Below are 451,601 nucleotides of genomic sequence, written 5' to 3'. Positions count from 1 at the left end.
CACTATCTCGACGATCCCTGGGCCGATGCCGGATTTGCGCGGGCGGCCGTCAGCGAAGAGACCGAAGTCGTCATCGTCGGCGGTGGTTTCGGCGGCCTGCTCTGCGGCGCGCGCTTGCGCGAAGCCGGCATCTCGGATTTCCGCATCGTGGAAAAGGCCGCGGATTTCGGCGGCACCTGGTACTGGAATCGTTGTCCCGGTGCTGCCTGCGATACCGAGAGCTACATCTATCTGCCGTTGCTGGAAGAGACCGGCTACATGCCGGTCCGCAAATATGCGCGTGCGCCGGAGATCTACGAACACTCGCGCCGCATCGGCCGTCACTTCGGACTCTATGAGCGCGCACTGTTTCAGACCGTTATCTCGCAAATGACGTGGCAGGAGCAGGAGGGACGCTGGCTGGTCGAGACCGATCGCGGCGATCGCATCCGCGCCCGCTTCGTGATTTTGGCGGGCGGTCCGCTGAGTCGCCCGAAGCTGCCGGGCATTCCCGGCATCGAGACGTTCAGGGGCCACAGCTTCCATACCAGCCGCTGGGACTACGCCTACACCGGCGGGAACGCCGAGGGCGGGCTCGACGGTCTTGCCGACAAGCGCGTCGGCATCATCGGCACTGGCGCCACTGCCGTGCAGTGCGTGCCGCATCTCGGCCGCTCGGCGAAGGAGCTCTACGTGTTCCAGCGCACGCCGTCGGCGATCGGGGTGCGCGACGACCGGGCGACGGATCATGCTTGGGCGGAAAGCCTGAAGCCCGGCTGGCAGCGCGAGCGGATGGACAATTTCACCGCCGTGATTTCGGGCGAGCCGATCGAGCAGGATCTGGTGCAGGACGGCTGGACCGGACTGCTCGGGGAGATCCTGCTCGCGCCACGCCGTCAGCCACAGCCGGTGACCTCGATGGAAGAGGCGCTGAAGGTGATCGAGCAGGCCGACTATCGCAAGATGGAGGAGATTCGGGCCCGGGTCGACGCGGTGGTGAAGGACGAGGCGGCCGCGGCGGCGCTCAAACCCTGGTACAAGGCGTTCTGCAAGCGACCGTGCTTTCACGACGAATACCTCGACACGTTCAATCGCCCCAACGTGCATCTCGTTGACACCAGGGGGAAGGGTGTCGAGCGCATCACGGACAACGCCGTCGTCGTCGACGGCAAGGCCTACGAGCTCGACTGCCTGATCTATGCCAGCGGCTTCGAGGTCGGTACCGACTATGCGCGCCGGATGGGTTTCGAGGTTTATGGCCGCGACGGTATCAGCCTGTCAGAGCGCTGGCGTGATGGCGTCAAGACGATGCACGGCTTTTACAGCCGCGGCTTCCCGAACTGCTTCCTGATCGTGACCGTGCAGGCCGGCCAGAGCGCCAATTTCCCGCATATCATCGACGAACAGTCGCAGCACATCGCCTATGTCATCGATCAGGCACGCAAGCGTGGCGCCAGGACAGTGGAGCCGACGCTCGCCGCCGAGAACGCCTGGGTCGAGGAGATCGTGAAGGCCGCGCTCGGCCGCCAGACCTATCTCGCCGAATGTACGCCCGGCTACTACAATAACGAAGGCGTGTTCGATCCGATCGCGGCGCGCAACAGCCAGTATTGGCGCGGGCCAATGGCGTTCCTGCGACTGCTGGACAAGTGGCGAAAGGACGGCACCCTGGACGGATTGGAACTGAGTTATGCGGCCGCTACGGGCGGTGCTGGCGTCCCGGTATGAGCGACATGATCCCGGCGCCTTCAGGTGCGACGCGACTCTACGTCATCGTCGGCGATCCCATCGCACAGGTGCGTTCGCCCGCCGGTGTGTCGGCCGCCTTTGCGGCGCGCCGCCATGACGGCATTCTCGTTCCGGTTCAGGTTGCGACCGCCGATCTGCCCGATTTTCTTTCCGTGGCGGCACGGCTGAAGAATCTCGACGGAATCGTGGTGACGATCCCGCACAAATTCGCCTGCTATCAGGCCTGCGCCAGCGCAACGGAACGCGCACATTTCCTGCGCACCGTGAACCTGATGCGCCGGCGCACCGACGGCGCATGGCACGGGGACATGGTGGACGGCCTCGGCTTCCTCGGCGCGGCACAGGCGAAGGGGATCGATCCCCGGGGAATGCGGGCGCTTCTGGTTGGTGCCGGTGGGGCGGGGTCAGCCATTGCGCTTGCGCTGGTCGAGGCCGGTGTGAGCGAGCTCGCCATTCACGACAGCTCGGCCGAGCGGCGGGATGCGCTTATCCATCAGCTCAATCGGCTCGGCAAGGGACGCACGCGGGTCGGAACCGCCGACCCTTGGGGCTTCGATTTCGTCGCCAATGCAACACCCGCCGGAATGAAAGACGGGGATCCGCTGCCGGTTGATGTCACGCGGCTGGCGCCGTCGGCCTATTGCGGCTGCGTGATCACCAAGCCCGACATTTCGCCGTTCATAGCAGAGGCCCGCAAGCTCGGCTGCGTCACCGCGACCGGCACCGACATGTACCAGCAGCACCAGAGCATCATGGTGGATTTCCTGCTTGGGACGGACGGCCGACGATAAGTGTTTGCTTCATGTCAACCGCATTGCCTGCATTGATTGCATCGGTCGGGGGCTTGAGCCGGCGCGGCTGACGTAGGATCATGCGCACGCGCGAGCGGGTCGCGCATCGAGAGAAGGGAACGCAGGGATGACCAAGGGCAGGACCGCAGTGACGGCGATGATTGGCGCGACCGTGCTATTGTTGGCCCTGGCCCCCGCCGTCCATGCCGCGCAATGCGGCAACGGACCCGGCGGCTTCGAGGCCTGGAAACGCGAGTTCAGCGCAGAGGCGCAGGGCAAGGGCATCGGCCAAGCCGCGATCTCGGCGCTGATGCAGACCAACTACGCCAGCGCCACCATCGGGGCCGATCGCAGCCAGCACAGTTTTTCGCTGTCGCTTGATCAGTTCCTGGCCAAGCGCGGCGCCACCACCATCGTCGCGCGCGGCCGGTCGCTCAAGCAGTCGCAGGCCGCGATGTTCGCCTCGATCGAGCAGCGCTATGGCGTGCCGCCCGGGCCGTTGATCGCGATCTGGGGCATGGAGACTGGTTTCGGCAGCCAGCGCGGCAACCAGAACATGCTCTCGTCGATCGCGACGCTCGCCTATGACTGCCGCCGTCCCGAATTCTTCACCGAGCAGCTCTACGCGGCGCTGAAGCTGATCGACCGCGGCATGCTGACGGGGGCGACCCGTGGCTCCATGCATGGCGAGGTCGGCCAGACCCAATTCATGCCCAAGAACATCCTGGCCTACGGCACCGGCAATCTCGACGTCGCCGCCAACGCGCTGAGCTCGACCGCGAACTTCCTGAAAGCCAATGGCTGGCGTGCGGGAGCCGGTTACCAGCCGGGCGAGCCGAATTTCGCCGCGATCCAGGCGTGGAATGCGGCAGGCGTCTACCAGAAGGCCATCGCGCTGATGGGCCGGCAGATCGACGGGGGTGGTGGGGCGGCAGCGGCGCGCTGAGGCGCTCCGCAAGGCGTGACCTGCTTGTCAGAGAAAGTTGTTGCTTTCAGGAACCGACGGCACGAGGTTTGCTTAGATCAAGTTCAGGGCTGGGCATGAGGAGAACTCAACATGGCTTCCCAGATCGTGATGGACCAGACTGGCGATACACGCCACGAGTTTGATCCTGAGAATGCCGAAGCGCTGGCGCGAGCAGAGCAGCGCTTTCGGGAGCTGACCGGAGCGGGCTTTACCGCTGCTTTCCGGACCGGGCCAGGCGAAGTCACGCGTATCAAATCGTTCGACCCGACCGCGAAGGAAACGCTGTTCTATCCCCGCCTGGTCGGCGGTTGATCTGAACGGCTCATGATCGCGGTATTCAGGCTTCGCGCGCCCGCGCGAGCGCGTCTGCACGCGCTCCGCGAGCTCTACCGGCGCTTCTTCGGCGAAAACACGCCCGAGGCGCGCGGCCGGCGGCTGTTGTCCGAATGGCTGTCCGCTGAGCAGCGCACACAATTCGAGCAGCACCGGCATTTTGACGTCATCGGTTGCGACACCGGCAAGCGCTATCGCATTCACTACGGCACCGCCGCCAACGTCCACGAGATCGACGAGGCCGGGATTGCAACGATGGGGTGGTGCTTCGTCCCGTCAGGCTTTCTTGTGCCGGGCGACGTCATGCTGGCGCAAAAGATTGCGATCGAGACCGACGAGAAGGGGGCGCTGGCGCTCGCCAACCGGTTTCCGCCGGCAACGCATTCGGAGCATTTTTACCGCCGCCCGTTCTAGCGATCAGGAGCGGGTGGAATGGCCGGTCAGGAATGCGTGGTGCGGTAGGCGTCCAGCGCATGCGCTGCAAAAACGCCGATGCTGCAAAGGGCGAGCACGGCCGATATCAGCTCGATCATAGCTCGTCCTCCCGAAGCGGCTGGGCGACGAGATGCTGGCAGCAGGCGAATTCGCTGATCAGGTCGAGGAGGAATTGCATGGCGGCCGTCCCTTTATGATTTTGACAACTAGATAGCCGGCCTTCTGTTTCAGGCGTGTTTCGTCAATTTGGGAAAGGGGTTTCGCGGGGAACCGGGGCTGGCCTGCGCACGGCCAAACCGCTACATCCCACACCAATCCATCGCTTTGGCCGTGCGCATCGTGCAGACGGCGCATCACATTTCGAGGCAAAATCATGGCACAGGTCGCCTGGTTCGACGATCTCACCGTCGGCATGCGTTTCAAATCCTCCGAGGTCGAGGTCACCGAGGCCGACATCAAGCGGTTTGCCGCCGAGTTCGACCCGCAGCCGATGCATCTCGACCATGAGGCCGCGAAAGAAACCCTGTTCAAGGGCCTGGCTGCGTCGGGATGGCACACTGCGGCGATCGCCATGAACCTCGCGATCCAGACCCGTCCGTTCGGGCCGCACCCCCTGATCGGTGCGGGCGTCGATGGGCTGCGCTGGACGATTCCGGTGCGGCCGAACGACCGCCTGCATCTGGTCGGTGAGGTCATGAGCCTGACGCCCTCCAAGTCGAAGCCGCAGGGCATCGCCTTGGTGAAGTGGACGATGTTCAACCAGAACGGCGAGGAGGTTTACACCTTTACCCCAATCGCGATCGTGCCGCGGCGTGCCTAGGGCGGTTCGCGCCGCTCACCATCGGCCGGGTTGAAGGGGCCGAAGCCCTTGCGGCTTGTCGGGAGAGGTGGTCAGCTTGGTCCGGGGAAGACGCTGGAAGCTGACATGAGACGATTCATTCTCGCCGCTGCGCTGCTCACCGGCGCCTTGGGTGCCGGGCCTGCGGTCGCACAACAATCCAGGGTCGGCGACTGGACCATCGAGAAGCGTACCCAGGATACCCATTGCAACGCGAGCCGCGGCTACAAGGACAAGGACGACGAGAACCGCGACTACGTCGTCGTCATCACCTATTCGGACAAGGCCATCGTGATCGTGATGATCTATGACGGCTGGGAGTGGGACAAGGTCGGCGAGATCCTGAAGGCCGACGTCGGCACCGACGACCTCGACATCATGTCGAAGGCGAAGTGGGAGGTCATGGACAGGACCACCGTGCGCGGCATCTTCGAGTTCGATCAGTCCATCATGGACCGCCTCTCGAAAGCCAAGCGCCTCACGCTCGATTTCGAGGATGACGACGATGACAGCATCGAGATGCAGATTCCCCGCGCCGGCGAGGCGCTCGCCGCGTTGAAGTTCTGCGAGGAGAACCGAAAATAGAATGCCGCACGCGAGCGCGATTCAATAAGCAAGGTGCGGGAGGGCGCGTGATGCACGGCACACAGCCCGATTGCTGTTCGCATTTATCCTAGTCTTTGGCGAAAACGTCCAAGCCGCACCCTGCGGTTGACGTTACCCAAGGGCGATGTTTGAAATTCCAGCATTCTTCTCAGACGTTTTCTCTTCGCCGGCGACGACAGACGGCAGGCCTGGCTTCATGGTCAGTCTCCAGACCGCATTGCCCGGCCAATGACGATCCTCGAGGCGCACAGGTTCTCCTCGCTCGTCGGCGAGATCTACGATGCGGCAGTCGATCCCGCGCAGCGAAGCGCTGCTCTGGAACAGGTTGCGGGTTTCGTCGGCGGCTCCGCCGTGACCATTCTCTCGCGCGACGCAGCCAGGCTCTCGATCGAAATCCACGAGCACCACGGAACGGACTCCCGCTTCCGCGATCTCTATCGGGACCGATATGTCGAGCTTGATCCTCTGCTCGACCGTCACCTCAATTTACCCGTCGAACAGACCATCGGCGTCGCCGATGTCATGCCCTATTCGGACTTCGTGGCCTCGAACTTCTATCGCGAGTGGGTGGAACCGCAGGGCGCGATCGATCTCGCGACCGTCGCGCTCGAGCGATCGGATGCGCGCACGACGATCCTTCAGGTCATGCGCGGCAGGTCGCGCGGTAACGTCGATGATTCGATGCGCGAGCGCCTGCGGTTGCTTGCCCCGCACATCCAGCGCTCGCGCGTCATGGGTCGGCAGATCAGGGCTCGCTCGCACACCGTAGCCGACCTCGCGCAAGTGCTCGATTGCCTGAGCACGGCGATCTGCCTGTTCGACGCGGAGGGACGGGTCGTTCATGCCAACGCGGCCTGTCGGCAAATGCTCGCCGACGGCAATCTCCTCGTGATCGTCGGTGATCGCATCGTGGTCCGCAACACCCAGGCAGACAAAATATTCCGCAGCCTCTTCGACGTTGTCGCTGACGACGGAACCTGTTCGGCCGATCGCCGCAGGATCGAGCTCATGACGTCGGCCGACGGCCAGCACTATCTCGCCCGCGCCTTTTCGCTGACGCACGAACGCAGCCTGCAACGCGATGGGGCAACTACGGTGCTGTTCTTTCAAAACGCCTCAATGGCGCCCCAGCTTGCGCCGGACGCGATCGCCGCAGCCTTCAGGCTGACACCGTCTGAACTCCGCGTCCTGATGGCCATCGTTGAGCTCGGCGGAGTTCCCGACATCGCGGCGAAGCTCGGAATTGCCGAGACGACGGTGAAGACGCATCTCGGTCGCCTGTTCGAGAAGACTGGTGCCGGCAGGCAAGCCGATCTCGTCAAGATCGCGGCCGGATTTGCCGTTCCCTTCGCGCCGCCGACCGACCCAGACGACGCCGTGTGATCCAATTCACATCGTGCGCTGCGAGATTGCGCGATCTCAATCCATTGTGAAGGCCAGGTGACATTCGTCCTCCGAACGTATGACGCTTGTCATTTGATACTTTCGTATAGGCGTTTTCTGGAATGGGAAGGGCCATGCACGCCACCAATGCGCGGGAGCACCGGATACGGGTGCGAGAAGACGACGGCGCATGGCCCAGACTGCTCGTCGATTGGAGAGATTGCAGTGAATGGCAAGGATGAGTGTTCGATTCTCAACGTGTCGACAAACGACGTTCCCGAGAGCGAGCGGATCACCATGTTGCGCGAATTCTATCGCCGCGGGGTCGTGAAAGCCGAGGTCGACGCGAAGGAAGGACAGCCGTTTGAGGCGACCTTCGCCGCCTATGCTCTGCCGGGAGCCCAACTGCTGACCGGAAGGCTGTTTGGAGCGCGCATCATTCGGACGAAGGAACTGACCATCGACGGTGACGACAGTCTTGCCCTGGTCGTGAATCGATCCGGAGCGGTCGGGATATCTGCGCGAGGTCGCGAACTGCTGCTCGGCCCTGGCGAGGCCGCGCTGACTAGCGCCGAAGACGTGGCTGTGTTCGAGCGACTTCTGGCCGGCGATTGCTTCTCTCTGCTCGTGCCGCGGCGGGTTCTCGTGCCGATGATCATGGATGTCGAGGATGCGGTCATGCGTATCATCCGCCACCGTCAGACCGAGATCAGGGTTCTGGTCGACTACGCCACGTCGCTTGTCCGTGAGAACGGGCTTGCAACCGCCGCGCTGCGTCAGCTCGGGGCCGGGCATCTGCATGATCTCCTGGCTCTCGTGCTCGGCCCGATGGACGACGCCAGGGAGAGCGCTGGCCAACGTGGCGGGAAAGTCGCCCGCTTGCGCAAGGCCAAGTTCCTGATCGTCAACAATTGCGCGCGGCAGGACCTGTCGGTCGCCGGCGTCGCGCAGGAGCTCGGCGTCACGCCGCGTTACCTCCAGCGCCTGTTCGAGGCCGACGGCAAGACGTTTTCCTCCTTCCTGATTGAGCAGCGCCTGAAGCGTGCCCACCGCATGTTGCGGGAACCGGAATTCGCCGAGCGTCCGGTTTCGTCGATCGCCTATGACGTCGGCTTCGGCGATCTCTCCTATTTCAATCGCTGTTTCCGGCGGGCCTATAACGCCACGCCGAGTGACGTCAGGAGCGGCACGGCGGAGTGATCGAGGTCCCCGCGAATTTCAGCGGCTCGTCAATTTCAATCCGGAGCACACGATCCCTGATCGTGAAGTCATGGCTGGAGTGTTGAATGCGCCGTTTCTTCTTTGACCTCCTGGTCGGCAATGTCGTGAAGATCGATCCGGGCGGCATGGTGTTCGAGCACGCGAGGGCGGCATTCGTCGTCGCCGACGAGATGGCAAGGCATCTCTTCGTCTGGCGCGACGATCTGCGCGGTCGCGACGCCTGGATCCGCGTCAGGGACAATGGCGGGCGCGAGATCTATCGCGCCGCGGTTTGGTCTGAGAATGTCGAGAAGGCGGGTTGGGACATCTAAGCGGTGTCGCAACTCCGCATCAGTGGTGAGCGAAAGAGCGTCAGTTCGCTCTGAGCCGCGACCCGGTCGCTTCCGTCCAAGCCGGAAGCGACGGTCCTTTCTACCTTGGCGTTCAGCGATTCAGGGTTCGCTGTGACGGCCTCCTCCGATCGGAGGAGGCCGGTAGCAACGTGCTTACGCCCGTGGGGCTGGATGGCGGCGACCGAGGAACTGGAAATGAATGTGACGGCTCTGGGCGGTGTGGCACGATGGCGTGTGGTGCGGCGGTCGACGTGCGTTCTGGTGCCAGCGGTGATCGTCATACCGTTGTGTATGATCGAGCGGGCGGAGGCGGCCTGCACGCCGGCGGCACCGGTCAGCAACGCGACCGTCGTATGCGCGAGCGACACCGATAACCAGCAAGGCAATGGCACGGGCTACGGAACGCGCAACGACAGGAACAATACCTATGAGGTCTCGTCGGGAGTGACCGTCAGCGGAACGTTCTTCGGCTTCGAGACCGGCAATGACAGCGTCATTATCAACGCCGGGACGATCAGGGGAACGTTCTCGGCCGGCATTGCAGGTGGTGATATGACCATCTCGAACCTCAGCGGAGCCACGATCAAGGGTTTTCACGCAATCACAGCCTCAACCCTCGACATCGCCAACGCGGGCACGATCGTGAGCGAGGCCGGCGCGGGTGGTAGTGGCATCGAAGCCAGGATCGCGAACGTGAGTAATTCCGGCACGATTGTCGGCATCGGGCCCAATACCGTCGGGATCAATGGCGATACGGTGAATCTGACATCGAACACCGGGACGATCTCGGGAGATGCGGGCGGCATTACCGGCGGTGCCCTCAACATCACCAATAATAGCTCCGGCGTCGTCTCACAGATTGCGGCAAGCGGTGGCGCGATTCAGGCCTCCGGTCTGGCGACAGTCGCAAACGCGGGCAGCATCATTGGTTACGCGTTCGGCGTATCCGGCCAGGACGTCAACCTATTGAATCTTGCCTCCGGCACGGTCAGCGGTGCCGACGCGGTCATTGCCACCAACCTTGCCGATGTCGCTAATTCCGGAACCATTTCCGGCGCTGCGGTTGGTATCCAGGCCGGGAACGTGAAGCTGACGAACCTCGCCGGCGGCAGCGTGAGTGGTAACGTCGCCGTTTTCGTCAACGCCTCTGCCGTCATCGACAATGCCGGTACAATCACCGGAACGTCGGGCGATGCGATCGCGGCGGTCGCCGGAGACGTAACGGTTCGCAACACCGGGACTATCACGAGCGCTGTATACGGCATCCAGGCCGATACTCATTCGAATGTCGTAAACGTCGTCAATGCGGGGACCATATCTGGCTCGGTGGCGGCCATCTCCGCAAACCAGGCCAATGTGAGCAATACCGGTCTCATTCAGGCCACGGCTAGCAACGGTACCGGAATTGTCGGGACCAACGCGAATGTCAGGAACGCCGGATTCATAACAGGCAACGTCGGCATCCTGTCGTCAGACGCAGCGACGATCACCAATTCCGGCACGATTACCGGCACCGGCGGTACCGCGATCAAGCTATCGAGTGCGGCCGATACGCTGACGCTGCTGCCCGACTCGAGGATCAACGGCGTGGTCGATTTCGGCTTCGGCAACGACGTCGTCAACGTCAACTTCATCCCGTTGAGCAGCAGGGTATCGTCGCTGACGACGATCGACCTGCCGACCTTCGTGAACTTCAATGGTACAATTAACACCAACGTCTCAGGCGGCGGCTTCAACGGTCCATCGGTTTTCTCCGGTACCACGCTCGCAACCCTCGATCCCACCGCACTGGCGCAGACCGACCGCACGCTGATGGACTTTACCAGCGGCGTGTCCTCGCTCGTGCAAGGCCGCTTGAGCGGCATCGGCGCAGGCGGGAGCAACATGATGGCGATGGCCTATGCGCCGGAGGCTACGCAGGCCGGCCCCTTCACCAAGGCGCCGAAAAGCCTCTGGACCGATCCGGCGCCAATCACGGTCTGGGCCAACAGTTTTGGCGGTCAGCGCATCCAGGACGAGACCGCCTTGACCCTGCGCGCGACCTCGACGGCCTGGGGCGGCGCCATCGGCATCGACCGCATGGTGCAGCCGAACTGGCTGATCGGTGCCTTCCTCGGCGGCGGGCAGGGTGGCCTCTCGGTCGCGCTCGACTCGCAGACGGTCGACACCAGTTACGTGTTCGCCGGCGCTTACAGCCGCTTCGAATGGGTCTCGCAGTTCTTCGACTTCACCGTCCAGGGCGGCAATGCCGACAACAAGTCGCGGCGACGGGTGCTCAATGATGCGGTCGCTGGCGGCATGGAGACGGCGGCCGCCAATTACAGCGGCTGGTACATCAGCCCGGAGGTCGCCTATGGCTACAAGCTCGATGTCGGCAATGGCTACCTGCTGACGCCGACGGCGCGGCTGCGCTATGTCGCTGGCCGGTTCGATGGCTACAGTGAAAGCGGTTCCGCGCAGGGCTTGTCGGTCGGCAGCCGCACGCTCCAGGACTTCGAAGAACGCGGCGAGGTCGATCTCTCCCGGGTGACGCAGCTCGACGGCGGCGAGCTCAAGGCCAATATCCATGGCGGCGTGATCGCGCTCCAGCGCGTGGGCGACACCGGCATCAACACGGTGCTGCTCGGTCAGAACCTCTCCTTCATCACGCCCGGCAGCCGCAGCACCGTCGGTGCGGTCGCTGGCCTCGGTTTGGACTACCGGACCACTCAAAACGTGTCGGTGTTCGGTGCCGTGGAGGGCATGGTGATGTCCGACCAGAGCCGCACTGGAACCGCAAAAGGGGGGCTTCGCGTCGCGTTCTAAGCCGGCATCAGCCCTGGCGGCCTGAACGCGGTGCCTGCCGGCCGGGCTCCATCCGCCCGGCCGGCGCCATCCTCCGATTGGAGGATGAGGGCGTGCTCCGGTTGTGTTACGTTGCCCGGCATTGTTCATCCAAGCCATTCAACGCCATGCACAGACCGCGCAAGCTGCCCGACCTGGTCGAGTCCATTTACGATGCAGGCCTCGATCCGTCGCTGTGGAACGATGTCGTCGTCGGCATCCGCGATTTCGTCGGTGGTCAGGCCTGCGGTTTGTTTTCCAAGGACTCGATCAGCAAGTTCGGCGTCACGCATTATTATTGTGGGGCGGATCCGCACTACATCCAGCTCTATTCAGAGACGCATTCCAAGTTCGACCCGCTGACGATCCTGCCGCCACACGGCCAGATCGTAGGCATTCCCGACCTCGTCAATTTCGCCGAATATCGCCGCGGGCGCTTCTATCAGGAATGGATGCGGCCGCAGGGATGCGGCGACGCCGCCAATGTCGTGCTCGAGAACTCGAACGCGAGCTGCCCGGTCATGATGACGGTGCTGTCGGGGCGGCGCATGGTTGACGCGAAGATGAAACATCGAATGTCGCTGATCGTGCCGCACGCCAGCCGCGCGCTGCTCGTCAACCGGGCGATCAGCTCGAAGCTGACATTGGCCACGGCGCTCGCCGATGTCCTGGACAATCTATCGTCCGGCATCTTCCTGCTCGATTCCTGCTGCCATGTTGTGCACGCCAATGCGAGCGGCTGCGCGCTTATCGAGGCCGATGACGTGGTCCGCGTCGCTGCGGGCCAGCTTGTGACCAGCGGCGCCGAGGCCAATCAGACGCTGCGCGAGGTCTTTGCGGCCCGCCGCGACATGACCTCGCTTGCTCCACGCCGAGGCCAATCAGACGCTGCGCGAGGTCTTTGCGGCCCGCCGCGACATGACCTCGCTTGCTCCAGGAGGGCGTGCGATCCCGCTGCTTTCTTCCAACGGCGAGCGCTACGTCGCGCATATCCTGCCGCTGTCGTCGGTGCTGCGTAATGGCAGCGAGCGGTCGACCGATGCGGTCGGCGCGCTGCTGCTGCGCAAGGTCACGCTTGGTGGGCACTCCTATGGTGAGCTGATAGCGCGGGCCTTCGACCTGACCCCGGCGGAACTGCGCGTTTTCCTGTCGATCGTCGAGGTCGGCGGCGTTCCGGAGACGTCCGTCGCGCTCGGAATCGCGGAGACAACGGTGAAGACGCATCTGCATCGCGTGTTCGCCAAGACGGGCGTCTCGCGTCAAGCGGACCTCGTCAAGCTCGCGGCCGGATTCTCCAATCCGCTTGTCAACTAGCTGGTTAATTGGCGCTGGAACTTTGAACCTATTGGCCCCTCGACCGACTCCTGAGAAGCCGCCGGGCATGAGGAGCGTTTCGTATTTGGGCATCTGACTATTGGTTCTTCCAATGCCGCTGACTGCAAAGCACTCAGACTTGATCGAGAGCATCTACGACGCCGGCCTCAATCCTGAATTGTGGGCTGGCATCGTTGTCATGCTTAATGAGTTCTTGGGCAGCCAGGCCTGCGGCCTGATTTCGAAGGATAAGGTCAGCAAGACGGGATCGACGCATTATTATTGTGGGGTCGATCCGCACTATATCCAGCTCTATGCCGACGAATACGCGCAGCATGACCCGCTCGCGAGGTTGCCCCGCTACGGCGAGGTCCGCAACATTCCCGATCTCGTGAATTTCGACGAATATCGTCGCGGGCGCTTCTACCAGGAATGGTTGCGTCCCCAAGGATGCGCCGACGTCGCCAATGTCGTGCTGGAGCAGTCGAATTCGCCATGCCCGATCTTGATGACGGTCATCCCGGGCAGGGAGATGCTCGATGCCAAGATGCGCGCGCGAATGCAGCTCATCGTTCCCCATGCAAGCCGGGCTCTGATGATCAACCGAGCGGTCGAGCAGAAGCGCCAGAGGTCAGTCGCGCTTGCCGACGTCGTGGATCGGCTTGATGCGGGTGTGATTTTGCTCGATGCCGCCTGCAACATCGTCCACAGCAATCCGGCTGCGGACGCGATCCTGGCGGCCAACGATGTCTTGCGGTCCGTCGCCGGCCGGCTCGTGGCAAGGTCGTCCGGCGCGAATGCGGCCTTACGCGACATCTTCCGCGACGAAGGAGAGGTCGCCGTCGCGGCGGCCGCGGGCCGAAATATTCAACTGACCTCACACGACGGATCTCACTATATCGCGCAAATCATCGCGCTGCCGTCGCTTCTTCGTGAACGTGGACCAGGGCACGCGTGCGGCGCTGTTGGAGCCTTGTTCGTCTGGAAGGCGACGATCGATGCTCGCTCCTGCGCAGGCCTGATCGACCGTACGTTCGAATTGACACCAGCGGAGCTCAGGGTTCTGCTGTCCATTGTCGACGTCGGCGGCGTGCCGGAGACGGCCGACGCGCTCGGAATCGCAGAGACGACGGTGAAGACGCATCTGCATCGTGTGTTCGCCAAGACCGGTACGAGCCGCCAGGCCGACCTCGTCAAGCTCGCGGCAGGATTTTCCAATCCGCTGGTTCAGTGACGCATCGTCGGCGCTGAAGAAAGCATCGGCGCGGCACCCGCAATTTCATCATCAGAATGTTATCGCGCGTCATTCGTTCGGGTGACGCGATTTGCTGCGTTCTCTCCTACGAGAGCACTCACACGGTTTCTTGTTCGTCGCGTTCGATTGTTGTGTGAAGCGTCTCACAGCGAGTGGAAGTGAATTCCATCATCTTCGCTCGCAGGTTGAGAGGAGATCGCCATGCGAATAACGTCACGGAGCCTGGCCGAGAAGTTCCACGGCGTTGTCGATCGTATGGTTGCAGCATTGCACCAGCAGCGCGCAATCGAGGCGCGGCGCGTATTGCACCGCTACCGCCATCTGCTCGAAGGGCAGCATGAAGCATTGCCTTTGAATGAAATCATTTCCGTCTGCAGTGAAAAGGATATCTCAGAAAATGCCCACCAATCTGATGCGCGCGAGCGTTCGGCCAACCGTCCCAGTCTCGAGCGCGCGTAACGTCAACATTGTCGTGATGGCGCTCACCGCCGCGCTCGTCACTCTTCAACTGTTCGGTCTCGTCATGCTGGAACGATCGCACGCGCACGCGATGCAGGTGTCGTTTCCGCGCGAGCCGGCAAGTTGCGCGGAGCTTGCCCCTGCGCCGGTCTCGCAGATTCCCTATGACTGAGCGGAGGGTGGACCGTGCCTGACATCACGACCCTGCTGCTGCTCAGCGTCGCCGTGTTCGCTGGAGCCTTCGTCTCGGGGCTTTCGGGCTTCGCATTCTCCGCCGTCGCCGGTGCGATCCTGCTGCGGGTGTTTCAGCCGCTCGAGGCCGTGCCACTGATGATGGCGTGCAGCATCGGTGTGCAGGCGACCAATCTGTGGGCGCTCCGGCGCAGCATCCGCTGGGAAGGAAGCCTGCTCTTGATCGTCGGTGGATTGATCGGCGTTCCTATCGCCGTCTCGCTGTTGCAGTCGACCGATACGCATCTGCTCAGGCGCGGCTTTGGCGCGGTCGTTGCGCTCTATGCCGCCTATATGCTGCTGCGGCCGACGCTGGTGACCGCCGGTGAGGCCGTCGGCCGTCACTGGGTTGCGCTGATCGGATTCGGGGGAGGGCTCGTCGGCGGCCTGACCGCCATGCCCGGTGCGATCCCGACGATCTGGTGCGACATGCGCGGCGTGCCCAAGAGCGAGCAGCGCGGCCTGGTGCAGCCGTTCATCGCCGCGATGCAGCTGTTCGCGATCGTCCTGCTGGTCGGACATCAGGATCTGTCGTCAAAGGTCTTCGTCGACCTCGCCGTCAGCCTGCCGGCGTTGTTCGCCGGCTCCGCGCTCGGCGTGATCGCCTTTCACAGGGTCAACGAGACGGTCTTTCGCAAGACCGTGCTCGTCCTCCTGTTGTTGTCGGGCATCTCGCTGATCTAGTGGCCGGCGCCCTGAACCGGTGCGGCGCTGATGTCGCTGCCGTGATGCACCAGCGCCTTGTTGCCGGTGACGGTTCTGAGCAGCACGTAAAACACCGGCGTCAGGAACAGGCCGAACACGGTGACGCCGATCATGCCGGAGAACACCGCGACTCCCATCGCCCGCCGCATCTCCGAGCCGGCGCCGGTCGAGAGCACCAGCGGCAGCACGCCCATGATGAAGGCCATCGACGTCATCAGGATCGGACGGAGCCGTAGGCGACTCGCCTCGATCGCGGCCCGGATCGGCGTGCGTCCGGCGAATTCGAGCTCGCGCGCGAATTCGACGATCAGGATCGCGTTCTTGGCGGAGAGGCCGACCAGCACGATCAATCCGATCTGGGTAAAGACGTTGTTGTCGCCCTTGGAGAGCCAGACGCCGAACATCGCCGCCAACAGCCCCATCGGCACGATCATGATGATCGAGAGCGGCAAGGTCAGGCTCTCGTAGAGAGCCGCGAGCACCAGGAACACCAGCAGGATCGCCAGCGGGAACACCCAGAGGCCGGAATTGCCGGCGATGAATTCCTGATAGGTCAGGTCGGTCCATTCGAAGGCAAAACCGGGCGGCAACGTTTCCGCGGCGATCCGCGTCGCGGCCTCTTGGGCCTGACCGGAGGAGAAGCCGGGCGCGGCGGCGGCGTTGATGTCGGACGACAGGAAGCCGTTGTAACGGATTGCCCGCTCCGGGCCCGCACTCTGGCGGATCGTGAGCAGGGCCGACAATGGCACCATGTCGCCAGAGGACGACCGCACCTTCAATTGCCTGATGTCGTCGGCGCGGGCGCGGAACGGCGCGTCGGCCTGGACATAGACGGAATAGGTGCGGCCAAATTTGTTGAAGTCGTTGACGTAGTAGGAGCCCAGGTAAATCTGGAGCGTGTTGAATACTTCCGTCACGGGCACGCCTAACTGGAGCGCCTTGGTGCGGTCGATGTCGGCGAACAGCTGCGGCACGTTGACCTGGAAGCTCGAGAACACGCCGGCAATCTCCGGCGCCTTCTGCATCGCCGTCATGAAGGCCTTGGTTGCCTCGTTCAACGCCTCATAGCCGAGACCGGCGCGGTCCTCGATCTGCAGCTTGAAGCCGCCGATAGTGCCGAGGCCGTTGACCGGGGGAGGCGGGAACATGGCGATGAAGGCTTCCTGGATGCCGGAATACTTCTTGTTGAGGTCGGCCGCGATCGCATTACCGCTCAGCGCAGCCCCCTTGCGCTCCTCGAACGGCTTCAGCGTCGAGAACACGATGCCGGCGTTGGACGAGTTGGTGAAGCCGGCGATCGACAGGCCGGGAAAGGCGACCGAACTCTCGACACCGGGCTGGGTCAGCGCGATGTCGCTCATCTTGCGGATCACCTCTTCGGTGCGATCGAGCGCTGCACCATCGGGCAGTCGCGAGAAGCCGACCAGATATTGCTTATCCTGGCCCGGCACAAAGCCGCTCGGGACTTGCTGGAACAGGAAGGCGGTCACGCCGACCAGCACCACATAGAGCCCCATCACCGCCGCCTTGCCGGAGATGACCTTGGTGACGGTGCCGCTATAGCTTTCCGAGGAGTAGGTGAACGCACGATTGAAGCGGCGGAAGAACCACCCAAGGCTCTTTTCCATGATCAGCGTGAGCTGATCTTTCGGCTCATCATGACCCTTGAGCAGGAGGGCCGATAGGGCTGGGGAGAGCGTCAGTGAATTCACGGCGGAGATCACGGTTGAGATCGCGATCGTCAGCGCGAACTGCTTGTAGAACTGGCCGGTGAGGCCGGAGATGAAGGCGAGCGGGACGAACACCGCGATCAGCACCATGGCGATCGCGATGATCGGGCCCGAAACCTCGCGCATCGCCTGATAGGTGGCATCGCGCGGCGACAGTCCGCCCTCGATGTTGCGCTCGACGTTCTCGACCACCACGATGGCGTCGTCGACGACGATGCCGATCGCGAGCACCAGGCCGAACAGGCTGAGCGCGTTGATGGAGAAGCCGAACAGGTGCATCACCGCAAAGGTGCCGACGATCGACACCGGCACCGCCAGCAGCGGGATGATGGAGGCGCGCCAGGTCTGCAAGAACAAGATCACCACCAGCACCACCAGCGCGATCGCCTCCAGCAGCGTGTGGATGACGGCCTCGATCGAGGAGCGCACGAACTGGGTGGGATCGTAGACGATCTGGTAGGACACGCCTTCAGGCATGTTCTTCTTGATCTCGGCCATGGTGGCGCGGACGTGGCCGGAAATCTCCAGCGCATTGGAGCCCGGCGCCTGGAAGATCGGGATCGCGACTGCCTGCTTGTTGTCGAGCAGCGAGCGCAGGCCGTATTCGGACGCGCCCAGCTCGATGCGCGCGACGTCGCGCAACCGCACGACTTCTCCACGCGTGCCGGTCTTGACCACGATGTCGCCGAATTGTTCTTCGTTCGCAAGCCGCCCTTCGGCGTTGACCGACATTTGCAGGTCGATACCCCTAAGGTTCGGCGAGGAGCCCACGACGCCTGCCGCAGCCTCGACGTTCTGCGCCTGGATCGCCTTGACGATATCGCTTGCGGTCAGGCCATGCTCGGCCGCCTTCTGCGGATCGACCCAGATCCGCATCGAATAGTCGCCGGCGCCGTAGAGCTGGACGTCACCGACGCCGTCGATCCGGGCCAACCGGTCCTTGACGTTGAGCACGGCGTAGTTGCGCAAATACGTCATGTCGTAGCGGTTGTTCGGCGACAACAGATGCACGACCATGGTGAGGTCGGGCGACGACTTCTTGGTGATGATGCCGAGCTGGCGGACGACGGCCGGCAGGCGCGGCTCGGCCTGCTGCACGCGGTTCTGCACCAGCTGCGTCGCCTTGTCGGGGTCGGTGCCGAGGCGGAACGTCACCGTCAGCGTCATCGCGCCGTCGGTGGTTGCCTGGCTCGACATGTAGAGCATGCCTTCGACGCCGTTGATCTGCTCCTCGATCGGCGTCGCGACCGTCTCTGCGATCACCTTGGGATTGGCGCCGGGATAGGTCGCGCGCACCAATACGGAGGGCGGCACGACGTCAGGGTATTCCGAGATCGGCATCGCGAACAGCGAGATCAGACCCGCAAGGAAGATCAGGACCGAAAGGACGCCTGCAAAAATCGGACGATCGATGAAGAACTTTGAGAGATTCATGGCTTTGCCCCTGCGTCAGAGACAGCTCTCCCGTCACTCCGGGATGCGGGCGTCGCCCGCAAACCCGGGATCGAGATGCGATGTCTTGGTCTATGATTTCGTCATTCCGGGCCGCGTCGTCCGGCCCGGAGCGACGCAACTAGCGTTGCACCACGTCCTGGTTGCTGTGGTTGGAGGCCTGCTGCCCGCGCGCGCCCATCGCCGCGACTTCGGTCTTGAGGAGAGCGCCGGGACGCACGCGTTGCAGGCCGTTGACGACAATGCGATCACCGGGCTTCAGCCCCGCCGTCACGATACGCAAGCCATCGACCGAGCCGCCGAGTGTGATCGGCCGGTAGACCGCGCGGCTGTCGTCGCCGACGGCCATCACGAACTTCTTGTCCTGGTCGGTGCCGATCGCGCGCTCGTCGATCATCACCAGCGTCTGCTGCTTCGGCTGGCCCATGCGCACGCGTGCGAACTGGCCGGGAATGAGGCGGCCGTCCTCGTTCCCAAAGACCGCGCGGACGCGGATGGTGCCGCTCTGGCCGTTGACCTGGTTGTCGATGAGCTGGATGTGGCCCTTGGCCGAGAGGCCGCCGGAGGTCGCCATCTCGACCGGGATCTGGTCGAGATTGCCGCGCTTGCCGGAGGCGTCTGCGATCGAGTTCAGCGCGCGCAGCACGACCTCTTCATCCGCATCGAAGGACGCGTAGATCGGATTGACCGAGACCAGTGAGGTCAGCACCGGGGAAGCGGTGCCGGCGGCAACGAGGTTGCCGACGGTGATCTCGATCTTGCCGACGCGGCCGTCCACGGGCGCGCGCACCTCGGTGTAGTCGAGATTGAGCTTTGCGGTCTGGAGCGTCGCTTCGGCCGCCTTCACGTTGGCGATAGCTTCGCGGTTGGCGTTGTCGCGCTGGTCGTAGTCACGCCGCGTCACGACGGCATTGCCGACGAGCTGGGCGCCGCGTTCGAGCTCGCTCTGGGTGAACACCACGCGCGCCTTGGCCGCCTCGAGCTGGGCGTTGGCCTTGTCGACCTCGGCCGCGTAAGGCGCAGGATCGATCTTGAACAAGACGTCGCCGGCCTTCACCAGCGCGCCTTCGGTGAAATTGGTCGACATGATTGCGCCGGCCACGCGCGGGCGCAGCTCGACGCGTTGGATCGCCTCGAGCCGGCCGGAAAAATCGTCCCACAGCACAGTCTGCCGCGGTTCGATCAGCGCGACCGTGACAGGGACGGCTTGCTCAGTCGCGGCCGCCGTCGCGGTCGCTTGCGCCGCACGGAAATAGTGGCCGGTCGCGATCGAACCGGCCACGGCGAGCGAGCCCACGATGGCAACGCCGCCAAGCAGGCGGCGGATACGGCCGGGGCGAGAGGTATTTTGGGAGGGGGGCATTTGCGCGCTCCAGAAATGTAGTGTTCACTACAGATGTGGAGGTGGATATCGCAGCGCAAGATACTTATGTACCGTTTGCTAAGAAAATTGTAGCCGCTTACCGCAAGCAGGGGAAGGCGGAGGAGAAAATAAAGCTAGAACAAATAGATAGGATCAGGCGTTAGGTTGAGGGACGACGCCGAACCCAAGGAGAAGGGCATATGGGCATGGGACGCCCCCGCGAATTCGACGCCGAATTGGCGTTGGATCAGGCGATGGAAGTGTTTTGGCGTCACGGCTACGAGGGCGCCACCATTGCAGAGCTCACCGAGGCCATGGGCATCAATCCGCCGAGCCTCTATGCCTGCTTCGGCAACAAGGAAGGCCTGCTGAAGGCTGCGCTCGACCGCTACACCAAGCTCCGCAGCGTCTGGATGGACGAGGTGGTGGCCGCGCCCACCGCTCGCGAGGTCGCCGAGCGGATGCTGATGGGTATCGCCCAGAAGCAGACCGATCCCGCCAATCCGCCGGGCTGCCTGCTCGTGCAGGGCGGCATTGCCTGCGGCACCGGCTCCGAAAACGTTCCGTTCGAGCTCGCCGCCCGCCGCGCTGAGAACGAAGACCAGCTCCGCGACCGTTTCGTCCGCGCCAAGGCCGAAGGCGATCTGAAGCCGACGGCGGATCCCGCAGCACTCGCGCGCTATGTTTCGGCGGTGTCTGTCGGGATGGGCGTGATGGCGTCCTCAGGTTCCGACCGCGAGGCGCTGCGGCAGGTGGCGGACGTGGCGGTGCAGGCGGTGGAGATGCAGTCGAAATAGAACGATGTTCGCCCTGACATTTCTCGGCACCTCGGCCAGCGTCCCATCCGCCGAGCGCAATCATCCGGCGCTTCTCGTCGAGGCCGCGGGCGAGCGCATGCTGATCGATTGCGGTGAAGGGACACAGCGCCAGCTGTTACGGAGCGGTGCCGGATTTCGGCGTCTCGACCGCATTCTGCTGACGCATGGTCATCTCGATCACGTGCTTGGTATCCCCGGTCTCTTCTCGACCCTGGGGCTGCGGCAGACCTCCGACGTGATGACCGTCCATGGCGGTCCGGGCACGCTCGACATCGTCATCCGCATGCTTGCAGGCCTGTGGGGCGCGGGCCGGGCGCCGATCGCGGTGGAGTTCGCGCCGCTGGCTGAAGGGCGGGTTATCGACGCCGGCGATTTCACCATCGACTGCTTTGCGGTCCGTCACCGCGGCACCGACAGTTTTGGCTTCTCATTGCAAAGCCCCGCGCGCCGCCATCTCTTGCCCGATCGCCTTGCTGCGCTTGATGTGCCGGATGGTCCCCTACGCGGCGAGCTGGCCGCGGGACGGCCGGGCATCCTTGAAGGCGGCCGGACGATCGATCCGGAGGATGTTCTGGGTCCTCCGAGCGGCGGCAAGAAGCTGGTCGTGATCGGCGACATCGAGGCCACCGATGGGCTCTCCGAACACGTCGCAGGCGCAGACCTGCTTGTGATCGAGGCGACGTTCCTGGATCGCGACGCGCCGACCGCGCGGGACTATGGCCATCTGACCGCGGCGGAGGCGGCTCGGTTCGCGGCCGCAAACAACGTCCAACGGCTCGTGCTCACGCATCTGTCGGGCCGATATGAGAACGAAGAGATTTTGACGGAAGCGGCAAGGATTTTCCCGAACGCCCGGATCGCCGCCGATTTCGATCGCGTCGCTGTTTAGGCAGTGCGTTGCGCGGCCATTAATCTTACCTGTCAAGGTTGACGCGACTTCATTCCCGCAACCGCGCGGCGGCGCGATATTTTCGGCGATCAGAAAACGCTTTTGTATTGAGAGTCATATGTCTCGTTCCGTTGAATTGATCGTCGAAGGCTATGTCAGGCTGAACGATCGCGATGCGCTGGAAGAGATCTTGGCGCATCGCCAGGACCTCCTGCGGCAGCTCGCGGCCGTGACCGGTGTCGACCCGAAGCAAGCCATCACGCAGGTGAGCGAGGACATCACCATCATCGAAGCCGGCCTTGCAACGCTGGTGCCGGAATAGGCGTGTCCCCAGTCCTGCCCGCGAGTCACAGAACAGCCGACCGCGGCGCTTGCCAGCCCAAAGCCGAGCGGGTAGAACGCTGCCACGCCTGAGCCGTGATTTGCGCCAAACGCGCTTCCGGCCGCAGTCGGACAAGTCAATAAAGCGTTGAATTTGTTCGGCTATTCCGTTGGGGAATGGTGTAACGGTAGCACAACAGACTCTGACTCTGTTTGTCTAGGTTCGAATCCTAGTTCCCCAGCCAATTCCGCGTGCTCTCCTCAGGTCTGATTTGCCTCTTCTCCGGCGGCTCGCGCGTCACCGCTCGCGGCGGTTTGCCTCAGCTGAAAATCGCGTTCCCGGGTCGGATTGCCGCGCCGCCGTTCGTCCTGGGGCACACAACCCAAGGAGATCCGTGATGCCCTATGTCGATGGTTTCGTGCTGGCTGTACGCAAGGACAAGATGGAGGCCTACAAGGCGCTGGCGCGAACGGCTTGCGCGGTGTGGATGGAGCATGGCGCGCTCGATTATGTCGAATGCATCGGTGATGACGTGCCCTATGGCGAGCTCACATCGTTTCCGCGCGCGGTGATGGCCACCGAGGACGAGGTCGTGGTGTTCTCCTGGATCGTCTACAGCGACCGCGCGAGCCGCGATGCCGTGAACAAGAAGGTGATGGCCGATCCGCGGCTCAAGGGCTCCGACATGCCATTCGACGGCAAGCGCATGATTTATGGCGGCTTCACGAAGCTGCTGAGCGCGAGCGACGAGTCTGCTTCGTAGGGTGGATTAGCGTAGCGTAATCCACCACTTTTATATCCGCGGAAATGGAAGTGGTGGGTTACGCCTTCGGCTAACCCACCCTACGCATTCGCGCCCCAGGCCGGACAATCGTACGGAGCCACAATCCCTTGTGCTGTCGCCAGGCAAAACACGCGAGAGAGCCGTCAATCCCGTCAGGCAAAAACATTCCACTTTACCGAAATTCGGATTTGTCGTATGTGTCGCGCATCCCAGCCCACCAAAGGGGCGGTCGTACGTCGTCACGAACGCGGGCAGGGATTGCGGTGGACGCGGGCAGCGCCGTCGCGGATGCAAGTGGCAGGGCGGGGCAGTGGATTGAGCCGAGCCCTGTGAGCCACAGGCAAGCCGCGTTGTACGAACGGCGCTCGATGTCCTGCGAAGCCCCTTGGGCGACGCAGGGAAGCTCGCGTACGGCGAAACCGTGTGGTCCTGGCCGTCGTCGCTACGGTCCAGCCTTCGCGAAGGCGTCATTGCGTCAACCGATGCGGTGGCGTGCATTTTGCGGGGTGACGGAGGCAAAAGGAACTCGTCTCCGGGGAGAGCGCGCATAAGCCGTCAACCATCGCGCAGGGAAGGCCGAGTTTCGGTTGCCCTGTGTCTCCCCTGTGCATTACGTGTGCATCATGTTCGCATGGGGGCTTTATGGGTGCCAGCCGGCGCCCGGTCTTCCCTGCGCCCTTTCGGAGAGGGCGTGACGAGACGCGCAAGACTCGGGCAAAACATGTCGCGAGATCGCCAGGGTGCGTCCGCGGCTCGGAGTTGTTCTGGATTGCACGAACCATCTGCAATTGAGCCGTGTGTCTCTCAGACCGTAATCGCTGCCACCTTATGCAGCATCGTCGCAATCCGTTTCACCTTGCCGGTAACTTGTCAGCATGCCATCCTCTCATCGCCAGGCATAATCAAACGGAAGCGGGCGCTTTGCCGAGCCTTCCAAAAATCTTGGTTGGGGAAACCCTTTGGGAGGTCTGATTTCATGACATTGAACCACGTCACGGGGCTGCTCTGCGCGGCCGCGATGTCCATTGCGCTCGCCGCGGGCGCGCGGGCCGAGGACAAGGTGGTCAAGATCGGCGTGATCCTGCCGATGTCCGGCGGCACCGCCTCGATCGGCGCGCACGCCAAGGCGGCGCTCGAGGTCGCCATGGACATCATCAACAACGCCCATCCCGAGCTCGCCAATCTGCCGCTGGCCAAGAACGCAGGCCTTGCCGGCCTCGGCGGCGCCAAGATCGAGGCCGTGTTCGCAGACAACCAGGGCAACCCGGCGACGGGCCAGAACCAGGCGCTGCGTCTGATCACCGAAGACAAGGTGGCGGCCGTGTTCGGCGCCTACCAGTCCGGCATCACGCTGACGTCGAGCGCGATCGCCGAGAAATACGGCATTCCCTATCTCAATTCGGAGTCCGTCGCCGCCAATCTCACCGAGCGCGGCTTCAAATGGTTCTTCCGCACCACGCCGATCGCCACCGATTTTGCCAAGGCCTACGTCGATTTCCTCGCGGACATCAAGGCGCAGGGCGCCAAGACCGACAGCGTGGCTCTGGTTCACGACAACACCGAATACGGCACCTCGGTCGCCAATACCATTAGCGCCGCCTTCAAGGAGAAGGGCCAAGCGGTCGCGCTCGACATCGCCTATCCCGTCAACGCGACCGACGTGCAGGGCCAGGTGCTCCAGCTCAAGGACAAGAAGCCCGACGTGATCATCATGATCTCCTACACGTCGGATGCGATCCTGTTTGCCAAAACTATGCAGTCGCTCGACTACAAGCCGGCGGTGCTGCTCGCCGACGACGCCGGCTATTCCGATCCGTCCTTCATCAAGGCCGTCGGCAAGATCTCGCAGGGCGTCTTCAACCGTTCGTCCTGGTCGGTGGGTCCGTCCGGCTCGCCATCGGCCATCATCGCCGACATGTACAAGAAGAAGAGCGGCGAGGAGATGGACGACACCGTCGGCCGCGAGATGCAGGGCTTCTTCGTGCTCGCCGATGCGATCGACCGCGCCGGCTCGACCGATCCCGCGAAAATCCAGGCGGCGCTGAAGGCGACCGACTTGAAGCCTGAGCAACTCATGATGGGCTACAAGGGCGTCAAGTTCGACGACAAGGGCCAGAACGTGCTCGCCTCCGGCCTCATCATCCAGCTCCAGGATGGCGAGAACTACACCGCGGTCTGGCCGAAGGCGAACGCCGTGAAGGCGCCGATGCTGCCCTACAAGGGCTGGTGAGATTTTTGAAGGCGGGGCCGCGCGCCCCGCCTTTCCCGGGATGATTTGATCAGAGCAACGCGGCTCATGTCCTTTGTACTCGTCCAGGTGATCGTCGGCGGGCTTCTGCTTGGCGCCGTCTACGCCCTGTTTTCCTCGGGCCTCACGCTGGTGTGGGGAATGATGAACATCGTCAATTTCGCGCATGGCGATTTCGTCATGCTCGGCATGTACGTCGCCTATGTCGTCTACATCCTGATGGGGGGCGGGCCGCTTCTCGGTGCGCCGCTCGCAACGCTGGTGCTCGCCACCGTCGGCGTGGTCGTCTACTTCGCGCTGATCCGCGACATCATGAAGGGGCCGATGCTGGCGCAGATCCTCGGCACCTTCGGGCTGGCGCTGCTGCTGCGCTATTCCGTGTTCTGGTGGTTCGGCGCCAATTTCCTGTCGATGCCGCAGGACATCGTCGGCGGCACGTATGCGTTTGCGGGCCTGCGCATCGAGGCCTCGCGGCTGCTTGCCGGTGTGGTTGCGTTGCTGGTGACGCTCGGCCTGCATCTCCTGCTGACGCGCACCTCGCTCGGCTCGAAGATGCTGGCAGTGGCGGAGGATCAGACCGCGGCCCAGCTGATGGGGATCCGGCCCGACACCATGCAGGCCATCGCCTGGGCGATTGCGGCCGGTGCCACGGGGCTGGCCGGCGCGCTGATCGCGAACTTCTTCTACATCGTGCCGACCGTCGGCGAGACGCTCAGCATCGTTGCCTTCGTCACGGTCTCGCTCGGCGGCTTCGGCAGCGTGCCGGGCGCGCTGGTCGCGGGCCTCCTGATCGGCGTGATCGAGTCGCTCTCGGGCTATCTGATCGGCGCGGTCTACAAGGACATCGTCGTCTATGTCCTGTTCCTGTTCTTCCTCTGGTTCCGGCCACAGGGCCTGATGGGCAAGACCTGATGGGCAAGTCCTGATGAGCAAGTCCTGATGGGGAAGATGTGATGCGGCGCCTGATCTGGCTTTCGGTCGTCGCAGCGGTGGCGATTGCCTATCCGCTGCTGCTGTCCTCGCCGTTCCAGCAGCGCCTCGGTGCGCTGGTGCTGCTCTATGCGATCGCTGCGTCTGCCTGGAACATCGTCGGCGGCTATGCCGGTCAGGTCTCGGTCGGCCATGTCGTATTCTTCGGCTGCGGCGCCTATGCTGCGATGGGGTCCTACGCCAAATTCGGCCTGTCGCCGCTGTTCGGTATTCCCGGCGGCATCGTGGTGGCGGTAGGCTTGGCTGCAATCATCGGCGTGCCAACGCTGCGGCTGTCAGGTCACTATTTCAGCATGGCGACGATCGCGGTCGCCGAGACGATGCGGCTGATCGTCACCAATACCGACTGGTTGGGTGCGGCCGTCGGCCTCTCGGGGCCGACCGTGCCGCGCAACATCTTCGATCTCTCGTTCCTGTCGTCGCTGCCGTATTATTATCTCTTCCTTGTCGTCCTCACGATCACGCTGCTCATCACCTGGTGGATGACCAACAGCCGGATGGGATTTTACCTGCGCGCGATCAAGGATTCCGAGCGCGCCGCGCGCTCGCTCGGCGCGCCGGCCAGCCGCACGAAACTCTATGCCTATATGCTGAGCGCTGCGCTGACGAGCGTCGCCGGCGCGCTCTATGCGATGATGTTCGGCTTCGTCGATCCAGAGTCCGGGTTCGGCACTCTGATCTCGGTGAAGATCCTGATCATGGCGGCGCTGGGCGGAGCTGGACTGTTGTTCGGGCCGCTGGTCGGCGCGGCGATCCTGGTGCCGCTGGAGGAGATTTCCAACAGCTGGCTCGGCGGCAGGGGAGCAGGGCTCACCTTCGTGCTCTATGGCGCGATCATCGTGCTGATCGCGCGCTTCCAGCCCAGCGGTTTGCTCAGCCTGTTCATGCGGCAGAGCAAGCGGACTTCAGACACGGGAGCAAGCCATGCTCCTTGAGGCACGCGGAATTACCAAAGCGTTCGGCAGCTTCAAGGCGGTGGACGATGCCTCCGTGACGCTGGAGCAGGGCGACATTCTCGGCCTGATCGGCCCGAACGGCGCGGGAAAATCCACCTTCTTCAATTGCCTCACCGGCGATCTCAAGACCACCTCCGGCTGCGTGCTGTTCGAGGGGCGCGACATCACCGACGCCACGCCGGAGCTGCGTGCCGGGCTCGGCCTTGCCCGTACGTTTCAGGTGCCACAGACTTTCGAGGGCATGACGGTGCTGGAAAACGTCATGATCGGCGCCTTCCTGCGCAGCGCGCATCGCAAGGACGCCGAAGTCAAGGCGCGCGCGGTGCTGGAACGCGTCGGCATGAGCCGGCTCGCGGATGCGCCGGCGCGCTCGCTCGGCACGCCCGGTCGCAAGCGGCTGGAGATTGCGCGCGCGCTCGCGACCGAGCCAAAAGTGTTGCTGCTCGACGAGGCCATGGCCGGCCTCAACGCACATGAGGTGAAGCTCGCCATCGATCTCGTCCGCGACATCCATCGGTCCGGCATCACGCTCGTCATCGTCGAGCACATCATGGAGGTGATCATGTCGCTCGCAAGCCGCGTCATGGTGTTCCACCAGGGCAAGGAGATCGCCCGCGGCTCTCCGCGCGAGGTCACCTCCAACCCCGCCGTGATCGAGGCCTATCTCGGCAAGCGCGCCGCCAAGGCGGCCGCCGGACACACGCCGGTCGAGCTGATGGGCGGGCCGGACTTATGAGTGGGGCGTTGCTGCGGATCGAGCACCTCGAGGTGCGCTATGGCGACCTCATCGGCGTTTCCGACGTCTCGCTGGAGGTGCCTGAGGGCAGCGTCGTCGCGCTGCTCGGCTCCAATGGCGGTGGCAAGACCACGACGCTGAACGCCATCGCCGGCCTCATCCCCGTGCATTCGGGATCGATCAGCTTTCGCGGCGAGGAGATCGCCGGCGAGAGGGCGTTTGCGATCGTGCGCAAGGGGCTTGCACTGTCACCCGAGGGGTGGCGGCTGTTCGTGCAGCAGAGCGTCGAGAACAACCTGATGCTCGGCGCAACGCCGCTGCACGACAAGTCGCACAAGGCCGCTCTGCTGGGACGTGTCTATGAGTTCTTTCCGCGCCTGAAGGAACGCCGCAATCAGCGCGCCGGCACCATGTCCGGCGGCGAGCGGCAGATGCTCGCGGTCGGCCGCGCGCTGATGAGCGACCCGAAATTGCTGATGCTCGACGAGCCCTCGCTCGGCCTGGCGCCAGCGGTGGTCGAGTCCATGTACGAGACCTTTGGCCGTTTGCATCGCGAGGGGCTGACCCTCCTGCTCGCCGAGCAGTCGATCGAGCTGGCGCTCGAGGTCTCGGATTATGCGACGGTGCTCCAGGTCGGGAAGAGCGTGCTCTCGGGACCCGCGGCGGCGCTGGCCGAGGATCCGCAGGTGCAGAAGGCTTATTTGGGCTTAGATTGATTTATCTCCGCCTGGAGCAGCAGTGACAGGCAGAAGGACGGGCTGCGGGTCAACCGTGTCCATCGGTGCGAAAAACAGGGAGGATCTGATGAGCGCAGGCAGCGGCACGCCGTTCCGCGGCACCGTCGGCAAGACGGTTGCGGAGTCCAAGCCTTGGTGGCCGGAGGCGCCCAAACCGCCCGAGGGCGCGCCAAACATCCTCGTCGTGCTGTTCGACGATGTCGGCTTCTCCGATTTCGGTTGCTACGGCTCGCGCATCAAGACGCCGACCATCGACCGGCTCGCCGCGGAAGGCTTGCGCTATTCCGGCTTCCACACCACCGCGATGTGCTCGACGACGCGCGCTGCGCTGCTCACCGGGCGCAACCACCATTCGGTCGGCGTCGGGTGTCTCGCCAATTTCGATTCCGGCTATCCCGGCTATCGCGGCAAGATCGCCCGCGAGGCGGGCACGCTCGCCGAGATGCTGCGCGTGCACGGCTATCGCAACTACATGATCGGCAAATGGCACGTCACGCCGCTGACCGAGAGCGGCGCGACCGGTCCGTTCGACGGCTGGCCGCTGGGACGCGGTTTCGATCGCTTCTACGGCTTCCTCGATGCCGAGACCGATCAATACGCGCCCGAGCTCGTCTCGGACAACACGCATATCGACCCTCCCGGGGCCTATGCCGACGGTTATCATCTGACCGAGGACCTGATCGACCAGGCCATCCGCTTCATCGGCGATCATCACGCCGATCGGCCCGACATTCCCTGGCTCACTTGGGTTGCGCTCGGCGCCTGCCACGCGCCGCACCAGGCGCCGGTCGATATCATCCGAAGCTACGACGCGTCCTTCGCGCATGGCTGGGACGTCGAACGCGAGCGGCGTCTCGCGCGCCAGAAGGCCATGGGGCTGGTGCCGCCGGACACGCGGATGCCGGCGCGCAATGACGGCGTCAAGGCCTGGGAAGACCATTCGGCCGACGAGCGCCGCGTGTTCACGCGACTGCAGGCGGCCTTCGCCGGCATGCTCGATCATTCCGATCGGCATCTTGCACGTCTGGTCTCGTTCCTGGAGACGGCCGGCATTCGCGACAACACGATGATCATCGTGATGTCCGACAATGGCGCGAGCCAGGAGGGCGGACCGCTCGGCTTCGTCAATGCGATGGGGCCATTCAATTTCAAGCCGGAGCCGATCGCGGAAAAGCTCGCCCGCATCGACGACATCGGCGGCCCCGACACCCACAGCAATTTCCCGCACGGCTGGGCCATGGCCTCCAACACGCCGCTGCGGCGCTACAAGCAGAACACCCATGGCGGCGGCATCCGCGATCCCTTCGTCGTCAACTGGCCGCTGCGCATTGCGGCCAGGGGCGAGCTACGTCACCAGTTCGTGCATGCCAGCGACCTGACGCCGACGCTGTTGGAATTGATCGGCATCGAGGCGCCCCACGAGATCGCCGGCTGCCGGCAGATGCCGCTCGAAGGCGAGAGCTTCGCGCGTTCGATCGCGGATGCCTCGGCACCGTCGAAGACGTCAGCGCAATATTTCGAGATGTTCGGCCATCGCGGCCTCTGGCAGCGCGGCTGGAAGGCCGTCGCCTATCATCCGCCGGGGACGCCGTTCGAGAACGACAAATGGGAGCTGTTTCACCTCGATGAGGATTTCTCCGAGACCAACGATCTCGCGGCGAAAGAGCCGGAGCGGTTGGGCCAGATGATCGCGACATGGTGGGGCGAGGCCGAGAAGCACAACGTGCTGCCGCTCGACGACCGCTTCGGGCCGCGCTTTGCCGAGAACGCCGCGCGCTTCCATGGCGCGCGCCACCATTTCGTCTTTCACCACGGAATGGGCCATGTGCCGACCGACGTTGCGCCCGACGTGCGCAGCCGCAGCTACACGATCGAGGCACATGTCGAGATCGAGGAGGCGGGGGCCAGCGGCGTGCTGATCTCGCATGGCGATGCGACGTCCGGCTATAGCCTCTACGTCAAGGACGGCCACCTCGTGCACGATCTCAACATCGGCGGCAGCCACCAGGTCGTGCGCTCGGACCGCAAGGTGCCGTCGGGGGCGCGGCGGCTCGGCGTGCATGTCGAGCGTCTTGTCCGCAAGGAGCCGCCGGCCATGGGCTCGCGCACCGGCGTCACCGACTACACGCTGCTGATCGACGGTGAGCCGGCCGGCTCGCTCCAGACGCAGCTCGGCTTCCACACCCTGATCTCGTGGTCCGGCCTCGACATCGGCCGCGACCGCGGCAGCCCGGTGTCGCACTACGCTGCGCCGTTCGAATTCGAGGGAAGGCTCTCGCGTGTCACCGTCACCATGCACAACGACCAGAAGCTCGACGGCGAGGCCGTTGGCAATGCGCAGATGGCGCGGCAGTAGCGGACGGCGAGATCGGCTACTTGATCTTGTCGTAGGCCGCCGCGAAATCGTTCAGCGGCATCGGGATCGCGATCGTCTCCTTGGCCATGTTCTGGAAGGAGACCTTCAACTGCTTGCCCGACTTCAGGCTCGCAAGCAGGTCCGGCGCGATCGGCGTCGAGGCGTAGCAGCCGCGGTTCTCGCAGGTCTGAATCTGGAGATCGACGGTCTTGCCCTCGTCGACCTGGAGTTTTGCGCCAACCGGCAAATTGAGGCCGAGCGGCAATTGCAGCAGCGCGACTGGCGTGCGGGTATCGGGGGCGATGCGGATGTTGATCAGGATGATGGTCTGGCCGGTTTTGGTCAGGACCGCGTTCTGCTCGATCGCGCATTCGAGCGGGGCGTCGCGGCTGACGCTGGTGCAGCGTGCGATCCAGCCGGGCTGTTGCGCCGGAGCGCCCTCGGCTTGCGGCTGGGTCGGTGCAGGCGCGGGCTGCGCGGCCGCGGGAGCTGAGCTCTTCTTAGCGCCCTGCTGGGCACACACGGCACCGGTCGACAACAGGACAGCGGCGGCGAGGACGACAAGTCTGGATTGCATGGGCATGGCGTAACCGCGTTGGCGTGAACCGAGGGCTTCGCTGTACCGTCGCTGACGCGGTGGCGCAAGCTTACTCGGCAGCTTCCTTGACGGTGCCGTGCTCGGCTTCCGCGTGGCCTTCGTCCTCAGTTGAGCGGCCCCAGCCGGAGAACCAGTTGCTGAGATTGTCGAGATAGAGATAGACCACCGGCGTCGTGAACAAGGTCAGCGCCTGGCTGACGATCAGACCGCCGACCATTGCATAGCCGAGCGGCTGGCGGATTTCCGCGCCGGTACCTTGGCCCAGCATCAACGGCACGCCGCCGAGCAGTGCCGCCATCGTCGTCATCATGATCGGGCGGAAGCGCAGCAGCGCGGCCTGACGGATCGATTCCTCAGGTGTCTTGTGCTGGTCGCGTTCGGCCGCGATCGCAAAGTCGACCATCATGATGCCGTTCTTCTTCACGATGCCGATCAGGAGAATGATTCCGATCAAGGCAATGAGGCTGAAGTCGAAGCCGGCTGCCATCAGGATCAGGAGCGCTCCGACGCCGGCGGACGGCAGCGTCGAGAGAATCGTGATCGGGTGGATGTAGCTTTCATAGAGGATGCCGAGGATCAGGTAGACCACGACAAGCGCAGCGAGGATGAGAAGCGGCACGGTGCCGAGCGATTGCTGGAACGCCTGCGCGGTACCCTGGAAGCTCGAGTTGAGTGTCGGCGGCGCGCCGAGATCGGCCATAGCTTTCTGCACGGCCTGCGTGGCCTGTCCGAGTGCCATGCCTTGCGCAAGGTTGAAGCTGATCGTGGTCGCCGGGAACTGGCCCTGATGGCTGATCGAGAGCGGCCGGACCGGATCGGTGGTCCAGGTCGCAAAGGTCGACAACGGCACCTGGTCGCCAGTCAACGGCGATTTCAGGTAAAGCTTGTTCAGGCTGTCGAGATTACCCTGCATCTCCGGCAGGATTTCCAGGATCACGTGATAGCTGTTGAGCTGGGTAAAGTACTGGGTGACCTGGCGCTGGCCGAACGCGTCGTAGAGCGTGTCGTCGATCAGCTGCGGCTGGATGCCGTAGCGCGATGCGGTGTCGCGGTTGATCTTGAGCTGGACGGTGGTGCCCTGCGTCTGCTGGTCGGTCGCGACGTCGCGCAATTCCGGCAGCGTCTGCATCTTAGCGAGGATTTTTGGTGCCCACTCGTTGAGCTCGCCGAGATCCGCATCCTGCAAGGTGAATTCGAACTGGGTCCGCGTCGGACGACCGCCCAGGCGGACGTCTTGTGCCGCCTGCATATAGAGCCGGGCGCCTTCGACCTTTTCGAGCTTGGGACGCAGTCGAGCAATGATCTGCTGCGCCGAGGCCTTGCGGTCGTGGCGCGGCTTCAGCGTGATGAACAGATTGCCGTTATTGCCGGCGCGACCGCTGCCGCCGATCGCCATCGCGACGCTGGCGACGTCCGGATCGGCCCTGACGATATCACCGAGAGCCTGCTGGCGCTGCTGCATGGCCGCGAAGGAGATGTCCTGCGAGGCTTCCGAGGTCGCCGTGATCAGTCCGTTGTCCTGCTGCGGGAAGAAGCCTTTCGGGATCAGGACGAACAGATACAGCGATAGTCCGAGGGTTGCGAAGAAAATCAGCAGCGTCGTGCGTCGCCAGCTCAGTGCGATATCGAGGACGTGCTCATAGCCGCGCAACATCGCATCGAAGGCGCTCTCGCTCCATTGGTAGATCCGGCCGTGTTTCACCTCGCCGTGGGCGCGCAGGAAGCGCGAGGCCATCATCGGGGTCAGCGTCAGCGACACGCACATCGACACGAAGATCGTCATCGCCAGCACCACGGCGAATTCGCGGAATAGGCGTCCGATGATACCGCCCATCAGGAGCAGCGGGATCAGCACTGCCACCAGCGAGATACTGATGGAAACGATCGTGAATCCGATTTCCTTCGCGCCCCTGTAGGCGGCGGTGAGCGGCTTTTCGCCTTCCTCGACATAACGCGAGATGTTTTCGAGCATGACGATGGCGTCGTCGACCACGAAGCCGACCGCGATGGTGAGCGCCATCAGGGAGAGGTTATCGAGCGTATAGCCGAACACCCACATCAGCGCGCAGGCGCCCAGCAGCGCCAATGGCACCGTGATCGCGGGAATGACGGTGGCCCAGAAGCTGCGCAGGAAGGCGAAAATGACCGTGACCACGAGGAAGATGGTCAGCAGCAGCGTGAACTGAACGTCCTCGACCGCGGCGCGGATGGTCTGGGTGCGGTCGCTGATGAGCTCGATCTTGATCGCCGGCGGGATCGCCGCCACCAGCCGGGGCAGGGTCGCCTTGATCTTGTCGACAGTGTCGATGACGTTGGCCCCGGGCTGCTTGAACACCACGAGGAACACACCGCGCTTGCCGTTGGCCCACGCCGCCTGCTTGGCGTCTTCGGGACCGGTGACCGCCTGGCCGATATCCTTGATCCGCAACGGACCCCCGTTGCGATAGGCGATGATGACGTCGTTCCAGTCTTTGGACTGGGTGAGTTGGTCGTTGGCATAGATCGTATAGGCGCGCTTCGCGCCATCGATATTGCCCTTCGGACTATCGACCGTCGTGATCGCGATAGCGCTGCGCACGTCCTCAAGCGACAGGCCCTTGGCGACGAGCTTGGCTGGATCGATTTGAACCCGGACGGCCGGTTTCTGCTGGCCGCCGATGATGACCTGTGCCACGCCGGAGATCTGGCTGATCTGCTGTGCGAGCTGGGCGTCGACCGCGTCGCTGACGCTGGTCAGCGGCAGGGTCTCCGACGTCGCCGACAACAGCAGGATCGGCGAGTCTGCCGGGTTGACCTTGCGGTAGGTCGGCGGCGACGGCAGGTTCTTCGGCAGCTGGCCGGAGGCCGCGTTGATGGCCGCCTGCACGTCGTTCGCCGCGCCGTCGATGCTGCGGTTGAGATCGAACTGAATGGTGACCGAGGCCGTGCCCAGATAGCTCGTCGAGGTCATCTGCGCGATGCCGGGGATCTGGGCGAATTGGCGCTCGAGCGGTTGCGCCACCGAGGAGGCCATCGTTTCCGGACTGCCGCCCGGCAGGTTGGCGGTAATCTGGATGGTCGGGAAGTCCACCTGCGGCAGGGGCGCGACCGGCAGCAGCGGATACGCAACGAGACCGACAAAGAGAATGCCGGCCATCAGCAGCGAGGTGCCGATGGGATAACGGATAAAGGGTGCCGAAATCCCGCCCTCGGTCATTCCTGTCGTACCTTGTTCTGGCTCGGATCAGTGCTCGCGACTGCCGTGGAGACGAGGCTTCCGGGCTGGACCTTGAATTGACCGCCGGTGATCACTTGTTGTCCCGGGCTAAGTCCTTCCTCTATCGCCGAGCGTCCGTCGATGGCGTAGCTGACCTTCACCTTGTGCAGCTCGGCCTTGTTGTCCTGGCTGACGGTGTAGGCGTAGAGGCCGTTGGTCGAATGCTGGACTGCGTCATCCGGAACCACTGTCGCATCCTTCAGGGTGCGCACCAGAAGGCGCGTCGAAACCGACTGGCCCGGCCAAAGCGCGTGGTCCTTGTTGTCGAACACCGCCTTGAGGCGGATAGTTCCGCTGGTCGTGTCGACCTGGTTGTTGATGACGGCGAGCTTGCCCTCGGCCAGCGTCTTCTTGCCGTCGGTGGTGAACGCAATCACCTTGAGCGCGCCGGTCTTCTGACCCTCGGCTATGTAGGGGAGCTGATCCTCCGGCGCGGTGAAGATCACGGAGATCGGCTCGACCTGCGAGATCGTGACGATTCCGGTCTGTGTGGAGGCGTTGACGATATTGCCGATGTCGACCTGGCGCAGGCCGGCAACGCCGGTGATCGGTGACTTGACCTGGGTGTAGTCGAGCTGGGTCTGGGCGTTGGCGATCGCGGCCTCGTCGGAGGCGATCTGAGCGGTGAGCTGGGCGACGGTGGAGCGTTGCGTATCGGTCTGCTGCCGCGTCGCGAATTCGCCGAGCTTTGTGTAGCGCTGAAGATCGAGATTGGCGTTGGCGAGATTGGCCTCGTCCTGCTGCTTCTTGGCCTTGGCCTGATCGAGGACGGCCTGGAACGGGCGCGGATCGATCTCGACCAGGAGATCGCCTTGGTTGACCATTTGGCCTTCGGTGAAGGCGATCTTGTCGATCTGGCCGTCCACCCGGGTCCGGACTTGTACGGTGTTGAAGCCCTGCACTGTGCCGAGGCCGGTCAGATAGACCGGGAAGTCGGCCTTCTGCACCGGGGACACGCTGACAGGCACTGCGGGCGCCCGCGGCCCGCCCTTCTGCGCGGTTTGGGTTTTCCCGGCCTCAGGCGCCGAGAATCGTTGCCAGCCGTAATAGCCGCCAACGGCCACAGCTGCGATGACGAGAATCCACAGGATCGGCCGTGACTTTTTCATATCTATTCGTGTCGGCTTGTATGCCCAAAGAAACGAATTGTGGCGCTAGCAAAGGGTTCCCAGCGCGCGTTGTATAATACACGCCAAGTTCCACTGTAAACAGCACTATCCGTTGAGAATCCTAAACAATTGGAAAGCTTTGCACCCCGTAGGCAACCGGGTGATGCAGCGGTGTGCAGTGCTGCATTTTCCCGGCGCGAGCGAGCGGCGTGTAAAAATTAGGCAGCACGCGCAGACCGCGTGCGTGATCGAGCATTGGCGCGGCCATGCGGGCGGGCCCATAGCCTAAGATTCGGATTCATCGCAGTTAGGAGGGTTCTAAACCGGCGATGCAGCGTTTCGGTTGTCAGGAAAATCAGTGTCGTTCATATCGGCCGGCCGCAACTGGAGCATGATGATGGACGAACTGAACGGCAAGCTGATCGCGTGTCAGATTCTGATCACGGGGCTGATCGCGCGCGTCGCCAACGAGCAGCGCGATCCCTTGCGCTTCCTCACCGACTTCCGCGACGAGATCAAAGCCGTCGTCAGCGGTGTTAACATCGCCGGCATGGACAACTCCGATCGCGTGCGTGCGGTCGCGCAGCGCACCGTCGACGAATTGTTCTCGCTGATGAAGCCCCCGAGCAGCGACTGACGGCTCCAAAAGATGATGCGCGACGGCAAACTCTCTCGTGTCTGACTGCTTCGATTTGTCGCGCGGCATTTCAATCATTTCAGATTCGAAATTTTAGAATCGATTTGATCTGGAGGGATTCAAGTGGTCCTCCGCATCTCCTCGCATTGACCTGATTTTTCGTGACCGATAGCACCGCCCCATCGTTCGTCGCGCATGTTGCGTATTGACGAATTTGAAATGGGATGCACTGGAATGGGGCAGGCGGTGGCTCCGCGATCGTTGCGTGCGATCACGGGAAGAAATTCATTTGACGAGAAGCTCGATGGCAATTCCGGCAAGGCGGTGTCGGCCGTTGCTGGCCTGATTGCGGTGGCGTCGGTGTCGAGCGGCGCACAGGCGCAGCAGTCGAACCTGCCGCCGGTGAATGTCGATGCTCCGGTCGAGCGCCCGCGTCCGGCAGCTTCGAAGCCGACGCCGGAGCAGATCCGCGCGCGCAACGCGCTTCGCCGCGCCACGCAGCGCCAGCAGACGCAGCAGCAGGCCGCGGCCGCGGCCGTCGCGCCGCCCCCGGTCGGTGCGGTCGATCGCAATCCCTATGCCGATCCGGCCGCGCCCTACAAGGTCGACCACGTGCAGGCTTCCGGCAAATTTCCCGAGCCGATGCTCAACACGCCAAAGACGATCACGGTGCTCAGCAAGGAAGTGCTCGAGGACAAGAACGCGACGACGCTGAAGGAGATCGGGCGCTCGACTGCAGGCGTGACGCTGGGGTCGGGCGAGGGCGGCAACGCCTTCGGTGACCGCTTCTTCATCCGCGGCTTCGACGCGCGCAACGACGTCTTCATCGACGGCATCCGCGATCCGGCGGTCTCTATCCGCGAGAACTTCTTCACTGAGCAGATCGAGATCCTGCGCGGACCGGCATCGTCCTATGCCGGCCGCGGCACCGCCGGCGGCGCTATCAACATCGTCACCAAGCAGGCCGGTGACGTCAACTTCAAGCGGATGGATACCGAGTTCGGCACCGACAGGACCAAGCGCGTCACGCTCGACGTCAACCAGGTCATCGACCCGACCTTCTCGGTGCGCACCGGCGGCATGTTCCAGGACGCCAATGTCGCCGGCCGCAACTACGTGACCGATGATCGCTGGGGGACTTTCCTCTCGACCAAGTACACCCCCACAAACGACATCAAGATCACGACCAACTACGTCCATACCGATCTCAGCGGCCTGCCGGATTTCGGCGTGCCCTACTACAAGCAGGGCAACGTGCCGGTGACGTCGGCCGGCATTCCGCGTGGCACCTGGTACGGCTTCCTCAACCGCGACTTCCAGACCGCGCGGCAGGATTTCGGCACCGCAACCGCCGAGTACAAGGTCAACGACGCCATCACGCTGACCAGCAAGGTGCGAGGCGAGCATTCACTGCTCAACTACATCGGCACGCTGCCGCAGAACCCGGTCACGACCAACGTCAATCCGCTACTCTGGACCACGACGGCGAGCGCGCAGAGCCGTTACCAGACCGTGGATGTGTGGGCCAACCAGGACGAGGCTACGTTCAAGCTCGACACCGGCGGAGTCAAGCACACCGCGGTGCTCGGCGTCGAATACACCGACGAGAATGTCTCGATCGACCGTTACTCGGGTCTCGCATCGGAGCTGGCCGGCTCCGGCTTCACCAGCAGCGGGGCCGTCTCGGGGGTCAATCTCTACTCCCCGCAGTACACTTACGTCGGCGGCTTCGGCACGCCGTCGCTGACGGGCAATCCGACGCGCTACGGCGTTAACACCAGCAGCGTCTACGCCATGGACACTGCGAACTGGCAGGACACCATCATTGTGAACGGTGGTATCCGCTACGACGGCTACAGCATGAGCTCGTCCACCAACTCGGCCTATCTGAAAATGAACTCCGATCTGGTCAACTACAATGTCGGCCTGGTCTACAAGCCGATGTCGATCGGTAGCCTCTATGCTGCCTATGCAACCTCGGCGAATCCATTCGGGTCGGAGCTTGACGCGACCGGCACCGATTACGGTGGCGTTCCCGCCAACACGACCGTTCTGCTGGGGCCCGAGCGCAACAAGGCGGCCGAGCTCGGCACCAAATGGGAGCTCGCGGATCGTCACCTGCTGGTCTCTACGGCGCTGTTCCAGACCACGAAGGACAATGCGCGCGAGACCAACGCCGCGGGCATCCTCACCTCGGGCGCGGCTTACCGGATCCAAGGCATCGACATCGAGGCAGAGGGCAAGATCACCGATCGCTGGAGCATCTTCGGCGGCCTGGTGCTGATGCAGTCCAAGGTCACGCAGAGCAACATCGCCTCCAATCTTGGCCTGCAGCTTGCCAACGTCGCGCACCAGTCGTTCAGCATGCTGACCAAGTACAAGTTTGACGGCGATTGGGAAGTCGGCGGGCAGGCGGTGTACCGCTCGAAGGTCTATGGCGGAACGTTCGCGGCCAACACCGGCAATGAGCTGCCGAGCTACTGGCGCTTCGATGCGTTCGTCGAGAAAAAGATCGACAAGAACTGGACCATGAAGTTCTACGCGCAGAACCTCACCAACAAGCTCTATTACGACACGCTCTATCGCAGCGCCGTGCCGTTCGTCGCGGTCGCGCCGGGGCGGGCGTTCTATCTGATTACGACGGCCAAGTTCTGATTGCCGTCCAAATTGGGAATGCCTGCCATGGCAGGCATTCCGTTACTCCAACCGATCGCGACGCGCGAGATCGGCATATCGAGGAGAGATATCGAGGCCAGTTTAGAACGCTTACAAACTCGAGTTTAGAACCGTTTCAAACTGGAGTTTAGAATCGTTTTGATCTGGACCGATTCAAAGATCCGACAGCCGTGATTGCGTTGACCCACTTTATCCCGCTCGATACGACCAGTGTGCCGCATTGTCGCAATGCGACACACTGCGGAAATGGAAATAAGGTGGGGCGTAGGATGGGTATGGCACGGGCTCCGCGGTCGTTGCGTTCGACAGCGGCGCGGCAAGCATTTGGCAGAAATTTCGATGTTGCTGCCGGCAAGACTGTTTCCACTGTTGCAAGCCTGATTGCCGTCGCGTCCGTATCGAGCGGAGCGCAGGCACAGCAATCAACCTTGCCGCCCGTGAACGTCGACGCGCCGAAGGAGCGGCCGCGCTCGACCGCTGCGAAACCGACGGCCGATCAGGTCCGCGCCCGCAACGCGTTGCGGCGTGCCGCACAGCGCCAGCCGGCCGCAGCCGCCCCGGTAATCGATACGCCCGCGCCTGCGCCCGACCGCAATCCCTATGCGGATCCGGCTGCGCCCTACAAGGTCGATCACGTGCAGGCCGGCGGCAAATTCCCGGAGAAGCTGGTCGACACGCCGAAGTCGATCACCGTCCTCAGCAAGGAGGTGCTTGCGGACAAGAACGCGACCAACTTGAAGCAGGCCATCCTCAGCACGGCCGGCGTGACGCTGGGCTCGGGCGAGGGCGGCAACGCCTTCGGTGACCGCTTCTTCATCCGCGGCTTCGACGCCCGCAACGACATCTTCATCGATGGTGTGCGTGATCCCGGCGTCAGCGTCCGCGAGAACTTCTTCACCGAGCAGGTCGAGATCCTGCGCGGTCCCGGTTCGACGTTCTCCGGCCGCGGTGTCGCCGGTGGTGCGATCAATATCGTCACCAAGCAGGCGAACACGGAGAGGAGCTTCTACAACATGGACACCTCGTTTGGCACCGACAAGACCAAGCGGGTGACGCTCGACATCAACCAGGTGATCAATCCAACCTTTGCGGTACGTGCCGGCGGGCTGTTCCAGGATGCGGACGTCGCGGGGCGCGACTTTATCACGGATGACCGCAGCGGAGCTTTCGTCGCGACCACGTGGAAGCCCGTCGACGCCGTCAAGGTGACCACGGACTACATCCATACGTATCAGCATGGCATCCCGGATTTCGGCGTGCCGTATTACCGCCCGGGATCGACCGGCGTCGGCGGTCAGCAATTCAGTACCACCGCAGGCGGTCCGTTCCCGGATTTTGGTTCCAGCCGCAATAATTTCTACGGCTTCGTCAACCGCGATTTCTTCAAGGTCAAACAAGACATCGGAACGGTGGGCGCCGAGGTCTATGTCACGCCAGATCTCGTTCTCACCGACAAGATCCGCGCATCGCGCTCCGTCAACGACTACATCGGAACGCTGGCGGAATCTCCCATCGCCACGATTCCGTTGTCGGCTTCGACCGTGACCCTCAATCCGCAAAGCCGCTACCAGGTCACCAGTGTTCTGGCCAACCAGAGCGAGGCGACCTACAAGTTCGACACGGGCGCGTTCAGGCACACCGCGCTCGGAGGCCTCGAGATCTCACGCGAGACGTCATTCATCGACAAGTATGCCGGGTTGGATTCGGAAGTGACGACGGGCCCGGCGTTCACGCCCGGCGGTTCAACCTCGGGCGTCAGCGTGTTCGCGCCGCAATACACCTTCCTCAACACGTTTGATGCGCCGCGAATGCTGGGAGCGCCGACCAACCTCTCGATCGACACCAAGAGTGTCTATCTGATGGACAGCGCCAACTACCGCGATCTCGTCATTCTCAATGGCGGCGTCCGCTACGACGACTACACCATCAACAGCAGCGGTTACGGTTCGGTCGGCGGGAAGCAGACCTTCGGTACGCAGAGCGCCGATTTCGGCATGCCGAACTTCAACCTCGGTATCACGCTGAAGCCACTGCCGAACGGCAGCGTCTACGCGGCCTATGCGACGTCGTCGAATCCGGTGGGCGCCGAGTTCGATGGCACCAGCACGGCCTATGGTGGCCTTTCGCCGGTTCTCAACGGCAGCTCGAACCAGATCTTCGGGCCCGAGAAGAATACGGCGATCGAGCTCGGCACCAAGTGGGAGCTGTTCGATCGCCATCTGTTGCTGACCGCCGCGTTGTTCCAGACCGAGAAGGAAAACGCGCGCGAGTCGCAGAACGTCACCGCGGCGACCGCAAGCGCGACTTGTCCGTATCCTCCCGCGACAACGGGCACCGTGTCCTGCATCACCGCCGGTGCTGCCTATCGCATCCGCGGCATCGACCTCGGCGTCGGCGGCAAGATCACCGACAAATGGAGCGTGTTCGGTGGTCTCGTGCTGATGCAGTCGGAGGTGACCAAGTCGCTGGCGCCGTCGGCGCAGCCGTCGCTCTATCCGACCAATGTCGGGCGTCCGCTCGCCAACATCGCGCACCAGTCCTTCAGCATGCTGACCAAGTACCAGCTCACCGACGTCTGGGAGCTGGGTGGGCAGGCGGTCTACCGCTCGCAGATCTACGGCGGAACCTTGCTCGCGGCGAACCAGGGGACCTCGATCCCCGGCTACTGGCGCTTCGATGCCTTTGCGGAGGCGAAGATCAACAAGAACTGGCGGATCAAGCTGTTCGTGAACAACATCTTCGACAAGCGCTATTACGACGCGCTGTACCAGAGCGCTACGCCCTTCGTGCTGGAGGCACCGGGACGCGCCGCCTATCTGGTTCTTTCCGCGCGATATTGATGGAGACATAACGAGGTGCCATGCTGACATGCATAGACGGCGTTCTGAGCAAGGACGATGTGGCGGAGTTTCGCCGCATCATCGACGCCAGCGAATGGGAAGACGGCCGTTCCACCGCGGGCGCGCAGTCAGCAATGGTCAAACGCAACGAGCAATTGCCGCCGGATAGCGAGGTCGCGCGAAAGCTCGGCAACCGCATCATTTCGGCGTTGACGTCGAATCCGCGGTTCCTGGCGGCGGCGATCCCGCTCCAGATCTTTCCGCCGCTGTTCAACCGCTATGCCGCGGACAGCGGCCATCATTTCGGCCTGCACGTCGACAATGCCATCCGCGGCGACCGCCTGACCGGCCTTCGCATCCGCACGGACCTCTCGGTCACGCTGTTCCTCAGCGAGCCCGAGGACTATGATGGTGGCGAACTTGTGATCGAGGACACCTACGGTTCGCACGAGGTCAAGCTGCCAGCCGGGAACTGCGTGCTTTATCCTTCGACCAGCCTCCATCTCGTCACCCCGGTGACGAGGGGCGCGCGGGTTGCGTCTTTCTTCTGGCTCCAGAGCATGATACGGGACGATCAAGCCCGCAGCATGATCTTTGACCTCGACACCGCCATTCAGGCACTGGTGCAACGGCTCGGGCGTGACGATCCCGAAACGGTCAAATTAACGGGTATCTATCACAATCTCATTCGCAGCTGGGCCGAAGTATGAAGATCACATCTTTCCAAGCAAGCCTCGCTGCAGCCGTGCTGCTGATGTCCACCTGGCTCGCAGTTCCTGTTTCTGCCCAGACACAGACCCAGCCGGCTGCGCCGGCCCGGCCTGTTGCACCCGTGGCGGCTCAGCCAACTCCGGCTGTTGCAGCACAGCCAATCCCGATTGCTGCGCCTGCGGCATCGACTACGGCCCCCGCGGCTGCTGCGCCTACGGCGGTGGCACCCAGTGCAGCTTCGACCGATGCTGTCGTGGCCCCGGCATCCGAGGCTGCGCCGAAAGCCGGTATCGCGCCGGCCATGAAGGAATTGTCGCCCTGGGTGATGTTCATGTCGGCGGACATCATCGTGAAGGCGGTGATGATCGGGCTTGCCTTCGCATCGCTCATGACCTGGACCGTCCTCATCGCCAAATCGATCGAGCTGTCGGTCGCGTCCGGCAGCCTGCGTTCGGCGCTGAGGAAGATCGCCGAGGCGCGCTCGCTCGCGGAGGCGCAAATGGCGCTGGGCGCCAAAGCGGGCATCCTTCCGTCGTTCCTGGCGGCGGCATTGCGCGAGGCACGGATGTCAGCCGGCCTGTCCAGCGACACCGGCATCAGGGAGCGCGCCGCCTCGAGCTTTTCGGAGATCACGCGCGCGGAGGCGCGGCGCATCCGCATCGGCATGGGCGTGCTTGCGACCATCGGCTCGACGTCGCCCTTCGTCGGCCTTTTCGGCACGGTGTGGGGCATCATGAACAGCTTCATCGGCATCTCGAAGTCGCAGACCACGAACCTCGCCGTCGTCGCCCCAGGCATCGCCGAGGCGCTGCTCGCCACCGCGATCGGCCTCGTTGCGGCCATTCCTGCCGTCATCATCTACAACCATTTCTCGCGCGTCACGAAGAGCTATCTCGAACTCGTCAGCCGTGCCTCGGGCGCGGCCGCGCGGCTGCTCTCGCGCGATCTCGATCGCAGCCACGGCAGCGCGCATTCCCGTGCGGCGGAGTAGGCCATGGCTGTTTCGCTCACGGACGACGATGACGACGACGATTTTTCCGAGACGCATGACATCAACGTCACGCCGTTCATCGACGTCATCCTGGTGCTGCTGATCATCTTCATGGTCGCGGCACCGTTATCGACCGTCGATCTGCCGATCGACCTGCCGACGTCGAGCGCGATGCCGCAGAAGAAGCCGGACAAGCCGACCTATGTCAGCATCAAGCCCGATCTGACGCTTGCGATCGGCGAAAACGCGGTCAAGCGAACCGACCTGGTCAGCTCGCTTGACGGGATCGCCGACATGAGCAAGGACAAATATGTGTTCCTGCGTGCCGACAAGGCCGTGCCTTACGGCGAGTTGATGGGCGTCATGGAAATCCTGCGGTCCGGTGGCTATTCCCGGATCAAGCTGGTGGCGCTCGAAGCACCTCCTGCGGCGGCTGGGCCGGCGCAGGGGGCCGTCCAACCTTGATGGCAGCGCGATGTCCGATCCTCTGATCGATGCGAAACCGTCCCGGTGGCTCTGGATTCTGGCCGCGATGGTCGCGATCGGCCTGCATCTTGGCGGGGCCGCGCTGGCGCTCGCCAACCTGCGGTCCGATGACGGTGACGATGGCCTCGGCGCCAACGGCGCGGAATACGCCGTCGAGATGACCTCGCCGAAGCTCCCTGAGACCGATCTGCCGCCGGGACCGGACAGCGAAGCCTCGCAGTTCCAGCCGCAACAGATGCAGCAGCAGGCCGAGGTGAAAGAGACCGATCTGCCGAAGGAAATCCCTCAGGAAGCCGAAGACCCGGATCGGCTCGTCACCGAGAACGACTCCAAGAAGCCGGTCGAGGACACCACGAAGGTCGCCAAGGTCGAGACCCAGGCCGTCGAGGAGATGCCGAACGCCCAGGATTCGGCGAGGCAGGCGCTCGACGAGAACGCGCGGGAGGACGAGAAGGCGGCTGCGCCTCACCACGGCATCGGCAAGGACGTTCGCAAGCTGACGGCCGAATGGGGCAAGCGGATCAGCGCCTATTTCGAGCTTCACAAGCGCTATCCCAAGAACAAGAGCAAGACGACGACGGTCAAGCTCAGCCTGGTCCTGAACCGGCGCGGCAATGTCGTCTCCGTCGATGTGGCCGAATCTTCGGGCGATCCCGTCTTCGACAGCGAGGCCGTATCCATGGTGCGCCGTTCGGATCCCGTGCCGGTCCCACCGGCCGAACTCACGGACGATCAGTTCTCGTTCAGCCTGCCGGTGAATTTCAAGAAGCCGCCGAAATAGCCGGGCGGCGCTCAGCGCCAGTAGTACTGGATCGAGACGTAGACCACGACCAGGCAGGCGAAGATCAGCGCCACCGGGAGAGGGCGCTTCTCGGTTCCCCCAAACTTCGCCGCCCCGAACATGCTGGCCTTCTTCGGTTTGGGAGTCGGGCGCCGGAAGGCGGTAACATTGTCCGCCACCGGCTCGGCCGGCCGCGTGCGCACATCGGGCGGGTTCCCGGCGCCTCCCATCTCCAGATAATAAGACTTGTAGACCTCGGCGATGGCGACCTCGGTCGCCTCGGCCTCGTTCATCCGATCCAGGAGCTTCTTGTAGCCGTCGAGGAAGCCCTGTGCGTCCGGAGGCAGCGCCGACAACCCATTCAGCTTGGCCATCATCTTCCAGGTGGCGAAATCGGCGCGGGCACGGGTGTCGGCGCGTCGCGCGATCAGCATATCGGCAGCTTTGACCAAGTTGGCCTCTAGCCCTTCGGCTTTGACTTTAAGTGCATCGTCTTCAAGTGTCGCTTCAACTACGCATTGCCGGTCAGCAAGAGAACAGCTTGAATCACATAACCGGTCAACGTTCGCAGTATTGCTGAAATAACATCAAGATTTAGACCGAACTGGGAACCCGCCAGCGGCAGCAGGATCAGCAGCGCGATCAGGATCATCATGCCGAACGGCTCGAGCCGCGACAGGGGCAGGGCAAGCGGCCGGGGCAACAGCCCGACCGCGACCCGTCCGCCGTCGAGCGGCGGGATCGGCATCATGTTGAAGACCGCCAGCACGGCGTTGATCAGCAGTGCATTCTTGAGGTTGTCGAACATCCATTGCGCCGATCTGGCGGGCGCCCAGGGCAGGGCGTGGAGGGCGATGCCTGCCACGAGCGCCAGCAGGATGTTGGTGACGGGACCGGCCAAGGCCACCCAGACCATGTCCAGCTTCGGGTTGTTGAGATTGCGAAAATTCACCGGCACCGGCTTGGCATAGCCGAACAGGAACGGCGAATGCGCAAATAGCAACATCGCCGGCAGGATCAGGGTGCCGAACGGGTCGATATGGCGAAGCGGGTTGAAGCTGACGCGCCCGAGCTGCCAGGCGGTGTTGTCGCCGAGCCGGTGCGCGACGAACCCATGCGCCGCCTCGTGGAAGGTGATGGCGAGCACCAGCGGCAGCACCCATACCGAGAGGTCATAGAGAGAAATGTTCACGGCGCGTCTGTCCCGGTTTTGCCTGCCGCCTTGCAGACGACCGAGCCAAACCGGCGGTGCAGCAACGCTTCAGGTCAACATAGGGTGGCCGGTTCCGAAATGCCACGCTGCAAATGATCGGCGAGCAGCGCAGCGGCCCGCGACAGGCTGCGCGCGCGGTGGAGGCGGATGTCGGCCATAGGCAGCGGTGGCAGGCCGTCGGCCGGGCCGAGAGGGCGAAGGCGGGGTGGCAAGGTGCCGGCCTTGACCACGGTGACCGCGAGGCCCTGTGCCGCGATTGATTCCACCGCCGCCAGTGTCCGGCTGACAAAGGCCAGCCGCCACGGCCGGCCGGCGCGATCGAGCGCCTCCGCCGCCCATTGGCGAAACAGGCAGCCGGGCGGATAGAGCGCAACAGGCAAGGTCTCCTCCGCCGTGGCTCGACTGGAGGCGGCGGCTGCCCACACGGCCTGCTCGCGTCGCAACAGTTCGCCGTCGCCACGCCCTTGCGGGTGCATGGCGATGACGAGATCATAGGCGTCGCCGAGTCGTGAGGGCATGGTCACGGTCAGGCCGGTCTCGATCTCGACCCGGACTGCCGGATGGTCCTTGGCGAAGCGTGCGAGCAGGGGCGGAATGACGATCGTGCCATAATCGTCCATCACGCCGAGGCGAACAAAGGCTTCCGGCTTGCGCGCGCGCAGCGCGCCGACCGCCTCCGCATGGAGGGCGAGGATGCGCTGCGCATAGGCGCGGAGCTCATCGCCCGCGGCGGTCGGTACGACGCCGGCCCTATTGCGCTGAAACAGTTTCGTGCCGAGCCGCTGCTCGAGGCGCTTGACCTGCACGCTGACCGCCGACTGGGTCCGGTTGAGTCGATCTGCCGCGCGCGTGAATGAGCGATGCTCGGCGACGGCGAGAAAGGCCTTCAGCAGATCGGGATCGAGATCGGGTGCGGTCATGACGAAGCGTAATCTTAGCATGATGGAAATTCCATTCCCAGTTTCGGCGCACTCCGTATGTTCTCTGCAAAGGCTTTCGACGGGAGGGATCGTGGACGAAATTCTCGGAGTTCTGGCCGCTGTGCTGTCGAGCGCGCTGGGCGGCACCTCGATCGGCGCCACGCGCTATCTCGTCGGTAGCATCGATCCGCTGGCGATCGGCTCGTTCCGGTTCGGCATCGGCCTTCTCCTGCTGCTGCCGCTCACCTTGCTGCGCAGCGATCGCTGGCCAGAGCGAGGCGACTGGGCTGCGACCATCGGGCTCGGTATCCTGTTCTTCGCGCTGTTTCCGATCCTGTTCAACGCGTCGCTGATCTTCACGACAGCCGCGCGTGGGGCGCTCGCGCTGTCGACGCTGCCGCTACTGACGCTGGTGATCGGTGCCGCACTCGGCAGCGAAGCACTGACCTGGCGCAAATCGATCGGCGTCGTGGTGGCAACGCTCGGCGTGGCCATCGCGCTGCTCACCGATCTCGGCTCGGCGCCGTCGGGCGCCTGGCGCGGCGATCTCCTGATGATGGCGGCCGCGTTGTGCATGGCGCTGTATGGCATCTGGTCGAAGCCGCTGATCCGGCGATCGAGCCCGATCGCCTTCACGACCATGAGCATGGCGGCAGGGGCGCTATGTCTCGTCCTGCTCTCGTGTGTCCGCGACAGCTTCGCGCCCATCGCAGGATTTGGCGCGCCGCAATGGCTCGCGGCGCTCTATCTTGGCGCGTTCGGTGCGGCGCTGACCTTCTATCTCTGGGCCTTCGCGCTGGAGCGGACGACGCCGACGCGCGTCGCGATCTCGGTGACCGTCAATCCGGTCACGGCATCGCTGGTAGGGGCCTGGTTGCTGCACGAGCCGCTGCGCTGGAATCTCGCCGCCGGCATCGTCGCGGTCTTTGCCGGGATCTGGATCGCGACGACGACCGGCCGACGAGCCGCGACGGCCTCACAGCAAACCTGACGTCAGGCCGGGATCGTTCCCTGATATTGTGTGAGGCCGTCGTCGAGCTTCAGCCAGGCGAGCTTTTCCGAGACCCAGATGTGCTCGGTCGGGGCAAAGGCGTTGCGGTCGTCGAAAGTCGCGAGCGCGACGCCCGCTAGCGTGCCGTTGCGACGCCATGCAAACAGGCGTGTGCCGCAGGTCTTGCAGAACACGCGGTCGATGTTCTCGGACGACGCATAGCGCCCCGTCACACCCTCGACGGTCAGTGCGCGCTGGTCGAACTGGGCGCGCGCGAAGTAGGGCGAGCCCATCGCCTTCTGGCAGATGCGGCAATGGCAGATGCGCACGTTTAGCGGCTCGCCTTCCGCCTTGAACCGCACCGCGCCACAGAGGCATCCACCTTCCCGGATCATGGGATTCCTCAATAAGTTGCGCGTCCGCCCGAGATGTCGAACACCGCGCCGGTCGAGAACGCGCAGTCCTCGGATGAAAGCCAAGCCACCATCGCGGCCAGCTCTTCGACCAGTACGAAGCGGCCTTTTGGAATCTTCGACAGCATGAAATCGATGTGCTGCTGCGTCATCTGGTCGAAAATAGCAGTCTTCGCCGCCGCCGGCGTCACCGCATTCACGAGAATGTCATGCGCGGCGAGCTCCTTGCCGAGCGACTTCGTCAGCGCGATCAGGCCGGCCTTGGAAGCCGAGTAGTGCGAGGCGTTCGGATTGCCCTCCTTGCCGGCGATCGAGGCGATGTTCACGATCCGCCCGTATTTCTGCTTGAGCATCGTCGGCACGATGGCCTTGCACACGATGAAGGGGCCGTCGAGGTTGATGCGCAGCACCTTGCGCCATTCCTCGAGATCGGTCTCCCAGACCGGCTTGTTCACGCCGGCGATGCCGGCATTGTTGACGAGGATGTCGATCTTGCCGAAGGCGGCGAGCGTCGCGTCGCGCGCCTGCTCGACGCCGGCGGTGTCGGTGACGTCGACCTTGAAGACGCGGACGTTGTCACCGATCTCCTTCGCCGCCTTCTCGGCCAGCGCCGAGTCGAAATCCCAGATCGCGACCTTTGCGCCGGAGGCGACGAAGCGCTCGCTGATGGCACGGCCAAAACCCTGAGCGCCGCCGGTGACGACAGCGACGCGGCCGTGGAGATCAATCCTGTTCATCAGATGTGATCCTGTTCGATGCCTTGGGCGTCAGAGCATGTAGCCGCCATCGACGACGAGGTCGACGCCGGTGGTGAAGGCGCTCTCGTCGCTGCCGAGATAGACCGCCATGGAGGCAATCTCGTCCGCAGTGCCGAGCCGGCCCATCTTCTGGCGGGAGACGAACATTTCCTTGCCCTGCGGTCCTTGCGCGGCGGCGCGATCGAGCATCGAGGGTGTCTCGACGGTGCCGGGGCAGATCGAGTTGCAGCGGATGCCCTTGGTGATGAAGTCGAGCGCGACCGCGCGGGTCAGCAGCGACACGGCAGCCTTCGAGGCGCTGTAGACGTAACGGTTGGCCGGCGGCCGCAGCGCTGCGCAGGATGAGATGTTGACGATGCTGCCGCCCCCGCCTGCGAGCATGTCGGGCAGGAACGCCCTGATGGTCCGGTGCATCGACTTGACGTTGAGGTCGAACGAGAAGTCGAAATCCTCTTCCGAGCAATCCAGGATGGTGCCGTGGTGGACGAAGCCGGCGGCGTTGAGCAGGACGTCGATCTTGCCGACCCGTTTTGCAAATGCGTTGACGTCGGCGGTGTTGCGAACGTCGAGTTTTGCGACCTCGGCGATGCCTTCCTTGGTCAGGCCCGCGATGCCGCTCTCGTTGATGTCGGTGGCGATGACGGTTGCGCCTTCACGCGCGAATGCGAGGGCGCATGCGCGCCCGATGCCGGCTGCCGCTGCCGTGATGACGGCGCGCTTTCCCTTGAGGCGGTCTGCCATTTTCTTGTTCTCCTTGGTTTCTTTAATGCCGCAGCGCCGTAGCCCGGATGGAGCGCTTGCGTAATCCGGGATTCTGCATTCGCGGATGGTGAACCCGGATTGCGCTGCGCTCCATCCGGGCTACGTGGTGCTCAAATCAGTGATTATCCCGCGCCACACCAAAGGTGCCGGCGACGTTCTGGTAGCGCGTGGCGATTTCCACGCAGGCGCCCGTGGCATGCTGGCCGACGGTGTTGCGATAGAGTTCCTGCCACGGCGTCTGGTTCGGCGGATGCTTGAAGCCGCCATTGGCCATGAGTTCGGCGTGGCGCTTCTTCACCTCGTCGTCCGGGATCAGGATGTTGGCGCTGCCCTTGTTGAGGTCGATACGCACCTTGTCGCCGTTCCTGAGGATCGCGAGCCCGCCATTGGCGGCGGCTTCCGGCGAGGCGTTGAGGATCGAGGGCGAACCCGAAGTGCCGGACTGGCGGCCGTCGCCGATGCAGGGCAGGGCGAGGATGCCGCGCTTGATCAGAGCTGCCGGCGGCTGCATGTTCACGACCTCGGCGCCGCCGGGATAGCCGATCGGCCCGGTGCCGCGAATGAACAGCACGCAGTGCTCGTCAATGTCGAGCGAGGCATCGTCGATCCGCGCGTGATAATCCTCCGGTCCCTCGAACACGATGGCGCGGCCCTCGAACGCGCCAGGGTCCTTCGGATTGCTGAGATAGCGATCGCGAAACTCCTTCGAGATCACAGAGGTCTTCATGATCGCGGAATCGAACAGATTGCCCTTCAGCACCAGGAAGCCGGCATCCTTCACCAGCGGCTTGTCGTAGGCCCGGATCACGTCGTTGTCCGGCGCCGGCGCGTCCTTGCAGTTCTCGCCGATGCCGCGGCCGTTGACCGTGACCGCGTCCTCATGGATGCGCTTGTGCTTCATCAGTTCGCGCACCACCGCCGGCACGCCGCCGGCGCGGTGGAATTCCTCGCCGAGATAGAAGCCGGCCGGCTGCATGTTGACGAGCAGCGGCACGTCGTGGCCGAATTTCTGCCAGTCGTCGATCGACAGCTCCACGCCGATGTGGCGGGCGAGCGCATTGATGTGGATCGGCGCGTTGGTCGAACCGCCGATCGCCGAATTGATCACGATACAGTTCTCGAACGCCTTGCGCGTGAGAATGTCCGAGGGCTTGAGGTCTTCCCAGACCATCTCGACGGCGCGCTTGCCGGTCTCATATGCGATTTGGCCGCGCTCGCGGTAGGGCGCGGGAATTGCCGCGCAGCCCGGCAGCGAGAAGCCGAGCGCTTCGGCAAGCCCGTTCATGGTCGAGGCCGTGCCCATGGTGTTGCAATGGCCGACCGAGGGGGCCGACGAGGCCACGATCTCCATGAACTCGTCGTAGTCGATCTCGCCGGCAGCGAGCCGCTCGCGCGACTTCCAGACGATGGTGCCGGATCCGGTGCGCTCGCCATTGTGCCAGCCATTGAGCATTGGGCCGCCCGACAACACGATCGCGGGCAAATTGACGGTCGCCGCCGCCATCATGCAGGCGGGCGTGGTCTTGTCGCAGCCGGTGGTCAGCACCACGCCGTCGAGTGGATAGCCGTAGAGGATCTCGACCAGGCCGAGATAAGCGAGGTTGCGGTCGAGCGCAGCGGTCGGGCGTTTGCCGGTCTCCTGGATCGGATGGGTCGGAAATTCCATCGCAATGCCGCCGGCCTCGCGAATGCCTTCTCGGACACGGTGCGCGAGTTCGATGTGGTGGCGGTTGCAGGGGGAGAGGTCGTTGCCGGTTTGCGCAATGCCGATGATCGGCTTACCGGACTGAAGCTCGGCGCGGGTGAGGCCGTAGTTCAGATAGCGCTCCAGATAGAGCGCGGTCATGCCGGGATTATGCGGGTTGTTGAACCATTCCTGCGAGCGAAGGTGGCGGCGGGCGCCGTTACCGGCGGGCGCGTGCCCATTGGTTGGCTTTTTTGTCATTGGTTTCTCCTTCAATGCAAACGCACGGGCCGACGTCGGGATGTCGATCGGTGCGATGCCCGGCAGCGCGAGCAAGTCATATCGGCCCGCCTGCTGGCGAACGTTTCTTCACAAGTTCGATACTACTCATGGGTCGTTGGTAACGCTATCATTTTGTACAGCCTGCGGCCATTCCGGCCAGCGCGGGCTGGTTGCGGCCCGCTGCGTCTGCGAACTCTGCCGCTCGATCACCGTAAAGCCGAGATCGAGCACGGGCTCATCGGGGCGCTTTCCTTCGATCGCGTCGATCAGCATCGCGGCAGCTGTGCTGCCCATCTCGTAACGGTTGGTCCGCACGCTCGTCAGCGTCGGCACCGAAGAGGCCATGAATTCGAGATCGTTGAAGCCGACGATCGCGATCTGCTCGGGGATTGCGATCTCCCGGCGGCGGCATTCGAAGAGAACGCCGAGCGCGAGGTCGTCATTGGCGCAGAACACCGAGTCGATGTCGGGTTCGCGGGCGAGCAAATCGGCGAACAGCGTGCCGCCGAGCGTCACCGAGGTCGGTGTCGCCGTGGTGACGACGAGGCGCTGTTCAAACAGCCCGGCGTCCTTCATGGCTGCGACATAGCCGTCGAGCCGCCGTTGCACCCGCGGGTCCATGCGCGCGCCGACGAAGCCGATCCTGCGGTGGCCTTGGGCGAACAGGTGGGCGACCGCCGCGCGCGCTGCATCGTAGTGGGAGAAGCCGATCATCATGTCGACCGGGTTGGGCCCGACCTCCATGATCTGGACGATCGGGCAGTCGGCCGCCTCCAGCATCGCGCGCGATTCCGTGGTCTGGTCGATTCCGGTGACGATCAGCCCGGCCGGCTTCTGCGCCAGAAAGATCCGCAGCAGCTTCTCCTCCTGGAGGATGGAGTAGCGTGTGTTGGACAGTTGGATCGAGTAGCGGCTGCTTTCGGATGCGTCATAAATGCCGCGCAGCACGTCGGAGAACACGTTGTTGGTCAGTGACGGAATCAAGACACCGATCACCTCGGTGCGCTGCGAGGCCAGCGCGCGTGCCGCAAGGTTGGGCACATAGCCGAGCTCCCTGGCCGCGCTGTCGACCCGCGTCCGCTTGGCGACCGACAGTGCCTCGGGATTGCGGAAGAAACGGGAAGCCGTAATCGGGCTGACGCCGGCCAGCTCGGCGACTTCCGCCAGCCGAATCTTGCCAGACTTGGTGCGCTTTCGACCCATTTGTTGCTCTTAACACAGTCACTCCCGTAAACAAAGGAACGTTGACAGCGCTACCAGCAACGACTAACCAAAGACAAATTGCCAAACCCGCACAAACTGCCGACAATGTTGCCCGTTAAGAGGGGCTTCGGATCGGCGAAGTTCAGAAAAAACGAGACGGTGGCGGCGCGACAGTTGCGTCGTCTATGTCGGAGGAGGGAGCTAGATGTCGTCTGTGCAAATCCGCGACGTGCGGAAATCGTTCGGCAATTTTGAAGTCCTGCACGGCGTGTCGATCCCGATCGAGGACGGGCAGTTCGTCGTCCTGGTTGGCCCCTCCGGCTGCGGCAAGTCGACGCTTCTGCGCATGCTCGCAGGCCTCGAGAACATCACCTCCGGCACGATCTCGATCGGCGACCGCGTCGTCAACAATGTCCAGCCCAAGGAGCGGGACATTGCGATGGTGTTCCAGAATTACGCGCTCTACCCGCACATGACCGTCGGCGAAAACATGGGCTTCTCGCTGAAGCTTCGCAATGCCGGCTCCGACGAGATCAACAAGCGCGTCAAGCGCGCTGCTGAAATTCTTGCACTGACGCCATTGCTCGAGCGTTACCCGCGCCAGCTCTCCGGCGGCCAGCGCCAGCGCGTCGCCATGGGCCGCGCCATCGTGCGCGATCCCCAGGTTTTCCTGTTCGACGAGCCCTTGTCGAACCTCGACGCCAAGCTGCGCGTCGCCATGCGCACCGAGATCAAGGAGCTGCACCAGCGGCTGAAGACCACGACCGTCTACGTCACCCACGACCAGATCGAAGCCATGACCATGGCCGACAAGATTGTCGTCATGCATGACGGTGTCGTCGAACAGATGGGCACGCCGCTCGAGCTCTACGACACGCCGGAAAACCAGTTCGTCGCCGGCTTCATCGGCTCGCCAGCCATGAACTTCCTCAAGGGCCATGTCCGCGTGAACGGCGTTGCCACCTTCGAGGGGCCGAACGGCGTCAAGCTGCCGCTCAAGAGCGCGCCGGCGGGCTCGGACGGCAAGCCTGTGGTCTATGGCGTCCGTCCCGAGCACTTCACCATCGCCGACGACGGTGCCGACGCCGAGATCGTCGTGGTCGAGCCGACCGGCTCGGAGACGCAGGTGTTCGCGAAGCTCGGCGGCGAGCAGGTCGTCGCCGTCTTCCGCGAGCGTCACCAGTTCAACCCGGGCGACAAGGTCCGGCTGAAGCCCGACCCGTCCGTGGTTCACTTGTTCGACGAGGCGACCGGTAAACGCATGTAGCGACGTAACGATCGACCAATTCAAATATAAAAAATCAGGGAGAGAACGATGAGCGATTTCAACAGGCGTAGTGTGCTCAAAGCCAGCCTGGGCGGCGCAGCTTTGCTCGCCGGCCCCGGCATCGTCCCGGTCCGCGCGGCCGAGTGGACCAACACGCCGGAGCCGAATGCCTCCATCCGCGTGCTGCGCTGGAAGCAGTTTATCCAGGCCGAGTTCGACAAGTTCGCCGAGCAGACCAAGAAGTTCTCCGAGAAGACCGGCATCAAGGTGAAGCTCGAGGCCGAGAGCTGGGAAGACATCCGTCCGAAGGCCGCGGTGGCCGCCAATGTCGGCGCTGGCCCCGACCTGATCATCGGCACGCTCGACGATCCCTTCAAATTCCCCGAGAAGCTGATCGACGTCACCGACGTTGCCGATTATCTCGGCAAACAGTATGGCGGCTGGTATCCCGTCGCCGAGAAGTACGGCAAGAAAGGCAACAACTGGATCGCGATCCCGCAGGGCGCGACCGGCGGCTGTCTGAACTACCGTATCAGCCACGTGAAGGCCGCGGGCTTCGACGAATTCCCCAAGGACACCGCCGGCTTCCTCAAGCTCTGCCAGGCCCTGAAGAAGAACAACACGCCGCCCGGCTTCGCGCTGGGTCACGCCACCGGCGACGCCAACGGCTGGTGCCAGTGGGCGCTGTGGGCGTTCGGCGGCAAGGTCGTCAACGACAAGAACGAGGTCGTGATCGATTCTCCGGAGACGATCGCCGCGCTCGAATACGTCAAGCAGCTCTATGCGACGTTCATTCCGGGCGTGCTGTCGTGGAACGATAGCAACAACAACAAGGCGTTCCTCGCCGGCGACATCAGCCTGACTCTGAACGGCATCTCGATCTGGACCGTCGGCAAGAACTCCCCCGATCCCAAGCAGCAGGAGATCGCCAAGGACATGAACCACGCGGCGATGCCGATCGGGCCCGTGGGCGTGCCGACCGAGCAGCAGAACGTCCTGGTCTACTACGGCTACAAGCACTCGAAGTATCCGAAGGCGGTCAAGGAATACATCAAGTTCATGATGGACAAGGAGAACTACGACGCGTGGGAGGTCGCCTCCAACGGCTACGTGTCGCCGCCGCTCCCGGCCTACAACGACAATCCGGTCTGGACCTCCGATCCCAAGATCACGCCGTATCGTGACTGCCTGAAGCGCTGCCGCGACAACGGCTATGCCGGCGATCTCGGCTACGCCTCGGCCGCCGTCATGGGCGACTTCGTCGTGGTCGACATGTTCGCGGAAGCCGCCTCCGGACAGACGACGCCGAAGGAAGCAGCTGCCCGCGCCGCCGAGCGTGCCAAGCGCTACTACCAGGTCTGATCAGCCATAGGCGGCGGCGTCCGGTTTGCTGGGCGCCGCCGTTGTCGTTCGTTGAGGAGAGTCCGACATGGCAGTTATGGCCGAGCCCGTCGCCGCGCAGGTCAAGCGCAGCAGTTTGTGGAGCAGGGCGTTCGAAAGCCGAAATTTCCTCGGCGCCATGTTCATGGTGCCGGCTATCGCCATCCTGATCCTGTTTCTGGCTTATCCGCTTGCGCTGGGCTTCTGGCTCGGCATGACCGATACCAAGATCGGGGGCGTCGGCCGTTACATCGGCTTCGCAAACTTCGTCTCGCTGTCCAAGGACTCCGTGTTCTGGCTGTCGGTGTTCAACACCATTTTCTACACGGTGTTCGCGAGCATCGTGAAATTCGCGATCGGACTTTACCTGGCCTTGCTGCTCAACGAACGGCTGCCGTTCAAGTCGATGGTCCGCGCCATCGTGCTGTTGCCGTTCGTGGTGCCGACGGTGCTGTCGGCAATCGCCTTCTGGTGGATCTATGACAGCCAGTTCTCGATCATCTCCTGGGTGCTGATCAAAGCCGGCATCTTGACCCACTACATCGATTTCCTCGGCGATCCCTGGAACGCGCGCTGGTCGGTGGTGCTCGCCAACATCTGGCGTGGCGTCCCCTTTGTCGCCATCACGCTGTTGGCGGGATTGCAGACCATCTCGCCGTCGCTCTACGAGGCCGCCAATCTCGATGGCGCCACCAATCTACAGCGCTTCCGTCACATCACGCTGCCGATGCTGTCGCCGATCATCGCCGTCGTGATGACGTTCTCGGTGCTGATGACGTTCACCGACTTCCAGCTGATCTACACCATCACGCGCGGCGGCCCGATCAACGCGACCCATCTGATGGCGACGCTGTCGTTCCAGCGCGCCATCACCGGCGGCAATCTCGGCGAGGGTGCGGCGATCTCGAACGCGATGATCCCGTTCCTGGTCGCGGCGATCTTGTTGAGCTTTTTCGGGCTTCAGCGCTCCCGCTGGCAGCAGGGCGGGAGGGACTGACCATGAGCACCGCGGACGACCAAAGCGTCGGAATGGACTACCTGGAAAGTTTTCCGCGGAAATTCCTCCGCGTTTATCTTCCGCTCGGCCTGATCATCGTCTTCCTGCTGTTCCCGTTCTATTGGATGGCGGTGACAACGTTCAAGCCGGACGCGGAGATGTACGACTATGAGAAGTACAATCCGTTCCTGATTGCGCATCCGACGCTCGAGCACATCAAGAAGCTGTTCTTCGACACCGACTATCCGCTGTGGATGTGGAACACCGTCATCGTCTCGGTGTCCGCGACCTGCATCTCGCTGTTCGCCAGCGTCTGCGCCGCCTATGCGATCGAACGTCTCCGCTACAAAGGCTCGCGCTATGTCGGCCTCGCGATCTTCCTCGGCTATCTCGTGCCGCCCTCGATCCTGTTCATTCCGCTGGCGGCGATCGTGTTCCAGCTCGGCCTGTTCGACGGCAATCTGGCGCTGATCCTGACCTATCCGACCTTCCTGATCCCGTTCTGCACCTGGCTGTTGATGGGCTATTTCCGCACCATCCCGTATGAGCTGGAGGAGTGCGCGCTGATCGACGGGGCGACGCGGCTCCAGATCCTGACCAAGATCACGTTGCCATTGTCGCTTCCCGGCGTGATTTCGGCCGGCATTTTCGCGTTTACGTTGTCCTGGAACGAGTTCATCTACGCGCTGACCTTCATCTCCTCGTCCGAGAACAAGACGATTCCCGTCGGCGCCATCACCGAGCTCGTCAACGGCGATGTCTACCATTGGGGTGCGCTGATGGCTGCGGCGCTGACCGGCTCGGTCCCCGTAGTTATCCTTTATTCCTTCTTCGTGGAGTATTATGTCTCGGCGATGACCGGCGCCGTGAAGGAATGATCGCGGGGCCTGCCTGAGAGCGCACCAAAACGTTTCGAGAGCGGTGCGCTCCGGCCAATAAGAAGGAGTAGGTTCTTGCACATTCTGGTTCTGGGCGCTGCCGGCATGGTCGGGCGCAAATTGTGTGAACGTCTCTTGCGTGACGGCCGGCTCGGCACGAGCGACATCACCAAGCTGACCATGCATGACGTCGTCGAGCCCAGGAAGCCGGAGAAGGCCGGTTTTGCCGTCGAGACCGTGTCGGCCGATTTCGCCGTGCCGGGCGCGGCCGAGAAGCTGATCGCCGGTCGTCCCGATGTGATCTTCCATCTGGCCGCGATCGTCTCGGGCGAAGCCGAGCTCGATTTCGACAAGGGCTACCGCATCAATCTCGACGGCACGCGGATGCTGCTGGATGCCGTCAGGCTCGTCGGCGGCGGCTACAAGCCGCGCGTGGTGTTCACGTCGTCGATCGCTGTGTTCGGCGCGCCGTTCCCCGATGCCATCGGCGACGAATTCTTCCATACGCCGCTGCTCAGCTACGGCACCCAGAAGGCGATCGGCGAATTGCTGCTGGCTGATTATTCGCGCCGCGGCTTCCTCGACGGCATCGGCATCCGCCTGCCGACGATCTGCATCCGGCCCGGCCTGCCCAACAAGGCGGCATCGGGCTTCTTCTCCAACATCCTGCGCGAGCCTTTGGCCGGCAAGGAAGCGGTCCTTCCGGTGTCCGAGGACGTCCGCCACTGGCACGCCACGCCGCGCTCGGCCGTCGGCTTCCTGCTCCACGCCGGCACCATGGATCTCGCCAAAGTTGGCCCGCGCCGCAATCTGACCATGCCGGGCTTCTCAGCCACGGTCGGCGAGCAGATCGCTGCGCTCAGGCGGGTGGCCGGCGACAAGGTCGCCGCGCGCATCAAGCACGAGCCGGATCCGTTCATCGTTGGCATTGTCGGCGGCTGGCCGCGCAATTTCGAGGCGAAGCGGGCGCGCGAGCTCGGCTTCACCACCGAAGAGAAGAGCTTCGACGATATCATCCGCATTCACATCGAAGACGAGCTCGGCGGCAATTTCGTCGCCTGATCTGTGACTGAGCGGGTAGAGTAATGGCGAGCGTTGCTTGCATCGGTGAATGCATGGTCGAGCTCCGGCAGGCCCAGGGGGGACATTCTGCGGGACATTCCGCGGGACATTCCTCCGGACAGTCTGCCGGGCAGGGCGGTGGCCTGTACTCGCGCGGCTTCGGCGGCGACACCCTCAACACGGCGGTGTATCTGGCGCGGCTCGAGGTCAAGGTCGATTATCTCACCGCGCTCGGCGATGACGGCTTGAGCGAGGAGATGATCGCGGCCTGGACTGCAGAGGGCGTCGGCACCCGCCGCGTCGTGCGGCTGCCGGGCAAGCTGCCCGGCCTCTACATGATCCAGCTGGATGCGAAGGGCGAGCGCCAGTTCTTCCACTGGCGCGACAGCGCGGCGGCGCGCCAGCTGATGAGCCTGCCGGAAACCGACGAGCTGCTCAACTCGCTGATGAGCTACGACATCGTCTATCTCTCCGCGATCACGCTCTCGATCTACGACGCGCCCGGCCGCGAGCGCCTGTTCGCGGCGATCAAGCGCGCGCGCCTGCTCGGCACCCGCTTCGTCTTCGACACCAATTTTCGCGCACGCGGCTGGCCCGATCGCGATGTCGCGCGCGAGGTGTTTGCCGCAGCGTTTGCGGCCGCCGATATCGTGCTGACCTCGACCGAGGATCTGCTCGCGCTCTATCCCGGCGAGAGCCGTGAGCAATTGATGGCGCGCATTCCCACGCCTGAGTTGGTGTTCCGGCTTGCCGAACCCGTCAGCCTGCTGCGCTTCCCGGGGACTACCTACGAAGTCCGTGCCGAACCAATGACCAAACCGGTGGTTGACACCACGGCGGCCGGTGACAGCTTCGCCGCGGCCTATATCGCGGCCCGGCTCGGCGGTTCCGATCCCGTTGAGGCGGCGCAGGCCGGGCATCGGCTGGCCAGCCTCGTGATCTGCTATCCCGGCGCCATCATTCCCGGCTATGCCATGCCGCCGAAGAAACGGCACCGGCCGGCGACCACGCGTCAAGCGACCAAGTGACAAGCGACCAAGTGAAACGAAAGCCAATATGACCACGACTGCTCAACAGAACCACCTCGTCGCGCTGTTCAAGGCCGCGACCGTCATTCCCGTCCTCACCATCGAGCGGATCCAGGATGCCGTGCCGCTGGCGCGTGCGCTGGTTGCCGGCGGCGTCCGCACGCTGGAGGTGACCCTGCGCACCCCCGTTGCGATCGAGGCAGCGAGGGCGATGATGGCCGAAGTCCCCGAGGCGAACGTCGGCATCGGCACGATTCTCAATCCGGCCGACTTCACCCGAGTCGAGAAGCTCGGCGTCAAGTTCGGCATCAGCCCGGGTCTGACCCCCGATCTGTTGAAGGCCGCCACCGATAGCTCCCTGCCGTTTGCGCCAGGCATTGCCACGGCGTCCGAACTGATGACGGCTCTGTCCTACGGCTTCGACGTCGCAAAATTCTTCCCGGCCGAGCAGGCCGGCGGCATCAAGGGGCTGCGGGCGCTGGGCGGGCCGTTTCCGAACGTACGGTTCTGCCCGACCGGCGGCGTCGGCGAGGCCAATGCGGCGACCTGGCTTGCCGAGCCCAATGTGGTCGCGGTCGGCGGTTCCTGGCTCTGCCCGACGGCGGAGATCAGGGCCGGGAACTGGGCCGGCATAACTGCCATCTGCCAGCGCACCCTCCAGGCGTTGAAAGCCGGGTGAAGTCTTGCCATCCTTGGGCTAAGACTTAGGTCAGCAAGAGATCGCCAGGGAGAACAACCATGACCGCCAGCATCGTCGGATGGGCGCATACGCCGTTCGGCAAGTTCGACACTGAAACCGTCGAAAGCCTGGTCACCCGCGTCGCCAACGAGGCGATGGCGGACGCCGGCATTTCGGCCTCCGATGTCGACGAAATCGTGCTCGGCCATTTCAACGCCGGCTTCTCGGCACAGGACTTTACCGCCTCGCTGGTGCTCCAGGCCGACCCGAAGCTGCGCTTCAAGCCGGCCACCCGCGTCGAGAACGCCTGCGCCACCGGCTCCGCGGCCGTGCACCAGGGCCTGCGCGCGATCGCGGCAGGTGCGGCCAAGATCGTGCTGGTCGTTGGCGTCGAGCAGATGACGCGCACGCCGGGCGCCGAGATCGGCAAGAACCTGCTGAAGGCGTCCTATTTGCCGGAGGACGGCGACACGGTTGGCGGCTTCGCCGGCGTCTTCGGCAAGATCGCCAGCTCCTATTTCCAGAAATACGGCGACCAATCCGACGCGCTGGCGCTGATCGCGGCCAAGAACCACAAGAACGGCGTCGCCAATCCCTTCGCCCAGATGCGCAAGGATTTCGGTTTCGAGTTCTGCCGCGCCGAGAGCGAGAAGAACCCTTACGTTGCAGGTCCCCTGAAGCGCACCGATTGCTCGCTGGTCTCCGATGGCGCTGCCGCATTGGTGCTGGCTGATGCCGAGACCGCCAAGGGTATGAGCAAGTCGATCGGATTCCGCGCCACCGCGCATGCGCAGGACTTCCTGCCGATGTCCAAGCGCGACATCCTCCAGTTCGAGGGCTGCACGGTCGCCTGGCAGCGTGCGCTGGAGCAGGCCGGGGTCACGCTGTCTGATCTCTCCTTCGTCGAGACCCATGACTGCTTCACCGTCGCCGAGCTGATCGAATACGAAGCGATGGGCCTGACGCCGAAGGGGCAGGGCGCCCGCGCCATCAAGGAAGGCTGGACGCTGAAGGACGGCAAGCTGCCGGTCAATCCGTCCGGCGGCCTGAAGTCCAAGGGCCATCCGATCGGCGCCACCGGCGTTTCCATGCACGTGATGACCGCGATGCAGCTCGCGGGACAGGCGCCCGAGGGCATGCAGCTCAAAAATGCCAAGCTTGGCGGCATCTTCAACATGGGCGGCGCCGCGGTCGCCAATTACGTTTCCGTGCTGGAGCCGCTGAAGTAATCTCTTGTAGGGTGGGTTAGCCCTTCGGATTGCGCGAAGCGCAAACCGCCGGGCGTAACCCACCATCTTCGCTCTCCGGGGCGGAAAACAAAGAGGTGGGTTACGCCTTCGGCTAACCCACCCTACGGCCTTTGCGCTAGATCATGGTGGGCACGCTCCGCTTTGCGCACCTTAACGCTCTTGATTGATTTGCAGGGACTGCATCATGAGCAATAACTACGAAGACTCATTGTCGATGGAAGCCCTTAACGATCGCATCGCGATCCTCGAGGACAATATCCGCCAGCTGATCGAGCAGGCCGCGGCTGCTTCCGGCGAGCAGAACGAGTCGCGCATCGCCGACCGCATCAACCAGCAGAACGAGGATCTCGACCGTCTCATCAAGATCCGCGAATCCCGCGAGAAGAAATAGCGGCTGCAATTGTGCGTCAGAGCTCGCGACTTCGTCGCACCCTGGAATGACTGCCCGGGGAGGCCATCATGAGCTTCATCATCGGCGTCGGCCTCACGCCTTACGGCAAGCACGAAGGCTCGTCCTCGCTCGACCTGATGAGCAGGGCGGCGCAAGCCGCGCTCGACGATGCCGGGCTCAAGCGCGCCGAGATCGACGGCATCCTCTGCGGCTACTCCGCCGTCTCGCCGCACATCATGCTGGCGACCGTCTTCGCCGAGCATTTTGGTATCCGCCCGAGCTACGCCCACGCCGTGCAGGTCGGCGGCGCCACGGGCCTCGCGATGACGATGCTGGCACATCATCTGGTCGAAGCCGGAGTCGCGCGCAACGTGCTCGTGGTCGCCGGCGAGAACCGTCTCACCGGGCAGAGCCGCGACGCCTCGATCCAGGCCTTGGCGCAGGTCGGCCATCCCGACTATGAGGTGCCGCTTGGGCCGACCATTCCCGCCTATTACGGCCTCGTTGCTAACAGGTACATGCACGAATATGGCGTGACCGAACAGGACCTCGCCGAATTCGCAGTGCTGATGCGTGCCCACGCCTGCACCCATCCCGGCGCGCAATTCCACGATGCCATCACGGTTACCGACGTCATGGCCTCGAAGCCGGTGGCGATGCCGCTCAAGCTGCTGGATTGCTGTCCGGTCTCCGACGGTGGCGCAGCCTTCGTCATCAGCCGCGAAAGGACCGGCGAGACCGGCGTGCGCATCCGCGGCTGCGCGCAGGCGCACACCCATCAGCATGTCACGGCCGCGCCCGCCTTGAGCGAACTCGGCGCCGAGATATCCATCGCCCGCGCCAGGGAGGCCACCGGCCTTGCGATCTCGGACGTGCGCTACGCCGCGATCTACGACAGCTTCACCATCACGCTTGCGATGCTGCTGGAGGACCTCGGCCTCGCCGGGCGCGGCGAGGCGGCCGCCCGCGTCCGCTCCGGCCATTTCAGCCGCGACGGCGCGATGCCGCTCAACACCCATGGCGGCCTGCTCAGCTACGGCCATTGCGGCGTTGGCGGCGCCATGGCGCATCTGGTCGAGGCGCATTTGCAGATGACGGGGCGGGCGGCAAACCGCCAGGTGCGGGATGCATCGATCGCGCTGCTGCACGGCGACGGCGGCGTGCTGTCGTCGCATGTCAGCATGTTTTTGGAGCGGGTGCGATGAGCGAGCGTCTGGCGGACTGGACCAAGGGCGAAGAGGCCATCACCTACCAGACCTGCACCTCATGCCGCCATGTGCAATATTTCCATCGCGCCTTCTGTGCTGCCTGCGGTGCGTCCGACCCGCAAGAGCAGCGCGCCAGCGGCAAGGGCAGGGTGTACGCGACCTCGCTGGTTTGCCGCGCCGCCACGCCCGAGACGCGCGCGCACGTGCCCTACAACATCCTGCTGGTCGATTGCGCCGAGGGTTTTCGCATGATGGCGCATGGCGAGAACGATCTCGTCATCGGTGACGAAGTGTCTGCGGGCTTTAGGCCCTTTGCCGGGAGGTTCGTGCCGTTTTTCGCCAAAGAGAAATAGTGGGATTTGGATGCTGATGTGTAGCTCGGATGGAGCGCAGCGAAATCCGGGGTTCTCACCTCGCGGATAGACTTTCCCGGATTGCGCTGCGCTCCATCCGGGCTACCGCCAGGAGCTACTGCCAGGGGCGGTGGGATTCGTCATTCGGGGGCGGTCATCGGACCGAGCCTGGAACGGGTATTCTGGGCCTGGCTTGTGCGAGAGCCACCCCGGAATGACGAAAACTGTAAAACTCTAACTAACGCCCGTAGAACAAGACGCTGGCGATGACGAGCATCGCCATCACCGCCAGCATATGCGCGAGCGCTCCCGAGGCCGCCCCCTTAGTGGCTTCCTTCATGCCGTTTTCTCCCTAGACTTGGGCGTGACTCATCGTTGCGCGGTGAGCGCACCCGACGGCCAATTGTTTTTACTCGGAACACCCCACTTCGATCATCGCCGCGATTTAGGACCCCACGCGGCGAATATCGACTGTATCAAGGTCGATCAGCAATGCGGCGGCATTTTGACTCGATCATGTTGCTCCTGCGGTCGAGCGCGAATACAGTTTTGGGGAACTTATTCCGGCAACGACAATAAGCATCAAAAGCTTCAGGAAAAACTCAAGGTAAATCATGGCCCGCATCGACTACAGTGATCCGTCCAAGGCATCCGACCGCACCCGCGAAATCCTCGACAAGAACCGCAATGCCAACATCTTCCGGATGATGTCGCATTCGCCGAGCTATTTCGAGCAGTACTGCCGCCTCGGCGGCGCAATCCGCCACAAGGGCGAGCTCGATCCGATCGTGCGCGAGCTTGCAATCACGCGCACCGGCATCCTGTGCGAGGCCCCGTATGAAATCGTCGCGCACAAGCGTATCGGCAAGAATGTCGGTGTCACCGACGCGCAGAACGAGGCGCTCGAGAACTGGCAGGCGGCGTCCTGCTTCAATGAGGTGCAGAGCGCCGCGCTCGCCTTCACCGACGAGATCATCAGACTGAACAAGCCGACCGACGCGACCTTCAAGGCGATCGCGTCGAAGCTGACGCCGGCAGCACTGGTCGAACTTCAGCTCTCCGTCGGCTTCTACATCATGACCTCGAAATTCCTCGAGACATTCGACATCGATCTCCAGCCGGTGACGGAAGTGGTCGGCTGAACCGAAAGCTTGGCTTGCGAGGGACGTCATGACCATCGACGAATATGCGGCCTGGGCCGCAAGCATTGCGAAAGTCGATGAGAATCCCTCGAACGAGCGGTTGTCCTATCTCGGGCTCGGTCTCGCCGGTGAATCCGGCGAGGTCGCCGAACACATCAAGAAGCTGCTGCGCGATGACTGGCTCGACAAGGCCGGTCTCGTCGAAGAGCTCGGCGATGTCATCTACTACTGGGCCTGCCTGTGCGCCGCGACCGGCCAGCAGCCATCCGAATTGCTCGAGGCCAGCGCCGCCAAGATCAAGCGACGGATCAGCGAGGCGGCAAGCCGCTAAAGCAAGGTGCGAGTAGGGACGGGATCACCTCTCCCCGTCGGGGAGAAGTGAAGAAACCTCGGCACATTACGTCGACGTCAGGATGTCCACCTTGGTGTTGGCGACGATCAGGCGATCGGCCAGCAGCTGCGCCAGGTTGCGCATGATGCGTTCGCTGGCGTGGGGATGCTGTCTGCGGAAGCGTTCGAAATCCCTAAGCGGAATCTCGAAAGCGGTCGCCGCCATATCCGCGAACACGTCGGCGGAGCGGATGGCTTCAAGCAGCGCCATCTCGCCAAAAGCCATGCCCGCGGTCAGCGTCGCCAGCCGCACGCCGTCGGGCAGCGTAACGTGGACGGCGCCGCTGCGCAGGAAATACAGCGTATCGGCGGGATCGCCGGTGGTGACGATCCTCTCGCCCGAATGATGTGTCCGGATCGTGCTGAGCGAGGCGAGGTCGGTCAGCTCTTCGTCGCTGAGGCCCGCCAGCAGCGGCTGCTCGGACAGCTCGGTGGTCTCGTGAAAATCGATCGAGCCGCCATAGCGGTAGACGATCTGGTCTTCGGCCCATTCAATCGCGGTGTCGAGCAGATAGAAGTCGCGGACGTTCTTCAGTTCCGCGGTCCACTCCCGCAGTGTGTTCCACTCCTTGGTCGCACGCCTGACGCCGGACAACACGACCGTGACGTTGAGCGCTGCAAGCTCCTCGAAGGCCTCCGCGATGAGCCGCGCTCCGGCGCGCGTGGTGGAGGTGACACGATGCAGATCGAAGATCACGAATTGCGGCCGCGGCCGCCCGGCGAGCCGGCGCGAGACATAATCGACCGCCGACAGCGACAGCGTCCCGACCAGCTCGATGATTCGCACCTCATGCTCGTGCGCGGCGAGGATGTCGCGCTCCTGCTGGCGGCGGACGCGGCGCGACGGGCTCTTGCCGATGTCGTAGTCCGCGATGACAGCGTTACGGGCGTCGTCGCTGCGGTTGGCATGTGCAAATCGTAATGCGAGGACAGTGCCTCGCACACCTTGATGCCGCGCACGCTGTTGCCGTGCTTGTCGAGTTTTGGCGAATAGCAGCCGAGCCCGAGGCGGGCAGGGAGCGCTGCCAGGATGCCACCGCCGACGCCGCTCTTGGCGGGGATGCCGATCCGATAGATCCATTCGCCAGCATAGTCGTACATGCCCGAAGAGGTCATCACCGACAGCGTGCGCGAGATCGCATACGGCGTCAGCACCTGCTCGCCGGTGACCGGATTGACGCCGCGATTGGCGAGCGTCGCCGCCATCACCGCGATGTCGCGCGCGGTGACCAGCACCGCGCATTGCCGGAAATAGACATCGAGGACGCCTGCGACATTGTCCGAGATCACCGCATTGGTCTTGAGGAGATAGCCGATGGCGCGGTTGCGGTCGCCGGTCTGGCTCTCCGAGGTATAGACCGCCTCGTCGACGGCGAGGTCGCGCCCGGCAAACCGGCTCAGCGCGAGGCGGATTTGTTCAAAGGCCTCAGTGCCCTTGCTCGCATGGATCAAGCCGGTGCAGGCGATCGCGCCGGCATTGACCATCGGGTTGAACGGATGGTTCTCCGCATTGAGCCGGATCGAGTTGAAGGGATCGCCGGAGGGCTCGACGCCGATCGCGCTCTCGACCTGGCCTGCACCCAAAAGGTCGAGTGCAAGCGCGAACACGAACGGCTTCGACATCGACTGGATGGTGAAGGGCACCCGGCTGTCGCCGACCTCGTAGACATGGCCGTCGAGCGTCGCCAGGCTGATGCCAAAATAGGCAGGATCGGCCTTACTGAGCTCGGGGATGTAATCGGCGACCGCGCCCGAGGTCTCAGCCGAGAATTCAGTGAGGCACGTGTCGAGAAACCGCAGCAGCGGTGGCTTCGCGCGGGTCCAGGCAGAGGCGGGCGGTGGTGTCATCGCCTCCTTGTGCAACGCAATCAGGGCACGCGCAACCCGTCCGGTATCGCCGATTGCCGCCGGACCAGCAGCAGGGCGATCAAAATCGTCGGCGCCAGGATCGCGAGCCCCAGCAGCGTTACCTGTATTTGCGACAACGGCATGATGCCGCCGCCGGGTGTCGCCACCACGAAGCCGCCGATCACCAGCAGCACGCGGATCGGCCATTCCAGCAGGCCTGCGCCGCGGAGATCGCCGACGAAGGGCTGATAGCCCTGGATGCCGCCGCAGATGAACAACGTGCCGAAGGCGGCAAGCGCCATCAGGCCGAGGCCGGCCAGATACGGGCTCGGCCCTTGCAGCACCAGCGCCGGATTGAGCACGAAGAAGAACGGGATGAAATAGATGATGCTGCCGACCCACATCGATTCCCACCCGGTCTTCATCGCCGGCGAGCCGGCGATGCCCGCAGCCGCGAACGAGGCGATCGCGACCGGCGGCGTGATCGAGGACAGCATGCCCCAATAGAAGATGAACATGTGCACGGCCATCCTGTTCAGCCCGAGCTTCTCCAGCGCGGGCGCGACCAGAATGGCGAGGAAGATGTAGCAGGCCGTCGTGGTCAGCCCGAGACCGAGAATGAGGCTGGTGAAGGCACACATGCCGAGCAGCAGGAAGGCGTTGTCGCCGGCGAGCCGCAACAAATCGTTGGCGAGGCTCGACACCACGCCGGTCATCGAGAATGCGCCAATCAAAAGACCGCAGCCGGCGAGGATGCCGATGAGCTCGACGAAGGTGCGCCCGTTCACCTCGAGGAATTTGCCGATCGTCGCGGCCGTCCAGCGCGTGTCCTTCGAGAAGAGCTGGTTGAGCACGAGCAGCAGTGCGGTTGCATAGAACGGCGCGTGGCTCTCGCGCTTGAAGTACAACAGCATCACGATCAATAGCGCGATGACGAAGACGTAGTACCAGCCGTCCCGGATCGTATCCATGATCCGCGGCAGCTCGGCACGCGGAATGCCCTTCAGCCCGTGGCGTGCGGCATAGGCGTCGACCTGCATGAACAGGCCGACATAATAGAGCGCGGCCGGGATGATCGCGGCGAGGGCGACATCGGCATAGCTGATGTTGAGGAACTGCGCGATCACGAAGGCGGTCGCGCCCATCACCGGCGGCGCCAGCACCGCGCCGGTCGAAGCGCAGGCCTCGATCGCGCCGGCATAGGAGGCACGGAAGCCGCTCTTCTTCATCACCGGGATGGTCATGGTGCCGGCGGTCAGCACGTTGGAGATGATCGAGCCCGACATCATGCCGAGCAGGCCGCTGGCAAAGATACAGACTTTCGCCGCGCCGCCGCGAAACGTGCCGCACAGTGCGAAGGCGAGGTTGATGAAGAATTTGCCGGCGCCCGTCATCATCAGCGCGGTGCCGAACACGAGGAAGCCGATCACGGTGTCGGCAAAGGCCTGGATCGGAATGCCGAGCAGGCTCTCGCCCGAGAGCACGTGATAGGCGGTTGCCTGCTCCAGCGTCGACTGGGTGCCGCGGAACGGCCCCAGCCAGCCGGATTCCGCAAACAGCGGATACACGGTGAAGGGGAAGACGCTGAGCAGCAGGCTCCAGCCGCCGGTGCGGCGCAGCGCCTCCATCAGCATCACCCACATCACGAGGCCGGCGGCGATCACGGCGTTGGGCGCGCCGCCGAATTCCCAGCCGGCCTCTGCCGCCTTGCGCACGTTCGACATCAGCATGAGCGCTGCCGCGAACGTCACGACGAAGAACAACAGATCGTACCAGGGAATGCGGTCGAGCGGGGCGCGCTCGGTACCCGGGAAGATCACGAAGGTGAACGGCAGCATCAGGGCGATCAGGAGGTAGAAATATTCCGTGTTGAGCTGAGTGTAGCCGACGAAGAAGCGTAGCGAGAATTGCTGGTTGATGCAGAGCAGGATCGTCGCCGCGGTCGCGGCCACCAGCGTCCAGCGCCAGGCGCCGCGCAATGTGCGAACGCGCGTAACTTCGGCTTCCTGCATGTTGCCGGCGGCGCCATGCGGATCGTCGAACACGATCCGCTTCGAGTCTTGCGGGGCAGTGGAGGCGGAAACAGACGACATGATCGACCCCGCGCGTGGGCTATGAACTCTTCGCGACTACTCCTCGAATCCGTTCGGCATCTCGGCTTTCGCAAGTGCCGCTGCGCGGGCCTTCATCCAGCCCTCGAGGAACGCCTTGTCATCCGACGGCGGACTGGATTTGCCGTACTCGGCCCATGCCGCGCCAAGCACCTCCTGGCGCTTGATCAGCTTGGTGTTGTACGCCTCCTGCGCGTCGCTCCATTGCCCGGCCTCCTTCAGCGCCTTCACTGCGCCGGGATGCACCGGCACCACCCAGTTCTTGGTCTGGCGGTCGGCGGCCAGCCCGCCGGCGCCGGGCGCGGAATCCTTGTAGGCATCGTAGTTCACGATCATCGCCTTGGTCATCGCATAGACCTGATCGGCAGGTTGCGAGGCGTAAACCACGAAGATCGGGTAGGGGTAGTTGCCAAGCTCGATCGGCTTGTCCGGCGAAATGCCGGCGCCGCAGGTCGCAAGCTGCGGGAAGAAGAACGTGCCGACCTTCAGCATCCGCGCCCAGCCCTCCTTGTCCTTGGCCGGCAGCGGCGGCCAGACCAGGCCGCGCGGCGAGGTCTCGGCTTCCTTGGCGGGACCGGTGATGGTGGTGCCAAAGGCGGCGTCGGTGTCGTTGTTAATCAACCCTTTCCACATCGCGCCGTAGCTTGCGAATTCGACGATCTTGACGTCCTTCTGCGTCAACCCGGCGAAGGCCAGCACCGCGAGCGAATTCTGGTTCAGCGCGGGTGAGCCGACCACGAAGCCGACGCGCTTGCCCTTGAGGTCTTTCAGTTCCTTCACGCCGGCATCTGCAGCAACACCGAGCGAGCCGCAATTGCAGTCGACGCTGGAGAGCATCAGCTGGAGCGGCTGCGGCCCCCATTCCCTTGAGCCGAACTCGAACACGCCTTCCTGCGCGAAATAGGAGCCCGATCCCATTGCGGACGAGGCCGCACGCTTGGCGCGCAGCGGCGCGAGACGGGCGACGTCGTTGCCGGCCGGCAGCACGCGCACGTCGGTGTTGTATTTGTCCTTCATCATCTTGCCGACGCCGACCGCGATGTTGAAGCCGGCGGTGCCGGTGTCATAGGCGGTGAAGGTCAATGTCGCCGGCAGCTTGATGTCTTCGGCGATTGCATAGCGTGTAGACGCAAAAGAAATGCCCGCAACCAAAGCAGGCGCGAGCATGATGAGCCCACGAAACATGTTGCCCTCCCGTTATCCTCGCTGTTGCCGCGAAGACTTTCTTTCTTTGTTTGAAACAGATCATGTCACCGCGATCAGGCGATGGCAACGCCGTACCGCGCGTGCCGCACTGGGGCAGACAGATTGTCGCGGAGGCGATAACGCAGTCAGTTCGCAACGATTGCGACCGCTTGCCCCTCGGCAACGACGTCATCGATCTTGACGAGAAGCGACGTGATCGTGCCGCTCGCGGGCGAAGCCACAGGTATCTCCATCTTCATGGCTTCGACGATCACAATTTCATCGCCATCGGCCACGGTTACTCCAACTTGCACGGGAGTTGCGCAGATGCGTCCGGCGATCTCCGTGACGATCTTAATTTCTGGCATGCCATCCCTTTTTGTTGTGATGGCAAAATGCCTGAGGTAGCGTCATCTGCAAGTGGAATTTAATTCCGCACAGCGGAACAACTGGTAGGGAACATGGGACGACGTTCGGAGCGGTTGAGTAGACAAGGTGCGCTCGCTGGCGATGCCGGCGAGGGTGACGTCATCCAGGTGGTGTCGCGCGCGTTCGACGTGTTGCGATGCTTCGAGGGCCACGAGGCCAGGCTCGGCAATCTCGAGATTTCAAATCGCTGCGGTCTGCCGCGCTCGACGGTGTCGCGGCTCACGCACACGCTGACGCGCATGGGCCAGCTCGTTTACCTGCCGCGCGACCAGAAGTATCGCATCGGTCCCAGCGCGGTGGCGATGAGTGCCTCGATGATGAAGGGCGCGCAGCTGCGCAGCATGATCCGGCAGCGGCTCCAGGAAGTCGCCGAGCAATTGCCGGGTACTGTCGGCTTGGTCGTCCCGGATCGCTTCAATCTCGTTTACGTGCAATTCGCGCGCTCGGCGGCCGCACTCGGCCTGCACGAGGGCACCGGCAGCCGCATCTCGATGGCCTCGACCGCCGCGGGCGCGGCCTACACCGCGGCGCTGGCGCCGGAGGTCGGCGACGCCTTCATCGCGGACATGGAACGGGAAGCCCCTGAGGCTGCAAAGATCCTGAAGCCCCGCATCGAGGCCAACCGGCAGTCGCTGTGCGAGCGCGGCTATGTCGTGGCTTGTGGTCTCTGGAGCCCGCACATCAACGGGCTCGCGGTGCCGATCTGGTCACCGCAATATCAGACCTTCGTGGTCATCACCATCGGCCTTCTGTCGTCGATGTATGACGAGCAGCGTTTGCATGCTGAGGTCGCGCCGCTGATGCTCGATCTGGGCCGGTCGCTGGCCAGCCTGGTCGAAGGCGCGGAAGGCGATGTCTTCAACAACCGCATCTCGCGCAAACCGGTCGCAATGGCCGTGCATAACAATAACAAGCCGATCAATTCGGAGGGAGTGGATGAACTGGAAGCCGGAACTCGACGAGCTCGCCCGGCGCGAAGCCTTCGCGCGGGAGATGGGCGGCGTTGACAAGGTCAAGCGACAGCATGACCAGGGCCGGCTGACTGTTCGGGAGCGCATCGAAGGACTGATCGACAAGGGCAGCTTCCACGAGATCGGTGCCGTCTCCGGCATCGGTGAGTACGATGCCAAGGGCGAGCTGAAGACCGTGACGCCGGCGAACTGCGTGTTCGGCCGCGCGCGCGTCGACGGCCGCACCGTGGTGGTGGTCGGCGACGATTTCACCGTGCGCGGCGGCTCCGCCGATGCGTCGATCTCGGCAAAACCCTTGATGGCGGAGGAGATGGCACACGACTTCCGTCTGCCGATCGTTCGCATCATCGAAGGCTCCGGCGGCGGCGGCTCGGTCAAGACCATCGAGACCAAGGGCGCGGCGAATCTGCCGGGCGGCATCGGCGGCACCCGCTGGTATCGCTTCACGATCGAAAACCTGTCTCGCGTGCCCGTGGTCGCGCTCGGCCTTGGCTCGGTCGCAGGCCTGGGTGCCGCGCGTCTTGCCGCCAGCCACTATTCCATCATGACCAAAAAATCCGCGATGTTCGTCGCAGGGCCACCGGTGGTGAAGGCGCTGGGGCAGAACCTTTCGAAGGAAGAGCTCGGTGGCGCCGACATCCAGACCCGCGCCGGTGCGGTCGATCATGCCGTCGACACCGAGGAGGAGGCCTTTGCCTGCGCGCGGCGCTTCCTCTCTTATTTGCCATCGTCGGTTGACGGGCTGCCGCCGACCGTGCCCTGCGCCGACAATCCGGAGCGGGCCGAAGAAGCGCTGATGAACGCGGTGCCGCGCAACCGCAAGCAAGTGTACAAGATGCGGCCGATCATCGAGCAGGTCGTCGACAAGGGCTCGTTCTTCGAGGTCGCCAGCCAATTCGGCAAGCCGATCATCGTTGGCCTCGCCCGGCTCGAGGGCAGGGCGGTGATGGTGCTCGCCAGCGACAGCTTTCACTATGGCGGCTCCTGGACGGCGGATGCCTGCCAGAAGGTGGTTCGCTGGGTCGACTTCGCGGAGACCTTCCATCTGCCGATCGTCTATCTCATGGACTGCCCCGGCTTCATGATCGGCCTCGATGCCGAGAAGGCGGGGACCATCCGTCACGGCGTCCGCGCGATGGCCGCGGTCAACCAGACCACGGTGCCCTGGTGCACGGTGATCCTGCGCAACGCCTTCGGTGTCGCCGGCGTGGTGCATCAGCCGGCCGATCGCTTCTCGATCCGCTACGCCTGGCCGTCGGCCTATTGGGGCTCGCTGCCGCTCGAAGGCGGCATCGAAGCCGCCTACCGCGCCGACATCGATGCGGCCGAGGACAAGGCCGCCAAGCTCAACGAGATTCAGGAGCGTCTCAACAAGCTGCGCTCGCCGTTTCGCTCGGCCGAAAAGTTCTGGGTCGAGGAGATCATCGACCCCCGCAAGACGCGGTCGCTGTTGTGCGAATTCGCGCGGCTGGCCGAGCCGCTGCGGAAGTCGGGGCCGCCGGAGAACATGACGATCAGGCCCTGAGGCGCGACCGTCGTCGCGGCGTCGCAGTGCGAAGAAGCGCTTTGCGGCGACATATTCCCCAACAGAGTCGCTGTCGGCGATCCAGCTTGTCGGCCGTTGAGCGGAACTTCAACGCGGACAGCTCCGCATCACATATCATTTATCGTAGTGTTACATAGCGTGTCTTATTGTGTCTCCGCGAGAGTTCAGCACGTAGCTTAATCGGCCGTATCGACACCCTCTGACGTCCATGCGTCAGGGGATGGTTTCCTATGGCCTCGTTTTTAATGCGGAGGAAACGGTGAACAGATTTCTGAATCACACGTCGTCATTGCACAATCGGCTATTCGGAGTGGCGGCGATGGCCGCGACGATGCTCTGGCTGACGCCGGCGAGCGCCGAGGAGCACGAGCGCAAATCCTGCGAGCTCGGATCGCCCGGTCACGAGGTCAAGCACGTCATCTATCTCCAGTTCGACAACGTTCACCTCGCGCGGGACAATCCCAACGTTCCGTCCGATCTGGAGCAGATGCCCCACCTCTACAATTTCCTGAAGGACAACGGCACGCTCCTGAACAAGCACTACACCGTGCTGATCTCGCATACGACCGCCGGCATCACGAGCTCGTTGACCGGCCTCTATCCCGACCGGATGGGGCTCACGGTCACCAACTCCTACGATTATTACAACACCGCCACCGGCGTTCCGACCTTCACGTCGGCGTTCAAATATTGGACGGCCCCGGTTGCCTCGCCGGTCGATCCCCACCCGAACATGATCACGACCGGTGGCAAGAACACGCCCGCCCCGTGGGTGACCTACACCCGGGCCGGCTGCGACGTCGGCTACGTTCCGACCGCGAATGCCGTGCTCGAGAACGCTGTGGCCGGCGCGTTCAAGGCCGGTCCGACCGATCTCTTTGCCGCAGCCAAGGCCGGCGATACCCAGATCGACCTGTTCAGCAGCAAGGGCTTTAGCGTCGGGGACACGATCGTCATCGATCAGGGCGCCAATCAGGAAACCGCCAAAATCGACCATTTTTCCGGTTTTTTCACGGTCTTGGCGAGCCCGCTGACCAAGAATCATGCGCAGAGCGTGTCGGTCTGGGAGCCTGCCGCGGATCCGATTGACCGCACCGGGGACATCACGACGATCTTCGGCGCCAACTCCTCTGAGTGGCTCGAAGCGCTCGACTCGCAGGAAGCGCCATTCGGCTCGGCCGCGGCGGCGAAGGCGACGACGGACTTCGTCGGCATTGCGGTGCACTGCACTACTGGCAGGTCAAGCATCTGCGCGAACACTCCCAGCGCGCGGGCCGATCTGCTGCCGGATGAGCCGGGCGGGTACCAGAATTACCGCGCTTTGTTCGGAGCGAAGTATGTCAACCCGGTGATCACCCATGGCTCGCCATCGGTGAATGACATCAATGGCGCACCGATTACCGACCAGTTCGGGCATCCGGGCTTCCCGGGCTTCGACGGGATGTCGGCGGCGAACACGCTGGGCTATGTGGCCCAGATGCAGGAGGCCGGCATTCCGGTCACCTACGCCTACATCTCCGACCTCCACGATAACCACGCCGGCGGCGGTGCCTATGGACCCGGCGAGGCCGACTATGTCGCGGCGCTGAAGACCTATGATGACGCGTTCGCGAAATTCTTCGACCGGCTCGCCGCGGCCGGCATCAACAAGAGCAACACGTTGTTTATCGTCACGGCAGACGAGAACGACCACTTCGCCGGCCAGCAGGCGCAAAACTGCAACGGCGTGACGACCCCGTGCATCTACAACGCAGCCTCCGGCAACCCGCGCCACGGCCGGTTCGACCTGACCAACAACGGCCAGCCCGTCTCGGCCTGGACCGGCCCGTCGACATGGCCGCCGACGTCGGCCAACGGACCGCTTGTCGGCGAAGTCGGCTACAACATCACATGGCTGCTCGGCACCACGATTTCGGGCACCGGCTACGACATCTCGTTTGACTCGGCGCCGAGCTTCTACATCTACGGCCAGCCGCAGGCGTTCGATGCCAGCGGGCACGTCGTCGTCAACCCGGTGCTGCGCGCCTTCGAGAAGGCAGCGGCGGGCCTGAAGGCGTTCGATCCCTATGTCGACGCCACGCAACTGACACCGGTCGCGAACTACCTCGTGGACGGGCCGACGCTGAAGGCGCTGCACATGATCAACGCCGATCCGCAGCGGACCATGTCGTTCACGATGTTCTCAAAGCCGGACTACTACTTCCAGACGGTCAGCCCCTGCACGGGAAAGAGTCAGGGCTGTCTAAACGACGCCTTTGCCTGGATCCACGGCGACTATTCGAATGACATCGGTCAGACCTGGCTCGGAATGGCCGGCCCCGGCGTGAGGAACGGCGCGATCGACAACACGACCTGGACCGATCACACCGACATCGTCCCGACGGTGAATACACTGCTCGGGCTGAGGCCGGACTATCAGGCGGACGGGCGCGTGATCACGCAGATCCTCCATCCGTCGGTGGCCAAGGGCGGGAACGCCGAGCCGTTTACGAAACTGGGTGACATCTACAAGCAACTCAACGCACCCTACGGCGCGTTCGCCCATGCGCTGATTGTCGCCTCGACGGCGGCAATCAAGGCCGACGATGCGACCTACTTGTCTGTCGAGCAGAAGATCCAGGCGTTGACCACGCAGCGCGATGCACTTGCCCAGCAGATGAAGGACCTGCTCGATCCGCAACCGATCGGGGAAGGCCGCGGCGAGCACGACGAAGCCCGCTTCGGCCGCAATGGGCCCCCCGTGCAGCTGATCGGGGAAGGTCTCAAATTGCTCGCTGCGGCGCAGTCGCTGGCCGGTCTGTAAGCACCAACGCGGCAGAGAGGGCTCGAACTCGCGGCACATGCGGTGTTCGAGCCCTTCATTCACAACCGCTCCACCACGCGCGGTGCAGGTTGCGATGTCCCTCCTGCTTCAACCCCGGCAAGTTAACCCAGGTTAACGCCACGCAAACCCAGCCATTTTCTGCCGTTCTTCAGGCTCATTTCAGCCAAACCGATATTGGTTTCTCGTCGCCGGGGCAGGATCCTCCAGTTCGGAGTCCTGCATGATCAGGCAAGTTGTTTCTGCGTATCTCGTCGTTGCCGCCAGTTCGTTTGCCGCGGAAGCGCGGCCCTATCGCATGTTGCAGGCCTCTGAATGCAACGTCACCATGCCATGCGACTTCTCGTATTCGCAGGCGCGGCGCCAGCGGGCTCCGAGGCCCTCATTGCAAGCCTATCGCACAACGCAAATGACGGCGACCGATACGAGTAATACCGCCACGATCATGAGTGCCTCCGGCGATCGAATCGTTGGCGGCCGTCCGGCCGGTTGTCCCTCGTCCTTCTGCGGTTGCGGCGCGGCTCTGCGCGTGTTCGGCCGTGTCGTGCCGGAGTTGAATCTCGCGTCCAACTGGCTGCGCTTTCCGCGGACGTCGCCGGCGCCGGGAATGGTCGCGGCACGGCACGGGCACGTCTTCGTGCTGGAGCAGCCCCTCGGCGGCGACATGTGGATGGCGTATGACGCCAATTCGGGCGGTCATGCCACGCGCATGCACGCGCGTTCGCTACGGGGCTACACCGTCGTTAACCCGCACGGCTGAGTCAATCGCGAGGGTCACCGGCCTGCATCACAGCCGCAGCACCTTGCCGGGATTCATGATGTTCTGCGGATCGAGCGCGCGCTTGATAGTGCGCATGATGTCGAGCTCGGTCTTGGAGCGGTAGTGGCTGAGCTCGTCGAGCTTGTCGATGCCGATGCCATGCTCCGCCGAGATCGAGCCGCCCATGGAGGTGATGAGATCGTTCACGGCGCGGGTGATGGCGGCGGTGTGTTGGTTCAGCGTCTGCTGATCCATGTCCTTCGGGCCCATGAACGAAAAATGCAGATTGCCGTCGCCGATATGCCCGAGCGGGTAGGGGCGAATGCTCGGGAGAATGGCGAGGGCGGCTTTGAGGCCCTTGTCGATGAACTCGGGAATTCTGGAGATCGCCACCGACACATCGTAGCTGAGCCCAGGTCCCTCGGCGCGTGATGCCTCGGCCATGGCTTCCCGGATGCGCCACATGTTGCGCGACTGACTGACGGTCTGCGCGATCACGGCGTCGAGCACGCGGCCGGCCTCGAGCTGATGGCTGAGAAACTGCTCCATCTTCTCGGACATGCCATCGGCCCCGTCCTGCCGTGGGCGCGAGGACGACCATTCAAGCAGCAGGTACCAAGGCGTATCCGCCTTGAGCGGATCCTGGACGCCGGGAATGTGGCGCATCACGAGGTCGACGGCCGCGCGGCTCAGCAGTTCGCAGGACCCGACATTGTCCTCGGATGCCGCATGCGCTTCGGACAGGATCTCCAACGCCGCGCGCGGATCGCGAACAGCCAGCCACGCCGTGCAGACGTCCTTCGGCGCCGGCCACAACTTGAGCACCGCCTTGGTGATGATGCCCAGTGTGCCCTCGGCGCCCATGAACAAGTGCTTCAGATCGTAGCCGGTGTTGTCCTTCTTGAGCGCACGCAGTCCATTCCAGACATCGCCGTTGGGCAACACGACCTCGAGCCCCAGGACAAGATTGCGCGCATTGCCATAGCGCAGCACCTGCACGCCGCCGGCGTTGGTCGAGAGGTTGCCGCCGATCATGCATGAGCCCTGGGCGCCCAGACTGAGCGGCAGGAACCTGTCGTGTTCGGCCGCTGTCTCCTGAAGCGTTTGCAGCACGCAGCCGGCCTCGACCGTCATCGCGTAGCCGACGGCATCGACGTCTAGCACGCGGTTCATGCGGCCTAGCGACAGCACGATGCCGGTGTGCGCGGGCCAGGGCGTGGCCCCGCCCATCAGCCCGGTGTTGCCGCCCTGCGGCACGATCGCGATGCCGTCCTCATGGCACAGCCGCACCACTTTCGCGACTTCCTCGGTGCTGCCGGGACGAACGACGGCGCCGGCACCGCCCACCAGTAGGCCGCGCCAGTCCGTCACGAACGGCTGCTTGCCGTGCTCGTCCTCGATAAGACCTTTCTCGCCCACGATCGCGCGCAACGCATCGCGCAGCTCGGCGGTCAATGGAACGGTCGGGATGATGGGTGCGGACGACGGGAAGGCAGCCGGCATGTTGTTTCCCCTGGCGCATCTTGGTGTGCACTGCGCGCGCGAAGCGCTTGGGCCGTATTGTCCATGTTTGGGCCGTGAAGTCTAACGGCAATATCGGCAACACCGGGACAATGTTCCGCAACATCTCTCAACATCTTCGCCAATATCTTGCGGCTGTCTCGGCCTAGGAGGAGCCCAGACTTAATGGATCAGGATTGGCAGAATGGCATTGAAGCTTTCGGCGGCGCGCATCGGCATCGGTGCGGCCTGTCTCGTGCTCGCCGGCATCTTCCCCTCGCGCGCAGAGCCGGTGTTCGACGATCTCTCAGGCGCATGGTCGGGCATCGGCACGATGAAGCCGTCCGATGGTCCGCGCGAGAAGGTTCGCTGCAAGGTGGCTTACAACGTCACCAGGCCTGGACGGTCGTTGACGCTTGACCTGCGCTGCGCGAGCGATGCCTACAAGATGGTGCTGTCCGCAAACATCGAGCAAAGCGGGACGGAGCTGTCCGGCAACTGGTTCGAGAGCGAATACCGCCAGGGCGGCAAGGTCTACGGCACCAACAAGGACGGCTTGATCGAGGCGCGAATCGAAGGAAACACCGTGGCGGCGCTGGTGACGATCCAGACCAGGAGCAATCATCAATCCTTCCTGATGGAGGCGCCGGGCTCCTGGATGGCGGAGGTCGCGATCGAATTGAACAAGGAGGCGAGATAGCCGTGCGTTCTCTCGCTGACATTGCCTGGACATCCTGATGCAGGAGGCGCGCTCCGTCGGCGGTGCGACGAGGCCGTGGTCACGTGCCGCCGCCCGTCCGGGCGAAACACCTGTCAATCCCTCCACGCAAAAACATTCCTATTTACCGAATTTCGGATATAGCGTATATTGCGCCCATCCCGCCCGCCGCAAGGGCGTTTCGCGATCGTCACGAGACGCGGGCAGGGAGGCGGTGGCCGCGACTGCGTCGGCGCGCATTCCGAGCTGTTGGGCGGGACTCCTTCAACGGTGTTCCGTGAGCAGCGCGAGCGCGGCACGACACGGCGCTGATAGCGTCTTCGTTCGGCTTCGATGGCGAGCGCACGCGAGCCATCGTAGAAGGGGCGGGGATGTGCGCGGACGGCAAAATCGTGTGGTCCTGGCGCCCGGAGTCTGTGCGTCAAGTCTTGTGGTGATGTGGGTGGTCCAACCGGGCACGTACATCAGCCATCCACTGGGCGACGGGGGCAATAGTGCATCGCTCCCCGGGGAGAGCGCGACATAAGCCGTAAAACCATTCGCGCAGGGAAGGCCGGGCGTTCCGGCGTCACCTGTCGTCCACCCCGTGCGCGTCTTTTTGCACACGGGACTTCGGGTGCCAGCCGGCGCCCGGCCTTCCCTGCGCCCTTGCTTCAAGAGGGTGCAAAAATGAGAGCAAAGCTCGGGCGAAACAGGTCGCGAGAATGCGAAGGCGTGTCTGCGGGGCAGATGAGATCTGGAGATCGAGACGATGCGTCACACTCCGTCATTGCGAGCGCAGCGAAGCAATCCAGACTGCCGCAGCGGAGAGACTGGATTGCTTCGCTGCGCTCGCAATGACGGCTTGGATGCAGCCGCGTGTCGCACTCGATTGCTGCGCTCGCAATGACGAGGAGCTACGCGCTCTCCGTCTCCCGATGCACGTCGTGCACCACGAGCCCCATGCCTTCCTCCGGCATCTTGATCCAGTCGCGGCGCTTGAGTGTGCGCTTGGTGTCCTCGTAGCCGCTGGTCCAGTGCTCGCGCATCGAGGTGCCCGAGAATTCGTGGTCCTTGGCGTCGCCCTCATAGGCTTTCTGTTGGTAGATCAGATGCAGGATCGCGATCTCCGGCATGTTGCGCAGGCTGGTCTTGAGGCTGCGATCCTCGTCGGAGAGCTGCTCGTCCGGGATCTTGGCCAGTGCCTTGTAGAGCAGCACCTTGAGATTATGCGTGCGGCGGTAGACGTCGGTGTTGTGGCGCGTGCGCGAGGAATACATGATGTCCTTGTGGCGGGCCATCACGTCCTGGATCGAGCGCGGCAGCACGCCACGGGCGCTGAACAGGTCGACCTGGAACACCAGCGAATTGAGCGCGTCCTCCTGGTCGAGCAGATGCTGCAGCGGCGTGTTGGAGACGATGCCGCCGTCCCAGAAATGATCGGTGCCGATCCGCACCATCGGCAGCGCCGGGGGCAGGGCGCCGGAGGCCATGATGTGCTCCGGCTCGATCTCGTCATGGGCGTTGTCGAAATAGATGAAGTTGCCCGAGAGCACGTTCACGGCGCCGACCGCGAAGCGGGTCTTCTTCTCGTTGATCAGGTCGAAATCGACCAGCTCCACCAGGCTCTCCTTGAGTGGCATCGTATCGTAATAGCTGGTGGCGGTCCTGGCGCCGACAGGGCTGAGCCAGGGATTGACCTGGTGCGGAGTGAAGAAGCCCGGCTGGCCCATCGCGGACGTCATCCACGCGCTGGTGAGGTTGCGCCACTGGCGGAAGATGTCGCCATCCGGCGTGTAGTGCCAGATCTTGCGGTTGGTGATGCGCTCCCAGAACACGCGCAACGCCTCGAGCCGCTTCTCCGGCTTGTTGCCGGCGATGATCGCCGAGTTGATCGCGCCGATAGAGACACCGCAGACCCAGTCGGGTTCGATGCCGGCCTCGTGCAGCGCCTGGTAGACGCCGGCCTGGTAGGCGCCGAGTGCGCCGCCGCCCTGCAGCACCAGCGCGACGCGGTCGCAGCGCTCGGGTCGCCAGCCCCGCGACGGCGGTTGATGGGTCTGATGTGCTGGTTGCGACGTGCGGGCGTCCATGGCGAGCCTCCTGCCTTTCCTGGACGATTGCGGCGGGTGGTGACGGCGTGATGACAAATTCGGCGCCGATGCATCGTCCGCGTGCACGTCAACCGCAGCGGGAATGGCGGCAGGTCGCGCGGCTGACGGAAATCCTTCACATCGCAGTCAATGAGGGCGGCTAGCAATTTGCATCGGGCGAGATGCTGCCGGGCCGACATCACAGACATCACACAGGAGATCCGCGATGCGCAGGGAAGATTTGCTGAGACTTCCGTCCATGCCGGCAGCCGGCCCGAGCTATCCGGCCGGACCCTACCGCTTCGTCAACCGCGAATTCCTCGTCATCACCTACGAGACCGATCCGGATCTGATCCGCGCCGGCCTGCCTGAACCGCTGGAGCCGATCGACCAGCCGATCGTGCATTATGAATGGATCAAGATGCCGGACTCCTCGGGCTTCGGCAGCTACACCGAGTCCGGCCTCGTGATCCCGGCGCGGCTGCACGGCGAGGAGGTCAACTTCGTCTCGCAGATGTATCTCGACGACGATCCGCCGATCGCGGCCGGCCGCGAAATCTGGGGCTTTCCCAAGAAATACGCCCATCCAAAACTCGAGATCGTCAAGGACACGCTGACGGGCACGCTAGAATATGCCGGCCAGCTCGTCGCCATGGGCACCATGGGCTACAAGCACGAGAGCATGGCCGGCAACGGCGATCTCACCCGCGCCACGCTGTCGAAGACGCAAATTAATCTGAAGATGATCCCCGGCGTCGACGGCCAACTCGAGGTCTGCCAGCTCGTCGCGATCAACCTCATCGACATCGTGCCGAAGGGCTCCTGGATGGGGCCCGGCCGGCTGCATCTGGTGCCGCATGTCAATGCGCCGGTTGCGGATTTCCCGGTTCACCGCTGCATCGGCGCGCATCACTACATCGCCGATTTGACGCTGCCGTTCGGCCGCGTGGTGCACGACTACGTCAAAGAGGCCGAGGCGGCGGCTGTGACGGGGCTGGCTGCGGAGTAGGGCGATCAGCTTCGTCGCCCTGCATCATCAAACTGTAACACTGGCGTAATTGAGTACCCCGAGGATCCGGAGGAGGCTGCGAACAGCCCCCCGGACATGGGCTGCTTGGACGTGGGGGATCAGCATGGCTGAGCCGGCAAAGCTTGTCAGCGCGTTATCGGATGCCGTGCCCGCCATTCCCGGCCTGGTCTGGGCGTTTCGCCTGCACGGTGACGGCAGCGCCGAGGCGCTGCCGATCGACCAGCCGATCGAGTTCAGCCATGACGGCCGGCTCTGGCTGCATTTCAACCTGACCGACGCGCGCGTACGTCCGTGGATTGTGGCCTCCAGCCTGCCTCCGCTCGCGCGCGAATTGCTGCTGTCGAACGATACGTTCCAGCAGCTTCACGTCATCGACCATTGCGTCTACGGCGTGTTCTCCGATCTCGTCCGCGAGATCGACAGCGCGACCGAGGACACCGCGTTCCTGCGCTTCGCCATGACCGAGCATCTGCTGGTTTCCGGCCGTCACCAGGCGCTGTGTTCGGCGGATGCGACGCGGCGCGTGCTCGAAAGCGGCTATCGCATCGACAATGTCGCCCATCTCCTGGAAAAGATCGTCGACGAGGTCGCCGACACACTCGACAGGATGGCCGACAAGCTCGGGCAGGAGATCGATGGCATCGAGGAACGCATTCTCGCCGACGATGCGAAGCCGGAGATGCGCCGCACCCTCGGCCGGCTGCGCCGGACCTGCGTCAGGCTGCACCGCCAGCTCACCGGCCTGCGCGTGCTGTTCCATCGGCTCGACCAGAAGAACACTGACCATCTGTCGCCGGGCTTGCGCATTCAAGCCGGCAAGCTCGCCCAGCGGCTGGACGGGCTCGACCACGACATCGTCGAGCTGCGCGAGCGCAGTCGCCTGCTCGAGGAGGAGCTGCGCTTCAAGAACGAGGAGGAGAGCAATCGCCACCTCCACACGCTCTCGATCGTGACCACGCTCTTGCTGCCGCCGACGCTGATCACCGGCATCTTCGGCATGAACACCAAGGGCCTGCCGCTGACCGACGTCGACGAGGGGTTCCTCTGGGCGGCGGCGCTGATGGCGAGCTCGATCGGCCTCGCTTATCTGTTCATGCGGCGCACCGGTATCTTCAAAAAGTAGCGCATGTCAGCCGGTATTCGTTGTGAGTGGGACCCAGATATCCGTGTTGCGAAGTGCGTCCGTGATTGCGGCGCTGCTGTTCGCCAGCACCAGCGCTTTCGCCGGCGCCAAGGACGAGAGCGCGGCCGACTGGCTGTTTCCAAAATGGTTCAACGAATGGCATGACGGGCTCGCCAACAAGGGCCTGAATTTCGGTGCGACCTACATCGCCGACAACATCGGCAACGTGTCGGGCGGGGTCGGGCGCGGCGCGATCCATTTCGGCCGTCTCGATCTCTCGATCGACGCCGATCTCGACAAGCTGGTCGGATGGACCGGCGGGCGATTCTACGCCAACGGCTACATCATCTACGGCCGCGGGCTGACGCGAAACTACATCATGAACCTCGCCACCATCAGCGAGATCGAGGCGCTGCCCGACCAGCGGCTCTACAACGCCTATTTCGAGCAGAGCCTTTTCAACGACCGCCTGAACATCCGCGCCGGCCAGCAGGCCGCCGACGTCGAGTTCTTCGACAGCGAGACCGACGACCTCTTCATCAACGGCACGTTCGGCTGGCCCGCGATCAAGGCCACCAATTTGCCGGCGGGCGGCCCGGCGCCGCCGATCGCGGTGCCCGGCATTCGCGTCAAGGCGCAAGTTGCCGACAACGTCACCGTCTTCGGCGCGCTATTCAACGGCAGCGCGGCCGCGCCCGGCACCGGCGATCCGCAGACCCGCGACAATCATGGTCTCGCCTTTCGCGTCAATGACCCGGCCTGGGTCATCGGGCAGATCCATTTCGACTATCATCTCGATGTCGGCGCAAGCTCGCTCGCCGGCAACTTCACGCCCGGCGGCTGGTATCATTTCGGCGACTTCGACAGTCAGCGCTTGACTGCGCAAGGCGTTTCGCTCGCAGATCCCACCGGGTCCGGCATTCCGGCAAAGCTTAACGGCAATTATGGAATCTACGCGGTGGTGGAGCAGACCCTCTGGCGGCCGCCGGGGGCAGAGCCCGACAAGACCGTGTCGGCCTCGATCCCCGGCGTCACCGCATTCGGCCGTATCGCCTACAGTCCGCCCGATCGCAATTTGATCGATCTCTATCTCGACGGCGGCATAGGCTTTGTCGGCTTTACGCCCGGCCGTCCGCTCGATCGGTTCGGGATCGGATTGGCCTATATGCGGATTTCGGGTGGCGCACGAAGCCTCGACCTCGACTCGCAGTTTTTCAGGGGCATCCAGAGCCCGGTGCGCAGCAGCGAGGCCCTGCTCGAGATCATCTATGAGGCGCACATCAAGCCGGGCTGGCTGATCGCGCCTTACTTTCAGTACGTGGTTCGTCCCTCCGGCGGCATCCCGAATCCGAACGATCCGACCGGGATGTCGCAAATTGGTGACGCCGCGGTGTTCGGCGTCACCACCACGATCAAGTATTAGGCCATCGCGGGCTTTGCTTGCGGCTTTGGCTGCCGCGACAGCGCCAGCACCATCAGCGAGGCCAACACGCAGAGCGCGCCGGCGATGAAGAAGGCGGGGAGGTAACTCTGCAGCAGCGTCCGCGACAGGCCGGCGCCGAAGGCGGCAGCGCCGGCGCCAAGCTGATGGCCGGCAAAGATCCAGCCGAACACCAGATTGGCGCGTTCGGGCCCGAATTTTTGCGCGGTCAGCCGCACCGTCGGCGGCACGGTCGCGATCCAGTCGAGGCCGTAGAACATCGCGAAGATCGACAGGCCGTAGAACGAGAAATCGCTGAAGGGCAGGAAGATCAGCGAGAGCCCGCGCAGGCCGTAATACCAGAACAGGAGGAAGCGATTGTCATAACGGTCCGACAGCCAGCCCGACATGATGGTGCCGAAGAAGTCGAAGATGCCCATCGCCGCCAGCAGGCTCGCGGCCTGCACCTGCGGGATGCCGAAATCCAGACACATCGGGATCAGGTGCACCTGGACGAGGCCGTTGGTCGAGGCGCCGCAGACGAAGAAGGTCGCAAACAGGATCCAGAACGCGCGCGATTTCGATGCGTCGCGCAACGTGCCGAGTGCAACGGCCGTGATCGAGCCGTGGCTGACCGGCGGGGCGGGCAGGGGCTCGGTGCCTTCATCGCCGAACGGGCGCAGGCCCACGTCGCTGGGGCGATCGCGCATGACGAGCAAGACCGCCGCTGCGGAAACGCCAAGCATGATGCAGACGAAGCCGAGTGCCAGTCGCCAGCCGAAGCGCTCGGTCAGGCTTGCGAGGAGCGGCAGGAACACGAGCTGGCCGGTGGCGACGCTCGCGGTCAGCACGCCGATCACGAGGCCACGCCTTGCGGCGAACCAGCGCGTGGCGATGGTGGCGCCCAGCACCAGCGCGGTCATGCCGGTGCCGATGCCGATCACGACGCCCCACAACGCCACGAGTTGCCAGACATGGGTCATGCCGAGCGACGCTACCAGTGCCGAGACGACGATGAGCTGTGCCGTCAGCGTGACGTTGCGCAGGCCGTAGCGGTTCAGCAGCGCGGCTGCGAACGGTGCCATCAGCCCGAACAGGATGAAGCGGATCGAGAGCGCGGAGGAGATCTCCGCCGTGCTCCAGCCGAACTCCTTCTGCAGCGGAATGATGAAGACGCCGGGCGCGCCGACCGTGCCGGCGCTGATCAGCGCGGCGAAGAAAGTCACGCCGACCATGACCCAGCCGTAGTGGATATTGCGGCGGCCGAGCGCGGCCGCGAGCCAGTTCGAGATCATCGCCCCTCAATATTGGTTGGCGGATTTGGGAGATCCGCGTCATTGTTGCAGTCTGGCACGGAAGCGGGAAGGCTGAAATGCCAGACTTCCCTCATTTTCGGACTTTGGCGTCAGCGCGTTGGGGCGTCAGTGCGTAAGACGTTCCACTGCGATCGCTGTGGCCTCGCCGCCGCCGATGCAGAGCGCCGCAACGCCCCGCCTGAGGTTCTTCGCCTCGAGCGCATGCAGCAGCGTCACGATCAGCCGCGCGCCGGTCGCGCCGATGGGATGGCCGAGCGCGCAGGCGCCGCCATTGATGTTGAGCTTGTCGCGGGGAATACCGAGGTCGCGCTGCGCCGCCATCGCCACCACGGCGAAGGCCTCGTTGATCTCAAAGAGGTCGACATCGCCCGTGCTCCAGCCGATCTTGTCGAGCAGCTTGCGGATCGCCGGGATCGGCGCGGTGGTGAACCATTGCGGTTCCTGACTGTGGGTAGCGTGGCCCTTGATCTCGGCCAGCGCCGGCAGGCCGTTGCGATCGGCGAGCGAGCGCTTGGTCAGTACCAGCGCCGCGGCGCCGTCGGCATTGGCGGAGGAGGCCGCCGGCGTGATGGTGCCGTTGGCGCGGAACGCCGGCTTCAATCCGGGAATCTTAGCGGGATCGACCTTCAGCGGATGCTCGTCATTGGCGATGACGCGCGGGCCGGCTTTCTCGGTCAGCGTGATCGGTGCGATCTCGGCGTTGAACGCGCCGCCCTCGACCGCCTTGCGGGCGCGGCTCAGCGTCTCCATCGCATAGGCGTCCTGGTCCTTGCGGGTGAACTGATAGGCTTCCGCGGTGGCCTCGCCGAAATCGCCCATGGAGCGGCCGGTCTCGTACGCATCTTCGAGGCCGTCCATCATCATGTGGTCGATGATGCGGTCGTGGCCGGCGCGATAGCCGCCGCGCGCCTTGGCGAGCAAATAGGGCGCGTTGCTCATGCTCTCCATGCCGCCGGAGATCACGATCTCGGCCGAGCCCGCGCGGATGATATCGTGCGCCAGCATGGTCGCCTTCATGCCGGAACCGCAGACCTTGTTCACGGTGGTGGCGCCGGTCGCATCGGGCAGGCCCGCAGCACGCGCCGCCTGGCGCGCCGGCGCTTGCCCTTGGCCGGCTGGCAGCACGCAGCCCATGAAGATCTCATCGACCTTTTCAGGCGCAAGCCTGGCGCGTTCCAGCGCCGCGCCGATCACGTGCGATCCGAGCTTATGTGCGGCCAGCGGCGACAACTCGCCCATGAAGCGGCCGAGCGGGGTGCGGGCGGCGGAGACGATGACGACGGGATCGGCGGCTTCGGCCATGACAAAACTCCCTGCGATGATGAGTGAGATTATGATCATCATGTGATGCGGTGCAAAAAATGCAACCGCGTTGGGCATGAGAAATTGTCGTATGTCGGATGAGAGTTGCTCGTTTGACGGAGGAGGTAGCCCCTACCGCTTCCTGTTCACAAACGCCTGCATCAGCCGCGTCGGCTCGTCGGTCAAAAACGACTCGCCGAACACCTTGACGCTCAAATTCACCGACTCCGTCAGCGGCAGTTCCTCCCATTGCCGCAGCAGCGCCTTCTGCGAGCGCAACGCCTCCGGGCCGCATTCGAGCAGCGCGTTCACGAGGTGCTCGACGGCGGTATCCAGTCCGCCCGCCGGCGCCACCTTGTCCACAAGACCCCAAGCAAGCGCCGTCGGTGCGTCGATGTTCTCCGCCGTCATCACCAGCCAGCGCGCGCGGGCCCAGCCGATCAGGCGCGGCAGGAGCGCGGCGTGGATCACCGAGGGAATGCCGACGCGCACCTCGGGCATGCCGAAATGCGCATCATGCGCGGCGATCCGGAAGTCGCAGGCGGCTGCGACCTCGAGCCCGCCGCCGAGGCACCAGCCGGGCATGCGCGCGATCACGGGGGCGGGGAATTGGCGCACGGCCTCGCAGAGATCGCGCAGGCGGCTGATGAAGGCTTCGGCCGATCTCTGGTCGAGCTTCGCCATCTCCTTGATGTCGGCGCCGCCGATCATGCTCTTCTCGCTCTGGCCGCGCAGCACTGCGACGCGGATGCTGCGGTCGGAAGAGAGCTGCTGCAGGCCTTCGCGGACCGCGTCGGTGACGGGCGAGCCCAGAATATTCAGCGAGCCGGCGTTGCAGATCGCGACCTGGACGACGCCGCGCGCATCGCGCGTCACGCCGCAGTGGTTGTTGAGCATTTCCATCGTGGCATCTCGAAGGTTTCGCGGACATGCGCGAGGCGCGCCGGTCGGGAACACTTCCGGGCCGAAATGCCGGCGTTGTCAAGCCGGCGCGAGGGACGGAGTTGCCAGGGCGAAGTTCGCAGCATAGTATGATGATAATCATACAAATAGGTGCCCATGAGTGAGCCTGCTCGACGCGACCTGTTCTCACCCACGCAGCGCCGCGAGCGCGTGGTGGACTGGCAGGTCCCTGCGCCGGTTGCGAAGGTGGCGATGAGCCTGTCGGGCATGGACGCCATGCTGGGCATCCGCGACGGCCGGCTGCCGCCGCCGCCGTTTGCAAAACTGATCGGTTTCGTCATGGCCGTGGTCGAGCCGGGTCGGATCGTGATGGAACTCGAGCCGCGCGAGGACCTCGAAAATGCCATCGGTCTTCTGCACGGGGCTACGGCTGCAGCGCTCCTCGACACTGCCATGGGGTGTGCGATTTCCACCCGGCTGGAGGCCGGGCAGTCGTCCGTCACCCTCGACCTCAAAATGACCTTCCTGCGTCCGCTCTCGATCCGGTCCGGGTTGATCTCGGGCGAGGGCAAGGTCATCAAGCTCGGGCGCCAGACCAGCTACACCGAAGGCTTCGTCCGCGACGGTAAGGGGGCACTCGCACTCCATGCAACTGCAACCTTTTCCATGATCGGCAACAATTTTACCGGGAATTAATGCGCCGCTTGGCCGATATCCGTGTTATGAGATGACCTTCGACATCCAATGAGAGCCGCATGCGCTATTCCCGGGAACACAAGCAGGAAACCCACGACCGCATCGTGAAGAAAGCTTCGGTACGGCTGCGCGAAAAGGGAGCCCACGGCATCGGCGTCGCCGACCTCATGAAGGAGGCGGGCCTCACCCATGGCGGCTTCTACGCGCATTTCGATTCCCGCGAGGCGCTGGTGATCGAGGCCTTTGGCTACGCTATGGACCGGGCGATGGAGCACTGGCGCAAGCAGTCCGATCAGGTCGCGCCGGAGAAGCAGTTCGCCCAGATAATCGAGACCTATCTCTCGACGTTGCACCGCGACAACCCCGGCCACGGCTGCTCGATCCCCGCGCTCGGCGCCGAGATTGCCCGCGAAAGCCCGAAGACGCGCAAGGCTTTTGCCGGCAAGCTCGACGAGATGGTCGAGATGATGACAGATTTCATTCCCAATTTGCCGCGCAAGGCCGCGCGCAAGCAGGCGATCGCGACACTGGCGACGATGGCCGGCACCATGCTGCTGGCGCGCATCGCCGGCTCCAGCGAGCTATCGGATGAGGTGCTCAAGGCGGGCAAGGACAGTGCACTCGATGGTGCGAAGCGTGAACCGAGGGTGACGGCGGTGAAGAAGGCGAAGCAAAATTAGACGAGATGCCGTTGAATGCGTAGGGTAGGTTAGCCGAAGGCGTAACCCACCTCTTCTGTTTCCGGCAGATAAAGACAGTGGCGGGTTACGCTTCGCTAACCCACCCTACGAGAGCGGTGCTACCGCCCCGCAAACAATGTCCGCTCGCGCTCGACGATTTCGCCGATGTAATCCGCCACCGCCCGGATCCGCGCGAGATCTTTGCTGTCGGCATGCATCAGCATCCAGAACGTCCGCGTGATCGAGACCTCCTCGGGCAGCACCGCCACAAGCTGCGGATAGTCGCTTGCCATGAAGTGCGGCAACACGGCGATGCCGAAGCCCGCGAGCGTGGCGTTGAGCTGCGCGATCAGATTGGCACTGCGCAGGCGGGCTGAAATCCGCGGCGACACTTGTGGCAGATAATCCAGCTCCGGCGTGAACAACAGCTCCTCGATGTAGCCGACGAAGCGATGCTGCGGCAGCACGTCGCGCGTGGTTATCTTCGGGAAACGGTCGAGATAGGCGGGTGCGGCATAGAGGCCAAGGCGGTAGTCGAGCAGCTTGCGGCCGACGATGCGGCCTTCCTTCGGCATGGTCAGGCTGATGGCGATATCGGCCTCGCGCTTGGAGAGACTGAACAGCCGCGCGGTGGCCACAAGTTGCAAATCAAGGTCGGGATAGCGGTCCGCAAAAGGCGCCAGCCGCGGCGCCAGGAAGGCGGTGCCGAACCCGTCGGGCGCGCCGATCCGCACCGTGCCGGTCAGCCGCGCGACTGATCCGCCAACCTGCTCCTGATTGGCCACGATGGTCGATTCCATCGCTTCGGCGCTGTCGGCGACGCGCTGGCCGGCCTCGCTGAGCAGATAGCCGGTCTTGCGCCGGTCAAACAGTTTTGCGGAGAGGTGCTTCTCCAGACGGTCGACCCGGCGGATCACGGTCGCATGGTCGACACCGAGCTGCTTTGCCGCAGCCGAAACCGAGCCGCCCCGCACGATGGCCAGCACGAAGCGGAAGTCGTCCCAGTCGATGTGACCTTGATCCACCATTTTCGCACATCTATGGTGCATTATCTCGGACTTGAATCCTATAAAATGCAGGTCGATAGGATTTGTCAAAGCGATCAGTCGGGACCCAAGGAGTTTTCCATGCGCGCAGTCGGACATTTCATCGGTGGCAAGGAGGTCAAGGGCACCTCGGGCCGCACCGCCGACGTATTCGAGCCGATGACCGGCGACGTCCAGGCCAAGGTGGCGCTGGCGTCCAAGGCGGAAGTCCGCGCTGCCGTCGAGAACGCCCGCGCCGCGCAGCCAGAGTGGGCCGCGACCAACCCGCAGCGCCGCGCTCGCGTCATGATGAAATTCGTCGAGCTGGTGCAGCGCGACTACGACAAGCTCGCCGAGATGCTCGCCCGCGAGCACGGCAAGACCGTTCCCGACGCCAAGGGCGACATCCAGCGCGGCCTCGAAGTCGCCGAGTTCGCCTGCGGCATTCCGCATTTGATGAAGGGTGAATACACCGAAGGCGCCGGTCCTGGCATCGACATTTATTCCATGCGCCAGGCGCTCGGCGTCGTCGCCGGCATCACGCCGTTCAATTTCCCGGCGATGATCCCGATGTGGAAGTTTGCCCCCGCAATCGCCTGCGGCAACGCCTTCATTCTGAAGCCGTCGGAGCGCGATCCCGGCGTGCCGATGATGCTTGCCGAACTCATGATCGAGGCGGGGCTGCCGGCCGGCATCCTCAACGTCGTCAACGGTGATAAGGAAGCGGTCGACGCTATTCTCGACGATCCCGATATCAAGGCCGTCGGCTTCGTCGGCTCCACGCCAATCGCGCAGTACATCTATGAGCGCGCGGCCCAGACCGGCAAGCGCTGCCAGTGTTTTGGTGGCGCCAAGAACCACGCCATCATCATGCCCGATGCCGATATGGACCAGGCGGTCGACGCGCTGATTGGTGCCGGCTACGGCTCGGCCGGCGAGCGCTGCATGGCGGTCTCCGTCGCGGTGCCCGTCGGCAAGTCCACCGCCGACCGGCTGATGGAAAGGCTGATCCCGCGCGTCGAGAGCCTCAAGATCGGCACCTCGATCGACCCATCGGCCGATTACGGTCCGCTGGTGACGCGCGAGGCGGTCGAGAAGGTGAAGGGTTACATCGACATCGGCCTCAAGGAAGGCGCGACGCTCGCAGTTGACGGCCGCGGCTTCAAGATGCAGGGCTATGAGAACGGCTTTTATCTCGGCGGTTCGCTGTTCGACAACGTCACCAAGGACATGCGGATCTACAAGGAAGAGATCTTTGGCCCGGTGCTCTCGGTGGTGCGCGCGCATGATTACAAGGAAGCGCTGGCACTGCCGTCCGAGCATGATTACGGCAACGGCGTTGCCATCTTCACCCGCGACGGCGACGCCGCGCGGGACTTCGCGGCCAAGGTGAATGTCGGCATGGTCGGCATCAACGTGCCGATCCCGGTGCCGATCGCCTATTACACCTTCGGCGGCTGGAAGAAGTCTGGCTTCGGCGATCTCAACCAGCACGGCCCGGACTCGGTCCGCTTCTACACCAAGACCAAGACGGTGACCTCGCGCTGGCCGTCCGGCGTCAAGGAAGGTGCGGAGTTCTCGATCCCGTTGATGAAGTGATCGCGCATGATCCGGAAAAGTGGATGCCGGTTTTCCGAACAAGATCATGCGCAGAACTTAAAAAACTAAGAGCGAGGCCGGGATGCAGTTCGCTCTGAACGAGGATCAGGTCGCGGTTCGCGACATGGCATTGGCGTTTGCGGTGGAAAAGATCGCGCCGCATGCGCTGCGCTGGGACGAAGAGAAGCATTTTCCCGTCGATGTCATGCGCGAGGCGGCAATCCTCGGCATGGGCGGCATCTACATCCGCGAGGATGTCGGCGGCTCCGCGATGTCGCGGTTCGACGCGGCACTGATCTTTGAGGCGTTGGCGACGGGCTGTCCGACCACCTCGGCCTTTATCTCCATCCACAACATGGCGTCCTGGATGATCGATGCCTATGGCAGCGACACCCAGCGCCACACATGGCTGCCGAAGCTCTGCACCATGGAGCTGATCGCGAGCTATTGCCTGACCGAGCCCGGCGCCGGCTCCGACGCGGCTGCGCTGCGCACCCGCGCGGTGCGCGATGGCGACCATTACGTGCTCGACGGCCAGAAGCAGTTCATCTCCGGGGCCGGCGGCACTGATCTCCTGGTGACGATGGTTCGCACGGGTGGCGATGGCCCCGGCGGCATCTCGACTCTCGTCATCGATGGCAAGACGTCAGGCGTGTCCTTCGGCGCCAACGAGCGCAAGATGGGCTGGAATGCGCAGCCGACTCGTGCGGTCATTTTCGAGAACGCCCGCGTGCCGGTCGCCAACCGGCTGAGCGAGGAGGGCATCGGCTTCAAGATCGCAATGGCCGGCCTCGATGGCGGCCGCCTCAACATCACGGCCTGTTCGCTTGGCGGCGCCCAGACGGCGCTCGACAAGGCGCGCTCCTACATGAAAGAGCGCAAGGCGTTTGGAAAACGGCTCGACGAATTCCAGGCGCTGCAATTCAAGCTCGCCGACATGGCGATCGAGCTAGAAGCCGCGCGCACTTTCCTGTGGCGGGCCGCCGCCGCGCTCGACCGGAAAGACCCCGACGCCACCATGTTGTGCGCGATGGCCAAGCGTTTCGGCACCGATGTCGGTTTCGAGGTCGCCAACCATGCGCTCCAGCTCCACGGTGGTTACGGCTATCTCAGCGAATACGGCATCGAGAAGATCGTGCGCGATCTGCGCGTGCACCAGATCCTCGAAGGCACCAATGAAATCATGCGGCTCATCGTGGCGCGCAAATTGATCGAGGGTGCGCGATGACGGCTGTGGAGGAGGGCGATCTGATAGTTCGCCGCGAAGGCGCGGTGGGCGTGATCCGGCTCAACCGTCCCAAGGCGATCAACGCCATGACACTGGAGATGTCCATCGGCATCGATGCGGCGTTGGACAGGTTCGAAGCCGATCCTGAAGTGGCCGTGATCGTGCTGGAAGGCTCCGGCGAACGCGGCCTCTGCGCCGGTGGCGACATCCGCGGCCTCTGGGAGAGTTCGCGCGAAGGCGGCGATCTCGGCGCGCGGTTCTGGCGGCAGGAATACATCATGAATGCGCGGATCGCGAGATATCCGAAGCCCTATGTCGCATTCATGGACGGCCTCGTGATGGGAGGTGGCGTCGGCCTGTCTGGCCACGCCAGCCATCGCGTAGTCACCGACCGGACCAAGCTCGCGATGCCCGAGGTCGGGCTCGGCTTTTTCCCCGATGTCGGCGGCACCTGGCTGTTGTCGCGCTCGCCCGGCGAGATCGGCACGTATTTCGGCCTGACCGGCCAGACCATGAACGGCCCCGATGCGATCCATGCGAAATTCGCCGACGCGGTGGTGCCGGCGGCCAAATGGCCCGAACTGCGGGAAGCGCTGACCAAGGTTCACCTAGGCGCAAGTGCCGCCGACGTCAGCAAGCTCATTAACGGCTTTGCGACTGGCGATGCCGCAGGTCCCGTTGCTTCGAGGCAGGCAATCATCGATGCGCTGTTCGGCTTCGATCGCATGGAGGACATCGTCGCCGCGCTCAAGCGCGACGGTTCCGACTTTGCGCAGGCGACGCTGAAGACGCTCGCCGAAAAATCCCCCCGCGGCATGGTGGTGACGCTAAAATTGTTGCGACTTGCGCGCACGGCGGCAAGTCTGGAGGAATGTCTGGTGCGCGAATATCGCGCCGCGCTGGAAGTCTTCCGCAGCGATGATTTCCGCGAGGGCGTGCGCGCCGCCGTGATCGACAAAGACCGCAACCCGACCTGGTCGCCGCCGCGGATCGAAAACGTCACGCCGGAACTGCTTGCGCCGTATCTCGCCGAGATCGGCGCCGACGAGCTGAAGTTCAAGTAACAACGCTACCAGCGGAGGAAATGAAGATGGCCACGATCGCATTCATCGGTCTCGGCAATATGGGCGGCCCGATGGCCGCCAATCTGGTCAAGGCTGGCCACAAGGTGGTGGCGTTCGACCTCGTCGAGGCCTCGCGCGCGCAAGCCAAGGCGGATGGCGCCGGCATTGCCGATAGCGCGTCGGGCGCGGTGAAGGGCGCCGATGTCGTCGTCACCATGCTTCCGGCCGGCAAGCATGTGCTCGGCGTCTGGAACGAGGTTGTTCCTGCCATGACCAAGGGCACGCTGATCATCGACAGCTCCACCATCGACGTCGAGAGCGCGCGTCAGGCGCATGCGCTGGCCGCCAGGAATGGCGTGCTGTCGGTGGATGCGCCGGTCTCCGGCGGCACCGGCGGGGCCAAGGGCGCGACGCTTACCTTCATGTGCGGCGGCGAGGAGGGTGCGTTTGCGGCGGCAAAGCCGGTGCTGGAGAAAATGGGCAAGAAGATCGTGCATTGCGGCGGCGCCGGCGCCGGGCAGGCCGCAAAGATCTGCAACAATATGATCCTCGGCATTTCGATGATCGCTGTGAGCGAAGCCTTTGCGCTCGGCGAAAAGCTCGGCCTCTCGCACCAGGCGCTGTTCGACGTCGCCTCGACCTCCTCGGGCCAGTGCTGGTCGCTGACGACCTATTGCCCGGTTCCGGGCCCGGTGCCGACCTCGCCCGCCAACAACGACTACAAGCCGGGTTTCGCCTCGGCGCTGATGGTGAAGGATCTGACCTTGGCGCAGGACGCCGCGAAGGCCGCGGGCGCCGCGACGCCGCTCGGCAAGCATGCGCAGGAGATCTATCAGTCTTTCGACGCAGGAGGCCAGGGCGGGGTGGATTTTTCCGGAATTATCAAGCACGTTCGCAGCCTCGCAGTAAAATAGCGAGGCTTTGCTTGTGGCCCGGATGAAGCGAAGCGAAATCCGGGAGGCTCCTTCGAATTGCGTATCGGCCCCGGATTGCGCTCCGCTCGATCCGGGCTACGCTCGAAGGTCAATCGACGGGCTCGGACATGACGACATTTCAGGAAGCGCGCGCATTTCTGCTTCAACATCGCACGGACTACGAGACGGCGGTCAAGGGATTCCGCTGGCCCGATCCGGCTCCCTTCAACTGGGCGCTCGACTGGTTCGACGCCGAGCTGGCGACGAATGCAGAGAGCAGGGACCTTGCCGCGCTCTGGATTGTCGATGCTGCACAGGACAAGCAGACCAAACTGTCCTTCGCGGCACTCTCGAAGCGCTCGAACCAGGTCGCAAATTTCCTGCGCGCACAGGGTCTGAAGCGCGGCGATCACCTGCTGCTGCTGCTCGGCAATGTGGTGCCACTGTGGGAGACGATGCTGGCTGCGATGAAGCTTGGCGTCGTGGTGATCCCCGCGACCACGCTGCTCACGGCCGAGGAACTTCGCGATCGGCTCGACCGCGGCAGGGCAAAGGCGGTGGTGGCCGCAGAAGATCAGGTCGCAAAGTTTGCAAGCCTCGGCGTCGAGAATGTCGTGCGCATCGTGGTTGGCGCGGCCTCCGATGGCTGGCTCGCCTATGATGAGGCGGCGAAAGCGCCCGAGAGTTTTGCGACTGACGGCCCAACCAATGCCGACGACCCGATGCTGCTCTATTTCACCTCGGGCACCACAGCAAAGCCAAAGCTGGTGCGGCACAGCCAGCGCAGCTATCCCGTCGGCCATCTCTCGACGATGTACTGGATCGGACTGAAGCCCGGCGACATCCATCTCAACATCTCGTCGCCCGGCTGGGCCAAGCATGCCTGGAGCTGCTTCTTCGCGCCCTGGAATGCGGGTGCCACCGTGTTCGTCGCCAATCAGCCGCGCTTCGATGCGAAGGCTCTGCTCGCCACGATTGGCCGCTGCGGCGTCACCACCCTGTGCGCGCCGCCGACGGTGTGGCGGCTGTTCATCCAGGAGAATCTTGCGTCGTTCAAGGTTGCGCTGCGCGAGGTCTGTGGTGCCGGCGAGCCGCTCAATCCCGAAGTGATCGACCAGGTGCAGGCCGCCTGGGGGCTCACCATCCGCGACGGCTACGGGCAGACCGAGACGACCGCGCTCGCCGGCAACTCGCCCGGGCAGACAATCAAGGTCGGCTCGATGGGCCGGCCGCTGCCGGGCTATCGCGTGCAGGTCAGCGATGCCGATGGCCATCCGGCGAAGGAAGGCGAGGTGGCTCTGATGCTGGGCAGTGATCGTCCCGCCGGCCTGATGCAGGGCTATCAGGGCGATGACGGCAAGCTCTCCGGTGCGGAAGGCGAACTCTATCGCAGCGGCGATGTGGTGTTCGAAGACGAGGACGGTTATCTCACCTTCGTCGGCCGCTCCGACGACGTCTTCAAATCCTCCGATTACCGCATCAGCCCGTTCGAACTGGAGAGCGTGCTGCTCGAGCATGAGCTTGTCGCCGAAGCCGCGGTGGTGCCGAGCCCCGATCCGATCCGGCTTGCGATCCCCAAGGCCTACGTGCTGCTGACCTCCGGTGCGGAGCGGACGCCGGAGACGGCGCTCTCGATCTTCAAGCACCTGCACACGCGGCTTGCGCCGTTCAAGCGCATCCGCCGCCTCGAAATCGTCACCGAGCTGCCGAAGACAATCTCTGGCAAAATCCGCCGCGTGCAGCTGCGACGGCTCGAACGCGACGATGATCGCAACGATCCGCTGCGCGGCCGGGAATTCCGCGAGGAGGATTTTCCGGAGCTGCCGAAAACACGGAGTGAGACCTAAGTGAACGAAGTCTGGAAGAAGCCGCCGATTGCGCTTGAGGCCTATCAGGCCATGGTCGGCAAGGAGATCGGCGTGTCCTCGTGGCATCTGGTCGATCAGTCGCGCATCGATACCTATGCCGACGTGATCGAGGATCACCAGTTCATCCATGTCGATCCGGAGCGCGCGAAGAAGGAGACGGCGTTCGGCGCCACCATCGCGCACGGCTTTCTGACGATGTCGCTGCTGTCGATCATGTCCTATGAGGTGATGCCTGTCATCGCCGGCACCACGATGGGCGTCAATTACGGCTTCGACAAGCTGCGCTTCATCTCGCCGGTCCGATCGGGCAAGCGCGTCCGCGGCCGCTTCGTGCTGACCGAAGCCAAGCTGCGCAAGCCCAATGAATTGCAGTCCCGCACCAACGTGACCGTGGAGATCGAAGGCGAGGACAAGCCGGCGCTGGTCGCGGAGTGGCTCGGACTGATCTATTTCGCCTAAGGCGAGCCGTCATGGCCGGGCTTGACCCGGCCATCCATCGCTGCTCAAAAAGCAATCCAGAGCGGGGTTTCCCTCTCCCCTTGTGGGAGAGGGTGCCTCGCGGAACGCGAGGCGGGTGAGGGGTCTCTCTCCGCGAGCGCATCTGCCGAGAGAGACCCCTCATCCGGCGCTTCGCGCCACCTTCTCCCACAAGGGGAGAAGGGAAGAAGAACAGAGACTCTCACAATGGCAATCAGGTTCGACGGACGCGTCGCCATCATCACTGGCGCGGGCAATGGTCTCGGCAAGGCGCATGCGCTCGGATTGGCGAGCCGCGGCGCGAAGGTCGTGGTCAACGACTTCGGCGGCGCGCGTGACGGCAGCGGCGGGTCGCTCTCGCCCGCCGAAGCCGTGGTCGAGGAGATCCGTAAAGCCGGCGGCACTGCGATGGCTGATGGTGCCGACGTCTCGAATTTCGAGCAGGTCACCGCCATGGTCGAGCGCGCTACCAAGGAGTGGGGCAGCGTTGATCTGATGTGTGCCAATGCCGGCATCCTGCGCGACAAATCGTTCGGCAAGATGGAGGCCGCCGATTTCCAGAAGGTGCTCGACGTGCATCTCGTCGGCACGTTCTATTGCTGCAAGGCGGCCTGGGCCGGCATGCGCGACCGCAACTATGGCCGTATCGTGCTGACCACCTCGTCCTCCGGCCTCTACGGCAATTTCGGCCAGGCCAACTACGGCGCCGCGAAGTCCGGCATGGTCGGCCTGATGAACGTGCTGGCGGAAGAGGGCCGCAAGACCAATATCCGTGTCAATATCATCTCGCCGACGGCTGCGACCCGCATGACCGAAGAGCTGCTGCCGCCGCAGGCGCTGCAATTGATGAAGCCGAATGCGATCACCCCCGCGGTCGAGTACATGCTGAGCGAGGACGCGCCGACCCGCACCATTATGGGCGCCGGTGCCGGCTCCTTCGCCGTGATCAAGATTCTGGAGAGCGAGGGCATCAACCTGCCGGAGTCCGAGTGGACGCCCGACGCGGTTGCCGCCCATTTCGCCGAGATCAGCGATATGTCGAAGGCCAGGGCGCTGACCGGCGCATTCGAGCAGACGCAGAAATATGTCGCGCAGGCCGCGGCACGGGCGGGAATCAAGCTCTGACCGACGTCGCCGTCATCGGTGCCGGTCCCGCCGGGCTGATGGCGGCGGAGGTGCTGGCGCAGGGTGGTGCCCGCGTCACCATCTACGACGCAATGCCGTCCGCGGGCCGCAAATTCCTGATGGCCGGCCGCGGCGGGCTCAATCTCACGCACAGCGAGCCGCTACCGGATTTCCTCGTCCGTTACCGGGGAGCGATGCCGCATCTGCGCGCCGCAGTCGAAGCGTTCCCGCCCGATGCGCTGCGCGACTGGAGCGCGGCACTTGGGCAGCTGACTTTCGTCGGCAGCAGCGGGCGGGTGTTTCCAAAGACGTTCAAGGCCTCGCCCTTGCTGCGTGCCTGGCTGCGGCGGCTCGATGCGGCCGGCGTGCAATTCGCTTTTCGGCATCGCTGGATCGGCTGGGACGAGCAGGGGCGGCTCCAGTTTCAGACGCCTCACGGACCGCTTGCCATCGCTGCCGGCCCAACGGTGCTCGCGGTCGGTGGCGCAAGCTGGCCGCGGCTCGGCTCCGATGGGGCGTGGGTCGATTGTCTCGCCGCGAAGGGCGTTGCCATCTCAAAACTCCGGCCGGCGAATTCCGGCTTCATCGTTGCGTGGTCCGAAGTGTTTCGCGATCGTTTCGAGGGCCAGCCGCTCAAGGGCGCAGCGCTGACGATCGGAGCGCACACGGTCCGCGGCGAAGCCATGATCACCCGCAGCGGCATCGAAGGTGGCGCGATCTACGCGCTGTCGGCGGAGCTGCGCGAGGCGGTGCTGGGGATCGGGCAAGCGCGGCTGACGATCGCATTGCGGCCCGATCTCGACCCTGCGGCGCTGACCACACGCCTGTCGGGCACGCGCGGCAAGCAGTCGCTCGCGAATTTTCTGCGCAAGGCGGCGCAATTGTCGCCGGTCGGCATCGGCCTGATGCAGGAGGCCGCCATCGCATCTGGCCGGCCGTTGGCATCGCTCTCGCCGGCGGATCTCGCGGATCTGGTGAACGCAATTCCGGTTCAACTCACCGGCGTCGCTCCGATCGATCGCGCCATCTCCACCGCGGGTGGAGTGGCCTTCGACGAGCTCGACGACAAATTCATGCTGCGCAAACTGCCCGGCGTGTTCGCCGCCGGCGAGATGCTGGATTGCGAGGCGCCAACGGGCGGTTATCTGCTGCAGGCCTCGTTCGCGACGGGCGCTGCAGCGGGCAGGGGTGTGCTGGCATGGTTGAAGCGTTAACCACCGTCATTGCGAGCGCAGCGAAGCAATCCAGAATCCGTCCGCGGAGGTAGTCTGGATTGCTTCGTCGCAAGAGCTCCTCGCAATGACGGCTTGTGGAAGCAGCACGCGCTACCGCAGCTTCCCGCGCGCCGCCACAGGCAGCGTGCCGATGATCTCATCGCCGCGGACCATCACGACTTCGTCCATCATGTTGACGACGACGCAGACGTGGTTCGGCACGATGCGAACGACGTCGCCGACATTCGGGCGCGTGTTGCTGCGGGAGAGGTCGAGGAAGCCGTGCTCTTCTGCGAAGCGCGCGATCTTGGCTTCGGGGTGCTCGAGGATCAGGCCGTGGCCATCGAGCCCACCGGTGTCAGTTGTCAGGGTCTTCGAGCCTGCGTCGAGAATACCGCGCTCGGGCGCGGCGCGGCTCACCACGGTCGAATAGATGTTCAGCGCGCAATCGTCCCAGGTGGCAGAGCCGGCCGCGACCTGCATGCGGTCGTTGTAGATATAAGTGCCGAAGCGATGCTCGGTGCCGCCCTTGAGCTTTCCGATATTCTTCAGGTTCGGCGTGCCGCCGGTCGAGACAATCGTGGCGTCCAACCCGTGCGCGCGCACGCCCGCCAGCGCCTCGTCGTAGAATTTTTGCGCGTCATCCCAGCCAGTTTCGGTCGGATAGAGCATGAAGCCGGCAAAGTGCAACCCCTTGGACGCGGCGATCTCGCGCGCCAGCGCAGTCGCTTCCGCCGGCGTCTCGACGCCCGCGCGCTTGCGGCCGGTGTCGCATTCGACCACGACCGAGAGCGGACGGCCCGAGGCCGCCGCGGCCTTGGGCAGTCCGGCAACGACGGTCGAATTGTCGGCGGCGACCGTCATGTTCGCCTTCGCCTGCAGCGCGCCGAGCCGCGCCATCTTCTCCTCGCCCAGCAGATTGTAGCTGATCAGGATGTCGTCGATGCCGGCATTGGCCATGATCTCGGCCTCGCCGAGCTTCTGGCAGGTGATGCCTTTCGCACCGGCTGCGACCTGCATCTTCGCAATGGTCGGATTCTTGTGCGTCTTGATGTGCGGCCGGTTGGCGATCCCGGCGTCGTCGCAGGCCTTCTGGATGCGCGCGATGTTACGCTCGACCTTGTCCATGTCGATGACGGCGCAGGGCGTACCATATTCGCGGGCGATTTTTGCAGCGAGGGGAGTTGTCATGGGTCAGGCTTTCTCGATTTCTTCGCGCCGCACTTCGAGCTCCAGCCATTTGTCCTCGGCCTCGGCCAGTTCCTCTTGCGCTTTCGTCAGAGCGTCGGAGGCCTGATCGAAGCGCTTGCGATCCTTGCGGAAGAGATCGGGATCGTCAAGGAAGCGCTGCTGCTTGGCGATCTCGGCCTGCAGCTTGGCGATGGTCTTGGGCAGCGTCTCCAGCGCGTGTTGCTCGTTGAAGGTCAACCGTCGTTTCGTGACACCGGAAGGCGCGGCTGACCGCGGCTCTCTCTTCTCTTCGACGGCCTTCGCCGTCGCGCGCTTCAAGTCGACGCCACGCTGGGCCAGCATGTCGGTGTAACCGCCGGCATATTCGAGCCAGCGTCCATCGCCCTCGGGCACGATCACCGACGTCACCACGCGGTCGAGAAAATCGCGATCATGGCTGATCAGAATCACGGTGCCCTCGTAGTCGCCGAGCATCTCCTCGAGGACGTCGAGGGTCTCGAGGTCGAGGTCGTTGGTCGGCTCGTCCAGCACCAGGAGGTTGGAGGGCTTCGCCAGCGCGCGTGCCAGCATCAGCCGGCCGCGCTCGCCCCCGGACAGCACCTCCAGCGGCGTGCGCATCTGTTCTTGGGCGAACAGGAAGTCCTTCATGTAGCTGACGACATGCTTCGGCTTGCCGCCGACCATGACGTGGTCGCCACGACCGCCGGTCAGCGCCTCGGCCAGCGTCGATTTGGGATCGAGGCTTTCGCGATGCTGGTCGAGCGTCGCCATCTCGATGTTGGCGCCGAGCCGTACGCTGCCGCTGTCCGGTGCGCTGCCGCCGGTCAGCATCTCGATCAGCGTGGTCTTGCCGGCGCCGTTCGGGCCGACGATGCCGATGCGATCGCCGCGTTGGACGCGGATCGAGAAGTCGTCGACGATCTTTCGCTCGCCATAGGACCGGCTGATATGCTTGGCCTCAATGACGAGCTTGCCGGATTTGTCGGCTTCGGCGGCCGCGAGGTTGGCGTTACCCGTCGCGCCGCGATGGGTACGGCGCTGGTCGCGCAGCGCGTGCAAGTTGCCAAGCCGCTTGACGTTGCGCTTGCGGCGGCCCGAGACACCGTAGCGCAACCAGTGCTCTTCGTTGACGATCTTGCGGTCGAGCTTGTGCTGGTCGCGCTCTTCCTCGGCGAGCACCTCGTCGCGCCAGGCCTCAAAGGCACTGAAGCCGCGGTCGATCTGCCGGATCTGGCCGCGGTCGAGCCAGGCGGTGCTGCGCGAGAGGTTGGACAGGAAGCGCCGATCGTGGCTGATGATCACCAGCGCGCAGCGTCGGCTCTCCAGTTCGGCCTCCAGCCATTCGATAGTCGTCAGATCGAGATGGTTGGTCGGCTCGTCCAGCAGCAGGATATCGGGCGAGGGCGCCAGCACGCGCGCCAGCGCGGCGCGGCGCGCTTCGCCGCCGGAGACATGCGCCGGATCTTCTTCGCCGCTGAGACCGAGCTGTTCGACCAGATAGCGCGCCTGATAGTGATCGTCGCCGGCATGGAGGCCGGCCTCGACGTAGGCCAGCGTGGTGGAGAAACCGGAAAAATCCGGCTCCTGCGGCAGGTAGCGGATGGTGGCGCCGGGCTGCACGAAACGGCTGCCGCCATCGGGTTCGACCAAGCCGGCCGCGATCTTGAGCAGCGTCGATTTGCCCGAACCGTTGCGGCCGATCAGGCAGACGCGCTCGCCGGTCGAAACCGACAGTTCGACGCCCGCCAGGAGCGGCGTGCCGCCAAAGGTCAGCTTGATATCGCGCAGTTGAATCAGCGGTGGCGCCATGCGGTGTCTCAGTCTTGTCTTGTTGCGGCCTGGTCGCCGCGGCGGCGCTGAATGCGGCGGATGGTCTGGTCGAGCGTCGACAAAAACGTCGAGCGGTCGCGTGGTGCAAACGATTTCGGACCGCCAGTGACCTCGCCCGCCGAGCGCAAATCCGTCATCAGGTTGCGGACCGCGAGCGTCATCCCGATCGATTCCTCGGTGAACGGCTTGCCGTTGGCTGCAATCACATCGGCGCCGGCTTTCACGCAGCGGCTTGCGAGCGGGATATCCGAGGTGATGACGATATCGCCGGGCCCGGCGCGTTCCGCGATCCAGTCGTCGGCCGCATCCATGCCGGCGCCTGCCGCGATCCGCTCGATCAGTGGATCCTGGGGCACGCGGATGAAATTGCCCGCGACCACGCTCACGCGCAGAGCGTGCCTGCCGGCGACGCGATAGATCTCGTCCTTGACGGGGCAGGCGTCGGCGTCGACGTAGATGCGGGTGGTGTTTTGAGGGTTCGTCATTATCCGTAAATGGGGCTTGCGAAGCGGTTCCGCAGCCCGCGCGTGGTACCCCATTCGGGCTGCAAAGGCGAGGGGATTGACCCCGGTTCCTCAGGGCCTACGATCGGCCCGAAACAACAAGAATTCTGGGCAAGAATTTTGGAAGGTCAGCCATGCCGAACCGGCTCGAAACCTACCGCGTTGCGGCCTACAACACCGCAAAACAATCCGAAAACAAGATGCATGACGACACGGTGGCGCGCCGCTTCGGCTTTTCCGGCGGGCTGGTTCCGGGCGTCGACGTCTTCGCCTACATGATGCACGTGCCGGTGGCGCGCTGGGGCCGCGATTTCCTGTCGCGCGGACTGGTCGAGGCCCGCTTCATCAAGCCGGTCTATGACGGCGAGACCGCCGATGTCGACGCGACCGAGCACAACGGCCTGCTCACCATCGAGGTCTTCAGCCGCACCGAGCTTTGCGCCACCGGGACGGCGTCGCTGACGGCGGCGGCGCCTGCGGTCTCACTGAGCGACTATGTCGAAGTCCCCGCGGTGGCCGAGCGCACGCCCGTCAGCCCGGCCACGTTCGAGACAGGCAAATGGCTTGGCACGACGCCGCGTCGCTGGGCCGGGCAGGACGCGACCAGCTATCTCGCCGACATCAGGGAGACCGATCCGATCTTCGCGCGCGAGGGACTTGGTCATCCCGGCCTGATCCAGCGCGTCATGAACCGCGTGCTGGTCGACAACACGATTCTGGGTCCGTGGATTCACGTCGGCAGCCGCATGCAGCTCTTATCGCCCGCGCGCGCCGGCGACGAGATCGTGGCGCGGGCGAAGGTCACCGCGAATTACGAGAAGAAGGGCCACCGCTTCGTCGAGTTCGACGCGCTCGTCGTCGCCAACGGCACGACACCGCTCGCGCATTGCCAGCACATCGCGATCTACCAGCCGCGCGAGCAGGCGGCGGCTTGATCTCTTCACCTCGCCCCGCTTGCGGGGAGAGGTCGGCGCGAAGCGCCGGGTGAGGGGGAGCTTCCGCAAGGACGATGAAAGTTGGACTCGCGGAGAGTCCCCCTCACCCGAAGCCTCGCTACGCTCCGGCTTCGACCTCTCCCCGCAAGCGGGGCGAGGTGAACAATCTACGCCGCGCCCTTCGCATCCTGGATCGCGCGCCAGACGCGTTCTGGCGTCAGCGGCATGTCGATGTGCTTGATGCCGTAGTCCGACAATGCGTCGATCACCGCGTTCACCACGGTCGACAGGCTGCCGGCGCAGCCGGCTTCGCCGCAGCCCTTGGTGCCGAGCGGATTGGTCGTGGCCGGGATTGGGTGGTCGCCGATCCTCATGTTGGGCACGTCCTCGGCGCGAGGCAGGGCGTAGTCCATCAGCGAGCCCGTGATCGGGTGACCGCTCTCGTCGTAGCGGACGTGCTCCATCAGCGCCTGGCCGATGCCCTGGACGACGCCGCCGTGAAGCTGACCCGCGACGAGCATCGGATTGACCACGGTGCCGAAATCGTTCACGGCGCTGTAGCGCACGATCTGCACCACGCCGGTCTCAGGGTCGATCTCCACTTCAGCCACATGGCAGCCGTTCGGGAAGGCCGACGGCACCGGCTCGCTGGTGTGGTCGACGTCGAGGCTGTCAGGCACGCCGTCCGGGACCTTGCCGTCATGGAGTTTCTTGGCGAGCTCCATGATGTCGATGCTGCGGTCGGTGCCGGCGATGGTGAAGCTGCCGTCGGCGAACTCGATGTCGGCTTCGGAGGCCTCCAGCACGTGCGCGGCGGCGCGCTTGCCTTTCTCGATGACGAGCTTCGAAGCCTCCACAATCGCCATGCCGGTCGCGGTGATCGAGCGCGAGCCGCCCGTGCCGCTGCCGGTATGGACGAGGTCGCTGTCGCCCTGCACCAGCTTGACGCTCTCGAAGGGAACCCCGAGCTGCGCGCACAGCACTTGCGCGAACGGTGTGGCGTGGCCCTGGCCGTAGTCGAGCGTGCCGGTGATGAGCTGCACGCTGCCGTCAGCATCGAACACGATCTTGCCGAGCTCGACGCTCGGCGGCGCGGTGACCTCAAGATAGGAGCCGACCGCGATGCCGCGCAGCTTGCCGGCCTTCCTGCTCTCCTTCTTGCGCTTGGCAAAGTTCTCGTGGTCGGAGATTTCGAGCGCCTTGTTGAACACGGCCTGGAAGTCGCCGCTGTCATAGGTGACGCCGGAGGAGGCGGCGAACGGCATCTGGTTCTGCTTGATGAAGTTACGCTTGCGCATCGTCAGCCGATTGATGCCCATCTCGTCGGCGGCGCGGTCGATCAGCCGCTCCATATAGTAGTTCGCCTCGGGCCGGCCGGCGCCGCGATAGGCGCCCATCAGCGTGGTGTTGGTCAGCACCGTCTTGATGTCGACCGCCATCAGCGGCGTGCGGTAGACGCTGGAGAAGTTCTTGCCGGTGTTGAGCGAGAGCGGGCTGGGCGAAACGCCGGTGATGTAGGCGCCGAGATTGCCGTAGCCCGATAGCCTGGCCGCAAGGAAGTGCCCCTCGGCGTCGAGCGCGAGCTCGGCGTGGATCTTCTGCGCGCGGCCGTGGCTGTCGGACAGGAAGCTGGTCGAGCGCTCGTCGAGCCATTTCACCGGCCGCCCCAGCGCCTTCGCCGCATACAGGATACACATGTATTCGGGATAGTTGACGTTCTTCATGCCGAAGGAGCCGCCGACATTAGCAGTGAGGATGCGCACCTTGTCGTTCGGCACCTTCAGGTTCTTGGCGAGGTTGGCGCGGTTACCCGCGACGCCCTGCGTCGGCATCTGGATGGTGTAGCGCTCGTTGGCCTTGTCGTAGGAGGCCAGACCCACGCGCGGCTCCATCGAGACCACGGCAACGCGGGTGTTCTCGATGTCGACCTTGGTCACATGGGCGGCGCTGGCGAAAGCTGCGTTCACCTTGTCCGTGTCGCCATAGTGGTAGTCGAGCGCGATATTGTTCGGGATATGGTCGTAAAGCTGCGGCGCGCCGGGCTTGGTGGCTTCCTCGGGATCCGTTACCGCGGGCAGCGGCTCGATGTCGAGCTCGACGGCCTCAGCCGCATCGCGCGCCTGCGCCAGGGTCTCGGCCACCACGAAGGCGACGGGATCGCCGACGAAGCGGACCTTGTCAGTCGCGAGCGGCTGGCGGTTGGTCTGGAGCAGAGGCGAGCCGTCGCGGCTCTTCAGCGGCAGGCCGCAGGTGAAGGGGCCATAGCCGACGGCGTCCAGGTCGGTTCCGGTCCACACGCCCAGCACACCCGGCATCGCCTTGGCGGCCTCGGTGTTGATACCGCGGATGATGCCATGGGCGTGGGTCGAGCGGACGATCGCGGCATGGGCCTGGCCGGGCAGGTTGAAATCGTCGGTATAGCGGCCCTTGCCGCGGACCAGCGTGTCGTCCTCTTTGCGGCGGACCGGCTGTCCGACGCCGTATTTTTGCAGTGCAATAGCGTTTTCGAGCGTGGACGATTTGGTGTGTTCTTGCATGGAAACGACCTGAAAAGCCGGCAATTGCGCGATTTCGCGGGCGCCTGGAGTGGCCGGGCCCCTATTCAGATAACCCACGGGTCCGTTCACGACAACGCACGAATGGGCATGGTCCCATGTGATGCGTTGTTGCGCAGGCCAGCCGCGCTGCTAAAGTTTCAGGCGAAAAAGCAATTCCAGCTCGGTCCATCGGGCCGCGGAAAGACAGTTTATATGAATGACCACACGCGGCTCCGCGACGGCCTTGCGCCGCACGGTGAGCTGGGGTCGATGGCGGCGGTGGCATTGGCCACAGAGCCGGCCGTCGTCGCGCAAGCGCCGGGAACCGGCGTCTACGCGGCGCTGGACCTCGGCACCAACAATTGCAGGCTCCTGATTGCCTGTCCGACCCGCGACGGCTTTCGCGTGGTCGATTCCTTCTCGCGCATCATCCGGCTCGGTGAGGGCGTCTCGGCCACGGGGTGCATCAGCGAGGCCGCGATCGAGCGCGCCATTGCGGCACTCAGCATCTGCCGGGACAAGATCAACCTCCGCAAGGCCAAGCGGCTGCGGCTGATCGCGACCGAGGCCTGCCGCGCCGCCTCGAACGCGGAGGATTTTCGCAGCCGGGTCGCGGCCGAGACCGGCATCGAGCTCGAGGTGATCGATCGCGAGACCGAAGCCTCGCTCGCCATGCTCGGCTGCTCGCCGCTGGTCGACCCCAGGGGCAGAGGCGCCATCCTGTTCGATATCGGCGGCGGCTCGACCGAGCTGGTGCGGATCGAGCGCGACCGCACGAATCCGGAGCCGCGCATAAAAGCGTGGATGTCGATCCCGCTTGGCGTCGTGACGCTGGCCGAACAGTTCGGCGGCCGCGACGTCACGCCTGAGATCTACGCGGCGATGGAGCAGGAGGTCGCAAACCACGTCGCGCCGTTCGCGGAAGCGCATGGCCGCGATCTCACCGACATGCATCTGCTCGGCACGTCGGGTACCGTGACGACGCTCGCTGGCATCCATCTCAATCTCGCACGCTACGACCGCCGCCGCATCGACAGCATCTGGATGAACGATACCGACCTCACGGCAACGATCGACAGGCTGCTCGGCATGACTTACGAGGAGCGCGCCGGCAACAACTGCATCAGCGTCGAACGTGCCGACCTGGTGCTGGCCGGCTGCGCCATCCTCGATGCGATCCGCCGCGCGTTTCCGCTGCCACGCCTGCGCGTCGCCGACCGCGGCCTGCGCGAAGGCATGCTGGTCGAGATGATGCGCGAGGACGGCGCGCTCAGGAGCTGGTGAGATGGCCAAGGACACCACCGGCCGCTTGCACGTCCAAGTCAAGACCAAGGTCAAGACCGGCGGCAAGCGCAAATTGTCGTCGAAGCTTTGGCTGGAGCGGCAGCTCAACGATCCCTATGTCGTCAAGGCGAAGGCGCTAGGCTATCGCTCGCGCGCCGCGTTCAAGCTCTTGGAGATCGACGACAAATATCGGCTGCTGAAGCCCGGCATGGCCGTGGTCGATCTCGGCGCCGCGCCTGGAGGCTGGAGCCAGATCGCAGCCAAGCGCGTCGGCTCGGTCGACGGCAAGGGCAAGGTCGTCGCGATCGATCTGTTGGAAATCCCAGAGATTGCCGGCGTCGAGTTCGCGCAGCTCGATTTCATGGACAACGACGCCCCCGACAAGCTCAAGGCCATGCTCGACGGCGGCGCCGACATCGTGATGTCCGACATGGCTGCCAACACCACCGGTCACCGCAAGACCGACCAGCTCCGCATCGTCGGCCTGATCGAGACCGCAGCCGCGTTCGCCTGCGATGTGCTCAAGCCCGGCGGGGCGTTTCTGGCAAAAACGTTCCAGAGCGGCGCGGACGCCGATCTGCTCGCCCAGCTCAAGCGCGATTTTGCCACCGTGCGGCATGTGAAGCCGGCAGCGAGCCGAGCCGATTCATCGGAGCGCTACGTGCTGGCGACGGGATTTCGCGGTGCGATGTAGCCCGCATGGAGCGAAGCGGATGCGGGGCAGTCCCGGATTGCGCTTCGCTGCATCCGGGCTACGCGGAAAACTTACCCCAGCCGCTGATCCCGAACGTCCTGGGTATCCTCGGTCGCGGCCTTGACGGCAGCCGTGGCCGCGCCCTTGCCGGCACCCTTGCGGCTCGCGATCTCCGCCACCTTGCGGCCGGAGATCTCGTGGCCGGCGTCGGCGGGCATCTGCCAGAAGAACCAGCTCGACACAGCCGACGTTACGGCGACCACGACGAAAGCCGGCGCGAATACGGTCGCGTTGAGCTCGCTGACATGGCTGAGCCACATCGTCGTCTCCACTGACGCAGCGCCGACCGCGACGCCGGCCGAGACCGCGAGCTGCTGGTTGACGCTGACAAGGGTGGTGGCGCGGCTCATCTGGGCCGCCTCGACATCGGCATAGGCGACCGTGTTGATCGCGGTGAACTCGAGCGAGCGGAAGAACCCGCCGACAACGAGGATGATCATGATGATCAGCAGCGGCGTCGTGACCGTGAACAGCCCACATGCAGCGAGGAAAACCGCACTCACCACCGCATTCACCGTCATCAGGTTGCGGAAGCCGAAGGTGCGGATGAGGCGCGCAGCCAGCGTCTTCATGCCCATCGCACCGAGCGAGGAACCGAAGGTGACGAGACCGGACCGGAACGGCGACAGCCCGAACCCGATCTGCATCAAGAGCGGGAGCAGGAAGGGCAGGGCGCCGATGCCGAGCCGGAACAGGAAGCCGCCGACGATCGCCGCGCGCAGCGTCGGCAGGTTCAGGAGCGAGAAATCCAGCACCGGCGATCCAGTCCGCCGGGCGTGAATGACGTAGAGCGTCATCGAGACCGCGCCGCCCACGACCAGGGCTGCAACCGTGCTCCAGGGCAGCAGGTTGAGGCCGGCGACCGAGAGGCCGAACGCGATGCCGGCAAGCCCGATGCCGGCGAGCACCATGCCGTAGAGATCGAACTTCTCCTGCGTCTCGCTCTTGATCGGATCGATGAACTTCAGCGCCATGAAGATGCCGAGCAGACCGATCGGAATGTTGATCAGGAAGATCCAGTGCCATGACGCGTAAGTGGTAATGAAGCCGCCGAGCGGCGGGCCGATCACCGGACCGATCAGGGCAGGGACCGTCACCCACGCCATCGCATTGACCAGTGCGCTTTTGTCGACCGAACGAAGCAGCACGAGACGGCCGACCGGCGTCATCATCGCGCCGCCCATGCCCTGGAGAATACGTGCGAACACGAAGTCCGTGACCGAGCCCGAGAGCGCGCAGCCGATCGAGCCGACCATGAACACGCCCACCGCAATCGCGAACACCATGCGCGCGCCGAATCTGTCAGCGGTCCAGCCGCTTGCCGGGATGAACACCGCGAGCGACAACAGGTAGGACGTGATCGCGAGCTTCAGCGTCAGCGGGCTGGTGCCGATATCGGCCGCGATCGCCGGCAGCGATGTGGCGATCACCGTGGAGTCCATGTTCTCCATGAAGAGCGCGGTGGCCACGATCAGCGGAATGATGCGTTGCTTGTCGACCATGACAGATTGGTAATGGAAATCAGAAGGAGGAGCGAGAATTGCGGCTTATCACCGCCACCGGGCCGGGACCATTGCGCATCAACGCATAGCACCTAAATGCTGCGCAGCACCTGCTCAGCCGCAAAGCGCGCGTGGCACCGTTCCCTCTCTCTCGTCATTCCGGGGCGCGCCCCTTGGCGCGAGCCCGGAATCCATTGGGCCGCAAGGACCGTTGCGGGATGGATTCCGGGCTCGCGACTTCGTCGCGCCCCGGAATGACAGCGGGTAGGCGGCCGGGCCACTCCTGCTGAATTTACCCCAAAAATGCCTGTGCATGGCTGGCCGGCGGTTCGATTTGCTTTGATTCGTCACGCGGCCGTGCTATCGACCCGCGTCAACCCCATCGATGGGCTCCGATTCTCCGGCGAGGCCGCAAGGCACGCCGAGGGCGGCGCTCATCCATACTTATTTGCGGCATAGCCGCAGGAAGGAGTTGGCATATGGCCACGGTGCAACTTCAAGGTATCCGCGAAGCCTTTACGTTCGACGACGTGCTGTTGAAGCCCGGTCTCTCGGACGTCATGCCGGGCGAGGTCGACATCCGCTCCCGCGTCACTCGCGCCATTCCGCTCAACATTCCGATCATGGCCTCCGCCATGGATACCGTCACCGAGGCCCGCATGGCGATCGCCATGGCGCAGGCCGGCGGACTCGGCGTCATCCACCGCAATTTCGACCCCGAGGGGCAGGCGGCCCAGGTTCGTCAGGTCAAGCGCTACGAGTCGGGCATGGTGGTGAATCCGCTCACCATCAGCCCCGAGGCCACGCTCGACGATGCGCTCAAGCTGATGAGCGATCACGGCATCTCCGGCATCCCCGTCGTCACCGGCGCGAGCAAGGCCATACCAGGCAAGCTGGTCGGCATCCTCACCAACCGCGACGTGCGGTTTGCCACTGACCGCCGGCAAAAAGTCTCCGAGCTGATGACGCATGAAGGCCTCGTCACGGTGCGTGAGAATGTCAGCCAGGACGAAGCGAGGCGGCTGCTGCATCATCACCGCATCGAAAAGCTGCTCGTGGTCGATGAGCAATATCGCTGCGTCGGCCTCGTCACCGTCAAGGATATGGAGAAGGCGGTCGCCCATCCACTCGCGTGCAAGGATGCACAAGGCCGCCTGCGCGTCGCCGCCGCCACCACCGTCGGCGACACCGGCTTCGAGCGCACCGAGCGGCTGATCGATGCCGGCGTCGACCTCGTCGTCGTCGACACCGCGCACGGCCATTCCCGCCACGTGCTGCACGCCGTGAATCGCATCAAGCGTCTGTCCAACTCGGTGCAGGTCGTCGCCGGCAATGTCGCGACCGCCGAAGGCGCGCAGGCGCTGATCGATGCGGGCGCGGACTGCATCAAGGTCGGCATCGGCCCGGGCTCGATCTGCACCACGCGCATCGTCGCCGGCGTCGGCGTGCCGCAGCTCACCGCGATCATGGACGCGGTCGAGGCGGCGAAGAAGTCCGACATTCCCGTCATCGCCGATGGCGGCATCAAATTCTCCGGCGATCTGGCCAAGGCGCTCGCCGCCGGCGCCGACATCGCGATGGTCGGCTCGCTGCTCGCCGGCACCGACGAGACGCCCGGCGAAGTCTTCCTGTGGCAGGGCCGCTCCTATAAAGCCTATCGCGGCATGGGCTCGGTCGGCGCGATGGCGCGGGGCTCTGCCGACCGCTACTTCCAGCAGGACATCAAGGACGCGCTCAAGCTCGTGCCCGAGGGCATCGAGGGGCAGGTGCCCTACAAGGGCCCGGTCGGCAACGTCATGCACCAGCTCGCCGGTGGCCTGCGCGCCGCGATGGGCTATGTCGGCGCTGGCAACCTCAACGAACTGCATAAGAAGGCGCAGTTCGTCCGCATCACCGGCGCAGGCCTGCGCGAAAGCCACGTCCACGACGTGACCATCACGCGCGAAGCTCCGAACTATCCGGGCGGGGGTTAGTCCTCAACCGCCTCAGGCGGCGCGCACGGCCTCGAGAAATTTCCCGACCTCGAGCTTGAGGCGGCTCGAATCCGAGGCGAGCAATTGGGCGGCGGTCAGCACCTGTGACGAGGCCGAGCCGGTCGCGCTGGCGCCCTGCTGGACGTCGTTGATGTTGGCGGAGACCTGCTGAGTGCCGTGCGCCGCCTGCTGCACGTTCCGGGCAATTTCCTGCGTGGCTGCGCCCTGTTCCTCGACGGCCGCGGCAATCGTCGAGGAGATTTCCGACAATCTCTCGATCGTCTCGCTGATCGCCTTGATGGCGCCGACCGATTCCTGCGTCGCGGCCTGGACGTTGCCGATCTGCTGATGGATTTCCTCGGTCGCCTTTGCGGTCTGCTGCGCCAGCGCCTTCACTTCCGAGGCGACCACCGCGAAGCCGCGGCCGGCATCGCCCGCGCGCGCGGCCTCGATGGTTGCGTTCAGCGCCAGCAGGTTGGTCTGGCCCGCGATCGAGTTGATGAGCTCGATGACGTCGCCGATCCGGCTTGCGGCCAGTGACAATTCGCCGACGCGATCGTTGGTGCGGCGGGCCTGCTGAACCGCATCGCCCGCCACGCGCGCGGATTCCTGGACCTGCCGGCTGATCTCGTTGACCGACGATGTCAGCTCTTCGGTCGCGGAGGCGACCGACTGCACATTGGCGGATGCCTCCTCGGACGCCGCTGCGACGGCCGTCGTCAGCGTCTGCGAGCGATCGGCGGTCGTGTTCAACGTGCCGGCCGAACCTTCAAGCTCGGTCGCCGCCGACGAAACCGTACCCACGATCTGGCCGATCACGGTCTCGAAATCGCGCGTGATGAGGTTCACGCGGCGGCCGCGCTCGATCTGCGCTTCGGCGTTGCGTGCGGCATCCTCGTCGGCGAGCCTTTTCGCAATCAGCGCGTTCTTGAAGATCTGGAGCGCGCCAGCCATGGTGCCGATCTCGTCCTTGCGATGCCCGTCGGGGATTTCAGCGTCGAGCTCGCCGTCGGCGAGCCGCAGCGTCGTTCCGGTCAGTCGCACCAGCGGGCCGATCACCTGGCGCATCACGGCGATCACGACGGCGGCCGAGGCGATCAGCACGACCAGCAGGGCCGCGAGCGCCCAAGTCAGCCGCATCTGCGTCTGCGCGATCGCAGTGTCGTTGGCGTCATGGGCAAAGGTCAGGGCGGCGTCGCGCAAGCCCAGGACGCTGTTCATGACGGGCGCGAGCCAGCCGGGCCACTCGGCCTCGCTGATCGGGCTGGGACGGTCTTCGCGTGCGGCCGCGACCATCTCGCGAAGCCGCGGCTCGCCTTCGGTCATCAGCTTCGCGCGCACCTTGTCGATGGCGTTCACGAGCGCTGGCGCATCGCCGACATTGTGCACGCCTTGCTCGATCTGCATCCAGATCAGCGCGACCTGCCCCGTCAATTCGGTCACCTCGACGCGCTGGGCTGCCGACAGGGGCTGGTTGCGAGCGAAAAGGCCGAGCACGGCGGCACGTGCGCCATTGATGGCGCGCATGCTTTGTGCGCTCTGCGCCAACGCCGCCGAAGACAGCAGGTTCTCGATGTCGCTGCCGGTCCGCGACAGGTTGATCGAGGCCTCGCTTGTCGCCGCGGTGAGGGCGTCGATAGAGCGTGCAAGTCCATCCACGATCGCTGTCTGGCTGTTGGCGGGGCGTTGCGGCTTGGGCAGGACCACGGCCTGACGGCCCGCACTGCGCAGCTGCTGCAACGCCTGCTCGGCCGCTTCGATCGATTTCGTTGGCAGCTCCGCCGCGCGAATAGCCGCTTTGGCCGCGCCGATGGCGGCATCCGTGTTGACGATGGCCTTGTCGAGGGCCGATAGCTTGTCCGGCGTGGCCGGGTCGGCCGGGGTTGCCACCGCGAACCAGGCGGTACGTTCGGCTGGAATGAGGCTGTTGGCCTTCATCACCAGCTCGAAGGCGTTTAGTGAGCGCGCGGCCGCCTCACGCTTGCGCAGATCGCCCCATCCGCCCCAGGCGACTGCCCCGGCGAAAGCCAACGCCAGGAGGCTCGTGATCAGGTTGCCTGCCAGGACACGCCAACGCAGGCTGATGCCACCCTTCGCGCCGATCTTGGAGGAATGCACGGACGGCAGGGAAAGCTCTGACACCGGATGGGCTCTTTGGTCATGGAATCGCTGCGTAATCTTAGTTCGCAATCGCGACCAAAGCCTTAATTGAGCAACAGTTTGCTTCGCTGCGACGCACCTCCTAAATGACTGCGACAAACAATCTGGAGGAAGCCATCATGTCCCAAGGCAAACGCATCGTTCTCGCCGCGCGTCCCGTCGGCGAGCCCAAATCGTCTGATTTTCGTCTGGAGGAATTCGCGATTCCCGCGCCTGGCGCAGGCGAAGTTTTGCTGCGCACGATCTGGCTGTCACTCGATCCCTATATGCGCGGGCGCATGAGCGACGGTCCGTCCTATGCCGCGCCGGTTCCGGTCGGCGGCGTGATGGAAGGCGAGGCGGTGAGCGAGGTCGCCGCCTCCAACAATCCCGACTTTGCCAAGGGCGACATCGTCCGTGCCCGTACCGGCTGGCAGACCAACGCGATCTCGGACGGCAAGGGCCTCATCAAGGTCGATCCCAAACTCGGTCCGATCTCGACCTCGATCGGCGTGCTCGGCATGCCCGGAATGACCGCGTATACGGGCCTGCTCGACATCGGCAAGCCGCAAGCGGGTGAGACCGTCGTCGTCGCCGGCGCCTCCGGCGCGGTCGGCTCGGCCGTGGGTCAGATCGCGAGGATCAAGGGCGCACGGGCCGTCGGTATCGCCGGTGGCAAGGACAAGTGCGACTACGTGGTGAAAGAGCTCGGCTTCGATGCCTGCGTCGATCACCGCGACCCCGATCTCGCCGCGAAGCTGAAGGATGCCTGCCCGAAAGGCATCGACGTCTATTTCGAGAATGTCGGCGGCGCCGTGTTCGAAGCGGTGTTCCCGCTGCTCAATGCCTTCGCGCGTGTGCCGGTCTGCGGCCTGATCGCCCATTACAACGACACCGAAGCCAAGCCGCCGAAATGGGCGGCATCGATGATGCGCGCGACGCTGACCAAGCGGCTGACCTTTCGCGGCTTCATCGTCTCCGATTTCGCCTCGCGTCACGGCGACTTCCTGCGCGACATGTCGGGTTGGGTCCGCGACGGCAAGGTGAAGTACAAGGAATTCGTCACCGAGGGCCTGGAGAGCGCCCCCGGCGCCTTCATCGGGCTCCTGAAGGGCGCCAATTTCGGCAAGCAGCTGGTCCGGGTCGGGCCGGATAAGGCTTAGCTGTCAGGCCTGGACCGTCTTCTGACGGTCTGGAGCGTCTTTGCGTTACGCCGGTATCACACCCCGGATATCGATAGTTAACAAAGAGTCACCGATCGGCCACACCTGCCCTTAAAAGCGAGCAGGTGTGACCGAGGGTTCATTGACGTCCGGGCGAAGGCATTGAATCATCGCGCATATTTTGGGTGTTGCGATGTTAGAGATCAGTGTTTTCTGCGTCATTGTTTTGGCCGCCGGCTATTGGGCGACCATGTTCGTCATGGGCCGTCGCGACGACGTCATCCATGGCAAGTTCGTTTATGCCGAGGACGAGAGCAGCTTCACCCAAGCCTCGATGCCGACGCCACCGCCGCCGTTTCCGAAACGTCCAGTCATTGCTGCGCGGTCCGCGAGCGTTCAGCCCGCCAGCGTCCAGCCTCACAAGGCCGAGACCGTGACCAGCGAAGCGCTGCAATCGTTGCTGGCCGCGATCCAGCAGGATCTCAAGAGCGTCGCCTGAGACAGGCGCTAGTGCTCGCCGCCCATCTGGGCAAAGAGCTCCTCAATATCGATATCGACCTGGCCCGCCGCGCGGACGTGGCGGACTTCAAAGCTATCAGGGGCGAAGCGGTACTCGACGAGGCCGGTTTCCTTTCGCGATCCGGTCCTGACGCGCGTCGTTGATCTTGAAGCCGGCCGACGGCGCCCAGACGTGCCGCGTATGGCGGAACGTGAAGTCGCGGCGCTGGTGCACGTGACCGCTGGCGATGAGGCGGAGATCGACATTTGCAAACATCTCTATCAGCCGCGCCCGTGCCGGCTGCGGTACGTAGCGGATCGAAGTCTCCGGGAGTTCGGGGTCATCGGGTAGATTGAGAAACACCGGCTTGTGCAGGAACAGCGCGACCGGCTTGCCGTTCACGTGCGCAATTTCAGAAGCAAGCCAATCGAACTGCTCGGCCTCGAACGCGAGCCCTGAATTCATCACCAGCGAGTTGAGGCCGATGAAACGCCAGCCGGCGGCCTCGAACGACCAATGGTCCTCGCCGATGATGTCGCGAAATTGCTGGCGGTGCGTTTCCGCTATCGGCGGCTTCGGCGCCGGCCCGAGTGCGGTCGGGTTGTCGCCGATGTCGTGATTGCCTGGAAGATAGCGACAGTCGACGGGCAGCGCGTCGTGCAGGCCTTTCGCGAACATAACGTCATCCCGGCTGGTCGGTCCGTCGAAGGAAACGTCGCCGGTGTTGATGACGAGATCAGGCCTGTCAGCGTCGATGTGCTCGCTGACCGCCTGGAAGTTTGCGATCAGGCCAGGAAAGCGGCGGCCGAGATGCGTGTCGGAAATCTGCGTGAGGCGAAATTCGGACATGGGATCATCGTAGCCGTGGTCGCGCGTCGGAACGATGACAACGCGGGCATGGATCACGACGAACAAAATTTAAAGCACGCAATCGTGCAGGGGCCAAAATCGCTTCAATGATCGGCGGTTGGTCGCCTGACCGGGAACGCCGGTTCAACTCGTCGATTGTCAGGGCCAGGAGACGCGGCTAATGACGGGCCGCGGCACGCCGCCTGACGGGAAAGTTCCGATGTCTGTCCAAATGGTCTTGCTGCCTGTCTTCGTGCAGGTCGGTCTCACTTTCGCGCTCCTGATCGGTATGGTGTTCGGGCGGCGGCGGGCGCTGGTCTCGGGCGAGACCAGGATCCCTGACATTGCGCTCGGCGAGCCGAACTGGCCGAAGGGCACCACCCAAATCGCCAATTGCTACCGCAACCAGTTCGAGCTGCCGCTGCTGTTCTACGCCCTGATCGCGCTGGCGCTGCCGCTGCGCCATGCCGACGTCTTCATCGTGCTGATGTCCTGGGTGTTCGTGGTGACGCGCCTTGTCCATGCCGGCGTGTTCGTCGCCTCGAACGATTTCGGCCGGCGCTCGTCGGTCTGGCTCGCCGGCGTGCTGGTGCTGCTGGCGATGTGGATCTACTTCGTACTGAAAATTCTGTTGCTGATCTAGGCGCTTGCCCGCCAATCCTGATCTGAAAGATTCAAATGACTCCCGCTGCCCGGCTGTCCGCAGCCATTGAAGTGATCAACACCATCGAGAAGGACCGCGTGCCCGCGGCCAAGGCGCTGAAGGAGTGGGGCACCGCGCACCGCTTTGCCGGCTCCGGCGACCGCGCGGCGATTGCCGGTCTCGTCTGGGACGTGCTGCGCCGCTATGCCTCGAGCGCGTTCCTGATGGATTCCGACAGCGCGCGTGCGCGCCTGATCGGCATGCTCCGCCTCGAGCGCAACATGGACACCGCAACCATGGCGGCCATGTTCGACGGCAGCCGGTTTGCACCCGAACCGCTGACGGAGGCCGAGCAGGCGGCGTTGGCCTCGCGTTCCCTGAAAGATGCGCCCGCTGCGATTGCCGGCGACTACCCGGAATGGCTCGATTCCCATCTGGCAAAAATCTTCGGCGACGACCGCGCGGCGGAAGCCGTCGCGATGGCGAGCCGGGCGCCGTTGGACTTGCGCGTCAACACGCTAAAATCCAGCCGCGACAAGGTGCTGAAGGCGTTGGCTCATCTTCATGCGAAACCGACGCAATGGTCGCCAAATGGCCTGCGCATCGCGCTTTCGGCCGATGCGCGCAACCCCGGCATCCAGGCGGAAGAGGATTTCATCAAGGGCGGCGTTGAAGTGCAGGATGAAGGATCGCAGATCGCGGCCTTGCTCACGGCGGCAAAACCCGGCGAGCAGGTGATCGATCTCTGTGCAGGCGCCGGCGGCAAGACGCTGGCGCTCGCCGCGATGATGCAGGGCAAGGGCCGGCTGATCGCGACCGACAGCGAGAAGCGGCAGCTTGTGCCCATTCACGAGCGCCTGTCGCGCGCCGGCGTCCACAATGCCGAAATCCGCACGCCCAAAGGCGAGGCCGATCCGCTGGCCGATATCAGCGCCACCGCCGACCTCGTCGTGATCGACGCCCCCTGCACGGGAACCGGAACCTGGCGCCGCAATCCCGACGCCAAATGGCGCATGCGGCCGGGCGCGCTGGAGATCCGCCTCAAGGACCAGGCCGAGGTGCTGGAGCGCGCGGTGCCGCTGGTGAAGGCCGGCGGCCGCATCGCCTACATCACCTGCTCGGTGCTGTCAGAGGAGAACGGCGCGCAGGTGAGGGCATTCATCGGCCGGCATCCGGAGTTCGCGGTGGTGCCGCCGGAACAGACCGCGAGCGTACTCTGGGACAAGGCCGAGGCGTTTGCGGCAGCCGCGATGCAATCGCCTGAGGGCTGGCTGATGACCCCGCGCCGCACCGGCACGGACGGGTTCTTCGTCTCGGTGCTTCGTAGGGTGGTCCGCGAGGCGTAACCCACCACTTCTGTTTCTGCGGATAGAGCCAGTGATGGGTTACACGGACTGGGCTTCGCGCAGCCGCAGGGCTAACCCACCCACCGGCACCGCCCGCGAGGCAACACCGTTCCAAACGAAAACCCCGCCACCGAGATCTCGGTGGCGGGGCTTCTGTAATCCTACGATCTGCCGGTACGTCCGTGGTCAGATCGCGAATTTCGCGGTCAACTAGCCGGCGCGGAGGTTGTCGGCCGAGGACTTGCCGCTGCGGCGGTCCGCAACAATATCGAACGAAACCTTCTGACCCTCGTTGAGGGTGCTCAGACCGGCGCGTTCAACGGCGCTGATGTGAACGAAGACGTCCTTCTGGCCGTCATCCGGCTGGATGAAGCCGAAGCCCTTTTGGTTGTTGAACCACTTCACGGTGCCCATTGCCATAGTCATTTCCTTTCAATTGACGATGCACTCAGGGGGACAAATGCACATTGCTGCGCCCATCATCCCGGTTGGTCGATTTTGGAGAAATACCTGAAACGTGCTCGTCCATTGAAATGAGACGGAGCGGCCCAGTCGTTCGGCCAAGGATCGATGCTTTCGAATATAACGATTTATTGGGGCAAGTTCAAGGCACCACGCCTTGACAGCGAGTCCCCTGCGCTTTGCTATTTTGCGCTGCACACCAGCCCCTGAACGAGTGTTCCGTCAGTCGACAATGAACAGCGTCGCGCCCACGGCCGTCGACGAGCGATGCGCGGCATCGCCGAAATCCGAGACCTGGTAGCTCATCCCCGGCGTCAGCTTGAATTTTCGCCCGTCGCGCAGTTCGCTGTCGAGTTCGCCCTGCAGCACGTAGAGCACGTGGCCCCGGTCGCACCAATGATCGGCGAGATAGCCCGGCGAATACTCGACCATCCGCACCCGGAGATCGCCGATGTTCAGCGTCCGCCACTTGGCCTGCCCGGTTTCACCGGGATGCGTGGTGGCCTCGACCTTGCTCCAGTCGGTGACGGTGAAGGGGGAGGTGGGGAGTTTCATGCGAGAATCCTGTCTCGGAGCCGGCGGTGCCGTTGTTGGCGCACGCGCGCGCCGCAGTCTCCGTCAATGCGGCAAATGGTTCGCCGATCCCTGCACGATCAGCCCCGCCTCATTCACCCGCAGATATTCGCAGATCCGCTTGCCCCGCTCGTTCTCGTAAAACACCACCAGGCTGTCGGGGCTCACGAACACATCGATCAATGAAAAGTGCAGCTCCGGCAGCAACCCGAGCGCCTTGCTCCAATAAGCCCGCAGCGCGTCCTTGCCGCGGACGGTGCCGCTGGCATCAAATCCCATCGCGGGGATGCGGTCCGAGGTCATCTCAGTGGCGTCGTCATAGAGCGCAAGGACACGTTCGAGATCGCGCGCGTTCCAGGCCTCGACCCAGGTCCGGCCGAGGGCTGCAAGCGTTGATGGCTGATGATGCTGCGACAATGGTGATCCTCCCTGAGCTGCCCCTGTTCGATGGCGGAGCCTATTAGGTCAATAATACTTACCTATATCCATTTGTCCATGCCCAAAGAAGAATGTGGGCGCGTGCCCCGCGCGGTTGCGGGCAGTCGCACGGTCGCGTATTTGCTTGCCATGACAGCAGCACAGCACGACCGCTCCGCGTCGACGCCCTCAGTGGCCTCGGCGCATGACAAGATTCTCATCGTCGACTTCGGCAGCCAGGTGACGCAGCTGATCGCGCGTCGCGTGCGCGAGGACGGCGTCTATTGCGAGATCGTCCCGTTCAACAAGGCCGAAGAGGCCTTCAAGGAGATGAAGCCGAAAGCGGTGATCCTCTCCGGCGGCCCTGAATCGGTGCATGAGGCCGGCTCGCCCCGCGCCCCGCAATTGATCTTCGCCTCCGGCGTGCCCGTGATGGGCATCTGCTATGGCCAGATGACGATGGCAGAGCAGCTTGGCGGCACCGTCGAGGGCGGCCATCACCGTGAATTCGGCCGCGCCGATGTCGAGGTGAAGGCGCAGAGCAAGCTGTTCGAGGACACTTGGTCTCTCGGTGGCAAACATCAGGTCTGGATGAGCCATGGCGACCGCATCACAAAAATGCCGCCGGGCTTCTCCGTGGCCGGCACCTCGCCGAACGCGCCGTTCGCGATCATCCAGGACGAGACGCGCAAATATTACGGCCTGATGTTCCACCCCGAAGTGGTGCACACGCCCGACGGCGCCAAGCTGATCCGCAATTTCGTCCGCAAGATCGCCGGCCTCTCCGGTGACTGGACCATGCGTGCCTTCCGCGAGGAGGAGATCCAGAAGATCCGCGCTCAGGTCGGCCGAGGCAAGGTGATCTGCGGTCTCTCCGGCGGCGTCGATTCGGCGGTCGCGGCCGTGCTGATCCACGAAGCCATCGGCGACCAGCTCACCTGTGTGTTCGTCGATCACGGCATGCTCCGCCTCGACGAAGCCAAGACCGTGGTCGACCTGTTCCGCCACCACTACAACATCCCGCTCGTGCACGTGGATGCGTCAAAACAGTTTCTGGGCGAGCTCGAAGGCGTCACCGATCCCGAAACAAAGCGCAAGACCATCGGCCGCCTCTTCATCGAGGTGTTCGAGGCGGAGGCCAAGAAGATCGGCGGCGCCGACTTCCTGGCCCAAGGCACGCTCTATCCCGACGTGATCGAGAGCGTCTCCTTCACCGGCGGCCCCTCGGTGACGATCAAGTCGCACCACAATGTCGGCGGTCTCCCTGAACGCATGAACATGAAGCTCGTCGAGCCCTTGCGCGAGCTGTTCAAGGACGAGGTCCGCAAGCTCGGCCGCGAGCTCGGCCTCCCCGAAATCTTCGTCGGCCGCCACCCGTTCCCGGGCCCCGGCCTCGCCATCCGCTGCCCCGGCGACATCACCCGCGACAAGCTCGACATTTTGCGCCAGGCCGATGCCGTCTACATCGACCAGATCCGCAAGCACGGCCTCTACGACGACATCTGGCAGGCCTTTGCCGTGCTGCTCCCCGTCAAGACAGTCGGCGTCATGGGCGACGGCCGCACCTACGACTTCGTCGTCGGCCTACGCGCCGTCACCTCCACCGACGGCATGACCGCGGACTTCTACCCGTTCGACATGAAGTTTCTGGGCGAGACCGCTACGCGCATCATCAACGAGGTGAAGGGCGTGAATAGGGTGGTGTACGACGTGACGAGCAAGCCGCCGGGGACGATTGAGTGGGAGTGACCGTCCCGTCAGATCGCCGAGAAGCCACCGTCGACGGACAACTCCACCCCGTTCACGAAGCTGGAATCGTCCGACGCGAGAAACAGCGCGGCCGCCGCAATTTCCTCCGGGCGACCCATCTTTCCGCGCGGGATCAGGGATTCGAACATCCGCTTCGCCTCCTCCGTGAGAACCTGGTCCTGCATCGGTGTGGCGATCGGTCCCGGGTGCAGCACGTTCACCCGGATATTCCTGCCCTTCAGTTCGTTGAGCCACCCGCGCGCGAATGCGTGCAACGCCGCCTTGCTCGCCGCATACACGCTGTAACCCGGAAAACCTTTCACTGACGCGACTGACCCGGTCATGAAGATCGATCCGCCATCACTGAACAGCGGCAACGCCTTTTGCACCGTGAATAGCGTGCCGCGCGTATTCAGGCCGAAGGTCGCATCGAAATGCTGCTCGGTAATCTCGCCCAGCGGAACCGCTTCGCCGATGCCGGCGCTCGCGTACAGCACGTCGATCCTGCCCTTGTCCCGCTTGACCGTGTCGAACAGGCGGTCGAGGTCGTCGAGATTGGCCGCGTCGCCGCGCACGCCGGTCACGTTCTGGCCAATCAGCTTGACGGCCTCGTCGAGCGCCTGCTGCCTCCGGCCCATGATGAAGACATAGGCGCCTTCTTCGACGAACCGTTTGGCGCTCGCCAGCGCCATGCCGCTCGATCCACCCGTGATGACCGCAACCTTACCGTCCAACTTTCCCATAATCTCTCCTTTCAGGCTCTGCCTTTGGTCGCTCGGGGATGCCCCCGAGAACGTGGAGATGGGTCCGCCCGCGTCAGGCGTTGAGTGCGGAAGCGCGCACATCGGTGGTGCGAAATCGATCGGGCTGGACGACTGATCTCAGCCGCGGTGATCGGTGTCCGCGATTCGGAAATGCGGCCGCAACCGTCGACACAGGCCACAATGACCGGCATATTACGGCTCGATGTGCTCGATACGGGCTTTGGACGGCGCACCCCGGCGGTGCCGGATTGCACCATGATCGACTGGGATGACGTTCGCTACTTTCTTGCCGTCGCGCGTGGAGGCTCGGTGCGGGCTGCCGCCGAGCGCCTCGGCGTGAACCACGCGACCGTGCTGCGACGCATCGCCCAACTCGAGCAACGCCTCGGCGTGCACATGTTCGAAAAGCTGCCTTCCGGCTACCGCCTGACGGCTGCGGGCGAGGAGGTCCTCGAGTTCGCGGACCAAATGGAAGCGTCGTCGCACCAGCTGGAGACGCGCGTCTTCGGGCGCGACCAGAGCGTGCGCGGGCGTCTGCGGGTGACGTTGGCACCGCCGCTTGCGGCCCACCTGCTGATGCCGGACTTCGCCGATTTCGCGCGCCTACATCCCGACATCGAGATGGACATCTTGTCGTTCGGCGAGTTGGCAAATCTGACCAACCGACAGGCCGACGTCGCGATCCGCGTCGTCTACGACCGCAAAACCCTGCCGCTCAATCTTCACGGCCTGAAGGGACCGGAGCTGTTCGGCGGCATCTACATGTCCAGGGATCGACTGGCCGCGGGGCGTGCGGGCGCGCCTGATCCCATCCGGTGGATCGTCATCAGCATTCATGGAATTCCGGATTGGGCCAGCGAGGGTGAGGTTCGCACCAAGGGCGTTCCATTCAGGACCTCGGACGCCGGGGCGCAAATCGCCGCTGTCCGGCAAGGACTCGGGATCACGACGTTGCCGTGCTTCGTCGGAGACGCCGACCCCCTGCTGGTGAGGGTGCCTGGCACCGAGCTGCACATGTACGGAACGCTCTGGCTGCTCACACAGGGGGAGACCCGCAAGACGAAGCGGGTGCGGCTCTTCACCGAGTTCGTATCCCGCAGGCTCGCGGCGTACGCGCCGCTTCTCGCGGGACTGTCAATATCGCGCGACTGACGCGCCTGACCGTACTGACGAACGATGGACTTCCCCGTCGCTGACGGTCTTTTTGGGCACGCGCCGTGAGCCGATTTTGACGGATTTTCGCTTGCCGAGGACTGCCTCCAGAATATAACCTGTATCAGGTTATAGGAGGCGTTCCTCATGAACTTCAACCTGTATCTCGACGATAAGACTGCCGAGGAATTGGATCGGACGGCGAAGACGCTCGGCGAGACCCGCAGCGGGTTGATCCGCAAGGCGTTGCGCGAGTGGCTGGACAAGAAAACGCTCGGCAGTCCCGGCTGGCCATCGTCGATCTTGGAATGGCAGGGGTCTCCTGATGTGCCGCCGTTCGAGTCGCACCGCGACGAATTGCTGCCGCCGCGAGAAGATGCGTTGTCTTGAAGTATCTTCTCGACACCAACGTGCTGAGCGACTTCGCTCGCGGCGAGCAGGCCGTGATCATGCGGCTCCGTCAAGAAGTGCCATCGCAACTGGCCGTCTCGGTGATCACCGAGATGGAGGTCGAATATGGGCTCGCCCGCAATCCTAATCTGGTGCCACGGGTGCGGGACGTGATGAGGACGCTCTTGAACACGATCTCGGTCCTGCCATTCGAGCGCGAGGATGCCCGTGTGTCGGCACAATTGCGAGCGAGCCTGAACAGCCAGGGAACACCCATCGGTGCCTACGACGTGCTGCTCGCAGCCTCTGCTTTGCGGCGTGGATTGAAGATCGTAACGCACAACGCGCGGGAGTTCGGTCGCGTCGGCGGCCTGGGGCTTGAGGATTGGCATAGCCCGTAATCGTGTGTCGCACCTCGGCCTACACGCCATCACTGCCGGCCTACATGTTACTGGCGAAGGTGCTGATGGCGGGCGGGTGAGGGCACTTGCGTAGGGCGGATTAGCCGCAAGGCGTAATCCGCCATTTCTCCTCGCGTTGCGCATTGGATGGCGGATTACGCTTCGCTAATCCGCCCTACGGGGCCGGCGAGTTCCGCAATCCCGCAAGATCGGTCGAGCGCATCACGGCCATCCCAGCCTAACTAAACCCGCCACGGAGGAGGGACGATGACGGCGGTTCTGCAAAACTATCGGGACCGGATGCGGCGGGTGCTGGACCATATCGACCGGCATCTCGACGCGGATCTGGACCTGGACAGCTTGAGCGCCGTTGCGGCCTTCTCGAAATTTCATTTCCACCGGCAGTTCACCGCGACCTTCGGGCTGTCGGTGCATCGCTATGTCCAGCTCGCCCGTCTGAAGCGCGCGTCGCATCAGCTGGCCTACAATGACGCCCACAGCGTCACGGAGATTGCGATGGATGCCGGTTACGATGCGCCGGATGCCTTCGCCCGCGCCTTTCGGCAACGGTTTGGGCAATCGCCGTCATCGTTTCGGAAATCTCCCGATTGGGAGCCGTGGCTTGCGGCCTTCGGGCCTCTCGACAACGCACGGAGCAAGCTGATGAAGAATTTCACTACTGACGACGTGACGATCCGCGATGTGCCCGCCACGAAAGTGGCGATCATGGAGCATCGGGGCAGCCCTGAGATGCTTGGCACCACTCTTCAGCGGTTCATCGCGTGGCGCAAGGCCGCCGGCCTGCACCCCAGGACGAGTCCGACTTTTAATGTCTGGCATTCGGAGGGGCGTCCCGCCCAGCAAGACGAATATAGCATCGACCTTTGCGTCGGGACCGACCAACCGATCGCGGCGAATGGCGAAGCGGTCAAGGCCGGCGAGATCCCCGGCGGACGCTGCGCGGTGCTGCGTGTCGTCGGCTTCACCGACAATCTGGAGCCGGCTGCGCTCTATCTTTATCGCGACTGGCTTCCGGCCAGCGGCGAGGAGGCGCGCGACTTCCCGATCTATTGCCAGCGGCTGAGCCTGTTCCCGGAGGTGCCGGAGCACGAGGCAGTCGCGGAGGTTTTTCTGCCATTGAAATGACGCGCTCCGACGGCGGCCTGTCCGTTCCGATCATAAGAAACGGACTGGCCGTTTGGCTTTTAATGGTTGCTACGAGCTCCTTGGCCTAAATGACGACACGCCTACGAATCGCCGTTCTCCCGGTGCGCCGACCGGCGGACGTCGGAGGGTGTCGCGCCATAGCGCCCGCGGAAGGCGCGATTGAAATACGATAAATCTCCGAATCCCGCTTCGAACGCGACCGAGCTCACGGTTCGATCGGAAAGCCTTGGGTCGACCAGCATGCGGTGGGCCCGGGTGAGCCGCTGGACCAGCACGAATTCGGAAAACGTCGTCGCATCCCCGTCGAACAACATGCTGACATAACGCGGCGTGATCCCGTGGCGCAGCGCGACGGCCTCGATCGACAGCTGACGATCGGTCAGATTCTTGACGATGTCGGCTTTAATCGCACGTAGACGCGCGGCGGGAACACCGCGGCCGCCCGCGAGCACGGCGGCATCCCGCGTTGCTCCGATCGCCAGCGCGGCCAAATCCTGCAGATGGCTGGACACGAGGCTCTGAACCTCCGGCGTCGTCAGCATGTCCTCGTCATTCAACACGCTCGCATAGTGCACCAGCAACCGCACAGCCTCGTGGTCGACCGGAATCGGCCGCATCACGGCGGCGTCGAGATCGGTGATCAACGGAGCCATCTTGTCGAACGGGAAGCGGAAGTTGACGAGGTTCGAGGTCGAATGAATCGAACAGGAGCTGACGTCGGTCGTGCGCGTCAGCGCGGCGGTGCCTGCGCCGATTGGAATTTCCTCGCCGCGGACACGAAGCACGCAACCGCCGGAGAGTGCGATCGTGAGAATAAGGTCGTTGCTTTCGATCAGGTCCGGCGTGCGCAAGCAATCCATGGCTGGACAGATGCCGGACGCCAGGGTCGCGTCCGGCAGCGATCGAAACACCATGTCCAGGTGGAATGTGACATCGGGCTGCAGCTCGAACTGCATTTTCATCAGTAAGCGCCCGACAATTTCGCGTACGGCCTCGATCCTGTCTCGCGCAGGGAATTGGTCGGTCGACAATCTAAAAAAATTGTTTGGCAATGGGCTCATCAAAATACGTCTGTCATGCGTCACCCTAACTCATGCGGCATTCCGGCAACAGGACAATTTAAGTTTTACGATTTCCGCTGAGTCCTGCTGCTTTTCCGCATGGTCCAAGACCAGCCCGGCAAGGCTGGCTAGAAGGCTGGCTAGCTCGATGTTGCAGAATCGAAAGCTTGGCCCGCTGCTCGCGTCTGCACACCTGACGACAAGCCATAACAATACACATGGAGACGCAATGCGCGAGACCATCGCCATTCTACTCGGTGCCACGGCTCTGAGCCTTGCTGGTCCGGCCTTCGCCGCCGACATGCCGGCCAAAGCACCGGTCTACGCGCCGTCTTACAACTGGACGGGCTTCTATTTCGGCGCCAACGCCGGCTATGGGTTCGGCCATGCGCCGACCAGCGTGGTGCCGAACGCCACTGAAGCCGGTTTCCTGGCGGATCCCCTCTGCGTTTCGAGCAATTGTGCGCCGGCGCCGGCGGCATCGCACCTCAATGGTTTCGTGGGTGGCGGCCAGATGGGATACAATTTTCAGTCCGGCAACATCGTCGCCGGCCTGGAAACGGACCTGTCTTTTGCCGGATTGCGCAAGTCGGACACCGCCACCGGCAATTTCTACATCGGCGGAATACTCGCCACGACTGTCGACACAAAGCTCGACTGGTTCGGGACGTTGCGTGGTCGTCTCGGTTTTCTGCCGACGAATAGCCTCCTGCTCTACGGAACAGGCGGCGTTGCCTATGGTGCCGTCAAAACGACGGTCACGACGCTGAATGTGGCTGGTTGCGGGTTCCTCTCTATTTATTGCTCCACCGGGTCTGCGGATGGAACGTCGGTCGGTTGGACGATCGGCGCCGGCGCGGAGTACGCCGTGGCGCCAGCATGGACGGTCAAGGCCGAGTATCTCCATATCGATCTCGGCAGCCGCAGCTTTACGGCAACCGATCCCAACGTCCCGGGCGGCGCAATCACCTCGACCACAAGCTTCAAGATGGACACGGTCAGGATCGGCATGAACTACAAACTCGGTGCCCTCTGACCTATCGCCCCAGCGCTATTGCGATGCGCGATGCGAGAAGCTTCACGATGAGGCCTGAAGGATAGCTTCGGTGGCTTGGAACGTCGTCGGGAAGGACGACGCCGTCCGGCTTGAACTTTGTGCAAATCCGGTGCTGGAGGGGCGGGAGTTCTCCGCGAAATCGCGCGCGGTAGGCCGAGACCCAGTGCGGGCCTCGATCGAAATTCACGAACATTGCCGAATTGCAACAGGTCGCGACAACCCTGTTGGTTGGAGAAGTCTCCTTGAGCTTGTACGGCCTCAGCAGTTCAGCTCCCTCAGAGCATTCGAAGCGGTCTTTTCGATAGAGGATGTAGGCCGTGCCGCCGTCGGGATCGCGCACGGCGCTGGCATTGGGGAGAGCTTCGATCTGATCGGCCGCCGTCCGGCAGTCGTCGCAATAGCAGGCCGCGCTAACGATCGGCCGGCCGAACGCCCCGAGTTTGACGCGGCCGCAGGCGCATGACGCGATCATGGTGGGGGAGCGGGTCACCTGCTTGTCCTCGCTGTCGCGGAGCTCCGACGTTGCCCTGCGGCCGGTGCGCGCGCGTTCCTCGCATCATAGGGAAAGGCACGCAAGTGAAAGCGGTCACGCTCTTCCGCTGCGGTGTCTCGCTCAATCCCGCGCCATCTTCTCGAACTTCTTGACCAGCCGCTCCCGCTTCAGCCGCGACAGCCGCTGGATCCAGAACATGCCGTCGAGCTGATCGATCTCGTGTTGGTGGCAGACGGCGCGCAGGCCGTCCGATTCCTCGCTTTGCGTGTTGCCGTCGAGATCCCTGTAGCTGATCCGCACGCGCGCGTGGCGCTGCACCTCGTCGTTGACGCCGGGCATCGAGACGCTGCCCTCGCGGTGCATGATCATCTCGTCTGAGGCCCATATGATCTCCGGGTTGACGTAGGTGCGCGCGCCATTGGTGGCGTCGAGCTCGAGCACGACGACGCGCAAGGGCAGGCCGATATGCGGCGCCGTGATGCCGATGCCGGGCGCGGCGCGCATCGTGTCCAGCAGGTCGCTCGCAAGCTTGCGCAGGCCATCGTCGAATGCGGTGACGGGGCGGGCCGGGATCGCGAGGCGGCGGTCGGGATAGCGGACGATCGGGCAAATGGTCATGCAGGCTCCTACCACTCACGGATGGTTGAAGCATCCCGTTCTTGACGACCTACCAACTGGAAGGTAGCTAACGTCATGACCAACGTTTCCTCGACCGCCGACGACATTCTGGCCTGCGCGCGCTCCTTGATCATCGCGGGCGGCTACAACGGCTTCAGCTATGCCGACGTGGCCGAAGTCGTCGGCATCCGCAAGCCGAGCATCCACCACCATTTCGCCAGCAAGGTCGATTTGGTTCGCACCCTCGTGGCGCGCTACCGCGAGGAAGCGGAGGCGGGACTGTCCGCGCTCGAGCGCAATATCGCGGACCCGCGCGCGCAGCTCGAAAATTACGTTGCCTATTGGGAGGCGTGCATCACCGATGCGACGGCGCCCTTCTGCGTGTGCGCGATGCTGGCCAGCGAGCTTCCGATCCTGCCGGAGGAGGTGGCGCTCGAAGTGCGTGCGCACTTCCGTTTCCTCGCATCTTGGCTGAATTCGGTGATGGAACGCGGCAAGCGGAAGGGGCAGCTCAAACTTTCCGGCACGGCCAGGATCGAGGCTGAGGGATTCATGGCGACCATTCACGGCGCGATGCTGTCGGCGCGCGCCTATGGTGATCCCAAAATGTTCGGTGTGATTACCGCGCCGCTGCTGGAGCGGCTGTCCACGAAGCACTGAGAGACATCGGCGAGACCACAACGGCATCCCGGAGGCATCGGGGGTGGAAGGCGTCTTGCTGTCGAAAGCTACCAACTAGTAGGTAAAGGAGTGAAGACAATGGCTGACTATCAAGTGAACCTCGTTCGCAACGATCGCGAGCAATGGCTCAAACAATACTACTTCCTCCGCGTGGCATTCTCCGTTGCCTGGGTGGTAGCTGCGTTTGCCATCGCGCCGTCGTCTCCGGCGATCGCGGGCGCCTTGCTCGTGCTCTATCCGGCATGGGACGCCGCGGCCAATTTCCTCGACGCCTTGCGCAGCGGCGGCCTCCATCAAAATCGCACGCAGGCACTGAACGTCCTGGCTAGCCTGGCGACCACAATTGCGGTGATTGTCGCCTTGCAGACGAACATGAACCGGGTGCTCGGAATCTTCGGTGCATGGGCAATCCTATCCGGATTGCTTCAGCTGGGGACGGCCATCCGGCGCTGGAAAAGTTTTGGCGCGCAATGGGCCATGGTGCTCAGCGGAGCCCAGTCGGCGCTTGCAGGCGGCTTCTTCATCTTTCAAGCCACAACGCCTGCGGTTCCATCGATCGCGAATGTCGCGGGCTATGTCGCGGTCGGCGCGCTCTACTTCCTGGTCTCGGCGCTATGGCTCACCGTCAGCGACTGGCGGCGCGGCGCAGCCATGTGAGGGCTTGGGCGTCATCCCGAATAGGGCGTGCCGTCCTTGTGCAGAAACCGGCCGTCGGAAGCGGGGCTCTTCATGTCGATGTCCGAGCAGGTGATAAGGTCGTCAGGCGAGCGCGATCCGATTTCGAGATAGACCGCGGCCGCATCCGACCGGTTGATCATGTGATGGCCATTGCCGCTGTTTTTCGGGAAGGCGGCGCAATCGCCCGCGCGCAGCACGGTCTCGCATTCGTCTTCGATCAGCACCACTTCGCCTTCGAGCAGATAGACGAATTCGTCCTCATGCGAGTGCCAGTGCCGCTGGCTCGACCAATTGCCCGGCGGCAGGCGCATGAGGTTGACGCCGAAATCCTTGAGGCCTCCGGCATTGCCGAGCCGCTTGCGGATGCGATCCGCGCAAGGGGCGTCGAACGGCGCGGGATAGCCGGTGCCCTTACGGGCCGGGACGGCGGTAACGTCGATTTTTGGCATGGGCTGTTCCCGGAGCATATCTGCCAGATTTAGGTGGACGGAATGGGGGACGCCAGGGGTATCCGCCCCGAACCGGCTACAATGGCCTCGTCGAAACGGCTATGCTGCACGCCTTATATTGGAAATCGCTGCACGTGCTCTCGGACGTTCTCAAGCGCAAGGAAATCTACAGTTACTTCAGCCGGGCGGCGATGGAGAAGGCCCACGCCTATCAGGCGCAGGGCCGCGTCTCTGGCGTGGAGGTCAGCGACGACCTGACCCACGTCAGTTCCCAGGTGCGGGGCAGCGAGTCGCAGAAATACCGCGTCGACATCGCCTTGGAGTTCGAGGGCGGCAGGCTCACCGATTTGGACGGCGATTGCAGTTGTCCGATGGCCTTCAACTGCAAGCATGTCGCGGCAACGGTGCTCGAGGCGCTGAGCGGCAAGGCTACTTCGGTGTTGGCGCCCGTGCCCGTGCGCCCCCCGCCGGTCCCCAAACCTGCCAAGGCGCAGGCGCCGTCTGCTCCGCCGGTGCTGGGTTTTGAGGTCGATAGCTGGATCGACAGCGTCGGCCGTGCGGCGCGGAGCAGCGACTCTGCCGCGGACGAGAGCCAGCGATTGCTGTATTGCCTGCAACCTTCGGACGAGGCGAGGCCCTATCTGGCGGTGTCTCTGCGATCGGTTCGGTTGCGCAAGGGCGGCGACTATGCCGACAATTACAGCAGTCCGAGCCCGTACGAATTCAAGCCGGAACGGGCGCCGAAATACTTCCGTGATGTCGACGTCGATATCGTGACTGCGGTGAAAGCCACTTTCCGCGGCTATTACGACCAGGGGCCACATACGGAAGAGCTGCTGCGCCGCATTGTCGCCACGGGCCGCGCATTCTGGCGCGACCACAAGCGGGCGCCGTTGAGCTGGGGCGAGGCGCGCGAGGGCCGGATCGAATGGCAACCGGGCGCCGGGCGTGGGGTTGCACCACACCTTGTCATGTCAGGGGCCGTCGCACTCAATGCCGAACCGCCGGTCTATGTCGACGAAGCCAATGGCGTGATCGGGCCCGTGCAGCTCGGCCTGCCGCCGCGGCTTGCCTGCCAATTCCTCGCTGCACCTGCCATTCCCCGCGCGCAGCTCGAAGAGGTGTCGCGCCGCCTGAGCCAAAGGCTGCCCGAGCTTCACCACGGCCTGCTGCCGGTGCCTCCCGTGGCCGCGGTGCCGATCGATGAGGATCCGCGTCCCGTGCTGCGGCTGAAGCTCGGACATGTCGGCGCAAGCTATTATTATTATCGCAACAAGACCGAACAGACCGGCCCCGCCGGCGTGGCCAGCCTCGGCTTCCGCTATGGTGCGTTCGACATCGATCCGAGCCAGCGAGCGAGCCGGCTGGAGCTGTTTCAAGGCGGGCAGGTCTATGCGATCGCACGCCGCCTGGCGAAGGAGAAGCAGGCACGCAAGCGCCTGGCCGACATCGGTCTCGCCGACGCTAGGTCGGCGCTTCCGATGCTCGACTACCGCCATGCCATGGATTTCACGGTGAGCGACCAGCGCGGCTGGTTCGACTTTCTCGCGCTGCGCGCCGAGCAGCTGCGGTCGGAAGGTTTCGAGATCCTGGTCGACGACGATTTTCCGTTTCGCTTGGCGGACTCCTCGGGTGACTTCGATGCGGTGCTGGAGTCCAGCGGCATCGACTGGTTCGAGCTGGCACTCGGCATCGAGATCGACGGCGAGCGGCGCGATCTCGCGCCGCTCCTGGCCGCGCTGGTTTCGGCATCCGGCTTCAATCCCGAAGCGTTGACGCAACTCGCCGAGAGGGGCGAACGTTTCCTTCTGCCGCTTGCCGACGGCCGGCATCTCGCGCTGGCTGCCGATCGCTTCCTGCCACTCGTGCTGGCGCTGCATGGCCTGCGGTTGAGTGGCGTCTTCGAGGACGCCTCGAGGAAGATCAGACTGTCGCGCGCGGACATCGTTCCGCTGCTCGGCGTCGAGAACGAACATTTCACCTTTCGGGGCGCCGACAATCTCCGTCGCCTCGCGGGCCTGCTTCAGGCGCGCGGGTTGACCGTGCCGGAGCTGCCGCCAACCTTTCGTGCCACGCTTCGGCCCTATCAGGCGCAGGGCGTGGCATGGCTCGATCTGCTCCGCGAGAGCGGGTTGGGCGGGGTCCTCGCCGACGATATGGGGTTGGGCAAGACCGTCCAGATCCTGGCCATGATCGCGCTGGAGAAGGCGCGAGGTCACCTCGCCAATCCCGTGCTGGTCGTCGCGCCGACCAGCCTGATGACGAACTGGTCTGCCGAGGCGCAGAAGTTTGCGCCCGACCTGAAAGTGCTCGTCCTGCACGGGGCGGATCGCAAGCACAAGTTTGCCGCCATCGCCGAGCATGATCTCGTTCTGACGACATATCCGCTGATCGCAAGGGATCGCGAAATCCTGCTGGCGCGGGAGTGGCACATGGCGGTGCTTGACGAGGCGCAGACGGTCAAGAACCCCGATGCTGTCACCACGCGGTGGCTGCGCGAGACGAAGGCGCAGCACCGCTTCTGTCTCACGGGCACGCCGATGGAAAATCACCTCGGCGAACTCTGGTCGATCATGAGCTTTGCCAACCCGGGCTATCTCGGCGACAAGGCAGCCTTTTCGCGCCAGTGGCGCACGCCGATCGAGAAGCGGGCCGACAAGGTGCGGACCGCCGCCCTGGCGCAGCGCGTCAAGCCGTTTCTGTTGCGCCGGACCAAGACGGAAGTGGCGACGGAACTGCCCGCCAAGAGCGAGATGGTGGAGACCATCGTGCTGGAAGGACCGCAACGCGATCTCTACGATTCGATACGGCTCACGATGTCGCGCAAGGTTCGCGAGGCCATCGCAAAGCGCGGCCTCGCCAAGAGCCATATCGTGGTGCTCGAAGCTCTGCTCCGGATGCGGCAGGCCTGTTGCGATCCTGCGTTGCTGAAACTGGACGATGGCGTCGAACGGCCATCGGCCAAGCTCGATCGTCTGATCGAAATGGTGGGGGAGCTGCTGAGTGAGGGGCGCAAGATCATCATCTTCTCGCAGTTCACCTCCATGCTCGATCTGATCCGGAAACGGTTCGACGCGGGCGGTCTGCGCTACAGTCTTCTCACCGGCCAAACCAAAGACCGGAAGACGGCGATCGAAGCCTTTCAGGACGGTTCGGCGGAGGTCTTCCTGATCAGCCTGAAGGCAGGCGGTGTCGGCCTCAATCTCACCGCCGCAGATACCGTCATCATTTTCGATCCCTGGTGGAATCCCGCGGTCGAGGAACAGGCAATCGATCGGGCCTATCGGATCGGACAGGACAAGGCCGTCTTCGTCTACAGGCTGGTGGCCGCCGGGACGATCGAGGAAAAGATGGACGAGCTCAAGGCCAGAAAGCGCGCGCTCGCCGACGGCCTGTTCGATCGCGACGGCGGGATCGCGTCGGCCCTCACGGAGGGCGATGTGAACGCGCTGTTCGACGCGTAGCGATCGGGTTGGCGGGATGGTGACATCGTGCCGGTGTTTTGCCCGACGTGTCAAATCGCGGCTCGGAATCTTGACGGTTTGGCATCTCAAGCGACGTGCATCGTAAGTCATTGATCCCGCTGCGGCCGGCTACTGTGCATGGGGTTGTTTTCGACATTTTGTTGGCGGGTTGCATAAGCCTGCCTTAAAAAATAGCGCAAGACCTGTCTGCTTTCGCCGTTCCCATTCGTCTTCCACCCAGACAGACCTGACGGGAGACAAAAATGACCGCTTCCTCTTATCGCTGGGTGATCGTCGCCGCCGGCGGCCTGCTCGGCTGCGTCGCCATCGGCGGCATGTTTTCGCTGCCGGTGTTCCTTCAGCCGATCGCCAAGGACACCGGCTGGTCGGTGACCGGCATCTCCGGCGCGATGACGATCGGCTTCCTGGCGATGGCCTTGACCAGCATGGCGTGGGGAACGCTGACGGATAAGTTCGGGCCGCTGCCGGTGGTGCTGACGGGATCGATCGTGCTGTCGCTCAGCCTGTTCGCCGCGAGCCATGCGACCTCGCTGATCGTGTTCCAGTTCGTCTTTGGCCTCCTGGTCGGCGCCTCCTGCGCGGCGATCTTCGCGCCGATGATGGCGACGGTCACCGGCTGGTTCGACACCCATCGCGGCCTCGCGGTGTCGCTGGTGTCGGCCGGCATGGGGGTTGCGCCGATGACGATGGCGCCGCTCGCGGCCTGGCTGGTGTCCAACCATGACTGGCGCACCGCGATGCAGATCGTGGCGCTGGTGGTCGGCGCCATCATGATCCCGGTCGCGCTCCTGGTCCGTCGCCCGCCGGCGCTCGCGCATCCGCCGGCCGCGCCGTCAAATGCAGGCGCGCCACGGGTCGAGATGTCGAGGGGCGAAGCGCTGCGCTCGCCGCAATTCCTGATCCTGCTCGCCACGAACTTCTTCTGCTGCGCCACCCATTCCGGCCCGATCATCCACACCGTCAGCTATGCCGTGAGCTGCGGCATCCCGCTGATCGCGGCGGTGACGATCTACAGTGTCGAAGGCCTTGCGGGTCTCGGCGGCCGCATTGCCTTCGGTCTGATGGGCGATCGTTTCGGCGCCAAGCGCGTGCTCGTCTCGGGCCTGCTCGCGCAAGCCTTCGGCGCGCTCGCTTATGTCTTCGCCCATCAGCTCACGACTTTCTACGCGGTCGCGGCCATCTTCGGCTTCATCTATGCCGGGACCATGCCGCTCTATGCGGTGATCATCCGCGAAAACTTTCCGCTGCGGATGATGGGCACCATGATCGGCGGCACCGCGATGGCCGGCAGCCTCGGCATGGCGACCGGCCCGCTGGCCGGCGGCCTGATCTATGACGCGTTCTCCAGCTATGCTTGGCTCTATATAGGCTCCTGGGCGATGGGCCTCGGCGCGTTCCTGATGGCGATGAATTTCCGCCCGTTCCCGAAGCCGCAGGGCGAGCCGGCGCCGGTGGCGGCGTGAATAGGCTTGTCCGAGGCGCAGCAGCTAAAGCTGCGCCTCGATCGCCGCCTTGTCGATGGCCGACCACACCTGCCGGATCTTTCCGCCGCGGAACTCGTAGAACACGTTCTCGCAGAAAGACACGCGCTTTCCGTTGACCGCAAGTCCAAGGAACAGCCCTACAGGCGCGCAATCGAATTTCAGCCGGCTGGCAATATGCGGCGGCTCGGAGACCAGCAGCTCAATCTTGAAATGGAGGTCCGGAATCTCGCGAAAATCCCGCTCCAGCATCGCGCGATAGCCGGTCAGTCCGAGCGACCGCGCATTGTGGGCGACGTCATCATGCACGAATTGACCGAGCTCAGGCCAATCCTGCAGATTCAGGCAGGCGATGTAGTCGCGATAGATGTGGGCGAGTTCGGCTGGCGTCATGGCGATACTCCTGCAGCTCCGAGCTTAACGCTGGAGCAGGGGGATCGCCGCGCCGCTCACAAGCGTTTTTCGAAGAACAGATCCGGGTAGGGGTCGTCGTTGAAGCGCGGGATCTCGGTCCAGCCCGTGCTGCGGTAGAGCTGGCCGGCTTCGGCGAGCGCGCTGTTGGTGTCGAGCCGCAACAGAGCGATGCCGAGTTCGCGTGCGGCATCTTCGGCCGCATCCATCAGGCGCCGGCCGAGCCCCAATCCGCGCGCCGATGGTGCGACCCACAGCCGCTTGATCTCGGCATAACCGTGATCCGTTCCCTTCAGGCCGACGCAGCCGATCGGCAGTGTGTCCGACATCGCCACGATGAACGTGCCGCACGGCCGGCGCATGTCCTTGGCGTCGGGATCGCGCGACAGCGAGACGTCAAAACCCTGTTCGAAGCGGCGGCCGAGCTCGGCGTAATATTCCCCGAGGCAATAGCGCGCCTCGTCGCTTTGCGGATCCGTTTCGGTGCGCGCGATGCGCTCGCGCGTCAGCGCGGACGCAATCAGATCCATCGCCGCCAGCAGCGCCTCGCCTTGCGCATTGCGGACGAGAAAGCCCTCGGCCTGGGCGTTCGACAGGGCCTCGTAGGCCGCAAATTCGCGCCGGCCCGCGCGCGTCAGTTTTGCCACGCGGCGGCGCGCATCGTCTCCATGCGCATTGGTTTCGATCAGGCCTTCATCTTCCAGGCCCCGCAACAACCGGCTCATCAGCCCGGAATCGAGCCCGAGATAGTCGCGGATCTCGCCAACTTCGGAGCGCCCGTGTCCGATCGCATTGAGCACGCGCGCCGCTCCCAGCGGCCGGCCGCGTCCAAGAAACGAGGTGTCGAGCGCACCGACGGCGGAGGTCACGGCACGGTTGAAGCGGCGAACGCGGGAGACGGGGTCGAGCATTATCTGACTTTAGTCAGATATAAATCTGCCGTCAATCGCTTCGGGATTGCGGCCTGTCCGGCCGCGATTAGTTGCAGACCGCGCGCGGAATCATCCACGTTGCGAAAGTCTCCCAGAGCCCGTCCTCACGGCGGCGCTGGTAGGCGACAAAATCGGCGCCTTCGCCGTGGACGAGCTCGTAGCGATGGGTCTTCGTGGATGCATTGCTGGACCGTGTCATGGAAAGTCTCCATCGTGACTGGACTTTCCTCCGAGTTAGTTGCGGTGCAACACTGCGCCAGTGGAAGGATGATGATCATCTCATCACGTTGTGGAGAGTGGGCGCGCCACCTCACTCCTTCGCCCGATACGCCGCGGGGATCACGAACACTTCATCGGCGCGGCCATAGCCGCCGTCGGGCACTTCCTCGATCAGCGCCATCGTGTGGGAACGTCGCCGACGCCGTTGTCGGCGCTCTATCCGCAGAACCGCCAGCTGACGCTGCGGCTGCGGCTGCGTCTTCCTGGACTGGATTGGCCGCATCTTTGCCGAAGCGAAGCTCTAGCCGAGCCCAAGCTCCTTGCGCGCTTTCCGCGTCAGCTTTGCCACAATCAGGGCGTGGGCCTGCGCGAGATAGGCCGTGAGCTCGGTATCCGGCAACGAATTGTTGCTGACGAGCTGCACCCATTTGGCCCGCGCGAGATAGGGCGCGGGCCGGGCGACGCCGTGCTCGATCAGCATCGCATAGGCCATGTCCGCGGTCTTGAACATGTAGCCCGCGGCAAAGCCGCCGCTGAGCGCGAACATCTTGCCACCGACCTTGAACACGGAGGTGCCCTGCCACTGCACCACCTTGGCGGCGGCGGGCAGGCGCAGGCAACGGGCCTCAAAGGCTTTGGGAGGCATGCGATTGCAATGCGAGGCCGCGGAGTGAACGGGTCGATTGATCTGCGACGAGACCTATAAGCTGCCGTCTGTGATCGCAATGACGCCGGGGCGGGTTAGCCACTGATTTTGCTGCAAAAACAAGCCCTCAGATAAAAAACTCGATTTGCGCCTTGCGTTCTATATCTCAAAACGTATCTTACGATATATCTACAGAGGAGACGTAAGATATGTTTCGTGACAAACACCAGGGCCGGCATGGCCGAGACGACCGGGATTTCCACTTCGCTTTTGCCATGGGCCGGCACGGTGGCCGGCCTCGCTTTGGCCGCGGCGGGCATGGCTTTTTCGGGCGCGGCGGCGACGACTTTCCGGGCGCACGTCGGCTGTCCTCGCAGGATCTCCAGCTCGTGATCCTGGCACTGCTGGTCGAAAAGCCAGTGCATGGCTACGAGCTGATCAAGATCATCGAGGAGCGCTCGGAGGGATTTTATACGCCGAGCCCCGGCGTGATCTATCCGGCGCTGACCTATCTCGAAGAGGTCGGCCACGCGAGCGTCGAGCAGGATGGCGGCCGCAAGCTCTACAGCATCACGCCGCAGGGCGAGGCCTATCTGGCCGAGCAGCGCGCGACCGCCGATGCGATCCTCCAGGCGTTGTCGCGGATCGGACGCCGCATGGACGAGGTGCGCGAGGCCTTCGCCGGCGTCAGCGATCTCGATGCCGATGCCTCGGACGAGTTGCACCGCGCCCGCCACAGCCTCAAGCGGGCATTGCGTTCCAAGCACGGCAGCGATTCCGCCGAGGCGCGTCGCATCGCCGGTATCTTGGAGCGCGCGGCGGCGGAAATCCTCGGCAAGTGACGCAGAACAGGCGACGCAGGACAAGTGACGCAAGGGAAGCAAGACATGACTGATCTGCAACACAGCCCGATTCAAGATCCGCGTGTCAACGCCGTGATCGCGCGCCTGCAAGGCGCGCGGCAACGGCCCGCGCGGCTTCTCTGGCAGCCGCGACCCTCACGCCCATGCCGAGCAGGGCTGCTCGATCCATCCCGGAACGGCTTCCTCTCGATGGCGCTGCCGCTCAAGGGCGGCACGGAGCTCAGCCTCAAGGTGAAATGAGAACCTCCGCCCACAACGCCTTGCGTTGCCTGATGGGCAAGACACCCAAACCGTCAGTCAATACGCTTTGCCGAAGATATTCCACTTTACAGAAATTCGGAATCGGCATATGTGTTGCCTCACCCCGGCCCAAGGAAGAGGGCGTATCGCGATCGTCACGAACGCCGGCCGGCCCGCGCGCGTCAGTTTTGCCACGCGGCGGCGCGCATCGTCCTCATGCGCATTGGTCTCGATCAGGCCTTCACCTTCCAGGCTGCGCAACAGCCGGCTCATCAGCCCGGAATCGAGGCCGAGATAGTCGCGGACCTCGCGGACCTCGGAGCGCCCCTGTCCGATCGCATTGAGCACGCGCGCCGCGCCAAGCGGCCGGCCGCGCTCAAGTAATGAGCTGTCGAGCGCGCCTACCGCGGAGGTCACGGCACGGTTGAAGCGGCGGACGCGGGAGACGGGATCAAGCATTGTCTGACTTCAGTCAGATAATGCGAGCTGGTCAATTCATCTCACGTCACGAGCGTCAGCAGCGGGGCCGCTGCGGGAGCATCCGACGCCGCGTTACGCGACAATTAAAAATGATGCACGCCGAGCGCCGAGAACGCGCCGTCGTGCAGATCGTGGCCATCAGTCGGTTGGCCGAGAAAGCCAAGATGCAGCGTTACCGGCGGCAGCGCCGCCATCGGCACCGCGCCGGCGGTGTCGAGGCCGCTGATATCGACGTGCGTCGCCGCGCTGTCATGGGGCGACGCCAGTGGCGTGCTGACGATATCCGTGACCAGCGCGTTGAACAAATCGGGGGAGGAGGCCTCATGCACATCGCTTCCAACGGAATGCAGCAGGCCGCCGAAAAGGCCAGTGACGCTGTCGGTGAGTTGGCCGATCGTTCCGGCCACCGTGGATGTCAGCTGCGACACCGTCGTGCTCAGGCTGTCGAGCGTGTGCGAAACGGCGGACAGCGAGGTGTCGACGAAGTTCGTAATCGTGCTGCCGAGATCGTGCAGCGAGGATAACGGATCGACGGACGCAAACGTCGCGATGTCGGCATGAGTGGAGGCGCCAGCGGCTTCTGGGGCATGGTCGGACGCGACGGGAGCGTGGCTGTCAATTGGGACGGTCGTGTTGACCGGGCCGTCCCTGATAGCAGCGAGATCGGTATCTCCATTGGCATGCGAGACGTCGCCACCAGTCCCATCCACATGAAGCGTCGTCGAGGTCTCACTCGTCGGCGGCACGCTCACGTCGGCATGCTGATCGCCCGAGTCGGGCAAGTGATCGCCTGGTGTTACCTCGGCGGCCGCTGGATCGGTGGCATGCGCCGGCGGGGGTGGCTGGTCGAACGGCGGCGGCTGCGCATCGTGGCCACCGTGATGCCCGGCGGCTTCGGCCTCCTTCAGGAAGGCGACCAGCGCGGTCATGAACGCAATCGTCTCTTCCGTCGTGATGTGGCGGGCGATCTCCGCCTTTTCGGCGCGGCGGTTGTTCTGCTCGGATGCAGCCATTGGCTCCTCCTCAGCGTTCGCGAAAGGCACGGGTCAGCTCGTCGCGCAGCGGACCGAACAGATATTCGAATAGCGTGCGCGGCCGCGTCGGCACGATCACCTCGGCCGGCATGCCCGATTGCAGTTCGATGCGCGACTTCTTGACGTCGTCCGGCTCCAGCGAGACCTCAACCACGTAATAGCCGGGGCCGCTGGCCCTGTCGTTGGTGACACGGTCGGCCGAGACCGTTCGTATGGTGCCGTAAAGGCGGGGCCGCTCAATATAGTTGACGCCGGTCAGCCGGATCTCGGCGCGGCGGCCGACGGCGACGTCGTTGATGTCGGACAGCTTGAGTTGCGCATCGACGATCAGCGGATTGTCCGACGGCACAATATCCATCAGCTTCGCGCCCGGCTGGATCACGCCGCCTTCGGTGAAAACGTCGAGCCCGACCACCGAGCCGGTCGCGGGCGCCCGGATCTGTGTGCGCGTTACGACATCGGTTGCGGCGTCGACCTTCGGGGCGAGTTCCGCGAGCTTGTTCTCGGTGGTGCGGAGCTGATCGGTGATCTCGCTCATCCGGGCGCGCTCGGCCTTGGCGATCTCCGCGTCATTCTGCGAAATCTGCTGCTGCATTCCGGCGATGGTGGCGCGCTGCGCGCCGATATCGGCCTGGAGCTTGGCGTCCTCGCGCTGCAGCGCCAGGATCCGCGTCTTCGGCGTATAGCCCTGTTCGTACAGATGCTGCGCGCCGTTCATCTCGTCGGTCAGGAGCTCGCGTTGCTTTTCAGTGCCGGTGAGCTGCGCCTGCGTGCCACCGATCTGGGCATTCAGCTCGGCGATCTTGCCCTTGAGCACGGATGTCTCCGCGTCGAACTGGTGTTTTCGCGCGGCCATCATCGCGGTCTCGTTCGCCATCGCCTGGCGCAAAGCGGGCTTTGCATCCTTGGGATCGATGCCAAAGTCCGGCGTGGCATGGTGGTCGCGCTCGGCCATCAGCCGTGCCTCCGCCGCCCGGGCGGCATCGCGATCGGCGACCAGCACTTCGAGCTTGGCGCGCGGATCGCTGTCGTCGAGCACGAGTAGCAGTTGTCCCTTCTCGACATGGGCGCCGTCGCGCACAAGAAGCTGGCGGATGACGCCGCCATAGGGATGCTGCACGCTCTGGCGCCGGCCTTCGACCTGGAGGTTGCCGCTGGCAATCGCCGCCCCCGAGATTGGCGCCAGGGTGCCCCACAGCGTCATCGCCGAGGCGAACGCGCCGACTACGATGGCGCCGACCAGCGCCGGACGTCCCGGCCGCGCATAGTAAGCGCGCTCGCGGTCGGCGATATAGGTTACGGTGCTCACGATGCGGCCGCCCGCGCAGCTGCCTGCTGCTGCAAGGCCTGATAGACCTCGCCGGGCGGCCCCAGCATGTCGAGCATGCCGTTACGGATCACCATCATGACGTCGACGATGTCGAGGATCGTGGTACGATGGGTGATGACGATGACGGCGGCGCCACCGGCCTTGGCCTCGAGCAGTGCAGCCTTCAGCGCCTCCTCGCCGGGTGCGTCGAGATTGGCGTTGGGCTCGTCGAGCACGAGCAGCGGTGGGCGGCCGAGCAAAGCACGTGCCAGGCCGAGACGCTGGCGCTGTCCACCTGAGAGACCGACCCCACCGACGCCGAGCCGTGTGTCGTATTGTCGGGGCAGATCCAGCACCATGTCGTGGATGCCGGCGCGGATCGCGGCGTCGATGATCTCGTTGGTCGAGGCGTCGCCGAAGCGCGCGATGTTTTCACGGACGGTGCCGGCGAACAGGCCGACATCCTGCGGGAGGTAGCCGACATGACGGCCGAGTTCGACGGGGTCCCAATGATTGTAGTCGAGGCCGCCGAAGCGCAAGCGCCCGGCGGCGGGCGCCATCGCGCCGACCAGGAGGCGTGCCAGCGTGCTCTTGCCTGAACCGCTCGGCCCGACGATGCCTAGCGCCTGACCGCCGGCGAGCTCGAAGGACAGACCTTTCAGCACTGGCTCGGGCCGCGACGGCAATTCGCAGACCAGCTCGCGCACCTCGACCGTATTGCGCTGCTTCGGCACGATGGTCTGCGGCACGGTCAGGTCCACGGTCGCGAGCAGGTTGCGCACCTCTGTGTAGGAATCGCGCGCGCCGATGAACTGCTTCCAGGTGCCGACCGCCTGCTCGACCGGAACCAGCGCGCGGCCCATGACGATGCTGGCGGCGAAAATCGTTGCAGGCGTAATGGCGTGATCGATCGCGAGCCACGCGCCGGTGCCGAGCATCAGGGACTGCAGCAGCAGGCGGAAGAAGCGGATCGACGACGTCATCACCGCGTTCTTGTCGCTGGCGATTGCCTGCTGCACCAGCATCGCCGAGCGCTGGCTCTGCCAGTTGCGCTCGATCGCTGGCTGCATGCCCATGGCGCGGATCACGTCGGCATGGCGCAGGACATTCTCGGTGAAGACGTAGGACTGGTTGCCGGAGGATTCGGCCTGCTTCATCGGCGAGCGGGTCAGCACTTCGTTCACGCCCGCGAGTCCGAGCAGAAGCAGCGCGCCGATGGTGGCGACGAGGCCGAGCAGAGGATGGATGAAGAACAACAGCAGCAGGTAGATCGGAATCCAGGGCAGGTCAAACGCGAAATAGATCCCGGACCCGGTGACGAAGGTGCGGAACTGGTCGAGATCGCGCAATTGCTGCGCGCCTCGCGAAGCGCCGCGCTCGGCCGATCGCACGACTAGCGCCTCGAACACGCGCGTCGACAGCTCCATGTCGAGCCGGATGCCGCAGCGGATCAGGATCCAGGCGCGCACCGCGTCGAGCCCGGCCATGGTCAGGAGCGCAATGGCGAGGATGAGGGTGAGTAGGACAAGGGTGGCGATGTTTTCGTTAAGCAGGACGCGATTGTAGACCTGCATCAGATAGAGCGGCGAGGAGAGATAGAGCAGGTTGATCGCGCTTGAGAACAGTCCGGCCCAGAGGAAATGCGGCCAGAGTTTTAGCAATGCATCGCGGACGTCGTCGCCATGCCGATACGGCGGCTCTGCCGCCTCGTCTGCGACCATCGAAAGGGCTGCCGCCATCTGGATGTCCTCAAGGGATCGAAGGAATCTGCGCCGGGATGCTGGCGGCTTACGCGAAGGGTGACGTGGGGCAGACCGCCCCACGCCACATATTTGTTTGTCATCCGAAAATCGGCTCAGACCAGCCCATGGAGGAGGCCACCGACGTCGAGATGACCGACATCCGCGCTGAGGCCGACCGCCGTCGGTGCGGAGATCGAGGCATCGATGCCACCGGTTCCCGCAAGGCCCGACGTAGAGACGTCGATGCTGGGGTTGGTTTCGATCAGCGCTCCGACATCGAGCGTATGCGACAAATCGACCGAGCCGCTGGCGCCGGCCGTCGCATTTCCACCTGCATTGGCGCTGCCTGACAGCGCACCCGTTGCTGTTCCAAGCAGACCATCGACCGTGCCGAGCAGGTTTCCGAGAAGAGCCATGTGAACTCCTTTGGGTTGGCAGTTGAGATCGCGACAGAAGAGTCGCTGCCCAAGAAGTCACGCGGCGCCGAAAGGTTGCGGACTCACATGCGGCCATTTCGTGCTGATTTATTGGGCGAGGAACTTCGGGCGCGGGAGAGGCAGTGCGGTTGACTAGGTTGAGCCACGAGATCTTGCGTTGCCCGACAGGCAAAACACACCACGCCTTGGTCGATGCCGGCCGTCAAAATATTCCACTTTACCGAAATTCGGAAGCGGCGTATGTGTCGCTCACTCCGGCCCACGAAAGAGGGGCGTATCGCGATCGTCACGAACGCGGGCCGGATGGTGGTGGACGCAGGCAACATCGGCGCGACAAGCAATCGCAGGGCGGGCAACCGTGAGCGGATGTGTCGCGCGCACGACCGGTATGATCTGCGTGCGGCAAAATCGTGTGGTCCTGACGCCCGGAGTCTGTGCGTCAAGGCTCGTGGTGATGCGTGTGGCTCAATCGGGCCCTCGTATCAGTCATCTGCGAGACCGACGGGGGCAATAGTGCATTGCTCCCCGGGGAGAGCGCGACATAAGCCGTAAGACCACTGCGCAGGGAAGGCCGGATGTCTCGGCTTCACCTGTATGCTGCTGTGCAGATTCTTGTAGCGCAACCATCGCACAGTGGACCGCGGGTGCCAGCCAGCACCCGGTCTTCCCTGTGCCCTCTTTCAATTGAGGGTGAGCCGACCGAGCAAAGCTCGGGCGAGACAAGCCGCGAGGATGTGAAGGCGTGTCTGCTTGCTCCGTCATTGCGAGCGCAGCGAAGCAATCGAGAAATGCGTCCGCGGAAAGACTCTGGATTGCTTCGCTGCGCTCGCAATGACGGCGTTGATGCAGCTGTGCGCCTCTTTGTGAGTTGTGTCCGCGCCGCTAGCCGCTACCATGTGCCCGCCCCTGGAACACGGGAGCCAGCAGCAAGCGGAGGCGACATGAGCGAGCGGGACCATAAAGTCAAAGGATCGGACCTGTTCGTCGCGGCGCTGGAGAACGAAGGCGTTGATCGCATTTTCGGTGTCCCCGGCGAAGAAAACCTCGACCTCGTCGAATCGCTCCGCACTTCGAAAATTCAGCTGATCCTGACCCGCCACGAGCAGGCCGCCGCCTTCATGGCCGCGACCCATGGCCGGTTGACCGGCAAGCCCGGCGTCTGCCTGTCGACGCTCGGCCCCGGTGCGCTCAATCTGTCCACGGGTGCCGCCTATGCGCATCTCGGCGCGATGCCGATGATCCTGATCACCGGGCAGAAGCCGATCATGAGCAGCCGGCAGGCGCGCTTCCAGATCGTGGACGTGGTCGCGACCATGAAGCCGCTGACGAAATTGTCGCGGCAGATCATCAGCGCCTCCTCGATCCCCACCGTGGTGCGCGATGCCTTTCGCGTGGCGATGGAGGAGCGGCCGGGACCGGTGCATCTCGAACTGCCCGAAGACATCGCGGGCGACGAGGTGCCGGCCGCCCCCGTGATTCACATCCATCCGATCGAGATCCCCGTCGCGCACCGCGCCGCGCTCGATCGTGCCGCCGAGATGATTTTGGCCGCAAAGCGCCCGCTGGTGATGATGGGCGCAGCGACCAGCCGGCCGCGCTCGACCCACGGCATCGCAAGCTTCGTGCGACGGACCGGCATTCCGTTCTTCACCACGCAGATGGGCAAGGGCACCGTGCCCGGCGGCACCAATCTCTATATGGGCACCGCGGCGCTGTCCGAGCGCGACTATGTGCACGATGCCATCGACGCCGCCGATTTGATCGTGGCGATCGGCCATGATCCGATCGAGAAGCCGCCCTTCATCATGGGTCCGTCGGGGCCGAAGGTGATTCACGTCAGCTACACTTCGGCCAGTGTCGAGCAGGTCTACTTTCCAGACGCCGAAGTGGTCGGCGACGTCGGCCCGAGCCTGGAGCTTCTGGCCGACCGGCTCGAAGGCAAGCTGCCGCAGGCGGCGGCGCTGTTGCCGCTACGGGAGGAAATCCTCAGGCGTATCGTCGACCGCGCCACCGAGGCGCGCTGGCCGCCGACGCCGCAGCGCATCGTGCACGACATCCGCCAGGTCATCCCCGAGAACGGCATCGTCGCGCTCGACAACGGCATGTACAAGATCTGGTTCGCACGCAACTACCGCACCCGCGTCGCCAACACGCTGCTGCTCGACAATGCGCTGGCGACGATGGGTGCAGGCCTGCCATCGGCGATGATGGCCGCGATGCTCTATCCTGACCGCCGCGTGCTCGCGATCGCCGGCGACGGCGGCTTCATGATGAACAGCCAGGAGATGGAGACTGCCGTCCGCCTCAAGCTCAATTTGGTCGTGCTGGTGCTGGAAGACCACGCCTACGGCATGATCCGCTGGAAGCAGGCCGTCGACCATTTTGCCGATTACGGCATGACCTTCGGCAATCCCGACTTCGTCATGTACGCGAACGCCTATGGCGCCAAGGGGCATCGCATCGAGAGCATCGACGGCTTTGCCCCGACGCTCGACGCCGCCTTCAAGGAGGGCGGCGTGCATCTGGTCGTGATCCCTATCGACTATTCGGAGAATGTGCGCGTGCTGGTCGATGAGCTGCGGGCGCGGCAAAAATAGAAGAAAATTCTCGAAACATTGCCGGGACGATCATACCAGCCATTCCTTGATATATATCGTAACACGATATATTGCAGGCGCGAAGAATCCTCCCGAAAAGAGTTATCCATGCGCCAGACCCCCGACTTGACCGGCGGCCTCCCGCGTCCTCGCGGCAAGCCCGGAGATTTTACCGCTGACCGCCGTGTGCTGGTCCTGATCGGCATGGCGCTGCTGGTCGGTAGCCTCGGCGCCGGGGCCGCCTGGGTGCTGTTGAAGCTGATCGCGCTAGTCACCAATCTGGTCTGGTTCGGCCATCTCAGCACCGCGAATGTTTCGCTGGCGAATGCCCATCCGGGGACGTGGATGGTGCTCGCGCCTGCACTCGGCGGTCTTGTGGTCGGGTTGATGGCGCGGTTCGGGTCGGAAAAGATACGCGGACACGGCATTCCCGAGGCGATCGAGGCGATCCTGATCGGGGGCAGCCGGATGCAGCCGAAGGTCGCGATCCTGAAGCCGCTGTCCTCGGCGGTGTCGATCGGAAGCGGCGGACCATTCGGCGCCGAGGGACCGATCATCATGACGGGCGGCGCGATCGGATCGATCTTCGCCCAGTGCTTCCATCTCACCGCGGCCGAGCGCAAGACGCTGCTGGTCGCGGGCGCGGCCGCCGGCATGACGGCGATCTTCGGCACGCCGATCGCAGCGGTCCTGCTCGCGGTCGAGTTGCTGCTGTTCGAATGGAAGCCGCGCAGCTTCCTGCCCGTGGTGACGGCGGCGGTGATCTCGGCGGCGTGGCGCCCGCTGCTGTTCGGGACAGGACCGTTGTTTCCGTTCGCGGAGCGGCCGGACCTGCCCTGGTGGGGCCTTGCGGCTGCGATCGGCGTCGGCATCATCGCCGGACTGCAATCAGGGCTGATGACGCGGCTGCTCTACGTGATCGAAGATTTGTTCGACCATCTGCCGGTACACTGGATGTGGTGGCCGATGCTCGGCGGCCTCGTCGTTGGCCTCGGTGGGCTCATCGATCCCCGTGCGCTCGGCGTCGGCTATGATGTCATCGCCGATCTCTTGTCCGGCCACATGGTGCGCGACGAGGTGATCCGGCTCTTACTGGTGAAGTCCGCGATCTGGGTGATCGCGCTGAGTTCCGGCACGTCGGGCGGCGTGCTGGCGCCGCTGCTGATTCTCGGCGGCACGGCTGGCTGGTTGGAGGGACTGGTGCTGCCGGGTGGCGCATCATTCTGGGCGCTGGTCGGCATGGCCGCGATGATGGGTGGCACGATGCGCTCGCCGCTGACCGGCGTGATGTTCGCCATCGAGCTGACCGGCAATATCGACATGCTGCTGCCGCTGCTGGCGGCGACCGGCGCGGCGCATGCCGTCACAGTGCTGTTGCTCAAGCGTTCGATCCTGACCGAGAAGATCGCGCGCCGTGGCCAGCACATCACACGCGAATACGCGATCGATCCGTTCGAGTTGATGCGTACGGTCGATGTCATGGTCACGAACGTCGACACGTTGCCGGTCGACATGCCCATCGACGCGGCGGTGGCTTTCTTCACCTCGGATCAGCGCCGCCACAAATCCTATCCCGTCGTCGCTGCCGATGGACGGCTGAGCGGCATGGTGACCCGCGCCGACGTGCTGCGCTGGCGCACCGAAGGCGATCATCAGGCGGCGACGCTCGATGACGTGGTGTCGGATACATCGGCCGTGGTCGCGCATCCCGATGACGTGCTGGGGCGGGTCGCCGATCTCATGGTCGCTTCCGATCTCGGGCGGCTGCCGGTGGTCGATCGCGCCAGCCATCGCGTGGTCGGCCTGGTCGCGCGCAAGGATTTGCTGCGAATTCGCGCGGTCGTGAACGCGCAGGAGGAGGACCGCAACGCTTATTTCCTGCGCGAAAAGGCGCTTGTGCCGGAGGCGCGGATCGCGGAAGGTCAGCCCCTCTGAACTCAACCACCGGCAGGAATGGACATGACTCGCGTTCGCTGTATCACCGAGATGGGCATGGGCGTCGACGTTCACGGCAGGGACGCCACCAAGGCGGCGAAGCGTGCCGTGTCGGATGCGATCCGGCACTCGAGCCTCGGTTTCTTCCGAATGATCGACAAGACCGCCAACGACATGTTCGTCGATGTCACGATCGGCGTGCCGAATCCCGAGGCTGTCGACAAGGAAGCGGTTGCCAAGGAGCTACCCTACGGCACCGTGACCGTCAACGCGGTCAAGGGCGGGCTGGAGATTCCCTCGGCCACGGAGCAGGCCAACGACCCCATCCTCATCGCCAACGCCGCTGTCATCGTCAGCTTCGATAAGGACTAGACCGGTGTCCGACAGCGATTTTCGGCTGCTGGATCATCCGATCTGGAGCGCGCTGACGACGAGCCAGAAGCATCTGGCGCAAGGCGGGCCGCGCGCGCTGCGCTATCCCGTGGACATGACACCGTTTGCCGACATGGTCGACATGTCCGAAGCGAGTTTCGCCGCGCTCGGTGATCTCATGTCGGGTTCGCAGGTTGCGGCGCTGTTCACGCCGGAGCCGGTCGTCGTTCCCGCCGGCTTCAAGGTGGTGCTGGCGGAGACCGGCGAGCAGATGATGGGCTCGCCCGCCGATAGTCCGCTTCGCGACGCCGAAATCGTCAGGTTGGAGACCGCCGACGTTGCCGCGATGATGGCGCTGACGGCATTGACCAAGCCCGGACCGTTCGCCACGCGGACGCACGAACTCGGTACATTCCTCGGCATTCGCGCCGGCGGCGAGCTGGTCGCGATGGCCGGCGAGCGGATGAAGCCGGGACATTTCGTCGAGATGACGGCCGTCTGCGTTCATCCCGAACATCGCGGGCGCGGCTATGCGCAGGCGCTGCTCGCGGCAGTCGCGCGCCAGATCGAGGCGCGCGGCGAAATCCCGTTCCTGCACGTGTTTTCCAGCAACGCGTCTGCGATCGCACTATACCAGCGGCAGGGCATGCGTATCCGCCGTCGCCTGCACGTCACGGCGTTCACGAAGCAGGAATGACGGCCCGGCGGTGTACGCCGGGCCAAGGCATTCAGCGGGCCATGACATTCAGGTCTTGTAGTCGACGAGCAGCGAGCTCGACGCGGACGAAGACGAACTGTTGCCGCTGGAGCTGTAGGACGTCGACTGGCTGGTTGCACTCTGGAGCAGCGAGATCAGCTCCTTCATCAGGTCCGCGTTGGTCGACGAGGACGCACTGGACGAGGAATCGGACGAAGAGGTTGAGTCCGTGCTGCTCGCGCTCGATGAGTCGCTGCTGCCATCCGGCGGCGGGGGTGGTCCGCCGGCGCTGCCGGAGAAGGTGTTGGAGAACACGTTCTTCAGCTCGCTCGCCTGGCTGCTGGTCAGCTTGCCGCTCGAGACCTCGCCGTTGATGAGGTCGTCGATCTTGGACTGCATGTCGCCAGACGAGGGCGCCGACGTGGAGCTCGAGCTCGATGCGCCGCTCTTGAGCGAGGAATCGATGTCATCGAGCGCGGACGAGAGCGCGGATTGGTCGCTGGAGCTGATGGTGCCGGCCGAGACTTCCTTGGTGAGCTCGCTCTTAAGGAGGTCGAGTGGGGAAGAATAAGAACTGGTCGAGGTTGCAGAGATCGAGGTCATTGCGGGTCACCCATGGTGAGATTGAAGATACGCTGAACATGGGTGCGAGGCTAAAGGTCGCGCGATTAATGAGGTCTTGCCGCAAGGATTGCAACGGTTTGCGCTCTGTTGCTCTCGCCGGGATAAACACGCGCCGAAACATAAATGCCGGCGAGCTGAGCCCAGCCGGGTCGCTGCGGGGGCGGGCTTCCCTGCGATCGATTCGTCGTTACATCCATTTCAACCAATTCGGGGAGGGACCAATTCATGGACGCGAGAACACCAGATTTTTCCGCTGCGCGGACGGCGATGCAGCGCTACGTCGATCAGGAGATCATCCCCGGCGTGTCCTGGGCCGTGCTGCGCGGGCGTGAGGTCGTCGACCGGCAATGCGTCGGCTTTGCCGATCGCGAGGCGAAGACGACGCTGCGGCCGGACCATATCTTTCGCGCTTTCTCCGACACCAAGATCTTCGTCACCTGTGCGATCATGTTGCTGGTCGAAGAGGGCCGCATTGGGCTCGATGACACAATCGAGAAAGTCCTGCCGCAGCTCGGCCATCGCAAGGTGCTGAAGCCGGGTGCTTCGACCCTCGCTGACGTCGAGCCGGCGAAAAGCCCGATCACGATTCGGCAGTTGTTGACCCATACCTCTGGCCTGAGCTACGGCGTCTTCGATCCCGGCTCGGTGTTATTCAAAGGCTACAACGACGCGCGCGTGCTCAATCCGCTGACGCCGCTGACCGACATGATCGACCAACTCGCTGAGCTACCCCTGTCCTATCATCCCGGCACGAGCTGGGAATATTCGGTTGCAACCGACGTGCTCGGCCGTGCGGTGGAGGTCGTCTCCGGCGAAAGGCTCGATGCGTTCCTCAAGGCGCGGATCTTCGATCCGCTCGGCATGACCGACACCGGGTTCGACGTGCCTGAAGCGCAGCAGGGCAGGCTGGTTGCGCTCTATCATGGTGCCGACGTGCTCGATCCAATGAAACCGGGCCTGACACGGGCCGACAATCTGCCTTACCCGCAAGCCTACCTGCGGCCGCTGCCGCGGCTGTCGGGCGGCGGCGGTCTGGTCTCGACCTTGCCGGACATGCTCGCGTTGATGCGCGCGCTGTTGCCCGGGTCGGATGCGCTGCTGAAGCCGGACACGCTGCGGCAGATGATGACGAACCAGCTGCCCGCCGGGCAGACCATCCGCTTCGCCAATCTCGGGCCGATCCCCGGCAAGGGCTTTGGCCTCGGCGGCGCCGTCACCTTCGCGCCGACGCCCTTTGATCCCCCCAACTCGATCGGAGAATTCCAGTGGGGCGGGCTTGCCGGCACCCATTGGTGGATTTGCCCGCAGGCCGATACCGCCGGCGTGCTGATGAGCCAGCGCTACATGGGATTCTGGAATCCGTTCTTCTTCGAGTTCAAGCGCCTCGCCTATCGGGCGGTTGGAGGCTGATCGCGAGCGTGCCAAACTATCTGACGCAGCGCCACGGCACCGGCATTGGTCGCGACGATCTCATCCGCGCCCGTGCCTGTGCGATCGCGGTGCGCGACAGCTCGCAGCGCGTTGGAGGTGAGGAGGTCGATCCACGCGGATTGCGCATGGAGATCAATTATTGAAGGTTGCGTCATACTAGTCCTCACCTAGATTAGATGCGCCTCAACAGCAGATCGAAGGTTCCGATGTCCGATCTCTCCGCCTTTCCCATCACCAAGCGCTGGCCGGCCAAGCATCCGGAGTTGCTCCAGCTCTATTCCCTGCCGACGCCGAACGGCGTCAAGGTTTCCATCATGCTGGAGGAGATCGGGCTGCCTTACGAGGTCCATCTCGTTGACTTCGGCAAGGACGATCAGAAGACGGCGGAATTCCTTTCGCTCAATCCGAACGGCAAGATTCCGGCGATGCTTGACCCCAATGGCCCCGGCGGCAAGCCGCTGCCGCTGTTCGAGTCCGGGGCGATGCTGCAATATCTCGCGGAGAAGACCGGCAAGCTTTTGCCGCTGGATGCCGCCCGCCGCTACCAGACTGTCCAGTGGGTGCATTTCCAGATGGGCGGCATCGGACCGATGTTCGGCCAGGTCGGCTTCTTCCACAAATTCGCCGGCAAGGACTTTGAGGACAAGCGTCCGCTCGAGCGCTATGTGGGCGAGGCCAAGCGCCTGCTTGGCGTGATGGAGACGCATCTTTCCGGCCGGCAATGGTTCATGGATGACGACTACACCATCGCCGACATCTCGATGCTCGGCTGGGTGCGCAATCTCGTCGGCTTCTACGGCGCCGGCGATCTCGTCGAATTCAGCCAGTTCAAGTCGGTCGCGGGCTGGCTCGAACGCGGGCTTGCGCGTCCGGCTGTGCAGAGCGGGCTCAACATTCCGAAGCGGCCGTGAGGCTAGAACAGCCGCCCGCCGTTCGGCACCGGCTTGCTCGGCTGCAGCAGCACGACCTTGCCGTCGGCATCGGGGAAGCCGAGCGTCAGCACCTCGGAGACGACCGGTCCGATCTGGCGCGGCGGAAAATTGACCACGGCGGCGACCTGCTGTCCCACCAGCGTCTCGAGCGGATGGTTTTCGGTGATCTGCGCCGAGCTCTTGCGTACGCCGATGGTCGGGCCGAAGTCGATCCACAGCCGCCACGCCGGCTTGCGCGCTTCCGGAAACGGTTTGGCATCCACGATGGTGCCGACGCGGATATCGACCGCGAGGAACGTGTTGAAGTCGATGGTCGGTGAGGCGGATGCTGCGGGATCGTGGGTGACGTGCATGGCGTGTCCGTTCGGGAGATGTCAAACCGTGGCTGGCAATGTTGTCGCGCGAAGCGGAGTTTCGTACAACGCCGCAGCACGTCACGACGCACGAGGACCGTCTTGCCCAACATCATCTACGGCATCAAGAACTGCGACACCATGAAGAAGGCTCGCGCCTGGCTCGACACCCACGGCGTCGCCTACGAGTTCCACGACTACAAGGCTGCGGGCGTGGAGAAGGACAAGCTCAAGCAATGGAGCGACAAGCTCGGCTGGGAGACGCTGCTCAATCGCGCCGGCACCACCTTCAAGAAGCTGCCCGAAGCCGACAAGGATGGCCTGACGGAAAAGAAGGCGCTGGCGCTAATGCTAGCGCAACCATCGATGATCAAGCGTCCGGTGCTCGAAATCGGCGGCAAGCTGCTGGTCGGCTTCAAGCCGGACATCTACGACAAGGAAGTCGGCGCCAAATTGCGCAAGAGCTAGTCAAGAGCTAGTTCAGCTCGATGATCTCGGCGGTGACGCCGGGACCACCGGACTGATCGGAGAATTCGACGACGTCAGCGGCCGCGATCCGGCCCGGGGCGCGGTGAAACAGGTCGCGGTCGATCACCGTTCGCAGTTTCGGCCGCGGCAGCGCGTCATTTCCGCGCAGCAGATTTTTGATCTCGAAGCCGCCGTCCTCGCAGAAGGTCTTGAGCGATGCGATGACGTGGCTGACCTTGTCGTCGGTCAGGAAAGGCAGCAGCAGCCGTTCATAGGCGACGATGCGGCCGTAGATGTCGTCGACGTCGGCAACGCTATAGACCGGAAGCCCGCGTGCCACGCATTCATGATAGACCGGCATCACGAAGGGTGCGAGCCGCGGCCCGACATAGTCGTCGAGCAGGATCCCCTTGCCGGTATGGCCGTAGGCGCGCGAGATGCGCGTGCCTTCGCTCTGGATGGTCAGACGCGGCGTCGGCGGCGAATTGTCCACCGTGTAGTAGATGAGATCGGACTGCTCTTCCTCGAGCCGCGCGGGCTGATACTCCCAGATCGCCGGCGCAACCTGTTGGCGCGCATAAAGTCGCAGCCATGTGTTCAGGAGATCGCGTTGCTTAATCGATTTGACGATGGAGGGAGCGGCGCTGGTGAAATCCAAAACAATATTCCCGGCGAATGAAACCCGCGCATGATCGGGCCTGCGGGAAAATTTTTGATGAAGGCTGGCGCGCGGGACCAAAGATCGTTAACGACGGCTTGATGACCGGTGTCTTGCGAACCGGGAGGCCGGCAGGCGCGACGTCACAAAACCTCCAACTAAGGGAGCATAAGCCTCCCGGCCGGAGGCCTGACCTGCTCAGCTTTCCGCCTTGCCTAACCCCCGTCACCTCCGGCATATTCCGCGCCCGGAGGCGGCGTTCCGGGAAGGCTCCAAGGCCTCCGGAAAGCCGAAGTAACAAGGACAGCCACGCGCGGTTCGCGCGGGCGGGGGGAAATCTGTTTGGCCGATGAGTTCATTCTCGAAACGGAAGGCTTGACCAAGGAGTTCGCGGGTTTCTTCGCCGTCCGCGACGTTGCGCTCAAGGTGCGCCGTGGGAGTATCCACGCGTTGATCGGCCCGAACGGGGCCGGCAAGACGACGTGTTTCAATCTTCTGACCAAGTTCCTCAAACCGTCTGCCGGAAAAATCCTGTACAAGGGGCAGGACATCACCGCGATGGCGCCGGCCGACGTCGCGCGCTTGGGGCTGGTGCGTTCGTTCCAGATCTCGGCGGTGTTTCCGCACATGACCGCTCTGGAAAACGTTCGTGTCGCGCTCCAGCGCCAGCACGGCAGTTCGTTCGATTTCTGGCGCTCGAAGTCTGTGCTGAATCGCTTCAACGATCGCGCCCGTGACTTGTTGAACGATGTCGGCCTCAGCGAGTTCGCCAATACGCCGGCGGTCGAAATGCCCTATGGGCGCAAGCGCGCGCTCGAGATCGCGACCACGCTCGCGCTCGATCCGGAGATGATGCTTCTGGACGAGCCGATGGCCGGCATGGGTCACGAGGACATCGATAAGATCGCGGCGCTGATCAAGCGCATCTCGGCGAAATACACCATCCTGATGGTCGAGCATAATCTGAGCGTCGTGGCCAATCTGTCCGACATCATCACCGTGCTGACGCGCGGGCAGGTGCTTGCGCAGGGCCATTACACCGAGCTCACCAAGGACGAGCGCGTCAAGGAAGCCTATCTGGGAGCCGGTCATGCCTGAGACTGCAATGGCCGATGCTCCGGCGAAGGCCGCGACCGGAGGCAACATTCTCCAGGTCCGCAACCTCGAAGCCTGGTACGGCGAGTCCCACATCCTGCACGGGATCGACTTCGACGTGAATGCGGGCGAGGTCGTCACGCTGCTCGGGCGCAACGGCGCCGGCAAGACGACCACGCTGAAGTCGATCATGGGTATCATCGGCAAGCGTGCCGGCTCGATCAGATTCAACGATCAGGAGATCATCCGCACGACCTCCGACAAGATCGCGCGGATGGGTATCGCGTTCTGCCCGGAGGAGCGTGGAATCTTCTCCAGCCTCGACGTGCGGGAGAATCTCTTGCTGCCGCCGGTGGTGCGGGCAGGGGGACTGCCGCTCGAGCAGATCTTCGACCTGTTTCCGAACCTGAAGGAACGGCTCAACAGCCAAGGCACCAAGCTGTCCGGCGGCGAGCAGCAGATGCTGGCGATCGCGCGCATCCTGCGCACCGGTGCCAGCTTCCTGATGCTGGACGAGCCGACCGAGGGTCTCGCCCCGGTGATCATCCAGCAGATCGGTCACACCATTGCGCGGCTGAAGAAAGAGGGCTTTACGATCCTTTTGGTCGAGCAGAACTTCCGGTTCGCATCCACCGTGGCCGACCGTTATTATGTGGTCGAGCACGGCAAGATCATTGACGGATTTTCGAACTCGGAGCTTGCCGCCAACATGGACAAGCTCCACACCTATCTCGGCGTCTAGGACGGCCACAAGAGGATTCATGGGGGAAATAGCATGAAGACAAAATTGATTGCGTCGTTTTTGCTCGGCACGGCGTTGGCCGTGACCACCGCTGGCGTAGCCTTCGCACAGGACAAGACCATCAAGATCGGCGTGCTCACCGACAATTCGGGACTCTATGCCGACCTTGGCGGTCCCGGCTCGACTGTGGCTGCCCAGATGGCTATCGAGGATTCCGGGCTTGCCGCGAAGGGCTGGAAGCTCGACCTGATCTCCGCCGACCATCAGAACAAGCCCGACGTGGCGACCGCAATCGCGCGGCAGTGGATCGACGTCGAAAAGGTCGACGTCTTCATGGACGTGCTGAACTCCGGCGTAGCGCTGGCCGTGAACAACGTCGTGAAGGAAAAGAATTCGGTCATGATCAATTCGGGCGCGGCGACGTCCGATCTCACCAACGCGCAGTGCACGCCCAATACGGTGCACTGGACCTATGACACCTACATGCTGGCGCACAGCACAGGACAGGCATTGGTGAAGGCCGGCGGCGATACCTGGTTTTTCATCACGGCCGACTATGCCTTCGGTCACGCTCTCGAGCGCGACACCGCCGCAGTCGTCACGGCGTCGGGGGGCAAGGTTCTGGGAGACGTCAAGGTCCCCTTGAACAACGCCGATTTCTCCTCTTTCCTGCTGCAGGCCCAGGCCTCCAAGGCGAAGATCATCGGCATGGCGAATGCCGGCGGTGACACCTCCAACACGATCAAGCAGGCCGCGGAATTCGGCATCGTCAAGGGCGGTCAGAAGCTGGCGGGCCTGCTGCTGTTTCTTACCGACGTTCACTCGCTCGGCCTCAATGTCGCGCAAGGCCTTAATCTGAGTTCGACATTCTATTGGGATGAGAACGATCAGACCCGCGCGTTTTCGAAGCGGTTCGCCGAGCGCATGAAGAACAAGGCGATGCCGACCATGGTCCAGGCGGGCGTCTATTCAGGCTTGCTGCATTATATCAAGGCGGTCGAGGCCCTTGGCGGAAATCCGCACGACGGCGCCAAGGTCGTCGCGAAAATGAAGGAGATGCCGACCGACGATCCGTTGTTCGGCAAGGGCAGCATCGAGCCGAACGGCCGTGCGCTGCATCCCGCGTACCTGTTTGAAGTGAAGAAGCCTTCGGAATCAAAAGGGCCCTGGGACTACTACAAGCTGATTGGCACGACCCCGGCAGACAAGGCGTTCAGGCCGCTTTCGGAAAGTGCCTGTCCGCTGGCGAAGAAATAGACATCGAACATGCCCGTCCGCGGTCGTGGGCCGCCGGCGGGCTCTTCAAGCAAGGCCGAACGAAACAACGGGGACCGGGTACCGGATCGATGCAGGCTCTTTTTGCTCAGCTACTGGTGGGACTGATCAACGGCTCGTTCTACGCGCTGCTCAGTCTCGGGCTCGCCGTGATCTTCGGCATGCTCAACATCATCAATTTCGCCCATGGCGCGCTCTACATGATGGGGGCCTTCGTCGCCTATTTCCTGCTGAACCTCGGCGGCATCAATTACTGGTGGGCGCTGCTGTTCGCGCCGATCATCGTTGGCATCTTCGGCATGATCCTGGAGCGGACCATGCTGCAATGGCTGACCGGGCTCGACCATCTCTACGGCCTGCTCCTGACCTTCGGCATCGCGCTGATCGTGCAGGGCGTGTTCCAAAATTATTTTGGCTCTTCCGGCATGCCTTACGCGATTCCGGATCAGCTCAAGGGCGGCATGAACCTCGGCTTCATGTTCCTGCCGATCTATCGCGCCTGGGTCGTCATCTTCTCGCTGGTGGTGTGCATTGCGACCTGGTTCCTGATCGAGAAGACGCGGCTCGGCGCCTATCTCCGCGCCGCCACTGAAAACCCGACGCTGGTGCGTGCCTTCGGCATCAACGTGCCGCGCATGATCACGCTGACCTACGGCCTCGGCGTCGGCCTCGCTGCACTCGCCGGCGTGCTTTCGGCGCCGATCAACCAGGTCCGGCCGTTGATGGGCGCCGACCTCATCATCGTCGTGTTCGCGGTGGTGGTGATCGGCGGCATGGGATCGATCATGGGATCGATCATCACCGGTTTTGCACTTGGCGTGATCGAGGGCCTGACCAAATATTTCTACCCCGAGGCCTCCAACACCGTCGTGTTCGTGCTGATGGTGCTGGTGCTCTTGGTGAAGCCAACGGGATTGACGGGAAGGGCAGCCTGATATGACAGCCTTGACGGACGACACGCTGCCGGTGAGCCCGCGCGCCATTCGCGACGAGATGATCGTGTTCGTGGTGATGGCGCTGCTGCTGGCCTCGGTGCCATTCAGTGGCATCTACCCCTTCTTCGTGATGCAGGCGCTGTGCTTCGCGTTGCTCGCCTGTGCCTTCAATCTTCTGATCGGCTATGGCGGCCTGCTGTCGTTCGGCCACGCGATGTTCATGGGCACCGCCGGCTATTGCAGCGCGCACGCGCTGAAAGTATGGGCACTCCCGCCTGAACTCGGCATCCTCGTCGGAATCGCGGCTGCCTTCGTGCTGTCGCTCGTCACCGGCTACATCTCGATCCGCCGCCAGGGCATCTATTTCTCGATGATCACGCTGGCGCTGTCGCAGCTCCTGTACTTCATTTACCTCCAGGCGCCATTCACCCATGGCGAGGACGGCATCCAGGGCATTCCGCAGGGACACATGTTCGGCGTACTCGACCTGTCGAAGCCGACCGTCCTCTATTACGTCGTGCTGGTCGGTTTCCTCGCGGGTTTCCTGCTGATCTACCGCATCATCAACTCGCCGTTCGGCGAGGTGCTGAAGTCGATCCGCGAGAACGAGCCGCGCGCGATCTCGCTGGGCTACCGGACCGACCAGTATAAGTTCCTGGCGTTTGTCTTGTCGGGGACGCTGGCAGGCTTCGCCGGCGCGCTGAAAGTGTTCGTGGCCCAGAATGCCTCGCTGACCGATGTGCACTGGTCGATGTCGGGCGAGGTCGTGCTGATGACGCTGGTCGGTGGTCTCGGCACCATTTTCGGTCCCGTGGTCGGCGCCTTCGCGATCATTGCCATGCAGCAATATCTGGCGGGCTTTGGCCAGTGGGTGACGGTGATCCAGGGCTCGATCTTTGTGATCTGCGTGCTTACGTTCCGCCGCGGCGTGGTCGGCGAATTTGCGCATTACTTCCGGCGGTCACTCTAAGCGATTGATCTGGCTTCGATTCAGCCGACGACTGAAAGCGGTGGACGATCCGGCGCCACTGGCGTCAGATGACACCCGCGCGGGCGAAAATGGTCTATGACGGTTTTGTGACGGCCCATTCGGGCCGGCCCAGTCCAACCGGTAGACTCTCCCCATGATGCGATGGTTTCGCGCTTTCCTGCCCAAGGAAGAACGGTTCTTCGACCTGTTCGACCGCCACGCCCAGACCGTGATCCAGGGCGCAATCGCGCTCCAAGGCGTACTGAACGGGGGCGAGGAGACGCCGGTCTATTGCCAGCGCGTCAACCAGTTCGAGAACGATGCCGACAACATCACCCGTGAGGTGCTGACGGCGGTGCGCCGGACGTTCATCACGCCGTTCGACCGCGGCGACATCAAGAACCTCATCACCTCGATGGACGATGCCATCGACCAGATGCAGCAGACGGCCAAGGCCGTGATGCTGTTCGAGGTCCGCGCCTTCGAGCCGCCGATGCGCGAGATCGGTGCACTTCTGATCGAATGCGCCAACCTTGTTGGACGTGCGCTGCCGCTGATGCAGGAGATCGGCAAGAACGTGGCCATGCTGACCGCGATCACGGAAGAGCTGACCAAGCTGGAGGGGCGGGTCGACGACCTCCAGGATATCGGGCTGAAGGAATTGTTCCTGAAGCACCGTGAGGGCAACGCGATGGACTTCATCGTTGGTGCGGAGATCTACGACCACCTCGAAAAGGTGGCCGATCGCTTCGACGACGTCGCGAACGAGATCAACAGCATCGTCATCGAGCAAGTCTAGGGCAGGGGCCGCGCCGTGGATGCTGCGTTGGGTCTTCCCGTCCTGGTCGGACTGATCGCCGTCGCGCTGCTGTTCGACTTCCTGAACGGCTTGCACGACGCCGCCAACTCGATCGCGACCATCGTTTCGACCCGGGTGCTGCGGCCGCAATTTGCCGTGTTCTGGGCCGCGTTCTTCAATTTCGTCGCCTTCATGGTGTTCGGCCTGCACGTCGCCCAGACCATCGGCACCGGCATCATCGATCCCGCAATCGTCGACGCCCAGGTGATCTTCGCGGCGCTTGTCGGCGCCATCGTCTGGAATCTCGTGACCTGGGCGCTCGGCATCCCGTCGTCCTCGTCGCACGCATTGATCGGCGGTTTGTTCGGAGCCGGGGTGGCCAAGGCCGGACTCTCGGCTGCGGTCTGGAGCGGATTGTCGAAAACGGTGATCGCGATTGTGCTGTCTCCGCTGGTCGGCTTCCTGCTCGCGATGATGCTGGTTGCGATCGTGTCATGGGCCTCGGTGCGGTCGACGCCATTCGCGGTGGACCGCGCCTTCCGCATCCTGCAATTCGCCTCAGCCTCACTCTATTCGCTCGGCCACGGCGGCAATGACGCGCAGAAGACCATGGGCATCATCGCCGTGCTGCTGTATTCGCAAGGCCAACTCGGCGGAGAATTCTTCGTGCCGTTCTGGGTGGTGCTGTCGTGCCAGGCGGCCATGGCGATGGGGACGCTGATGGGCGGCTGGCGCATCGTGCGCACCATGGGACTGCGAATTACAAAATTGACGCCAATGCAGGGCTTTTGCGCCGAGACCGGTGGCGCCGCGACCCTGTTCATCGCGACCTTCCTCGGGGTTCCCGTCTCGACCACCCACACCATCACCGGCGCCATCGTCGGCGTCGGCGCCGCCCGTCGACTCTCGGCGGTGCGCTGGAACGTGGCAAGTTCGATCGTCTATGCCTGGGTGGTCACGATGCCGGCCTCGGCGATCGTCGCCGCGCTGACCTGGTGGGCGGTGAAGCTCTTCCTCAGGTAACGAGCTTCAGCCCGACGATACCGGCGACGATCAATCCGATGCTGGCGAGGCGGAGCGCGGTGGCGGGCTCGCCGAACAGGATGATGCCAAGCGCCGCGGTACCGACCGCCCCGATGCCGGTCCAGACCGCATAGGCGGTTCCAATCGGCAGCGATTTGAGGGCGAGACCCAGCAGAATGACGCTGCCGGCCATGGCCGCGAGCGTCAAAACGGACGGAACGAGCTTCGAAAAGCCCTCGGTGTATTTCAGGCCGATCGCCCAGGCGACTTCCAGCAGACCGGCGACGAACAGGATGCTCCAGGCCATGACGACCCTCCATTCAAGGCAGGGCCGTCCCCGCGGACTGATGCGCTGATGAGTGGGAAGGTCGTCCTTCCCCAAGACCTATCTGACCCCAAGACCTATCTGATCAAAGCCGATATGGGGCTGGCCGAGGGGCCCCGCAATCACCACATGAGGCTTGATCAGGCCCGTTTTCCCTGCCAAACGCTCCCGCCATGCCCGACATCGTCACCACAGCCGAATCGCCGGCCCGTTCCCCGCTTGCCGCTGAAGTGTCGCGGCGGCGCACCTTTGCGATCATCTCGCACCCGGACGCCGGCAAGACCACGCTGACCGAAAAGCTCCTGCTGTTCGGCGGCGCGATTAATCTCGCCGGCCAAGTCAAGGCCAAGGGCGAGCGGCGCAACACCCGTTCGGACTGGATGAAGATCGAGCGCGAGCGCGGCATCTCCGTCGTGACCTCGGTGATGACCTTCGAGTTCGAGGGCCTCGTCTTCAACCTCCTGGACACGCCGGGCCACGAAGACTTTTCGGAGGACACTTATCGCACGCTTACGGCGGTCGATTCCGCGGTCATGGTGATCGACGCCGCGAAGGGCATCGAGGCGCGGACCCGCAAGCTGTTCGAGGTCTGCCGCCTACGCGACATCCCGATCATCACCTTCATCAACAAGATGGATCGCGAAAGCCGCGACGTTTTCGAGCTGCTCGACGAGATCGAGAAGACGCTGGCGCTCGACACCACGCCAATGACCTGGCCGGTCGGCCGCGGCCGCGACTTCCTCGGCACCTACGACGTCGTCAATGGCGGCGTGCGCCTGCTCGAAGGCGGCGGCGCCAAGACCGGCGCTGCGCAGCAGATCGAGATCGCCGAGCTCGGCAAGCTCAACGCCAATCTCGACGTCTCCGCGGTGAAGGACGAGCTCGAGCTCGTCACCGAGGCCTCAAGGCCGTTCGAGCTCGACGCGTTCCGGGAGGGGCATCTGACGCCGGTCTATTTCGGCAGCGCGCTGCGCAATTTCGGCGTCGGCGACCTCCTGGAGGGCCTCGGCAAGTTCGCGCCCGAGCCGCGCGCGCAGGACAGCGACCAGCGCAGGGTCGAAGCCACCGATCCGCGCATGAGCGCCTTCGTGTTCAAGATCCAGGCCAATATGGATCCGAATCATCGCGACCGTATTGCGTTTGCGCGCCTTTGCTCCGGCAAGCTCAGCCGCGGCATGAAGGCGAAGCTCGTGCGCACCGGCAAGAGCATGCCGCTGTCGAGCCCGCAATTCTTCTTCGCCCAGGACCGCTCGGTGGCGGACGAGGCCTTTGCCGGCGACGTCGTCGGCATTCCCAACCATGGCACGCTGCGGATCGGCGATACGCTGACCGAGGGCGAGGATTTCAACTTCGTCGGCGTGCCGAGCTTCGCGCCTGAAATCGTCCGCCGCGTCCGTCTCACCGACGCCATGAAGGCGAAGAAACTGAAGGAAGCGCTTCAGCAGATGTCGGAGGAGGGCGTCGTGCAGGTGTTCCGTCCGCGCGACGGCGCGCCGGCGCTGGTCGGCGTGGTCGGCGCACTGCAGCTCGACGTGCTCAAGGCACGGCTCGATGCGGAATATTCGCTACCGGTCGAGTTCGAAGTGAGCGAGTTCCAGCTCGCGCGCTGGGTCTCCTCGGAGGACCGCAAGAAGCTCGACACCTTCATCGCTGCCAACACCTCCAGTATCGCCGACGACGTCGACGGCGATCCCGTGTATCTGGCCCGGAACGAGTTCTATCTCGGCTACACCAGGGAGCGCGCCGAGGGCATCGAATTCACCAACGTCAAGGACGTCAAGAAGAAGGGGTAGGGGGCTCCCAGCCTCTTGCGCGCGAGCATGTGAACAGTCGCGGGCTTGACGCGTTCATTGACGATGCCACCTTGCTCCATCTGACAGTGTGAGCTCGCATCATGTGGCGCGGCATCCTCGTTTGTCTCGTGCTGGCGATATCGATGGCGGCCGCCGATGCGCAGCGCCGCCAGATCAATCCGATCCCGTTTGCGCATGAACCCTGCAGTGTGCTCGACAATCGGCCTTGCACGCCGTCCTATTGCAGCCCGCTCGAGCACGGCCCCTGCATTCCCGAGATCGACTATCCCTACGGCCAGAACCTCCAGCTCACGATCAAGACCGTCCCGTCCGGGGCCGATCGCGCCAAATACCAGAAGCCGGATCACGATCTCGACACGATCGGCGACCTCTTCTCCGAGCTGCGCTCCTGCTGGTCGCCGCCATCGGACAACCATGCGCGCCCGGGCATGCAGATGTCGGTGCGCTTCAGCTTCAACAAGGCGGGTGGCCTGATCGGCCCGCCGCGCCTCACATACGTGACCGCAGGCGTCCCGGCCGATACACGGACGACGTATCTCAATGCGATCAACACATCGTTGAACGCGTGCCTGCCGCTGAAATTCACCGATGGCCTCGGTGGCGCCCTGGCCGGGCGCCCGATCGCGATCCGCTATGTCGATAATCGCGAGCTCGGCAGGTAGCGCGTCAGTTGCGACCGGCGGCCGATCGATGATACGCCATGGGCGGGGGCGGGTTGAGGGGAGGATGTCGTGGGTCTGCTGGTCATGATCCTGGGGCTGGTGCTGTTTTTCGCCGCCCATGTTTTCACGACGAAACGTGACGCGCGCGCGCAGGCGATCGCGCGGCTGGGCGAGGGGACCTACAAGATCCTCTATTCGGTTGTTTCGCTTGCGGGGCTGGCGCTGATCGTCTGGGGCTTTGGCCACTATCGCAGCTCAGGCTGGATCGACATCTGGTATCCGCCGAAGGCGATGAAGCACATTACGATCGCACTGATGCTGCCGGCAGTGATCCTGGTGGTCGCGTCCTACGTGCGTGGCCGTATCTACGCGACGGTGAAGCATCCGATGCTCGCCGGCATCAAGCTGTGGGCGGCTGCGCATCTCTTGGCCAATGGCGATCTCGGCTCCATCATCCTGTTCGGCTCGTTCCTGGGCTGGGCGGTGTATGACCGCATTTCGCTGAAATATCGCACCGACGCCGGCGCTCCGCCGATTCCTGTGGGCGGCGTCACCAACGATCTGATCGCGGTCGCGGTCGGCGTCGTCGCCTATCTGGCGCTGGCATTTGCATTCCATCCTGTCGTGATCGGTGTTCCCGTCATGGGCGGTTAGCCGATCAGCGCAAGACAGCATCCGCGTGCCCATGCGCGGAAGGCGACAAAAGCAACACGCTCAGGGCATTCCGATGGACTGGTCCCAATCTCAGATCCCGCCGATGCGGTTCGAGGCGCGCTTTGGCGATCGGGTGGTGCCGGCTTTCACCGATCGGCCTTCGAGCTTGTGGGCGATGATCGCGGAGGCTTCGGCGCGCAACGGCGACGGCGAAGCGCTCGTCTGCGGCGATGTCCGCCTGAACTGGTCGCAGGCGGTGGAGCAGGCCGCGCGGATTGCATCGGGCTTTCGCAAGCTCGGCTTGCGGCGCGGTGACCGCGTCGCCATCCTGCTCGGCAATCGTGTGGAATTTCCACTGCTCCTGTTTGCCGCCGCGCACGAAGGTCTCGTCACGGTACTGCTCAGCACGCGCCAGCAGAAGCCGGAGATCGCCTATGTGCTTGCCGATTGCGGCGCCAGGATCCTGATCCACGAGGCGGCGCTTGCGGCGCGCCTGCCCGATGCGCGAGACGTTTCGGATGTGGTCCACCGCATCGCTATCGACAGCGATCCGGCTCTGTCGCGCTACTCCGTGCTCGCCGACAACGCGCCAGCCCCGACGCCGGTCGATGTCGGTGAAGAGGACACCGCGATGATCCTCTACACCTCGGGCACCACCGGCAAGCCGAAAGGCGCGATGCTGGCCCATTGCAACATCGTTCATTCCTCGATGGTGTTCGTGTCCTGCCTGCAATTGACGGCGGCCGACCGCTCGATTGCAGCCGTCCCGCTCGGGCATGTCACGGGTGTCGTCGCCAACATCACGACGATGATCCGTTGCGGCGGCGCGCTGATCATCATGCCGGAGTTCAAGGCGGCCGACTATCTCAAGCTCGCCGCGCGCGAGCGCGTCACCTACACGGTGATGGTGCCGGCGATGTACAATCTCTGCCTGCTCCAGCCTGATTTCGACAGCTACGATCTATCGAGCTGGCGCATCGGCGGCTTCGGCGGCGCGCCGATGCCGGTGGCGACGATCGAGAAGCTCAAGGCGACGATTCCGGGCCTGAAGCTTGCGAATTGCTACGGCGCGACCGAGACGACGTCACCCTCGACGATCATGCCGGGCGAATTGACGGCGGGCCATATCGACAGCGTCGGCCTGCCGTGCCCGGGGGCGCGGATCATTGCGATCGGGACAGATGGGCGCGAGCTGCCGCCCGGCGAGATCGGCGAGCTCTGGATCCAGAGCGCCTCCGTCATCAAGGGCTACTGGAATAACCCGAAGGCCACGGCGGAGAGTTTCACCGGCGGCTTCTGGCATTCCGGCGATCTCGGCGCGGTCGATGCGGAGGGCTTTGTCCGGGTGTTCGACCGGCAGAAGGACATGATCAATCGCGGTGGCCTGAAGATCTATTCCGCCGAAGTCGAGTCGGTGCTGGCCGGCCACCCCGCCGTAGTCGAGAGCGCGATCATTGCAAAACCGTGCCCGGTGCTGGGCGAGCGCGTCCATGCGGTGGTGGTGACGCGCATGCAGGTCGGGAGTGACGATTTGAGATCCTGGTGCGCCGAGCGGTTGTCCGACTACAAGGTGCCGGAAACGATGGCAATCACCTCCGATCCGCTGCCGCGCAACGCCAATGGCAAGGTGCTGAAGCGCCAGTTGCGGGAGCTATGGTAGCGATTTCAGTCGGGCCAAGCAGTTCCGGACTACCTCGGCCTGTCGCGTTAACGCCTTGATCGGCCTTGCTTTGCCTTGCCTCCGCCATATCGATAGGGTATCGCCGCCGCGACGTGGGGACGGGCTCTTGACGCGCGCGATCTGGCGCGCGCTCCCGGCCGGGCATGGGATTGGCTTAAGTGTCTGAATTATTTGATGAAGTCGACGAGGAAGTACGTCGCGAGCAGCTCAAAAAGCTGTGGGACAATTATTCGCTCTACTTCATCGCCCTGATGGTGTTGATCGTGGCGGCCGTGGGCGGCTGGCGCGGCTACCAATACCTTGAGGCCAAGAAGGCCGCCGAGGCCGGCGCTGTCTTCGAAAAGGCCGTCGAACTGTCCGAGCAGGGCAAGCACGCGGAGGCCGAGACGGCCTTTGCCGATCTTGCTGCGAAGACCCCATCCGGCTACCGCATTCTAGCACGGCTGCGCGCCGCGGCCGAGGCATCGGCCCGCGATCCCAAGGCTGCGGCCAAGATGTATGACGACATCGCCGCTGACAGCGGCGTCGGCAGCGAGTGGCGGGATCTCGCTAAGATTCGCGCGGCCGGCCTGCTGGTGGACAGCGCCTCCTATGCCGACATCCAGCAGCGGCTGGAGACCTCTGCCGAACCCAAATCGACCTTCCGCCACAGCGCCCGCGAACTGTTGGCACTGTCGGCCTGGCGCAACAACGACATGACCGCGGCCCGCAAATGGCTCGACGCGATCGCCGAGGACGGCGAAACACCGCCGGGCCTGCGCTCGCGCGCCGAGGCGCTCCAGGCCCTGCTGCCGCCCGTCGCCAAGAGCTGATCAGAGCTGACGGTCCCGAGAGCTGAGACGAGATAGTAATATGCGCCGCACGTCACGCTTGATCGCAGCCGCCGTCCTGATCGCTTTCACGGGCGTCCTGAGCGGCTGCTCCAGCTTCGATCCGAGCGACATGCTCGACTGGCTCGACACCAAGAAGAAGCTGCCGGGCGACCGCAAACCGGTATTCCCCGAGGGCGTGCCGGGTCTCGAGCAGGGCGTGCCGAAGGACATGTACAAGGGCGCGCAGCAACAGCAGGATCCGAACGCGCCTGCCGTCGCGGCGCTGCCGGTCGAGCCGCCGCCGGCCGAGCCCGCGAAACCGTCGAAATCCGCCAAGGTCAGGAAGACCAGGCAGCCGGCCGCGCCGGCTGAAGCACCGGCCGGCGAGGTCGACGGCGAGGCCCAGCCCGAGGCGGCGCCAGCGCCGGCCGCCGCGCCGCCCAAGCACAAGATCGTTCGCAAGCGCACGACTGCGCCGCCGCCGGACCAACCGGCGCAGCAGCCGGCGCAATCGACACAGACCACCCAGCAGCAGCAGCAGCAGACGCAGGGAGCCTTCCCGGCGCCGATGCCCAGCGGCAGTTTCTCCCGCTGATATTTTTCACCGAATTGACAGGCGCTATCTCCGCGGCGCACGAATGACCAATGTCCTTTACGATTGCCATTATCGGCCGGCCCAATGTCGGCAAGTCGACGCTGTTCAACCGCCTGGTTGGGCAGAAGCTCGCGCTGGTCGATGACCTGCCCGGCGTCACCCGCGACCGCCGCGAGGGCGAGGCCAGGCTCGGCGATCTCGAATTCACCATCATCGACACGGCCGGCCTCGACGAGGGCGCCAAGGGCTCGCTGACTGCGCGCATGCAGGAGCAGACCGAGGCCGCGATCGCTCAGGCCGATGCGCTGTTCTTCGTGATCGATGCCCGCATCGGCCTGACGCCGAACGACCGCGCCTTCGCCGATTTCGCTCGCCGCGCCAACAAACCGGTGCTGCTGGTCGCCAACAAGAGCGAAGGCAAGCATGGCGATGCCGGCGCGATGGAAGCCTTCGCGCTTGGCCTTGGCGAGCCCATCCAGATCTCGGCCGAGCATGGCGAGGGCATGGGCGAGCTCTATGACGCCCTGAGCGGGCTGATGCCGGCGCCTGTCGATGAGGATGAGGCCGAGGACGACGAGCCGCTGTCGGAGGAAGAGGCCGCGACGCGCCCGATCCGGGTTGCCATCGTCGGCCGGCCCAATGCCGGCAAGTCGACCATGATCAACCATTTGCTCGGCGAGGAGCGCCTGCTGACCAGCCCCGAGGCCGGCACCACGCGCGACTCCATTGCGGTCGAGATCAACTGGAAAGGCCGCGAGTTTCGCGTGTTCGACACGGCAGGCCTGCGCCGCCGCTCGCGCATCGAGGAAAAGCTGGAGAAGCTCTCGGTTGCCGACGCGCTGCGCGCCGTGCGCTTTGCCGAAGTCGTCGTGATGATGATGGATTCGCAGAACCGCTTCGAGGAGCAGGATTTGCGCATCGCCGATCTGATCGAGCGCGAGGGCCGGGCGATGGTGCTTGCCGTCAACAAATGGGATCTGATGGAGACCAAGGGCGGCGGCGCGATCTCGACCTTGCGCCGCGACGCCGACCATTGGCTGCCGCAGGTCAAGGGCGTACCGATTGTCGCCGTATCCGGCTTGATGGGCGAGGGCATCGACCGCCTGATGCAGGCGATCCAGGATGCCTATGCGCTCTGGAACAGGCGCGTCTCGACCTCCGCCTTGAACCGCTGGTTCGAGGAGGCCGTCCAGGCCAATCCGCCGCCCGCCGTATCCGGCCGCCGGCTGAAGCTGAACTACATCACGCAGACCAAGGCGCGCCCGCCGAGCTTCGTGCTGTTCTGCTCGCGCGCGGACGCCGTACCGCAGTCTTACCTGCGCTACCTCATCAACTCGATGCGTGAGGCCTTCGATCTGCCTGGCACGCCGGTGCGGATCACCTTGCGCGAGAAGGCCAATCCGTTCGCGCACAAGCGCAAGCGGCCGTCGTGAGCGGCGTTGGTTTCAGCGTAGGACCCGTAGGGCGGATTAGTCTTACTGCGTCATGGGTTTTCTGCGCGTGCGTGATGCTGCGATGGCGCCGCAGCAAGGGCATCGTGGGAGCGTTTTGCTTAGGGCGAGGCTCAGTCGCATGCGCATGGTTGCGATCGAGTTCGGAACGTGGCGTTCAGGCCGCAAGGGCGGAGCCTCTGGGTCGATAGTTGTCGGGTAAGGGAGGGACCTGGAGCGGCGCGGTGGAACGTGGTTCTGAGGGGGGAATCGTCGCCTGCTCGGCGATGAGGAAGCCGTAGGCTGCGATGCACAGGGTTGCGTGATGATGGAAGCCACGCCAGCCGCGACCTTCGTAATGATCGAGCCCGACCTCCTGCTTGAGCTCCTGATAGTCGCGCTCGATGCGCCAGCGCAGCTTGGCCAGATCGACGAGCCGCTCGAAGCTGACGTTCTCCGGCAGCGTGGACAGCCAGTATTTGGTCGGCTCTTTTTCGCTCTCGGGCCATTCGATCAACAGCCACTCCGACGATAGCGTCTCGGGAATCAGCTTGTTGTATGCGACACGGACGCGCACGCGGGCAAAGCGCGAGGACAGCTTTTTGGCTGAGCCTTCGCGCCAGGTCACCCTGCGCCAAGCCCGCTTCGGCAGGCCGAGCGCTACTTTCTTGGCCGAGACCAGATCGGGCTCGTCGCGGCGGCCGGTGTTGTTCAGCGGCTTGTCCATGCGGCGCGGGCCGGTGCCGGGGCGCCACATCAAGATGGTCGGCACGATGCCGACCACGTAAGGCACGCCCAATTCCGTCATGCCGGCGCGCAGTTGCGAGTCCCTCCCGTAGGCCGAATCCATCAACGCGACGCCACGTGGCAGACCGGCCTCGCAGGCCCAGCGGATCTGCTCCAGCGCGATCTGTGGCTTGGTCTTGAACTTGATCTCCTTCGGCACGCCGGCCTTGTTCCGGCGCTTGCGATCTTTGGTCCAATCCTGCGGCAGGTACAGCCGATAGGCCACCGGAAGGCTGGCCGCATGATTGGCGATCGATAAAGACACCGCCACCTGGCAATTGGCCTGCTTGCCGAGCTGGCCGCAATACTGATGGTGCACGCCGACCGAATGCTTGCCTTGCTTGGGGAACGAGGTGTCGTCGATGATCCACGCCTCGATCGGCCCGCTCTTCTCGATCGCCGGCAACACCATCTCTCGCACCTTGGCCAGCACGGCTTCGTCCGACCAGGCCGCGTTGGCGACAAGATGCAGCAGCGATTGGTGTTGTGCTGCCGTGCGTCCTGGAGCCGTCCGCGCCGCCATCGGCTCCACGCTCTTGCGCTCGCCCGGCAAGATCAATCCCGTGCAATAGTCACGCAGCGGTCTCGTCCGCTCCGCGTGACCGATCACGCTGCCAAGCCCCGCCACATACTCCGCAAACCGAGTTTCGCTATCTCCACCCTGATCGAGATTCATCTGGCCCTCCCAAGTGCCAAATATTGAATCTCTACAATTACTTGATTCTCAGCCTCGATGGCCGCGACCGTTTGACTCAGTACAATTAGCGAAGCGTAATCCGCCACTCTGTTGTCGCGAGAGAAGCGGTGGGTTACGCCTTCGGCTAACCCACCCTACGGCGGCCTCTTCTTACTTCTTCACCAGCGGACACTCGCTGTCCTTGAGCGGCTTGGCCGCTTCGTCCGCCGGGATGGTCGCGACCAGCTTGTAATAGTCCCACGGTCCCTTCGATTCTTCCGGCTTCTTCACCTCGAATAGATAGGCCGGGATGATGCGCCGACCGTCCTCGCGCAGCGGGCCCTTGCCGAACAGCGGGTCGTCGGTCGGGATTTCCTTCATCTTCGCGACGACCTTGGCGCCGTCATGCGGATTGCCGCCGAGTGCTTCCAGCGTCTTCAGGTAATGCAGCACGCCCGCATAGTTGCCGGCCTGGGTCATCGACGGCATCGCGTGGTTGGTCACCTTTTCCTGGAAACGCTTGGACCAGGCGCGGGTGTTGTCGTTCAGGTCCCAATAAAACGATTCTGTGAAGGTCAGGCCGTGCGCGGTCTTGAGGCCGAGCGAGTGGACGTCGTTGATGAAGAGCAGCAGCGCCGCGAGCTTCTGGCCGCCTTCGACGATGCCGAACTCGGCCGCCTGCTTGATCGCGTTGGTGGTGTCGCCGCCGGCGTTGGCAAGCCCGACGATCTTCGCCTTGGAGTTCTGCGCCTGGAGCAAGAACGACGAGAAGTCCGACGTGTTGAGCGGATGCTTGACGCCGCCGAGCACCTTGCCGCCGTTCGCTTTGACGACCGCGCTGGTGTCGCGCTCGAGCGCCGCACCAAAGGCATAGTCGGCGGTCAGGAAGAACCAGCTATCGCCGCCAGCCTTGGTCAGCGCCTTGCCGGTGCCGGTGGCGAGCATGTAGGTGTCATAAGTGTAGGAGATGGTGTTGGCGTTGCAGGCCTTGCCGGTCAGGTCGGCGCTGGCGCCGCCATTGTTGAGCAGGACGACGTTCTTTTCCTTGGCGACGTTACTGACCGCCAGCGCCACGCCGGAGTTCGGCGTGTCGGTGATCATGTCGACCTTCTGGGTGTCGATCCACTGCCGCGCGATGTTGACACCGATATCCGGCTTGTTCTGGTGATCGCCGCTGATGACCTCGATCTTCCAGCCCTTCGCGAGCAGGCCGGAATCCTCGACCGCCATCTTGACTGCGACGACCGAGTTGGGGCCACCGATATCGGCGTAGAGGCTCGACATGTCGTTGAGCACGCCGATCGTGGCGGTCTTGTCCTGAGCGTAGGCAGATGTTGCAAAACCGAAGGCAGCGCAGGCCAGAAAGGCCGCAGAGCGTCGCGCGAACGTCGTCGTCATAAAAGGTTTCCTCCATTGTCAAATATGCGGGCGGCTCTCTTGTGGAGCGTTGTTCCGGCTGATGGCTCTACCGTGTCCCGCGGTCTGCGGCAATGCGCTTAAAGCCGGATGACGCTGCGTCGAAGCGTCATCCGTCGGTTAACTTTTGGGCCGAGGTGCAATCAGGCCGGCGAGCGGAAGCTCAACAGGCTGCGCGTCCTGTAATCGTAGAATCTGCCGGTCTCGGTCCAGTCTGGCCCGCACATCGGGACGATGAATTCGGCGACCTGCTCGGGCGTCTCCAGCGTCGCCGGATCCTCGCCCGGCATCAGGGTGGCGCGCATGCGGGTGCGGATCGGGCCTGGGTTGAACAGGTTGACGCGCAGGGGTGTGTTCGCGGTTTCCTGTGCCCAGGCGCGCGCCAACGTCTCCAGCGCGGCCTTGGAGGCGGCGTAGGGGCTGACATAGGCGGTCGCCTTGTTGGCGGCGCCCGAGGTGATGAACACGGCGCGGCCGGCGTCGGACTTCTTCAGCAGCGGCTCCATGCAGCGGATCAGCTGAAAGTTCGCGGAGACATTGACGGCCATGACATCGTTGAACGTCTTGAGCTCGATATGGCCGACCGGCGAGGAGGGGCCGAGCACGCCGGCATTGCCGACGAGGATGTCGAGCTTGCCGTAGCGCTCGTGCAGGCCTGCCCCAAGCCGTGCGATGCCATCGGAATCCGTGAGGTTGAGCGGGACCAGCGTAGCGTTACTGCCGCCCACTTTGCGGATCTCGTCGTCGAGCTCCTCGAGGCCGCCCTGCGTGCGCGCGGTCGCGACGATATGCGCACCGGCCTTCGCCAGCGCGAGGGCCGTGGCAAAACCGATGCCGCGCGAGGCGCCGGTGACGAGAGCGATACGGTCAGCGAGGGGAGATGTCATCGGAAGGTTCTATTCATCGTCGTCCCGGCCTAGGCCGGGACGACCAATTTAGCTCGCCTCCGCCAGCAGCGACAATTGCCGCGGTTGCGGCTCGGTCTGGGTCTGGTCGGTGAGGTGGGTCGGATAGGCCCCGGTGAAGCAGTGATCGGAGAATTTCGGATTGGCCGGGTCGCGGCCGGGCTCGCCCATGGCACGGTACATGCCGTCGATCGACAGGAACGCGAGCGAGTCGGCGCCGATGAGCTCACGCATCTCCTCCAGCGAATGCGTTGCAGCCAGCAGGCCACCACGATCGGGCAGGTCGATGCCGTAATAATCGGGATAGACGATCGGGGGCGAAGCGAGACGGAAATGCACTTCCTTCGCGCCGGCATCGCGCATCATGCGCACGATTTTTCTCGAGGTGGTGCCGCGCACCAGCGAGTCGTCGATCAGGATGATGCGCTTGCCTTCGATCGCGGCGCGGTTGGCCGAATGCTTCATGCGCACGCCGGATTCGCGGATCGCCTGCGTCGGCTGGATGAAGGTGCGGCCGACATAGTGGTTGCGGATGATGCCGAGCTCGAACGGTATGCCGGAATGCTGGCTGTAGCCGACCGCTGCGGGCACGCCGGAATCCGGCACCGGCACCACGACGTCGACCGGCACGTGACTCTCCCTGGCGAGCTGCGCGCCGAAGGCCTTGCGCACTTCATAGACAGAACGTCCGTGGACGATGGAGTCCGGACGGGAGAAGTAGATGTACTCGAAGATGCAGGGCCGCGGCGCGATCGGCGGGAACGGCTTGTGGATGTCCTGGCCATTCTCGTCGAACACGATAACTTCGCCGGGCTCGATGTCACGCACGAAGCGCGCGCCGATGATGTCGAGGGCGCAAGTCTCGGACGTCAGGATCGGGCAGCCGTCGAGGTCGCCGAGCACCAGCGGGCGGATACCGCGGGGGTCGCGCGCGCCGACCAGCTTCTTGTTGGTGAGCGAGACCAGCGCGTAGGCGCCTTCGATCTCGCGCAGCGCGTCGATATAGCGCTCGATGAAGCGGGCGCGCCTGGAGCGGGCGACCAGATGCAGGATCACCTCGGTGTCGGTGGTCGACTGCATCATCGCGCCGTGCTTGACGAGCTCGCGGCGCAGCGTCAGGCCGTTGGTGAGGTTGCCGTTATGGGCGACTGCGAGGCCGCCGGCGTTGAGCTCGGCGAACAGCGGCTGCACGTTGCGCAGGATGGTTGCGCCGGTGGTGGAATAACGGACATGGCCGACCGCCATGTTGCCGGGCAGGCGGTCGATCACTTCACGGCGGGAGAAGGTGTCGCCGACGAGGCCGAGACGGCGCTCTGAGTGAAAGCGGCTGCCGTCGTAAGAGACGATGCCTGCGGCTTCCTGGCCGCGGTGCTGAAGGGCGTGAAGACCAAGCGCCGTGATGGCGGCTGCGTCCGGGTGTCCGTAGATGCCGAACACGCCGCATTCCTCGCGCAGCGTATCTCCCTCCAGGTCGTCCTGAAGCTCTAGCGCGGCTGGGCCGGTATCGAGATCAAATTGGGCGTCCTGGTCGGGGTGTCGCATCTCGTCCGCGCCTCTTTTCAGGGTTCAATCAACGCGCCGCAGGTTTCTCGATCAGCTTCTTCAGGCTGTCACGAGCCGGTTTGCTGTAGCCGTCGCCACTGCCCGAAGGCTGCTGCTCGGTGTCAGCTTGATCATCATCTGGTTTGTTTTTCTTGAATCTCTTCAAGATGGTGTTCTCGGGGTCATCCGGCAAGAGGGACATCAGCCAATCCCCGGTTCCCTGGAGCACCACGCGGGACTTGGCTCCCGTGACCCAGTCCGGGCGCTGCTTGTCCGGCACCAGCCAGGTGAAGAACAGGAAGGCGACCACGACGATCAAAAGCCCGCGTGCCAGCCCGAACAGGAAGCCGAGGGTGCGGTCCAGCGCCCCGATGCGCGAATCCAGGATCATGTCGGAGATCCGGACCGTGATCACGGAGACCACGACCAGGGTACCGACGAACACACCGGCGACCACGACCACGCTCGCAACGGTGTCGTTGTTGAAATAGGTCTTGGCGGTCGGCAGCAGCTTGGAGAAGGAGTACAGCGTCACGATCGCGGCCGTGCCCCAGGCGGCGATCGAGAGGATTTCGCGCATGAAGCCGCGGACCATGGCGAGCAGGCCCGAGATCAGCATCACACCGAGCAGGATCAGGTCGAGGAGTGTTACTGGCATCGGCTGGTCTGGTCCGCTCGTACTCTCAAAGGGTGCTCAGCGAATCGGTGTTTGGCCGCCGCCCTAACTGAAGGCCAGACGACGTTCCCGGCAAGGCCGCAACCACGCAATCCCATGCTGCTATTGTGACGGCTGTATAGCGGTGGGGACGCTTGACGTCACCTCCAGCTACCCCTCTCCACGGCGGAATCTTGCCGGTGTGGCATTTTTCTCCGCAGGCGGGTTCGAGTCGCCGCGGCGGGAGCCCTTGGCGGCGATTTCGGCGACCAGGGTGGTGAGGCTGTTGACCGCGTTCAGGGTCAGTCCAGCGTCACCGCTGGCATCGCTTCCGCGGGCCGATTCGGGCAGCACGGCGCGCTTGAAGCCGAGCTTGACCGCTTCCTTCAGCCTGGCCGGGGTCTGCGCCACCGGGCGAATGACGCCGGAGAGTGAAATCTCGCCGAAATAGACCGCATCTGTGGGTAACTGCGCATTAACCAGGGACGAAACCAGCGCGGCCGCGGCGGCCATATCGGCTGCCGGCTCGTGGATGCGCAGGCCGCCCGCAACGTTCAGATAGACGTCGTGGCCGGACAGCTTGACCCCGCAATGGGCCTCCAGCACCGCCAGCACCATGGAGAGTCTGCTCTGATCCCAGCCGACCACGGCCCGGCGCGGGGTGCCGAGCGAGGTCGGCGCCACCAGTGCCTGCAATTCGACCAGAACGGGCCGCGTGCCCTCTATCCCTGCGAAGACTGCGGTGCCCGGCGTGCCAAGATCGCGCTCGGACAGGAACAGCTCGGATGGATTGGTGACCTCGCGCAGGCCCAGACCGGTCATCTCGAATACGCCGATCTCGTCGGTCGGGCCGAAACGGTTTTTGACGGCGCGTAAGATCCGGAATTGCTGCGAGCCTTCGCCCTCGAAGGACATGACGGCATCGACCATGTGCTCGACGACGCGGGGACCGGCGATCTGGCCGTCCTTGGTCACGTGGCCGACCAGGATGATGGCCGCCCCGGTCTTCTTGGCAAACCGTATCAGCGCCTGCGCCGAGGCGCGCACCTGCGTGACGGTGCCGGGCGCCGATTCCACCGTGTCGGTCCACATGGTCTGGATCGAGTCGATCACGATAAGCCGGGGGACCGCACCTTCCGACAATGTCGAGACGATATCCTCGACCGAGGTCTCGGCCGCGAGCTGCACCGGCGCATCCGACAATCCGAGCCGTTCGGCGCGCAGCCGCACCTGGGCGATGGCTTCTTCGCCGGAGATGTAGACGATGCGGTGGCCGGTGCGCGCCATCAGACTGGTCGCCTGTGTCAGCAGCGTCGATTTGCCGATGCCGGGATCGCCGCCGACGAGCAGCACCGAGCCACGGACGAAGCCGCCGCCGGTGACGCGGTCGAGCTCGGTCATGCCTGAGGACAGGCGCGGCGCGTCCTGGGTTTTGCTGGACAAGCTCTCCAGCGCAAACGTCCGGCCCTTGCGCTTGGAGCGGATCGATACCGGCACGCTGCCGGTCGCGTCTTCCTCGGCGAGCGTATTCCATTCGCCGCAGGACTCGCACTTGCCCTGCCAGCGGTTATAGGCCGCGCCGCAGTTCTGACAGACGAAGGAAAGCGTGTTCTTGGCCATGGGGACAGCGAGTCGAGGAGATCGACTGTGCTCATAGCATGGAATGGAGGGGCGCGAGGGCCCGCCTTAGGAACGCCGCTTCCAAACCTGCGTTCAATATCGAAATCTGGAGCCTCTCATGAAACGTTCAATTTTTGCAGCCGCCGTTGTATCGATCGCCGTGGCGAGCTTCGGCATGTCCACGCCTGCGGCCGCCCAAGACCGCTACTGCCTTCAGGGCCGCATTTGGGGCTATCCCGGCAATTGTCAGTTCGCCAGCTACGGGCAGTGCATGGCGAGCGCATCGGGAACCAATGCCTTTTGCGGCATCAATCCGCGTTACGCCTATGCGCGCCGCTGGAGAGGATACCGGTAATCGCTGCCGCCGTCGCGGTGTGACCGACTGAGGATCCGAGGTGGACATGGCCGATGACCCGTCCCTGACCGCCATGGTCTTCGCCGGCGGCCTCGGGCTTGGCGCCTACCATGCCGGTGCATTCGAGGCCTTCACGTCTGCCGGAGGCGAGGTGGACTGGGTTGCCGGCTCGTCGGCCGGCGCAATTACGGCCGCCTTGATCGCGGGAAGTGCGGCGGTCGATCGCATCGCGAACTTGCGGCGGTATTGGCATGGGCCAAGCGGGTCGATTGCGACGCCGAACGGTAACCGTCATCTGTTCGCCTGGCTGAGCTCGATCAACACGCGCCTTGTGGGTCACGCCGGCTTCTTCCATCCCCGGCTGCCGATTCCAGCGTCCCATTTCGGCGGACTCTACGATCTCGGCCCGACCCGGGAGCGTTTGCAGTACCTGATCGACTTCGGGCGTCTGAACGCCGGCCAACCCCGCATCACCATTTGTGCGACGGACGTCGAAAGCGGCGATGCCGCTTTGTTCGATTCCCGGTCTGAACGAATAGAGATGGATCACATCCTCGCCAGCTGCGGTTTCCTCCCCGAGTTTGCTCCCGTGCAGGTCGCCGGCAGATGGCTCGCCGATGGTGGATTCTCGCTGAACGCGCCGTTTGAGCCTGTGCTCGAGATTTCGAACCCGCTGCGGCTCTATATCATCGACCTCTATGCCCGGGACGGCAAAGTCCCCGACGGGATCGAGTCCGCAGCTGAGCGCAAGAGCGATCTGACGTTCGGCAACCAGACCTTTCAGCGGCTTCGCCACGCCCTCGAAGCGCGCCGGCTCCGCGCCGAGCTCCAGGCCCTGACCTGCAGCGACACGGTCTACCTTTTGAGCTATCGGCCCGGCGCCGAGGAGGCGGGGCCGGAGAAATCCTTCGACCTGTCGGACGTTGCGATGGCACAGAAATGGCAGGCGGGCTTTCTGGACATGCAACATAGCGCAGGGCTTTCCCCCGGCCAGAACGAGGTCTGCAGCGTGCGCCGCTAACGCGGTCGTCTCGAAGGACGAGGCGCGCGCTCAGCCATTTCTCAGCTCCTGGTGCGGTCATCATGGGTGTGATGCTGATCGCGCTCGCCACCGCCGCCGGAGACGTGAGATTTTCGGTCGTTGGTCGGAGATCCCGGCGTCGGGACTTCGCGCTCGCGTCCTCCCTTCTTGGGATCCTTGCGATCCTGGCGCGAGGAGCCGGGGCCGCCAAATCGTTCTGCTCATGGCCCGACGATGGATCGCCCCAATTTCGAGATGATGATCGGGACGTCGGTGCCACGCCAGACAGAGGTCGCCGACCTGCCGCCGGAAGTCGCCAAAGTGCTGAATGGCTTCTGGGGCGATCAGTACCTCATCGCCGGGAATGATCTCGTGATCGTCGATCAACACTCGCGGCGCGCGGCCGGAATCATCGCCGACGTGCGCTGACGGCGGCACAGCGCGGTATGCTCGCCGCCCCCGACATCGGCCCGCATTGTGGGAGAGGAAATTATGCCGATGACGCCTGAAAGCGATCCCAGAGAAACGCCACTGGACGATCCGCGCCGCCGGCGCCCGGCAATCACGTCGGCAAGATCCAGCGCCTGAATATCGTCCGGCAGCTCGGCGCCCCCTTCGTCCCTCACGGTCTTGGAATCCACCAGATCGAAATGATAGCGCGGCACGACCCCCTCGAGTTTGCTCGCAGCAACGTTGCGCTCTGGGGTTTCGTTCCGGCACGGCGCGGAAGGCTTACGGCTGCGTTGCGTTCCAGAGCATGGAGAGACCGGCCGCGACCATGATCGCATCCATCACCAGGCGGAACATCTCCGGTTTCAGGTGCAGCACGAAGCGCTTGGCGACGAAAGCGCCGGCCATCAGCGAGGAGCCTGCGATCAGGCCCTTGATGAAGACATCCTGCGTCAGTGCGCCGAAGCGTTCGAACGTCACCGATTTCGCGAAGTAGAGGCCGAGCGAAGAGGCCGCCTCGGTCGCGAGGAAGGCGCCTTTGCTCAGGCCGTAGAACAGGAACAACGGCACGCTGAGCGGGCCGGTCGAGACCACGATGCCGGTGAGATAGCCGATGATCGCGCCGCCGATCGCGAGATGCCAGAGATTGGCCTCGAGGTCGTGCCGCGCGAGCCAGTGCCGCACCGGCACCATCGCGATCAGGAAGATGCCGATGGCGAGATCGACGGCGTGCGAGGGCAGCGCCAATAGCGTCCGTGCGCCCAGCACCGCGGCTGGAATGCCCGTGACCGAATAGGCCACGCAGGCCCGCCAGTCGACCTCTCGCCACCAGGCCAAAATCCTGGAAAAATTCGCCATCACGGAAGCGACCGCCATGATTGGCACGGCCTGCTTCGGTCCATAGGCATAGACCAGCACCGGCATCAACATGATCGACGAGCCGGTGCCGACGATGCCGGAAATGGTGCCTGCGATCAGGCCGACGCCGAGGACGAAGAGAAAGGCCAAGGACAGGGCTCCGGGAATCGGGGAATGACGGAGCCCCGATGAGTGCCCGCTGCTCGCAGCGTACGGGGAGTTCGTCCATGATGACATCCTGCCGGTGTTTTGCCCGACGAGTCAAATCGAATTTCGGAATAAGCGCAAATTATTGAGTGCGCGGGGGCGGCGGCTACTGTGCATGGGGTTGTTTTCATGTTTTGTTTGAGCGCCGCGCTGCTGACAGCATGTTGGCAGCAGGGCCCGGCTACGACCATCTCCTGACAAAATGGAGAGCGGGTCATGCCGATCGAGGCAAGCTGTCATTGCGGTGAAACGGTGTTCGAGGTGATAGAGGCGCCCGCGAGCGTGACGCGCTGTACCTGCTCGTTCTGTGCCAAGCGCGGCGCGCTGTGGGCCTACTATACGCCGGCGCAGTTCCGCCTGCTGTCGCCCGCCGACAACGTCGCGACCTATCTCTGGGGCAGCCGCACGGTCAAACATCATTTCTGCGCAAGCTGCGGCTGCGGCACCTATTCCGAGTCGCCGGACTGGTCGACCGGCAAGCCCGATTTCGACAATCCCAAGATTGGGGTGAATGCGCGCCTGTTCGACGATTTCGATCTCGAGGCCGTGCCGGTGAACCTGATCGACGGCAAAAATCTGTGGTGAAGCGGTACGGCGTGACGCGCATTGATCTACCGCAGCACCACCCACGCCGGCGCGTGATCGCTGGCGCCATCCTCGCCGCGGACCTTCTTGTCGACGCCGGCTTTTGCCAGGCGCGAGACCAGCGCAGGGCTCAGCAGGAGATGATCGAGCCGCAAGCCCGCGTCGCGCGGCCAGCGGTTCCGCTTGTAATCCCAGAACGTGTAGATGCGCTGCTCCGGGTGCATTTCTCGGATCGCATCGCACCAGCCTTGTTCGACAAGAGATGCAAAAGCGGCTCGGCTCTTCGGCTGGATCAGCGCATCCTTGTCCCATGAGCGCGTCGGGTAGATGTCGATCTCCGTCGGCGCAACGTTGTAGTCGCCGGCGAGCACGACGGGCAGATCCTGCTTGACGAAGGTTTTGGCGTGGCGCTTCAGCCGCGCGAACCAGTCGAGCTTGGTGTCGAACTTAGGCCCCGGCTGCGGATTGCCGTTCGGCAGGTAGATGCTGGTGACGATGACGCCGCGCACAGCGGCCTCGAGGTAGCGCGCCTCGTGGTCGTCGGGCCTTCCCGGCAGCCGATCGCGCGTCAGCACGGGTTCGGCGTTGCGGGCGAGGATGGCGACGCCGTTCCAGGTCTTCTGTCCACGCCAGACTGCGCCGTAGCCGGCCTTTTCGATCGCGGCTGCCGGAAATTCGCCATCACTTGCCTTCAACTCCTGGAGCGCGACGACATCAGGCTTGGCCGCGCGCATCCATGCCAGAAGATTGGGCAGGCGGCGGTTGATGTTGTTGATGTTGAATGTCGCAATCTTCATGTAGAGCTACCGGCTCTCGCTTTCCGATACCGGAGATACAATGTCCAAGTTGAGCTTTGCCGCTATTGCATTCGTCGTCGCGTTCTCCGGGGCTGCTTCGGCACAATCGGCCGATCCGCGTGGCGCGTGCAAGGCGGATTACGATAAATTCTGTGCCGGCATCGCGCCGGGTGGTGGCAAGATTATCGCCTGTCTCGACGCCAAGCGCGACCAGCTCAGCGCCACCTGCAAGGCGGCGCTGGACAGCCGGAAGAAGTAAGCGCCGAGGCTCTCAGCTCAGCTCGGCAGCGGCGGCCGGCTTGCTGGCTGCTCGATCGGCGGCGGGGAGGGCGGCTGTTCGGCCGCCTGCGCGGACTCCGGCTTTGCCAGCGGCTCGACAACATTGCCGCCCTTGTAGACTCGGGCGTAGCGGTGGCCGAGACTGGTCAGCACCTCATAGCCGATCGTGCCGAAATGATGTGCCAACTCGTCGACGGTGATGCCCTCGCCGAGCAGCGTCACCATATGGCCGCGCCGTGCCGCGTTCGGCGGCAGATCGGTGATGTCGATCGCGATCAGGTCCATGGAGACGCGGCCCGCAACCGGGCAGCGTTTGCCGGCGACGATCACCTCGGCGCCGCGGGTGCCGTCATTGGAGCTGGCGGCGCGGAAATAGCCGTCGGCATACCCGACCGCGATGATCGCGAGCTTGGTCGGCCGTCGCGCGGTCCAGGTGCCGCCATAGCCGACGCTCTCGCCGCGCTCGATGGTGCGGACCTGCACGATGCGCGCCTTCAGATCCACCACCGGCTGCATCGGATTGTCGGCCTCCGGCGTCGGATTGACGCCGTAGAGCGCCGCGCCCGGCCGCACCAGGTCGAACTGGAAGGGGGCGCCCAGGAAGATTCCTGACGAATTGGCGAGCGCCGCCGGCACGCCGGAGAATTCGCTGGCGATGCCGCGAAAGGCCGCGAGCTGCTTGGCGTTAACGGGGCTGTTGAGCTGCTCGGCCGAAACCAGATGGCTCATCACCAGCGTAATGCCATGGTCGCCGGCATTGATGCGCGGGATGATGGCCTGCGCCTCGGCAAGCGTCAGCCCGAGCCGGTTCATGCCGGTGTCGATGTGGATCGCGGCGCCGCCGGACCAGCCGGTGCGGCGGCAGAACACGTCCCATTCGGCGAGTTCGTTGAGATCTCCGATCACGGGACGGCAGTTGATCTTGGCGTAGTGCTCGCCGGTGGTCTGGAAATAGCCGCCGAGCACATAGATCGTGGCGTCCGGCACCGCTGCACGGGCGGTGCGCGCTTCCTCGATGGTGGCGACGAAGAAGGTCTTGCAGCCGGCCTTGTTCAGCGCATGCGCGACCTGAGCAGTGCCGCAGCCATAGGCGTCGGCCTTGATCACCGCCGAGCACTCGGCTGGCACCGCTGTCTTCTCGAGCTTGCGCCAGTTGGCGATGATGGCGTCGAGATCGACGATGAGCACGCCACCGTAGGCTGCGAGCGCGGCAGCCTGATTGGCCTCCGCGGAAAGAAGGCCGGATTGCTGGATCATGTTCGGGTCGGACGCCAATGTCATGGCGCCGTTTTACGCAAGAGGCTCGCGGGGTTCAAGGAACTCAGTAGTCGCTGCCGCTACGATCCGGCAATTGAGCGTCAGACGCGAGGTCGCCGAACCGCGTGACCGAGGCTTCGAAGGCCAGATCAACGGTGCCGGTCGGGCCGTGGCGCTGCTTGCCGATGATGACTTCGGCCTTTCCGTGTGCAAGACTCATGTCGAGCTGCCACTTCTCGTGTTCAGGCGTGCCCGGGCGCGGCTCCTTCATGGCGAGGTAATACTCCTCGCGGTAAACGAACAGCACGACATCGGCGTCCTGCTCGATCGAGCCCGATTCACGCAAGTCGGAGAGCTGCGGCCGCTTGTCGTCGCGCGACTCCACCTGACGCGAGAGCTGCGACAGCGCGATCACAGGGACGTTGAGCTCCTTGGCTAGCGCTTTCAGGCTAGTCGTTATCTCCGTGATTTCCTGGACGCGGTTTTCGCTCCGCTTGCCGGAGCCCGACAACAGCTGGATGTAGTCGATCACGAGGAGATCTAGGCCCTTCTGCCGCTTGAGCCGGCGCGCGCGCGCCATCAGCTGCGCGATCGACAGACCGCCGGTCGCGTCGACATAGAAAGGCAGCGATTGCAGCTCGATCGAAACGTGGCGGATCTTCTCGAAATCGCCTTCCGTGATGCCGCCGCGGCGGATGTGGGACGAGGGAATGCCGGTGCGCTCGGCCACGATACGCGTCGCGAGCTGGTCGGCCGACATTTCGCAGGAGAAGAAGCCGATCACGCCGCCATTGGCGGCCTTCATGGTGCCGTCGGCCTGAAGTTCTGCGACATAGGCTTGCGCGACGTTGTAGGCGATGTTGGTCGCCAGCGACGTCTTGCCCATGCCGGGACGTCCCGCGACGATGATGAGATCGGAATGCTGCAGGCCGCCCATCTTGGTGTCGAGATCCCGCAGGCCCGTGGAGATGCCGGACAGTTTTCCGTCGCGCTGGAACGCCTTTGCCGCGAGATCGACGGCGACCGCCAAAGCCTGCGAGAACTTCTGGAAGCCGCCGTCATAGCGGCCGGACTCGGCGAGTTCGTAGAGCCGGCGCTCGGCGTCCTCGATCTGCGCCCGCGGCGCGAAATCGACCGGAGCGTCATAGGCGACATTGACCATGTCCTCGCCGATGCCGATCAGATCGCGCCGCAACGCAAGATCATAGATGGTGCGGCCGTAATCCTGGGCGTTGATGATGGTGGTCGCTTCCGCCGCGAGCCGCGCCAGATATTGGCCAATGGTCATGCCGCCGACGTCGGTATCCGCGGGCAGGAATGTCTTCAGCGTGACGGGCGTGGCGATCTTGCCCATCCGGATCAGGCTGCCGGCTGTCTCGTAGATGGTCTGGTGCAGCGGCTCGAAGTAATGCTTCGGCTCCAGGAAGTCGGAGACCCGGTAGAAGGCATCGTTGTTGACCAGGATCGCGCCCAAAAGGCTCTGTTCCGCCTCGATATTATGCGGTGCGCTCCGATAAGCGGGAGTTCCGGGTTCCGGCGCGAGTTTGAGGACGTTCGAATCAGTCAGGGCCATGGTCGAGCGATAGCAATTTTCTGGGGCGGATGCGGGGCCGGGATAAAGCGCCGCCTCGGCCCAAAGCGGAAGCAAAAGCTCGTCGCTATCAACCGATCTTAAAAGCGGTGGATGATTAGCAGCCGCAGCATGCGCCACGCTTGACGGATTTTCGCGGAACTCGCCCGGACCGGAAGTGGCCGCGATCGCGCCACGGAAAAATCCGGATGCAGTGAACCTAATGAATTGAGGCGCAGACGTATTTGAGAGCGTGCGGCGAGGCGCGCTGGCGCGCCCGGTCGGGTTCAGACCAGCAGGAGATAGACCAGCGCAACCAGGGCCGCGCCGACGCCGGTGGCGATCAGGGCGTAGTCGGTGCGGAGGTCGTCCTGCACATCGAATGAGGTTTGGGTCTCTTTGCTCATGGCGACGGTCTAAGCCAGAGCCGACGAGAGGAATGTGAACCAGATCACATCTCCCCGGATTCTTTCGGGGGTAGGACAGGGAACAGGCGGGCGGCCCGGGGATTATTTCTCCGACCCCCAAGGAGACAAGGATGCGGCCAGGACGGCAGCCCCACATATGGCGAAGCGAGGCAGCCAGCCGGCTTTGGCTGTCGGGGCTGATCGCCGCCATGGAGCATGCCGCGCGACCGGAACAGCGGCGCCTGCCGGTCGCACCTGAAACCTTGGCAGAACTGCGCGCCCAATTGGCGTTTCCAGCTTCTTTCCCGATCTCGCCGATTTCGACCCTGCGTCACTAGAGCGTTTCACTTTTTGACTGAAGCATAACCCGCATTGGCGAAGTAGTTTGCGCATTCGCGAGGCTGGATGTCCTGGACGAGTTGGCCGATGTGGCGCCAAGTGTCCTCGACGGTGCGCTTCTGAGCCTGCCTCATCCAGTGTTTGATCTTGGCGAAGGCCTGTTCGATCGGGTTGAGGTCGGGCGAGTATGGCGGCAGGTACCAGAGCCTGGCGCCAGCGGCCTGGATCATCTGCCTGACAGCTTTCGACTTGTGGCTTCCGAGATTGTCGAGAACGACGATGTCGCCTTCGCGCAGGGTTGGCAGGAGAAGATGCTCGACATAAGCGCGAAAGCATTCACCGTTGATCGGCCCGTCGAAGACGCAGGGTGCCGTGAGTTGGTCATGGCGGAGCGCGCCGAGGAATGTCAGGGTTCGCCAGTGGCCGTGCGGCGCGAAGCCGCGCAGGCGGGCCCCTTTGGGACCCCAGCCCCGCAACGGGGCCATGTTGGTCTTGATCCAGGTCTCATCGATGAAGACGAGCCGGCCCGGATCGAGCCCGGCCTGCCAGGATCGCCAACGTTGACGCCTGCGAGAGATGTCTGTGCGAGCCTGTTCAAGGGCGAACAGTGTTTTTTTTGAAGCGTAGCCCTTCTCGGCGCAGGAACAGCCAGACCGCGTTGTGCGAGACCTTGACCCCGCGGGCTGCCAGTTCCGCCTTCAGACCATGTAGCGTCAGGTGCGGCGTCTGAGTGATCCGCTCGACGATGAAGGCGCGGTGCGGATCGAGCACAGGCTTGCGGTGGCCGCCCATCTTGCCGGGCACAACCGAGCCGGTCGCCCGCTGCCGCTGTGCCCACTTCACAACCGACGAGACCGCAACGCCGAACCGCTCGGCCACGGACCGGCAGCTCTCGCCCGCCAAAACCGACGCCACTACTCGCTCGCGAAGATCCAGGGAAAGAGGTCGGGTCATGCGATGCTGGCCTCCAATCCAGTCAGCATCTTGAATCACAAACCGCCAAAAGCTGGAATCCCCTCCGATTCAATTAAGCAATGAAACGCTCTAGAACTCATTCACCGGCGAGCTTGAGCCTCGGCCTTGCGCCGCCCTCGAGGGCGCGCAACCGGGCTTCCTCGCGGGCGATATAATCGCGGGTCATGGGGACGACGCCTTGGCGCCGGGTGAGCTGGAGCTGGAAGTTCATCATGTCCTGCTTGCGGAACGTCATCTCGCAGGCGGCGAGGTAGAACTCCCACATCAGTGCGAAGCGCTCGTCGTAGAGCTGCACGGCCTCCTCGCGCCGCGCCATGAAGCGTTCCCGCCAGGCTTTCAGCGTCTCCGCATAATGCAGGCGCAGAATCTCGACGTCGCAGACCAGCAGGCCGGCGCGCTCGATCGAAGGCAGCACCTCCGACAGGGAGGGGATGTAGCCGCCGGGGAAGATGTATTTGGCGATCCAGGGATTGGTCGAATCCGGCCCCTGCGAGCGACCGATCGAATGCAGCAGCATGACGCCGTCCTCGCTCAGCAACTCGGCGCAGCGCTGGAAATAGGTATCGTAGAACTTGGCCCCGACATGCTCGAACATGCCGACCGAGACGATCCGGTCAAATTGGCCGTCGATGTCGCGATAATCCTCAAGTAAGAAGCGGGCCTGTCGCATCAGGCCCTTCTCGGCGGCGCGCGTGTTCGCGACCTGCAACTGCTCGGTCGACAGCGTGACGCCGGTGACGTCGGCGCCTGCGATCTCGGCGAGATAGAGGCCAAGCCCGCCCCAGCCCGAGCCGATGTCGAGCACGCGCTGACCACCATTGACGAGCAGCTTTGCGGTGATGTGCCGCTTCTTGGCGAGCTGTGCGTCGTCGAGCGTGGTGTCCGGCGTCTCGAAATAGGCGCAGCTATATTGCTTGTCGGCATCGAGGAAGAGGGAATAGAGCCTTGCGTCGAGATCGTAGTGATGTGCGACATTGCTGCGGGAGCGCGAGCGCGGATTGAACTGCTGGAGGCGGCGCGTGAGATAGCGCAGGTGCCACCAGGGCTTTGCCCAGCGTGGCAATAGGTCGGGTTGATCGAGCAGGATCGCAAGCGCATCGGCTATGCTGCCACGCTCGACGACGAACTCGCCATCCATGTAGGCCTCGCCAAGTCCGAGCTCGGGATTGACGAGGACCTTCCTTTGTGCGTCGGCAGTGACGAAACGGACTACGACCGGCTCGCCGGAGCCGTCGCCGACAGTAAATTTCATCCCGCTTGCCGTGGTCACCGTCATCGACCCGCGGCGGATGAAGTCGGACAAGAACGTACGCAACAAGCGGTCCATCGACACACACCTCTCGAGCGAACCCGAAAAGAAGCGACTAAACCCGGCCCTCACACATTCACGCTTGGAAATTATGATAGTTCCAATGCGGTCGCATGTAAATTTAGGCAGCCTGTCCCCAGATCGCTAATGCGTTGTGTTCAAACCCGATATTCGAAAATCGCGGGATTACATGCTTGATGAGTGCGCTTCCATTCGCGGCGCAATCGGCTAAAAGGTGACCGCCGCCGCGCTCGCATGCCGGCCGTATCTGTCGGATTTCAATGGAGATGATGGGAATGTCGAGCCGAGCGCTCAGTCTCGCCACGGTGCTATTTCTGATCGGCTTCGGCGCCACCGATGCCGCTCTCGCGCAGGCGACGAACCTCGAGGCCGGCAAGGCCCCATCCCAGATCTTCGCGCAGACCTGCAATGCCTGCCACAAGAGCCCGAGAGGCCTGTTGAAGACGGTGGCGCCGGGTTCGCTGCCGGGTTTCCTGCGTCAGCATTACACGATCAGCCCGGACATGGCCGGCGTGCTGGCCTCGTACCTCATTTCCAACGGTGCCACCGACGCCCGCTACCAATCCAAGGATGGCGGCAAGGACGGCAAGGATAAGAAAGACGGCGCCAAGGAGAAGGAAGCCAACACCAATCCCGGGCAGTCCCCCGAACATCAGGGCCGCCGCCAGCGCTCGCACGAGGCCGCCAAGCCTGAGGGCGAGGGCGCCGGCCCTGCGCCTGAAGGTCGTCAGAAGCGCACAGCGCGGCCGAGCGAGGAGGGCGCCAAGGAAGGTGCGAAGGAAGGCGCCAAGCCCGAGGCCACCACCGAACAAGCGCCTGCGGGCCGCAAGAGCAAGCGGCTGAGCAAGCGCGGCAAGCCGGAGACTGAAGACGCTGCGGCGCCAAAGGTTGAGCCCAAGGTCGACTCCAAGATCGAACCCAAATCTGAACCCAAATCTGAACTCAAGTCTGAGCCGAAGAGCGAGAGCGCCAAGGTCGATTCCGGCCACGACGAAGCCAAGCCCGACAGCGCCAAGCCTGCCGAAAACCCGGCCGAGGCCAAACCGGAGAGCGCCAAGGTGGAGCCGAGCGGAAGCGAGGCGCCGCCGGCGTTGCGCCCCGATCCGGTGCCGCAGGTAACGCCGGCAGCGCCGGCGGTTGCCTCCACGCCAGCTGAATCGGCTGCACCGAAGCCCGCCGCCGCTACCGCTTCCGAGCCCGCCAGGAGCAGCAGCTCCGAGCCTGCAGGCAAGCCGGCAGAGGCAGCGCCGTCCGCGCCCGCCGCGGCTCCGTCTCCTGCGCCCGCCGAGTCCTCCGGTCCACCGACTCCGCCGATCTCGCGATAAACAGACAATCTCGTCGATCTGCGAAGGCCGCGCGTGGCGCGGCCTTCGCATCGTCTTGACCACCGTTAGAGTATAGCTCTAGAGTATTACTCTAGGAGCGATCGATGTCATCCGGCGTGCGCGACGATTTGTTGGCTGCGGGGCTCGCGGTATTCGATCGGTCGGGCTTCGAGGGCGCGACGGTCGCCGCCATCCGCGCCAAGGCTCGGGCCTCCAACGGCAGCTTCTTTCATGCCTTCAGTTCCAAGCAGGAACTCGCCGGCGCGCTGTTTCTGGAGGTGCTGCGGCACTATCACGCCGCGATGCTCGCCGCGCTCGATCCGGTCCCCGATGCGGCGCAGGGCATCGATCGCCTGATCCGCGCCCACCTCGACTGGGTCGTGTCGAGTCGGCGCGAGGCGCGTTATCTCTTCGAAATCTCGCGCGGCGAGTGGAGTGAGGACGTCCGCGACGCCCAGCGCACCCAGAATGCGCGGCTCGCTGAAGGGATCGAGCGCTGGCGCGCGCCGCTGGTTGCGCGTGGCGAGCTCTTGTCGATGCCGGCCATGATGTTCGTCAGCCAGCTGATCGGCCCCGCGCAGATCTTCTGCCGTGCCTTTCTCTCCGGGCGCGACCGCGCCGATCCGCGCAGTGAAGTCGATACGCTGATCGCCTGTGCCATCCGTGCGCTGGTGCCGCCCGGCCGTGCCAACAACCAGGAAGGAGTGGTGTCATGAGCAATGAACCCGATCCCGAGTTCATACCGATCGCCGAGCGCATCCACGCCAATGTCGGCCGGCAGGGCTTTATGAATCTCGTCGGAGCCGAACTGTCGGAATTGTCGCGGGGCACCTGCACGATTGCAGTCGAGCGCCGGCCGGAGTTGCTTCAACAGCATGGCTTCTTCCATGGCGGCGTCACCGCCTTCCTGGTTGACAATGCCACGACCATTGCGGCGGCGACCTCGCGCGGCCAGCCGGCGTTGACGGCGGAATACAAGCTCAATCTACTATCGCCGGCGGTCGGCGACAAACTGATCTGCCGAGCGAGGGTGATCAAGCCGGGACGTCAGGTCTCCGTGGTCGCGGCCGACGTGTTCTGCGTCAGCGACGGTGTCGAGAAGCATACGGCGACGGCGCTCGCCTCGATCGCGATGCTGAGCGAGGACGTGGCCGCAAAAACGAAAAGCCCGGCTGCCTGAGGCAGTCGGGCTTCGTCGTCGCCTGCGTGAAAGCAGGTTTTACTTCTCGGTCTCTTCCGCAGCCGGGGTCGGCTCGGCATCGTCGTGCTGGGCTTCCGGATCGAAGAACTCGCCAGCGGCGGCGATCGCTTCGGCGGCCGCGTCGCGGTCCTCGTTGCGGGTCGAGATGTCCTCGCCGCGGTTGATGCGCTCGGCCTCGTCCTGGCTGCGCGCAACTGTGACGGAGACCTCAACCTCGACTTCGGGGTGGATGGCGACGGTGATGGTGTGCTTGCCGATGGTCTTGATCGGCGCGTCGAGCTGCACCTGCGGACGGGACAGCGAAACGCCGTCGGCCTCGAAGGCAACAACCACGTCACGCACCGTGACCGAGCCGAACAGGTGGCCGGCTTCCGAAGCCTGACGGATCACGATGATGTTCTTGCCCTGGACCTTTTCGGCGATTTTGGACGCCTCGCCCTTGCTCTGGAGATTGCGAGCCTCGAGTTCGGCCTTCATGCCGTCGTACTTGGCGCGGTTGTCCGCGGTGGCGCGTAGCGCCTTGCCGCGCTTGAGCAGGAAATTACGGGCGTAGCCGTCGCGAACCTTCACGACTTCGCCCATCTGGCCGAGCTTGCTCACGCGTTCCAGCAAAATGACTTCCATATTTGTTCTCCTTTGAAGTGCTCTGGGTTTTCAGTTTCGGGTTTGATTTAAGATGTCGGCAATGGCGGCGGTTGCCGGTTGCGCAGGAAGCGCTCGCGGAAGCCGAACACGGCATCCGCGAGGCCGAGGGCCACCATCGCAATCACCGGCCAGCCGAACACGACGACCACGACATAGGTCGAGCCAAGCCAGAAAGTGCGGCTCTTCAGCGCCAGCGTCAGCGTATGCAGGACGGCGAAACCGGTCAGCGCGTAGGACATCATCAACGCTGCCGTAGCGATCTGCGCGACGATCGCGAGCAGGCCGCCGGTGAAGCAGAGAGCGAGCGCGACACAGAGGCCAGCGAGCGTCGTCGCCGGCAGTTCGGCCGTCATCAGGTCCGGCCAGGGGCGTCGCAGCCGGCCCGACGTCGCCGTCACCTTGGCGCTGAGCCAGAGACTGAGGGTGAGCGTCATCATCGAGACGATGGTGGCGGCGGCCGGCGCGATCGTCACGAGAGCGTCGATGAACTGGTCGCATTCGCTCGGGGCCTGCGGGTCGGCGGCGTGCAGGATGCGGATCAGGCCGCGCTTCAGCGTGCCGGTGATGGCCTCGGCGTCGGTGCCGAGTGTGAGCAGGGCGGCGATCGTGGTCAGCATCGCGAAGCCCGCAATCCACAGCAGGATGCGGCCGACTGGGTACCATTCGATATCGGGTTCGGCCCGCGCTTCGGTGGCAAGGGGAGAGGTCGCGCCATCCACCTGCCGGCCGAGCAGCACGAGATGGCCGAGCCACCAGGCCGGCAGCGCAACCGTGACGGCAAAAGCGAGGCAGTAGGGCAGTCCGAACAGGGCGCCGAGGCCGAGCGCGGCGGCAATGCCGCCGAGGCTCGCGCAGAGCGGACCCCAGCCGATCGAGGCAACCATCAGCGGCAGCGGCGCGAGATAGAACAGGACGAGCGAGATCAGCGCGCCCGACACGATCGAGGCGAACATCAGAGCCGACGCAGCGCCGGCGACCAGGGCTATCAGTCCAAATACCATCATCAGCTGTCCCGCTCCCTTCGAGCGGTTAGAGGCGTTTTGCCCCAACCATCGGCGACCGGACGACCCGGAAGCCTTATGAGTTCAGAAAGTCACGACCGGCGGCGTGATCGCCGCCGGTCGAATTCGTCTTAACGAATGACGTAGGGCAGCAGGCCCAGGAACCGCGCGCGCTTGATGGCGCGGGCGAGCTCACGCTGCTTCTTCGCGGACACCGCGGTGATCCGGCTCGGCACGATCTTGCCGCGCTCGGAGACGTAACGCATCAGCAGCTTGGAGTCCTTGTAGTCGATCTTCGGAGCATTCGCGCCCGTGAACGGGCAGCTCTTGCGACGACGGAAAAACGGGCGGCGTGCACCAGCTTCAGCCATTGTTCTTACTCCCCATCCGTCGTGGTTTCAGCGTCTTCACGCGGGCGGCGCGGGCCGCGGTCCCCGCGGAAGCCACCACCGTCGCGATCGCCACCACGGAAACCACCTTCGCGGTCGCCACGGAAGCCGCCGCCTTCACGGTCGCGGAATCCACCGCCACGGTCGTCACGCTCGCGATCGCGGTCGGCCTTGCGCATCATCGCAGACGGGCCTTCCTCAAGCTCTTCGACGCGGACGCTGAGATAGCGGATCACGTCTTCGCTGATGCGCTCCTGGCGCTCGATCTCGGCGATCGCCGCGGACGGCGCGTCGATGTTGAGCAGCACGAAGTGCGCCTTGCGGTTCTTGTTCATGCGGTAGGTGAGGGAGCGCACGCCCCAATTCTCGGTCTTGGTGACCTTGCCGCCGAGACCCTCGACGATGCCAGTCATCTGCGCAGTCAGCTCTTCGACCTGCTGCGTGCTCGCGTCCTGACGCGCGAGAAAAACATGCTCATAGAGAGCCATGGTGGTCCTTTCCTCATGTTGGCGCATCGCCCGGCGTCAAGCCCTTAAGAGGCCTTCGGAAAGGACTCTGGGATTAAGCTCAGAAGGCGGAAACACGGGACGACGGGCCGACTGGCCCTGCCACACCAAGATCACGAATGATTTGCTGAGACCGTCCGTTCAGCTCCCGGCCGGGGTCTGCGGATGCGCGCGTTATACGGATTTTGGCCGGCTTGGCAAGGTTCGAGGGTCGTGTTTTCGGCCCGGTCGGTTCCGGGGCGCCGAATTCGGGATCAGTCCTCCCATACCGCATCCGGCTTGATCTATTTGTTTGTATGTCATACAAATAAATCAAGACGGAGGATGCGATGGCGGAAAAGTCGGCCCAGGAGCCGTTTGAAACGGTTGGCGACCCGAAGCACGCGGCGCGCGCCACGCGCTCGGCGGGCCGCAAGATGCGTTCCCTGCTGCTGGATGCGGCGAGCCCGCTGTTTCGGGAGCGGGGGCTTTCCGGCACGGCGATCATCGACATCGCAGCCGCGGCGGACGCGTTCCCGAGCCAGATCACCTATTACTTCCGTACCAAAGAGGCGTTGTTCGTCGAATGCGCCTGCCGCGATCTCTTGTATCTGGCGCGCGCGACCGAGCAGGCGGCGCTGAAGGCGCGCACGCCGCGGGAATACACCCACGCGCTGGCCGAGACCGTGACGGCGAGCGATTCGATCGCTTTCTTCGCCGAAGCGCTGACGCTGACGCGGCGGCGCCAGGATCTGGCGCCATTGGTCGAGCGCACCATCGAGCGCCTGCACAGCGAAGGCGCGCGCGCCTATGCGGGCCAGGTGGCACGACACGGTTGGCGCTCGCTGCGCGCGCCCGACGAAAGCTCGCGGCGGTTCTGGGCCGTCGCCATCGGAATCATCCTCGAGGGCTACGCCATGGGTCGTTCGCCCGAGGCGCTGTGCGCCGAAATGTTGCGTGTGCTCGGCGAGCAGGCGAAATCCCCTGGCGACACGGCGCGCCTGCGTCTGGTCGGCGAACGCGACGCATCAAGCCATTCGAATGAGGAGGGGTAGGCCATGACCGCGCTTCGCATGCGTGCCCGCGATTTCCTGACCGACGATCAACTGGCTGACGTGCGCCAGCGCGCAACCTGGAAGGGCGCGGCGCTGATCGCGCACGCCTGGGCACTGATCATTGGTGCGATCGCGCTGGTGGCGTGGTGGCCCAATCCGATCACCTATGTCCTCGCCGTCGCCATCATCGGCTCGCGTCAGCTTGGGCTCGCGATCCTCATGCATGACGGCGCGCATGGCTGCTTGTCCTCGGACGAGAAGACCAATCTCACGCTGAGCCAGTGGTTCTGCGCCTATCCCCTGTTTGCGGAGACGCGCAGCTATCGGCGCTATCACCTGCAGCATCACGCGCGCACCCAGCAGGAGGACGATCCTGATCTGGTGCTGTCGGCGCCGTTTCCGATCACCAGGCTGAGCTATCGCCGCAAGTTCATTCGCGACATCACCGGGCAGACCGGCTACCAGCAGCGCAAGGCGCAACTCTTCAACGCGCTCGGGCCGAACGATTGGCCGTGGCGGCAGCGCGCGGCGCATTTTTGGGAGAAGCTCGGTCCGCAATGCCTCGTCAATGCAGCGATGTTCGCGGCGCTTGCGGCGGCCGGCGTGTGGTGGGCCTATCCGCTGCTATGGCTGGTGCCGCTCGTGACCTGGATGATGGTCATCACCCGCATCCGCAACATCGCCGAGCACGCCGTCGTCCCTGATAGCGGCGATCCCTTGCGCAATACGCGCACGACGCATGCGAATTTTCTCGAGCGTCTGTTCATTGCGCCGTACTACGTGAACTATCACCTCGAGCATCATCTTCTGTTCTACGTGCCCTGCTACAATTTGCCGAAGGTCCATCGCCTGCTCAGCGAGAGCCGGCACGCGGAGCGGATGGAGGTGCAGCCGAGCTACGCAGCGGTGCTGCGGCTCGCGACCGCGAAGCCCGATCGGGATGATCGTCCCGGCAAGTTGGTGAACAGCGCGCGCCGCGCGCGGGCCGGGGCGTCGGTCGACGCCAGCCAGACCAACGGCGGATTCTGAGGGGACCCGAATCCCTGGTTGAATGCAGCCTGAGTTGCCTATCTCGGCTTGACATTCCGGCCTCGGACGTTGTCTACGGCCCTTTCGGAGCATGATCGGGAACCAAGGCGTGGGCCGGACGTAGTCGGCTGCCGGTTCTCATAGAACATTGCTCAAGCGATCGAGGGAGCGCCGATGACGGCAGCATTCACATTTCCGGGGCAGGGGTCCCAAGCCGTCGGCATGGGCAAGGCCCTGGCTGAGGCCTTCCCGGTGGCGCGCGCCGTATTCGACGAGGTCGATGCCGCGCTCGGGGAAAAGCTCACGGCCACGATCTGGGACGGCCCTGCCGAAACCCTCCAGCTCACCGAAAACGCCCAGCCGGCGCTGATGGCGGTGTCTGTGGCCACGCTGCGCGTGCTCGAGGCAGAGGCTGGATTTTCCGTGGGGCGGGACGCTGCCTTTGTCGCCGGCCATTCGCTCGGCGAATATTCAGCGCTGGCTGCGGCCGGCAGTCTGACGATCTCCGACACCGCGCGGCTGCTTCGCACTCGCGGTCTCGCAATGCAAAAGGCCGTACCGGTCGGTGCCGGCGCCATGGCCGCGCTGCTCGGCCTCGATTATGAAGCGGCCATGGAGGTCGCCAAGGAGGCGGCTCAGGGTCAGGTCTGTCAGGCCGCCAATGACAATGGTGGCGGGCAGGTGGTCGTCTCCGGCGACAAGGCTGCGGTCGATCGCGCTGTCGAGATCGCCAAGACCAAGGGCGCCAAACGCGCGATGCTGTTGCCGGTGTCCGCACCGTTCCATTGCAAGCTGATGCAGCCCGCTGCCGACGCCATGGCGGAGGCGCTGTCCCAGATCACGATCAAGGCGCCGGCGGCGCCGCTGGTCTCGAACGTGCTGGCGAGCGCCATCACCGATCCCGACGCTATCCGGCGCCGTCTGGTCGAACAGGTCACCGGCACGGTGCGTTGGCGCGAGTCGGTCGCCTATATGGCGGGGCAGGGCGTCACCCGCTTCTTCGAGATCGGCGCGGGTAAGGTGCTGACGGGGCTGGTCAAGCGCATCGCCGACGGCGCGATCGGCGTTGCTGTGGGCGGTCCGAACGACATTGCCGCCGCCAAGGATGCACTGGCCGCTGCGAAGCAGGGGTAAGTTTGCGCACGATCTTTCCGGAAAACCGCTACACACTTTTCCTGATCGTGCTTTGAAGGAGTTTTTCCATGTTCAACCTGACTGGCAAAAAGGCGCTCGTCACCGGCGCGACCGGGGGCATCGGCGGCGCGATCGCGCAGGCGCTGCACGCACAGGGCGCCATCGTTTCGATTTCGGGAACGCGGAAGGAAGTGCTGGACGAGCTTGCCGGCAAGCTCGGCGAGCGCACCTATGTACTGCCCTGCAATCTCTCCAAGGCCGACGAGGTCGAGGCACTGGTGCCCGCGGCAGAGGCCGCGATGGGCCAGGTTGACATCCTCATCGCCAATGCCGGCATTACGCGCGACAATCTGTTCGTTCAGCTCCGTGACGAGGATTGGGACGAGGTCATCAACGTCAATTTGACCTCGACCTTCCGTCTGGCGCGCGCTGCGACCAAACTGATGATGCGCAAGCGCTTCGGCCGTATCATCGCCATCACCTCGGTGGTCGGCGTCACCGGCAATCCCGGGCAGGGCAATTACACCGCCTCGAAGGCCGGTCTGATCGGCATGATCAAGACGCTGGGTGCCGAATACGCCAAGCGCGGCGTCACCGCCAACTGCATCGCGCCCGGCTTCATCAAGACACCGATGACGGATGCGCTCAACGACAAGCAGCGCGAGACGATTCTGACCAAGGTTCCGGCCAACCGCCTGGGAACGCCCGAGGACATTGCGGCAGCCGCCGTCTACCTGAGTTCGAACGAAGCGGCCTACGTCACCGGCCAGACCATCCACATCAACGGCGGCATGGCCATGATCTGACGCGCCGTTCTGCACTGCCCACATGGGCAGGGCCGGATGCGGCAAACGGCCGTTTCCGGAGCGAATCGAGGCGTGTAGTCAAGGCAGTTGAAGTATGTTAACCGGGCGTTCAACGGATGGGCAAAGAACGCCATTGCAGGTTTTTGAAACCCTGTATATTGGCGATGCGGAGCCTTGGCCGTCGTTCGCCGGGATTCCACCGGTTAAGGTGGGGCCAAATCAAAGTTCGTAAGCGAAGGCAGTCAACGACCACGACGGCTCGTATCGTCCCGGGGGGTCGGGTCTACAGGGAACAACACGAGGTTATGCAATGAGTGACATTGGCGAGCGGGTTAAGAAGATCGTGGTCGAACACCTTGGTGTTGAACCCGAGAAGGTTGTCGACGCAGCGAGCTTCATCGACGACCTCGGCGCCGACAGTCTGGACACCGTCGAGCTGGTGATGGCGTTCGAAGAAGAATTCGGGTGCGAGATTCCGGACGACGCTGCGGAGACGATTCTCACCGTCGGCGACGCCACGAAGTTTCTCGAGAAGAACGCGAAGAGCTAAGGCTCTTCATTTTCGCGGGGACAACATTGAAACCGGACGGGCCGCTTCGCAGCGGTCAGCCGGTTTCTTGTTATTGGCCGTGAACCTTTCGATGCGGAGTTTTCAGATATGAGGCGGGTTGTCGTCACGGGTCTCGGCATGGTGTCGCCACTCGGCTGTGGCGTCGAGCCGACCTGGAAACGCATCCTCAACGGCGAAAGCGGTGCGCGCAAGATCGAGAGCTTCGATGTCTCCGATCTTCAGACCAAATACGCCTGCACGGTCGTGCGCGGTGACGGCACCAACGACACCTTCAATCCCGATATCTGGATGGAGCCGAAGGACCAGCGCAAAGTCGACGACTTCATCATCTTCGGCATGGCCGCGGCCGGCCAGGCGCTCGACGATGCCAACTGGCATCCCGAGACCGAGGAGGACAAGTGCGCGACCGGAACCATGATCGGTTCCGGTATCGGCGGCCTCAACGGCATCGCCGACACCGCGATTCTCCTGAAGGAGCGCGGGCCGCGCCGGGTGTCGCCGTTCTTCATTCCGGGCCGGCTGATCAATCTGGCCTCCGGCTATGTCTCGATCAAGCATGGGCTGAAGGGACCGAACCATTCGGTGGTCACGGCCTGCTCGACCGGCGCACATGCGGTCGGCGATGCCGCCCGCCTGATTGCGTTCGGAGATGCCGACGTCATGGTCGCCGGTGGTGCCGAGTCGCCGATCGGCCGTATCGGCATTGCCGGCTTTAACGCCGCGCGTGCGCTGTCGACCGGCTTCAACGAGACGCCCGAGAAGGCCTCACGTCCCTACGACAAGGACCGCGACGGGTTCGTGATGGGCGAGGGCGCCGGCGTCCTCGTCCTGGAGGAGCTCGAACACGCCGAGCGCCGCGGCGCGAAGATCTATGCCGAGGTGATCGGCTATGGTCTCTCGGGCGATGCCTATCACATCACCTCGCCGGCGCCCGATGGCGACGGCGGCTTCCGCAGCATGGCGGCCGCGCTCAAGCGCGCCGGCCTCTCGGCATCCGATCTCGACTACATCAATGCGCACGGCACCTCGACGCCGCTCGGTGATGAGATCGAGCTCGGCGCAGTGGAGCGCCTGCTCGGCAGTGCCGCGTCCAGGGTCGCGATGTCCTCGACCAAATCGTCGACCGGCCATCTGCTCGGTGCGGCCGGCGCGATCGAAGCGATCTTCGCTATCCTCGCGATTCGCGATAATGTCGTGCCGCCGACGATTAATCTGGACAACCCGTCGGTGAAGACTGCGATCGATCTCGTGCCGCATAAGGCGAAGGCACGCGAGGTCAACGTCGCGTTGTCGAATTCTTTTGGTTTTGGCGGTACCAATGCATCGGTGATCGTCCGCCGCCTGGCCCAATAGTTTGTGTTTGCGACGAATCCACCGTTTTGCCGTATTCGGCGATAGTCATGTCTGTGGGCGTGTGCATTTGGCTCGGCAAGTGATTGTCAGGCTGCGATTGAACCGGCAGGATTCAGGTTGCTTCGATGAGTGAAAGGCCGCCCATTTCGCCCCGGAGTCCGCGGGCAGCGCTCGAGCCCGAGCAGGTCCCGCCGCCGCCGAAGCGTTCGGAGCGGGCGCGCAATCCCTTCGTCGTGGTCGGCAATGCCATCATCACCCTCCTGCTGATCGCCATGCTCGGCGCCGGCGGCGTCTATTATTACGGCCGGCAGGTGCTCGAGGCGCCGGGGCCGCTGAAGGACGACAAGATCGTCAACATCCCGCAGCGTGCCGGCAAGCGCGACATCGCCGAGACCCTGAACCGGGAAGGCGTCACCGACGTCAATCCGTGGATCTTCATTGCAAGCGTCGCCGCGCTGAAGGCGAGCTCCGATCTGAAGCCCGGTGAATACTCGTTCCAGAAAAATGCGTCTCTGCGCGACGTCATCGGCACCATCGTCGAGGGCAAGGTGGTGCAGCATTCCGTCACGATCCCGGAGGGCCTGACCTCCGAGCAGATCGTGGCGCGGCTGTCCGACAACGACATCTTCACCGGCAGCGTGCGCGAATTGCCGCGCGAGGGCACGCTGCTGCCCGAGACATATAAGTTCCCGCGCGGGACCCCGCGCGACCAGGTGATCCAGCGCATGCAGCAGGCGCACAAGCGCGTGCTTGCGGAGATATGGGAGCGCCGCAGCCAGGACGTTCCGATCAAGACGCCGGAGCAACTGGTGACGCTGGCCTCGATCGTCGAGAAAGAGACCGGCAAGCCGGATGAGCGCAGCCGAGTCGCGGCGGTGTTCGTCAACCGCCTCAAGCAGAGGATCAAGCTGCAGTCCGATCCCACCATCATCTACGGCCTCGTCGGCGGCAAGGGCACGCTCGGCCGCCCGATCAAGCGCAGCGAGATCACGCAGCCCTCGCCCTACAACACCTATGTGATCGAAGGCCTGCCGCCGGGCCCGATCTCCAATCCCGGCCGCGCCTCGCTGGAGGCTGCCGCCAACCCGGCCCGCACCCGCGACCTCTATTTCGTCGCCGACGGCAGCGGGGGGCATGCCTTCACCGAGACCTACGACGCGCACCAGAAGAACGTCGCCAAGCTGCGTGCGATGGAAAAGCAGATCCAGAACGACACGGTCGAGCCGGCCGACGAGCCGCAGGCGCCGGCGGCCGCGGATACCGCGCCGACCGCGACCACGCCAGCCAAGCCAACCCAGCAGAAAAGGCCGCCGGCCCGCGCTCCCGCCCGGCAGGGCGCGGTGCAGCTGTCGCCGCCGGTGATCCAGCGCTAGCGCAGGCCTGCCTACGGGACTTTGCGGATTACACTTTCCTGCAAAATAGTCTTAAGATTCGCGTGGCCTGATGGCCTCGCGAATCCTGTGTTTCCGGAGAATTTGACCTGATGGCGCTGTCGTCCATGACCGGCTTTGCCCGAAGCCACGGCGCTAGCGGGCCGTATACGTTCGAATGGGAATTGAAGTCGGTCAACGCCAAGGGCTTTGACCTCAGGGTGCGGCTGCCGCAGGGCTTCGACGAGTTGGAGGCCTACGCCAAGAAGCGCGCCGGCGAGCTGCTGTCGCGCGGCACCGTCTATGCCAATCTCACCGTCAAGCGCACCAATGCCGTCGCCTCCGTCCGCGTCAATGAGGACGTGCTCAACGCCGTGCTGAAAGCCGCCGCCGTCATTGCCGGCAAGGTCGACGCGGTCGCGCCGAGCGTCGATGGCCTCCTGGCCATCAAGGGCGTCATCGAGGTCGCCGAACCCGAGGGTGACGAGGAGGAGGACAATGCGGCGCGCACTGCCGTGGCCGAAGCCTTCGACAAGGCGCTCGCCGAACTCGTCGAGATGCGCAAGCGCGAGGGGACTTCGCTGGGGCAGATCCTGACCCAGCGGGTCGACGAGGTCGAGCAGCTGGCGAAAAAGGCCGAAGCCGCGCCTGGCCGCAAGCCGGAAGCGATCAAGGCGAGGCTCGCCGAGCAGATCGCCGCGCTGCTGGACACCTCCGACCGTTTCGATTCCGACCGCCTGATGCAGGAGGCGATCCTGATCGCCACCCGGGCCGACATCCGCGAGGAGCTCGACCGCATCGCTTCGCACATCGCGCAGGCGCGCGAGCTGATCGGCAAGGGCGGACCGGTCGGCCGCAAGCTCGATTTCCTGGCGCAGGAGTTTCACCGCGAGGTCAACACCTGCTGCTCGAAGTCGAACGACATCGAGCTGACCAATACCGGGCTCGCCATGAAGAACGTGGTCGAGCAATTTCGCGAGCAGGTCCAGAATCTGGAGTGATCGATGACGATTGGCGGTCACGGAACTGACGGTGTCGAACGGCGCGGGCTGATGTTCGTGCTGTCCTCGCCGTCGGGCGCAGGCAAGACGACGCTGTCGCGGCTTCTGATCGACCGCATGCCGGGGCTGAAAATGTCGGTGTCGGCGACCACGCGGGCGATGCGGCCCGGCGAGGTCGACGGCCGCGACTATCTGTTCGTCGACAAGCCCCGCTTCGACGCCATGGTGAAGGGCGACGAGCTGTTGGAATGGGCGACCGTGTTCGACAACAGCTACGGCACGCCGCGCAGCCCCGTCGAGGCCGCGCTGTCGGCGGGGCAGGACGTGCTGTTCGACATCGACTGGCAAGGCACCCAGCAGCTGCGCGAAAAAGCGCGCGCGGACGTCGTCAGCGTGTTCATCCTGCCGCCCTCGGCCGCCGATCTTGAGAAGCGGCTGCATTCGCGCGCGCAGGATTCCGACGAGGTCATCCGCAAGCGCATGAGCCGTGCCAGCCACGAGATGAGCCACTGGGCCGAGTACGATTACATCGTCATCAACCACGATGTCGATGAGGCCTTCGCCGAGGTGCAGTCGATCCTGAAGGCCGAACGCCTCAAGCGCGAGCGGCGGATTGGCCTCGTTGGTTTTGTCCGAAATCTGCAAGGTCAGCTTCAAGGCTAAGCTGCGACAGCCGCGGCCCCTCGCTCGCCAGCCGTTCCAGCATCGCCGTGATGATGTCGATGTTGATGTCGGCGACGGTAGCCTCCTCATGCGCATCCGCTTCGTGCGCGTCTGCATCGCGATCGGTCGTTTCTTCCTCATGGCTGGCGGCGACGAGCTGAGGCGCTGGGCCCTCGATCTCGAACTCCCCGTCGAAGAACTCGATCTCGGCCTCGTCCGGTTCTGCTGCCGCAACCTCCGCAGGAAGGGCCTGCGCCGCGATTCGGCCGATCGCATCGACGAATGCGGCGAGTTGCGGGGCTTGCGGGCGCACGGCGTCGAAGTCGACCGGATGCGGCCGTTCTGCGCGTGGCGCAGGCGCTGCGTTGAGCCACGGCGCGTGGCTGTCGTCGTGATCCTGCCGATGGTCCCAGTTCACGCGGCGATCGGCGGCCCGCGCACGCACACCGGCGAAGCGGTAGATCACGGAGGCGATGACGCCGGCGAGCGCCAATGCGCCGACGATGACGAGCAGCAATGTCGGGAGCGAGCCGGTCGTCTTGTCGGCGGTACTATCGGCCACGGCGAGCGTCACCGGGGCAGGGGATGCGGCGGGCGCCACGCTTGGCTGCGTGTCGGCGGCATCTTGTGCCGGCTGCGGCGCAGTCGCCGTCGTCGAGTCCGGCCAGCGCGCCGGGACGGCAGGCTGCTGCGCTTCGCTGCTGGCGGCGGGCGCCGGCTGAGTTGACGGCGATACTGTCGCCGCTGCTTGCGCCGGCTGCGCAGCTTGCGCGGCGTTGCCCTGCGGCGCGATGTATTCGGCGCGCGCATTCTGCACCGATTGCGGCTGCGGTGAATCCGGTTGCGGCGTGCTGCTCGCAGTCTGCGTCGTCGTCGCGGCCTTGGCGCCTTCGGCGCGCAGATACCAGCATTGCCGCTTGGTCGCGCGCTCGAGGCGATAGAACCAATGCTGTCCCTGCGGCGCGACTCCCTTCGGCGAGGCGAGGCAGTCGCTCGCGGCATTCGCCGTGTTCGCGACCGCACTGGGTGCGCTTGGCGCGTTCTGCGCGACGGCCAAAGGCGCACCGGCAATGATGCTGCCAATCAGCACGGATATGAACTTTGCGGTGCGGTTGCCCATCCTGGTCTCCCGGTTACGCATGACGCAACTCGTTACCTTTCCTTTCTCAACAAAGAGTTAGGTGGCAATGAGCCGCAAATCCGGAGAGGATGTGGCCTGAATCGGGCCTCGTCGGCGGCCGTTCCTTCGCCAAATAAGGCATTTTCGGGAGCATCGCCGCGTGTTCGAGGTCCATGTTCCCGGGCTGCCTGCCGTTGGCGCGGGGGGACGGTTTTGGAATCGCCATGCTATCGCGTTCTCGCGGCGGATTTCGCCCGAGCCTTGCTTTGGTTTCATCGCCCCTTTTGGCCAAAGGGCGCAGGGAAGGCCGGGCGCCGGCGGCACCCGAGATCCGTGCGCAACAGCAATGCACACGGAGTGGATCACAGGTGATGCCGGTCGCCCGGCCTTCCCTGCGCGGATGGTTTTAACGGTGTCCTTCGAGCTCTCCCCGGGGAGCGATGCACTATTGCCCCCGTCGCCTTGCGGATGGCTGATGCGCGCGCCCGGTCGGGCCGCCACATCACCGCAAGACTTGACGCACAGACTCCGGGCGTCAGGACCACACGACTTCTCCGTCCGCGGACGGTCTCGCCTGATCGCCAGGGGCTCGCGTGTGCTCACCCCCGGTAACCGACGAACCCGCTGTGACCGCGCCGTGTCGTGCCGCGTCGCGTGAGACTCACGGTTGCCCGCCCTGTCTCATACGTTGCGCGCCGGCGCTACCGCGTCCACCGCAACCCGGCCCGCATCTCGTGACGATCGCGAAGCGCCCCTTTGGCAAGGGCCGGGATGAGGGGTGTATGCCACAAATCCGAAATTCTGGAAAGTAGAATATTTTCGCTGGGAGGGGTTGACGCGGTGTCTGGTGTTTTGCCCGACGGGAGCTGGCCCCGGTCCGCTGAGCCCCGGCGCTCGATCGCACTTAGCCCGTAGGATGGGTTGAGCCCTTGCGAAACCCATCACTTTTGTTTCCGTGATAGCGTTTCGCTTTGACTGGATATCGTCGCAACCCCGTCCCGGGTGGATGCTTCTTCTTCACCGTCAATGTCAATCTGCCGGAGCGGAGGCTGTCGCTGCTGACGGATCATGTCGATCTGCTACGTGCGTCGTTTCAACAGACGCGTCTGCATCATCCGTTCACGGTCGATGCGGTTGTTGTATTGCCCGTCATGTGAAGCTCGGCAACTATCCGGCCGATTGGGGCGGCGATTGATCGGAGGACGACCATGATTACGGAAAACGGCGGTAGTAAAGTGATGGGTTTCGCAAGGGCTCTGCCCATCCTACGGGTTGGTCGTCTCGGGGATCCGGGATATCGCCAGCCTCGATTCGAGGAGTGCAACGATGACGCGGATTGCGGCAAGGCTTTCAATGACCGGATTGGTGGCGACCTGTCTGGGCGCTGGCGCGGCATTGGCGGCAGCAAACAAACCGGACCCGAAATTTGTATGGCCGAAGGACAACCGGTTCACTTGCCGCGGCATCCTGGCCGAAGAGCAAGCTGCGCTTCAGCTGACACCGGATCAGAACATGCTGACGTGGTGTGATGCGGATATCGATGACAAGGATAGAAGCCGCGTATTGAGTATCTGCAAATTGGGAGATCACTGTGAGATCAAGGGAACAATCAGAGGGCACGGGACCTTTGGCTGGGTCGCAATAACCTCAATCACCCTGTCGAGATGAACTGGAAGCGATGGGCTTCGCAAGGGGCCTACTCATCCTGCAGGCTACGGGCTCGGGCTACGGGCTACTTCCAGACCCGCGCCAGCTTCAGCGCGACAAGTCCCAACACTCCGCTGATCAATCCCACCATCGCGTAGGATTGCGTGAACACGCCGGTTTGAATGAAGACCTGGCATGCGATCGCGATGCAGATCGCGGCGAGCAGCAGGCAGGCGCCTGCGACAATGATCGACAGGTAGCGTATCGCGGTTGCGACGGGCCTGGCGGAAAATGCGGGATCGGTCATGTGGGATGACAACGGCGCAGCCGCCGTCGCGTTCCGCCGTCGCGCATGCGCAAGAGCATCACTTGCTTGCGCAGCAATCGACCAGCGCGCGCCAGATGCGCTGGATCTCGACCGTCCTCTGGAGCTCGAGGACGTGGTTCGCACTCGCGTGGGAAGACTTTGTCTCCAGTCGGGGTTTGCGCGGTGCGATCCAGCGCTCGGATATGGGATCATACCATTTGCCGAGATCGACCAAGTTCGTCTCTCCTGTCTTCGGTCCCCCTGGTTCTGACGACAAGTCAACGCGCTTGAGACGCGCAGGGTTCCAACTCGAGGTCAGGGACGGCCGAGCACTTCGCCGAAATGATTCTTCACCGCGCCGTTGCAGGCGCAGGCGCTGGCTGCAAGCGCGGGCGCATCGAGGATCAGGATGGCGCCGCGTCGCGTCGCGAGGATGCGCCGCGCCTTCAGCATCTGGATGACGCGGCTGGCATAGCTGCGGGAGACGCCGAGCATGCTGGCGAGCTGTTCGTGGGTGAGGGGGATCTCGTCAGCGCCGATGTGCTCCTGCGCCGCAATGATCCATTTCGCCGCGCGCTGCTCGATCGAATGCGCGGCGTTGCAGGCTGCGGTCTGCAACAGTTGCGCGAGCTGGCAGGCGGCGTAGCGCGCCAGCAGATCCTGGAGGCTCGCCGATCTCTGCTGCGCCTGTTCGAGCGCGCCCAACGGCAGGCGCAGAACCGTGCCACCGACCTTCACGACGATGCGCGCATAGGCGAACGACGGGCCGCGGCCAGCGGGCAGGCCGACGGCGCCCTCGCGGCCGACCAGCAGGCTTTCGACCTCGCGATCGTCCTCGACCGGCACTGCGAATGACACGAAAGCGGGGCCGCAGGGGAAGTGGACGACAGCGATGCTGTCGCCGGCATGATGCAGGATGTGACTCGCAGGCAGTTCGACCGATTGCAAATGAGGGGCGAGCAGCTCGAAATCATCGGTGTTTAGCTGCTGGAGGAGCTCGTTCTTGGGCCGGCCAGTCACGCTTGTTCTCTTGTCTGCCGGGAATCGGCACCGAAGAGAACCCTACGTTTCCGCGGAGGAACCGACGGTTCCAAAGTGCACACAAGGGCCTTGCGGGAAATCAAAAAAAGATGGCGTTGTCCACTGGGGAGCATCCCGCGTTGCAAAGGGGCCACGCGCCGAACTCTGTTCTGGTCCGGAGAACTACGGAATTTCCGTTAGCCGAGGCGGGCCTCGCGCCCGGCCGACTGGTTCAGGTGCCGGTACGCGTCGATCGCCCTGTTGGCGAGCATCAGCGGCCGGCGCTCGCCGGTTTTGAGCTGCGCTTCGATCGCATCGAGAAGGATGTTTGCGGAGACGTCAGGCGGGCCGAGCTCGCCGCTCTTCTCGAGGAAGCTCCAGGCGATGAAGAATGCGCTCTCGACGGTGCAGCGAATGGACATGCGCTGCCAACGCGGTATGGCCGCGGGCGTTCCGCGTGGGCCGATCAAAGCGCGGCGGCGAGATATGCGTCTCGCCGCCGCACGAAGCTCAGTTCTTCAGCACGATGCGGCCGACGACGTGGCCGGCGCGCAGCTCGTCGATCCATTTCTGGACGTCGCCCATCGGCTCTTCGCGCATCGGCGTCGGCTTGATCTTGCCGGCGCGGGCGAGCGCCATCAGCTCGTGGGCCTCCGCGAGCGTGCCGACCATGAAGCCCTCGACGGTGAGGCGCTTGTAGATCCACTGCACCATTGGCAGCGTGAACTGGCCGCCCATCAGGCCGGAGACCACGACCTTGCCGCCACGCGCAGCGACCGCGACCGCAAAGGCCATCGACTTTTCATTGCCGGCGAAATCGACGACTTCGTCGAAGCCGCCATCGGTCTCTTTCAGAATGCGTTTGATTACGTCGGGCTCGGACGGATCGTAGGCAACCGACGCGCCGCTCTTCAGCGCGGTCTCGCGCGCGGCCGGCGAGAGATCGGCGACCGTGATCGGTTGCTTGAACATGGCTTGCGCGAACGACAGGCCCATCATGCCGACGCCCCCAAGACCGATCAGCAGCAGATTGCGCTGGCGTGGACGGTCGACGAGACGCTTGAGCGCGCCATAGGCGGTGACGCCGGAGCACATCAGGGTCGCGGCCTGGTTGACGGGCAGAGGATCGTAATCGAGCAGATATTTCGCGTCGGGCACCAGCACGTGGGTGGCAAAGCCGCCGTCGATGGCGACGCCGAGGAAGCGCTGCTTGGCACAGAGGTTCTCGTCGCCGTTCTTGCAGTCGCGGCACTGGCCGCAGCCGATCCAGGGAAACACCGCCTTCTTGAGACCCACGAGGCTTGCCGGCACGTCGGGGCCGATTTCGTCGACCACGCCGGCGATCTCGTGGCCGAGCGTGAAGGGCAGCGTCATTCCGCGCGTGGTGTCGAGCTTCTTGCCGCCGCCGAGGTCGGCATAGCCGTCCTGGATGTGCAGGTCGGAATGGCAGAGGCCGCAGCGCTCGATGCGCACCAGCACCTCGGCAGCTTGCGGCTTGGGCGTATCGACGATGGTCTCGCACAAGGGCGCATCGAACTTGACCAACGACTGCCGACGCATCAACGCCATATTCCTTCCTCCGAAATTCCGATTATCGAGATTGCTTGCGTATATCGGCCAATTCACGGGCCATGGCAACAAAGCCTGAAATCGGAATTGTCTCGGCGCGCCGCGTCGCGTCGACGCCGGCGGCCTGCGCAAGTCGCGCGGGGTCGGCCTGAAGCGATTTCAGGCTCTGGCGCAGCATCTTGCGGCGCTGGCCGAAGGCTGCGGCGGCGACCTGTTCGAGCAGCTTGCGGTCGCACGGCAGCGGCTTTTCGCACGGCATCAGGCGTACGACGGAGGACGTGACTTTCGGCGGCGGCACGAAGGCGGACGGCGAAATGTCGAACAGGATTTTCGTCTCGCAGCGCCAGTTGGCGAGCACGCCGAGGCGGCCATAGGCCTCCTCGTCCTCGCGCGCGACGATCCGTTCGGCCACCTCGCGCTGAAACATCAGCACCATCATGTCGTACCAGGGCGGCCAGGGCTCGGTGGCGAGCCAACCGATCAGGAGTTGAGTGCCGATGTTGTAGGGCAGATTGGCGACGATCCTGGCGCGATCGCCCGCGAGCAGTGGGCGCGGGTCGAACGTCATGGCATCGCCATGCACGATCTCGAGCCGGCCGGGATAGCGCGCGGAAATATCACTCAGCGCCGGGATCGCGCGTTCGTCATGCTCGATGGCGATGACGCGTCTGGCGCCGAGTGCGAGCAGTGCCCGCGTCAGCCCGCCCGGGCCCGGGCCGATCTCGACGATGGTGGTCTCTTCGAGAGGCGCTGCCGCGCGGGCGATGCGCGCGGTGAGATTGAGATCGAGCAGGAAGTTCTGGCCGAGCGATTTGCGGGCCGACAGAGCGTGCTGGCGAATGACCTCGCGAAGCGGCGGGAGGTCGTCGATCGCGCTCATCAGCTTTTTGCCGCCGCCATGCGGCTGGCAAGTTTGAGCGCTGCGATCAAACTCGCGGGGTTGGCTTTGCCGGTGCCGGCGATATCGAACGCGGTACCGTGATCGGGCGAGGTGCGGATGAAGGGCAGGCCGAGCGTGACGTTGACGGCGTCGTCGAACGCCACCGTCTTGATCGGGATCAGGGCCTGGTCGTGATACATGCACACCGCGCAGTCATAGGTGTTTCGCGCGGCCTCGTGAAACATGGTGTCGGCGGGCAGCGGGCCCCTGGTGTCGATGCCGTCGTTGCGCAGAATTTTGAGCGCCGGCGCGATCACGGTCTGCTCCTCGTGGCCGAGCGAGCCGTCCTCGCCGGCGTGCGGATTGAGGCCGGAGATCGCAATCCGCGGCTGGGCGATGCCGAAGCGGGATGTCAGCTCGGTCGCGACGATGCGCACGGTCGAGACAATGAGCTCGCTCGTGAGCTGGCTGAGGGCCTCTCGCAGGGAAACGTGGATCGTCACCGGCACCACGGCGAGCTGCGGCGACCACAACATCATCACCGGCTGCGGCGGGCGGCCGTCCGTGCTCGCGAGCTCGGCGAGGAATTCGGTGTGGCCGGGATGGCGGAAGCCCGCGCGGTAGAGCACGCTCTTGGCGATCGGGTTGGTGACGACGGCGCTGGCGCGACCCTCGCGCACGTCGCTGACCGCCTGGCGGATCGAGGCGAGGGCTGCCGGTGCGCTCGAGGCGTCGGGCTTGCCGGGTGCGGCGGTCGCACGCGCGCCGGTCGCAACCACGGGCAGGGCCTCGGTGAAGGCGGCCTCGGCCTCGCCGGGGCTCACTGAGGCGGTCCTGATGTCGGCGCCAAGCGCCAGACCCAGTTTCTCGGCGCGCTGCGCGATCAGCGCTTCGTCGCCGAGCAGATAGAAGGCGGGAAGGCCCAGCTCGCGGCGCCTGAGCCAGGCTGCGATGGTGATGTCGGGGCCGATGCCGGCGGGCTCTCCGAGCGTCAGCGCGAGGGGCTTTGCAGGAGGCTTGACGGAAGGTTGGGCCATCAGTGGTTGCGATATTCGATCATCGCCGCCTTGCGGATCTCGTCGAGATAGGCCTTCTGGGTCTTCTCGTATTTCTGCTGGTACATCTGCTCGCGGATCTCGCGCTTCTTCGGCGTGTCGATCATGGTCGGCTTGCGCGAGCACAGCACCACCATCTCGATGCCCGCCTTGGTCACCTCCGGCGCCGTGAGATGGCCGATCGGCATGTCGTCGAGCACCTTGCGCAGAGCTTCCGGCAGATCCGCCGTGGTCTTGGTGACACTCTCGCGGATGGTGGCGTTCGGCGTCGAGCGGAACAGCGAATTGGCCTCATCGCAGCTCGCGACGCGCGACCGGTAGGTCTCGGCTTCCTTCATCCGCGTCTCCTGGAAGGCCGAAGACGAGCCACGCGGCACGATCAGCACGATCGGCTGCATCTTGTATTCGGTGCCCTCGATCTGGAGCTTCTCGCTGCCGCCCTCGCGCACCTTGTCGGCGACGTCCTTCTCGCCGACCATCAGCTTCTCCTTGAAGCGACCACGCACGAGACTGGTCCAGACCATCTCCGACTTCATGCGGCCCTTCAGGGTTTCGGGGCGAACGCCCTTGATCTCGAGCGACTTGGTGAGCTGATCCGGCGTGATGCGCATGCGCTGCGCCATGGCCTCGTAGGACTGGTTGATGTCGGAGACGCCGGGATCGACGCCGTATTTCTTGCCTTCCTTCATCTTGATCTTGTCGTCGATCAGCTCGTTGATGACGTCCTGACGGCTCGGGGTCTTCTGGGTCGTCAGCTGGTCGAGCTTGGAGCGCTGCTCGATGTCGTAATCGGTGATGGGATCGCCGTTGACCATGACGACGATGTTCTGCGCCCGTGCCGGCGCGCCGGCCAGAACCAGTACAGAGCCGAGGACGAGAAGGAGGAGGCGGAAAGCGGGAAGTGGGGTCGTCATGATTGTCGCTCGCATGTCAGCCGCGATGTACCTGCGATGGGGAACACGCGGCCGGCACTTCAAATCGTTCACTGGAGACCGGCGGAACTGCTGGACCCCGTCGAGGTCGCGATCGTGCGCAGGCCGATCTGGAACATGAACGCGTGGCTCAGCACGGGCGGCGTGGTGCCCGCAGAATAGCTATACGAAGTTACATAGTTCGCCGCCAGCACGAAGCAATCGTCGACGTAGCCGGCGCCGAGCACATATTGGTTGATCTTGTTGGCCTCGAGATCCCAGCGTGCCGAGCCCGTCACCACCCAGTTGGTCGCGACCTTGATCGAGCCTGACGTCAGGATGCCCTCGCGGCGGGTCAGATAGCCGAGCTCCGGCTGCGGCGCGTAATTGCCGTACATCATGCTGATCGACCAGCGATTGAAGTTGGCGCGGCCTTCCGCCTCGAAGCGCTGGACGTTCCAGGTCTGCTCGTCCATGCGGGAGCGGACGCTGAACGTATAGGTGCTGTTCGGCGAGTAGGCGGCGCTCGCGACATAGTCGGAGCGCGGCTTGTCGAGGCCGGAATCGAGGCCGGTGTTGATGGAGTCCTGCACCGCGTAGGAGTTCATGCCGAACAGCTGGTAGGACTGGCCGAACAGCACCTTGATGGCGCCGCCCCTGTCGAACTGCGTGGTTGCCTGCACGCCGACATTGGCGCGGCCGCCGCCCTCGACGCGGTCGTAGCCGGAGAACTTGTCGACGCTGAACAGGTTCGAGGTGTCGAACACCATGCTCTGCGCATCCTCGTTCGGAAGCTTGCCGGCATAGGTCTCGTTCGGGCGGATGATGATCTGCGCGATCGGCTCGATCGTGGTCGAGCCCCACGGCTGAACGTTGATGAAGGGATAGCGGTATTCGAGGCCGACGGTCGGCATCAGGCGGAACGCCTGGGTGTCGCCGACGGGCAGATAGTTCGACACGCCCGGCTGGTTGGAGACGTCGGAGTTGATCGCGTCGGCGCGCAGGATCGCGAACGGCGTCCAGATCTCGCCGAACGGATCGGTAAAGGACTTGCGCCACTGCGCCTCCGCCGACAGGCGGGTGTAGGTGCCGGGGAAGCCGCGCAACAGGCACTGCGACGGCGTGCGCGCGAGCGGATCGGCCGACGTCGTCGTGCACAGGCTGCTGGTGTTGGCGAGCGTCGTGATCGGATCGAACACCGCGGTGTCACGCGACAGGTTCACGAAATTGGTCTTGTAGCTGAACTCGCCGCCGAAGACGGGATAATTGAGCACATTCGAGTAGTCGATCACGGGATAGACGACCGGCACCACGTTCTGGTTGCCCGAATAGCTCAGCCAGTACATCGTGCGCGCGTCGAAGAAGCTGCGATTGCCGACGCCGGTCAGAAAAAGCTGCGAGAGTGCATCGGTCGGCAGATACAGGAACGAGCCCAACGGATCGCGATATTGCGACAACCGATAGTCCGAGAAGAAATAATAGTCGGACATGAGGACGCCGTCCCAGCCCCAGACCCACTTGTCGTTCAGCGCGAACTGACCCTTGGTGTCGACGGCGCCGCGGAACTGCTTGTCGCCGGGCTGGCCCGCGAGCGCGCTCGGATCGAGCTGGTCGATGCCGTAGACACGCACCTGGTAGGCGCCGTCCATCAGGCGCTGGCGGAATTCGGCCTGCAACAGCACGCCCTGCTTGGAAGTAATGCGCGGGTTGAAGGTTGCGTCCATGTCCGGCGCGATTGCCCAGTAGAACGGAACTTCGACGCCATAGCCGAACGGGGTGTTCGACGTGAAGCCCGGCATCAGGAAGCCGGTCTTGCGCTTCACGGTCGGATCGGGGGTCGAGAAGTAAGGCATGTAGGCGATCGGCACGCCGAAGAATTCGAGCTGCGCCGTTTCGAAATATAGCATCTTCTCCTGCTGGTCGTGGATGATGCGGGCACCCTTGACCTGCCAGAGCGGAGGCTTCTTCGGATCGTCCTTACACGGGGCGCAGGCCGTGTAGACGCCGTTCTCAAACACCGTGTAATTCCCGCTGGAGCGGTCGGCCCGGGTCGCGGCCATGCGGGTCTGGTCGGCGGTGTCCACGCGCAGCGAATCGACGAAACCGTCGCGGTAGTCGTCGGAGAGATCCAGGATCTCGGCATAGGTGATCTTGCCGTCGGCATCCGTCATGCGGATGTTGCCTTCGGCATGCAGCCGCTTGGTCTTCTGGTCGTAGATGACCCGGTCGGCCTCGACGCTGGTGCCGTTGTAGAACAGCTGCACGTTGCCGACCGCGGAGACACGCGAATTGTTGTAGTCGTAGTCGACCTCGGTCGCCTGCACGAGCATCTGCCCGTCATTGGCGGCCTTTGGCGGTGTCGGATGTGGCGGCCGTGGATTATAGGTGAAGCTCTGGGCGGCCGCCGGCGCCACCGTGGCAAGATCCATCATGCCGGCGAGCGAGGCGACCGCGGCGATGGCAAGCAGGATCTTACGCGCAGACAAGCCAGACCCGTTCGCGCGCACGAGGGTGCGCAGCGCCAAACCAGACACGGGTCCTCGGCGGACGGCCGTCACTATCCGTCCTCCTGATACAGCAAGGCCAAAAAGCCGGTGAGGCCGCCCACCACCACGGGCAACCACGCCGCAGCGATCGGATGCATCAACTCAGCCTTGCTCAAGTCTTCAGTCACTTTCGACAAAACGTAGAGCAGAAAGCCTGCGCCCACGCCACTCAAAACCATTTTCTGTACGCCGCCCATCCGGAAGAAGCGCAACGACACGGAAGCCGCGAGCATCACCATGGCGGCGAGCAAAAACGGCTGTGCCAGCAGCTTGTGATACTGGAGTCGATATCCGGCTGTCGCGAACCCCGAGCTCTCGGACGAGCGGATGTAGCTCGGTAGTTGCCAAAAGGACACAGTCTCGGGTGTGGAAAAGCTGTTGCGGACCTGCGCCTCGGTCAGTGTCGTCGGAATCTCCAGGCTGGCCTGATCGACCGGCGGGGAGTCGAGCGAGAAGCGGCGCACGCCCTTGAACAGCCAACGGCCGGATTCGAGCGTCGCCTCGCGCGCCTCGACCCGCTCCTTGAAATGCTGCTCTGTGTCAAACCGGAACAGCGTGAGCCCCGTCAGCCGGACGCCCTGCTGTTCGCTGCGCGCCGCGTTGATGATGGTCTGGCCGTCGCTGGTCACCTGGTTGAGCCAGAAGCCCGAGGCGTCCTGGATGCCGCCGCCGGGCGCGGAGCCGAACAGCTCCGCTTCCATGCGCTTGGACAGCTCGCGCAGATTCGCCGACATCGGATTATAGGCGACGGTGGCGATGACGCCAATCAGGAGCGCGCTGCCGAGCGCCGGCGAGATGAACTGCCAGGCCGAAATGCCGGCGGCGCGCGCGACCACGAGCTCGAGCCGGCGGGAGAGGGCGAGATAGCAGGTCATGGCGCCGATCAGCATGCAGAACGGCGTCAGCTTCTCCAAAAGCTGCGGCACCCGGAACAACGAGGTTTCGGCCACCATGACCGCGGAGGCGGATGCGAGCCCTGAAGTCTTGCGTACCATCTCGATGTAGTCGACCAGCACCAGCAGCAGGAAAATGCTCGCGAACACGCCGAGTGCTGCAACCACGAAGCGGCCGGCGAAATAGCGCCCGAGCGTGTTGGTGAGCATGCTCATGCGGCGGCCGGCCGTCCGAACAGCCGCGCGATGCGCGCGTTCGATCTGTTGATGGCCTCCATCAGGCCGGCAGGCGGCTCGACCACGACGCCGCCGACGATCAACCACATGCCGGCGCCGATCGCGACCGCCAGCATCGCATATTGCACGGCGGCGGCGAGCGGCGACTTCACCGCCATCACCGAGCAGGCAAATCCGGCCATGCGCAGCCCGAACACCGCGAGCACCGAGCCGCCGATCGAGAAGTTGCGGCTCTGGCGCGTCGTGCGCGGCGCGCCGAGGAAGGCGAAGGTCAGCGCCGCGAACGCGAACGGGTAGAGTGGCGCCATCAGCCGATCATGCAGCTCGGACCAGAACTGGCCGGGGACCGCCTTGTAGACGGGATCGTCCGCGGACGGCGAGAACAGCTCCCAGAGATAGCGTTCGCGAATGCCGAGGGTGACGTCGTGGCCCTGGTTGGAGAACTTCGACATGTCGAAGCCGTAGCGGCCGAACGCCACCAGTGCCGGATCGCGCTTGCCGGCCTCGAAGCGCTGGAGATTGCCGTCCTTGAGCACCAGGAACGATCCGTTGTCGTTCTTCACGACCTCGCCCTGCTCGGCAACGATCGAGATGCGCTCATTCGGATCGCGGCGGTCGTCGATGAAGATGCCGGCGAGGATACCGCCGGGCAGGCGCTCGCGGATCCGAATCGTGAGGTTCTTGTCGAGCTGGGCGAAGCGGCCGGGCTGGAGGATATTGGTGAGCACGTCGGCGGTGATCTCGGCGTCCCATTGCTTAATCCGCCGCATGCCGTCGGGGGCGAGATAGGCCGAGATGAAGGCGACCAGCAGCGCCACAACGCAGGTGGCGTAGAAGAACGGATAGAACAGCCGCAACGGCGAGAAGCCGGCGGCATTCATCACGATGATCTCGGAATCGGTCGCGAGCTTGTTCAAGGTGTGCGAGATCGCGATCATTAGCGCGATCGGCGAGATGATCAGGATCAGCGCCGGGATCACGAGGCTAGTGATGCCGAGGAAGGTCAGGATGGTCTGACCCTGGCTCGTCATCAGGTCGATGCCGCGCAACGCCTGCGTAATCCAGATCACGCCGGTGAGGCTGACCAGGACGAGCGCAAACGACGCCAGCGTCGTGCGGAAAATATACCTGTCGATCGACCCCATGCGCTACCGCACGAATCCCCACCAAAGCCCCAAAGTCGTCCCGGGAATTTCCGGCTGTCCGACCCATCCCGGAAGGGATCCCCAGGGTCGCGCAGCCATCTCGTCCGCCGGCTTATTTTCTCAGTACCATCCCTTTGATCCGTCAACAAAATGGCCGACCCATGGCACCCTCAATATATGGTTAATATTTCCCTCGTTGTGACCTCCCTGCCACGGGCGGCGCCTGGCATATGACACTTGCCGTCGGGCAAGTTCGAGGCGCCAGGTCAAGGCACTGTCAAGGCACTGACAAGCCAAGAGGAAAATTCAATTTTCCGGGGCGAACTGGGCGATAGGGCATTGCGCCGTTCGACTGGCCAGGAGCGGCCAGCATTGCCCTTTCGGCCCAATCCGGGCTTAGGCCATCTAACCGCGCTGCGTTGGTCGGCCTCATGGCTTTGGATGAGTGGGTACAAAGCCAGAACAAAGACTGCCGGCGCATCCGGATATATCGCTTTGATTGGGAGCGAAGGCCGCCGCCTCGGTTTGGGGCGACCCGACTCCGAAGATACGGCCATCGCGAATTTACGGCGTTCGAGCTTGCGCGTCCCGCTCGGCGCCCGGCGCAAACAAATCAACCAGGGTAAGTGCTTCTACCGTCGGTGCCGCTTTAAGATTCGGCCTGAGCTGCGCCTGAAAGACTCGAAACGACTCGAGCGACGTTGGATAATGCTCCGCTTCGACCGTACTCTGACGCACGAAATGCATAAAGGTACGGCCGTCTGGCCGGAGATAGACCGCGTATTCGACGCCGTCATGACCGATCGAGCGCAACTCGCGCATGACCGCCTCGATGTTGAGCTTGTTTTGCTCCACGTAGTCCGGCCGCACCGAATATTGGACGAGATTCACTTTCATGTTGTTCTCCTGTTCGATCGTGGAGGCTCTCGATGTTGTCAGGCACTGCGGCGGACTGAGGCGATTGTTTGCGAGTATCGCGAAGGCAGCCACGTTCCGGCCACGGAACCCATGAGCGAAAAGATTGCTGCCACGGTGATTGCAGGAATAAACCCCGCCGTGAAACGCTCCGGGGAGCCGAAGTTTCCCGCGGCCGCAAAGGCTGCTCCCAGCGCCGCGACGCCAAAGGCGCCCCCGAAATAGCGCAGCATGTTGAAGACGCCCGACGCCTTACCGATCTCGGTCGGCGCGACCGAGCTCAACACCGCGTGTTGCGCGGCCGGCATTGCCATAGACACGCCAGCGCCCGCGAGAATCAGCGGGGCGGCGATCTCGACATACGACAACGAGGGTGTTGCGCGCTGTGCGATCCATGCAAAGCCAATCGCCTGCAACAGGAGGCCGCCAACGACAAGCGGCCGTTCGCCGACCCGATTGACCAGTGCTCCGCCGAGTGGCGCGAAGACGAAGAGTGTCGCAGTCCACGGCAGCAATTTCAAGCCGACGCCGAGCGGATTATTGCCCTGCGCAGTCTGCAGGAACTGCGGCAGGAAAAAAAGGACGCCATACATCGAGGCATAGAGTGCAAAGCTGACCGCGTTGCCGGCAAGAAAACCGGTCGACGCGAAGAGCCGCATCGGCAGCATCGGCGCCGCCTCGCGCCGTTCATATTCGACGAAGATCGCGCAGAGTGTCAGGCCAGAGATCAATGCGACCACAACTTCCGCGCTCCCCCAGCCGGCGGAATTAGCGTGCATCAATCCCCAGATCAGCGCGAACATGGCGCTCGTAGCCAGCACGAGACCCAGACCGTCGAGCTTCGCGTCCGCTCCGTGGCTCTCCTCGATTTTTCGGTACACGAGCAGGAGAGCGACAAGGCCGATGGGCAAATTGAGCCAGAAGATCCATTGCCAGGCAAAACCGGAGGCAATTGCGCCGCCGACAATCGGGCCCGCAATCAAGGCAAGCCCCGTGATGCTGCCGAAGACGCCGAGCGCCTTTGCGCGCATCTCGCGCGGAAATGCTGAACTCAGTAACGCCATTGCAAGCGGCATGACCAGCGCGGCGCCTGCGCCCTGCAAGGCACGGGCCGCGATCAGCGAGCTGGCGGAGCTTGAAAGCGCACAGGCGGCCGACGCGACGAGAAAGAGGGCGAGCCCAGCCGCAAACATGCGTCGGCGTCCGAATCGGTCGCCCAGTGCCGCGCCGGTCAACAACAGCGCCGCAAAGCTCAGGCCATAGGCGTTGACGGTCCATTGCAGCGCCTCAATCGAGGCGTCAAGATCGAGGCGGATCGCGGTCAATGCGGTGGTGACAACCAGGGCATCGAGCGCCACCATGAACGAAGCGATGGACGTCAAGACAAGGACCCAGGTCCTTATGGCTGGTCCGGCGGGTGTCGTCGATGCTTGTGTCATGGCGGTTCTCCAGTTTGCATCCCGTAAGACGACCGGGCGGCCTCGAAGGATTCGCCGGATAAAAAATTGTTCGGCGGGTGAATCTTTTGCGCTCCCCGGAACGTCTTCCGAGTGGAGCGCGCCCACACCGGGGATTGTTCGCCCGAGATGCTATGCTCAAGCGAGGAAGTGGTTGGATGTGAATGACAGGATGAACCAAGGAGAGCCGCATGCGGCGTTCGGCCAGATCCTGGCTGCGCTTCGGCCGAAGCTGCATCGCTATTGCGCGCGAATGACCGGCTCGGTGATCGACGGCGAGGACGTCGTGCAGGAAACCATCTTGAAAGCCCTGGAAGCGCGTGACGAGATTGAGTCACTTGCAATTCCCGAAGCTTGGCTGTTCCGGATCGCTCATAATGTGGCGCTGGATTTCCTGCGCCGCCGGGCCAGACATCGGGCAGCCCATTCCGACGAGGATCTCGACATGATTGCTGACATGGCGGCAGCCGACAGCCGGCTTGCCACGGCCGCTAGCATGCGAATCTTCATGCAGTTGCCGGCCGCGCAGCGGTCCAGCGTCGTACTGATGGATGTCCTTGGTTATTCGCTCGAGGAGATCTCCGTCATCACCCAGATGACGGTTCCGGCCGTTAAAGCATCGCTGCACCGAGGGCGGGGCCGGCTACAGGGATTGTCAGAACAGCCCGATGACGCGCGATTGCCAAGCCTCGCCGACGGCGAACGCGCTTTGCTGAGCGCGTATGTGGACCGCTTTAACGCTCGCGATTTCGATGCGGTCCGCGACATGCTGGCCGACGAGGTGCGGCTCGAGCTCGTCAACCGAAGCAAGCTGAACGGGCGCCGCCAGGTCTCGAACTATTTCAGCAACTATTCGCGCGTGACGGACTGGCGACTGGTGGCCGGCTTTGTCGACCGGCGCCCGGCTATCCTGGTTTGCAATCCGGACGACCCGCACCGCAGGGCAGCTTATTTCGTGCTGTTGCAATGGACGAAAGAGCGCCTCGCGACGATCCGTGATTTTCGCTATGCGCCGTATGTGCTCGACGGCGCGGAGATCGTCATCCTGGAATGACCCCGGTCGTGAGCCCCGCGGGCGCTGTCGGTGCCATCGACCGATAAAGGCAGCTGGACCTCATGCGCATCTGGCTGGGATTCGCTTTCAACTGAGCAAACCACGAAGAGTACGGCCGACCAGGTAATCTACCTGGCGCTGCTCGCGAGTTGACGATGCTCCGTCAACAGGGAGCGTCCTTGCCACGGGCGGTGCTTGGCATTGACCGCGTCCCTGGCCCATAGTGAGGGACGACGAGTGAATCGCCGTTCAGGTCCGGCTTCCGGCCGTATCGGTTAATCGGCAAAAAGCCCATGCTTTCGAGGAGTTACCCATGTCCGATGCCATCAAGGTCGGCTTCGTCCCGCTCTCTGCTGCCGCCCGTGGCATCCTGGTCGTGTTCTGTGACGAGGCTCTGAAGGTCGGCCCGGCGACGGCCAAGGCGCTCGGCGGGGCGGGCGAGCTTGTGAAGCGAGCGGCGGCCGCCGCCTCCTTCAAAGGTAAAAGCGGCGCCGCCCTGGATATCCTCGCCCCGGAAGGCCTGAAGGCCGAGCGCCTGATCGTGATCGGGACCGGCAAGGCATCAAGCCTGAAGGGCAGCGATTTCCTCAAATTCGGCGGCATGGCCGCCAGCAAGCTCAAGGCGGGTTCCGCGGCCATGACCATCATGGCGGAGCTTCCTGATGGCGCCATGACCAGCGAGCGGGCGGTTGCGATCGCCTCGGGCCTGCGGCTGCGCGCCTACAAGTTCGATCGCTACAAGACCAAGAAGAAGGATGGCGAGGAGGGCGCGCTGCGCGCCGATGTCTCGCTCGCGGTCGGCGACGCGGCTGCGGCGAAGAAGGCCTTTGCCGCCGCCGGCGCGGTCGTCGAGGGCGTCATCATCGCGCGCGACCTCGTCAACGAGCCGCCGAACGTGCTGTTCCCCGAGGAGTTCGCGCGCCGCGCAGGCCTGCTTCGCAAGCTCGGCGTCAAGATCGAGGTGCTCGACGTCAAGGCGATGCAGAAGCTCGGCATGGGCGCGCTGCTCGGCGTCGGCCAGGGCTCGGCGCGGCCGAGCCGCACCGTGATCATGCGCTGGGACGGGGCCAAGAAGGGCGAGTCGCCGGTCGCCTTCGTCGGCAAGGGCGTCTGCTTCGATACCGGCGGCATCTCGATCAAGCCGGCCGGCAGCATGGAAGACATGAAGGGCGACATGGGCGGGGCTGCCTGCGTCGTCGGCCTGATGCACGCGCTCGCAGCGCGCAAGGCCAAGGTCAACGTCGTCGGCGCCATCGGCCTGGTCGAGAACATGCCCGACGGCAAGGCGCAGCGGCCGGGCGACATCGTCACCTCGATGTCGGGCCAGACCATCGAGATCATCAACACCGACGCGGAAGGCCGCCTCGTGCTGGCCGACGTGCTCTGGTACGTGGCCAAGAAGACCAAGCCGAAATTCATGGTGGATCTGGCGACCCTGACCGGGGCGATCGTGGTCGCGCTTGGCACCGATCATGCCGGCATGTTCTCCAACAATGACGAACTCGCCGAGCGCCTGCTCGCCGCCGGCATCGAGAGCGGCGAGAAGGTCTGGCGCCTGCCGCTCGGCCCCGAATACGACAAGCTGATCGATTCCCAATTCGCGGACATGAAGAACACCGGCGGCCGGCACGGCGGCTCGATCACTGCGGCGCAGTTCCTGCAGCGCTTTGTCGACGGCACGCCGTGGGCGCATCTCGATATCGCCGGCACCGCCATGGGCGCGCCGAAGACCGACATCAACCAGAGCTGGGGTTCAGGCTATGGCGTCCGTCTGCTGGATCGTCTGGTGGCAGATCATTACGAGCGCAAATGACGCAAAATGACTGAGGTGCTGTTCTACCATCTGCAAAACATGACGGTTGAGAACGTCTTGCCGTCGCTTCTCGAGAAATCGCTCGAGCGTGGCTGGCGCGTCGTGGTGCAGTCGACCTCGCCGGAGCGCGCCGATGCGCTGGACGCGCAGCTGTGGACCTATCGCGACGAGTCCTTCCTGCCGCACGCGACATGGCGCGTGAACGATGTTGCCGACCAGCCGATCGTGCTGGCGATCGAGGCGGACAATCCGAACGGTGCCAATGTCCGCTTCCTGGTCGACAACGCCGCGTTGCCGCAGGACGTACAGGACTATGAGCGTGTGGTGCTGCTGTTCAACGGCGACGATCCGGATGCACTTGGGGCTGCCCGCAGCACCTGGACGGATTGCAAGACGCGTGGATTTGAGGTCACCTATTGGCAGGCCGACGAACGGGGCCGGTGGCAGCGGCGAAATTAGCAGCCGTCTGCAATTAATGATAAATTGGACTTTCGCAGCCAAACTGGCTTCGGCCACCTTCGTGCCGCAAAGTGATGTTGGGACAATCGCTTAGGGCTGCTCCTTGACGTGGGGAATTTGGTTATCGTGCGACATCAAAAGCTTCCAAAGTCGCTCATAATTGCGTTGGCCGCTGTCGCGCCGCTGATCGCGGGTTGCTCGGGCGGGACCGATCTGCTGTCGAAAGACGCCGAATGGTTCAACAAGCCGAGCCGCCTGTTCATCAAGAACATCTCGATCGAATCGCCGCCGCTGACGCCCGACAAGCCGGTCGGGGCCGAGGATCTCGTCAGCGCCGACGGCGCATGCCCCGGCATGGCGCCGCCGCCGGGACCTGCCGACGCCAACGCATCGACCACGGCGCCCGCGCCCACGGGCGGCACGGTCGCGCTCGGCCACACCGAATGCGACGTGGTGCGCGGCATCGGCGCGCCCTCGAACGTCAATCTCTCCAGTGATGCCGCCGGCCGTCGTGTTGCGGTGGTGACGTGGACGACCGGTCCCCGCGCGGGCATCTACACGTTCACATCCGGACGGCTCTCCGCGATCGAAGGCTCCCCGGAGCCGCCGGTCGTTCCGAAGCCGGTGAAGCCGAAGGCGAAGGCGAAGAAGAAGGCGGCGACCTAAGGCGCCGCGCTTCAAGCGGCTTTGCGTCCCTTGATCGCCGTCGCCCAGGCGTGAACCGTGATCTCTCCCGTTGCGCTTGCCGGCAGTCTGTCCCGCAGCCGGCGCTTCAGCTCCGCGCTTTCCGCATCCGACAGCTTTCCCACGATTCCGCTCGGGCTGCTCACGACCATGGACAGCCAATAATCGTCGAAGTCAGCGAAGGTTCGTTCGACGACAAGCTCGCGAGTTTCGACATCGCGGATGCCCAGCTCCGCCCAAAGTGCCTTGAGAGCTGCGAAACGCGAGACATCCGCACTTGGGGGGCGCGCCGCCGGTTTGCCCGTGGCGTCAATCTCCTCCCACAAATGTTGCGTCGGCGTGCCGCCGCGCATGACGTCCCAGGTGTAGGACGCGACCATGCCGCCGGGCTTGGTCACGCGCAGCAATTCGGCGGCACCCTTGTGCGGATCGGGGACGAAAAACAGAACCAATGCCATCACGGCGGCGTCGAAGCGCGCGCTGTCGTAGGGCAGCGCCATCGCGTCGCCGACCGAGAGCTCGACCTGCTTTGCCGATATTTTCTGGCGCGCTGTCGCAATCTGCGCGTCGGATGGATCGATCGCGCTGATATGCGCGGGTGCGGATCTGGCGAGGATCATCTCGGTAAACGCGCCGTTGCCGCAACCGACGTCCGCCCACGCCAGACCCGGTCCCACCGCAAGCCAGTCGAGGAAGAGAGCCCCGGCCGACCGGCTCCAGGGCGCCATGAAGCGCTCGTAGGCCGCGCCGTCGGTGAATTTGATGGGTTCCGGTGACGACAAGTGAGGCCTCCCTTAAATGTCTTCGCGCTGAAATGCTGGTCGTACAATGACGATCGAGCTTAATACGAAACGGCCGGAAACTGCACGGGCAATTCGTGCGCGGCTTCGTCGTCCGGACTTTTCCAATTCGAGGCCTCGCTTGTACCTACCAAGGCCACGCTTCGACGGTTAGGCTGCCGGCATTGAGGCCGGGGGCAGGCATGAGACGTCGCGAATTCATGGCAGGATTGACGGCCGCTGCTGTGGTGCCGTCGGCGGGGCGCGGGCAACAGTCCAAACCGCCGCGCCGCGTGGGCGTGCTCGTCGGTCTTGCTGCAAATATCGACGTGCCGGTGGCGGGCGCCTTTCTCAAGCCGTTCCGTGAGGCCATGGGCAAGGCGGGCTGGGTCGAGGACGGCAATGTTCACATCGAGTACCGCTTCGGCGGCGCGCTGTCCGATCTTGCCAACACGCGCGCCTCCGCTGCGGAGCTCGTCGCGCTGGCGCCCGAGGTGATCTATGCCCAGGGCCTGCCGGCGACGCTCGCGCTGCGTCAGCAGACCACAACGATTCCCGTCGTGTTTACCCAGGTGATTGATCCGGTCGGATTCAAGCTTGCCGAAAGCCTCGGCCATCCCGGCGGCAATGTGACAGGCTTCGTCACCTGGGATTTCGCGATCGGCGGCAAATGGATGGAGCTGTTGCGCGAGCTCGATCCGAAGCTCGCCCGCGTGGCCATCCTCTTCAATCCGGATACCGCGCCCTATGCGCCCGGCCTTGTCGCCGCCGCCAGGGACGCTGCGTCCGGAATCGAGGTGGTCGAGATGCGGACTCACAATGACGGCGAAACCGAAGCTCAGCTCGAGGCGCTCGGCCGTGCGCAGAACAGCAGCCTGCTCGTCATCCCCGAACCCTTCACGAACGGGCATCGCGACCACATCGTCGCCCAATGCGCCCGTTTTCGCGTGCCCGCGCTGAATTCGGTGCTTGGCGCCGTCGATGGCGGAGCGCTGATGTCGTACACCTTCGTCTGGAACGAACTTGTCAGCGCACCCGTCGACTACATCGATCGCATTCTAAAAGGTGCCTCGCCGCGCGATCTGCCGATCCAGGCGCCCCGCCGTTACGAGCTGGTCATCAACCTGAAGACGGCCAAGGCGCTCGGCGTCGACGTGCCGCCCGTGCTGCTTGCACGCGCCGATCGGGTGGTCGAATAGCGCGTCGTCGTTCTGAAGCATGAGAGCAGTCTTGCTACGCGCGGGCTCATCTGCCAACGCTCAGGCTGCGGTTCTCGGCGCTATTTCGAATGGAAGTGTAACTGGATCGGAAGAATGCGTATCCTGATCGAACTGCGCTCGTGTGTAACCCCTCGGGTAATAGGAAAAACCCTTGAGGTCGAAATAAGCGTCGGCGTCCATGTACCGTCTCGACAGTTCGAGGCTAATGCGTTCTGCGGACGCAGCATCGAAGTCGCGACTGAGGTGCATCGTGGTGATTCCGCTCTCAAAGGCGCTTCGCGGATCCACTGGCCGAGCGCCGTGTTCTGCCCACTCATCAAGCAATATGCCCGCTGTTCTTGGTGGGCCGTATGCAATAACCGGTCCGACCGAGACCCCCCTGATGCTCTCCGCATGGTTATCCAGCCATGCTCTCGTCTCGGCCAGCGTCTGCTCTGTTTCCCCAGCGTACAAGAGGACGTTCACCTTCACCATGACACCGTTGTCTCGGCACGAGCTCAAGAGTTCTGAAGCGCTTTTGAGGTATTGATCCGGGCGCTTGGATTTATTCATCGCTAGGATTTGCGTCGGAGAGGCGGTCTCCAGTCCGAGATCGACCACCTTAAGGCCGGCACTCGCCAGCGATGCGACCGCCCCTGGCCTCAAAGTGTCTACGCGGGTCTCGGTACGCCAATTGATACCCAATCTTCCCTGTTTAGCAGTCTCCTCCGCGAGTCGATCTGCCCAACTTCGGTTTGGTGCGAATAGCGACGCCTGCATATAGGGGTGGATCTCGGAGCCTCCGTACTGCTCTTGGACAAGCGCCATGGACCGGGCGATGGCTTCCGGCGGGCGCAGCCGTTCAAGCGGGATATCGCGTTCCTCGCAGAACTGGCACCCCATGCCACACCCTCGGGAAGCCTCGATGCTGGGTTGATACGCGGCATGGCCTTCGACCAACAGGTGGTCGAGAGTGTAACTTGGTGTGGGCGCGATTGATCTTTGGTGGACGGATGCATCCGAGGTCAGAAGGCTCTCGATGATAGGCTCTCCCAAGCCAAGGACCACTTGATCTGCTTCGGGCACCATCGTCTGGAACCATTCAGGGTCAGGGCCAACGACCCAGCGGCCGCCTACAACAATCTTGCTGTCGGGATATGCGCTCTTTGCAAGTTTGCAGAACTCCCGAGCCCAAGGGAGCGCGTAATAACTAGGTATCGAAAGCATGAGCGGGTATTTGGATGGAAACTTATCCGCTGCGCGTAAAGTCTCGAGAATTTCCGTCGGTGAACGGTGCTCGCCATGCACGAGAACTGTATCGTGGCCTGCCAGGTTTAGCTTAGTTGCCAACGAGAGGGCGCCGTAGTTCAGGTATAGTTGACGGCGCGCAAGTAGATGGTCCCGCTTTTTCGGGGCCAGCATTCCTGCCGAGACGAATGGGACGACACTCGAACGACTCACCGCTGAGCACCTCTGTATTGGGCGAGCGATTGATATGGGAGGGACCATTGCCGTTTGTAAGTATCGAAGGGATAGATGGGAGCGGAAAAACAACACAAGTGCAGCTCCTCTGCTCTGCGCTAGAAGCCGTGGGTAAGAACGTCATTCGAACTAAGGAGCCGGATGGCGGTTGGCTTGGCCTGGAGGTGCGCGCCATGCTCACAAAAGAGAACAGGTCACTATCTCGGATCGAGGAGCTCCTACTCCTAAGCGCTTCGCGTTATGATCACGTCCGTAGCGTCGTTCGGCCCGCTGTCAAAGCTGGCAACTGGGTGGTGTCTGATCGCTTCGTAGATTCAACATTTGCATTTCAAGCGTATGGCGATGAGGATTTGACCGCACTTTTCAACGCTGTCACCCCGCTGGTCGTTGGTGATAGCCTCCCAGATTTCACGTTTGTTCTAGATCTGCCGGAGCAGGAGGCTATTGGCAGGCGGAGCGGTCGAGCCGACTTGGGCGGAGATCCCGCCGAAGCGATCCGTGACTTCCGAGCTATACGTTCTGGGCTTCTCGAAGCTGCCCGACTGTGGCCGGATCGCTGCCGTGTAGTAGATGCCCGAGGCAAAGAGACCGAAATAGCCGCACGGATTTGGGAAGAGCTTGAGTCCGGTTTCTGAGAGGGGAAGGAACTAACTGGTGTTTAATTTCCTCCACGCATCGTACCCCAGGGCAGTTCGTGAGGTGTTTTCACCGAGCCGCCACGTAGCCCGGACCCCGAAGTCCTAACCCATCGCCTCGTCGAACTGCGTGCTCGCCTCGAGCCATTGCTCCTCCGCGCGCGCCAGTGCATCCGCCGCATTCGCGCGCGCCTTCGACAGTTGCGCGGCCTGCTTGGGGTCGCGGGTAAAAATGTCGGGCAGAGCGAGGGCGGTGTCGATCTTGGCGATGATTTCGCTGACGCGCGCGATCTCGGTCTCGGCCTCCGCAATGCGCTTCTTCAGCGAGCCGCGATTGTCCGATTTCGCGCGCTGCGGCTTCTCGCTCGCGGCGCTGCGCTCGCGCGGGGCGGGCTCGCCGTTGCGTGAGGACAGCACCAGCCGGCGGTATTCGTCGAGGTCGCCGTCGTAATTGGTCACGGTGCGGTCGGCGACGATCCAGAGCTGGTCGGCGCAGGACTCGATCAGATAGCGGTCGTGCGAGACCATGATGATGGCGCCGGGAAATTCGTTGATTGCCTCGGCCAGTGCCGCGCGGCTGTCGATGTCGAGATGATTGGTCGGCTCGTCCAGGATGATCATGTTGGGACCGAAGAAGGTGGCGAGCCCCAAGAGCAGCCGCGCCTTCTCGCCGCCCGAGAGTTTGCCGACCTTGGTATCGGCCGCCTTGCCGGAGAAGCCGATCGCGCCGGCGCGCGCCCGCACCTTGGCCTCGGGTGCATCGCCCATCAGCTTGCGGACGTGGTCGTAGGTGGAGGCGTCCTCGTTCAGTTCGTCGAGCTGATGCTGCGCGAAATAGGCGATCGACAGCTTGTCCGCGCGCGTCACCTTGCCGGAGAACTGCGGAAGCCGGCCGGCGAGCAGCTTGACCAGCGTCGACTTGCCGTTGCCGTTGGAGCCCAGAAGCGCGATGCGGTCGTCATTGTCGATGCGTAGCGTCACGCGACTGAGCACCGGCGTTGCCGGATCGTAGCCGACGGTAGCATTGTCGACGGCGATGATCGGCGGCGACAATATCTTCTCCGGCGCGGGGAAGGTGATCTCGCGCACGTCCTCTGTCACCAGCGCCCTGATCGGTTTCAGCCGCTCCAGCATTTTAACGCGTGATTGGGCTTGGCGTGCCTTGGAGGCCTTGGCCTTGAAGCGGTCCACGAAGGCTTGCAGGTGCGCGCGCTCAGCCTCCTGGCGCTTGACCGCTTTGGCGTCGAGCAGCTCGCGCATGGCGCGCTGCTCCTCAAAGGAGGAGTAGGTGCCTTTGTAGAGCGTCAGCTTGCCGCGCTCCAGATGCAGGATCTGGTCGACCGAGCTCTCCAGCAGGTCGCGGTCATGGCTGATCACGATCACCGTGCGTGGATAATGCGCGAGGTGGTCCTCCAGCCACAGCGTGCCCTCGAGGTCGAGATAGTTGGTGGGCTCGTCGAGCAGCAGCAGGTCGGGGGCTGCGAACAGGGTCGCGGCCAGCGCGACGCGCATGCGCCAGCCGCCGGAGAATTCGGCGCAGGGGCGAAGCTGATCGGCGGCGGAAAAGCCGAGGCCGGACAGGATCGCGGCGGCGCGGCTCGGCGCCGAATGCGCGTCGATGTCGACGAGCCGGGTCTGGATCTCCGCGATCCGATGCGGATCGGTCGCATTCTCGGCTTCGTGAAGCAGCGCATCGCGCTCGAGGTCGGCTTTGAGCACGACCGAGATCAGGCTCTCAGGACCGTTCGGCGCCTCCTGCGCCAAGCTGCCGACGCGCCAGCGCGGCGGCAAGGTCACCGAACCGTGTTCGGCCGAAAGCTCACCGCGGATCACCTTGAACAGCGTCGATTTGCCGGTGCCGTTGCGTCCGACCATGCCGACGCGCGAACCGGGCGTGATCTGCACGGAGCTACTATCGATCAGAAGGCGTCCGGCGAGGCGGATGGAGAGGTCGGTGATGGAGAGCATGCCGCCTTGTCACCGCAGCCGCGGTGAAACGCAACCCGTTTTTCCGCGTCCGTCGGTCAGTGCGGGCCGCTATCGCGGTCGCGCTTCTCGAGCTCGTTCAAGAGCTTTTCGAGATGGGTCGGGAGCCGCGGATCGGGACGAAGATTCTGCTGGAGCCGTTCGCCCACGGCATCGCGAATCGCGCGGCTGGTGCGCCGGTCGATCTGTTCGCTGTCATTGGCGAAAAGGCTAGTCATTTGTCTTGGTTCCGTGTTGGCGAGTAACGACATGCTACCAAGTCATTGGCGTCCAAATTGTTTCGCGAGTTTTTGGGGAGGACTGGCATTCTAGTAAAAATTGTATGAATTCTGGGTTGCTGCCCAAAAACAAGGCCCCAGCGGGGGGAACGCCGGGGCCTCTCTTGGAAGGTGCCGTGGGGGGCCGGCACCTCTGGAAAGTACTTTTTGGGAAGGTGCTGTCGGGCTCAGTAGCAGCGGTTGATCAGCCGCCAGCGCGGTCCCCAGGGGGTCGGGACCAGCCGGCGCGCATAGCAGCCGCCATAGCCGTAAGCGACAACCGGACCGCCGACATAGAAGCGCGGTCCACCCCAGCCGTAGCCGTGGTGCCAGCCGCCACCGTGCCAGCCCCAGCCGCCATGCCAGTGAGCGGAGGCGGAGGTCGGAGCCAGCGCGGCACCCAGCGCGACTGCGGCGACTGCAGCAAGCGAAAGTTTCCTCAACATGGTGATCTCCTCAAAACTATCGGCGCGGGGTTATCGCGTCGATGAAAAGGCCGCCGAAACGGTGCGCCTCGGGAGGAGGCTTTGGTTTCGATGGATCTGACGTTACGCCAGCGAGGCTGAACCAAACCCTGCCAAGGCCTTCAGATTGGGTTCATCTGGGTGAAATCGTTGTAATCCATGTTGGAATTCGGCCGGGAATTCGGGTCTTGGCCTGCGGCGAAGCGCCCGTGGGCCGATCCGGCCGCAGCTTGCCGTATCGCGACGGCGCCGATATAAGCCCCGCAACTCCGAACCACCAATTTCTCTTCAAGGACAAGATCATGGCCATCGAACGCACTTTCTCGATCATCAAGCCCGACGCGACCGCGCGTAACCTGACCGGCGCCGTGAACGCTGTAATCGAGAAGGCGGGTCTGCGCATCGTCGCCCAGAAGCGCATCCTCATGACCAAGCAGCAGGCCGAGACCTTCTATGCCGTCCACAAGGCCCGCCCGTTTTTCGGCGAGCTCGTCGAATTCATGACCTCGGGCCCCGTGGTGGTCCAGGTCCTGGAAGGCGAGGGCGCCGTCGCCAAGTACCGCGACGCGATGGGCGCGACCGATCCGTCGAAGGCGGCCGAGGGCACCATCCGCAAGCTCTATGCAAAGTCGATCGGCGAGAACTCTGCCCACGGTTCGGACGCCCCGGAGACGGCTGCGATCGAGATCGCGCAGTTCTTCTCGGGCAACGAGATCGTCGGCTGATTCACAGCCGATAAATCGACGGGGCGAAAGGACGTAGCGTGAACTGGCTCTGGCAGTTCTTCGATCCCACCACGATCGGGGCATTCTTCACCCAGTTCCGCAATGAGATGGCCGAGCCGACCTTCTGGATCGCGGTCGGCAAGATCATCTGGATCAACATCCTTTTGTCCGGCGACAACGCGCTGGTGATCGCGCTCGCCTGCCGCGGCCTGAAGCCGCGGCACCGGCTGTGGGGCATGGTGTTCGGTGCGGGCGCCGCGGTGCTGCTCCGGATCATCTTCACGGGCATCGTCGCCAGCCTGATGGAGCTGCCGTACCTCAAGCTGGTCGGCGGCCTCGCGCTGATCGTGATCGCGGCCAAGCTGCTGGTTCCGGAAAACGAGGACGAGGACGGCGTCGAGTCCGCCTCGCATCTGTGGCAGGCGGTGCAGATCGTCGTCGTCGCCGACATCATCATGAGTCTGGACAACGTCATTGCGGTGGCGGCCGCCGCCAATGGCAGCGTGCCGCTGCTGGTCCTCGGCCTTGCCATCAGCGTTCCCTTGATCGTCGCTGGTGCCGCACTGATCATGACGCTACTGGCAAAACTGCCGATCCTGGTCTGGGCCGGTGCGGCGCTGCTCGGCTGGATCGCGGGCGAGGTGATCGCGACCGATCCCGGCATTGCGCCGAAGCTGCATTCGCTGTTCGACGGCCCGCTCGGCGGATCGCTGGACAAGATGCTCGGAAGCCTGCACATCCCGCCGCAATTCGCCCATGGCGGCGGTGGCGCCGAATATGTTTGTGCGGCGCTCGGCGTCGTCGTCGTGCTGCTGGCCGGCTCGATCTGGCGCCGGCGGAGCATGAGCCAGGCTGCGTTGGAGCACGCCAAAGCTTCCGCCGAATAAGCCCCAATTAGTTGGAAGCGGCGACTAAACTTTCGCTATCCCGCTCGTCTGAGGGCTTGGCCACCTTCGCTGCATCCACGGCTTTCTGTAGTACAAGAGGCCGTAGACCCCTCCGACCTCCGTGGTGACCATGTTCCTCTCGTTTTTCCCCCGGCCCAAGCTGTTCTTTCTCTCGGCCATCGCTTGGACGGCATTGGCGATGCTGGTCTGGTATGGCTTCGCGAGCAATCTGTTTGAAGCAACTCAAAGGCCGGTTGGGTTGGCGACGTTCTGGTCAGCGCCGGCTCTTTGGTTCGACCTCTATTTTGCCGTATGCGCCGTGGCCTTCGCGGCTGCCTGGATGCTGTTCGCGCCGCATCCCTGGGCGAACTGGTCCATTCTCGGTTCCGCGCTGATCCTGTTCACGTCCTATTTCCAGGTCCAAGTCAGCGTCGCCATCAACAGCTGGTACGGACCGTTTTATGACCTCATCCAGGCCGCGCTGTCGAAATCCGCGCCGGTCACGGTCGAGCGGTTCTACGCTGAATTATCGACCTTTGCCGGCATCGCCCTTGTGGCGGTCGTGGTCGGCGTGCTGACGCGATTCTTTGTCAGCCACTACATTTTCCGCTGGCGGACGGCGATGAACGACTTCTACGTCGCAAACTGGTCGCGGCTGCGCACCATCGAAGGCGCCTCGCAGCGGGTGCAGGAAGATACCATGCGGTTCGCGACCACCATGGAAGGTCTCGGCGTCAATCTGATCAGTGCCGTGCTTACGCTTCTGGCCTTCCTGCCCGTTCTCGTGAAGCTGTCCGGCAGCGTGACGGAGCTACCCCTGATCGGCTCGATCCCCTATCCGCTGGTGTTTGCTGCCGTGATCTGGTCGGTGTTTGGCACCGGCGTATTGGCGTTGATCGGCATTCGCCTGCCTGCGATCGAGTTCTTCAACCAGCGCGTCGAAGCCGCCTATCGCAAGGAACTTGTGCTCGGCGAGGATGATCCGGCCCGCGCCGATCCACCGACACTGGGCGTGCTGTTCGGCGACATTCGCAGGAACTATTTTCGCCTCTATCTGAATTTCATGTATTTCAACATCGGTCGCATTGTCTACCTGCAGACCGACGTCATCTTTCCGTACCTCCTGCTCGCACCGACGATCACCGCCGGCAAGATCACGCTGGGAACGATGAACCAGATTTTGAACGCGTTCACGCAGGTCCGAACCTCGTTTCAGTATCTCGTCAACGCCTGGAGCACGATCGTTGAGCTGATCTCGATCTACCAACGGCTGCGGAGTTTTGAGGCCAAGCTCCATGGCGAGCCGCTGCCCTCAATCGAGACGGAAGCCGCGCCGCTGGGATGATGCTTGCCGGTTGCGGGACGGCATTGGTATGAGAGGCAGCGATCTGCGGGGGCCGGGCGCGACGCCAAGTTCATCGTCCAGTGCTCTCTGCGTCGCTCAGGGTTTTAAGAAACGCGACGATGTCGTCGATCTCGCTCGCCGACAACGCCGGCTGGTCCGCGGCGCGCGCGCCGAAGGGCGGTTCGCTGTTGATGTTGCGCTGGTATTGCGTGGGCACGTCGTCGTACTTGCGCATCTTGCCGTCGGTGTCGCGCGGATACCATTTGCCCGGATCGGTGTCGCGCTCGACGTAGAACGCGACAGCCTCGCGCAGGCTATGCACCGTGCCGTTGTGGAAGAATGTCGAGCGTAACGCGACGTTGCGCAGCGACGGGGTCCGGAACAGGCCGCAGAATTCTCCGCGTCCGGCAAGATCCAAACGCAACGGCCCGCAGGCGCCGAGATCATGAAAGCCTGGGTCGGCATTGGCCGCGATATGGCCATTGCGTGGAACGCCGATGGCAATCAATCCGTAATCGGTGAATTGCGGCGGTGTTCCGTCATTACCGGGCGCGCTACGATGGCAGTTTGCACAATTGCCTTTGGCCGGATCGTTGAACAGCGTGAGCCCGCGCTTTTCTTGCGGCGAGAGTTGCGCGCGACCGGCGAGGTAGGCGTCGTAGCGGCTGCTGTATGGATAGAATTCCGCGGCGTTCTGCTGGTAGACTTCGAGTGCCTCGACCACGCCGGCAAAGGTCCGCTCGGAATCATCGAAGATCGCATCACCGAAAATCCTGCGCATGTCGCTGGAGTAGCCGGCCTTGCGCACCTTTGCTGCGACATCGGCGGCTGCGTCATTTGCCATTTCGAACGGCGACAGCAGCGGCAGGCGAGCCTGATCGCGGCGGCGGTCGACGCGACCGTCCCAGGTCAGCCCGCCGGTCGGACCATTGTCGACGCTCGGGTCGCCTTCATCATCGGACTCATAATAGTGCTCGGCGAATTGCGGCACCGCCTGAAGATATTTCAGCGACGGCACGGCGCGCAGACCGGGCTCACGCATGGTTTTTCCGCCCAATTGGACATCCAGGCTGTTGGGCGGCCCATAGGCAAACCGTGGATCGTGACATGTGGCGCAGGCCAAACGTCCGGACGCGGACAGGGACGGATCGGCGAACAGCTTGCGGCCGAGCGCGTCAAGCGCGGCTGCCCGGGCATAGGCTTGCGCGCGGCTCAGGCCGGCACCTCCGTTCTGCGCGGGGGCGCGGGCGCCGCTGAAGGTGACGGCAGCCAAGAGGACGAGAAGCAGTGCTCGTCCAACGGCACATGCACTCATGCATCATCCTCTAAGGCTGTCGCGAATAGGACGGGATTTTCGCTGGCGGCCGCTGCTCACGCGGGCGCCAGTTGCGGTATTTGACAGCATCGTTGTCTCAGCGGATCGCGTTCATCCAGCCGCCATATAACCCCGGTTTAATGTTGTCGTTGCTGGTTGCTTTGTGACCTGAGACAAAGATCGCACGCCGCCGTTTCATTTGTCCATCGAGGGGGATGCCGTGAGGATCGCTATTCATTTGGCATTGCTGGCAGGCATTTTCGTCCTGGCTGAGGGGGCGCGCGCGCAGGCACAAGCACAAGGCTCGGGCATCGCCAGCATCGAAACAGTGGTGGTGATCTACGCAGAGAACCGCAGCTTCGACAATCTGTACGGATCATTCCCGGGTGCGGATGGGCTGGCGAACGCGACGCCTGCCAATTCGACCCAGGTCGACCGCGATGGATCCGTGTTGAAGGAATTGCCGCCGGTCTGGGATGGGTTGACAGCCAAGGGCGTCACGCCGGTCGTGACCCAGGCGCAGACCGAGCACTTGCCGAACATGCCGTTCGCGATCGACGATCCAAATGGCTTCAACACGCCGCTTGGCGTCACCACGCACGACCTCTGGCATCTTTTCTATCAGAACCAGATGCAGATCCATGGTGGCAAGAACGACCGCTTCGTGGCCTATGCGGACTCCGGCGCGTTGGTGATGGGTCGCTACGACGGCTCGAAGCTGCCGCTCTGGAATGTCGCTAAACGATACGTGCTCGCCGACAATTTCTTCCAGGGGGCGTTCGGCGGCTCGTTCCTCAATCATTTCCAATTGGTGTGCGCCTGCACGCCGGTCTATCCGAATGCCGACAAGAGCCCGGCCCAAAAGCTGATCGCGGCGGTCGACCCCGATGGCGTGTCGCTGACGCTTGCGCCCAATTCGCCGGGATCGGCGATCGACGGTATCCCAAAATTCGTCAACAACGGCGCCATTACGCCGGATTTCTACGCCGTGAATACGATGCAGCCGCCCTATCAGCCGAGCAACAACAAGCCGGCCCAGAACGGCGACCCGCGCTTTGCCGATCCGGACGCGCCCAACACGCTGCCGCCTCAGCACGACATCACCATCGGTGATCTCTTGAGCCTCAAGGGCGTGAGCTGGGCCTGGTATGCTGGCGCATGGCAGGATGCGGTTGACGGCGGCCGCGGCAAGCCGGTGCCGAACTTCCAGTTCCATCATCAGACGTTCAACTACTTCGCCCAGTTTGCACCGGGCACGCCGGCGCGCGCCGACCACCTCAAGGATGGCGGCATGAACGGGGTCGAATTCGTCAAGGCGATCGACGCCGGCACGCTGCCACAGGTCACCTTCTATAAGCCGCAGGGCAATCTCAACGAGCACGCCGGCTATACCGATGTGATGTCGGGAGATCAGCACATCGCCGACGTGATCGCCCATCTGGAAAAAAGTCCGCAATGGCCGCACATGCTCGTCCTCGTCACCTATGACGAGAACGGCGGGTTCTGGGATCATGTCGCCCCGCCGAAGGCCGATCGCTGGGGTCCCGGATCGCGCGTCCCGGCGTTGATCGTCTCGCCGTTCGCCAAGAAAGGTTATGTCGATCACACCCAGTACGACACGACGTCCGCATTGCGCTTCATCACGCGGCGATTCGACCTGCCCGTCCTGCCAGGGCTGGTGGCGCGCGATGCCGCGCTCAATGCGAACGGACATCCGGCCATGGGCGATCTGACCGCGGCGTTAACGTTCTAAATTTAGCGCCGGACGATCGAGCCTGATCGGCCGATCAGGCGGGCGAGCTGCTTGAAGCGGCTGCCGACGCGGTCGGCGACGAGATCGCCGAGCCTGTGCTCGAACACCAGCATCAGATTGCGCGCCTGGCTGCGGAAATGCGTGGCGGGCAGCACGCCCGGCCGCGCCGCCGAGATCAGATGGGCGACGCGGAACGCCGCGCCGAGCAGGCGGGCGCGTTCGAGCTGCGCCGGCGTCAGCAATTCCTGCATGGTCAGCGGCGGCTGGTTCTCTTCGCTCAAGCCGGCATAACGATAGAACACCGACAATCCGACGAAGGCGCGCTCGCGGTGATCGATCGCGCCGAAATTGGCGTTGACCACGAGGCTCAGCGTCTGCTCGCCGCGATGGTCGGGGTGCACGCGCCAGCCGATGTCGGAGAGCAGGCAGGCGGTGTGGCGCAGGCGGCGGTCCTCCGCGGTCTCGCGCAGCTTCACGACGCGCGCCAGCCGATCGGTCCAGGCGATCAGCTCGCGGGCATGCCGTGCAGAGCGCGACAGCAGCTGGTTCAGCTCTTCGGCCGCGCAGATCAAGCCGTCCTTGCTGCGCTCGGCCTCCGGCAGCTTCTCGTGCAGCAGGCCCTCGCGCACGCCGAAGGTCGAGAACACGATGGTCTTCGGCTTCGCCACGCGAATGACGTGCTCGAGCACCAGCGCTGCGTAGGTGAGGAGAGGGCGCCGCGCATCCGCGACGACCTCGATGTCGGCCAGCATGTCGACGGCGGCGAGGCGCCGCAGGCGGCGGGCAAAATCGAGCGCTTCGGCGGCGGCAATGGAATAGCCGTGCATCACCTGGAGCGGATAGCCGCTCTGGATGATGTGGATCCGCGCGAGCGCGCGCCAAGTGCCGCCGACGGCGTAGAAGGTGCGGCCGCGCCCGGCAGCGAGCTGCGGCACCTCGTCGATCGCCTCGCGCACGATGCGGTCGGCGCGCTTGAGAGATTTGTGGGCGAGGTCCTGGAGCGCGAGCCCGCCGAGCGGCAGCGTCACGCCGCTGCGGACGCTGTTCCGGCGCACGTCGATCAGCTCCAGCGAGCCGCCGCCGAGATCGCCGACGATGCCGTCGGGATGATGGATGCCGGAGATGACGCCGAGTGCCGACAGCTTCGCCTCGCGCGGTCCCGACAGGATCTCGATCTTCACGGCGCAGATGCGCTCGGCTTTCGCGATGAAGTCGGGACCGTTGGAGGCGTCGCGGCACGCAGCCGTTGCGATCGCGAACACGCGGCCGACTTGCATCACGCGGCACAGCGCGCGAAAGCGCTTGAGCGAGGTCAGCGCCTTGTCGACGGCGTCGGGTGCGAGCAGGCCCGTGCTCTGCACCTCACGCCCGAGGCCGCACAGCGTCTTCTCGTTGAAGATCGGAATCAGGCTCCGTGTCAGTCCCTCGTAGACGACGAGACGAACCGAGTTGGAGCCGATGTCAATGACCGCGACGCTAGCGCCACGCTTGCGCGGCCGTTTCACGGCAGTCTCCGGTCAGGACTGATGGCGTTCGTTTCGGCGCGTGAGACGGCGCGGCGAGGATTCCTTGAGCGACTTTCCACGGCCAGACAGACTCGGATTTGTCATGAAGTAGTTGTGCAGGTTGAAAGGCTCCTCACCTTTCGCGGTCTTCATACGCGTTGAGGACCCGTCCGGCAACAATTGCCAGCTCTGCTCATTGTCCTTCAGGTTCGCGACCATGATCTGTTCGAGAACCTGCTGATGCACCGTCGGATTTTGCAACGGACAGAGCACCTCGACGCGACGGTCGAGGTTGCGCGGCATCATGTCGGCCGACGAGATATACACAGCAGCTTTCGTACTCGGCAGGCCCTGGCCCATGCCGAAGCAGTAGATTCGGCCGTGTTCCAGGAAGCGTCCGATGATCGACTTGACGCGAATGTTCTCCGACAGGCCGGGGATACCGGGACGCAGGCAGCAGATACCGCGCACCACGAGCTCGACCTGGACGCCCGCCTGTGAGGCCTCGTAGAGCGCGTCGATGATGTCGGGGTCGACCAGCGCATTCATCTTCATCCAGACCGCGCCCGGCTTGCCATGACGCGCGTGCTCGGTCTCGCCCTGGATGTGCTCGATGATGCGCTTGCGCAAGGTCAGCGGTGACACCGCCATCTTTTCCAAATCGCTTGGCGCTGCGTAGCCCGTGATGAAGTTGAACACGCGCGCGGCGTCGCGGCCGATGGTGGGTTCCGAGGTGAAGTAGGAGAGGTCCGTGTAGATACGCGCGGTGACCGGGTGATAATTGCCGGTGCCGGTGTGGACGTAAGTGGTGAGGCTGCCGCCCTCGCGGCGGACCACCATCGAGAGCTTTGCGTGGGTCTTCAATTCGAGGAAGCCGTAGACGACCTGCACGCCGGCGCGTTCGAGGTCGCGCGCCCAGCGGATGTTGGCCTCCTCGTCGAAGCGCGCCTTCAATTCGATCAGCGCGGTGACGGATTTGCCGGCCTCAGCCGCTTCCGCCAGCGTGCGCACGATCGGCGAGTTGTTGGAGGTGCGATAGAGCGTCTGTTTGATCGCGACGACATCGGGATCGCGCGCGGCCTGCTGCAGGAACTGCACCACCACGTCGAAGGATTCGTAGGGGTGATGGACGACCAGGTCCTTCTGCCGGATCGCGGCAAAGATGTCGCCGCCATGCTCGCGCACGCGCTCGGGATGGCGCGGCACGTAGGGGGTGAATTCGAGGTCGGGCCGGTCGAGCCGGGTGAGTTGCGAGAGCTCGTTCATGGCGAGCACACCGTCGACCAGGAACACCTCGTCGTCGGCCGCCGACAGCGCATGCTGCACGAAGCCGCGCAGCTCCTCTGGCATCTTGGCGTCGATCTCGAGCCGGATCACCGACCCGCGGCGGCGCCGCTTCAGCGCGGTTTCGAACAGGCGGACGAGGTCTTCGGCCTCCTCCTCGATCTCGAGTTCGGAGTCGCGGATGATGCGGAAGGCGCCTTGACCGTGGAGACTGTAGCCGGGGAACAGGCGGTTGATGAACAGGCCGGTCGCCTGCTCCAGCGAGATCAGGCGCACCACCTTGCCGTCGGTCGGCAGGCGGATGAAGCGGTCGATCTTGCCGGGCATGCGGATCAGCGCGTTCATCGGCTTGCCGTCGACGGAGCGCGTGAGCTGGAGCGCGATGGTGAAGCCGAGGCTCGGGATGAAGGGGAAGGGGTGGGCCGGGTCGATCGCCAGCGGCGTCAGCAGCGGGAACACGTTGTTGAGGAAATAGTCCTCGAGCCAGGTCCGCTCGGCCTTGGTGACCTCCTTGCCATCGACCAGCACGATGCCGACGTCGGCGAGTGTGCCGCGCAGGCCGGCCCAGATCGCCTGCTGGTCGGAGGCAAGCTGCGAGACGGTGCGGTTGATCAACGCAAGTTGCTCGGTCGGCGTCAGGCCGTCGGGCGCGCGCTCGGCAATGCCCTCGCGGATCTGGGCCTTGATGCCGGCGACGCGGACCATGAAGAACTCGTCGAGGTTATTCGCCGATATCGACAGAAATCGCACCCGCTCCAGCACGGGGTGGCTGGGATTGACCGATTCCTCCAGGACGCGCCGGTTGAAATGCAGCCAGGACAGCTCGCGGTTGATGAAGCGCTCGGGGCTCGAGGCGATCGCCGGCAGGCCCTCAGTCTCCGTGGCTTTCTCTTTTGTTTCAATAGTTTGCGCGGAGTCCATGAGAAGTCGGTCCATCCAGTTCGCCCCAATTTGCGACTTACGCGCAAAACCGGCCGGAGCATGTGTTAGCGCGATGACGTTTCGATGACATTGATGTTCCGCCGGCCCGCCCCGTCAAGCGGCCCAAGCGGACCAAAAGGGCACGCGGGGGCCTGGTCAGGGGTCCCGAAGCAGCTCTGCGGCGAGCGCCCGCGTGACGGGGCGGCCGAGCCGCAGGGCCTCCCCATCGAGCAGTTCCACAGCCCTCCGAGCAGCGGCCGACGACCGCTCCAGCCGGGTCGCGAGATAGCTCACAACGCTTTCGTCCACGTTGAGCTGGCGGTCGGCGCAGAACTTGACGATCAGGCCGCGGAACAGCTGGTCGTCAGGCGGCAACAGCGAGATCACCGGAATCGTCCGAAAGCGGGAGCGCAGGTCGCGGAGCTCGACCTCGATCGCCGCTGGCGCCTCGCGTCCGGTGAAAAGCATATAGGCGCCGTCCTCACGGGCGAGGTTCATCAGGTGGAACAGGGCGCGCTCGTCAAAATCCCTGGCCTTGAGATCTTCGACCACCAGCGCGCCGGTCGCGAGCGCACCAGGGACGGCGGCGGCGGTCAGCGCATTGGCCGTGGTCGAGCGGGCGCCGGCCTCTTCGGCCCAGATCGCGGCCAGATGGCTCTTGCCGCTGCCTTCGGGGCCGGCGAGCCACATGACCCGGTTCGGCCATTCCGGCCAGCCGTCGATCAGGGCAAGGCCGGCCGCGTTGGCGGGGCCCTCGAGAAAATTGTCCCGGCTGAGGCTCTCCGCATGCGGAAGCGAAAACGCCAATTGTCGGGGATGAACGCGGCCTGCCACGCTTGCTTTGCTCCGTGCCGGCGTGCCGGCTTCATTTGAAGAGAATAGACTTCATCGAGCTGGAGTTGGCCTTTTGCAGGGCCGTCCGAGCTCATTTGACCTCGATCGTGCTCATGTGCCGCAGCCACCCGACGAGATAGAGCGACACGGAGGACAGCGTGAACACCGTAACGAGGCCCATCAGGATGATATCATAGGGCGTCAGCCTGAAGCCGAAGGCGAGCGAGGCCAGCACCAGCGCCGCATAGGCCACCTGCGCCGTGGTGTTGAGCTTGGAAACCATGGACGGCTTCATCTCGACCGGCTTGTCGAACAGCCAGGACACGATCACGGCGGTGACGATCATGATGTCGCGCGACACCACCAGGATCACGATCCAGCGCGGAATGTCGCCCCAGATGCCGAGCGCGAGGTAGATCGACACCAGCAACGCCTTGTCGGCCAGAGGATCGAGCAGGGCGCCGAGCTCACTCGTCATGTTGAAGCGCTTGGCCAGGAAGCCGTCGACGGCGTCGCTGATGCCGGCGATCAGGAAGACGGCGAAGGCCATCTCCATTTCGCTCGACACGATGGCCCAGACGATGATCGGGACCAGCATGATGCGGCCCAGGGTAATGATGTTCGGAATACTCACGCGGCGCTTCCCGGCACCCGGCCTGACCTCGAATCCGGCCCGCCTGAAGGCTGAACCGGTTGATATCTACATACTATAGGGTGGGCCGCCACGCTTGCCATTGCGCGTCCCCGGAATTCGACGTAACCAGCCGCAAACCCACTGGAAATCGGGCATGACCGACCGCAAAAACGGCCTCACTTACGCCGATTCAGGCGTCGATATCGATGCGGGGAACCGCCTGGTCGATCTGATCAAGCCATTGGTGCGCGCCACCGCGCGGGCCGGCGCCGATGCCGAGATCGGCGGCTTCGGCGGCCTGTTCGACCTCAAGGCGGCCGGCTTCAAGGACCCCATCCTGGTCGCCGCCACCGATGGTGTCGGCACCAAGGTCAAGATCGCGATCGAGACCGGCCTCCATGGCGGGATCGGCATCGACCTCGTCGCCATGAGCGTCAACGACCTCGTGGTGCAGGGCGCCGAGCCGCTGTTCTTCCTCGACTATTTTGCCTGCGGCAAGCTCGATCCGGAAGCGACCGCGCAGATCGTTGCTGGAGTCGCCGAAGGCTGCCGCGAGTCCGGTTGCGCCCTGATCGGCGGCGAGACCGCGGAAATGCCCGGCCTCTACAAGGATGGCGACTACGATCTCGGCGGCTTTGCCGTCGGCGCCGCCGAGCGCGGTACGTTGTTGCCGCGCAAGGACATCGCCGCGGGCGATGCCGTGATTGGCCTCGCCTCGTCGGGCGTGCATTCCAACGGCTTCTCGCTGGTGCGCAAGATCGTGGAGCAGTCCGGCCTCGGCTTCGAGGCGCAGGCGCCATTTTCACCCGTCATGACCCTGGGCGGCGCGCTGCTGACGCCGACGCGGCTCTACGTCAAATCCTGCCTGCGTGCGATCCGCGAGACCGGCGCGGTGAAGGGACTTGCCCACATCACCGGCGGCGGTTTTACCGACAACATTCCCCGCGTGCTGCCGAACCATCTCGGCGTCGGCATTGACCTCGCGCGCCTGCCGGTGCTGCCGGTGTTCAAATGGCTGGCAGCCCAGGCCGGCATCGCCGAGCTCGAGATGCTGCGCACTTTCAACTGCGGCATCGGCATGATCGCGATCGTCGAGCCGGACAAGGCCGACGAGGTCGTGCGGGTCTTCACCGAGGCGGGCGAGACCGTGGCGCAGCTCGGCACCGTGATCCCGGCCGAGAGCGAGCACCGCGTCGTCTATAACGGCCATCTCGATCTGGCGCTGTGATGAAGCGCCGCGTCGCCATCCTGATTTCCGGCCGCGGCTCCAACATGTCCGCCTTGATCAAGGCCGCGGCCGCGGCGGATTTTCCGGCGGAGATATCGCTGGTGATTTCGAACAAGGCCGATGCGCCCGGCCTCGAACGCGCCAAGGCGAGCGGCGTGAAAACACAGGTGATCGAGAGCAAGCCGTTCGGCAAGGATCGCGCCGGCTTCGAGGCGGTGCTGCAAGCCGCCCTCGATCAGCATGGCATCGAGCTGATTTGCCTCGGCGGCTTCATGCGCCTGTTTACGGCCGAGTTCACAAGAGCCTGGTACGGGCGGATGCTCAACATCCACCCCTCGCTGCTGCCGTCCTTCCCAGGCCTCGACCCGCATGGCCAAGCTTTGCGCGCCGGCGTCAAACTGTCTGGCGCGACAGTTCACTTCGTCATCCCTGAGACCGACGCTGGCCCGATCGTGATGCAGGGTGCGGTGCCCGTCAGCGATCACGATACGGCGGCCACGCTGTCGGAGCGCATCCTCGAAGTCGAGCATCGCATCTATCCCGAAGCGCTTCGACTGCTGGCGATGGATAAGGTCCGGATCGAGGGCGACGTCTGCAAGACGGCGGGAAGCGGACCGTCAGAGAATTTTCTGGTCTCACCGGTGGCGACCTGAGGCGCGGTTACGCGCCGCAACCTATCACGTCGTCCCAAAAACAAAATCCCCCGGCAGAGCCGGGGGCAACGTCATGTTCTCTCGCGCGTAAGCTTGAGAGAAATCAGGAGACCTTGAGGTTTTCCGCGGATGCTTTGCCGCGGTTCTCCACGAGGTCGTATTCAACCACCTGATTTTCATTGAGGGTGGAGAGTCCGGCACGCTCGACGGCCGAGATGTGGACGAATACGTCCTTGTCGCTGCCGTTCGGCTTGATGAACCCATAGCCCTTGGTCGGGTTGAACCATTTGACGGTGCCCTTTTGCGGCATCGCTAGTCTCCTCCGTGAGATACAAAAAAGACGCGGCCGCTTTTCGCGTGCCACGTCACAAACGGGCTTCCGGAAGTCTGTTCGAGTCTCATTGTCGCGAAACGCACAGCCGAGCGGCCAATTCCGATTGTGTGGGATATTCCAACACGAAAACCGCGCGGTAGCAAGCCGCGTGCGAATTTCAAGACCAGTCCGAAGCGGTCTCGCAGCAATTTGCGACCTGTGGCAGCGGAACCACAATCGAGGGCAATAGCCTCCGGAATAGCGTGCCAACCGGTTGACCCCCCGTGGCAGTTCGGCACAAATCGCCGCAGGCGCCGCAGCTCGTGTTGCATTTTTGCGCGCCGCCACTTTGCTTTGGGATTAGTTGCCATGCGCTGCACCTCGCAGCTTTCCGGGACAGGGCAGACCATTGGGCTGAACCGGGTTCGCCGGATCGCGGCTGCGATCGCCGTGGCCTTTGCGCTGGTCCTCGGAATGTCGGCGACGCCCAGCTTCGCGCAAGCCCCGAGGCCCAGGCCGTCGCCGACCCCGGAGCCGATCTCGATCAATTCCGACCTGTCGGCCGGCAACACCACGCTCGATCTCGGTTCGGGATTCCTGGAGCGGCTCGGTAACCAGGCCTCCGGGGGCATCAACCGGGTGTCACGGACAAATGCCGGCGGCGGTGGCGCTTCGGAGAGCACTGAAGATCCGCGCTATCGCACCTGGTACGAGGGCTACGGCATTTCGGTCCGGACCGACGCGCAGGGCGATTTCGTCGGCGACAAGCGCAAGACGTTCGGCGGCGTCGCCGGTTTCGGTGCGCGGGTCGCGCCGGGCGTCAATCTCGGCTTCTCCGTCGATCAGAGCCATACCGACATCGACGTGCCGCTCGCGCTGCAGTCGGCGACGCTCGACCTCACCCAGATCGGCTTCAACGGCTCCGTCGACAAGGGACCGTGGACCTGGGCCTTCGCGGTGGTGCACGGGTTCGGCAAGGTCCATTCCAGCCGCGACACCGGCTTTGGCCTCGCGACCGCCGGCTACCACGCCGCTGTCGACGGCGCACTGACCGAGATCAGCTATTACTGGACCAAGGACCAGATGCGCGTCGTGCCCAAGGGCGCGCTCGAATATGTGCGGGCCACCGGCGCGGCGTTCCGGGAGGCCGGCGGTCTCGATCCGCTCAACGTCGGCTCGAGCGCGATTGCGCGCGCGCGCGTCTTGATCGGCGCCGAGATCGGGCGCTACTTCATCTTCGACCAGAAGATCCTGGACCTCTCCGCCTACGGCAAGTTCGTCGACAATTTCTATCAGGACCTCGGCTCGGTCCAGGTCAGCCTCGGGACTCAGAGCATCATCGTTCCCGGCATCGGCGAGAGCCGTTACGGCATGGACGCCGGCGCGTCTGCCTCCCTCAGCCTGACCAACACTGCGCGACTCTACGTCAACTACGACGGCAAGTTCCGCAACGAGCTGACGTCGCACCAGGGCACGATCGGCTTCGAATACCGGTGGTGAAGTGCCGCTCGTTGGTGTTCACGTCGGCATCGCCGCGACATAGCCCATCAATCCGAATCCCTCGCGTGTTGCAGTCATCATCGGCACCAGCGCGTTCGGATGGATGAACTCGTCGCGGAAGCAGGGATAGGTTTTGGGATCGAATATCTTCTTCAGCCAGTCGACCACGATCTTGTGCCGCTCGGAGGTGCGGAACTCCTTGTGATAAGTGAGCCAGAGGTCGGCGTGGTGGCTGACGCCGAGGTCGACGGCGACAAGCGGCACGCCGAGCGCGATCGACGCCGTCGGCAGGAAGCCGATGCCGGCGCCGCGCTCGACCGCATAGAGCACGCCGACCGAGGAGTTGGTCTTGATCCCGACGATGCCCTCCAGAGATTTCAACCCGAGTACGCGGGCATAGGCGCTGTCGTCGACTTGCGGCGCGCTCTGCTTGATGATGCGGTGGCTCGTCAAGTCGGCGAGGGTCGCCGGCACGCCGTAGAGATCCGCATACTGCTTGGAGACGAAGGGATAGATGTGCAGCCGGCCGAGCTTGGCGACGATGAGATCGGAGTTGGTCGGCGGCTCGAGCTGGATCGCGATGTCCGACTCCAGTCGCGCAACGTCGGCCTGCTCCATCGCGCAACGCAGATCGACGGTGATCTTGCGATAGGTCTTCTGGAAATCGATCAGCCGCGGCAGGATCCAGAAATTGCCGGGACCTTCAGTCACCGCGACGCGCACGGTGCCCGACGTGTCGTTCGACGAGCGCGATGCGCGCCGGAAGACGTTGAAGGCGTGACGCTCCATGTGCGCAACGTCTGCGATCATCGCGGTACCTTCGTCGCTGAGCGTGAGCCCGCTCTGGTCGCGCAGGAAAAGCTTGCAACCGATGCTGTCTTCGAGCCGGCCGATCCGGCGCATCAATGTGGTGGAGGTGAGCCCGAGCTCTTCGGCGGCGTTGCGGAAACTTTTAAATTTCGCGCAGGCTAAAAAGAGTTTCAAATCGTCCCAGGACGCATTTAGCGCTTCTTCATGGTGCTGCATCAATGCAGCACCCCGGTGCAATACTTGCTGCATACTCCTGATCTCCAGCCGCTAAGCTTTTCCTCATAGCGGCGTACAAAACCCATGAACGATAGAGGGACGACATGAGTATGGAAAGGGGCTCGTTTGCCGCGAGGCATGATTTCGATGCCTTGCCGCTGAGCCCCGAGGTGGATGTCCGTTGCGCGCAATCGACCGAAATCGCAGCACTTTCGGAAATGGCATACCGGCTGGTGCCCGGCGTGCAGATCGGGGCGATGGAGCTTGCGAAATATTTCGCCTTCGATCCCCAGAGCATCCTGACGTTCACCCGGAAAGGCAATCTGCTCGGCGGCATGGCCTTCTTGTTCCTCAACGACCGCGGACATGATGCACTTCTGCTCGACGACATCACTCTGACCGCACCGGACGTACGCCATCTTGCCTCGGCGAACGAAGAGGTTTCGGCGATCTACATCTGGGCGATCGCCGCGACCGGTCGCGGCATCGCCGGTCTCGGCAAGGCCGCGGCTCATCTGCGTCAGATAAGATTCCGCGGCGCGGACTGCTATGCGCAGCCATCAACCGTGGCCGGACGCGAAATCATGAGGGCGACCGGATTCGGGCCCGTTTCGAGCTTCCAGCCCGACCTCTGGTGTTACGCGCGTCCCTGGAATCGGCAGCCGATGCGCATGCCGGGCGCGATCATCCAAGCAAGGAGTTTTGCAGATGCACGGCACTAGGATTCCCCTCGCCAAGCCCGACTCCCGCGCCATCACCATCCGGCTTGCGCGCGATCCGAGCGACCTCATGCTGGTCACGGCCATTCGCTCCGCGGTCTATCTTGCCGAGCAGGATTGCCCATTCGACGAGGAGTTCGACGGCAACGACATGGTGGCCGCGCATTTCATCGGCTACATCGGCAACGAGCCTGCGGGCTGTTTGCGCGTGCGTTTCTTTGGCGACTTCGCCAAGGTGGAGCGGCTCGCGGTGCGTCACCAATATCGGCGCTCGCGCATCTCGTTCAAGCTTGTGCAGGCAAGCGTCGACTATGTGAAGCGCAAGGGTTTTCGCAAGATCTACGGCCAGGCGCAGGACCGGCTGGTCGATTTCTGGGCTCATTTCGGCGCCAAGCCGCTCGGTCACAACCGCAAGATCACCTTCTCGGATTTTTCCTACACGGAAATGCTGCTGGAGATCGAGCCCGGGCCGGATGCCATCACGCTGGACAGCGATCCCTACGTGATCATCCGCCCCGAGGGCGATTGGGACCGGCCGGGCGTGCTCGATGCCTCGGCGGGCCGGGCGGTGAGTTCGCCGCTGCGGGATCTCGCGCTCGCCGACCGCTGAAACTGGCGCAGCTCCGCGCAAGACGATGCCGGTCTCCATCTACGATCCGCTGGTCCTGGTCTGCGCGGATCTCCAGGTCGAATATCTGACTCAGGGGCGCGGCCACGTCATTGTCGACGGCGGCGCCGCCACGGCGCGCTGCCTCGCGCTTCTGGAACTGTGGCGCAACAATCGCTGGCCGGTGATGCACTTGAAGCGCATCGCGCAGGCGGCGTGGTTCAATCCGTCATCCAGGCTGACGGATTGGATTGCGCAGGCGCGGCCCCAGCCGGGCGAGATGACGTTCGAGCACCCGTTGCCCTCGGCCTACAGCTCGTCGCGGTTCGTGGACCACATGTCCAGTATTCGCAATCTGCATTGCGTGCTGACGGGCTTTTCCCTCGACGAGACCATCCTGGCTACCGTCGTCGAAGGATTTCACCGCAGCCACCGCTACCAGGTGGTCAACGATGCCGTGGCCTGCCGACAGCCGGGCACAGGCGAGGCGGCCACCTACCAACAGTCGGTGGTGAATGTCATCGCGAACTTTGCTACAATCCAGTCCAGCGCCGAACTGATCAGAACCAGCGGCGCCGTCGCGGTCTAGGCAGACGCGATCGGCGGATGGATGGGGTGGGACATTGTCTCGGGAGGACGAGCTCAGGGAACTGGCTAGCGATCTGTCGCGTGCCGTCGAGACGGCACGCCGGGTCGGTCTGCCTACGACCGTCTATCTGTTGTCGATGGCGCTGGTCGAGGTGAGGGAGGCCGCGGCCGACGAAGAGGGGCACGACGACGGCGCGGCCTGAGCGCGGTTTTGTGTGCGGCTTTGTGCATCGCTGCTGAGCGCTTGCTGCCGACGAATTGGCGTTGCAAGTTCAGCCCCATCGCAATAGCCAACTCATGTTGGCCGCGCCGGCCACGTGATCGTAAGGGATCCCGCAAATGTCCATGCTGCCCAACTCGCAAGAAGCCCGGGATGTGGCGTATCAGCTCCACGCCTATACCAACGCGCGTGCGCATCAGCAGGCCGGTCCGCTGGTGATCGAGCGCGGCGAGGGACCTTACGTGTTCGACGCGGCGGGCAAGCGCTATTTCGAGGCGATGGCAGGCCTGTGGAGCGTCGGGCTCGGCTTCAACGAGAAGCGGCTGGTTGACGCCGCGCACAAGCAGATGCTGGCGCTGCCGTTTTACCACACCTTCTCGGCCAAGTCGCACGGGCCCTCGATCGACCTCGCCGAGAAGCTGGTGGCGCTCGCGCCGGTGCCGATGAGCAAGGTGTTCTTCACCAATTCCGGTTCGGAGGCGAACGACACCGTCCTGAAGCTGATCGCCTACCGCTCCAACGCACTCGGCCAGCCCCAGCGCAAGAAGATCATCAGCCGCATGCGCGCCTATCACGGCGTCACCATCGCGTCGGCAAGCCTCACCGGCCTGCCTAACAACCACCGCTCGTTCGACCTGCCGCTGCCGAACATCCTGCACACGGGTTCGCCGCATTTCTACAAGGACGGCGCGCCCGGCGAGAGCGAGGAGGCGTTCGCGACGCGCCGGGCCGAGGAGCTCGACGCGCTGATTCAGAAGGAAGGACCGGATACGATCGCGGCCTTCTTCGGCGAGCCGGTGATGGGGGCGGGCGGCGTCGTCGTGCCGCCGGCGACCTATTGGGACAAGATCCAGAAGGTTTTGAACAAGTACGACATCCTGCTGATCGCCGATGAGGTGATCTGCGGCTTCGGTCGTACCGGCAAGATGTTCGGCTGCGAAACCTACGGCATCAAGCCGGACGCGATCGTGGTCTCCAAGCAGATCACCTCGAGCTATTTCCCGTTGTCGGCGATCATCATGAACGACCGCATGTTCGAGCCGATCGCGGACGAGAGCAACAAGATCGGCGTGCTCGGCCACGGCTTCACCGCCGGCGGCCATCCGGTCGGCTCGGCGATTGCGCTGGAAAACCTCAAGATCATCGAGGAGCGCGGCCTCGTCGCGCATGCCGCCGAGCTCGGCGGCTACATGCAGGGCAAGCTGCGCGAGCTCACCAGCCATCCGCTGGTTGGCGAGGTCCGCGGCGTCGGCATGATCGCAGCGATCGAGCTCGTGCTCGACAAGGGCCGCAAGACCGCGGCCGTCACGCCCGGCGCCGTCGGCGGCATGGCGAGCCGCATGCTCCAGGAGCGCGGCGTGATCTCGCGCAACATGCTCGATGCCATCGCCATCTGCCCGCCGCTGATCGTCACCAAGGCCCAGATCGACGACCTCATCGGCGCGATATCAGGCGTGCTGGATGACATGAAGCCGGAAGTGGCGAAGCTGACGCCGGCGTAAGGTCGGCGTTTCATCGTAAGCTGTGCGCATCGTCGGTGTCGTCCCGGCGCAGGCCGGGACCCATACTGCGTGATCTATCGATGAGGTTGGTGAAAGCACCGGACGAAGAGTCTTCGCCAAACTCCTCCCTGTGGCTATGGGTCCCGGCCTGCGCCGGGACGACCTAGGGGAGGGAGCGCAACTCGCCTAAGCCCGCTGAACCCCGATCACGCGGCCCTTCTCGATCGCCAGCGCCAGCTCGCCGCGCTTTAGCTTCAGCGCGGCGTCGCCGAACAGCTCGCGGCGCCAGCCGCGCAGCGCCGGCACGTCGGCGTCGTCGTCGGCTGCGATCTCCTCGAGATCGTCGACGGTTGCGATCACCTTGCTGGCGACTGCATGGCGCTCGGCAGTCATGCGCAGCAGCACTTTCAGAAGCTCGACGGTCGCAGCGCCATTGTTGTTGTTGCGCGGCTTCTCGAGCTTCGGCAGCGTGGAATGATCTCGCGCCAGGCCGCGCTCGACGGCGGCGACGATGTCCGCGCCCCATTTGGACTTCTCGAACCCCTTCGGCACCGAGCGCAGATGGGCGAGCTTCTCCAGCGTGTTCGGCGCGTGGGTGGCGATGTCGCTGATGGCCTCGTCGCGCAGCACGCGTCCGCGCGGCACGTCGCGGCTCTGCGCCTCCTGCTCGCGCCAGGCCGCAACCTCCATCAGCACCGCGAGGTCTTTCGGCTTGCGCACCCGTGTCTTCAGCCGCTCCCAGGCGCGCTCGGGGTGGAAGTCGTAGGTCTTGGGCGAGGTCAAAACCTCCATCTCGATGGAGACCCATTCGCTGCGGCGGCGCTTCTTCAAATCGGCGTCGAGCGCGGCAAACACATCGCGCAGATGCGTGACGTCGGAGACCGCGTAGTGCATCTGCTCCTTGGTCAGCGGCCGCCGCGACCAGTCGGTGAAGCGGTGGGTCTTGTCCGGGCGGTGGCCGGTGACCTTCTCGACCAGGGCGTCATAGGCGATGCTGTCGCCATAGCCGAGCACCATCGCCGCGACCTGGGTGTCGAACACCGGATGCGGGATGATGTTGGCCTGGTGCCAGATGATCTCGATGTCCTGGCGCGCGGCGTGAAACACCTTCAGCACGCTCTCGTTGGCCATCAGCTCGAAGAACGGCTTGAGGTCGATGCCCTCGGCCAGGGTATCGACGACGATCGCTTCCTCGGCGCTGGCCAACTGCACCACGCACAACAGCGGGTAATAGGTGGTCTCGCGCAGGAACTCGGTATCGACGGTAATGACGGGATGCTTGGCCAGTCGGCTGCAGGCAGCCGCGAGGTCAGCGGTGGTGGTAATCAAATCCATGAACGGCCCATGACACTTGCCATCAGCCGTTCTGCCGAAAGCGCTGTGATGTCAAGGGGCTCTTGACGAATTCGAGCCTTGCATTCGGGCCGGAATCGCTGTTTTCGGCCGAAAGTCCTATTCGTAACGGATGCGCCGGGAGGGTTTGCGCGCGCAGGGCATTGCCACCACGACGACGCACATGGCGACCAAGGCCAGCCCCAGGAACTCGAAAACCAACAGATCCACGGCAAAAATCCCCCTGAAACATTGCTAGACTTGTCCGGGGTGAATTGAGGGTCTGTTAATTCTCGTGGTTACCGGCGGCGGGGCGGGCCGGATGGTGGATGGGGGGTTAATGGCGACCCACCAGATCAGGTGCGTAGGGCGGGTTAGCGTAGCGTAACCCGCCACTCTTCTCGCACGCGGAACGTCTTTGGTGGATTACGCCTTCGGCTAATCCACCCTACTGAAGCCGTCTTACGGCAGCTTCAGTGACGTCTCCGCGTTGTATGGCTTCAGCGTCTCGTCGGCGGCCTTCTGGGCGGCGACGAGCGCCTCCTTCGGCTGCTTCTTGCCGTTGAGGACCAGCATCACCTCGTCCTCGAGGTTCTTGCGGACCGGCACGGTCTTGTAGGTCGCAAACCAGGGCTTGGCGACGTCGAGCTGCTCGACGGCGGTCTTGGCGTCCGGGTGCTTGTTGAGGAAGTCGATCATGTCAGGCGTCTTGTAGGCGGCCATGTTGGGCGCGAAATAGCCGGTGGCACGGCTCCACCAGGCGCTCTTCTCGGGCGAGGTCATCCACTTGATCAGCGTCCAGGCGGCCTTCTGCTTGTCCGCTTCCACGCCCGCCGGAATGATCAGCGAGGCGCCGCCGATCGGCACGGCGTTGCGGACGTTGCGCGGGATGAAGGCGACCTTGTAGTTGAACTTGGCGTTCTCGCGCACATAGGTCAGCGAGCCCGTCGACAGCATCATCATCGCGGCATTGCCGGAGATGAAGGAGGTGCTGACGGCCGGACCAGGCGTGGCGCCGGGCGGGTGGACCTTGTACTTGGAGACGAGATCGTTCCACCAGGTCAGCGCGCCCAGCATCGTGGGCGTGTCGTAATAGACCTCGCCACCGAACTCCTCGTTGTAGTAGCGCCCGCCATTGGACATGGTGAGCGTTTCCATCATCCAGCCGCAATAGTCATAGGCGCAGGGGATCGCGATGCCCCATTGGGTCACCTTGTCGCCCTCGCGCTTGGTGAGCTTCTTGGCCCAGTCGGTGAGCTCGGCCCAGGTCTGCGGCGGCTTGTTCGGATCGAGGCCGGCTTCCTTGGCCTTGTCGGCGTTGATGTAAAGCAGCGGCGTCGAATTCTGGAACGGCACGCCGTAGACCGAACGGTTGATCACCGCGTTGCCGCTCAGCGCCGGGAAGAACTGCCCGAGGAACTTATCCTTGGTGGTGCCGTCGGCGGCGATCAGGCCGTCGAGATTGGTGAGCTCGTTCTCGATCTGCATGTCGAGCAGGAAATTCGCCGACATGATCACGGCGGCGGGCGGCTTGCCGGCCTTGATCGAGGCGCGCGTCTTGATCAGCGTGTCGTCATAGGAGCCGGTGTAGACGGCGGTCGCCTTGATGTCGGGATGACCGTCGTTGAACTCCTTGATCAGCGTGCCCATGTCGCGGGCGAGCTTGCCGTCGACGGGCACGGGAAAGAACAGGTCGATCTCGGTCGGACCTTCGGCCATCGCCGGGACGGCGAGGGTAGTTGCCATAGTGCCTGCGATGGCGAGGCCGAGCATGAGCCTGCGGGAAAACAGCATCGAGAAATCTCCTATTTGATGCCTGAGGTGACGAAAGAACTGATGAAGCGCTTCTGGAAAATCAGGAAGGTGATGAGCAGCGGCGCGATCACCATCAGCGTGCCGGCAGCGATGGTGCCCCAGGCCTGCGTGCCTTCCGCGGTCGCAGTGAAGACGGACAAGCCCACCGTGAGCGGCCGCTTGTCCGGCGAATTGATCACCATCAGCGGCCACAGGAAGTCGTTCCAATGGCTGGTCACGGAGATGATCGCGAACGCCGAGAAGCTCGGGATCGACAGCGGCACGTAGATGTGGCGGATGCGCTGCAACAGGCTGGCGCCGTCGATCAGGGCGGCGTCTTCCAGCTCGGTCGGTATGGCTTCGAAGGCCTGGCGCATCAGGAAGGTGCCGAAGGCGGAGGCGAAGAACGGCATCATCACGCCGGCTAGCGTGTCGTAGAGGCCGAATTGCGCGATGATGCGCAAATTCGGCACGATCAGCAGCACCGGCACCAGCATCAGCTGCATCAGGAACAAATAGAAGATCAGCGACTTGCCGGCGAAGTCGAGCCGCGCGAACGCGAAGCCCGCCAGTGTGATGGTGAAGAACTGGACCAGCAGGATCCCGGTGCAGATGATGGTGGTGTTGAGGAAGTAGCGCGGGAAATCGCCGATCTCCCAGGCATCTCTGATGTTGTCGAGCGTCGGCTTTAGGCTCGGCATCAGCTCGGCCATCAGATTGATCCCGTCGGAGGCCGGGCGCAGCGTCGCCACGCCCATCCACAGGAACGGGATCAGCCAGACCAGCGCAAGCAGCACGGTCAGCGCAAAGCCGAGCTTCGGCGTGATCTCGCGGCGTGTCGCCAGCGGCGTGTCCTTGGTAAGCGCGTCGATCAGCTTCATGGCCCGCCCTCGCGGTTGGCCATGGTGCGGAACGACAGCGCAGTCAGGCCCATCAGGGCGGCGAGCGTCAGCAGCGTCGCGGCCGAGGCCTTGCCGATGTCGTAATGCTCGACCGCCTGCTGGTAGATGTAGAACAGCACGAGATTGGTCGAATTCGACGGGCCGCCCTTGGTCATGACGAAGACGTGGTCGACCTGCGTCACGGCATTGAGGGTGGCGATCACGATGACGAACAGGAAGGTCGGCTTGAGCTCCGGCAGGATGATGTAGCGCAGCCGCATCAAGGGACCTGCGCCGTCGAGATGGGCGGCTTCCATGACGTCCTCGGGCACCGACTGGAGCCCGGCCAGGAAGAACAGCATGTAGTAGCCGGCGTTCTTCCAGATCGTGATGATCATGATGGCGTAGAGCGCGATGTCGGAATCGCCGAGCCAGTTCGGCAGCACCGGAAGCAGACGCCCGATGTAGTAGTCGAGCAGCCCGACATTGGGCAGGAAGATGAAGAGAAACAGCGCGGAGGCCGCAACCATCGGGATCAGCACCGGCAGGAACAGCGCGGCGCGCAGCGCGCTGGTTACCGCATTGGTGCGCGCGAGCGCCAGCGCGAACAGCAGCGCCAGGCCGATGCTCGGGACGGCGGTGCCGACGGCGTAGATGAGGTTGTTGATAACAGCGCCGGTGAAGGCGGGGTCCGCCAGTACCGCACTGATGTTGTCGAGGCCGACGAAGAGAACAGGCGCCTTCGGCGTGGCGCGCTGGTAAAGCGCGTCGATGAGCACGCGCCCGATCGCGCCGTAGGTAAACAGCGTCAGGAAGACGATCGAGGGCAGCAACAGCAGATAGGCCGGCAGAGAGGTTTTGAAGCGGGTGGAAAACCGCGTCACGATGTGCAGGCGCGGCGGCACTGATGCCGCGACCGGGAGAGCCGCGGGTTCAGCGAGGCTCATGTCACCGCGCCGAGAAATTGAGTGCATAGTCGCGGCCGTCCATTCCCGCAGGCGGCTCGAACGGGAAGCGCAGACTGGTGTCGAGGAAGTCGTGGCTGTGCACGACGAGGTTTTGATCGTCGATCAGCACCACGCCATAGGCGGGCGGCTCGTGGCTCGCCAGATGGTCGGTGGCTGCCGCATCGAGCTCGAACCAGACCTGATGATTGGTGCCGCGCAGCGTCGAGAACGGGATCTTGCCGTAGCTGCCGAAGACGGGACGATGCACATGGCCGAAGAAGAGGTGGCGGATGCGCGCGCGATAGGGTGCGATCACCTCGGCGAATTCGGCGCTCTGCTTCAGCGCGATGTCGTCCATGGCGTGGACGCCGACCGGGAAGGGCGGATGGTGCATGAACACGACGAACGGCATGTCGGCAGGCGCGGCGGCCAGCGTCTTCGCCAGCCAATCGAAGCGCTTGGCGCACATCTCGCCGGCGTGGCTGGTCTCGTCCAGCGTGTCGAGGAAGACGAACAGGCCGTGCTCGGTGGTGCGGGTGCCCTGCACGAAGCCGTTGGGATCGCGCGGCGCGGCTTTCAGCCCGTCGAGGCAGGCCACGCGCTTGTCGTGATTGCCGACCATGGCGATGTACGGCATTTTCAGCGCAGCCATTGCGTCGGCGAAATTGGCGTAGGATTCAGGCTCGCCCCAATGGGTGAGGTCGCCGGTCACGACCGCAAACGCTGCATCGGACCGGTGGGTGTTGATGTCGGCAATCGCCGCATCCAGCCGGGCGCGAGGGTCGAGGCCGTAGAGCTTCAGTCCGGGGTTCGCCAGATGCGTGTCGGTGATGTGGATGAACTTGAAGGGCATGGCGCGCTTGTCAGGGACTGTTGGAGGATGGGCGCCTCCGGCAGGACGGCCCTGACAGGCCGTTAGAGTGCGAGTGTTTCAGTTTGATGACAGTGGTTCCCGTGTCCACAAACGCCGAGACCGTAGGGTGGATTAGCCGAAGGCGTAATCCACCACTGTGTGCCGACCCCAGGTTGTGTTACTTGTCATGAATGTCCGACTACCGCCGCGCATTCATTCCTGGAGGATGCTGGTTCTTCACGGTGAATTTGCTCGACCGGCGGACGGCTCTTTTGACCGACCAGATCGAAATCTTGCGGGACGCTGTCGCCGCAACGCGCCAGAGCCATCCGTTCACCATCAATGCGTTTGTGGTCCTGCCAGATCATCTGCATGCAATCTGGGAACTGCCTCCAGGCGATTCCGATTTCTCTGTGCGCTGGCGATTGATCAAGACGCGTTTTGCGAAAGCTCTACCGGCGAGCGCGGGGCTCAGCGCCGTCCGTGCTGCGCGGAGCGAGCGCGGCATTTGGCAACGTCGTTTCTGGGAGCATCTGATCCGTGATGAGGAGGATTACGCCCGCCATGTCGAGTATTGCTACTACAATCCCGTCAAGCACGGCCATGTCTCGAAGGTGTGCGATTGGCCGTTCTCGTCGTTTCACCGCGATGCGCGTGCTGGATTGTTTCCCGCGGATTGGGGCGGTGACGCCAAGAGCGCAGGCGAGTTTGGTGAGCGGGTGTGATAATCGCGGCGTCAGCTGTAGGGTGGATTAGCGAAGCGTAATCCACCTCTTTACTTTCGGCTTGTTGAGAGAAGTGGTGGATTACGCCTTCGGCTAATCCACCCTACGCACCGAATTCGTCGCTACGTCCCGCAAAACGTTTGCAGCACCCGCTGGTCCGGCAGCGGCGGATCGGCGTAAGCCGCATACTCCCGTTGGTCGTCGAACGGCTTGGCCAGCACCTTCACCAACTCCTCGAACGGTGCGTAGTCGTCGTTGTTCACCGCGGCCTGGATCACGGCTTCGACGCGGTGGTTGCGCGGAATGAACATGGGATTGATGGCGTTCATCGCGGCTTGCCGCTCGGTTGCGCTCTGCGGCTCCAGCGCGGTGCGCTCGTGCCAGCGCTTGGCCCACTCATCGAAGGCGGCTGGGTCCATGAACTGGGCGCGCGCGTCGTCCGCCGCCTCACCGCCCGCGGCATTGCCGAGCTTGCGGAAGGTGAGGGTGAAGTCGGCCTGGTTCTTGGCCATGGCGTCGAGCAGATCCTGGATCAGCGCCTCATCGCCGTTGCGCTCGGTGAACAGGCCCACCTTCCTGCGCAGGCCTGCCTGATAAGCCTTGCTGAAAATCTCCGGAAACGCGCCGAGAATCTCCTGCGCCTGCTCGACCGCCTTCTCCTGCTCGTCAGAAAACAGCGGCAGCAGGCATTCGGCGAGCCGGGTCAGATTCCACAGCGCGATGCGCGGCTGGTTGGCGTAGGCGTAACGACCCATCTCGTCGATCGACGAAAACACCTGCGAAGGATTGTAGGCGTCCATGAAGGCGCAGGGACCGTAATCGATGGTCTCGCCCGAGATCGAAGAATTATCGGTGTTCATCACGCCATGGATGAAGCCGACCAGCAGCCAGCGCGCGACGAGATCGGCCTGGCGCGCAACGATTCCGGCAAGCAGCGCATGATAGGGCCGCTCGGCATGCAGCAGATCCGGATAGTGCCTGACGATAACGTGGTCGGCGAGCCGGCGGATCGCGTCGGTGTCGCGTCGGGCGGCAAAGAACTGGAAGGTGCCGACGCGGATGTGGCTCGAGGCGACGCGCGTCAGCACGGCGCCGGGCAGCACGGTCTCGCGGATCACGGGCTCGCCGGTGATGACGGCGGCGAGCGAGCGCGTGGTCGGAATGCCCAGCGCGAACATCGCCTCGCTGACGATGTATTCGCGCAGCACCGGCCCGAGCGCGGCGCGGCCATCGCCGCGGCGGGAGAATGGGGTGGGGCCCGAGCCCTTGAGCTGGATGTCGCGGCGGATGCCGTTTGTATCGATGACCTCGCCGAGCAGGATCGCCCGTCCGTCGCCGAGCTGGGGCACGAAGTTCCCGAACTGGTGGCCGGCATAGGCCATGGCGATGGGGTCGGCACCGGCAGGAACCGTCTTGCCGGCGAGGATTTCGGCGCCTTCAGGGCTGTCCAGCAAGTCCGGATCGAGCCCAAGCTGCACCGCTAGCCGCCGGTTCAGCTTGATCAGCCGGGGCGCGGCCACGGGGGTTGGCGCGACGCGGGCAAAGAAGCTGTCCGGCAGCGCCGAATAGGAGTTTTGGAAGGGGAAATGGACCGTCATGGCCTCAAGATAGGGCTGGAACGCCAGATGGCAAAGGCTTGAGCCCTGATTGATCAAAAATGGGCGTTGCGGGCTCAAAACAGGCCCTTCCCTTGGTTGCCGCCCCGTTCCTCGTCGGGTAAACCCTGCCGCAACTTCGGACCGGCCTTTAAAGGCCGTCCGATTCGACTCCTCCGACATTGATTTTGGGACGACCATGCATCGCTACCGGTCACATACATGCGGCGCGCTCCGCGAGAGCAACATCGGCGAGACGATCCGCCTCTCGGGCTGGGTCCATCGCGTTCGCGACCATGGCGGCGTGCTGTTCATCGATTTGCGCGACCATTACGGCCTGACCCAGTGCGTGGTCGATCCGGACTCGCCGGCGTTCTCGCAGGCCGAAAAGCTGCGCTCGGAATTCGTGGTCAAGATGGACGGCAAGGTCCGCCGCCGCCCCGAGGGCACCGACAATGACGATTTGCCGACCGGCAAGATCGAGATCTATGTCAGCGACATCGAGGTGCTCGGCCCGGCCGGTGACCTGCCGCTGCCCGTGTTCGGCGACCAGGAATATCCTGAAGACATCCGCCTGAAGTACCGTTTCCTCGATCTGCGCCGCGAAAAACTGCACCAGAACATCATGACGCGCGTCGATATCATCAAGTCGATGCGCCGGCGGATGGAGGGGCAGGGCTTCTTCGAGTTCAACACTCCGATCCTGACCGCGTCCTCGCCGGAGGGCGCGCGCGACTTCCTGGTGCCCTCGCGCATCCATCCAGGAAAGTTCTACGCGCTGCCGCAGGCGCCGCAGCAGTACAAGCAGCTGCTGATGATGTCCGGCTTCGACCGCTATTTCCAGATCGCGCCCTGTTTCCGCGACGAGGACCCGCGCGCCGACCGTCTGCCGGGCGAGTTCTATCAGCTCGACGTCGAGATGAGCTTTGTGACTCAGGAAGACGTCTTCGCGGCGATGGAGCCCGTCATCACCGGCGTGTTCGAGGAGTTCGCCAAGGGCAAGCCGGTCAGCAAGAACTGGCGCCGGATTCCGTTCGCGGAAGCGCTGCGCAAATACGGCAGCGACAAGCCGGACCTGCGCAACCCCATCGAGATGCAGGACGTCTCCGAGCATTTCCGCGGCTCCGGCTTCAAGGTGTTCGCGCGCATGCTCGAAGATCCCAAGAACCAGGTCTGGGCGATCCCGGCGCCAGGCGGCGGCTCGCGCGCCTTCTGCGACCGCATGAATTCGTGGGCGCAGGGGGAAGGCCAGCCCGGCCTAGGTTACATCATGTGGCGCGAGGGCGGCGAGGGCGCTGGTCCCTTGGCGAACAACATCGGGCCCGAGCGCACCGCCGCGATCCGTGGGCAGATCGGCGTCAAGGAAGGCGATGCCGCCTTCTTCGTCGCCGGCGATCCCGACAAGTTCTGGAAGTTCTCAGGCTTGGCCCGCAACAAGGTCGGCGAGGAGTTGAACCTCACCGACAAGGAGCGGTTCGAGCTCGCCTGGATCGTCGACTTCCCGATGTACGAGTACAACGAGGACGACAAGAAGGTCGACTTCTCGCACAACCCGTTCTCGATGCCGCAGGGCGGCCTCGACGCGTTGAAGGGCCAGGACCCGCTGACCATCAAGGCGTTCCAGTACGACATCACCTGCAACGGCTACGAGATCGCCTCGGGCGGCATTCGCAACCACGTGCCGGAAGCCATGGTGAAGGCGTTCGAGATCGCGGGTTACGGCGAGCAGGAAGTGGTCGACCGCTTCGGCGGCATGTACCGCGCCTTCCAGTACGGCGCGCCTCCGCATGGCGGCATGGCGGCTGGTGTCGACCGCATCGTCATGCTTTTGTGCGGCACCAACAATCTGCGGGAGATATCGCTGTTCCCGATGAACCAGCAGGCCATGGACTTGCTGATGGGCGCGCCCTCGGACGCCACCACCAAGCAGCTCCGCGAGCTGCATGTGCGGGTGAACCTGCCGCAGAAGTGAGGTTTTCTCGCCTCTCCCCGCGTGCGGGGACGGGGCGAGGGAGCGCACCTTCAGAGCCCCGTCGACGCCTCGATGCTGAATTGCGCCAGCGCGCTCTGCGGGTCGGACTTGATGAGCTGCATCAATTGCATCAATGGCACCTTGGCGCGGGGGGTGAGCTTGATGGCGAGCGTCTGGTTCGGCGTTTCGACAAAGCCGGCGATGGCATCCACGGCCGCGCCTGCGTCCGGATTGGCTGATACGGCCTGCTCGCGCTGTGCCTTGATGCTGGCGACGAGCGCCTGGCGCGCGGCGTCGCGGTTGAGATTCTGCCTCCGCGCAAACTGCGTCACGGCGAGATCGACGCCGCCATTGTCGCGCAATGAGAACTCGAGCGCGCCGGCTTCAATCCGGGCCGCCTGGCCCATGAGCTGGGCGGGATCGGCCGAAAACATCTCGCGCGGTACGTTGCCAAGCGCGATGCGCAATTGCGCTTTCGCGACCCCTCCGATGTCGAGCGTCGCCGGCGTCAAGGCGAAACTGTTGGACGACTCGGTCCAGGCTGCGCCGAGATCGAGGTCGATTGCGAGCTTGTCGATCCCGCTGGCAATCAGTGGAAGCTGCTTCGGATCGGATGGATCGGTGGGCGTGACGAACTTGGCAACCACATGCGCCTTGCTCGGGATCGAGCCGACCAGCTGGCCCCAGTCCAGGCTCAGCGTGTCGATTGTGACCAGCTTTTTGGTATTCTTGAAGGGCGCAACCACGCCCTTGATCTCCGCGCCTGCAAGCACGCCGAACAGGCCCAGCATTTGATCCGGCGAGGCAGGCCGCCCGGCGTTCTTCGTGAGGTCCGCCGCCCAGCGCATCAGGCTCGTTACGCTGAAGGACTTCAGCGCAAAGCGCTCCATCTTGAAATGGCCCCGCGGTGTGGGCGCGTCGAGGCCTTCCAGCGCGAACTCGCCCTGAGAATATCTGACGGCGTTGAGCTTTGCGGCGTCCTGCGGTGTGTCCATCGACAAATCGGCGATTGTCACCTTGCCGACCCGCGCGCCCTCATAGAGGTTTGCGATCTTCTCCATCAATTCGCGCATCTGCGCCGGGTTCTGAGCTGCAGATGGATCCTTCGGCAGAACAGCCAGCAGCTCTCCGGGGCGAAACTTCGACGGCTGATAATCGATGTCCTCGACCAGGATGCGGCCGATTTTCGCGCCAATGCCGGACGTCGAAGTCATCGCGTACGCGGTTGATATCTGCCGATAAACCCGGTGATAGCTGTCGTCGTTTGCTTTGTCCGGATTGAGCGCGGCGATCACGACGTTTGCGTCGAAATCTTCGATCGTCAGGTCGGAGAATTCCGAGGCGATTTTATCTGGACGCGGCTGTTGCACATTGATGGCAACAACAGCGCGATCCACCTTTGCCGCATCGATCTTGCCGCGATTGATGTTGCGGAACGTCAGCCCCGAATAGGTAATCTCGCCGGTTCCTCCACCGCTGATTCCAGTCATTGTGGCAGTTATGGTTGGCACGTTGAGCGAGCCGGCTGTTATGCCTGCAAATTGTTCGAGCCCAAAACGATATGCGTCGACAATGGAGTCCGAGGCCGGCGCGCCCTGCACGCGGGCGGGCCCTGAATAATTGGTCAACGTGAGCTGCGGGATCTTGTAAGTCACCTTCACATTCGTGGCGCCTGCGGCGCCGTCGATCGCTAACTCCATGCCATCGATCTCGACATTGTCGGCCGCAATATGCGCCTCGTCGACTTGACGAACGCCGACGGCCTTGAAGCTCGCGGCCTTGATGCCGGCCAGAGGGGGCCGTCCCGGCTCGACATTGACCTCCTCGATCGAGAGGGTGCGGCTCGCGAGATCGAACCCGATCTTGCCGTGGTTCGCCTTGCCGCCACTGGCGCGAATCTGCTCGAAGGCTCCCTCGATCTCGGCGGCGACGCGTTGCTGGACGTAGAAATTGAAGCCGAACCATCCGCCGGCGGCAAGCACCGCGAGTGCGATCAGGCCGATCAGGATTCGCTTCATTCCTCAGCTCCAGTTGCCATTGTGTGCCGCGCAACCTGCCATATTCGCGAAACGCCGTCTGCTCCAGGGAAAGCTATGGTTTTCAAATATTTGACCGTGCGGCCTGTTGATGGGCTTGCAATCCGATGTTGCCACCGGGGCGCCGGCCGTGCTTCATCCCGTTTCCATGACCCGGAATACCGCCACCCGCGACAGACCGGTCAGGACAACGTCATTTGAGGCCGGTAACGCGAGGCAAGAGACCGCATGTCGTCCTATTCCGATGATCTCCACCAGGCGGCGCTGGCCTATCACCGACTGCCGCGCCCCGGAAAGCTCGAGATTCAGGCGAGCAAGCCGCTTGCCAACCAGCGCGACCTCGCGCTGGCCTATTCTCCGGGCGTCGCCGCGGCCTGCATGGAGATCGCCAAGAACCCGGCGGAAGCCGCCACGCTGACGATCCGCTCCAATCTGGTCGCCGTCGTCTCGAATGGCACCGCCGTGCTCGGCCTCGGCAATATCGGCCCGCTGGCCTCCAAGCCGGTGATGGAGGGCAAGGCGGTCCTGTTCAAGAAGTTCGCCGGCATCGACGTGTTCGACATCGAGATTGCCGCCGACACGATCGAGCGCGTGGTCGAAACCGTGGCGGCGCTGGAGCCGACCTTCGGCGGCATCAATCTGGAAGACATCCGCGGTCCCGAATGTTTCGAGATCGAGGCGCAGCTGAAGGAACGGATGAAGATCCCGGTCTTTCATGACGACCAGCACGGCACCGCGATCATCGTCGCCGCCGCCATCACCAATGGCCTCAGGCTGAACGGCAAGAAGCTCTCCGACGTCAAGATCGTGGCATCGGGGGCAGGGGCGGCTGCAATCGCAACGCTCAATCTCCTCGTGTCGATGGGCGCACAGCGCAAGAACATCTGGGTCTGCGACATCGACGGCCTCGTGCACGAGGGCCGCAACACCACGATGGACCGCTGGAAGGCGGTCTATGCGCAGAAGACCGACAAGCGCACGCTCGCTGACGTCATTGGCGGCGCCGACATCTTCATCGGGCTGTCGGCACCGGGCGTGCTCAAGCCGGAGATGGCCAAGGCGATGGGCGACAAGCCGCTGATCATGGCGCTCGCCAACCCGACGCCGGAGATCATGCCGGAGGAGGCGCGCAAAGCCCGCCCCGACGCCATGATCTGCACTGGCCGCTCCGACTATCCGAACCAGGTCAACAACGTCCTGTGCTTTCCCTTCATCTTCCGCGGCGCGCTCGATGTCGGCGCCACCGCGATCAACGAGGCGATGAAGCACGCAGCCGTCGAAGCCATCGCGCAGCTCGCGCGCGAGGCGCCCTCGGATGCGGTGGCGCAGGGCTTTGACACCGGCGAGACGCAAGGGTTTGGGCCGGGCTCGCTGATCCCGAGCCCGTTTGATCCCCGGCTGATCCTGCGGATCTCGCCGGCGGTTGCAAAAGCAGCGATGGAGTCCGGCGTGGCGACGCGGCCCATCACCAATTTCGACGAATACACCGCGCTGCTCGAGCGCTTTGCCTTCCGCTCCGGCATCGTCATGAAGCCGATGTTCGCCAAGGCCAAGACCCAGCCGGTGCGCGTGATCTACGCCGAAGGCGAGGACGAGCGCGTGCTGCGCGCCACGCAAGTGGTGCTGGAGGAAAATCTGGCGCGGCCGATCCTGGTCGGCCGTCCCTCGGTGGTGGACGCCCGCATCAAGCGCTTCGGCCTGTTGATCCGCGCCGGCAAGGATTTTGACCTCATCAATCCCGAGGACGATCCGCGCTACCGGTCCTACGTGCAGTCCTATGTCGAGGTTGCCGGCCGCCGCGGCGTCACGCCGGATGCGGCGCGCACGGTGGTACGCACCAACAACACGGTAATCGCGGCGCTCGCGGTCACGCGCGGGGAGGCGGATGCCATGCTCTGCGGCGTCGAAGGCCGCTACATGCACCATCTCCGCCATGTCCGCGAGATCGTCGGCTTTGCGCCGGGCGTCAGCGACTATGCCGCGCTGGCGCTGTTGATCACCAGCAAGGGCGCCTTCTTCATCGCCGACACCCAGGTGCGGCCCAATCCGACCGCGGAAGAGCTCGCCGAGATCGCCTCGCTTGCGGCGGTGCACGTCCAGCGCTTCGCGCTCAAGCCGAGGATCGCGTTCGTCTCGCACTCGGATTTCGGCAGCTACGACACGGATTCCTCGCGCAAGATGCGCCGGGCAACCCAGCTCCTGAAGGAAAAGCACCCGGAGATCGAGGCCGACGGCGAGATGCAGGGCGACACCGCGCTCTCCGCCGCTGCGCGCAAAATGGTGCTGCCGCACTCCAAGCTCGAGGGCGAAGCCAACATCATGATCATGCCGACGCTGGACACCGCCAACGTCGCCTATCAGATGATCAAGTCGCTCGCGGATGCGCTCCCCGTCGGCCCGATCCTGATCGGCCCGGCGCGGCCGGCGCATATCCTCACCCCCTCGGTGACCGCGCGCGGCATCCTCAACATGACCGCCGTTGCGGCCGTAGAGGCGCAGGAACGTGCGGCGCGGCAGCAGCCGACGTTGTTTACGTAGGGTCCTGTTAGCTCGTCATGCCCGGGCTTGTCCCGGGCATCCACGATCTTTGTGCCGCGGAGCAAGTCGTGGATGGCCGGGACAAGCCCGGCCATGACGCTGAGAGCGTGATGGCCAATCTGGCCACTGTCGGGTTCGATTCCGCTAGGGAGCGCCATCGAGCACAGTGCGCCGCCAACTTTGAATTACTTGCAGTTTCCCATTTCCCCGTTTGAAAACCTCAAGCGGACTCATCATAATCCCCGCAAGCGTCCCCGCCCTTACAGCATTGCCAAGAGGCCGACCTATGCCAGCGTTCGTGACTTTCGGGCGGATTCTGTTCGCCGTGCTGTTCATCTACACGGGCGCCACCAAGCTCATTGCCATTCAGGCGACGGCCGACTTCATCGCCGGCAAGCTCGTGGTGCCCGACGTGATCGCGCCTTACGCCAAGCAGATCGAGACGGCGACCGCGATGACCACGCCGCAGCTTTTGGCGATCGCGGTCGGCGGGCTCGAGATCATCGCGGGAGTGATGATCGCGCTGAACTTCGGCGCACGCTTCTTCGCGATGCTGATGATCGTCTACATCGCGGTCTCGACCTTCCTGTTCTACGATTTCTGGAATCAGGCGGCGCCCGACAACGCCAAGATGGTGGTCGACGCGCTGAAGAATCTCTCCGTCATCGGCGCGCTGTTCATGATCATGGGCTATGGCCGCGCCACGCGCTCGGCCGAGACGGCCTACGGCGACGTGTAGGACCTCGTAGGCTCGTAGGGTGGCTTAGCTAGTGGCTGCGCGAAGCGCAGTCCGCTGGCGTAACCCACCAACGCCTCCCGCTGCGGATACGGAAGCGGTGGATTACGCCTTCGGCTAATCACCCTACGCAGTCCTCGCCTGAGCTGTTGCGGCGTGTCCGGCTTCGCGCAAGGTCGTCGCTGCAGAATGATCGGGAGCGAGTCATCGCATCGATGATGGCCCCGCGTCATGTTTGCTGAAGCGTCGCCAGTTTCCGTATCACTCCAGCACGTGCGCGCCGAGCTCCAGAAGCGCAGTTTGACCCGATCGCCCGTTATGCCTGCTGAATGAGCGGGATAGTCTCCGGTATCGAAATGCCGGTACTGTGCATGGGGTTGATTTGCAGATTTTGAAGAGGGCGCTCTAGCCCCGCCGCCATGGCGTGACCGTCACCTCATGCGCCGCGTCGAGTAGATAGGGGGCGCCCGGCGTCATCCCGTGTGACGCCAGCACCTCATGCGGCGTCCGCGCGGGCACGCCCACAAAGCAGCCTTCGCCGCCGGGCAGGCGGACATGCGGCGCTTCCGAGAGCCAGAAGGTGTCGTAGCGGTCCATGAACAGGTCGAACACGACGGGGCCGCCGATGATCGCGACCGTGCCGGATGAAACATCGGCGAAGGCACAGGCTTCCTCGAAACTCGCATGATCCGGATTCCATAGCGTCGCGTTCGGCATCTCCGGATCGACGGTGAGGGTCTTGATCTTGTGGGTCAGGATCAGCCGCTTCCGCTTGGGCGACTTCGGCTGCTGCTCGTGCGAGTGGCGGCCGTGCACGATCAGCGCGGCGCGATCGAGCGCCTGCTCGAAGAACAGCTTGTCGCCCTCGAACTTCAGCACCTCGGGCATGACGCGTGCCGCATCGGCCAGCATGCCGTCCGCGGAGACGATGACGTAGCCTTCGAACCGGAAAGACAAGCGACCGCTATTCGGAGACCGTCGTCACGACGCTGTTGACCGGTCGTGTGCTCACCGTCGGCAGCTTGACGTCCTTGAGCAGCTCCTGGTCGTATTCGGGCAGCGTCGAGACTGGGGTCTTCGCGCGCATCGCCACCACCTTGAACCCGCCTGCCTTGAGGCGGTTCAACAGCTCGGGCAGGGCTTCGGCCGTGTGCTTCTGGAAATCGTGCATCAGGATGATGCCCTTGCCGAGCTTGTCGAGCTTCTTCATGACGGTGTCGATCACCTTCTCGGGCTTGGAGGCCTTGAAGTCGAAGGAGTCGAGGTCGCAAGAGAAGATCGCGATGTTGCGATTGCCGAGATAGGTGACCATCTCCGGCGGATGCTGCAGCGCCGGGAAGCGGAAGAACGGCGAGGGCGAGATCCCGCCGAGCGCCCATTTCACCGCCGAAAAACCCTTCTCGATTTCGTCTTTCTTCTGCTGCTCGGTGAGCTTCTTGTTGTTGAGATTGGCGTGCGACCAGGTGTGCGCGCCAACGGTGTGGCCGGCCGCGTAGACCTGCTTCAGGATCTCCGGCTCATAGGTTGAGTGCAAGCCGATCGGAAAGAAGATGCCGGTGGTGCACTGGTCGGCGAGCGCCTTCAGCACCGCCTGCGTGTTGTGCGGCCAAGGGCCGTCGTCGAAGGTCAGCACCACCTCGTGGTCGCGCAGGAAGTCGAGCTCCTTGAAGTGTTCGAAGCCGAAGCCGGGACCGCCGGTGGTGTCGATCTCGACAGTGCGGGCAACGCCCAGTGCATTCGGATTGTTGCAGGCGGCGCGTGCCGGCTGCGGAGCCTGTTGCGGCGGGGGCGGATTGACGACGGCGGCTTGCGGCGCGGGGGCTGCGGCCGGAGCCACAGCGGGCGCAACGGCCGGTGCCGCTTGCGTTGCGGCTACCGGTTTCGCAGCCGGAGTCTGCGACCATGCCGCACCTGTCAGCGCAACAGAGATCGCGCTTGCCAAAATCAGTCCTGCCGCCACATGCATGGGTGTTGTCCTCGAGATTGATCCCGTTGTTCCGCCGTGGCTTTTCGCCTCCGGCAAAACCTATCCTGCCCCTGATCATCCTAGCCTAGATGGTGCTCCATCGCCATTGCAACGGCTGTTTGGCGCTTCGCCACAATTGTGCCCAAGCCTGTGCCTCCGAAGCGCGTTCGGGGTAAGACCCGTCGACTGTCGGCCAGCGCCTTAACTGTCAGCCAGCGCCTTGGCCACCGCAGTCTTGATCCGGGTGTCGGCAGGCTCGATGGCAGATGCAAATACCTCGGCGATATAGCCGTCGCGGCCGATCAGATATTTGTGGAAGTTCCACTTCGGAACATCCCTCGGCCGCGCCTCGGCGGCCCATTTGTAGAAGGGATGCGCCTTCGGCCCGACGACGACGGCCTTGGCGGCGATCGGGAAGGTAACGCCGTATTGGTGATGCGCGGTTTCCGAGATCTCGCTGGTGCCGCCGGGCTCCTGGCCGCCGAAATCGTTGGAGGGCACGCCGATCACGGTGAGGCCGCGCTCGCGAAACTCGTTCCAGAGCTCCTGCAGCCCGGCATATTGCGGGGTGTAGCCGCACAGCGAAGCCGTGTTCACGACCAGTAACGGCTTGCCGGTGAAGCTCGCCAAGCGAATGTCGTCACCGGACAGAGCGGGAAAAGAGAAGGCGTAAGCCGGGATCCGGCTCATTCCGCCCTCGGCCAGTGCGCGCGTTGCCGATGATGCCGTCGCAGCAAGCGCGGCCACGAGCATGGTCCTGCGGTTCAGCATGGCGACGTCCCCCGACATGATCCGAGATGCAGTCTACTCCTGCGATAAGAGCAGCCCGCTCAAGACCGCGTTATCAGAGGCGGCGAAACTCTCAGTACAGACGGACGATGAAGTCGGTACCTTCGCCGGTCTCACCCTGGTTGATGCCCTGGTCGGAGACGATGATCGAGCCGCCGGTGGTGAGCATCTCGTTGATCTTCGCCATGGCGTCGGCAGGTATTGTGATGCGATCCAGGGCTTCGGCCGGGCTGTCCGGCGTCACGACCGGCCTTGCGGCAACGGGGATCACGGCGGCGTTGCGCTGACGGCGCGCCACGTGACCGTCGTCATCGCGCGCGGCGGTGCGGACGGCGACGGGCAGCGACACCACCGACCAATGCAGCGCGTTGGAATCGGTCTTGTCGACTTCGGCAGTGAAGACATGGGTGCCGAGCGGCCGGTCGCTTGCCGCAATCGTCACGGGTACATCGAATAGCGGCGCAAAGTTCTGCCGCACATAGAGCTTGGAATCCTTGCGGCTGATGAACACCGCAATCTGGCCAGTCCGCTTCGGCAGGTCCGGCTTTAGCGACGGCGCGGGATCGGCGACGCGGGTCTGGTCCTTCTTCCCCTCCGGCGAAGTGGGTCGCGCGGGCGCCGTTGCCGTCACCGGTGCGTCAATCTTGACCGGCTCGGAAGCGGCTTCCGCCTTCGAGGCGTCGGCCTTCGGAGCATCGGTGGGCTCGGATTTTGCGGCCTCGACCTTGTCGGCCGGCTTTTCGTCCGAAGCGACCTTGGGAGCTTCCGCAGTCTCAATAGGCTTCGCTTCAGCCGCAGCCGTGTTGGCGGAAGCCTCCTCCTCGCGGATCGGCGCATTGCCCGTGGTCGCATCCGACATCACGGTGTGGCCGACCGTGGAGCGCAGCTCGAGCACGCCGTCGGCACTGGCGGTTCTGGTTTCAAAAGATCTGGTTTCGACCGGCTTGGCGTCCGTAACCTTGGTCTCGGGCGCGCCCTTGTCCGCCTTGTCGCCGACGCTCGTCGTCGGCTCGAGGCTTGCCGCGGGCTGCGGCGGCACGCGCAGCGAGGCGAGCATCGGATGGGAGAAGCTGTGCGGCGTCATCTCTCCGGGCGTGACGAGAACGCGCGCGCCCATCTTGGTCCAGTTCCACATCTTCACCGCGAACGCCATAGGCATGCGGATGCAGCCATGCGACGCCGGATAGCCCGGTAGCACGCCGGCATGCATGGCGACGCCGGACCAGGTGATCCGCTGCATGTACGGCATCGGCGCGCCGCTATAGATGTTGGAGTGGTGGAATTTGTGCTTTTGGATGACGCTGAACACGCCCATCGGCGTCGAGTGGCCCTTCATGCCGGTCGACACCGGAGCCTCCGCGAACACTCCGTTGGAGTCGTAGATCGTCACCTTCTGCCGGTTGATCGAGACGACGATGACGAGGGGACCTTGCGGCTTCGCGCCGGTCTCCTTCTCGACGACGGTCTCTTTCTTGTTCTTGCCGGCTGCCGAGCCGCGCTTCTCCAGCTTCTGTCGCGGCACCTGGGGATGTCGTTCCTGCCGGGAGTAGTAGGAACCGTCCGAGTAATCCGGCGTGTAATAGAACGCTGCTTCGGCCTGGCTGGCCGTCCCGATCGCACCCGCGGCCGTCAAAATCGCGAACTGCCACAGCCGTACCGGCGCGGCCGAAAAACGGGACTCGTTCACGCTATTCATTCCTCGAATCCACAATCAAATCAGACGTTAGTCTCGCAGAGGGGATACGCGTTCACCAGCATGGCGGTTCTGCCATCAGCTAGTTTTGTCCAAGACGTAGCAAAAAAGCCTCACGGAGCAGTAAACGGCGGCCGCACCTGGTTGCCCGTCACCTTCCTGCCCGGCGGTCCCATGCCTACATTACGGGACTTGATACCGGAGAACTTCATGTCATCTCGTTTCCACGATCCTTCCAGCATCCGCTTGAAAGGCCTCGCTTTATTCCTGTTGTTGCTGGTCGTCCCGGTGGCATCCGCGTCTGCCGCCGACGAGCCGGATCTGATCTTCCGCCGCTCCACCGTGTTCAAATGGATGAGCCCGAATGACAAGCTCGCGACCTATGGCCTCGACGATCCCGAGGTCGAGGGCGTGGCCTGTCATTTCACGGTGCCGGAGAAGGGCGGCTTCAAGGGCTGGCTGGGACTTGCCGAGGAGGTTTCGGACGTCTCGCTCGCCTGCCGCCAGATCGGTCCGATCAAGTTCAAGGACAAGATGGAGCAGGGCGACGACATGTTCCGCAAGCGCCGCTCGCTCTTCTTCAAGAAGATGCAGATCGTGCGCGGCTGCGACGCCAAGCGCAACGTGCTGGTCTACATGGTTTATTCGGACAAGCTGATCGAGGGATCACCGAAGAATTCGACCTCGTCGGTGCCGATCATGCCGTGGGGCCCGGCCGACGCGACCGTCCAGAGGTGCGGCGACTTCTTCACTCAGTGACGCACTTGCGTTCACTCAGTGACGTACTGGCGTTCACCAGTGACGGAATCGCGGCGGGCGCGCGGCTTCGCAAGATGCGAGCCGCTGAGCCGCACGAATGCTTGCGGTTTGGCTTCGTAGCCGCGATCTGATTGCAGGACCATCGCGCCGGGCGAACTGGCGCGGCTTCGCATGGGCTCTCGATCGGCGCGGTCCGTCTGCTCAGCCGCATCGCGCACCGTTGCGCGATCTTGCGCCGTCATGATGGCCATTCCTCAAAATGCGAGCCCGGTTTACGGGCCTGTCGGTTTTCGAAGGCTTCGGTCGCGCCCGGCCGGCTTTGGGTTCATCGGCGGGACCGGCTTTCGTTTGCGGTTCTCTTCAGCAGAAAATCGTAAAGTGCATGTGAAGCTCGGACGTCGCGGATGTGACCGCGCCACCTCAACCTGCTTGGAGGGTCGTTCCCAAGCGGGATTCAAACCGTCAGGCGCCCCACCTGAAATGATTGATGTTTTCCGGGATTTGTTTCGTCGCGCCGCGGGCGACGAAACAAATCCCGGGGGAATGAAACCATTTTGGGCTTTTGGCGCATCACGGGAGAAACCGCGAATGGTTATCAGCGTGACAACGACGACGGCGCACCGCCGGCCACGCAATTCGGAGACTAATCCATGCGCGCGCTCAGCTTCATCGTTGCTTGCGGCTTCCTGCTCGCCGGTTCCTTGTTCGCCGGCCCGCCGGACGGCAATCTTCCGGGCATCGGCACCTTCCAGTACAGCGGCTCGCCGGTCACGACCACGGCGCCGCAGCCGATCGTCCTGGCGGCGCGTTTCTGATCACCAACAAGAAAAAACAGCCGGCAAAGGCCATCAATGTACTTTCGTCTCTGCGCTGCGGCGCTGCTGTCGCTTCTAACGATTGGTTCCGTTCAGGCGCAGGTGCGCTCGCCAAGCCGATTGCCGGATCCGCGCACCGAGTTCGTGCGGCAATGTGCCCCGCGTATGCTCGGGCGCTGGGAGCATCCGGAAGAGGTCTGTGGCTGTCTGCACGATCATGCCGCGGCCGTCGTCGAGGATCGCGACCTGCGTGAGGCGCTGCTGCGCGGTATCAGCGAGACCGGTGTGCCGACGATCGAGACCGATTGGGTGCCGGCGGCAAAGCAAAGTGAAATCGGGGCGACCTTCACCAAGATCGCCAAGCCGACTTTGCAGTGCATGTTCGACCCGGCGAAGTCGTAGTGCTCTATTGTTTGAGCATGGTCTCGTCGGAAAACCGCTTCACACTTTGCGCTGACGCGACCCTTTGGGTCCGGATCATGCTCGCTACTTCGATTTCGGGCCGTACCGCGCCACGCAGGAGCTGACTCGCACGACCCCCTTGTCGCTCATCTTCGAACCGCGAACTTCTTTGACCTGCCCGGCCGGGCAGGTTCCGTCATCCACCATCACGCGCTGACCCAGCTTGAGATCTACGATGTCCTGCTCGCGGCCGACTGTGGCTGCGTTGGACGTCGTCGCGAGCGCGGCGGAGATCAGGAGCGAAAGACAGACGGCGTGGCGGAGTGACATGATGAGAGGTCCCGGCGTCGATGCCGCAATGTAGGGAGCGGCACACGATTCTCATAGTGAACCTTTGTCAGGCCCGCCGGGCTGATTTGCCCTTGGTGCCCAAGGCTGCGCGCGCTTCACGCGCGAGCCGCTCGGCGGAGGTGACGAGGCGCGGAACCGCGTGCCCGGAAAACCCCAGCACGAAGCCGGGCAGGGGCCGCACCCGCGCATAGGTGTCGGCCAGCAGCCAGCCTTCCGTGCCCGCCGCCTGTTTCGCTTCGGCTGCAACCGCGGGGGCCACCGACGGATCGAACCTTGCGACCAGATGCAGGCCCTGCGACGGCACCGGGACTGACAGCGCGCCATTCGATGCCGCTTCAAGAGTTTCGGCCAGCGCATCTCGCGCCTCACGATAGAGTTTTCGCACGCGCTTCAGGTTCGCGGCGAACGCACCGGAATTGAGCATGTCGGCGACCGCGCCCTCCATCAGCGTCCCGGGAAAACGGTCGAGCGCGGCGCGCGCGGCTGTGACGTCACCGATCAGGCGCTCGGGCAGGGCGCAATAGCCGATGCGAAGGCCCGGAAACAGCGTCTTGGCAAACGTGCCCATATAGATCACGCGCTCGAGGTGGTCGATGCCGGCGAGCGACATCAATGGCGCACCGTCATAGCGGAACTCGCTGTCGTAATCGTCCTCGAACACGAAGGCGTCGGCCTGCCTGGCCCAGTCGAGCAGCTCGAGCCGTCGCGGCATCGACATCTGGACGCCCAGCGGAAATTGATGCGACGGCGTCACGTAAGCCGCGCGCGCTGCCGGCGCGGCGGTGCGGCCCTTGACGACGTGCAGGCCGTGCGCGTCGACGGGAATGGGGACAGTGCGATAGCCGCATTGCGCGATGGTCCTCCGTGCAATGGGATAGCCGGGGTCCTCGCACCAGACCTGATCGTTGGCCTTCAGGATCGTGCCGAGCACGATGCGCAGCGTGTGCAGCGTGCCTGACGTCAGCATGATCTGGTCCGGGTCGCAGCGCAGCCCCCGCGCCGACAACAGATGGTCGGCGATCGCGACGCGCAATTCGCGGCTGCCGCGCGGGTCGCCGTAGTGTAGATGCTCGGCGCCGAAAGCGCGCATGCGCCTGCCGACGAAAGCGCGAAAACGCTGCACCGCGCGCTCGTCGATATGGGTACAGCCGAGCGAAAGCGCGCCTTGCTGCGGCGATTCGACAATCACTTTCGGCTTCCTGGACACGGCAGCGCGCGCGGGAATTCGTGCGGCGACGAAGGTGCCGGAGCCGACGGTCGCTTCCGCAAACCCGTCAGCGATCAGGCGCTCATAGGCTGTGACCACGGCGTTGCGGCGAAAGCCGGTCTGCTTCGCCAGCGTGCGCGACGGCGGCAGCGGCTCCCCGGGTTTTACGAGGCCAGAGACGATCATCTCGCATAGCGCCTGGAAGAGCCGGTGCGCCGAGGACGCCCCGGCGGTGATGTGCGGGCCAGTGAGATCGAGTGGCAGCTCGGCCTTGGCCGAGGAGGGAGAATTGGTCGGAATTTTTTGCATGGAATTGGCACTATCGCAGACCAAATGCCCGGCTACAACTGCCTGGAACCCTTCCAGTCCCGACAGGAGCGGCCGTGAGCCAGACCGAGAGCCAAGATTCCTATCCGACGTCAGCGCGCAACCAAGTGAAGCGCCGGCACGACCGCGGCTTTTACGATCACGACACGGTTCATCGCATCCTGGATTCCTCGATGCTGTGCCACGTCTCCTATGCGATCGACGGCCAGCCCTATTGCACACCGACCTTCTTCTGGCGCGAGGGGACCAAGCTGTATTGGCACGGCTCGAGCGCGAGCCGCATGCTGCGCAACCAGACCAAGGGGGAGCGGGTCTGCCTGACGGTCGCCCATCTCGACAGCCTCGTGCTGGCGCGTTGCGGCTTCAACCACTCCGCCGATTACCGCGCGGTGATGGCGTTCGGCACCGCCTATCTCGTCACCGACGCGTCCGAGAAAGAGCGCGCGGTCATCGCGATGGTCGACCGCTTCTTCCCGGATCGCACTGCGACCCTGCGGGCGAGCAACAACCAGGAGATCAAGGCGACCTCCTTCATTGCGATGGAGATCGAGGAAGCTTCCGCGAAGGTCCGCGCCAAGGGTGTCGCCGACGACGACGAGGATTACGAATTGCCAATTTACGCCGAGCGCATTCCGGTCCGCACAGTTCTCGGCGCGCCGGAGCCGTGTCCCCGGCTGCTCGACGGCGTGAGCCGGCCGGCGACGCTGAATGGCTATTTCGAGGGCCGACTGCTCGAAGATGCATTGCGGGATGCTTATTTTGTGGCGTACCCGAACGGCTGAAATCGGCTAGCTTGTGCGCTCCTTCGACCAACCGGATGCTTGGAGTTGCCGTGATGAATGCCGAAACGCAGCAGAGGATTCTTGACGCCGTCGACGCCGGCTTCGAAGCCCAGCTTGCGACCACCCGCGATTTCGTCGCGATCCCCTCGACCCGCGGGGCGGAGGGGCCGTGCCAGGACATGATCGGCGACCTCCTGCGCGCGCGCGGCTACGAGGTCGACGACTGGCACATCAATGTCGACGATCTCAGGGATTTGCGCGGTTTCGGCCCGATCGAGCATGATTTCTCCAAGGCGCGCACTGTCGTCGGCACCTATCGCCCGAAGACCGAGGCCGGCAAATCGCTCATCCTCCAGGGCCACTGCGACGTCGTGCCTGCGGGGCCGCTCGAATTGTGGGATACGCCGCCGTTCTCGCCGGTCATCAAGGACGGCAAGATGTTCGGCCGCGGCGCCTGCGACATGAAATCCGGCACCATCGGTGCGCTCTCAGCGCTGGATGCGATCAAGGCCGCGGGCCTCAAGCCGACGGCGCGGATTCACTTTCAGTCGGTGATCGAGGAGGAGAGCACCGGCGTCGGTGCGCTTTCGACGCTTCAACGCGGCTACCGCGCGGACGCCTGCTTCATCCCCGAGCCGACCGGCGGCAAGATGGTGCGCTCACAGGTCGGCGTGATCTGGTTTCGCCTGCGCGTGAAGGGCCATCCGACCCACGTCGCTTTTGCGGGCTCCGGCTCCAATGCGATCATGGCGGCGTATCATCTCGTCCATGCCCTGCAGAAGCTCGAGATCGAATGGAACGAGCGGGCGAAAGCCGATCGTCACTTTGGGACGATCAACCATCCCATCAATTTCAACCCGGGCATCATCAAGGGTGGCGATTGGGCCTCCAGCGTGCCGGCCTGGTGCGACGTCGATTGCCGCATTGCCGTGTTGCCCGGCTGGTCTGTGGCCGACCACCAGAAGGAGATATTGGCTTGCGTTGCTGCCGCCTCGCGCAACCATCGCTTCCTCGCCAACAATCCGCCTGAGGTTGAATGGTCCGGCTTTCTGTCGGAAGGCTATGAGCTGACCGATTCCGCCGCGCCGGAAGCCGCTTTCGGCAAGGCCTTCAACAAGGTCTATGGCGGTGCGGTCGAGGACCTCGTCTTCACCGCACTCACCGATACCCGCTTCTATGGCCTCAACTACGGCATCCCCAGCCTCTGCTTCGGCGCCAGCGGCGGCGAGATGCACGGCTTCAACGAATATGTCGATCTGGAGTCGCTGAAGAAGACCACCAAGGCGATGGCGCTGTTCATCGCGGAATGGTGCGGGGTGGAGAAGGCGTAAGCCTCTCCGCCGGCAATGACGGGGATGCTGCCGGCTTCTCCAGGCGAGGAGAAATATTATGCCGCCCAGCTGCCCCGAAACACGGGCTCATCGAAATCCTTTAAGCTTAAAATAAAGACTAGGACGCCGCCCTGACCGGTGGCAGACTGGCGCTCAACAGCAAGACCCGAGTCCGTCGAGAGAGTAACGATGCGCGATTGGGATGATGCTTACGCCAATTCGGCCCATATCCCGGGCTCGGACAAGATGCCAGAGCAATGGGCGGAGCGGGCGGCAGCCTACCGCGCCGGGCTGAAGGGCTTTCATCCCGACATCGCCTATGGCTCGGGCGAGCGTCAGCGTCTGGACCTGATCGTGCCCGACGGCGACAGCAAGGGCCTCGTCGTGTTCGTCCATGGCGGCTACTGGATGCGGTTCGACAAATCGACATGGACTGATTTGGCCGAAGGCGCACGCCATCATGGCTGGACGGTCGCGCTGCCGAGTTACACGCTGACCCCGGCCGCGCGCATTTCCGACATCACTGCCGAGATCACCGCAGCGATTGCAAAAGCGGCTTTGCTCGTCGCGGGGCCGATCCGGCTCGCCGGTCATTCCGCCGGCGGCCATCTCGTGACGCGCATGCTGTGCGACGACAGCCGGCTCGAGCCCGCCGTCTACAATCGCATCGCCGGCACGCTGTCCATCAGCGGCCTGCACGATCTGCGGCCGCTGCTCAAGACCAAGATGAACGAGACATTGCGCATGACCATGGAAGAGGCGACGCTCGAAAGCGTGGCGCTGCACCTGCCGCGCGGGCATTCGCCCGTGACTGCCTGGGTCGGCGGCGGCGAGCGGCCGGAATTCATCCGCCAGTCCGATCTGCTGGCCAATGTCTGGACCGGTTTTGACGTGCCGACGCGCCTCGTCGTCGATCCCGGGCTGAACCATTTTACCGTGATCGATGCTCTGAAGGACCCGTCGTCGCAGATCACCGCACGCCTGATCGGCCTCGACTGAACAAGGCCAGGAACGATCGAGCGAAAGGGCCCGTCATGACGTCCAGCGATTACGATCCTGCAAACGAAGGCGCCGAGACCGATTTCGCGCGGCGCATGTCCTATGGCGATTATCTGGCGCTGGAGGCAATCCTCGGCGCGCAACATCCGCTCTCGGAAGCACATGACGAGATGCTGTTCATCATCCAGCATCAGACCACCGAGCTGTGGATGCGCCTCGCCATCCATGAGCTTGCCGCCGCACGCCGCGCGATTGCCAAGGACGAGGTGCAGCCCGCAATGAAGATGCTGGCACGGATGTCGCGCATCTTCGAGCAGCTCAACAACGCCTGGGACGTGCTGCGTACGATGACACCGAGCGAATATACGCGCTTTCGTTCGCAGCTCGGCGAGTCCTCGGGCTTCCAATCGCGCCAGTACCGGCTGATCGAATTTTTGCTCGGCAATCGCAACCACGCCATGCTGAAGCCGTACGCGCACGATGTGGAAACGACGAAGCTGCTCGAAGCAGAGCTTGCGACGCCCAGCCTGTACGATGAGGTGCTGCGGCTCGCCGATCGCAACGGGCTCAAGATGCCTGCGGCGGTGCTGGCGCGCGACGTCCGCGAGACCCACAGTTTCAGCGAGGGCGTGCTGCAGGCCTGGCGCGTCGTCTACGAGGCGCCGGAGACGCACTGGATGCTGTACGAGCTCGCCGAAAAGCTGGTCGATTTCGAAGACTATTTCCGCCGTTGGCGCTTCAACCACGTCACGACCGTCGAGCGCGTCATCGGTTTCAAGCGCGGCACGGGAGGCACCGGCGGCGTCAGCTATCTCAAGCGCATGCTGGAGGTCGAGCTGTTTCCCGAACTCTGGCGTGTCCGTACCATTCTGTAGAAAAACTCATGACCAGATATCGCGTCTATGACGACACCAAGGCTCTGTTCCATCTACCGGATGGTGTGATCTATCTCGACGGCAATTCGCTTGGTGCACTGCCGCTGGGCGTTGCCGAACGCGTTCGCCGCGTCATCACTACCGAGTGGGGAAACGAGCTGATCCGTGCCTGGAACAGTGCGGGATGGTATGCTCAACCGCACCATGTTGGCGATCGCATCGCGCGGCTGATCGGCGCGGAGGCGGGCTCAGTCATGGTCGGCGACACGCTGTCGCTCAAAGTCTATCAGGCGCTCGCCGCCGCACTCGACATGAATGCGTCGCGCAAGGTCGTCCTATCGGACACTGGCAATTTTCCGACCGACCTCTACATGGCCGAAGGCCTGATCGCGACGCTCGGGCGCGGACATCAATTGCGCCTGGTGGCGCCGGAGGAGATCGAGCCCGCGCTGTCGGAAGAGATCGCGGTGCTCTACGTCACCGAGGTCGACTACCGCACCGGCCGCCGTCACGACATGGCGAAGCTGACCGAAAAGGCGCATACGCTCGGCATCGTCACGGTCTGGGATCTCGCGCATTCGGCGGGCGCGCTGCCGGTCGATCTCGCCGGCTGCGGCGCCGATTTCGCCGCTGGCTGCACTTACAAATATATCAACGCAGGCCCTGGCGCGCCGGCTTTCCTCTACGTCTCACCGCGCCATGCCGACGACGCGCGCGCTGCACTGTCCGGATGGATGGGCCACGCAAAGCCGTTTGCGTTCGAGCTTGGCTATGCAGCCGCCGGCGGTGTCGAGCGCATGCGCGTTGGCACGCCGCCGGTGCTGGCGATGGCGGCGCTGGAGGCTTCGCTCGATATCTGGGATCGGGTTGATATCGTGGAGGTCCGCGCACGCTCCCTGGCGCTCGGCGATCTCCTGATCAGCGAGGTCGAACGCCGCTGTCCCTCGCTGAAGCTGGTGACGCCGCGCGCGCATGAGCGCCGCGGCTCGCAAATCTCCTTCGCTTTCGACGGCGGCTACGCCGCGATGCAGGCCCTGATTGCTCGCGGCGTCATCGGTGATTTTCGTGCGCCAGACATTATGCGGTTCGGGATCACGCCGCTTTATATCGGTGAGACCGAAGTCATGAAGGCGACCGAGATCATCGAGGAAGTGATCGCTGGCGAAGTTTGGCGCCGTCCGGAATATCAGATCGTGAACGCGGTGACCTAGGTAAGCCATAACGCCGTGACGATCGCATCGAGCCCATCTGTCAGCGCAGCCGCGCACCAGGAGGCGAGGATGACGTCAGGCCTGGCCTCGCGCACCGCGATTACCTCGGACGTTATTGCTTTGCCGTGCGTAGTCAATCACGTTGAGACAACGATGAATTGGGAGGAGATCCGATGACGCCGCTCGAGAAACTCAAAGCGATGAAGATGCCGTTCGCCGAGCTCAAGGGAGTCGAGTTCGTCGAGGCCGAGAAGGATCGCGTGGTGGCGCGGATGACGGTCAGGCCCGATCTCTGCACGCTGCATCATACCATCCACGGAGGCGCGGTGATGGCGTTCGCCGATTCCGTCGGTGCGGCGGCGACCGTGATCAACCTACCGGAGAATGCCAAGGGCACGACCACCCTGGAGAGCAAGACCAACTTCATTGGCGGGGCCAAGGAGGGAACCATGGTGATCGCCACCGCCACTCCCGTCCACCGGGGCCGCCGGACGCAGGTCTGGACCACCCGGCTGGAAACCGAGGACGGCAAGCTCGTCGCATTGGTGACCCAGACGCAACTGATCCTGTAAGACTACGGGTCTTTGATTTCGTTAACAAATTAGTCGCTTCAGCTGCCTCAAACTTGAGCAGGTTCTCGGCTTGAAAAATTTGTTGCGACGCACAATATTGGAGGCCTAGGGATTCGACGCCTCCTCGAGGGACACCAAGAGGAGTTTTGACGTGGTACTTGAAGACACCATCCGCGCGACGTCCGTTCCCGGCTATGTGCGGACCTTGAGCCAACAGGAAGAATTGCCGCTTCTGCGCGATCACCTGCTGAGACTCGATGCCGTGAGCCGGCACGACCGTTTCAACGGTTTTCTCGACGACAGCTTCATCGAGCGTTACGCCGCCCGTTGCGCCGAGGACGGCACCGTGATCGTCGCCTATATCGTCGGCGGCGTGGTCCGCGGTGCGGCCGAACTGCATCCGCCGGAGGGCGAGTCGCTACCCGAAGTCGCATTCAGCGTGGAAGCGTCCGCTCGTCGCCAGAATGTCGGCACCATCCTGTTCAGTCGCCTGATCGCTGAGGCCCGCTGGAAGGGTTACAAGCGCCTGCGCATCACCACAGGCGCCGAGAATCACGCCATGCGGGCGCTCGCCAGGAAGTTCGGCGCGCATCTCGCATTCCGCCACGGTGAGTCGACCGGCACGATCGACCTTGCCAAGGCGTCCGAGGCCGAGTTGGCCGATCTTGCCGCGGCGCCCTTCAAGGCGGGCCGCGCGCTTCTCAACTTCAACTCGACCTGCTGGAAGCTGATCTCCAGCATGTACGGCAATCGCGCCGCCTGAAAACCAGCCTGGAATCAAAAAGCGGACCGGCAAAACCGGTCCGCTTTTGTATGGAAGCAAAGGACTAAGCGCTCAGGTGCCGGTGCGCTTGTCGTTGCCGAAGCGGCGGACGACGCGACGTTCAACCACGACGGACCGCTGTGCGCCCTGCTCGCCGGCGATGACGCGGGTGGAGGTGATGCGGCTGTTGGTGCGGACCTGTTTCTTGACCTCGGCCTGAACGAGATCAAGCGGCATTCCCATCAGGGCGGCGGCGATCTCGGCCTGCTGCTCCTGATCGTCGGTGATGCCGACGGCAGCAAAAATTGCCTCGTCCAGGGTGGGCGGATCATGGCGGACGCGCCGCGTGCCGTACTTGGTATTCCAATCTGCGTTCATAGGAGCCTCGTTTCGATCCGGGATACCTAGTGCCGGTTATGTTGCAATGCAATATGAAATTGGTGTGGCATCTCAGCTATGCACTCAATGCTTCTCAAGCTGGTTAGCGTCATAAAGTTCGAGTGGGGTCGGTCCCACGGCCAGCGAGCGCAAGGCCCGCACGAATTCGCCGGACGCAGGTACCGCAAAATGCGCGGCGAGGGCGGCGCGGTCGGCCCATTGCTCGAAGAACACCAGCCTGAGCGGATCTTCACAGTCGACATGCACCGCATGCGAGATGCAGCCGGGCTCCTGTCGGGAACGACGGACGTGTTCAAGGCTGAGGCGGCGCGCCTCCTGAAATGTCTCGGGCCGGGTCGTCACACTGCCAGTCACCACGATCATGCAATGTCCCCTGATACAAGTGCCGCTAGGGCAGGGATGCCTCGCGCGCGGTCTCGCCCGCCGGCGGCTGCGGCCAGCGCTTCAGTGCCGCATGGCCGGCTTCGGTGAGCCGATAGATTCCCCGCTCGGCGCGTTCGAACCAGCCATAGACGTTGTGCAGGAGAATCTTGCCGGCATCGGGACAGCGTTCGCGCAAATCGCGCACGCGCCGCGGGCCTGCGGCGAGTTCCGATGCGCAGGCCAGCGCCTGCTGCCGGTAGGCCGTCATGATCGGCGCACGCGTGCTGCCGCCGAGCACGGGATCGCCCTGGCGGCGCTGATGTTCGGCGACGAGCCGCGAGCGCGTCTTCGGCTCACGGCGAAGTGCGGCCGTCGGCGGCTTCACCAGCACCTCGACCTGGCCGCGGTCGGTCACGCCAAGCATGCCGAAGCCGAGGCGGCGACACAGATTGCGATAGCGTGCGTCGCTCTCGCGCCCCTTGCCGCGGATCGACATCTTTGCCGCGATCCAGACCTCGTCGCCTGCCGGTGCGCGGTCGACGGCTTGGAGAATCAGCTCGAGATTGAAGGCAAGCTTGAGCTCGCCGATCACCACCACCGGCGGATCGCCGGCGCTCAGGCCCACCAGATCGCAGCCGCCGATCTCGCCCTTTACGGCGAAGCCGAGTTCTTCGAGGAATCGTTTGACGGGGAGATAGAGCGCGGTTTCCACAGGACGTCCGATCCGAGAATCAGTTGCGGCAGCTTAGCGCGGATCGGATTTGGGCTCCGCGTCATTTGATCGGGAACAGATGGTGCGACTATCCTGCGGACGGCAACAGGCGGGCGGCTTGCGACATGACGATCAGGAACGGGCTCTATCACATCCGGATCGAGATGCTGGATGGCGTCCAGGGTGGCAATCAAGGCGTCATGGTGCTGCGCGACGGCACTATGCGCGGCGGTGATTCATTCTTCTTTGCCTACGGCAGCTACAACTCCGCCGACGGCAAGTGGAAGGGCGAGCTGACCAACGAGGAGCATTCGCCCTCGTTCGACGAGCGGCCGGTGTGGGGCCGCAAGGTCGTCACGATAGGCTTCAGCGGCACCTATACCGACGAGACCGCCTATGGCGAAGGCATCGCGCTCGCCGGCAAGCAGAGCATCCGTTTCAAGGGAGATCTGCGGCTGTTGGTGCCGGATTGACCTCTCTTATCGCAGAAGACGGTCATAGTCGCCATGTGAGCCGATCCAGAACCAGACGTAGTTCCCATCGGCTTCGATAGCCCGAGCGCGATAGCGCAATCCGACTCTGGCAGACCAATATCGTCCGACCCGCTTGAACTGAAGCGAGGATGAGTAGGATCGCTCTTCAAGAGCTGGAAATTGGCGTCGGCCAGCCGTCGAACATTGGCGGGCAAAGCCTCGTAAGCCTTCCAGAATCTCGGCGATGCCGTGTGTTTCACAAGTCGCGGGTTTGGCCGGCGCGATAGGCGCCCAGCGCTTCCTCGGCAAAGGAATCGAGCTTGCCGGCCTGGGCATCTTGCTCCAGGGCTTTATCAAAGCGTTCTGCGTCGAACCGCTCGAACCACGCGCGAAATCGCGCCAAATCGTCAGGCGCAAGTCGTTCGATCGCTCGTTCGATATCTTCAGTCGTCATTGCTTGAATATAGCAGTGCAGTGGGTCCAGGAAAAGATGGGTGGCTACACCCGTCCACTCACCGGAATCAGCGCACCGGTGACGCCGCTTGCGGCGTCGCTCACGAGGAACAGGATCACCTCGGCAAGCTCGTGCGGCGTCACCCATTTGGAGAAGTCCGCTTTCGGCATGTCGGCGCGGTTGGCCTTGGTGTCGATGATCGAAGGCAATACCGCGTTGACGGTGACCTTGCCCTTCCATTCGCTGGCCAGTGCCTCGGTGAGGCGGTGTACGCCCGCCTTCGACGCCGCGTAGGGCCCCATGCCGGAGCCCGCCTGGAGCGCGCCCATAGCGCCGATATTGACGATGCGGCCTGCCTGCGAGGCGGCAAGATGCGGCAGCGCCGCGTGCGAGGTGTTGAGGGCTGTCAACACGTTCAGCGCATGCATGCGATGCCACGTCTTGATGTCGCCGTCGCCGACGGTCTCGTAGGCAAAGCCGCCGGCGATGTTGATCAATGCGTCGAGCCGGCCAAAGTGCTTTGCCGCGGTCTCCACCGCTGACTTCGCTTGTGCTGCGTCGGACAGGTCGACGCCGCCGATCTCGATGCGATCGGCCGTTGCAGGGATCTGCGAGGGCGCGTGATCGATACCGGCGACCCGCGCGCCGCGTGATTGTGCTACGTCTGCGACCACCTTGCCAAGCGCGCCGAGCGCGCCGGTTACAATCAGAGTCTTGTCTTGCATCATCTCTTGCATCATCGATCTACGGGCCCGGTCGCCTAAGATTGCAGATAGCGCGCCTTCAGCGCGGTCCGCTCTGCTGTGCCCAGCTTGAGGCCGTCGCGCAAGTAAGTTTCGAGATCGCCATAGTCGCGGCTGACGGCATCGAAGGCTGCATCGAGATAGGAGGCCTGCACCGAGCCGATCGCGTCGAGGACGTCGGCGGGCAGATCGGAGACGCTCGACACGTCGCGTTTGTAGTGGTGGTTGGTCAGGAGATAATCCTCTGCAATGACCTCCTCGGGCACGCCGAGCGCATGCAGGATCAGGGCGCTGGCAAAGCCGGTGCGGTCCTTTCCTGCGGTGCAGTGGATCACGAGCGGGGCGCGGTCTTCCAGGAGATGGCCGAACAGTGTGCGAAAGCTGTGCGTGTTGTGGCGGACATAGTTGCGATAGGACTCGCGCATGATCTCAAGCGCGACCGGCGCGGTCAGCGCGCCCTTGGCGAGTTCGGCACGCAGTGAGGCCACCACCGTCGGCTCGATCGGCAGCGAATGCACCGCAATCTCGTTCACGACGCAGACACCAGCCGCGCGTTCCTCGACGCCGCGGAAATCGAACGCGCTTCTGACGCCCAGCGCGCGGACGACCTCGATGTCTTCTGCGGTAAGCTGGCCGAGATGATTGGAGCGGAAGATCTGGCGCCAGCGCGTGGCACGGCCGTCGGCCGTCGCATAGCCGCCGAGATCGCGAAAATTGCTGGCGCCTTGCAGGCTGAGATGGCGGGCAGGGGAGTCTGACATTGAATCAGCTTTTGTTATGTTGCCGGAGAGCTATTACAGGGGGCGATCATGGGGCGGCACAAGGCCATTCTTTTGGGGATCATCATGCTGTCGGCTGGAATTTCCGGCGCGCGGCAAGCCGATGCGCAGACGTTCCGGACCTACCATTGCGCCGATGGTACGCAGTTCATCGCGGGGATTTATGACGAGGACAAGCGCGTCTTTCTCCAGATCGACGGGAAGCCGGTGACGCTCGCCCAGCGTCTGACCGTTTCAGGCATGCGCTATTCGGGGGCCGGGATCACGCTGACGATCGGCAAGACCGGGACGACCACGGTGAGGCATTTGAGGCGGCCGGTCACCACCTGCACGGTGATCTGATCCTTTGGTCAGCAGCGAGAATCAAAAAGGGCCGAAACTTCGTTGTTTCGACCCTTTTTCCAAACTTCCGCCGGCCGCTCGACGGAGCGCGGCGGTACTGAACCAAATACAGGCATCAGCGATCCCATTTCGGCTTGGCTTCATCGACGGCTTCCTGATGGTACCAGCTTCCGCTGCAGATCGTCTCGTTCACGGGGGGCGAGAGATGATCGGCGGGAAGACGGACCTCGCCGTAGCGACGTCCCCCGAGAGCCGCGCGGCCCCCGACAGGGAATTGGTAGATCGTTGCCGATCCCCCACTCAAACCATTATTCATCATTGCGGTATCTCCTCTCGCCGAAGCGCTTAGCCTCCATGGTGCGCCCGACTCGTTCGCTTGTGGTTACTGGAATCCCCATATCGGCCTCGCACCCCCAAATGCAAAGTGCTGAAAAGGAGATCAGTTTCGGCCTAATTTGTGGGCAGTCACTGTTCTGCATCCTGCAAGGCAGCGGTCGGCTGACTAACGCTTGGGCCGTTGCGAAGGTTGCGGGCGACCGGCCGAAGACTTCGCGAATATTGCTTGCCGTTGATGCGCGTTTGGTCGGCAACCTCGGGCAGGGGTGGGGTGCACCGGAATCGGGCGTTTTCCGCGAGATTTTTGCGGTGCAGCTTCACGGAAAGGTGCGCTGCTATGACGCACGCGGCTGGGGTGGCCGGCGTGGAAACGGCGGGTGTCCACAGGTCGCGTGCAGCGGTGGAAAACCTTCCCGCGCTGCGGCCTTTTGGCACGCAAAATGCTTGTAAAGGGTCGGCCGATCGTGGCCGGGTAAACAATCGTGCGGGGACCAGCCGTCCCCACCTTTCGCATCATCTACAGAGAGGCTCAATGACCAAGTACAAGCTCGAGTACATCTGGCTCGACGGATATACGCCGACTCCGAACTTGCGCGGCAAAACTCAGATCAAGGAATTCGCGTCGTTCCCGACGCTCGAGCAGCTTCCGCTCTGGGGCTTCGATGGCTCCTCCACTCAGCAGGCCGAAGGCCACAGCTCCGATTGCGTGCTGAAGCCGGTCGCGGTGTTCCCGGACGGCGCCCGCACCAACGGCGTGCTGGTGATGTGCGAAGTCATGATGCCGGACGGCAAGACCCCGCACTCGACCAACAAGCGCGCCACCATCCTCGACGACGAGGGCGCGTGGTTCGGCTTCGAGCAGGAATATTTCTTCTACAAGGACGGCCGTCCGCTCGGCTTCCCGGCCTCCGGCTATCCGGCGCCGCAGGGCCCGTACTACACCGGCGTCGGCTATTCGAACGTCGGCGACGTCGCCCGCAAGATGGTGGAAGAGCATCTCGACCTCTGCCTCGCGGCCGGTATCAACCACGAAGGCATCAACGCGGAAGTCGCGAAGGGCCAGTGGGAATTCCAGATCTTCGGCAAGGGCTCCAAGAAGGCCGCTGACGAAATGTGGATGGCCCGCTATTTGATGCTGCGCCTGACCGAGAAGTACGGCGTCGACATCGAGTTCCACTGCAAGCCGCTCGGCGACACCGATTGGAACGGCTCCGGCATGCACGCCAACTTCTCGACCGAGTACATGCGCACCGTCGGCGGCAAGGAGTACTTCGAGGCGCTGATGGCTGCCTTTGACAAGAACCTGATGGACCACATCGCCGTCTACGGCCCGGACAACGACAAGCGTCTGACCGGCAAGCACGAGACCGCGCCCTGGAACAAGTTCAGCTACGGCATTGCCGATCGCGGCGCTTCGATCCGCGTTCCGCACTCCTTCGTGAATAACGGGTACAAGGGCTATCTGGAAGACCGCCGTCCGAACTCGCAGGGCGACCCATACCAGATCGCTTCGCAGATCCTGAAGACGATCGCCTCCGTGCCGGCCGACAAGAAGGCCGCCGCCTAAGATCCTCCCGGCCCAGGCTGGGGGCTGGCCCGGGTTGGCTTTCAATCCGCCGGAGCTGCAAGGCTCCGGCGGATTTTTGCATTCGGATGACCGCGGTTGTCGTGGGTCTGCCAGCGATGCCGGCGTGATATCTGTCCATCACCGCCCAAACCGGGATAGAGTATCGGGACGATGCGCGGGGCCGGGGACACGGCTGGTGTTTGAAGGCTTCTACAAGGTGCAATTTCAGCTCGGCGACGGCGTCGGCCGGAGCGTGATGCATGCTGGCAATGGCAAGATGCTCGGCGGCAATTCGGCATTCGCCCATATCGGCACTTACGAGAAGACCGCAGACGGCATCGACATTGTCATCAAGACCGTCCGCCACAACCCCGATCCGAACTACCGCGCCATGGCCGGCACCGATGATGCGACCTTGATCGCGAAGGGTTTTGCCGACGGCGATCTCTACCGCTTCAAGGGCGAGCTCAAGGAGCTGCCCGGCGTCCCCTTTCAGTCGCTGATGACGCCGATCACGGAAGACGAGGTGCCGATCGCCGGCGGCGTCGGCGAGGATAGCATCGCCGATGGCCTCTACTCGGTTCACTTGCGCATGCTCGACGGCATCGATGGCGGGCTCACCGGCGTGATGCTGCTCAACCAAGGCCGCATCCTCGGCGGCGACGCCTCGTTCTATTATCTCGGCAGCTACACCGCTGCGAATGGTCGCTGGAAGGGGCAGATCCTTAACCAGGAGCACACGCCGGCCAAGGACGATCCGATTTTCGGCGGCCACGAGGTGGGTATCGGCTTCTCCGGCAGCTATGACGGCGAGCGGGCGGTGCTGGAGGCGACGGCGTTGGCCGGCAAGCGCAGTCTGCGGCTGACCGCCGCGCTCAAGCTGATGCATCGCGCCTGACCGTTGACGGGAAATTTCACATGGAAAAAATTCGCATGCTCTCGACGCTCGGCCTGATGGGCGCGATGCGCAGCCTGTCTTCGGCCTTCGAGGCGGCCTACGGCATCCATGTCGATGCCGACTTCGCGCCGACCCTGGCGCTCCTGAAGCGATTGCGCGCCGGCGAACCTGCCGACCTCGTCATCCTCACGCGCGAAGGGCTCGACGAGGTGATCGGCGACGGCCGGGTGATCGCAGATACCGCAGCAGACTTGGCGCGCTCCTATGTCGGCATCGCCGTGCGGACAGGACAGCCGCATCCCGATATCGCCACTGAAGCCGCGCTGCGCAAGGCGCTGCTCGCCGCGCGATCCGTCGCCTATTCGCGGCTCGGCGCGAGCGGCGTGTACTTCGCCCAGCTGATCGTGCGGATGGGCATCGCGGACGAGATCAACGCCAAGGCCACCATCCTCGAGCAGGGCTTTACCGCGGCGCGGCTCGTGAGCGGCGAGGCCGACCTCGCAGTGCAGCAGATTAGCGAGCTGAAGCAGGTCGAGGGCATCGAGGTGATCGGCCCGGTCCCGCATGATTTGCAGATTCCGGCCGTGTTCTCCGCCGGCCGCATGGCGAATGCGAAACAGGCCGAAGCCGCCGAGGCGCTGTTGCGCTACCTGGCCTCGCCGGAGGTCGTGCCCGTCCTGCGTCAGTCAGGACTCGAGCCTTGAAATCGCCGGGACACAGACGCAACGTGATATCCATGCGGACCTGTCTCTGTGCCATCCTCGTCCTGCTTGCCGTGCCCATCACCGCGCATGCGCAATCAGCCGACCTCGTCCTGTGCGACCGTGTCGCCGCCGATCCAAGCGATCCCGACAAGCCGGCCGACGTGAAGGGCGTGGCTGACATCGCGGCCTCCGACGTCGCGACCGCGATCAAGTTCTGCAAGCAGGCGGCATCATCGTCGCGCCGGGCGATGTTTGCGCTCGGGCGCGCCTATGCGGCCAACCGGCAGACAGCGGAGGCGATCGCGGCCTGGCGCAAGGCGGCCGACAAGGGATCGAGCGCGGCCATGGTCGAGCTCGGCGTGCTCTACGGCACCGGCTCCGGCGTCGCCAAGGACGACGCACAAGCGCGAAAACTGTTCGAGAAGGCGGCGCAGGCCGGCAATCCCCGCGGGGTCTCCAACCTCGCAGCGCTCGGCAATTCCGGCGACGCGGGGCCTGCCGATCCCGCGCAGGCGCGTGCGCTGCTCGGCAAGGCGGCCGAGACCAATGTGGAAGCGCAGTACCAGCTCGGCCTGATGCTTGCCAACGGCAATGGCGGCGAGAAGGACGATGTCGCGGCGCGCGCGCTGTTCGAGAAGGCGGCGGCGCAAAACCATCCCGGCGCGCTGGAGCAGATGGGCGCCTTCGCGCAGGAGGGCCGCGGCGGGCCGAAGGACAAGGACGCGGCAAAATCCTATTACGAGCGCGCCGCCGCGCTCGGCGACGAGGACGCCAAGAAGGCGCTGGAGCGGCTGCGCTGCCCCTACGCGATCAAGGACAAGCAAGGCAAGCTCGTCACTACGCTGTGCTTTTGATTTACCTCTCCTCCAGCGGGAGAGGTGAATCGAGCGGGTCGCGCGCCGGGACTTGCGGGTTCGAAAAGGAACTCGCGCACGGACGGGTCGTTGACATCACAACAAGCAGGAGGCGCAACCATGATCCGCAAGCTCGCGTCCGGCGAATACCGGCTTTATTCGCGCAAGGTGAATCCCAAAACCGGCAAGCGCCGCAACCTTGGCACCTTCAAGAGCCGCGCGGCGGCCGAGAAGCACGAGCGCGACGTGCAGTATTTCAAACGTCACTGACGCACGAGGCGGGTCGCGCGGGGCAGGCCGGCAAACCAAAAAGTCGAAAACAACCCCATGCACAGTAGCTAGGTGGCTGATAAAGCAGCCGATTGGCTGAAGAAACGGGCGGCTGCGGATTTTGCGAAATTTGCTTGACCCGTCGGGCAAAACACGTGCATGCTGGCATCATGGCACGATGGGCTCCGCGATCGGGAGCAGCATAGTTCACGATAGCTCCGGCCAGGACGATATCGAGCAGCCGTGCCAGGGAGCGGTTCCGGACCTGAAGCTTGTGAGGCTTGGTCTCGCCCTGTCGTTGTGGCGATCCAATCGATGCCTGCCCCGGATCGGATGTTCGCGACATCAGCCATATGCCAGTTCTGCCGATTGCCGGAAAGTTCAATTCGGGTATGCTTCGCCGGCTAGCCAACGCCAATTTTGTATTTCTTTTCCCAAAATGAATACGACACCGGAGGCACTCCCATGGGCCACAGATATCAAAGCATTCTTGAAACGATCGGCCATACACCCGTCGTGCGGATCAATCGTCTCGCTCCCCCGGACGTCAACTTGTTCGTCAAAATCGAGGCCTTCAATCCGCTCGGCTCGGTGAAGGATCGGCTGGCCCTTGGTGTGATCGAGGCTGCGGAGAAATCGGGGGAGCTGAAGCCTGGCCAAACCGTGATAGAGGCCACCAGCGGTAACACGGGAATTGGTCTTGCGATGGTTTGCGCCGCCAAGGGGTACCCGCTCGTGGTCACGATGGCCGAGCCCTTCAGTGTCGAACGCCGCAAGCTCATGCGCTTCCTCGGCGCGAAGGTTGTTGTGACGCCTGCTGCCGATCGGGCCGTCGGAATGATCAACAAGACGATCGAGCTTGCCGAGACGCACGGCTGGTTCATGACGCGGCAATTCGAGAACGAAGCCAATCCCGACTTCCACTCCAGGACCACGGCGCTCGAGATCCTGGACGATTTCGCCGGAGAACGGCTGGACTATTGGGTCACGGGCTACGGAACTGGCGGCACGCTGAAGGGCGTCGCGCAGGTGCTCGCCAAGCAGCGTCCCGAAACCAGGATCATCGTCTGCGAACCCGAGGACGCGCAGCTCCTGGGCAGCGGCGTCGAGCAGCAGCGCAATCCGAATGGCACGCCGGCTGCGCCACATCCGGAATTCAAGCCACATCCAATGCAGGGCTGGACACCTGATTTCATTCCGAAGCTGACCGGCGACGCCGTCATGATGAAGGTCATCGATCGGATTCTGCCGATCGCCGGCGCCGATGCTCTCCGATGCAGCAAGGAGCTTGCGACCAAGGAAGGCATATTTGTCGGCATCACGTCAGGGGCAACCATGGCTGGCGCGCTGAGGATCGCCGCACAAGCAGAGAAGGGCGCAAATATTCTTTGCATGCTGCCGGACACCGGCGAACGCTATCTCAGCACGCCACTCTTCGCCGATGTCTCCGCCGACATGAACGAGGAAGAGCTCAAGATATCCCGCTCCACACCGACGGCTCAGTTCAAGACATAGCTGTCGAAACGATCCTGCAGGGGATTATGTCAAAGCAGCGGTGTTCGCCAGAAAATGTGTGCATTTGGCAGGCTGCGCCCAGCAAACGAGCAGGAAGGTGCGAGCACGCGCCACTTGGCTGATCGCTCGGAGAACCAGGGCCCGATCCAATTCTCCGAGCGGCGTTTTCAGCAAATCATTGTGTTATCGCCGTGGTCGCAAACGCCTTTCTTTGCGCCCCAAAGCGCGGCGGCAAATGAACCGACGGGAGGCGCTGGAGAGAAGGCATAGCCATCTCGGCGCGCTTGCGCTCCAGACCAAGCCGTACTCTGGTGGGCCTCAAGGGTGGGCTTTGCAAATGCGGCGGCGGGCTGGACGCCGAATGCGACGGTGGCGATCGCCAACGTTGCGAAGACGACAACTGGCCGTCGTGATTTTTCAGCAGTCATTTCGGTGCTCCGTCGATCGGATTGCGGTGAACGTTTGGCACTTCGACAATACCGTAGCGGGTTGGTTGAGGATAAGACGCAGGCAGCCAGCGCCGTATTCCCGTTGGGCCGCACGTAAATTTTAGGGCAACGGTTCACCGTCGCGAAAAGTGCAATCTCTGCAAGAGCAAAGCGCCGTCACGATGCCTGATCACAAAAGCGTTTGGCTGTGGCGCGCTGCTTAGAAGCGCACTTCCTCATTCTGCCGCGCCGAACCAGGCACGAGCCATTGAAGAGTTGCAACGCCCCGCCACGTGAAGTCCCCACTCCCGCTATCGGCACGTGCGTCTGCGGTGAGCCGCAGCTGCCAAGGGATTGACGGTCACAGTGCACTCAACCTGCGATTTCCGGAGGGTATGCGAGACGTGGCCTCGTTCTGACCGCCGAGGAACCTACGTACCCACCGGCCGCGCATTGATTATTCCTAATGTCGCCGATCCTAACCCAGCATTAACTATCCATTCCTGTTGCTTGTGGAACCTCGATTGCACAATCGATCTTCACTCTACCTTAGATGATCTGCTGGTAAACGGCTGGCGGAATGTTTGACAACCGATGGCAGAAAGACGTCGAAGTTCTGAGTTGGAAGTATTGGAATGAATGACGGGAATTTCACGGATGCTCCAGAACCTTGCTGGGCCATCAGGGGCGACACTGCCGTTGACGTTGGGAACTTACGCGTTCCTGATCTCGCTCTTGAGCGTATTCTATATTTCCAACGCGTCCCTCATCTTAAGTCACTATGACCTCGGCTGGCATTTGGCCGCTGGTGACCTGATTAGAAGCGAAGCGCACGTTCCATTCCAGGATCCTTGGTCATTCACGCTCGGGACCAAGCAGTGGTTCAACCTCTCCTGGTTATGGGATGTTATCGCCAGCTTGATTTTTCAGTACGCGGGGTACGGTGGTCTTGTCGGCCTGGTTGTCGTGTGCGGTGCGTTGATCGTTGGATATCTGACGTCCGCCTGCTTAGCGGTTGGGGCTTCTTCGCTCGCAGTTTGCATCGCGATCTTCATGACATGCCTTTTATATCCGGCATACGAGGCTGCACCCAATACCTACTTGGCAGCATCTCCGAACGTCGCAACAATGCTCTTCAGCGTCATTTTCTACCGGGAATGTCTGCAGTCCAAGAAATTGTTGCTGTTGCCCTTGCTAATGATCCTCTGGGTCAACTTGCACGGAGGATTTGTACTGGGCTTCATGATCCTCGCTGTCTTCGGCGGTGGTGCGCTGCTCCGGCGCGACTGGAACAGGCTCAGAGCCATAGCGGTGGCCGGGATCGGCTGCTTCGCCGCGACTTTCGTCAATCCGTTGGGCTGGCACATCTACCAGGGTGTAACGGAGACGTTGGGGCACTTCATTCAAGGAAACATTGGCGAGTGGCTGCCTTATTCCCACAACATCGAAATTCCAGGTAGCATTCCCGGAATGGCTTACATTCTGGCGTTTGTCGCGCTCGAATTGCGCTACGGGATATCCACGAAGATCCGCCTCGAACCCCGCATTCTTTCTTGGGTCTTTCTTGCGCTCGGGCTCCACCAATTTCGATACATGTCCTTTTTCTTCATTTTCTCAACACTCCCCGTGGCTCTACACCTCGATTGGATTCTTCCTAAGCAGCTGCAGCAGCGACTAGTTCAGCGGGTCCTCATGACTGCGGCGATCGTTGGCGTATGTGTACTCCCCCTGACTTTTCTTCAGATCGGGCCGGCTCTGGCGTTGCCTGAGATGCTATCGGAGCAAGACGCCGAATATCTGCAAACACATCTCTCGCACGCACGTGTGCTCAATCATTGGAACGTGGGAGGATATCTGATCCTTCTCACCCATGGATCAGTCCCCCTGTTTGTGGACGGGCGGGCCGCGACCGCCTATCCCGACGAACTATTACGAGACTATTTTAGGCTCGTTCACTCGGAGGTCGATGAAGGCACCTGGGACGAAGTCCTTGAAAAATACCACATCGACGCCGTGTTGTGGCTGAAGGGGCATGAACAACTGAGGCAGTTTCTCGTCGAAAAGCGCGGTTGGAAGGAGGAGCATACCGGCCTTTACGAGAGCGTATATACAAGGCCGGCGATGGGACGTTGACGAGGAATAGACAGTCCAAAACATTTCCGCTGCGGGTCAGTCATAAGCGGTCATTTTTGCTGATCGTTCGCTTGGTGAGGCGAACTGGGTGCGGGACGAGGTCGGCGCCATAGGTGGATTATCTTAACTTTCACCGGTCTATCTTTCGCGGTTTGAACCCTGGCTATGTTCGAGTGCGTACATGAACCGGATGCTGGTCGGCTTTGCGGTCCTTGCGATCGGTGCTGTTTCGGTCGGAGCCTCGATTGTCAAAAAGCAAGCTTTTGCAGAGTCGCATCGTCGAAGCCGGCAAACCATCCTTTATTACACCCTAAGCCGGATCGATAATCCTGTCATCGTTCTGGGCGACAGCATTGTCGAAGCGTCTACCCTGCCGCGCGAGCTCTGCGGCCATGCCATAGTCAACGCTGGCCTGGATGGTGCCTCGACGACGAGCGATTTGGGCGACTGGCTGATGGATGCGCTCGACGGCAAACCCGCCGCCGCTATCGTGATCGCATTAGGGATCAACGACGCGTTGGGGGCTGCGCGGGACTTGCCGCAATTCGAGGCGAACTACAACTCGCTCGTGGCGACGCTTTCCAAGGCGGCGGCCCATGTGATCATGCTGGAGGTTCCGCCGCTCGATGCTTCTCCTCGTCTTGCCGTTGAGACGCGAACGAAAGCGACGCGGCTCATCGACAGCTATAATTCCGCTCTGCCAGCACTCGCCGTCCGCAGCGGCGCGACCTTTGCTGCCTTGCCGCCGCTGCCGACGCCGCACACTATTGACGGGGTACACCTGAGCGGCGCCGGGTATCAGCTTTGGAATGAAGCCGTTCTGAAGGGAGCATCGGTCTCGTGCGGCTCGAAATGAAACCAGCGGCTGCCGCTGTCCGATCGAACAAGCTTCCGGGATTGGAGCTGTTGCGCTTCCTGACGGCTTTTGCCATTTTGTTATTCCACTATCGCCAATTCGCCTTCGTAGGCGACAGGGAAGTGGGTCTTATTCAGGATCGGCTGCCGATCTATTGGCTTTTCGGCCCGCTGTACCATAGCGGCCCGTATGCGGTCCGGGTATTCTGGTGCATTAGCGGCTTCATTTTTTTCTGGAAATATCGCGACGCGGTCGCCGGTTGCCTGCTCGACGGATGGAAATTCTTCGTCCTGCGTTTCTCGCGGCTCTATCCACTGCACCTCGTGACGCTTCTGTTCGTAGCCGCGCTTCAGCCCCTGTACTTCCAGCTTACCGGATACTTCTTTGTGTACCAGAACAATGATGCGCTGCATTTTCTTCTTCAGTTGTTGATGGCGAGCAACGCTACGACCCAGGAAGCCCTAAGTTTCAATGGACCGATTTGGTCGATATCAGTCGAAGTGCTGGTCTATTTCTTTTTCTTCGTGATGTTGCGGGCGACCCGGTCCTGGCTGCTCAATCTGGTGGTCATCGCCATCAGCCTGATGATTCCCGGACAAGTCGCAGACTGTTTCGCTTTCTTTTATGCGGGCGGACTGGCGGCGATGGCGCGGCAACTCGTTACGTCTCGAACGATTCATCCTTTGGCGGCCGAAGGCGCAAGCTGGCTCGCCGCCAGCGTTGCAACCGCGCGCCGCCGGGGCATTTATCGCTTCGCCATGAAGCGACGCGCATGTGCACGCTGGGCTTTATGACTGGACGAGGGCGTTCCCCCGCGTTCCCCGGCCGTCCGCAATGGGTCCACAAGCCGTCGATGATGACCAAGCGGCGCGACGTCCGCTTTAGCCTCGGAAGCCGACGTTTGTGAGCGCTCGACTACCCCCATCACGGCGCGGAACACGCCGCTGCCGTCTTCACCCAAGCCACCACCAGCGCACCGGCCTCTTCCTGTTCCCGGTGTGGGGGTTACGGGGGTTACGGTGACAGTGCACTCACCGGCGGTGTTCGCCAAGCGTTGACCGGCGCTGTGGCCCTTAGGATGGGGGCGGCCTGTAATTTAATGCACTGTCACCGTAATTACAGGTCTGACAGATAGCGGATCACCGGTGTTGGGACGGCGGAGCCATGCCAATTGGCCGGAGTGCTGGAGATCGCCGCAGGAAAAACTGTCTCACCCACCATGCCGAAACTGAAACGGCCATCCAGGCCAAGATGGCTGCGGCGAATGCACCGACCACATTTGTCCCCGCCGTCGCCCAAAAAGTCACAGCGAATCCGGCAAGGCCAATGCTGCCAAGCCCGGCACCCGCGGCGTCCAGTGCCGCGGCCTGCTGTCCGCGTCGCGCCCCGGCAAGACCGGCATTCGCTTTGGCGCGACGCTCATGGCTTTCAATCAGGGTCGCACTGGCGCAGAAGATGGCGGGAAGCGCAAGAAAGAGCCCGCCTACGGCCGCCCCGAAATATTGACCTATTATTCCGGCGAACACAGTCGCAAGCCCCCCGAGCAGGAAGCGGACGCCGTATTCATACCAGCGCGTCTTCTCGAGTGCCGAGGATGTCAGCTTGACCAGCATCAGGCGGCACCTCCGAGACCCGCGAGCAGGCCGAAGGCGACTGCGAGCCATACGGCAAAAGCGATGATGCTGGCGGGCAGCGCCGCGAGCCGAGACCTTATCAGAACGTGGCACACGGCGAGGCTGTAGCAGGCGAGGGCTGCCGCACCGTAGATCATGCTCCAGCTTTCCGCCGCGGCGTATTGCGAGCCGTGGCGCGCGACCGCGATGCCGAGCGTGGCGAGCGCGACAGATGGCGCCGCGCCCAGGAGGCCGCCAAAACTCCTGGGCCGCAGCATGTCGCCGAGCATTGCGAAGGCGGATACGATCACACCGCCGGCGAAGAAGCGGAGGAGATACTCAGCCATGACGTGCCCCCCGATCCACAGGCTCTCCGCTCCGCCTTGCCAGCGTCCAAGGCCTCAACATCCGCTCGACCACGATCCCCAGCGTGAAGCCCGCGACCACATCGCTGGCCCAATGCGCGAGCAGCGCGATGCGGGTCAACGAGAGGGCCATCGCGATGGTGCGCACGAGACGTCGCCGGGACGGGGGCAGCAGGGCGCCGGCGGATGCCAGCGCGCCCATGTGGACGGCGTGGCCAGACGGAAAGGCATCGCGTGCTCTTCCGGAGAATGGGATGCCACGCCGATGGCCGAGCAGGGTCAGCCGATCCGGTCTGATCTGGTCGAACACGGTTTTCAGGATGTGCGGGAGCACTGCCGTCGCCAGCGAAACGGTCAGGATGTGATTTGCGACCCTACGCTCCTCGGGACGCCGAAGACGGGCGTAGAGCCACGCCGTCGCGGCAAGTCCAAGCAGCACATGCTCGTCGGCGCCCCAAGTCAGCGCTTCCGCCGTCTCTTCGAACTGCGGGTTCGCATGATGGGAGATCGCGTTGGCAATCGCGAGGTCAGTACGGGTGGGCTCGACAGTTATGAGGGCCATCAGTCCAGAAGCGGAGTTTGTTTATGACGTTTATGTAAAGCTTCTGTGACGACAGGGTTCCATGTCAGGGTTGGCTGACAAAGAGAAGGGCCGCCTCGACATCAATCAAGGCGGCCCTCTTTTCAAACAAAGTTGAAGGAGCGCGATTTAGGGCTGCCCCGATCCGCCCGATGAGCCGTAGACCTGACCGGTCGCATAGCTGGCGTCGGCAGCTGCAAGCTGTACATAGATCGAGGCAAGCTCGGCGGGCTGGCCGGGGCGGCCGAGCGGTGTCATGCCGCCGAATTTTTCAAGCTTATCCATCGTGGCACCCCCGGACACCTGGAGCGGTGTCCAGATCGGTCCCGGAGCAACGCCGTTGACGCGAATGCCCTTGGAGGCGAGCTGCTTTGCCAGCGACTTCACGTAATTCATGGTCGCCGCTTTGGTCTGCGCGTAGTCGTAGAGGTCGGGCGAGGGATCGTAAGCCTGCTCGGACGCGGTTGCGACGATACAGGATCCCGGCTTGAGCTGCGGCAGCGCCGCCTTGATGATCCAGAACGGCGCGTAGATGTTGGTCTTCATGGTCGCGTCGAAATCTTCCGACGTCACGTCGAGGATGGAGGCGCGCGTCTGCTGCCGGGCGGCGTTGCTGACGATGATGTCGAGGCCGCCGAGACCTTGCACGGCCTGTTCAACCAGTTTCTTGCAGAAGGCTTCGTCCTTGAGATCGCCGGGGATCGCAAGGCCGGTGCGGCCTTCCTTCTTGATCAGCGCGATCACCTCCTGTGCGTCGGGCTCCTCCGCCGGAAGATAGTTGATGGCGACGTCCGCGCCTTCGCGCGCATAGGCGATCGCGGCTGCCCGGCCCATGCCGGAATCACCGCCGGTGATCAGCGCCCTACGGCCGGCGAGCCGGCCGGAGCCCTTGTAGCTGGTCTCGCCATGGTCCGGCCGCGGCTCCATCTTGCCGGCGAGGCCGGGCCAGGGCTGCGATTGCTTTTTGAATGGCGGTTTCGGATAGCGGCTGACGGGGTCGATCAGGTCCTGCTCGGCCATGCCTGTGTTTCCCTTCGCTGTCGAGGATGCCAGCGAAGCCGCGGCGAGCGTGGCGCTCGCAGCGTGCACGACGTGCCGGCGGGTGACTGTGGTCTTGTCCTGATGTGCCATGAAGGCCTCCGCGATTTGCAGTCTCAACCAGCGGAGCAAAGCATCGTTGCTAATCGAGGACGCCGGCGGAGCCGACGTCCTCGAAAGGTCCTATTTCGACTGTCCGACGCTCGGCGCCTTGCCGAGCTCTTGGGCCATGTCGAGATGATGCCTTAGCGTGGGCACGGTCTTGCCGGCCCAGTCCTTCAGCGCGGCATTGTCGCCACCCTTGGCATAACGGTCGAACAGCGACACGGCGTCTTTGTGTGCGCTGACCTGGTAGGAGTCATAGTCCGAACTGAAGTCCTTACCCGAGGCATTCTTGAGCTTGTCGAGCTTGCTCTGGTGCGAGCTGTCGAGCGCAGTCGGCAGCGTGGCTTGCACCTTGCCGTCACCGACGAGGGCCTTCAGCTCGCTGCTGGTCTTGGTGTGGTCGGTCACCATCTGCTGAGCGAAGGTTTTCTCCTGCGCGTTGCCCTTCTGCTCGGCGAGCTTGCTCGATTCAATTTCGAACATGTCGCTGATGGCGACCTCCTTGACGAAATCGGCGGTCGCCGGCGCGACGCCGAGCGCCGAGTTGACGCCGGTTTTCTCGCCGAGCGACTGGGCGAGCGCTGGGCCTGCGAGGAGCACGCAGGCAGCGGCGATGGCAATACGTTTCATGGTCCGGTCCTCCGATTGGCCACGCGGCCTCCGCGCGGATCTTTGCGCCAATCAACACGACGCCGGGACCGATGTTCCTAATCCGTCGGATTTCGGCCGGTGCGGGGATTGATCGGATCGGTCGGCTTCCGTCGCAGCCGCTCCGGCAGGAACGGCTCGGACGATGAGGCCGACGGGGCAGCGCGCACATCGGCATGATGCTGCGCCCGCTCGTGCGGCGTCTGGTTGGTACTGATCTGGCGCTTCACGTCGACGCCGCCGACGGGGTCGTTGACGCCATGTTGAATGTCACGAAAGTCGCTCATGATTCACCTCGTTCCTTTCCGAGCAATCTTTTCCAGCACCTGCCGCCCTCGGACTTTGGTCCGCCTACGATTCGAAACCACCCGGCACCAATGCGCGGTTCCTCACGTCCCTTAGTTGAGCCCGCGGCGGAGCTTCTCGATGATCTGGCTCTGATCGTCCGCTTACTCTTGGACGGCCTACCTCGCGCGCTCCGTGCGTTCCGGATCAGGAGGCGGCGGCTTTGGAGGCGGCTTCTTGTCGGCCATATCTTGTCGGTCATGTCGCCAACGTTAGGTGGGTGGCATTAGTCCGGGAGACCGTAGCCATTCGCTCATGTGCGAGCCTGTTTCAGCTTGCCGGGCTCTGCGGATCAAATCTTCCCGGGCCGCACCAGGTGGGAGCGATTTGGCTTCATCAAGCAGGCGCTTTGCTTCTGCAGTCAAACGTTCTTCGAGGGACAAGGTTTGCCTGAACCGGCGACGCTGCTTCATGACGGGCCTCGTTCATACGGGTCCTAACCGTAGGAGTTGCAGTCAAAACGTTAGTCTATGCGGTTCTGTTCCATCCTTTACAAATGCTTGAAAAGCAAATCAGGTCACTACCGTTTTCAAACCAGGCGACCGAGGCGCATCCGGGTCCCATCACTGCGCGGGACATACCGCTCCGCTCTTCACCCAAGCCTCCACCAGCGCGCCGGCCTGCTCCTGCGTGCCTGGCGCGGGCGAGCGGCCGAAGCCGGGCTTCCAGGCCCAGCCGACGAGAGTGTCCTTGCCGATGTGATCAATCAGCGCCTCGACCTTGCGGCCGCCGTTGCGCGCGGGGTCCCTGATTTGCTCGCAGATCTCACTGATGCTCTTGCCTTCCCAGGCCATCTCGCGCGGTGCGAGGTGCCATTCGGGATGGCCGGGAATGCGGCCGGGCTCGAAATTGGCCTTCTGGTGACAGGTGGGACAGCGCATCGCCTCCTGGCCATGGCCGTCGACGCCGCGCGTGACCGGCGGCTGATGCGGGCGCGGATTGTCGCCTTGCCGCGGGCTGTCGCCGGCCGGATGGCAGTTGGTGCAGCGCGGATGCGTCAGCACCTTGCCGAGCTCGGTGAAGATTGCGGCTGAGCGTTTTTCGGTGTCGGCAATGTTCGCAAAACTCTCGGGCGAGGCGAGGCCGTGGCTCGTGTCCGACGCGGCGTAGCCGGCGCACAGGCTGCTCGCCAGCGCCGCCATCACGACCATGATCTTGATGCGCGCGGTCTTCATCGCTGGCGCACTCATTTGGTGGCGACGAGATAGCGGGTTGAATCGGCGAGGATCACGTCGCGCACCGCCTCGTGATATCTGATGTAGCCGGTGCAGCGGCACAGATGGCCGTCGAGTGCATCCGCGATGGTCTGCTCCAGCGCCTCGCGTGCGACCGGCGTGCGCGCCAAACGTTCGAGCAGCACTTGCCCCTCATTGAGGAAGCCGGCGGTGCAATAGCCGCACTGAAAGGCGAAGTGATCGATGAACGCCTGTTGCAGAACCGAGAGCTGGCCGTTCTTGGCGTGGCCCTCGATGGTGCGGATCGACTTGCCGTCGAAATTCACGGCCGGCGCGACGCAGGTCGGGCTGGTGGTGCTGGTGCCGTCCGGCTCGTCGACGATGATGGCGCAGCTCAAACATTGCGCGGCGCCGCAGCCGAACTTGGTGCCGGTCATGCCGAGCATCTCGCGCAGGAAATCGTTCATCGAGAGATCGTCGCGGACGTCCATCGGTCCGTGCTTCCGGCCGTTTATGGTGAGGCTGACGGTGGTCACGCCAAAACTCCCTTCAAGAGGTTTGCCGTGACCGGCAGCGCGCGGAAACGGTGGCCGGTGGCATCATGGATGGCATTGATCAGCGCCGGCACGATCGGGATCATCACGACCTCCGCCATGCCCTTCGGTGCTTCGTCTGGTACGAGCGGCTTCAGCATCTCGATCTCGAGATCGCGGAGCGGCAGGTCGGAGCCGCGTGCGACCAGATAGCGCCCGAGATTCCATTCGCCGTTGCCCGGCCCGCCCTCGAACGGGGGCAGGGTTTCGAGCAGCGCGTAGCCGACGCCCATGGCGAAGCCGCCCTGGGCCTGGCCCATCACCACCTCGGGCACGAGCGCGGTGCCGCATTCGAACACGCTATAGGCCTTGGCGATGCGAAGCGCGCCTGTTGCGCGCTCGATCTCGACGCGGACCAGCGTGCCGCACATCGAGGTGTAGGCGGTGCCGATGCGGTTGTTGTCGGTCGGCGGAAATTTGACGCTCGTGCGGTTGATCCGCTCGAACTTGCCGTTGCCGCGGCGGATCGCGAGTGCATCGATATCCGCGCGGTATTGCTCGCCGAACAAGGGGAAGCGCGCCCTGGACCAAGCCCAGCGCGAAAAACTGTGCGCGACCGCGCCGGTGACGAAGCCGCGCGCATGGGCGGTTGCGGCGAGCGCCGACAGCGCCAGCGGTTCAAAGCCGGGCATCGTGAGCTGGCCATTCTGCCAGCTCGCGCTCGCCCATTGCCGGGCGCGCGCGTCAGTCTTCGCAATGTGCCACAGCTCCAGCGCGGCGGGCCACAGGCCGAAGCGGAAGATGATTCGGGCGGCCTCGGCCGACGAGTGCGTGCCGACATGGGCGCCGATTGACGCTGATGTCGCCGAGGAGATCGAGGGCACCCAGCGCGGATTCCGCTCGGCGGCGTCCTGCGTTTTCTGGTCCATGGTGTAGGGATCGCCGGAGGAGACGAGGCCGAGCACGTCGTAGCTGTCGACGCGGGCGACCGAGACCTCGTCGGCGATGGCGCCGAGATGGCCGGCGACGCGGTTGGCCAGCGCCGTGCCGATGCCGTTGCCCATCTCGACATGGTCGCAGAAGATCGAGATCTTGCCGTCGGCGCCGAGCTCGACGCGGCCGAGCGAGCAGTCCGCGCCGGAGCCGTAGTCCTTGGTGACGCAGGCAACCCCGGTGCCGACCAGCCGATCTCCCGTGGTTTGCCTGAGCTGCGCGCGTTGCTGCCAGATTGGATGAGTTTCGAGCTTGTCGAGGATTTCGGGCGTGCGCACCGAGACGATATAGGGATTGCCGGTCATGGTCCGGCCGTTTTGCTTGAGCGCATTGCGGCGGCGGAATTCGATGGGATCGAGCTGGAGCGCGCCTGCGGCCTCGTCGATCAGCGCCTCGAGCGCGGTCATGGTCTGCAGCGTGCCGTAGCCGCGCATCGAGCCGGCCGTGACGCCGCGCGAATGCAGCGCGGTCGTGGTGACGTCGACCTTTGGGATGTCGTAGATGCCGATCGCGCCGGTGGCGGCAACGACGGCCACGTTGGTGGAGAAGTTCTGCAGCCCGCCGCCGTCGAGCACATGGTCGGCGGCGAAAGCCTTGATCAGGCCGGTGGCGCGGTCGATGCCGATGCGCGAGCGCATCTTGATCGCGTGGCGTTTGATGCCGCCCTGGAATTGCTGGTAGCGGTCATGGGCGAGCCGCACCGGCTTGCCCGGGAAGCAGATCGCGGCCAGCGCGACATAGAGGATGAACGGCGTGTGGTCGCGCCCGCCAAAGCCGCCGCCGACATGGGCGAACTGCGCGTTGATATGCGCGGGCTTGTAAGGCGCGTGGGCCTTGCCGAGCAGATGCGCGAGCGACTCCGCGGCTTCGTAAGGCGACTGCACGCCGAGCACCAGCTCGAGATTGCCGCCTTTATTAGCTCCCTGGCCGCCGTACCAGGCCAGCCCGCACTCCGGCTCCAGGAACATCGGGTCGACCGATTGCGTCTCGAACTCGCGGTCCAGCACCAGGAGAGAGGCGTCGTCCGCGGCCAACTCGGCACGGATCTGCTCCCCAAGCTTTGCCGCCTTGACGTAGTCGGCCGGCATCTCGCTAGCGAGCGGCGACCACACCGGCAGCGCCGTGGTCTGCACCTTCTTGGGCGACACCCAGCCAGCCCGGATCGGCGAATAGACGTCGGGCTTGTCGGGCGAGGGGCCTGCGACGCGGGTGAAGCGGTAGGAACCGTAATCGGATGCGATCACCGGGCCGGTTTCTTCGCCGAACTTGACGAAGGTGCCGTCGCGCAAGACGAGCCGGGCCTGGTCGAAGGCGTCGAACGTTTCGAAGATCAGCAGCGCGACCGGCTGTCCCAGATAAAGCGGCGTCTTGCCGGGCGGGCAGAACAAATCGCCGGCATAGAACTCCGGCACTTGCGTGCCGATGTGGTCGAGATCGCTGGCCGCGACGACGACGGATGGCTTCAGCGCGCCGCTGAGGCGGGCAAGGTCCATGCCGGTGTAGACATGGGTCGCGTCGTTGGCGCGCACCAGGATCGCGTGCGAAGTGGTCTGCGGCCAGCCGGGCAGATCGTTGGCGCGGAAGTCGGAGGCGTAGAGCTTTGCGCCCGTGACCTTGGCGACGCCGTCGACGCGGCCAGTGCCTTTTGTTGCTGGATTGAAATGTCCCCGGCCGGGCAGCGTCTCATGCGCCGCGAAGGGCGCGTTTGCCGCCGCAGCGAGATGCGACAGGCTGACTGAGATGCCGCCCGCCGATAACCACTTCACGAACTCGCGTCGCGAAGGCCGCATGATCTCATCCTTGTACAACGCTGGCGGGAGGCTGTCATGATTCGCCCATGCGGAAATAGAACAGGGCGGCCGTTTACGAGAGGTGAAGGCGGCTCCGCGCGAACGCAGCCGCCTTTCGTCTGGCCCAAGCCTTTCACGTCAAGTCTTCACTTGAGATCAGCGATCGTCGCGGGGCCGGGGCCGGGGGTGACCAAGGTCGGCCACTGCTTGGAGCCGAACGGAACCAGCGGCGGCAGGAACGGCGTCATGCCGCGCTTGGCCGTCTCGGCGACGATTGCGGCGCGCGCGTCGCCTCCCATCAGCTCGTAATCCATCAGGTGATAATTGCCGAAGAACAGCGCGCCGACCGAGCGATCCGCGATGATCCGCGTCAGCGATTCCAGCATGTCCGATGGCGTGGTGGTGAAGGAGACCGTCTCGATCAGCAGCAGGCGCGTGTTGATGGCCTCCGCGCCGAAGAACTGTGCGAGCACGCTGAAGATCACGTTGTTCTGCCGTGTGACGTAGATGGTGTTGCTGGCGCCATAGGTCTTCTCCCAGTCGGGACCGAGCTGTGCCTTCCAGTCTGCCAGCACGCCCATCCAGTGCGCGACCTGGGTCTGCGCCGCCCACGCGACGTTCTTGGCGAGGAACGGGGCCTGTTGTTTGCCAAAAGCCTCTAACTTCGCGAACGGAATGACGCCGCTGGCGAGGCATTCGTCCATGAAGGCGATGTTGTTCTTCAGGATGGTGCGGTTGTTGTCGCGCCAGTCGGCCTGCATCGGCGTGGCGTCGAGGCTGTCCAGCGCCGACTGCATCCGGCTGCGAAAGGCCAGCATGGCGCCGCGCCAGGATTTGTTGTCGGGATTGTCGACATAGGGGCCGACCACCTCGGCCAAAGCCATGGTGCTGTGGCCGACCGATTTCAGCAGCTGATAGACGACCGGCACCTGCGGCGCATCGAGCGGCGGCTGGCCCGGCCGATAGAGGATCAGGCGTCCGCCGGCGCCGGAGAACAGGCCGAGGATCACGGGGTGCTTGTCGAGGATGTTCTTCTGGAAAACCTTTGAAGCCTCGCCATAGAGCTCGAACATCGCATTGTTCAGAGCCAGCACGTCCTTGGTGGCGATTTCGCCGGGCGTGGAATTGGTCCTGCCGGAGATCGGCGCCATGTAGTCGGGCAGAGTTTGAGCCGTTGCGCCGCCGCCGAGCATCAGTGCGGCGGCCATGGCCAGGCCAAAGCGAGTTTTCATCGGTATTCCCCCCGGGTGCGTTCTCGGCAAGCGTCAGGTCGACAGACGTCGGTCAGATTCGCTGGACCACGCCACCCGTGCTTCTGGCCGAAAATTGCTAAGGATTTGTCAGGAGGGGGCAAAACCCGGGCCCCGCCGGGCTTCCTTTGGCGGCCCGCATGGCCTATTACGCCGCAACGCAACATTTCCCCAAAAGACCCCATGATCCGCCTCGACAACGTCAGCAAGCAAGCCGGCCACCAGATCCTGTTCATCGAAGCCTCGGCCGCCCTCAACAAGGGCGAGAAGATCGGCCTCGTCGGCCCGAACGGCGCCGGCAAGACCACCCTGTTCCGGATGATCGCCGGCGAGGAACTGCCCGATGAAGGGCAGGTCTCGACCGATCGCGGCATCACCATCGGCTATTTCAACCAGGACGTCGGCGAGATGTCTGGCCGCAGCGCCGTCGCCGAGGTGATGGATGGCGCAGGTCCGGTGAGTGCGGTCGCGGCCGAACTGCATGAGCTCGAGACCGCGATGGCCGACCCGGACAAAGCCGACCAGATGGACGAGATCATCGCGCGCTACGGCGAGGTGCAGCACGCCTTCGAGGAGCTCGACGGCTACGCGCTCGACGGCCGCGCGCGCGAAGCGCTATCCGGCCTCGGCTTCAGCCAGGAGATGATGGACGGCGACGTCGGCAAGCTCTCGGGCGGCTGGAAGATGCGCGTGGCGCTGGCCCGCATTCTCCTGATGCGCCCCGATGTCATGTTGCTCGACGAGCCGAGCAACCATCTGGATATCGAAAGCCTGATCTGGCTCGAGAAATTTTTGCATGATTACGAAGGTACGCTGTTGATGACCTCGCATGACCGCGAGTTCATCAACCGCGTGATCTCCAAAGTGGTCGAAATCGATTCCGGCTCGCTCACGACTTACGCCGGCAATTACGAGTTCTACGAGCAGCAGCGCGCGCTGAGCGAGAAGCAGCAGCAGGCGCAGTTCGAGCGCCAGCAGGCGATGCTCGCCAAGGAAATCAAGTTCATCGAGCGCTTCAAGGCGCGCGCCTCGCACGCGGCCCAGGTGCAGAGCCGGGTCAAGAAGCTCGACAAGATCGAGCGGGTCGAGCCGCCGCGCCGCCGCCAGACGATCGCGTTCGACTTCCTGCCGGCGCCGCGCTCCGGCGAGGACGTCGTCGCCTTGAAGAAGGTGTTCAAGGGCTACGGCAGCAAGCGCATCTACGACGGGCTGGATTTCATGATCCGCCGCAGGGAGCGATGGTGCGTGATGGGCGTCAATGGCGCCGGCAAGTCGACGCTGCTCAAGCTCGTCGCCGGCGCGAGCGAGCCGGATGAGGGCACCGTGGCGGTCGGCGGCAGCGTCAAGATGGGCTATTTCGCCCAGCACGCGATGGACCTGCTCGACGGTGAGCAGACGGTGTTCGAGTCACTCGAATATGCGTTTCCGACCGCGGGACAGGGCTCTTTGCGCGCGCTTGCCGGCTGCTTCGGCTTCTCCGGCGACGACGTCGAGAAGCGCTGCCGCGTGCTCTCAGGCGGCGAGAAGGCGCGCCTCGTGATGGCCAAGATGCTGTTTGACCCGCCGAACTTCCTGGTGCTGGACGAGCCGACCAACCATCTCGACCTCGCCACCAAGGAAATGCTGATCAATGCGCTGTCGGATTTCGAAGGCACCATGCTGTTCGTCTCGCACGACCGGCATTTTCTGGCGACGCTGTCGAACCGCGTGCTGGAACTGACGCCGGAAGGCATCCACCAGTTCGGTGGCGGCTACACGGAGTACGTCGCGCGCACCGGGCAGGAGGCGCCGGGATTGCGGAGCTAGTCAGCTACGTCAGGTTTCGTCGAAGCCATTCCAGGCGCTCCTGCTCTTCTTCGGGAGATCGACGTTCCACGAGCACGAAGCCCACGAATTGACCATTTTGATCTGACCAGAAATTTCCAGACCCTGCGTTGGTCGTGTAGACTGTGATGGTTACGGGAGCCGACGGACTCAGCTTCTCCAGCGCAGCTAGCAGTGATGGAAAGCCACGTGTAGCGATGCCAGCTCCAATTGTTCTCTCCTGCCGTCTTCTGAGTGATCGGAGCCAAAATTCGGCGGACGCGTAGTCCGACACCCCTGTCACAGAGTCAGGCCGCGTCAGATCCGGTCGCTTCAGGAAGTCGAGTGCCGCCGCCTTGTCTTCGTTTGCCGGCAGCAAGCCGATCATTTGCGCCAGCGATTCGACAGCAATAGCCACAGGCTCTCTCCAAAGAGTGGTACGCTCAAGTAATTTTCGTACGAAGTTTGCCAAGCGGCGCAATGCACCGACACGCTGATCCTGCCGATCCATTTTCCCGCGCCGACCGCGGTCTGATCAAGCCGTTCGGCGCCGCCTTTGACTACTGTTTCAAGCGGGACTAGGGCGATCGCGCTTCGGACGCGTCCAGAGCCCCGTTCCGGGGCTCTCAATTCTTGTTTGACGCGTTTTCCTGACGCGAACCGGAATCCACTTCGCTCGACAACGCTCTAATACGTGTAGAACATCCGCTGGATTTCCTTGCTGTCGGTCGTCTTGGTCAGCGCCAGCATCAGCAAGATACGCGCCTTTTGCGGGTTGAGCGTATCCGAGACGATGAAGTCGTGTTCGTCGTCCTTGGCTTCGCCGTTGCGCGCGACGATGCCGTTGCCGACACGGCTGCTGCGAACGATCGCGACACCCTTCTTGTGGGCTTCGTCGAGAGCCGGCTCGACGGCGGGCCGGGCAAGGCTGCCGTCGCCCACGCCGGCATGCACGATCCCCTTGGCGCCGGCGGCGACAAAAGCATCCACCGCGACCCGGTTCATGTTGGCATAACCGTAGACGATATCGACTTGCGGCAGGGTATCGAGGTCGGACACGTCGAATTCGGAGTCCGCCGTGTTCCGGCGCGTCGATTGACGATAGAAATACGGTTTGTTGCCCTGCATGTAGCCGAGAAAGCCGAGTTCCGGCGTGCGGAAGGTGTCTGCCGTCGAGGTGTTGGTCTTGGTCACCTCGCGCGCCGCGTTGATCTGATCGTTGAGAGAAACGAGCACGCCCTTGCCGACGGCTTCGTCACTGCCTGCGAGGATCACCGCATTGTAGAGGTTGATCGGCCCATCCGCGCTGATCGCCGTCGACGGCCGCATCGCGCCAACGACGACGACAGGCTTCCGGCTCTTGACGACCAGGTCGAGGAAATAGCTGGTTTCCTCGATCGTATCGGTGCCGTGCGTGATCACGATTCCGTCGACGTCGTCCTGCGCGAGCAGCGTGTTGACGCGCTTGGCAAGCTTGAGCCAGTAATCATTGTTCATGTTCTCGCTGGCGATCTGGAAAACCTGCTCGCCCTTGACGTTGGCCACCGTCTTGAGTTCGGGGACGGCGTTCAGGAGGGTCTCGATGCCCACCGTGGCCGCGGTATAACCGACCACGGTGGTGCTGCTCGTTCCGGTGCCCGCGATCGTGCCACCAGTCGCGAGAACCATGACATTGGGCAGACCGGGGCTCCTTGCATTCGCGACGTCGAAACTGATGAGCAGCGCAAAGAGCAAGCTCGCTGTCGCCAATGTCTGATTACGCACTCGAGATTGCCACATCTTGACGTCCCTTTCCTGGAAAGCCTCGTCGGTGCGCCCCAATTCGCTCAGCACTCCATGATCCGTCAGCCGACGGCTTCTGTCTAGGGTTGTGATGTCGTGGGATGATTTGGTTTGGGTGCGCGGGGAGGCGCGTTCGGGATCGAAGGTCTTTCCTTTACCTCGCCCCGCTTGCGGGGAGAGGTCGAATTCGCGCGAAGCGCAAATTCGGGTGAGGGGGACTCTCCGCGAATCCAACTATCGCCGTCCCCGCGGAGACTCCCCCTCACCCCAACCCTCTCCCCGCAAGCGGGGCGAGGGAGTAGATCGCACAGCGCCTTACGCGCCCATCTCGCACTTCTTCATGAAGCTGTTCTTGGCGGCGCCGGCGAGCGGCTTGCCGTCGGAGCCGACAGCCTTGGGCGCGCAGGCGTCTTCCTTGCACTTCTTCATGAACGAGGTTTTGGCGGCGCCGGCGAGCGCCTTGCCATCCTTGCCGACCGCCTTGCTCTCGCAAGTGTCGTCCGCAAGGGCCGAGCCCGCTGCAAAGGTGGCAACGATTGCAGCCAGGAAAATTCGCTTCATCATGGGTGTCTCCCTAAACCAAAAAGATGGCGCGGGAATTGGAGCCCGGAATCGTGGCGCAATCAAGCAGGGGCATCCGCATGCGGCTCAATTTTTCCAACGGTCGAGGATCGCGTTGGCCTTGACGAGGGCATCGTCCATGGCTGCCTGATTCCCGGACGTTGCTTGCCGGCGGGACGAAGGCTCGTCGAAATCGTGGGTGGCGCCGGGATAGACGGTGACGTCGATCGGGCTGCCCGCCTGCGCCGACCGCTCAGCGACGTGCTGGCAAATCTGCGGCGAGACCTCCTCGTCGTCGGCGCCGAGGAACATCGCAATCGGGGCGGTGGTCGAGATGGTCGGCGCCAGCAGCGCGGTCTGTCCGCAGCCTGGATAGAAGACGAGGGCGCCGCGATAGCCCGTCTGGTTGCCTTGCTGGTTTCCTTGCTGGTTTCCTTGCCGGATCATCACGTTCAACGCGGTGCTGCCGCCATTGGACCAGCCCTGGAGGAAGATCTCGCCGGCGAGGACGTCGTTGCGGCCACGCAGATAGGCGAACGCACCTTCGGCGTCGAGCGGACGCACATTGGTCTCGTTCACGTTAGCGCGGTCGGGATCATCATGGGTGAAGCGGCCGAAGCCGTGCGCCTTGCCGCGCGGGCCAAAGCTGTCCGGCAATAGCGCCAGGTAGCCGCGTGCCGACCAATATTCGCCCCACATCGCATGGCGCTTCGACAAAGCGCCTGCATTACAGGGCGAGGCGATGCCGGCGCCGACGAAGGTGCAATCGGAATTGTCGTTGCTGGAGTACGGTCCGCCGCGCCCGTGCAGCATGACGATGGCGGGCCAGGGGCCCGGCGTGCTCGGCTGGAACAGATAGCCGGTGAGCGCCGCGCGTCCATCGGCGCTGCGGAAATAGACGGTCTGGGGTGCGGCCGCGACGACCTGTACCGATAGCAGCAGGGCTGCGATCAGGCCGATGATACGGATGAGATGAGGTCGCAATTCAATGCCGCCGGGCCGCAAGGCGATCACGCCCCGCGCGCGAGCAACGCCCTGAAATCGGCGCGGGCACGTTGCGCCTCGGCGCGTGCGACTTCGGCGGCGTCGCCGAGGCCGAAATAGCCGTGGATCAGGCCAGGGCCCTCATGATGCTTCACCCGCACGCCGGCAGCCTCCAGCGCTTTCGCATAGGCCGCGCCCTCGTCGCGCAACGGATCGAACCAGGCGGTGGTCACGATCGCGGGCGCAAGGCCGGCGAGCGAGGTGGCGCGCAGCGGCGAGACCCGCCAGTCGGTGGCTTGATCGACGTCGGCGAGATAATGGCCGGCGAACCATTCCATCACGGCGCGCGAGAGGAAGTAACCATCCGCATTCTCGGCACGTGACGGAAAGCGCGCGTTCTCGCGCGTGTCGGCATAGCCGCCCACGACGTCAGTCACGGGATAGACCAGCAGCTGCGCCGCGAGCTTGATGCCGGCGTCGCGGCAGGCGATTGCCGTGGCGGCGGCGAGATTGCCGCCGGCGCTGTCGCCGGCGACGCCAAGACGCTTTGCGTCGTCGCCAAATTCCGCGACGCGGTCGAACACGTCGCTGGTCGCAGCGAAGGCGTCCTCGAAAGCGCCGGGAAAGCGGGTCTCCGGCGGTCGCCGGTAATCGACGGAGACCACGACCGCGCCGGTCTCGATCGCGAGATTGCGCGCCTGCCGGTCGTGGGTCTCGAGGTCGCCCGCGACCCAGCCGCCGCCGTGGAAGAACACGACGGTGGGCGCGGGCGTGCCGCCGACCTGGTAGACGCGGGCGTCGAGCGGACCGGCGCCGCCCTTCACCTTGATATCCTGCACGGCATCGACGGGCGGCGGCGGCACGGCCGCGCGCGCGGCAGCCAGTGCGCGCAAGGAATCGCGGGCGCTCTGTGGCGTCATCGTCGTCGGATCGCGCAGCGGCAGCAGCGGAATGATCTGGGCGATGACGGGATCGAGCGGTGCGGCCATTTGGGAGTCCTCACGGGGTGTGGTCGGGTCCACACGGGGTTCTTGGTCTTGCTTGCGGGTTAGCATAGATTTCGCGCGCCGCATCGGCAACCGGCGAGGCGCTACGATTGCAACGCCGCCGAATGAACGGGCAGGGAGGTCTTGAGGTGGAATTCGAAACGCTGGTCCAGTCGCGCCGCAGCGTGCGCGGTTTCAAAAACGAGCCGGTGCCGCGCGCGGTGATCGAGGCGATCATCGACAGCGCCAAGCGCGCGCCGTCCTCGATGAACACCCAGCCCTGGCATGTCCACGTGCTCACCGGCGGCCCTCTGGAACAGGTGCGCCGCCGCAACATGGAAGAGATGGTTGGCGGCGCCAAGGTCAAGCGCGACATCGTCAGCCATGGCGAATACCAGGGCGTGCATCGCACCCGGCAAGTCGACATCGCCAAGCAATTATTCAGCGCGATGGGAATCGCGCGCGACGACAAGCCGATGCGGCAGGATTGGGTGCTGCGCGGCTTCCGACAGTTCGACGCGCCGGTCTCGCTGGTGCTCACTTATGACCGCGTGCTCGATCCCGGCGCGGTCTGCCATTTCGATCTCGGCGCGCTCTGCTACGGCATCGTGCTGGCGGCCTGGGACCGCGGGCTCGGCTCGGTGATCAACGGCCAGGGCATCATGCGCTCCGATATCGTGCGCGAGGTCGCCGGGATCCCCGAGGACGAGGTCATCATGACCTGCGTCGCGATGGGCTATCCCGACGACGACTTTGCCGCGAATGCCGTTCGCTCGGGTCGCGAGGGCAACGACGAGTTCGTGCGCTACGTCGGCTTCGCTGACTGATGCGGAGAGGCCGGAGGAGATTCCTTCACGAAATTTTTGGTGCGGACTCCATGCGGCCTCTTGCAATCTCTATCGCGCAGGAGGAACAATACGCGGACTGAAAGGTTTGTTGCTGGCGCGAGGAAATTGATATGCGGCGGCTGGCTAGCCTGGTTCGATGGTTCTTCGGTCCGCGGATGCGGCGTCCGATCGATGATGATCCCAGTCTTCCGTTTGCCCCTGAGGAGTTCGGCAGGCTGATCCGCAGCGGCAAGCGCGAGGACATGAAGCGGCTCGCCGAAGGACTGGCTTGTCGTTCGATCCCGCACCGCATCAAATACCGGGCCACGCACTAGACGGACCCGTGACGTCATTCCCGCTCCCGGGTTGTGGTGCACACTCACCGTGTGAGCGCGACCTGCTTGAACGAGGTGACGAGCGCTTTCTCCAGCTTTCCCGTCATCCCGCAGAGAATATTGTAGGCCTCGCTGCGCGGCATCAACGGCCTGTAGGGCCGGTGCTCGATCAGCGCGGCGAAGATGTCCGAGATCGTGAGAATGCGCACGATGTCGTTGATGCTCTCGCCAGCCAGCGCGTCCGGATATCCGCTGCCGTCGAGAAATTCGTGGTGGTGCCGGACGGCATCGAGAATCTCGGGCGTAATCTGCTCGTGGTCCTTCAGGAATTCGTAACCCGCCGCCGGATGCGTCTCGATCATGGCGCGTTCGTCGGCATCGAGGCGGCCGGGCTTGTCCAGGATCGCAAGCGGGATCCGGGCCTTGCCGATGTCGTGGAACATGGCGGCCGTGTAGAGGCGCTCCAGATCGGCTCGTCCGACGCCGAGGCTCAGTCCGAAGTCGATCGCCACGCCGGTCACGAGCAGGCAGTGCTGGTAGGTTCCTTCATGGTGCCGGCGCACCGCTGTGAGCCATTCCGATAGACCATGTTCGGTGATGCGATCGGCGATCTGCCGGCCGGCGTCCTTCGCGCCATCGACGTTGAGGGGGCCGCCAAGCGTGACGGCGGTGAACATCGATGTGATAGCGGTCGCTGCGGTTTCGACGGCGTTCTCTGGCCGGGACGGCCCGCTTGAAGAAGCGGAAGCGGGCTCGGCCAGCGCCGCCAGCAGCTTCAACTTGTTGATCGTGCCGGGAAGGACGAGCGTCGCGCCCAATGCATAAGCCTGCGAGACGCTTGCGTGAGAGGAATGCTCGACCAGGAAGATCCGCTTCGTCGCCTTCGCCAGCTTAGGGGTCCGCTTCTTGATGGCAGCGATGGCGACGGTGTCACGCAGGTCCGCGCGGACGACGATGGCGAATGGCACTTGAGACAGCTTGGCTTCCGCATCGAGCCGTTCGCCTGCGACGGCAAATTGCCGTTCCAGGATAGAGCAAATGCCCGACAATTTGGCGGAGGAATCGGCCAGCACATGGACGAAGGGACGAGCCGATTGCGCCGCTTTGAGGCTACCTTCCCCCTTGACGGGGCTGGTGATGGTTCGCGCCTTCTGCACGGCAGACCTGAACTGTGCTGGAGTTGAACGACCTTGATGATGTCTCGCGCCGAAATGCCTATTTGCTCTGCGCGGCCGCCTTCGCGCTCGCCATTTTCTTCTTGTTGTCCGCGTTGATGAAGTGCACGCCGGCCATGGTGCCGTCGATCCAGACCAGCTCACAGCGCCGATAGGCGAGACCGGTCGACGACAGCAGCATGAAGAATTCCTTGGCTTGCAGCACGTCGAGGGTGCCCTCGACCTCGATCTTGGCGCCGCTCTGCGACACGTCGAGCAGCACGCAACTGCGTCGCCAGGTGCCGTCCGAGCCCATCAGGTTGACGGACTGCTTGTGATCCATCCGCACGCGAAACGCCTTGCGACCGTCGAACTTCATCGGCTAACCCCCATTTTTGCGCCGCGATTTCCCGGATCGCTTGGAATGGCGCTTGCTGCGATTTCCCCCCAGCGCACTGTCCATTGGCTGGTCGACAAGAGAAGCGTTTCGAAGATCAGTTGCGCGCGTTCGCGCTCGGCGAAGGAAAGGCGTTTGCCGCCGCGGTTGCTCAGGATCGCGAGCGTGGTCGCCCAGTTCAAGCGCGAAGCCCGGCAGGCCATCACCAGGCCTTCGCAATCGTCATCGCTCATGACGTGCTCGACAATCTCGATCGGAGCCCCTGACAGCACCGACAGAGCGGTGAACAAATTGGCGATCTCGCCGCGGATCACGAAGCGGTTCACCGTGGAATCGTTGAGCTTGCCGACGCGGTTCAGCGCAACGATCTCCGGCCTTGCGTTGGCATAGTCGGCCGAGCAAGGCCGCTTCGGCGCAACGATCGCGGGCCCCTGTGCCGGGGGCAGGGCGGAGGCATTGGGCTTGGCCGCGGGCTTTGGCTCAGGTGAAGCGGAAAGCAGCTTGCGCAAGACGATGTCGGGCGTGCCGGGCCGGAGCGCCAGCGCCTTTGCGATCTCGTCGTCCGCAGCACCCGTCTCGATCAGCGAAGCGTAAGCCGCATCGGAGAATTGGGCTCCGGGGTTCTTGATCAGGGCGAGGCGGACCGCGCGCGTGCCGCGCGTGACCAGCGCTTCAGCCACGGCCGCTTCGATCTCGTGACGGGCCGAGATCGCGAGCTGATGCGTTTCGCCGCAGGCTGTCGCGACCGCCGTCAGGTCGGCGGCAGAGAGCCCTCGCGATTTGAGCAGGACCGGGCAAGCGATGGAGGGGTCTTCGTGGGATGCCAGATGCCGCAACGTGTCCTGCGGCGCAATGTTCAAACCAGCGAGTGCCTCGCTCAGTTCTGTCAATGCGGAGGGCGTGACCCGCCCCGTCAATCGAAGCAAGACGCCGTCGACCACATTGACCAGCAGGTGCTGAGGCTTGTCGCGGCCGGATGCGAGCAGGTGCACAATGCCCGAGAGGATGCGGGCGCAGCGCTCCGGCGAGCAGGCTGCGACCGCTTCTTCCAACTCAACTAGAATATCGGCAGGCGAATTTGCCGCCATGGCAGGAGCCTGAACTGAAAAAATTATGACAAATGAACGGGCTCATTTCGCCCCAGAGTTGTTAATTTGGTTCTTAAACTTGGGGTTGCCGGGTATCAACGCACCATCCGCTTTGCTGGAAACGCTATCGAAATTTGGCAGGACCTGATTGACCGGCTTGTTCTTTGAAGTCGATCCCCGCCAATTGGTCGAGAGACGCTCGCGTGAGTCTTCGGTGGAGCGGGCAGCCGAAAGGGGGGAAATCAGCCGGTGCTGTCGCCGGTGGCGCGTCGCTTCGTGACGCTGCTTTTCATTTTGCCATGACCAATGATGATGATGCGCCAGCGTTGGCGCCAAAGATATTTCGTTTTTCAGACGTCGATGAGTTTCGCAGTTCCATCCGCGGCCTGAACATCGAGTTCACGCCGCTCGTGCGAAGGATTTCGACTGAGCAGATCATCTTGCGTCTGCCGGGCTGCGACGTGAACGTCACGCGCGCGTTTCCACGCGTCGTGGATGCGCAGCTGACCGCGGATTGCACGGCGATCGGATTTGCGATGGACGATCTCGACGTGCCCATTCGCTTCAACGGGGCGCAGCGCGATCGCTCGGTCATCGTCGTCGGCAGCAGCGGCGCGGCCTACAACACGATCGAGGAGGTGCCGCGTCAGGTCGCCTCGGTGGTGTTCAGGCCGGAGGTGAAGGATCGCGGCTGGCCGGAGGCCAAGCCGAACTTCAAGGTCTTCGAGACCAGTGCTGGGGCGCTGGATCGGTTGCGGCGAATCGTCACGGAAGCGGTGGCAGCCGCATCCGAAGCCATCGATCCCGCAGAAGTGCCGATGAAGGCCGCGGCGATGAAGGAGTCCCTGTTCGGTGCCGTCGATGCGGCCATCGCCGAAATCGTTCCGGCGCGATGGACGCTTTGGCCGAACGATCAGCGGAACTTCAAGATTTTTCAGGAGATCCGCGCGCTGCTTTCCGGCGATCTCGCCCAGCCCATCTACAGCGAGGACCTCGCGCGCAAGCTTGGTCTTTCCGTTCGCACCATGCACGACGTCGTCCGGCGTTATCGCGGCATGAGCTTGCATCGCTATTTGCGGCTGCGCCGGCTCTGGCTGGTCCGTCAGCGGCTGTTGGCGGGCGCGGAGAGCGTGAAGGCCGTCGCGCTGGCGTTCGGCTTCTGGCATCTCAGCGATTTCTCCAGAAGCTATCGCGACCAGTTCGGCGAGGCGCCGTCGGAGACGCTGGAGCGTGGACGAAGGCGTTAGCACGACAAACAGGCTGGGTCAGTTGCCGCGTCCCGTGCTAACGTGCCGGCCATGAGCAACTGCATCCTCGTCCTCTACGGTTCCTACCGTTCCGACCGCATGGGCATCCGCCTTGCGAACTTCGTCATCGATCGCCTGCGCAGCCGCGGCGAGGAGGTCGCGTTCATCGACGCCAAGGCGATCGGCCTGCCGATGCTCGACCGCATGTACAAGGAACATCCCAAGGGAGAAGCGCCGGAGGCGCTGGAGAAGCTGGCCGGACAGATCCGTGGCGCCGACGGCTTTGTCTTCGTCACCGGCGAATACAATTGGGGCATTCAGCCCGGCCTGAAGAACCTCACCGACCACTTCCTGGAGGAGTGGTTCTGGCGGCCTGCCGCGATCGTGAGCTATTCCGCCGGCCGCCTGTCGGGCGCACGCGCCTCGACGGCCTGGCACGGCACGCTGTCGGAGATGGGCATGGTGGTGATCTCGAGCACGATCGGCGTCGGGCCGATCGCGCAGACGCTGTCGGCCGAGAGCGAGCCGATCGGCGAGGGCGGCAAGGCGCTGGAACGGTCGTTCCCGCGCTTCGCGGATGATCTGCTTTGGTGGATCGAGGCGGCGAAAGCGCAACGCGCGCGCAAGGCGCCGCCTTACTAGGCTGCTTACGCCGCCCTGACTTCGCCGAGGAAGCGCTCGAACTGGCCGGCGAGGTCGCGCGACTGCGTCGAGAGCTGCTCGGCTGCGCCCAGCACTTCCCTTGCCGCCGCACCGGTATCGTCGGCGGCGTGCTGCACGCCCGATATATTGGTGTTGACCTCCTGAGTGCCGCGGGCGGCTTCCTGGACGCTGCGGGAAATCTCCCGGGTTGCCGAGCCCTGTTGCTCGATCGCGGCCGCAATCGCGGTGCCGATCTGGTCGATCTCGGCGATGACGTCGGCGACGTTGCGGATCGCGGCCACGGTCTCGTCGCTCGCGGCCTGGATCGCCGTGATCTGCTCGGAAATCTCGGTGGTGGCCTTGGCGGTCTGGCCGGCCAGCGACTTCACTTCGGAGGCGACCACGGCAAAGCCGCGGCCGGCGTCACCGGCACGGGCGGCCTCGATGGTGGCGTTGAGCGCCAGGAGGTTGGTCTGCTCGGCAATGCTCTGGATCAGCGTAACGACGTCGCCGATCTTCTGTGCGCCCTCGGCGAGCGTGCGGGCGGTGTCGCCGGTACGGCGGGCGTTGTCGACGGCGCGGGCCGCGATTTCGGTGGATTGGGCGACCTGACGGCCGATCTCGGCGATCGACGAGGTCAGCTCTTCCGTGGCGCTGGCAACCGTCTGCACGTTGGTCGAGGTCTGCTGCGAGGCGGCGGCGACGACCGCAGCCTGGCTGTTGGTCTGGGATGCCGTCGAAGTCATCGATTGCGCGGTGGTCTCCATGGTGGAGGAGGCGCGCGAGAGACCGCCGACGAGCTCGGTGACTTTGGCTTCGAAGCCGCGGGTCAGTTCGTCGAGCGCCTGGGCGCGGCGCATCTTGCCGTCGTTCTCAGCTTGCTTTTCGGCCGCGAGCCGGTCGGCCCGGATCATGTTGTCCTTGAACACCTGGACGGCCGCGGCCATCGCCCCGATCTCGTCGGAGCGCTCGGCGCCGGGGATCTCTTCCGCAAGATCGCCGTCGGCAAGCCGTGACATCCGCGTCGTCAGGCTGACGATCGGGGCGCAGACGCGGCGGCGCACCATCACGATCAGACCGGCGCTGGCGATCAGCACGGCAACAAGGCCAGCGAGCGCGATCGTGAAGCTGGTGCGTGCGGCCGAGGAAGCGCTGGCGAGGATCTGTTCGGCGTTGTCGTAGAACGCGTCGCGGACGTCGATGATGGTGCCGAGGCCGCGCTGCGTGGCAGTGAAATAGGTATCGACGTCGTGTTCGTACTTGCCGCTGATCGCGCCGTCCTTCACCAGCTTGAGCTCGCGGCCGAACTCCTCGATGTAGATCGAGTTGAACTTCTCCAGCGCAGCGGCGACGTTCGCCGGAGTTGTCGGATTGCCGCGCAATTCCTGCAGCGTCATCACGATCTGGTCGTTGCGGCCCTGCGAGCGGCTGATGTCGGCCTTCTCCGCGTCAGTCGCCGGTTTCTTGCCGCCAACGAGATTCTTGTGCAGGCTGGAGTTGAGGCCGCCGACGTCACGGAGCGTCATCGCGATGTTGGCATAGCTGGCCTGGCGGTAGGCATCGCCATTGAGGATCGCCATGCGGCGGACCTGCTCGTTGAGCAGGGCGGTCACGCTGCCGTTGAGCACCGAATTGTCGGTGACGATCTTCTTGGCGGCGTCCTTGCGCACCTCCGCCGGTCCCGCCATCGCCTTGTCGATGGCCTCGCGCAGCGCGGTGAATTTCGAATTGATACCGTCGATGTTGCTGCCGATGGCGTTGCCGTCGTCGAGGGAGCCGGGCAGCGCCTTTCGCAGGGCGTTCATCTTGTCGCGGGCGCCGTCGGTCTGCTTGCGCAGCTTGTCATGCTCGGAAAGCTGCGCGGGGTCGTAGGTCGCGGGCCCGTAGAGGATGTTGGTGGCAAAGCCGCGCTCGGGGTTGAGATAGCGCGGGATGTCGCTGACGGCGCGGACGATCGTCAGCCGGCCCTGCGCCTCGGCTACCCTCTCCATCGTCTGGTATTTCGTGACCGCAACGTAGATGGCGAGGCCGCCGCCGACGGTCGAGAGCGAAACGATGGCGGTGGTCAGAAGCGTACCGATTTTCATGATCTGTCCGGCAATTGGCGCGGGGAGAAAGATATTCTCCGAAAAATAGGGGGAGCGTATTAAGCGCGGGTTTACGCTGCTGCGCGCGACAAGCGGGGCAGCTAGGCCTTTCGGTCAAGGGCGGCGAGGATCTCCAGCGTCGCACCGTCGGGCTGGCCTGCGAAATATCTGGCGAGCGCCGCGTCGAAAATGGGTGCGCCGGACACCGCGCCGAACAGCGTCATCGACGAGCGAAATTTGGCGTCATCAGGCGCGCCGAGGATGGCGTTGATGGTCCGGCCCTCGACGGCGAGCACGAGACGGGTGCATTCGACCAGGCGCGGGCCGAGGACGGGGTGGGCCAGGTAGGCTTCGGCCTCTGCGCGCGAGGCAATGGCGTAGCGCTGCGACATCGCGCTGAAGCCGAGGCCGGCGATCTGCGGGAAGACGAACCACATCCAGTGAGTCTGCTTCCGGCCCCGGGACAGCTCGGCCCGGACGGCGCCAAAAACCGGGTTCTGGGCTTGGACGAACCGGTCCAGGTGAAAAGGATCGGTCATGGAATACCTTTTGGGGTGCCTCGACGGCCGCGATTATGCCTAACTTTTGGCTCCCAATGTGGTAGCTGGTAAAGAGTCTCCGGGTGGGGGTGGGTCCCCCCGGGGGTCGTTTTTGGGGATCTGATGGTTTCCGACCGCGCACGAGCCGAGAGGCTATTGCCGCGCCGCCGCGTTGGGCGAGCCGAGACAATATTGCTGTCTATGGCTGCCATCGCGCTGGCGCTGGGCGCCGCCGCGTGGGTCGCGGACTTGGGCGATTCGAATTTGGGCGATTCGACTCCGCTGGTCACAGCCGCGCTGCCGCCGGCCAATTCGCCTTCGTTTGAGGATCGTTTCGCCTCGCTGTCGGGCAACCCGCCTGCGCGGGAGCTCGGCCTGCGGACGCTGGAGCGATCGGCCCTGAATGCGGTCCAGCTCAAGCTTCGCGACGCCAAGGCGATGCTCGCCCAAAAGCTTCAGGGTGATGATTGGCGCTCGACGCTGACCGACAACGAGCAGCCTGCGGTTGACGAGACAAGGCCCTCACAGCGTGCCGACGCAGTCCCGATGCCGCGCTCCAGGCCGGTCCAGGCCGATCTCTCTGCCCAGATCGCGTCGAGCCAGGCCTTTGCCGACACCAATCCCAGGGTCGACAACCGCAACTTCTTCGAAAAATTCACGGACAAGATCAGGCTGGCCTCGCTGACGCCCGACAGCGGCCTGTTCGGCAAGGCGCCGGATCTGGCGGCGCTCGGCTACGATTCGCGCACGGCGGTTTATGACATCAAGGCCAAGGCGCTGTATTTGCCGAGTGGCGTCACGCTGGAAGCTCATTCCGGCATGGGCGCGTTGATGGACGACCCCGACCATGTCGACCAGCGCATGGTGGGCGCAACCCCGCCTGCAACCTACGACCTCAAGCCGCGCGAAAAACTGTTCCACGGCGTCCGGGCGCTGCGCCTGACACCCACGGACGGTACGAGTGCGCTCGGCCGCGTCGGCCTGCTCACGCACACCTTCATGCTCGGACCGCGCGGCGATTCCAACGGCTGCGTTTCGATCAAGGACTATGATCGCTTCATGAAGGCCTACGACAATGGCGAGTTCAACCGCCTGGTCGTGGTGCCGAGCTTGAACGGGGCGACCACTGCGTCGCAGCGCGCCAGCACCGATTCCTGATATCCGCCCGGGCGGCAGGGCTGCCGTTTTCCCTTCCTTAAGCCGTTGTCGTCCAGAAGCAGCCCATGAGTGATCCAGCAAGCTCCGAGACCCCGCTGCGCACGACGTTCAAGATCAAGCTGAACGGCGACACGCTGGCGATCGCGACGGTCGGCCAGGCCTATCAATTTCTCACCAACTTCAAATCGGTCGAGTGGATGGAATTCCGCTCGCTGCATGAGGATGCGGTTGCTGCGCTCGAGGGCGCCGCCGGCAATGCCATGCTCGCAGTGCAGGCGACCAACGCCGTGCGCGCACTGTTCGTGAGCGCGAAGCTGCTCTGAAGCCGCGCTTCTTCTATCGCGTCATTGCTCTCCTCTCGTGCCCCGGACGCTGCGCAGCGTCTCTTCGACGGTGCGCTGCTGAGCCGGGGCCCATGCCGCAGAGGACTGGTGGCTTCTGGGTCCCGGCTCTGCGCAGCAACGCTAAGAGACGTTGCAGCGCGTCCGGGACACGAGAGTGAATGCCGACGATATTGCTTGCTCAGTCACTCCAAGTGCAGGGCGGCTCAGTGCCTGTCGCCGCCGTGCCCGTCGTCATCGTCGTGGAAGTCGTGGTCACCGCCTGGCTTGAAGCCGGGATCGACGCACGCGAAGTTCGCCGCATCGCTGGTCAGGCCGCTGCCCTTGTAGGCCGCAATCCTGGGATAGACGCAAAGCGGCCGCGTGCCTCCGGTCGGAAAGTTCTGGGCAATGCGGGGATCGAACACGCCGCCGGTCGGGTAGGGCGAGGTGGTGTTGGTGTTGGCCGCGACGATGCGCTCCGGCGCGACGCCGTGTTCGACCCAGTCCGTGATCGCCTTGAGCTCGTTTGTCGCGAAGCTCGCGGTGGCCGCGCCGCCGCCGCAATGGGCCATGTTAGGCACCATGAACAGCCGCGCGAAGTCGGTCGCACGATCGTCCATGCGCTGGTTCATCTTGCGGTACCAGCGGGCGATCGCAGCCCCCGAGAAGATGCCGTCATTGACCGAGGACGAGATGATCAGCTTGCCGCCGCGCGCCCGGAACGGACGCAGATCCGTTGCAACCGCCGCCATGAAGTCCATCGCGCTTTCCGGATAGGCCGCGGTCTTCGTGAAGATCTTCGGCGCGTCGGTGTCGAAGTTGAATTTGAACACGAACGCTTCCTGGCCGGTCGGCCCGTCGACGGGCGTAACCACGGGCGGCGTCTGGAAGATCATCGGAATCGCGCCGGCGCCGAGCGTCAGGTTGATCGCGGTGTTGACGGTAGGCACCGGCGCAGTGACGACGTTCCAGAATTGCCAGCCCGCGCCGGGCGCGGTGGGCGGCGTCCAGATGCCGGCATCCCAGAACCAGTTCGAATAGAGCCGCTCGCCTTTTGAATTCACTGGGCCGGCATAGATCTTCTTCAGCACATCCACCTGCCCGCTGCTCAGGCAAGTGCCGCCATGTGGCGTGCTGCCGTGCGAACCGGTGCTGCAGGTGTAGCTCGCGAGCGCCGGATACACCTTCTTCGCCGTGCAGGCATGGTAATTGTCTATGATGCCATCGACGAGGCCATCGAGCGCATCGCAGGCGCTCAGGATCGCAGCCGACGCGACCTGAAGGTCCTGCTGCGGGAAGGTGTCGGGAATATACGGCTGGCCGTTGATGTCCTTGCTGGTTGCGAGCGTGCCGAGCACCTGCTCGTTCCAGGCTTCGGCAAGGCCCGCCTGCGGCAGGTTGAAGCCGGGATTTTGCGAGATCACGCCGTCGAACAGCCAGGGCGATCGTTGTGACGCGACCATCGCGTCCCGGCCGCCGTTCGAGCAGCCCATGATGTAGGAATAGACGGTGTCGAGGCCGTAGAAATAGGAGATGATCTGCTTGGCGGTCGTCGCGGTCTTCTCGATGCCGTTGTAGCCGTAGTCCCTGCGCGCTTGCGCATCGATGGCGAAATGCGCCGAGCCGCCGGCATTGGCGTCGTCGTCCTGATAGCCGCCGACCACATTGGTCGCGTTGTCCTCGTGGCCGCCGTCGTCGGCTGCGACCGCCCAGCCCTGGCCGAGCTCGACGCCGGCAGCGCCTTGCGGATCGCTTTGCAGGCTGCCATCGGTGCCGCCGCCGCCCATCATCTCGAAGCGGCCATGCCAGGTGGTGGGCAAATTGAGCGCAAAGCCGATGCCGTAGGTGAAGTGATCGGGGTCCTGCGTGGAGACGCGCTTGTTGATGATACCGATCACGTTGCAATAGCCCGACTTCTGCGTCGCGCTCAGGATCTGTGTATTCGGCAAAGTAAGGCCGGTGAGGCCGGTGCAGGACGAGCGCGGGGCGACGCCGCCCGGCGGCAGTCCGTGTGCTGCGGCCTGCGCGCCGAGCGACGCCCATGTGGCTACGATCGTCGAGGCGAGGAAAAGTCGTTTCATGTCATACCCTCCCAGTTTCATCGTTGATAATTGAACGAAAGCGCCCGACGCGGCCGGCGGCCGGCGAGGCGTGGTCGGAAACAGTTGCAGAATTGCTGTTGTCGGGAGAGTCGCTCTCGCCATTGCGATGCGCTGCGCGCAAAACCATTTCGCCGCGATGCGCTTTGGCATGCGGATCGGCGCCCACCCCTGATGACGGCACGGACGTTCGCTCCCCTTGAGCCCGCTCGTGGTACGGCAGGCTTTCACGATCCTTAGGCGAACGATGTTGCCGTGTCAACATGACGCACTGCGCGATATTGCTGTGCAACCTGTCGTAGAAGCTGTATGCGGCGGGCCAGGCTTCGCTCGGCTTCTCGATTCGACGGCGTTGCGTTAGGTTAGCTGTCCGAATCCTCAAGACATGGCCGGATGCACCTCGACCGGCTTTGCGAAAGATGCGCGTCAATGCGGCCAGCCAAGGCAAAGGTGACGAAGCGGATCGCCGCCAAGCGACCGCAGCAGGCCGCCGGCGTGACAAAACCGTCGCGATCGGCGCCCCGCATCGTGTCCGACACCAAGCCGGCCCGGGCAAAACCGCTTGCGCTCGGGGACCTCTCGCAACTGCTGGGCTACTCCATCCGCCGGGCGCAGCTCTGGATCTTCAGGGAGTTCAGCCGGCAATTGGCGGCCTTCGAGATCAGTCCCGCCCAGTTTTCCGTGCTCTGCGTCATCGACGCCAATCCCGGCGTCAACCAGCTCGCCGTTGCGCAGCTGCTGTCGATCGAACGGGCCGGGCTCGGCAGACTGGTGGATCATCTGGAAGGCCGTGGCCTGGTGCGACGCACTGCGTCGGCGGTCAACCGTCGCTATTACGTGCTCTACCTGACGGAGGCGGGCACGGCGCTGCTGGACCGGCTGAGGCCAGCGGCCGCCGAAAGCGATAAGGCGCTGGCGGCCAAGATCGGACCGCGCGCCTACAAGGAATTGCAGCGGGCGCTGTCGATCTTTGTCGCCGACGCCTGAGCGATCTGGGACGCCATGCCGCGGCGGGCGCCTGGATGCTCGCCCTCGCTCTCGTAGGGTGGGCAAGGCGCACTTGCGCCGTGCCCACCACTCCTTGCTTCACTTGCCGTGGTGGGCACGCTTTCGCTTTGCCCACCCTTGTATTGGCGGGCCGGGCTATGATGGGCTGGTTCCGTGAGGAATGGCCCAGCCCGGGTGGCCACCCGGGCTGGGCCGCCGATCGATCGGATCGATGCCCACCGAAGCCCCTGAGAGCTGCGTTTCGTAGCAAGATCGCGGTCGGCACTTCATCGGGACCCGCATGGTTGAACGAACTTCAGGTTCGCATCACAAGGGAGGGTCGAGGAAGATGGCCAAACGTAACACGATCTGTGCCGGAATCGATACTAGCAAAGACAAGCTCGACGTGGCGCTCGATGGCAGTTCGGAGGAGCTGCAGGTCAAGAACACGGCGGAAGGTCACCAGGAGTTGGTGGAGTGGCTGAAGCGCCACAAGGTCAAGAGGGTTGGGATCGAGGCGAGCGGTGGTTATGAGCAGGCGGCGGTTGCCGAACTGCGACGCAAGCGGTTTGTCGTCATCGTATTTCAGCCGATCCAGGTCCGTGCCTATGCCACGTTCCATTTGCAACGGGCCAAGAACGACAAGATCGATGCTGCGTTGATTGCGGCCTGCACCGCCGCGGTCAAGAACATCCATCCCGCTCCAGACCCCCGGCTGCAGCCCTTTGCCGTGCATCTGACGATGATCGACCAGATCAAGGAGGACATCGCAAAGCTCAAAAATCGGCTGGAGAGCTGCCGTGACGAGCGTATCCAGAAGTTCTGGAAGGAGCAGATTGCTCTGTTGGCCAAGCACAGACGAGCCGAGTTCAAGGCCTTGGTGGCAGCGATCCGCAAGCATCGCGATCTCGCCGCACGTCTCGATCTGATCTACAGCGTTGGCGGCAGCGGCTTGCCGACCGCGGTTGCCATCTTGATCAGGATGCCCGAGATCGGTCGGATCACCCGCGAGCAAGCCGCAGCCCTCACCGGACTTGCGCCTTACGATGACGACAGCGGCAAGCATATCGGCGCCCGTCGAATTGACGGCGGACGCCAGCGCTTGCGTCAGGCACTCTACACCGCAGCTCTTCCGGCCTCCTTCCGCTGGAACCCGCAGCTCATGGCCCTGTACAGCCGGCTGATCGCCGCCGGCAAGGGCCACAAGCGCGCGCTCGTCGCCTGTGCCAGAAAGCTGATCGTCATCATCAACGCCGTCGTCGCCCGCGGAACACCGTGGGTCGCTGAACCGCCCAAAACCGTGAGTGTGTCCGTCACCTGATCGCGTTTCTTGGTTCGACCAGGCGACCGTTTCTTCGTCCCGACCTGCCGTCAAGACGACGCCGCGCACCGCGGCCGTCAAGGATGGCCGTCGCGCGCGTCTCACCTCACATCAACTGCCGCCAGGCCACGCCTTGACGGCCGCGGCGCGCGGCGTCAGCCTCAAGGCTATCGGGACGCCATACTTAATGGTTGCTACGGGGTCCATCGTGTGGCAGCCTATGCAGCACCCAATCCCAGCCTCGAATAAATCCGCCTTGCATAGGCGCCGAATGCATCCGTGGTCTTGAGCGGAAGGTCGCGCGGGAAGGGCAGGTCGATCGGGAAGTAATCGGCCATCTTCGCAGGGCCCGCCGTCAATACCGCGCAGTGCGAGGACAGGAACACGGCCTCCTGGATCGAGTGCGTGATGAAGACGATGGTCTTGCCGCTTTCGCGCCAGATCCGCAGCATCTCCAGATTCATCTGCTCGCGCGTCAGCGCATCCAGCGCGCCGAACGGCTCGTCCATCAGGATCAGTTTTGGATCGTGGATGAAGGCGCGCGCGATCGCGGTGCGCTGCTGCATGCCGCCGGACAGCTCTCGCGGATATTTCTGCTCGTAGCCGGCGAGCCCGACGAGATTGAGCAGATCGCGCGCCCGCTCGCGCGCCGCCTTCATCGGCAGGCCGACGATCTCAGCCGGCAGCAGCACGTTGTCCAGGATGGTGCGCCACTTCAAGAGCAGCGCCTGCTGGAACACCATGCCGATGTCGCGGGTCGGATCGAACGGGCTGTTGGCGTTACCGATCGTCACCGTGCCGCCGTCGGTGCCGTGCAGGCCAGCCAAGATCTTCATCACCGTGGTCTTGCCGCAGCCGGAGGGGCCGACCAGCGAGACGAGCTCACCTGCCTGCACGTCCATGGTGACATCGGACACCGCGAGAAATTCCGCGCCGCCGCTGCGATAGACCTTCCGGACGCCTTGCAGGCTGATGAAGGGTGTTGGGCTCATGCCAGCCATTTATCCAAATTGGCGGCGACGAAGGCATCGTCGCTGAGGTCGGCATGCTCGCGCGTGACGCGATCGATCTCGTCCTTCTGGCCGGGGCTCAGGCCCTCATTCGGATCGAGGCACCACAGGCCCTGCATCAGGCCCTGGCGCCGCAGCACCTCGTGGCAGCCGGCGATGCAGCCGTGAAAATTGTTGGCAACGTCGAAGAAGGCGCTGTTGCAGTCGGTGACGCGGGCATCGAGCGCGAGCAGGTCGGCCGGAACGTTGTCCTTGTGCCGCGCCGCCTTGCAGCGCTCGAACTGCTTGATGGCGCTTGCCGTCCACACCGACCAGTGGCCGAGCAGGCCGCCTTTGAAATAGGTCCGCGTGGTGACGCCCTTGTCGCGCAAGTCGAACGGCAGCATCAGATCGAGCAGGATGTGATCGTCATTGCCGGTGTAGAGCGCGACGCGGTCGAGCGCGCCCGCGGCTACGACGCCGCGCAGCACATCCAGCGTCCGGTAGCGGTTGAACGGCGCGATCTTGATCGCGATGACGTTGTCGATCGAGGCAAAGCGCTGCCAGAACCGGCTCGACAGCACGACGCCGCCCACCGCCGGCTGAAGGTAGAACCCGACCAGCGGGATCTCGGCGGCGACCGCCGTGCAATGTGTAATGATCTCGTCGTCCGAGGCGCTCTTCATCGCAGCGAGGCTGAGCAGACCGGCGTGATAGCCGATGTCGCGCGCAGTGCGGGCTTCAGCTGTGGCCTGTTGGGTGGGACCGGCAAGCCCTGCGACCATCGCCAGCGGCCGCTTGGTCCAATTCGCCGCGGTCTCGGCCGCAAGCTCCAGCACGGGACGATAGAGGCCGACATCGCGGATCGCGAATTGCGTGGTGTGGACGCCGACAGCAAGGCCGCCGGAGCCGGCGTCGATATAATAGCGCGTCAGCGCGCGCTGATGTGTCTTGTCGAGCTGGCGCTCGGCGGTGAGCGCAAGTGGGTGCGCCGGCAGCACGGTGCCCTCGGCAATCAGCTTGCGGATGTCGCTGTCGATCTGGCTGTGGTGCATGATGTCCTATCCGAATTCAGGGCCGGCGACGGCGAATGGCAATTCCTCAGCCTGAGTCGTGGCGGGGCCGAACCGCATGCGCTGGAACGGCCGCTCGATGATCCAGCCCGATGCTGTCATTCCGTCCAGGAACGCGGCCTGCGGGGCGAGCGCATCGATCAGCAACGGTCCGGTCTCGGATCGCGCGATCGCCTGAACCAGGCCCAGCGCTTCGGCGGCATTGTCGGCGAACAGCGGACCGATATGGCGCGCGGTCCTGCCGTCGCGAATCAAGCCAATGGATCCGCGCGTTGCGACGATGCGCGATCCGGAGCGTTGCGCAAAGGCGGTCAGGAGAGCCGTCCGGTCGAAGCCGGTGGCGCGGCAATCGCGTGCGCGAAGCGCGTCGAGCGTCGCGGCCGGCGGCGCCGGCGCGGCTTGCGTTGATTTTGCCAGCTTCAACCGCCGCAATTGCAGCGTCGGCGTGAACCCGAGCGGCCCGTAGACGGCGACTCCGTCCGGCGTCGCGTCGAGCCAGCTGGTCAGGCCGTTCTTGCGCGCGGTTTCTAGGCACGCATCGACGAGGCGCGTCGCCAGGCCGCGCCGGCGGTGGCCGGCCGTCACCAGCACCATGCTGATCCAGGCGTTGTTGCCGGAGTAGGGCAGCAGCGCGGCGGTTGCGACCAACAATATGCCGGTGCGGATGCCAAAGACGACGCCCTCGCGCAGGAAGACGCGCCAATCCTCTTCGGTCTGGTTCCAGCGCGCTTCCGTCGAGAGCACGAGCCCGGCCATTGCATCCTCCGGGCCGAGCTTGATGATGGGCAGCTCGTCAGTAGCGGCCATCGCGCACCTCGTATTTGGTCGGCTTGCCGAGGCTCGGCATGGCGCGTGACACCCAGTCGGCGGTCCAGGCGATCAGCTGCTCGGTGTCCACCACCGGCAGGCCGAACAGATCCACGGCTTGCGATGTATCGGTCAACCATGCAGTCGGCTCTTCCTCGCCAACCAGCACGGGTGCGCGGCCGAACCTTGCGCCGAACTTCGCGGCGAGGTCGCGCACCGCCAAAATCTCGTGGCCGCTGACATTGATCGGCGAGGCCGGTGCGGTGCAATGGGCCAGGCACCGCAGCGCCTGCGCGGAGGCATCGCCCTGCCAGATGAAATTGACATGACCAAGGCTGACGTCGATCGGGGCGCCAGTCAGCACCTTCGTCGCGATGTCGTGCAGCACGCCGTAACGCATGTCGATCGCGTAATTGAGCCGGAACAGGCGTCCCGGTGTTTCGAACTTGCGCGAAAAATACTCGAACATGCGCTCGCGGCCGACGCAGGACTGGGCGTATTCGCCGGGCGGGTTCGGCGCCATGTCCTCGGTCGCGCCTTTGCCGTCGACCGGCACGAACGGATAGACGCAGCCGGTGGAGAACGCCACGATCCGCGACGACGGGAAGGCCTGCGCCACCAGTGACGGCACGTGCGCGTTCATCGCCCAGGTCAGCGACAGATCGCCCTCGGCGCCGAATTTGCGGCCGGCCATGAAGACAATGTTCGGCGCCTTCGGCAGTGCGCTGATCGCGGCCTCGTCCAGCAGATCGCAATTGATGGTCTCGACGCCGCGCGCGTGCAGCCAGTCCTTGACGCCGGCGTCACTGAAGCGCGCCACGCCAATGACGCGACGATCGGGCACGGCAGCTTTCGCCAGCCCCGCCAGCGTCGGTCCCATCTTGCCGGCGACGCCGAGGATCATGATGTCGCCCTCGACCTTGGCGAGGTCGTCGATCAGCGCCTGGCTCGGGCGGCACAGGAGATCGTCGAGGGCTGCGATATCAGGGATGGTCTTCGGCAGCGTCTCGCGGGTGAGCAGCATGGATCGGTCCTTCGTCAGTTAGTTCTGCCTGGCGTCGCCGACCACGAACATGCGTTCGAGGGCGAGCACCAGGCCATAGAGAGCGACGCCGAGCAGCGTGAGCAGCACGACGGCCATCACCATCGCGGGCGTGTCGAGCGACGACTGCACCTGGATCATGAGGTAGCCGAGCCCGCGCTCGGAGGCGATGAACTCGCCGACGATGGCGCCGGCGACCGCCAGGATGGCGCCGACCTTCATGCCGGAGAACACGTAAGGCAGCGAGCCCGGCAGCTGGATCTTGCGGAACAGCGTCCAGCGCGAGCCGCGCAGCGATTTGACGAGATCGAGCAGGTCCGGCTCGACCTCGCGCAGGCCGCGTGCGGTGGTCAGCAGGATCGGAAAGAAGCAGATGCTGAAGGCGATCAGGATATTCGGCACGATGCCGTAAGAAAACCAGACGATGAGGAGCGGGCCGAGCGCGACCTTCGGGATCATGTTCAGCGTCACGAACAGCGGCAACAGTACGACGCTCACCAGCGGTGCCCAGCTGAAGATCACGGCCAGCGTCACGCCGACGAGGGCGCCGAGCGCGAAGCCGCCGAGGATCTCGACGGCCGTCACCAGCGTATTGGACGCCCAGGCGTAGCTCGCCGTCCCCAGCGTCTGCACCGTCGCGAGCGGTGAGGGCAGGATGAATTTGGGCACGTGGAAGGCATCGACCAGGACCTGCCAGAGCACGAGCACGGCAAGGTGCACGATCAGGACGATCGCAAAGTTGCGCGCTGGCCTTGCTCCGTCACCCGCCACCGTCTGCTCCCAATTGCCGCGGCCTCACTGCCGCAACGCTGAGCCTAGCCGTCCCCGCTGCAAGTTTCAACCAGTTGGTTGATTATGGCCGGAGCGACTGCAGCACGAGATCGACGACGTGCCGGCGGCGGGCGCGGCGTTGGGCCCGGTTCGACAGGTCCTTGCCGAAAATCGCCGACAACGTCGGGGTGTTGGAGAAGAAGAAATAGCTCAATCCCGCGATGGAGATGTAGAGCTGGACGGGATCGATCCCCTTGCGGAAGATCCCGGCGCGCACGCCCTCGTGCAGGATGTGGGAGACGCTCTTGACCAGCGGCGAATGCATCGCCTCCAGCCGGGTCGAGCCGCGGACGTGGCGGGCACCGCCGCGGTTCTCGTCGTTCAAAAGCACGATGAAATCGGGGTTTTCCGCCAGATGATCGAACGAGGCCTCGATCAGCCTGCGGATCGCCTTGTCTGGCGGCAGGCCCTCGAGATTGAGCTTGCGCTCCTGCTCGCGGATGTCCTCATAGACCCATTCGAGCACGGCGAGGTAGAGCGCGTCCTTGTCGCCAAAATAGTGATAGACCAGCTGCTTGTTGACGCCCGCGCGCTCCGCGATCTCGTCGACGCGGGCGCCCGCAAAACCGTGCCGGGCGAATTCCAGGCGCGCCGCGGTGAGCAGCTTCTTGCGGGTGGCAACGGGGTCGCGCCGCTGCGGCACGGTGTCGCCTGATCGTTTTGCCGGCATTTCCAACCAAACAGTTGACAAGTTGAGGGTGGGCTTGTTGCATTGGTAGCCTCACATGGGGAGAGCGACAAGCCGGGTCGCGGCAACGAGGAGAGATGCGATGAAACGTTTGCAGGCGGCGATTGTGGCTCTGGCCCTGGGTTTGCCGGCAATGCCGGCGAGCGCGGGCGAGGCGGTCAACCTGATCCTGAACTGGACGCCGACGGCCGACCATTCGCCGTTCTATTATGCCAAGGCGCAAGGCTGGTACGAGAAAGCAGGCATCGACCTGACGATCGAGGTGGGCAAGGGCTCCGGCGTCTCCGCCGCCAAGGTCGGCTCAGGCGGCTCGCCCTTCGGCATCGCCGATCTCGCCACCATGCTGGTGGCCAAGAGCAAGGGCGCCGACGATGTCGCGCTGATGAGCATCTACGCCAACACCGGGCAGACGTTCTACTGGCTGAAGAGCTATGGCGTGAACGGCGTGAAGGATTTTGCCGGCCACAAGATCGGCAATCCGCCGGGTGATGCGTCGCGCGTGATGTGGCCGGCGTTTGCGAAGGCCGCCGGTCTCGCGCCCGACTCCGTCAGCTTCGTCAATATCGGGCCGACCGCGAAGATCGCCGCGCTCAAGAGCCACACCGTCGACATCATCAGCGACTTCTACAACGAGCATGATTTGAAGGTGATCGAGTTCGGACAGGACCTCGGCTACATCAACTGGAAGGACATCGGCCTCAACCCCTACGGCAATTCGCTGATCGTCAACGGCGCCTATCTCCAGAAGAATCCGAAGCTGGTCGAAGACTTCGTCCGCGTCACGCAGAAGGCCTTTGCCGCCTGCGTCGCCGACGTCACGCCGTGCCTGAAAGCGCTGCTCGACCAGGTCTCCGGTCTCGACAAGCAGAACCAGGAGCGCCAGTGGGAGCGCATCAAGTTCCTGATGACCGACGAGTTCACGACGACCAAGGGTCTCGGCTGGATCGACGGCGAGCGGATGAAGAAGGACTACGAGCTGGTCCAGACCTACCTCGGCATGGAAAAGCCGTTCGACGTGACGACGGCGTTCACGACCAAGATGCTGGATCCGAGCATCAAGATGGATGCGAGCAAGGTGAAGAAGTAGGGCCCCCGTAGCCTGGATGGAGCGAAGCGAAATCCGGGGTGGAGCATCTGCGGCGAGTGCCTCCCGGATTGCGCTTCGCTCCATCCGGGCTACGAACCAGCGCCAGCCCAAGCCATCTCACCTACGTAACCCCACGGAGAAATTAACCGGCCATTAACCATATCCGCGGCATCGTTAACCATTCAATAACAGGGAACGAGTCGGCCGCTATGGAGGCTGCAGCAAAAATTCAACGCCAAATGGTGCGCCTGCGCGGGCGCTCCTACGTGGCTTTCGTGTTCGTCCCGACGGTTCCGATCCAGGACTGGCTCCAGGAAATCGACACCACCATCGCGCGCTCGCCGGGCTTCTTCGCCGGCCGCCCCGTGGTGATCGACCTGTCATCGGTCGATCTCAGCCAGTCCGGCATTGGCCATCTGCTGACCAGTCTTCAAGACCGCAACATCCGCGTGCTCGGCATCGAGGGCGTGGAGGAGGCGCGGCTGACGCCGTCCATGCCGCCGCTGCTCTCGGGCGGGCGCAGCTGCGTGATCGAGCCGAGCGCGCCCAAGAAGCCTGAGGCGAAGGCGGAGACCAAGCCGACCTCGCTGCTGCTCGAGAGCCCGGTGCGCTCCGGTCAGACCGTGATCTTCCCCGAGGGCGATGTCACCATTTTGGGCTCGGTCGGCTCCGGCGCCGAGGTCGTTGCCGGCGGTTCCATCCACATCTACGGCGCGTTGCGCGGCCGTGCCATGGCGGGCGTGAACGGTCACACGAGCGCGCGCATCTATTGCCAGAAGATTGAGGCCGAACTGCTTGCGATCGATGGGTTTTATCAGACCGCCGAGGATATCGACGAGGCCCTGCGCGGCAAGCCGGCTCAAGCCTGGCTGCAGGGCAACACCATGCGAATTACCGCGCTGAACTGACCAGAAGGAGATATTTGAGATGGCCAAGGTACTGGTCGTGACATCAGGCAAGGGCGGCGTCGGCAAGACGACCACGACCGCTGCGCTGGGGGCTGCGCTGGCGCAACGCGGCGACAAGGTCGTCGTCGTCGATTTCGACGTCGGCTTGCGCAACCTCGACTTGGTGATGGGCGCCGAACGCCGCGTCGTGTTCGACCTCATCAATGTGGTCCAGGGCGTCGCGAAACTCCCGCAAGCGCTGATCAAGGACAAGCGGCTGGAGAACCTCTGGCTGCTGCCGGCTTCGCAAACCCGCGACAAGGATGCGCTGACGGAAGAGGGCGTCGGCAAGGTCATCGCCGATCTACGCAGCCGTTTCGACTGGGTGATCTGCGACAGCCCGGCCGGCATCGAGCGCGGCGCCTCCATGGCGATGCGCTTTGCCGACGAGGCCGTCATCGTCACCAATCCGGAAGTGTCCTCGGTGCGCGATTCCGATCGCATCATCGGCATGCTCGATTCCAAGACCGTGCGGGCCGAGAAGGGCGAGCGGGTCGAGAAGCACATTCTCATCACCCGCTACGATCCCTCGCGCGCGGCACGCGGCGAGATGCTGACGATCGACGACATTCTGGAGATTCTCGCGACGCCCTTGCTCGGTATCATCCCCGAGAGCCAGGACGTGCTGCGCGCCTCCAACGTCGGCACGCCGGTGACGCTGTCGAACGCCGAAGGCGCGCCCGCCCGAGCCTATATCGATGCGGCGCGGCGGCTGTGCGGCGACACCGTGCCGATGCAGGTGCCGACGGAGCGCAAGGGTTTCATGGATCGTCTGCTGCGACGGAGGGCTGCATGAGCATGGGTCTGCTCCGGCTTCTCCGCGGCAACAAGGCCTCTGCACCCGTCGCTCGCGAGCGGTTGCAGATCCTGCTTGCCCATGAACGCGGACTGCGCGGCCAGCCCGATCTGCTCGGTGTGCTGCGTGAGGAAATTCTCGCCGTCGTGTCCAGGCACGTCACGCTGGACCCGACCAAGGTGATCGTGCGGCTCGAGCGCGGCGATGAGGTCTCGACCCTCGAAGTCGACATCGAGGTGCCGAACGACTTCGAGCGCAAGAAAGCGGCGGTCGGGTAGGGACCCGGCCGAAGACTTTGGGGTGGGTGAGAAGGCGGTCCGCTGGGCATAGCGGGCCGCCTTTGTCGTAGGGGCGCTCGAGCGGAACGAGATTCGCGATTCGATCGTTGTCCGAGACCCGCGGAGCGCCGAGCCGGGCGCCGCGGTTTCCTTAGAACCGGAGAGCGCCCATGATGTCCGAGGTCCAGGTTCACACCGTCGCGCGGCAGATGCTGGAACGGCATGGTTTCGCTGCGATTGCGAAGGCTGCCGAACAGGCTCAGGCCTGCGAGGGCCGTGGGGAAGCGGATGACGCCAAAGAATGGCGTCACATCGCAGACGCCATGAAGATCATGCGCGGGCCGCATCACAGCTGATGCACTGGCCCCGGTTCGGTTCCGTCCTTGATCCCCCTGCAATCGGGCAGATCAGCGCTCGCCCTGATCGGCGCCTGGTGTCACCGGCTTGTGCTGCGTCTGTGGCTGTGCACGTTCGCCCGTCTCCTTGCAGGGGAGCTGCTCCCAGGATCCGTCGGCTGCCTGCTGATAGGCGCTGCAGGATGACGACGTCGCTTTGTCCTCGCCCTTCTGGGCATCGGAATTCTTCGCGACGGCCGGAGCGGTCAGCACGGTGCTGGCCGCGAGAGCACCGGCGAAAACGAGATGGGCAATTCGCATGGGGATCTCCTGTTCAAAGAAGCCGCATGCTGGCGAAGATTGTGACGATTCTTGGCCGCGCCGAGGGTTCCGCCGCGGTGTGATTAACGCCGATCGATCGAACGGCTAGCCGCCCTTGCTGCGGATCAGGCCGGCAAGGCTGGTCTTCTGCTTCTCGCACCAATTGCTCATGCCGAGCCGACGCTGATCGAGATCGGTCATCTGGGTGGCGACTGCAACCTCCGCCATGATGTCGTCGGCCTGCTTCTCGCCCATCTTGCCGCCGGTGTGCAACCAGGCGATCGCCTTGCGCACCTGCTCGGTGGTGCCGTCGGGCAACTGCATTTGCTGCGCCTTCTGCACCAGATCCTGGTAGACGACGTCCGTGTTCGGGCATTCGACTTTGGCGGCAAAGGCCTGCAAGACCATCGTCACATAGGTCGAGCGCGGATGATCGTCAGCCGCTTGGGCTGGAGCTGCGATCAGCAACAGGCCTGCCATCAGCATGGGGTAGCGCATCCTTGGTAACCTCCTCGTTTTTTTGGGAGGCTAGCGTCCGGCAGGCCGCTTCGCAATGGTGGCTGCGCCGATTGGGCGCCAGACTACATGCGGCTTTGTCGCGGATTCTGCTCGAAGATGACCTAGCGTCGCCAGGCCGGCACGGGATCGAGCGGCGTGCGATAGACCTCGTTGTGATCGCGATCGGTGACGCGCACCGCGCAACCTTTCCGCTGCAACTCAGGCTTCACCTGCGACAGCTCCGTAGCCAGTTGAACGGCGCGATCAGAGGCGACCTCGATATCCTCGAGGATGATTCCGCCCTGGTTCTTGAACTCTTCACCAACCACGAGATCGAAGGAATAGTACGGCATCCGAATTCCCCGGTGTGACGACCCAAATTTCCAAACGAAGCCTTCAACGGAAGTCTTCAAAGCATGCTGGATAGTACCACTGAGTCGATATCTATCGAATGAACGGACCGCGCAATCTCTGTGCTTATGGCGCAGAAATGATGTGCAGCATTGGGATGCATTAAGATTTTATTAAATATATCCGCCTGATCATGAGGCATGGAATTGCAGCAGAACCGGGCTCCGGGAACCGGCAGCTGCAAGAGAAGGCCGGCGGCATAGATCCCGACGGCCTTTTCTCTTTGCGCACGGCGGCGCATCACCGCAGTTGCACGGACTCAATACATCGCACCGACTCGGACAGCGGGTGCTCAACGCAACTCTAGTGCAGCGGCATCGGCGGACGCACGATTGGTCCGTCATCATCGGCAACGGTTTGTGTCGTCGCAGCCGGTGGTGCCACCGGCGGCGGAACCGCGGCAGCCTGTGAAGGCGGTGGAACCGCGAGCGGCGCGGGCGAATAGGCCGGCCTGTAGGTGTGCGATACGACCGGCTTCGGTTTGCGAACCGGCGGCATCGGAGCCGGAGCTCGCGGCGGAAGTGCCGACACGCGCGCGCGTGGATCGACCGGCGGTCTCGCCTCAGCGACCGGCTTTGGCGCGGCGGGCTTGGCCATCTCGCGCACCATCTGCTCCTGACCGGCCTTCAACTCGGCAATGTCAGTCTTGAGCTGTTCGATCTGCTGCGCCATTGCGGCGATGTCGCTCGTCATCGATTCCACCGATGGCGTGGCGTCGGCTTGTGTCGCGGCAGGTGTAGCAGCGGGCGCGACCTGTGCTGCCGGTGGCGCCGTAGTTTGATCGGCGGTCTGATCCTGCGTGACGGGCGGCGTAGCCTGCGCAGCCGCCGGCTCCGATGTCGAAGGCAGCAGCGACGCCAATGTCGGTGTCCATTCGGCGAGCAGCCGGGTTGCGGTGTCGCCATGTTGCTCCCAGGCGATGGTGGCGGCCGCGCTGCCGCCTGCAAACAGAAACGTGACGAACGCGCCGCGCAACCATTTGCCGGCGGAGGATCGCTTCTGTCGGTGATCATCGCTGGCCGTCACGCGTACGGCAGTGTCGACCGCGGGCGCCGCCGCTTGCGGGATAGGACTGACCTTCGGCTCCGGATGAATTCTGGGCTCCGGCGCGAACTTTGGCTCCGGACGGCTCGTGAACTCAGGTGCAAGCGTTGGCGCCTCGCTGCTCACGCGCGAGGCCCGCACTATGTCAGGCGAAATCTGGACGGCATCGTGCGGATCGTTGTCCTTGACCGCGTCCTTCACGATCTCATCGACGATTTGCCGGCTGTTCAGCGTCGCGAGCATCGCAGCTCCCTTAAAGCGTTAGTCGTCCGCATTGGCGCGAGCCGATCGGTTGGTCGAGCCCATCCCAAGTCTCATGGGCCAGATGACGCACGAGTCCAGCCGGGTTTGACCAAAGCAAGGCAAGGCGATGGAGACATCGCGACCGTCTTCCGCCGTTTGTGGTGATGGAACCGGATTTTTTGAACACAGGCACGTGTTCCGCGCTGCCTTGTTTTCAGCACGATTTGGGCAGCATTTGACGACGCTGGGGGCGCTGCTATCCGCTATCGGGGGGCCGGCGGTGCCAAGACATTCAATCGCTATTTTCGTCGTTGCCTTGCTGCCGCTCGGCGGCTGCATGCAGGCAACGCTGTCGCCGTCGACCGACGCGAGCATGACGCCGCGCGACCGGCAGTTGCTGGCGCACGCGCCTTACGCCCAGGCCAGCGTGCCCGAGCAATTTCTCCGCCACGTCGTCGATTATCCTCGCAAGGAGCAGCCGGGCACGATCCTGGTGGATACCGATGCGCGCTACCTTTACTACGTGCTGCCCGACGGCAAGGCGATCCGCTACGGCGTCGCGGTCGGCGAGCAGGCGATGGCCTTCTCGGGCGTTGCGCGGGTCGGTCGTCTGGCGGAATGGCCGGACTGGGTGCCGACGCCGGAAATCCAGGCGCGGCTCGGACCGTATCCCGCGCGCGTCCCGGGTGGCCCCGCCAATCCGCTGGGTGCGCGCGGCATCTATCTCTATGCCGGCAACAAGGACACGCTCTACCGCATCCACGGCACCAACCAGCCGGAATATATCGGGCAGGCGATTTCGTCGGGCTGCATCCGGATGCGCAACGAGGACGTGATCGACCTGTTCGATCGGGTGAAGCTCAACGCGACCGTCGTGGTGCTGCCGCCCGGACAAAGCGCGCAGATTGAAGCCGGGCCTGGCTGGCGCGGGTGAGCGGAGCGACTCGCCGTCACGCTCACCGAAGCGTGACTGCGCGCGTCTTACCCCGTCTTTCAAAGGTGAATTGCTTCACAGGCAAATTGCTACTGTTGCGCTATGCCTCAATGGCTCGTTGCCATTGGAGGCATCATGCGAAATTTTCTTGATCAATTGAACGAGACGGACCGCCGGATTGTACGGAAATGGCGGTTGGTGACCGTCGGTTTCTATGGGTCCATCCTGGCCGGCATGGTCGTGTACGTGGCGCTGCACTCGAATCCGCAGGTCAATTACGCCTCGGCCGATTCCGCGGCCCACGCCAAGCTCGTGGGCACGTCAGGTAACGACGGACGCGCGCCGTTCCAGCCTTAATCCTCGGGCCGGGCCACGCGCCATTGCAGGGTCGTGGCGTTGCCGTTGGCTTCGCCCGGCGACTTGTCGCTGACCGACGTGTAGAGTGGGCGGTAGCGGAAGGCCCACATCTTGCTGCCGTCGTTGCGGGTGATCGGCGTGAAATCGCCGATCGCCTTGGCGTCTCCCGGAGCCGCGAGGGGAATCCAGCTCTCGGCGCATTTGCCGTTGCAGCTCGATGTTTTTCCGCTGGTGTCGCGCTCATAGAAATAGAGCGTCATCCCCTTGAGATCGACGAGCTTGGAACCCTGCTTGGTCAGGACCGCGCGCGCAGGCGCGGTCGTGGCCTCTGCTTTCGGCGGAGGAGCGGCTTCGCCGCCGCCATGCCCGTTCGCGAACGCATGACCGGCGGACAACGCGATGATTGCGGCCACAATGACGAACCTGAGCATCCGAAACTCCAAACCGGCAAAGTTAATCGCGCGTTAAGCGCAGAATTGGCCGTGACGGTAGCATCCGAACGTTAGTTCCTGGTTTCGCGGCGCTGCGACAAATACGTACAAAAATACGAGCTCATGCCTGCATATCGCGCAGCGGGGCGCGGCTGAGCTCGTTGCCGGCGGCGATGGCCTTGCGCAAGAGCCGCATCAGGTCTTCGCCTTCCTTGGCGCTGAGGCCGCGCAGCATGATGTGCTGGGCGGATTCGACGGCCGGCGTGATCTTGCGCAACGTGCGGCGGCCCTCGTCGGTGATCTCGAGCTCGCGGGCACGGCGGTCGCGGCTACTGGCGCGGCGCTCGATGAGGCCTTTCTGCACCAAGCGGTCGATCACGCCGGTGATGGTGGTCCGGTCGTAGGCAATCAATCCTGCGAGCGTAACCTGGTCGAGCCCGGGATTTGCCTTGATGGTCGCAAGGGCTGCGTATTGCACCGGGGTGAGATCGAATCCGGCTTCGCCGACCTCGGCCAGGAACACGGCGACCGCGATCTGCTGAAACCGCCGCGCCAGATGTCCGGGCATATCATTGTTGTCTTTCACCGAATTCTCCTCGCGTGCAGGGACGGCGGGCGAACATTGACAAGTATACTGATAGTCAGCATACTGATCAATATCGAACGAGGCGTCAACGGGAGAGGTGCTCATGCAATTCCATCTCAATGGATTCCAGCCGGGCGACCCCGAGATAGCCGATCCCGCCGAGCGCGTTCAGGCCGCGGGCGCTGCGGGCGCCGTGCCCGACGAGGTCGATGTCCTCATCGTCGGCTGCGGGCCTGCCGGTTTGACGCTGGCTGCCCAGCTTGCGCAATTCGGCGACATCAAGACCTGCATCGTCGAGCAGAAGCCGGGCCGGCTTTCGGTCGGGCAGGCCGACGGCATCGCCTGCCGCACCATGGAGATGTTCCACGCTTTCGGCTTCAGCGAGCGCGTGCTGAAGGAAGCCTATTGGGTCAACGAGACGACGTTCTGGAAGCCGGATGAGCGGATGCCGGAGCAGATCGTCCGCAGCGGCCGGGTGCAGGACGTCGAGGACGGACTGTCGGAATTCCCGCATGTCATTCTCAACCAGGCCCGCATCCATGACGGCTTTCTCGACGTCATGCGCAAATCACAGGCCAAGCTCGAACCCTATTACGGCCGGCGCCTGCTCGACCTTCAGGTCGACCCGGCGGCGGGTCCTGCCGACCATGCCGTGACCGTGCGTCTCGAACGCGTCGATGCCGCGAACGAGGACAAGGTCAAGACCATCAAGGCGCGCTACGTCGTCGGTTGCGACGGCGCGCGCAGCACGGTGCGCAAATCAATCGGCCGTGAGCTGCACGGCGATTCCGCTAATCACGCCTGGGGCGTGATGGACGTGCTGGCGGTGACCGATTTTCCCGACATCCGCTTCAAGGCCCTGATCCAGTCGGCCAAGGACGGCAGCCTTCTCATCATCCCGCGCGAGGGCGGCTACATGGTCCGCCTCTATGTCGAGCTCGCCAAGCTCGACATCGGCGAGCGCGTCGCCAACCGCAACATCACCGCCGATGACGTGATTGCGAAAGCGCAGCGGATCCTGAAGCCGCATAAGCTCGAGGTGAAGGAGGTCGCCTGGTGGTCGGTCTACGAGATCGGCCAGCGCCTGACCGATAAGTTCGACGACGTGCCGGAAGCGGAGATCGATGCGCGCTTGCCGCGTATCTTCATTGCCGGAGACGCCTGCCATACCCACAGCCCGAAGGCAGGGCAGGGCATGAACGTCTCGATGCAGGACGCCTTCAATCTCGGTTGGAAGCTCGCCGCCGTGCTGCGGAAGCGGAGTGCGCCGAGCCTGCTGCATTCCTATTCGGCCGAGCGGCAGGCGGTGGCGAAGGAGCTGATCGATTTCGATCGCGAATGGGCCGGAATCTTGGCCTCCGCGGCCAAGGCCGGCGGCGGCGATGCAGCGAAGACGCAGGACTATTTTGTCAGGCACGGCCGCTACACCGCGGGCACGGCGACGCATTACCGCGCGTCGATCCTGACAGGCGCGACGTCTCATCAGCATCTCGCCGAAGGCTTCATCATCGGCACGCGCTTCCATTCCGCGCCGGTGATTCGGCTTGGGGACGCCAAGCCGGTGCATCTTGGACATGCGGGGAAAGCGGATGGCCGCTTCCGTATCTATGCCTTCTCCGGCGCCGAAGATCCGGCCGCGGCCGGCTCCGCCATTCGCGCGCTATGCAACTTCCTCGCTGAAGCCAGGGAATCGCCGCTCAAGCGATACACGTCGGCCAGCGCCGACATCGATTCTGTGATCGACCTGCGCGCGGTCTTCCAGCAGGATCATCGCGAGCTCGCCATCGAGGCGATGCCGCCGCTGTTGCTCCCGCGCAAAGGCCGTTACGGCCTGCTCGACTACGAAAAGATGTTCTGTCCGGACCTCAAGAGCGGTCACGACGTTTTCGCAACGCGCGGTATCGATCGGAAGGCCGGCTGCATGGTCGTGGTGCGGCCGGATCAATATGTCGCGCAGGTGCTGCCGCTCAATGATTTCGCTGCCCTTGCCGCATATTTCGATGGCTTCATGCTGCGGCTGAATTGAGACTCAATTGCGAGTCCTGCTCCGCCGATGAATGGCGGATGAATATTGAACTCTGCGCGCGGCGTAGCTCTCAAACTTTTGGCTGATGCGACGTTTGCACGCGGAACGCCTTGATCCGCTCGCGCGTTCCTTCTCTCAGAGGAGGACTACGCCATGAGATTGAGAACCGCTTTGGTTGCAGCATTGCTGCTCGCGCCGACGGCCGCATTGGCCGCGCCTGGCATCGTCACCGTCTCGACCGGTCTGCGCGCCGGCCCGGGTGCGGGCTTTCCGCTGGTCGACCGCGTCCCCGAGGGCGCTCGTGTCAACATCCATGGTTGCCTGCGTGGCAATGCGTGGTGCGACGTGAGCTTCTCCGACGACCGCGGCTGGGTGTCGTCGCAATATCTCGAATATCTCTACCGCAATCACTACGTCTATCTGCCAGACTATGCCGACGAGGTCGACGTGCCCGTCGTCCCCTTCGTGCTGAGTTCGTACTGGTCGAGTTACTATGAGGGGCGCCCCTGGTATCGCCGGCACGCCTATTGGAATAACTACTGGAGCTCGCACGAGCGCTTCGCGACGCGGATGACGATCGATCCGCATGCGGCCCGCATTGGTCGCGCGGCGACGCGTGATGCAGCGGTCGCGCTGGGCCGCAACGATGCGCACGGCAAGGGCAATGTCGCTGTCTCCGGGCGCGATGCCGCTACGGCCCGGCATGACGCGGCCATCGCAAGGCGCGGCGCTGCGGTAGGCGTCGATCGGACCCGCGCCGAGCGGAGCCAGCGTTTCGTCAATGAGCGGACCGGCGTGCAGGGGCGCAACCCCCGCGATGCGCAAGCGCGCATGATGCACGAACAGGCTGCGGGTCGCGCTGCGGTGCGTGCGCAACCGATGGCGCGGGCGCATGAAGCGCCGCGTGTCTCGGCCGTGCCTGGGGCAAGGCCCGCGATGCCGCACATGGCACGGCCGAACGTCAGCCGTGGTGCGCCGATGAATGCCCATGCGCAGATGCCGGCGCCGCGCGCGGCCGCGCCTGCGATGCCGCATCCAGGTGGCGGCGGTGGCGCTCCGCACATCAATGCCGCGCCGCACGGCGGCGGGCCAGCCGGCGGCCCTGGTGGCGGACACCAGAAGCACTAGCATTTTATCAACGAAAGCCCGGCCTTCGCGCCGGGCTTTTGCACGGAAAGGCCCTTACAATTTAAAGCAGTTCTTCGCGCGCAGATTTCATCGATCGTAATATCTCTATCGAAAGCTGTAAGCATCCAACCGGGGCAGTGGGGCACGGGAGGATGACGATGAGACAAGGACAGGCGGAAACGCGCCGCCAAAATGTCGCGAAGCGGTCGATGACCAAAGAGGCCAAGCAACTGGCCGGCCTGATCGCCGGCTTGCGCAAATCCCTCGACGGCATCCACAAGGAGCGGACGAGTGCAAAGCTCTCCGGCGCCGAGATGGGCCTGCTCGACGAGCGCCGCAACAATCTGTTGCTCACCATTGCCGCGCTGGACGATCGTCTGTCGGCCGTGCAGGGGCTGATTGACCTCGGCCGCCCACACGTCATCCGCGTCCACTGAGCGGATCGCGGGCGCTATCGGTTCCGTCGCGGCGGCGATGGGCTTGGGCCGGGCTGGCGGATCCGCGCGGCGCGGATGCGAGCGGCCGCGAACAAGCTCCCGACAAGCAGACTCGCATTCATGATGCGCCGCATGATTGACCTCCGTCACTCGGCTGGAACCGGTGCTGGCGCACAATGCTGCCGTAGACGGCACGAAATTGCCACGCTCCCGGCGAATTGCCGCCAAAGCCCGCTGCCACGACCAGAACGGGTGCAGGGCACCGCAAGGGGATGCGCATTGGCCTATAAGATGATCGCAGAACGCGAGAATGAGAAGTACAGTTTTGCCCGCGAGAGCCGGTTGCTGATCGTGGCGAAGGCAAAAGTGTGGGCGAGCGAAGGATGGCGGGTCGTCATTACCGATCAGGACGGCAAGGCTTACGCCCCGCCGGAGTTCGATCAGTTGCTGGCGGCGTAACCGCGAGGCGCGGGCTAGGGGACGACATTGAGATCGCTATTTCGATCGGGGCGCGAGGTCATCGCGCCTCTGGTGATTCTTGGGACTGTTGCTGCAGCGAGCGTCGTGCTGACGGCGAGCCTTGCGGCCGCGCAAAATCTCGACGCCGGCAAATCGGTCGAAAAGCTCTTTGCCGATGGCTGCGCGACCTGCCATCGTAGCCCGCGGGGGCTTGCGAAGGGGCGCTACACCCTCACGCTGTCCTGGTTCCTCCAGGACCATTATTCGGCGGGTTCGGACACCGCCAAGGCGCTCGCGGCTTATCTGGTGTCGGTCGATACACCGCCCCCAGGTACGCCGGCGAAGTCTGGCGCAAAGTCAGCCCGATCCAAACCACGTCCGTCAAGGCCTGTGCAGAGCCAGTAGACGTCGTCCGGCTACCCTCGCCGAAACGTCTGCGCGATCAGGCGGTCGTGCACGGCTCGCAGATCGGCGCTCATGCGGGTCTGTCCCGTGGTGACGAACGACAGCCAGGCGCCGTCGGCGGCGAGACGCACGATCTGGAGTTCTGGCGCGGCGTCAGTCGGACGGTGGCGTTTCAGGCGCGCCTTCATCCACTCGTTCCAGAGTGTGCGTAAAGACGGATCAGTGACGACGACCATGCTCAGCGCTGCCCACGGCGTCGCGAAGCCGAAGGCTTTTCCGGTGAATACCGCATTCACATAAGCGCGCGTAAAACTGCCGCGTGGCTTCGGGTCCGCCTCGACGGCCGCGTCGATCTCGGCATCGACGCGGGCGAGCAGATCGGCGAACAGGCCCTCGATCAGCGCCTGCTTGCTCCCAAAATGATGAAACAGCCCGCCCTTGGTGACGCCGGCCGCCGCCGCGACCGCCTGCACCGTGACGCCGGAGACGCCGTGGTCCATGGCGATGGCGGCTGCGCAGTCGAGCAGCGCGCGCCGCACGTGCTCGGGCTGTTTGGCGCGGGTGTAGGCACTCGCCGGCATCAATGCGCCGTCGTCTGTGAGAACAGGTTGATGACCAGGACCCCGGAGACGATCAGGGCGATTCCGACGAAGGCTGCGGCGTCCAGCATCTGGCGGAACAGAACGAAGGAGACGGTGGCGGTCAGGATGATGCCGACCCCGCCCCAGATCGCGTACGCAACGCTCAGGGGAATGACCCGGATCGCGACTGACAGCGCGTAGAACGAGGCGACGTAGAACAGCACCATCGCCAGCGTCGGCCAGGGCCGGGTGAATTGCGCGGATTGCTGCAAAAAGGCGGACGCAGTCACCTCGAGCACGATGGCGAGGGCAAGTGCTGCATAGGCATTGGAGGTGGACGTCATGGTCGGCTTGGAGCAGGTGCAGGAAGGAGAAAAGATACCGCACGGTAGGTATGTTCAACGCCGATCGTGGCTTTCGGTCGGCTGCCGTTGCCCGGGAGGCATACCACTCGGACGTGACGAACCCGCGACGAATCGCTAACCTGGCCCAGTCCTACGCCCGAGCGATCGAGCGCCGCGCCTTCGCGACCCGGCAGCGCTTGCCTTGCGGCGCGATTGATCCTACGGACCTCTCCATGCTCGTCATCTCCATTCAAAGCCAGGTGGTCCATGGTCATGTCGGCAACAGCGCCGCGGTCCATGCCATGCAGGCCGAAGGCGTCAACGTCGCGGCGGTGCCGACGACGCTGCTGTCGAATCATCCGCGCTATCCGACCTTGCGTGGACGCGTGCTGGACGCGGAGCTCGTTGCGGATCTGCTGAAGGGCGTCGAGGAGCGGGCCCTCGTCGATGAGGCCGCCGTGCTCGTCACCGGCTATCTCGGCTCGTCCGACAACGCCGTTGTCATCGCCGACTTCGTCGGGCGTGCGCTGTCGCGCAATTCGAAGCTCGTCTATCTCTGCGATCCCGTCATCGGCGATGACGGCCGCATCTATGTCGCCGACGGTATTTTGGATGTGGTGCGACACCGGCTGTTGCCGGCGGCACACCTGATCACGCCGAACCAATTCGAGCTCGAGCTGCTCTCCGGCGTCAAGATCGCGGACGCGGATGGCTTGCGCGCTGCGGCGGCCGCGATTGCGGGGCAGCGCCGGACCGACGTCGTCGCCACCGGCTGCACTCTCTCCGAGACGCCGGCGGGACAGGTGGAGACGATCCTGTGTGCCGACGGCCAATTGTCGCGCTTTGCGACGCCACTTCTGCCGATCCGGCCCTATGGCACCGGTGATCTCCTCACCGGCCTGATCGCGGCGCACCTCGCCAAGGGCACGGCGATCGAAGCGGCGGTGCGGCTTGCGGTCGAAACCGTCTTTGCCGTGCTCGTCCGCACGCAAGCGGCGGGATCGGCCGAGATGAGTCTCGTGCCGCTGCTGGCGTCACGCACGTAACCCCGGATCAGGTCGTCCGCTTCGTGGCGGATTGGGCCGATTTCTGTGGCTTAGCCGGGCTCTTCTGCTCGCGCGCGGTCTGCGCCTTCGGCGGCTTGGCGCCGACCACAGCGTGCGCCTTTTTCGACTTGGCGTTGGCGGCTTCCCTGCGGTCGGTCGCAATGCCACGCTTCGAAATGTATTCCGCGCCGTCGATCGGACCAACATGCGGCGGATCGTGGTCCAGATAAGGCCGGCCGATGCCGAGCGCCTTGCCGTTGGCATCGACCCACTTCCACAACACTTCGGTCGAGACCCAGCGCTGCGCACGGTTGCCGCCCTTGGTGCTGACGATGTCGGCTGCCATGCCGTGACCGTAGCCGCCGCGAAGACTGCCGCCGTGATAAGAGCGGTTGGAGGCTGCGTGGAGGCCGCTTGCGATCGATTGCCGATAGTCGTCACGGAACGCGCTGGTGATACCCGGCGAAAGGCCGGCGGCTTCGGCCGCAAGCAGCGTGCGAAACAGCTTCTGCTTGAAGCTCTTGTCCATGCCGCCGATGACGTAATCCATCAGCGCCATGTTGGCGTGCTCGGCCGCCTTCGGATCCTTCCAGGCAAAATCCTCGTCGACGAGCTTGGTGAAGCTGCGCATCACCGTGATCATCTTGCCCTTGCGCTTGATGGTGACCGCGCGGCGGTCCTCGACCTTGATGGAATCTTCCTTCGGCGTGCGCTGATAGAGCGCCCAGAGATAGCGGTCGATGCAGGCATCCATGGCGAAGCACTCATCGAGCACGGCCACGGTATCGGCGGGCGGCGACGCCTTGCTCTCCACCAGGGGCCCGCTCGCGATCGTTGCAGGCGACAGCGCGTCCGATGGCACAACGTCGCCGGGATCGGCGGAGGCGAGCTTGACGGTGGGCTCCGGCGTGGGCTCAGCCTCGCGGGCAACGGGAGCGGCTTCGCTCTCGATGGAAGAGGGGGCGGGCGAAATCTGAGATGTGGGCGAGGGCGGCGCCGGAAGCATCTCGGTCGGATCGGCCGAGGCGAGCTGCACGCCGGGGGCCGGTGTCTCGGGCATGGCCGGTTCGGTCATCGCCGCACTCGGCGTCGCAGCCGCGGCGGCGGCAATGTCGGCGGTGAGCGCGATGCCATCGTCAATCGTGGCCGCGCGCGGGATATCGGCAAGCTCGAGGCGGGTGAGATCTTTCGCGCGGGAGACCGCGGCCGCGTTGGCGCCGCCGTTCTCGATCAGGGCGGGGGCATAAGCAGAGAGCGAGAGTGCCAGCCAACCGGCCATTACGGCCGAAGGGCACGAGACCGCCACAAGAAGAGACCGCCGATCATTCATGATCCCTGCCTCCAAGGTTCGTGAGCGAACCAGATTGCACAGCCAAGCACGCGGCGCGTCAATTGTTCGGCGGACGGTGTGGCGACGCAATGGCGCAAATCTCCCAAAACGGGCTTTTCAGGCCAGTGTTGCCCGAATGCAACTCCGGTTCCCGCGTGGCTGGCGGCGGCGCTGAAGTAGGGTCGTTGTGGCCTCATCGTTGCGAGCGAGGCGAAGCAGTTCTGCATCCTTCAACGCAGGCGGCAGAGCGGGTTTGTCCAAGGCGATGGACGCGTTAAACATATCGCCATGCACGAGGCGCGATATTGCATTGCAGCGACGCATATCGCAATGCAGCAAATCAGGATTAGATGTGCTCCGAACTTCTCTTTGGAGCATCACCATGAATCAGACTTTGTCGATCGCAGCCGCCGTCCTCACTCTTGCGGGCTCGACTGCCACCTTCGCTGCCGAACTGCCGGTCTATGAGGCGAACGGTATTCCGGTCTCGCCCGTGCAGGTCCGCGTGCTCGGCGCTGCCCACGTCGAGCAGCAAGTGACCGCGCCCGCCATCAGCGTGACGCCGCTCCAGGCCAGCGTGCTGACGCCGCGCAAGCTGAAGACGGCGACCGTGACCACGGGCTCCGCCCGCTAAGACCGACATTGCACTCAGCCGAGAGCTCAGTGCCGAAGCTTCCACGACGTCATGGCCGCGCTTTGTCCCGGCCATTTCATTTGTCCTGATCCGGCATCTCGCATTGTTCGCAGCCGCCGCGCTGTTCGTGTTCGTGTGAGCCTGACTTACGGGCTCGACCTCAGCCCCGGGTTTTTCCGAGCGATCACGGCCTGCGCTGTGCGCGCAGGCTCGATGGCGAGCGGCCATAGAGCTCGGCGAAGGCGGCGTTGAAGCGGCGCAGGCTGGCGAAGCCGGATTGGAACGCAATGTCCGTCATGGTGTGATCGCCGCCGTCGAGCAGGCGTTTGGCGCGCTGGACGCGAAGCGTCTTGGCAAGCTGCTGTGGCGTCGCGCCGAGGTGGCGCTCGAACAGGCGTGCGAGGTGACGCGACGAGATGCCGAGCCGCGTCGCGAGGGTCACCACCGAGTCCTGGTCGAGCGCACCTTCATTGATGAGCTTCAGAGCACGCGCGACCGTCGAACGCGTGCCGTTCCAGGCCGGGCAGAACGGCGCGGTCTCAGGCCGGCAGCGCAGGCAAGGCCGAAAGCCCGCCGCCTCGGCCGCTGCCGCCGTCGGATAATACGCAACGTTGCGCTTCAGCGGGTGCTTGGCCGGGCAGACCGGACGGCAATAGATCCCCGTCGTCTTCACCGCCGTGAAGAAGCGGCCGTCATAGCGGGGATCGCGGCGTAGCCGCGCGGCGTTGCAGGTCTCGAAGCTCAACATCAGCGGATGATAGCGCATGCCGGCGCGGGCGGAAGAGCCGCGGGATGACCGAGTCCGATTGCGGCGAGCCGCGCCACGCATCACGGCCTAGAAGGGGCCCCTGCGATCAACGCAAGCCGAGGGAGCGCATCGTGATCAGCTCGAAGGACATCGTACTCAACGCCTGGAAGACCTTTTCGTCGCGCGACACCGAGCGCATCGCCGCGCTGTTCACGGACGATGCCGAGTGGATCGCGCCGAAGGGCAATGCCACGGCGGTCGCACTCGATCACACCGACCACATGGTCGGAGCCAAGCAGATCGCGCGCTTCATCGCGCAGGAGATGCACCGGATGTTCTCCGGCGTCGATATCAGTTTTCGCGGCGTTTACGCGGATGGCGATGTCGTGATCGTGGAGGAGCGGATGCGCGCGACGCTTGCCGGCGGCAAGGCTTACGACAACGACTATTGCTTCGTATTCACGCTGGCCGGCGACCGTATCCGCGAGGTGCGGGAGTACATGGATACGCGCAAGGGATGGCGCATGGTGTTTGGCGACGAGGCACGATGATTTGGGCCATCGCGTGCCAGCCCTGCAGCCGCGTGGGTTGAGCCGACCCTCGCACTGACATAAGGCTTGCCCCCATGGATCAGCGGACGAGCGGCGCTGACGCTCTCACTCAAACGAACGATGCGACGCAGGCGCTGCTCGGCGTCCTCTCGGGGCTGTCGGCAGCGCTGTTCTGGGCGCTCGGCTTTGCCGGCACCCGGCACGGCCTGAAGGTCGGCTTTACACCGGTCGATCTGCTGGCGCATCGTTATGTCTGGTCGGGCATCGCCTTTCTGCCGCTGGTGCTGCGCGCCGGCATCTCCGATCTCTGCGGCATCGGCTGGAGCAGGGGGCTCGTGCTGATGGTGCTCGGCGGTCCCGTGATGTCGCTGATCTCCTACACCGGGTTCCTGTTCGTGCCGCTCGGCCACGGCAGCGTGATCCAGCCGTCCTGCGCGACGCTCGGCGGCCTGTTGCTTGCCGCATTGTTCCTGAAAGAGAAGATCTCGGCCTCGCGGCTGGCCGGCGCGATCGTCATCGTCGGCGGGCTCGGCGTAATCGGCGCGGAATCGATCGGCCATATCGGCATCGACGGCGTCCAGGGCGATTTGATCTTCGTGCTGACCGGCTTGATGTTCGCGGGCTTCGGCGCGTTGCTGCGCCACTGGCGCGTCTCCGCCGTGTCGGCTGCGCTCGTCATCAACGTGCTGTCGCTGCTGCTGCTGCCGATCTACCTCGCCGGCGGCGGGCTCGCGCGCGTCGCGGCGATCGGCGTCACCGAAAACGCCATCCAGGCGCTGGCGCAGGGCGTGCTCGCCGGTCCCGCGGCGCTCTATCTGTTCGCCGTCTCGGTCCAGCGCCTCGGCGTCGCGCGCGCGGCCGTGTTCCCGGCGTGCGTGCCGGCGCTGACGCTGCTCACGGGATGGCTGCTGCTCGGCGAGCCGCCGACGGCATTGCAGGCCGCCGGCCTTGTGACGGTGCTGTGCGGGTTCTACCTCGCGCAAAGGCAGAGGTAGAGCAGGCCTCGTGCTGGTCCGATCAGGAATCGCGAAAACAACCCCATGCACAGTAGAAACGCCTGAGGAATTTCGAATTTCGGCGAAACAGAATAATATTTGACCTGTCGGGCAAAACAGGCGCATGATGCCAGGGTGAGCAGATGCGCCGGGACAAGCCCCGCATAAGCGGGCATTGCGATAGTGGCATCTCACTCTGGGTTCGAGGAGATTCTGCAATGCCGATCGCGGGGCAAAAACTGGCCTTCGTCATGGCCTCGTCCAATCACGGAACGATGATCGTCAACCGCTTCGACTATCGCATGGTCGGTCCCGGCCGCGGTTACGGCGTGGGGTATCAGATCCTCGAAGCGGCTGCGTTCGATCCCGGCGAAGTCAAGATCGCGCTCGAATTGCTGGCGTTGCGGCGAAAGCACCATGGTGACGGCGTGATCGCCGTCGACTGCGGCGCGAATATCGGCGTGCACACGATCGAATGGGCCTCGTCGATGACGGGCTGGGGCTCGGTGATCGCGATCGAAGCGCAGGAACGGATCTATTATGCGCTGGCCGGCAACATTGCCATCAACAACTGCTTCAATGCGCTGGCGGTGCATGCGGCCGTGTCCTCCGAAGCCGGCACGATGCAAATTCCAAATCCGGACTATTTCACGCCGTCGAGCTTCGGCAGCCTGGAATTGCGGCCGCGCCCGAGCAACGAATTCATTGGTCAGCCGATCGACTACACCGATAATACCGTCGTCGTGCGCAAGATGACGCTGGACGAGCTCAATCTGCCGCGCGCCGATTTCATCAAGATCGACATCGAGGGCATGGAGATGGAGGCGCTGAACGGCGCCCGGGAGACGATCAGAAAATATCGCCCGATCCTGCTGATCGAGAAGATCAAGACGGATATCCGGCAACTCGAGCAATGGCTCGTGGACAATGGCTACCGGCCCTTCGCGCTCGGCATCAACATTCTCGCCGTCCATCGCAGCGATGCGAGCCTGAAGGATATCAACCCGCAACAAGGCGCCGCGGCGGCGTGAAGCGGGCAGGGCGGATTGGCGCAAGCGTCATCCGTCGATCTGCGCGACATGGATGGCGGATGACGCTGCGCTAATCCGCCCTACGCATCACGCCTTCTTCACGAACTCCGATTTCAGGTTCATCGCGCCGATGCCGTCGATCTTGCAGGCGATGTTGTGTCCGTCGGTGGCATCCTGAAGGCGGATGTTGCGGACCTTGGTGCCGCCCTTGACGACCGATGAGGATCCCTTGATCTTGAGGTCCTTCATCACGATGACGCTGTCGCCGTCGGCCAGCACATTGCCATGGGCATCGCGCACGCCGGCCTCGTGCGGCGCATCCGCCACAGCGCCCGCCGCGGCGCTCCATTCATGGGCGCATTCCGGGCAGATCCAGAGATCGCGGTCCTGATAGGCATGCTCCGACTGGCAGTTCGGGCATTTTGTCGAGTCGTCCATGGTGGTCTCGTCTCCGGTCGGTGCGCGGCGCACCGTAGGGGCGAGGACCAGGAAAGCAAGGGGAGGGAAAAGCAAGGGCGCGCAGTGGGCTGATTTTACCGAAACAGCGCGACGAAAATCACGTAGAGCCAGCCCAGGATGCCGTGGATGATCGCCCATGGAATCGAATGGTTGTTGGTGTAGGAGATCGCGATGGCGAGCGCCGAGCCGAAGCCCACACCGTATTTCGCGCCTTCGACACGGACGCCGTAATAGCGATTGCCGTTCATGGTGATCCTTCCGGAAGATGACGCGTCATTTCTTCCTATGAACTTCGCCGTACGCTCTTGATGCAGATCAAGTTTCGTTGGCGCGCCGACCTACGTTTACCAACCATCCGAAGCGAAGGCGAGGTCGGGATGATGTCGCGCCTGAGAGGCGGTTGAGCGCGCGGTCCGCGTTGCAGGCCCGACGCCGAGGCCTTTAGGAAATCGACGTGGCGTCGCGAAAGTGCTTGCCTTGCTTTCCGTCCTTTTGCACTCTGGAGGCAAGGAGACCAACGCATGAAAATCATGACCATCGCGTGCGCGCTTGGAACCGCTCTGGTGCTGTGCAACCTCGGGATTTCTGGTGCCGAAGCCCGGGTGCGAAGGGTGCACGTGGTTCGTGAAATCGTTCCGCAATCACGGCTGAGGGTGGAAGTCCCGGTGCTCCGGCCAACGCCGTGGGATTACAATGTTGTTCCGCGCTATCGTTATCGCCCTGAAGACGACCGCGTCGATCCCAACGGCCCGCCGCTGGTGCCGTCCTATATTCGCTATGAAGGGTGGCGGTGGCCGTATTGGTGGTGAAGGGATAGTGCGTAGGGTGGGTTAGCCCCGCGACTGCGCGAAGCGCTGTTCGCGGCGTAACCCACCTCTTTGATCTCTGCGGCGGCAGAAGTGGTGGGTTACGCCGAGCAGATGCGCTTTGCGCATCATCTGCAGGGCTAACCCACCCTACGATGGCTGAAATCGCCGCCCCATCGCGTTAACCCCCGAGGCAACTTGCGACGAGGTGATCGCCGCAGGGCTCGCCCAATCCTTGCTCGAAATAGCCTGCAACTGTACGCTGAGCGCGACACAAGAGCTAATTTTCGGGAATGGATCGGCTGCAATGACCGTCATCGAGAGCGTGGTTCCGGAGCAAGGTGCCGACCGGACAACGCCGCCAAAAATGCCGCCGGGCGTGGTGGTCGAAGGCCCGGTGGTCGACGCAAAATTTCGCGATTCCTACATCTCGTTCGCGATGATGATCGCGGGTTCGATCGGGGCGCTGATCTGGGCCTTCACGCAGGGCATCGGATGGGTGGAGATCTCGGTCTTCGCCGGCATGTTCGTGATGACCACGATGGGCATCGGCTTCATGCATCGCTACTTCGTCCACCGCAGCTACCGCTGCGGTCCGGTGATGCGGACGATCCTCGCTGCGATCGCCACGATGGCGGTGCAGGGCTCGATCCTCAAATGGGTGAGCAACCATCGCCGGCACCATCTTCACTCCGACAAGCCCGGCGACGTCCATAGCCCCTACTATGACGGCTTCGGCAACAGCATCGAAGGCTTCGCCAAGGGCATGGGACACGCGCAGGGCGGCTGGGTGTGGGACAAGGCCACCACCGATGCCGAATACTACGCCAGGGACATTCTGGCCGACCCGATCGCCATGTTCTTCACGAGGACGCGCTGGTACTGGTACGCGCTGTCGGCGCTGATCATTCCGGCGGCCCTCGGCTACGCCTTCGGCGGCGTGCATGCGATGATCGGCTGCGTGCTGTTCTCCGGTCTGTTCCGCAGCTACCTCATGACCATGGCGACGTCGCTGGTCAACTCGGTCTGCCATAGCGACGGCCGCTGGGGCTATCGCCGCTTCGAGCTCGACGACGGCACCACCAACGAGCTGGTGACCACGATCCTCACCTTCGGCGAAGGCCTGCACAACAACCATCACCGCTTTCCGCGCGACGCTTATCTCTCGCACGCCTGGTACGAGATCGATATCAACGGGCTGATCATTTTGGGGCTCGGGAAGCTCGGGCTGGTGCACGACATTTTCTCGGCGCGAAGCCGGACGCCTGGTGCGGACGGCGGAAAACGGTCAGAGCCGGAAGCGATGGTCTGAATCCTGTAGGATGGGTAGAGCGGCAGCGAAATCCATCAATAACCGTCACGGAATGATGGGTTTCGCAAGGGCTCTACCCATCCTACGGGCTGCGAGCTCGACGACCGGCCGGGTGTCACGGAAATTCCCGGAAAGGCTGCGGACGCCATCCATTGACCGGCTTCGAGATCGTATCTACATTGTATCATCAATTTGCCGGAGGCCGAGGATGAAGGTGGCATTTCAGAAGTGGGGCAACAGCCTCGCGCTGCGCGTGCCGAAAGCATTCGCCGATGAAATCGGGGCGCGCGCCGGCCGGGCCGCGGAGATGACCGTGAACAACGGAAAGCTGGTGATCGAGATCGCGCTGCCCAAGCGGCGCAAACGCCGCTATGCGCTCGACGAACTGGTTGCCGGGATAACGCCGGACAACCGTCATGACGAGATCGATTGGGGGCCGGCCGTTGGCAACGAAGTCTGGTGACTATTGTCCGGAGGCCGGCGATTTCATCTGGATAGATCTGGACCCCACGGTCGGCCACGAACAAAGCGGCCGGCGACCGGCCATCGTGGTGTCGCCGCACAGCTACAACTCGGTAGCGGGCCTCTGCGTGATCTGCCCGATCACCAACCGCGTGCGCGGCTATCCATTCGAGGCCGTGCTTTCAGACAATTCGAGCCTTCGCGGCGCCGTTCTTGCCGACCAGCCCCGGAGCATCTCCTGGGAGAAACGGCCAATCGCACATGCCGGACGGGCACCTGACATTCTGCTCAGCGAGGTCCGCGAACGCTTGGCGGCGTTGCTGGGAATCGACTGAACGTCTCGCTCGCGTGATGCGATCAGTGCGTCTTTCGCACTGGAACTCGTGCGTTGGTAAGCTCGAGCTAGAGAGCTAGTGCACTATCACCGTCATTGAGACCGCAATACCAGGCCGTGAGGCGACATGCCAAGAAAGCTGAAGACCTATCAGACCTCGCTCGGCTTCTACGACCAGGCGGTCGCCGCACCCTCGATGAAGGCGGCGCTGGAGGCCTGGGGCGCCAAGTCCAACCTGTTCCATCAGGGTCTCGCGAAGGAGACCGACGATTCCGATATCGTCGCGGCGACCATGGCGGCCCCCGGTGTCGTGCTCAGGCGCCCGGTCGGATCGGATGGCCCGTTCACCGAGCATGCCGAACTGCCGACCGATCTCGCCGATGACGAGGACAAGCCGAGAGCGAGGTCCAAGGCGAAGCCTAAGCCAAAGTCCAAGTCGAAGAAGCGTCTCGCCAAAACCGCAGCGAGGTCTGGAATCGACGATCAGGACGCGCGCAAGGCCGCCGCTGCATTTGCAAAGGAGGAGCAGCGACGCGAGAGCGCGCGCCGGAAGGAAGAGGCCGCCCGCGCCAAAGAGCGTGCGCGCCGGGAGAAAGCGGTCGCAGCCGCAGAGGCGGTGCTGGAGAAGGCGAGGCGTGACCATGAGGCGCGCGCCGACGCGATCGAAACCGAGCGCGCCGCGCTTGATGAACGTGCGGCGGCGGAGGAGGCCCGTTGGGACAAGCAGCGGATCAAGTTGCAAGAGGCCCTTCGCCGCGCGCGGGAGTAGGGCTGCGCCACACAACTCCCGAAATTGCGCCCCTGCATTGCTGCGAGCCATGCCCGGCGGCGCGGTTAATACATTGGTCATGTCTTTGCGGTCATTTTCACGACCTCAGTCAGCAAAGAGGCACCATGTCCGACATCACCATTCCCGGCGGCAAGATCCGTTCCTTCGTCGAGCGGATTGAGAACCTCGACAGCGAAATGCAGGAGTTGAGCGAGCAGAAGAAGGAAGTCTTTGCGGAAGCCAAGGGCGACGGCTTCGACGTCAAGATCCTCAAGGAGATCATCAAGCTGCGCAAGGAAGACAAGAACGAGCGCGACGAGCGCGAAAGCCTGCTCGACCTCTACATGCGCGCGATGGAGACGGCACAGCCGGAGCAGGCGAAAGCGGCGTGAGCGCGTAGCGCGTAGCGCGTAGGGTGGGTTAGCCGCAAGGCGTAACCCACCACCGTGTGTCCCGGAACGAGAAGTGTGGTGGATTACGCTTCGCTAATCCACCCTACGAGCCGCAATCGCGCATCAATAGCGGCCGCCGCTGCCCTTCTGCTGCGTGATCCAGTCCGACAATGTTTTCCGTGTCGATCCTGCGGTCCGGCCCGGCACTGCCTTCGGATTGTCGCGGACGCCGTTCGTCGAACGGGTGCGCGGCGCTTCCGTTGCGTTGACGCTCTTCAAGGCAGCAGTCGATGCCTCTGCGGCTTCCCTCTCGAGCCGCAGCTGTTTCAATCGCGCCATCTTGATGCGCTCGGCCTCGACTTCGGGTCGTTCGGCGAGCTGCGGCTTGTGTTGAGCAAGCTCCGCCGGGACCAGGACACCGATGATGTTCGTCTCGCCGAGCGCCTTGCAGGCTTCGAGCCGATGCAGTCCCTCGACCAGAACGAGGCGGTCTCCGTCGAGCCGAACGGAAATGGGGGCCTGTTGTCCGATGTCCAGCATACTTTCCGCGATCTCGCCGACGGTCTCGGGCCTGATGGCCTTCTTCTGCTTGGTGGGAACGAAGATCTTCTCGATCGGGAAGCTTTCCGGTTTGGGCATATTTGACTCCGCTTCTACCGGGCCCGTCGGAACCCATGCCGGTGGGATTGGGAGTTTAGGAGGGAAGGGCTCGACCGCAAAGGCAATTCTGGCGAATTACGGTGTGCACTTAATCAGGGTCACATGCGATAGCGAACGAACTTAGTGCACCGTTACTGCGCATGTTCGGTTGATCGTGTCACGTCGCCGCGTCCGGCGAGGAGGCCCGCGACGGAAATATCCTCGTCCAAGGCTTCCCAGGACAGTCCGCCCCGGCTCAGCTCGACCTGCTCGCGCTCTTCAGGCGTTGCATGCAGCAGGCGCGGAAACCATGCGAGCGGGATCCCGAGTATTCGTCCATCGCACAGCTCGACCCGCATCGTGTGGTCGTCGAAGCGAACGCAAGTTGCCGAAATGGTCATGACAGGCTTTCAGAAGAAGATCGCGGTTGTTCTCAATCACATGCAGATATTCGTAGGATGGGTAGAACGGAGCGAAACCGATCAACGCTGATCGTCGAATGATGGGTTTCGCAAGGGCTCTACCCATCCTACGAGCTCTCGACCTGCGCCAGCGCGGCCAGCAATTCGGGCGTGATCGAAGCGGTGGAAAGCTTGCGGGAGAGCGGCCCGGACGCCAAGTCTCTTATGGATCCTTGTCGAGGGCGTTGTCGACGAGGACGAACAGCCCGGTCGGCTTGCGGATCATTTGATAAGCGACGTTCAGGAGCGCGGCGGCGGCAAGAAGGATCACGACGGTGCACGGGATCCGAACCATCCGCGGTGCCCGCGCGAACGTACCCATCGGGCGCCCCGCCGGATGCTGCGAAGGCGAGGGAGTAGGCGCTGGGTTTTTCTTGGCATGGGTTTGTGGGAGGGCTGATGGATATCGCTTCGCTGCGGCCACCAGTAGGTCAAAACAGGGGCATTATGGCGTGGCGAGCGGGTAAAAGGCTGAAAACTGCTGGAATCGAGACGATAGACTGCGTTCTTTGTTTGTTCTATAACGCAACCATGTTTCCCGTTTGCAAACGTTCTGGTTGTGGTGTCTCATCGTGGCGACATCGCTCCTGGAAAGGGCGGCGTATTTGTAAAGCGGGGGGCTGCTGGCAAACTCTGATAGCGCTGCGAGGCGGCGCTAGACATGCTCCTCGATTCTGGTCTGGAGCGTGCTCAATGTTGGCATCAATTCATAATTCTGTTTTTCGAGATAATATTGAAGGTAATCGTCTCATTGAGATGCCGGATCGCGTCCGACGCGTCGTCGATACGCGAGAATTTCAGCGGCTACGAAACATTCGGCAGATGGGCCTATCGTCATATGTCTTCCCTACCGCCGAACATTCGAGATTTGCGCACTCTTTAGGTGTGTTCGCTACCGCAAGTCAGGTGTTTCGGTTGTTGCAGCAAAGGGCCGCGCCGCTCGATCTTCAGACACCAGGCTTGAGATTCGACGATGAAGCGATGGCTGAGTTTGGAATCGCTGCATTGTGCCACGACCTTGGTCACTCCGCGTTCTCACATGTACTAGAGACTATTCTTTTACCGGATGGCATTCGGAACCACGAAGATTGTACCGTGGCTATTCTTTCCGCAGATACGCCGGTTGCCTCAGCTATTAATGATGCTGCGGATATCGATGCCGTGAAGAATCTGCTTAGGAAGCGGCATGCAAACAAGGCGCTCGTTGAATTGATTTCGAGCACATTTGACGTAGACCGCTGCGACTACATCTTGCGCGACAGTCGAATGGCTGGTGTTGAATACGGCAAATACGATCTGAAGTGGCTTTTTCACGCCATTACAGTTGAGACCAACGATTTCGGGCTTCCGATCTTGCTCCTTGATGGGCCGCGCGGGCTGGACGCTCTGAGACAATTTCTCGCAGCCCGTCGATACCTGCACCGGCAGGTTTACTTTCACCCGACGATCCGAGGAGCACAGCTCCTGCTGAAAGGAATTTTTGCACGCATGCAAGACATTCCTGGGCATTCGGATAGCATCCGATTGGCGCCGAAATGTCTGCATAGTATTGCTTCCGGTCAAAAGCCATCATTGGATGACTTCATTCAGACAACTGATATCGAGATCGCCTATATGATCCGAGGCTTTGCTTCCGATCACTCGGACGCGGTACTTCGATTGCTGGCCGACATGTTCGTGCGACGGCAATTTCCAAAGGCAGTATTGGATTCAGCGAAGTCGAATAAGCTTCTTTCTCAACGATATAGAATGTCTGACGAGCCGTTTTCCGAGACCGAACGGCAGGGAGTACTAATGGAGGAGTTTCTACCGGCAGACCTGCTGTCTGTTACTGAAGATTTGAGGGAGTACGTAAGAGGTCGGTTCCAGAGCAATCAAGTGCCTGAGGATGCAGCGACATATCTAGTCGCTTTCGACCAAGTAACATTCAGCTCTGCGCCACCTTCGGACCTGCTATTTTCGTTTCAAGGAAATGCTGTTCCCTTGGAGCGGATTGATCCAATGTGTGTTGGCTTTAATATCGAAAATTTGCTCGAGACGTTTTCGGTGAACCGAGTTTATGTTCCGAGAGACTTTGTGGCCGAGTCTCGCGAGTATGTCGATAAGAAGTATCGAATTTGAGTACAATGTCTAACGTGTCGAATCGGGAGGTTGTGATGGGTGAGCTACCAAATCCCGGATTGGGTTATAAAGTCCGAGAGTACCTTGGGGGTGGAAATTGGAAGAGTGCTTATCGCGCTACGAGTCCTTACAGTCTAGCAGATGTAGCTCTCCTTTTTTTTCATGATGATGAGAAGCCTGACATCGTAGTCAAGGACGTCACCAGTTTAATCCGCACGATGTCTAAGCATCGATACGCCGGCTATCTGGCTAAGTTCTATGGCTTCCAGCAAGGGCAGGATGGGCGGTTTTTTATCATTGAAGAGTTGCTCGATCGTCCGCTAGAGGGGCTGGCGCCCCTGAACGACATTGTGCAGTTCGTACGTATAGCGCGCGACCTTGCTAGAGGACTGGTTTGTTTGCATGATAGCAAGCTAGTGCACAGAGATCTCAAGCTCGACAATTGTGGTTTGGATCATCAGCTAAGAGCTAAGATTTTTGATCTGGGATCAGTTACGAGCGATGGCGGGGACGTGCGCGGGACTGTATTTACGCGCGCGCCCGAGCTCTTTTCGATTTCGAGCGGTGCTCAATGTGATTACCAAACCGATGTGTGGGCTCTTGGTGCGGCGCTTTTTGCGTTAAGAACCGGCGATTATCCGTTCGTGTTTTCAAGCGAGATTCGCGAGCGAAAAATAATAAGTGATCAAGTGAGAACGAAAGCAATTGATGAGGCCACTGGTAAGCTAAAGAAAGAGGCTCTTAATAAGGTTGTTGCTGGGCGTATTTTAGATCAATCGGCCGCTTCAGAACTGCGGGCTCGCGTGCATCATAGTTTGCGCGGGCGGTCGGAAGAGATATTGAATTCTATGCTCGAATTCGATCGTCAAAAGAGAATTTCAACGAAGGATGCTGAGGCTGCCTGGAGCAAGTTGGCGGAAGAATTAGGCAGCGCTGGCGAAAGCCATCGTTCCGACAAGTGGGGGCAGATCAGATCTCATATAAATCTGGCGGAGCGTAAAGAGTTGGTCCTCACACGTCGCCAGATAGATCGGATAATCTCTGAATACAATTCGGAGTCGCCTTTAGACGAAGATAACGCGCTTCGGAACGCCCTGTTACATCTTAAGGAGATGGTTGACAGTCCGTCTTAAGGCTTGATCGAAGTGAATTTCTCGTCTGCGACTCGGGCGGCCTTTCGGCCGCCCTCCCTTTAAGCCCGGGTATGACGCTCGTCGCGCTCTACCCCCTCACGAACACCCCGTCGTGCTGCCGCACGTATCGCACTTCATACACGTCCCATTCCGCACCAGCGTGAAGTTGCCGCACTCGCCGCACATCTCGCCTTCGTAGCCTTTGGCTTTCGCTTCCGCGCGGCGCTCGGCCTTGCTGGGCACCGCCTGGGCGGCGCTGCCGGACTTGCTCCACTGGAGGGCCTCTAACTTCTCCGTCGGCGAGAGGTCGTGGCTGACTTCCTGCTTCAGCGCGACCGCGCCTTCGAGGGCATCGCCGGCACCGCGGGCGGTGGCGCCGTGGGAGGCGAGCGAGGTGACCTTGCTGCCGCCGGCGGGCGCGCTGTCATTGCCCTGGGCGACCGCGGCGGAGCCGCTGCGCATCACGAACAGATTGTCGGTGCGGGAGCGGGTGAGGCCGCGCGAGACCAGCCTGGTCGCCTGGTTCGGCTCCTCCGGCTCCTTGCCTTCCTCGACGCCCTTGCCGAGCGCGTCGAAGTTCGACTCGGTCGGATCGACATGGGCGAGGTCGAAGCGCGACATGTAGCTCACCGCGAGCTCGCGGAAGACGTAGTCGAGGATCGAGGTCGCATACTTGATGCTGTCGTTGCCCTGCACCGGGCCCGCCGGCTCGAAGCGGGTGAAGGTGAAGGCGTCGACATATTCTTCGAGCGGCACGCCGTATTGGAGACCCAGCGAGACCGCGATGGCGAAGTTGTTGATGAAGGAGCGGAGCGCGGCGCCTTCCTTGTGCATGTCGATGAAGATCTCGCCGATGCGGCCGTCGTCATATTCGCCGGTGCGCAAGTACACCTTGTGGCCGCCGACGACCGCCTTCTGGGTGTAGCCCTTGCGGCGATCCGGCATCTTCTCGCGCTCGCGCATCACGATGATGCGCTCGACCAGCTTCTCGACGATCTTTTCCGAGACCTGAGCGGTACGCGCGGCCATCGGCTTCTCGTAGAGCGCCTCGACCGCATCGTCCTCGTCCTCGTCGTCGCTGATGAGCTGCGAGTTGAGCGGCTGGCTGAGCTTGGAGCCGTCGCGGTAGAGCGCGTTGGCTTTCAGAGCGAGCTTCCACGACAGCATGTAGGCGGACTTGCAGTCCTCCACCGTGGCGTCGTTCGGCATGTTGATGGTCTTGGAGATCGCGCCCGAGATGAAGGGCTGGGCGGCTGCCATCATGCGGATGTGGCTCTCGACCGACAGATAACGCTTGCCGATCTTGCCGCAGGGGTTGGCGCAGTCGAACACCGAATAGTGCTCGGCCTTGAGGTGCGGAGCACCTTCCACCGTCATCGCGCCGCAGATGTGGACGTTGGCCGCCTCGATCTCGCGCTTGGTGAAGCCGACGGCCTGGAGCAGGTCGAAGCCGGGGGCCGCGATCGCATCAGTGCCGATGCCGAGCTGGTCGCGGATGAAGTCTTCGCCAAAGGTCCATTTGTTGAAGGCGAACTTGATGTCGAAGGCGGTCGGCAGCGCCTTCTCGACCTTGGCGATGGCCTCATCCGTAAAGCCCTTGGCCTTCAGCGTCGAGGCGTTGATGCCCGGCGCGTTCGACAGCGAGCCGTGGCCGACGGCGTAGGCCTCGATCTCCGCGATCTCACTCTCGCGATAGCCGAGCGCGCGCAGCGCCGCGGGGACCGCGCGGTTGATGATCTTGAAGTAGCCGCCGCCGGCGAGCTTCTTGAACTTCACCAGCGCGAAATCCGGTTCGATGCCGGTGGTGTCGCAATCCATGACGAGGCCGATCGTGCCGGTCGGCGCGATCACCGTGGTCTGGGCGTTGCGATAGCCGTGCTTCTCGCCGAGCTCGAGCGCCGCGTCCCAGGCCGCCTGCGCGTGGCTGACCAGGTCGGCCAGCGGGCAGGAGACGAGGTCGAGCGGCACCGGGTTGACGCTGAGCGCCTCATAGCCGTTGGACTGGCCGTGGGCGGCGCGGCGGTGATTGCGGATCACGCGCAGCATGTGCGCGGCGTTCTTCTTGTAGCCGGGGAAGGTGCCGAGCTCGGCCGCCATCTCGGCCGAGGTCTTGTAGGTAATGCCGGTCATGATCGCGGTCAGCGCGCCGGCGATCGCACGGCCTTCCTTGCTGTCGTAGGACAGACCCATGGTCATCAAGAGGCCGCCGATATTGGCATAGCCGAGACCAAGCGTGCGGAACTCGTAGGAGAGCTCGGCGATCGCGCGCGACGGGAATTGCGCCATCATGACCGAAATTTCCAGCACGATGGTCCAGAGCTGGCAGAGGTGCTCATAGCCCTTCACGTCGAACTGCTTGGTCGCGGTGTTGTAGAACGTCAGCAGGTTCGCGGAGGCCAGATTGCACGCCGTGTCGTCCAGGAACATGTATTCCGAGCACGGATTGGAGGCGCGGATGTCGCCGGACGCCTTGCAGGTGTGCCAGTCGTTCATGGTGGTGTTGAAGTGCAGGCCGGGGTCGGCCGACGCCCAGGCGGCGTAACCGATTTTTTCCCAGAGGTCGCGCGCCTTCAGCGTCTTGGTGATCTTCTTTGTGGTGCGTCCGACGAGATTCCAGTCGCCATCGGTTTCGACGGCGCGGAGGAAGTCGTCCCTCAGCGAGACCGAGTTGTTGGAGTTCTGGCCTGATACCGTGAGATAGGCTTCCGAATCCCAGTCGGTGTCGTAGACGTCGAACTGGATGTCCTTGTAGCCTTGCTTGGCGAACTGGATGACGCGCTTGATGTAATTGTCGGGCACGAGGCTGCGGCGCGCGAGCTTGATCTCGCGGCGCAGCGCCGGGTTCTTCTCGGGGTCGAAGCAATCGTCGCCCGAGCCTTCGCAATTGACGCAGGCCTTCAGCACCGCTTTCAGATGCTTCTGGTTGATCTTGGATCCGGTGACCAGGGCGGCGACCTTCTGCTCCTCCTTCACCTTCCAGTCGATATAGGTCTCGATATCGGGATGGTCGGCGTCGACCACGACCATCTTGGCGGCGCGGCGCGTGGTGCCGCCACTCTTGATCGCGCCCGCGGCGCGGTCGCCGATCTTGAGGAAGCTCATCAGGCCGGACGAGCGGCCGCCGCCGGAGAGTTTTTCGCCTTCGCCGCGCAGGCGCGAGAAGTTGGAGCCGGTGCCGGAGCCGTATTTGAACAGGCGGGCTTCGCGGACCCAGAGGTCCATGATGCCGCCCTCGTTGACGAGGTCGTCACCGACGCCCTGGATGAAGCAGGCGTGCGGCTGCGGGTGCTCATAGGCCGATTTGGATTTGGTCAGCTTGGCCGTGAAGGGGTCGACGTAATAATGGCCCTGGCCGGGGCCGTCGATGCCATAGGCCCAGTGCAGGCCGGTGTTGAACCATTGCGGCGAGTTCGGCGCGACCATCTGCATGGCGAGCATGTAGCGGATCTCGTCATAGAAGGTCTGGGCGTCCTCGTCGGAGGAGAAATATTTGCCTTTCCAGCCCCAATAGGTCCAGCAGCCGGCGAGGCGGTCGAACACCTGCTTGGCGCTGAGCTCGCTGACGAAGCGCTCTTTCTCGGGGAGGGTGGCGAGGGCCTCGGTGTCGGGCACGGAGCGCCACAGGAAGGAGGGGACGGACTCTTCCTCGACCTTCTTCAGGCGCGCGGCGACGCCGGCTTTGCGGAAATACTTCTGGGCGAGCACGTCGGAGGCGACCTGCGACCATTCGGCCGGGACCTCGACGCCGTCCATTTTAAACACGACCGAGCCGTCGGGATTCCTGATCTCCGACGTGGTCTGCCGGAAATCGATCCCGGCGTAAGGTGACTGTCCCTGGGTGGTGTGGCGCCGCTCAATCCGCATGGTCTTGCCCCGTCCTTGTCTTTGACCGGACCGCCTCCGCAAGGCGCCCGGGTCGCGATTTCAGTTCGCGAGTCCTCGAAGGCCTCATCGGCCCAAAGGCTTCGCAGTTCAGCCGGTGGTTCCGGCTCTGGTTCTCCCGGGGGTGTCAGGTGCGTGCACCTTCCATCCGCCGGCATGTCCAGACACATCCGCCCCAAGGGGATGAGCCCGACATGCGTTCAAACGCCCCACAACATCACTTCAACCAATGCCATCCGAGCCTGTTTCCGGCCCGTTCTGGCGCCCGAAAGATCCGCCTCGCGAGGGCAGACAAGCCCTCATCCCGCTGCCTTCGTCTGGCTTGGCGGAGTGCAGTTTTGCGAACCCTTTGGGGGAGTGCCGGCGGGACGCAAACACACTCGCGCCGAACGGTTCGAAAGCTAGGACTCTCCGTTGCGCCCGTCAAGAACTAGTGCGAGTTCCTGAATCAAATACTAAATATGGGGGATTGCGGGGGATAACAGGGGGCAAGCCCGCACCTGTTGTGGAGCCAAGTATCGGTGAGTCCTCAGGGATTCCCAACCGAAAAAATTTGTCTGCCGTGACCCTACGGAGGCTTCCTCCCGCTGTTCACAGGGCAGGTATATTTTTGAGCCGCGGGGTTGCCTCGGCGGGACTCACGTAGGGGTACGGAAGGTGAGGGCAGGCATGCCCGCCGAGGTGGTGGTGGCGGCGCCGAATCCGCGCCAAGCTGAAGCCGATTTTGTCGGACACCCCACATGCTTGATTCGACCAAACCGGGCCTGCGGCCGCGCATCGCCCCGGCCGGCCTGATGTTCCTCGCCATCACCTCGATCGGCTGGGGCTTCAATTGGCCGGTGACGAAATTCCTGCTCGGCGAGCTGCCGCCGCTGACGCTCCGCGGCGTGACCGGGGTGCTGGGCGCGGTGCTGCTGGCGGTGCTCGCTTTGGTCCGGCGTGACAGCCTGAAGGTCGCAGCCGACATCTGGCCGCGGCTGGTCACGGCCGCCATCCTCAACGTCACCGGCTGGATGGTGCTGATGGGGCTGGCGCTGCTCTGGCTGCCGGCGAGCGAGGCGGCGCTGATCGCCTACACCATGCCGGTCTGGGCCTCGCTGATCGCCTGGCCCGTGCTCGGCGAGCGGCCGACGGTGCTGCGCACCATCGCGCTGGTGATGGCCTTTGCAGGGCTCGCCTCGATCATGGGCGGCAACGGCTTTGCCGCCAGCGAAGCCAAGCTGCCGGGCATCATCATGGCGCTGTTCGGGGCGATCGGCTTCGCCGTCGGCACGGTATTCTCGAAAAAGTACCCGATCCATCTGCCGCCGATCACGGCCGCGGCCTGGCAGATCGGGATCGGCTGCCTGCCGATCTCGATCGTCGGCCTCCTGATCGAGACCTCGCATCTGGACAAGGTGACGCCGATCGGCTGGTGGCTCCTGGTCTATTCGACCGTGGTGCAGTTCTGCATCGCCTATGTCAGCTGGTTCGCGGCGCTCTCGCGCCTGCCGGCCTCGGTCGCCGCGATCGGCACCATGGCCGTGCCGGTGATCGGCGTCGTGGCCTCCGCGGTCGCGCTGCACGAGCCGCTGGGGCCCGGGCAGATCGCGTCGCTGATCTTCACGCTTGCGGCCGTGGTGCTGGCGACGCGTTAGCTGGCTGTCATTCCACCAGCGCCGTTCAGCGCCTTCCTGATCATCTCGGCGAGCTGGTTGCGGCGGTACGGCTTGGTCAGCAGCATCACGCCGTCGTCGAGCTTGCCGTGGTGGACGATGGCGTTGTCGGTGTAGCCGGAGGTGTAGAGCACCTTGAGGCCCGGCCGCAGCTTCGCGACCTCCTCGGCGAGCTCGCGCCCGCTCATGCCGCCGGGGATGACGACGTCGGTGAAGAGCAGGTCGAAGGCCTGGCCGGCCTCGATCAATTGCAGCGCAGCCTTGCTGTCGGCGGCGGCGACCGTCCTGTAGCCGAGGCTCTGCAGCTGCGCGGTGACGAAGTTGCGCACCAGCGTGTCGTCCTCAACCACGAAAATGGTTTCGGCGCCGCCTTCGGCGTGCGGCGCGGCCGATGCGGCCACGTCCGCCGTGCCTTCGCCCGGCGGCAGATAGAGCTTGATCGTGGTGCCGTGGCCTTGCTCGCTGTAGATCTTGATGTGGCCGCCGGACTGCTTGACGAAGCCGTAGACCATGGAGAGGCCGAGGCCTGAGCCCTTGCCGACCTCCTTGGTGGTGAAGAACGGCTCGAACGCCTTTTCCTGGACGTCGGGCGGCATGCCGGTGCCGGTGTCACTGACCGCGAGCATCACGTAAGGCCCGGGCCGCACGTCGACATTGGCCTGCGCATACGCCTCGTCCAGCACCACCCGGTGGGTCTCGAGCAGGAGCTTGCCGCCGTTCGGCATGGCGTCGCGGGCGTTGATCGCCATGTTGAGCACCGCGTTGGTGAGCCTGGACGGATCGATGTGCGCGGTCATCGGGCCCTGCTCGAGCACGGTCTCGATCTGGATCTGCTCGCCCAGGGTGGGGCGGAGCAGCTTTGCGATGTCGGCGATGGCGGCGTTGATCTCCACGTTGCGCGGCTGCAGCGGTTGCCTGCGCGCGAACGCCAGCAGATGCTGGATCAGCTCGGCACAGCGTTCGGCGGCATCGTCGATCAGGCGTGCCGTGCGCTGCAGCTCGGGCTGTTCCTTCAGGCTTGCGACCAGCGTCTCGGTGTTGCCGGAGATCACAGTCAGCATGTTGTTGAAGTCGTGCGCGACGCCGCCGGTCAGCTTGCCGATCGAGTCGAGCTTTTGCGACTGGTATAGCTGCCGCTCGGTGTCGCGCGACGAGGTCGCGTCGTGATAGACCAGCACTGCGCCGGAGATCGCGCCGTGCGCATCCCGCATCGGTCGGCCGCTGATCATGAGATGGCGCGCGGAATTGCCGCTGTGCGGGCGGACGATCATCTCCAGCTCTTCGAATGCGTCACCGCGCAGCACGCGTGCGGAGGGCAGCTCTTCGGGCTTGAGCGGCGTGACGCCGTCGCCGTGGAAGACGTCGGACAGGGCGCGCAGGTTGCGCAAATTCATGCCGGTGCGATGCAAGAGCATGCGCTCTGCGGCCGGGTTGGACAGAAGGACATTGCCCTCCGCATCGATCACCAGCACCGCCTCGGCCATGCTGCGGAACGTGCTCTGGAGCACGTTGACCGAGAGACGCAGCTCGTCATGCGCGGTGACGAGGTGTTCGGTGCGTTCGGCGACAGCCGCCTCGAGCACTTCCTTGGCGGCCTGCGTCTCGTGCAGAGAGCTCTTGAGTTGTCCGGTGGTGCGTTGGCCTTCGCGCAGCAGCATGGCGACCAGCAGCAGGATCACCAGAGCGCCAATCACGTCGATGCCGAGCAGCACGATGCCGGTCCGGCGCGAGTCCGCTTCACGGCTGGCGCGCAGTTTCTCTTCGTTCGCGGCCATCTGCTCGAGATTGGCCGAGAGCGTTTCCATCAGTCCGCGCCCCTCGGCCTTGCCTTGCAGCTCCGCGACCGCGGCCTGATCGCTGCTTGCGCGCAGGCGGACGACCTCGGCGGCCACCTCCACCCGGCGCAGGATCAGGGGCTCGGTCGCCTCCAGCAGTTGGACCTGGGTGCCGTTGTCGCGCACGGCGAGCTTGAGATCGCCAAGTGCTGGTGCAATCCGGCTCTTCGCCGTCTGGAATTCGTCGATGAAGCCCGCCGTGCGATAGAGCTCGTAGCCGCGCGCCGCGCTCTCGGTCCGCCGGACCAGAAGGCGCACGTCCGAAATCTTCTTCAGCACCTCGACAGTGTGGTTGACCCATGCGGCGTCCGACCGCGACTTGACGTCGAGGCCGATCGAGGCGGCGGTGATGATCAGGAGGATGGCAAGTCCGGCACCGAGAATGACGCGCTGCGAGGGGATCAAGGGACTTCTTTCTTGTCCTTCGGCGGTGCGTTTTCGCCGCGACCGGCGAGGCATTCCCGAATCGAGGTCAGAAGCGCGTCCGGCGTGAACGGCTTGCGAAGGCAGCGCGTCGCGCCGAGCTCCAGCGCCATGCGGAGAAAGTCAGGGGAGGGCGAGGCAGACGAGGCGAAGGCGTAGCCGGACATCGCGATCAGCGGAATCGCCGGCGCGCGCTCGTGAAAGATGCGGATGGATTCGAAGCCGCGCATGTGCGGCATGAAGATGTCGACCAGCATCACGTCATACGCCTGCGCTTCCAGCGCCGCGAGCCCCGTTTCGCCGCCATCGGCCAACGTGACGTCGAAGCCCTGACGTTGCAGGAGGACCTCGATGGTCGCGCCGACCATCGGATCGTCGTCTACCACGAGGATACGCGGCATCACATTTCCCAGTAGATCCAAGTCCCCACAGCGATTGGTGATATCCGCGAATCGTGTGTCGGGTCAATTTTGGATTAGGCCAAGATGGGTATGCACGGCGCAATGCATAGCACCCCCTGCGGGTTCCAAGCATCAGCCGGCGCGGCGCCAGGCGAATTTCGTCGGATTTCAATGACAGGTTGAGACAAATCCGCGCGATCAGCAAAAGCCGCCCCGTCATGAGGTGCGGAGCGCCCAAGTCACCCGACGGGATGATGACGCGTGGGCACTGGTCGAATATTGCCGAACCGTGATCCCAGAGGTTCTGCGATGACCAGACTCGCGCTTCATGGACTGCGTTCGCAGCGAGACATGCAAGAGCTCAGCGCCGAAGATCGCACGACGTATCGACGATGGGCGCGGTGCTCAGGCGCGTTCTATGCGATCGTTCTCGCGGTCTTGTTCGCGAGCTTCTGGATTCACGACCGCAACGTGACGGTCGCCGAGGCGGCCAAAATGCATGAGCGGCGCCCTTAGTCGGCGCCGCCCACGAATGATGATCTTCAGGCCGCCTTACGGGCAGGGATGCCGCAGGCCATCATAGCCGAGATAGGTGCCGGACGCCGGGTCGTAGGAGCGGTAGCGCTGAGCGCAGTACGCGGGATCGCCGCCGCCCTCGGTGACCACGGCGACTGACGGCTCGTCATAATAACTGTCATCAGCATAGGCGTAGGGATCGTCGTAATACCCCCCGCCGTAATAAGCATATGAGCCGAGGCCGCCAATGGCTGCACCTGCCGCGACGCCTGGCCAGAAGCCGCCGCCGCGATGATGCCAGCCGCCGCCGTGCCAGTTGCCTCCGCCGTTCCAGTGGCCTCCGGCCGCTGCGAAGTTGCGGCCGCCGCCGTTAAAGGCGGCTCCGCCGCTCGGACGCACAGCCGCGCCGGCTGCGAAATTGCCGCCGCCACCACCGATCCGGGCGCCGCCTCCAAAGCCGCCGCCGCCGAAATGGGCTCCACCACCGCCGCCACCGAAGTGCGCACCGCCTCCGCCACCGCCGATATGACCGCCACCACCGCCGCCGCCGTGACCGACATGGCCCTGTGCAAAGCTCGGGGTCGCCATCGGAAGAACCAGTGCCAGCGCTGCGGCCGCACTCAAAACTCTCAGACTGTTCATGATCAAACTCCTTTCCCGGAAGCAAATCCCTTGAAAGGGCTACAGTTCCTGGGATCACGCCGGTTTGCGCACGGGGTGCAGATTTCCACGCCGCGGCTGTACCGGGCATGAATGGATCGCGTCCGATTTGCGGCGGCCTCCCGCGCTGGCGACACCGCGTTTGGGATGGAGCACCGCCGCATTGGGCGAACTGGACATTTGGCCGTCCGGATGGCATCAGGACCCCACGAAGCAGGGCCCTTGCCGCATGAAACAATTCTTCCTGAAGCTCTTCACCTGGTGGAACGGCCAGACCTTTGGCACGCAACTCTGGACCAGCCGGTTCGGGGAGCTGGTCGGTCAGGACGAGCAGGGCAACCGCTACTACCGCACGATTGGCGGCAAGATCGACCCGACGCTCGGCTTCGAACGGCGCTGGGTGATCTACAACGGCTATGCGGAAGCGAGCCGCATTCCGCCGTCCTGGCACGGCTGGATGCACCATACCGTCGACGTGCCGCCGACGCAGGAGAACTATCAGCCGCGCGAATGGGAAAAGCCGCATCAGCCGAACCTGACCGGTACGGCGAGGGCCTACCGGCCCTCTGGCTCGACACTGGCCAGCGGCAAGCGCCCCAAGGCGACCGGCGACTATCAGCCCTGGACGCCCGGCTAACCGGTCGCGCTCTTCCATCGTTGGATTGGATGCAAACGCATCCGCCTCGCTCCGCTGTGGACAACGGGAACAGCGGGGACGGTGCACCCACGCCCGTTGCGCCTGCGCCAGCGATCCGGCTCAATGAACCCATCTTACGGAGATGGGAAACCATCGCGTTCGGTTCGGGCAACAGTTCGCGACTGCCCCGAAATGCAGCGGCCGCCGAGGAAGGACTCGATCGGGAGATAGGCCCCCGGTCTGGAAGCTCCGACATCGCCCGATGAGAATGTGCGCCGCCGTGAGACAGGAAAGGCCGCTTGGGAAACCGAGCGGCCTTTTTCTGATGGGATGATTTGGCTCGTGTCCCGGACGCGGTGCAGCGTGCAACGCTGCGCCGCAGAGCCGGGACCCACGCTTCCCGTGCAGGTGGGCCCCGGCTCTGCAGCGCACCGCTGAAGACGCGCTGCGCTGCGTCCGGGGCACGAGTACCGCGGAACAGCGCTACATCATCCGCGCGGCCGCCCGCTTGACCGCTTCGAGCCGGTCGGCCTGTCTTTGCGCGCCGCGCTCCTTGAGCAGGGCGAGCACTTCCACAGGCGCCGTGTCGGGCGAGCCGGAATTGAACGGCGGGGCCGGATTGTATTCCAGCTGTAGCTGGATCGTCTCCGCCGTGGTGCGGTCGATCATGATCGACACCAGCGTCAGCGCGAAATCGATTCCTGCCGTGACGCCGCCGCCGGTGATGCGGTTGCGGTCGACGCAGACGCGGGTCTTGGTCGGCGTCGCACCGAACTGGCCGAGCATCTCCATCGCGCTCCAATGGGTGGCGGCGCGGTAGCCCTTCAGCAGGCCGGCCGCACCGAGCGCCAGGGATCCCGTGCAGACCGAGGTGACGTATTTGGCGCCCTCGGCCTGCGTGCGCAGAAAGTTCAGCACCTCCTCGTCGTTGAGCAGATCGTTGGTGCCGCCGCCGCCGGGCACGCAGATCACGTCGAGCTGCGGGCAATCGGCAAATGTCGTGGTTGGTGTCAGCGTGAGGACGGAATCGCTCGGCACGGGCTCGATCCGTTTCCAGATCAGATGCAGTTTTGCGCCGGGGACGGAGGCGAACACCTGCAGAGGGCCGGTGAAGTCGAGCTGGGTGACGCGCGGGAACACCAGAAGTCCGATCTGGAGCGGTGCCGGCATGAAAACCTCCAAATGAAGAGCTTGACGCGGGCAAATTGGCATGATGCCATCCTGTCCGAAATGGCGTATTTCCCTCACTTTCGGACATGAGCATGATCGGCATCCTGATCTTCCCGGATTTTCAGCTGCTCGATGCGGCAGGCCCGATCTCGGTGTTCGAGATCGCGGCGCGCGCCAGCGACAAGCCGCTTGCGCTGCGGGTGCTGGCGGTGAAGGCGGGAGCCGTGCACTCGTCCTCCGGCGTCGAGATGATGGCGCGCGATTTCAAATCGGCGAACGCGATCATGACGCTGGTGGTGGCGGGCGGCGCCGGCGTCGCGGCGGCGGCGCGCTGTCCGACCACGCTCGCCTTCATCCAGCGGTTGGCCAGGCGCGGCGTCCGGATCGCCAGCGTTTGCTCGGGCGCCTATGTGCTTGCCGAAGCCGGCCTGCTCGACGGCCGTCGCGCCACCACACATTGGGGCCGCACGCGCGACTTCGTCGCGCGCTATCCGCAGGTCAAGTTCGAGCCGGACCAGATCTTCACCCGCGACGGCAATGTCTGGACGTCGGCGGGCATCACGGCCGGCATCGACCTCGCGCTCGCGATGGTCACCGAGGACCATGGCGAGGAGATCGCGCAACAGACCGCGCGCCAGCTCGTGCTCTACCATCGCCGCAGCGGCGGCCAGTCGCAGTTCTCATCGCTGCTGGAATTGAAGACGCCGAACGGCCGGTTCGGTGCGCTACTGTCCTGGGCACGGGAAAATCTCGACGCGCCGCTGACGGTGGAAAATCTCGCCGACCGCGCCGGCATGAGCGCGCGGCATTTCGCCCGCGCGTTTGCCGCGGAGACCGGCACGACGCCGTCGAAGGCGATCGAGCGGTTGCGGATCGAGGTCGCCCGCGAGCGCGTGCAGTCCTCGCGCGAGGCGATCGAGCTCGTGGCAGAGGCGACCGGATTCCGCGATCCCGAGCGAATGCGCCGCGCCTTCATCCGCGCCTTTGGCCAGCCGCCGCAAGCGCTGCGGCGCGCAGCGCGGGCCGGTTAGGGCGCCAATCGATTTGAGGAGGTCCGCCTTGGTGGGCAAAGCAGACTTAGATGGTCAACTCTGCTCTTCGACTTTTGACCCGTAGCTGACATTATTATCATTTCGTAACGGCTGCTCGAAAAATCCTCTGCCTTTGTTTTTTGCTTCCGTGATCAGAGGGGTGCAGAATGCCGCGTAGGATATCGGCAACGACCAGGAAGATGAGAACAAAGGTCTCGATCTTAGTGCTTCTGATTTTCGGTGTGCTCGCTCTAGGCTATACGCGCGTTCGTGGGTACCCGCCGTTCACATCTGAATTTGTGCAAACGTGTGATAGAGCAATCAAGGAGCGGCTGGTGGTTCCATCCACCTATGAACGGATTGGTGTAGACGAGTCTCGGAAGACAATCACGTTCGACGAGTTCTTCACGGACCCGATACGGGCTGCGTCCGAAGCCACAAGGAAAGCGATGGTCCAAGTCGCACGAGTGCCGCCGGTTCAGTATGTCGCGTTCATCGACTATCAAGCTCAGGACTCCGTCGGAGCCATCATTCGTGAAAGGGCAACATGCATTTTCAACTCACTTGATGGGAGCGACATGCCTGAACATACATATTGGGTGCAGGTCGACGGCGAACATAATATGGCGTGGGCTACGAGGCAGCCGAACGCCGCCACTCTCCTGCGGCGCCTGGGGGTAGCTGATTGATGGTCGGCGCTGGCCCTTAGCTGACCCACAACGCGACTTAGAGGTGTCCGCTTGCGAGAGCTGAGCGGAAAAGGTGGGTCTCGCGCGGCCGTCAGCCCGGCGAGTTGGTCGGAGCCGCAGTGCCTGAGAGGTCCGCCCTTACGGTCAGCCGCCGCGCGATCGGCGTCAGCATGTACGGCGCAAGATGAATCGGAAACTGCGTCAGCGCGAAATAGAGCCAGGTGGCCGGCGGCAGCGCGCCGGCGGTCGCGGCCAGCATCAGGCCGAGATTGCGCTGTGATACCATCAGCCCCAAGGCCAGCGCGCGCTCATAGCCGTTGCGGCGGAACAGCAAGGTCGTCACCGCGAGCAGCGTGAAATAGACCGCAAAGGCGAGCGCGGCGATGCCGACCGTGAACAGGGGATCGACGACGAAGTCATGCGCGACGTCGCCCATGACCGCGGACGCGAACATCAAGAGGATGACGATGTTGAAGCCGTCGATCGGCTGCTTGTGACGCTGGATCGCCTCGGCGCCGAAAATCCAGCGGATCATGGTCGCTGCGAACAGCGATACCGCGAGAATGCCGAGCAGTTTCAGCCCGAGCGTGAGCGGCGAGATGCTCAGCATGCCGCCGAGGAAGAGGCTCGCGAACAACGACGCGGTGAAAGGCACGACCGCGGTCGCGGTCACCAGCGTGACCAGCACGAGTGTGGCATCGAGCCCCATTAGCGCTGCGAGCGCAGGTGCTGCCATCATCGGCGAGGCCATGCTCTGGAGCATCAGCGCGAGCGACAGGCCGGGCGCGCGGTCGGTGAGCCCCGTGACATGCGCGGTCAGCCCGACGATCAACGGCACGCCGATCGTGGTCCAGGCCGTGGCGGTCGCCACCAGCGCCGGCCGGCGCAGATGGCCGTAAAGCGCCGCCAGATCGACCCGCATGAAGGAGATGCAGAGCAGAACGAGGATCGCTTCGGTGACATAGGGCCGCAGCAGCATGCCGAGCGGCGGCACCGCCAGCGCGATGAACACGACGGTCGCCACCGCGCGGGTGCCCTGGCCGCCAAGCCAGGTCAGGCCGCGGAGGGGAAGGGCAAGGAGAGTTGGAAGCGCGGACGACATTTTGATGATGGCGTTGTCATGGTTGGACGTCATTTTCGGGGACAATGCCCGCGTCGGCCCCCCGGGGAGGAGCCATCCGACTAAGGAGCCTTGGGACTGAGAAGCCTTGGGACTGAAGAGCCTTGGACTATCCCATCCGTGGGCCGGTCTGGCCAGAAGGCGGCGGGCAGGGCAGGAATGCCGCCCTTTCCCCGCCGTATTCGCCGTGTTAACCGGATGGCCTGCGAGCGGCGGTATGCCCTGTAGAATGTCCAACAAGCCCGATTCGCTGTTGAAGCCGCGCGAGATATGTTTCGAACCCTTACCCTGACAGGTCTTGCGGCGCTTTTGGCCGCCACCGCGCTGACGGTGGCGACGCCTGCGCAGGCGCAGATCGGCACGATTTTCTCCGATCCGCCGCCGCTGCGGCCGCCGGGGAGCATCCCCCGTGGCGGGCAGCCGCAACCGCAGCCGACCCCGGACGACGACGAAGAGGTGCCCGAGCTGCCGCCGCAGGGCCGCGTGCTGCCGTCGCGCCCAATGCCACCGCAAAGCCGGCAAGGAAATATTATGCCGGGGCCGGTCGAGAGCCAGCCGCTGGCGCCGCCGCCCGGTACGACCGTCGCTCCACAGAATCAGCCGCCGGCTGTCGCCGTGGCACCGCCAGGCGGGCCTGGTCAGCATCAGCCGCCGCAGAAGGGCGGGCCGCAGCAGGGCGCCGTACCGCAGGCGTCGGCAAGCCTCCAGCCGGGCGACGAGGTCGTCACCGAGCCGCCGGCCCAGAAGATCGTGAACAAGAAGGCGACCTTCTCGGGCCTCGACAAGATCACCGGCCGCATCATCAATTTCGATGAGGATATCGGCGAGACCGTGCAGTTCGGCGCGCTGCGCGTGAAGACCGACGCCTGCTACACCCGGCCCGCGACCGAAGCCGCCAACACCGACGCCTTCGTCGAGGTCGACGAGATCACCTTGCAGGGCGAGGTGAAGCGGATCTTCTCCGGCTGGATGTATGCCGCGAGCCCGGGCCTGCACGGCGTCGAGCACCCGATCTACGACATCTGGCTCACCGACTGCAAAGAGCCGCAGCAGACCATCGCGACCGCGGCGCCAGATCCCGCGACCAAGCCCGCACCGCCGCCGCCTCCGGCGCAAAAGAGGGCTGCGCCGAAGCAGGCCGTGCAGCAGCGTCCGCCGCAGCCTCTGCCGCCGATCCAGCAGCAGCCGGCGCCACCGCCGCCTCCGCCGCCGGAGCAACGGCCGGGTCTGTTCGGTATCCCCGGGTTTGGCCGCTAGGCCAAATCCCCCGGGTTTGGTGCTAGACCAAATTCCCGAGGGTCTGGCCGCCAGGCTTGGCGTGGGTCTATTGACGTGAGGCGATGATCTCGAGCGCGCGTGCGCCCGGGATCGCGTCACCGGCCGGCAGTTTCAGGAAATCCCCGGGCTCGCCGGCGAGCGCCTTGTCGAGCAGCGCGGTGTAGCGTCGCCGCGAGATCTCGGCCGCACCAAAGCTCTTCAGATGTTCGGTGACATATTGCGTGTCGAGCAGCTCGAAGCCGCCATGGATGAGACGCGCGACCAAGTGCACCAGCGCTACCTTGGAGGCGTCGCGGGCGGTGTGGAACATGCTCTCGCCGAAGAAGGCGCGCCCCAGGCTTACGCCGTAGAGCCCGCCGACGAGGTCGTCGCCCTGCCAGGCCTCGACGCTGTGGCAATGGCCGAGCTCGTAGAGGCCACCATAGAGGTCGCGGATGCGCTTGTTGATCCAGGTGTCCTCGCGTCCGGCCTGCGGCGCGGCGCAGCCGGCGATCGTCGCCTTGAACGCGGTGTTGACGGTGACGCGAAACGCGTCCGAGCGCACGGTGCGCGCAAGCCGCGAGGCAATGCGAAAACCATCGAGCGGGATCACGCCGCGCATTTCCGGCTCGACCCAGAACAAGGTCGGGTCGTCGGCGCTCTCGGCCATTGGAAAGATGCCGCAGGCATAGGCGCGCAGCAGCACGGCCGGCGTGATTTCAGACGAGGCGGAGTCGCGCGAATTCATAGTGCCCGATCATAGCAGGAACGCGATGCGCGTGCGATGGGGGGCAATTCCGGATGCGTAAAAATCAACCCACAGCGGCGCTGTTCGCCTTGTCGGCTGCGGCGGGGGTGCGGCGGAACCGCAGGATGATGCGGGTTCCGGAATGGTTGGGATCGCGCTCGACAGTGGCGTCCAGCTTGGAGGCCATGGCCGCGACGATGCGCTGGCCCATGCCGGTGGAGCGCGGGTCGGCCTTGACCTTGTCGCCGACGCCGTCATCGCTGATCGACAGCAGCAGATCGTCTCCCTGCGAGGTCAGCTCGACATGAATGGGGCCGGCGCCGTCGGGATAGGCGTATTTCACCGCGTTCATCACCAGCTCGTTGACGATGATACCGACGGCGACGGCACGGTCCGGGTCGATCTCGATCGGCTCGGCCTTCACCGTCAGGCGCGACATCCGGTTGCCTTCGGCGGAACGCCTGAGATCCTCGAGCAGGGAGTCCAGATACTGGTTGAGCACCACGCTCTTCAGATCCTGCGAGGTGTAGAGGCGGCGGTGCACCTGGGCGACGGCGGCGACGCGGCCCATCGCGTTGGTCAGCGCGGCCTTGACCTCTTCCCGGGCGGCGGAGCTCGCCTGCAAATGCAGCAGCGAGGCGATGATCTGGAGCGAATTGCCGACGCGGTGGTTGACCTCGCGCAGCAGCAGTTCGCGCTCGGCGGCAAGCGCCGCGTAGCGGTCGCGCGAGGCATGGATCTCGGCCTCGGCTTCCTCGCGCGCGCGCTGCAATGCGGCCTGGCGCAGCGCGCCTTCGGCCGCGACATGCAGCAGCGGGATGAAGTCACCCTTGACGTCCTTGACCAGATAGTCGGCCGCACCCGCCTTCAGCGCGGTGACCGCGATGCTGGAATCCTGCGAGGCCGTGACGAAGACCACCGGCGGAGCGTCCGGGATCGCCATGATCTGCTCGAGCGTCTCGAGCCCGTCGAGACCCGGCATGTACTGATCGAGCGCCACCACATCGATGCAGCCCTCGGAGCCTTGGGTGCTGGCGCGGCGGATGCGATCGAGGCCTTCCTCGCCGCTCGCGGCATGAACGACCTTGTAGCCGCGTCGCGTCAAGCCACGATCGACCAGGCGCGCCAGTGCTGCGTCGTCGTCGATATAGAGCAGTGTTGGCATGGGCTGGGTCATGAGGCGGCGGGCGGGACCTGGATGACCGAGAAGAACAGGCCGAGCTGCCGGATGGCGTTGGCGAAATTCTCGTAGTTGACGGGTTTGGTGATGTAGACGTTGCAGCCGAGCTCGTAGCAGCGCTTGATCTCCTGGCTGTCGTCGGTCGTGGTCAGCACCACCACGGGCGAAGCCTTGAGATATTTGTTTTCCTTGATCTGCTTCAGGATATCGATCCCGCTCATGTCGGGCAGGTTGAGGTCGAGCAGGATCAGGAGCGCGTTGCCCTTCTGGGCCAGCCCGCTGCCGTCGGCGCCGAACATGTGCTTCATCGCCTCGGTGCCGTTGGTGAACGACACGATCTCGTTGTTGACCCCGGAGCGGCGGATATTGCGCTCGATCAGCCGGGCGTGGCCCTCGTCGTCCTCGATCATGATGATGGTGACCGGCAGTGTCATTGGTCCGCGTTCCGGTTGCTGGCGTTCCAGTTGATGGGCAGCGTGATCGTGAAGGTGCTGCCCGCGTTCAGTTCCGACGATACCGACATCGTGCCGCCGAGACGACGCACGAGTGCACGTACATGCGCAAGACCGATGCCTTGGCCGGGCTTGTCCTGGGTTCCCGCCCGGCGGAACAGGTCGAAAATCCGCTGATGATCCTTCGGATCGATACCGCGGCCGTTATCGCTGATTTCGAAGATAGCGTAGCCGAGCTTGGTGCGCCCGCGAATTCTGATCTCGCCGGGCACGCCGTTCTTCAGATACTTGATCGCGTTATCGATCAGATTGGAGAAGATCTGCTCCAGCGCAAGGCGGTCGCTGACGATATTCGGCAGCGGCTCGATGTGGATCTCGGCGTGCGCTTCGGCGGTCTGATGCGCCAGCGACGACACGATGGTCTCGACGAAGTCGCGCGTATCGATCCTCTCCGGCTGGAACTCACGCCGACCCTCGCGGGTGAGGTTGAGGATCGCAGAGATCAGCCGGTCCATCCGGGCGATCGAGGATTTGATGAAGCCGAGCGCTTCGGAAAAGTCCGCCGAAAGCTGCTTGTCGGGGCCGTCGAGCGGCATGTCGCCGACATCCAGGGACGGACCGTCCGCCGGCACGCCGGTGAGCCCTCCGATCCGTCGAAAAATGTTCTTGCCCAATTCTTCGAGCTCGCTGGTGAAGCCCATGATGTTGACCAGCGGCGAGCGCAGATCGTGGCTGACGATATAGGCAAAGCGCTGGATCTCGTTGTTGGCTTCGCGCAGATCTGCCGTGCGATCGTCGACGGTGGCCTCGAGATTGAGGTTGGCTTCGCGTAGGCGCGTCTCGGCGTCGTCGCGGGCGCCGGCAGAGCGCCTCACCAGCCAGACCGAGAGCAGGGCGAACACCACTACGAGGCCGGAGCCGATGCCGGTCATCGACGCGGCGAACGTCTGGCTGCGGTCGGCGTTCGCCGAACGAATCCGAAAAAGCCGTTCCTCCTCGGCGATCATCTCGCCTGCGAGGCTGCCGATCGCGGCGGTGGTGTTGCCAGCGGCCGCTTCGCGGACCAGCGCCGCGGCCTTGTCGGGCTGGCCCTGCCTGATAAGATCGATCTCGCGCGCAAATTGGCCGAGGCGGGTCTCGATCGCCGCACTCAGCTTCTCGATGCCATCGCGCTGTGCGGGATTGTCGCCGGTGAGGCGCGTGACACGGTCAAGCGCAGGAATGATTGCGGCGACGGCCTTCTCGTAATCGTCCTGGAATTCTGGTCCCAGCGTCAGGAGATAGCCGCGCAGGTCGCTCTCGGCGCGCCGGACTTCGAGCAGCAGACCATTGATCCGGTTCTCCACCTCGATGGTGTGAACCACCCATTTGCTGTCGTCTCGGGCTTGGTTGACGAGATAGACTGAGCCGGCGCTGATCACGGTCAGCACCACAAGTCCTGCCGCGAATAGCAGGATCTGCCAAATTGCACGCCGTCGGAGAGCCTCCGCCGTCACGACGCTCTCGCCTTGCACAAAACAACGGAATTCAAAACGCCCCCTTGGAACTGTCCCCAATCGTCCCTAATGCGATTGGGCTCAAAGGGTTCCATGGGCCGAGAAGGTTATTTCGCAGTCGGTTCCGCCTGGCCTGCGAGATACTGTTCCAGCCAGTGGATGTGGTAGTCGCCGTCGATAATGGATGGTTGACGTACCAGGTCGCGGAACAGGGGCAGCGTGGTCTCGATGCCCTCGACCACCATCTCGTCCAATGCCCGGCGCAGCCGCATCAGGCACTCGGCGCGGGTCTTGCCGTGGACGATCAGCTTGCCGACGAGAGAGTCGTAATAAGGCGGGATCGTGTAGCCCTGATAGACCGCGGAATCGATGCGGACGCCGAGGCCGCCTGGCGGATGATACTGCGTGATGCGGCCCGGCGAGGGACGGAAGGTCTGCGGGTTCTCCGCATTGATGCGGCACTCGATGGCGTGGCCGATGATCTGGATCTCGCTCTGCTTCGCCGGCAGATCGCCGCCGGCGGCGATACGGATCTGCTCCAGCACGAGATCGATGTCGGTGATGCTCTCGGTGACGGGATGCTCGACCTGGATGCGCGTGTTCATCTCGATGAAGTAGAACTCGCCGTCCTCGAACAGGAACTCGATGGTGCCGACGCCGAGATATTTCATCTCGCGCATCGCCTTCGCGCAGGTCTCGCCGATCTTGGCGCGCGCGGCGGCTGCCAGCACGGGCGAGGGGCCTTCCTCCCAGACTTTCTGGTGGCGCCGCTGCAGCGAGCAGTCGCGTTCGCCGAGATGGATGGCGCCGCCACGGCCGTCGCCGAGGATCTGGATCTCGATATGGCGCGGCTTCTGGAGGTATTTTTCGAGATAGACGGAAGCGTCGCCGAAGGCCGATTTGGCCTCGTTGGCAGCGGTCGATAGCGCCAGCTGGAGATCAGCCTCGCTCTGCGCGACCTTCATGCCGCGGCCGCCGCCGCCGGCAGCCGCCTTCACCAGAACCGGGAAACCGATTGTCCTCGCAATCGCCATCGCGTCGTCGCCGGGCCCAACCGCACCGTCGGAGCCGGGCACCACGGGGATGCCGAGCTTCTTGGCGGTCTTCTTGGCCTCGATCTTGTCGCCCATCAGGCGGATGTGCTCGGCCTTGGGGCCGATGAACTGCAGATTGTGCTCGGCAAGGATCTCGGCGAAGCGTGCGTTCTCCGACAGGAAGCCGTAGCCGGGATGCACTGCGTCCGCGCCGGTGATCTCGCAGGCCGCGAGCAGCGCGGGCACGTTGAGGTAGCTGTCCTTGGACGGCGGCGGCCCAATGCAGACGCTCTCGTCCGACAGGCGCACATGCATGGCGTCCGCGTCGGCGGTGGAGTGCACGGCGACGGTCGCGATCCCGAGCTCCTTGCAGGCCCGCAGGATGCGAAGGGCGATCTCGCCGCGATTGGCTATGAGGATCTTGTCGAACATGGTGCCTCGAAGGGCGAACAGGGGAATAGCGGATAGCGAGCGGCGAATAGCGAGCAGGGAACGGTCATACCATTCGCTATTCGCTACTCCCCATTCGCGTCACTCAATAATCACCAGCGGCTCGCCGAACTCGACCGGCTGGCCGTCCTCGACCAGGATCTGCGTCACCGTACCGGCACGCGTCGAGGGGATCTGGTTCATGGTCTTCATTGCTTCGATGATCAGCAGCGTCTGGCCGACCGAGACCTTCGAGCCGACCTCGATGAACGGCTTGGCGCCGGGCTCCGGTGCCCAATAGGCGGTGCCGACCATTGGCGAGGTCAGGGCGCCCGGATGCTTCGACATGTCTGGCGCGGCAGGGGCAGCGGCTGGTGCCGCGACGAGCGCGGGAGCCGCATGCGCCACCGGAACGGGCATGGTCGCGGCAACGCTGATGTTGCGGGCAACGCGCAGGCGCAGGCCCGCGCGCTCGATCTCGATCTCGGTGAGGCTGGTCTCATCGAGTAGCAGAGCGAGCTCGCGAACGAGCGCGGAATCCTCGCTGGAAAACTTTGCGGCTGCTTTGTCGTCTGGCTGGCGCGCCATGTTCTTTGATCCGAATGTTCTGTGTGAGGAGGGAGCGTCAGGCTTTGGGCTTGGTGCCGACCTTGGCGGCAAGGCCCTGGATGGCGAGGCGATAGCCCTCGATGCCGAAGCCGCACAGCGAGGCGAAAGCCGCGCGCGCGGTGTAGGAGTGGTGACGGAAACTCTCGCGGGCGTGGATGTTGGTCACGTGCACTTCGACCGTCGGGATCTGCACCGCGAGCAACGCGTCGTGCAGAGCGATCGAGGTGTGCGAATAGCCGCCGGCATTGATGATGATGCCCTTCATCTTGCGGGCGTGAGCCTCGTGGATGAAGTCGATCAGCTCGCCTTCGCGGTTGGACTGCCGGCAGTCGGCCTTGAGGCCGAAGGTCGCGGCCGTCTCCCGGCATAGCGCCTCGACGTCGGCCAGCGTCGCATGGCCGTACTTCTCGGGCTCGCGCGTCCCCAACATGTTGAGGTTCGGCCCGTTGAGAACGAGGATCGTGTCGGTTGCTGCTTCGGCCATTCCTGTCCCGGAAAGGTGTTTCGGCGTGGCGGGGGTTATAGGTAACAAAGTGACCTAGGGGAAGCCTTGAAGGGCCTCCGGGACCGCATCAGACACCTCATCCAGTGTGCAAAAACCTGTGCGGAAACCACGGAAATTGCTTGTTAACCAGTCCAAAGCGTGGCTGCCGGCGAACGCAAAGGGGCGGGCATCGCTGCCCGCCCCCAAGAGCTTAACGGTCTCAGCCCTTACACGTCGAGAACGGCCACGATCTCGTAAGTGTTGGGATCGACGATCACGAGCTGATTGTGGACCACGATGTAGCGATAGTCGCGCCACTCCGGATAGATCGTCACGACCCGCGACGGCAGGGTGTGAAATTCGATCCCCTCGCGCGGCACGCGGGTGCCGACGGAGATCGAGAAGTTCACGTGCTCGACGGGCTTCACGTGCTCGTCCCGGATCACGGACGTGATCTGGGTGCGCTGCTCCGTCGAGAGCTTGGCGCCCGCGCCGGCCTGGCCGACCGTGGTCCGCGAGTTCGCTTCGCCCTGGGCGTTCTGGTTGGTGCGCGTCTCGTTGCCCTGGCGATTCTCGGCGTTGTTGGTCGAGGTGCCGGTCTTGCTGCCCTCGGCCTTCTGATTGGTGTCGCGACCTTCGCGGCCTTCAGCCTTCATGTCCTTCGCGCCGGACTTGCTGGTGTCCTGGCTCATGCTCTTGGACTTGTCCTGCTGGGACTTGTCCATCTGGCCCTGGGCATGCTCGTCGCGGCCCTTGGTTGCACCGGACTTCTCCTCGGCCGCGTTCTTGTTCATCTCACGGCCGGAGTGCTCGTCCTTCGTGGCGCCCGAGGACTTCTCCTCAGCCGCAGCGCCGGACTTCATGGTGCTGGAGCCCCCAGCCTGGCCGACGGTGCCCTTCTCATGGCTGGATTCCTTGCCCATCGAGCTGCCGTGTTCGGCCGCGCCCGAGGACTGCGAGTGCTGCGTCGGCTGCGCGCCGGCGCCGCTTTCGCGGTTCGTCCCCTGTGCGTTCGCCAGTCCGGTGCCCGCGACGAGCGCGAGTGCGGCAACCGAGATCATAAAGCGATTAGACATTGAATTCTCCTCACGTGTTTCTTTTGCGTCATTGCCCGCGCCACCAACGAAAGGAGATTTGAGTTGTTCCGGAACATCTGCTGTTCCCAAGCATTTGTTTCCTAAATGCGGGATGAACGCCCGCGCCGGATTCACGCCAGGATTTGTGCAGAGCTTTGGCCAACGAAAAAGGCCGGCTTTTCAGCCGGCTTCGTTGCGCGCGCGCGTTGCAAGCCTGCGTCAGCAGGTCGCTTTGCCGCAGCGGGCAATGCCGATCTTTTCCTTGAGGCCGTCGAGGCCGACGGCGCCGACCACGATCTGCTTGCCGATTACGTAGCTCGGCGTGCCGTTCATGCCCATCGCTTCGGCGAGCTTGAAGTTCTCCTCGATGGTGGCGCGCACCTCGGGGCTTGCGATGTCCTTCTCGATCTTGGCAGTGTCGAGGCCGGCTTCCTTGGCAGCTTGAAGCGCGCGCGCCTTGTCGGCAGCGCCGCGGCCGCCGAGCAGCTTCTGGTGGAAGTCGAGATATTTCTTGCCCGAGGGGTCCTGCATGCGCACGGCGACCGCGACTTGTGCGGCTTCGACCGAGCCCTGGCTCAGGACCGGAAATTCCTTCAGCACGATTTTCAGCTTCGGATCGCTCTTCATGAGGTCGAGCATGTCGCTCATCGCGCGCTTGCAGTAGCCGCAATTGTAGTCGAAGAACTCGACGAAGGTGACGTCGCCGTCCTTGTTGCCGAGCACGACCTGGCGTGGCGAGTTGAAGATCGCATCCGAGTTTTGGGCGATGCTGGCTTCGTGCTTCTCGGTCTCGGCCGCGGCCTGGCGCTTGCTGAGCTCACCCATGGCCTCCTCGAGCACTTCGGGATGGCTGACGAGGTAGTTCTTGACGATGGCCTCGATGTCGGTGCGCTGGGCATCCGAGAAGCTGTCGGCCGAAGCCGGTGTCGTTGCGCCGAACATGGCGAGAGCAAACAGCGCGGGAGCGAGCAGGCGCAGCGAAGGCATTGGCAAATCCTCTTATCCAGAGCAGGTTTCGAAAAAAACGTCCCGGCGGACTTAAGCTAGTGTCGTGACGTCAAAGCGGCAGTTGTCGTGATCAGGCGTCATTCTGGCCGCCTGTATGCTAGTTGCGTGGCGGTTTCGACGCCACGATATCGTCGGCCTTGACCCATCCGGGAGTGCCGACGGCGAAACGGGTTTTCGCGCGCGTGGCGAGTTCGCGAGCGGTCTTGTTGTCGCCGCGCAGATAAGCGGCCTGGGCCGATGCGAGATCCGCCTCGGCATAGTCTCCCTTTCGGCCATAGGCCATCGCGAGCTGCATATAGCCGAGAGGGGCTTCGGGCTCGCGTCCCACCGCTGCACGGAGAATCCGAATGGCGTCGTCCGTGTAGGCCTTATTATCGGTTCCAACCAGCGCCTGCCCAAGTAACATCTCGATGAGGGGGGCGTTGTTCGACAACTGGACCGCCTTGCGCAGCGGGGCGATGGCATCGGCCGGCTTGCCGCTCTCCAGCAGGGCCTGGCCACGAACCTCGTAGAAGTACGGGTTGTTCGGCTGCACCGCGATCAGCGCGTCGATCTGGGTTAGCGCGCTGCGCAAATCGCCGTGCAGATAGGTGCTGATAGCATGGGCATAGCGTGCCGGCATGCTGTCATTGGTCAGGGGATAGCGGCGGTACACGAGCTCCGGCCGCTCCATGAAGGCGGAGATCTTGGCGCGCACCATGTCATGGCGAAGCTGCAGTGCGGGATCGTCCTTCTTGTCCCAATACGGGCTGGTGCTGGCGAATTGCTGGAGTGCGGCGACGCGCTCGGCGGGCATCGGATGCGACTGGAGATAGGGGTCGGCACCACGTGCTGCGAACAGGCTCTCGCTGGTGAAGCGCCTGAAGGTCTCGTACATGCCCCTCGGCGACTGCTGGGTCGCGGTCAGGAACTTCACGCCGGCGCGGTCAGCGTTCTCCTCCTGCTGGCGCTGATAGGAGAGCAGCGAGCGGCGGATCATCTCGCCCGGTCCGGCAATCGCGGCGGCGCCGGCATTGGCAAGCCCGTTATTGCCGGGGCTGTTCGAGCCGCGGCTGGCGCCTGCGACCAGGGCGCCTGCGCCGAGCAGCATGGCGATGATCATCTGGGTCTGGGCATTGGCGAGCTGCTCGCGCATCTTTGATAGATGGCCGCCCGCCAGATGCCCGGTCTCGTGCGCGAGCACGCCGATCAGCTGGTTCGGCGTCTCCGACTGGAGGATCGCGCCGTAATTGACGAAGATGCGGTGGCCATCGGCGACGAACGCGTTGAACGAGTTGTCGTTGATGATCACCATCTGGATGTTCTGCTTCTCCAGACCGGCGGCGCGCAGGATCGGGCGCGTGTATTCGCGCAACAATTGTTCGGTTTCGGTGTCGCGCAGGACCGGCGGCCCCTTGCCGCCCTCCTGGGCCCGCGCCGCCGAGAATGGCGACAGCACCATCGCCGCTGCCGTCACGAGGGTGGTCAGCGCGGAAGCCTTCCTGCGCAATGCGAGTTGGAGCAACATCAAGCGGTCTGGGTCAAACGATTTGAATGCAGTTTTGTGATTGGTTTTGGCGATTGGCGGCGGACCGGATACGCGATATGCCCTTATGAGCCGTATAATGCGGCCAGTCTTGGGCGCAAGCGCCCTGTTCCGGATCGGACAGCCCGATCCGCCAGCGAAATAGCAGAAATCGATGCACGATGCGACATTGAGGAACCGGGTAGGGCAGTGGCTCGAGCCGTCCCGCCGCAGTGATGTTCCTCCCTTCATGGTGATGGACGTGATGGCTGCAGCGGCCCGGATCGAGGCGGCCGGCGGAAATGTCATCCACATGGAGGTCGGCCAGCCCGCGGCCGGCGCGCCGAAGACTGCAATTGCGGCCGCGCAGGCGGCGCTCGAAGCGGGGCGGATCGACTATACCTCGGCGCTCGGCATTCCCAGCCTGCGCGCGCGCATCGCGCGGCATTATCGCGATGCCTATGGCTGCAACGTCGCTCCGGACCGGGTCGTGGTGACCACGGGCTCCTCCGGCGGCTTCATCCTGGCCTTCCTGTCGATGTTCGAGCCCGGCGATCGCGTCGCGGTGACAGTGCCGGGCTATCCGCCTTACCGCCACATCCTCACCGCGCTCGGCTGCGAACCGGTGCTGATCGAGACCACCAACGAGACGCGCCACGCGCTGACCGGCGAGGCGCTGCTCGCCGCCCATCGCAAGGCGCCGCTCAAGGGCGTGCTGGTCGGCAGTCCCGCCAACCCGACGGGAACCATGATGTCCAGGGAGGCTCTGGCCAGCCTGATCGCGGCGGCCGAAGATGCCGGCATCCGTTTCATCTCCGACGAGATCTATCACGGGCTCGACTACGCGTTTCCGGCAGTGACGGCGGCACAGCTGTCCCCGCACGCACTCGTGATCAACTCGTTCTCGAAGTATTTTTGCATGACGGGCTGGCGCGTCGGCTGGATGGTCGTGCCCGACATCCTGGTACGCCCCATCGAGCGGTTGCAGCAAAACCTCTCGATCTCGGTGCCGTCGCTGTCGCAGGTTGCGGCTGAAGCCGCCTTCGATGGTGCGGCCGAGATGGAGGAGATCAAGCACGGCTATCAGGAAAACCGCCGCATTCTGATCGAGGGATTGCCGAGGGCCGGTCTGACCCGGTTCCTGCCGGCCGACGGCGCGTTCTATCTCTATGCCGATGTCTCCGATTTCACCTCGGACAGTTTCGACTTCGCCAAGCAGATGCTGGAGCAGGCCCGCGTTGCGGCAACGCCGGGGCTCGATTTCGATCCGATCCATGGCCGCTCGTTCATCCGATTCTCCTACGCGCGCTCGGCTGCAGAGATGCGGGAGGCAGTTGACCGGATCGCTCACTGGCTTAAATAGCCGCGAGTTTCGAACAGCCTTCCGGAGTGCATCTTGTCTGACCGAACCGTACAGTCCGCCGCCACACCGCATTCTCCTCTCGCCGCAGTGATGTGGCCGACCCGACCGGGCGAAACCGTCGGCGGCTTGCGCGCATTCGTCCTGGTTGCGCTTGGCACCGCGTTGATGGCGCTATCAGCCAAGGTGAACCTGCCGCTGCCTTACGTGCCCATGACGTTGCAGAGCCTCGTCGTGCTGATGATCGGCGCCGCCTATGGCTGGCGCCTTGGCAGCGCAACCATGATCGCCTACCTCGCTGAGGGCGCAATGGGACTGCCGGTGTTTGCCGGTCCGGTCGGCGGACTTGCGCCGCTGGTCGGCCCGACCGCCGGCTATCTGTTCGGCTTCGTCGCCGCGGCTTTCGTCACAGGTTGGCTCGCCGAGCGCGGCTGGGATCGCAGCGTGGGTCTGCTGTTTGTGGCGATGGCCGTCGGCCATGTCGTCATTTTCGTCGGCGGGTTCGGCTGGCTGGCCTTCGGCCTTGGCACTGCGAAGGCCTGGCAGGTCGGCGTCGCACCGTTTATAGCGGCATCGCTGATCAAGAACGCGCTGGGTGCGACCCTGATGCCGGCGGCACGCCGGATCATCGATCGCCGGTAAAGCGCGCAAGTCACTAAAGCTCGTAAGTCCGAGCAGTTCCAATTGACAGGGCCGGCCAAGTTGATCTTGGCTGGCTCTGAGTTTTGAGGGGGGAGTGAAACGATGACGACGACAACAATGGCGGGCGCGCCGGTTGCGCCAGCCTCGGCCAAGCCGTGGTACAAAATTCTCTATGTGCAGGTGCTGATCGCGATCGTGCTCGGCGCCATCGTCGGCTGGCTGTGGCCGTCAGTTGCGACCAATGACTGGATCAAGGCGCTCGGCGACGGCTTCGTCAAGCTGATCAAGATGGTGATCGCCCCGATCATCTTCTGCACCGTGGTCTCCGGCATCGCCCACATCCAGGATGCCAAGAAGGTGGGACGAATCGGCGTCAAGGCGCTGGTCTATTTCGAGATCGTCTCGACTTTCGCGCTGGTGATCGGCCTCATCATCGGCAACGTCGTGAAACCGGGCGCAGGCTTTGGCAACGCGGCAGCCAACGCACAAGCGGTTGCCAAGTTCGCTGATCAGGCGAAGGCGCAGAAATCCGTCGACTTCATCCTGCACATCATTCCCGACACCGTGGTCGGCGCCTTCGCGCAAGGAGAGATCCTGCAGGTGCTGCTGTTCTCGGTGCTGTTCGGATTCGCCATCATGGGACTCGGCGAACGCGGCCACGTCATCCGCAGCTTCATCGACGAGGCGGCGCATGCTGTATTCGGAGTCATCTCCATCGTGATGCGCGCGGCACCGCTCGGTGCGTTCGGCGCGATGGCCTACACCATCGGCAAGTTCGGCACCGGCGCGATCCTCAATCTGATCGGGTTGATCGCGACGTTCTACGTCACTGCGGCGCTGTTCGTGCTCGTTGTGCTCGGCACAGTCGCGCGTTTCGCCGGCTTCTCGATTTTCAAGTTCCTGGCCTACATCAAGGACGAACTCCTGATCGTACTCGGCACCTCGTCGTCGGAAAGCGCGCTGCCGTCCTTGATGGAGAAGCTCGAGCGTCTCGGCTGCTCCAAATCGGTGGTCGGCCTCGTGGTGCCCACGGGCTATTCATTCAATCTCGACGGCACCAACATCTATATGACGCTGGCGACGCTGTTCATCGCACAGGCGCTCGGTGTCGATCTCACCTTCGGCCAGCAGCTCACGATCCTGGTCGTGGCGATGCTGACCTCGAAGGGTGCCTCCGGCATCACCGGTGCGGGCTTCATCACGCTGGCCGCGACGCTCGCCGTGGTCGATCCGCGTCTCGTGCCGGGCATGGCGATCGTGCTCGGCATCGACAAGTTCATGAGCGAGTGCCGCGCACTGACCAATCTCTGCGGCAACGGCGTGGCCTGTGTGATCGTCGCCTGGTGGGAAGGCGAGCTCGATCGCGACAAGCTCAACGCGGGACTGAGCCGACAGATCGATCCGACCGACATGGAGACGGCTGTCACGACGGACTGATCTGCAAGCCGCATCTCACGGTGCGTCGCGCCGTCAGATTTGGAAGTAATAGGGCTGGTCGAGATCCTCGATCAGCCCTTTTTCTTTCGGCGCCCAGCCGAGAGCGGCGCGCGTCTTCGCGCTCGACGTCGGCACATCGACGCCGGCGAATTGCGCGAACCAGCCGAAATGCCCGGCCGCTTCGTCCTGCGATTTCGAGACCACAGGCAGGCCCAGCCTTTTGCCGATCACCTCCGCAATCGTCTTGAACGGGATGCCTTCCTCGGCGATCGCGTGATAGCGCGGTGCGGTTGCGCCCTGTTCGAGCGCGAGCCGATAGACGCGGGCAGCATCGACGCGATGCGCGGCCGGCCAGCGGTTCATGCCCTGGCTAATATAGGCGGCGGCGCCCTTCTCGCGCGCGATCGCAATCAGGCGCGGGACGAAACCGTGGTCGCCTTCACCATGGGTCGTCGGCGGCAGCCGAACCACGGCGGCGCGGACGCCGGGCAGTGACAGCGCGGTCGATTCCGACACGCGCGGAAAGTGGTGCGCCGACTCATCGTCCTCGGTCGCGAGACGGCCGGGCGCCAGCAGGGCCACGCCGGAGGTGACGATGAGCGGACGGTCCGAACCCCTGAGCTCCTCGCCGAGCGCGAGGATGGCGCGGCGGTCGAGCTCGCAATTGTCCAAAAATTTCGAGAAGTCGTGGTTGAAGCCGAGGTGCAGCACACCGTCGGAGCCGGCCGCGCCGCTGCGCAAGGAGGCGTGGTCCTCCAGCGAGCCGCGGTGGACTTCGGCGCCCATCGCGGCGAGCGATGCGGCGCCCGCATCAGAGCGGGCGAGGCCGAGCACGCTATGGCCGGCGGCGATGAGGTCCCGGACGACGGCAGAGCCGACGAAGCCGGTGGCGCCAGTGACGAATACACGCATGAGCAGTTCTCCAGTGTTGGTAGGGGCCAGCATCTGCGCTAGAATTATCCGGGTAAAGTAGTGAGATTATCAGGGTATAATAGCTAACAGGATGAGCGAGCCCACCAGCGAGAACCTGCTCGGGACCTATCTCAAGGACCGTAGAACCCGGCTCGATGCGGCTGCCTTCGGCTTTGGCGGCAGCCGCAGGCGCACGCCGGGGCTGCGGCGCGAGGAGGTGGCGCAGCGGGCCAGTATCAGCCCGACCTGGTACACCTGGCTGGAGCAGGGCCGTGGTGGCGCGCCGTCGGCCGATGTGCTCGACCGCATCGCCCGCGCCCTGATGCTGACCGATGTCGAGCGGGAGCACCTGTTCCTGATCGGGCTCGGCCGTCCGCCCGAGGTCCGCTACCAGGCCAGCGGAGCCGTCTCGCCGCGGCTTCAGCGCGTGCTCGATGCGCTCGAGACCAGCCCGGCCATCATCAGGACCGTGACTTGGGACGTCGTCGCCTGGAATCGCGCGGCAACGATCATGCTGACCGATTATTCAAAGCTCCCGCGGGAGCAGCGCAACATCCTGCGCCTGATCTTCTCCGAACCGCGCGTGCGGGCTGCGCAATATGATTGGGAGAGCGTGGCCCGTTTCGTGGTCGCGGCGTTCCGGGCGGATGCGGCGCGCGCCGGCGCAGTCTCGCATGTCGCCGAGTTCGTCGACGAGATGTGCCGTCTCAGTCCCAAATTCGCGAAGCTGTGGGCCGACAACGACGTCCGCAGCTACGGCGAAGGCGTCAAGCATCTGCGCCATCCCGTGCTCGGCCCGATCGCGTTCGAATATTCGGCCTTCGCGGTTGACGGCCGGCCCGATCTCGGCATGGTCGTTTACAATCCGGCGACGCCTGCGGATGCCCAGCGCATCAGGAACGTTTTGGCCGAGCATTCCGACTGACGGATTTCGCGTCCTCGCCCGTTTAATCCGCATCTCTCTTGATGGGGTGGGCGGCATCGTGGGCAAAGCGGCAGTGAATCGGATCGTGCTGGAGGCGGCGGAGCATTTTGCAGCCGGTCGGCCGGATCAGGCGGAGATGCTCTGCACCGAGGTCTTGAAGGCGGACCCGGATCATGTGCCGGCGCTGCATCTGGCCGCGGTCGCGGCTTTCGTCAGCGACCGCGCGGCCGACGGCGCGGCGCTCCTCAACCGCGTGTTTGACATCGATCCCGGCCATGCGCCGGCGCTGACGACACTCGGCGATGCGCTCGCGGTCAAAGGCGAGCATGAAGGCGCGGTGGCGGCATTCCAGCGCGCGCTGCAGCGGCGGCCGGGCGATGCCGGCCTGCACAACAAGCTCGGCGTGGCGCTGGGCGAGCTTGCGCGCTTCGGCGAGGCCGAGACGGCTTATCGCCGTGCGATCGCGCTCGATGCGGGTCTGACGCGGGCATGCTTCAACCTCGCCGTCGCGCTCGCGGAGCAAGGGCAGCTCATCGAGGCGGAGGATGCCTATCGCGCGGTGATCGCGCGCGAGCCCGCTTTTCGCGGTGTCTGGCTCAATCTCGGCAACGTCCTTGTGGACCAGAATAGATTTGGTGAGGCCGAGGCCGCTTACCGCCATGCCCTGGCGATTGATCCGGGCGATGTCGGCTTGATCTGCAATCTTGGCGCGTCGCTCTATCGGGAAGGATTGCTCGAAGAGGCCATCGTCCAGTATCGCCGCGCCATCGCGCTCGCGCCCGACAACCTCGCAGCGCTGCGCCTGCTTGGCCTCGTCCTGCATGAAGCTCGTCATTTGGACGACGCCGCCAAAATCTACCGGCAGACATTCGCGCGCGACCAGGCCGATCACATGATCGCCACCAATCTCGGGGCCTGCCTGTCCGATCTGGGTGAACTCGACGACGCCGCTGCTTCCTGCGAGCACGCGTTGCTTCTCAAGCCCGATCACGCGCCGGCGTATACCAATCTCGGCATCATCTTCGAGAAGCAGGAACGCGTCGTTGACGCAGTCGCCGCGCACCGCTGCGCGGTTGCGGCCGATCCGTCCTATGCCAAGGGGCACGCCAACCTCGCAGTCGCGTTGCGCAATGCCGGCGAGATCGACGAGGCGCTTGCGGTCTCGGCCCGCGCGGTCGCGCTCGATCCGGAGCAGCCGCTCGCGCAATACAACCACGCGCATTTCCTGCTGATGAACGGCCATTTTGCCGAGGGGTTCGAAACCTATCGGTGGCGACGCAAATGCAAGACGCTGTCGGACGGCGATCCCAGCTTCAGCGAACCGGAATGGCAGGGCGAGCCGCTCGCAGGCCGCACATTGCTGCTGTTCGCCGAATACGGCCTCGGCGATGCCCTGCATTTCGTGCGTTACCCGCCGATGGTGACCGCGTTGGGCGGCAGGATCATCCTTCAGGTGCAGCCCGCGCTGGCCGCGCTGCTGCGGCAATTGCCCGATGTCACCGTGATCGCGCGCGGCGAGGCGCTGCCGCCATTCGATCTGCAACTGCCGCTGATGAGCCTGCCGCGCCTGTTCGGCACCACGCTCGATAATCTGCCTGCGGCGGTTCCGTACCTGCATCCCGATGCCGAGAAGCTCTCGCGCTGGCGGGCCGCGCTCGGTCACGAGACACGGCTGAAGGTCGGTGTGGTCTGGGCCGGCAATGCCAAGCACAAAGGCGATCGGCAGCGCTCGCTGTCGGCCGAGGCGTTGCTGCCGCGCCTCGTGATGCCAGGCGTGCAGCTCTACAGCTTGCAAAAGGAGCCGCGCGCCGAAGACGGTCGGGTGCTGGCCGCGCTTGGTGACGACGTCGTCGATCTCGCGCCAGCGCTCGGCGATTTCGCCGACACGGCGGCGGCGGTTGCAGCGCTCGATCTCGTCATCACCGTCGACACGTCGGTTGCGCATCTGGCCGGCGCGCTCGGACGTCCGGTGTGGATGCTCACGCCTTACGCGCTCGACTGGCGCTGGTTGCGCGATCGCGAGGACAGCCCGTGGTATCCGACCATGCGGCTGTTCCGTCAGCGCAGCCCCCGCGAATGGGACGACCCGTTGATGCGCCTGACGGCTGCGCTTGCGGTGCTTGCCGCGAAGTCCGAGGGCTAGAACCGCTCTGGCCGGTACGGCGTCGGACTGATCGATGGCGTCTCGCCGCTCATCATTTCCGCGAGCAGGCGTCCGGTGGCAGGTCCGAGCGTAAAACCCTGGTGACCGTGGCCGAAGTTCATCCAAAGACCAGGGTGGCGCGGGGCGGGGCCGAGCACGGGCACCATGTCCGGGGTGCAGGGACGGGTGCCGAACCACGGCTCCGGTTCGGCGCGCTTGCCGAGATCGATCAGCTCTCGTGCGGATGCTTCGGCACTGGCGAGTTGCACCGGTGTTGCGAGTGCATCCGGCCCCGTTAGCTCGGCGCCAGTGGTGATGCGGATGCCCTTCGCCATCGGCCCCATCGCGTAGCCGCGGCCCTTGTCGACCAGGGGCAGGTCGAGCGAGGAACCTCCGCTGTAATGCATGTGGTAGCCGCGCTTGCGCACCAGCGGAATCCGGTAGCCGAATTTGTGCAACAGATCGGGCGACCACGGCCCGAGGGTCACGACGGCCGCGGCCGCATCGATCCGCCCCTGGTCGGTATCGACCGACCAGCCGGTCGCGGTCTGCTGCAGCGACTGCGCATCGCCGAGCACGATCGTTCCGCCGAGGCGCTCGAACAAATTGGCGTAGGCTGTGACCAGCGCCCCCGGATCGGACACCGTCCAGGTGTCGAGCCAATGGATCGCGCCGGGAAGGTCGTCGCGCAGGATCGGCTCGGCCTTGTTGAGCTCGCGGCCCGACAGCACGCGAAAGTTCACGCCGAATTCGCGCTGGTCTTGTTCCGCGTCCTTGATCGAGTGGTCCAGGGCCGCAGCGTCGCGATAGAGCGCGCGATAGCCGGCGCGGCGGATCAGATTGTCGGCGTGGGCTTCGCGGATCAGGATGTCGTGCTCGGGCGTCGCGTAGGCGATCAGCCGCGCCCAGGCGGCGATCGCCTCGCGATGTCGCTTCGGCGCCGAATGCCACCAATAGCGGAGCAGGGGCTCGACGTGGCGATGCAGCGAGGACAGGCTGTAGCGCACGTCGTTGGTGCGGCCGGTCGCGATCCTCACGAGCGAAGCGAGGTCGCGCGGCATCGGATAGGGCCGCACCGCCTCCGCCTGGATCATGCCGGCATTGCCGTAGCTGGTCTCGCGGCCCGGCTCCCTGCGGTCGACCAGCGTGACCGACCAGCCGCGCTGCCTCAGATGCACCGCGGCGCCCACGCCCACCATGCCGCCGCCGAGAACGATTGCGCTTTGCATCGGATTTGACCTCGCCAAATCAAAACCGCCCGGCTTGGCCGGGCGGTTTTATCTGGTTGTTCGTATTATTCGCCGCCGCCGAACCGGCGCGACCACCAGCCGGCGCGACGCGGTGCGCCCGGCGTCTCGGTTGCCGCTTCCGGCGCGGGCTCGGGAGCAGGCGCCGGCGGAGCCAGCGGCTCCGGCGCTGCGGGCTCGCTCGGGCTGCTCGACATGAAGCTCACCTTCTCGCGGACCGTAGAGCGGCGCCGTGCCGCCTTGTCGTCGGATGCGGGTTCTTCCTCGACGACAGCAGCAGAAGGCGCGGAGTGGACCGGTGCTTCAGCCGGCGCCGGCGTATAGGGCTCAGGCTGAGGCATCTGCCGCTCAACCGGGGCGATGTCCTCCGAATGCGCAATTGACGGTGCCGTCTCGCTGCCGGAGCTATCGAAATCGGCCACAGCATCGGTTGCTTCCGAGGGCGGATTGCCGCCGAGCTCGTCGCCGATGGAGCCGGCAAGACCGTCCTCGCCGCCACCACGCCGACGGCGTCCGCCGCGACGACCACGCCGGCGGCGGCGGGCGTCTGCGCCGTGCTGTTCGCCGCGGGCTGCCTGGTCCTCGCCTTCCTCGCCATCCTGCTCGGACTCGGAATCCTCTTCGGCTTCGCCGGCGACCGCTGCCGTCTCTGGAAGCGTGGGCGCGCCATCTTCGCGTATCTCACCATCGCGCTGACCGCCGCGACCGCGACGCCGCCGGCGGCGCTTGCGGCCACGCTGGCCATCCTGCTCGGGCGAAGCATCGGCTGCGGCCTGCTCCTCGACGAGACCTTCGGTCTCCTCGGTCTCGATCTCGGATTCCAGCTCCGGATCGAACTCTTCGTCGTCAAAGGCTTCTTCCGCCAGCGGCGGCGGGCTTGCAGCCGCTTGCGCTGAGAGCAGCGCCTTGGCGGCTTCCAGCGTATGCACCTGCTCGCCGCGATCGATGAGATAGGCCTGCGGTCCGCTGACGCTGGGGTCGGCAATGACCGCGAGCGTGACCTTGAAGCCGTTCTCGAGATCGCGCAGATGACCGCGCTTGTGGTTCAGCACATAGAGCGCGACGTCGGTGCGGGTGCGGACCACGAGATTGTGGGTCGCGCCCTTCATCAGGATCTCTTCGAGCCCGCGCAGCAACTGCAGCGCCACCGAGGACACCGAGCGGACGTGGCCGGTGCCGCCGCAATGCGGGCAGGGATCGGTCGAGCTCTCCAGCACGCTGGCGCGGATGCGCTGGCGCGACATTTCCAGCAGGCCGAAATGCGAGATGCGGCCGACCTGGATGCGCGCGCGATCCTGCCTGAGGCAATCGGACAGCTTGCGCTCGACCGCACGGTTGTTGCGCTTCTCGTCCATATCGATGAAGTCGATGACGATCAGGCCAGCGAGGTCGCGCAGGCGAAGCTGGCGGGCGACCTCTTCGGACGCTTCCAGATTGGTCTTGAGCGCGGTATCCTCGATATGGTGCTCGCGGGTCGATCGTCCGGAGTTGACGTCGATCGAGACCAGCGCCTCGGTCTGGTTGATCACGATGTAGCCGCCGGAGCGCAATTGCACGGTCGGCGAGAACATCGCGTCCAGCTGGCTTTCGACGCCCATTCGGGAGAACAGCGGCTGGCCGTCGCGGTACTGCTTCACCGCGCTGACATTGGCGGGCATCAGCATCTTCATGAAGTCGCGCGCTTCGCGGTAGCCGGATTCACCGGCAACCGAAATCTCGTCGATCTCCTTGTTGTAGAGGTCGCGCAGCGAGCGCTTGATCAGCGAGCCTTCCTCGTAGACCAGCGTCGGGGCCTGCGACTTCAGCGTCAGGTCGCGCACCGTCTCCCACATCCGGATCAGATATTCGAAGTCACGCTTGATCTCGGGCTTGGTGCGGGCGGCGCCGGCGGTGCGCAGGATGATGCCCATGCCCTCGGGCACGTCGAGATCCTGCACCACTTCCTTCAGGCGCGAACGGTCCTGGGCCGAGGTGATCTTGCGGCTGATGCCGCCGCCACGAGCGGTGTTCGGCATCAACACGGCATAGCGGCCGGCGAGCGACAAATAGGTTGTCAGCGCAGCGCCCTTGTTGCCGCGTTCTTCCTTGACGACCTGCACCAGCATCACCTGGCGGCGCTTGATGACTTCCTGGATCTTGTACTGGCGGCGCGGGCGGAAGGTGCGCTCCGGCACTTCCTCGAGCACGTCGTCACCGCCGACGGATTCGACGTGTTCCTCTTCCGCTTCCTCGCCGTCTTCGTCATCATCCTCGTCGTCGTCCTCGGACGTCGCATCGGATTCGTGATGCGGAGCCTCGGTGCTCTCGCCGGCACCGTATACGGCGTCGGCCGGCTCAGCCGCGGCGGTCACGGCTTCGGCCAGAGCCTCGGCGTGCGCTTCGGAAGCGTGAGCTTCCTGGGGCTCGGCAACGGCTTCAGTCGCAATTGCAGGTTCGGCACCAATGGCCGCGACAGGCGCAGGCGTCTCGTCGGCATGATCGTGGTCATGATGATCGTGCTCGTCGTCGTGACCATGGTCATCATGATCATGCGCCTGATGATGATCGTCGTGCTCATGTCCTTCATGGTCATGATCGTCGTGATCATGCTCATGATGGTCGTGATGATCGTGGCCTTCGTGCTCGCCATCGGCGTGCAAGTGCTCGCCCTCATGCGCAGCGCCCTCGGCGTGCTCCGGAAGGAGTCCGCCCTCGACCGGCTGGGCCGCGGGATCGGCGCCTTCGACGACGTCGCTGCGGACGCGTTCGCCCTGACTGCGGCGGCGGGAATTGCGGTGGCGCGAGCGGCGGCGGCCGTGGGAGCGGTTCTCGCTCTCTTCCTCGGCCTCGCGATGGGCCTGCTCCTCGGCCTCGATCAGCGCCTGCCGGTCGGCGACCGGGATCTGGTAATAGTCGGGATGGATTTCGCTGAAGGCGAGGAAGCCGTGGCGGTTACCGCCATATTCGACGAAAGCGGCCTGGAGCGAGGGTTCGACCCTGGTGACCTTGGCGAGGTAGATATTTCCGCGCAGTTGCTTGCGTTGCGCGGTCTCGAAGTCAAACTCTTCGACGCGATTGCCGCGGACCACGACGACCCGGGTCTCTTCCGGGTGGGTGGCATCGATCAACATCTTGTTGGGCATGTCTTAGCTCTTGGCGGCGGCGGGCGCGATCGACCGTGGGCGCGAAAAGCGCTGCCGGGTGACGCGACGGTCCACCTGATTCGGGGGTGAGGGGAAGGCCGAAACGCCGTCTCTCGCGCCTCGCCGAATCGGAAGCTTCAGGACCGAAGCGGCGCGCGGGATTGTCACTCCGCAGCGTCGCGAAAGATCCTTCAGAATTCGTCGGCACAGTCTGGCGCATCAAGCGTCGGCCCGTATGAAACATTGGGCGGCGGGGCCGCCCCTAATCAGTTGCTGTTGGCCAGGCATGGCGCGTGCGCGCTCGCCCTGGATCACGAACCGCCCCCTTGGGATTAAGGGATCGGGTAACTGGCCGCGTCGCTGTCAAAACTGTCCCGGATACGCGAGTGGTAGCCGGGGACCGTCTGCCTGCCGGGGCTTGCCCCGCTCCACCTCGCTGCCGCGCACCGCGCTGGACTTAGAGGGAAACGGAAAACGCTGGAATTCCCAAACCTTGGGAGTTCCGGCGCTGCACCGGAGGCTGAATGCGACACAACCGGAAATTATTGGCCGTCAGCATTCCGTACATACGAGGAATGGGGCATTGGTGCAAGGGAGCGTCGCACGCCGGTCACAGTCGAAGAGTTTCGCGTTTCTGTCATTAAGGATCGATTAACCCTGTAGTTCTATTGCGTTAAAGAGGCTGCTCGGAGGCACGGAATCGGTGGCGAGCCGCGCAAATCAAAGGGTTTTGCTGGGATGTGCGCTTCTGTGCGCCGCAGCATTGCCATGTGCCGATTCCTCGCGCCTGAGCGCCGCCGAAAGCCCGGCGCAACCCTCTGTTGCGGTAGCGAATTTCCCGATCGCGACAGCCGCCCGGCTGGCCGGTGACGGCAAGCAGACCCGCTTCATTCTCGACCTCGACCAGACCGTCAGCTTCCGTGCGACGACGCTCGCCGACCCCTACCGCGTGGTGATCGACGTTCCCCAGGTCAATTTTCAGCTGGCGCCAGGCACCGGGGCCGGGCGAGGGCTGGTCAAGGCCTTCCGCTACGGGCTGGTGATGCCCGGCGGCTCCCGAATCGTGTTCGACCTGACCGGGCCCGCCAAGATCACCAATTCCTACGTGCTCGAAGCGGCCAATGGCCAGCCGGCCCGGCTGGTGCTTGAGCTGGAGGAGGTCGACCGCGCGGCGTTTGTGCAAACACCCGCCCCGGAGAATCGCCCCGAACTGCGGCCGACAATTGCCGCCGCGCCGCCGGCCATGGTTCCCGCGGCAGCGCCGGACCCGGCGCAGCAGAAGTCGGGGGCGCCGGCTGACGGCCGCCCGGTGGTCGTGATCGATCCCGGCCATGGCGGCATCGACAACGGTACCCAGTCGAGCGGCGAGAGCGAGAAGAATCTGGTGCTGGCCTTCGGCCTGGCGCTGCGCGACCGGCTGGAAAAGGCCGGCAAATACCGGGTGGTGATGACGCGGGACGACGACACCTTCATTCCGCTCAATGACCGGACCAAAGTTGCCCGCAATTTGAATGCCGCGCTGTTCGTCTCGATCCACGCCGACGCGCTGCCGAAGGCCGAGGGCGATGCGCAGGGCGCCACGATCTACACGCTCTCGGACAAGGCCTCCGACGCCGAAGCCCAGCGCCTGGCGGATGCCGAAAACCGCGCCGACGCGATTGCCGGATTCAATCTCGCGGAGGAGCCGACCGACGTCGCCGACATCCTGATTGATCTCACGCAGCGGGAAACCCGCACCTTTTCAAACCGTTTTGCGCATTTGCTGATGGGCGAAATGAAGACGACGGTGCGGATGCATAAGCATCCCCTGAAATCGGCTGGGTTCCGGGTGCTGAAGGCCCCCGACGTGCCTTCGGTGCTGGTCGAGATCGGCTACGTCTCCAACAAGGGCGACCTTGAGCACCTCGTGTCCGAGGGGTGGCGGTCGCGCGCCGTGGGCTCGATGGCCCAGGCGATCGACGCGTTCCTGGCCAAGCGGATGGCGATCGCGGGACCCGGGAATTGAGAAGGGAATGCCGGCTCCCGCTGTTAAGCCCTAGTTTGGCCACAGCGGACGCCTTATAAAAACGACGCAGGGGGTTCCGGAATCGACGAGAATCCCGTTCGGCAAGCGTCTCTCGGTCCGGCATTGATGTCGTTGAGTAGGCCGGTGAATGCGCGACGTGAGGATGGCGCCCGTTTGGGTGCTTTGGGCTGATCCTGGGATTGAACGGATAAACACATAATGCGCTTGCTTGTGCGGTTCATGGGCTTCCTGTTCGCTGCGGGAACGGTGTTGTTCCTTGTCGGTGTCGGCGCCGTGGCAGGCCTGATCTGGCATTTCTCCAAGGACTTGCCTGACTACTCTCAGCTTCAGGATTACGAGCCGCCCGTGATGACCCGCGTGCACGCGGTCGATGGCTCGCTGCTTGGCGAATACGCCAAGGAGCGGCGGCTTTACCTGCCGATCCAGGCGGTGCCGAAACTCGTGATCAATGCGTTTCTCGCCGCCGAAGACAAGAATTTCTACGAGCATGGCGGCATCGACTACACCGGCATGGCACGAGCAGGTCTGCTCTATCTTCAGAACTACGGCTCCAACCGCCGTCCGCAGGGCGCTTCCACCATCACCCAGCAGGTCGCCAAGAACTTCCTTCTCACCAACGAGGTCTCGTTCGCACGCAAGATCAAGGAAGCCTTGCTCGCGATGCGCATCGAGAAGACCTATTCGAAGGACAAGATCCTCGAGCTGTATCTGAACGAAATCTATCTCGGCCTCGGCGCCTACGGCATTGCCGCCGCCTCGCTGGTGTATTTCGACAAGTCGGTCAACGAGCTTACTGTCGCCGAAGCGTCCTATCTGGCCTCGCTGCCGAAGGCGCCCGCCGCATTACATCCGGTGAAGAACCGCGACCGCGCCATTGAGCGCCGCAACTACGTGATCGACCGCCTGCTGGAGAACGGTTGGATCAAGCAGGCGGACGCCGACAAGGCGCGCAAGGATCCGCTAATCGTCACCAATCGCACCAACGGCGCCCATACCTTCGCCGGCGAATATTTCGCCGAGGAGGTCCGCCGCGACATCTTCGAGCGCTATGGCGAGAAGAAGCTTTACGAGGGTGGCCTGTCGGTCCGCACCACGCTCGATCCGAAGATCCAGGTCATGGCGCGCAAGACCATGGTCGCCGGCCTCGTGAACTATGACGAGCAGCAGGGTTATCGAGGCGCCATCAGCAAGCTCGATATTTCGGGCGATTGGGGCGTCAAGCTCGCCGAGATCAAGTCGCTCTCCGACATCTCGCCATGGCGCATGGCGGTGGTGCTGGAGACCAGCGACCAGTCGGCGCGCATCGGCTTCCAGCCGGGCCGTGAGCTCGGCGGCGCCGTCAGCAAGCAGCGCGAGACCGGTATCGTCACGCTCGATGGCGTCAAGTGGGCGCGGGCGGCCCAGGGCAACACCAAGGGCAAGACGCCAACTTCTGTGGCGCAGGTGCTCCAGCCCGGTGACGTGATCTATGCTGATCCGCTCTTCAGCAAAGAGGGACAGCCGGTCGAAGGTCAGTACCGGCTGCGCCAGATCCCCGAAGTGTCGGGTGCGATGGTGGTGATGGATCCCTGGACCGGTCGCGTGCTGGCCATGGTCGGCGGCTTCTCGTTCGACCAGAGCCAGTTCAACCGCGCGACGCAGGCTTACCGCCAGCCGGGTTCGTCGTTCAAGCCGATCGTCTATTCGGCCGCCCTCGACAACGGCTATACGCCCTCGACGGTCGTGCTGGATGCGCCGATCGAAATCGACCAGGGCCAGGGCGCAGGCGTGTGGCGGCCCGAAAACTTCTCGGCCAACAAATATCAGGGACCGGTGACGCTTCGGAACGCGCTGCGGCAGTCGCTCAACACGGTGACCGTGCGCCTCGCTCAGGATATCGGCATGCCGCTGATCGGCGAATACGCGCGCCGCTTCGGCGTCTATGACGAATTGCCGAACTATCTCTCCTACGCGCTCGGCGCCGGCGAGACCACGGCGATGCGCATGGTCACGGCCTATTCGATGCTCGCCAATGGCGGCCGCCGGGTGAAGCCGACCTTGATCGACCGTATCCAGGACCGCTACGGCCATACCATCTTCAAGCACGACCAGCGCGAATGCCGCGGCTGCGACGCGCCCGGCGGCTGGAAGAACCAGGCCGAGCCGCAGCTGATCGACCGCCGCGAGCAGGTGCTGGACTCCATGACCGCCTATCAGATCACCGAGCTGTTGGAAGGCGTGGTCCAGGCCGGTACCGCGACCGTCGTCAGGGAAGTCGGCAAGCCGATCGCCGGCAAGACCGGCACCACCAACGAGGCCAAGGACGCCTGGTTCGTTGGCTTCTCGCCCGACATCGCGGTCGCCATCTACATGGGCTACGACAAGCCGCGTCCGCTGGGTAAGGGCAATGCCGCGACCGGTGGTCACCTGGCCGCGCCGATCGCGCGCGATTTCCTCAAGCTCGCGCTCGCCGACAAGCCTGCGGTTCCGTTCAAGGTGCCGGCCGGGATCAAGCTGATCCGCGTCGTCGCCAAGACCGGCATGCGTGCCGGTCCCGGTGAGACCAGTGGAACCATCCTCGAGGCCTTCAAACCGGGCACGGCGCCGCCGGACAATTACTCTGTTATCGGTGTTGCCGATGCCGACGGCCGCGTGCAGCCGTCGCAGCAGCAGCAGCCAGATTCCGGCTTCTTCATGCGGTCGGGCACCGGCGGGCTCTACTAGGCCAGCGGATAAGACAGACGATCACGGTTCCGGCGGTTGCGCTTTGCAGCCGCCGCCGCTACATCCCAATCCTAATTGCACGCGGGACCAAATCCCGATTGCACGCGGGACCAATTCCGCGAGACCAGAGAACGACATGCGCGCCGAAATCGAACGGTTGGTAGAAGAGATCAAGCAGTCAGTCGGGCTGCTGAGGAGGCATCTTTGACGTCGAGAAATCGACGGCGCGCCTCGCTGAGCTGAACAAGCTCGCAGAAGATCCCAATCTCTGGAACGATTCCCAGAAAGCCCAGAAGCTGATGCAGGAGCGCACCTCGCTGGAGGATTCGCTCTCGGGTATCGGCAAGGTCGAGCAGGAGCTCGAAGACGACATCGGCATGATCGAGCTCGGCGAGGCCGAGGGCGATGCCGGTGTCGTTGCCGAGGCTGAAGCCGCGCTCAAGACCCTCAAGAAGGAAGTGGCGCGGCGCGAGCTCGAGGCACTGCTCTCGGGCGAAGCCGACCGCTTCGATTCCTATCTCGAAGTCCATGCCGGCGCCGGCGGTACCGAGAGCCAGGACTGGGCGCAGATGCTGCTGCGCATGTACACGCGCTGGGCCGAAACGCACGGCTTCAAAGTCGAATTCCTCGAAGAGTCCGAGGGCGAAGAGGCCGGCATCAAATCCGCGACCATCCAGGTCTCCGGCCACAATGCCTATGGCTGGCTGAAGACGGAGGCCGGTGTGCACCGGCTGGTGCGGATCTCGCCGTTCGATTCCAACGCGCGACGGCACACCTCGTTTTCGAGCGTGCAGGTGTTTCCGGTCATCGACGACAGCATCAAGATCGACATCAAGGAATCCGACGTCCGTGTCGACACCATGCGATCGGGCGGCGCCGGCGGCCAGCACGTCAACAAGACCGAATCCGCGGTGCGCCTGACGCATATCCCGAGCGGCGTCGCGGTGGTGTGCCAGGCCGGCCGCTCCCAGCACAAGAACCGGGCGCAGGCCTGGGACATGCTGCGCGCACGTCTCTATCAGATCGAGTTGAAGAAGCGCGAGGAGAAGGCCGCCGCCGACCAGGCCGCCAAGACCGATATCGGCTGGGGCCACCAGATCCGCTCTTACGTGCTGCAGCCCTATCAGATGGTGAAGGATCTGCGCACGGGCGTGCAGACCTCCGACACGTCGGGCGTCCTCGATGGCGAGCTCGACGACTTCATGGCCGCAACATTGGCGCAGCGCGCCTTCGGCACCACCGGTGCCGACATCGAGGACGTGGACTAGCCAATGACCCGAATTGCCTTCATCGGGCTTGGACGGATGGGCCACGGCATGGCCGGCCGCTATCTCGATGCCGGCTTCACGGTGACGCTGTGGAATCGCAGCAAGGCCAAAGCGGAAGATTTGATCGCGCGCGGCGCGCATTGGACGACTTCGCCTGAGGATGCCGCAATCGATGCCGACGCCGTCGTCACCATGGTCGCTGACGACGAAGCCTCGCGCGCCGTCTGGCTCGGACCGAACGGCGCGGCCAAGACCGCCAAGGCCGGCACCATCGCGATCGAGTGCTCCACCGTCTCCTATGACCATGCCCGCGAGATGGGCCGCGAGCTCAATGCGCGTGGGTTGATCTACATCGATTGCCCCGTAACCGGATTGCCGGACGCGGCAGCCGCCGGAAAACTGACGCTGCTCGTCGGCGCCGACGCGGCCGACCTCGAGCGCGCGCGCCCGTTCCTCGAGCCGATCGGCTCGACCATCCGCCATTTCGGTGCGGTGGGCTCCGGCACAGTTTATAAGCTCATCAACAACCTCATGGGCGCGATCCAGATCGCCGGCCTCGCCGAGGGCCTTGCGATCGCCGAGCAGGCCGGGCTCGACATGAAGCTGGTGCTGGAGTCTATCCAGGCCGGTGTCGCGGCCAGCCCGCAGGTGCAGCGCCACTCCAAACGCATGGTCGCCCGCGACTTCAGCGGCGCGACCTTTACCTCGGCGCTGCGGCACAAGGATGCCGCTTATGCCGTGAAGCTTGCGGAGAGCCTGCTGGCCGGCAAGCCGCTGGTCTCGCGTGCAGCAGTCGAAGCCTATGCGCAGGCGAAGGCCACGATGCCCGACGACGACGAGGGCAGGATGATCGAGCTGGTGTCGCGTCCGAAGAAGCCGTCCTAACCGGGGCACATCGGCATGGGGCAGCCTCGATCGGACCGCGGTCTCGGCGTTGCCCTTGTCGCCGCAGCGGCGATTGCCTGGAGCACGGCGCCGTTCTTCACGCGGCTTCTGCCGTTCGATCCCTGGACCATCCTGTTCTGGCGCGGCCTGTTCGGCGGCAGCCTGATCACGATTTTTCTCGTCCTGATGCAGGGCCGCGGCGCGTTGCGGCAATTGGTGATGCCGGGACGCGGAGGCCTGCTCGTCGCGTCATTGTCAGCCATCGGCATGATCTCGTTCATTCCCGCGCTGCAGATGACGGATGTCATGAACGTCGCGGTGCTGATCGCGACGCAGCCGTTCGTCGCAGCCGCACTGGCGTGGCTGTGGCTCGGCGAGGCCGCGACATGGCGTACGTTGATCGCGAGCCTCGTTGCGTTTGCCGGCGTGGTCATCACCGTCGGCGGCGTCAGAGCCGGCGCCGATGTCGGCGGCGTGGAGCTGAGCTGCGTCATGGTGCTCGCCATATCGGCTATGACGGTCGTCGTCAGGCGCCACAGGGAGACGTCGATGGTTGCGGCTGCTGCGCTGTCGAATTTCCTGGGAAGCCTCGTCAGCCTTCCCTTCGCCCGCGACATCGCCCATGTCGGCGGCAATAGCCTCGCGATCCTGGCCATGTTCGGCTGTCTCCAGGTCGCGCTCGGCCTGACCTTCTACATGCTCGGCTCGCGCCTGTTACCCTCCGGACAGGCCTCACTGATCGCAACGCTGGAGACACCGCTGATGGCGTTCTGGATCTGGGTCGGATTTCGTGAGGTGCCTGCCGTCCACGCGCTCATTGGCGGAGCTCTGGTGATCGGGGCGGTCGTTGCCGACATTACGGGTGGCACCCGATCGCGCGAGCGGTCTTAGATTATGTCAGTCTCGGAAATCGGGTGGCAATCTTCATTACGCCGTACTAGGCGGTGGGACTGACCACCGATGTGAGACGCCATGTCCCCGAACGACAATCGGATTGATGCGCGAGACTGGTCGCTGCTCGCCATCCTCTCGGTGCTCTGGGGCGGCTCGTTCTTCCTCAATGGCGCGGCGCTGCGGGAATTGCCGCCGCTGACGCTGGTGTTCCTGCGCGTGGCGCTGGGCGCGATCATTCTGCTGCCGCTGCTTCGAATGCGGGGCATTGGCTTTCCCAAGGGCATGACGGGCTGGAAGCCGTTCGTCGTGATCGGTCTGCTCAACAACGTCATTCCGTTCTCGCTGATCGTGGCTGGCCAGACCTTCATTCCGAGTGGATTGGCGTCGATCCTGAATGCGACCACGCCGCTGTTCACCGTGATCGTGATGGCGGCGGCGGGCGAGGAGGTGTTGCAGGTGCGGCGCGTGGCCGGGGTCGCGCTCGGCATTGCCGGTGTGATCATTCTCAGAGGCTGGGGCGTCGAGACGCGGACCGGGCAGGGGCTAGGCATCCTGCTCTGCCTCGGCGGTGCCTTCAGCTATGGCTTCGCGGCGCTCGCGGCACGGCGGCTCCTGAAGGACTCGCCGCCGCTGGGAACGGCGACGTTTCAGCTGATAGCGTCGACGGTGATGATGGCGGTCGTCGCCGGTGCAATCGAGCGACCGTGGCGTCTTCCCGTTCCGGGTCTGGCGACTTGGCTTGCGGTGCTCGGCCTTGCCGCGCTCTCGACGGCGCTCGCCTACATCGTCTTCTTTCAGATCATACGACGTTCAGGCGCGACCAATGTGATGCTGGTGACGCTGCTCATTCCCGTTACCGCCATTTTGTTGGGATGGCTGGTGCTGGGTGAGCCGATCTCCATGCGCGAGATCGCAGGCGCGATCGTCATCGGCAGCGCGTTGCTCGTGATCGACGGGCGGGCAGTGAGAATGCTGCAGCGCGTCGGGTAGGTTCCCGGCCCTCGTTTCACCTTGCGGAAAATCCTGTCGCTTGCCAGCGGCCGGCCGTCTTGCGACACTCCCTCAAAATAAGAACGACAAAATACAGGGGAGAGAACGATGCTGGGTCGTCGCGAAAATCTTGCTGCCCTCGCAATGCTTGCTGCCGGCGTGCTCGTCACGACACCGGCCTCGGCGCAGAAGACATACGATCCCGGCGCCAGCGACACCGAAATCAAGATCGGCAACATCATGCCCTATAGCGGGCCGGCGTCGTCCTATGGCGTGATCGGCAAGACCGAGGCCGCGTTCTTCAGGATGATCAACGATCAGGGCGGCATCAACGGTCGCAAGATCAACTTCATCAGCTATGACGACGCCTATTCGCCGCCGAAGGCGATCGAGCAGGCGCGCAAGCTGGTCGAGAGTGACGAGGTGCTGCTGATCTTCCAGTCGCTTGGAACGCCATCGAACTCCGCGATCATGAAATACATGAACGCCAAGAAGGTGCCGCAGCTCTTCGTCGCCTCCGGCGGCACCAAGTTCGGCGATCCCAAGAACTTTCCGTGGACGATGGGGTTCCAGCCGAACTACCAGAGCGAGGGGCGCATCTACGCGAAGTACATCCGCGACAATTTCCCGAACGGCAAGATCGCGGTGTTCTGGCAGAACGACGATGCCGGCAAGGACCAGTTCAAGGGCCTGAAGGACGGGCTTGGCGACAAGGTCAGCATGATCATCGCCGACAAATCCTACGAGGTCAGCGATCCCTCGATCGACTCGCAGATCGTCGCCTTGCATGATTCCGGCGCCGACATCTTTTTCTCATGGGCGGCGCCGAAGGGCTCAGCGCAGGCGATCCGGAAGGTTGGCGAGCTCGGCTGGAAGCCAAAGTTTTTCCTGGCCAACACCGCGACCTCGGTCGCTTCGGTGCTGAAGCCCGCTGGGCTCGACTATTCCAAGGACATCATCTCAACCATCTATTTGAAGGAGCCGACAGATCCGACCTGGGACAAGGACCCGGCCGTGATCAAATGGCGCGAATTCATGGACAAGTATTATCCTGATGGCGACAAGACCAATGCGAACAACGTCTACGGTTACGTGCAGGCTGAGGCGATGGTGCAGGTGCTGAAGCAGTGTGGCGACACTCTCACGCGCGACAACGTCATGAAGCAGGCGGCCAGCCTGAAGAATTTCCACACCGACATGATGCTGCCCGGCATCTTGGTCAACACCTCGCCCGATGATTACTTTCCGATCGAGCAGATGCAGCTGATGCGCTTCAACGGGCAGGCCTGGGAGCTATTCGGCGACGTCATTACCGGCGAGGTCGGCCACGAACGCAGCCAGTAGTCAGTGCTGGCTGTCGGCTTTCGTCCTGGCGGCCATGCCGCCGGCAACGCCGACGCCGAGCACGTAGATCCAGCCCTCGTGGAAATCGAACAGATGCGAGTTGAGTGCCGAGCTCGCGATGTTCTGCACGACGACGACGAGGCCGATCCAGGCGGCAAGACTGTCACCCGTGAACAGGCGAAGATGGGCGATCCACATCGCGTAGAGCAGGATGACGCCCAACAGTCCCCATTGCACCGCGACGTTCAGGGTTTGGTTGTGTGGGTTGCTGACGATTTCGGCGTCGAGGCTGCTCTCGCCCGAAGCAGCGCGCTCGAACTGCCGCTTGATCGAGCCGGTGCCGTGGCCGAATAGGGGCGCCTTGGCAAAGGCGGAGGCGGATTTGCGCCAATAGGTCAGGCGCTGCGCGGTCGAGGCGCGGCTGATGTCCTCGTGCCCGTGCTGATATTCCACGGCGATGTCGGTGATACGCTGACGCAGATAGGGCGATGCCGTCCAGGCTAGCGCGCTTGCGGCAACCGCGCCGGCGAGCAGCAGCAGCGCAGCGCGCCGGCTCAGGTGCCGCCAGGCAAACAGCAGCAGCAGGACTGCGATGCAGAGCAGCGCCGTACGGGCGGAGGCGACGAACACCATGTTGGCGACGAATAGCAGGATCAGCGCCAGGCACGCGGCGGTTCCGATCACGCTCCCACCGCGCCAGAAGCTCAGCGCCGGCAGCGCGAGCGCGAAGGCGCACAACGTGAACTCCTGACTCTGGTCGATGTAGTTCTTGACGGGAACGCCGGCAGACGCGGTTGCCGTCAGTTTCCAGGCGGGATCGAGCAGCACGATCCAGGACAACACCGCAAGCAGCGTGCAGGAGGCGAGAAAGGCAAGGCAAACCGTGAAGCCGCGCTCCGACCGGCTGAAATGATAGAGCAGCGGCGGAATCAGCACGAGCTTTGCGACCGGCTTGATCGCATGCAGCCGGTCGGCCCAGTCGCCATCCGACCACAGCGTACCCAGAAGCCCGAGCAGCAGCACGACGAAGGGCAGGGCGTAAGCAGGCCGAGCGAGCCGGTGCGCATAGTCCGGCCAGTCGATGGTGAGCGTCACGGCCAATAGCCAGAGCCCGACGAAGATCGAGGGCACTGTGGTCGACCACGGCAGTGACGCCGCGGTCAATGCGGCGAGCACGTCGGCGGCGCGGATCAGCGTGGCTGAGCGTTGGTCGGCCCGAGCGGTGCGACCAGCGCGCGCCGCAGCTTCGGCGGTCATGGCCACGGCGTCTATTGCGCCGCGGCCAGCCGTTCCGGCGGCATATATTGCCCGAGGAAATCGCGGGCCTGGGTCTGGTAGCCGAAGCGCTCCGCAAGATCGGAGCGGCGGGCCCGGATTCGGCCGCGACATTCCTCCTGCCGCGCCAGCACGCGGGTGACGGAGGCCACGATCGACTCGATCGCGAACGGATCGAAATAGTCGGCGAGCTCGCCTGCGACCTCTCGGAACACGGCGATATCCGAGCAGAGGACTGGCGTGTTTGCGGCCAGCGCCTCGATGATCGGGATGCCAAAACCTTCGGCAAGGCTCGGCATGATCAGGCCGTGGGCGTCCGCAATCAGGGCCGCCTTCTCATGTTCGTCCACGTAGCCGACGAAGCGAATGTTCGGCGGAAGATTGCGCATCCGGCTGATCTGGCCGGCATAGCCGATCACGACGAGATCGGCCTGGGGGATGTTGCGGAAGGCGCGGATGACGGTGGCGACGTTCTTGCGCGGCTCGTTCGACACGATGACGACAAAGCTCGGCCGCCCCGGACGCCCCGACGGGGCTGGGAGGTGCAGGACATCCGGGGCGTCGAACCGGGTGCGGGGATAGACGACCCGCGCCGGCAGGTGCGCAAATTGCGGTAACAGCTCCCTGAACCGCATCATGCTGTAGTTTGAAACGAAGGCGAGCTCGTCGGCCTGATGCAGACTGGTGCGGATTCGCGCCAGGAACTGCCGCGTGGCGATGTCGCTGAGCTTGAGGTCGGTGAGCGGCAACAAATCGTGGACCACGCAGATCACCTTGGCATCCGGCTTGCGCCGGATCGCCACGCGTGTCGGCGTGTCCACGATGATGACGTCATAGTCGCGCGCGTCGATCCGCGGCGGCGGCAGCAGGAAGAAGGCCGAGGAGTCCTGATAGTTGAAGAACCCGGGCTCGAGCTGGAAGTCGCGGAACAGTCCGAGATGGCGCAGATCCGGCGGAATGTATTCGAGCGCGGCGGTCTTGTTTTCGATCAGCCGCGCGTGCAGGCCGCGCAGGCCGATCGCGCGCAGCAAGCAGAGCAAATTGTCCCGCGACAGCAACGAGGTGGCCCTGTGGCGGAGCCAGTCGAACTTGCCGCGCGTGCCGCTGAGCGTTACCGGCCCGCTGACGTTGACTTCGTCGAGGAAGCGATAAAGAGCGAGCAGCTCGATATTGCGCGACTGCAGCGGAAACAGCCTGGTGCGTCGTTCGCGCCGACACAGCTTGCGATAGCGCTTCGAGGTCTCCACCAGCAGCGTGAGGTCGTGGCCCTCCGACGCCAGCGAACGTACCAATTCGCGGGTGAAATGGAAGATGCCTCGCTTGTGATTGGGCTGCCCGAGCGACTCGGAGACAACGAGGATATTCTGTTTCATGCACGTTTCTCGCGAAGCTCGAAGGCGTGAGTGATCGGCGGCTCGACCGCGACGGTCGAGGCGATGCGGCCGTGATCGAGGTTGATGATGCTGGTGCAGGTGCGGCGTAACAGCGGCTGGTCGTGCGAGGCGATGATCACGATCGCGGCCTGCGAGACCAGGTTCTGCAGCCGCTTCTCGGCCTTCTCGGCAAAGTGCTCGTCGACCACGCTCAGCCATTCGTCGAGCAGCAGGATGTCGGCCGGAAAGGCCGTCGCGGTCGCAAACAGCACGCGCATCAGCATGCCCGAGGAGAACATCCGCAACGGCAGCCGCTGCATGCGCTCTTCGAGCTCGGTGAAGGCCCAGATCTCGTCGATCACGGCGCGGGTCGGCTTGCGGCCGCTGATCCGCAGCAGGAGGGCGATGTTGTCCTCGGCGATGAAGTCGAGGTTCACGCCGGCGTTGAGGCCGAGCAGGGGCACGACGTTGCCGCTGATCGCGACGCGGCCACTGCTCGGGGGATAGACGCCTGCGATCAGCCGCAACAGCGTCGACTTGCCGGAGCCGTTGGGGCCGGCAAGGCCGATGCGCGCGCCGGCCTCGGCTTCGATGGTGACGTTGTCGACGGCGCGGATGATCCGCATCTCGCCCTTTTCGCGGAAGAGGTGGCCGAGCAGCCGCCGCTTCAGCGAGAAGTCGTAGGCGCCGTAGAGCGGATAGTCGAGGCAGACATTGCGCAGGCTGATCGCGGCCATCAGTCAGATCCAGAACGCGGCTTTGCGCAAATGGACCAGCGTCAGCACGCTCGCACAGAGCAACAGCGCCAGCGCCACCAGGACATAGATGACGCTGGTCGCATCGACATGGCCGCCGGCAAGCGGCTCGCGCCACACCGCGAACAGATGGGTCAGCGGATTGAGGCGCATCACGGTCGAGCGATGATTGATCATGTCGGCGGACCAAATCACGGGCGAGGCGAGGAAGGCGAGCATCAGCGTGGATTCGATGATCGGCTTGAGGTCGCGATACCGCGTCGCCAGCGCGCCGAGCACGAGGCTCAAGCCGAAGGTGCAGGTCACGAACAGGAGGAGACCGGGAAGGGCTGCCAGCGCGCCCGAAAGATCGTGCGGCGTGAGCAGCAGCCAGAGAATGAGCGGTACGCAGGCGTTGTGGAGGGCGAACAGCCCCTGACGGAACGTGCATTGCAGGAGGAAGATCACCGGCGGCAGCGCACGATCGCGGATCAGGCTCGCGGAATTCTGGAGTGCCGTAGTCGCATCGAGCACGACGCTGTTCAGGAAGGTCCAGGCCGTCATCGAGAGCGCCAGCATGGGCAGCCGCGACATCATATCTGCGTTTGACATCTGGCCGATCACCGACCCGAGCACCGCGACCACGATCGCCATCTGGAGCGACATCCAGAACGGCCCCAGGAGCGAGCGGACATAGCGGTGGCGCATGTCGGACCAGGCCAGCGCCGCGGCGATCCGCAAGCTGTCCAGCCAGCCCGTGACCTGCGTCGGCTCGGCGGCTGGCGCGACCTCGTCATAAGGCGCAGTGACGGCCGCGCGATAGACGGTTTCCATACCGTCCTTGAAGGCCGTGGCGGAGTAGCGGCTCACGGCGCGCGCCCGGGCCGATAGCCCCATGCGGCGGCGGCACTCAGGATCGCTGATCAGGGTCTCGATGGCCTCGCCGAGCTTCTCGGCGTCGCCCGGCGGCACCGTGATCGCCTCCATGCCATGGCGGGCCACACGGGGCACCGCCGTGTCGAGCGCGGTGTTCACGACGGGGCGGCCGGCGGCCATGGCCTCGAGCTGGACGAGGCCGAAGGTTTCGGCATTGGTGACGGACGGCATCGCGAAGACGTCGGCAAGGCACATCAGCTTGATGCGCTCGCAATCATTGACGGAGCCGAGCAGGCGCACGCGACCGCCGAGGCCGAGCTCGGCGATCAGCTGCTCGAGTCGAGGCCGCTCGGCGCCTTCGCCGATGATCCAGACCTCGAAAGGGCGGTTCACGGCGGCACGGATCAGCACGTCGAACCCCTTGTAGGGCACGAGCCGACCGCAGGCGAGCACGAGGCGGCCACGATCATTGACGTGGTGCGGCTCGATCTTCGGCCAGTCGTAGACACTTGTGTCGATGCCGAACGGCACGACATGGCATTTGTCGTCGAATTCCCGCAGCAGCGGCGTCTCGTCGACCAGCACGCGGTCGGAGACGATGATCGCCTTGGCGCAACGCAGCGTCCGCCGCATCAAGGGCTCGATGAACCAGCGCAAGCCGGCATGGGTGACGATGTCGGCATGCCAGTGCACGACCAGCGGCCGATTGCGGCCGAAGCCGAGGGCGAAGACGAGGTCGGCGAGCGGAAAGGGCGCATGCAGCGCCAGCAGGTCGTGCTCGGCGATCTTTTGCCACAGCCGCCAGGGGTAGGTGGGCGCTGCCGGCAGGGACAGCACATTGCCGAACGAGCGGACGCGTTCGACCGGCACGTCGTTGACGACGATCTGGCGCCGCTCGGCCGATTGCGAGCAGACCAGCACGGCGGAGGCGAAGGCATCCTTCAGGCTAGCGCAGATGTCGCGGATCACCGTGAGCGTGCCGCCAAACAGGTCGGGATAATAGATCTTGAAGATGTGCAGCACCGACGGACGGCGCGGGGGAGAGCTGGTGTGATGCATGACGGGGCTCAGCCTGCGAGAAGCGCTGCGACGAATGGTGCGGCCAGCACCGAGATGAAGATCACGCCGCGCAAGAGCGCCGGCAGCATCGGCTCGATCGCGCCGGCACGACTCCCGTCGGGAGACGGTAGTGCTCGCAGTGAACTGAAATTGCGGACCAAGCGGTCAGCCATGGGTGAAGTCCCTTTACGTCGCGCCCTCAGTGGGGTTCCGTATATGTGGGAAAATTTACCACGTCAATCGCGAAATGGGAAAATGTGGGATTGTGTCCCACGTGGCGCGTCGCTACAATTCAGACATGAATGCCAAGTCCGGGCCCAAAGCGGCGGCGCCAGAGCCGAATGCCGCCACAAAGCTGCATGCGCCGCTGGCGCGGCTGCTGCGCCCGCTCGTGCGGCTCTGCATTCGCAGCGGCATGACCTTTCCGGCCCTGGCACAATTGCTCCGTGAGCTCTTCGTCAACGTCGCCGAACATGATTTCGCGCTTGAAGGCAAAGAGCAGACCGACAGCCGAGTCAGCCTGCTCACCGGCATTCACCGCAAGGAGGTGGCGCGGCTGCGCGGCGCCGGCGCGCCGGTGCACGAGACGCCCGCGGCGCTGTCGCTGACGAGCGCGGTGATCGCGCGCTGGCTCGCTGCCCCGGAATTCACCGATGCGAAGGGCGAGCCGCTGGCGCTGCCGCGCACCGCCGAGGGCGATGCGCCCTCGTTCGAGCAGCTCGTCGCCTCCGTCACCAAGGACGTGCGCCCGCGCGCGGTCCTCGACGAATGGGTCGACCGCAAGCTCGTCACCATCAACGCGGCTGACGAGATCGAGCTCGTGGAGGCAGCCTTCGTCCCGAGTGGTGCGGACGACAGCAAATGGCATTATCTCGGCCGCAATCTGCATGACCATATTGCGGCCGCCGCCGAAAACGTGTCGGGACCGGCGCCGCGCTTTCTCGAACGCGCGGTGCATTACAACAACATCTCGCCGAAGCTCGCGAAGCGCCTTGAGGCACGCTCGCGCGAGCTTGCGATGGAGGCGCTCAAGACCGCCAACCGCGAGGCCAACCGCGCGCTCGCCAAGGACAAGGGAGGCGACGCCCGCTGGAATTTCGGCATCTACATCTATAGCGAGGATGCCGATCAGGAAAACGAGGCCAAGGATGTCGGCAAGGATATCGGCAAGGATATCGGCAAGGATGATGCCGGCAAAAAAGAGGGCAGCTCCTCATGAGCCGGCCGCCGCTGATTTCGCGCCGTCTGTTGCTGGCCGGTTTCTGGCTTGCCGGAACTGCGATTGCGCGCGCGCAGGTCAAGCGCGGCACCGACCAGGGCATCGGCGGCACCGGCATCACGCGCGGTGACGATCATGGCATCGGCGGTACCGGCATCGTCGGCGTTATCCAGCGTTTCGGCAGCATCTACGTCAATGGCGAGCGCGTCACCTATGCGAGCGACGTGCCGGTGCGCATCGACGGCGAGGCTGCGAGCCCGAAAGCGCTGCGCATCGGACAGCTCGCGCGCGTGGTCGCAACCCGGCAGGCCGACGGCACGCTGGTCACCCGCAATATCGCGATCGCGAGCGAGGTCGCAGGGCCAATCGAATCGGTGAAGGGCAATGAGCTGACGGTATTGGGCCAGAAGATCGTAGCTAGCAGCAAGGAGAGCAAACTCCGTACGGGCACGCAGGTGGCCGTCTATGGCCTGCGCCGGACCGACGGTGTGATCGTTGCAAGTCTGGTCGCGCCTCGGACGAACGCAGCCGAACGCATCACGGGTCTGGTCGAGCGCGGACCCGACGGGCTGCATATTGGCGGGTTGAAGCTGAGCGGCGTCGATCCCTTGCTGGTCGGCCAGCGCGTCCAGATCGAGGGCAGTGCGAGCCAAGGCGCAATGCAGGCCGCGCGCACGCGCATCGACGATTTCTCGGATCTCGTCGGCGCGAGCCGTCTCTCGATCGAGGCCTATGTGCAGCGCGCGGGCTCCAGCCTGCGACTCGGCTCGGGGCTCGTCGCCCGTGACAGCTCGCGCTTCGGGCCGGCGGCGGGCGAAGCGCGCATGGTCGTCAATGGTGTGTTCGATCGCTCGCGCGGACTTCAGGTCGAGTCGACGCAGGCGATCAGCCAGAGTCCGGAGGCGCCTCCGTCTGGCGGCGGCAATTCCGGCCGGTCACCCGGCGGTTCGATCATGCATCCGGAACGAACCGCGCCGGCTCCGGGCAGCAGCCAGCCCGGCGCACCAGGAGCGTCTGCGCCCGGATCGAATCCCGGGGCAAACCCAGGCACAGGACCAAGCGGCCCGACAGGCCCCGGTGGTTTTGGCACGCCCGGCGGAGGCCCGATGGGGCCTGGCGGTGGCATGGGTGGTGGCGGCTTCGGTGGTCCCGGTGGCGGGATGGGCGGCGGCCGGCGCTAAGGACCGACCAGGCTTAGCCCGTGCTCAGGCGGACGCCGGCGCGCAAAAATTTCTGCGGGTCGACGGCTTCGCCGTCGATCCGGGTTTCGTAATGCAGATGCGGGCCGGTCGAACGGCCGGTCGAGCCGACGAGGCCGATGACCTGGCCGATCTTCACGATCTCGCCGACCTTGACGTTGATCTCTGAGAGATGGCCGTAGCGGGTCGACAGGCCGTTACCGTGATCGACCTCGACCATGCGGCCGTAGCCGCCAGACCAGCCGGCCGAGACCACCTTGCCGTTGGCCGTGACGCGCGCGGGATCGCCGGTCGCGGCGCGAAAATCGAGGCCGGTATGCATCGCCGGCCGGCCGAGGAAGGGATCGCTGCGGACGCCGAAGCCGGAGGTGAATTCGACCTCGCCGACGACGGGCTTGCGATAGGGCACCTGCGCCAGCGTGCGGTTGAGCCGGTCCATGTCGGCGCGGGTGACATTGATACGATAGAGCTGCTTCTCGAACGGTCCGGCGTTGGCGGCGAGCTTCACCGGCACGAACGGGCCGCCCATCGCAGCACGCGGCACAGCAGCCTCGAGATTGGCGATGTTCAGGCCGAGGTCGCTGACCACGCCGCGCATCCGGCGCATGCGCGAATCCATGCCTTCCTCGACGGCATTGAGCGCCGCAACCTGGCGGCGTTCGACCTGATCAAGCGAGCTCGTGAGCCGGACCAGGACATTGTCAAAACCCTGGTTCTTGGCGAATTGATTGACCGGCGGAGCGATCACAGTCGGCGCGCGCGATTCGAGCCGCGCTTCGCGATCGGGCGGCGCCACGAAAATGACGGTGTCGCTGATCGGCGACGGTTTCGGCGTGCCTTGGGTCGTCCCCTGGTTCGAATCGCCGCGCTGGAAGGCTGAGCGCGGGATTGATCCGGTGACATCAGGCATGGCTCCGAGCGCCGTGGCCCGGGACTCCAGCGCCGTCTGGCGCTTCATGATCTGGTCGAGCTTCTGGTCGAACTGCTCCTGGTCGAGCAGCTGCCGGCTGGTGGTGCGGTCGACCTTGGCGCGAAGCTCGGCGATGCGGTCTTCATAGGCGTATTGCATCTCGGCCTGGCGGGCGATCAGCCGGGTCAGGACGTCGTCGCGGAAGGCGAAATAGGTCGCGGTTGCCGCCGACCACAGCCCGAGCAGCACGACTGTGCCGACTACAATCCAGAACACCACTGGCCCGAGGCGAACCTGCTTGCCGTGATGCACGATGGTGTAGGCGTCATCGGCGTCGGGCAGGGGAATCGCGGCTGCCGCAGCAGTGGCGGGACGGCGATGGAAGGATCGTCCGTGGTCGTGGGAATGATGCTGGGGGTACTGCGAATATTGGGCAGAACTTTTCGACATCGGCACTCCCGCGCCGGTCGGAACGGTTCCTTGCGGCCTAATTGCCGCAGCAATCTGGGCCGGTCATGGTTAATTTTCCGGAAACGGGAACGCTCGATTTTAACGGACTGGTTAAAGACTTCTTGCCGCGGCCAGCACCTCGTCGGCATGGCCGTCGACCCGGACGTTGCGCCAGACCCTGGCCACCTTGCCGTCGGTCCCGATCAGCACCGTCGTGCGAAGAATCCCGAGGAAGCTCTTGCCATACATGGATTTTTCACCCCAGGCACCGTACGCCTCCAACATCTCGTGCTGCTCATCCGAGATCAGGGGAATGCCAAGGCTGTGCTTGTCGCGAAACTTCTCCTGGGCCCTTAACGGGTCGGCCGAAATGCCCAGCACGGCGGTGCCGGCAGAAGCGAAGGCGTCCTTCAGCCGGGTGAAGTCGATCGCTTCGCGGGTGCAGCCCGGCGTGTCGGCGCGGGGGTAGAAGAACAGGACGAGCTTCTCGCCGGCATAATCCGCTGAGCTGACGACATTGCCGCCATCGCGGGGGAGGCGGAAGACCGGGGCCTTCTGGCCCTCGGCCAGGGCGGAGGCGGCTTTGGGCTTAGAGGCCTTTTCAGAAGATATTAACCGTTTCGATGCGGCCTTATGCGATGCTGCCCTCGTGCCTTTCCTTGATGTGTCTGCCGATGCTGGCTGTGTTTTCCCGCTGCGTGTTTGTGTCGATGCCGGTGTCTTGGAGGCCTTCTTTTTAGCGGTCTGACTGCCGGAGGGCGTTTTGGACGATTTCTTTCGGGATTTCTTGGACATACGCCTTCCTTTCGTCGCTTTCGGCGGGTCAACCAAAGCGGTATTGCTGCTCTCGTCCGGTGTGCCGGATTCGCGCCCTCGGCTGGGCAATTTTGGCGGCGACGGAGTATGGTTACAAGGAATTCCACGCACCACCCCACTGCTCGTTGAACGCGCTCCCGGGGCGAAATGACGAACAGCAGGAACATTCGAGGCATGGCGGCAATGCCGGGGCGGGGAGCGTCGATTCCCGTCGACGGCTGCGGTCCCGGCGGCGCTCAATCCTACGACGGGCGCCTGTATCGAGAGGCAATGGCAAGGAATACGTCGCCCAAGGATCACAATCGGGATTTCGATCGGCACGGCGGCCATCAAGAACCGGCCGAATGGGACGAGACCGACTGGGATCAAGATCAGGACGAGGAGGCGGGTCATCGCGCACGCCGCCTGTTGTCACGTTCCAACTCGCGCCTCCGCGTCGGTGACGGTTTCTCGTTGTTTCGGCGGGTGTTGCCGGGTGGACGCTGGCTTCGCCGGATGTCCGTCGTCCTCGGCGCATTGATCGTCATCTTCGCCGGCTGCTTTGGCGCGCTGTGGTGGCGGCTTGGCGCCGGCCCGATCAACCTCGACATCGCGACGCCTTGGCTTGCCGCGGCGATCGAGGACAATATCGGCCACGGCAACACGGTGGAGGTCGGTGGCACCCAGATCGAGCGCGCCGGGCGGGTCCGGATCGCCGTACGCATCCGCGACATCATCGTTCGCGATCATGACCATGCCATTGTCGCCAGTGCACCGAAGGCTGAGGTGAGGCTGTCCGGGGTCGCACTTCTGACCGGGCATCTGCGTGCCGAAAGCCTCAACCTCGTCGACGCCGAGCTCGCGATCCGGATCGCGCCTGACGGGACCGTCACGGTGTCCGCCGGCGACACGGCAAAACCGCTCGCAACCGGCGTCGCATCCAAGAAGCAAGCGGGCCTGCCGCCGACATTCCCGCGTAACGGTGTCCCGCCGCCGCCTTTCGGGATGGCGCCCGCAACCCCGGACGCCTCTCAGACCGCGCCGCAACCCACCGCGCAAAGCGGAATCCTTCAGGGCCTCGACTGGCTCGACAGCCTGAGTATGACGGGCCTCGATGGTCAGAACCTCAACGAGATCGGTCTCAAGAACGGCAATTTGATCGTCGACGATCAGCAGCGTGGCAGCAAATGGACGTTTGAGAACATCACACTCAGCCTGCGCCGGCCGAGCCATGGCGGTGTCACGCTCAGCCTCGGCGAGGAGGGCGCGCACCCGTGGTCACTGCGCGCCACGATCGGACCGTCCGAGAATGGGGTGCGCTCGGTCGACATCCGCGCCGACAAGCTCTCGACCTCCAACATCCTGCTCGCGCTGCGCGTGAAGGACCTGACCTATACTGCCGACCTGCCTATGACCGGCGAGCTGAAAGGCGAACTCGGCCGCGACGGCGTGCCGACGTTCTTCCGCGGCAAGGTCACGATCGGCGCGGGCAACATCATCGATACCGATACGCCCGATTATCCGATGGCGATCGACTCCGCCGAGATCAATGTCGAGTGGGATGCGGGACGGCGGGTGCTGGTTGCACCGTTCAAGATCCTCTCGGGCGCCAATCGCCTGACGCTGCTGGCCCATCTCGAGCCGCCGAACGGCACCATCAATGATTGGCAGCTGGGCTTCAGCGGCGGTTCGATCCTGCTCGGCGGTATCGACAACGAGCCGCCGCTCGTCTTCAACCGCATCGCGATCGGCTTCCGTTTCGACACCGATCACAAGCGCATGCTGCTGACGCAAGCCGACATCTCCAACGGTGAGATCGGCGTCGCCGGTACCGGTGCGATCGACTATTCCGGCGAGCCGCGCCTGACGCTCGGCTTCGCGGGAACGCCGATGTCGGCCTCCGCGCTGAAGCGGATGTGGCCGACCCTGGTCGTGCCGGAGTTGCGCCAATGGGTGATCGAGCGGATCGAGCGCGGGACGCTCCAGCGCATCGAGGTCGGCATCAACTCGCCGACGCGTAATCTTCCACGCAAGGGACCGCCCATTCCCGATGACGGCCTGTCCGTCAACATCGTGGCGAGCGGCGTTGCGGTTCGCCCGGTGGACGGCATGCCGGTGGTACACGACGCCGATCTCAAGGCGCACGTGACCGGACGTACCGCCACCGTGAATATCGGGCAGGGCATTGCCGACACGCCCGCGGGCCGCAAGGTCACGATCTCCGATTTCGTCTTCGAGGTGCCGGACATGGCGCCGAAACCCTCGCCCTCGCGGACCAGATTCCGCGTCGACGGTCCGGTGCCGGCGGCGGCCGAAATGCTTTCCAATGATCGTCTGAGCGATCTGTCCGCGACCGTTATCGATCCCAACACGGCCAAGGGAACGTTCACGGCGAACATCCAGCTCAGCCTGCCGGTCAAGGGCGAGCTGACCAAGGCGGACACCGTCTACGCCGTCACCGCCGATCTCAACGGCTTTGCCGCCGACAAGCTGGTGATGAACCAGAAGCTCGAGGCCAACAATCTCAAGATCGTCGCCAACAACCAGGGCTATCAGGTCAAGGGCGACGTCAAGATCAACGGACAGGCGGCCTCGCTCGACTACCGTAAGGCGACCGATGGCGATGCGGACGTCAAGCTGCAGACCACGCTGGACGACGCCAGCCGTGCGCGCCTGGGCTTCGACCTCAGTCCTGCCGTCAGCGGGTCGGTGCCGATCAAGCTGTCGGGCAAGATTGCCAGCGGTCCGGACCAGACGACGAAGCTCGGCATCGAGGCCGACCTGACCTCGGTCAAGCTGGACAACATCCTTCCCGGCTGGGTCAAGCTGCCGGGCAAAGCGAGCAAGGCAACGTTCAAGGTGGTGCCGACGGCGCAATCGACGCGGCTTGAGGATATCGTCATCGAAGGCGGCGGCGCCTCGATCAAGGGCTCGCTGGAAGTCGACCCGAACGGCGACCTCATGAATGCGAACTTCCCGGTCTATTCGCCGTCGGACGGCGACAAGACGTCGTTGAAGGTCGAGCGCGGTCAGGATGGCGTGGTCCGCGGCACCATGCGTGGCGACGTGTTCGACGGCCGCGGCTTCCTGAAATCGGCGATATCAGGGAATTCCAAGGACGACAGCAAGAGCAAGCTGAAGAACGTCGATTTCGACATCGACGTGAAGCTTGGTGCGGTCGCAGGATTCAACGGCGAGGCGATGCGCGGCGTCGATGCCAAGATGTCGAAACGCAGCGGCGCCATCAAGGCCTTCACGCTGAACGGCAGGATCGGCCAAAACACGCCGGTGGCGGCGGATCTGCGCGGCGGCCGTGCGCAGGGCAGCCGCGAAGTGATCTATCTCCAGACCAACGATGCCGGCGCGCTGCTGCGCTTCACCGATACCTATACCAAAGCCATTGGCGGCCAGATGGTGGTGGCGATGGAGCCGCCGACGTCCGAGCCGAACGCGTCGCGCGAGGGCCTCATCAACGTGCGCGACTTCACGGTGAAGGGCGAGGCGCAGCTCGAACGCGTCGCCGCGGGCGCGCCCAACGGGACCGGGAATGGCATCTCCTTCAGCGCGTTGCGCGCCGAATTCACCCGGCAGAACGGCGCGCTCACGATCCGCGATGGCGTCGTCAAGGGTCCGATGATCGGCGCCACCATCGAAGGTTCGATCGACTATCCCGGCAATCAGGTCTGCATGAGCGGCACCTTCGTGCCGATGTACGGCTTAAACAACATGTTCGGACAGATTCCGGTACTCGGGTTGTTCCTAGGTGGCGGCGACAAAGAGGGACTGATCGGCGTGACCTACGAGGTCGTCGGCACGCCGGCCGCGCCCGTGATGCGCGTCAATCCGATATCGGCGATATTTCCTGGCGTGACTCGGAAGATTATGGAGTTCAACACCGGCAAGCAGAATTCGCCGTTCGACGAGCAGTTGCCGTCGGCGCAGTCCGGCGACAGCCCGACTGGAACGGCAAGGCCGTTGTCGAGCGGTTGCAGCCTCGCGCGGCGGTAAGCGGCGCTTCGCAGAGATACACTGCCACTTCCGCATAAAGGCACTTGCGAACAGCGGGCTTGTCCCGCCTGCGCGGCCAAAGCCGCTCGGCGCGGCGAAGGGCATCCACGTTTTTCGTGGTGCGCGGCTAAAACGTGGATGGTCGGGACAAGCCCGGCCATGACACGTGGGGAGGTTGTGGTGCCCGGAAGCCTATGCCGCGCGCACGCCGGCCAGGAATGTCCCGACTTCGCCCGAGAGCTGCTCGGCCTGCTTGGAGAGGTTCGAGGCGGCCGCGAGCACCATGCCGGCGGCGTTGCCGGTCTCGTTGGCCGCCGTGCTGACGCCACCGATGTTGGCGGTGACCTCCTTGGTGGCTTCAGCTGTCTGCGAGACGCTGCGGGCGATCTCGGCGGTGGCCGCGCCTTGCTCCTCGATGGCCGCGCCGATCGACGTGGCGATCCGGCTGACCTCCTCGATGGTGGCCGTGATGCCGCCGATGGCGTCGACGGCCTCTTTGGTCGCGCCCTGGATCTGGGCAATCTTGTCGCCGATCTCGCGGGTGGCCTCCGCGGTCTGGCTCGCCAGCGACTTCACTTCGGATGCAACGACGGCGAAGCCGCGACCGGCTTCGCCGGCGCGTGCGGCCTCGATGGTGGCGTTGAGTGCGAGCAGATTGGTTTGCGCCGCAATGCTCGAGATCAGCTCGGCGACGTGCTCGATCTGCTGGGCGCCGTCGGACAGCGCGCGCACGATGGTGTCGGTGCGGCGCGCGCTCTCGACCGCACGGCCGGTCACTTCGGCCGATTGCGCGACCTGGCGGCTGATTTCGGTGATGGAGGAGGAGAGCTCTTCCGCGGCGGCTGCCACCGTCTGGACGCGCTGGCTGGCTTCGGTCGCGGCGGAGCCGACCACTGCAGCGCGGCTGTTGGTGCCCTCTGCGGTCGACGACATCGACTTGGCCGTGGTTTCCAGCTCGCCGGAGCCCGAGGCCATCATGCCCACGAGCTGGCCGACGGATGCATCGAAGCGGTCGGCAAGCGAGATCAGGGCGTCGCGCTTCTCCTGCTCACTACGCGCCTTGGCCGCGACCTGCTCGGCCTCCAGCGTGCGCGCGGTCAAGGCGGTCTGCCGCAACACTTCGAGTGTCTCGGCCATGCGACCGATCTCGTCGCCGCGATCGGTCTCTTCGACCGGCTTGTCGATGGCGCCGTCGGCGATGTCCTGCATGCGGGTCTTCTGACGGTCGAGGGCGCTGAGCACGTCGCGGGCGATCAGCCAGGACAGCGTCGCCATCAGCAGCATCAAGCCGACGCCGACCGCGGCGAGCTCCAGCGTCAATGCGCGGACGTCGGCGTCAATGTCGTCGACATAGAGGCCGTAGCTGATCGTCGCGTTCCAGGGCGCGAATTTGCGCGCAAACACGGTCTTGCGGACCGGCGCAGTCTGGCCAGGGCGGGGGTAGAGATAGGAGGCCATACCGCCGCCATTTTGATCGCCGGCCTTGATGATCGCGTCAGCGATGACGACGCCGTTGGAGTCGACCGCGCCGGTGATCTTGCCTTCGAGTTGTTGATTTGCGCCGTTCACGAGCAACGAGGTGTCGGCGTTGTAGACGACGGGGTAGCCTTGGCCGCCGTTGAAGCTCATGCGCCGGCCGCGCATGTGGAACTGGGCCTTGGCCTCGGCCTGTGTCAGCTTGCCGGCGGTGACGTCGTCCTGAACCGATTGGGCGAGGGTGTAGAGGATGTCGACCGCGGTCTTCATCTGCTGGATTCGGTCCTCCATCATGCGGCTCTTGCTGAGGAAGGCCGACACCGCGATGATGGCCGTGACAGTGAGGGCCGCAAGGCAAACCATGCTGGCGAGCTTGGTGCGGATTCTCAGATGACTCAGCAGCTTCATCGCAGCCCCTACGGAATGGTTGTTATTGTCATCATCCGTAACATGAACTTCTTACCAATCATGAAGATAGCCATGCGAACGCCTGCCGCGCGAGAGACTCTTCGCAGCCTTATGCGCAACGGTGCCGGCAAATCGCCGCGCATTGCCGCGCACCCGTATATTCGCGGGCGAGAATCGATCTTCGACTTTGGTGGTGACTCAGCTTCGCGGGACCGGCAATGAACCGATTCGTTCATCGCATCATCATGTCGGTGCTGCTCTTGGCAGCGCTGGCCGTCATCTGGAACGTGCTCGGGCCGCGCTAGGATGGCGCCAGCGGTCCGCGGGCGCCATCTGCGGGTGAGCTGACTGCGCGCTTCAGCGCCGCGCGAAGGCGCCGCCCGGCGCGTCGTTCTCCTTGCCGATCAGCGCATCGACGCTGACCGAGCCGCCGCCCGCTGCCGAGATATAGAGGCAGGCGAAGCAGAACAGGATCGCGGCGGTGCCGCCGTTGAGCAGCGGCAGGAGCACGGGCGTGCCGGTCTTCATCACATGGCCCATGAAGTAGGCGAAGGCCATTTCACCCGCCAGGATGAACGCCGTGAGGCGTGTGAACAGGCCGAGCATCAATGTCGCGCCGAGGATCAACTCGATCGTGCCGGCCACGTAGATCAACGGCGGGATATCGGCGAAGTAGGGGAGCACCGGGAACTTGAACAGCTTGGCGACACCGTACTGGAACAGCAGCAGTCCAGTGATGAAACGGAACAGGCTCAAGAGAACCGGCTGAAAGCGAGCGAGATAGGGAAAGTTCATTGGTTCGTGCCCTCCATCCAAGGCTGCAACTAGGACCGCATTCGGTTCCACCCTGCAAGCTGCGCCAGATCAATTCGCGCTGACATTTTTGTCATGTCGGACAAAACACCGCAGACCGCGATTTGAGCCGTGAGCCACCGGCTTTTTTTGCGCGTGTTCACGTCGTGCCCGTCCGTAGTTCCCCCGGGATCACGAATGAGTTCAGATTACCTCCGGGACCTAGCGCCGCAAGGCGGGCACGATCAGGAACGGGATCATCCCGAGCACCACGCTCGCAAGTGCGAACACGAGCAGGGCGTCGTAGCCGTGGGTGGCGTCGTGGATCAGGCCACCGCTCCAGGAGCCGAAGGCCGAGCCGAGGCCACTGCCGATCGAGATCGTGCCGAAGATGGTGCCGACCCGCTTGCCCCGAAAGATCTTCATCGCAGTTGCCGTGATCAGCGGCCCGCGCGACCCCATCATGCTGCCGAAGCAGACGACGAAGCCGGTGAGCAGGATGACGTTGGGATAATACTGAAGCAGCCAGAGCAGGAAGATGCCGAGGATCGAGATCGCGTAGCTGAACAGCACCGACGGCCGGCGCCCGATCAGCCCGTCGAGCGCGGAGACGCCGAGCATGCCGAACACCAGCACGACACCCGAAAAACCCCAGGCGGTCGCGGCCTGGAGCGGCGGGAAGCCGGCATCGATCAGATAGGCCACGATTTGCGCTGCGATCGCATACATGCCGACCGCGGTGAAGAAGAAGGTCGAGAACAGCGCCCAGAAAGCGTGGTGACGCATCGCGCTCACAAGCGTCCAGCCGTTGTCGATGAAATCAGGATCGGTCCTCTTGGCCACATGCGGCGAGCCGGCCGCGAATATGCGCCAGGGCAGGAGCAGCAGCGGCACCAGCAGGCCGAGCGCGGCGAAGCCGTAGATCTGATAGGTCTCGCGCCAGCCGAGATGATCGATCAGCAGCTGCGAGGCCGGCAGCAGCGCCAGCACGCCGCCGCCCATCGCGGAATAGACCACCGCCATCGCGGTCGGCAGCTTTGGTCCGAACCAGCGGCCGAGCAGGATCGAGTTCGGCACGTTGCCGATGAAGGCGACGCCGATGCCGACAAATAAGCCGATCGAGATCCGGAATTGCCAGAGTGCCTGCGCATGGCCCGCGATCAGGAAGGCCGAGCCGAGCAGCAACAGGCCGAGTGCATAGACGATGCGCGGGCCGGAATGATCGAACAGGCGTCCGACCAGCGGCGCGGTCAGTCCGCTGATGAGCCAGGTCAGCGAATAGATCGAGACGACCTGCCCACGGTCCCAGCCGAAATTTTCGGAGATCGGCTTGAGGAAAACTGTGAAGCTTTCGCTCAGGCCGCGGCCGAGCACAGCCAGCGTGAAGCACAGCGCGAGCACGACGAGCGCGGTGCGCACCGCACCTTGCTGTGTGCTTTCTTGTTCCCTGGGCGTGTTTTGATCCATTGCCCGTCAGGGAGCGCGCTTCGGCTCGCCCTGACAAGCATCAAAAGCTCATACGCCTATGCAGGCTTGATGAGGACGTGCTTCTTCTTGCCGAACGATAGCTTGATCACGCCTTCCGGTGTCAGACTGGCCGCCGACAGCTCCATCTTCTCGTCGGTGACGGGCTCGTCGTTGACGCGCAGGCCGCCGCCCTTGATCTGGCGCCGCGCTTCGCCGTTGGAGGCGACGAGGCCCGCCTTGACGAAGGCGTTGAGCACGCCGATGCCAGCCTCGATCTCGCCGCGCGGAATTTTCACTGTCGGCAGGGTCTCGGCGAGCGCGCCTTCCTCAAAGGTGCGGCGTGCGGTTTCGGCCGCTTCGTTGGCTGCGTCGCGACCATGCAGCAGCGCGGTTGCCTCCGTGGCGAGCACCTTCTTGGCCTCGTTGATCTCCGAGCCGCCGAGCGCTTCGAGCTTCTTGATCTCGCTCATCGGCAGCGTCGTGAACAGCTTGAGGAATTTGCCGACGTCGGCGTCCTCGGTGTTGCGCCAATATTGCCAGAAATCATACGGCGAGAACTGGTCGGCGTTGAGCCACACCGCGCCCTGTGCCGTCTTGCCCATCTTGGCGCCTGACGCAGTCGTCAGCAGCGGCGTCGTCAGCGCGTACAGCTGATGCGTGCCCATGCGGCGACCGAGATCGACGCCCATGATGATGTTGCCCCATTGATCCGAGCCGCCCATCTGCAAATGGCAGCCGGTGCGCTTGGCCAATTCGACGAAATCGTAGGCCTGGCAGATCATGTAGTTGAACTCGATGAAGCTCATCTCCTGCTCGCGCTCGAGGCGCAGCCGCACGGAGTCCATCGTCAGCATGCGGTTGACTGAGAAGTGGCGGCCGATATCGCGCAGCATCTCGATCCAATTGAGCTTGGTCAGCCACTCGGCATTGTCGAGCATGATCGCGTCGCTCTTCGCATCGCCATAGCGCAGCACCTTGGCGAACACGCCGCGGATCGAAGCCTTGTTGGCTTCGATCTCCGCAACGGTGCGGATCGCGCGCGTCTCGTCCTTGCCGGAGGGGTCACCGACCATGGTGGTGCCGCCGCCCATCAGCGTGATCGGCTTATTGCCGGATTGCTGGAACCAGTGCAGCAGCATCATGGTCAGGTAGTTGCCGATGTGCAGCGAAGGAGCGGTGCAATCGTAGCCGACATAGGCGATCGCCTCGCCCTTGGCGGCGATCGCGTCCAGCCCCTCGAAATCGGAGCATTGATGGATGAATCCACGCTCTTGCAGGATATTGAGGAAATCCGATTTGAATGCAGTCATTTGTCGGCGCGCCTGACAATTCTTGGTTTACTGTTTTGGGAGCAATTTAAGGGTCTTCCGCAGGAACTCGATTGCTGCCCGCCACTTGGCGCTGTGGCATTATAAGATGTGTCCCTCTGGCACAAGATCGGCATGCCGGGGGGGCTTTTGAGGACGCTGATCCCATGATGTTGACGGCACTCGGTTTGATGAGCGGTACCTCGCTGGACGGGGTGGACGTCGCGCTGATCGAAACCGACGGAAAGCAGGTGAAAGCATTCGGGCCGTCCGGCTATCGACCCTACAGCCCGGCCGAGCGCAATCTGCTGCGCCAGGCGCTGAGCGAGGCCGTGCATTTGCCGCAACGCGATGCCCGGCCGGGAATCTTGGCCGAGGCCGAGCGCGCGGTGACGCTGGCGCATGCCGAGGCGGTCGCCGCCTTCGTCGCCCAGAACAGGATGAAGCCGGAGGACATCGACATCGTCGGCTTCCACGGCCAGACCGTGTTGCACCGGCCCGAGCGGCGGTTGACGGTACAGATCGGCGATGCGCCGGCGCTGGCCAGGGCGATCCACATCCCCGTCATGCACGACTTTCGCGCCGCCGACGTCGAGGCCGGCGGGCAGGGCGCGCCGTTCGTGCCGGTCTACCACCGGGCGCTCGCCAATTCGCTGGAGCGCGAAGGGCCGATCGTCGTGGTCAATATCGGCGGCGTCTCCAATATCACCTACATCGACGGCAACGACACGCTGATTGCTTGCGACACCGGACCCGGCAACGCGCTGCTCGACGATTTCATGTACCGCACCATGAACCAGTCATTCGATGCGGAAGGCAAGTTTGCTGCGCTCGGCAAGGTCGATGAAGGCTGGATCGCAAAGGCGCTGGAGCTGCCGTTCTTCGCATTGCCGCCTCCGAAATCGCTCGACCGCAACGACTTTGCCGCGCTCAAGCTCGGCGACATCGCACCGGCCGATGGGGCCGCGACGCTCACCGCCTTCACCGCCGCCGCAATTGCCCGCATCATTTCCTTGCTGCCGCGCCGGCCGCACAGCTGGATCGTCTGCGGCGGCGGCGCGCGCAACCTCACCATGCTGCGCATGCTGCGGGAGCGGGTGGGGTCGGCCACCGTCGAAGCGGCGGAAACACTCGGCTGGGCCTCCGACGCCATCGAGGCGCAGGCCTTCGGCTTCCTCGCCGCGCGCGGCCTGAAGGGCCTGCCGCTGTCCTATCCGGCCACCACCGGCGTGCCGATGCCGATGACCGGCGGGGTGATCGCCAGACCCTAAAGAGGACCGCCTGAGGTCACGGCTGATTGATGCAGGTGCATTGATCTTGACGGATGCATGCAAGTGCATCTATCTTGGATGCAGTTGCATTAAACCGCCGGAATCACAGTCATGACCGCTTCGCTCAAGCTGATCAGCCACAAGCTTTGCCCCTATGTGCAGCGCGCCGTGATCGCGCTCAAGGAGAAGGGCGTGCCGTTCGAGCGGATCGACATCGATCTCGCCGACAAGCCGGACTGGTTTCTAGAATTGTCGCCGCTCGGCAAGGTGCCGGTGCTGGTGGTGACGACTGACAGAGGCGAGGTCGCCGTGTTCGAGAGCAACGTGATCTGCGAATACATCGAGGAAACGCAAGGCGGCGCGAAACTGCATCCAGCCGATGCGCTCACGCGTGCCGAGCACCGCGCCTGGATGGAGTTTGGCTCGGCGATCCTCGGCGATCTCTGGCGACTGGAGACGACGACGGATCCCGCGACGTTCGAAAGCAAACGCCTGGCTGTCGCGGCGAAATTTGCGCGTATCGAGGCCGCGCTCGGGGTGGGGCCGTATTTCGCAGGCAACGCGTTCAGTCTGGTCGACGCAGTGTTTGCGCCGATCTTCCGCTATTTCGATCTGTTCGACGAGCTGACCGAGCACGGCATCTTCAGGGATTTGCTGAAGGTGCAGGCGTGGCGCGCGGGCCTTGCGCAGCGTCCGAGCGTCCGCACCGCGGTCGGCGCGGACTATCCGCAATTGCTGCGCGCCTTCCTCGTTCGCCACGACGCGCATCTCCTCAAGCTCGCGGCTTGAGTCCATTCGATGTCGCAATCTGTGGCCTGGCTGATGCTGGTGGTTGCAGGCCTCCTTGATGTCGGCTGGGCGATCTCGATGAAATACGCGGAAAGCTACACGCGCGCAGGTTGGAGTATCGCCTCGCTGGTGCTGCTCGCGGCCTTCGTCTTCCTGCTCGGACGCGCTTTGAAGGTGCTCGAGGTCGGCGTCGCCTACTCGGTGTGGACCGGCATTGGCGCGGCCGGCACTTTCGTCATGGGCGTTGTGCTGTTCGGAGAGACGCTGAGTGCAATGAAGCTTGCGGGCATCGCGCTGGTCTTGATGGGGATTGCCGCGCTCAAGCTGGCTTGAGTCGTCACAGCTCCGCCGCCATCTTCGCAAGAGTGGCGATGGTGTTCATGTTGCGCGCGGTGCCGGTCTTGGCGACGGGGATCGCGAGCTTTGATGACCCCATGCCGTCGCCATAGTGCACGTAGATCTCGCGGCGGCCGAGCTTGACCTCTTCGTCCTTCTGACCGCGAATTCCGGCGAGCGCGTCAGCCGGCGGTGCCTTGTCGAGGAAGATGGCAACCGTGCGGTTCGGCGCCAGCTTTGGAAATGGATTGCCGGCCAGAACCGCAGCCATCTCGGCAGCGCTGCGCACGAGCACACCGACCGGCGCGCCGGCGTAGGTGTGCAAACGCTTTTCCAGCGCGGCCTTGACTGCGGTTTCCGATTTGCGGCTGGTGAAGACCACATTGCCGCTGGCGATATAGGTGCGCACGGCAGCAAAACCGAGCTCTTCGCACATGGCCTTGAGCTCGGTCATCGGCAGCTTGCCGGTGCCTCCGACATTCACCGCGCGCAGCAGGGCTACGAACGCGGCCATGTCATTCTTACCGCACGTTGGCCAGACGCATGTCGAGATAGGCGGTGATGGTTTCCATCAGCGGCTCGAGCTTAGCGTCGAAGAAGTGGTTGGCGCCGGGGATGACCTGCTGGTCGATCACGATGCCCTTCTGCGTCTTCAGCTTCTCGACCAGCGTGTTGACGTCCTTCGGCGGCACCACCGCGTCCTTCTCACCATGCACGATCAGGCCCGACGACGGGCAGGGCGCGAGGAACGAGAAGTCGTAGAGATTGGCCGGCGGCGCGATCGAGATGAAGCCCTCGACCTCGGGGCGGCGCATCAAAAGCTGCATGCCGATCCAGGCGCCGAACGAGAATCCGGCAACCCAGCAGGCGCGCGCTTCCGGATTGATGGTCTGCGCCCAGTCGAGTGCTGCCGCCGCATCCGACAATTCGCCGGTGCCGTGGTCGAACGAGCCCTGGCTGCGGCCGACGCCGCGGAAGTTGAAGCGCAGCACCGAGAACCCGCGATGCGCGAACGCGTAGTAGCACTGGTAGATGATTTGATGATTCATCGTGCCGTGAAACTGCGGATGCGGATGCAAGACCATCGCGATCGGCGCGTTCTTCTGCTTGGCCGGATGGTAGCGGCCTTCGAGGCGGCCAGCAGGGCCGGTGAAAATAACTTCGGGCATCGATGATCTCTTGATTGATCTCTTGAAGACGGTCTTCAGCAATCAACCGACTGGGCGGAGTTTACCGGCCGCGAGGCCGATCAAACCGCGAATGGAAGGGTGGAGCGGCGCCCTCGGATGATGCGCGAGCGGCGCGCGGCGAACTGACGCGCGCGTTCTAACATGAGGCGTGGGTCAAAAAGCAAGCATCTTGAACATCCCGCAATTGCCTCAAGGTGTTAGCGTGTCATTGCTGCGTCATGGTCCGACGTGGATCGGATTCGCGGTTGCCAAGCGCGGGGCAGCAGCCCATGTCGGGGACCAGAGCGTGCGGACAATGTCCCGTCACAAGGTAATATGTTACTTTCATGCCGAGCCGGGTCTATCTCGATTGGAATGCGACCACGCCGCTGCGCCCCGAGGCGCGGGCGGCGATGGTCGCGTCCTACGATCTCGTCGGCAATCCGTCCTCGGTCCATGCCGAGGGGCGCGAGGCGCGGCGGCTGGTCGAGGATGCACGTAGCGCGCTGGCGGCAGCGGTCGGCGCGTTGCCGCGGAACGTCGTCTTCACTTCGGCCGGAACCGAGGCCAATGTGCTGGCGCTGTCTCCCGGTCTGCGCGGCTCGTCTGGCGGGCCGGTGCGGCGGCTCCTGGTCTCGGCCATCGAACATGCCTCAGTGCTGGCGGGCGGACGATTCCCGGCAGACAGCATCGGCCGGATCCGGGCGACCCGTTCCGGCATCGTCGATCTCAATCATCTGAGAGAGCAGCTCGCCGACGGTCCGCCGGCGCTGGTCTCGATCATGGCGGCCAACAACGAGACCGGCGCGCTCCAGCCGGTGGCGGAGGCCGCACAGATCGTCCACGAAGCCGGCGGCCTGCTGCATGTCGACGCAATTCAGGCGCTCGGCAAAATTGCTTTCAATATTAACGCGGTAGGCGCGGACCTTGCGACCTTTTCTGCGCACAAGATCGGGGGCCCCAAGGGCGTCGGCGCGCTAGTCGTGGCGGAAGGCATTACGGGACTGGAACCTGTGCTTCGCGGGGGCGGGCAGGAACTCAACCGCCGGGCGGGAACCGAGAATGTCGCCGGCATCGCCGGCTTCGGCGCAGCGCTGAAGATGGCGCTTGAGGCTCTGCCTGAGAATGCGGAACGGATCACAACCCTAAGAGATCGCTTAGAAAATGGCATTCGGACGATTGCGGGCGCGACCGTCTTCTCGGAAAAGGTGAAAAGGTTGCCAAATACCGTTCTGTTCACTGCGCCCGGGCTCAAGGCCGAGACCGCCGTGATCGGCTTCGATCTCGAAGGCATCGCCGTATCCTCGGGGTCGGCCTGTTCCTCAGGTAAGGTCCAGCCGTCCCACGTCCTCTCGGCGATGGGGTTCGGCCCCTCCGTGGCCCAGGGAGCAGTGCGCCTCAGTCTGGGCTGGTCCACGGAAGCGGATGACATCAACAGGGCGTTAGAGGCTTGGCGAAAGCTCGGTAATACCCTACTTAGAGTCTAAGCGACGAAACACGGCTTGAACGGTTCTAAGCCCGTGCTTTCCGCCAAAAAACATCGTAATAGACATCGTAATACTCGTCCAAGTTTGATCCACCGTGGTCCTTGAAACCACGAGCGGAGGATAGAATGCCAGCCGTGCAAGAGACGGTCGAGCGCGTGAAGCGCATCGACGTCGATCAGTATCGTTATGGGTTTGAGACCCTGATCGAGTCCGATAAGGCCCCCAAGGGGCTGTCGGAAGAGACCGTCAAATTCATCTCGCAGAAGAAGAACGAGCCCGCCTGGATGCTCCAATGGCGGCTGGAAGCCTATCGGCGCTGGCTGACCATGACCGAGCCGAATTGGGCCCGCGTGGACTATCCCAAGATCGACTTCCAGGATCTCTATTATTACGCGGCGCCGAAGCCGAAGAAGACGATCACCTCGCTCGACGAGATCGATCCAGAGATCCTGAAGACCTATGAGAAGCTCGGCATCCCCTTGCGGGAAGTCGCCATGCTCGAAGGCGTCGAGCCGAAGCCCGGCGAGGAAGATCCCGCGCGTCGCAAGATCGCGGTCGATGCTGTATTCGATTCGGTCTCGGTTGCGACCACGTTCAAGGCGGAGCTGAAGAAGGCCGGCGTGATCTTCATGCCGATCTCGGAGGCCATCCGCGAGCATCCGGAGCTGGTGCAGAAATATCTCGGCTCTGTGGTGCCGACCTCCGACAATTTCTACGCGACGCTGAATTCGGCGGTGTTCTCCGACGGTTCGTTCGTCTACGTGCCGCCCGGCGTGCGCTGCCCGATGGAGCTGTCGACCTATTTCCGCATCAACGAGCGCAACACCGGTCAGTTCGAGCGGACGCTGATCATCGCGGACAAGGGCTCCTACGTCAGCTATCTCGAAGGCTGCACCGCGCCGCAGCGCGACGAAAACCAGCTGCATGCCGCCGTGGTCGAGCTCGTCGCGCACGATGACGCCGAGATCAAATATTCGACCGTGCAGAACTGGTATCCCGGCAATTCGGAAGGCAAGGGCGGCATCTATAATTTCGTCACCAAGCGTGGCGACTGCCGCGGCGACAATTCCAAGATCTCCTGGACCCAGGTCGAGACCGGTTCCGCGATCACCTGGAAATATCCGAGCTGCATTCTCCGCGGCGATAATTCGCGTGGCGAGTTCTACTCGATCGCGATCTCGAACGGTTTCCAGCAGGTCGATTCGGGCACCAAGATGATCCATCTCGGCAAGAACACGTCGAGCCGAATCATCTCCAAGGGCATCGCCGCCGGCAAGTCGCAGAACACCTATCGCGGCCTCGTCACCGCCCATCGCAAGGCGACCGGCGCGCGCAACTTCACCGCCTGCGATTCGCTGTTGATCGGCGACAAATGCGGCGCGCATACCGTGCCGTACATCGAAGCCAAGAACTCCTCGGCGACGTTCGAGCACGAGGCGACGACCTCGAAGATCTCCGAGGACGTGCTGTTCTACTGCGTCCAGCGCGGCCTCAGCCAGGAAGAGGCCGTCGGCCTCGTCGTCAACGGCTTCGTCAAGGACGTGCTTCAGCAGCTGCCGATGGAATTCGCGGTGGAAGCGCAGAAGCTGATCTCGATCTCGCTTGAAGGGTCGGTCGGCTAATTGCCGACTCTCGCGGCGCGCTTAGGCGCACCATGCATCAATTGAATAAACTGGATACCAAGATGGCCTTGCTTGAAGTGAAAGACCTGAAGGTTCGTGTCGAGGAGCGTGAGATCCTCCACGGGCTGACGCTGACCGTGAACGAGGGCGAGATCCACGCCATCATGGGGCCGAACGGCTCCGGCAAGTCGACGCTCTCGCACGTCATCGCCGGCAAGCCCGGCTACGAGGTGACCGACGGCCAGATCCTGTTCAGGGGCGAGGACCTTCTGGAGATGGCTCCCGAGGAGCGCGCTGCGAAGGGCGTGTTCCTGGCGTTCCAGTATCCGGTCGAGATTCCCGGTGTCACCACCATGAACTTCCTCCGGACCGCGCTGAACGCGCAGCGCAAGGCGCGCGGCGAGACCGAGCTGATGGTGCCGGAGTTTTTGAAGAAGGTCCGCGAGGTCTCGAAGTCGCTGAACATTCCGCAGGACATGCTCAAGCGCGGCGTCAATGTCGGCTTCTCCGGCGGCGAGAAGAAGCGCAACGAAGTGTTGCAGATGGCGCTGTTCGAGCCGAGCCTGTGCATCCTCGACGAGATGGATTCCGGCCTCGATATCGACGCGCTGCGCATTGCGGCCGACGGCGTCAACGCGCTGCACTCGCCCAAGCGCGCGATGGTCGTCATCACCCACTATCAGCGGCTGCTCAACTACATCGTGCCCGACGTGGTGCACGTGATGTCGAAGGGCCGCGTCGTGAAGAGCGGCGACAAGGAACTGGCGCTCGAGCTGGAAGCGTCCGGCTACGCCCAGTTCGAGGATGCCGCGTAAGGATTGTTTACGATGAACGTTGCTGTGGCAAAGACCGGAAAGGGCCGCGCGGTGAGCGATCTCTTCACCAGCGCCGAAGGCCGGTTGCCGGGTTCGCCTTCTGTGATTGCGGCGCGCCGCGAGTCGTTCGAGACCTATGAGCGTCTCGGCCTGCCGCATCGCCGGATCGAGGAATGGAAGTACACCGATCTGCGTGCGCTGGTCGGTGAGGTGTTGCCGTTGGCGGCCGCGCCGGATGCAGCCGCGCTGAAGTGCGCTGCCGACGCGGTGAAGGCACATGCGATCGCAGGCGCCCGTAAGCTGGTGCTGGTCGACGGCGCGTTCGCGGCCGATCTGTCCGACGTCAAGGCGCTTGGCGCTGAGGTGGGCTTTAAGACGTTGCGGGAGACGCTGGGGAAGGACGCCGGGCTGCTGAAGACCGCGTCCACCGATGCCGTGATCGCGCTCAACGCGGCGATGGCGACGGACGGCGTCGTGCTGTCGATTCCCGATGGCGCGCAGCCGTCTGCGCCAATCCAGATCATTCACGTGGCGACCGCCGCGTCGGCGTCGGTCTTCACCCGGTCGCAGGTCGCAATCGGGAAGGGCGTTCGCGCCACCATCGTCGAGAGTTTCGTTGCGGCTGGCGCCAAGGCCTATCAGATCAACGACGCCGTACTCGTCACAGTCGGTGACGATGCCGACGTCGCGCATATCCGCCTGATGGACGATGCGCCGGACGCGCTGAATGTGACTTCGCATTTCGTCACGGTCGGCGCCAACGTCAAATTCAATTTCTTCAACATGACCACCGGTGCGGCCGTCAGCCGCTTGCAAGGCTTCATCACGCTGGCGGGCGAGGGCAGCGAACTCTCCATCAACGGCGTCAATTTGTTGCAGAAGACCGAGCATGGCGACACGACGCTGGTGGTCGACCATGCGGTGCCGAACTGCGTCAGCCGCGAAATCTTCCGCGCCGTAATCGACGATCGCGCCCATTCCGTGTTCCAGGGCCGCATCATCGTCCGTCCCGACGCGCAGAAGACCGACGGCAAGATGATGACGCGCGCGCTGCTGCTCTCGGACGAAGCCGAGGCCGACAACAAGCCCGAGCTCGAAATCTTCGCCGACGACGTCTCCTGCGGCCACGGCGCCACCGCCGGCGCGCTGGACGAGAGCCTGCTGTTCTATCTGAAGGCGCGCGGCCTGCCGGAGAAGCAGGCCCAGGCGCTGCTGATCCAGGCCTTCGTGGGCGAAGCGATCGAGCAGATCGCCGATGATGATTTGCGCGAGCACGTGATCGGCATTGCCGAGCGCTGGCTGGAGCGGCGGTCATGAGCACGCATCCGGCAGTCAAGAACGGCACTTATGACGTCGCGCGGGTGCGCCAGGATTTTCCGGCGCTTGCGACGCAGGTCTATGGCAAGCCGCTGGTCTATCTCGACAACGCCGCTTCCGCGCAGAAGCCGAGCGCCGTACTGGACCGCATGACGCAGGCCTACACGTCGGAATACGCCAACGTCCATCGCGGCCTGCATTACCTCGCCAACGCTGCGACCGAAGCCTATGAGGGCGGTCGTATCAAGGTCGCGCAGTTCATCAACGCGTCGCGACCTGAGGAAGTGGTCTTCACCCGCAACGCGACGGAAGCGATCAATCTGGTCGCCTCGTCCTGGGGTGGGCCGAGCATCAAAGACGGCGACGAGATCGTCATTTCGATCATGGAGCACCACTCCAACATCGTGCCCTGGCATTTCCTCAGGGAGCGTCAGGGTGCCGTGATCAAATGGGCGCCAGTCGACGACGAAGGCAATTTCCTCATCGACGAGTTCGAGAAGCTGCTGACGTCTAAGACAAAACTGGTCGCGATCACGCAGATGTCGAACGCGCTCGGCACCATCGTCCCGGTCAAGGACGTCGTCAAGATCGCGCATGCCCGCGGCATCCCGGTGCTGGTCGACGGCAGCCAGGGCGCGGTGCATCTGCCGGTCGACGTCCAGGACATCGGTTGCGACTTCTACGTCTTCACCGGCCACAAGGTCTACGGTCCCACCGGCATCGGCGTGCTCTGGGCCAAGTACGACCATCTCGTCGCGATGCGCCCCTATAACGGTGGCGGCGAGATGATCCGCGAGGTCTCGCGCGATGTCGTCACCTATGGCGATCCCCCGCACAAGTTCGAAGCGGGCACGCCGCCGATCGTCGAGGCCGTGGGCCTTGGCGCCGCCATCGACTACGTCAATTCGATCGGCAAGGAGCGCATCGCCGCGCACGAGCACGATCTCGTCACCTACGCTCAGGACAAGCTGCGCGAGATCAACTCGCTGCGGCTGATCGGCACGGCGCGGGGCAAGGGTCCGGTGATCTCGTTCGAGCTGAAGGGCGCGCATGCCCATGACGTCGCCACCGTGATCGACCGTCAGGGGATTGCGGTGCGCGCCGGCACTCATTGCGTCATGCCGCTTTTAGAGCGGTTCAACGTGACTGCCACATGCCGTGCCTCGTTCGGCATGTATAATACGCGGGAAGAAGTCGATCATCTGGCACAGGCGCTGTTAAAGGCGCGGGATTTGTTCGCATGAGTGACACGGCCGAAATCAAAGCCAATCCGATGGAGACCCATTCGGCGCTGCCGCCGGAGGAGACCGAGCGTCTCACCACCGAGATCATCGCGGCTCTCAAGACGGTGTTCGATCCGGAAATTCCGGCCGACATCTATGAGCTTGGCCTGATCTACAAGGTCGAGATCAAGGACGATCGCTCCGTCGACGTGCAGATGACGCTGACGACGCCGAACTGCCCGGCCGCCGGCGAGTTGCCGACCATGGTCGAGAACGCGGTCGCCAGCGTTCCCGGCGTCGGCGTGGTCGACGTCAAGGTGATCTGGGAGCCGGCCTGGACGCCGGAACGCATGAGCGACGAGGCGCGCCTCGTCCTCAACATGTGGTGACGCGTAACCTCGATATTGAATTCGCTCGGCAACGGACCACATCACTGACATGACCCAAATATCGTCAGGCTCGACACCAGCATCCACTCCGAAGCCGAAGCGGCCCCGCCCGCAGGTGATGCGGCTGACCGATGCTGCTGCCCAGCGCATCAGTGAGCTCACCCAGCGCGCCGATTCCGAGATCGTGGGCCTGCGTGTCGGCGTCAAGAACGGCGGCTGTGCCGGCCAGTCCTACACCGTCGAATACGCCCACGACATCCGCTCGACCGACGAAGTGGTCGAGGACAAGGGCGTCAAGATCCTGGTCGAACCCAAGGCCGTGCTGTTCCTGCTCGGCACCGAGATGGACTACAAGGCCGACAAGATGCAAGCCCAGTTCGTCTTCAACAATCCCAACCAGATCTCCGCCTGCGGCTGCGGCGAGTCGGTCGAGCTGCGCCCGGCCAAGATCGACGGGTAACCGCGCTACCGCCGCACATTTCGCTCGCAATGACGGCGGTGGTATGAAGGCTGGCCTGCTCGCCCGGGGAAGCCTCCAATGGACCGCGAATTCCTGATCGATCTGTTCGCCGATTTCGGCCCCGTCGCTATCCGGAAAATGTTCTCCGGCTACGGCATCTCCGCCGATGGCATCAATTTCGCGCTGGCCTTGCGCGCTGGCCTGTTCTTCCGCGCGGATGAGGTGACCATCCCCGACTTCGAAGCGGAAGGCTCAAAGCCGTTCCAGTACTCGACTCGCGCCAAGACCGTGCTGGTGAATTCCTACTGGGAGCTGCCAGCGCGGCTGTTCGACGATTCCGAGGAGCTGGCGCAATGGGCGAGGGCGGCGCTCGCCGCCGCCCAGCGCGCCAAGGTGAAGAAGCGTCCCAAGAAGGCCAAGAAGGCGGCGGCGAAGCAGGCCGTCGCGAAGAAGCAGCCTGCCAAGAAAGCAGTCAAGAAGTCGGCCCGTAGGGTGGGCAAAGCGAAGCGTGCCCACCGTTAAGGTCTTGCCGTGGAGAAATGGTGGGCACGGCGCTTGCGCGCCTTCCCACTCTACGAGACCTCAGTCCACGGCCTTGGTGAGGCCAACCCTCATGTCCTTGGCCACAAAAACACACACGCCGTCTGCAAGCACGCGCCCGTTGGCAATTCCGAGGACCAGCTTGCCGCGCCGGACCATACGCATCGCGACCTCGTAGCGCACGGCGCGCGTCTCCGGCGTGATGGATCCTGTGACCTCCACCTCGCCGACGCCGATGGCGCGGCCCTTGCCCGGCGAGCCGGACCAGCCGAGCCAGTAGCCGACCATCTGCCACATCGCATCCAGCCCCAGACTTCCAGGCATCATCGCGTCACCGCGATAATGGCAATCGAAGAACCAGTGGCCTGGCACAATGCCGAGCTCGCCGACGATGTGGCCCTTGCCGAATTCGCCGCCGTCCAGGCTGATTTCGGTGATGCGGTCCATCATGAGCATCGGCGGCGCCGGCAATTGCGCGTTACCCGGACCGAAATAGCCGCCTTCGCTCGATCTCAGCAGATCGTCCCTGGTGTAGGACGGTTGCGGGACGTGAAAATCATGCGGGTTTGGCAAGATGACAAGTCCTCGATGCTCGCGGGGGGCGAGGAGGAAGATGTCGTTCGTCAGATTGGAATGTCAAGCGCGGGCGGCTTTCGGCGCGTTGGTTGCGCGTCATGCCACCCGGTTGTGCGTCTCGACCGCGTATTCCGGGTCGACTTCGCAGATCACACGGTTGCGGCCGTTACGCTTGGCGGCATAGAGGCAGGCATCCGCACGCTCGATCAGCGCTTCGGTGTCGTCGCCCTGCTTCAGCATGGAGACGCCGACGGAAATGGTGACGCGGCCGAGGATCTCGCCGGTGGATTTCTTCTTCAGTTCCTTCGCCATCACGGCGCGGCGGATGTGGTCGGCGACGGTGAGGGCCTGGCGCAGCGCGGTGTTGGGCAGCACCACCGCGAATTCTTCGCCGCCGTAGCGCGCGGTGATGTCCTGGCCCTTGATGGTCTGCTTCAGGGACAGGCCGACCAGCCGGAGCACCTGGTCACCGGTGAGATGGCCGTAGGAATCGTTGAACGACTTGAAATGGTCGATGTCGAACAGCAAGAGCGACAGCGGTTCGCCGCTCGCAAGCGCGCTCTGCACGGCCATGCCGATCATGCGGTCGAAATATTTGCGGTTGCCGAGGCCCGTCAGCGGATCTGTCAGGCTCTCGGCGCGGATCGCCTCCAGGCTCTGCTGAAGATTGCTGATCTCGCTCTTCGCCAGGATGAGCCGATCTTCCAGCGTCTTGTTGCTCTCACGCATTTCGCCGGTGGAACGGAGCAGAGATTCGATGATCGATTTGATCTGCTCGGCCTGCTTGGCCAGCGAAAGCTCCTTCGCAGCACCCGACAGGCTGGCGTCGTAAGAGCTCGTCATTCCGAGAGCTTCGCTCAACACATCCACGACGTCGTCGATTTCGCCGATGACGCGCGCACCGACCTTGTCGATGCGGTCGGTGGTTTTGATGTGGGAGAGATAGGCGTCGTAGATCTGCTCGAGATCGGCTTCGGTCAGCTTGCCGTTGCGTGCCAGCGTCTCGTTGATGATCTTGTTGAGCGGCGCATTGTAGCCGGTCGCGTAGACGTACCAGATCTCGTAATTGCGGGGAATTGCAGTTTGCTTGAGCGATCGGATCTGACCGAGCGCCACCTCGGCGAACGCCATCGTGCGTTCGTGTTCATCGAGCACCTTGACCACAGAACATACCCCACAGCGGTCCGTGCGCCACCGGCCGCAGCAATGCTTAAATTATGTTCGTAGGCTAACGGATGATCGTGAACGGTCGGTAAACGGCCGATCGTTCAACTCTAGCGTGTATCGTGGTTTCAGGCCCCGGCGGGGGAGCGGACCGGTCGCAGCAAGAATGCCGGGAGATGCGAGTGATCACCGGGCTCGGTGTCGGCCTCGCGCTGCCGGCGCGGCTCGGGGCGGCCGATCGAGGGCACGTGCGATGGATTGGCCTGCTGGCGCGAACCGCCACGCGGCTCGGATGATTGCCTGGCTTCCCGCGGAGGCCTCGCCTCGCGCGCGGGCCTTGCCTCGCGTGCAGGCCGCGCTTCGCCGGCGGGCTGTACTTCGGCTGACGGCCGAGCTTCGCCACGCGGTTCGCGCGGCTCGTGGCTGCGCTCACGGTCGCGGCCGCGCTGCGGCTTGCCGCGTCCGCCGCGGGAGCGTTCACGATCGCGGCCGCGCGATTCGCGGGGGCGGTCGCCCTGTTCGGAGGATTCCGCATTCACCGCGTAGTCGCCCTCGGCGCGCGGAATGCTCTGGCCGATCAGCTTCTCGATCGCGACCATCGACTTCTGGTCGAGCGGTGTGACGAGCGAGATCGCCATGCCGGACCGGCCTGCGCGGCCGGTGCGGCCGACGCGATGGACGTAATCATCGGGATGGTGGGGGACGTCGAAGTTGAAGACGTGGCTGACCTCGGGGATGTCGAGGCCGCGGGCGGCGACGTCGGAGGCGACCAGCAGCGGCAGCTCGCCCTTGCGGAACTGTTCGAGCGCCGCCGTGCGGGCCGACTGATCCATGTCGCCATGCAGGGCGCCGACGCTGAAGCCGTGCTTCTGCAGCGATTTATGAACGACGGCGACCTCGCGCTTGCGATTGCAAAAGATGATCGCGTTCTTGAGATCCTTGGCCTCGCGTAGCAGGCGGCGAAGCAATTCGCGCTTTTCGTGCGCCTCGCGCCCGGCCGGGACCTGACACTGCGTGACGGTCACGGCGGTGGTGGCCGGCTTGGAGACTTCGACCTTTTGCGGATTGTGCAGGAAGGTCTCGGTGATGCGCCGGATTTCCGGCGGCATGGTCGCGGTGAAGAACAGGGTCTGCCGCGTGAAGGGGACGAGCTTGCAGACGCGCTCGATGTCCGGGATGAAGCCCATGTCCAGCATGCGGTCGGCTTCGTCGATGACGAGCAGCTCGACGCCGGTGAGCAGAAGACCGCCGCGCTCGGTGTGGTCGAGCAGGCGGCCCGGGGTGGCGATCAGCACGTCGACGCCGCGCGTCAGCTTGGCATCCTGGTCGCCGAACGAGACGCCGCCGATCAAGAGGGCGACGTTGAGTTTCTGGCCGGCGCCGTAGCGGTCAAAATTCTCTTTGACCTGCGCCGCGAGTTCGCGGGTCGGCTCCAGGATCAGCGTGCGCGGCATACGTGCCCGGGCGCGACCCTTTTCGAGAATGGTGAGCATCGGCAGCACGAAGGCCGCGGTCTTGCCGGTGCCGGTCTGGGCGATGCCGAGCACGTCCTTACGTGCGAGGACGTGAGGGATCGCCTGTTCCTGAATGGGGGTGGGGGTGGTGTAACCGGTGGCCGCCACTGCGGCGAGGACTTTTTCGGACAGTCCGAGATTTGAAAAGGACATTGAGCCTCTGGTCGAAACCGCCGTTCGGAATCGAGGGTAATAAGGCTGTCGCGTTCCACCCCGAAACGGCGCGCTCTCAAAGAAGCTGGGGGTGCTGACTCACGCGAACAAAGCGCCAGGCTCAGGAATCGCTCTTCGATCTGAGCCGCGTCGCCCCGGAACATAGGCGGGAATCGGCCAAAGTCAATGGAGCAGCCGCGGGAAGGCCCTAAAAACCCTCAGGTTTTTGCCAAATACCGGGCGCGGCTTGGCTTTTCGCCGCGGCGGCTGGCCCGGCGGTTAACGCGCTCCTGCGGCCTGGGCCCGGAAATCACCCGGCGCCATGCCATAGGCGGCGTTGAAGACCCGGTAGGTCGCCAGGCTCTCGAAGCCGCAGGCGGTGGCGATATCGGCGATCAGCCGCTCCGGCGCATCGCACATCAGGCGGCGGCTTCTCTTCAGCCGCTCTTCCGTCACGGTCTGCGAGAAGCTGCGGTCGGCGACCTCGAACAGCATGTGCAAATGGCGCACGGAGACACCGAGCAGATCGGCCACGCGCGTCGGTACCAGGGCCGGGTCCGGCAAATGGCGAGCGATCAGGCGCCGGGCCAGGGACAGGCGGGCGGTCCGGAGCGCGGCCTGCCCGCGTCGGTGTACCAGCGATACACGGCAGCCCCTCGCCTCGAACGGAAACCCGCTCAAGAAAAAGCAGTTTCCGCGGGAATCTACCCTAGGCCAATTGGTGGAACCGGAAGGCCGGTTCGTTGAACCGCCATTATGGCTGGACCGACTATCACATCAACGGCGTAAGGTTACTGACGAGCGGTTCTGGGACCTGACGGGACGCCGTTCTGCAGTGGGAAGAAGACGATGACGCGTCGGTTTTTCAGAAGTCTGGCAGCGCTTGGCCTGGCGGCAAGCCTCAGCGGTTTCGCCAGTATCGCACATGCCGAAAAGCGCGTCGCGCTGGTCGTCGGCAACAACGACTACAAGAACGTGCCGAAGCTCCTGAAGGCCGTCAACGATGCCCGCACTATGGGCGACACCCTGAAGCAGCTTGGCTTCTCGGTGATGGTGGCCGAAAATCAGAATCGGCAGCAATTCTCCGAGGCGTTGCTCGCCTTCGACCGGGCGATCGAGCCCGGCGACACCGCGTTCTTCTTCTACGCCGGCCACGGCTTCGAGATCGCAGGCCAGAACTATCTGCTGCCGACCGATGTGCCGGCGGCGACCGAAGGCCAGGAAGAACTGGTGCGCGACGCCTCCATTCTGGCCGACCGTGTCGTGGAGCGTCTCCAGAACAAGAAGGCGCGAACCTCGATCCTGGTGTTCGACGCCTGCCGCAACAATCCGTTCGAGCGCTCCGGCACTCGCGCGGTCACCGGCGGCGGCGGCCTCGCGCCGATGACGCAGCTGCCCGAAGGCGTGTTCTCGGTGTTCTCGGCTGGTCCCCGCCAGACCGCACTCGATCGTCTCTCCAACGACGATGCCAATCCCAATTCGGTGTTCACGCGCACCTTCGCGAGAGAGCTGCTCCAGCCCGGCGAGAACCTCGTGCAGGTCGCGCAGCACACGCGCCGACTGGTCAGCGAGATGGCCGACACCGTCAAGCACAAGCAGGTGCCGGTCTATTTCGACCAGATGGTCGACGACGTCTTCCTCAGCGGCATCGCCAAGGATGCGGCAGCCGCCGCCGCGCGGCCGGCCGATCCGCCGCCGCAGAAGGTCGCAGCCCTGCCGCCGGTCTCGGTGCCGCGCGTGCCGAAGGAGGAGACCAGCAACGCGCCGATCGCGAACTTCTCGCGCCACAATGGCGGCTGGAGCGTGACCTTCTCCTTCGTGGATCCGACGGTCGGGATCTCGTGGCGCATGGCCGGCAACGGCGACTTCCGCGAGACCGGATTCATGGACACATTCGATCCGCGCACGCGCAAGCGGATGCCGAACCCGTCGATCGAATTGCCGCCGGACGCGGCCGCCGGCACGATCGAGGTCCGCTATGTCGACGCTTCCGGTGACATGCAGGGACCGTTTCCGATCAAGTTCGACCCTGAAGCGGCGCTGATCCGCGACCAGCGCAAGATCCTCGACATGACCGCCACGAGCTGGCTGTCGTTCCGCGAGTTCAACGGGCTGCTGGTCTATTACACGCATCTGGTGTCGTACCGCTGCGCCATCCGCGAGGTGCGGATCGGCATCGATACGGCGGTGCCGGACAAGGTGCTGAAGATGCCGCCTTGCGACCTCAGGGATCCCAGCGCGATCTCGGCTGGCATGCTGCTCTACCAGAAGCTCCCGCCGGCAACGCAATTCATGTCGGTCGAGTTGACCTATCGCGACGGCAGCGTGTCGGAGGTCAAGAGTTTTCGCACCGCGAACCGCAGCAACAATTGAGCGGTTTCTCAAATTGAACATGCTCTCGACGCGCGCAGGCGCTACAATCAGCCGACGATGCAGCAGTGAGAGCCGGTCATGGAAACAGTCACGTCAGGTCAACCCGCATCGCGCGTCCGGAAAGTCCGCTGCTGTATCGTCGGCGGCGGGCCGGCCGGGATGATGCTCGGCTATCTCCTGGGACGCGCCGGCATCGACGTCGTGGTGCTGGAGAAGCACGCGGATTTCTTCCGTGATTTCCGCGGCGACACCGTGCATCCCTCGACGCTCCAGGTTATGGACGAGCTCGGCCTGATCGACGGTTTCCTGAGGCTGCCGCATCAGCAGTTGCAGACGCTTGACGGCCTGTTCGGCGGCACCAAGGTGCGGATCGCCGATCTCAGCCGGCTCAACACAAAGTACCCGTTCATCGCTTTCATGCCGCAATGGGACTTTCTGAATTTCCTGCGCGAGGCCGGCAAGCGCTTCGCCTCGCTCGAGGTTTTGATGAGCACGGAGGCGGTCGACCTGATCCGCAACGGCGAAACCATTGCCGGTGTGCGCGCGCAGACGCCGGACGGCATGATCGACATCGAGGCCGATCTCGCTCTTGCCTGCGACGGCCGGCACTCGACGGTGCGCGAGCGCGCAGGCCTCAGCGCGGAGGAGATCGGTGCGCCGATGGACGTGCTGTGGTTCCGCGCGGGGCGAACTCCCGGCGAGACCGAGAATTTGTTCGCGCGTGTCGAGCCCGGCAAGATGATGGTCACCTTCGACCGCGGCGACTACTGGCAGTGCGCCTATGTCATCGCCAAGGGGCAATACGATGCGGTGAAGGCGAGGGGATTGCAGGCGTTGCTCGACGACGTCGTGCGCATGGCGCCCGTCCTCAAGCGCGGAATCGCCGACGTGAAGAGCTTTGACGACGTCAAGCTTCTCACCGTCGCGATCAACCGCCTGACACACTGGACGCGGCCGGGCCTGCTCTGCATCGGCGATGCCGCGCATGCGATGTCGCCGGTCGGCGGCGTCGGCGTCAATCTTGCCGTGCAGGATGCGGTCGCGACCGCCAACCTGCTGGCTGCGAGGCTGGCGCACGGCTGTCCATCCGAGGAAGAGCTCGATGCCATCAGGCGCCGCCGCGAGTTCCCGGTGAAGATGACGCAGGCAATGCAGGTGGTCGTGCAGAACAACATCATCAAAGGCGCGCTGAAAGGTGCCGATCGGCCGCTCAAGGTGCCGCTGATCCTGCGCCTGATCTCCGCAGTGCCGTGGCTCCAGGGCATTCCCGCGCGCTTCATCGCCATCGGTGTGCGCCCCGAGCACGTGCAGTCGAAAGCCGCGCCGGCATCCTGACGTAGCGATTTGGTAGGGATAATGCTGCGTTAAATTGCGGCTTCTGCGTTGCGTGCGTGCAACAGCCCAATCGGATTCAAAGGCTGCTGGATGCCAATCCGGCGCCTTAACTCTCTTGATTCAAATTTGAGTAAGAACTGCGTGTGAGCGTGCGCCCATCAAAGGACACGGGGTGTACCATGCGTAACAAATTGATTGCTGCCTTCGCCTGCACGACCGCGCTGGTCTCGACCGGTGCCGCTTCCGCGGCCGATCTCGGTGCGCGCTACACGAAGGCGCCTGCCTATATCGAGCCGCTGTTCAACTGGACCGGCTTCTATGTCGGCGGCCATATCGGTGGCGCCTGGACCAACGAGCAGTTCATCAACAATGGCGTCGGTGCGCCGTTCGGCGATCTGACGCCGGGCCAGGGCTATCGCCAGCGCGGTGCCGGCATCATGGGCGGTGCCCAGATCGGCTACAACTGGCAGGCCAACAACTACGTGTTCGGCATGGAAGGCACGATCTCCGGCCTCGACAACAAAGGCACCGTCGTGAACACCGCTTTCGGTGCGGGCGACGACGTGTTCAGCTGGCGTGCGAACGTCCTCGCGACCGTTGTCGGTCGCGCCGGCTTCGCCGTGCAGAACAATCTGTTCTACTTCAAGGGCGGCTATGCCGGCGTCAACAACCGTCTCAACGTCACCGACACGGTCGGCGTGGCGACGGGCTCGGGCGGTCAGACCCACTGGGCCAACGGCTGGACCGTCGGCGCCGGCTGGGAATACGGCATAACCCGCAACTGGATCGTCGGCCTCGAATACAACTACGCGGCCTTCGGCAGCCAGACCTATCAACTCGGCGGCCTCTCCGGGAACTACACGTTCGACGCCAAGCCGCGCGACATCCAGTGGGCCGTCGTGCGTGCGAGCTACAAGTTCGACGCGCCGGTCATCGGCCGCTACTGAGCAACAAACGACCAATCAGCAAAAAAGACGATCACTTCCAAATTTAAAGCCCCGGCATTGCCGGGGCTTCTTTTTTGTGTGACGCGACGGCGGCTCAGGCCATGACCGAGAAACCGCCATCGACCGGGATCGCCGTGCCCGTGACAAAGTTCGAGGCTGACGAGGCGAGAAACACGGCAATGCCGGCGAAGTCGTCGATGTCGCCCCAGCGCCCCGCCGGCGTGCGCGCCAGCACGCGCTCGTGCAATCCCGCTACCTGCTTCCGCGCGCCGCGGGTGAGATCGGTGTCGATCCAGCCCGGCAGGATGGCGTTGACCTGGATGTTGTCGGGCGCCCAGGCGTTGGCGCAGGCGCGCGTGTACTGCACGATGCCGCCCTTGCTCGCTGCATAGGCGGTCGCGAAGCTCGCGCCGAAGATCGACATCATCGAGCCGATGTTGATCACCTTGCCGTTGCCCGACGCCTTCAGCGCCGGGTAGGCCAGCTTCGAGCAGAGGAAGGCGCTGGTGAGGTTGGTGTCGATCACCTTGTTCCACTCGTCGAGCTCGAGCTCGTGTGGCGGCTTGCGGATGCTCATGCCGGCGTTGTTGATCAGGATGTCGATGCGGCCGAGCTCCTTGACGACGCGGTCGATCATCGCGGCGATAGCGGCCTTGTCGGTCACGTCGGTCGTGACGGCGATCGCCTTCACGCCACGCTGCTTGAGGTCGGCGACCGCTGCGGCCGACTTGGCTTCGTTGCGTCCGACCACAGCGATGCTGGCGCCGGCATCGGCGAGTCCGTGCGCGAGCCCAAGCCCGATGCCGCCATTGCCTCCTGTGACGATCGCGACTTTGCCGCGGAGTTCGAACCGGCTGGATGTCATGCTTGTATTCCCTTTTTTGCTTGCGTTTCTTCTATTGCTTGCTCTGCCAGATCAGGACCAGCCCGAAGCCGGCCATCGCCGCGCCATAGCCCGCCCATTGCAGCTGGTTGATCATGAAGCTCGATCGCGGCCAGGCGACGGTTCCCGTGCCTTGTCCGATCCAGAGCAGCCCGAGGGCGAGGGCGAGCAGGCCTGCGATTAGCAGAAATCTGCGCATGCATTCCTCCGGATTGATCTGCATTTGCAGCGCCACGCGCGACTAACGACGTCTGCTGCCGGAAACTCGAGCAGCACAGTAACCGCAGCTTTGGTCCGGATACAATGCCGCGGGCCTAATCTCCCGGCGGGCGGCGTAGTTTTGTGCGCGGGAAAGGTCTGCGTACGGGGCTTGGGAGGCTCGCGCAAGGTCAGCGGCTCGCAACTAAAAAGCCCCGGAATTGCCGGGGCTTTTTGCTCGTCCGACTGTCGAGGTCGTCTCAGTACTTCGCGACGAGCGGCGCACCGCCCCAGTTGAAGCGATACACGAGTTCGCTGCGCACGCTGTGCTCGCGAAGCTTCTCAGTCTGGCTAAATCCTGTCGGAAGGCCAGTCGCAAAGTCGGAAACCGCGACATTAGCGCGGTCGAACTCCGAGTACCGGTACTCGGTCTTCCAGAACAGGCCAGGCAGGAAGCTGGTCAAGGCATATTCATCGCCTGTGCCAATGAACCAGCCACCTTTGGTGAAGCCAGGCGCCGAGAACGCGGCAGCCGCGATACCAGGGAAGAAGAAGGTCGTACCCTTCCAGTGTGCCTGGGTGTAGCCACCGGAAACGTAAGTCAAGAGTTGCGGCAGGACCAGATAGCCGACGCGGCCGCCGACAGCCCATTGCCAGTCTTGTTTTTGCTGACCCGTGAAGGCGCCGGCAAAGCCGTGGTCTCCGTGTACGTCCATGAAATCGTAATCTGCGAAGGCGCCGACCACCCAATTGTTGAACTGGTAGTCGCAACCGCCCTGAACCGTGCCGAACCAACCGCGGGCACCGCCCGTCAGATTGTTGTCGAGCACAGCGCCCGTGGCAGTGGTGAAATCGTTGTAATCATTGTTCGACATCGCGCCGCCACCACCGGCGCCGACGTAGCAGCCGCTCCAGTTGGCGACCGGAGCCGCAGCCATCGGAGCCTTAGTGTAGGGCCGCGCGGCGAGGTCAGCCGCCGAGGCCGATCCGGTCATCACCGCCATCGCGGTCAGAGCGAGCAAAAGCTTCTTCATTTGAAATCCCAATCTTGGTTCAACGGGCAGGCGTGAGCGCTCCGAATTCGGAGTCGTCGGACATCCGAACCATAACCAGTTCCCGCCGAAATGCTGTTGCAGACCAGATACATGGCTGTAACGGCCGTGTGGCTTGGCGCGACGTGCACGGACTTTTGCTGCCATCCGCACGGTCTGTGACACTACATGCGGACTTGGACGTCAGACGCTGTGCCAGCTGTCCAGTCGATGCTCAAGCCTGTGATGGACGAGATTCGATCGCAGGGGCGTGCTCGGCATACGAAAAAGCCCCGGGCGATACCGGGGCTTTGACGTCTGAGACTGGGTTCAGATCAGATCAGTACTTTGCGACGACCGGACCGGTCCAGTTGAAGCGGTAGACCAGCGAGGTCGAGATCGTCTGGTTCCAGCTGTTGGCACGGATGCTGTTGCCGGTCGGGAGGTTGGTGCCGTCGATCAGTTCATCCTGTGTCTTGGCGTTGTAGAAGGCCGAACGATACTCGGTCTTCATGAACCAGCCGGGCGACTGGATGCCGAAGATGTTCAGGTTGTTCTCGACGCCGCCTCCGACGAACCAGCCATTGCGATTGTAGCCGTTGAGGTGAGCGCCGGCCGGCGCGCCAGCCAGGGTCATGAAGCTGGTGCTGCCGAAGTGGGCGCCCGAGTAACCGCCGTTGACGTAGGAGAGAACGTTCGGAGCAACCAGCCAACCGAGGCGCACACCAGCGGCCCAGGAGTCTTCCAGCTTCTGGTTGCCGGTGATGCCAAAGAGCGGATCCTGCACCGTGGAACGGATGCTGCCGAACTGCCCGTCGGCGAACACGCCGGCGACCCAGGTGCCGCTGAACTGCCAGTCGTAGCCGAGGCCGACGGTGCCGAACCAGCCCGAGCCACCCTGACGCTGGGTGATGGTCAGCGGCGTGCCGGTCGCGGTGTCGCGGATCTGCTGGTCGGAGTTCGAGAGGCCGCCGCCGCCACCGCCGAAGATGTAGAAGCCGGTCCAGTTGGCGACCGGAGCCGCCATCGGGGCCTTTACGTAGGGACGGGCCGCAAGGTCGGCCGCCGAGGCCGAACCGGTCATTGCCGCAACCGCGGTCAGAGCCAGCAAAATCTTCTTCATGATAAATCCCCAACTTTGGTCTGTAGCAGGCGCGAGCGCACCGAAGTTCGTCTCAACTGATGCCCGGACTATAGCCGGTTCTCGCCGAAATGCTGTTGCAGGGCAGGCACAGTCGCCGGGAAACGTCAGCTGGAGGGGTATTGTATCACGGTCACAGGGTTCACGAAAAGTTATGTAATTTCAATAGATTATGCGAATCTTTGGACCTCTCCCTTCGGGTAAGTTTTCGTTAGGAATTCGCCTTAGTCAGAAATAAAGGCAGTCCTGCCTCAGCCCTGGCGTTGGCCCTTCCTCAGTGAGTCGTTGGCCGAGTCGTACTTGGAGAGCCGGTTTGCCGCGGATGAATCGCTGCACCGCCGCCCTCACGTGAAAAAGCCCCTGCCTCGGCCGGGGCTTTTGAGCGGGAATCGCAAGCGTCAGACGTCGAGCAGCTCTTCGCTCGCGAACTCGGCCTTGTCCGAGATGAAGGCGAAGCGCGCCTCGGCCTTGGTGCCCATCAGGCGCTCCACCGAATCCGCCGTGGTGTCGCGATCGTCGGCGAGCAGCACCACCTTCAGCATGGTCCGCTTGGCCGGATCCATGGTGGTCTCCTTGAGCTGCGCCGGCATCATCTCGCCGAGGCCTTTGAAGCGATTCACCTCGACCTTGGCGTTGGCGTTGAACGCGCTCTTGATCAGCTCTTCCTTGTGCTTGTCGTCGCGCGCATAGACCGATTTGGTGCCGTGGGTCAGCTTGTAGAGCGGCGGCACCGCGAGGAAGAGATGCCCCTCGTCGATCAGCCGTGGCATTTGCCGATAGAAGAAGGTGATCAGCAGCGAAGCAATGTGGGCGCCGTCGACGTCGGCGTCGGTCATGATGATGATGCGCTGGTAGCGCAAATCCTCTTCGCGATACTGCGCGAGCTGGCCGCAGCCGATCGCCTGCACGAGGTCGGAGAGCTGGGTGTTCGCGGTCAGCTTGTCCTTGCCGGCGGAAGCGACGTTGAGGATCTTGCCGCGCAGCGGCAGCACGGCCTGGGTCTTGCGGTCGCGCGCCTGCTTGGCGCTGCCGCCGGCCGAGTCACCCTCGACGATGAAAAGCTCGGAGCCTTCGGTGCCCGCATCGCTGCAATCGGCGAGCTTGCCGGGCAGGCGCAGCTTCTTGCCGGCGGTCTTGCGCGCCGTCTCCTTTTCCTGGCGACGCCGCAGCCGCTCTTCGGCGCGGTCGATGACGAAGTCGAGCAGCCTGTTGGCCATGTTCGGATTGCCCGATAGCCAATGGTCGAACGGATCCTTCATCGCCTGTTCGACGATGCGCTGAGCTTCGGCGGTGGCGAGGCGATCCTTGGTCTGGCCCTGAAATTCAGGCTCGCGTACGAATACAGAGAGCATCACGGCCGCGCCCACCATGACGTCTTCCGAGGTGATGGACGAGGCGCGCTTGCCCTGGCCGACGCGCTCGGCGTGATCCTTCAGGCCGCGCAACAGCGCGCTGCGCAGACCCGACTCGTGCGTGCCGCCATCGGGTGTCGGCACGGTGTTGGTGTAGGAGGAGAGGAAGCCGTCGGCATCCGCGGTCCAGGCCACCGCCCATTCGCAGGCGCCATGCGCGCCGTTGCGGCCGGACTTGCCGGAGAAGATGTCGGGATGCACGAGCGTGTCGGCGTGGATCGCCGCCGCCAGATAGTCCTTCAGGCCGCCGGGAAAGTGGAAGGTGGCTTCCGCCGGCACGTCCTCGACGCCCTTCAAGAGCTCGGGCGCGCAATTCCAGCGGATCTCGACGCCGCCGAACAGATACGCCTTCGAGCGCGTCATCTTGAACAGCCGCTGCGGCTTGAAGGCGGCCTTGGCGCCGAAGATGTCAGTGTCCGGCTTGAAGCGCACGCGGGTGCCGCGGCGGTTGTTGATCTTGCCGAGATCCTCGAGCTTGCCCTTCGGGTGGCCGCGCTCGAACGTCATGCGGTAGAGTTTCTGGCTGCGGGCGACCTCGACCTCGAGCAGCGAGGAGAGGGCGTTCACCACGGAGATGCCGACACCGTGCAGGCCGCCAGACGTCTCATAGACCTTGCTGTCGAACTTGCCGCCCGAATGCAGCGTGCACATGATGACTTCGAGCGCAGACTTCTTCGGGAACTTCGGATGCGGATCGACCGGAATGCCGCGGCCGTTGTCGGTCACGGTCAGAAAGCCGTCCGCGCTCAAATCCACCCCGATGAAGGTCGCGTGTCCCGCCAGCGCCTCGTCCATCGAGTTGTCGATGACCTCGGCGAAGAGGTGATGCAGTGCCTTCTCGTCAGTACCGCCGATATACATGCCAGGCCGGCGCCGGACTGGTTCCAAGCCTTCGAGCACCTCGATGTCGGCTGCGGTGTAATCGGCCTCGGCACCGCTTGGGCGGGGAGCTGCCTTCGCGGCAGGTCGGGCTTTCGGCTCGCTACCGTCGAACAAATCGTCTTTAGTTTTAGTTTTCAACTGCTTGGACATATATCTTGATGCATTTTGAGGGTCGCGCAAGCGGCGAATCGGTTGGCCTGACTATGCCACTTCTGGCCTCGAAAGGTTACCGCGGGGCAGATCGGGCGCCGTGGGTGGGAGTTAATCCCGGCGATTTTACGCCGCAAGCTAACCAAGTCCCGGCAATTTGACGCCCCGGCCGCTCTGAACCGGGTTTTGTGACTTGATGTCACACAAGCCCTTGGCTTACCAGTCATTTTCATCGAGCAGCACCTTGAGGCAGGCGGGAAGGCTATTTTGAATGGAGCAGTACGCGCACGCGCTGGCCGACTTTGTGCGCGTTCACCAGGCCTGGGCCGCGCCGATCGTGTTCCTGCTCGCCTTCGGGGAATCGCTCGCCTTCATCTCGCTGCTGATCCCGGCCTGGGGTGCGCTGGTCGCCATCGGCGCCCTGATCGGGGTGAGCGGCATCAGCTTCTACCCGGTCTGGATTGCCGGCGCGATTGGCGCCGCGCTCGGCGATTGGGTCTCCTACTGGTTCGGCTATCGCTACAAGGAGCAGGTCGCGCAGATGTGGCCGCTCTCGCGGTATCCGGAACTGCTGCCGAAGGGCGAGGCCTTCGTGCGCAGCTGGGGCGTACCCAGCATCTTCATCGGCCGCTTCTTCGGGCCGCTGCGTGCCTCCGTGCCGCTCGCCGCCGGGATTTTCGAGATGCCCTACTGGAGCTTCCAGGCCGCCAATTTCGTCTCGGCCTTGGTCTGGTCGGCGGCGCTGCTGCTGTTCGGCGACGTCATTGCCGAGATCATGGAGTGGATCTGGCGGGTGGTGTGAACCCAACGCGCTATCGCGCATCGTAGAATTCCGCGCCAGGCTTCAGCCGCGGGCGGATAAGTCGATGCTATGTCTCGATCAAGGCTGCGGCGTGCGTCATCCGCGCAACGACAGTTCGGATGCTGAAGATGAGAATGCCGGTGCACACAATTTCGATGGCCATCGAAGAGATGGGAACCAGGAGCTCGACGGCAAGGTCTTTTCCGGCCAGCCGCACCGTGGTGAGCACGCCATCGCCGATCACTGAGATGCTCAGCGCGGCCGCAGACACGCCACTTAGGAAGAGGACATGACGAAGCCGGTTGCCTTGCGTGGCGCACACGACAGTGGGAAGCACACGGCGGAGGACCAGATAAGCACAAGCCGCGATCCCGACGATGGCCGATACGTAAAAGGCGCAGGCATCGATCCAGCCGACCGCCTTCGCGAGAGCTTTCACGTCATCGCTCAAGACCGATCGCGTCGCGGCATACCACGCGAGGCGGGTTTTCATGGTCACAAAATCACAGGTAATGACGACGGTGACGATGACGCCGACCTTCCAGGCCTGTCTGGCGAGCCACGCGGTCGCAAACTGCGCAGCGATAACGTGCGGATCTCCAAAATTGGCAATGGCACGTTGCACGGCTTTGCCGCCATCGCCTAAAGGAGCAGCCGCCACGGCCTCGCACAAATGATCCTGAATCTCCTGTCGCACACGTTGCGACAGGGCTGAATCGAAATTGAGTCTGCCCGCGAGGGATTCCGCGAAGGCCGCGATCACGCGGGGGTCTTGCAAGGTGCTGTCCCATCCAGAAGGCCGCCGATGGCTTCGGAGAATCGCTCCCAGACCGCGCGCCGTTCGGTGAGCGCGCGGCGGCCGGAGCGGGTTAGGGCGTAGACCCGCCGCTTTCGCCCGGATTCGGCCGTCGTCCAGTGACTGGACAGGAGCCCTGCTTGCTCGAGACGATGCAGCGCCGGATAGATCGTCCCTTCCGGCAGATTGAAGGCTCGTCCGCTTTTGTCCTTGATCGCCTCGATGATTGCGTAGCCATGCGCCGGGCCCGCTGCCAAGGCAGCCAGCACGATCAAGTCAAGGTGGCCCTTGAGCATTTCTCCTTCCATACTTCGTGACGCTATGCCTTACCCCTCGACCGGTCAAGTTGGGGGGAATCGCCGACGGCCGGCATCGGTTCGGTGCGCGGGATCGCTCGCCTATCCGCCACGCAGTTTGTTCAGCACCTCTGAGAGGTCGGTCAGATCCCAGTGCTCGGCGAATTTGCCGTTTTCGACGCGCCATATATCGATGGTCCTGAATGTGAAGGCTTTGCCCGTCGGGGGAACGTCTCGTATCGTTTGGGTGTGGGTTGCCGAATATGTCGTGCGCGCGACGACCTTGTCGCCGGCAATGATGCGGTCGTCGACCCGCAGCTGGACGTCCGGCATCGAGACCAAGATCCGATGAAAATTCTCGATCTGGGCGGAGAGGCCGGAGGGGCTGCGCCCCGAATGCTGAATGTAGGTCTCGGTGAACAATTCCGGGAATTTGGCGGTGTCGTGCGCATTCACTGCGGCCACATACCTGTCGAGAAGCAAGCTCCCGACGGTCTCGGCACTCGCGGCTGGTGAACCGTTTCCGGTCGCGCAAGCCATGTTGCGGGATGCAACCAGCAATGTCGCGCCAAGGGACCCAAATACAAGCATGCTACGTCGATTCCGCATCTGAGTGCCTTTCCTGGATATGGAGCTAATACCTAGTACTGCTATGCCTCGTGATGCGAGGTGTCAAGTCCAGCCCTCGGCCCGGTTTGCCCGGCCGGTCACGCGGAGCCCGGAACGGCCGAGCAAAACCTTGACGGGAACCGCATCTCGCCTTATAGCCCCGCGCCATGATCAACGCCGCGACCATCCTGTTCGCCCGTCGCCGCCGCCGCACTCTTGCGGTTTGGGCGGTCGATCGCGTTTGAGATCATCGTCTTTGCCGCTGGACCCGATCCGCGGCATTCTCTCTCCTGTCAGCGCGATCTGATCCGGCGGCCCCAAGGAGGCCCAGCAGGAGACCACGATGTACACGCCACCCTTTTTCAAGCAGGACCGCGCCGCGAGCCTGAAATTCGCCGATCAGCGCGGCTTCGGCACCATCTGCGCCTTTGACGGTCAAAGGCCGATCGCCTCGGCGCTCCCGTTCTACCTGACCTACGCCGATGACGGCACGCCGCAGGCCGCCTTTCACGTTGCCCGTCACAATCCGCTGATAAAGTTGGCGGATGGCGCGACGTCGTGGCTGCTCGCGGTCAACGGCCCGGATACCTATGTGTCGCCGGACTGGTACGTCT

At 63.9% G+C, this 451,601-nt stretch carries 435 protein-coding genes, 1 tRNA gene and 10 pseudogenes (2 of these 446 only partly in view); 241 read left to right on the top strand and 205 right to left on the bottom strand.

Annotated features, from left to right (window positions below; translation table 11 throughout):
• From JJE66_RS22490 to JJE66_RS22430, 13 genes and pseudogenes are all read left to right on the top strand, one after another.
• Positions 1–1,707, top strand: the 3' portion of a protein-coding gene (locus JJE66_RS22490; RefSeq protein WP_200516677.1) for an NAD(P)/FAD-dependent oxidoreductase. 147 nt of this gene lie to the left of the window's left edge; the window shows 1,707 of its 1,854 coding nt (coding positions 148–1,854); its start codon lies beyond the left edge, outside the window; its stop codon occupies positions 1,705–1,707.
• Positions 1,708–1,712: 5 nt separating this feature from the next.
• A complete protein-coding gene (locus JJE66_RS22485; RefSeq protein ID WP_200518664.1) occupies positions 1,713–2,519 on the top strand; it encodes a shikimate dehydrogenase in 807 nt (268 codons plus the stop codon).
• 127 nt (positions 2,520–2,646) lie between these two features.
• Entirely contained in the window at positions 2,647–3,465 is an 819-nt protein-coding gene (locus JJE66_RS22480) for a lytic transglycosylase domain-containing protein (RefSeq protein ID WP_200516676.1), read from the top strand.
• 111 nt (positions 3,466–3,576) lie between these two features.
• The gene (locus tag JJE66_RS22475; RefSeq protein WP_200516675.1) at positions 3,577–3,798 is read left to right on the top strand and encodes a hypothetical protein; all 222 of its coding nucleotides are present in this window, start codon (positions 3,577–3,579) and stop codon (positions 3,796–3,798) included.
• 12 nt (positions 3,799–3,810) lie between these two features.
• Positions 3,811–4,233, top strand: a complete 423-nt coding sequence (locus JJE66_RS22470) for a hypothetical protein (RefSeq protein WP_200516674.1) — start codon at positions 3,811–3,813, stop codon at positions 4,231–4,233.
• A 394-nt stretch (positions 4,234–4,627) separates the two neighbouring features.
• The gene (locus JJE66_RS22465) at positions 4,628–5,074 is read left to right on the top strand and encodes a MaoC family dehydratase (protein ID WP_200516673.1); all 447 of its coding nucleotides are present in this window, start codon (positions 4,628–4,630) and stop codon (positions 5,072–5,074) included.
• A 105-nt stretch (positions 5,075–5,179) separates the two neighbouring features.
• Positions 5,180–5,677 carry a hypothetical protein gene (locus JJE66_RS22460; RefSeq protein ID WP_200516672.1) on the top strand — a complete coding sequence of 166 codons (498 nt, stop codon included), beginning with the start codon at positions 5,180–5,182 and terminating at the stop codon, positions 5,675–5,677.
• A 249-nt stretch (positions 5,678–5,926) separates the two neighbouring features.
• On the top strand, positions 5,927–7,081 hold the full coding sequence (locus tag JJE66_RS22455) for a helix-turn-helix transcriptional regulator (RefSeq protein ID WP_200516671.1): 1,155 nt from the start codon (positions 5,927–5,929) through the stop codon (positions 7,079–7,081).
• Positions 7,082–7,306: 225 nt separating this feature from the next.
• Positions 7,307–8,281 (top strand): AraC family transcriptional regulator, encoded by a 975-nt coding sequence (locus JJE66_RS22450; protein WP_311979940.1) that lies wholly within the window; start codon positions 7,307–7,309, stop codon positions 8,279–8,281.
• 86 nt (positions 8,282–8,367) lie between these two features.
• The gene (locus JJE66_RS22445; RefSeq protein WP_200516669.1) at positions 8,368–8,613 is read left to right on the top strand and encodes a DUF6894 family protein; all 246 of its coding nucleotides are present in this window, start codon (positions 8,368–8,370) and stop codon (positions 8,611–8,613) included.
• A 216-nt stretch (positions 8,614–8,829) separates the two neighbouring features.
• A complete protein-coding gene (locus JJE66_RS22440) occupies positions 8,830–11,439 on the top strand; it encodes an autotransporter outer membrane beta-barrel domain-containing protein (protein ID WP_200516668.1) in 2,610 nt (869 codons plus the stop codon).
• A gap of 146 nt (positions 11,440–11,585) precedes the next feature.
• A pseudogene (locus tag JJE66_RS22435) lies at positions 11,586–12,771 on the top strand (LuxR C-terminal-related transcriptional regulator).
• A gap of 112 nt (positions 12,772–12,883) precedes the next feature.
• The gene (locus tag JJE66_RS22430) at positions 12,884–14,005 is read left to right on the top strand and encodes a helix-turn-helix transcriptional regulator (RefSeq protein ID WP_200516667.1); all 1,122 of its coding nucleotides are present in this window, start codon (positions 12,884–12,886) and stop codon (positions 14,003–14,005) included.
• A gap of 234 nt (positions 14,006–14,239) precedes the next feature.
• Here the strand turns inward: JJE66_RS22430 and JJE66_RS38490 are convergent, their stop codons facing one another.
• Positions 14,240–14,365: a hypothetical protein gene (locus JJE66_RS38490; RefSeq protein WP_283818511.1), complete on the bottom strand. Its 126-nt coding sequence runs from the start codon at positions 14,363–14,365 to the stop codon at positions 14,240–14,242.
• A gap of 58 nt (positions 14,366–14,423) precedes the next feature.
• On the opposite strand from JJE66_RS38490, the gene JJE66_RS22425 reads away from it, so the two are divergent.
• Positions 14,424–14,657: a hypothetical protein gene (locus JJE66_RS22425; RefSeq protein ID WP_200516666.1), complete on the top strand. Its 234-nt coding sequence runs from the start codon at positions 14,424–14,426 to the stop codon at positions 14,655–14,657.
• 14 nt (positions 14,658–14,671) lie between these two features.
• Positions 14,672–15,400, top strand: coding sequence for a sulfite exporter TauE/SafE family protein (locus tag JJE66_RS22420; RefSeq protein WP_200516665.1), 729 nt, complete (start codon positions 14,672–14,674; stop codon positions 15,398–15,400).
• Here the strand turns inward: JJE66_RS22420 and JJE66_RS22415 are convergent.
• Complete coding sequence (locus JJE66_RS22415) at positions 15,397–18,585, bottom strand: efflux RND transporter permease subunit (protein WP_200516664.1); 3,189 nt, start codon at positions 18,583–18,585, stop codon at positions 15,397–15,399. The genes JJE66_RS22420 and JJE66_RS22415 overlap by 4 nt on opposite strands.
• Positions 18,586–18,724: 139 nt before the next feature.
• On the bottom strand, positions 18,725–19,966 hold the full coding sequence (locus JJE66_RS22410; protein WP_200516663.1) for an efflux RND transporter periplasmic adaptor subunit: 1,242 nt from the start codon (positions 19,964–19,966) through the stop codon (positions 18,725–18,727).
• A gap of 200 nt (positions 19,967–20,166) precedes the next feature.
• Between JJE66_RS22410 and JJE66_RS22405 the strand changes: the two genes are divergently transcribed.
• The 11 genes from JJE66_RS22405 to JJE66_RS22355 all read left to right on the top strand — a co-directional run bounded on the left by JJE66_RS22405 (position 20,167) and on the right by JJE66_RS22355 (position 30,802).
• Complete coding sequence (locus tag JJE66_RS22405) at positions 20,167–20,763, top strand: TetR/AcrR family transcriptional regulator (protein ID WP_200516662.1); 597 nt, start codon at positions 20,167–20,169, stop codon at positions 20,761–20,763.
• A 4-nt stretch (positions 20,764–20,767) separates the two neighbouring features.
• Complete coding sequence (locus JJE66_RS22400; RefSeq protein ID WP_200516661.1) at positions 20,768–21,673, top strand: ribonuclease Z; 906 nt, start codon at positions 20,768–20,770, stop codon at positions 21,671–21,673.
• Positions 21,674–21,791: 118 nt separating this feature from the next.
• A complete protein-coding gene (locus JJE66_RS22395) occupies positions 21,792–21,995 on the top strand; it encodes a hypothetical protein (RefSeq protein ID WP_200516660.1) in 204 nt (67 codons plus the stop codon).
• Between the two features lie 170 nt (positions 21,996–22,165).
• Positions 22,166–22,239, top strand: a tRNA-Gln gene (locus JJE66_RS22390).
• A gap of 153 nt (positions 22,240–22,392) precedes the next feature.
• The gene (locus tag JJE66_RS22385; RefSeq protein ID WP_200516659.1) at positions 22,393–22,758 is read left to right on the top strand and encodes a DUF1428 domain-containing protein; all 366 of its coding nucleotides are present in this window, start codon (positions 22,393–22,395) and stop codon (positions 22,756–22,758) included.
• 997 nt (positions 22,759–23,755) lie between these two features.
• Positions 23,756–25,009, top strand: coding sequence for an ABC transporter substrate-binding protein (locus JJE66_RS22380; RefSeq protein WP_200516658.1), 1,254 nt, complete (start codon positions 23,756–23,758; stop codon positions 25,007–25,009).
• Positions 25,010–25,075: 66 nt separating this feature from the next.
• On the top strand, positions 25,076–25,939 hold the full coding sequence (locus JJE66_RS22375; protein WP_200516657.1) for a branched-chain amino acid ABC transporter permease: 864 nt from the start codon (positions 25,076–25,078) through the stop codon (positions 25,937–25,939).
• Between the two features lie 41 nt (positions 25,940–25,980).
• On the top strand, positions 25,981–26,952 hold the full coding sequence (locus tag JJE66_RS22370) for a branched-chain amino acid ABC transporter permease (RefSeq protein ID WP_200516656.1): 972 nt from the start codon (positions 25,981–25,983) through the stop codon (positions 26,950–26,952).
• Positions 26,942–27,709, top strand: coding sequence for an ABC transporter ATP-binding protein (locus JJE66_RS22365; RefSeq protein ID WP_200516655.1), 768 nt, complete (start codon positions 26,942–26,944; stop codon positions 27,707–27,709). The genes JJE66_RS22370 and JJE66_RS22365 overlap by 11 nt, the downstream gene beginning before the upstream one ends.
• Entirely contained in the window at positions 27,706–28,425 is a 720-nt protein-coding gene (locus JJE66_RS22360) for an ABC transporter ATP-binding protein (RefSeq protein ID WP_200516654.1), read from the top strand. The genes JJE66_RS22365 and JJE66_RS22360 overlap by 4 nt, the downstream gene beginning before the upstream one ends.
• Before the next feature lie 88 nt (positions 28,426–28,513).
• The gene (locus JJE66_RS22355; protein WP_200516653.1) at positions 28,514–30,802 is read left to right on the top strand and encodes an arylsulfatase; all 2,289 of its coding nucleotides are present in this window, start codon (positions 28,514–28,516) and stop codon (positions 30,800–30,802) included.
• Positions 30,803–30,818: 16 nt separating this feature from the next.
• Here the strand turns inward: JJE66_RS22355 and JJE66_RS22350 are convergent, their stop codons facing one another.
• The 3 genes from JJE66_RS22350 to JJE66_RS22340 all read right to left on the bottom strand — a co-directional run bounded on the left by JJE66_RS22350 (position 30,819) and on the right by JJE66_RS22340 (position 35,765).
• On the bottom strand, positions 30,819–31,385 hold the full coding sequence (locus JJE66_RS22350) for an invasion associated locus B family protein (protein ID WP_200516652.1): 567 nt from the start codon (positions 31,383–31,385) through the stop codon (positions 30,819–30,821).
• Between the two features lie 64 nt (positions 31,386–31,449).
• The gene (locus JJE66_RS22345; RefSeq protein ID WP_200516651.1) at positions 31,450–34,596 is read right to left on the bottom strand and encodes a multidrug efflux RND transporter permease subunit; all 3,147 of its coding nucleotides are present in this window, start codon (positions 34,594–34,596) and stop codon (positions 31,450–31,452) included.
• Positions 34,593–35,765 carry an efflux RND transporter periplasmic adaptor subunit gene (locus JJE66_RS22340; protein WP_200516650.1) on the bottom strand — a complete coding sequence of 391 codons (1,173 nt, stop codon included), beginning with the start codon at positions 35,763–35,765 and terminating at the stop codon, positions 34,593–34,595. Before JJE66_RS22340 ends, JJE66_RS22345 begins: the two co-directional genes overlap by 4 nt.
• Before the next feature lie 397 nt (positions 35,766–36,162).
• Between JJE66_RS22340 and JJE66_RS22335 the strand changes: the two genes are divergently transcribed.
• The 7 genes from JJE66_RS22335 to JJE66_RS22305 all read left to right on the top strand — a co-directional run bounded on the left by JJE66_RS22335 (position 36,163) and on the right by JJE66_RS22305 (position 44,887).
• Positions 36,163–36,402 (top strand): hypothetical protein, encoded by a 240-nt coding sequence (locus JJE66_RS22335; protein WP_200518662.1) that lies wholly within the window; start codon positions 36,163–36,165, stop codon positions 36,400–36,402.
• 234 nt (positions 36,403–36,636) lie between these two features.
• The gene (locus tag JJE66_RS22330) at positions 36,637–39,057 is read left to right on the top strand and encodes a TonB-dependent siderophore receptor (RefSeq protein ID WP_200516649.1); all 2,421 of its coding nucleotides are present in this window, start codon (positions 36,637–36,639) and stop codon (positions 39,055–39,057) included.
• Between the two features lie 290 nt (positions 39,058–39,347).
• On the top strand, positions 39,348–41,918 hold the full coding sequence (locus JJE66_RS22325; protein WP_200516648.1) for a TonB-dependent siderophore receptor: 2,571 nt from the start codon (positions 39,348–39,350) through the stop codon (positions 41,916–41,918).
• Positions 41,919–41,938: 20 nt separating this feature from the next.
• Complete coding sequence (locus tag JJE66_RS22320; RefSeq protein WP_200516647.1) at positions 41,939–42,628, top strand: Fe2+-dependent dioxygenase; 690 nt, start codon at positions 41,939–41,941, stop codon at positions 42,626–42,628.
• Entirely contained in the window at positions 42,625–43,620 is a 996-nt protein-coding gene (gene exbB / locus JJE66_RS22315; RefSeq protein ID WP_200516646.1) for a tonB-system energizer ExbB, read from the top strand. The genes JJE66_RS22320 and exbB overlap by 4 nt, the downstream gene beginning before the upstream one ends.
• Before the next feature lie 3 nt (positions 43,621–43,623).
• Entirely contained in the window at positions 43,624–44,085 is a 462-nt protein-coding gene (exbD, locus tag JJE66_RS22310) for a TonB system transport protein ExbD (protein ID WP_200516645.1), read from the top strand.
• 10 nt (positions 44,086–44,095) lie between these two features.
• On the top strand, positions 44,096–44,887 hold the full coding sequence (locus JJE66_RS22305; RefSeq protein ID WP_200516644.1) for a TonB family protein: 792 nt from the start codon (positions 44,096–44,098) through the stop codon (positions 44,885–44,887).
• Positions 44,888–44,898: 11 nt separating this feature from the next.
• Here the strand turns inward: JJE66_RS22305 and JJE66_RS22300 are convergent, their stop codons facing one another.
• The 3 genes from JJE66_RS22300 to JJE66_RS22290 form a co-directional block, all read right to left on the bottom strand.
• Positions 44,899–45,321, bottom strand: a complete 423-nt coding sequence (locus JJE66_RS22300; protein WP_200518660.1) for a hypothetical protein — start codon at positions 45,319–45,321, stop codon at positions 44,899–44,901.
• 77 nt (positions 45,322–45,398) lie between these two features.
• Complete coding sequence (locus tag JJE66_RS22295) at positions 45,399–46,079, bottom strand: site-2 protease family protein (protein ID WP_200516643.1); 681 nt, start codon at positions 46,077–46,079, stop codon at positions 45,399–45,401.
• Positions 46,080–46,153: 74 nt separating this feature from the next.
• Entirely contained in the window at positions 46,154–47,020 is an 867-nt protein-coding gene (locus tag JJE66_RS22290; protein ID WP_200518658.1) for a LysR family transcriptional regulator, read from the bottom strand.
• Between the two features lie 91 nt (positions 47,021–47,111).
• On the opposite strand from JJE66_RS22290, the gene JJE66_RS22285 reads away from it, so the two are divergent.
• On the top strand, positions 47,112–48,011 hold the full coding sequence (locus tag JJE66_RS22285) for a DMT family transporter (RefSeq protein ID WP_200516642.1): 900 nt from the start codon (positions 47,112–47,114) through the stop codon (positions 48,009–48,011).
• Between the two features lie 2 nt (positions 48,012–48,013).
• Here the strand turns inward: JJE66_RS22285 and JJE66_RS22280 are convergent, their stop codons facing one another.
• The 5 genes from JJE66_RS22280 to JJE66_RS22260 form a co-directional block, all read right to left on the bottom strand.
• Positions 48,014–48,406, bottom strand: a complete 393-nt coding sequence (locus JJE66_RS22280) for a GFA family protein (RefSeq protein WP_200516641.1) — start codon at positions 48,404–48,406, stop codon at positions 48,014–48,016.
• 8 nt (positions 48,407–48,414) lie between these two features.
• Positions 48,415–49,161, bottom strand: a complete 747-nt coding sequence (locus tag JJE66_RS22275) for an SDR family NAD(P)-dependent oxidoreductase (RefSeq protein ID WP_200516640.1) — start codon at positions 49,159–49,161, stop codon at positions 48,415–48,417.
• 30 nt (positions 49,162–49,191) lie between these two features.
• Positions 49,192–49,923: an SDR family oxidoreductase gene (locus JJE66_RS22270; RefSeq protein WP_200516639.1), complete on the bottom strand. Its 732-nt coding sequence runs from the start codon at positions 49,921–49,923 to the stop codon at positions 49,192–49,194.
• Positions 49,924–50,059: 136 nt separating this feature from the next.
• On the bottom strand, positions 50,060–51,889 hold the full coding sequence (locus JJE66_RS22265; RefSeq protein WP_200516638.1) for an IlvD/Edd family dehydratase: 1,830 nt from the start codon (positions 51,887–51,889) through the stop codon (positions 50,060–50,062).
• Between the two features lie 126 nt (positions 51,890–52,015).
• Complete coding sequence (locus JJE66_RS22260) at positions 52,016–53,113, bottom strand: LacI family DNA-binding transcriptional regulator (RefSeq protein WP_200516637.1); 1,098 nt, start codon at positions 53,111–53,113, stop codon at positions 52,016–52,018.
• Between the two features lie 205 nt (positions 53,114–53,318).
• On the opposite strand from JJE66_RS22260, the gene JJE66_RS22255 reads away from it, so the two are divergent.
• The 13 genes from JJE66_RS22255 to JJE66_RS22195 all read left to right on the top strand — a co-directional run bounded on the left by JJE66_RS22255 (position 53,319) and on the right by JJE66_RS22195 (position 65,079).
• A complete protein-coding gene (locus JJE66_RS22255) occupies positions 53,319–54,380 on the top strand; it encodes an ABC transporter ATP-binding protein (protein ID WP_200516636.1) in 1,062 nt (353 codons plus the stop codon).
• 48 nt (positions 54,381–54,428) lie between these two features.
• Positions 54,429–55,742 (top strand): ABC transporter substrate-binding protein, encoded by a 1,314-nt coding sequence (locus tag JJE66_RS22250; protein WP_200516635.1) that lies wholly within the window; start codon positions 54,429–54,431, stop codon positions 55,740–55,742.
• 67 nt (positions 55,743–55,809) lie between these two features.
• On the top strand, positions 55,810–56,757 hold the full coding sequence (locus JJE66_RS22245; protein WP_200516634.1) for a carbohydrate ABC transporter permease: 948 nt from the start codon (positions 55,810–55,812) through the stop codon (positions 56,755–56,757).
• A 2-nt stretch (positions 56,758–56,759) separates the two neighbouring features.
• The gene (locus JJE66_RS22240; protein WP_200516633.1) at positions 56,760–57,635 is read left to right on the top strand and encodes a carbohydrate ABC transporter permease; all 876 of its coding nucleotides are present in this window, start codon (positions 56,760–56,762) and stop codon (positions 57,633–57,635) included.
• Positions 57,636–57,710: 75 nt separating this feature from the next.
• Complete coding sequence (gene denD / locus JJE66_RS22235) at positions 57,711–58,697, top strand: D-erythronate dehydrogenase (protein ID WP_200516632.1); 987 nt, start codon at positions 57,711–57,713, stop codon at positions 58,695–58,697.
• A gap of 23 nt (positions 58,698–58,720) precedes the next feature.
• The gene (locus JJE66_RS22230; RefSeq protein WP_200516631.1) at positions 58,721–59,725 is read left to right on the top strand and encodes a sugar kinase; all 1,005 of its coding nucleotides are present in this window, start codon (positions 58,721–58,723) and stop codon (positions 59,723–59,725) included.
• A 28-nt stretch (positions 59,726–59,753) separates the two neighbouring features.
• Complete coding sequence (eda, locus tag JJE66_RS22225) at positions 59,754–60,404, top strand: bifunctional 4-hydroxy-2-oxoglutarate aldolase/2-dehydro-3-deoxy-phosphogluconate aldolase (protein ID WP_200516630.1); 651 nt, start codon at positions 59,754–59,756, stop codon at positions 60,402–60,404.
• Positions 60,405–60,463: 59 nt separating this feature from the next.
• Positions 60,464–61,633 (top strand): acetyl-CoA acetyltransferase, encoded by a 1,170-nt coding sequence (locus JJE66_RS22220; RefSeq protein ID WP_200516629.1) that lies wholly within the window; start codon positions 60,464–60,466, stop codon positions 61,631–61,633.
• A 205-nt stretch (positions 61,634–61,838) separates the two neighbouring features.
• Positions 61,839–62,045 carry a hypothetical protein gene (locus JJE66_RS22215; protein WP_200516628.1) on the top strand — a complete coding sequence of 69 codons (207 nt, stop codon included), beginning with the start codon at positions 61,839–61,841 and terminating at the stop codon, positions 62,043–62,045.
• A 68-nt stretch (positions 62,046–62,113) separates the two neighbouring features.
• Positions 62,114–63,250: a thiolase family protein gene (locus JJE66_RS22210; RefSeq protein ID WP_200516627.1), complete on the top strand. Its 1,137-nt coding sequence runs from the start codon at positions 62,114–62,116 to the stop codon at positions 63,248–63,250.
• Positions 63,247–63,606: a Zn-ribbon domain-containing OB-fold protein gene (locus JJE66_RS22205; RefSeq protein WP_200516626.1), complete on the top strand. Its 360-nt coding sequence runs from the start codon at positions 63,247–63,249 to the stop codon at positions 63,604–63,606. Before JJE66_RS22210 ends, JJE66_RS22205 begins: the two co-directional genes overlap by 4 nt.
• A gap of 614 nt (positions 63,607–64,220) precedes the next feature.
• Positions 64,221–64,748 (top strand): carboxymuconolactone decarboxylase family protein, encoded by a 528-nt coding sequence (locus tag JJE66_RS22200; RefSeq protein WP_200516625.1) that lies wholly within the window; start codon positions 64,221–64,223, stop codon positions 64,746–64,748.
• 28 nt (positions 64,749–64,776) lie between these two features.
• On the top strand, positions 64,777–65,079 hold the full coding sequence (locus JJE66_RS22195; protein WP_200516624.1) for a nucleoside triphosphate pyrophosphohydrolase family protein: 303 nt from the start codon (positions 64,777–64,779) through the stop codon (positions 65,077–65,079).
• 66 nt (positions 65,080–65,145) lie between these two features.
• Here JJE66_RS22195 and glsA read toward each other — a convergent pair.
• The 4 genes and pseudogenes from glsA to JJE66_RS22175 all read right to left on the bottom strand — a co-directional run bounded on the left by glsA (position 65,146) and on the right by JJE66_RS22175 (position 70,650).
• Positions 65,146–66,986: pseudogene (gene glsA / locus JJE66_RS22190) on the bottom strand (glutaminase A).
• Between the two features lie 20 nt (positions 66,987–67,006).
• Complete coding sequence (locus JJE66_RS22185; RefSeq protein ID WP_200516623.1) at positions 67,007–69,079, bottom strand: TRAP transporter permease; 2,073 nt, start codon at positions 69,077–69,079, stop codon at positions 67,007–67,009.
• 36 nt (positions 69,080–69,115) lie between these two features.
• On the bottom strand, positions 69,116–70,282 hold the full coding sequence (locus tag JJE66_RS22180; RefSeq protein ID WP_200516622.1) for a TAXI family TRAP transporter solute-binding subunit: 1,167 nt from the start codon (positions 70,280–70,282) through the stop codon (positions 69,116–69,118).
• Positions 70,283–70,428: 146 nt separating this feature from the next.
• Positions 70,429–70,650, bottom strand: a complete 222-nt coding sequence (locus JJE66_RS22175) for an acetyl-CoA carboxylase biotin carboxyl carrier protein subunit (RefSeq protein WP_200516621.1) — start codon at positions 70,648–70,650, stop codon at positions 70,429–70,431.
• Positions 70,651–70,743: 93 nt separating this feature from the next.
• On the opposite strand from JJE66_RS22175, the gene JJE66_RS22170 reads away from it, so the two are divergent.
• The 4 genes from JJE66_RS22170 to JJE66_RS22155 all read left to right on the top strand — a co-directional run bounded on the left by JJE66_RS22170 (position 70,744) and on the right by JJE66_RS22155 (position 76,809).
• A complete protein-coding gene (locus tag JJE66_RS22170; protein WP_200516620.1) occupies positions 70,744–71,718 on the top strand; it encodes an IclR family transcriptional regulator in 975 nt (324 codons plus the stop codon).
• Positions 71,648–73,207: an acyl-CoA carboxylase subunit beta gene (locus JJE66_RS22165; protein WP_200516619.1), complete on the top strand. Its 1,560-nt coding sequence runs from the start codon at positions 71,648–71,650 to the stop codon at positions 73,205–73,207. Before JJE66_RS22170 ends, JJE66_RS22165 begins: the two co-directional genes overlap by 71 nt.
• Before the next feature lie 340 nt (positions 73,208–73,547).
• Positions 73,548–76,031 (top strand): hypothetical protein, encoded by a 2,484-nt coding sequence (locus JJE66_RS22160; RefSeq protein WP_200516618.1) that lies wholly within the window; start codon positions 73,548–73,550, stop codon positions 76,029–76,031.
• Positions 76,032–76,272: 241 nt separating this feature from the next.
• Positions 76,273–76,809: a hypothetical protein gene (locus JJE66_RS22155; RefSeq protein WP_200516617.1), complete on the top strand. Its 537-nt coding sequence runs from the start codon at positions 76,273–76,275 to the stop codon at positions 76,807–76,809.
• Between the two features lie 27 nt (positions 76,810–76,836).
• Here JJE66_RS22155 and JJE66_RS22150 read toward each other — a convergent pair whose 3' ends face one another.
• On the bottom strand, positions 76,837–78,312 hold the full coding sequence (locus JJE66_RS22150; RefSeq protein ID WP_200516616.1) for an FAD-binding oxidoreductase: 1,476 nt from the start codon (positions 78,310–78,312) through the stop codon (positions 76,837–76,839).
• Between the two features lie 202 nt (positions 78,313–78,514).
• Here JJE66_RS22150 and JJE66_RS22145 point away from each other — a divergent pair, with 202 nt between their 5' ends.
• Positions 78,515–79,009, top strand: coding sequence for a hypothetical protein (locus JJE66_RS22145; RefSeq protein ID WP_200516615.1), 495 nt, complete (start codon positions 78,515–78,517; stop codon positions 79,007–79,009).
• Positions 79,010–79,923: 914 nt separating this feature from the next.
• Here the strand turns inward: JJE66_RS22145 and JJE66_RS22140 are convergent.
• A complete protein-coding gene (locus JJE66_RS22140) occupies positions 79,924–81,099 on the bottom strand; it encodes a patatin-like phospholipase family protein (RefSeq protein ID WP_200516614.1) in 1,176 nt (391 codons plus the stop codon).
• A gap of 226 nt (positions 81,100–81,325) precedes the next feature.
• On the opposite strand from JJE66_RS22140, the gene JJE66_RS22135 reads away from it, so the two are divergent.
• From JJE66_RS22135 to JJE66_RS22125, 3 genes are all read left to right on the top strand, one after another.
• On the top strand, positions 81,326–82,108 hold the full coding sequence (locus JJE66_RS22135; protein ID WP_200516613.1) for an acetoacetate decarboxylase: 783 nt from the start codon (positions 81,326–81,328) through the stop codon (positions 82,106–82,108).
• 124 nt (positions 82,109–82,232) lie between these two features.
• A complete protein-coding gene (locus tag JJE66_RS22130; RefSeq protein ID WP_200516612.1) occupies positions 82,233–83,252 on the top strand; it encodes a transporter in 1,020 nt (339 codons plus the stop codon).
• 43 nt (positions 83,253–83,295) lie between these two features.
• Entirely contained in the window at positions 83,296–84,675 is a 1,380-nt protein-coding gene (locus JJE66_RS22125) for a carbohydrate porin (RefSeq protein WP_409362839.1), read from the top strand.
• Here JJE66_RS22125 and JJE66_RS22120 read toward each other — a convergent pair.
• The 3 genes from JJE66_RS22120 to JJE66_RS22110 all read right to left on the bottom strand — a co-directional run bounded on the left by JJE66_RS22120 (position 84,672) and on the right by JJE66_RS22110 (position 88,193).
• On the bottom strand, positions 84,672–85,967 hold the full coding sequence (locus JJE66_RS22120) for an MFS transporter (RefSeq protein ID WP_200516610.1): 1,296 nt from the start codon (positions 85,965–85,967) through the stop codon (positions 84,672–84,674). The genes JJE66_RS22125 and JJE66_RS22120 overlap by 4 nt on opposite strands.
• A 126-nt stretch (positions 85,968–86,093) precedes the next feature.
• Positions 86,094–87,290 (bottom strand): acetyl-CoA C-acyltransferase, encoded by a 1,197-nt coding sequence (locus tag JJE66_RS22115; RefSeq protein WP_200516609.1) that lies wholly within the window; start codon positions 87,288–87,290, stop codon positions 86,094–86,096.
• Between the two features lie 132 nt (positions 87,291–87,422).
• A complete protein-coding gene (locus JJE66_RS22110) occupies positions 87,423–88,193 on the bottom strand; it encodes an enoyl-CoA hydratase (RefSeq protein ID WP_200516608.1) in 771 nt (256 codons plus the stop codon).
• Positions 88,194–88,349: 156 nt separating this feature from the next.
• On the opposite strand from JJE66_RS22110, the gene JJE66_RS22105 reads away from it, so the two are divergent.
• Together JJE66_RS22105 and JJE66_RS22100 are read left to right on the top strand one after the other, a co-directional pair.
• Positions 88,350–88,889, top strand: coding sequence for a PaaI family thioesterase (locus JJE66_RS22105; RefSeq protein WP_200516607.1), 540 nt, complete (start codon positions 88,350–88,352; stop codon positions 88,887–88,889).
• Positions 88,890–88,948: 59 nt separating this feature from the next.
• The gene (locus tag JJE66_RS22100) at positions 88,949–89,569 is read left to right on the top strand and encodes a TetR/AcrR family transcriptional regulator (protein WP_200516606.1); all 621 of its coding nucleotides are present in this window, start codon (positions 88,949–88,951) and stop codon (positions 89,567–89,569) included.
• Positions 89,570–89,688: 119 nt separating this feature from the next.
• On the opposite strand, the gene JJE66_RS22095 is transcribed toward JJE66_RS22100, so the two are convergent.
• Entirely contained in the window at positions 89,689–90,597 is a 909-nt protein-coding gene (locus JJE66_RS22095; RefSeq protein WP_200518656.1) for a LysR family transcriptional regulator, read from the bottom strand.
• Between the two features lie 99 nt (positions 90,598–90,696).
• On the opposite strand from JJE66_RS22095, the gene JJE66_RS22090 reads away from it, so the two are divergent.
• The 8 genes from JJE66_RS22090 (at position 90,697) to JJE66_RS22055 (ending at position 100,083) form a co-directional block, all read left to right on the top strand.
• Positions 90,697–92,193 carry a CoA-acylating methylmalonate-semialdehyde dehydrogenase gene (locus JJE66_RS22090; RefSeq protein WP_200516605.1) on the top strand — a complete coding sequence of 499 codons (1,497 nt, stop codon included), beginning with the start codon at positions 90,697–90,699 and terminating at the stop codon, positions 92,191–92,193.
• An 82-nt stretch (positions 92,194–92,275) separates the two neighbouring features.
• A complete protein-coding gene (locus JJE66_RS22085) occupies positions 92,276–93,421 on the top strand; it encodes an isobutyryl-CoA dehydrogenase (protein ID WP_200516604.1) in 1,146 nt (381 codons plus the stop codon).
• Complete coding sequence (locus JJE66_RS22080) at positions 93,418–94,485, top strand: enoyl-CoA hydratase/isomerase family protein (RefSeq protein WP_200516603.1); 1,068 nt, start codon at positions 93,418–93,420, stop codon at positions 94,483–94,485. The genes JJE66_RS22085 and JJE66_RS22080 overlap by 4 nt, the downstream gene beginning before the upstream one ends.
• A gap of 26 nt (positions 94,486–94,511) precedes the next feature.
• Entirely contained in the window at positions 94,512–95,399 is an 888-nt protein-coding gene (mmsB, locus tag JJE66_RS22075) for a 3-hydroxyisobutyrate dehydrogenase (protein WP_246756501.1), read from the top strand.
• Positions 95,400–95,527: 128 nt separating this feature from the next.
• Positions 95,528–97,246, top strand: coding sequence for an AMP-binding protein (locus JJE66_RS22070; protein ID WP_200516601.1), 1,719 nt, complete (start codon positions 95,528–95,530; stop codon positions 97,244–97,246).
• The gene (locus JJE66_RS22065) at positions 97,247–97,726 is read left to right on the top strand and encodes a MaoC family dehydratase (protein WP_200516600.1); all 480 of its coding nucleotides are present in this window, start codon (positions 97,247–97,249) and stop codon (positions 97,724–97,726) included.
• A gap of 225 nt (positions 97,727–97,951) precedes the next feature.
• The gene (locus tag JJE66_RS22060) at positions 97,952–98,869 is read left to right on the top strand and encodes an SDR family NAD(P)-dependent oxidoreductase (RefSeq protein WP_200516599.1); all 918 of its coding nucleotides are present in this window, start codon (positions 97,952–97,954) and stop codon (positions 98,867–98,869) included.
• A complete protein-coding gene (locus JJE66_RS22055; protein WP_200518654.1) occupies positions 98,866–100,083 on the top strand; it encodes a TIGR03862 family flavoprotein in 1,218 nt (405 codons plus the stop codon). Before JJE66_RS22060 ends, JJE66_RS22055 begins: the two co-directional genes overlap by 4 nt.
• Positions 100,084–100,194: 111 nt before the next feature.
• Here the strand turns inward: JJE66_RS22055 and JJE66_RS22050 are convergent, their stop codons facing one another.
• Genes JJE66_RS22050 through JJE66_RS22040 form a run of 3 tightly spaced genes read right to left on the bottom strand, consistent with a single transcriptional unit; the run spans position 100,195 to position 103,589 of the window.
• Complete coding sequence (locus JJE66_RS22050; protein WP_200516598.1) at positions 100,195–101,274, bottom strand: D-TA family PLP-dependent enzyme; 1,080 nt, start codon at positions 101,272–101,274, stop codon at positions 100,195–100,197.
• A gap of 3 nt (positions 101,275–101,277) precedes the next feature.
• Positions 101,278–103,083: an ABC-F family ATP-binding cassette domain-containing protein gene (locus JJE66_RS22045; protein WP_200516597.1), complete on the bottom strand. Its 1,806-nt coding sequence runs from the start codon at positions 103,081–103,083 to the stop codon at positions 101,278–101,280.
• Positions 103,084–103,091: 8 nt separating this feature from the next.
• A complete protein-coding gene (locus JJE66_RS22040; RefSeq protein ID WP_200516596.1) occupies positions 103,092–103,589 on the bottom strand; it encodes a YaiI/YqxD family protein in 498 nt (165 codons plus the stop codon).
• A gap of 152 nt (positions 103,590–103,741) precedes the next feature.
• On the opposite strand from JJE66_RS22040, the gene JJE66_RS22035 reads away from it, so the two are divergent.
• Positions 103,742–104,542 (top strand): hypothetical protein, encoded by an 801-nt coding sequence (locus JJE66_RS22035; RefSeq protein WP_200516595.1) that lies wholly within the window; start codon positions 103,742–103,744, stop codon positions 104,540–104,542.
• Between the two features lie 167 nt (positions 104,543–104,709).
• Here JJE66_RS22035 and JJE66_RS22030 read toward each other — a convergent pair whose 3' ends face one another.
• Entirely contained in the window at positions 104,710–107,079 is a 2,370-nt protein-coding gene (locus JJE66_RS22030; RefSeq protein ID WP_200516594.1) for a xanthine dehydrogenase family protein molybdopterin-binding subunit, read from the bottom strand.
• Positions 107,080–107,292: 213 nt separating this feature from the next.
• On the opposite strand from JJE66_RS22030, the gene JJE66_RS22025 reads away from it, so the two are divergent.
• Together JJE66_RS22025 and JJE66_RS22020 are read left to right on the top strand one after the other, a co-directional pair.
• Positions 107,293–108,363 carry a Ppx/GppA phosphatase family protein gene (locus JJE66_RS22025; protein ID WP_200516593.1) on the top strand — a complete coding sequence of 357 codons (1,071 nt, stop codon included), beginning with the start codon at positions 107,293–107,295 and terminating at the stop codon, positions 108,361–108,363.
• A gap of 1 nt (position 108,364) precedes the next feature.
• Complete coding sequence (locus tag JJE66_RS22020) at positions 108,365–109,057, top strand: RlmE family RNA methyltransferase (protein WP_200516592.1); 693 nt, start codon at positions 108,365–108,367, stop codon at positions 109,055–109,057.
• A 71-nt stretch (positions 109,058–109,128) separates the two neighbouring features.
• Here the strand turns inward: JJE66_RS22020 and JJE66_RS22015 are convergent, their stop codons facing one another.
• On the bottom strand, positions 109,129–110,619 hold the full coding sequence (locus JJE66_RS22015) for an MFS transporter (RefSeq protein ID WP_200516591.1): 1,491 nt from the start codon (positions 110,617–110,619) through the stop codon (positions 109,129–109,131).
• Between the two features lie 479 nt (positions 110,620–111,098).
• On the opposite strand from JJE66_RS22015, the gene guaB reads away from it, so the two are divergent.
• Positions 111,099–112,592, top strand: coding sequence for an IMP dehydrogenase (gene guaB / locus JJE66_RS22010; protein ID WP_200516590.1), 1,494 nt, complete (start codon positions 111,099–111,101; stop codon positions 112,590–112,592).
• Positions 112,593–112,604: 12 nt separating this feature from the next.
• Here the strand turns inward: guaB and JJE66_RS22005 are convergent, their stop codons facing one another.
• On the bottom strand, positions 112,605–114,734 hold the full coding sequence (locus tag JJE66_RS22005; protein WP_200516589.1) for a methyl-accepting chemotaxis protein: 2,130 nt from the start codon (positions 114,732–114,734) through the stop codon (positions 112,605–112,607).
• Positions 114,735–114,871: 137 nt separating this feature from the next.
• On the opposite strand from JJE66_RS22005, the gene JJE66_RS22000 reads away from it, so the two are divergent.
• A complete protein-coding gene (locus JJE66_RS22000) occupies positions 114,872–115,894 on the top strand; it encodes an NADP-dependent oxidoreductase (protein ID WP_200516588.1) in 1,023 nt (340 codons plus the stop codon).
• Positions 115,895–116,087: 193 nt separating this feature from the next.
• Entirely contained in the window at positions 116,088–116,393 is a 306-nt protein-coding gene (locus JJE66_RS21995) for a hypothetical protein (protein WP_200516587.1), read from the top strand.
• Between the two features lie 8 nt (positions 116,394–116,401).
• On the opposite strand, the pseudogene JJE66_RS21990 reads toward JJE66_RS21995, so the two are convergent.
• Positions 116,402–117,242 (bottom strand): annotated as a pseudogene (locus tag JJE66_RS21990) (metallophosphoesterase family protein).
• Positions 117,243–117,462: 220 nt separating this feature from the next.
• Here JJE66_RS21990 and JJE66_RS21985 point away from each other — a divergent pair.
• Together JJE66_RS21985 and JJE66_RS21980 are read left to right on the top strand one after the other, a co-directional pair.
• Entirely contained in the window at positions 117,463–117,885 is a 423-nt protein-coding gene (locus JJE66_RS21985) for an MAPEG family protein (RefSeq protein WP_200516586.1), read from the top strand.
• 35 nt (positions 117,886–117,920) lie between these two features.
• The gene (locus tag JJE66_RS21980; protein ID WP_200516585.1) at positions 117,921–119,231 is read left to right on the top strand and encodes an RsmB/NOP family class I SAM-dependent RNA methyltransferase; all 1,311 of its coding nucleotides are present in this window, start codon (positions 117,921–117,923) and stop codon (positions 119,229–119,231) included.
• 210 nt (positions 119,232–119,441) lie between these two features.
• Here JJE66_RS21980 and JJE66_RS21975 read toward each other — a convergent pair whose 3' ends face one another.
• The 3 genes from JJE66_RS21975 to JJE66_RS21965 all read right to left on the bottom strand — a co-directional run bounded on the left by JJE66_RS21975 (position 119,442) and on the right by JJE66_RS21965 (position 120,683).
• Positions 119,442–119,651: a cold-shock protein gene (locus JJE66_RS21975; protein ID WP_148749473.1), complete on the bottom strand. Its 210-nt coding sequence runs from the start codon at positions 119,649–119,651 to the stop codon at positions 119,442–119,444.
• Positions 119,652–119,915: 264 nt separating this feature from the next.
• Positions 119,916–120,248: a DHCW motif cupin fold protein gene (locus JJE66_RS21970; RefSeq protein ID WP_200516584.1), complete on the bottom strand. Its 333-nt coding sequence runs from the start codon at positions 120,246–120,248 to the stop codon at positions 119,916–119,918.
• 63 nt (positions 120,249–120,311) lie between these two features.
• The gene (locus tag JJE66_RS21965; RefSeq protein ID WP_200516583.1) at positions 120,312–120,683 is read right to left on the bottom strand and encodes a nuclear transport factor 2 family protein; all 372 of its coding nucleotides are present in this window, start codon (positions 120,681–120,683) and stop codon (positions 120,312–120,314) included.
• Between the two features lie 150 nt (positions 120,684–120,833).
• On the opposite strand from JJE66_RS21965, the gene guaA reads away from it, so the two are divergent.
• Positions 120,834–122,432 carry a glutamine-hydrolyzing GMP synthase gene (guaA, locus tag JJE66_RS21960; RefSeq protein ID WP_200516582.1) on the top strand — a complete coding sequence of 533 codons (1,599 nt, stop codon included), beginning with the start codon at positions 120,834–120,836 and terminating at the stop codon, positions 122,430–122,432.
• A gap of 8 nt (positions 122,433–122,440) precedes the next feature.
• On the opposite strand, the gene JJE66_RS21955 is transcribed toward guaA, so the two are convergent.
• Positions 122,441–123,175 carry an SDR family NAD(P)-dependent oxidoreductase gene (locus tag JJE66_RS21955; RefSeq protein WP_200518652.1) on the bottom strand — a complete coding sequence of 245 codons (735 nt, stop codon included), beginning with the start codon at positions 123,173–123,175 and terminating at the stop codon, positions 122,441–122,443.
• 276 nt (positions 123,176–123,451) lie between these two features.
• On the opposite strand from JJE66_RS21955, the gene JJE66_RS21950 reads away from it, so the two are divergent.
• The 4 genes from JJE66_RS21950 (at position 123,452) to JJE66_RS21935 (ending at position 126,285) form a co-directional block, all read left to right on the top strand.
• Entirely contained in the window at positions 123,452–124,348 is an 897-nt protein-coding gene (locus tag JJE66_RS21950; RefSeq protein WP_200518650.1) for a LysR family transcriptional regulator, read from the top strand.
• 147 nt (positions 124,349–124,495) lie between these two features.
• Entirely contained in the window at positions 124,496–124,738 is a 243-nt protein-coding gene (locus tag JJE66_RS21945; protein WP_200516581.1) for a ribbon-helix-helix domain-containing protein, read from the top strand.
• Positions 124,735–125,139 carry a type II toxin-antitoxin system VapC family toxin gene (locus tag JJE66_RS21940; RefSeq protein WP_200516580.1) on the top strand — a complete coding sequence of 135 codons (405 nt, stop codon included), beginning with the start codon at positions 124,735–124,737 and terminating at the stop codon, positions 125,137–125,139. Before JJE66_RS21945 ends, JJE66_RS21940 begins: the two co-directional genes overlap by 4 nt.
• Before the next feature lie 267 nt (positions 125,140–125,406).
• On the top strand, positions 125,407–126,285 hold the full coding sequence (locus tag JJE66_RS21935; protein ID WP_200516579.1) for a GyrI-like domain-containing protein: 879 nt from the start codon (positions 125,407–125,409) through the stop codon (positions 126,283–126,285).
• A 101-nt stretch (positions 126,286–126,386) separates the two neighbouring features.
• Here the strand turns inward: JJE66_RS21935 and JJE66_RS21930 are convergent, their stop codons facing one another.
• A complete protein-coding gene (locus JJE66_RS21930) occupies positions 126,387–127,250 on the bottom strand; it encodes an AraC family transcriptional regulator (RefSeq protein WP_311979996.1) in 864 nt (287 codons plus the stop codon).
• On the opposite strand from JJE66_RS21930, the gene JJE66_RS38675 reads away from it, so the two are divergent.
• The gene (locus JJE66_RS38675) at positions 127,138–128,403 is read left to right on the top strand and encodes a porin family protein (RefSeq protein WP_311979994.1); all 1,266 of its coding nucleotides are present in this window, start codon (positions 127,138–127,140) and stop codon (positions 128,401–128,403) included. The two genes, JJE66_RS21930 and JJE66_RS38675, sit on opposite strands and share 113 nt — an antisense overlap.
• 1 nt (position 128,404) lies before the next feature.
• On the opposite strand, the gene JJE66_RS21920 is transcribed toward JJE66_RS38675, so the two are convergent.
• Both JJE66_RS21920 and JJE66_RS21915 read right to left on the bottom strand, forming a co-directional pair.
• Entirely contained in the window at positions 128,405–128,914 is a 510-nt protein-coding gene (locus JJE66_RS21920) for a GFA family protein (protein WP_200516576.1), read from the bottom strand.
• Positions 128,915–129,037: 123 nt separating this feature from the next.
• Positions 129,038–129,535, bottom strand: a complete 498-nt coding sequence (locus JJE66_RS21915) for a peptide deformylase (RefSeq protein WP_200516575.1) — start codon at positions 129,533–129,535, stop codon at positions 129,038–129,040.
• A 75-nt stretch (positions 129,536–129,610) separates the two neighbouring features.
• Between JJE66_RS21915 and JJE66_RS21910 the strand changes: the two genes are divergently transcribed.
• A complete protein-coding gene (locus JJE66_RS21910) occupies positions 129,611–130,195 on the top strand; it encodes a TetR/AcrR family transcriptional regulator (protein WP_200516574.1) in 585 nt (194 codons plus the stop codon).
• Positions 130,196–130,294: 99 nt separating this feature from the next.
• Positions 130,295–130,873, top strand: a complete 579-nt coding sequence (locus JJE66_RS21905; RefSeq protein ID WP_200516573.1) for a DUF308 domain-containing protein — start codon at positions 130,295–130,297, stop codon at positions 130,871–130,873.
• An 11-nt stretch (positions 130,874–130,884) separates the two neighbouring features.
• Here the strand turns inward: JJE66_RS21905 and JJE66_RS21900 are convergent, their stop codons facing one another.
• Complete coding sequence (locus tag JJE66_RS21900) at positions 130,885–131,343, bottom strand: cupin domain-containing protein (protein WP_200516572.1); 459 nt, start codon at positions 131,341–131,343, stop codon at positions 130,885–130,887.
• A gap of 101 nt (positions 131,344–131,444) precedes the next feature.
• Here JJE66_RS21900 and JJE66_RS21895 point away from each other — a divergent pair, with 101 nt between their 5' ends.
• The gene (locus JJE66_RS21895) at positions 131,445–134,807 is read left to right on the top strand and encodes a DEAD/DEAH box helicase (protein ID WP_210349853.1); all 3,363 of its coding nucleotides are present in this window, start codon (positions 131,445–131,447) and stop codon (positions 134,805–134,807) included.
• A 263-nt stretch (positions 134,808–135,070) separates the two neighbouring features.
• Positions 135,071–136,291 carry an MFS transporter gene (locus JJE66_RS21890; protein ID WP_200516571.1) on the top strand — a complete coding sequence of 407 codons (1,221 nt, stop codon included), beginning with the start codon at positions 135,071–135,073 and terminating at the stop codon, positions 136,289–136,291.
• A gap of 24 nt (positions 136,292–136,315) precedes the next feature.
• Here the strand turns inward: JJE66_RS21890 and JJE66_RS21885 are convergent, their stop codons facing one another.
• From JJE66_RS21885 to JJE66_RS21865, 5 genes and pseudogenes are all read right to left on the bottom strand, one after another.
• A complete protein-coding gene (locus JJE66_RS21885; RefSeq protein WP_200516570.1) occupies positions 136,316–136,702 on the bottom strand; it encodes an ester cyclase in 387 nt (128 codons plus the stop codon).
• A 56-nt stretch (positions 136,703–136,758) separates the two neighbouring features.
• Positions 136,759–137,631, bottom strand: coding sequence for a GNAT family N-acetyltransferase (locus JJE66_RS21880; RefSeq protein ID WP_200516569.1), 873 nt, complete (start codon positions 137,629–137,631; stop codon positions 136,759–136,761).
• Positions 137,632–137,698: 67 nt separating this feature from the next.
• Entirely contained in the window at positions 137,699–137,851 is a 153-nt protein-coding gene (locus JJE66_RS21875) for a hypothetical protein (protein WP_200516568.1), read from the bottom strand.
• Positions 137,852–137,962: 111 nt separating this feature from the next.
• Positions 137,963–138,064, bottom strand: a pseudogene (locus JJE66_RS21870) (4-oxalocrotonate tautomerase); the annotation flags it as partial.
• A gap of 108 nt (positions 138,065–138,172) precedes the next feature.
• Positions 138,173–138,517: an MmcQ/YjbR family DNA-binding protein gene (locus JJE66_RS21865; protein WP_200516567.1), complete on the bottom strand. Its 345-nt coding sequence runs from the start codon at positions 138,515–138,517 to the stop codon at positions 138,173–138,175.
• A gap of 209 nt (positions 138,518–138,726) precedes the next feature.
• On the opposite strand from JJE66_RS21865, the gene JJE66_RS21860 reads away from it, so the two are divergent.
• Both JJE66_RS21860 and JJE66_RS21855 read left to right on the top strand, forming a co-directional pair.
• Positions 138,727–139,359 carry a PadR family transcriptional regulator gene (locus tag JJE66_RS21860; protein ID WP_200516566.1) on the top strand — a complete coding sequence of 211 codons (633 nt, stop codon included), beginning with the start codon at positions 138,727–138,729 and terminating at the stop codon, positions 139,357–139,359.
• A gap of 45 nt (positions 139,360–139,404) precedes the next feature.
• A complete protein-coding gene (locus JJE66_RS21855; RefSeq protein ID WP_246756497.1) occupies positions 139,405–139,620 on the top strand; it encodes a hypothetical protein in 216 nt (71 codons plus the stop codon).
• A gap of 159 nt (positions 139,621–139,779) precedes the next feature.
• Here the strand turns inward: JJE66_RS21855 and JJE66_RS21850 are convergent.
• From JJE66_RS21850 to JJE66_RS21830, 5 genes and pseudogenes are all read right to left on the bottom strand, one after another.
• Positions 139,780–140,079 (bottom strand): annotated as a pseudogene (locus JJE66_RS21850) (MarR family winged helix-turn-helix transcriptional regulator); the annotation flags it as partial.
• A 104-nt stretch (positions 140,080–140,183) separates the two neighbouring features.
• Positions 140,184–141,113, bottom strand: coding sequence for a hypothetical protein (locus JJE66_RS21845; protein WP_200516565.1), 930 nt, complete (start codon positions 141,111–141,113; stop codon positions 140,184–140,186).
• Positions 141,114–141,123: 10 nt separating this feature from the next.
• Positions 141,124–142,443 carry an HlyD family type I secretion periplasmic adaptor subunit gene (locus JJE66_RS21840; RefSeq protein WP_200516564.1) on the bottom strand — a complete coding sequence of 440 codons (1,320 nt, stop codon included), beginning with the start codon at positions 142,441–142,443 and terminating at the stop codon, positions 141,124–141,126.
• Complete coding sequence (locus JJE66_RS21835) at positions 142,440–144,182, bottom strand: type I secretion system permease/ATPase (RefSeq protein ID WP_246756496.1); 1,743 nt, start codon at positions 144,180–144,182, stop codon at positions 142,440–142,442. Before JJE66_RS21835 ends, JJE66_RS21840 begins: the two co-directional genes overlap by 4 nt.
• 116 nt (positions 144,183–144,298) lie before the next feature.
• The gene (locus JJE66_RS21830) at positions 144,299–144,601 is read right to left on the bottom strand and encodes a hypothetical protein (protein ID WP_200516563.1); all 303 of its coding nucleotides are present in this window, start codon (positions 144,599–144,601) and stop codon (positions 144,299–144,301) included.
• Between the two features lie 962 nt (positions 144,602–145,563).
• Between JJE66_RS21830 and JJE66_RS21825 the strand changes: the two genes are divergently transcribed.
• The 4 genes from JJE66_RS21825 (at position 145,564) to JJE66_RS21810 (ending at position 150,223) form a co-directional block, all read left to right on the top strand.
• Complete coding sequence (locus JJE66_RS21825; RefSeq protein WP_200516562.1) at positions 145,564–147,219, top strand: acetolactate synthase large subunit; 1,656 nt, start codon at positions 145,564–145,566, stop codon at positions 147,217–147,219.
• 108 nt (positions 147,220–147,327) lie between these two features.
• Complete coding sequence (locus JJE66_RS21820) at positions 147,328–149,154, top strand: chloride channel protein (protein ID WP_200516561.1); 1,827 nt, start codon at positions 147,328–147,330, stop codon at positions 149,152–149,154.
• A gap of 24 nt (positions 149,155–149,178) precedes the next feature.
• Positions 149,179–149,526 (top strand): Lin0512 family protein, encoded by a 348-nt coding sequence (locus JJE66_RS21815; protein ID WP_148770922.1) that lies wholly within the window; start codon positions 149,179–149,181, stop codon positions 149,524–149,526.
• Positions 149,527–149,530: 4 nt separating this feature from the next.
• Entirely contained in the window at positions 149,531–150,223 is a 693-nt protein-coding gene (locus JJE66_RS21810) for a GNAT family N-acetyltransferase (RefSeq protein ID WP_200516560.1), read from the top strand.
• A 48-nt stretch (positions 150,224–150,271) separates the two neighbouring features.
• Here JJE66_RS21810 and JJE66_RS21805 read toward each other — a convergent pair whose 3' ends face one another.
• A complete protein-coding gene (locus tag JJE66_RS21805; protein WP_200516559.1) occupies positions 150,272–150,826 on the bottom strand; it encodes a hypothetical protein in 555 nt (184 codons plus the stop codon).
• A gap of 246 nt (positions 150,827–151,072) precedes the next feature.
• On the opposite strand from JJE66_RS21805, the gene JJE66_RS21800 reads away from it, so the two are divergent.
• From JJE66_RS21800 to JJE66_RS21790, 3 genes and pseudogenes are all read left to right on the top strand, one after another.
• Positions 151,073–152,257, top strand: coding sequence for a serine hydrolase (locus JJE66_RS21800; protein WP_200516558.1), 1,185 nt, complete (start codon positions 151,073–151,075; stop codon positions 152,255–152,257).
• 11 nt (positions 152,258–152,268) lie between these two features.
• Positions 152,269–152,421: pseudogene (locus tag JJE66_RS21795) on the top strand (DUF429 domain-containing protein); the annotation flags it as partial.
• A 63-nt stretch (positions 152,422–152,484) separates the two neighbouring features.
• Positions 152,485–153,189 (top strand): glutathione S-transferase family protein, encoded by a 705-nt coding sequence (locus JJE66_RS21790; RefSeq protein WP_200516557.1) that lies wholly within the window; start codon positions 152,485–152,487, stop codon positions 153,187–153,189.
• Positions 153,190–153,191: 2 nt separating this feature from the next.
• Here JJE66_RS21790 and JJE66_RS21785 read toward each other — a convergent pair whose 3' ends face one another.
• On the bottom strand, positions 153,192–153,563 hold the full coding sequence (locus JJE66_RS21785) for a tRNA-binding protein (protein WP_200516556.1): 372 nt from the start codon (positions 153,561–153,563) through the stop codon (positions 153,192–153,194).
• 102 nt (positions 153,564–153,665) lie between these two features.
• Between JJE66_RS21785 and JJE66_RS21780 the strand changes: the two genes are divergently transcribed.
• Positions 153,666–154,031: an ArsC family reductase gene (locus tag JJE66_RS21780; RefSeq protein WP_200516555.1), complete on the top strand. Its 366-nt coding sequence runs from the start codon at positions 153,666–153,668 to the stop codon at positions 154,029–154,031.
• A gap of 7 nt (positions 154,032–154,038) precedes the next feature.
• On the opposite strand, the gene JJE66_RS21775 is transcribed toward JJE66_RS21780, so the two are convergent.
• A complete protein-coding gene (locus tag JJE66_RS21775) occupies positions 154,039–154,689 on the bottom strand; it encodes a hypothetical protein (protein WP_200516554.1) in 651 nt (216 codons plus the stop codon).
• Between the two features lie 342 nt (positions 154,690–155,031).
• Between JJE66_RS21775 and JJE66_RS21770 the strand changes: the two genes are divergently transcribed.
• The 7 genes from JJE66_RS21770 (at position 155,032) to JJE66_RS21740 (ending at position 161,528) form a co-directional block, all read left to right on the top strand.
• Positions 155,032–155,787, top strand: a complete 756-nt coding sequence (locus JJE66_RS21770) for an ABC transporter ATP-binding protein (protein WP_200516553.1) — start codon at positions 155,032–155,034, stop codon at positions 155,785–155,787.
• Complete coding sequence (locus JJE66_RS21765; protein WP_200516552.1) at positions 155,780–156,526, top strand: ABC transporter ATP-binding protein; 747 nt, start codon at positions 155,780–155,782, stop codon at positions 156,524–156,526. Before JJE66_RS21770 ends, JJE66_RS21765 begins: the two co-directional genes overlap by 8 nt.
• Positions 156,527–156,559: 33 nt before the next feature.
• The gene (locus tag JJE66_RS21760) at positions 156,560–157,783 is read left to right on the top strand and encodes an ABC transporter substrate-binding protein (protein ID WP_200516551.1); all 1,224 of its coding nucleotides are present in this window, start codon (positions 156,560–156,562) and stop codon (positions 157,781–157,783) included.
• A gap of 89 nt (positions 157,784–157,872) precedes the next feature.
• Positions 157,873–158,736 (top strand): branched-chain amino acid ABC transporter permease, encoded by an 864-nt coding sequence (locus tag JJE66_RS21755; protein WP_200516550.1) that lies wholly within the window; start codon positions 157,873–157,875, stop codon positions 158,734–158,736.
• 1 nt (position 158,737) lies between these two features.
• A complete protein-coding gene (locus JJE66_RS21750; RefSeq protein ID WP_200516549.1) occupies positions 158,738–159,706 on the top strand; it encodes a branched-chain amino acid ABC transporter permease in 969 nt (322 codons plus the stop codon).
• A 154-nt stretch (positions 159,707–159,860) separates the two neighbouring features.
• Positions 159,861–160,505 (top strand): DUF47 domain-containing protein, encoded by a 645-nt coding sequence (locus tag JJE66_RS21745; RefSeq protein WP_200516548.1) that lies wholly within the window; start codon positions 159,861–159,863, stop codon positions 160,503–160,505.
• A gap of 15 nt (positions 160,506–160,520) precedes the next feature.
• On the top strand, positions 160,521–161,528 hold the full coding sequence (locus tag JJE66_RS21740; protein WP_200516547.1) for an inorganic phosphate transporter: 1,008 nt from the start codon (positions 160,521–160,523) through the stop codon (positions 161,526–161,528).
• Here JJE66_RS21740 and sugE read toward each other — a convergent pair.
• Entirely contained in the window at positions 161,521–161,835 is a 315-nt protein-coding gene (gene sugE, locus JJE66_RS21735; RefSeq protein ID WP_200516546.1) for a quaternary ammonium compound efflux SMR transporter SugE, read from the bottom strand. The genes JJE66_RS21740 and sugE overlap by 8 nt on opposite strands.
• A gap of 191 nt (positions 161,836–162,026) precedes the next feature.
• Between sugE and JJE66_RS21730 the strand changes: the two genes are divergently transcribed.
• From JJE66_RS21730 to der, 7 genes are all read left to right on the top strand, one after another.
• Positions 162,027–163,646 carry a peptide chain release factor 3 gene (locus JJE66_RS21730; RefSeq protein WP_200516545.1) on the top strand — a complete coding sequence of 540 codons (1,620 nt, stop codon included), beginning with the start codon at positions 162,027–162,029 and terminating at the stop codon, positions 163,644–163,646.
• Between the two features lie 101 nt (positions 163,647–163,747).
• Positions 163,748–164,329, top strand: a complete 582-nt coding sequence (locus JJE66_RS21725) for a hypothetical protein (RefSeq protein WP_200516544.1) — start codon at positions 163,748–163,750, stop codon at positions 164,327–164,329.
• Positions 164,330–164,398: 69 nt separating this feature from the next.
• Positions 164,399–164,983 carry an NnrU family protein gene (locus JJE66_RS21720; RefSeq protein ID WP_200516543.1) on the top strand — a complete coding sequence of 195 codons (585 nt, stop codon included), beginning with the start codon at positions 164,399–164,401 and terminating at the stop codon, positions 164,981–164,983.
• A 73-nt stretch (positions 164,984–165,056) separates the two neighbouring features.
• Positions 165,057–166,643, top strand: a complete 1,587-nt coding sequence (locus tag JJE66_RS21715) for a class I adenylate-forming enzyme family protein (RefSeq protein WP_200516542.1) — start codon at positions 165,057–165,059, stop codon at positions 166,641–166,643.
• A 179-nt stretch (positions 166,644–166,822) separates the two neighbouring features.
• Positions 166,823–167,476: a tetratricopeptide repeat protein gene (locus JJE66_RS21710; RefSeq protein ID WP_200516541.1), complete on the top strand. Its 654-nt coding sequence runs from the start codon at positions 166,823–166,825 to the stop codon at positions 167,474–167,476.
• A gap of 40 nt (positions 167,477–167,516) precedes the next feature.
• Positions 167,517–168,071, top strand: a complete 555-nt coding sequence (locus JJE66_RS21705) for a hypothetical protein (protein ID WP_200516540.1) — start codon at positions 167,517–167,519, stop codon at positions 168,069–168,071.
• 50 nt (positions 168,072–168,121) lie between these two features.
• A complete protein-coding gene (gene der / locus JJE66_RS21700) occupies positions 168,122–169,504 on the top strand; it encodes a ribosome biogenesis GTPase Der (RefSeq protein WP_200516539.1) in 1,383 nt (460 codons plus the stop codon).
• A 175-nt stretch (positions 169,505–169,679) separates the two neighbouring features.
• Here the strand turns inward: der and JJE66_RS21695 are convergent, their stop codons facing one another.
• The 6 genes from JJE66_RS21695 to radA form a co-directional block, all read right to left on the bottom strand.
• Positions 169,680–170,963 (bottom strand): IS701 family transposase, encoded by a 1,284-nt coding sequence (locus JJE66_RS21695; protein ID WP_200516538.1) that lies wholly within the window; start codon positions 170,961–170,963, stop codon positions 169,680–169,682.
• A 171-nt stretch (positions 170,964–171,134) separates the two neighbouring features.
• Entirely contained in the window at positions 171,135–172,361 is a 1,227-nt protein-coding gene (locus JJE66_RS21690) for an ABC transporter substrate-binding protein (RefSeq protein WP_200516537.1), read from the bottom strand.
• Positions 172,362–172,522: 161 nt separating this feature from the next.
• Positions 172,523–173,266 carry an SDR family NAD(P)-dependent oxidoreductase gene (locus JJE66_RS21685; RefSeq protein ID WP_200516536.1) on the bottom strand — a complete coding sequence of 248 codons (744 nt, stop codon included), beginning with the start codon at positions 173,264–173,266 and terminating at the stop codon, positions 172,523–172,525.
• Positions 173,267–173,314: 48 nt separating this feature from the next.
• Positions 173,315–174,826 (bottom strand): amidophosphoribosyltransferase, encoded by a 1,512-nt coding sequence (gene purF, locus JJE66_RS21680; RefSeq protein ID WP_200516535.1) that lies wholly within the window; start codon positions 174,824–174,826, stop codon positions 173,315–173,317.
• 28 nt (positions 174,827–174,854) lie between these two features.
• Positions 174,855–175,484 carry a CvpA family protein gene (locus tag JJE66_RS21675; RefSeq protein WP_027535210.1) on the bottom strand — a complete coding sequence of 210 codons (630 nt, stop codon included), beginning with the start codon at positions 175,482–175,484 and terminating at the stop codon, positions 174,855–174,857.
• Positions 175,485–175,652: 168 nt separating this feature from the next.
• Entirely contained in the window at positions 175,653–177,101 is a 1,449-nt protein-coding gene (radA, locus tag JJE66_RS21670; protein WP_200516534.1) for a DNA repair protein RadA, read from the bottom strand.
• A 118-nt stretch (positions 177,102–177,219) separates the two neighbouring features.
• On the opposite strand from radA, the gene JJE66_RS21665 reads away from it, so the two are divergent.
• The 3 genes from JJE66_RS21665 (at position 177,220) to JJE66_RS21655 (ending at position 178,906) form a co-directional block, all read left to right on the top strand.
• A complete protein-coding gene (locus tag JJE66_RS21665) occupies positions 177,220–177,456 on the top strand; it encodes a DUF3551 domain-containing protein (protein WP_200516533.1) in 237 nt (78 codons plus the stop codon).
• A 46-nt stretch (positions 177,457–177,502) separates the two neighbouring features.
• Positions 177,503–178,477, top strand: coding sequence for a patatin-like phospholipase family protein (locus JJE66_RS21660; RefSeq protein WP_200516532.1), 975 nt, complete (start codon positions 177,503–177,505; stop codon positions 178,475–178,477).
• A gap of 234 nt (positions 178,478–178,711) precedes the next feature.
• A complete protein-coding gene (locus tag JJE66_RS21655) occupies positions 178,712–178,906 on the top strand; it encodes a DUF1236 domain-containing protein (RefSeq protein WP_200516531.1) in 195 nt (64 codons plus the stop codon).
• Here JJE66_RS21655 and JJE66_RS21650 read toward each other — a convergent pair.
• Both JJE66_RS21650 and JJE66_RS21645 read right to left on the bottom strand, forming a co-directional pair.
• Positions 178,861–179,142 (bottom strand): DUF6894 family protein, encoded by a 282-nt coding sequence (locus tag JJE66_RS21650; protein WP_200518953.1) that lies wholly within the window; start codon positions 179,140–179,142, stop codon positions 178,861–178,863. The two genes, JJE66_RS21655 and JJE66_RS21650, sit on opposite strands and share 46 nt — an antisense overlap.
• 67 nt (positions 179,143–179,209) lie before the next feature.
• Positions 179,210–179,935, bottom strand: a complete 726-nt coding sequence (locus tag JJE66_RS21645; RefSeq protein ID WP_200516530.1) for a sulfite exporter TauE/SafE family protein — start codon at positions 179,933–179,935, stop codon at positions 179,210–179,212.
• A gap of 273 nt (positions 179,936–180,208) precedes the next feature.
• Between JJE66_RS21645 and JJE66_RS21640 the strand changes: the two genes are divergently transcribed.
• Positions 180,209–180,577: a GFA family protein gene (locus JJE66_RS21640; protein ID WP_200516529.1), complete on the top strand. Its 369-nt coding sequence runs from the start codon at positions 180,209–180,211 to the stop codon at positions 180,575–180,577.
• 26 nt (positions 180,578–180,603) lie between these two features.
• Here the strand turns inward: JJE66_RS21640 and JJE66_RS21635 are convergent, their stop codons facing one another.
• Positions 180,604–181,374, bottom strand: a complete 771-nt coding sequence (locus JJE66_RS21635) for an exodeoxyribonuclease III (protein ID WP_200516528.1) — start codon at positions 181,372–181,374, stop codon at positions 180,604–180,606.
• A 40-nt stretch (positions 181,375–181,414) separates the two neighbouring features.
• Between JJE66_RS21635 and JJE66_RS21630 the strand changes: the two genes are divergently transcribed.
• Positions 181,415–181,633 (top strand): cysteine rich repeat-containing protein, encoded by a 219-nt coding sequence (locus JJE66_RS21630; RefSeq protein ID WP_200516527.1) that lies wholly within the window; start codon positions 181,415–181,417, stop codon positions 181,631–181,633.
• A gap of 17 nt (positions 181,634–181,650) precedes the next feature.
• On the opposite strand, the gene alr is transcribed toward JJE66_RS21630, so the two are convergent.
• From alr to JJE66_RS21610, 4 genes are all read right to left on the bottom strand, one after another.
• Complete coding sequence (gene alr / locus JJE66_RS21625; RefSeq protein WP_200518644.1) at positions 181,651–182,928, bottom strand: alanine racemase; 1,278 nt, start codon at positions 182,926–182,928, stop codon at positions 181,651–181,653.
• A gap of 46 nt (positions 182,929–182,974) precedes the next feature.
• Positions 182,975–184,483 carry a replicative DNA helicase gene (locus JJE66_RS21620; RefSeq protein ID WP_200516526.1) on the bottom strand — a complete coding sequence of 503 codons (1,509 nt, stop codon included), beginning with the start codon at positions 184,481–184,483 and terminating at the stop codon, positions 182,975–182,977.
• Positions 184,484–185,231: 748 nt separating this feature from the next.
• A protein-coding gene (locus JJE66_RS21615) for an IS630 family transposase (protein WP_200516525.1) occupies positions 185,232–186,180 on the bottom strand; the annotation gives its coding sequence in 2 pieces (ribosomal slippage) (positions 185,232–185,843 and positions 185,845–186,180; 948 coding nt in all).
• A 97-nt stretch (positions 186,181–186,277) separates the two neighbouring features.
• The gene (locus JJE66_RS21610; protein WP_200516524.1) at positions 186,278–187,528 is read right to left on the bottom strand and encodes a cyclopropane-fatty-acyl-phospholipid synthase family protein; all 1,251 of its coding nucleotides are present in this window, start codon (positions 187,526–187,528) and stop codon (positions 186,278–186,280) included.
• A gap of 278 nt (positions 187,529–187,806) precedes the next feature.
• Here JJE66_RS21610 and JJE66_RS21605 point away from each other — a divergent pair, with 278 nt between their 5' ends.
• The 3 genes from JJE66_RS21605 to JJE66_RS21595 all read left to right on the top strand — a co-directional run bounded on the left by JJE66_RS21605 (position 187,807) and on the right by JJE66_RS21595 (position 190,036).
• Positions 187,807–188,856: a hypothetical protein gene (locus JJE66_RS21605; protein WP_200516523.1), complete on the top strand. Its 1,050-nt coding sequence runs from the start codon at positions 187,807–187,809 to the stop codon at positions 188,854–188,856.
• A 104-nt stretch (positions 188,857–188,960) separates the two neighbouring features.
• Positions 188,961–189,572 carry a TetR/AcrR family transcriptional regulator gene (locus JJE66_RS21600; protein ID WP_200516522.1) on the top strand — a complete coding sequence of 204 codons (612 nt, stop codon included), beginning with the start codon at positions 188,961–188,963 and terminating at the stop codon, positions 189,570–189,572.
• On the top strand, positions 189,569–190,036 hold the full coding sequence (locus JJE66_RS21595; protein ID WP_200516521.1) for a PaaI family thioesterase: 468 nt from the start codon (positions 189,569–189,571) through the stop codon (positions 190,034–190,036). The genes JJE66_RS21600 and JJE66_RS21595 overlap by 4 nt, the downstream gene beginning before the upstream one ends.
• 39 nt (positions 190,037–190,075) lie before the next feature.
• Here the strand turns inward: JJE66_RS21595 and rplI are convergent, their stop codons facing one another.
• The 4 genes from rplI to rpsF form a co-directional block, all read right to left on the bottom strand.
• A complete protein-coding gene (gene rplI, locus JJE66_RS21590; RefSeq protein ID WP_200516520.1) occupies positions 190,076–190,681 on the bottom strand; it encodes a 50S ribosomal protein L9 in 606 nt (201 codons plus the stop codon).
• Positions 190,682–190,728: 47 nt separating this feature from the next.
• The gene (locus JJE66_RS21585; protein ID WP_200516519.1) at positions 190,729–191,706 is read right to left on the bottom strand and encodes a hypothetical protein; all 978 of its coding nucleotides are present in this window, start codon (positions 191,704–191,706) and stop codon (positions 190,729–190,731) included.
• 128 nt (positions 191,707–191,834) lie between these two features.
• Entirely contained in the window at positions 191,835–192,074 is a 240-nt protein-coding gene (gene rpsR / locus JJE66_RS21580) for a 30S ribosomal protein S18 (RefSeq protein WP_007592020.1), read from the bottom strand.
• A 5-nt stretch (positions 192,075–192,079) separates the two neighbouring features.
• A complete protein-coding gene (rpsF, locus tag JJE66_RS21575) occupies positions 192,080–192,580 on the bottom strand; it encodes a 30S ribosomal protein S6 (protein ID WP_027535223.1) in 501 nt (166 codons plus the stop codon).
• 347 nt (positions 192,581–192,927) lie between these two features.
• Between rpsF and JJE66_RS21570 the strand changes: the two genes are divergently transcribed.
• From JJE66_RS21570 to gmk, 9 genes are all read left to right on the top strand, one after another.
• On the top strand, positions 192,928–193,632 hold the full coding sequence (locus JJE66_RS21570) for a TetR/AcrR family transcriptional regulator C-terminal domain-containing protein (RefSeq protein ID WP_200516518.1): 705 nt from the start codon (positions 192,928–192,930) through the stop codon (positions 193,630–193,632).
• A 3-nt stretch (positions 193,633–193,635) separates the two neighbouring features.
• Positions 193,636–194,661, top strand: a complete 1,026-nt coding sequence (locus tag JJE66_RS21565) for a fatty acid desaturase family protein (protein ID WP_200516517.1) — start codon at positions 193,636–193,638, stop codon at positions 194,659–194,661.
• 174 nt (positions 194,662–194,835) lie between these two features.
• Positions 194,836–195,795: an ACP S-malonyltransferase gene (gene fabD / locus JJE66_RS21560; RefSeq protein ID WP_200516516.1), complete on the top strand. Its 960-nt coding sequence runs from the start codon at positions 194,836–194,838 to the stop codon at positions 195,793–195,795.
• Positions 195,796–195,863: 68 nt separating this feature from the next.
• Positions 195,864–196,601 (top strand): 3-oxoacyl-[acyl-carrier-protein] reductase, encoded by a 738-nt coding sequence (fabG, locus tag JJE66_RS21555; protein ID WP_200516515.1) that lies wholly within the window; start codon positions 195,864–195,866, stop codon positions 196,599–196,601.
• A 310-nt stretch (positions 196,602–196,911) separates the two neighbouring features.
• Complete coding sequence (locus tag JJE66_RS21550; RefSeq protein WP_008130699.1) at positions 196,912–197,151, top strand: acyl carrier protein; 240 nt, start codon at positions 196,912–196,914, stop codon at positions 197,149–197,151.
• 108 nt (positions 197,152–197,259) lie between these two features.
• Positions 197,260–198,525, top strand: a complete 1,266-nt coding sequence (fabF, locus tag JJE66_RS21545) for a beta-ketoacyl-ACP synthase II (protein WP_200516514.1) — start codon at positions 197,260–197,262, stop codon at positions 198,523–198,525.
• 125 nt (positions 198,526–198,650) lie between these two features.
• On the top strand, positions 198,651–199,898 hold the full coding sequence (gene mltG, locus JJE66_RS21540; protein WP_200516513.1) for an endolytic transglycosylase MltG: 1,248 nt from the start codon (positions 198,651–198,653) through the stop codon (positions 199,896–199,898).
• Positions 199,899–200,008: 110 nt separating this feature from the next.
• A complete protein-coding gene (locus JJE66_RS21535; RefSeq protein WP_200516512.1) occupies positions 200,009–200,896 on the top strand; it encodes a YicC/YloC family endoribonuclease in 888 nt (295 codons plus the stop codon).
• A 3-nt stretch (positions 200,897–200,899) separates the two neighbouring features.
• On the top strand, positions 200,900–201,559 hold the full coding sequence (gene gmk, locus JJE66_RS21530; RefSeq protein WP_200516511.1) for a guanylate kinase: 660 nt from the start codon (positions 200,900–200,902) through the stop codon (positions 201,557–201,559).
• Here the strand turns inward: gmk and JJE66_RS21525 are convergent.
• Entirely contained in the window at positions 201,492–202,679 is a 1,188-nt protein-coding gene (locus JJE66_RS21525; RefSeq protein WP_200516510.1) for a hypothetical protein, read from the bottom strand. The two genes, gmk and JJE66_RS21525, sit on opposite strands and share 68 nt — an antisense overlap.
• A 971-nt stretch (positions 202,680–203,650) precedes the next feature.
• Between JJE66_RS21525 and JJE66_RS38975 the strand changes: the two are divergent.
• Together JJE66_RS38975 and JJE66_RS21520 are read left to right on the top strand one after the other, a co-directional pair.
• A pseudogene (locus JJE66_RS38975) lies at positions 203,651–203,827 on the top strand (transposase); the annotation flags it as partial.
• Positions 203,828–204,005: 178 nt separating this feature from the next.
• Positions 204,006–204,347 (top strand): hypothetical protein, encoded by a 342-nt coding sequence (locus JJE66_RS21520; protein ID WP_200516509.1) that lies wholly within the window; start codon positions 204,006–204,008, stop codon positions 204,345–204,347.
• Between the two features lie 64 nt (positions 204,348–204,411).
• Here the strand turns inward: JJE66_RS21520 and JJE66_RS21515 are convergent, their stop codons facing one another.
• The 13 genes from JJE66_RS21515 to JJE66_RS21455 form a co-directional block, all read right to left on the bottom strand.
• Positions 204,412–204,633: a hypothetical protein gene (locus JJE66_RS21515; protein ID WP_200516508.1), complete on the bottom strand. Its 222-nt coding sequence runs from the start codon at positions 204,631–204,633 to the stop codon at positions 204,412–204,414.
• Positions 204,634–204,691: 58 nt separating this feature from the next.
• Complete coding sequence (locus JJE66_RS21510) at positions 204,692–204,868, bottom strand: hypothetical protein (protein ID WP_200516507.1); 177 nt, start codon at positions 204,866–204,868, stop codon at positions 204,692–204,694.
• An 80-nt stretch (positions 204,869–204,948) separates the two neighbouring features.
• Entirely contained in the window at positions 204,949–205,653 is a 705-nt protein-coding gene (locus tag JJE66_RS21505) for a Crp/Fnr family transcriptional regulator (protein WP_200516506.1), read from the bottom strand.
• A 197-nt stretch (positions 205,654–205,850) separates the two neighbouring features.
• The gene (locus tag JJE66_RS21500; protein WP_200516505.1) at positions 205,851–206,075 is read right to left on the bottom strand and encodes a hypothetical protein; all 225 of its coding nucleotides are present in this window, start codon (positions 206,073–206,075) and stop codon (positions 205,851–205,853) included.
• A gap of 88 nt (positions 206,076–206,163) precedes the next feature.
• Entirely contained in the window at positions 206,164–207,222 is a 1,059-nt protein-coding gene (locus tag JJE66_RS21495; RefSeq protein WP_200516504.1) for an alcohol dehydrogenase, read from the bottom strand.
• 22 nt (positions 207,223–207,244) lie between these two features.
• Positions 207,245–208,102 carry a 16S rRNA (adenine(1518)-N(6)/adenine(1519)-N(6))-dimethyltransferase RsmA gene (gene rsmA / locus JJE66_RS21490; protein ID WP_200516503.1) on the bottom strand — a complete coding sequence of 286 codons (858 nt, stop codon included), beginning with the start codon at positions 208,100–208,102 and terminating at the stop codon, positions 207,245–207,247.
• Positions 208,102–209,139 carry a 4-hydroxythreonine-4-phosphate dehydrogenase PdxA gene (gene pdxA, locus JJE66_RS21485; protein WP_200516502.1) on the bottom strand — a complete coding sequence of 346 codons (1,038 nt, stop codon included), beginning with the start codon at positions 209,137–209,139 and terminating at the stop codon, positions 208,102–208,104. Before pdxA ends, rsmA begins: the two co-directional genes overlap by 1 nt.
• A complete protein-coding gene (locus tag JJE66_RS21480; RefSeq protein ID WP_200516501.1) occupies positions 209,139–210,071 on the bottom strand; it encodes a peptidylprolyl isomerase in 933 nt (310 codons plus the stop codon). Before JJE66_RS21480 ends, pdxA begins: the two co-directional genes overlap by 1 nt.
• Before the next feature lie 68 nt (positions 210,072–210,139).
• Positions 210,140–212,626 carry an LPS-assembly protein LptD gene (locus JJE66_RS21475; RefSeq protein ID WP_200516500.1) on the bottom strand — a complete coding sequence of 829 codons (2,487 nt, stop codon included), beginning with the start codon at positions 212,624–212,626 and terminating at the stop codon, positions 210,140–210,142.
• Positions 212,626–213,723 carry an LPS export ABC transporter permease LptG gene (lptG, locus tag JJE66_RS21470; RefSeq protein ID WP_200516499.1) on the bottom strand — a complete coding sequence of 366 codons (1,098 nt, stop codon included), beginning with the start codon at positions 213,721–213,723 and terminating at the stop codon, positions 212,626–212,628. Before lptG ends, JJE66_RS21475 begins: the two co-directional genes overlap by 1 nt.
• Positions 213,720–214,889: an LPS export ABC transporter permease LptF gene (lptF, locus tag JJE66_RS21465; protein WP_200516498.1), complete on the bottom strand. Its 1,170-nt coding sequence runs from the start codon at positions 214,887–214,889 to the stop codon at positions 213,720–213,722. The genes lptG and lptF overlap by 4 nt, the downstream gene beginning before the upstream one ends.
• A 564-nt stretch (positions 214,890–215,453) precedes the next feature.
• Positions 215,454–215,786: a hypothetical protein gene (locus JJE66_RS21460; protein ID WP_200516497.1), complete on the bottom strand. Its 333-nt coding sequence runs from the start codon at positions 215,784–215,786 to the stop codon at positions 215,454–215,456.
• Positions 215,787–215,824: 38 nt separating this feature from the next.
• Complete coding sequence (locus JJE66_RS21455) at positions 215,825–217,243, bottom strand: DHA2 family efflux MFS transporter permease subunit (protein ID WP_200518642.1); 1,419 nt, start codon at positions 217,241–217,243, stop codon at positions 215,825–215,827.
• A 190-nt stretch (positions 217,244–217,433) separates the two neighbouring features.
• On the opposite strand from JJE66_RS21455, the gene JJE66_RS21450 reads away from it, so the two are divergent.
• The 4 genes from JJE66_RS21450 to JJE66_RS21435 all read left to right on the top strand — a co-directional run bounded on the left by JJE66_RS21450 (position 217,434) and on the right by JJE66_RS21435 (position 221,253).
• Positions 217,434–218,315, top strand: a complete 882-nt coding sequence (locus tag JJE66_RS21450; protein WP_200518633.1) for a sigma-70 family RNA polymerase sigma factor — start codon at positions 217,434–217,436, stop codon at positions 218,313–218,315.
• 313 nt (positions 218,316–218,628) lie between these two features.
• Positions 218,629–220,128: a leucyl aminopeptidase gene (locus JJE66_RS21445; protein WP_200516496.1), complete on the top strand. Its 1,500-nt coding sequence runs from the start codon at positions 218,629–218,631 to the stop codon at positions 220,126–220,128.
• Between the two features lie 6 nt (positions 220,129–220,134).
• Positions 220,135–220,587 carry a DNA polymerase III subunit chi gene (locus JJE66_RS21440; RefSeq protein ID WP_200516495.1) on the top strand — a complete coding sequence of 151 codons (453 nt, stop codon included), beginning with the start codon at positions 220,135–220,137 and terminating at the stop codon, positions 220,585–220,587.
• A gap of 165 nt (positions 220,588–220,752) precedes the next feature.
• On the top strand, positions 220,753–221,253 hold the full coding sequence (locus JJE66_RS21435; RefSeq protein ID WP_200518631.1) for a hypothetical protein: 501 nt from the start codon (positions 220,753–220,755) through the stop codon (positions 221,251–221,253).
• 11 nt (positions 221,254–221,264) lie between these two features.
• On the opposite strand, the gene JJE66_RS21430 is transcribed toward JJE66_RS21435, so the two are convergent.
• Positions 221,265–222,053 carry a class I SAM-dependent methyltransferase gene (locus JJE66_RS21430; RefSeq protein WP_200516494.1) on the bottom strand — a complete coding sequence of 263 codons (789 nt, stop codon included), beginning with the start codon at positions 222,051–222,053 and terminating at the stop codon, positions 221,265–221,267.
• Between the two features lie 200 nt (positions 222,054–222,253).
• Between JJE66_RS21430 and JJE66_RS21425 the strand changes: the two genes are divergently transcribed.
• Positions 222,254–223,249, top strand: coding sequence for an ABC transporter substrate-binding protein (locus tag JJE66_RS21425; protein WP_200516493.1), 996 nt, complete (start codon positions 222,254–222,256; stop codon positions 223,247–223,249).
• A gap of 60 nt (positions 223,250–223,309) precedes the next feature.
• On the opposite strand, the gene JJE66_RS21420 is transcribed toward JJE66_RS21425, so the two are convergent.
• A complete protein-coding gene (locus JJE66_RS21420; RefSeq protein WP_246756492.1) occupies positions 223,310–224,671 on the bottom strand; it encodes a radical SAM protein in 1,362 nt (453 codons plus the stop codon).
• Positions 224,672–224,757: 86 nt separating this feature from the next.
• Here JJE66_RS21420 and tmk point away from each other — a divergent pair, with 86 nt between their 5' ends.
• On the top strand, positions 224,758–225,366 hold the full coding sequence (gene tmk / locus JJE66_RS21415) for a dTMP kinase (protein WP_200516491.1): 609 nt from the start codon (positions 224,758–224,760) through the stop codon (positions 225,364–225,366).
• Positions 225,367–225,471: 105 nt separating this feature from the next.
• On the opposite strand, the gene JJE66_RS21410 is transcribed toward tmk, so the two are convergent.
• The 3 genes from JJE66_RS21410 to JJE66_RS21400 all read right to left on the bottom strand — a co-directional run bounded on the left by JJE66_RS21410 (position 225,472) and on the right by JJE66_RS21400 (position 228,055).
• Positions 225,472–227,334 (bottom strand): ABC-F family ATP-binding cassette domain-containing protein, encoded by a 1,863-nt coding sequence (locus tag JJE66_RS21410; protein ID WP_200516490.1) that lies wholly within the window; start codon positions 227,332–227,334, stop codon positions 225,472–225,474.
• Positions 227,335–227,390: 56 nt separating this feature from the next.
• A complete protein-coding gene (locus JJE66_RS21405) occupies positions 227,391–227,570 on the bottom strand; it encodes a hypothetical protein (RefSeq protein WP_200516489.1) in 180 nt (59 codons plus the stop codon).
• 227 nt (positions 227,571–227,797) lie between these two features.
• On the bottom strand, positions 227,798–228,055 hold the full coding sequence (locus tag JJE66_RS21400; protein ID WP_200516488.1) for a sulfur globule protein precursor: 258 nt from the start codon (positions 228,053–228,055) through the stop codon (positions 227,798–227,800).
• A gap of 320 nt (positions 228,056–228,375) precedes the next feature.
• Between JJE66_RS21400 and ndk the strand changes: the two genes are divergently transcribed.
• From ndk to sbmA, 3 genes are all read left to right on the top strand, one after another.
• Complete coding sequence (ndk, locus tag JJE66_RS21395; protein ID WP_200516487.1) at positions 228,376–228,798, top strand: nucleoside-diphosphate kinase; 423 nt, start codon at positions 228,376–228,378, stop codon at positions 228,796–228,798.
• A gap of 38 nt (positions 228,799–228,836) precedes the next feature.
• Positions 228,837–229,685, top strand: coding sequence for a TerC family protein (locus tag JJE66_RS21390; protein WP_200516486.1), 849 nt, complete (start codon positions 228,837–228,839; stop codon positions 229,683–229,685).
• Positions 229,686–229,815: 130 nt separating this feature from the next.
• Positions 229,816–231,030 (top strand): peptide antibiotic transporter SbmA, encoded by a 1,215-nt coding sequence (gene sbmA / locus JJE66_RS21385; RefSeq protein WP_200518629.1) that lies wholly within the window; start codon positions 229,816–229,818, stop codon positions 231,028–231,030.
• A gap of 70 nt (positions 231,031–231,100) precedes the next feature.
• On the opposite strand, the gene JJE66_RS21380 is transcribed toward sbmA, so the two are convergent.
• Entirely contained in the window at positions 231,101–232,345 is a 1,245-nt protein-coding gene (locus tag JJE66_RS21380) for a cytochrome-c peroxidase (RefSeq protein ID WP_200516485.1), read from the bottom strand.
• A 265-nt stretch (positions 232,346–232,610) separates the two neighbouring features.
• Between JJE66_RS21380 and JJE66_RS21375 the strand changes: the two genes are divergently transcribed.
• The gene (locus tag JJE66_RS21375) at positions 232,611–234,098 is read left to right on the top strand and encodes an acid phosphatase (RefSeq protein WP_246756629.1); all 1,488 of its coding nucleotides are present in this window, start codon (positions 232,611–232,613) and stop codon (positions 234,096–234,098) included.
• A gap of 2 nt (positions 234,099–234,100) precedes the next feature.
• On the opposite strand, the gene ppx is transcribed toward JJE66_RS21375, so the two are convergent.
• The 4 genes from ppx to JJE66_RS21355 form a co-directional block, all read right to left on the bottom strand.
• Positions 234,101–235,603 (bottom strand): exopolyphosphatase, encoded by a 1,503-nt coding sequence (ppx, locus tag JJE66_RS21370; RefSeq protein ID WP_200516483.1) that lies wholly within the window; start codon positions 235,601–235,603, stop codon positions 234,101–234,103.
• A gap of 12 nt (positions 235,604–235,615) precedes the next feature.
• Positions 235,616–237,808 carry an RNA degradosome polyphosphate kinase gene (locus JJE66_RS21365; protein ID WP_200518620.1) on the bottom strand — a complete coding sequence of 731 codons (2,193 nt, stop codon included), beginning with the start codon at positions 237,806–237,808 and terminating at the stop codon, positions 235,616–235,618.
• Positions 237,809–237,964: 156 nt separating this feature from the next.
• Positions 237,965–238,642, bottom strand: coding sequence for a DnaA ATPase domain-containing protein (locus tag JJE66_RS21360; RefSeq protein WP_200516482.1), 678 nt, complete (start codon positions 238,640–238,642; stop codon positions 237,965–237,967).
• A 91-nt stretch (positions 238,643–238,733) separates the two neighbouring features.
• Positions 238,734–239,276 carry a CDP-alcohol phosphatidyltransferase family protein gene (locus JJE66_RS21355; RefSeq protein ID WP_200516481.1) on the bottom strand — a complete coding sequence of 181 codons (543 nt, stop codon included), beginning with the start codon at positions 239,274–239,276 and terminating at the stop codon, positions 238,734–238,736.
• Between the two features lie 154 nt (positions 239,277–239,430).
• Between JJE66_RS21355 and purM the strand changes: the two genes are divergently transcribed.
• Both purM and purN read left to right on the top strand, forming a co-directional pair.
• Positions 239,431–240,504, top strand: a complete 1,074-nt coding sequence (gene purM, locus JJE66_RS21350) for a phosphoribosylformylglycinamidine cyclo-ligase (RefSeq protein WP_200516480.1) — start codon at positions 239,431–239,433, stop codon at positions 240,502–240,504.
• A complete protein-coding gene (gene purN / locus JJE66_RS21345; RefSeq protein WP_200516479.1) occupies positions 240,504–241,157 on the top strand; it encodes a phosphoribosylglycinamide formyltransferase in 654 nt (217 codons plus the stop codon). Before purM ends, purN begins: the two co-directional genes overlap by 1 nt.
• Positions 241,158–241,260: 103 nt before the next feature.
• On the opposite strand, the gene JJE66_RS21340 is transcribed toward purN, so the two are convergent.
• Positions 241,261–241,467, bottom strand: coding sequence for a cold-shock protein (locus JJE66_RS21340; protein WP_007591938.1), 207 nt, complete (start codon positions 241,465–241,467; stop codon positions 241,261–241,263).
• Between the two features lie 372 nt (positions 241,468–241,839).
• Between JJE66_RS21340 and JJE66_RS21335 the strand changes: the two genes are divergently transcribed.
• On the top strand, positions 241,840–242,970 hold the full coding sequence (locus JJE66_RS21335) for an autotransporter outer membrane beta-barrel domain-containing protein (RefSeq protein WP_200516478.1): 1,131 nt from the start codon (positions 241,840–241,842) through the stop codon (positions 242,968–242,970).
• A gap of 18 nt (positions 242,971–242,988) precedes the next feature.
• On the opposite strand, the gene JJE66_RS21330 is transcribed toward JJE66_RS21335, so the two are convergent.
• Positions 242,989–244,029 (bottom strand): LysR family transcriptional regulator, encoded by a 1,041-nt coding sequence (locus JJE66_RS21330; RefSeq protein WP_200516477.1) that lies wholly within the window; start codon positions 244,027–244,029, stop codon positions 242,989–242,991.
• A 71-nt stretch (positions 244,030–244,100) separates the two neighbouring features.
• On the opposite strand from JJE66_RS21330, the gene JJE66_RS21325 reads away from it, so the two are divergent.
• From JJE66_RS21325 to JJE66_RS21305, 5 genes are all read left to right on the top strand, one after another.
• A complete protein-coding gene (locus tag JJE66_RS21325) occupies positions 244,101–244,718 on the top strand; it encodes a hypothetical protein (RefSeq protein WP_200516476.1) in 618 nt (205 codons plus the stop codon).
• Positions 244,705–245,325 (top strand): GNAT family N-acetyltransferase, encoded by a 621-nt coding sequence (locus JJE66_RS21320; RefSeq protein ID WP_200516475.1) that lies wholly within the window; start codon positions 244,705–244,707, stop codon positions 245,323–245,325. The genes JJE66_RS21325 and JJE66_RS21320 overlap by 14 nt, the downstream gene beginning before the upstream one ends.
• 25 nt (positions 245,326–245,350) lie before the next feature.
• A complete protein-coding gene (locus JJE66_RS21315; protein ID WP_200516474.1) occupies positions 245,351–245,911 on the top strand; it encodes an isochorismatase family protein in 561 nt (186 codons plus the stop codon).
• A gap of 34 nt (positions 245,912–245,945) precedes the next feature.
• Positions 245,946–246,113: a hypothetical protein gene (locus JJE66_RS21310; protein WP_200516473.1), complete on the top strand. Its 168-nt coding sequence runs from the start codon at positions 245,946–245,948 to the stop codon at positions 246,111–246,113.
• A gap of 136 nt (positions 246,114–246,249) precedes the next feature.
• Positions 246,250–247,632: an aspartate aminotransferase family protein gene (locus JJE66_RS21305; protein ID WP_200516472.1), complete on the top strand. Its 1,383-nt coding sequence runs from the start codon at positions 246,250–246,252 to the stop codon at positions 247,630–247,632.
• Positions 247,633–247,818: 186 nt separating this feature from the next.
• Here the strand turns inward: JJE66_RS21305 and rnd are convergent, their stop codons facing one another.
• From rnd to JJE66_RS21280, 5 genes are all read right to left on the bottom strand, one after another.
• Entirely contained in the window at positions 247,819–248,967 is a 1,149-nt protein-coding gene (gene rnd, locus JJE66_RS21300; RefSeq protein WP_200516471.1) for a ribonuclease D, read from the bottom strand.
• Positions 248,968–249,426: 459 nt separating this feature from the next.
• Positions 249,427–250,758: an ABC transporter substrate-binding protein gene (locus tag JJE66_RS21295; RefSeq protein ID WP_200516470.1), complete on the bottom strand. Its 1,332-nt coding sequence runs from the start codon at positions 250,756–250,758 to the stop codon at positions 249,427–249,429.
• A gap of 11 nt (positions 250,759–250,769) precedes the next feature.
• A complete protein-coding gene (locus tag JJE66_RS21290; protein WP_200516469.1) occupies positions 250,770–251,639 on the bottom strand; it encodes a carbohydrate ABC transporter permease in 870 nt (289 codons plus the stop codon).
• Entirely contained in the window at positions 251,636–252,586 is a 951-nt protein-coding gene (locus tag JJE66_RS21285) for a carbohydrate ABC transporter permease (RefSeq protein WP_200516468.1), read from the bottom strand. The genes JJE66_RS21290 and JJE66_RS21285 overlap by 4 nt, the downstream gene beginning before the upstream one ends.
• A gap of 1 nt (position 252,587) precedes the next feature.
• On the bottom strand, positions 252,588–253,439 hold the full coding sequence (locus JJE66_RS21280; protein WP_200516467.1) for a phosphodiesterase: 852 nt from the start codon (positions 253,437–253,439) through the stop codon (positions 252,588–252,590).
• Between the two features lie 191 nt (positions 253,440–253,630).
• Here JJE66_RS21280 and JJE66_RS21275 point away from each other — a divergent pair, with 191 nt between their 5' ends.
• A complete protein-coding gene (locus tag JJE66_RS21275; protein WP_200516466.1) occupies positions 253,631–254,164 on the top strand; it encodes an REP-associated tyrosine transposase in 534 nt (177 codons plus the stop codon).
• A gap of 122 nt (positions 254,165–254,286) precedes the next feature.
• On the opposite strand, the gene JJE66_RS21270 is transcribed toward JJE66_RS21275, so the two are convergent.
• On the bottom strand, positions 254,287–255,762 hold the full coding sequence (locus tag JJE66_RS21270) for a YdiU family protein (RefSeq protein ID WP_200516465.1): 1,476 nt from the start codon (positions 255,760–255,762) through the stop codon (positions 254,287–254,289).
• A gap of 196 nt (positions 255,763–255,958) precedes the next feature.
• Here JJE66_RS21270 and aspS point away from each other — a divergent pair, with 196 nt between their 5' ends.
• Positions 255,959–257,731 carry an aspartate--tRNA ligase gene (gene aspS, locus JJE66_RS21265; RefSeq protein ID WP_200516464.1) on the top strand — a complete coding sequence of 591 codons (1,773 nt, stop codon included), beginning with the start codon at positions 255,959–255,961 and terminating at the stop codon, positions 257,729–257,731.
• 50 nt (positions 257,732–257,781) lie between these two features.
• On the opposite strand, the gene JJE66_RS21260 is transcribed toward aspS, so the two are convergent.
• The gene (locus tag JJE66_RS21260; RefSeq protein ID WP_200516463.1) at positions 257,782–259,749 is read right to left on the bottom strand and encodes a hypothetical protein; all 1,968 of its coding nucleotides are present in this window, start codon (positions 259,747–259,749) and stop codon (positions 257,782–257,784) included.
• Positions 259,750–259,995: 246 nt separating this feature from the next.
• Here JJE66_RS21260 and JJE66_RS21255 point away from each other — a divergent pair, with 246 nt between their 5' ends.
• Together JJE66_RS21255 and JJE66_RS21250 are read left to right on the top strand one after the other, a co-directional pair.
• Positions 259,996–262,305 carry an NADP-dependent malic enzyme gene (locus JJE66_RS21255; protein WP_200516462.1) on the top strand — a complete coding sequence of 770 codons (2,310 nt, stop codon included), beginning with the start codon at positions 259,996–259,998 and terminating at the stop codon, positions 262,303–262,305.
• A gap of 286 nt (positions 262,306–262,591) precedes the next feature.
• On the top strand, positions 262,592–263,044 hold the full coding sequence (locus JJE66_RS21250; protein WP_200516461.1) for a DoxX family protein: 453 nt from the start codon (positions 262,592–262,594) through the stop codon (positions 263,042–263,044).
• Between the two features lie 402 nt (positions 263,045–263,446).
• Here the strand turns inward: JJE66_RS21250 and JJE66_RS21245 are convergent, their stop codons facing one another.
• The 4 genes from JJE66_RS21245 to JJE66_RS21230 all read right to left on the bottom strand — a co-directional run bounded on the left by JJE66_RS21245 (position 263,447) and on the right by JJE66_RS21230 (position 267,492).
• Positions 263,447–263,998 carry a dihydrofolate reductase gene (locus JJE66_RS21245; protein ID WP_200516460.1) on the bottom strand — a complete coding sequence of 184 codons (552 nt, stop codon included), beginning with the start codon at positions 263,996–263,998 and terminating at the stop codon, positions 263,447–263,449.
• Positions 263,999–264,005: 7 nt separating this feature from the next.
• Positions 264,006–265,007 (bottom strand): polysaccharide deacetylase family protein, encoded by a 1,002-nt coding sequence (locus JJE66_RS21240; RefSeq protein WP_200516459.1) that lies wholly within the window; start codon positions 265,005–265,007, stop codon positions 264,006–264,008.
• 201 nt (positions 265,008–265,208) lie between these two features.
• Positions 265,209–265,778: a glutathione peroxidase gene (locus tag JJE66_RS21235; protein ID WP_200516458.1), complete on the bottom strand. Its 570-nt coding sequence runs from the start codon at positions 265,776–265,778 to the stop codon at positions 265,209–265,211.
• A gap of 91 nt (positions 265,779–265,869) precedes the next feature.
• Positions 265,870–267,492, bottom strand: a complete 1,623-nt coding sequence (locus JJE66_RS21230; protein WP_200516457.1) for a L,D-transpeptidase family protein — start codon at positions 267,490–267,492, stop codon at positions 265,870–265,872.
• 207 nt (positions 267,493–267,699) lie between these two features.
• Here JJE66_RS21230 and JJE66_RS21225 point away from each other — a divergent pair, with 207 nt between their 5' ends.
• Positions 267,700–268,248: a CreA family protein gene (locus JJE66_RS21225; RefSeq protein ID WP_200516456.1), complete on the top strand. Its 549-nt coding sequence runs from the start codon at positions 267,700–267,702 to the stop codon at positions 268,246–268,248.
• Between the two features lie 11 nt (positions 268,249–268,259).
• Here the strand turns inward: JJE66_RS21225 and JJE66_RS21220 are convergent, their stop codons facing one another.
• The gene (locus tag JJE66_RS21220) at positions 268,260–268,499 is read right to left on the bottom strand and encodes a hypothetical protein (protein ID WP_311979938.1); all 240 of its coding nucleotides are present in this window, start codon (positions 268,497–268,499) and stop codon (positions 268,260–268,262) included.
• A 399-nt stretch (positions 268,500–268,898) separates the two neighbouring features.
• Between JJE66_RS21220 and JJE66_RS21215 the strand changes: the two genes are divergently transcribed.
• Together JJE66_RS21215 and JJE66_RS21210 are read left to right on the top strand one after the other, a co-directional pair.
• On the top strand, positions 268,899–269,063 hold the full coding sequence (locus JJE66_RS21215; RefSeq protein ID WP_200516455.1) for a hypothetical protein: 165 nt from the start codon (positions 268,899–268,901) through the stop codon (positions 269,061–269,063).
• Between the two features lie 36 nt (positions 269,064–269,099).
• Complete coding sequence (locus tag JJE66_RS21210; RefSeq protein ID WP_200516454.1) at positions 269,100–269,465, top strand: hypothetical protein; 366 nt, start codon at positions 269,100–269,102, stop codon at positions 269,463–269,465.
• Positions 269,466–269,549: 84 nt separating this feature from the next.
• Here JJE66_RS21210 and JJE66_RS21205 read toward each other — a convergent pair whose 3' ends face one another.
• Positions 269,550–269,795, bottom strand: coding sequence for a DUF6719 family protein (locus tag JJE66_RS21205; protein WP_200516453.1), 246 nt, complete (start codon positions 269,793–269,795; stop codon positions 269,550–269,552).
• A 67-nt stretch (positions 269,796–269,862) separates the two neighbouring features.
• Complete coding sequence (locus JJE66_RS21200) at positions 269,863–271,332, bottom strand: PLP-dependent aminotransferase family protein (RefSeq protein WP_200516452.1); 1,470 nt, start codon at positions 271,330–271,332, stop codon at positions 269,863–269,865.
• Positions 271,333–271,406: 74 nt separating this feature from the next.
• Here JJE66_RS21200 and JJE66_RS21195 point away from each other — a divergent pair, with 74 nt between their 5' ends.
• The 7 genes from JJE66_RS21195 (at position 271,407) to JJE66_RS21165 (ending at position 277,883) form a co-directional block, all read left to right on the top strand.
• Positions 271,407–272,132, top strand: coding sequence for a pyridoxamine 5'-phosphate oxidase family protein (locus JJE66_RS21195; protein WP_200516451.1), 726 nt, complete (start codon positions 271,407–271,409; stop codon positions 272,130–272,132).
• 53 nt (positions 272,133–272,185) lie between these two features.
• The gene (locus JJE66_RS21190; RefSeq protein ID WP_200516450.1) at positions 272,186–273,463 is read left to right on the top strand and encodes an ArgE/DapE family deacylase; all 1,278 of its coding nucleotides are present in this window, start codon (positions 272,186–272,188) and stop codon (positions 273,461–273,463) included.
• Positions 273,464–273,652: 189 nt separating this feature from the next.
• Complete coding sequence (locus JJE66_RS21185; protein WP_200516449.1) at positions 273,653–274,462, top strand: alpha/beta hydrolase; 810 nt, start codon at positions 273,653–273,655, stop codon at positions 274,460–274,462.
• 35 nt (positions 274,463–274,497) lie between these two features.
• Positions 274,498–275,337, top strand: a complete 840-nt coding sequence (gene kynA, locus JJE66_RS21180; protein ID WP_200516448.1) for a tryptophan 2,3-dioxygenase — start codon at positions 274,498–274,500, stop codon at positions 275,335–275,337.
• Between the two features lie 8 nt (positions 275,338–275,345).
• Positions 275,346–276,548 carry a kynureninase gene (gene kynU / locus JJE66_RS21175; RefSeq protein WP_200516447.1) on the top strand — a complete coding sequence of 401 codons (1,203 nt, stop codon included), beginning with the start codon at positions 275,346–275,348 and terminating at the stop codon, positions 276,546–276,548.
• A 173-nt stretch (positions 276,549–276,721) separates the two neighbouring features.
• Positions 276,722–277,120 (top strand): PaaI family thioesterase, encoded by a 399-nt coding sequence (locus JJE66_RS21170; RefSeq protein WP_200516446.1) that lies wholly within the window; start codon positions 276,722–276,724, stop codon positions 277,118–277,120.
• 151 nt (positions 277,121–277,271) lie between these two features.
• Positions 277,272–277,883 (top strand): GNAT family N-acetyltransferase, encoded by a 612-nt coding sequence (locus JJE66_RS21165; RefSeq protein WP_200516445.1) that lies wholly within the window; start codon positions 277,272–277,274, stop codon positions 277,881–277,883.
• A gap of 72 nt (positions 277,884–277,955) precedes the next feature.
• Here JJE66_RS21165 and JJE66_RS21160 read toward each other — a convergent pair whose 3' ends face one another.
• From JJE66_RS21160 to JJE66_RS21150, 3 genes are all read right to left on the bottom strand, one after another.
• On the bottom strand, positions 277,956–278,261 hold the full coding sequence (locus JJE66_RS21160) for a hypothetical protein (protein ID WP_200516444.1): 306 nt from the start codon (positions 278,259–278,261) through the stop codon (positions 277,956–277,958).
• Positions 278,262–278,345: 84 nt separating this feature from the next.
• Positions 278,346–278,645 (bottom strand): putative quinol monooxygenase, encoded by a 300-nt coding sequence (locus JJE66_RS21155; RefSeq protein ID WP_200516443.1) that lies wholly within the window; start codon positions 278,643–278,645, stop codon positions 278,346–278,348.
• A 25-nt stretch (positions 278,646–278,670) separates the two neighbouring features.
• A complete protein-coding gene (locus tag JJE66_RS21150) occupies positions 278,671–279,357 on the bottom strand; it encodes a DUF2161 family putative PD-(D/E)XK-type phosphodiesterase (protein ID WP_200516442.1) in 687 nt (228 codons plus the stop codon).
• Between the two features lie 125 nt (positions 279,358–279,482).
• Here JJE66_RS21150 and JJE66_RS21145 point away from each other — a divergent pair, with 125 nt between their 5' ends.
• A complete protein-coding gene (locus JJE66_RS21145; RefSeq protein WP_200516441.1) occupies positions 279,483–279,830 on the top strand; it encodes a GrlR family regulatory protein in 348 nt (115 codons plus the stop codon).
• 6 nt (positions 279,831–279,836) lie between these two features.
• On the opposite strand, the pseudogene JJE66_RS38155 reads toward JJE66_RS21145, so the two are convergent.
• The 4 genes and pseudogenes from JJE66_RS38155 to JJE66_RS21130 all read right to left on the bottom strand — a co-directional run bounded on the left by JJE66_RS38155 (position 279,837) and on the right by JJE66_RS21130 (position 281,788).
• A pseudogene (locus JJE66_RS38155) lies at positions 279,837–280,090 on the bottom strand (hypothetical protein).
• The gene (locus JJE66_RS21140) at positions 280,087–280,284 is read right to left on the bottom strand and encodes a hypothetical protein (protein WP_200516440.1); all 198 of its coding nucleotides are present in this window, start codon (positions 280,282–280,284) and stop codon (positions 280,087–280,089) included. Before JJE66_RS21140 ends, JJE66_RS38155 begins: the two are co-directional and overlap by 4 nt.
• A 44-nt stretch (positions 280,285–280,328) precedes the next feature.
• Positions 280,329–281,009: an SDR family oxidoreductase gene (locus JJE66_RS21135; RefSeq protein ID WP_200518616.1), complete on the bottom strand. Its 681-nt coding sequence runs from the start codon at positions 281,007–281,009 to the stop codon at positions 280,329–280,331.
• Between the two features lie 35 nt (positions 281,010–281,044).
• Positions 281,045–281,788 (bottom strand): tyrosine-protein phosphatase, encoded by a 744-nt coding sequence (locus JJE66_RS21130; protein WP_200516439.1) that lies wholly within the window; start codon positions 281,786–281,788, stop codon positions 281,045–281,047.
• Positions 281,789–281,836: 48 nt separating this feature from the next.
• On the opposite strand from JJE66_RS21130, the gene JJE66_RS21125 reads away from it, so the two are divergent.
• Complete coding sequence (locus JJE66_RS21125) at positions 281,837–282,148, top strand: MliC family protein (protein ID WP_200516438.1); 312 nt, start codon at positions 281,837–281,839, stop codon at positions 282,146–282,148.
• A 115-nt stretch (positions 282,149–282,263) separates the two neighbouring features.
• On the opposite strand, the gene JJE66_RS21120 is transcribed toward JJE66_RS21125, so the two are convergent.
• Entirely contained in the window at positions 282,264–282,467 is a 204-nt protein-coding gene (locus JJE66_RS21120; protein WP_200516437.1) for a DUF2735 domain-containing protein, read from the bottom strand.
• A gap of 549 nt (positions 282,468–283,016) precedes the next feature.
• Between JJE66_RS21120 and JJE66_RS21115 the strand changes: the two genes are divergently transcribed.
• From JJE66_RS21115 to JJE66_RS21075, 9 genes are all read left to right on the top strand, one after another.
• The gene (locus JJE66_RS21115) at positions 283,017–284,051 is read left to right on the top strand and encodes a glutamine synthetase beta-grasp domain-containing protein (RefSeq protein WP_200516436.1); all 1,035 of its coding nucleotides are present in this window, start codon (positions 283,017–283,019) and stop codon (positions 284,049–284,051) included.
• A 196-nt stretch (positions 284,052–284,247) separates the two neighbouring features.
• Positions 284,248–284,949 (top strand): GrlR family regulatory protein, encoded by a 702-nt coding sequence (locus tag JJE66_RS21110; RefSeq protein WP_200516435.1) that lies wholly within the window; start codon positions 284,248–284,250, stop codon positions 284,947–284,949.
• A gap of 20 nt (positions 284,950–284,969) precedes the next feature.
• Positions 284,970–285,653 (top strand): substrate-binding domain-containing protein, encoded by a 684-nt coding sequence (locus tag JJE66_RS21105; protein WP_200516434.1) that lies wholly within the window; start codon positions 284,970–284,972, stop codon positions 285,651–285,653.
• 32 nt (positions 285,654–285,685) lie between these two features.
• Entirely contained in the window at positions 285,686–286,507 is an 822-nt protein-coding gene (locus tag JJE66_RS21100; RefSeq protein WP_200516433.1) for a tetratricopeptide repeat protein, read from the top strand.
• 120 nt (positions 286,508–286,627) lie between these two features.
• Entirely contained in the window at positions 286,628–286,777 is a 150-nt protein-coding gene (locus JJE66_RS21095) for a hypothetical protein (RefSeq protein ID WP_084292415.1), read from the top strand.
• A gap of 465 nt (positions 286,778–287,242) precedes the next feature.
• Positions 287,243–288,292 carry a cysteine synthase A gene (gene cysK / locus JJE66_RS21090; protein WP_200516432.1) on the top strand — a complete coding sequence of 350 codons (1,050 nt, stop codon included), beginning with the start codon at positions 287,243–287,245 and terminating at the stop codon, positions 288,290–288,292.
• 1,085 nt (positions 288,293–289,377) lie between these two features.
• A complete protein-coding gene (locus tag JJE66_RS21085; RefSeq protein WP_200516431.1) occupies positions 289,378–290,853 on the top strand; it encodes a hypothetical protein in 1,476 nt (491 codons plus the stop codon).
• Positions 290,854–291,034: 181 nt separating this feature from the next.
• Complete coding sequence (locus JJE66_RS21080) at positions 291,035–291,709, top strand: SGNH/GDSL hydrolase family protein (protein ID WP_200516430.1); 675 nt, start codon at positions 291,035–291,037, stop codon at positions 291,707–291,709.
• Complete coding sequence (locus JJE66_RS21075) at positions 291,694–292,503, top strand: acyltransferase (protein ID WP_200516429.1); 810 nt, start codon at positions 291,694–291,696, stop codon at positions 292,501–292,503. Before JJE66_RS21080 ends, JJE66_RS21075 begins: the two co-directional genes overlap by 16 nt.
• 345 nt (positions 292,504–292,848) lie before the next feature.
• Here JJE66_RS21075 and JJE66_RS21070 read toward each other — a convergent pair whose 3' ends face one another.
• The 10 genes from JJE66_RS21070 to JJE66_RS21025 all read right to left on the bottom strand — a co-directional run bounded on the left by JJE66_RS21070 (position 292,849) and on the right by JJE66_RS21025 (position 302,126).
• Positions 292,849–293,322: a hypothetical protein gene (locus JJE66_RS21070; protein ID WP_200516428.1), complete on the bottom strand. Its 474-nt coding sequence runs from the start codon at positions 293,320–293,322 to the stop codon at positions 292,849–292,851.
• Positions 293,322–293,669, bottom strand: a complete 348-nt coding sequence (locus JJE66_RS21065) for a hypothetical protein (RefSeq protein WP_200516427.1) — start codon at positions 293,667–293,669, stop codon at positions 293,322–293,324. Before JJE66_RS21065 ends, JJE66_RS21070 begins: the two co-directional genes overlap by 1 nt.
• Positions 293,662–294,249 (bottom strand): phosphatase PAP2 family protein, encoded by a 588-nt coding sequence (locus tag JJE66_RS21060; protein ID WP_200516426.1) that lies wholly within the window; start codon positions 294,247–294,249, stop codon positions 293,662–293,664. The genes JJE66_RS21065 and JJE66_RS21060 overlap by 8 nt, the downstream gene beginning before the upstream one ends.
• Positions 294,250–294,396: 147 nt before the next feature.
• Positions 294,397–295,287 (bottom strand): SDR family oxidoreductase, encoded by an 891-nt coding sequence (locus JJE66_RS21055; protein ID WP_200518614.1) that lies wholly within the window; start codon positions 295,285–295,287, stop codon positions 294,397–294,399.
• A 201-nt stretch (positions 295,288–295,488) separates the two neighbouring features.
• Entirely contained in the window at positions 295,489–296,040 is a 552-nt protein-coding gene (locus JJE66_RS21050) for a DUF4142 domain-containing protein (protein ID WP_200516425.1), read from the bottom strand.
• Between the two features lie 77 nt (positions 296,041–296,117).
• On the bottom strand, positions 296,118–296,345 hold the full coding sequence (locus JJE66_RS21045) for a hypothetical protein (RefSeq protein WP_200516424.1): 228 nt from the start codon (positions 296,343–296,345) through the stop codon (positions 296,118–296,120).
• A 621-nt stretch (positions 296,346–296,966) separates the two neighbouring features.
• A complete protein-coding gene (locus JJE66_RS21040; protein WP_246756488.1) occupies positions 296,967–297,578 on the bottom strand; it encodes an Isoquinoline 1-oxidoreductase subunit in 612 nt (203 codons plus the stop codon).
• Between the two features lie 11 nt (positions 297,579–297,589).
• Positions 297,590–298,114, bottom strand: coding sequence for a (2Fe-2S)-binding protein (locus JJE66_RS21035; protein WP_200516422.1), 525 nt, complete (start codon positions 298,112–298,114; stop codon positions 297,590–297,592).
• Positions 298,111–300,894 carry a xanthine dehydrogenase family protein molybdopterin-binding subunit gene (locus JJE66_RS21030; protein ID WP_200516421.1) on the bottom strand — a complete coding sequence of 928 codons (2,784 nt, stop codon included), beginning with the start codon at positions 300,892–300,894 and terminating at the stop codon, positions 298,111–298,113. Before JJE66_RS21030 ends, JJE66_RS21035 begins: the two co-directional genes overlap by 4 nt.
• A 146-nt stretch (positions 300,895–301,040) precedes the next feature.
• Positions 301,041–302,126, bottom strand: a complete 1,086-nt coding sequence (locus tag JJE66_RS21025; RefSeq protein ID WP_200516420.1) for a hypothetical protein — start codon at positions 302,124–302,126, stop codon at positions 301,041–301,043.
• 201 nt (positions 302,127–302,327) lie between these two features.
• On the opposite strand from JJE66_RS21025, the gene JJE66_RS21020 reads away from it, so the two are divergent.
• Complete coding sequence (locus JJE66_RS21020; RefSeq protein WP_200516419.1) at positions 302,328–303,950, top strand: ABC-F family ATP-binding cassette domain-containing protein; 1,623 nt, start codon at positions 302,328–302,330, stop codon at positions 303,948–303,950.
• Between the two features lie 4 nt (positions 303,951–303,954).
• Here the strand turns inward: JJE66_RS21020 and JJE66_RS21015 are convergent, their stop codons facing one another.
• The 5 genes from JJE66_RS21015 to JJE66_RS20995 all read right to left on the bottom strand — a co-directional run bounded on the left by JJE66_RS21015 (position 303,955) and on the right by JJE66_RS20995 (position 308,263).
• Positions 303,955–304,365 (bottom strand): hypothetical protein, encoded by a 411-nt coding sequence (locus tag JJE66_RS21015; RefSeq protein WP_200516418.1) that lies wholly within the window; start codon positions 304,363–304,365, stop codon positions 303,955–303,957.
• Between the two features lie 269 nt (positions 304,366–304,634).
• Positions 304,635–305,711 (bottom strand): type II asparaginase, encoded by a 1,077-nt coding sequence (locus JJE66_RS21010; protein ID WP_311979937.1) that lies wholly within the window; start codon positions 305,709–305,711, stop codon positions 304,635–304,637.
• A gap of 333 nt (positions 305,712–306,044) precedes the next feature.
• Positions 306,045–306,293: a hypothetical protein gene (locus JJE66_RS21005; RefSeq protein WP_148753029.1), complete on the bottom strand. Its 249-nt coding sequence runs from the start codon at positions 306,291–306,293 to the stop codon at positions 306,045–306,047.
• Positions 306,294–306,377: 84 nt separating this feature from the next.
• Positions 306,378–307,304 carry a dienelactone hydrolase family protein gene (locus JJE66_RS21000; protein ID WP_311979936.1) on the bottom strand — a complete coding sequence of 309 codons (927 nt, stop codon included), beginning with the start codon at positions 307,302–307,304 and terminating at the stop codon, positions 306,378–306,380.
• Entirely contained in the window at positions 307,301–308,263 is a 963-nt protein-coding gene (locus JJE66_RS20995; protein WP_200516416.1) for an alpha/beta hydrolase, read from the bottom strand. The genes JJE66_RS21000 and JJE66_RS20995 overlap by 4 nt, the downstream gene beginning before the upstream one ends.
• A gap of 146 nt (positions 308,264–308,409) precedes the next feature.
• Here JJE66_RS20995 and JJE66_RS20990 point away from each other — a divergent pair, with 146 nt between their 5' ends.
• Complete coding sequence (locus JJE66_RS20990; RefSeq protein WP_200516415.1) at positions 308,410–309,087, top strand: nitroreductase; 678 nt, start codon at positions 308,410–308,412, stop codon at positions 309,085–309,087.
• Between the two features lie 131 nt (positions 309,088–309,218).
• Entirely contained in the window at positions 309,219–309,422 is a 204-nt protein-coding gene (locus tag JJE66_RS20985) for a hypothetical protein (protein ID WP_200516414.1), read from the top strand.
• Between the two features lie 44 nt (positions 309,423–309,466).
• On the opposite strand, the gene JJE66_RS20980 is transcribed toward JJE66_RS20985, so the two are convergent.
• Genes JJE66_RS20980 through JJE66_RS20970 form a run of 3 tightly spaced genes read right to left on the bottom strand, consistent with a single transcriptional unit; the run spans position 309,467 to position 312,061 of the window.
• Positions 309,467–310,579, bottom strand: a complete 1,113-nt coding sequence (locus JJE66_RS20980; RefSeq protein ID WP_200516413.1) for an HD domain-containing phosphohydrolase — start codon at positions 310,577–310,579, stop codon at positions 309,467–309,469.
• Positions 310,580–310,637: 58 nt separating this feature from the next.
• Positions 310,638–310,955 carry a PilZ domain-containing protein gene (locus JJE66_RS20975; protein ID WP_200516412.1) on the bottom strand — a complete coding sequence of 106 codons (318 nt, stop codon included), beginning with the start codon at positions 310,953–310,955 and terminating at the stop codon, positions 310,638–310,640.
• Positions 310,952–312,061, bottom strand: coding sequence for a DUF2336 domain-containing protein (locus tag JJE66_RS20970; RefSeq protein ID WP_200516411.1), 1,110 nt, complete (start codon positions 312,059–312,061; stop codon positions 310,952–310,954). Before JJE66_RS20970 ends, JJE66_RS20975 begins: the two co-directional genes overlap by 4 nt.
• A 299-nt stretch (positions 312,062–312,360) precedes the next feature.
• On the opposite strand from JJE66_RS20970, the gene JJE66_RS20965 reads away from it, so the two are divergent.
• Positions 312,361–313,308: a helix-turn-helix domain-containing protein gene (locus tag JJE66_RS20965; RefSeq protein WP_200516410.1), complete on the top strand. Its 948-nt coding sequence runs from the start codon at positions 312,361–312,363 to the stop codon at positions 313,306–313,308.
• Between the two features lie 51 nt (positions 313,309–313,359).
• Positions 313,360–313,950: an NADPH-dependent FMN reductase gene (locus JJE66_RS20960; protein WP_200516409.1), complete on the top strand. Its 591-nt coding sequence runs from the start codon at positions 313,360–313,362 to the stop codon at positions 313,948–313,950.
• 5 nt (positions 313,951–313,955) lie between these two features.
• On the opposite strand, the gene JJE66_RS20955 is transcribed toward JJE66_RS20960, so the two are convergent.
• The gene (locus tag JJE66_RS20955; protein WP_200516408.1) at positions 313,956–316,037 is read right to left on the bottom strand and encodes a methyl-accepting chemotaxis protein; all 2,082 of its coding nucleotides are present in this window, start codon (positions 316,035–316,037) and stop codon (positions 313,956–313,958) included.
• Positions 316,038–316,138: 101 nt separating this feature from the next.
• On the bottom strand, positions 316,139–316,576 hold the full coding sequence (locus JJE66_RS20950; RefSeq protein ID WP_200516407.1) for a DUF1810 domain-containing protein: 438 nt from the start codon (positions 316,574–316,576) through the stop codon (positions 316,139–316,141).
• A gap of 192 nt (positions 316,577–316,768) precedes the next feature.
• Between JJE66_RS20950 and JJE66_RS20945 the strand changes: the two genes are divergently transcribed.
• Together JJE66_RS20945 and JJE66_RS20940 are read left to right on the top strand one after the other, a co-directional pair.
• Positions 316,769–317,734, top strand: a complete 966-nt coding sequence (locus JJE66_RS20945) for a DUF2778 domain-containing protein (RefSeq protein WP_246756485.1) — start codon at positions 316,769–316,771, stop codon at positions 317,732–317,734.
• A 65-nt stretch (positions 317,735–317,799) separates the two neighbouring features.
• A complete protein-coding gene (locus JJE66_RS20940) occupies positions 317,800–318,057 on the top strand; it encodes a hypothetical protein (RefSeq protein ID WP_018644685.1) in 258 nt (85 codons plus the stop codon).
• 224 nt (positions 318,058–318,281) lie between these two features.
• On the opposite strand, the gene JJE66_RS20935 is transcribed toward JJE66_RS20940, so the two are convergent.
• Positions 318,282–320,138: a tannase/feruloyl esterase family alpha/beta hydrolase gene (locus JJE66_RS20935; RefSeq protein WP_200516405.1), complete on the bottom strand. Its 1,857-nt coding sequence runs from the start codon at positions 320,136–320,138 to the stop codon at positions 318,282–318,284.
• Position 320,139: 1 nt separating this feature from the next.
• The gene (locus tag JJE66_RS20930; RefSeq protein ID WP_200516404.1) at positions 320,140–320,586 is read right to left on the bottom strand and encodes a hypothetical protein; all 447 of its coding nucleotides are present in this window, start codon (positions 320,584–320,586) and stop codon (positions 320,140–320,142) included.
• Between JJE66_RS20930 and JJE66_RS20925 the strand changes: the two genes are divergently transcribed.
• Positions 320,586–321,143: a MarR family winged helix-turn-helix transcriptional regulator gene (locus JJE66_RS20925; RefSeq protein ID WP_200516403.1), complete on the top strand. Its 558-nt coding sequence runs from the start codon at positions 320,586–320,588 to the stop codon at positions 321,141–321,143. The genes JJE66_RS20930 and JJE66_RS20925 overlap by 1 nt on opposite strands.
• A gap of 349 nt (positions 321,144–321,492) precedes the next feature.
• The gene (locus tag JJE66_RS20920; RefSeq protein ID WP_200513218.1) at positions 321,493–322,464 is read left to right on the top strand and encodes an IS110 family transposase; all 972 of its coding nucleotides are present in this window, start codon (positions 321,493–321,495) and stop codon (positions 322,462–322,464) included.
• A gap of 218 nt (positions 322,465–322,682) precedes the next feature.
• On the opposite strand, the gene JJE66_RS20915 is transcribed toward JJE66_RS20920, so the two are convergent.
• From JJE66_RS20915 to JJE66_RS20890, 6 genes are all read right to left on the bottom strand, one after another.
• Complete coding sequence (locus tag JJE66_RS20915; RefSeq protein WP_200516402.1) at positions 322,683–323,465, bottom strand: ABC transporter ATP-binding protein; 783 nt, start codon at positions 323,463–323,465, stop codon at positions 322,683–322,685.
• Positions 323,453–324,508, bottom strand: a complete 1,056-nt coding sequence (locus JJE66_RS20910; protein ID WP_200516401.1) for a dihydrodipicolinate synthase family protein — start codon at positions 324,506–324,508, stop codon at positions 323,453–323,455. Before JJE66_RS20910 ends, JJE66_RS20915 begins: the two co-directional genes overlap by 13 nt.
• Before the next feature lie 6 nt (positions 324,509–324,514).
• On the bottom strand, positions 324,515–325,333 hold the full coding sequence (locus JJE66_RS20905) for a GNAT family N-acetyltransferase (RefSeq protein ID WP_200516400.1): 819 nt from the start codon (positions 325,331–325,333) through the stop codon (positions 324,515–324,517).
• Positions 325,320–326,357: an NAD(P)-dependent oxidoreductase gene (locus tag JJE66_RS20900; RefSeq protein WP_200516399.1), complete on the bottom strand. Its 1,038-nt coding sequence runs from the start codon at positions 326,355–326,357 to the stop codon at positions 325,320–325,322. The genes JJE66_RS20905 and JJE66_RS20900 overlap by 14 nt, the downstream gene beginning before the upstream one ends.
• Positions 326,358–326,375: 18 nt before the next feature.
• A complete protein-coding gene (locus tag JJE66_RS20895) occupies positions 326,376–327,146 on the bottom strand; it encodes an ABC transporter permease (RefSeq protein ID WP_200516398.1) in 771 nt (256 codons plus the stop codon).
• Between the two features lie 82 nt (positions 327,147–327,228).
• On the bottom strand, positions 327,229–327,876 hold the full coding sequence (locus JJE66_RS20890) for a TetR/AcrR family transcriptional regulator (protein WP_200516397.1): 648 nt from the start codon (positions 327,874–327,876) through the stop codon (positions 327,229–327,231).
• A 100-nt stretch (positions 327,877–327,976) separates the two neighbouring features.
• On the opposite strand from JJE66_RS20890, the gene JJE66_RS20885 reads away from it, so the two are divergent.
• The 5 genes from JJE66_RS20885 (at position 327,977) to JJE66_RS20865 (ending at position 331,358) form a co-directional block, all read left to right on the top strand.
• Positions 327,977–328,981 (top strand): ABC transporter substrate-binding protein, encoded by a 1,005-nt coding sequence (locus JJE66_RS20885; RefSeq protein WP_200516396.1) that lies wholly within the window; start codon positions 327,977–327,979, stop codon positions 328,979–328,981.
• A gap of 209 nt (positions 328,982–329,190) precedes the next feature.
• Positions 329,191–329,889, top strand: coding sequence for a septum site-determining protein MinC (gene minC, locus JJE66_RS20880; protein ID WP_200516395.1), 699 nt, complete (start codon positions 329,191–329,193; stop codon positions 329,887–329,889).
• Between the two features lie 19 nt (positions 329,890–329,908).
• Positions 329,909–330,724, top strand: coding sequence for a septum site-determining protein MinD (minD, locus tag JJE66_RS20875; RefSeq protein WP_200516394.1), 816 nt, complete (start codon positions 329,909–329,911; stop codon positions 330,722–330,724).
• Positions 330,721–331,002, top strand: a complete 282-nt coding sequence (gene minE / locus JJE66_RS20870) for a cell division topological specificity factor MinE (RefSeq protein ID WP_200516393.1) — start codon at positions 330,721–330,723, stop codon at positions 331,000–331,002. The genes minD and minE overlap by 4 nt, the downstream gene beginning before the upstream one ends.
• A gap of 170 nt (positions 331,003–331,172) precedes the next feature.
• A complete protein-coding gene (locus JJE66_RS20865; RefSeq protein WP_200516392.1) occupies positions 331,173–331,358 on the top strand; it encodes a hypothetical protein in 186 nt (61 codons plus the stop codon).
• A 51-nt stretch (positions 331,359–331,409) separates the two neighbouring features.
• Here JJE66_RS20865 and JJE66_RS20860 read toward each other — a convergent pair whose 3' ends face one another.
• The 4 genes from JJE66_RS20860 to JJE66_RS20845 form a co-directional block, all read right to left on the bottom strand.
• Entirely contained in the window at positions 331,410–331,658 is a 249-nt protein-coding gene (locus JJE66_RS20860; protein WP_200516391.1) for a hypothetical protein, read from the bottom strand.
• Positions 331,659–331,763: 105 nt separating this feature from the next.
• The gene (locus tag JJE66_RS20855) at positions 331,764–332,156 is read right to left on the bottom strand and encodes a hypothetical protein (protein ID WP_200516390.1); all 393 of its coding nucleotides are present in this window, start codon (positions 332,154–332,156) and stop codon (positions 331,764–331,766) included.
• 122 nt (positions 332,157–332,278) lie between these two features.
• Positions 332,279–332,509, bottom strand: a complete 231-nt coding sequence (locus JJE66_RS20850; RefSeq protein ID WP_027530842.1) for a DUF6894 family protein — start codon at positions 332,507–332,509, stop codon at positions 332,279–332,281.
• A 361-nt stretch (positions 332,510–332,870) separates the two neighbouring features.
• Positions 332,871–333,854, bottom strand: a complete 984-nt coding sequence (locus JJE66_RS20845; RefSeq protein ID WP_200516389.1) for a hypothetical protein — start codon at positions 333,852–333,854, stop codon at positions 332,871–332,873.
• A 337-nt stretch (positions 333,855–334,191) separates the two neighbouring features.
• On the opposite strand from JJE66_RS20845, the gene JJE66_RS20840 reads away from it, so the two are divergent.
• Positions 334,192–334,788: a L,D-transpeptidase gene (locus tag JJE66_RS20840; protein ID WP_200518610.1), complete on the top strand. Its 597-nt coding sequence runs from the start codon at positions 334,192–334,194 to the stop codon at positions 334,786–334,788.
• A 135-nt stretch (positions 334,789–334,923) separates the two neighbouring features.
• Positions 334,924–335,145, top strand: coding sequence for a hypothetical protein (locus tag JJE66_RS20835; protein WP_200516388.1), 222 nt, complete (start codon positions 334,924–334,926; stop codon positions 335,143–335,145).
• On the opposite strand, the gene JJE66_RS20830 is transcribed toward JJE66_RS20835, so the two are convergent.
• Together JJE66_RS20830 and JJE66_RS20825 are read right to left on the bottom strand one after the other, a co-directional pair.
• Positions 335,142–335,576: a hypothetical protein gene (locus JJE66_RS20830; protein ID WP_200516387.1), complete on the bottom strand. Its 435-nt coding sequence runs from the start codon at positions 335,574–335,576 to the stop codon at positions 335,142–335,144. The two genes, JJE66_RS20835 and JJE66_RS20830, sit on opposite strands and share 4 nt — an antisense overlap.
• A gap of 121 nt (positions 335,577–335,697) precedes the next feature.
• Entirely contained in the window at positions 335,698–336,162 is a 465-nt protein-coding gene (locus JJE66_RS20825; RefSeq protein ID WP_200516386.1) for a MarR family winged helix-turn-helix transcriptional regulator, read from the bottom strand.
• Between the two features lie 103 nt (positions 336,163–336,265).
• Between JJE66_RS20825 and JJE66_RS20820 the strand changes: the two genes are divergently transcribed.
• The 5 genes from JJE66_RS20820 (at position 336,266) to JJE66_RS20800 (ending at position 340,617) form a co-directional block, all read left to right on the top strand.
• Positions 336,266–338,188: an FAD-binding monooxygenase gene (locus tag JJE66_RS20820; RefSeq protein ID WP_200516385.1), complete on the top strand. Its 1,923-nt coding sequence runs from the start codon at positions 336,266–336,268 to the stop codon at positions 338,186–338,188.
• A 153-nt stretch (positions 338,189–338,341) separates the two neighbouring features.
• Complete coding sequence (locus JJE66_RS20815; protein WP_200516384.1) at positions 338,342–339,316, top strand: SH3 domain-containing protein; 975 nt, start codon at positions 338,342–338,344, stop codon at positions 339,314–339,316.
• A 158-nt stretch (positions 339,317–339,474) separates the two neighbouring features.
• Positions 339,475–339,753 carry a hypothetical protein gene (locus tag JJE66_RS20810; protein ID WP_200516383.1) on the top strand — a complete coding sequence of 93 codons (279 nt, stop codon included), beginning with the start codon at positions 339,475–339,477 and terminating at the stop codon, positions 339,751–339,753.
• Positions 339,754–340,005: 252 nt separating this feature from the next.
• Entirely contained in the window at positions 340,006–340,212 is a 207-nt protein-coding gene (locus JJE66_RS20805) for a hypothetical protein (protein ID WP_200518608.1), read from the top strand.
• Between the two features lie 27 nt (positions 340,213–340,239).
• A complete protein-coding gene (locus JJE66_RS20800) occupies positions 340,240–340,617 on the top strand; it encodes a hypothetical protein (RefSeq protein WP_246756476.1) in 378 nt (125 codons plus the stop codon).
• 11 nt (positions 340,618–340,628) lie between these two features.
• Here JJE66_RS20800 and JJE66_RS20795 read toward each other — a convergent pair whose 3' ends face one another.
• Complete coding sequence (locus JJE66_RS20795; RefSeq protein ID WP_200516382.1) at positions 340,629–341,198, bottom strand: TetR/AcrR family transcriptional regulator; 570 nt, start codon at positions 341,196–341,198, stop codon at positions 340,629–340,631.
• The gene (locus JJE66_RS20790) at positions 341,198–341,542 is read right to left on the bottom strand and encodes a multidrug efflux SMR transporter (protein ID WP_200516381.1); all 345 of its coding nucleotides are present in this window, start codon (positions 341,540–341,542) and stop codon (positions 341,198–341,200) included. Before JJE66_RS20790 ends, JJE66_RS20795 begins: the two co-directional genes overlap by 1 nt.
• A 233-nt stretch (positions 341,543–341,775) precedes the next feature.
• On the opposite strand from JJE66_RS20790, the gene pdxY reads away from it, so the two are divergent.
• Complete coding sequence (pdxY, locus tag JJE66_RS20785) at positions 341,776–342,588, top strand: pyridoxal kinase (RefSeq protein WP_200516380.1); 813 nt, start codon at positions 341,776–341,778, stop codon at positions 342,586–342,588.
• Positions 342,589–342,595: 7 nt separating this feature from the next.
• Here pdxY and JJE66_RS20780 read toward each other — a convergent pair whose 3' ends face one another.
• On the bottom strand, positions 342,596–343,918 hold the full coding sequence (locus JJE66_RS20780; protein WP_200516379.1) for a hypothetical protein: 1,323 nt from the start codon (positions 343,916–343,918) through the stop codon (positions 342,596–342,598).
• Between the two features lie 382 nt (positions 343,919–344,300).
• Between JJE66_RS20780 and JJE66_RS20775 the strand changes: the two genes are divergently transcribed.
• Positions 344,301–344,552, top strand: a complete 252-nt coding sequence (locus JJE66_RS20775; protein ID WP_200516378.1) for a hypothetical protein — start codon at positions 344,301–344,303, stop codon at positions 344,550–344,552.
• A gap of 184 nt (positions 344,553–344,736) precedes the next feature.
• Here the strand turns inward: JJE66_RS20775 and JJE66_RS20770 are convergent, their stop codons facing one another.
• Positions 344,737–345,318 carry a bifunctional transcriptional activator/DNA repair enzyme AdaA gene (locus JJE66_RS20770; protein WP_200516377.1) on the bottom strand — a complete coding sequence of 194 codons (582 nt, stop codon included), beginning with the start codon at positions 345,316–345,318 and terminating at the stop codon, positions 344,737–344,739.
• 113 nt (positions 345,319–345,431) lie between these two features.
• Here JJE66_RS20770 and JJE66_RS20765 point away from each other — a divergent pair, with 113 nt between their 5' ends.
• The 3 genes from JJE66_RS20765 (at position 345,432) to JJE66_RS20755 (ending at position 347,877) form a co-directional block, all read left to right on the top strand.
• The gene (locus tag JJE66_RS20765; protein WP_200516376.1) at positions 345,432–345,851 is read left to right on the top strand and encodes a nuclear transport factor 2 family protein; all 420 of its coding nucleotides are present in this window, start codon (positions 345,432–345,434) and stop codon (positions 345,849–345,851) included.
• 74 nt (positions 345,852–345,925) lie between these two features.
• Complete coding sequence (locus tag JJE66_RS20760) at positions 345,926–346,846, top strand: DMT family transporter (protein ID WP_200516375.1); 921 nt, start codon at positions 345,926–345,928, stop codon at positions 346,844–346,846.
• Between the two features lie 218 nt (positions 346,847–347,064).
• Entirely contained in the window at positions 347,065–347,877 is an 813-nt protein-coding gene (locus tag JJE66_RS20755; protein ID WP_200516374.1) for an FkbM family methyltransferase, read from the top strand.
• An 87-nt stretch (positions 347,878–347,964) separates the two neighbouring features.
• Here the strand turns inward: JJE66_RS20755 and JJE66_RS20750 are convergent, their stop codons facing one another.
• Complete coding sequence (locus JJE66_RS20750) at positions 347,965–348,315, bottom strand: zinc ribbon domain-containing protein YjdM (protein WP_200516373.1); 351 nt, start codon at positions 348,313–348,315, stop codon at positions 347,965–347,967.
• Between the two features lie 95 nt (positions 348,316–348,410).
• Positions 348,411–348,584 (bottom strand): hypothetical protein, encoded by a 174-nt coding sequence (locus JJE66_RS20745; RefSeq protein WP_200516372.1) that lies wholly within the window; start codon positions 348,582–348,584, stop codon positions 348,411–348,413.
• A gap of 273 nt (positions 348,585–348,857) precedes the next feature.
• Between JJE66_RS20745 and JJE66_RS20740 the strand changes: the two genes are divergently transcribed.
• From JJE66_RS20740 to JJE66_RS20715, 6 genes are all read left to right on the top strand, one after another.
• Positions 348,858–349,145, top strand: a complete 288-nt coding sequence (locus JJE66_RS20740; protein ID WP_200516371.1) for a hypothetical protein — start codon at positions 348,858–348,860, stop codon at positions 349,143–349,145.
• Between the two features lie 304 nt (positions 349,146–349,449).
• Positions 349,450–350,454, top strand: coding sequence for an acyl-CoA desaturase (locus JJE66_RS20735; protein WP_200516370.1), 1,005 nt, complete (start codon positions 349,450–349,452; stop codon positions 350,452–350,454).
• Between the two features lie 208 nt (positions 350,455–350,662).
• Positions 350,663–350,917 carry an AbrB/MazE/SpoVT family DNA-binding domain-containing protein gene (locus JJE66_RS20730; RefSeq protein WP_200516369.1) on the top strand — a complete coding sequence of 85 codons (255 nt, stop codon included), beginning with the start codon at positions 350,663–350,665 and terminating at the stop codon, positions 350,915–350,917.
• Positions 350,898–351,251 (top strand): endoribonuclease MazF, encoded by a 354-nt coding sequence (gene mazF / locus JJE66_RS20725; RefSeq protein ID WP_200516368.1) that lies wholly within the window; start codon positions 350,898–350,900, stop codon positions 351,249–351,251. Before JJE66_RS20730 ends, mazF begins: the two co-directional genes overlap by 20 nt.
• Positions 351,252–351,377: 126 nt before the next feature.
• Entirely contained in the window at positions 351,378–352,019 is a 642-nt protein-coding gene (locus JJE66_RS20720; protein ID WP_200516367.1) for a cell envelope biogenesis protein TolA, read from the top strand.
• A 125-nt stretch (positions 352,020–352,144) separates the two neighbouring features.
• Positions 352,145–352,411: a DUF2312 domain-containing protein gene (locus JJE66_RS20715; protein ID WP_200516366.1), complete on the top strand. Its 267-nt coding sequence runs from the start codon at positions 352,145–352,147 to the stop codon at positions 352,409–352,411.
• A gap of 123 nt (positions 352,412–352,534) precedes the next feature.
• Here JJE66_RS20715 and JJE66_RS20710 read toward each other — a convergent pair whose 3' ends face one another.
• From JJE66_RS20710 to JJE66_RS38145, 3 genes are all read right to left on the bottom strand, one after another.
• Positions 352,535–353,050, bottom strand: coding sequence for a ParB N-terminal domain-containing protein (locus JJE66_RS20710; protein WP_200516365.1), 516 nt, complete (start codon positions 353,048–353,050; stop codon positions 352,535–352,537).
• A 152-nt stretch (positions 353,051–353,202) separates the two neighbouring features.
• A complete protein-coding gene (locus JJE66_RS20705; protein WP_200516364.1) occupies positions 353,203–353,451 on the bottom strand; it encodes a DUF2442 domain-containing protein in 249 nt (82 codons plus the stop codon).
• 223 nt (positions 353,452–353,674) lie between these two features.
• Entirely contained in the window at positions 353,675–353,833 is a 159-nt protein-coding gene (locus tag JJE66_RS38145) for a hypothetical protein (protein ID WP_246756474.1), read from the bottom strand.
• 371 nt (positions 353,834–354,204) lie between these two features.
• On the opposite strand from JJE66_RS38145, the gene JJE66_RS20695 reads away from it, so the two are divergent.
• A complete protein-coding gene (locus JJE66_RS20695) occupies positions 354,205–355,632 on the top strand; it encodes an HD domain-containing protein (RefSeq protein ID WP_200516363.1) in 1,428 nt (475 codons plus the stop codon).
• Between the two features lie 35 nt (positions 355,633–355,667).
• Complete coding sequence (locus tag JJE66_RS20690) at positions 355,668–356,765, top strand: protein kinase domain-containing protein (RefSeq protein ID WP_200516362.1); 1,098 nt, start codon at positions 355,668–355,670, stop codon at positions 356,763–356,765.
• Between the two features lie 96 nt (positions 356,766–356,861).
• On the opposite strand, the gene JJE66_RS20685 is transcribed toward JJE66_RS20690, so the two are convergent.
• Complete coding sequence (locus JJE66_RS20685) at positions 356,862–360,629, bottom strand: vitamin B12-dependent ribonucleotide reductase (RefSeq protein WP_200516361.1); 3,768 nt, start codon at positions 360,627–360,629, stop codon at positions 356,862–356,864.
• A gap of 758 nt (positions 360,630–361,387) precedes the next feature.
• Between JJE66_RS20685 and JJE66_RS20680 the strand changes: the two genes are divergently transcribed.
• Positions 361,388–362,284: a DMT family transporter gene (locus JJE66_RS20680; RefSeq protein WP_200516360.1), complete on the top strand. Its 897-nt coding sequence runs from the start codon at positions 361,388–361,390 to the stop codon at positions 362,282–362,284.
• On the opposite strand, the gene JJE66_RS20675 is transcribed toward JJE66_RS20680, so the two are convergent.
• Both JJE66_RS20675 and JJE66_RS20670 read right to left on the bottom strand, forming a co-directional pair.
• Positions 362,281–364,542, bottom strand: a complete 2,262-nt coding sequence (locus JJE66_RS20675; RefSeq protein WP_200516359.1) for a CHASE3 domain-containing protein — start codon at positions 364,540–364,542, stop codon at positions 362,281–362,283. The two genes, JJE66_RS20680 and JJE66_RS20675, sit on opposite strands and share 4 nt — an antisense overlap.
• On the bottom strand, positions 364,539–364,961 hold the full coding sequence (locus JJE66_RS20670; RefSeq protein WP_200516358.1) for a response regulator: 423 nt from the start codon (positions 364,959–364,961) through the stop codon (positions 364,539–364,541). Before JJE66_RS20670 ends, JJE66_RS20675 begins: the two co-directional genes overlap by 4 nt.
• 309 nt (positions 364,962–365,270) lie before the next feature.
• On the opposite strand from JJE66_RS20670, the gene JJE66_RS20665 reads away from it, so the two are divergent.
• Positions 365,271–365,477: a hypothetical protein gene (locus tag JJE66_RS20665; RefSeq protein ID WP_200516357.1), complete on the top strand. Its 207-nt coding sequence runs from the start codon at positions 365,271–365,273 to the stop codon at positions 365,475–365,477.
• 36 nt (positions 365,478–365,513) lie between these two features.
• Here the strand turns inward: JJE66_RS20665 and JJE66_RS20660 are convergent, their stop codons facing one another.
• Positions 365,514–366,119, bottom strand: coding sequence for a BA14K family protein (locus JJE66_RS20660; protein WP_200516356.1), 606 nt, complete (start codon positions 366,117–366,119; stop codon positions 365,514–365,516).
• Between the two features lie 247 nt (positions 366,120–366,366).
• Between JJE66_RS20660 and JJE66_RS20655 the strand changes: the two genes are divergently transcribed.
• Positions 366,367–366,774 carry an NADH:ubiquinone oxidoreductase subunit NDUFA12 gene (locus tag JJE66_RS20655; protein WP_200516355.1) on the top strand — a complete coding sequence of 136 codons (408 nt, stop codon included), beginning with the start codon at positions 366,367–366,369 and terminating at the stop codon, positions 366,772–366,774.
• Between the two features lie 483 nt (positions 366,775–367,257).
• Here JJE66_RS20655 and JJE66_RS20650 read toward each other — a convergent pair whose 3' ends face one another.
• Complete coding sequence (locus tag JJE66_RS20650; protein ID WP_200516354.1) at positions 367,258–367,944, bottom strand: DJ-1/PfpI family protein; 687 nt, start codon at positions 367,942–367,944, stop codon at positions 367,258–367,260.
• A 92-nt stretch (positions 367,945–368,036) separates the two neighbouring features.
• On the opposite strand from JJE66_RS20650, the gene JJE66_RS20645 reads away from it, so the two are divergent.
• Both JJE66_RS20645 and JJE66_RS20640 read left to right on the top strand, forming a co-directional pair.
• Positions 368,037–368,975 carry a GlxA family transcriptional regulator gene (locus JJE66_RS20645; RefSeq protein WP_200516353.1) on the top strand — a complete coding sequence of 313 codons (939 nt, stop codon included), beginning with the start codon at positions 368,037–368,039 and terminating at the stop codon, positions 368,973–368,975.
• A 200-nt stretch (positions 368,976–369,175) separates the two neighbouring features.
• The gene (locus JJE66_RS20640) at positions 369,176–369,664 is read left to right on the top strand and encodes a hypothetical protein (protein WP_200516352.1); all 489 of its coding nucleotides are present in this window, start codon (positions 369,176–369,178) and stop codon (positions 369,662–369,664) included.
• 91 nt (positions 369,665–369,755) lie between these two features.
• Here JJE66_RS20640 and JJE66_RS20635 read toward each other — a convergent pair whose 3' ends face one another.
• Positions 369,756–370,766, bottom strand: coding sequence for a Na+-dependent transporter (locus JJE66_RS20635; protein ID WP_200518604.1), 1,011 nt, complete (start codon positions 370,764–370,766; stop codon positions 369,756–369,758).
• A 247-nt stretch (positions 370,767–371,013) separates the two neighbouring features.
• On the opposite strand from JJE66_RS20635, the pseudogene JJE66_RS20630 reads away from it, so the two are divergent.
• A pseudogene (locus JJE66_RS20630) lies at positions 371,014–372,041 on the top strand (DUF2155 domain-containing protein).
• Positions 372,042–372,108: 67 nt separating this feature from the next.
• Here JJE66_RS20630 and aat read toward each other — a convergent pair.
• The 10 genes from aat to JJE66_RS20580 all read right to left on the bottom strand — a co-directional run bounded on the left by aat (position 372,109) and on the right by JJE66_RS20580 (position 382,064).
• Positions 372,109–372,789 (bottom strand): leucyl/phenylalanyl-tRNA--protein transferase, encoded by a 681-nt coding sequence (gene aat, locus JJE66_RS20625; RefSeq protein ID WP_200516350.1) that lies wholly within the window; start codon positions 372,787–372,789, stop codon positions 372,109–372,111.
• A 64-nt stretch (positions 372,790–372,853) separates the two neighbouring features.
• Positions 372,854–373,966, bottom strand: coding sequence for a sensor histidine kinase (locus JJE66_RS20620; protein ID WP_200516349.1), 1,113 nt, complete (start codon positions 373,964–373,966; stop codon positions 372,854–372,856).
• Complete coding sequence (locus tag JJE66_RS20615; RefSeq protein WP_200516348.1) at positions 373,963–374,403, bottom strand: response regulator; 441 nt, start codon at positions 374,401–374,403, stop codon at positions 373,963–373,965. Before JJE66_RS20615 ends, JJE66_RS20620 begins: the two co-directional genes overlap by 4 nt.
• Positions 374,400–375,917: a CHASE3 domain-containing protein gene (locus JJE66_RS20610; protein WP_200516347.1), complete on the bottom strand. Its 1,518-nt coding sequence runs from the start codon at positions 375,915–375,917 to the stop codon at positions 374,400–374,402. The genes JJE66_RS20615 and JJE66_RS20610 overlap by 4 nt, the downstream gene beginning before the upstream one ends.
• A gap of 107 nt (positions 375,918–376,024) precedes the next feature.
• A complete protein-coding gene (gene accC / locus JJE66_RS20605; RefSeq protein WP_200516346.1) occupies positions 376,025–377,383 on the bottom strand; it encodes an acetyl-CoA carboxylase biotin carboxylase subunit in 1,359 nt (452 codons plus the stop codon).
• A gap of 99 nt (positions 377,384–377,482) precedes the next feature.
• Entirely contained in the window at positions 377,483–377,968 is a 486-nt protein-coding gene (gene accB / locus JJE66_RS20600) for an acetyl-CoA carboxylase biotin carboxyl carrier protein (protein WP_200516345.1), read from the bottom strand.
• A 37-nt stretch (positions 377,969–378,005) separates the two neighbouring features.
• Positions 378,006–378,473: a type II 3-dehydroquinate dehydratase gene (aroQ, locus tag JJE66_RS20595; protein WP_200516344.1), complete on the bottom strand. Its 468-nt coding sequence runs from the start codon at positions 378,471–378,473 to the stop codon at positions 378,006–378,008.
• Positions 378,474–378,700: 227 nt separating this feature from the next.
• Entirely contained in the window at positions 378,701–379,549 is an 849-nt protein-coding gene (locus JJE66_RS20590; RefSeq protein ID WP_200516343.1) for a DUF1236 domain-containing protein, read from the bottom strand.
• Positions 379,550–379,768: 219 nt separating this feature from the next.
• The gene (locus tag JJE66_RS20585; RefSeq protein ID WP_200516342.1) at positions 379,769–380,536 is read right to left on the bottom strand and encodes a DsbA family protein; all 768 of its coding nucleotides are present in this window, start codon (positions 380,534–380,536) and stop codon (positions 379,769–379,771) included.
• Positions 380,537–380,654: 118 nt separating this feature from the next.
• Complete coding sequence (locus JJE66_RS20580; RefSeq protein ID WP_200516341.1) at positions 380,655–382,064, bottom strand: M48 family metalloprotease; 1,410 nt, start codon at positions 382,062–382,064, stop codon at positions 380,655–380,657.
• A gap of 172 nt (positions 382,065–382,236) precedes the next feature.
• Here JJE66_RS20580 and JJE66_RS20575 point away from each other — a divergent pair, with 172 nt between their 5' ends.
• From JJE66_RS20575 to JJE66_RS20565, 3 genes are all read left to right on the top strand, one after another.
• A complete protein-coding gene (locus tag JJE66_RS20575) occupies positions 382,237–383,424 on the top strand; it encodes a pyridoxal phosphate-dependent aminotransferase (RefSeq protein ID WP_200516340.1) in 1,188 nt (395 codons plus the stop codon).
• Positions 383,425–383,514: 90 nt separating this feature from the next.
• A complete protein-coding gene (locus JJE66_RS20570) occupies positions 383,515–384,063 on the top strand; it encodes a biotin transporter BioY (protein ID WP_200518602.1) in 549 nt (182 codons plus the stop codon).
• A gap of 102 nt (positions 384,064–384,165) precedes the next feature.
• Positions 384,166–385,500 (top strand): dicarboxylate/amino acid:cation symporter, encoded by a 1,335-nt coding sequence (locus JJE66_RS20565; RefSeq protein ID WP_200516339.1) that lies wholly within the window; start codon positions 384,166–384,168, stop codon positions 385,498–385,500.
• A gap of 33 nt (positions 385,501–385,533) precedes the next feature.
• On the opposite strand, the gene JJE66_RS20560 is transcribed toward JJE66_RS20565, so the two are convergent.
• Positions 385,534–386,412 carry an SDR family oxidoreductase gene (locus JJE66_RS20560; RefSeq protein ID WP_200516338.1) on the bottom strand — a complete coding sequence of 293 codons (879 nt, stop codon included), beginning with the start codon at positions 386,410–386,412 and terminating at the stop codon, positions 385,534–385,536.
• 91 nt (positions 386,413–386,503) lie between these two features.
• Here JJE66_RS20560 and JJE66_RS20555 point away from each other — a divergent pair, with 91 nt between their 5' ends.
• Positions 386,504–387,337, top strand: a complete 834-nt coding sequence (locus tag JJE66_RS20555) for a helix-turn-helix transcriptional regulator (protein WP_200516337.1) — start codon at positions 386,504–386,506, stop codon at positions 387,335–387,337.
• Positions 387,338–387,395: 58 nt separating this feature from the next.
• On the top strand, positions 387,396–389,480 hold the full coding sequence (locus JJE66_RS20550) for a tetratricopeptide repeat protein (RefSeq protein ID WP_311979934.1): 2,085 nt from the start codon (positions 387,396–387,398) through the stop codon (positions 389,478–389,480).
• On the opposite strand, the gene JJE66_RS20545 is transcribed toward JJE66_RS20550, so the two are convergent.
• Positions 389,477–390,709, bottom strand: coding sequence for an FAD-binding oxidoreductase (locus tag JJE66_RS20545; RefSeq protein WP_200516335.1), 1,233 nt, complete (start codon positions 390,707–390,709; stop codon positions 389,477–389,479). The genes JJE66_RS20550 and JJE66_RS20545 overlap by 4 nt on opposite strands.
• Positions 390,710–390,774: 65 nt before the next feature.
• Positions 390,775–393,849, bottom strand: coding sequence for a ribonuclease E/G (locus tag JJE66_RS20540; RefSeq protein WP_200516334.1), 3,075 nt, complete (start codon positions 393,847–393,849; stop codon positions 390,775–390,777).
• A 703-nt stretch (positions 393,850–394,552) separates the two neighbouring features.
• On the opposite strand from JJE66_RS20540, the gene JJE66_RS20535 reads away from it, so the two are divergent.
• From JJE66_RS20535 to JJE66_RS20505, 7 genes are all read left to right on the top strand, one after another.
• Positions 394,553–395,854, top strand: coding sequence for an N-acetylmuramoyl-L-alanine amidase (locus JJE66_RS20535; RefSeq protein WP_200516333.1), 1,302 nt, complete (start codon positions 394,553–394,555; stop codon positions 395,852–395,854).
• 219 nt (positions 395,855–396,073) lie between these two features.
• A complete protein-coding gene (locus JJE66_RS20530) occupies positions 396,074–398,578 on the top strand; it encodes a penicillin-binding protein 1A (RefSeq protein WP_200516332.1) in 2,505 nt (834 codons plus the stop codon).
• A gap of 136 nt (positions 398,579–398,714) precedes the next feature.
• A protein-coding gene (gene prfB / locus JJE66_RS20525) for a peptide chain release factor 2 (RefSeq protein WP_200516331.1) occupies positions 398,715–399,846 on the top strand; the annotation gives its coding sequence in 2 pieces (ribosomal slippage) (positions 398,715–398,783 and positions 398,785–399,846; 1,131 coding nt in all).
• A 3-nt stretch (positions 399,847–399,849) separates the two neighbouring features.
• Entirely contained in the window at positions 399,850–400,731 is an 882-nt protein-coding gene (locus JJE66_RS20520) for an NAD(P)-dependent oxidoreductase (RefSeq protein WP_200516330.1), read from the top strand.
• 15 nt (positions 400,732–400,746) lie between these two features.
• Positions 400,747–401,622 carry a DMT family transporter gene (locus JJE66_RS20515; RefSeq protein ID WP_200516329.1) on the top strand — a complete coding sequence of 292 codons (876 nt, stop codon included), beginning with the start codon at positions 400,747–400,749 and terminating at the stop codon, positions 401,620–401,622.
• 81 nt (positions 401,623–401,703) lie between these two features.
• A complete protein-coding gene (locus JJE66_RS20510; RefSeq protein ID WP_200516328.1) occupies positions 401,704–402,615 on the top strand; it encodes a DMT family transporter in 912 nt (303 codons plus the stop codon).
• 108 nt (positions 402,616–402,723) lie between these two features.
• Positions 402,724–403,959 (top strand): ABC transporter substrate-binding protein, encoded by a 1,236-nt coding sequence (locus JJE66_RS20505; protein WP_200516327.1) that lies wholly within the window; start codon positions 402,724–402,726, stop codon positions 403,957–403,959.
• Here JJE66_RS20505 and JJE66_RS20500 read toward each other — a convergent pair whose 3' ends face one another.
• From JJE66_RS20500 to JJE66_RS20480, 5 genes are read right to left on the bottom strand one after another with little or no spacing between them, the layout of a single operon-like run.
• Positions 403,960–405,216, bottom strand: coding sequence for an O-antigen ligase (locus tag JJE66_RS20500; protein WP_200516326.1), 1,257 nt, complete (start codon positions 405,214–405,216; stop codon positions 403,960–403,962).
• 11 nt (positions 405,217–405,227) lie between these two features.
• Entirely contained in the window at positions 405,228–406,607 is a 1,380-nt protein-coding gene (locus JJE66_RS20495) for a glycosyltransferase family 1 protein (protein WP_200516325.1), read from the bottom strand.
• Entirely contained in the window at positions 406,604–407,344 is a 741-nt protein-coding gene (locus JJE66_RS20490; protein ID WP_200516324.1) for an ABC transporter ATP-binding protein, read from the bottom strand. The genes JJE66_RS20495 and JJE66_RS20490 overlap by 4 nt, the downstream gene beginning before the upstream one ends.
• A gap of 3 nt (positions 407,345–407,347) precedes the next feature.
• Entirely contained in the window at positions 407,348–409,276 is a 1,929-nt protein-coding gene (locus JJE66_RS20485) for a glycosyltransferase (protein WP_200516323.1), read from the bottom strand.
• 8 nt (positions 409,277–409,284) lie between these two features.
• Entirely contained in the window at positions 409,285–409,449 is a 165-nt protein-coding gene (locus tag JJE66_RS20480; protein ID WP_200516322.1) for a hypothetical protein, read from the bottom strand.
• 125 nt (positions 409,450–409,574) lie between these two features.
• On the opposite strand from JJE66_RS20480, the gene JJE66_RS20475 reads away from it, so the two are divergent.
• Positions 409,575–410,495 (top strand): DUF6502 family protein, encoded by a 921-nt coding sequence (locus JJE66_RS20475; protein ID WP_200516321.1) that lies wholly within the window; start codon positions 409,575–409,577, stop codon positions 410,493–410,495.
• On the top strand, positions 410,492–411,676 hold the full coding sequence (locus JJE66_RS20470; protein ID WP_200516320.1) for a DUF5666 domain-containing protein: 1,185 nt from the start codon (positions 410,492–410,494) through the stop codon (positions 411,674–411,676). The genes JJE66_RS20475 and JJE66_RS20470 overlap by 4 nt, the downstream gene beginning before the upstream one ends.
• Before the next feature lie 13 nt (positions 411,677–411,689).
• Here the strand turns inward: JJE66_RS20470 and JJE66_RS20465 are convergent, their stop codons facing one another.
• Together JJE66_RS20465 and JJE66_RS20460 are read right to left on the bottom strand one after the other, a co-directional pair.
• Positions 411,690–413,054: a M23 family metallopeptidase gene (locus tag JJE66_RS20465; protein WP_200516319.1), complete on the bottom strand. Its 1,365-nt coding sequence runs from the start codon at positions 413,052–413,054 to the stop codon at positions 411,690–411,692.
• Between the two features lie 111 nt (positions 413,055–413,165).
• The gene (locus JJE66_RS20460; RefSeq protein ID WP_200516318.1) at positions 413,166–413,849 is read right to left on the bottom strand and encodes a peroxiredoxin; all 684 of its coding nucleotides are present in this window, start codon (positions 413,847–413,849) and stop codon (positions 413,166–413,168) included.
• 204 nt (positions 413,850–414,053) lie between these two features.
• Between JJE66_RS20460 and JJE66_RS20455 the strand changes: the two genes are divergently transcribed.
• Positions 414,054–417,857: a DUF3971 domain-containing protein gene (locus JJE66_RS20455; RefSeq protein WP_200518600.1), complete on the top strand. Its 3,804-nt coding sequence runs from the start codon at positions 414,054–414,056 to the stop codon at positions 417,855–417,857.
• A 192-nt stretch (positions 417,858–418,049) separates the two neighbouring features.
• Here the strand turns inward: JJE66_RS20455 and JJE66_RS20450 are convergent, their stop codons facing one another.
• On the bottom strand, positions 418,050–419,741 hold the full coding sequence (locus JJE66_RS20450; RefSeq protein ID WP_200516317.1) for a methyl-accepting chemotaxis protein: 1,692 nt from the start codon (positions 419,739–419,741) through the stop codon (positions 418,050–418,052).
• On the opposite strand from JJE66_RS20450, the gene JJE66_RS20445 reads away from it, so the two are divergent.
• Positions 419,724–419,963, top strand: coding sequence for a hypothetical protein (locus JJE66_RS20445; protein ID WP_200516316.1), 240 nt, complete (start codon positions 419,724–419,726; stop codon positions 419,961–419,963). The two genes, JJE66_RS20450 and JJE66_RS20445, sit on opposite strands and share 18 nt — an antisense overlap.
• Positions 419,964–420,098: 135 nt before the next feature.
• Here JJE66_RS20445 and JJE66_RS20440 read toward each other — a convergent pair whose 3' ends face one another.
• From JJE66_RS20440 to tyrS, 3 genes are all read right to left on the bottom strand, one after another.
• On the bottom strand, positions 420,099–420,536 hold the full coding sequence (locus JJE66_RS20440; RefSeq protein ID WP_200516315.1) for a DoxX family protein: 438 nt from the start codon (positions 420,534–420,536) through the stop codon (positions 420,099–420,101).
• 219 nt (positions 420,537–420,755) lie between these two features.
• A complete protein-coding gene (locus tag JJE66_RS20435; protein WP_200516314.1) occupies positions 420,756–422,000 on the bottom strand; it encodes an MFS transporter in 1,245 nt (414 codons plus the stop codon).
• A gap of 56 nt (positions 422,001–422,056) precedes the next feature.
• On the bottom strand, positions 422,057–423,310 hold the full coding sequence (gene tyrS, locus JJE66_RS20430) for a tyrosine--tRNA ligase (RefSeq protein ID WP_200516313.1): 1,254 nt from the start codon (positions 423,308–423,310) through the stop codon (positions 422,057–422,059).
• A 164-nt stretch (positions 423,311–423,474) separates the two neighbouring features.
• Between tyrS and JJE66_RS20425 the strand changes: the two genes are divergently transcribed.
• From JJE66_RS20425 to JJE66_RS20415, 3 genes are all read left to right on the top strand, one after another.
• A complete protein-coding gene (locus JJE66_RS20425; RefSeq protein ID WP_200516312.1) occupies positions 423,475–424,578 on the top strand; it encodes an anhydro-N-acetylmuramic acid kinase in 1,104 nt (367 codons plus the stop codon).
• Between the two features lie 111 nt (positions 424,579–424,689).
• Positions 424,690–425,367 (top strand): glutathione S-transferase family protein, encoded by a 678-nt coding sequence (locus JJE66_RS20420; protein ID WP_200516311.1) that lies wholly within the window; start codon positions 424,690–424,692, stop codon positions 425,365–425,367.
• 9 nt (positions 425,368–425,376) lie between these two features.
• Positions 425,377–425,700: a multidrug efflux SMR transporter gene (locus JJE66_RS20415; RefSeq protein ID WP_200516310.1), complete on the top strand. Its 324-nt coding sequence runs from the start codon at positions 425,377–425,379 to the stop codon at positions 425,698–425,700.
• A 4-nt stretch (positions 425,701–425,704) separates the two neighbouring features.
• Here the strand turns inward: JJE66_RS20415 and JJE66_RS20410 are convergent, their stop codons facing one another.
• Both JJE66_RS20410 and JJE66_RS20405 read right to left on the bottom strand, forming a co-directional pair.
• Positions 425,705–426,217: a DUF1697 domain-containing protein gene (locus JJE66_RS20410; protein WP_200516309.1), complete on the bottom strand. Its 513-nt coding sequence runs from the start codon at positions 426,215–426,217 to the stop codon at positions 425,705–425,707.
• A gap of 7 nt (positions 426,218–426,224) precedes the next feature.
• Positions 426,225–426,872 carry an alpha/beta hydrolase gene (locus tag JJE66_RS20405; protein ID WP_007591562.1) on the bottom strand — a complete coding sequence of 216 codons (648 nt, stop codon included), beginning with the start codon at positions 426,870–426,872 and terminating at the stop codon, positions 426,225–426,227.
• A 347-nt stretch (positions 426,873–427,219) separates the two neighbouring features.
• Here JJE66_RS20405 and JJE66_RS20400 point away from each other — a divergent pair, with 347 nt between their 5' ends.
• From JJE66_RS20400 to JJE66_RS20365, 8 genes are all read left to right on the top strand, one after another.
• The gene (locus JJE66_RS20400) at positions 427,220–428,359 is read left to right on the top strand and encodes a cysteine desulfurase family protein (RefSeq protein ID WP_200516308.1); all 1,140 of its coding nucleotides are present in this window, start codon (positions 427,220–427,222) and stop codon (positions 428,357–428,359) included.
• A 125-nt stretch (positions 428,360–428,484) separates the two neighbouring features.
• On the top strand, positions 428,485–429,981 hold the full coding sequence (gene sufB, locus JJE66_RS20395) for a Fe-S cluster assembly protein SufB (RefSeq protein ID WP_200516307.1): 1,497 nt from the start codon (positions 428,485–428,487) through the stop codon (positions 429,979–429,981).
• A gap of 62 nt (positions 429,982–430,043) precedes the next feature.
• Positions 430,044–430,796, top strand: a complete 753-nt coding sequence (gene sufC, locus JJE66_RS20390; RefSeq protein ID WP_200516306.1) for a Fe-S cluster assembly ATPase SufC — start codon at positions 430,044–430,046, stop codon at positions 430,794–430,796.
• A gap of 12 nt (positions 430,797–430,808) precedes the next feature.
• Complete coding sequence (gene sufD / locus JJE66_RS20385; RefSeq protein WP_200516305.1) at positions 430,809–432,113, top strand: Fe-S cluster assembly protein SufD; 1,305 nt, start codon at positions 430,809–430,811, stop codon at positions 432,111–432,113.
• Positions 432,110–433,357: a cysteine desulfurase gene (locus JJE66_RS20380; protein ID WP_200516304.1), complete on the top strand. Its 1,248-nt coding sequence runs from the start codon at positions 432,110–432,112 to the stop codon at positions 433,355–433,357. The genes sufD and JJE66_RS20380 overlap by 4 nt, the downstream gene beginning before the upstream one ends.
• Positions 433,354–433,725: an SUF system Fe-S cluster assembly protein gene (locus JJE66_RS20375; protein WP_200516303.1), complete on the top strand. Its 372-nt coding sequence runs from the start codon at positions 433,354–433,356 to the stop codon at positions 433,723–433,725. The genes JJE66_RS20380 and JJE66_RS20375 overlap by 4 nt, the downstream gene beginning before the upstream one ends.
• A 49-nt stretch (positions 433,726–433,774) precedes the next feature.
• A complete protein-coding gene (locus JJE66_RS20370) occupies positions 433,775–434,185 on the top strand; it encodes an iron-sulfur cluster assembly accessory protein (RefSeq protein WP_200516302.1) in 411 nt (136 codons plus the stop codon).
• 78 nt (positions 434,186–434,263) lie between these two features.
• Positions 434,264–434,707 carry a TfoX/Sxy family protein gene (locus JJE66_RS20365; protein WP_200516301.1) on the top strand — a complete coding sequence of 148 codons (444 nt, stop codon included), beginning with the start codon at positions 434,264–434,266 and terminating at the stop codon, positions 434,705–434,707.
• Positions 434,708–434,767: 60 nt separating this feature from the next.
• Here JJE66_RS20365 and fabA read toward each other — a convergent pair whose 3' ends face one another.
• The 4 genes and pseudogenes from fabA to JJE66_RS20345 all read right to left on the bottom strand — a co-directional run.
• Positions 434,768–435,298: a bifunctional 3-hydroxydecanoyl-ACP dehydratase/trans-2-decenoyl-ACP isomerase gene (gene fabA / locus JJE66_RS20360; RefSeq protein ID WP_200516300.1), complete on the bottom strand. Its 531-nt coding sequence runs from the start codon at positions 435,296–435,298 to the stop codon at positions 434,768–434,770.
• A gap of 99 nt (positions 435,299–435,397) precedes the next feature.
• Complete coding sequence (locus tag JJE66_RS20355) at positions 435,398–436,465, bottom strand: GGDEF domain-containing protein (protein WP_200516299.1); 1,068 nt, start codon at positions 436,463–436,465, stop codon at positions 435,398–435,400.
• Positions 436,466–436,593: 128 nt separating this feature from the next.
• Positions 436,594–438,132, bottom strand: a complete 1,539-nt coding sequence (locus JJE66_RS20350; protein ID WP_200516298.1) for a DEAD/DEAH box helicase — start codon at positions 438,130–438,132, stop codon at positions 436,594–436,596.
• Positions 438,133–438,411: 279 nt separating this feature from the next.
• Positions 438,412–438,762, bottom strand: a pseudogene (locus JJE66_RS20345) (helix-turn-helix domain-containing protein); the annotation flags it as partial.
• Between the two features lie 219 nt (positions 438,763–438,981).
• On the opposite strand from JJE66_RS20345, the gene JJE66_RS20340 reads away from it, so the two are divergent.
• From JJE66_RS20340 to JJE66_RS20330, 3 genes are all read left to right on the top strand, one after another.
• Entirely contained in the window at positions 438,982–440,505 is a 1,524-nt protein-coding gene (locus JJE66_RS20340; RefSeq protein ID WP_200516297.1) for a caspase family protein, read from the top strand.
• Positions 440,506–440,583: 78 nt separating this feature from the next.
• Complete coding sequence (locus JJE66_RS20335; protein ID WP_200516296.1) at positions 440,584–441,840, top strand: FAD-dependent oxidoreductase; 1,257 nt, start codon at positions 440,584–440,586, stop codon at positions 441,838–441,840.
• Between the two features lie 179 nt (positions 441,841–442,019).
• On the top strand, positions 442,020–442,787 hold the full coding sequence (locus JJE66_RS20330) for an outer membrane protein (protein WP_200516295.1): 768 nt from the start codon (positions 442,020–442,022) through the stop codon (positions 442,785–442,787).
• Positions 442,788–442,881: 94 nt separating this feature from the next.
• Here JJE66_RS20330 and JJE66_RS20325 read toward each other — a convergent pair whose 3' ends face one another.
• The 5 genes from JJE66_RS20325 to parE form a co-directional block, all read right to left on the bottom strand.
• On the bottom strand, positions 442,882–443,652 hold the full coding sequence (locus JJE66_RS20325; RefSeq protein ID WP_200516294.1) for an SDR family NAD(P)-dependent oxidoreductase: 771 nt from the start codon (positions 443,650–443,652) through the stop codon (positions 442,882–442,884).
• Positions 443,653–443,683: 31 nt separating this feature from the next.
• Positions 443,684–443,869: a hypothetical protein gene (locus JJE66_RS20320; RefSeq protein ID WP_200516293.1), complete on the bottom strand. Its 186-nt coding sequence runs from the start codon at positions 443,867–443,869 to the stop codon at positions 443,684–443,686.
• Positions 443,870–444,128: 259 nt separating this feature from the next.
• Positions 444,129–444,902, bottom strand: a complete 774-nt coding sequence (locus JJE66_RS20315) for an outer membrane protein (RefSeq protein ID WP_200516292.1) — start codon at positions 444,900–444,902, stop codon at positions 444,129–444,131.
• 337 nt (positions 444,903–445,239) lie between these two features.
• Positions 445,240–446,022, bottom strand: coding sequence for an outer membrane protein (locus tag JJE66_RS20310; RefSeq protein ID WP_200516291.1), 783 nt, complete (start codon positions 446,020–446,022; stop codon positions 445,240–445,242).
• 416 nt (positions 446,023–446,438) lie between these two features.
• Complete coding sequence (gene parE / locus JJE66_RS20305; RefSeq protein WP_200516290.1) at positions 446,439–448,484, bottom strand: DNA topoisomerase IV subunit B; 2,046 nt, start codon at positions 448,482–448,484, stop codon at positions 446,439–446,441.
• Positions 448,485–448,755: 271 nt separating this feature from the next.
• On the opposite strand from parE, the gene JJE66_RS20300 reads away from it, so the two are divergent.
• Entirely contained in the window at positions 448,756–449,286 is a 531-nt protein-coding gene (locus JJE66_RS20300) for a DedA family protein (protein WP_200516289.1), read from the top strand.
• 67 nt (positions 449,287–449,353) lie between these two features.
• On the opposite strand, the gene JJE66_RS20295 is transcribed toward JJE66_RS20300, so the two are convergent.
• The 3 genes from JJE66_RS20295 to JJE66_RS20285 all read right to left on the bottom strand — a co-directional run bounded on the left by JJE66_RS20295 (position 449,354) and on the right by JJE66_RS20285 (position 450,918).
• Positions 449,354–450,049 (bottom strand): hypothetical protein, encoded by a 696-nt coding sequence (locus JJE66_RS20295; RefSeq protein ID WP_200516288.1) that lies wholly within the window; start codon positions 450,047–450,049, stop codon positions 449,354–449,356.
• Positions 450,046–450,378, bottom strand: a complete 333-nt coding sequence (locus tag JJE66_RS20290; RefSeq protein WP_200516287.1) for a PadR family transcriptional regulator — start codon at positions 450,376–450,378, stop codon at positions 450,046–450,048. The genes JJE66_RS20295 and JJE66_RS20290 overlap by 4 nt, the downstream gene beginning before the upstream one ends.
• Before the next feature lie 102 nt (positions 450,379–450,480).
• A complete protein-coding gene (locus JJE66_RS20285; protein ID WP_200516286.1) occupies positions 450,481–450,918 on the bottom strand; it encodes an ester cyclase in 438 nt (145 codons plus the stop codon).
• A gap of 412 nt (positions 450,919–451,330) precedes the next feature.
• On the opposite strand from JJE66_RS20285, the gene JJE66_RS20280 reads away from it, so the two are divergent.
• Positions 451,331–451,601, top strand: the 5' portion of a protein-coding gene (locus JJE66_RS20280; protein WP_200516285.1) for an FMN-binding negative transcriptional regulator. The gene runs 398 nt beyond the window's last position; 271 of the gene's 669 nt are visible here — the first part of the coding sequence; its start codon is at positions 451,331–451,333; its stop codon lies off the right edge, out of view.

This window comes from Bradyrhizobium diazoefficiens (assembly GCF_016612535.1).
Classification (GTDB): domain Bacteria; phylum Pseudomonadota; class Alphaproteobacteria; order Rhizobiales; family Xanthobacteraceae; genus Bradyrhizobium; species Bradyrhizobium diazoefficiens_C.
This window is presented reverse-complemented; position numbering and strand designations above follow the sequence as displayed.

Bases quoted from the DNA above. Each gene is read 5' to 3' on its own strand.
- JJE66_RS22485 (WP_200518664.1), top strand. From the start codon at position 1,713: ATGATCCCGGCGCCTTCAGGTGCGACGCGACTCTACGTCATCGTCGGC.
- JJE66_RS22480 (WP_200516676.1), top strand. From the start codon at position 2,647: ATGACCAAGGGCAGGACCGCAGTGACGGCGATGATTGGCGCGACCGTG.
- JJE66_RS22475 (WP_200516675.1), top strand. From the start codon at position 3,577: ATGGCTTCCCAGATCGTGATGGACCAGACTGGCGATACACGCCACGAG.
- JJE66_RS22470 (WP_200516674.1), top strand. From the start codon at position 3,811: ATGATCGCGGTATTCAGGCTTCGCGCGCCCGCGCGAGCGCGTCTGCAC.
- JJE66_RS22465 (WP_200516673.1), top strand. From the start codon at position 4,628: ATGGCACAGGTCGCCTGGTTCGACGATCTCACCGTCGGCATGCGTTTC.
- JJE66_RS22460 (WP_200516672.1), top strand. From the start codon at position 5,180: ATGAGACGATTCATTCTCGCCGCTGCGCTGCTCACCGGCGCCTTGGGT.
- JJE66_RS22455 (WP_200516671.1), top strand. From the start codon at position 5,927: ATGACGATCCTCGAGGCGCACAGGTTCTCCTCGCTCGTCGGCGAGATC.
- JJE66_RS22445 (WP_200516669.1), top strand. From the start codon at position 8,368: ATGCGCCGTTTCTTCTTTGACCTCCTGGTCGGCAATGTCGTGAAGATC.
- JJE66_RS22440 (WP_200516668.1), top strand. From the start codon at position 8,830: ATGAATGTGACGGCTCTGGGCGGTGTGGCACGATGGCGTGTGGTGCGG.
- JJE66_RS22430 (WP_200516667.1), top strand. From the start codon at position 12,884: ATGCCGCTGACTGCAAAGCACTCAGACTTGATCGAGAGCATCTACGAC.
- JJE66_RS38490 (WP_283818511.1), bottom strand. From the start codon at position 14,365: ATGCTGCCCTTCGAGCAGATGGCGGTAGCGGTGCAATACGCGCCGCGC.
- JJE66_RS22425 (WP_200516666.1), top strand. From the start codon at position 14,424: ATGCCCACCAATCTGATGCGCGCGAGCGTTCGGCCAACCGTCCCAGTC.
- JJE66_RS22415 (WP_200516664.1), bottom strand. From the start codon at position 18,585: ATGAATCTCTCAAAGTTCTTCATCGATCGTCCGATTTTTGCAGGCGTC.
- JJE66_RS22410 (WP_200516663.1), bottom strand. From the start codon at position 19,966: ATGCCCCCCTCCCAAAATACCTCTCGCCCCGGCCGTATCCGCCGCCTG.
- JJE66_RS22405 (WP_200516662.1), top strand. From the start codon at position 20,167: ATGGGCATGGGACGCCCCCGCGAATTCGACGCCGAATTGGCGTTGGAT.
- JJE66_RS22400 (WP_200516661.1), top strand. From the start codon at position 20,768: ATGTTCGCCCTGACATTTCTCGGCACCTCGGCCAGCGTCCCATCCGCC.
- JJE66_RS22395 (WP_200516660.1), top strand. From the start codon at position 21,792: ATGTCTCGTTCCGTTGAATTGATCGTCGAAGGCTATGTCAGGCTGAAC.
- JJE66_RS22385 (WP_200516659.1), top strand. From the start codon at position 22,393: ATGCCCTATGTCGATGGTTTCGTGCTGGCTGTACGCAAGGACAAGATG.
- JJE66_RS22380 (WP_200516658.1), top strand. From the start codon at position 23,756: ATGACATTGAACCACGTCACGGGGCTGCTCTGCGCGGCCGCGATGTCC.
- JJE66_RS22375 (WP_200516657.1), top strand. From the start codon at position 25,076: ATGTCCTTTGTACTCGTCCAGGTGATCGTCGGCGGGCTTCTGCTTGGC.
- JJE66_RS22370 (WP_200516656.1), top strand. From the start codon at position 25,981: ATGCGGCGCCTGATCTGGCTTTCGGTCGTCGCAGCGGTGGCGATTGCC.
- JJE66_RS22365 (WP_200516655.1), top strand. From the start codon at position 26,942: ATGCTCCTTGAGGCACGCGGAATTACCAAAGCGTTCGGCAGCTTCAAG.
- JJE66_RS22360 (WP_200516654.1), top strand. From the start codon at position 27,706: ATGAGTGGGGCGTTGCTGCGGATCGAGCACCTCGAGGTGCGCTATGGC.
- JJE66_RS22355 (WP_200516653.1), top strand. From the start codon at position 28,514: ATGAGCGCAGGCAGCGGCACGCCGTTCCGCGGCACCGTCGGCAAGACG.
- JJE66_RS22350 (WP_200516652.1), bottom strand. From the start codon at position 31,385: ATGCCCATGCAATCCAGACTTGTCGTCCTCGCCGCCGCTGTCCTGTTG.
- JJE66_RS22345 (WP_200516651.1), bottom strand. From the start codon at position 34,596: ATGACCGAGGGCGGGATTTCGGCACCCTTTATCCGTTATCCCATCGGC.
- JJE66_RS22340 (WP_200516650.1), bottom strand. From the start codon at position 35,765: ATGAAAAAGTCACGGCCGATCCTGTGGATTCTCGTCATCGCAGCTGTG.
- JJE66_RS22335 (WP_200518662.1), top strand. From the start codon at position 36,163: ATGGACGAACTGAACGGCAAGCTGATCGCGTGTCAGATTCTGATCACG.
- JJE66_RS22330 (WP_200516649.1), top strand. From the start codon at position 36,637: ATGGGGCAGGCGGTGGCTCCGCGATCGTTGCGTGCGATCACGGGAAGA.
- JJE66_RS22325 (WP_200516648.1), top strand. From the start codon at position 39,348: ATGGGTATGGCACGGGCTCCGCGGTCGTTGCGTTCGACAGCGGCGCGG.
- JJE66_RS22320 (WP_200516647.1), top strand. From the start codon at position 41,939: ATGCTGACATGCATAGACGGCGTTCTGAGCAAGGACGATGTGGCGGAG.
- exbB (WP_200516646.1), top strand. From the start codon at position 42,625: ATGAAGATCACATCTTTCCAAGCAAGCCTCGCTGCAGCCGTGCTGCTG.
- exbD (WP_200516645.1), top strand. From the start codon at position 43,624: ATGGCTGTTTCGCTCACGGACGACGATGACGACGACGATTTTTCCGAG.
- JJE66_RS22305 (WP_200516644.1), top strand. From the start codon at position 44,096: ATGTCCGATCCTCTGATCGATGCGAAACCGTCCCGGTGGCTCTGGATT.
- JJE66_RS22300 (WP_200518660.1), bottom strand. From the start codon at position 45,321: ATGCTGATCGCGCGACGCGCCGACACCCGTGCCCGCGCCGATTTCGCC.
- JJE66_RS22290 (WP_200518658.1), bottom strand. From the start codon at position 47,020: ATGACCGCACCCGATCTCGATCCCGATCTGCTGAAGGCCTTTCTCGCC.
- JJE66_RS22280 (WP_200516641.1), bottom strand. From the start codon at position 48,406: ATGATCCGGGAAGGTGGATGCCTCTGTGGCGCGGTGCGGTTCAAGGCG.
- JJE66_RS22275 (WP_200516640.1), bottom strand. From the start codon at position 49,161: ATGAACAGGATTGATCTCCACGGCCGCGTCGCTGTCGTCACCGGCGGC.
- JJE66_RS22270 (WP_200516639.1), bottom strand. From the start codon at position 49,923: ATGGCAGACCGCCTCAAGGGAAAGCGCGCCGTCATCACGGCAGCGGCA.
- JJE66_RS22265 (WP_200516638.1), bottom strand. From the start codon at position 51,889: ATGACAAAAAAGCCAACCAATGGGCACGCGCCCGCCGGTAACGGCGCC.
- JJE66_RS22260 (WP_200516637.1), bottom strand. From the start codon at position 53,113: ATGGGTCGAAAGCGCACCAAGTCTGGCAAGATTCGGCTGGCGGAAGTC.
- JJE66_RS22255 (WP_200516636.1), top strand. From the start codon at position 53,319: ATGTCGTCTGTGCAAATCCGCGACGTGCGGAAATCGTTCGGCAATTTT.
- JJE66_RS22250 (WP_200516635.1), top strand. From the start codon at position 54,429: ATGAGCGATTTCAACAGGCGTAGTGTGCTCAAAGCCAGCCTGGGCGGC.
- JJE66_RS22245 (WP_200516634.1), top strand. From the start codon at position 55,810: ATGGCAGTTATGGCCGAGCCCGTCGCCGCGCAGGTCAAGCGCAGCAGT.
- JJE66_RS22240 (WP_200516633.1), top strand. From the start codon at position 56,760: ATGAGCACCGCGGACGACCAAAGCGTCGGAATGGACTACCTGGAAAGT.
- JJE66_RS22230 (WP_200516631.1), top strand. From the start codon at position 58,721: ATGGCGAGCGTTGCTTGCATCGGTGAATGCATGGTCGAGCTCCGGCAG.
- eda (WP_200516630.1), top strand. From the start codon at position 59,754: ATGACCACGACTGCTCAACAGAACCACCTCGTCGCGCTGTTCAAGGCC.
- JJE66_RS22220 (WP_200516629.1), top strand. From the start codon at position 60,464: ATGACCGCCAGCATCGTCGGATGGGCGCATACGCCGTTCGGCAAGTTC.
- JJE66_RS22215 (WP_200516628.1), top strand. From the start codon at position 61,839: ATGAGCAATAACTACGAAGACTCATTGTCGATGGAAGCCCTTAACGAT.
- JJE66_RS22210 (WP_200516627.1), top strand. From the start codon at position 62,114: ATGAGCTTCATCATCGGCGTCGGCCTCACGCCTTACGGCAAGCACGAA.
- JJE66_RS22205 (WP_200516626.1), top strand. From the start codon at position 63,247: ATGAGCGAGCGTCTGGCGGACTGGACCAAGGGCGAAGAGGCCATCACC.
- JJE66_RS22200 (WP_200516625.1), top strand. From the start codon at position 64,221: ATGGCCCGCATCGACTACAGTGATCCGTCCAAGGCATCCGACCGCACC.
- JJE66_RS22195 (WP_200516624.1), top strand. From the start codon at position 64,777: ATGACCATCGACGAATATGCGGCCTGGGCCGCAAGCATTGCGAAAGTC.
- JJE66_RS22185 (WP_200516623.1), bottom strand. From the start codon at position 69,079: ATGTCGTCTGTTTCCGCCTCCACTGCCCCGCAAGACTCGAAGCGGATC.
- JJE66_RS22180 (WP_200516622.1), bottom strand. From the start codon at position 70,282: ATGTTTCGTGGGCTCATCATGCTCGCGCCTGCTTTGGTTGCGGGCATT.
- JJE66_RS22175 (WP_200516621.1), bottom strand. From the start codon at position 70,650: ATGCCAGAAATTAAGATCGTCACGGAGATCGCCGGACGCATCTGCGCA.
- JJE66_RS22170 (WP_200516620.1), top strand. From the start codon at position 70,744: ATGGGACGACGTTCGGAGCGGTTGAGTAGACAAGGTGCGCTCGCTGGC.
- JJE66_RS22165 (WP_200516619.1), top strand. From the start codon at position 71,648: ATGAACTGGAAGCCGGAACTCGACGAGCTCGCCCGGCGCGAAGCCTTC.
- JJE66_RS22160 (WP_200516618.1), top strand. From the start codon at position 73,548: ATGGCCGCGACGATGCTCTGGCTGACGCCGGCGAGCGCCGAGGAGCAC.
- JJE66_RS22155 (WP_200516617.1), top strand. From the start codon at position 76,273: ATGATCAGGCAAGTTGTTTCTGCGTATCTCGTCGTTGCCGCCAGTTCG.
- JJE66_RS22150 (WP_200516616.1), bottom strand. From the start codon at position 78,312: ATGCCGGCTGCCTTCCCGTCGTCCGCACCCATCATCCCGACCGTTCCA.
- JJE66_RS22145 (WP_200516615.1), top strand. From the start codon at position 78,515: ATGGCATTGAAGCTTTCGGCGGCGCGCATCGGCATCGGTGCGGCCTGT.
- JJE66_RS22140 (WP_200516614.1), bottom strand. From the start codon at position 81,099: ATGGACGCCCGCACGTCGCAACCAGCACATCAGACCCATCAACCGCCG.
- JJE66_RS22135 (WP_200516613.1), top strand. From the start codon at position 81,326: ATGCGCAGGGAAGATTTGCTGAGACTTCCGTCCATGCCGGCAGCCGGC.
- JJE66_RS22130 (WP_200516612.1), top strand. From the start codon at position 82,233: ATGGCTGAGCCGGCAAAGCTTGTCAGCGCGTTATCGGATGCCGTGCCC.
- JJE66_RS22120 (WP_200516610.1), bottom strand. From the start codon at position 85,967: ATGATCTCGAACTGGCTCGCGGCCGCGCTCGGCCGCCGCAATATCCAC.
- JJE66_RS22115 (WP_200516609.1), bottom strand. From the start codon at position 87,290: ATGGCCGAAGCCGCCGATCCCGTCGTCATCGTCTCCGCCGCCCGCACC.
- JJE66_RS22110 (WP_200516608.1), bottom strand. From the start codon at position 88,193: ATGGAAATGCTCAACAACCACTGCGGCGTGACGCGCGATGCGCGCGGC.
- JJE66_RS22105 (WP_200516607.1), top strand. From the start codon at position 88,350: ATGAGTGAGCCTGCTCGACGCGACCTGTTCTCACCCACGCAGCGCCGC.
- JJE66_RS22100 (WP_200516606.1), top strand. From the start codon at position 88,949: ATGCGCTATTCCCGGGAACACAAGCAGGAAACCCACGACCGCATCGTG.
- JJE66_RS22095 (WP_200518656.1), bottom strand. From the start codon at position 90,597: ATGGTGGATCAAGGTCACATCGACTGGGACGACTTCCGCTTCGTGCTG.
- JJE66_RS22090 (WP_200516605.1), top strand. From the start codon at position 90,697: ATGCGCGCAGTCGGACATTTCATCGGTGGCAAGGAGGTCAAGGGCACC.
- JJE66_RS22085 (WP_200516604.1), top strand. From the start codon at position 92,276: ATGCAGTTCGCTCTGAACGAGGATCAGGTCGCGGTTCGCGACATGGCA.
- JJE66_RS22080 (WP_200516603.1), top strand. From the start codon at position 93,418: ATGACGGCTGTGGAGGAGGGCGATCTGATAGTTCGCCGCGAAGGCGCG.
- mmsB (WP_246756501.1), top strand. From the start codon at position 94,512: ATGGCCACGATCGCATTCATCGGTCTCGGCAATATGGGCGGCCCGATG.
- JJE66_RS22070 (WP_200516601.1), top strand. From the start codon at position 95,528: ATGACGACATTTCAGGAAGCGCGCGCATTTCTGCTTCAACATCGCACG.
- JJE66_RS22060 (WP_200516599.1), top strand. From the start codon at position 97,952: ATGGCAATCAGGTTCGACGGACGCGTCGCCATCATCACTGGCGCGGGC.
- JJE66_RS22050 (WP_200516598.1), bottom strand. From the start codon at position 101,274: ATGACAACTCCCCTCGCTGCAAAAATCGCCCGCGAATATGGTACGCCC.
- JJE66_RS22045 (WP_200516597.1), bottom strand. From the start codon at position 103,083: ATGGCGCCACCGCTGATTCAACTGCGCGATATCAAGCTGACCTTTGGC.
- JJE66_RS22040 (WP_200516596.1), bottom strand. From the start codon at position 103,589: ATGACGAACCCTCAAAACACCACCCGCATCTACGTCGACGCCGACGCC.
- JJE66_RS22035 (WP_200516595.1), top strand. From the start codon at position 103,742: ATGCCGAACCGGCTCGAAACCTACCGCGTTGCGGCCTACAACACCGCA.
- JJE66_RS22030 (WP_200516594.1), bottom strand. From the start codon at position 107,079: ATGCAAGAACACACCAAATCGTCCACGCTCGAAAACGCTATTGCACTG.
- JJE66_RS22025 (WP_200516593.1), top strand. From the start codon at position 107,293: ATGAATGACCACACGCGGCTCCGCGACGGCCTTGCGCCGCACGGTGAG.
- JJE66_RS22020 (WP_200516592.1), top strand. From the start codon at position 108,365: ATGGCCAAGGACACCACCGGCCGCTTGCACGTCCAAGTCAAGACCAAG.
- JJE66_RS22015 (WP_200516591.1), bottom strand. From the start codon at position 110,619: ATGGTCGACAAGCAACGCATCATTCCGCTGATCGTGGCCACCGCGCTC.
- guaB (WP_200516590.1), top strand. From the start codon at position 111,099: ATGGCCACGGTGCAACTTCAAGGTATCCGCGAAGCCTTTACGTTCGAC.
- JJE66_RS22000 (WP_200516588.1), top strand. From the start codon at position 114,872: ATGTCCCAAGGCAAACGCATCGTTCTCGCCGCGCGTCCCGTCGGCGAG.
- JJE66_RS21995 (WP_200516587.1), top strand. From the start codon at position 116,088: ATGTTAGAGATCAGTGTTTTCTGCGTCATTGTTTTGGCCGCCGGCTAT.
- JJE66_RS21985 (WP_200516586.1), top strand. From the start codon at position 117,463: ATGTCTGTCCAAATGGTCTTGCTGCCTGTCTTCGTGCAGGTCGGTCTC.
- JJE66_RS21980 (WP_200516585.1), top strand. From the start codon at position 117,921: ATGACTCCCGCTGCCCGGCTGTCCGCAGCCATTGAAGTGATCAACACC.
- JJE66_RS21975 (WP_148749473.1), bottom strand. From the start codon at position 119,651: ATGGCAATGGGCACCGTGAAGTGGTTCAACAACCAAAAGGGCTTCGGC.
- JJE66_RS21970 (WP_200516584.1), bottom strand. From the start codon at position 120,248: ATGAAACTCCCCACCTCCCCCTTCACCGTCACCGACTGGAGCAAGGTC.
- guaA (WP_200516582.1), top strand. From the start codon at position 120,834: ATGACAGCAGCACAGCACGACCGCTCCGCGTCGACGCCCTCAGTGGCC.
- JJE66_RS21955 (WP_200518652.1), bottom strand. From the start codon at position 123,175: ATGGGAAAGTTGGACGGTAAGGTTGCGGTCATCACGGGTGGATCGAGC.
- JJE66_RS21950 (WP_200518650.1), top strand. From the start codon at position 123,452: ATGATCGACTGGGATGACGTTCGCTACTTTCTTGCCGTCGCGCGTGGA.
- JJE66_RS21945 (WP_200516581.1), top strand. From the start codon at position 124,496: ATGAACTTCAACCTGTATCTCGACGATAAGACTGCCGAGGAATTGGAT.
- JJE66_RS21935 (WP_200516579.1), top strand. From the start codon at position 125,407: ATGACGGCGGTTCTGCAAAACTATCGGGACCGGATGCGGCGGGTGCTG.
- JJE66_RS21915 (WP_200516575.1), bottom strand. From the start codon at position 129,535: ATGACCATTTGCCCGATCGTCCGCTATCCCGACCGCCGCCTCGCGATC.
- JJE66_RS21910 (WP_200516574.1), top strand. From the start codon at position 129,611: ATGACCAACGTTTCCTCGACCGCCGACGACATTCTGGCCTGCGCGCGC.
- JJE66_RS21905 (WP_200516573.1), top strand. From the start codon at position 130,295: ATGGCTGACTATCAAGTGAACCTCGTTCGCAACGATCGCGAGCAATGG.
- JJE66_RS21900 (WP_200516572.1), bottom strand. From the start codon at position 131,343: ATGCCAAAAATCGACGTTACCGCCGTCCCGGCCCGTAAGGGCACCGGC.
- JJE66_RS21895 (WP_210349853.1), top strand. From the start codon at position 131,445: ATGCTGCACGCCTTATATTGGAAATCGCTGCACGTGCTCTCGGACGTT.
- JJE66_RS21890 (WP_200516571.1), top strand. From the start codon at position 135,071: ATGACCGCTTCCTCTTATCGCTGGGTGATCGTCGCCGCCGGCGGCCTG.
- JJE66_RS21885 (WP_200516570.1), bottom strand. From the start codon at position 136,702: ATGACGCCAGCCGAACTCGCCCACATCTATCGCGACTACATCGCCTGC.
- JJE66_RS21880 (WP_200516569.1), bottom strand. From the start codon at position 137,631: ATGCTCGACCCCGTCTCCCGCGTTCGCCGCTTCAACCGTGCCGTGACC.
- JJE66_RS21875 (WP_200516568.1), bottom strand. From the start codon at position 137,851: ATGACACGGTCCAGCAATGCATCCACGAAGACCCATCGCTACGAGCTC.
- JJE66_RS21865 (WP_200516567.1), bottom strand. From the start codon at position 138,517: ATGCCTCCCAAAGCCTTTGAGGCCCGTTGCCTGCGCCTGCCCGCCGCC.
- JJE66_RS21860 (WP_200516566.1), top strand. From the start codon at position 138,727: ATGTTTCGTGACAAACACCAGGGCCGGCATGGCCGAGACGACCGGGAT.
- JJE66_RS21855 (WP_246756497.1), top strand. From the start codon at position 139,405: ATGACTGATCTGCAACACAGCCCGATTCAAGATCCGCGTGTCAACGCC.
- JJE66_RS21845 (WP_200516565.1), bottom strand. From the start codon at position 141,113: ATGGCTGCATCCGAGCAGAACAACCGCCGCGCCGAAAAGGCGGAGATC.
- JJE66_RS21835 (WP_246756496.1), bottom strand. From the start codon at position 144,182: ATGGCGGCAGCCCTTTCGATGGTCGCAGACGAGGCGGCAGAGCCGCCG.
- JJE66_RS21830 (WP_200516563.1), bottom strand. From the start codon at position 144,601: ATGGCTCTTCTCGGAAACCTGCTCGGCACGGTCGATGGTCTGCTTGGA.
- JJE66_RS21825 (WP_200516562.1), top strand. From the start codon at position 145,564: ATGAGCGAGCGGGACCATAAAGTCAAAGGATCGGACCTGTTCGTCGCG.
- JJE66_RS21820 (WP_200516561.1), top strand. From the start codon at position 147,328: ATGCGCCAGACCCCCGACTTGACCGGCGGCCTCCCGCGTCCTCGCGGC.
- JJE66_RS21815 (WP_148770922.1), top strand. From the start codon at position 149,179: ATGACTCGCGTTCGCTGTATCACCGAGATGGGCATGGGCGTCGACGTT.
- JJE66_RS21805 (WP_200516559.1), bottom strand. From the start codon at position 150,826: ATGACCTCGATCTCTGCAACCTCGACCAGTTCTTATTCTTCCCCACTC.
- JJE66_RS21800 (WP_200516558.1), top strand. From the start codon at position 151,073: ATGGACGCGAGAACACCAGATTTTTCCGCTGCGCGGACGGCGATGCAG.
- JJE66_RS21790 (WP_200516557.1), top strand. From the start codon at position 152,485: ATGTCCGATCTCTCCGCCTTTCCCATCACCAAGCGCTGGCCGGCCAAG.
- JJE66_RS21785 (WP_200516556.1), bottom strand. From the start codon at position 153,563: ATGCACGTCACCCACGATCCCGCAGCATCCGCCTCACCGACCATCGAC.
- JJE66_RS21765 (WP_200516552.1), top strand. From the start codon at position 155,780: ATGCCTGAGACTGCAATGGCCGATGCTCCGGCGAAGGCCGCGACCGGA.
- JJE66_RS21760 (WP_200516551.1), top strand. From the start codon at position 156,560: ATGAAGACAAAATTGATTGCGTCGTTTTTGCTCGGCACGGCGTTGGCC.
- JJE66_RS21755 (WP_200516550.1), top strand. From the start codon at position 157,873: ATGCAGGCTCTTTTTGCTCAGCTACTGGTGGGACTGATCAACGGCTCG.
- JJE66_RS21750 (WP_200516549.1), top strand. From the start codon at position 158,738: ATGACAGCCTTGACGGACGACACGCTGCCGGTGAGCCCGCGCGCCATT.
- JJE66_RS21745 (WP_200516548.1), top strand. From the start codon at position 159,861: ATGATGCGATGGTTTCGCGCTTTCCTGCCCAAGGAAGAACGGTTCTTC.
- sugE (WP_200516546.1), bottom strand. From the start codon at position 161,835: ATGGCCTGGAGCATCCTGTTCGTCGCCGGTCTGCTGGAAGTCGCCTGG.
- JJE66_RS21730 (WP_200516545.1), top strand. From the start codon at position 162,027: ATGCCCGACATCGTCACCACAGCCGAATCGCCGGCCCGTTCCCCGCTT.
- JJE66_RS21725 (WP_200516544.1), top strand. From the start codon at position 163,748: ATGTGGCGCGGCATCCTCGTTTGTCTCGTGCTGGCGATATCGATGGCG.
- JJE66_RS21715 (WP_200516542.1), top strand. From the start codon at position 165,057: ATGGACTGGTCCCAATCTCAGATCCCGCCGATGCGGTTCGAGGCGCGC.
- JJE66_RS21705 (WP_200516540.1), top strand. From the start codon at position 167,517: ATGCGCCGCACGTCACGCTTGATCGCAGCCGCCGTCCTGATCGCTTTC.
- der (WP_200516539.1), top strand. From the start codon at position 168,122: ATGTCCTTTACGATTGCCATTATCGGCCGGCCCAATGTCGGCAAGTCG.
- JJE66_RS21695 (WP_200516538.1), bottom strand. From the start codon at position 170,963: ATGAATCTCGATCAGGGTGGAGATAGCGAAACTCGGTTTGCGGAGTAT.
- JJE66_RS21690 (WP_200516537.1), bottom strand. From the start codon at position 172,361: ATGACGACGACGTTCGCGCGACGCTCTGCGGCCTTTCTGGCCTGCGCT.
- JJE66_RS21685 (WP_200516536.1), bottom strand. From the start codon at position 173,266: ATGACATCTCCCCTCGCTGACCGTATCGCTCTCGTCACCGGCGCCTCG.
- purF (WP_200516535.1), bottom strand. From the start codon at position 174,826: ATGCGACACCCCGACCAGGACGCCCAATTTGATCTCGATACCGGCCCA.
- JJE66_RS21675 (WP_027535210.1), bottom strand. From the start codon at position 175,484: ATGCCAGTAACACTCCTCGACCTGATCCTGCTCGGTGTGATGCTGATC.
- radA (WP_200516534.1), bottom strand. From the start codon at position 177,101: ATGGCCAAGAACACGCTTTCCTTCGTCTGTCAGAACTGCGGCGCGGCC.
- JJE66_RS21665 (WP_200516533.1), top strand. From the start codon at position 177,220: ATGAAACGTTCAATTTTTGCAGCCGCCGTTGTATCGATCGCCGTGGCG.
- JJE66_RS21660 (WP_200516532.1), top strand. From the start codon at position 177,503: ATGGCCGATGACCCGTCCCTGACCGCCATGGTCTTCGCCGGCGGCCTC.
- JJE66_RS21655 (WP_200516531.1), top strand. From the start codon at position 178,712: ATGGATCGCCCCAATTTCGAGATGATGATCGGGACGTCGGTGCCACGC.
- JJE66_RS21640 (WP_200516529.1), top strand. From the start codon at position 180,209: ATGCCGATCGAGGCAAGCTGTCATTGCGGTGAAACGGTGTTCGAGGTG.
- JJE66_RS21635 (WP_200516528.1), bottom strand. From the start codon at position 181,374: ATGAAGATTGCGACATTCAACATCAACAACATCAACCGCCGCCTGCCC.
- JJE66_RS21630 (WP_200516527.1), top strand. From the start codon at position 181,415: ATGTCCAAGTTGAGCTTTGCCGCTATTGCATTCGTCGTCGCGTTCTCC.
- JJE66_RS21620 (WP_200516526.1), bottom strand. From the start codon at position 184,483: ATGGCCCTGACTGATTCGAACGTCCTCAAACTCGCGCCGGAACCCGGA.
- JJE66_RS21610 (WP_200516524.1), bottom strand. From the start codon at position 187,528: ATGGACCGCTTGTTGCGTACGTTCTTGTCCGACTTCATCCGCCGCGGG.
- JJE66_RS21605 (WP_200516523.1), top strand. From the start codon at position 187,807: ATGTCGAGCCGAGCGCTCAGTCTCGCCACGGTGCTATTTCTGATCGGC.
- JJE66_RS21600 (WP_200516522.1), top strand. From the start codon at position 188,961: ATGTCATCCGGCGTGCGCGACGATTTGTTGGCTGCGGGGCTCGCGGTA.
- JJE66_RS21595 (WP_200516521.1), top strand. From the start codon at position 189,569: ATGAGCAATGAACCCGATCCCGAGTTCATACCGATCGCCGAGCGCATC.
- rplI (WP_200516520.1), bottom strand. From the start codon at position 190,681: ATGGAAGTCATTTTGCTGGAACGCGTGAGCAAGCTCGGCCAGATGGGC.
- JJE66_RS21585 (WP_200516519.1), bottom strand. From the start codon at position 191,706: ATGATGGTATTTGGACTGATAGCCCTGGTCGCCGGCGCTGCGTCGGCT.
- rpsR (WP_007592020.1), bottom strand. From the start codon at position 192,074: ATGGCTGAAGCTGGTGCACGCCGCCCGTTTTTCCGTCGTCGCAAGAGC.
- rpsF (WP_027535223.1), bottom strand. From the start codon at position 192,580: ATGGCTCTCTATGAGCATGTTTTTCTCGCGCGTCAGGACGCGAGCACG.
- JJE66_RS21570 (WP_200516518.1), top strand. From the start codon at position 192,928: ATGGCGGAAAAGTCGGCCCAGGAGCCGTTTGAAACGGTTGGCGACCCG.
- JJE66_RS21565 (WP_200516517.1), top strand. From the start codon at position 193,636: ATGACCGCGCTTCGCATGCGTGCCCGCGATTTCCTGACCGACGATCAA.
- fabD (WP_200516516.1), top strand. From the start codon at position 194,836: ATGACGGCAGCATTCACATTTCCGGGGCAGGGGTCCCAAGCCGTCGGC.
- fabG (WP_200516515.1), top strand. From the start codon at position 195,864: ATGTTCAACCTGACTGGCAAAAAGGCGCTCGTCACCGGCGCGACCGGG.
- JJE66_RS21550 (WP_008130699.1), top strand. From the start codon at position 196,912: ATGAGTGACATTGGCGAGCGGGTTAAGAAGATCGTGGTCGAACACCTT.
- fabF (WP_200516514.1), top strand. From the start codon at position 197,260: ATGAGGCGGGTTGTCGTCACGGGTCTCGGCATGGTGTCGCCACTCGGC.
- mltG (WP_200516513.1), top strand. From the start codon at position 198,651: ATGAGTGAAAGGCCGCCCATTTCGCCCCGGAGTCCGCGGGCAGCGCTC.
- JJE66_RS21535 (WP_200516512.1), top strand. From the start codon at position 200,009: ATGGCGCTGTCGTCCATGACCGGCTTTGCCCGAAGCCACGGCGCTAGC.
- gmk (WP_200516511.1), top strand. From the start codon at position 200,900: ATGACGATTGGCGGTCACGGAACTGACGGTGTCGAACGGCGCGGGCTG.
- JJE66_RS21525 (WP_200516510.1), bottom strand. From the start codon at position 202,679: ATGGGCAACCGCACCGCAAAGTTCATATCCGTGCTGATTGGCAGCATC.
- JJE66_RS21520 (WP_200516509.1), top strand. From the start codon at position 204,006: ATGACGCGGATTGCGGCAAGGCTTTCAATGACCGGATTGGTGGCGACC.
- JJE66_RS21515 (WP_200516508.1), bottom strand. From the start codon at position 204,633: ATGACCGATCCCGCATTTTCCGCCAGGCCCGTCGCAACCGCGATACGC.
- JJE66_RS21500 (WP_200516505.1), bottom strand. From the start codon at position 206,075: ATGTCCATTCGCTGCACCGTCGAGAGCGCATTCTTCATCGCCTGGAGC.
- JJE66_RS21495 (WP_200516504.1), bottom strand. From the start codon at position 207,222: ATGGCGTTGATGCGTCGGCAGTCGTTGGTCAAGTTCGATGCGCCCTTG.
- rsmA (WP_200516503.1), bottom strand. From the start codon at position 208,102: ATGAGCGCGATCGACGACCTCCCGCCGCTTCGCGAGGTCATTCGCCAG.
- pdxA (WP_200516502.1), bottom strand. From the start codon at position 209,139: ATGGCCCAACCTTCCGTCAAGCCTCCTGCAAAGCCCCTCGCGCTGACG.
- JJE66_RS21480 (WP_200516501.1), bottom strand. From the start codon at position 210,071: ATGACGACCCCACTTCCCGCTTTCCGCCTCCTCCTTCTCGTCCTCGGC.
- lptG (WP_200516499.1), bottom strand. From the start codon at position 213,723: ATGAGCATGCTCACCAACACGCTCGGGCGCTATTTCGCCGGCCGCTTC.
- lptF (WP_200516498.1), bottom strand. From the start codon at position 214,889: ATGGGGTCGATCGACAGGTATATTTTCCGCACGACGCTGGCGTCGTTT.
- JJE66_RS21460 (WP_200516497.1), bottom strand. From the start codon at position 215,786: ATGAAAGTGAATCTCGTCCAATATTCGGTGCGGCCGGACTACGTGGAG.
- JJE66_RS21455 (WP_200518642.1), bottom strand. From the start codon at position 217,243: ATGACACAAGCATCGACGACACCCGCCGGACCAGCCATAAGGACCTGG.
- JJE66_RS21450 (WP_200518633.1), top strand. From the start codon at position 217,434: ATGAACCAAGGAGAGCCGCATGCGGCGTTCGGCCAGATCCTGGCTGCG.
- JJE66_RS21445 (WP_200516496.1), top strand. From the start codon at position 218,629: ATGTCCGATGCCATCAAGGTCGGCTTCGTCCCGCTCTCTGCTGCCGCC.
- JJE66_RS21440 (WP_200516495.1), top strand. From the start codon at position 220,135: ATGACTGAGGTGCTGTTCTACCATCTGCAAAACATGACGGTTGAGAAC.
- JJE66_RS21425 (WP_200516493.1), top strand. From the start codon at position 222,254: ATGAGACGTCGCGAATTCATGGCAGGATTGACGGCCGCTGCTGTGGTG.
- JJE66_RS21420 (WP_246756492.1), bottom strand. From the start codon at position 224,671: ATGCTGGCCCCGAAAAAGCGGGACCATCTACTTGCGCGCCGTCAACTA.
- JJE66_RS21410 (WP_200516490.1), bottom strand. From the start codon at position 227,334: ATGCTCTCCATCACCGACCTCTCCATCCGCCTCGCCGGACGCCTTCTG.
- JJE66_RS21405 (WP_200516489.1), bottom strand. From the start codon at position 227,570: ATGACTAGCCTTTTCGCCAATGACAGCGAACAGATCGACCGGCGCACC.
- JJE66_RS21400 (WP_200516488.1), bottom strand. From the start codon at position 228,055: ATGTTGAGGAAACTTTCGCTTGCTGCAGTCGCCGCAGTCGCGCTGGGT.
- ndk (WP_200516487.1), top strand. From the start codon at position 228,376: ATGGCCATCGAACGCACTTTCTCGATCATCAAGCCCGACGCGACCGCG.
- sbmA (WP_200518629.1), top strand. From the start codon at position 229,816: ATGTTCCTCTCGTTTTTCCCCCGGCCCAAGCTGTTCTTTCTCTCGGCC.
- JJE66_RS21380 (WP_200516485.1), bottom strand. From the start codon at position 232,345: ATGAGTGCATGTGCCGTTGGACGAGCACTGCTTCTCGTCCTCTTGGCT.
- JJE66_RS21365 (WP_200518620.1), bottom strand. From the start codon at position 237,808: ATGGACTCCGCGCAAACTATTGAAACAAAAGAGAAAGCCACGGAGACT.
- purM (WP_200516480.1), top strand. From the start codon at position 239,431: ATGACCGACCGCAAAAACGGCCTCACTTACGCCGATTCAGGCGTCGAT.
- purN (WP_200516479.1), top strand. From the start codon at position 240,504: ATGAAGCGCCGCGTCGCCATCCTGATTTCCGGCCGCGGCTCCAACATG.
- JJE66_RS21340 (WP_007591938.1), bottom strand. From the start codon at position 241,467: ATGCCGCAAAAGGGCACCGTCAAATGGTTCAACCCGACCAAGGGCTAT.
- JJE66_RS21335 (WP_200516478.1), top strand. From the start codon at position 241,840: ATGCGCTGCACCTCGCAGCTTTCCGGGACAGGGCAGACCATTGGGCTG.
- JJE66_RS21330 (WP_200516477.1), bottom strand. From the start codon at position 244,029: ATGCAGCAAGTATTGCACCGGGGTGCTGCATTGATGCAGCACCATGAA.
- JJE66_RS21325 (WP_200516476.1), top strand. From the start codon at position 244,101: ATGAGTATGGAAAGGGGCTCGTTTGCCGCGAGGCATGATTTCGATGCC.
- JJE66_RS21320 (WP_200516475.1), top strand. From the start codon at position 244,705: ATGCACGGCACTAGGATTCCCCTCGCCAAGCCCGACTCCCGCGCCATC.
- JJE66_RS21315 (WP_200516474.1), top strand. From the start codon at position 245,351: ATGCCGGTCTCCATCTACGATCCGCTGGTCCTGGTCTGCGCGGATCTC.
- JJE66_RS21305 (WP_200516472.1), top strand. From the start codon at position 246,250: ATGTCCATGCTGCCCAACTCGCAAGAAGCCCGGGATGTGGCGTATCAG.
- rnd (WP_200516471.1), bottom strand. From the start codon at position 248,967: ATGGATTTGATTACCACCACCGCTGACCTCGCGGCTGCCTGCAGCCGA.
- JJE66_RS21295 (WP_200516470.1), bottom strand. From the start codon at position 250,758: ATGCTGTTTTCCCGCAGGCTCATGCTCGGCCTCGCCATCGCAGGCACT.
- JJE66_RS21290 (WP_200516469.1), bottom strand. From the start codon at position 251,639: ATGAAGCTGATCGACGCGCTTACCAAGGACACGCCGCTGGCGACACGC.
- JJE66_RS21285 (WP_200516468.1), bottom strand. From the start codon at position 252,586: ATGAGCCTCGCTGAACCCGCGGCTCTCCCGGTCGCGGCATCAGTGCCG.
- JJE66_RS21280 (WP_200516467.1), bottom strand. From the start codon at position 253,439: ATGCCCTTCAAGTTCATCCACATCACCGACACGCATCTGGCGAACCCC.
- JJE66_RS21275 (WP_200516466.1), top strand. From the start codon at position 253,631: ATGTCCGACTACCGCCGCGCATTCATTCCTGGAGGATGCTGGTTCTTC.
- JJE66_RS21270 (WP_200516465.1), bottom strand. From the start codon at position 255,762: ATGACGGTCCATTTCCCCTTCCAAAACTCCTATTCGGCGCTGCCGGAC.
- aspS (WP_200516464.1), top strand. From the start codon at position 255,959: ATGCATCGCTACCGGTCACATACATGCGGCGCGCTCCGCGAGAGCAAC.
- JJE66_RS21260 (WP_200516463.1), bottom strand. From the start codon at position 259,749: ATGAAGCGAATCCTGATCGGCCTGATCGCACTCGCGGTGCTTGCCGCC.
- JJE66_RS21255 (WP_200516462.1), top strand. From the start codon at position 259,996: ATGTCGTCCTATTCCGATGATCTCCACCAGGCGGCGCTGGCCTATCAC.
- JJE66_RS21250 (WP_200516461.1), top strand. From the start codon at position 262,592: ATGCCAGCGTTCGTGACTTTCGGGCGGATTCTGTTCGCCGTGCTGTTC.
- JJE66_RS21240 (WP_200516459.1), bottom strand. From the start codon at position 265,007: ATGCATGTGGCGGCAGGACTGATTTTGGCAAGCGCGATCTCTGTTGCG.
- JJE66_RS21235 (WP_200516458.1), bottom strand. From the start codon at position 265,778: ATGCTGAACCGCAGGACCATGCTCGTGGCCGCGCTTGCTGCGACGGCA.
- JJE66_RS21230 (WP_200516457.1), bottom strand. From the start codon at position 267,492: ATGAATAGCGTGAACGAGTCCCGTTTTTCGGCCGCGCCGGTACGGCTG.
- JJE66_RS21225 (WP_200516456.1), top strand. From the start codon at position 267,700: ATGTCATCTCGTTTCCACGATCCTTCCAGCATCCGCTTGAAAGGCCTC.
- JJE66_RS21220 (WP_311979938.1), bottom strand. From the start codon at position 268,499: ATGGCCATCATGACGGCGCAAGATCGCGCAACGGTGCGCGATGCGGCT.
- JJE66_RS21215 (WP_200516455.1), top strand. From the start codon at position 268,899: ATGCGCGCGCTCAGCTTCATCGTTGCTTGCGGCTTCCTGCTCGCCGGT.
- JJE66_RS21210 (WP_200516454.1), top strand. From the start codon at position 269,100: ATGTACTTTCGTCTCTGCGCTGCGGCGCTGCTGTCGCTTCTAACGATT.
- JJE66_RS21205 (WP_200516453.1), bottom strand. From the start codon at position 269,795: ATGTCACTCCGCCACGCCGTCTGTCTTTCGCTCCTGATCTCCGCCGCG.
- JJE66_RS21200 (WP_200516452.1), bottom strand. From the start codon at position 271,332: ATGCAAAAAATTCCGACCAATTCTCCCTCCTCGGCCAAGGCCGAGCTG.
- JJE66_RS21190 (WP_200516450.1), top strand. From the start codon at position 272,186: ATGAATGCCGAAACGCAGCAGAGGATTCTTGACGCCGTCGACGCCGGC.
- JJE66_RS21185 (WP_200516449.1), top strand. From the start codon at position 273,653: ATGCGCGATTGGGATGATGCTTACGCCAATTCGGCCCATATCCCGGGC.
- kynA (WP_200516448.1), top strand. From the start codon at position 274,498: ATGACGTCCAGCGATTACGATCCTGCAAACGAAGGCGCCGAGACCGAT.
- kynU (WP_200516447.1), top strand. From the start codon at position 275,346: ATGACCAGATATCGCGTCTATGACGACACCAAGGCTCTGTTCCATCTA.
- JJE66_RS21170 (WP_200516446.1), top strand. From the start codon at position 276,722: ATGACGCCGCTCGAGAAACTCAAAGCGATGAAGATGCCGTTCGCCGAG.
- JJE66_RS21160 (WP_200516444.1), bottom strand. From the start codon at position 278,261: ATGAACGCAGATTGGAATACCAAGTACGGCACGCGGCGCGTCCGCCAT.
- JJE66_RS21155 (WP_200516443.1), bottom strand. From the start codon at position 278,645: ATGATCGTGGTGACTGGCAGTGTGACGACCCGGCCCGAGACATTTCAG.
- JJE66_RS21145 (WP_200516441.1), top strand. From the start codon at position 279,483: ATGACGATCAGGAACGGGCTCTATCACATCCGGATCGAGATGCTGGAT.
- JJE66_RS21140 (WP_200516440.1), bottom strand. From the start codon at position 280,284: ATGACGACTGAAGATATCGAACGAGCGATCGAACGACTTGCGCCTGAC.
- JJE66_RS21135 (WP_200518616.1), bottom strand. From the start codon at position 281,009: ATGCAAGACAAGACTCTGATTGTAACCGGCGCGCTCGGCGCGCTTGGC.
- JJE66_RS21130 (WP_200516439.1), bottom strand. From the start codon at position 281,788: ATGTCAGACTCCCCTGCCCGCCATCTCAGCCTGCAAGGCGCCAGCAAT.
- JJE66_RS21125 (WP_200516438.1), top strand. From the start codon at position 281,837: ATGGGGCGGCACAAGGCCATTCTTTTGGGGATCATCATGCTGTCGGCT.
- JJE66_RS21120 (WP_200516437.1), bottom strand. From the start codon at position 282,467: ATGATGAATAATGGTTTGAGTGGGGGATCGGCAACGATCTACCAATTC.
- JJE66_RS21115 (WP_200516436.1), top strand. From the start codon at position 283,017: ATGACCAAGTACAAGCTCGAGTACATCTGGCTCGACGGATATACGCCG.
- JJE66_RS21105 (WP_200516434.1), top strand. From the start codon at position 284,970: ATGGAAAAAATTCGCATGCTCTCGACGCTCGGCCTGATGGGCGCGATG.
- JJE66_RS21100 (WP_200516433.1), top strand. From the start codon at position 285,686: ATGCGGACCTGTCTCTGTGCCATCCTCGTCCTGCTTGCCGTGCCCATC.
- JJE66_RS21095 (WP_084292415.1), top strand. From the start codon at position 286,628: ATGATCCGCAAGCTCGCGTCCGGCGAATACCGGCTTTATTCGCGCAAG.
- cysK (WP_200516432.1), top strand. From the start codon at position 287,243: ATGGGCCACAGATATCAAAGCATTCTTGAAACGATCGGCCATACACCC.
- JJE66_RS21085 (WP_200516431.1), top strand. From the start codon at position 289,378: ATGCTCCAGAACCTTGCTGGGCCATCAGGGGCGACACTGCCGTTGACG.
- JJE66_RS21080 (WP_200516430.1), top strand. From the start codon at position 291,035: ATGAACCGGATGCTGGTCGGCTTTGCGGTCCTTGCGATCGGTGCTGTT.
- JJE66_RS21070 (WP_200516428.1), bottom strand. From the start codon at position 293,322: ATGCTGGTCAAGCTGACATCCTCGGCACTCGAGAAGACGCGCTGGTAT.
- JJE66_RS21065 (WP_200516427.1), bottom strand. From the start codon at position 293,669: ATGGCTGAGTATCTCCTCCGCTTCTTCGCCGGCGGTGTGATCGTATCC.
- JJE66_RS21060 (WP_200516426.1), bottom strand. From the start codon at position 294,249: ATGGCCCTCATAACTGTCGAGCCCACCCGTACTGACCTCGCGATTGCC.
- JJE66_RS21055 (WP_200518614.1), bottom strand. From the start codon at position 295,287: ATGGCCGAGCAGGACCTGATCGACCCCGTCAGCCGCTATCCGAAACCG.
- JJE66_RS21050 (WP_200516425.1), bottom strand. From the start codon at position 296,040: ATGAAACGTATTGCCATCGCCGCTGCCTGCGTGCTCCTCGCAGGCCCA.
- JJE66_RS21045 (WP_200516424.1), bottom strand. From the start codon at position 296,345: ATGAGCGACTTTCGTGACATTCAACATGGCGTCAACGACCCCGTCGGC.
- JJE66_RS21040 (WP_246756488.1), bottom strand. From the start codon at position 297,578: ATGAAGACCGCGCGCATCAAGATCATGGTCGTGATGGCGGCGCTGGCG.
- JJE66_RS21030 (WP_200516421.1), bottom strand. From the start codon at position 300,894: ATGCGGCCTTCGCGACGCGAGTTCGTGAAGTGGTTATCGGCGGGCGGC.
- JJE66_RS21025 (WP_200516420.1), bottom strand. From the start codon at position 302,126: ATGAAAACTCGCTTTGGCCTGGCCATGGCCGCCGCACTGATGCTCGGC.
- JJE66_RS21020 (WP_200516419.1), top strand. From the start codon at position 302,328: ATGATCCGCCTCGACAACGTCAGCAAGCAAGCCGGCCACCAGATCCTG.
- JJE66_RS21005 (WP_148753029.1), bottom strand. From the start codon at position 306,293: ATGATGAAGCGAATTTTCCTGGCTGCAATCGTTGCCACCTTTGCAGCG.
- JJE66_RS20995 (WP_200516416.1), bottom strand. From the start codon at position 308,263: ATGGCCGCACCGCTCGATCCCGTCATCGCCCAGATCATTCCGCTGCTG.
- JJE66_RS20985 (WP_200516414.1), top strand. From the start codon at position 309,219: ATGCGGCGGCTGGCTAGCCTGGTTCGATGGTTCTTCGGTCCGCGGATG.
- JJE66_RS20975 (WP_200516412.1), bottom strand. From the start codon at position 310,955: ATGAAGTTCGACGGTCGCAAGGCGTTTCGCGTGCGGATGGATCACAAG.
- JJE66_RS20970 (WP_200516411.1), bottom strand. From the start codon at position 312,061: ATGGCGGCAAATTCGCCTGCCGATATTCTAGTTGAGTTGGAAGAAGCG.
- JJE66_RS20965 (WP_200516410.1), top strand. From the start codon at position 312,361: ATGACCAATGATGATGATGCGCCAGCGTTGGCGCCAAAGATATTTCGT.
- JJE66_RS20960 (WP_200516409.1), top strand. From the start codon at position 313,360: ATGAGCAACTGCATCCTCGTCCTCTACGGTTCCTACCGTTCCGACCGC.
- JJE66_RS20955 (WP_200516408.1), bottom strand. From the start codon at position 316,037: ATGAAAATCGGTACGCTTCTGACCACCGCCATCGTTTCGCTCTCGACC.
- JJE66_RS20950 (WP_200516407.1), bottom strand. From the start codon at position 316,576: ATGACCGATCCTTTTCACCTGGACCGGTTCGTCCAAGCCCAGAACCCG.
- JJE66_RS20940 (WP_018644685.1), top strand. From the start codon at position 317,800: ATGAGTGATCCAGCAAGCTCCGAGACCCCGCTGCGCACGACGTTCAAG.
- JJE66_RS20935 (WP_200516405.1), bottom strand. From the start codon at position 320,138: ATGAAACGACTTTTCCTCGCCTCGACGATCGTAGCCACATGGGCGTCG.
- JJE66_RS20925 (WP_200516403.1), top strand. From the start codon at position 320,586: ATGCGGCCAGCCAAGGCAAAGGTGACGAAGCGGATCGCCGCCAAGCGA.
- JJE66_RS20920 (WP_200513218.1), top strand. From the start codon at position 321,493: ATGGCCAAACGTAACACGATCTGTGCCGGAATCGATACTAGCAAAGAC.
- JJE66_RS20915 (WP_200516402.1), bottom strand. From the start codon at position 323,465: ATGGCTGGCATGAGCCCAACACCCTTCATCAGCCTGCAAGGCGTCCGG.
- JJE66_RS20910 (WP_200516401.1), bottom strand. From the start codon at position 324,508: ATGCACCACAGCCAGATCGACAGCGACATCCGCAAGCTGATTGCCGAG.
- JJE66_RS20905 (WP_200516400.1), bottom strand. From the start codon at position 325,333: ATGGCCGCTACTGACGAGCTGCCCATCATCAAGCTCGGCCCGGAGGAT.
- JJE66_RS20900 (WP_200516399.1), bottom strand. From the start codon at position 326,357: ATGCTGCTCACCCGCGAGACGCTGCCGAAGACCATCCCTGATATCGCA.
- JJE66_RS20890 (WP_200516397.1), bottom strand. From the start codon at position 327,876: ATGCCGGCAAAACGATCAGGCGACACCGTGCCGCAGCGGCGCGACCCC.
- JJE66_RS20885 (WP_200516396.1), top strand. From the start codon at position 327,977: ATGAAACGTTTGCAGGCGGCGATTGTGGCTCTGGCCCTGGGTTTGCCG.
- minC (WP_200516395.1), top strand. From the start codon at position 329,191: ATGGAGGCTGCAGCAAAAATTCAACGCCAAATGGTGCGCCTGCGCGGG.
- minD (WP_200516394.1), top strand. From the start codon at position 329,909: ATGGCCAAGGTACTGGTCGTGACATCAGGCAAGGGCGGCGTCGGCAAG.
- minE (WP_200516393.1), top strand. From the start codon at position 330,721: ATGAGCATGGGTCTGCTCCGGCTTCTCCGCGGCAACAAGGCCTCTGCA.
- JJE66_RS20865 (WP_200516392.1), top strand. From the start codon at position 331,173: ATGATGTCCGAGGTCCAGGTTCACACCGTCGCGCGGCAGATGCTGGAA.
- JJE66_RS20860 (WP_200516391.1), bottom strand. From the start codon at position 331,658: ATGCGAATTGCCCATCTCGTTTTCGCCGGTGCTCTCGCGGCCAGCACC.
- JJE66_RS20855 (WP_200516390.1), bottom strand. From the start codon at position 332,156: ATGCGCTACCCCATGCTGATGGCAGGCCTGTTGCTGATCGCAGCTCCA.
- JJE66_RS20850 (WP_027530842.1), bottom strand. From the start codon at position 332,509: ATGCCGTACTATTCCTTCGATCTCGTGGTTGGTGAAGAGTTCAAGAAC.
- JJE66_RS20845 (WP_200516389.1), bottom strand. From the start codon at position 333,854: ATGCTCGCGACGCTGAACAGCCGGCAAATCGTCGATGAGATCGTGAAG.
- JJE66_RS20840 (WP_200518610.1), top strand. From the start codon at position 334,192: ATGCAGGCAACGCTGTCGCCGTCGACCGACGCGAGCATGACGCCGCGC.
- JJE66_RS20835 (WP_200516388.1), top strand. From the start codon at position 334,924: ATGCGAAATTTTCTTGATCAATTGAACGAGACGGACCGCCGGATTGTA.
- JJE66_RS20830 (WP_200516387.1), bottom strand. From the start codon at position 335,576: ATGCTCAGGTTCGTCATTGTGGCCGCAATCATCGCGTTGTCCGCCGGT.
- JJE66_RS20820 (WP_200516385.1), top strand. From the start codon at position 336,266: ATGCAATTCCATCTCAATGGATTCCAGCCGGGCGACCCCGAGATAGCC.
- JJE66_RS20815 (WP_200516384.1), top strand. From the start codon at position 338,342: ATGAGATTGAGAACCGCTTTGGTTGCAGCATTGCTGCTCGCGCCGACG.
- JJE66_RS20810 (WP_200516383.1), top strand. From the start codon at position 339,475: ATGAGACAAGGACAGGCGGAAACGCGCCGCCAAAATGTCGCGAAGCGG.
- JJE66_RS20795 (WP_200516382.1), bottom strand. From the start codon at position 341,198: ATGCCGGCGAGTGCCTACACCCGCGCCAAACAGCCCGAGCACGTGCGG.
- JJE66_RS20790 (WP_200516381.1), bottom strand. From the start codon at position 341,542: ATGACGTCCACCTCCAATGCCTATGCAGCACTTGCCCTCGCCATCGTG.
- pdxY (WP_200516380.1), top strand. From the start codon at position 341,776: ATGCTCGTCATCTCCATTCAAAGCCAGGTGGTCCATGGTCATGTCGGC.
- JJE66_RS20780 (WP_200516379.1), bottom strand. From the start codon at position 343,918: ATGAATGATCGGCGGTCTCTTCTTGTGGCGGTCTCGTGCCCTTCGGCC.
- JJE66_RS20775 (WP_200516378.1), top strand. From the start codon at position 344,301: ATGAATCAGACTTTGTCGATCGCAGCCGCCGTCCTCACTCTTGCGGGC.
- JJE66_RS20770 (WP_200516377.1), bottom strand. From the start codon at position 345,318: ATGCGCTATCATCCGCTGATGTTGAGCTTCGAGACCTGCAACGCCGCG.
- JJE66_RS20760 (WP_200516375.1), top strand. From the start codon at position 345,926: ATGGATCAGCGGACGAGCGGCGCTGACGCTCTCACTCAAACGAACGAT.
- JJE66_RS20755 (WP_200516374.1), top strand. From the start codon at position 347,065: ATGCCGATCGCGGGGCAAAAACTGGCCTTCGTCATGGCCTCGTCCAAT.
- JJE66_RS20750 (WP_200516373.1), bottom strand. From the start codon at position 348,315: ATGGACGACTCGACAAAATGCCCGAACTGCCAGTCGGAGCATGCCTAT.
- JJE66_RS20745 (WP_200516372.1), bottom strand. From the start codon at position 348,584: ATGAACGGCAATCGCTATTACGGCGTCCGTGTCGAAGGCGCGAAATAC.
- JJE66_RS20740 (WP_200516371.1), top strand. From the start codon at position 348,858: ATGAAAATCATGACCATCGCGTGCGCGCTTGGAACCGCTCTGGTGCTG.
- JJE66_RS20735 (WP_200516370.1), top strand. From the start codon at position 349,450: ATGACCGTCATCGAGAGCGTGGTTCCGGAGCAAGGTGCCGACCGGACA.
- JJE66_RS20730 (WP_200516369.1), top strand. From the start codon at position 350,663: ATGAAGGTGGCATTTCAGAAGTGGGGCAACAGCCTCGCGCTGCGCGTG.
- JJE66_RS20720 (WP_200516367.1), top strand. From the start codon at position 351,378: ATGCCAAGAAAGCTGAAGACCTATCAGACCTCGCTCGGCTTCTACGAC.
- JJE66_RS20715 (WP_200516366.1), top strand. From the start codon at position 352,145: ATGTCCGACATCACCATTCCCGGCGGCAAGATCCGTTCCTTCGTCGAG.
- JJE66_RS20710 (WP_200516365.1), bottom strand. From the start codon at position 353,050: ATGCCCAAACCGGAAAGCTTCCCGATCGAGAAGATCTTCGTTCCCACC.
- JJE66_RS20705 (WP_200516364.1), bottom strand. From the start codon at position 353,451: ATGACCATTTCGGCAACTTGCGTTCGCTTCGACGACCACACGATGCGG.
- JJE66_RS38145 (WP_246756474.1), bottom strand. From the start codon at position 353,833: ATGGGTACGTTCGCGCGGGCACCGCGGATGGTTCGGATCCCGTGCACC.
- JJE66_RS20695 (WP_200516363.1), top strand. From the start codon at position 354,205: ATGTTGGCATCAATTCATAATTCTGTTTTTCGAGATAATATTGAAGGT.
- JJE66_RS20690 (WP_200516362.1), top strand. From the start codon at position 355,668: ATGGGTGAGCTACCAAATCCCGGATTGGGTTATAAAGTCCGAGAGTAC.
- JJE66_RS20685 (WP_200516361.1), bottom strand. From the start codon at position 360,629: ATGCGGATTGAGCGGCGCCACACCACCCAGGGACAGTCACCTTACGCC.
- JJE66_RS20680 (WP_200516360.1), top strand. From the start codon at position 361,388: ATGCTTGATTCGACCAAACCGGGCCTGCGGCCGCGCATCGCCCCGGCC.
- JJE66_RS20670 (WP_200516358.1), bottom strand. From the start codon at position 364,961: ATGCCGCGTATCCTCGTGGTAGACGACGATCCGATGGTCGGCGCGACC.
- JJE66_RS20665 (WP_200516357.1), top strand. From the start codon at position 365,271: ATGACCAGACTCGCGCTTCATGGACTGCGTTCGCAGCGAGACATGCAA.
- JJE66_RS20660 (WP_200516356.1), bottom strand. From the start codon at position 366,119: ATGAACAGTCTGAGAGTTTTGAGTGCGGCCGCAGCGCTGGCACTGGTT.
- JJE66_RS20655 (WP_200516355.1), top strand. From the start codon at position 366,367: ATGAAACAATTCTTCCTGAAGCTCTTCACCTGGTGGAACGGCCAGACC.
- JJE66_RS20650 (WP_200516354.1), bottom strand. From the start codon at position 367,944: ATGCCGGCACCGCTCCAGATCGGACTTCTGGTGTTCCCGCGCGTCACC.
- JJE66_RS20645 (WP_200516353.1), top strand. From the start codon at position 368,037: ATGATCGGCATCCTGATCTTCCCGGATTTTCAGCTGCTCGATGCGGCA.
- JJE66_RS20640 (WP_200516352.1), top strand. From the start codon at position 369,176: ATGAGAACAAAGGTCTCGATCTTAGTGCTTCTGATTTTCGGTGTGCTC.
- JJE66_RS20635 (WP_200518604.1), bottom strand. From the start codon at position 370,766: ATGTCGTCCGCGCTTCCAACTCTCCTTGCCCTTCCCCTCCGCGGCCTG.
- aat (WP_200516350.1), bottom strand. From the start codon at position 372,789: ATGAATTCGCGCGACTCCGCCTCGTCTGAAATCACGCCGGCCGTGCTG.
- JJE66_RS20620 (WP_200516349.1), bottom strand. From the start codon at position 373,966: ATGACCCAGCCCATGCCAACACTGCTCTATATCGACGACGACGCAGCA.
- JJE66_RS20615 (WP_200516348.1), bottom strand. From the start codon at position 374,403: ATGACACTGCCGGTCACCATCATCATGATCGAGGACGACGAGGGCCAC.
- accC (WP_200516346.1), bottom strand. From the start codon at position 377,383: ATGTTCGACAAGATCCTCATAGCCAATCGCGGCGAGATCGCCCTTCGC.
- accB (WP_200516345.1), bottom strand. From the start codon at position 377,968: ATGGCGCGCCAGCCAGACGACAAAGCAGCCGCAAAGTTTTCCAGCGAG.
- aroQ (WP_200516344.1), bottom strand. From the start codon at position 378,473: ATGGCCGAAGCAGCAACCGACACGATCCTCGTTCTCAACGGGCCGAAC.
- JJE66_RS20590 (WP_200516343.1), bottom strand. From the start codon at position 379,549: ATGTCTAATCGCTTTATGATCTCGGTTGCCGCACTCGCGCTCGTCGCG.
- JJE66_RS20585 (WP_200516342.1), bottom strand. From the start codon at position 380,536: ATGCCTTCGCTGCGCCTGCTCGCTCCCGCGCTGTTTGCTCTCGCCATG.
- JJE66_RS20580 (WP_200516341.1), bottom strand. From the start codon at position 382,064: ATGTTGCTCCAACTCGCATTGCGCAGGAAGGCTTCCGCGCTGACCACC.
- JJE66_RS20575 (WP_200516340.1), top strand. From the start codon at position 382,237: ATGCACGATGCGACATTGAGGAACCGGGTAGGGCAGTGGCTCGAGCCG.
- JJE66_RS20570 (WP_200518602.1), top strand. From the start codon at position 383,515: ATGTGGCCGACCCGACCGGGCGAAACCGTCGGCGGCTTGCGCGCATTC.
- JJE66_RS20565 (WP_200516339.1), top strand. From the start codon at position 384,166: ATGACGACGACAACAATGGCGGGCGCGCCGGTTGCGCCAGCCTCGGCC.
- JJE66_RS20560 (WP_200516338.1), bottom strand. From the start codon at position 386,412: ATGCGTGTATTCGTCACTGGCGCCACCGGCTTCGTCGGCTCTGCCGTC.
- JJE66_RS20555 (WP_200516337.1), top strand. From the start codon at position 386,504: ATGAGCGAGCCCACCAGCGAGAACCTGCTCGGGACCTATCTCAAGGAC.
- JJE66_RS20545 (WP_200516335.1), bottom strand. From the start codon at position 390,709: ATGCAAAGCGCAATCGTTCTCGGCGGCGGCATGGTGGGCGTGGGCGCC.
- JJE66_RS20540 (WP_200516334.1), bottom strand. From the start codon at position 393,849: ATGCCCAACAAGATGTTGATCGATGCCACCCACCCGGAAGAGACCCGG.
- JJE66_RS20530 (WP_200516332.1), top strand. From the start codon at position 396,074: ATGCGCTTGCTTGTGCGGTTCATGGGCTTCCTGTTCGCTGCGGGAACG.
- JJE66_RS20520 (WP_200516330.1), top strand. From the start codon at position 399,850: ATGACCCGAATTGCCTTCATCGGGCTTGGACGGATGGGCCACGGCATG.
- JJE66_RS20515 (WP_200516329.1), top strand. From the start codon at position 400,747: ATGGGGCAGCCTCGATCGGACCGCGGTCTCGGCGTTGCCCTTGTCGCC.
- JJE66_RS20510 (WP_200516328.1), top strand. From the start codon at position 401,704: ATGTCCCCGAACGACAATCGGATTGATGCGCGAGACTGGTCGCTGCTC.
- JJE66_RS20505 (WP_200516327.1), top strand. From the start codon at position 402,724: ATGCTGGGTCGTCGCGAAAATCTTGCTGCCCTCGCAATGCTTGCTGCC.
- JJE66_RS20500 (WP_200516326.1), bottom strand. From the start codon at position 405,216: ATGACCGCCGAAGCTGCGGCGCGCGCTGGTCGCACCGCTCGGGCCGAC.
- JJE66_RS20495 (WP_200516325.1), bottom strand. From the start codon at position 406,607: ATGAAACAGAATATCCTCGTTGTCTCCGAGTCGCTCGGGCAGCCCAAT.
- JJE66_RS20490 (WP_200516324.1), bottom strand. From the start codon at position 407,344: ATGGCCGCGATCAGCCTGCGCAATGTCTGCCTCGACTATCCGCTCTAC.
- JJE66_RS20485 (WP_200516323.1), bottom strand. From the start codon at position 409,276: ATGCATCACACCAGCTCTCCCCCGCGCCGTCCGTCGGTGCTGCACATC.
- JJE66_RS20480 (WP_200516322.1), bottom strand. From the start codon at position 409,449: ATGGCTGACCGCTTGGTCCGCAATTTCAGTTCACTGCGAGCACTACCG.
- JJE66_RS20475 (WP_200516321.1), top strand. From the start codon at position 409,575: ATGAATGCCAAGTCCGGGCCCAAAGCGGCGGCGCCAGAGCCGAATGCC.
- JJE66_RS20470 (WP_200516320.1), top strand. From the start codon at position 410,492: ATGAGCCGGCCGCCGCTGATTTCGCGCCGTCTGTTGCTGGCCGGTTTC.
- JJE66_RS20465 (WP_200516319.1), bottom strand. From the start codon at position 413,054: ATGTCGAAAAGTTCTGCCCAATATTCGCAGTACCCCCAGCATCATTCC.
- JJE66_RS20460 (WP_200516318.1), bottom strand. From the start codon at position 413,849: ATGTCCAAGAAATCCCGAAAGAAATCGTCCAAAACGCCCTCCGGCAGT.
- JJE66_RS20455 (WP_200518600.1), top strand. From the start codon at position 414,054: ATGCCGGGGCGGGGAGCGTCGATTCCCGTCGACGGCTGCGGTCCCGGC.
- JJE66_RS20445 (WP_200516316.1), top strand. From the start codon at position 419,724: ATGACTCAGCAGCTTCATCGCAGCCCCTACGGAATGGTTGTTATTGTC.
- JJE66_RS20450 (WP_200516317.1), bottom strand. From the start codon at position 419,741: ATGAAGCTGCTGAGTCATCTGAGAATCCGCACCAAGCTCGCCAGCATG.
- JJE66_RS20440 (WP_200516315.1), bottom strand. From the start codon at position 420,536: ATGAACTTTCCCTATCTCGCTCGCTTTCAGCCGGTTCTCTTGAGCCTG.
- JJE66_RS20435 (WP_200516314.1), bottom strand. From the start codon at position 422,000: ATGGATCAAAACACGCCCAGGGAACAAGAAAGCACACAGCAAGGTGCG.
- tyrS (WP_200516313.1), bottom strand. From the start codon at position 423,310: ATGACTGCATTCAAATCGGATTTCCTCAATATCCTGCAAGAGCGTGGA.
- JJE66_RS20425 (WP_200516312.1), top strand. From the start codon at position 423,475: ATGATGTTGACGGCACTCGGTTTGATGAGCGGTACCTCGCTGGACGGG.
- JJE66_RS20420 (WP_200516311.1), top strand. From the start codon at position 424,690: ATGACCGCTTCGCTCAAGCTGATCAGCCACAAGCTTTGCCCCTATGTG.
- JJE66_RS20415 (WP_200516310.1), top strand. From the start codon at position 425,377: ATGTCGCAATCTGTGGCCTGGCTGATGCTGGTGGTTGCAGGCCTCCTT.
- JJE66_RS20410 (WP_200516309.1), bottom strand. From the start codon at position 426,217: ATGGCCGCGTTCGTAGCCCTGCTGCGCGCGGTGAATGTCGGAGGCACC.
- JJE66_RS20405 (WP_007591562.1), bottom strand. From the start codon at position 426,872: ATGCCCGAAGTTATTTTCACCGGCCCTGCTGGCCGCCTCGAAGGCCGC.
- JJE66_RS20400 (WP_200516308.1), top strand. From the start codon at position 427,220: ATGCCGAGCCGGGTCTATCTCGATTGGAATGCGACCACGCCGCTGCGC.
- sufB (WP_200516307.1), top strand. From the start codon at position 428,485: ATGCCAGCCGTGCAAGAGACGGTCGAGCGCGTGAAGCGCATCGACGTC.
- sufC (WP_200516306.1), top strand. From the start codon at position 430,044: ATGGCCTTGCTTGAAGTGAAAGACCTGAAGGTTCGTGTCGAGGAGCGT.
- sufD (WP_200516305.1), top strand. From the start codon at position 430,809: ATGAACGTTGCTGTGGCAAAGACCGGAAAGGGCCGCGCGGTGAGCGAT.
- JJE66_RS20380 (WP_200516304.1), top strand. From the start codon at position 432,110: ATGAGCACGCATCCGGCAGTCAAGAACGGCACTTATGACGTCGCGCGG.
- JJE66_RS20375 (WP_200516303.1), top strand. From the start codon at position 433,354: ATGAGTGACACGGCCGAAATCAAAGCCAATCCGATGGAGACCCATTCG.
- JJE66_RS20370 (WP_200516302.1), top strand. From the start codon at position 433,775: ATGACCCAAATATCGTCAGGCTCGACACCAGCATCCACTCCGAAGCCG.
- JJE66_RS20365 (WP_200516301.1), top strand. From the start codon at position 434,264: ATGGACCGCGAATTCCTGATCGATCTGTTCGCCGATTTCGGCCCCGTC.
- JJE66_RS20350 (WP_200516298.1), bottom strand. From the start codon at position 438,132: ATGTCCTTTTCAAATCTCGGACTGTCCGAAAAAGTCCTCGCCGCAGTG.
- JJE66_RS20340 (WP_200516297.1), top strand. From the start codon at position 438,982: ATGACGCGTCGGTTTTTCAGAAGTCTGGCAGCGCTTGGCCTGGCGGCA.
- JJE66_RS20335 (WP_200516296.1), top strand. From the start codon at position 440,584: ATGGAAACAGTCACGTCAGGTCAACCCGCATCGCGCGTCCGGAAAGTC.
- JJE66_RS20330 (WP_200516295.1), top strand. From the start codon at position 442,020: ATGCGTAACAAATTGATTGCTGCCTTCGCCTGCACGACCGCGCTGGTC.
- JJE66_RS20325 (WP_200516294.1), bottom strand. From the start codon at position 443,652: ATGACATCCAGCCGGTTCGAACTCCGCGGCAAAGTCGCGATCGTCACA.
- JJE66_RS20320 (WP_200516293.1), bottom strand. From the start codon at position 443,869: ATGCGCAGATTTCTGCTAATCGCAGGCCTGCTCGCCCTCGCCCTCGGG.
- JJE66_RS20315 (WP_200516292.1), bottom strand. From the start codon at position 444,902: ATGAAGAAGCTTTTGCTCGCTCTGACCGCGATGGCGGTGATGACCGGA.
- JJE66_RS20310 (WP_200516291.1), bottom strand. From the start codon at position 446,022: ATGAAGAAGATTTTGCTGGCTCTGACCGCGGTTGCGGCAATGACCGGT.
- parE (WP_200516290.1), bottom strand. From the start codon at position 448,484: ATGTCCAAGCAGTTGAAAACTAAAACTAAAGACGATTTGTTCGACGGT.
- JJE66_RS20300 (WP_200516289.1), top strand. From the start codon at position 448,756: ATGGAGCAGTACGCGCACGCGCTGGCCGACTTTGTGCGCGTTCACCAG.
- JJE66_RS20290 (WP_200516287.1), bottom strand. From the start codon at position 450,378: ATGCTCAAGGGCCACCTTGACTTGATCGTGCTGGCTGCCTTGGCAGCG.
- JJE66_RS20285 (WP_200516286.1), bottom strand. From the start codon at position 450,918: ATGGCTTGCGCGACCGGAAACGGTTCACCAGCCGCGAGTGCCGAGACC.